At 47.6% G+C, this 461373-nt stretch carries 410 protein-coding genes, 4 pseudogenes, 2 riboswitches and 1 other annotated feature (1 of these 417 only partly in view); of the genes and pseudogenes, 297 read left to right on the forward strand and 117 right to left on the reverse strand.

The features are described from left to right. From AC3WU2_RS05850 to AC3WU2_RS05870, 5 genes are all read right to left on the reverse strand, one after another. A partial coding sequence (locus tag AC3WU2_RS05850) for a helix-turn-helix domain-containing protein (protein ID WP_492452231.1) occupies positions 1-272 on the reverse strand: 272 nt, incomplete at its 3' end. A gap of 119 nt (positions 273-391) precedes the next feature. Further along, positions 392-868, reverse strand: a complete 477-nt coding sequence (locus tag AC3WU2_RS05855; RefSeq protein WP_492452233.1) for an SRPBCC family protein — start codon at positions 866-868, stop codon at positions 392-394. A gap of 56 nt (positions 869-924) precedes the next feature. Beyond that, on the reverse strand, positions 925-2229 hold the full coding sequence (locus AC3WU2_RS05860) for a histidine--tRNA ligase (RefSeq protein ID WP_492452235.1): 1305 nt from the start codon (positions 2227-2229) through the stop codon (positions 925-927). 331 nt (positions 2230-2560) lie between these two features. Continuing rightward, the gene (locus tag AC3WU2_RS05865; RefSeq protein ID WP_492452237.1) at positions 2561-4321 is read right to left on the reverse strand and encodes a methyl-accepting chemotaxis protein; all 1761 of its coding nucleotides are present in this window, start codon (positions 4319-4321) and stop codon (positions 2561-2563) included. A gap of 244 nt (positions 4322-4565) precedes the next feature. Beyond that, on the reverse strand, positions 4566-5150 hold the full coding sequence (locus AC3WU2_RS05870) for a GNAT family N-acetyltransferase (RefSeq protein WP_492452239.1): 585 nt from the start codon (positions 5148-5150) through the stop codon (positions 4566-4568). 119 nt (positions 5151-5269) lie between these two features. Here AC3WU2_RS05870 and pdxR (AC3WU2_RS05875) point away from each other — a divergent pair, with 119 nt between their 5' ends. The 3 genes from pdxR (AC3WU2_RS05875) to rlmN all read left to right on the forward strand — a co-directional run bounded on the left by pdxR (AC3WU2_RS05875) (position 5270) and on the right by rlmN (position 8408). Then, positions 5270-6721 (forward strand): MocR-like pyridoxine biosynthesis transcription factor PdxR, encoded by a 1452-nt coding sequence (pdxR, locus tag AC3WU2_RS05875; RefSeq protein WP_492452241.1) that lies wholly within the window; start codon positions 5270-5272, stop codon positions 6719-6721. A gap of 91 nt (positions 6722-6812) precedes the next feature. After that, positions 6813-7292 (forward strand): transcription elongation factor GreA, encoded by a 480-nt coding sequence (gene greA / locus AC3WU2_RS05880; protein WP_018754416.1) that lies wholly within the window; start codon positions 6813-6815, stop codon positions 7290-7292. 33 nt (positions 7293-7325) lie between these two features. Then, a complete protein-coding gene (gene rlmN, locus AC3WU2_RS05885) occupies positions 7326-8408 on the forward strand; it encodes a dual-specificity RNA methyltransferase RlmN (protein WP_492452243.1) in 1083 nt (360 codons plus the stop codon). Between the two features lie 172 nt (positions 8409-8580). Here the strand turns inward: rlmN and AC3WU2_RS05890 are convergent, their stop codons facing one another. The 4 genes from AC3WU2_RS05890 to AC3WU2_RS05905 form a co-directional block, all read right to left on the reverse strand. Continuing rightward, positions 8581-11028, reverse strand: coding sequence for a sugar phosphate nucleotidyltransferase (locus AC3WU2_RS05890; RefSeq protein WP_492452245.1), 2448 nt, complete (start codon positions 11026-11028; stop codon positions 8581-8583). Between the two features lies 1 nt (position 11029). Next, positions 11030-13906 carry a 1,4-alpha-glucan branching protein domain-containing protein gene (locus tag AC3WU2_RS05895; protein ID WP_492452247.1) on the reverse strand — a complete coding sequence of 959 codons (2877 nt, stop codon included), beginning with the start codon at positions 13904-13906 and terminating at the stop codon, positions 11030-11032. Next, positions 13900-14592: a DUF4912 domain-containing protein gene (locus AC3WU2_RS05900; protein WP_492452249.1), complete on the reverse strand. Its 693-nt coding sequence runs from the start codon at positions 14590-14592 to the stop codon at positions 13900-13902. Before AC3WU2_RS05900 ends, AC3WU2_RS05895 begins: the two co-directional genes overlap by 7 nt. Positions 14593-14834: 242 nt before the next feature. Further along, positions 14835-15902, reverse strand: a complete 1068-nt coding sequence (locus AC3WU2_RS05905) for a glycoside hydrolase family 15 protein (RefSeq protein ID WP_492452251.1) — start codon at positions 15900-15902, stop codon at positions 14835-14837. A gap of 155 nt (positions 15903-16057) precedes the next feature. Between AC3WU2_RS05905 and AC3WU2_RS05910 the strand changes: the two genes are divergently transcribed. From AC3WU2_RS05910 to AC3WU2_RS06000, 19 genes are all read left to right on the forward strand, one after another. After that, the gene (locus tag AC3WU2_RS05910; protein ID WP_492452253.1) at positions 16058-17176 is read left to right on the forward strand and encodes a response regulator; all 1119 of its coding nucleotides are present in this window, start codon (positions 16058-16060) and stop codon (positions 17174-17176) included. A 143-nt stretch (positions 17177-17319) separates the two neighbouring features. After that, positions 17320-17982 (forward strand): GGDEF domain-containing protein, encoded by a 663-nt coding sequence (locus AC3WU2_RS05915; protein ID WP_492452255.1) that lies wholly within the window; start codon positions 17320-17322, stop codon positions 17980-17982. 269 nt (positions 17983-18251) lie between these two features. Further along, positions 18252-19127, forward strand: coding sequence for a diguanylate cyclase domain-containing protein (locus AC3WU2_RS05920; protein ID WP_492452257.1), 876 nt, complete (start codon positions 18252-18254; stop codon positions 19125-19127). A gap of 13 nt (positions 19128-19140) precedes the next feature. Beyond that, on the forward strand, positions 19141-19296 hold the full coding sequence (locus AC3WU2_RS05925) for a hypothetical protein (RefSeq protein WP_492452259.1): 156 nt from the start codon (positions 19141-19143) through the stop codon (positions 19294-19296). Continuing rightward, complete coding sequence (locus tag AC3WU2_RS05930; RefSeq protein WP_492452261.1) at positions 19286-20584, forward strand: glycosyltransferase family 2 protein; 1299 nt, start codon at positions 19286-19288, stop codon at positions 20582-20584. Before AC3WU2_RS05925 ends, AC3WU2_RS05930 begins: the two co-directional genes overlap by 11 nt. A 206-nt stretch (positions 20585-20790) precedes the next feature. After that, a complete protein-coding gene (locus tag AC3WU2_RS05935; protein WP_492452263.1) occupies positions 20791-21210 on the forward strand; it encodes a DUF1284 domain-containing protein in 420 nt (139 codons plus the stop codon). A 108-nt stretch (positions 21211-21318) separates the two neighbouring features. After that, positions 21319-22137: a Cof-type HAD-IIB family hydrolase gene (locus AC3WU2_RS05940; protein WP_492452264.1), complete on the forward strand. Its 819-nt coding sequence runs from the start codon at positions 21319-21321 to the stop codon at positions 22135-22137. A gap of 142 nt (positions 22138-22279) precedes the next feature. Next, on the forward strand, positions 22280-23407 hold the full coding sequence (locus tag AC3WU2_RS05945; RefSeq protein ID WP_492452266.1) for a VanZ family protein: 1128 nt from the start codon (positions 22280-22282) through the stop codon (positions 23405-23407). After that, complete coding sequence (locus tag AC3WU2_RS05950; RefSeq protein ID WP_492452268.1) at positions 23404-23733, forward strand: MazG nucleotide pyrophosphohydrolase domain-containing protein; 330 nt, start codon at positions 23404-23406, stop codon at positions 23731-23733. Before AC3WU2_RS05945 ends, AC3WU2_RS05950 begins: the two co-directional genes overlap by 4 nt. A gap of 6 nt (positions 23734-23739) precedes the next feature. Beyond that, positions 23740-24321, forward strand: a complete 582-nt coding sequence (locus AC3WU2_RS05955) for an LOG family protein (protein WP_492452270.1) — start codon at positions 23740-23742, stop codon at positions 24319-24321. Between the two features lie 165 nt (positions 24322-24486). Beyond that, on the forward strand, positions 24487-25923 hold the full coding sequence (locus tag AC3WU2_RS05960) for an FAD-dependent oxidoreductase (protein WP_492452272.1): 1437 nt from the start codon (positions 24487-24489) through the stop codon (positions 25921-25923). Between the two features lie 29 nt (positions 25924-25952). After that, complete coding sequence (locus AC3WU2_RS05965; protein ID WP_492453182.1) at positions 25953-26885, forward strand: helix-turn-helix transcriptional regulator; 933 nt, start codon at positions 25953-25955, stop codon at positions 26883-26885. Positions 26886-27147: 262 nt separating this feature from the next. Then, entirely contained in the window at positions 27148-28833 is a 1686-nt protein-coding gene (locus AC3WU2_RS05970) for an extracellular solute-binding protein (RefSeq protein WP_492452274.1), read from the forward strand. 93 nt (positions 28834-28926) lie between these two features. Further along, positions 28927-29826, forward strand: coding sequence for an ABC transporter permease (locus tag AC3WU2_RS05975; RefSeq protein ID WP_492452276.1), 900 nt, complete (start codon positions 28927-28929; stop codon positions 29824-29826). A gap of 18 nt (positions 29827-29844) precedes the next feature. Next, positions 29845-30729, forward strand: a complete 885-nt coding sequence (locus tag AC3WU2_RS05980; RefSeq protein WP_492452278.1) for a carbohydrate ABC transporter permease — start codon at positions 29845-29847, stop codon at positions 30727-30729. Between the two features lie 110 nt (positions 30730-30839). Beyond that, a complete protein-coding gene (locus tag AC3WU2_RS05985; protein ID WP_492452280.1) occupies positions 30840-32540 on the forward strand; it encodes a sensor histidine kinase in 1701 nt (566 codons plus the stop codon). Continuing rightward, positions 32515-34170: a response regulator gene (locus AC3WU2_RS05990; RefSeq protein WP_492452282.1), complete on the forward strand. Its 1656-nt coding sequence runs from the start codon at positions 32515-32517 to the stop codon at positions 34168-34170. Before AC3WU2_RS05985 ends, AC3WU2_RS05990 begins: the two co-directional genes overlap by 26 nt. A gap of 32 nt (positions 34171-34202) precedes the next feature. After that, entirely contained in the window at positions 34203-35960 is a 1758-nt protein-coding gene (locus tag AC3WU2_RS05995) for an alpha-1,3-galactosidase-related protein (RefSeq protein WP_492452284.1), read from the forward strand. 66 nt (positions 35961-36026) lie between these two features. After that, entirely contained in the window at positions 36027-36509 is a 483-nt protein-coding gene (locus AC3WU2_RS06000) for a GyrI-like domain-containing protein (RefSeq protein ID WP_492452286.1), read from the forward strand. Positions 36510-36552: 43 nt separating this feature from the next. Here AC3WU2_RS06000 and dnaN read toward each other — a convergent pair whose 3' ends face one another. Then, positions 36553-37698, reverse strand: a complete 1146-nt coding sequence (gene dnaN, locus AC3WU2_RS06005) for a DNA polymerase III subunit beta (RefSeq protein ID WP_492452288.1) — start codon at positions 37696-37698, stop codon at positions 36553-36555. Next, positions 37688-37969 carry a ribbon-helix-helix protein, CopG family gene (locus AC3WU2_RS06010; RefSeq protein ID WP_492453184.1) on the reverse strand — a complete coding sequence of 94 codons (282 nt, stop codon included), beginning with the start codon at positions 37967-37969 and terminating at the stop codon, positions 37688-37690. The genes dnaN and AC3WU2_RS06010 overlap by 11 nt, the downstream gene beginning before the upstream one ends. A gap of 229 nt (positions 37970-38198) precedes the next feature. Here AC3WU2_RS06010 and AC3WU2_RS06015 point away from each other — a divergent pair, with 229 nt between their 5' ends. The 4 genes from AC3WU2_RS06015 (at position 38199) to AC3WU2_RS06030 (ending at position 42184) form a co-directional block, all read left to right on the forward strand. Continuing rightward, positions 38199-39515: a GHKL domain-containing protein gene (locus AC3WU2_RS06015; RefSeq protein WP_492452290.1), complete on the forward strand. Its 1317-nt coding sequence runs from the start codon at positions 38199-38201 to the stop codon at positions 39513-39515. 69 nt (positions 39516-39584) lie between these two features. Next, positions 39585-40652, forward strand: a complete 1068-nt coding sequence (locus AC3WU2_RS06020) for a branched-chain amino acid aminotransferase (RefSeq protein WP_492452292.1) — start codon at positions 39585-39587, stop codon at positions 40650-40652. A 32-nt stretch (positions 40653-40684) separates the two neighbouring features. Beyond that, positions 40685-40960 (forward strand): hypothetical protein, encoded by a 276-nt coding sequence (locus AC3WU2_RS06025; RefSeq protein ID WP_492452294.1) that lies wholly within the window; start codon positions 40685-40687, stop codon positions 40958-40960. A 207-nt stretch (positions 40961-41167) separates the two neighbouring features. Continuing rightward, positions 41168-42184, forward strand: a complete 1017-nt coding sequence (locus AC3WU2_RS06030; RefSeq protein WP_492452296.1) for a phosphotransferase — start codon at positions 41168-41170, stop codon at positions 42182-42184. Between the two features lie 70 nt (positions 42185-42254). On the opposite strand, the gene AC3WU2_RS06035 is transcribed toward AC3WU2_RS06030, so the two are convergent. Beyond that, positions 42255-43502 (reverse strand): MFS transporter, encoded by a 1248-nt coding sequence (locus AC3WU2_RS06035; RefSeq protein ID WP_492452298.1) that lies wholly within the window; start codon positions 43500-43502, stop codon positions 42255-42257. Between the two features lie 115 nt (positions 43503-43617). Here AC3WU2_RS06035 and AC3WU2_RS06040 point away from each other — a divergent pair, with 115 nt between their 5' ends. Beyond that, the gene (locus AC3WU2_RS06040) at positions 43618-45405 is read left to right on the forward strand and encodes an SgrR family transcriptional regulator (RefSeq protein ID WP_492452300.1); all 1788 of its coding nucleotides are present in this window, start codon (positions 43618-43620) and stop codon (positions 45403-45405) included. 90 nt (positions 45406-45495) lie between these two features. Here the strand turns inward: AC3WU2_RS06040 and AC3WU2_RS06045 are convergent, their stop codons facing one another. Continuing rightward, on the reverse strand, positions 45496-45744 hold the full coding sequence (locus AC3WU2_RS06045) for a hypothetical protein (protein WP_492452302.1): 249 nt from the start codon (positions 45742-45744) through the stop codon (positions 45496-45498). Between the two features lie 167 nt (positions 45745-45911). Next, positions 45912-46182 (forward strand) — a binding site (T-box leader). A gap of 46 nt (positions 46183-46228) precedes the next feature. Between AC3WU2_RS06045 and metG the strand changes: the two genes are divergently transcribed. Continuing rightward, positions 46229-47869: a methionine--tRNA ligase gene (metG, locus tag AC3WU2_RS06050; protein ID WP_492452304.1), complete on the forward strand. Its 1641-nt coding sequence runs from the start codon at positions 46229-46231 to the stop codon at positions 47867-47869. A 128-nt stretch (positions 47870-47997) separates the two neighbouring features. Continuing rightward, entirely contained in the window at positions 47998-49287 is a 1290-nt protein-coding gene (locus AC3WU2_RS06055; protein WP_379344049.1) for an NCS2 family permease, read from the forward strand. 221 nt (positions 49288-49508) lie between these two features. Here the strand turns inward: AC3WU2_RS06055 and AC3WU2_RS06060 are convergent, their stop codons facing one another. Together AC3WU2_RS06060 and AC3WU2_RS06065 are read right to left on the reverse strand one after the other, a co-directional pair. Next, positions 49509-50027, reverse strand: coding sequence for a zinc ribbon domain-containing protein (locus AC3WU2_RS06060; RefSeq protein WP_492452307.1), 519 nt, complete (start codon positions 50025-50027; stop codon positions 49509-49511). A 157-nt stretch (positions 50028-50184) separates the two neighbouring features. Beyond that, positions 50185-50940 carry a GTP cyclohydrolase II gene (locus tag AC3WU2_RS06065; protein WP_492452309.1) on the reverse strand — a complete coding sequence of 252 codons (756 nt, stop codon included), beginning with the start codon at positions 50938-50940 and terminating at the stop codon, positions 50185-50187. Between the two features lie 249 nt (positions 50941-51189). Here AC3WU2_RS06065 and AC3WU2_RS06070 point away from each other — a divergent pair, with 249 nt between their 5' ends. Further along, on the forward strand, positions 51190-52449 hold the full coding sequence (locus AC3WU2_RS06070) for an MFS transporter (RefSeq protein WP_492452311.1): 1260 nt from the start codon (positions 51190-51192) through the stop codon (positions 52447-52449). Between the two features lie 67 nt (positions 52450-52516). Here the strand turns inward: AC3WU2_RS06070 and AC3WU2_RS06075 are convergent, their stop codons facing one another. After that, positions 52517-53011 carry a DinB family protein gene (locus tag AC3WU2_RS06075; RefSeq protein WP_492452313.1) on the reverse strand — a complete coding sequence of 165 codons (495 nt, stop codon included), beginning with the start codon at positions 53009-53011 and terminating at the stop codon, positions 52517-52519. Positions 53012-53211: 200 nt separating this feature from the next. Here AC3WU2_RS06075 and AC3WU2_RS06080 point away from each other — a divergent pair, with 200 nt between their 5' ends. Beyond that, a complete protein-coding gene (locus tag AC3WU2_RS06080) occupies positions 53212-53631 on the forward strand; it encodes a VOC family protein (RefSeq protein ID WP_379344059.1) in 420 nt (139 codons plus the stop codon). A gap of 148 nt (positions 53632-53779) precedes the next feature. Here the strand turns inward: AC3WU2_RS06080 and AC3WU2_RS06085 are convergent, their stop codons facing one another. Together AC3WU2_RS06085 and AC3WU2_RS06090 are read right to left on the reverse strand one after the other, a co-directional pair. Next, entirely contained in the window at positions 53780-54286 is a 507-nt protein-coding gene (locus AC3WU2_RS06085; protein ID WP_018754452.1) for a vWA domain-containing protein, read from the reverse strand. Between the two features lie 115 nt (positions 54287-54401). Continuing rightward, positions 54402-54605 carry a hypothetical protein gene (locus AC3WU2_RS06090; RefSeq protein WP_379344062.1) on the reverse strand — a complete coding sequence of 68 codons (204 nt, stop codon included), beginning with the start codon at positions 54603-54605 and terminating at the stop codon, positions 54402-54404. Positions 54606-54768: 163 nt separating this feature from the next. Here AC3WU2_RS06090 and AC3WU2_RS06095 point away from each other — a divergent pair, with 163 nt between their 5' ends. Further along, positions 54769-55383, forward strand: a complete 615-nt coding sequence (locus tag AC3WU2_RS06095; protein WP_492452317.1) for a TetR/AcrR family transcriptional regulator — start codon at positions 54769-54771, stop codon at positions 55381-55383. Between the two features lie 65 nt (positions 55384-55448). Continuing rightward, on the forward strand, positions 55449-58565 hold the full coding sequence (locus AC3WU2_RS06100; RefSeq protein ID WP_492452319.1) for an MMPL family transporter: 3117 nt from the start codon (positions 55449-55451) through the stop codon (positions 58563-58565). A gap of 86 nt (positions 58566-58651) precedes the next feature. On the opposite strand, the gene AC3WU2_RS06105 is transcribed toward AC3WU2_RS06100, so the two are convergent. Beyond that, positions 58652-59032, reverse strand: coding sequence for a VOC family protein (locus AC3WU2_RS06105; RefSeq protein ID WP_492453186.1), 381 nt, complete (start codon positions 59030-59032; stop codon positions 58652-58654). A gap of 171 nt (positions 59033-59203) precedes the next feature. On the opposite strand from AC3WU2_RS06105, the gene AC3WU2_RS06110 reads away from it, so the two are divergent. From AC3WU2_RS06110 to AC3WU2_RS06125, 4 genes are all read left to right on the forward strand, one after another. Continuing rightward, a complete protein-coding gene (locus AC3WU2_RS06110; RefSeq protein WP_492452321.1) occupies positions 59204-59479 on the forward strand; it encodes a zinc ribbon domain-containing protein in 276 nt (91 codons plus the stop codon). Between the two features lie 75 nt (positions 59480-59554). Beyond that, the gene (locus AC3WU2_RS06115; protein WP_492452323.1) at positions 59555-60202 is read left to right on the forward strand and encodes a TetR/AcrR family transcriptional regulator; all 648 of its coding nucleotides are present in this window, start codon (positions 59555-59557) and stop codon (positions 60200-60202) included. 96 nt (positions 60203-60298) lie between these two features. Next, positions 60299-61006 carry an ABC transporter permease gene (locus AC3WU2_RS06120; protein ID WP_492452325.1) on the forward strand — a complete coding sequence of 236 codons (708 nt, stop codon included), beginning with the start codon at positions 60299-60301 and terminating at the stop codon, positions 61004-61006. Positions 61007-61011: 5 nt separating this feature from the next. Then, positions 61012-61224, forward strand: coding sequence for a hypothetical protein (locus tag AC3WU2_RS06125; protein WP_492452327.1), 213 nt, complete (start codon positions 61012-61014; stop codon positions 61222-61224). Positions 61225-61231: 7 nt separating this feature from the next. Here AC3WU2_RS06125 and AC3WU2_RS06130 read toward each other — a convergent pair whose 3' ends face one another. The 6 genes from AC3WU2_RS06130 to AC3WU2_RS06155 all read right to left on the reverse strand — a co-directional run bounded on the left by AC3WU2_RS06130 (position 61232) and on the right by AC3WU2_RS06155 (position 65266). Beyond that, a complete protein-coding gene (locus AC3WU2_RS06130; protein WP_492452329.1) occupies positions 61232-61657 on the reverse strand; it encodes a hypothetical protein in 426 nt (141 codons plus the stop codon). Positions 61658-61857: 200 nt separating this feature from the next. Continuing rightward, positions 61858-62211, reverse strand: a complete 354-nt coding sequence (locus AC3WU2_RS06135) for a DinB family protein (RefSeq protein WP_492452331.1) — start codon at positions 62209-62211, stop codon at positions 61858-61860. A gap of 20 nt (positions 62212-62231) precedes the next feature. Then, entirely contained in the window at positions 62232-63323 is a 1092-nt protein-coding gene (locus AC3WU2_RS06140) for a sensor histidine kinase (RefSeq protein ID WP_492452333.1), read from the reverse strand. Further along, the gene (locus AC3WU2_RS06145; protein WP_492452335.1) at positions 63320-64003 is read right to left on the reverse strand and encodes a response regulator transcription factor; all 684 of its coding nucleotides are present in this window, start codon (positions 64001-64003) and stop codon (positions 63320-63322) included. Before AC3WU2_RS06145 ends, AC3WU2_RS06140 begins: the two co-directional genes overlap by 4 nt. A 674-nt stretch (positions 64004-64677) precedes the next feature. Next, positions 64678-64950: an HU family DNA-binding protein gene (locus tag AC3WU2_RS06150; RefSeq protein ID WP_492452337.1), complete on the reverse strand. Its 273-nt coding sequence runs from the start codon at positions 64948-64950 to the stop codon at positions 64678-64680. A 112-nt stretch (positions 64951-65062) separates the two neighbouring features. Continuing rightward, positions 65063-65266, reverse strand: coding sequence for a cold-shock protein (locus tag AC3WU2_RS06155; protein ID WP_492452339.1), 204 nt, complete (start codon positions 65264-65266; stop codon positions 65063-65065). A gap of 168 nt (positions 65267-65434) precedes the next feature. Here AC3WU2_RS06155 and AC3WU2_RS06160 point away from each other — a divergent pair, with 168 nt between their 5' ends. The 7 genes and pseudogenes from AC3WU2_RS06160 to AC3WU2_RS06190 all read left to right on the forward strand — a co-directional run bounded on the left by AC3WU2_RS06160 (position 65435) and on the right by AC3WU2_RS06190 (position 72366). Further along, on the forward strand, positions 65435-66352 hold the full coding sequence (locus AC3WU2_RS06160) for a tyrosine-type recombinase/integrase (RefSeq protein WP_492452341.1): 918 nt from the start codon (positions 65435-65437) through the stop codon (positions 66350-66352). Between the two features lie 18 nt (positions 66353-66370). Further along, a pseudogene (locus AC3WU2_RS06165) lies at positions 66371-66661 on the forward strand (MarR family winged helix-turn-helix transcriptional regulator); the annotation flags it as partial. Positions 66662-66732: 71 nt separating this feature from the next. Next, positions 66733-67368: a TVP38/TMEM64 family protein gene (locus AC3WU2_RS06170; RefSeq protein ID WP_492452343.1), complete on the forward strand. Its 636-nt coding sequence runs from the start codon at positions 66733-66735 to the stop codon at positions 67366-67368. A gap of 28 nt (positions 67369-67396) precedes the next feature. Continuing rightward, on the forward strand, positions 67397-68440 hold the full coding sequence (locus tag AC3WU2_RS06175; protein WP_492452345.1) for a YdcF family protein: 1044 nt from the start codon (positions 67397-67399) through the stop codon (positions 68438-68440). Positions 68441-68840: 400 nt separating this feature from the next. After that, entirely contained in the window at positions 68841-69803 is a 963-nt protein-coding gene (locus AC3WU2_RS06180) for an ABC transporter permease (protein WP_492452347.1), read from the forward strand. A gap of 18 nt (positions 69804-69821) precedes the next feature. Continuing rightward, the gene (locus AC3WU2_RS06185) at positions 69822-70730 is read left to right on the forward strand and encodes a carbohydrate ABC transporter permease (protein WP_492452349.1); all 909 of its coding nucleotides are present in this window, start codon (positions 69822-69824) and stop codon (positions 70728-70730) included. Between the two features lie 37 nt (positions 70731-70767). Then, positions 70768-72366: an extracellular solute-binding protein gene (locus AC3WU2_RS06190; protein ID WP_492452351.1), complete on the forward strand. Its 1599-nt coding sequence runs from the start codon at positions 70768-70770 to the stop codon at positions 72364-72366. Positions 72367-72439: 73 nt separating this feature from the next. Here the strand turns inward: AC3WU2_RS06190 and AC3WU2_RS06195 are convergent, their stop codons facing one another. Further along, entirely contained in the window at positions 72440-74716 is a 2277-nt protein-coding gene (locus tag AC3WU2_RS06195; protein WP_492452353.1) for a helix-turn-helix domain-containing protein, read from the reverse strand. A gap of 200 nt (positions 74717-74916) precedes the next feature. Here AC3WU2_RS06195 and AC3WU2_RS06200 point away from each other — a divergent pair, with 200 nt between their 5' ends. The 6 genes from AC3WU2_RS06200 to AC3WU2_RS06225 all read left to right on the forward strand — a co-directional run bounded on the left by AC3WU2_RS06200 (position 74917) and on the right by AC3WU2_RS06225 (position 82397). Continuing rightward, a complete protein-coding gene (locus AC3WU2_RS06200; RefSeq protein ID WP_492452355.1) occupies positions 74917-76308 on the forward strand; it encodes an alpha-L-fucosidase in 1392 nt (463 codons plus the stop codon). 19 nt (positions 76309-76327) lie between these two features. Continuing rightward, the gene (locus AC3WU2_RS06205) at positions 76328-77614 is read left to right on the forward strand and encodes an alpha-L-fucosidase (protein ID WP_492452357.1); all 1287 of its coding nucleotides are present in this window, start codon (positions 76328-76330) and stop codon (positions 77612-77614) included. Between the two features lie 59 nt (positions 77615-77673). Next, the gene (locus AC3WU2_RS06210; RefSeq protein WP_492452359.1) at positions 77674-79005 is read left to right on the forward strand and encodes a glycoside hydrolase family 125 protein; all 1332 of its coding nucleotides are present in this window, start codon (positions 77674-77676) and stop codon (positions 79003-79005) included. A gap of 3 nt (positions 79006-79008) precedes the next feature. Then, a complete protein-coding gene (locus AC3WU2_RS06215) occupies positions 79009-80043 on the forward strand; it encodes a carbohydrate-binding family 9-like protein (protein ID WP_492452361.1) in 1035 nt (344 codons plus the stop codon). Between the two features lie 4 nt (positions 80044-80047). Then, on the forward strand, positions 80048-81079 hold the full coding sequence (locus AC3WU2_RS06220) for a glycoside hydrolase family 18 protein (RefSeq protein ID WP_492452363.1): 1032 nt from the start codon (positions 80048-80050) through the stop codon (positions 81077-81079). Between the two features lie 499 nt (positions 81080-81578). Next, positions 81579-82397: an AAC(3) family N-acetyltransferase gene (locus AC3WU2_RS06225; RefSeq protein ID WP_492452365.1), complete on the forward strand. Its 819-nt coding sequence runs from the start codon at positions 81579-81581 to the stop codon at positions 82395-82397. 114 nt (positions 82398-82511) lie between these two features. Here the strand turns inward: AC3WU2_RS06225 and AC3WU2_RS06230 are convergent, their stop codons facing one another. From AC3WU2_RS06230 to AC3WU2_RS06240, 3 genes are read right to left on the reverse strand one after another with little or no spacing between them, the layout of a single operon-like run. Beyond that, the gene (locus AC3WU2_RS06230) at positions 82512-83504 is read right to left on the reverse strand and encodes an ornithine cyclodeaminase family protein (protein ID WP_492452367.1); all 993 of its coding nucleotides are present in this window, start codon (positions 83502-83504) and stop codon (positions 82512-82514) included. A 49-nt stretch (positions 83505-83553) separates the two neighbouring features. Further along, positions 83554-84450, reverse strand: coding sequence for a sulfite exporter TauE/SafE family protein (locus tag AC3WU2_RS06235; RefSeq protein ID WP_492452369.1), 897 nt, complete (start codon positions 84448-84450; stop codon positions 83554-83556). Positions 84451-84455: 5 nt separating this feature from the next. Further along, entirely contained in the window at positions 84456-85286 is an 831-nt protein-coding gene (locus tag AC3WU2_RS06240) for a TrmB family transcriptional regulator (protein ID WP_492452371.1), read from the reverse strand. A gap of 229 nt (positions 85287-85515) precedes the next feature. Here AC3WU2_RS06240 and AC3WU2_RS06245 point away from each other — a divergent pair, with 229 nt between their 5' ends. Continuing rightward, entirely contained in the window at positions 85516-85653 is a 138-nt protein-coding gene (locus AC3WU2_RS06245; protein WP_492452373.1) for an AAC(3) family N-acetyltransferase, read from the forward strand. A 6-nt stretch (positions 85654-85659) separates the two neighbouring features. On the opposite strand, the gene AC3WU2_RS06250 is transcribed toward AC3WU2_RS06245, so the two are convergent. Genes AC3WU2_RS06250 through AC3WU2_RS06260 form a run of 3 tightly spaced genes read right to left on the reverse strand, consistent with a single transcriptional unit; the run spans position 85660 to position 88945 of the window. After that, positions 85660-86409: an SDR family NAD(P)-dependent oxidoreductase gene (locus tag AC3WU2_RS06250; protein ID WP_492452375.1), complete on the reverse strand. Its 750-nt coding sequence runs from the start codon at positions 86407-86409 to the stop codon at positions 85660-85662. 19 nt (positions 86410-86428) lie between these two features. Further along, positions 86429-87388, reverse strand: a complete 960-nt coding sequence (locus AC3WU2_RS06255) for a helix-turn-helix transcriptional regulator (RefSeq protein ID WP_492452377.1) — start codon at positions 87386-87388, stop codon at positions 86429-86431. 24 nt (positions 87389-87412) lie between these two features. Further along, positions 87413-88945, reverse strand: coding sequence for an MDR family MFS transporter (locus AC3WU2_RS06260; RefSeq protein WP_492452379.1), 1533 nt, complete (start codon positions 88943-88945; stop codon positions 87413-87415). A gap of 221 nt (positions 88946-89166) precedes the next feature. On the opposite strand from AC3WU2_RS06260, the gene AC3WU2_RS06265 reads away from it, so the two are divergent. Continuing rightward, positions 89167-89394 carry a hypothetical protein gene (locus tag AC3WU2_RS06265; RefSeq protein WP_379344123.1) on the forward strand — a complete coding sequence of 76 codons (228 nt, stop codon included), beginning with the start codon at positions 89167-89169 and terminating at the stop codon, positions 89392-89394. 203 nt (positions 89395-89597) lie between these two features. Here the strand turns inward: AC3WU2_RS06265 and AC3WU2_RS06270 are convergent, their stop codons facing one another. Continuing rightward, positions 89598-90611, reverse strand: a complete 1014-nt coding sequence (locus AC3WU2_RS06270) for a LacI family DNA-binding transcriptional regulator (protein WP_018754485.1) — start codon at positions 90609-90611, stop codon at positions 89598-89600. A gap of 224 nt (positions 90612-90835) precedes the next feature. Here AC3WU2_RS06270 and AC3WU2_RS06275 point away from each other — a divergent pair, with 224 nt between their 5' ends. The 10 genes from AC3WU2_RS06275 to AC3WU2_RS06320 all read left to right on the forward strand — a co-directional run bounded on the left by AC3WU2_RS06275 (position 90836) and on the right by AC3WU2_RS06320 (position 101315). Next, positions 90836-91750 (forward strand): ABC transporter permease, encoded by a 915-nt coding sequence (locus tag AC3WU2_RS06275; RefSeq protein ID WP_492452382.1) that lies wholly within the window; start codon positions 90836-90838, stop codon positions 91748-91750. A gap of 10 nt (positions 91751-91760) precedes the next feature. Then, positions 91761-92648 (forward strand): carbohydrate ABC transporter permease, encoded by an 888-nt coding sequence (locus AC3WU2_RS06280; protein WP_492452384.1) that lies wholly within the window; start codon positions 91761-91763, stop codon positions 92646-92648. A gap of 52 nt (positions 92649-92700) precedes the next feature. Continuing rightward, positions 92701-94260 (forward strand): extracellular solute-binding protein, encoded by a 1560-nt coding sequence (locus tag AC3WU2_RS06285; protein WP_492452386.1) that lies wholly within the window; start codon positions 92701-92703, stop codon positions 94258-94260. A gap of 23 nt (positions 94261-94283) precedes the next feature. Beyond that, entirely contained in the window at positions 94284-95636 is a 1353-nt protein-coding gene (locus AC3WU2_RS06290) for a glycoside hydrolase family 30 protein (RefSeq protein WP_492452388.1), read from the forward strand. A gap of 64 nt (positions 95637-95700) precedes the next feature. Next, positions 95701-97047, forward strand: coding sequence for a glycoside hydrolase family 30 protein (locus AC3WU2_RS06295; protein WP_492452389.1), 1347 nt, complete (start codon positions 95701-95703; stop codon positions 97045-97047). A 326-nt stretch (positions 97048-97373) separates the two neighbouring features. After that, entirely contained in the window at positions 97374-98189 is an 816-nt protein-coding gene (locus AC3WU2_RS06300) for a GNAT family N-acetyltransferase (protein WP_492452391.1), read from the forward strand. 138 nt (positions 98190-98327) lie between these two features. Beyond that, positions 98328-98990, forward strand: coding sequence for a FadR/GntR family transcriptional regulator (locus AC3WU2_RS06305; RefSeq protein ID WP_018754493.1), 663 nt, complete (start codon positions 98328-98330; stop codon positions 98988-98990). A gap of 30 nt (positions 98991-99020) precedes the next feature. Then, positions 99021-100253 carry a CynX/NimT family MFS transporter gene (locus tag AC3WU2_RS06310; RefSeq protein WP_492452394.1) on the forward strand — a complete coding sequence of 411 codons (1233 nt, stop codon included), beginning with the start codon at positions 99021-99023 and terminating at the stop codon, positions 100251-100253. 138 nt (positions 100254-100391) lie between these two features. Beyond that, complete coding sequence (locus tag AC3WU2_RS06315) at positions 100392-100904, forward strand: hypothetical protein (RefSeq protein WP_492452396.1); 513 nt, start codon at positions 100392-100394, stop codon at positions 100902-100904. 102 nt (positions 100905-101006) lie between these two features. Continuing rightward, positions 101007-101315, forward strand: coding sequence for an antibiotic biosynthesis monooxygenase (locus tag AC3WU2_RS06320; RefSeq protein WP_492452398.1), 309 nt, complete (start codon positions 101007-101009; stop codon positions 101313-101315). Between the two features lie 161 nt (positions 101316-101476). On the opposite strand, the gene AC3WU2_RS06325 is transcribed toward AC3WU2_RS06320, so the two are convergent. From AC3WU2_RS06325 to AC3WU2_RS06340, 4 genes are read right to left on the reverse strand one after another with little or no spacing between them, the layout of a single operon-like run. Next, positions 101477-102082, reverse strand: a complete 606-nt coding sequence (locus AC3WU2_RS06325; protein ID WP_492452400.1) for a pentapeptide repeat-containing protein — start codon at positions 102080-102082, stop codon at positions 101477-101479. A gap of 20 nt (positions 102083-102102) precedes the next feature. Next, a complete protein-coding gene (locus AC3WU2_RS06330) occupies positions 102103-102732 on the reverse strand; it encodes a pentapeptide repeat-containing protein (RefSeq protein ID WP_492452402.1) in 630 nt (209 codons plus the stop codon). Between the two features lie 22 nt (positions 102733-102754). Continuing rightward, on the reverse strand, positions 102755-103600 hold the full coding sequence (locus tag AC3WU2_RS06335) for a lipoate--protein ligase family protein (RefSeq protein ID WP_492452404.1): 846 nt from the start codon (positions 103598-103600) through the stop codon (positions 102755-102757). A 41-nt stretch (positions 103601-103641) separates the two neighbouring features. After that, the gene (locus tag AC3WU2_RS06340; RefSeq protein ID WP_492452406.1) at positions 103642-103830 is read right to left on the reverse strand and encodes a hypothetical protein; all 189 of its coding nucleotides are present in this window, start codon (positions 103828-103830) and stop codon (positions 103642-103644) included. A gap of 125 nt (positions 103831-103955) precedes the next feature. On the opposite strand from AC3WU2_RS06340, the gene AC3WU2_RS06345 reads away from it, so the two are divergent. Then, on the forward strand, positions 103956-105755 hold the full coding sequence (locus tag AC3WU2_RS06345; RefSeq protein ID WP_492452408.1) for an SgrR family transcriptional regulator: 1800 nt from the start codon (positions 103956-103958) through the stop codon (positions 105753-105755). Between the two features lie 84 nt (positions 105756-105839). Here AC3WU2_RS06345 and AC3WU2_RS06350 read toward each other — a convergent pair whose 3' ends face one another. Beyond that, entirely contained in the window at positions 105840-106289 is a 450-nt protein-coding gene (locus AC3WU2_RS06350) for a hypothetical protein (protein WP_492452410.1), read from the reverse strand. Positions 106290-106414: 125 nt separating this feature from the next. Here AC3WU2_RS06350 and AC3WU2_RS06355 point away from each other — a divergent pair, with 125 nt between their 5' ends. Continuing rightward, positions 106415-106723 (forward strand): MGMT family protein, encoded by a 309-nt coding sequence (locus AC3WU2_RS06355; protein WP_492452412.1) that lies wholly within the window; start codon positions 106415-106417, stop codon positions 106721-106723. Here the strand turns inward: AC3WU2_RS06355 and AC3WU2_RS06360 are convergent. Beyond that, entirely contained in the window at positions 106720-107502 is a 783-nt protein-coding gene (locus AC3WU2_RS06360) for a lipase family protein (protein WP_492452414.1), read from the reverse strand. The genes AC3WU2_RS06355 and AC3WU2_RS06360 overlap by 4 nt on opposite strands. Positions 107503-107635: 133 nt before the next feature. Next, positions 107636-108613, reverse strand: a complete 978-nt coding sequence (locus AC3WU2_RS06365; protein ID WP_018754505.1) for a ring-cleaving dioxygenase — start codon at positions 108611-108613, stop codon at positions 107636-107638. Between the two features lie 329 nt (positions 108614-108942). Here AC3WU2_RS06365 and AC3WU2_RS06370 point away from each other — a divergent pair, with 329 nt between their 5' ends. From AC3WU2_RS06370 to AC3WU2_RS06390, 5 genes are all read left to right on the forward strand, one after another. After that, complete coding sequence (locus AC3WU2_RS06370) at positions 108943-109905, forward strand: ABC transporter permease (protein ID WP_018754506.1); 963 nt, start codon at positions 108943-108945, stop codon at positions 109903-109905. 30 nt (positions 109906-109935) lie between these two features. Further along, on the forward strand, positions 109936-110832 hold the full coding sequence (locus tag AC3WU2_RS06375; protein WP_492452417.1) for a carbohydrate ABC transporter permease: 897 nt from the start codon (positions 109936-109938) through the stop codon (positions 110830-110832). A 74-nt stretch (positions 110833-110906) separates the two neighbouring features. Continuing rightward, on the forward strand, positions 110907-112592 hold the full coding sequence (locus AC3WU2_RS06380; protein ID WP_492452419.1) for an extracellular solute-binding protein: 1686 nt from the start codon (positions 110907-110909) through the stop codon (positions 112590-112592). Positions 112593-112800: 208 nt separating this feature from the next. Beyond that, a complete protein-coding gene (locus AC3WU2_RS06385; RefSeq protein WP_492452421.1) occupies positions 112801-114384 on the forward strand; it encodes a response regulator in 1584 nt (527 codons plus the stop codon). Between the two features lie 14 nt (positions 114385-114398). Then, positions 114399-116030 carry a sensor histidine kinase gene (locus tag AC3WU2_RS06390; RefSeq protein ID WP_492452423.1) on the forward strand — a complete coding sequence of 544 codons (1632 nt, stop codon included), beginning with the start codon at positions 114399-114401 and terminating at the stop codon, positions 116028-116030. A 25-nt stretch (positions 116031-116055) separates the two neighbouring features. Here the strand turns inward: AC3WU2_RS06390 and AC3WU2_RS06395 are convergent, their stop codons facing one another. The 4 genes from AC3WU2_RS06395 to AC3WU2_RS06410 all read right to left on the reverse strand — a co-directional run bounded on the left by AC3WU2_RS06395 (position 116056) and on the right by AC3WU2_RS06410 (position 121381). Then, entirely contained in the window at positions 116056-116208 is a 153-nt protein-coding gene (locus AC3WU2_RS06395) for a hypothetical protein (RefSeq protein WP_492452425.1), read from the reverse strand. 31 nt (positions 116209-116239) lie between these two features. Continuing rightward, entirely contained in the window at positions 116240-119503 is a 3264-nt protein-coding gene (locus AC3WU2_RS06400) for a DEAD/DEAH box helicase (RefSeq protein ID WP_492452427.1), read from the reverse strand. 118 nt (positions 119504-119621) lie between these two features. Next, positions 119622-120908 carry an ammonium transporter gene (locus tag AC3WU2_RS06405; protein ID WP_492452429.1) on the reverse strand — a complete coding sequence of 429 codons (1287 nt, stop codon included), beginning with the start codon at positions 120906-120908 and terminating at the stop codon, positions 119622-119624. 341 nt (positions 120909-121249) lie between these two features. After that, positions 121250-121381 (reverse strand): DUF4023 domain-containing protein, encoded by a 132-nt coding sequence (locus tag AC3WU2_RS06410; protein ID WP_018754513.1) that lies wholly within the window; start codon positions 121379-121381, stop codon positions 121250-121252. Between the two features lie 112 nt (positions 121382-121493). Here AC3WU2_RS06410 and AC3WU2_RS06415 point away from each other — a divergent pair, with 112 nt between their 5' ends. The 7 genes from AC3WU2_RS06415 (at position 121494) to AC3WU2_RS06445 (ending at position 128327) form a co-directional block, all read left to right on the forward strand. Continuing rightward, positions 121494-121925: an EamA family transporter gene (locus AC3WU2_RS06415; RefSeq protein ID WP_492452431.1), complete on the forward strand. Its 432-nt coding sequence runs from the start codon at positions 121494-121496 to the stop codon at positions 121923-121925. Between the two features lie 95 nt (positions 121926-122020). Further along, complete coding sequence (locus AC3WU2_RS06420) at positions 122021-123100, forward strand: nitric oxide synthase oxygenase (RefSeq protein ID WP_492452433.1); 1080 nt, start codon at positions 122021-122023, stop codon at positions 123098-123100. Positions 123101-123126: 26 nt separating this feature from the next. After that, on the forward strand, positions 123127-124080 hold the full coding sequence (locus tag AC3WU2_RS06425) for a 1,4-dihydroxy-2-naphthoate polyprenyltransferase (protein WP_492452435.1): 954 nt from the start codon (positions 123127-123129) through the stop codon (positions 124078-124080). A gap of 28 nt (positions 124081-124108) precedes the next feature. Continuing rightward, the gene (locus AC3WU2_RS06430) at positions 124109-124795 is read left to right on the forward strand and encodes a response regulator transcription factor (RefSeq protein ID WP_492452437.1); all 687 of its coding nucleotides are present in this window, start codon (positions 124109-124111) and stop codon (positions 124793-124795) included. Further along, a complete protein-coding gene (locus AC3WU2_RS06435) occupies positions 124792-126525 on the forward strand; it encodes a sensor histidine kinase (RefSeq protein WP_492452439.1) in 1734 nt (577 codons plus the stop codon). The genes AC3WU2_RS06430 and AC3WU2_RS06435 overlap by 4 nt, the downstream gene beginning before the upstream one ends. 90 nt (positions 126526-126615) lie before the next feature. Beyond that, entirely contained in the window at positions 126616-127563 is a 948-nt protein-coding gene (locus AC3WU2_RS06440; protein ID WP_492452441.1) for a helix-turn-helix transcriptional regulator, read from the forward strand. 263 nt (positions 127564-127826) lie between these two features. Next, positions 127827-128327: a DinB family protein gene (locus tag AC3WU2_RS06445; protein ID WP_492452443.1), complete on the forward strand. Its 501-nt coding sequence runs from the start codon at positions 127827-127829 to the stop codon at positions 128325-128327. A gap of 65 nt (positions 128328-128392) precedes the next feature. Here AC3WU2_RS06445 and AC3WU2_RS06450 read toward each other — a convergent pair whose 3' ends face one another. Next, positions 128393-128806 carry a hypothetical protein gene (locus AC3WU2_RS06450; RefSeq protein ID WP_492452445.1) on the reverse strand — a complete coding sequence of 138 codons (414 nt, stop codon included), beginning with the start codon at positions 128804-128806 and terminating at the stop codon, positions 128393-128395. 262 nt (positions 128807-129068) lie between these two features. Between AC3WU2_RS06450 and AC3WU2_RS06455 the strand changes: the two genes are divergently transcribed. From AC3WU2_RS06455 to AC3WU2_RS06495, 9 genes are all read left to right on the forward strand, one after another. After that, a complete protein-coding gene (locus AC3WU2_RS06455; RefSeq protein ID WP_492452447.1) occupies positions 129069-129698 on the forward strand; it encodes an NAD(P)-dependent oxidoreductase in 630 nt (209 codons plus the stop codon). Positions 129699-129925: 227 nt separating this feature from the next. Then, complete coding sequence (locus AC3WU2_RS06460) at positions 129926-130711, forward strand: VOC family protein (protein ID WP_492452449.1); 786 nt, start codon at positions 129926-129928, stop codon at positions 130709-130711. A 36-nt stretch (positions 130712-130747) separates the two neighbouring features. Continuing rightward, complete coding sequence (locus AC3WU2_RS06465) at positions 130748-131425, forward strand: GNAT family N-acetyltransferase (protein ID WP_492452451.1); 678 nt, start codon at positions 130748-130750, stop codon at positions 131423-131425. 172 nt (positions 131426-131597) lie between these two features. Beyond that, on the forward strand, positions 131598-132461 hold the full coding sequence (locus tag AC3WU2_RS06470; RefSeq protein ID WP_492452453.1) for a carbohydrate ABC transporter permease: 864 nt from the start codon (positions 131598-131600) through the stop codon (positions 132459-132461). Between the two features lie 22 nt (positions 132462-132483). Beyond that, positions 132484-133350: a carbohydrate ABC transporter permease gene (locus AC3WU2_RS06475; RefSeq protein ID WP_492452455.1), complete on the forward strand. Its 867-nt coding sequence runs from the start codon at positions 132484-132486 to the stop codon at positions 133348-133350. A 34-nt stretch (positions 133351-133384) separates the two neighbouring features. Next, complete coding sequence (locus AC3WU2_RS06480) at positions 133385-134560, forward strand: efflux RND transporter periplasmic adaptor subunit (RefSeq protein ID WP_492452457.1); 1176 nt, start codon at positions 133385-133387, stop codon at positions 134558-134560. Between the two features lie 112 nt (positions 134561-134672). Beyond that, positions 134673-136028 (forward strand): ABC transporter substrate-binding protein, encoded by a 1356-nt coding sequence (locus tag AC3WU2_RS06485; protein WP_492452459.1) that lies wholly within the window; start codon positions 134673-134675, stop codon positions 136026-136028. A gap of 197 nt (positions 136029-136225) precedes the next feature. Next, positions 136226-137341: an alpha/beta hydrolase gene (locus AC3WU2_RS06490; RefSeq protein WP_492452461.1), complete on the forward strand. Its 1116-nt coding sequence runs from the start codon at positions 136226-136228 to the stop codon at positions 137339-137341. A gap of 144 nt (positions 137342-137485) precedes the next feature. Continuing rightward, complete coding sequence (locus tag AC3WU2_RS06495) at positions 137486-138235, forward strand: PP2C family protein-serine/threonine phosphatase (RefSeq protein ID WP_492452463.1); 750 nt, start codon at positions 137486-137488, stop codon at positions 138233-138235. 72 nt (positions 138236-138307) lie between these two features. Here AC3WU2_RS06495 and AC3WU2_RS06500 read toward each other — a convergent pair whose 3' ends face one another. Beyond that, positions 138308-140314 (reverse strand): methyl-accepting chemotaxis protein, encoded by a 2007-nt coding sequence (locus AC3WU2_RS06500; RefSeq protein WP_492452466.1) that lies wholly within the window; start codon positions 140312-140314, stop codon positions 138308-138310. Between the two features lie 231 nt (positions 140315-140545). Between AC3WU2_RS06500 and AC3WU2_RS06505 the strand changes: the two genes are divergently transcribed. Continuing rightward, positions 140546-141784: a Bcr/CflA family multidrug efflux MFS transporter gene (locus AC3WU2_RS06505; protein ID WP_492452468.1), complete on the forward strand. Its 1239-nt coding sequence runs from the start codon at positions 140546-140548 to the stop codon at positions 141782-141784. 85 nt (positions 141785-141869) lie between these two features. Here the strand turns inward: AC3WU2_RS06505 and AC3WU2_RS06510 are convergent, their stop codons facing one another. Continuing rightward, on the reverse strand, positions 141870-142067 hold the full coding sequence (locus AC3WU2_RS06510; RefSeq protein WP_379344197.1) for an alpha/beta-type small acid-soluble spore protein: 198 nt from the start codon (positions 142065-142067) through the stop codon (positions 141870-141872). Positions 142068-142153: 86 nt separating this feature from the next. Between AC3WU2_RS06510 and AC3WU2_RS06515 the strand changes: the two genes are divergently transcribed. The 4 genes from AC3WU2_RS06515 (at position 142154) to AC3WU2_RS06530 (ending at position 146384) form a co-directional block, all read left to right on the forward strand. Then, on the forward strand, positions 142154-143800 hold the full coding sequence (locus AC3WU2_RS06515; protein ID WP_492452471.1) for an MDR family MFS transporter: 1647 nt from the start codon (positions 142154-142156) through the stop codon (positions 143798-143800). A gap of 136 nt (positions 143801-143936) precedes the next feature. Beyond that, positions 143937-144770, forward strand: a complete 834-nt coding sequence (locus AC3WU2_RS06520; RefSeq protein WP_492452473.1) for a CPBP family intramembrane glutamic endopeptidase — start codon at positions 143937-143939, stop codon at positions 144768-144770. A gap of 170 nt (positions 144771-144940) precedes the next feature. Beyond that, on the forward strand, positions 144941-145918 hold the full coding sequence (locus AC3WU2_RS06525; RefSeq protein ID WP_492452475.1) for a formylglycine-generating enzyme family protein: 978 nt from the start codon (positions 144941-144943) through the stop codon (positions 145916-145918). An 88-nt stretch (positions 145919-146006) separates the two neighbouring features. Next, positions 146007-146384, forward strand: a complete 378-nt coding sequence (locus AC3WU2_RS06530; protein WP_492452477.1) for a P-loop NTPase family protein — start codon at positions 146007-146009, stop codon at positions 146382-146384. 33 nt (positions 146385-146417) lie between these two features. Here AC3WU2_RS06530 and AC3WU2_RS06535 read toward each other — a convergent pair whose 3' ends face one another. From AC3WU2_RS06535 to AC3WU2_RS06545, 3 genes are all read right to left on the reverse strand, one after another. Then, positions 146418-146654 (reverse strand): type II toxin-antitoxin system death-on-curing family toxin, encoded by a 237-nt coding sequence (locus tag AC3WU2_RS06535; RefSeq protein ID WP_492452479.1) that lies wholly within the window; start codon positions 146652-146654, stop codon positions 146418-146420. A gap of 139 nt (positions 146655-146793) precedes the next feature. After that, entirely contained in the window at positions 146794-146967 is a 174-nt protein-coding gene (locus AC3WU2_RS06540; RefSeq protein WP_492452481.1) for a DUF2281 domain-containing protein, read from the reverse strand. Positions 146968-147081: 114 nt separating this feature from the next. Continuing rightward, positions 147082-147588: a hypothetical protein gene (locus AC3WU2_RS06545; protein ID WP_492453189.1), complete on the reverse strand. Its 507-nt coding sequence runs from the start codon at positions 147586-147588 to the stop codon at positions 147082-147084. 237 nt (positions 147589-147825) lie between these two features. Between AC3WU2_RS06545 and AC3WU2_RS06550 the strand changes: the two genes are divergently transcribed. From AC3WU2_RS06550 to AC3WU2_RS06585, 8 genes are all read left to right on the forward strand, one after another. After that, positions 147826-147930: a DUF6254 family protein gene (locus AC3WU2_RS06550; RefSeq protein ID WP_018754539.1), complete on the forward strand. Its 105-nt coding sequence runs from the start codon at positions 147826-147828 to the stop codon at positions 147928-147930. Between the two features lie 191 nt (positions 147931-148121). After that, a complete protein-coding gene (locus AC3WU2_RS06555; protein ID WP_492452483.1) occupies positions 148122-149168 on the forward strand; it encodes an amidase domain-containing protein in 1047 nt (348 codons plus the stop codon). Between the two features lie 95 nt (positions 149169-149263). Next, positions 149264-150775, forward strand: a complete 1512-nt coding sequence (locus AC3WU2_RS06560) for an oligosaccharide flippase family protein (protein ID WP_492452485.1) — start codon at positions 149264-149266, stop codon at positions 150773-150775. A 104-nt stretch (positions 150776-150879) separates the two neighbouring features. Continuing rightward, positions 150880-152013: a glycosyltransferase family 4 protein gene (locus AC3WU2_RS06565; RefSeq protein ID WP_492452487.1), complete on the forward strand. Its 1134-nt coding sequence runs from the start codon at positions 150880-150882 to the stop codon at positions 152011-152013. Position 152014: 1 nt separating this feature from the next. After that, positions 152015-153016, forward strand: coding sequence for a phosphotransferase (locus tag AC3WU2_RS06570; RefSeq protein WP_492452489.1), 1002 nt, complete (start codon positions 152015-152017; stop codon positions 153014-153016). A gap of 226 nt (positions 153017-153242) precedes the next feature. Further along, positions 153243-154985, forward strand: a complete 1743-nt coding sequence (locus AC3WU2_RS06575; protein WP_492452492.1) for an ABC transporter ATP-binding protein — start codon at positions 153243-153245, stop codon at positions 154983-154985. After that, on the forward strand, positions 154972-156852 hold the full coding sequence (locus AC3WU2_RS06580) for an ABC transporter ATP-binding protein (RefSeq protein ID WP_492452494.1): 1881 nt from the start codon (positions 154972-154974) through the stop codon (positions 156850-156852). Before AC3WU2_RS06575 ends, AC3WU2_RS06580 begins: the two co-directional genes overlap by 14 nt. A 132-nt stretch (positions 156853-156984) precedes the next feature. Next, positions 156985-158010 (forward strand): FUSC family protein, encoded by a 1026-nt coding sequence (locus AC3WU2_RS06585; RefSeq protein WP_492452496.1) that lies wholly within the window; start codon positions 156985-156987, stop codon positions 158008-158010. 129 nt (positions 158011-158139) lie between these two features. Here the strand turns inward: AC3WU2_RS06585 and AC3WU2_RS06590 are convergent, their stop codons facing one another. Continuing rightward, positions 158140-160143 carry a CAP domain-containing protein gene (locus AC3WU2_RS06590; protein WP_492452498.1) on the reverse strand — a complete coding sequence of 668 codons (2004 nt, stop codon included), beginning with the start codon at positions 160141-160143 and terminating at the stop codon, positions 158140-158142. Between the two features lie 348 nt (positions 160144-160491). Between AC3WU2_RS06590 and AC3WU2_RS06595 the strand changes: the two genes are divergently transcribed. The 4 genes from AC3WU2_RS06595 to cydC are packed head-to-tail and all read left to right on the forward strand — an operon-like array spanning position 160492 to position 166415. Beyond that, entirely contained in the window at positions 160492-161910 is a 1419-nt protein-coding gene (locus AC3WU2_RS06595) for a cytochrome ubiquinol oxidase subunit I (RefSeq protein WP_379344922.1), read from the forward strand. Next, positions 161897-162913: a cytochrome d ubiquinol oxidase subunit II gene (cydB, locus tag AC3WU2_RS06600; protein WP_379344224.1), complete on the forward strand. Its 1017-nt coding sequence runs from the start codon at positions 161897-161899 to the stop codon at positions 162911-162913. The genes AC3WU2_RS06595 and cydB overlap by 14 nt, the downstream gene beginning before the upstream one ends. Further along, positions 162913-164640 (forward strand): thiol reductant ABC exporter subunit CydD, encoded by a 1728-nt coding sequence (gene cydD / locus AC3WU2_RS06605; protein WP_492452501.1) that lies wholly within the window; start codon positions 162913-162915, stop codon positions 164638-164640. The genes cydB and cydD overlap by 1 nt, the downstream gene beginning before the upstream one ends. Continuing rightward, positions 164637-166415 (forward strand): thiol reductant ABC exporter subunit CydC, encoded by a 1779-nt coding sequence (gene cydC / locus AC3WU2_RS06610; RefSeq protein ID WP_492452503.1) that lies wholly within the window; start codon positions 164637-164639, stop codon positions 166413-166415. The genes cydD and cydC overlap by 4 nt, the downstream gene beginning before the upstream one ends. 60 nt (positions 166416-166475) lie before the next feature. On the opposite strand, the gene AC3WU2_RS06615 is transcribed toward cydC, so the two are convergent. Continuing rightward, the gene (locus AC3WU2_RS06615; RefSeq protein WP_492452505.1) at positions 166476-167309 is read right to left on the reverse strand and encodes a LysR family transcriptional regulator; all 834 of its coding nucleotides are present in this window, start codon (positions 167307-167309) and stop codon (positions 166476-166478) included. Between the two features lie 132 nt (positions 167310-167441). On the opposite strand from AC3WU2_RS06615, the gene AC3WU2_RS06620 reads away from it, so the two are divergent. Further along, positions 167442-168182, forward strand: coding sequence for an SDR family NAD(P)-dependent oxidoreductase (locus tag AC3WU2_RS06620; protein WP_492452507.1), 741 nt, complete (start codon positions 167442-167444; stop codon positions 168180-168182). 146 nt (positions 168183-168328) lie between these two features. Here the strand turns inward: AC3WU2_RS06620 and AC3WU2_RS06625 are convergent, their stop codons facing one another. Beyond that, positions 168329-170812 carry a galactose-binding domain-containing protein gene (locus AC3WU2_RS06625; protein WP_492452509.1) on the reverse strand — a complete coding sequence of 828 codons (2484 nt, stop codon included), beginning with the start codon at positions 170810-170812 and terminating at the stop codon, positions 168329-168331. Positions 170813-171437: 625 nt separating this feature from the next. On the opposite strand from AC3WU2_RS06625, the gene phnX reads away from it, so the two are divergent. From phnX to AC3WU2_RS06640, 3 genes are all read left to right on the forward strand, one after another. Next, entirely contained in the window at positions 171438-172268 is an 831-nt protein-coding gene (gene phnX / locus AC3WU2_RS06630; protein WP_492452512.1) for a phosphonoacetaldehyde hydrolase, read from the forward strand. A gap of 48 nt (positions 172269-172316) precedes the next feature. After that, on the forward strand, positions 172317-173432 hold the full coding sequence (gene phnW / locus AC3WU2_RS06635) for a 2-aminoethylphosphonate--pyruvate transaminase (RefSeq protein WP_492452514.1): 1116 nt from the start codon (positions 172317-172319) through the stop codon (positions 173430-173432). 134 nt (positions 173433-173566) lie between these two features. Further along, the gene (locus AC3WU2_RS06640) at positions 173567-174352 is read left to right on the forward strand and encodes a DeoR/GlpR family DNA-binding transcription regulator (RefSeq protein WP_492452516.1); all 786 of its coding nucleotides are present in this window, start codon (positions 173567-173569) and stop codon (positions 174350-174352) included. Positions 174353-174542: 190 nt separating this feature from the next. Here AC3WU2_RS06640 and AC3WU2_RS06645 read toward each other — a convergent pair whose 3' ends face one another. Continuing rightward, a complete protein-coding gene (locus tag AC3WU2_RS06645; protein ID WP_492452517.1) occupies positions 174543-174788 on the reverse strand; it encodes a DUF4318 domain-containing protein in 246 nt (81 codons plus the stop codon). A gap of 250 nt (positions 174789-175038) precedes the next feature. On the opposite strand from AC3WU2_RS06645, the gene AC3WU2_RS06650 reads away from it, so the two are divergent. From AC3WU2_RS06650 to ric, 3 genes are all read left to right on the forward strand, one after another. Continuing rightward, a complete protein-coding gene (locus tag AC3WU2_RS06650) occupies positions 175039-176004 on the forward strand; it encodes a LacI family DNA-binding transcriptional regulator (RefSeq protein WP_492452519.1) in 966 nt (321 codons plus the stop codon). 153 nt (positions 176005-176157) lie between these two features. Further along, positions 176158-177039 carry a GNAT family N-acetyltransferase gene (locus AC3WU2_RS06655; RefSeq protein WP_492452521.1) on the forward strand — a complete coding sequence of 294 codons (882 nt, stop codon included), beginning with the start codon at positions 176158-176160 and terminating at the stop codon, positions 177037-177039. 100 nt (positions 177040-177139) lie between these two features. Beyond that, the gene (gene ric / locus AC3WU2_RS06660; RefSeq protein WP_492452523.1) at positions 177140-177829 is read left to right on the forward strand and encodes an iron-sulfur cluster repair di-iron protein; all 690 of its coding nucleotides are present in this window, start codon (positions 177140-177142) and stop codon (positions 177827-177829) included. Between the two features lie 85 nt (positions 177830-177914). Here ric and AC3WU2_RS06665 read toward each other — a convergent pair whose 3' ends face one another. Genes AC3WU2_RS06665 through AC3WU2_RS06680 form a run of 4 tightly spaced genes read right to left on the reverse strand, consistent with a single transcriptional unit; the run spans position 177915 to position 181599 of the window. Beyond that, positions 177915-179471: an MDR family MFS transporter gene (locus AC3WU2_RS06665; RefSeq protein WP_492452525.1), complete on the reverse strand. Its 1557-nt coding sequence runs from the start codon at positions 179469-179471 to the stop codon at positions 177915-177917. A 50-nt stretch (positions 179472-179521) separates the two neighbouring features. Next, positions 179522-180259 (reverse strand): bactofilin family protein, encoded by a 738-nt coding sequence (locus AC3WU2_RS06670; protein WP_492452527.1) that lies wholly within the window; start codon positions 180257-180259, stop codon positions 179522-179524. A 30-nt stretch (positions 180260-180289) separates the two neighbouring features. Then, positions 180290-180961 carry a polymer-forming cytoskeletal protein gene (locus tag AC3WU2_RS06675; RefSeq protein WP_492452529.1) on the reverse strand — a complete coding sequence of 224 codons (672 nt, stop codon included), beginning with the start codon at positions 180959-180961 and terminating at the stop codon, positions 180290-180292. A gap of 11 nt (positions 180962-180972) precedes the next feature. Beyond that, a complete protein-coding gene (locus tag AC3WU2_RS06680) occupies positions 180973-181599 on the reverse strand; it encodes a YhbD family protein (protein WP_492452531.1) in 627 nt (208 codons plus the stop codon). A gap of 186 nt (positions 181600-181785) precedes the next feature. On the opposite strand from AC3WU2_RS06680, the gene AC3WU2_RS06685 reads away from it, so the two are divergent. The 4 genes from AC3WU2_RS06685 to AC3WU2_RS06700 all read left to right on the forward strand — a co-directional run bounded on the left by AC3WU2_RS06685 (position 181786) and on the right by AC3WU2_RS06700 (position 184790). After that, positions 181786-182664, forward strand: a complete 879-nt coding sequence (locus AC3WU2_RS06685) for an endonuclease/exonuclease/phosphatase family protein (protein WP_492452533.1) — start codon at positions 181786-181788, stop codon at positions 182662-182664. A gap of 184 nt (positions 182665-182848) precedes the next feature. Further along, positions 182849-183217: a GntR family transcriptional regulator gene (locus AC3WU2_RS06690; RefSeq protein ID WP_018754566.1), complete on the forward strand. Its 369-nt coding sequence runs from the start codon at positions 182849-182851 to the stop codon at positions 183215-183217. Further along, positions 183214-184104 (forward strand): ABC transporter ATP-binding protein, encoded by an 891-nt coding sequence (locus AC3WU2_RS06695; RefSeq protein WP_492452536.1) that lies wholly within the window; start codon positions 183214-183216, stop codon positions 184102-184104. The genes AC3WU2_RS06690 and AC3WU2_RS06695 overlap by 4 nt, the downstream gene beginning before the upstream one ends. Further along, the gene (locus AC3WU2_RS06700; RefSeq protein ID WP_492452538.1) at positions 184104-184790 is read left to right on the forward strand and encodes a hypothetical protein; all 687 of its coding nucleotides are present in this window, start codon (positions 184104-184106) and stop codon (positions 184788-184790) included. The genes AC3WU2_RS06695 and AC3WU2_RS06700 overlap by 1 nt, the downstream gene beginning before the upstream one ends. Before the next feature lie 108 nt (positions 184791-184898). On the opposite strand, the gene AC3WU2_RS06705 is transcribed toward AC3WU2_RS06700, so the two are convergent. The 5 genes from AC3WU2_RS06705 to AC3WU2_RS06725 all read right to left on the reverse strand — a co-directional run bounded on the left by AC3WU2_RS06705 (position 184899) and on the right by AC3WU2_RS06725 (position 191002). Continuing rightward, on the reverse strand, positions 184899-186188 hold the full coding sequence (locus AC3WU2_RS06705; RefSeq protein WP_492452540.1) for an MFS transporter: 1290 nt from the start codon (positions 186186-186188) through the stop codon (positions 184899-184901). Between the two features lie 103 nt (positions 186189-186291). Next, positions 186292-188604 carry an FkbM family methyltransferase gene (locus AC3WU2_RS06710; protein WP_492452542.1) on the reverse strand — a complete coding sequence of 771 codons (2313 nt, stop codon included), beginning with the start codon at positions 188602-188604 and terminating at the stop codon, positions 186292-186294. Continuing rightward, the gene (locus tag AC3WU2_RS06715) at positions 188591-189664 is read right to left on the reverse strand and encodes a tetratricopeptide repeat-containing glycosyltransferase family 2 protein (RefSeq protein ID WP_492452544.1); all 1074 of its coding nucleotides are present in this window, start codon (positions 189662-189664) and stop codon (positions 188591-188593) included. Before AC3WU2_RS06715 ends, AC3WU2_RS06710 begins: the two co-directional genes overlap by 14 nt. Before the next feature lie 181 nt (positions 189665-189845). Next, complete coding sequence (locus tag AC3WU2_RS06720; RefSeq protein WP_492452546.1) at positions 189846-190136, reverse strand: hypothetical protein; 291 nt, start codon at positions 190134-190136, stop codon at positions 189846-189848. A 314-nt stretch (positions 190137-190450) separates the two neighbouring features. Further along, a complete protein-coding gene (locus AC3WU2_RS06725; protein ID WP_492452548.1) occupies positions 190451-191002 on the reverse strand; it encodes a GNAT family N-acetyltransferase in 552 nt (183 codons plus the stop codon). Positions 191003-191218: 216 nt separating this feature from the next. Here AC3WU2_RS06725 and AC3WU2_RS06730 point away from each other — a divergent pair, with 216 nt between their 5' ends. From AC3WU2_RS06730 to AC3WU2_RS06745, 4 genes are all read left to right on the forward strand, one after another. Further along, positions 191219-192946, forward strand: a complete 1728-nt coding sequence (locus AC3WU2_RS06730) for an ABC transporter ATP-binding protein (RefSeq protein WP_492452550.1) — start codon at positions 191219-191221, stop codon at positions 192944-192946. Beyond that, positions 192943-194808, forward strand: coding sequence for an ABC transporter ATP-binding protein (locus AC3WU2_RS06735; RefSeq protein ID WP_492452552.1), 1866 nt, complete (start codon positions 192943-192945; stop codon positions 194806-194808). The genes AC3WU2_RS06730 and AC3WU2_RS06735 overlap by 4 nt, the downstream gene beginning before the upstream one ends. 176 nt (positions 194809-194984) lie before the next feature. Further along, on the forward strand, positions 194985-195506 hold the full coding sequence (locus AC3WU2_RS06740) for a TetR/AcrR family transcriptional regulator (RefSeq protein ID WP_492452554.1): 522 nt from the start codon (positions 194985-194987) through the stop codon (positions 195504-195506). A 134-nt stretch (positions 195507-195640) separates the two neighbouring features. Further along, on the forward strand, positions 195641-196600 hold the full coding sequence (locus tag AC3WU2_RS06745) for an SDR family NAD(P)-dependent oxidoreductase (RefSeq protein WP_492452556.1): 960 nt from the start codon (positions 195641-195643) through the stop codon (positions 196598-196600). Here AC3WU2_RS06745 and AC3WU2_RS06750 read toward each other — a convergent pair whose 3' ends face one another. Beyond that, positions 196601-196771 (reverse strand): hypothetical protein, encoded by a 171-nt coding sequence (locus AC3WU2_RS06750; RefSeq protein ID WP_492452558.1) that lies wholly within the window; start codon positions 196769-196771, stop codon positions 196601-196603. It lies immediately after the preceding gene. Positions 196772-196925: 154 nt separating this feature from the next. Here AC3WU2_RS06750 and pepT point away from each other — a divergent pair, with 154 nt between their 5' ends. Together pepT and AC3WU2_RS06760 are read left to right on the forward strand one after the other, a co-directional pair. Next, positions 196926-198182 (forward strand): peptidase T, encoded by a 1257-nt coding sequence (pepT, locus tag AC3WU2_RS06755; RefSeq protein ID WP_492452560.1) that lies wholly within the window; start codon positions 196926-196928, stop codon positions 198180-198182. A gap of 57 nt (positions 198183-198239) precedes the next feature. Then, positions 198240-198617, forward strand: coding sequence for a hypothetical protein (locus AC3WU2_RS06760; protein ID WP_492452562.1), 378 nt, complete (start codon positions 198240-198242; stop codon positions 198615-198617). Positions 198618-198720: 103 nt separating this feature from the next. Here AC3WU2_RS06760 and AC3WU2_RS06765 read toward each other — a convergent pair whose 3' ends face one another. Next, positions 198721-200871, reverse strand: a complete 2151-nt coding sequence (locus AC3WU2_RS06765) for a YhgE/Pip domain-containing protein (RefSeq protein ID WP_492452564.1) — start codon at positions 200869-200871, stop codon at positions 198721-198723. A 167-nt stretch (positions 200872-201038) separates the two neighbouring features. On the opposite strand from AC3WU2_RS06765, the gene AC3WU2_RS06770 reads away from it, so the two are divergent. Beyond that, on the forward strand, positions 201039-201563 hold the full coding sequence (locus AC3WU2_RS06770) for a putative ABC transporter permease (RefSeq protein ID WP_492452566.1): 525 nt from the start codon (positions 201039-201041) through the stop codon (positions 201561-201563). Between the two features lie 487 nt (positions 201564-202050). Here the strand turns inward: AC3WU2_RS06770 and AC3WU2_RS06775 are convergent, their stop codons facing one another. Together AC3WU2_RS06775 and helD are read right to left on the reverse strand one after the other, a co-directional pair. Further along, positions 202051-202737, reverse strand: a complete 687-nt coding sequence (locus tag AC3WU2_RS06775; RefSeq protein WP_492452568.1) for a hypothetical protein — start codon at positions 202735-202737, stop codon at positions 202051-202053. A 498-nt stretch (positions 202738-203235) separates the two neighbouring features. Continuing rightward, on the reverse strand, positions 203236-205605 hold the full coding sequence (gene helD, locus AC3WU2_RS06780) for an RNA polymerase recycling motor HelD (RefSeq protein WP_492452570.1): 2370 nt from the start codon (positions 205603-205605) through the stop codon (positions 203236-203238). A 428-nt stretch (positions 205606-206033) separates the two neighbouring features. Between helD and pdxR (AC3WU2_RS06785) the strand changes: the two genes are divergently transcribed. Genes pdxR (AC3WU2_RS06785) through AC3WU2_RS06795 form a run of 3 tightly spaced genes read left to right on the forward strand, consistent with a single transcriptional unit; the run spans position 206034 to position 209618 of the window. Further along, a complete protein-coding gene (gene pdxR, locus AC3WU2_RS06785; RefSeq protein ID WP_492452572.1) occupies positions 206034-207512 on the forward strand; it encodes a MocR-like pyridoxine biosynthesis transcription factor PdxR in 1479 nt (492 codons plus the stop codon). A gap of 6 nt (positions 207513-207518) precedes the next feature. Continuing rightward, on the forward strand, positions 207519-208433 hold the full coding sequence (locus AC3WU2_RS06790; protein ID WP_492452574.1) for a D-alanine--D-alanine ligase: 915 nt from the start codon (positions 207519-207521) through the stop codon (positions 208431-208433). A 6-nt stretch (positions 208434-208439) separates the two neighbouring features. After that, positions 208440-209618, forward strand: a complete 1179-nt coding sequence (locus AC3WU2_RS06795; protein ID WP_492452576.1) for a pyridoxal phosphate-dependent aminotransferase — start codon at positions 208440-208442, stop codon at positions 209616-209618. A 119-nt stretch (positions 209619-209737) separates the two neighbouring features. On the opposite strand, the gene AC3WU2_RS06800 is transcribed toward AC3WU2_RS06795, so the two are convergent. The 3 genes from AC3WU2_RS06800 to AC3WU2_RS06810 all read right to left on the reverse strand — a co-directional run bounded on the left by AC3WU2_RS06800 (position 209738) and on the right by AC3WU2_RS06810 (position 212027). After that, positions 209738-210271, reverse strand: a complete 534-nt coding sequence (locus tag AC3WU2_RS06800) for a hypothetical protein (RefSeq protein ID WP_492452578.1) — start codon at positions 210269-210271, stop codon at positions 209738-209740. A 1098-nt stretch (positions 210272-211369) separates the two neighbouring features. Beyond that, a complete protein-coding gene (locus AC3WU2_RS06805) occupies positions 211370-211750 on the reverse strand; it encodes a YxeA family protein (protein WP_492452580.1) in 381 nt (126 codons plus the stop codon). Positions 211751-211772: 22 nt separating this feature from the next. Then, on the reverse strand, positions 211773-212027 hold the full coding sequence (locus tag AC3WU2_RS06810; RefSeq protein WP_492452582.1) for a hypothetical protein: 255 nt from the start codon (positions 212025-212027) through the stop codon (positions 211773-211775). Positions 212028-212314: 287 nt separating this feature from the next. Here AC3WU2_RS06810 and AC3WU2_RS06815 point away from each other — a divergent pair, with 287 nt between their 5' ends. Both AC3WU2_RS06815 and AC3WU2_RS06820 read left to right on the forward strand, forming a co-directional pair. Continuing rightward, on the forward strand, positions 212315-215533 hold the full coding sequence (locus AC3WU2_RS06815; protein ID WP_492452584.1) for an efflux RND transporter permease subunit: 3219 nt from the start codon (positions 212315-212317) through the stop codon (positions 215531-215533). A gap of 15 nt (positions 215534-215548) precedes the next feature. Further along, positions 215549-216433, forward strand: a complete 885-nt coding sequence (locus tag AC3WU2_RS06820; RefSeq protein WP_492452586.1) for a TetR/AcrR family transcriptional regulator — start codon at positions 215549-215551, stop codon at positions 216431-216433. Positions 216434-216498: 65 nt separating this feature from the next. Here AC3WU2_RS06820 and AC3WU2_RS06825 read toward each other — a convergent pair whose 3' ends face one another. Further along, on the reverse strand, positions 216499-217512 hold the full coding sequence (locus AC3WU2_RS06825) for a tagatose 1,6-diphosphate aldolase (RefSeq protein WP_492452588.1): 1014 nt from the start codon (positions 217510-217512) through the stop codon (positions 216499-216501). 434 nt (positions 217513-217946) lie between these two features. Between AC3WU2_RS06825 and AC3WU2_RS06830 the strand changes: the two genes are divergently transcribed. The 9 genes from AC3WU2_RS06830 to AC3WU2_RS06870 all read left to right on the forward strand — a co-directional run bounded on the left by AC3WU2_RS06830 (position 217947) and on the right by AC3WU2_RS06870 (position 227805). Beyond that, a complete protein-coding gene (locus tag AC3WU2_RS06830) occupies positions 217947-218303 on the forward strand; it encodes a DUF2085 domain-containing protein (RefSeq protein WP_492452590.1) in 357 nt (118 codons plus the stop codon). A gap of 169 nt (positions 218304-218472) precedes the next feature. Then, a complete protein-coding gene (locus AC3WU2_RS06835; RefSeq protein ID WP_492452592.1) occupies positions 218473-219972 on the forward strand; it encodes a sugar ABC transporter ATP-binding protein in 1500 nt (499 codons plus the stop codon). A gap of 28 nt (positions 219973-220000) precedes the next feature. Next, entirely contained in the window at positions 220001-220999 is a 999-nt protein-coding gene (locus AC3WU2_RS06840) for an ABC transporter permease (protein ID WP_492452594.1), read from the forward strand. A 71-nt stretch (positions 221000-221070) separates the two neighbouring features. Further along, positions 221071-222033 carry an ABC transporter substrate-binding protein gene (locus AC3WU2_RS06845; protein ID WP_492452597.1) on the forward strand — a complete coding sequence of 321 codons (963 nt, stop codon included), beginning with the start codon at positions 221071-221073 and terminating at the stop codon, positions 222031-222033. A 103-nt stretch (positions 222034-222136) separates the two neighbouring features. Beyond that, positions 222137-223741, forward strand: coding sequence for a response regulator (locus tag AC3WU2_RS06850; RefSeq protein WP_492452599.1), 1605 nt, complete (start codon positions 222137-222139; stop codon positions 223739-223741). After that, complete coding sequence (locus AC3WU2_RS06855) at positions 223738-225510, forward strand: histidine kinase (RefSeq protein ID WP_492452601.1); 1773 nt, start codon at positions 223738-223740, stop codon at positions 225508-225510. Before AC3WU2_RS06850 ends, AC3WU2_RS06855 begins: the two co-directional genes overlap by 4 nt. Next, entirely contained in the window at positions 225507-226496 is a 990-nt protein-coding gene (locus tag AC3WU2_RS06860) for a substrate-binding domain-containing protein (protein WP_492452603.1), read from the forward strand. Before AC3WU2_RS06855 ends, AC3WU2_RS06860 begins: the two co-directional genes overlap by 4 nt. A gap of 128 nt (positions 226497-226624) precedes the next feature. Further along, a complete protein-coding gene (locus AC3WU2_RS06865) occupies positions 226625-227392 on the forward strand; it encodes a DUF2087 domain-containing protein (protein ID WP_492452606.1) in 768 nt (255 codons plus the stop codon). Between the two features lie 20 nt (positions 227393-227412). Continuing rightward, entirely contained in the window at positions 227413-227805 is a 393-nt protein-coding gene (locus AC3WU2_RS06870) for a GIY-YIG nuclease family protein (protein WP_018754602.1), read from the forward strand. Positions 227806-227896: 91 nt separating this feature from the next. Here the strand turns inward: AC3WU2_RS06870 and AC3WU2_RS06875 are convergent, their stop codons facing one another. The 3 genes from AC3WU2_RS06875 to AC3WU2_RS06885 all read right to left on the reverse strand — a co-directional run bounded on the left by AC3WU2_RS06875 (position 227897) and on the right by AC3WU2_RS06885 (position 229955). After that, positions 227897-228772 (reverse strand): SDR family oxidoreductase, encoded by an 876-nt coding sequence (locus tag AC3WU2_RS06875; protein ID WP_492452608.1) that lies wholly within the window; start codon positions 228770-228772, stop codon positions 227897-227899. 24 nt (positions 228773-228796) lie between these two features. Further along, complete coding sequence (locus tag AC3WU2_RS06880; protein ID WP_492452610.1) at positions 228797-229276, reverse strand: hypothetical protein; 480 nt, start codon at positions 229274-229276, stop codon at positions 228797-228799. A 142-nt stretch (positions 229277-229418) separates the two neighbouring features. Then, the gene (locus AC3WU2_RS06885; protein ID WP_492452612.1) at positions 229419-229955 is read right to left on the reverse strand and encodes a MarR family winged helix-turn-helix transcriptional regulator; all 537 of its coding nucleotides are present in this window, start codon (positions 229953-229955) and stop codon (positions 229419-229421) included. Between the two features lie 129 nt (positions 229956-230084). Here AC3WU2_RS06885 and aspT point away from each other — a divergent pair, with 129 nt between their 5' ends. Then, positions 230085-231767, forward strand: coding sequence for an aspartate-alanine antiporter (gene aspT, locus AC3WU2_RS06890; protein ID WP_492452614.1), 1683 nt, complete (start codon positions 230085-230087; stop codon positions 231765-231767). 63 nt (positions 231768-231830) lie between these two features. Next, positions 231831-233456 (forward strand): aspartate 4-decarboxylase, encoded by a 1626-nt coding sequence (gene aspD, locus AC3WU2_RS06895; protein WP_492452616.1) that lies wholly within the window; start codon positions 231831-231833, stop codon positions 233454-233456. 48 nt (positions 233457-233504) lie between these two features. Here aspD and AC3WU2_RS06900 read toward each other — a convergent pair whose 3' ends face one another. Beyond that, entirely contained in the window at positions 233505-233645 is a 141-nt protein-coding gene (locus tag AC3WU2_RS06900) for a hypothetical protein (RefSeq protein ID WP_018754608.1), read from the reverse strand. A gap of 180 nt (positions 233646-233825) precedes the next feature. On the opposite strand from AC3WU2_RS06900, the gene hrpB reads away from it, so the two are divergent. From hrpB to lpdD, 11 genes are all read left to right on the forward strand, one after another. Further along, positions 233826-236369, forward strand: coding sequence for an ATP-dependent helicase HrpB (hrpB, locus tag AC3WU2_RS06905; protein WP_492452618.1), 2544 nt, complete (start codon positions 233826-233828; stop codon positions 236367-236369). Positions 236370-236517: 148 nt separating this feature from the next. Next, the gene (locus AC3WU2_RS06910; protein WP_018754610.1) at positions 236518-236880 is read left to right on the forward strand and encodes a YojF family protein; all 363 of its coding nucleotides are present in this window, start codon (positions 236518-236520) and stop codon (positions 236878-236880) included. Between the two features lie 4 nt (positions 236881-236884). Further along, positions 236885-237523, forward strand: coding sequence for a bacillithiol biosynthesis deacetylase BshB2 (gene bshB2, locus AC3WU2_RS06915; RefSeq protein WP_492452621.1), 639 nt, complete (start codon positions 236885-236887; stop codon positions 237521-237523). Between the two features lie 202 nt (positions 237524-237725). Then, positions 237726-238679, forward strand: coding sequence for an ABC transporter permease (locus AC3WU2_RS06920; protein WP_492453191.1), 954 nt, complete (start codon positions 237726-237728; stop codon positions 238677-238679). Continuing rightward, positions 238669-239619 carry an iron chelate uptake ABC transporter family permease subunit gene (locus tag AC3WU2_RS06925; RefSeq protein WP_314590843.1) on the forward strand — a complete coding sequence of 317 codons (951 nt, stop codon included), beginning with the start codon at positions 238669-238671 and terminating at the stop codon, positions 239617-239619. Before AC3WU2_RS06920 ends, AC3WU2_RS06925 begins: the two co-directional genes overlap by 11 nt. Beyond that, the gene (locus tag AC3WU2_RS06930) at positions 239613-240371 is read left to right on the forward strand and encodes an iron ABC transporter ATP-binding protein (RefSeq protein ID WP_492452623.1); all 759 of its coding nucleotides are present in this window, start codon (positions 239613-239615) and stop codon (positions 240369-240371) included. Before AC3WU2_RS06925 ends, AC3WU2_RS06930 begins: the two co-directional genes overlap by 7 nt. 216 nt (positions 240372-240587) lie before the next feature. Beyond that, positions 240588-241547, forward strand: coding sequence for a siderophore ABC transporter substrate-binding protein (locus tag AC3WU2_RS06935; protein ID WP_492452625.1), 960 nt, complete (start codon positions 240588-240590; stop codon positions 241545-241547). A gap of 354 nt (positions 241548-241901) precedes the next feature. Next, positions 241902-243077, forward strand: a complete 1176-nt coding sequence (locus tag AC3WU2_RS06940; RefSeq protein ID WP_492452627.1) for an MFS transporter — start codon at positions 241902-241904, stop codon at positions 243075-243077. Between the two features lie 36 nt (positions 243078-243113). Beyond that, the gene (locus AC3WU2_RS06945; RefSeq protein ID WP_492452629.1) at positions 243114-243764 is read left to right on the forward strand and encodes a DsbA family oxidoreductase; all 651 of its coding nucleotides are present in this window, start codon (positions 243114-243116) and stop codon (positions 243762-243764) included. A 237-nt stretch (positions 243765-244001) separates the two neighbouring features. After that, positions 244002-244919 (forward strand): EamA family transporter, encoded by a 918-nt coding sequence (locus AC3WU2_RS06950; RefSeq protein WP_492452631.1) that lies wholly within the window; start codon positions 244002-244004, stop codon positions 244917-244919. A 71-nt stretch (positions 244920-244990) separates the two neighbouring features. Then, a complete protein-coding gene (gene lpdD, locus AC3WU2_RS06955) occupies positions 244991-245362 on the forward strand; it encodes a prenylated flavin chaperone LpdD (protein ID WP_492452633.1) in 372 nt (123 codons plus the stop codon). A 102-nt stretch (positions 245363-245464) separates the two neighbouring features. On the opposite strand, the gene AC3WU2_RS06960 is transcribed toward lpdD, so the two are convergent. The 4 genes from AC3WU2_RS06960 to AC3WU2_RS06975 are packed head-to-tail and all read right to left on the reverse strand — an operon-like array spanning position 245465 to position 250563. Then, positions 245465-246775: an MFS transporter gene (locus tag AC3WU2_RS06960; RefSeq protein WP_492452635.1), complete on the reverse strand. Its 1311-nt coding sequence runs from the start codon at positions 246773-246775 to the stop codon at positions 245465-245467. 15 nt (positions 246776-246790) lie between these two features. Next, positions 246791-248221, reverse strand: coding sequence for an FGGY-family carbohydrate kinase (locus AC3WU2_RS06965; protein WP_492452637.1), 1431 nt, complete (start codon positions 248219-248221; stop codon positions 246791-246793). Positions 248222-248235: 14 nt separating this feature from the next. After that, entirely contained in the window at positions 248236-249747 is a 1512-nt protein-coding gene (locus AC3WU2_RS06970) for an FAD-binding oxidoreductase (protein WP_492452639.1), read from the reverse strand. Between the two features lie 36 nt (positions 249748-249783). Next, the gene (locus AC3WU2_RS06975) at positions 249784-250563 is read right to left on the reverse strand and encodes an SDR family oxidoreductase (RefSeq protein ID WP_492452641.1); all 780 of its coding nucleotides are present in this window, start codon (positions 250561-250563) and stop codon (positions 249784-249786) included. Between the two features lie 201 nt (positions 250564-250764). Here AC3WU2_RS06975 and AC3WU2_RS06980 point away from each other — a divergent pair, with 201 nt between their 5' ends. Next, positions 250765-251490: a MurR/RpiR family transcriptional regulator gene (locus AC3WU2_RS06980; RefSeq protein WP_492452643.1), complete on the forward strand. Its 726-nt coding sequence runs from the start codon at positions 250765-250767 to the stop codon at positions 251488-251490. Between the two features lie 93 nt (positions 251491-251583). Here the strand turns inward: AC3WU2_RS06980 and AC3WU2_RS06985 are convergent, their stop codons facing one another. Both AC3WU2_RS06985 and AC3WU2_RS06990 read right to left on the reverse strand, forming a co-directional pair. Further along, complete coding sequence (locus AC3WU2_RS06985) at positions 251584-252369, reverse strand: ABC transporter ATP-binding protein (protein ID WP_492452645.1); 786 nt, start codon at positions 252367-252369, stop codon at positions 251584-251586. A 37-nt stretch (positions 252370-252406) separates the two neighbouring features. Beyond that, a complete protein-coding gene (locus AC3WU2_RS06990) occupies positions 252407-252673 on the reverse strand; it encodes a hypothetical protein (RefSeq protein ID WP_018754621.1) in 267 nt (88 codons plus the stop codon). 241 nt (positions 252674-252914) lie between these two features. Between AC3WU2_RS06990 and AC3WU2_RS06995 the strand changes: the two genes are divergently transcribed. Continuing rightward, the gene (locus AC3WU2_RS06995; protein ID WP_492452647.1) at positions 252915-254117 is read left to right on the forward strand and encodes an MGDG synthase family glycosyltransferase; all 1203 of its coding nucleotides are present in this window, start codon (positions 252915-252917) and stop codon (positions 254115-254117) included. Between the two features lie 154 nt (positions 254118-254271). Beyond that, a complete protein-coding gene (locus AC3WU2_RS07000) occupies positions 254272-254502 on the forward strand; it encodes a hypothetical protein (RefSeq protein ID WP_492452649.1) in 231 nt (76 codons plus the stop codon). 69 nt (positions 254503-254571) lie between these two features. Here the strand turns inward: AC3WU2_RS07000 and AC3WU2_RS07005 are convergent, their stop codons facing one another. Beyond that, a complete protein-coding gene (locus AC3WU2_RS07005) occupies positions 254572-255189 on the reverse strand; it encodes a DUF3298 and DUF4163 domain-containing protein (protein ID WP_492452651.1) in 618 nt (205 codons plus the stop codon). 578 nt (positions 255190-255767) lie between these two features. On the opposite strand from AC3WU2_RS07005, the gene AC3WU2_RS07010 reads away from it, so the two are divergent. From AC3WU2_RS07010 to AC3WU2_RS07075, 14 genes are all read left to right on the forward strand, one after another. After that, complete coding sequence (locus tag AC3WU2_RS07010; RefSeq protein WP_492452653.1) at positions 255768-257096, forward strand: FAD-dependent oxidoreductase; 1329 nt, start codon at positions 255768-255770, stop codon at positions 257094-257096. 189 nt (positions 257097-257285) lie between these two features. Then, positions 257286-258593, forward strand: coding sequence for an MFS transporter (locus AC3WU2_RS07015; protein WP_492452655.1), 1308 nt, complete (start codon positions 257286-257288; stop codon positions 258591-258593). Positions 258594-258724: 131 nt separating this feature from the next. Then, positions 258725-259414, forward strand: coding sequence for a queuosine precursor transporter (locus AC3WU2_RS07020; RefSeq protein WP_492452657.1), 690 nt, complete (start codon positions 258725-258727; stop codon positions 259412-259414). 387 nt (positions 259415-259801) lie between these two features. Further along, positions 259802-260077 (forward strand): hypothetical protein, encoded by a 276-nt coding sequence (locus AC3WU2_RS07025; RefSeq protein ID WP_492452659.1) that lies wholly within the window; start codon positions 259802-259804, stop codon positions 260075-260077. 26 nt (positions 260078-260103) lie between these two features. Further along, positions 260104-260895 carry a formate/nitrite transporter family protein gene (locus AC3WU2_RS07030; RefSeq protein ID WP_492452661.1) on the forward strand — a complete coding sequence of 264 codons (792 nt, stop codon included), beginning with the start codon at positions 260104-260106 and terminating at the stop codon, positions 260893-260895. A 216-nt stretch (positions 260896-261111) separates the two neighbouring features. Continuing rightward, positions 261112-262074, forward strand: a complete 963-nt coding sequence (locus tag AC3WU2_RS07035) for a sugar kinase (protein ID WP_492452663.1) — start codon at positions 261112-261114, stop codon at positions 262072-262074. A 15-nt stretch (positions 262075-262089) separates the two neighbouring features. Next, a complete protein-coding gene (locus AC3WU2_RS07040; protein ID WP_492452665.1) occupies positions 262090-262755 on the forward strand; it encodes a bifunctional 2-keto-4-hydroxyglutarate aldolase/2-keto-3-deoxy-6-phosphogluconate aldolase in 666 nt (221 codons plus the stop codon). Between the two features lie 110 nt (positions 262756-262865). Then, the gene (locus AC3WU2_RS07045; protein ID WP_492452667.1) at positions 262866-264161 is read left to right on the forward strand and encodes an MFS transporter; all 1296 of its coding nucleotides are present in this window, start codon (positions 262866-262868) and stop codon (positions 264159-264161) included. A 96-nt stretch (positions 264162-264257) separates the two neighbouring features. Beyond that, entirely contained in the window at positions 264258-265031 is a 774-nt protein-coding gene (fadH, locus tag AC3WU2_RS07050; protein ID WP_492452669.1) for a 2,4-dienoyl-CoA reductase, read from the forward strand. A gap of 399 nt (positions 265032-265430) precedes the next feature. Then, entirely contained in the window at positions 265431-266297 is an 867-nt protein-coding gene (locus tag AC3WU2_RS07055; protein ID WP_492452671.1) for a cation diffusion facilitator family transporter, read from the forward strand. Between the two features lie 157 nt (positions 266298-266454). Further along, on the forward strand, positions 266455-267876 hold the full coding sequence (locus tag AC3WU2_RS07060; protein WP_492452673.1) for an ABC transporter substrate-binding protein: 1422 nt from the start codon (positions 266455-266457) through the stop codon (positions 267874-267876). A gap of 63 nt (positions 267877-267939) precedes the next feature. Beyond that, positions 267940-269367, forward strand: coding sequence for an ABC transporter substrate-binding protein (locus AC3WU2_RS07065; RefSeq protein WP_492452675.1), 1428 nt, complete (start codon positions 267940-267942; stop codon positions 269365-269367). A gap of 186 nt (positions 269368-269553) precedes the next feature. Continuing rightward, the gene (glpK, locus tag AC3WU2_RS07070) at positions 269554-271050 is read left to right on the forward strand and encodes a glycerol kinase GlpK (protein ID WP_492452677.1); all 1497 of its coding nucleotides are present in this window, start codon (positions 269554-269556) and stop codon (positions 271048-271050) included. 35 nt (positions 271051-271085) lie between these two features. Further along, positions 271086-272762, forward strand: coding sequence for a glycerol-3-phosphate dehydrogenase/oxidase (locus AC3WU2_RS07075; protein ID WP_492452679.1), 1677 nt, complete (start codon positions 271086-271088; stop codon positions 272760-272762). Positions 272763-273136: 374 nt separating this feature from the next. On the opposite strand, the gene AC3WU2_RS07080 is transcribed toward AC3WU2_RS07075, so the two are convergent. Next, positions 273137-275614, reverse strand: a complete 2478-nt coding sequence (locus AC3WU2_RS07080) for an Ig-like domain-containing protein (RefSeq protein WP_492452681.1) — start codon at positions 275612-275614, stop codon at positions 273137-273139. Between the two features lie 179 nt (positions 275615-275793). Here AC3WU2_RS07080 and AC3WU2_RS07085 point away from each other — a divergent pair, with 179 nt between their 5' ends. Further along, positions 275794-277458 carry a glutamine--tRNA ligase/YqeY domain fusion protein gene (locus AC3WU2_RS07085; protein ID WP_492452683.1) on the forward strand — a complete coding sequence of 555 codons (1665 nt, stop codon included), beginning with the start codon at positions 275794-275796 and terminating at the stop codon, positions 277456-277458. Positions 277459-277524: 66 nt separating this feature from the next. Beyond that, complete coding sequence (locus AC3WU2_RS07090) at positions 277525-278481, forward strand: alpha/beta hydrolase (RefSeq protein ID WP_492452685.1); 957 nt, start codon at positions 277525-277527, stop codon at positions 278479-278481. A gap of 95 nt (positions 278482-278576) precedes the next feature. On the opposite strand, the gene AC3WU2_RS07095 is transcribed toward AC3WU2_RS07090, so the two are convergent. Both AC3WU2_RS07095 and AC3WU2_RS07100 read right to left on the reverse strand, forming a co-directional pair. After that, entirely contained in the window at positions 278577-279719 is a 1143-nt protein-coding gene (locus AC3WU2_RS07095) for a glycerate kinase (RefSeq protein ID WP_492452687.1), read from the reverse strand. Between the two features lie 64 nt (positions 279720-279783). Then, positions 279784-280713 (reverse strand): carbohydrate deacetylase, encoded by a 930-nt coding sequence (locus AC3WU2_RS07100; RefSeq protein ID WP_492452689.1) that lies wholly within the window; start codon positions 280711-280713, stop codon positions 279784-279786. Between the two features lie 153 nt (positions 280714-280866). On the opposite strand from AC3WU2_RS07100, the gene AC3WU2_RS07105 reads away from it, so the two are divergent. Together AC3WU2_RS07105 and AC3WU2_RS07110 are read left to right on the forward strand one after the other, a co-directional pair. Then, positions 280867-282057 (forward strand): amino acid deaminase/aldolase, encoded by a 1191-nt coding sequence (locus AC3WU2_RS07105; RefSeq protein WP_492452691.1) that lies wholly within the window; start codon positions 280867-280869, stop codon positions 282055-282057. Beyond that, a complete protein-coding gene (locus tag AC3WU2_RS07110; protein WP_492452693.1) occupies positions 282045-283412 on the forward strand; it encodes a D-arabinono-1,4-lactone oxidase in 1368 nt (455 codons plus the stop codon). Before AC3WU2_RS07105 ends, AC3WU2_RS07110 begins: the two co-directional genes overlap by 13 nt. A 39-nt stretch (positions 283413-283451) precedes the next feature. Here AC3WU2_RS07110 and ytxJ read toward each other — a convergent pair whose 3' ends face one another. After that, positions 283452-283790: a bacillithiol system redox-active protein YtxJ gene (gene ytxJ / locus AC3WU2_RS07115; protein ID WP_492452695.1), complete on the reverse strand. Its 339-nt coding sequence runs from the start codon at positions 283788-283790 to the stop codon at positions 283452-283454. A gap of 149 nt (positions 283791-283939) precedes the next feature. Here ytxJ and AC3WU2_RS07120 point away from each other — a divergent pair, with 149 nt between their 5' ends. Both AC3WU2_RS07120 and AC3WU2_RS07125 read left to right on the forward strand, forming a co-directional pair. Beyond that, positions 283940-285475: an aldehyde dehydrogenase family protein gene (locus AC3WU2_RS07120; RefSeq protein ID WP_492452697.1), complete on the forward strand. Its 1536-nt coding sequence runs from the start codon at positions 283940-283942 to the stop codon at positions 285473-285475. Between the two features lie 166 nt (positions 285476-285641). Then, positions 285642-287045 carry an L-cystine transporter gene (locus AC3WU2_RS07125; protein ID WP_492452699.1) on the forward strand — a complete coding sequence of 468 codons (1404 nt, stop codon included), beginning with the start codon at positions 285642-285644 and terminating at the stop codon, positions 287043-287045. A 54-nt stretch (positions 287046-287099) separates the two neighbouring features. Here the strand turns inward: AC3WU2_RS07125 and AC3WU2_RS07130 are convergent, their stop codons facing one another. Next, the gene (locus AC3WU2_RS07130; RefSeq protein WP_492452701.1) at positions 287100-288224 is read right to left on the reverse strand and encodes a response regulator; all 1125 of its coding nucleotides are present in this window, start codon (positions 288222-288224) and stop codon (positions 287100-287102) included. A gap of 1 nt (position 288225) precedes the next feature. Next, a complete protein-coding gene (locus AC3WU2_RS07135) occupies positions 288226-291354 on the reverse strand; it encodes a sensor histidine kinase (RefSeq protein ID WP_492452703.1) in 3129 nt (1042 codons plus the stop codon). Positions 291355-291455: 101 nt separating this feature from the next. On the opposite strand from AC3WU2_RS07135, the gene AC3WU2_RS07140 reads away from it, so the two are divergent. Then, positions 291456-292421: an HD-GYP domain-containing protein gene (locus AC3WU2_RS07140; protein ID WP_492452705.1), complete on the forward strand. Its 966-nt coding sequence runs from the start codon at positions 291456-291458 to the stop codon at positions 292419-292421. A 15-nt stretch (positions 292422-292436) separates the two neighbouring features. On the opposite strand, the gene AC3WU2_RS07145 is transcribed toward AC3WU2_RS07140, so the two are convergent. The 4 genes from AC3WU2_RS07145 to AC3WU2_RS07160 form a co-directional block, all read right to left on the reverse strand. Next, positions 292437-293111 carry a M50 family metallopeptidase gene (locus tag AC3WU2_RS07145; protein WP_492452707.1) on the reverse strand — a complete coding sequence of 225 codons (675 nt, stop codon included), beginning with the start codon at positions 293109-293111 and terminating at the stop codon, positions 292437-292439. Positions 293112-293183: 72 nt separating this feature from the next. Next, positions 293184-293498 (reverse strand): DMT family transporter, encoded by a 315-nt coding sequence (locus AC3WU2_RS07150; protein ID WP_018754653.1) that lies wholly within the window; start codon positions 293496-293498, stop codon positions 293184-293186. Then, positions 293498-293830: a DMT family transporter gene (locus AC3WU2_RS07155; RefSeq protein WP_314590883.1), complete on the reverse strand. Its 333-nt coding sequence runs from the start codon at positions 293828-293830 to the stop codon at positions 293498-293500. Before AC3WU2_RS07155 ends, AC3WU2_RS07150 begins: the two co-directional genes overlap by 1 nt. A 23-nt stretch (positions 293831-293853) precedes the next feature. Next, positions 293854-294435 carry a TetR/AcrR family transcriptional regulator gene (locus AC3WU2_RS07160; protein ID WP_492452710.1) on the reverse strand — a complete coding sequence of 194 codons (582 nt, stop codon included), beginning with the start codon at positions 294433-294435 and terminating at the stop codon, positions 293854-293856. A 148-nt stretch (positions 294436-294583) separates the two neighbouring features. Here AC3WU2_RS07160 and AC3WU2_RS07165 point away from each other — a divergent pair, with 148 nt between their 5' ends. The 4 genes from AC3WU2_RS07165 to sdaAA all read left to right on the forward strand — a co-directional run bounded on the left by AC3WU2_RS07165 (position 294584) and on the right by sdaAA (position 298102). Further along, positions 294584-294853, forward strand: a complete 270-nt coding sequence (locus AC3WU2_RS07165; protein ID WP_492453193.1) for a nitrous oxide-stimulated promoter family protein — start codon at positions 294584-294586, stop codon at positions 294851-294853. Positions 294854-294927: 74 nt separating this feature from the next. Beyond that, complete coding sequence (gene cls, locus AC3WU2_RS07170; protein WP_492452712.1) at positions 294928-296442, forward strand: cardiolipin synthase; 1515 nt, start codon at positions 294928-294930, stop codon at positions 296440-296442. Between the two features lie 60 nt (positions 296443-296502). Next, complete coding sequence (gene sdaAB, locus AC3WU2_RS07175; protein WP_018754658.1) at positions 296503-297165, forward strand: L-serine ammonia-lyase, iron-sulfur-dependent subunit beta; 663 nt, start codon at positions 296503-296505, stop codon at positions 297163-297165. Between the two features lie 61 nt (positions 297166-297226). Continuing rightward, positions 297227-298102, forward strand: a complete 876-nt coding sequence (sdaAA, locus tag AC3WU2_RS07180; RefSeq protein ID WP_492452715.1) for an L-serine ammonia-lyase, iron-sulfur-dependent, subunit alpha — start codon at positions 297227-297229, stop codon at positions 298100-298102. 19 nt (positions 298103-298121) lie between these two features. On the opposite strand, the gene AC3WU2_RS07185 is transcribed toward sdaAA, so the two are convergent. Together AC3WU2_RS07185 and AC3WU2_RS07190 are read right to left on the reverse strand one after the other, a co-directional pair. Beyond that, on the reverse strand, positions 298122-299513 hold the full coding sequence (locus AC3WU2_RS07185; protein WP_492452717.1) for a sensor histidine kinase: 1392 nt from the start codon (positions 299511-299513) through the stop codon (positions 298122-298124). A gap of 1 nt (position 299514) precedes the next feature. After that, complete coding sequence (locus tag AC3WU2_RS07190) at positions 299515-300222, reverse strand: response regulator transcription factor (RefSeq protein WP_492452719.1); 708 nt, start codon at positions 300220-300222, stop codon at positions 299515-299517. A 132-nt stretch (positions 300223-300354) separates the two neighbouring features. On the opposite strand from AC3WU2_RS07190, the gene AC3WU2_RS07195 reads away from it, so the two are divergent. After that, complete coding sequence (locus AC3WU2_RS07195; RefSeq protein WP_492453195.1) at positions 300355-301932, forward strand: multicopper oxidase family protein; 1578 nt, start codon at positions 300355-300357, stop codon at positions 301930-301932. A 329-nt stretch (positions 301933-302261) separates the two neighbouring features. On the opposite strand, the gene AC3WU2_RS07200 is transcribed toward AC3WU2_RS07195, so the two are convergent. Further along, a complete protein-coding gene (locus AC3WU2_RS07200) occupies positions 302262-303941 on the reverse strand; it encodes a DEAD/DEAH box helicase (protein WP_492452721.1) in 1680 nt (559 codons plus the stop codon). A gap of 690 nt (positions 303942-304631) precedes the next feature. On the opposite strand from AC3WU2_RS07200, the gene AC3WU2_RS07205 reads away from it, so the two are divergent. The 5 genes from AC3WU2_RS07205 to AC3WU2_RS07225 all read left to right on the forward strand — a co-directional run bounded on the left by AC3WU2_RS07205 (position 304632) and on the right by AC3WU2_RS07225 (position 312319). Further along, positions 304632-305978 carry a sodium-dependent transporter gene (locus AC3WU2_RS07205; protein WP_492452723.1) on the forward strand — a complete coding sequence of 449 codons (1347 nt, stop codon included), beginning with the start codon at positions 304632-304634 and terminating at the stop codon, positions 305976-305978. A 43-nt stretch (positions 305979-306021) separates the two neighbouring features. Then, the gene (locus AC3WU2_RS07210) at positions 306022-307371 is read left to right on the forward strand and encodes a sodium-dependent transporter (protein ID WP_379344425.1); all 1350 of its coding nucleotides are present in this window, start codon (positions 306022-306024) and stop codon (positions 307369-307371) included. Positions 307372-307647: 276 nt separating this feature from the next. Next, positions 307648-310113, forward strand: a complete 2466-nt coding sequence (locus AC3WU2_RS07215) for a hypothetical protein (protein ID WP_492452725.1) — start codon at positions 307648-307650, stop codon at positions 310111-310113. Positions 310114-310265: 152 nt separating this feature from the next. After that, positions 310266-311669 (forward strand): sensor histidine kinase, encoded by a 1404-nt coding sequence (locus tag AC3WU2_RS07220; protein WP_492452727.1) that lies wholly within the window; start codon positions 310266-310268, stop codon positions 311667-311669. Next, positions 311666-312319 (forward strand): response regulator transcription factor, encoded by a 654-nt coding sequence (locus AC3WU2_RS07225; protein WP_492452729.1) that lies wholly within the window; start codon positions 311666-311668, stop codon positions 312317-312319. The genes AC3WU2_RS07220 and AC3WU2_RS07225 overlap by 4 nt, the downstream gene beginning before the upstream one ends. A gap of 274 nt (positions 312320-312593) precedes the next feature. Here AC3WU2_RS07225 and AC3WU2_RS07230 read toward each other — a convergent pair whose 3' ends face one another. Beyond that, a complete protein-coding gene (locus tag AC3WU2_RS07230) occupies positions 312594-313007 on the reverse strand; it encodes a hypothetical protein (protein WP_492452731.1) in 414 nt (137 codons plus the stop codon). Between the two features lie 200 nt (positions 313008-313207). On the opposite strand from AC3WU2_RS07230, the gene AC3WU2_RS07235 reads away from it, so the two are divergent. Then, positions 313208-314812, forward strand: coding sequence for a DUF2339 domain-containing protein (locus tag AC3WU2_RS07235; protein ID WP_492452733.1), 1605 nt, complete (start codon positions 313208-313210; stop codon positions 314810-314812). Positions 314813-314895: 83 nt separating this feature from the next. Here the strand turns inward: AC3WU2_RS07235 and AC3WU2_RS07240 are convergent, their stop codons facing one another. Next, positions 314896-315042 carry a hypothetical protein gene (locus AC3WU2_RS07240; protein ID WP_492452735.1) on the reverse strand — a complete coding sequence of 49 codons (147 nt, stop codon included), beginning with the start codon at positions 315040-315042 and terminating at the stop codon, positions 314896-314898. Positions 315043-315198: 156 nt separating this feature from the next. Between AC3WU2_RS07240 and ychF the strand changes: the two genes are divergently transcribed. Continuing rightward, entirely contained in the window at positions 315199-316299 is a 1101-nt protein-coding gene (gene ychF, locus AC3WU2_RS07245) for a redox-regulated ATPase YchF (protein ID WP_018754672.1), read from the forward strand. 65 nt (positions 316300-316364) lie between these two features. Here the strand turns inward: ychF and AC3WU2_RS07250 are convergent, their stop codons facing one another. Further along, a complete protein-coding gene (locus tag AC3WU2_RS07250) occupies positions 316365-316919 on the reverse strand; it encodes a hypothetical protein (protein ID WP_492452737.1) in 555 nt (184 codons plus the stop codon). Between the two features lie 272 nt (positions 316920-317191). Between AC3WU2_RS07250 and prfA the strand changes: the two genes are divergently transcribed. Further along, complete coding sequence (gene prfA / locus AC3WU2_RS07255; protein ID WP_492452739.1) at positions 317192-318262, forward strand: peptide chain release factor 1; 1071 nt, start codon at positions 317192-317194, stop codon at positions 318260-318262. A 51-nt stretch (positions 318263-318313) separates the two neighbouring features. Further along, on the forward strand, positions 318314-319183 hold the full coding sequence (gene prmC / locus AC3WU2_RS07260) for a peptide chain release factor N(5)-glutamine methyltransferase (RefSeq protein ID WP_492452741.1): 870 nt from the start codon (positions 318314-318316) through the stop codon (positions 319181-319183). A gap of 470 nt (positions 319184-319653) precedes the next feature. On the opposite strand, the gene AC3WU2_RS07265 is transcribed toward prmC, so the two are convergent. After that, the gene (locus AC3WU2_RS07265) at positions 319654-320010 is read right to left on the reverse strand and encodes a winged helix-turn-helix transcriptional regulator (RefSeq protein WP_018754676.1); all 357 of its coding nucleotides are present in this window, start codon (positions 320008-320010) and stop codon (positions 319654-319656) included. A 140-nt stretch (positions 320011-320150) separates the two neighbouring features. Between AC3WU2_RS07265 and hxlA the strand changes: the two genes are divergently transcribed. The 10 genes from hxlA (at position 320151) to AC3WU2_RS07315 (ending at position 328876) form a co-directional block, all read left to right on the forward strand. After that, on the forward strand, positions 320151-320783 hold the full coding sequence (gene hxlA, locus AC3WU2_RS07270) for a 3-hexulose-6-phosphate synthase (protein ID WP_018754677.1): 633 nt from the start codon (positions 320151-320153) through the stop codon (positions 320781-320783). A 5-nt stretch (positions 320784-320788) separates the two neighbouring features. Further along, positions 320789-321358, forward strand: coding sequence for a 6-phospho-3-hexuloisomerase (gene hxlB, locus AC3WU2_RS07275; protein WP_492452744.1), 570 nt, complete (start codon positions 320789-320791; stop codon positions 321356-321358). A gap of 137 nt (positions 321359-321495) precedes the next feature. After that, a complete protein-coding gene (gene spoIIR / locus AC3WU2_RS07280; RefSeq protein ID WP_492452746.1) occupies positions 321496-322203 on the forward strand; it encodes a stage II sporulation protein R in 708 nt (235 codons plus the stop codon). A gap of 63 nt (positions 322204-322266) precedes the next feature. Then, the gene (locus AC3WU2_RS07285) at positions 322267-323466 is read left to right on the forward strand and encodes an L-threonylcarbamoyladenylate synthase (protein ID WP_492452748.1); all 1200 of its coding nucleotides are present in this window, start codon (positions 322267-322269) and stop codon (positions 323464-323466) included. Between the two features lie 123 nt (positions 323467-323589). Continuing rightward, positions 323590-324150 carry a manganese efflux pump MntP gene (locus AC3WU2_RS07290; protein ID WP_018754681.1) on the forward strand — a complete coding sequence of 187 codons (561 nt, stop codon included), beginning with the start codon at positions 323590-323592 and terminating at the stop codon, positions 324148-324150. A gap of 55 nt (positions 324151-324205) precedes the next feature. Continuing rightward, a complete protein-coding gene (locus tag AC3WU2_RS07295) occupies positions 324206-324781 on the forward strand; it encodes a low molecular weight protein arginine phosphatase (RefSeq protein ID WP_492453197.1) in 576 nt (191 codons plus the stop codon). Positions 324782-324833: 52 nt separating this feature from the next. Further along, positions 324834-324915, forward strand: a riboswitch (ZMP/ZTP riboswitch). A 151-nt stretch (positions 324916-325066) separates the two neighbouring features. Further along, positions 325067-325519: a ribose 5-phosphate isomerase B gene (gene rpiB, locus AC3WU2_RS07300; RefSeq protein ID WP_018754683.1), complete on the forward strand. Its 453-nt coding sequence runs from the start codon at positions 325067-325069 to the stop codon at positions 325517-325519. Positions 325520-325561: 42 nt separating this feature from the next. After that, entirely contained in the window at positions 325562-326119 is a 558-nt protein-coding gene (locus tag AC3WU2_RS07305) for a TIGR01440 family protein (RefSeq protein ID WP_492452751.1), read from the forward strand. Between the two features lie 50 nt (positions 326120-326169). Then, positions 326170-327420 carry a serine hydroxymethyltransferase gene (gene glyA, locus AC3WU2_RS07310; RefSeq protein WP_492452753.1) on the forward strand — a complete coding sequence of 417 codons (1251 nt, stop codon included), beginning with the start codon at positions 326170-326172 and terminating at the stop codon, positions 327418-327420. Between the two features lie 160 nt (positions 327421-327580). Next, complete coding sequence (locus AC3WU2_RS07315; RefSeq protein ID WP_492452755.1) at positions 327581-328876, forward strand: MFS transporter; 1296 nt, start codon at positions 327581-327583, stop codon at positions 328874-328876. Between the two features lie 26 nt (positions 328877-328902). Here the strand turns inward: AC3WU2_RS07315 and AC3WU2_RS07320 are convergent, their stop codons facing one another. From AC3WU2_RS07320 to AC3WU2_RS07345, 6 genes and pseudogenes are all read right to left on the reverse strand, one after another. Continuing rightward, positions 328903-329613, reverse strand: coding sequence for an ABC transporter permease (locus tag AC3WU2_RS07320; protein ID WP_492452757.1), 711 nt, complete (start codon positions 329611-329613; stop codon positions 328903-328905). Continuing rightward, on the reverse strand, positions 329610-330458 hold the full coding sequence (locus AC3WU2_RS07325) for an ABC transporter ATP-binding protein (RefSeq protein ID WP_492452759.1): 849 nt from the start codon (positions 330456-330458) through the stop codon (positions 329610-329612). Before AC3WU2_RS07325 ends, AC3WU2_RS07320 begins: the two co-directional genes overlap by 4 nt. 140 nt (positions 330459-330598) lie before the next feature. After that, positions 330599-330991, reverse strand: a pseudogene (locus tag AC3WU2_RS07330) (LytTR family DNA-binding domain-containing protein); the annotation flags it as partial. Positions 330992-331330: 339 nt separating this feature from the next. Continuing rightward, positions 331331-331789: pseudogene (locus AC3WU2_RS07335) on the reverse strand (ATP-binding cassette domain-containing protein); the annotation flags it as partial. A 168-nt stretch (positions 331790-331957) separates the two neighbouring features. After that, entirely contained in the window at positions 331958-332305 is a 348-nt protein-coding gene (locus tag AC3WU2_RS07340; RefSeq protein WP_492453199.1) for a stalk domain-containing protein, read from the reverse strand. A 36-nt stretch (positions 332306-332341) separates the two neighbouring features. After that, a pseudogene (locus AC3WU2_RS07345) lies at positions 332342-333391 on the reverse strand (S41 family peptidase); the annotation flags it as partial. Between the two features lie 326 nt (positions 333392-333717). On the opposite strand from AC3WU2_RS07345, the gene upp reads away from it, so the two are divergent. The 68 genes from upp (at position 333718) to AC3WU2_RS07685 (ending at position 409736) form a co-directional block, all read left to right on the forward strand. Further along, entirely contained in the window at positions 333718-334347 is a 630-nt protein-coding gene (upp, locus tag AC3WU2_RS07350; protein ID WP_018754691.1) for a uracil phosphoribosyltransferase, read from the forward strand. A 97-nt stretch (positions 334348-334444) separates the two neighbouring features. Next, a complete protein-coding gene (gene wecB / locus AC3WU2_RS07355; protein ID WP_492452762.1) occupies positions 334445-335584 on the forward strand; it encodes a non-hydrolyzing UDP-N-acetylglucosamine 2-epimerase in 1140 nt (379 codons plus the stop codon). 201 nt (positions 335585-335785) lie between these two features. Beyond that, complete coding sequence (locus tag AC3WU2_RS07360) at positions 335786-336019, forward strand: AtpZ/AtpI family protein (RefSeq protein ID WP_379344470.1); 234 nt, start codon at positions 335786-335788, stop codon at positions 336017-336019. Next, entirely contained in the window at positions 336012-336386 is a 375-nt protein-coding gene (locus AC3WU2_RS07365) for an ATP synthase subunit I (protein ID WP_492452765.1), read from the forward strand. Before AC3WU2_RS07360 ends, AC3WU2_RS07365 begins: the two co-directional genes overlap by 8 nt. A gap of 29 nt (positions 336387-336415) precedes the next feature. Beyond that, positions 336416-337219: a F0F1 ATP synthase subunit A gene (gene atpB, locus AC3WU2_RS07370; RefSeq protein ID WP_492452767.1), complete on the forward strand. Its 804-nt coding sequence runs from the start codon at positions 336416-336418 to the stop codon at positions 337217-337219. Between the two features lie 76 nt (positions 337220-337295). Continuing rightward, on the forward strand, positions 337296-337520 hold the full coding sequence (gene atpE / locus AC3WU2_RS07375; RefSeq protein WP_492452768.1) for a F0F1 ATP synthase subunit C: 225 nt from the start codon (positions 337296-337298) through the stop codon (positions 337518-337520). Positions 337521-337610: 90 nt separating this feature from the next. After that, positions 337611-338096 carry a F0F1 ATP synthase subunit B gene (gene atpF, locus AC3WU2_RS07380; protein WP_018754697.1) on the forward strand — a complete coding sequence of 162 codons (486 nt, stop codon included), beginning with the start codon at positions 337611-337613 and terminating at the stop codon, positions 338094-338096. Beyond that, positions 338093-338629, forward strand: a complete 537-nt coding sequence (locus tag AC3WU2_RS07385; protein WP_492452770.1) for a F0F1 ATP synthase subunit delta — start codon at positions 338093-338095, stop codon at positions 338627-338629. Before atpF ends, AC3WU2_RS07385 begins: the two co-directional genes overlap by 4 nt. A gap of 31 nt (positions 338630-338660) precedes the next feature. Then, entirely contained in the window at positions 338661-340175 is a 1515-nt protein-coding gene (atpA, locus tag AC3WU2_RS07390) for a F0F1 ATP synthase subunit alpha (RefSeq protein WP_379344480.1), read from the forward strand. A 117-nt stretch (positions 340176-340292) separates the two neighbouring features. Further along, positions 340293-341153, forward strand: coding sequence for an ATP synthase F1 subunit gamma (gene atpG, locus AC3WU2_RS07395; RefSeq protein WP_492452773.1), 861 nt, complete (start codon positions 340293-340295; stop codon positions 341151-341153). Positions 341154-341177: 24 nt separating this feature from the next. Then, positions 341178-342584 carry a F0F1 ATP synthase subunit beta gene (gene atpD, locus AC3WU2_RS07400; protein ID WP_379344484.1) on the forward strand — a complete coding sequence of 469 codons (1407 nt, stop codon included), beginning with the start codon at positions 341178-341180 and terminating at the stop codon, positions 342582-342584. Positions 342585-342610: 26 nt separating this feature from the next. Beyond that, positions 342611-343015 (forward strand): F0F1 ATP synthase subunit epsilon, encoded by a 405-nt coding sequence (locus tag AC3WU2_RS07405; RefSeq protein WP_379344486.1) that lies wholly within the window; start codon positions 342611-342613, stop codon positions 343013-343015. Between the two features lie 283 nt (positions 343016-343298). After that, a complete protein-coding gene (locus tag AC3WU2_RS07410; protein ID WP_492452776.1) occupies positions 343299-343529 on the forward strand; it encodes a hypothetical protein in 231 nt (76 codons plus the stop codon). Between the two features lie 1055 nt (positions 343530-344584). Further along, complete coding sequence (locus tag AC3WU2_RS07415) at positions 344585-344953, forward strand: NADH-quinone oxidoreductase subunit A (RefSeq protein ID WP_018754704.1); 369 nt, start codon at positions 344585-344587, stop codon at positions 344951-344953. Next, positions 344938-345456: a NuoB/complex I 20 kDa subunit family protein gene (locus AC3WU2_RS07420; RefSeq protein WP_018754705.1), complete on the forward strand. Its 519-nt coding sequence runs from the start codon at positions 344938-344940 to the stop codon at positions 345454-345456. The genes AC3WU2_RS07415 and AC3WU2_RS07420 overlap by 16 nt, the downstream gene beginning before the upstream one ends. After that, positions 345453-346250, forward strand: coding sequence for an NADH-quinone oxidoreductase subunit C (locus tag AC3WU2_RS07425; RefSeq protein WP_492452778.1), 798 nt, complete (start codon positions 345453-345455; stop codon positions 346248-346250). The genes AC3WU2_RS07420 and AC3WU2_RS07425 overlap by 4 nt, the downstream gene beginning before the upstream one ends. Before the next feature lie 6 nt (positions 346251-346256). After that, the gene (locus AC3WU2_RS07430; RefSeq protein ID WP_379344493.1) at positions 346257-347357 is read left to right on the forward strand and encodes an NADH-quinone oxidoreductase subunit D; all 1101 of its coding nucleotides are present in this window, start codon (positions 346257-346259) and stop codon (positions 347355-347357) included. Beyond that, positions 347357-348367 (forward strand): NADH-quinone oxidoreductase subunit NuoH, encoded by a 1011-nt coding sequence (gene nuoH, locus AC3WU2_RS07435; RefSeq protein ID WP_018754708.1) that lies wholly within the window; start codon positions 347357-347359, stop codon positions 348365-348367. The genes AC3WU2_RS07430 and nuoH overlap by 1 nt, the downstream gene beginning before the upstream one ends. Before the next feature lie 15 nt (positions 348368-348382). After that, entirely contained in the window at positions 348383-348838 is a 456-nt protein-coding gene (gene nuoI, locus AC3WU2_RS07440) for an NADH-quinone oxidoreductase subunit NuoI (RefSeq protein ID WP_018754709.1), read from the forward strand. Continuing rightward, positions 348831-349349 carry an NADH-quinone oxidoreductase subunit J gene (locus AC3WU2_RS07445; protein ID WP_018754710.1) on the forward strand — a complete coding sequence of 173 codons (519 nt, stop codon included), beginning with the start codon at positions 348831-348833 and terminating at the stop codon, positions 349347-349349. Before nuoI ends, AC3WU2_RS07445 begins: the two co-directional genes overlap by 8 nt. A 1-nt stretch (position 349350) precedes the next feature. Beyond that, positions 349351-349662, forward strand: coding sequence for an NADH-quinone oxidoreductase subunit NuoK (nuoK, locus tag AC3WU2_RS07450; RefSeq protein ID WP_018754711.1), 312 nt, complete (start codon positions 349351-349353; stop codon positions 349660-349662). A gap of 18 nt (positions 349663-349680) precedes the next feature. Further along, positions 349681-351561: an NADH-quinone oxidoreductase subunit L gene (gene nuoL, locus AC3WU2_RS07455; RefSeq protein WP_492452782.1), complete on the forward strand. Its 1881-nt coding sequence runs from the start codon at positions 349681-349683 to the stop codon at positions 351559-351561. Then, positions 351562-353181 carry a complex I subunit 4 family protein gene (locus AC3WU2_RS07460; protein WP_492452784.1) on the forward strand — a complete coding sequence of 540 codons (1620 nt, stop codon included), beginning with the start codon at positions 351562-351564 and terminating at the stop codon, positions 353179-353181. A gap of 4 nt (positions 353182-353185) precedes the next feature. Continuing rightward, positions 353186-354751, forward strand: coding sequence for an NADH-quinone oxidoreductase subunit N (locus AC3WU2_RS07465; RefSeq protein ID WP_492452786.1), 1566 nt, complete (start codon positions 353186-353188; stop codon positions 354749-354751). A 165-nt stretch (positions 354752-354916) separates the two neighbouring features. Next, positions 354917-357754 (forward strand): S8 family peptidase, encoded by a 2838-nt coding sequence (locus AC3WU2_RS07470; RefSeq protein ID WP_492452788.1) that lies wholly within the window; start codon positions 354917-354919, stop codon positions 357752-357754. Positions 357755-357783: 29 nt separating this feature from the next. Then, positions 357784-358029 (forward strand): DUF1146 family protein, encoded by a 246-nt coding sequence (locus AC3WU2_RS07475; protein ID WP_492452790.1) that lies wholly within the window; start codon positions 357784-357786, stop codon positions 358027-358029. Positions 358030-358286: 257 nt separating this feature from the next. Beyond that, a complete protein-coding gene (murA, locus tag AC3WU2_RS07480; RefSeq protein ID WP_018754717.1) occupies positions 358287-359627 on the forward strand; it encodes a UDP-N-acetylglucosamine 1-carboxyvinyltransferase in 1341 nt (446 codons plus the stop codon). Between the two features lie 292 nt (positions 359628-359919). Beyond that, positions 359920-361176, forward strand: coding sequence for a stage II sporulation protein D (gene spoIID / locus AC3WU2_RS07485; RefSeq protein WP_492452793.1), 1257 nt, complete (start codon positions 359920-359922; stop codon positions 361174-361176). Between the two features lie 381 nt (positions 361177-361557). After that, positions 361558-362307 (forward strand): peptidoglycan DD-metalloendopeptidase family protein, encoded by a 750-nt coding sequence (locus AC3WU2_RS07490; protein ID WP_492452795.1) that lies wholly within the window; start codon positions 361558-361560, stop codon positions 362305-362307. A gap of 460 nt (positions 362308-362767) precedes the next feature. After that, on the forward strand, positions 362768-363055 hold the full coding sequence (gene spoIIID / locus AC3WU2_RS07495; RefSeq protein WP_018754720.1) for a sporulation transcriptional regulator SpoIIID: 288 nt from the start codon (positions 362768-362770) through the stop codon (positions 363053-363055). A gap of 181 nt (positions 363056-363236) precedes the next feature. Beyond that, the gene (locus AC3WU2_RS07500; RefSeq protein WP_492452797.1) at positions 363237-364238 is read left to right on the forward strand and encodes a rod shape-determining protein; all 1002 of its coding nucleotides are present in this window, start codon (positions 363237-363239) and stop codon (positions 364236-364238) included. A gap of 70 nt (positions 364239-364308) precedes the next feature. Continuing rightward, complete coding sequence (locus AC3WU2_RS07505) at positions 364309-365220, forward strand: flagellar hook-basal body protein (protein ID WP_492452799.1); 912 nt, start codon at positions 364309-364311, stop codon at positions 365218-365220. Positions 365221-365280: 60 nt separating this feature from the next. After that, positions 365281-366129 carry a flagellar hook-basal body protein gene (locus tag AC3WU2_RS07510; protein ID WP_492452801.1) on the forward strand — a complete coding sequence of 283 codons (849 nt, stop codon included), beginning with the start codon at positions 365281-365283 and terminating at the stop codon, positions 366127-366129. A 24-nt stretch (positions 366130-366153) separates the two neighbouring features. Beyond that, the gene (locus AC3WU2_RS07515) at positions 366154-366402 is read left to right on the forward strand and encodes a DNA-directed RNA polymerase subunit beta (protein WP_018754724.1); all 249 of its coding nucleotides are present in this window, start codon (positions 366154-366156) and stop codon (positions 366400-366402) included. 110 nt (positions 366403-366512) lie between these two features. Beyond that, a complete protein-coding gene (locus tag AC3WU2_RS07520) occupies positions 366513-367058 on the forward strand; it encodes a CDP-alcohol phosphatidyltransferase family protein (RefSeq protein ID WP_314589702.1) in 546 nt (181 codons plus the stop codon). A 191-nt stretch (positions 367059-367249) separates the two neighbouring features. After that, positions 367250-367672, forward strand: a complete 423-nt coding sequence (fabZ, locus tag AC3WU2_RS07525) for a 3-hydroxyacyl-ACP dehydratase FabZ (protein ID WP_018754726.1) — start codon at positions 367250-367252, stop codon at positions 367670-367672. 63 nt (positions 367673-367735) lie between these two features. Beyond that, positions 367736-369454: a phospho-sugar mutase gene (locus AC3WU2_RS07530; protein WP_492452805.1), complete on the forward strand. Its 1719-nt coding sequence runs from the start codon at positions 367736-367738 to the stop codon at positions 369452-369454. 106 nt (positions 369455-369560) lie between these two features. Further along, the gene (locus AC3WU2_RS07535; RefSeq protein ID WP_492452807.1) at positions 369561-371576 is read left to right on the forward strand and encodes a DUF5693 family protein; all 2016 of its coding nucleotides are present in this window, start codon (positions 369561-369563) and stop codon (positions 371574-371576) included. Beyond that, positions 371552-372679 (forward strand): polysaccharide pyruvyl transferase CsaB, encoded by a 1128-nt coding sequence (gene csaB / locus AC3WU2_RS07540; RefSeq protein WP_492452809.1) that lies wholly within the window; start codon positions 371552-371554, stop codon positions 372677-372679. Before AC3WU2_RS07535 ends, csaB begins: the two co-directional genes overlap by 25 nt. A gap of 60 nt (positions 372680-372739) precedes the next feature. Continuing rightward, a complete protein-coding gene (locus AC3WU2_RS07545) occupies positions 372740-373501 on the forward strand; it encodes a WecB/TagA/CpsF family glycosyltransferase (protein ID WP_492453201.1) in 762 nt (253 codons plus the stop codon). A 117-nt stretch (positions 373502-373618) separates the two neighbouring features. Then, positions 373619-374749 (forward strand): glycosyltransferase family 4 protein, encoded by a 1131-nt coding sequence (locus tag AC3WU2_RS07550; RefSeq protein ID WP_018754731.1) that lies wholly within the window; start codon positions 373619-373621, stop codon positions 374747-374749. Positions 374750-374931: 182 nt separating this feature from the next. Continuing rightward, a complete protein-coding gene (locus AC3WU2_RS07555) occupies positions 374932-379002 on the forward strand; it encodes an S-layer homology domain-containing protein (RefSeq protein WP_492452812.1) in 4071 nt (1356 codons plus the stop codon). A gap of 131 nt (positions 379003-379133) precedes the next feature. Next, positions 379134-379475, forward strand: a complete 342-nt coding sequence (locus AC3WU2_RS07560; protein WP_492452814.1) for a hypothetical protein — start codon at positions 379134-379136, stop codon at positions 379473-379475. Positions 379476-379950: 475 nt separating this feature from the next. Beyond that, positions 379951-382977, forward strand: coding sequence for an Ig-like domain-containing domain (locus AC3WU2_RS07565; RefSeq protein WP_492452816.1), 3027 nt, complete (start codon positions 379951-379953; stop codon positions 382975-382977). A 159-nt stretch (positions 382978-383136) separates the two neighbouring features. Next, positions 383137-385656 (forward strand): hypothetical protein, encoded by a 2520-nt coding sequence (locus AC3WU2_RS07570; RefSeq protein WP_492452818.1) that lies wholly within the window; start codon positions 383137-383139, stop codon positions 385654-385656. Between the two features lie 9 nt (positions 385657-385665). Further along, the gene (locus AC3WU2_RS07575; protein WP_492452820.1) at positions 385666-386181 is read left to right on the forward strand and encodes a hypothetical protein; all 516 of its coding nucleotides are present in this window, start codon (positions 385666-385668) and stop codon (positions 386179-386181) included. A 50-nt stretch (positions 386182-386231) separates the two neighbouring features. After that, positions 386232-386516, forward strand: a complete 285-nt coding sequence (locus tag AC3WU2_RS07580; RefSeq protein WP_492452822.1) for an alpha/beta-type small acid-soluble spore protein — start codon at positions 386232-386234, stop codon at positions 386514-386516. 177 nt (positions 386517-386693) lie between these two features. Further along, positions 386694-387896: a methionine adenosyltransferase gene (gene metK / locus AC3WU2_RS07585; protein WP_018754738.1), complete on the forward strand. Its 1203-nt coding sequence runs from the start codon at positions 386694-386696 to the stop codon at positions 387894-387896. Between the two features lie 242 nt (positions 387897-388138). Beyond that, on the forward strand, positions 388139-391867 hold the full coding sequence (locus AC3WU2_RS07590) for an Ig-like domain-containing protein (RefSeq protein ID WP_492452824.1): 3729 nt from the start codon (positions 388139-388141) through the stop codon (positions 391865-391867). Positions 391868-392074: 207 nt separating this feature from the next. Beyond that, on the forward strand, positions 392075-394804 hold the full coding sequence (locus tag AC3WU2_RS07595) for a stalk domain-containing protein (protein WP_492452826.1): 2730 nt from the start codon (positions 392075-392077) through the stop codon (positions 394802-394804). A 57-nt stretch (positions 394805-394861) separates the two neighbouring features. Next, a complete protein-coding gene (locus tag AC3WU2_RS07600) occupies positions 394862-396058 on the forward strand; it encodes a sensor histidine kinase (RefSeq protein WP_492452828.1) in 1197 nt (398 codons plus the stop codon). After that, positions 396024-396752, forward strand: coding sequence for a response regulator (locus AC3WU2_RS07605; RefSeq protein WP_018754742.1), 729 nt, complete (start codon positions 396024-396026; stop codon positions 396750-396752). Before AC3WU2_RS07600 ends, AC3WU2_RS07605 begins: the two co-directional genes overlap by 35 nt. A 149-nt stretch (positions 396753-396901) precedes the next feature. Beyond that, a complete protein-coding gene (locus tag AC3WU2_RS07610; protein WP_492452831.1) occupies positions 396902-397309 on the forward strand; it encodes a hypothetical protein in 408 nt (135 codons plus the stop codon). Positions 397310-397532: 223 nt separating this feature from the next. Next, positions 397533-399641 (forward strand): ATP-dependent helicase ComFA, encoded by a 2109-nt coding sequence (locus tag AC3WU2_RS07615; RefSeq protein WP_492452833.1) that lies wholly within the window; start codon positions 397533-397535, stop codon positions 399639-399641. Next, positions 399638-400513 carry a ComFC family protein gene (locus tag AC3WU2_RS07620; protein WP_492452835.1) on the forward strand — a complete coding sequence of 292 codons (876 nt, stop codon included), beginning with the start codon at positions 399638-399640 and terminating at the stop codon, positions 400511-400513. Before AC3WU2_RS07615 ends, AC3WU2_RS07620 begins: the two co-directional genes overlap by 4 nt. A gap of 117 nt (positions 400514-400630) precedes the next feature. Further along, a complete protein-coding gene (locus tag AC3WU2_RS07625; RefSeq protein WP_492452837.1) occupies positions 400631-401053 on the forward strand; it encodes a TIGR03826 family flagellar region protein in 423 nt (140 codons plus the stop codon). 226 nt (positions 401054-401279) lie between these two features. After that, complete coding sequence (gene flgM / locus AC3WU2_RS07630; RefSeq protein WP_492452839.1) at positions 401280-401549, forward strand: flagellar biosynthesis anti-sigma factor FlgM; 270 nt, start codon at positions 401280-401282, stop codon at positions 401547-401549. A 39-nt stretch (positions 401550-401588) separates the two neighbouring features. Further along, the gene (locus tag AC3WU2_RS07635; RefSeq protein WP_492452841.1) at positions 401589-402089 is read left to right on the forward strand and encodes a flagellar protein FlgN; all 501 of its coding nucleotides are present in this window, start codon (positions 401589-401591) and stop codon (positions 402087-402089) included. A 30-nt stretch (positions 402090-402119) separates the two neighbouring features. Then, positions 402120-403673: a flagellar hook-associated protein FlgK gene (gene flgK, locus AC3WU2_RS07640; protein WP_492452843.1), complete on the forward strand. Its 1554-nt coding sequence runs from the start codon at positions 402120-402122 to the stop codon at positions 403671-403673. A gap of 47 nt (positions 403674-403720) precedes the next feature. Further along, the gene (gene flgL, locus AC3WU2_RS07645) at positions 403721-404608 is read left to right on the forward strand and encodes a flagellar hook-associated protein FlgL (protein WP_492452845.1); all 888 of its coding nucleotides are present in this window, start codon (positions 403721-403723) and stop codon (positions 404606-404608) included. Positions 404609-404629: 21 nt separating this feature from the next. Beyond that, on the forward strand, positions 404630-405205 hold the full coding sequence (locus AC3WU2_RS07650) for a DUF6470 family protein (protein WP_492452847.1): 576 nt from the start codon (positions 404630-404632) through the stop codon (positions 405203-405205). Between the two features lie 59 nt (positions 405206-405264). After that, positions 405265-405690: a flagellar assembly protein FliW gene (fliW, locus tag AC3WU2_RS07655; protein ID WP_492452849.1), complete on the forward strand. Its 426-nt coding sequence runs from the start codon at positions 405265-405267 to the stop codon at positions 405688-405690. Further along, complete coding sequence (gene csrA / locus AC3WU2_RS07660) at positions 405691-405918, forward strand: carbon storage regulator CsrA (protein WP_492452851.1); 228 nt, start codon at positions 405691-405693, stop codon at positions 405916-405918. It begins immediately after the preceding gene. A gap of 128 nt (positions 405919-406046) precedes the next feature. Further along, positions 406047-406856 (forward strand): flagellin N-terminal helical domain-containing protein, encoded by an 810-nt coding sequence (locus AC3WU2_RS07665; RefSeq protein ID WP_492452853.1) that lies wholly within the window; start codon positions 406047-406049, stop codon positions 406854-406856. 176 nt (positions 406857-407032) lie between these two features. Further along, positions 407033-408580, forward strand: coding sequence for a flagellar filament capping protein FliD (gene fliD, locus AC3WU2_RS07670; RefSeq protein WP_492452855.1), 1548 nt, complete (start codon positions 407033-407035; stop codon positions 408578-408580). A 23-nt stretch (positions 408581-408603) separates the two neighbouring features. After that, entirely contained in the window at positions 408604-408981 is a 378-nt protein-coding gene (locus AC3WU2_RS07675; protein ID WP_492452857.1) for a flagellar protein FlaG, read from the forward strand. A 6-nt stretch (positions 408982-408987) separates the two neighbouring features. Beyond that, positions 408988-409380: a flagellar export chaperone FliS gene (gene fliS / locus AC3WU2_RS07680; protein ID WP_492452859.1), complete on the forward strand. Its 393-nt coding sequence runs from the start codon at positions 408988-408990 to the stop codon at positions 409378-409380. Then, the gene (locus tag AC3WU2_RS07685; RefSeq protein ID WP_492452861.1) at positions 409377-409736 is read left to right on the forward strand and encodes a hypothetical protein; all 360 of its coding nucleotides are present in this window, start codon (positions 409377-409379) and stop codon (positions 409734-409736) included. The genes fliS and AC3WU2_RS07685 overlap by 4 nt, the downstream gene beginning before the upstream one ends. A 41-nt stretch (positions 409737-409777) precedes the next feature. Here the strand turns inward: AC3WU2_RS07685 and AC3WU2_RS07690 are convergent, their stop codons facing one another. Then, a complete protein-coding gene (locus AC3WU2_RS07690; protein ID WP_492452863.1) occupies positions 409778-411715 on the reverse strand; it encodes a glycosyltransferase family 2 protein in 1938 nt (645 codons plus the stop codon). A gap of 180 nt (positions 411716-411895) precedes the next feature. Between AC3WU2_RS07690 and AC3WU2_RS07695 the strand changes: the two genes are divergently transcribed. From AC3WU2_RS07695 to AC3WU2_RS07780, 18 genes are all read left to right on the forward strand, one after another. Further along, entirely contained in the window at positions 411896-412960 is a 1065-nt protein-coding gene (locus AC3WU2_RS07695; protein WP_492452865.1) for a tetratricopeptide repeat-containing glycosyltransferase family 2 protein, read from the forward strand. 94 nt (positions 412961-413054) lie between these two features. Beyond that, on the forward strand, positions 413055-414755 hold the full coding sequence (locus AC3WU2_RS07700) for a glycosyltransferase (RefSeq protein WP_492452867.1): 1701 nt from the start codon (positions 413055-413057) through the stop codon (positions 414753-414755). A gap of 20 nt (positions 414756-414775) precedes the next feature. Further along, on the forward strand, positions 414776-415990 hold the full coding sequence (locus AC3WU2_RS07705) for a class I SAM-dependent methyltransferase (protein WP_492452869.1): 1215 nt from the start codon (positions 414776-414778) through the stop codon (positions 415988-415990). A gap of 210 nt (positions 415991-416200) precedes the next feature. Beyond that, positions 416201-416398, forward strand: a complete 198-nt coding sequence (locus AC3WU2_RS07710) for a cold shock domain-containing protein (protein WP_018754767.1) — start codon at positions 416201-416203, stop codon at positions 416396-416398. 254 nt (positions 416399-416652) lie between these two features. After that, entirely contained in the window at positions 416653-417201 is a 549-nt protein-coding gene (gene hpf / locus AC3WU2_RS07715) for a ribosome hibernation-promoting factor, HPF/YfiA family (protein WP_018754768.1), read from the forward strand. Between the two features lie 288 nt (positions 417202-417489). Beyond that, complete coding sequence (gene secA / locus AC3WU2_RS07720) at positions 417490-419997, forward strand: preprotein translocase subunit SecA (protein WP_492452872.1); 2508 nt, start codon at positions 417490-417492, stop codon at positions 419995-419997. A gap of 45 nt (positions 419998-420042) precedes the next feature. Then, positions 420043-421150 (forward strand): peptide chain release factor 2 gene (gene prfB / locus AC3WU2_RS07725; protein WP_492452874.1). Its coding sequence is split into 2 segments (ribosomal slippage): positions 420043-420114 and positions 420116-421150, totalling 1107 coding nucleotides; the frame shifts between segments, so codons are not numbered across the junction. A 227-nt stretch (positions 421151-421377) separates the two neighbouring features. After that, positions 421378-421461: riboswitch (cyclic di-GMP riboswitch) on the forward strand. After that, positions 421461-425273, forward strand: coding sequence for an IPT/TIG domain-containing protein (locus AC3WU2_RS07730; protein WP_492452876.1), 3813 nt, complete (start codon positions 421461-421463; stop codon positions 425271-425273). Its footprint overlaps the riboswitch before it by 1 nt. Before the next feature lie 218 nt (positions 425274-425491). Then, complete coding sequence (locus tag AC3WU2_RS07735) at positions 425492-426385, forward strand: YitT family protein (RefSeq protein ID WP_492452878.1); 894 nt, start codon at positions 425492-425494, stop codon at positions 426383-426385. A 229-nt stretch (positions 426386-426614) separates the two neighbouring features. Then, a complete protein-coding gene (argC, locus tag AC3WU2_RS07740; RefSeq protein WP_492452880.1) occupies positions 426615-427664 on the forward strand; it encodes an N-acetyl-gamma-glutamyl-phosphate reductase in 1050 nt (349 codons plus the stop codon). Positions 427665-427881: 217 nt separating this feature from the next. Further along, positions 427882-429111 (forward strand): bifunctional glutamate N-acetyltransferase/amino-acid acetyltransferase ArgJ, encoded by a 1230-nt coding sequence (argJ, locus tag AC3WU2_RS07745; protein ID WP_492452882.1) that lies wholly within the window; start codon positions 427882-427884, stop codon positions 429109-429111. A gap of 32 nt (positions 429112-429143) precedes the next feature. Further along, positions 429144-429935: an acetylglutamate kinase gene (gene argB, locus AC3WU2_RS07750; RefSeq protein WP_492453203.1), complete on the forward strand. Its 792-nt coding sequence runs from the start codon at positions 429144-429146 to the stop codon at positions 429933-429935. A gap of 49 nt (positions 429936-429984) precedes the next feature. Continuing rightward, entirely contained in the window at positions 429985-431196 is a 1212-nt protein-coding gene (gene argD / locus AC3WU2_RS07755) for an acetylornithine transaminase (RefSeq protein ID WP_492452884.1), read from the forward strand. A gap of 23 nt (positions 431197-431219) precedes the next feature. Next, complete coding sequence (gene argF / locus AC3WU2_RS07760) at positions 431220-432170, forward strand: ornithine carbamoyltransferase (protein ID WP_492452886.1); 951 nt, start codon at positions 431220-431222, stop codon at positions 432168-432170. A gap of 30 nt (positions 432171-432200) precedes the next feature. Further along, a complete protein-coding gene (locus AC3WU2_RS07765; protein WP_492452888.1) occupies positions 432201-433439 on the forward strand; it encodes an argininosuccinate synthase in 1239 nt (412 codons plus the stop codon). A 235-nt stretch (positions 433440-433674) separates the two neighbouring features. Then, positions 433675-435090: an argininosuccinate lyase gene (gene argH / locus AC3WU2_RS07770; protein ID WP_492452890.1), complete on the forward strand. Its 1416-nt coding sequence runs from the start codon at positions 433675-433677 to the stop codon at positions 435088-435090. A 169-nt stretch (positions 435091-435259) separates the two neighbouring features. Further along, positions 435260-435964, forward strand: coding sequence for a PIG-L deacetylase family protein (locus tag AC3WU2_RS07775; RefSeq protein ID WP_492452892.1), 705 nt, complete (start codon positions 435260-435262; stop codon positions 435962-435964). 219 nt (positions 435965-436183) lie between these two features. Continuing rightward, positions 436184-437230 carry a YeiH family protein gene (locus AC3WU2_RS07780; RefSeq protein WP_492452894.1) on the forward strand — a complete coding sequence of 349 codons (1047 nt, stop codon included), beginning with the start codon at positions 436184-436186 and terminating at the stop codon, positions 437228-437230. A gap of 83 nt (positions 437231-437313) precedes the next feature. Here AC3WU2_RS07780 and AC3WU2_RS07785 read toward each other — a convergent pair whose 3' ends face one another. Then, the gene (locus tag AC3WU2_RS07785; protein ID WP_492452896.1) at positions 437314-438507 is read right to left on the reverse strand and encodes a stalk domain-containing protein; all 1194 of its coding nucleotides are present in this window, start codon (positions 438505-438507) and stop codon (positions 437314-437316) included. A 151-nt stretch (positions 438508-438658) separates the two neighbouring features. Further along, entirely contained in the window at positions 438659-439678 is a 1020-nt protein-coding gene (locus AC3WU2_RS07790; protein ID WP_492452898.1) for an NADH:flavin oxidoreductase/NADH oxidase, read from the reverse strand. A gap of 181 nt (positions 439679-439859) precedes the next feature. Here AC3WU2_RS07790 and AC3WU2_RS07795 point away from each other — a divergent pair, with 181 nt between their 5' ends. Then, complete coding sequence (locus tag AC3WU2_RS07795) at positions 439860-440204, forward strand: winged helix-turn-helix transcriptional regulator (RefSeq protein WP_379344614.1); 345 nt, start codon at positions 439860-439862, stop codon at positions 440202-440204. 57 nt (positions 440205-440261) lie between these two features. Here AC3WU2_RS07795 and AC3WU2_RS07800 read toward each other — a convergent pair whose 3' ends face one another. Then, positions 440262-441368 (reverse strand): TFIIB-type zinc ribbon-containing protein, encoded by a 1107-nt coding sequence (locus tag AC3WU2_RS07800; RefSeq protein WP_492452900.1) that lies wholly within the window; start codon positions 441366-441368, stop codon positions 440262-440264. 10 nt (positions 441369-441378) lie between these two features. Further along, positions 441379-442452, reverse strand: coding sequence for an SPFH domain-containing protein (locus tag AC3WU2_RS07805; protein ID WP_492452902.1), 1074 nt, complete (start codon positions 442450-442452; stop codon positions 441379-441381). A 190-nt stretch (positions 442453-442642) separates the two neighbouring features. Here AC3WU2_RS07805 and AC3WU2_RS07810 point away from each other — a divergent pair, with 190 nt between their 5' ends. From AC3WU2_RS07810 to AC3WU2_RS07820, 3 genes are all read left to right on the forward strand, one after another. After that, the gene (locus AC3WU2_RS07810; RefSeq protein WP_492453205.1) at positions 442643-443467 is read left to right on the forward strand and encodes a TrmB family transcriptional regulator; all 825 of its coding nucleotides are present in this window, start codon (positions 442643-442645) and stop codon (positions 443465-443467) included. A 249-nt stretch (positions 443468-443716) separates the two neighbouring features. Further along, positions 443717-444328 carry a DUF3990 domain-containing protein gene (locus AC3WU2_RS07815; RefSeq protein WP_018754786.1) on the forward strand — a complete coding sequence of 204 codons (612 nt, stop codon included), beginning with the start codon at positions 443717-443719 and terminating at the stop codon, positions 444326-444328. Next, positions 444297-444596 carry a hypothetical protein gene (locus AC3WU2_RS07820; protein ID WP_018754787.1) on the forward strand — a complete coding sequence of 100 codons (300 nt, stop codon included), beginning with the start codon at positions 444297-444299 and terminating at the stop codon, positions 444594-444596. Before AC3WU2_RS07815 ends, AC3WU2_RS07820 begins: the two co-directional genes overlap by 32 nt. Here the strand turns inward: AC3WU2_RS07820 and AC3WU2_RS07825 are convergent. Together AC3WU2_RS07825 and mscL are read right to left on the reverse strand one after the other, a co-directional pair. Next, the gene (locus AC3WU2_RS07825) at positions 444520-445353 is read right to left on the reverse strand and encodes an NUDIX hydrolase (RefSeq protein ID WP_492452905.1); all 834 of its coding nucleotides are present in this window, start codon (positions 445351-445353) and stop codon (positions 444520-444522) included. The genes AC3WU2_RS07820 and AC3WU2_RS07825 overlap by 77 nt on opposite strands. Before the next feature lie 16 nt (positions 445354-445369). Then, positions 445370-445861 (reverse strand): large conductance mechanosensitive channel protein MscL, encoded by a 492-nt coding sequence (mscL, locus tag AC3WU2_RS07830; protein WP_379344623.1) that lies wholly within the window; start codon positions 445859-445861, stop codon positions 445370-445372. 186 nt (positions 445862-446047) lie between these two features. Between mscL and AC3WU2_RS07835 the strand changes: the two genes are divergently transcribed. Beyond that, the gene (locus AC3WU2_RS07835; protein WP_018754790.1) at positions 446048-446632 is read left to right on the forward strand and encodes a xanthine phosphoribosyltransferase; all 585 of its coding nucleotides are present in this window, start codon (positions 446048-446050) and stop codon (positions 446630-446632) included. Position 446633: 1 nt separating this feature from the next. After that, positions 446634-447935 (forward strand): nucleobase:cation symporter-2 family protein, encoded by a 1302-nt coding sequence (locus AC3WU2_RS07840; protein WP_492452908.1) that lies wholly within the window; start codon positions 446634-446636, stop codon positions 447933-447935. Between the two features lie 294 nt (positions 447936-448229). On the opposite strand, the gene AC3WU2_RS07845 is transcribed toward AC3WU2_RS07840, so the two are convergent. The 4 genes from AC3WU2_RS07845 to AC3WU2_RS07860 form a co-directional block, all read right to left on the reverse strand. Then, positions 448230-449135: a diacylglycerol/lipid kinase family protein gene (locus AC3WU2_RS07845; protein ID WP_492452910.1), complete on the reverse strand. Its 906-nt coding sequence runs from the start codon at positions 449133-449135 to the stop codon at positions 448230-448232. Positions 449136-449268: 133 nt separating this feature from the next. Continuing rightward, the gene (locus tag AC3WU2_RS07850; protein WP_379344630.1) at positions 449269-449547 is read right to left on the reverse strand and encodes a transposase; all 279 of its coding nucleotides are present in this window, start codon (positions 449545-449547) and stop codon (positions 449269-449271) included. Between the two features lie 90 nt (positions 449548-449637). Next, positions 449638-449979, reverse strand: a complete 342-nt coding sequence (locus AC3WU2_RS07855; RefSeq protein ID WP_492452912.1) for a hypothetical protein — start codon at positions 449977-449979, stop codon at positions 449638-449640. Between the two features lie 3 nt (positions 449980-449982). Beyond that, complete coding sequence (locus AC3WU2_RS07860) at positions 449983-451170, reverse strand: MFS transporter (RefSeq protein ID WP_492452914.1); 1188 nt, start codon at positions 451168-451170, stop codon at positions 449983-449985. Between the two features lie 232 nt (positions 451171-451402). Here AC3WU2_RS07860 and AC3WU2_RS07865 point away from each other — a divergent pair, with 232 nt between their 5' ends. From AC3WU2_RS07865 to AC3WU2_RS07905, 9 genes are all read left to right on the forward strand, one after another. Next, a complete protein-coding gene (locus AC3WU2_RS07865; protein ID WP_018754796.1) occupies positions 451403-452323 on the forward strand; it encodes an ABC transporter ATP-binding protein in 921 nt (306 codons plus the stop codon). Continuing rightward, on the forward strand, positions 452323-453069 hold the full coding sequence (locus AC3WU2_RS07870; protein ID WP_492452916.1) for a DUF2705 family protein: 747 nt from the start codon (positions 452323-452325) through the stop codon (positions 453067-453069). The genes AC3WU2_RS07865 and AC3WU2_RS07870 overlap by 1 nt, the downstream gene beginning before the upstream one ends. A 231-nt stretch (positions 453070-453300) precedes the next feature. After that, positions 453301-453480 carry a hypothetical protein gene (locus AC3WU2_RS07875; protein ID WP_018754798.1) on the forward strand — a complete coding sequence of 60 codons (180 nt, stop codon included), beginning with the start codon at positions 453301-453303 and terminating at the stop codon, positions 453478-453480. Positions 453481-453900: 420 nt separating this feature from the next. Then, positions 453901-454935, forward strand: a complete 1035-nt coding sequence (gene coxB / locus AC3WU2_RS07880) for a cytochrome c oxidase subunit II (RefSeq protein ID WP_492452918.1) — start codon at positions 453901-453903, stop codon at positions 454933-454935. A 47-nt stretch (positions 454936-454982) separates the two neighbouring features. Further along, the gene (gene ctaD, locus AC3WU2_RS07885; protein WP_492453207.1) at positions 454983-456833 is read left to right on the forward strand and encodes a cytochrome c oxidase subunit I; all 1851 of its coding nucleotides are present in this window, start codon (positions 454983-454985) and stop codon (positions 456831-456833) included. Then, a complete protein-coding gene (locus AC3WU2_RS07890; RefSeq protein WP_018754801.1) occupies positions 456830-457450 on the forward strand; it encodes a cytochrome (ubi)quinol oxidase subunit III in 621 nt (206 codons plus the stop codon). Before ctaD ends, AC3WU2_RS07890 begins: the two co-directional genes overlap by 4 nt. A 3-nt stretch (positions 457451-457453) precedes the next feature. Next, positions 457454-457771 (forward strand): cytochrome C oxidase subunit IV family protein, encoded by a 318-nt coding sequence (locus AC3WU2_RS07895; RefSeq protein ID WP_018754802.1) that lies wholly within the window; start codon positions 457454-457456, stop codon positions 457769-457771. 99 nt (positions 457772-457870) lie between these two features. Next, a complete protein-coding gene (ctaG, locus tag AC3WU2_RS07900; RefSeq protein ID WP_492452921.1) occupies positions 457871-458779 on the forward strand; it encodes a cytochrome c oxidase assembly factor CtaG in 909 nt (302 codons plus the stop codon). Between the two features lie 29 nt (positions 458780-458808). Next, entirely contained in the window at positions 458809-459273 is a 465-nt protein-coding gene (locus tag AC3WU2_RS07905) for a DUF420 domain-containing protein (protein ID WP_018754804.1), read from the forward strand. 149 nt (positions 459274-459422) lie between these two features. Here the strand turns inward: AC3WU2_RS07905 and AC3WU2_RS07910 are convergent, their stop codons facing one another. After that, entirely contained in the window at positions 459423-460808 is a 1386-nt protein-coding gene (locus AC3WU2_RS07910) for a peptide MFS transporter (protein ID WP_492452923.1), read from the reverse strand. Positions 460809-461194: 386 nt separating this feature from the next. Between AC3WU2_RS07910 and AC3WU2_RS07915 the strand changes: the two genes are divergently transcribed. Beyond that, positions 461195-461373: the beginning of a hypothetical protein gene (locus AC3WU2_RS07915; protein WP_492452925.1), read on the forward strand. The gene runs 544 nt beyond the window's last position; the window shows 179 of its 723 coding nt (coding positions 1-179); it begins with the start codon at positions 461195-461197; its stop codon lies off the right edge, out of view.

Raw genomic sequence — 461373 nt, forward strand, 5'->3', positions numbered from 1 at the left:
CACTTTTTTAGCATGTCGTTCTCCCGTTTAAGTTTTTGGACCTGCCTGTCTTTGTCTACATATTCCTCTCGTCGTCCTCGTTGATCCATAAGTCCGAACTGACCGAGTTCTTTATACTTCCGCATCCATACTTTCAAACGATGTCGATCTGCTATCCCGAACTTCTCCATGATCCTACGGTACGTCCAGCCTTCCTCTAAATGAAGACGAATGGCTTCCACCTTTGTCTCAAACGAATACTCATTAAACTTCATTCCTTTTTTCCCCGGCATAAAAAATGCACCCCCTAGAATTTCATCGGATAAACCAGGGGTTTATTCCAATGTCTATTCTAAGGGGTGCACTTCATCACGAAGTCGGGGCTTTATTTCATGTGATGCTGCACGATGATCTACTTCATCGCGTCCATAGCTTCTTTATATTGTTCATACAACGGCTTCCACACTTTCTCACGCGACCCGAAGTCTCGTCCATCCAGCAGGGATGCAATGACGTCGAGGCAGACATGCCATCCGGCGAGGTCTCTCGGCGTATGCGGTGTGATTCGATGGATCGTCTCCTTCATCACGAGCAATGTGCCTTCTTGTGCTGGATGTAATTCGAACCGAACGGCATCTTCACCCCATGTAAACGCAAGTACAGCGTTATGCTCGAATGAGGTAATCGTCATCTCCTCGAATGTACCATTCTGCATGTCGAATAGAATTCGCCCACCTTCGCGAAGTGCTTCTACCCGCAGCTCCGAGAACCATTGCTGCAGCTTCTCGTTGTCGGTCAGGTAAGCCCATACTTCCTTGATGGGATGTTTCAATATGCGGCGGAATTCTGCAATGCAACCTTCTCCATTTGGCGCTACGTTCGCTAGCATGTCTCATTCCTCCTTCATTCGATTCTTAAGACTGATTGTATACTACGTTAAGGCGATCATGCCATACAGAAAAGACGCGATTCTAGGCTATGTTCGATGCAGTAGAGGGCTTCTTCCGCCGTGACCACGGATTCGGTCATCTCGTTCATGTCTTTCAGGCACACTTTCCCGGCGCGTGCTTCATCTTCACCGATCAAGATGACGTATCGAATACCTTGCGACGAGGCCGACGCTAGAGATTTCTTCAATTTACGCTTCGTGAAATCCGTCCGTGTACGAATACCGTTCGCTCGAAGCTCGGCCGCGATGCTTAGTGCTTCGGTAGCTGCGTCTCCAATGGGGATGACGAGGACGGAGGCAACCGGCAAGGGGTTCGCACGGTTCTTAAGCATCTCCATAATGGATTCCATCCCAAACGAAAGTCCAACCGTGGGATAATCGATGTCATTCCGACCAATGAGCTGTCCAATGATTGCATCGTATCGGCCTCCAGCACCTAAGCTGGAGGGATAGGATAGGGAAGCATCAAAGATTTCATAAACGGTCCCGGTGTAGAATGATAGCCCCCGCGACAGGAACGGGTCGAATGAGCATACTTGCGATAGTCCAAGGGATTGAATGAGGGCTAGCAGTGCACGAACCTCCATGGCCCCAGGGAGTCCTTGAAGCCCGTCGTACTTCAAACATTCATCAAAGGTACAGTCCTTTTTCGCAGCGAATTCAAGGATTGCATCGATCACACGTGAGTCCAGCCCCTTCGTGTTCAATTCTTCTTGAATTCCCATCGGTCCGATTTTCTCGATTTTATCGAGTGTCAGCATAACCGAGAGCATCTCCTGGGAGGGCACGCCTATGGATTCCAATAGTTCCCCAAGAAAACGGCGATTATTCCATTTCACCGTAACGGGGATTTCTAATCTGCGAAAAGCTTCAATCGCAAGCTGCATCAGTTCTGCCTCAGCCTCGGGGCCTTGAATGCCCACCACATCGACATCGCACTGTTGAAACTCACGCAGTCGACCGCGTTTCACCGGACCATCGCGGAAGACTTTGCCCATTTCATATCGTTTGATCGGCAAACTAAACCCTGGATTCATGGCGATCAGCTTCGCAAAAGGAATCGTCAAATCGTAACGCAGCCCCAGCTGCCGCTTCCCTTGGTCCGTGAGCTGATATATTTCCTTGATGATCTCATCCGCGCCTGCATACTTCGATGTCAGCAGTTCGAGCTCATTCAGTATGGTCGTATTCGTCCCTTCGAAATCATACAATTCAAAAACGTCCTGAAGTGTGGCTTGAATGTTGTGCCGAAGTGCTTGTTCTTGTCCCCAGAAATCATAGGTTCCTTTTACATTTTGCATAGCCGTCATCCCTCTCTTTTTGTAGGTAAAACAAAAAACGCGCCGGACCCATAGGTCCTGCGCGCCTCAATATGCCGCAGGTGGGCCAACGCGAGAAGCGTTAGCCCACCCTGAATTTTGATCAGGTGTGCTAACGCTGTTTGTAATGATGAAGTTGATTATTCCATTGGATGGTATCCATTGTGATGATCTCCTTCAGAACGTGATTTAGAACGATTATAGAGGATTCGCTGCGGACATTCAAGGGCTGTTTTCTCGAACCGGTTGCCTCTATACACCAAAAAGAGGAGAACACACTTCATGTGCGTTCTCCTCTTTCTCCTCTGAACGGTTACTCGTTCAGTTTAAACTTCTTCACTTCCTGATCGAGCTCAATGACCATATCGCGCAGAGTAGAAGCGGAGCTTGAGATCTCTTGCATCATGGCCATTTGTTCCTCGGAAGAAGCTGCTACGCTCTGTGAGTTCTGCGAAGCATTCTGGCCGATTCGAGCAAGCTCATCGAGGGATGCGGCAACCTGCTCACTGCTTGCTGACATTTGTTCTGCGGCTGCGGAGACTTCATGCACCTGCTCATTGACGCTCTGTAGTGCACCGACGATACCGCCAAAGGTCTCGCCTGCGGTATGCACCGCGCGTGCCCCATGCTCGACTTGATCCATGCTGGTGTTCATCGCAGTCGATGCCTGATGAATGTTCGCTGCAATATCGTTTAATAATTTCGAGATCTGCTGTGAAGAGTTATGCGATAAATCCGCAAGCTTACGAACCTCTAACGCGACGACAGCGAATCCTTTGCCGTGTTCCCCGACTCTCGCCGCCTCAATGGAAGCGTTCAGCGCTAAGAGGTTGGTCTGTCCCGCAATGTTCGTAATGGTGGATAGTATATGTTCAATCTCTTGGGATTGTTGTTGTAAAGTAGCCAGAATTCCCACTGTATTCGAGACGGATTGATGAATTTCTTGCATGTCATGAACGGATTGGCGGATGATCACATTCCCATGCTCCGCATTTCCGCTTACTTCGCGTGCATAATCGGACAACCGTGAAGAGGACTCTGCGATCCGCTGAATGCCCGTTGCCATTTCCTCCATCGCAATCTGGCTCTCCATTGCAGATTGCCTCTGTGTCTCAGATCCTGATGCAACCTCTTGGATAGAGCCGGCAATCTCTTCGGTCGCTCTGGAGGTCTGTTCTGCACTCATGGTTAGCACCTTGGACGAAGAGGTAACATGGTCCGCCGTGGTCTGTACATTCTGAATAAGCTGACGGATATTGTGAATCATCGCATTGAAGTTGGTCGATAGAATTCCGACTTCGTCTTGGTTATGGACCGGAATAGTAACCGTAAGGTCCCCCTCTGCGACACGCATACTGAGCTCGGACAACTTCCGAATAGGACGTAGCGTGATACGCACCAAGAAAATGACTAAGACGATGAACGAGAATACGACGGAAAGCGCGATTGAGACCGTTTTGATGAGCATGCCGCTCTGTTGTTTTGCCAGGAGGGAGTATTTAATGTCGATGCCGAATATGGCAAGCTTCTTCCCGTCCTTATCGGTAATGGGGCTGATGATACTAATCCATTCGCCAAAGTTATCTTTGTATACCTCGGACATGGCGTAGCCGTCTTGCTCCATCTGATCAAATGCTTTGGCAAATGCGCCTGTGGCTTCATAAGGGTCTCCTGGTTTGGTGTTCATATCGTACATCGCTTGGTTAGCAAGGAGGATGGTAACCCTCTTGTTATCCCCGTTGGAGGCAACTTCAGGTAAGTAAATATAGCTGTTCGAAATGATTTCATTCTGATTCATGCTGTTGAGCTGCCGCTGGAGACTTTGAATGCCTGGATCTTGCGTGAATTCATTCGTGCCAACTAATTTTTTTGCTTTCTCAATCTCCCCAGTATTCTGAGCAATCACATTTTGCAGCGTCCATCCCATGTTGAGAATTTCGTCCGTCTGCTGACTGCGTAATTGCAACCATGACGTGATCGTAAGAATACTCTCGAGCAGGAAGAATAACACAGCAAGAATAACGCTAGATTTGAAAATTAAACTTTTTCTGTTGACCCAACTTTTCTTTTTCACGATAAGCCCCCCAATACATTCTAAGAAGTACAAGACATCATTCCAGGTGAAGCTAATAAATATTTGTGATTGTGATTAATTATTTATCGTCATTATTCGCATCGAAGTTTAAGAATTTTATGTAAAAATCATATGCAAATGGAGAGGTGGATCAACAAAATGGAAGGCGTGGGAAATAATGATATTCAGCACGAAAAAACAGGACGATACCGTCCTGTTTTCTGCATGATTCCCGAGGTTTCGGTTATGAAGTGGTGTGGGTCAAATACCGTGCACGATACTCGTGCTCCAGCATGCTCATCAAGATCGCATCGTGATACTCGTGATTGTAGAATAGGGCGTCTCGCTGAATGCCTTCCTGCTGAAACCCTAATTTGCGATATACATGCTGCGCCCGCTCATTATAAGCGTAGACGTTCAGTTCGATTCGATGTAAATTCCGAATGCCGAATCCGTAATCGAGGAGCAGCAGGATCGCTTCGGATCCATAGCCTCGTCCTTGATGGCGCGCTGCACTGATCGCTATCCGTAGACCGGCGCTGCGATTGGTATCGGAGATGTCCTGCAGCGCAATATCGCCGATAATCTCGTCCGTTGCAGCATCCACGATGAGTAGGAGAATGCTGGATGAATTCTGCGATTTGCTATCGATGTAACGCTCGATCTGTTCTCTCGTGAAATGATGCTGCGTTCCGGTTAGACGAAGCATGTCCGTATCGTACAGCAGTTGATAATAAGCTTCCGTATCCGCGCTGTTCACCGGGCGTAAATAGATCTTCGTGCCTTCCAGAAATCGTACAGGACGATCCGCTTTGGCGTTATGACTCATGAGATGCCTCCTAACTTGATCGTGATTGATCATATTGTGATGTACATACCGTATCGCAAATCTGTATACTTGAGAATATACAGATTTGAATAATTCTAAAGGACAGATAGGGGTGCAAGATGCGTAAGGTCTTAATGTCGAAGCTGGACCCCGATGCGAAGGCTCCCCAGTATGCGCAATTATATGAGCAGGTGAAGACGGCAATTACCGAAGGGGAGCTGACAGAGGACATGCGGATGCCTTCGATTCGCTCCTTAGCCGGGACGCTCGGTGTTAGTGCGACAACGGTTGAATTGGCTTACAGTCAGCTTGTCGCTGAAGGTTTCTTAGATAGCCAGCCTAAGCGAGGGTATTATGTTCAGAAGCTCCCGGATCCTTACCGGCAAGCTGGAGGTAGCGAGTCGGGGCGAGCATTATCCGATGTATCGTCTATTCCCCGAACTGTGCCGGCGAGAGATAATCGAGAATATCAGTATGACTTTCATCTATCGAAGAATGATCACACGATATTTCCCTTTGAATTATGGCGCCGGCTATCGAATCAAGTGCTCCGGCAGAGCAATCAGGACCTGCTGTTCTATGGCGATCCGCAAGGCGAATACGGCCTTCGCGTGCAGATCAGTAATTATCTTCGTCAATTCCGCGGGTGTGAATGCACACCGGAGCAGGTGGTTATTGGTTCAAGCCAGCATCATCTGTTATCGATGATATGCCATTTCTTGAAGGGACGGTTACAGCATATCGGGGTTGAGAATCCGGGCTATCTTCTGCATGCGGAGACATTTAGACAGCAAGGGCTGCAGGTGTGTCCGATCCCACTTCAAGATAACGGCATGCAGGTGGAAGAAGTCTATGCACGACAAGTTCAGGCGGTCTGTGTATCACCTTCCCATCAATATCCGAGAGGGATCGTGATGCCGATCGCGAAGCGGCTTCAGCTGCTCGAATGGGCAGAGCATGTACAGGGATATATTATTGAAGATGACTATGATGGAGAATTCCGGTATCATGGTCGCGTGATTCCATCCTTACAGGGCTTACAGGGCGGGAATCGTGTGATCTATTTGGGTGGATTCTCGCAGGTGCTGGCTCCGGCATTTTGCATCCATTACATGGTACTTCCCCCTGACTTGATCGCAGTCTATCAGCAGGTTGAGTATAAGATGCTGCTCGAACAATCGGCTTCTCGCATTCATCAATGCACCTTACAAGCGTTTATGGAGCGAGGGCATCTGGAGAAGCATATCCGCAAAATGCGCAAACGATATGGGCTGAAGCATGATCTCCTCATCCAATCGATCCAAGAGGTGTTTGGGGAGAGAGCGATGATTATCGGGAAGGATGCGGGCTTCCACATTTTGCTGCGTATCGATCATCCGATTACGGAGCATGAGCTAGTCTTGCGCGCCAGAGAAGCAGGGGTTCGTGTCGCTTCGGCTGCCCATACCTGGATAGAACCGTCGTCATATCCCTATCGAGAGTTTTTCATTGGTTTCGCTGGGATTGAGCTGGAACGGATCGAACCTGGGATCAAGCGGTTATATGACGTATGGTTTCACGAACAAGGTTAAGAGCAGATCCAATAGAAAGTTTCATTTCAATTTCGCATATTTCACACATATAAGGTAGAATTGTAATCATAATGCATTAGGAGTTGTTGAGATGGCGAAAGAAGAAGTGATTTTGACCCCCGAGGGTTTAGAACAATTACAAGCCGAATTGGATGATCTTAAATATGTGAAGCGTAAAGAGCTCGCGGCTCGGATTAAACTCGCGATCAGTTATGGGGATTTGAAGGAGAACAGTGAATATCACTCCGCCAAAAACGATCAGGCGTTCATGGAAACGCGAATCTTGGTCCTTGAAGGCAAATTGAAGCGGGCACGTGTGGTGGATTCGAGCAACCTGGATCATTCCCAGGTGAATATCGGTTCGACGGTTGTTCTTCATGACCGTGAGTTCGCAGAGCAAGTGGAATATAAGATTGTCGGTGCTGAAGAAGCAGATGTTCTTGATAATAAGATTTCCTACGAAAGTCCGTTAGGGAAGGCGCTTCTCGGGACGAAGGTGGGCGATGTCGTTAAGGTTGAGGCGCCGATGGGTGTCATCAGCTATGAAGTGCTTGAGATTAAAAGGGTCTAATGGTGGACCCCTAGATAGGAAAGAGGATAAGGCATGAATAAAGCATCCATTTATGGATTAACACGCGATCAATTGGCTGCATGGCTGTCGGAGCGTGGACATAAGAAATCGAGAGCCCTGCAAGTCTGGGACTGGTTATATCGGAAACGGGTTACGGATTTTGCCGCGATGGAAGATGTTCATTCGGATTGCATCGCGCTATTGTCCGAGAATTTCGCCATCGAGACCTTAACGGAATATTTGAAGCAGGAATCCACGGACGGAACCATTAAGTTCCTGTTCAGACTGGAAGACGGCAACTTGATTGAGACGGTCCTGATGCGACATAAGTTCGGATTATCCGTCTGTGTTACGACGCAAGTCGGCTGCAACATCGGCTGCAGCTTCTGTGCGAGCGGGCTGCTGGCGAAGAGCCGTGATCTCACGAGCGGTGAGATTGTCGGGCAGATCATGAAGGTTCAGCATCATCTGGATGCGCAAGGGCAGGGAGAGCGTGTTACGCACATCGTGGTCATGGGGATTGGCGAACCATTCGATAACTTCACGAATATGTCCGATTTCATCAATGTGGTTAAGGACGCGAAAGGACTTGCGATTGGCCCAAGACATATCACGGTATCTACCAGCGGTCTGGCGGACAAAATTGAAGAGTTCGCAGATTCCGACCTTCAGGTGAACCTGGCGATATCGCTGCATGCACCGAACAATGAGCTGCGGACACGGATTATGAAGATCAATAAGGCGATACCGATTGAGCGGTTAATGCAGGCGATTGAATATTACCTGGAGAAGACGAACCGTCGAATTACGCTAGAATACATTCTGTTGAAGGATGTGAATGACGGCCTAGAGCAGGCTGTCGAACTTGCAGAGCTCATTCAAGCCCGTCCGCGTCTGAAGAAGCTGGCCAATGTGAATTTGATTCCGTATAACCCGGTAGACGAGCATAGCCAGTACCAGCGGAGTGAGCAGGAGTCTGTACGGGCATTCTTCGATGTGATGAAGAAGAACGGGATCAGCGTCAGCGTACGTCTGGAACACGGATCGGATATTGATGCGGCTTGCGGGCAGCTGCGGAGCAAGCAGATCAATAAAGATCGCACGGAAGCGGGTTAGGCGCAGCAACGACCCCATTCCCTGGGAAATAACAGAACAGAGCACCATCTTCACCTTAGGGAGGAGGATGGTGCTCTTTTTCTTATATCGTAACGCAAAATTCTATTTGGCGATAAAAACAACCTTTAAACGCGGTCGCTCATCTTTGTTAGTGCCTCGATAGAGGTGTTTCTCATTGGATGGCTACCGAAATCGGTCTCGATAAGACACGCTGACGATAATCATGAATTTTCTGAGCGTATGTCATGGCAAGCTTCTTCGCGGTCTGATGGTTCCCTGCATTCGCGAATACTTGGAACATCGGTTCTTCACTGTCCGGTAGAATCAAGGTCCAGCCTTCATCGTGGAAGATCTTAATTCCGTCGATCAGCTCGACTTGCTTGCCTTTTGTCTCTTCCATTAGAAATCGCATAACTTTGCCTTTGTCCGCCCACGGGCATTCGACTTTCTCCTTCAAGAGGGTGAAGTCGGGGATGGAATCCACGAGCTGAGATAGAGGCAAATTTTTGTCAGCCATCAGCTGCATGAGATGCACCAGCGTATAGAGTCCGTCGTTGTAGATGTGGAAGCCTTGGTTCTGGCAGCCTTCCATGATTGAGCGCGAATCCGCTTTGGTGCGAATGACCAAGCGACCCATCTGCGCCGCGAGAATCTCAGCGCTGTGTGAGATGTTGACCGGGACGTAGAGCTCTGGATGATCGCTATGGTTCAACTGAATCATGATCTGCAGGATCGACAGCATGGATTCAGAGATTACTTCACCTTGGTCGGTAACGACATCGATCTGCTGCCCATTGGCATCTAATCGGATACCGAAATCCGCCTTACTCGATGTCACCCAGCTCGCGAGCTCGTCAGGGGAGGATGTAACCCGGTTGAGTTGAATGACTTTGCAGCCGAGAATCTCGAGCAATTCCGGGATAATTTGCTGCAAATTCCGGTAATCATATTCCAACACGACGGTATAGCCTTGGGATTCAATCGAACGGTTTCCGACGAGCGAGAGGAGATGTTCGCGATATTGAAGGCGAACGTTGGGCGCGGTTCTTGCCCGCCCGACCTTGCTCGGATGAATGAGACGGCTGTCCTCTTGAACATAGGCGTTTTCGATTTTCCGTTCCGCATTCTTGCGAAGCGGGAGGCCGGCATCATCGAGGAATTCGATGACGAATTGCGTGTCGCTACCTTCGGTAAGTGCGCGGATATGAATGCCGCCCACGCAATCGGAATGATGGACGGCGTGCCGCGATAAGGATGATGTCATCGAACCGAATTGATACGTATGAATCCCCGAAGCATGCAGGCCGGATAGGAACACATTAGCAATCAAGGCGGCAAATGGTGAAGAGTCATGGCTGACGCCCACCGTCACTCCTGCAGGAATTGTCGTTCCGTAAGCTAAGGCAAGACGATTGGCGAAGTTGGTCGTCAGATCGACATTGCATGTGCCGTTCACGCCCGATTGACCGAAGAGATTTTTGGATAAGCGATCACCCCGAATGAAGGAATGTTTGACGGTCGTATGATGATCGATGATTTTATTCGGGAAGATTTTAACGCCTGGTTGGACGATGCTCTTCGTCCCAATCTGGCATCCGTCTCCGACAATAGCTTCTTCGTGGACGATAGCCCCGGACTGTACAATCACATTTTGACATAGCGTAGCGCCTTTGACTTCTGCGCCTAGCGCAACTAGATTATTCCGCCATAGGACAGCGCGCTCTAGAGACGTATTGCGGCCCAGAATAGAGCCTTCGCCGATAATTGAGTAAGGTTCAAGCGTAACATGAGGCTCCAGAATGCAATCGGAGCCGATGAAGCAAGGGGATTGCAGAATGACGTCTTGGTCGATTTTCACATGTTCGCCCGTCCAGATGCCTGGTGCAATTTCCGTGCCTGGCATCGCGATGTTCACTTTACGATCCAGCATATCGAATTGCGTCTCCCGATATTGCGTCAGGTTGCCGATATCTGACCAATATCCGTCTGCTACGTAAGCATATAGCGGCTGATCTTGAGTCATAAGCAGTGGGAAGAGGTCTTGACTGAAGTCGAACACTTGCCCGCGATCGAAGTAATTGAACACGTCAGTCTCTAGAATATAGATACCTGTATTGACCGTATCGCTGAAGACTTCGCCCCAGCTCGGCTTCTCAAGGAATCGAATGATCTGGCCGTCATCATCGGTCATAACAACGCCGAATTCGAGCGGGCTGTCGACATGAGTCAGAATGAGCGTTCCGATGGATCCTTTATGGCGGTGGTATTCGATCGCTTGCGTTAAGTCGAAGTCGGTCAGAGCATCCCCGCTGATGACGATGAAGGTCTCGTCGAGGAATTCTTCCGCATTCTTAACGCTGCCTGCCGTACCTAATGGGCTATCTTCTTCAAAATAGTGCAGCTGAACGCCAAAATCGGAGCCGTCTCCGAAATAAGAACGAATCATTTCAGGGAGATACTGTACGGTTACAGCAATCTCGGTAATCCCATGCTGCTTAAGCAGTTCTATGGTATATTCCATCACAGGACGGTCTAATAAAGGTACCATCGGTTTAGGTGTGTTACTGGTCAGCGGGCGCAGACGCGTCCCTTTGCCTCCTGCCATAATAACTGCTTTCATCTTAATTCCCCCTGTTCTTCATCCCGTTTTTTAAATCTTCGGTCGCTGCGACTTCTTGGTACGCGAGATGGTCGAACTCACGATGCAGCGTGCGGTGGTACGTATGGATCGTCTGCCGAGCAATATGATCCCAGTTATACGCAGTAGCTAATTTATAGACAGCTTGCTGTGCCATGCTGCTCGCCAAATCTGGATTCTGCAGCATTTGGATCACATGCGAAGCAAGCGATGGAACATCGCCAGGAAGGACGGTATAGCCATCCTCTCCATAGTTCACCATCTCCTGAAGGCCTCCCGTTCCAGAGACAATGACAGGTGTTCCAGCAGCCATCGCTTCGAGCGCGACAATGCCGAAAGGTTCATATAGACTTGGAAATACAGCGATGGAAGCCATTTGGAACAATTGATTTCGCGTCGTATCATCAACGAATCCAGTGAAGAGGACGTGGTGGTCCACGTTCATTTGTCTCGCTTGCGCCTGGAGCTCCTCCATGACGGGACCTTTACCGCTGATGATGAATTTCGTATTCGGGCAGCTCGCCAGAATAGTAGGGATGCTATCTAGCAGAATATGCACACCCTTCTCGCGAACGAGTCTACCTACGAAGTACACGATGCGCTCATCGGGCCGTGCGAATTGCGCTCTAATGGATGCCTCGACCTCTACCGGCTGAAGGAGCTGCGAATCGACGCCATTGGCAATGGTGTCCAGCTTGTCGGCAGGTAATTGGAAGAGTCGAATGAGCTCTTCTTCCATATAACGGCTGCACCCAATGACCCGCCATGCTTCATAAGTCAGCTTCCATTCAAGATGATGTATGGCATGTTGAAGTTCACTATAGATTCCTTGATTACGTCCATGCTCTGTCGCATGAATGGTGGCCACGAGCGGCAGATGGAACTGATGCTTCAGCGCTGTGGCGGCCTGACAGACCAGCCAATCATGTGCATGGATCAGATCGAATGGACCGTAATGGGCAATTAATGGCTTGCAGTAGTCCGTCATGGCAAGGTTCAGTTGGAACACCCATTCCATGAAGCTAAGGTCATGGGCCTGATACGTTCTGACGCGATGTACATGAACGCCTTGATTCACTTCGTAAGCAGGGTACCCGTTGACATGCGAGGTAATGACATGGACTTCCATGCCCTGCTTCGTCAGGCTGCGGGTGAGATCATACACATGCCGTGATAATCCGCCGACGGTCATCGGTGGGAATTCCCAGGAGAGCATTAATATTTTGAGCCCATTTCGAGCTTGCTGGACTACGTCATGCAGTTCAGCTGTAGCTGCAGGATATGAGCGGTAGATCCGGTAATCGAGCGAAGGGAAGATGTCGTCCCGGTGTTCCGCTTCTTGCAGCCAAACTTCATCGATCATTCCGCTGCTGAGTGCACGATAGAGCTTCTGGAATCGGTTCATATGATTCTGCGTCCGCTTGACCGCATAAGGCACCATCGTCTTGTTATCCATAATGAACGCCCAGTCGCTGCTCTCGGCGAGCATCAATTGCTTCGCGGCCTGATTTAGTGCACGCTGCTCGAGATCCGTTGGATTAAGGAAGCGATCTGCGAGTTCGATCATCTGTTCTTCCATCCGGTGAAGGTGGCGATAGATCCAAGCATTGTCCTGCCCGAGCCATACTTCGCCATATCCGGCGCGCCCCCAACTGGAGAAGGCCAGCTGACACTGTTCATTCTCGTGATATTCGTGCAAATATTCGGCAGGTGTGATCATCTGAATGATCTGCCCGTTATCATGTGCTTTGCGGCACAATTGGTCGATAAAGCGAGGGCCTTCATACCACCAATGGCCGAACAACTCCGCATCATAGGAAGCGATTATGATCGGTTTGCGATCCATGTGTGCAGCGAGATGCTCCACTTGCCTCTCCCGATTAAAGAAGAAATTGCCTGCATGATTGGATGCTTTCGCTTCTGCCCAAGAGGGGCGGTAGGGCTCTTTATGCCCGTCTTGCCCTGTGATGCGGTAGTATTTGATACCGGTATGCAGACGAACGCCCGTCTTATGTAGGTAAGGCTTAATATATTCATAGTTCAGGTCATACCCGATATCCCGGTAATATTCGCGGTAATCATAATCGCCTGGATAGCCTTCAAGCGAGCTCCAAACTTGCTTGGAAGTCTCTTGATCTCTGGCAAAAGCCGCCACGCCATGCGGGGTTACGACCGGGCCATAGACACCGCGCCGCGGCTTCGGGCTCGCATGATTCAGGCTGTGCGTATCGGTGAAGAAGAAATCGATGCCGTAGTCTTTCAGAATGCGGTCTAAGCCTTCCTTCATGCCGCATTCGGGCAGCCAGATCCCTCGTGGACTCCGTCCAAGGAGGGCGGTATGTACCGAGATCGCATTTTCGATCTGCGAACGAATCGCTTGCTCGGTTTTCACATAAGGCAAGAAGGCATGTGTTGCAGCGGATGTAATGAGCTCCAGGTTCCCTGCGTCTTGAAATTTGCGGAAACCATCAATGATTCTGCCTTGGTAAGTCGTTACGAATAGGTCTTTGATGTGCTCAAATTGTTCGAGGTACTGGACGGCAAGGGGATGGAAGGATTCGTCGCCTTCGGTCCGTTCGCACTCGCATGTCGAGAGTTCAATCAAATTGTTGAGATAGCTGAGGTATCGTTCTTGGAGTAATGGGCTGGCTAACATCGAGAGCAGCGTCGGCGTTAACGACATTGTGATGCGGAAATCGACCCCGTCACGTAACAGTCCTTCGAATACGTCAAGCTGCGGAAGATAGGTCTCGGTCATGGCTTCGAACAGCCAACGCTCTTCAATGTAATCTTCACTCTCGGGATGGTGCACAAAGGGCAGATGCGCATGTAGGACAAGGGACAAATAACCTTTTACCATGCCTTGTTCACTCCTTCCTCTGTTGTATTGGTTGATGGCGCAGACAGGGAATAGCCTGTAAATGCGTTGTGCCATTCGGGGGCTGGGGCTGGATTCGCTAGCTCCAGCGTCACGGCGTGATATTCCGTCCAAGAGCTCTCGTCTTGAGGCGGAAGTGTTACTGTATTCGAACGTAGGAGTGTTACAAATCTCCCATCGAGAGTTGTTGTTCCGTAATCTACAATATAAGTGCAGTTCGCTTCCATCCCCATAACGAACCAATTGTCGCTATCTGCATGAAGCGCAATGTCTGTCGAACGGTTCCAGTGCTCGCCGTTAAAATCCAGACACGTAATATCATACACACGCAGGAATTTGGGCAGGTTATGAAATCCGGTGTGGAAATGTTCTTCTGTCATCTGCTTCCGCTGACTCGTGATATCCCAATAGACGTAGAGCGATGAAGGATCTCTTGGCATGATCGTGATGTGATCGAGGATCTCATCAATCGGTTGCAAATGAGCTTCGTCAATCTCGGGCGGACATGACATGACGTTATGTACTGCTGCAGCAACATGCTGCGATGCCTTATTGCGCTCCTTCGCCAAATGATAGTTCAGTTTGCCATAGGATACGCCGAGCTGTTCTGCAATTTCTTTACGCGTTCGTCCTGCTTCTAGTAATCGCATTATGTTTTCAATATCCAATGAACTTGCCCTCCAATTCCTTATTTGAAAATGAGAAGAAAGTCACTCACGGGCTTCCTTGTTCTTTTCATAGATTAGTGTATAGGATATGCCGTGATAAGTTTGCCGAAGTATGAGCGAGGATTTCAGGACCTTTTGTAGAATTTTCGAGGTTCATTGCACATTTTGACAAAATAAAAAGCGCCTCCGAGAAGAGCAAATCTCGTAAGCGCTTTATTGAAAAAAGGCTGGTTTAGGAATGGTCAAGCAAGGTTGCTGAGCAGGTTCGTCTCGGCCGGCAGTGCTTCTTTGGCCAAAATATACATGGCGCTGCTCCACCCGAGCGGGGTATTCGGATTCGCCGCCGCTGTCCCGGCATAATATAGCTCGGGCAGAACTCCCGGCTTCGTCATGACGCGTTCCGTCTTGTGAATGTAGTGATTCGCTTCATCCAGACGGCCGAGTGTTATATGGCATAGGGCAAGCCATGGCAACCCGAATGTCCATTCCGCTTCTGTCCCGCGATAGAATTCACGGGGATGATGCCTGCCATGGTGATGTTCGAGGGTGCTGTAGTAGCTGTCTCCCTCGTAGCGGATCAGACCGCGGTCTCGCAGCAAGTGCTGCTCTGCACGCTGCACGATAATATCCCCGAGCATGCCAGTAAATAGCCTATAAGGGTACACCAGGCTGAGCTGCGCCAAATCGGTTGATTTCTCCTTACTTTCATGGGGAAAGAGGGTGAGCAGGGCATGAAGCCCCTTGTTGACCAAGGATTCCGATACAAGTACGTAAGGCTCGACGGCTTTAAGTCCGGCTACGCAAGCTCCGATAGAGGATGCATGCACTTCCCGGGATTCTTCCCACATGCCGTTATCCGGGTCATGCCAATATTCGATGTGGCCTAAATATTCGACTAAACGCTGAACGATCTCCAGATCTTGGGCATCACGGAACATCCGCTTGCCTTGTGCGAGCCCAGAGCCGATTCCGAAGAGGAAGGCTCCGATCATATCGTGCTGTGCGTGGCCCCAGTTCTGATCATGAATTTCAAGGACATCCTGCGGAGAGTAACGGGCGTGTAGGTACTCCCATTCATACGTAGGCTTGTGCTTCGAGAGAATATGCAGCTTCCATTCATATGTGCGGAATAAATCTAGCAGCCGATAGTAGGTTGTCTCATAGATTCGATTCGGCTTCGTTAAGTAGGGTAACGACATATAGACGCAATCGCGAATCCAGACATATTGATAATCCTTCGACGGACTGGCGACATATAAACCGTGGGGTAGGCGTAATTGATCCAGGATCTTATAGCTCTCAGATAACATATTTAACTCCTCCTTGAATGTTCGATAGGATGATTTCTATTAAGTAGTTTGCCCGATTTCTGTTTCTATTAAACTTGTAATCGTCCATGTATAATGGATATAAATAGAAATGACTGGGATGGCCTGTCTTGGGATTGAAAGGGAGCATCGAAGGTATGAGGGTTATGATTGTGGATGACGAGCGGCTGGCGCTGCAGAGCATGATGAAGCATTTGAAGGAATTAGGGGCGTTCAATATTACCGGGGTATTCCAGAATCCGCGGGAAGCAATGGATTGGGTAATGCGCGATGCCGTTGATATAGCGTTTCTTGATATTGAGATGCCGGAAATGAGCGGTATGGTGCTAGCTGAACGGCTCATGGAGATTCGTCCTTCGATTGAAATCGTGTTCGTAACAGCTTACAGTCATTACGCAATCGATGCTTTCGAGATCAATGCGCTGGACTATTTGATGAAGCCGGTACAGCGGAGTAGGCTCGAGAAGACCGTACGGCGGCTGCAGGAACGTACCCATGTTGAACGTGAGGCGAAGAAGCCGGAGCCGCAAGCAATGCTGGGATGTCTACTGAATTTGCATTATCGAAATGATGCACAGGACATTCAGACCTTCCAATGGCGTACAACCAAGGCGCAGGAATTGTTCGCTTACTTGATTCACTACCGAGGACATACCGTTCATAAGGAGAACATCCTTGAATGGATGTGGCCTGCGTATGAGATGGAGAAATCAACGGCGCATTTGCATACGACCATCTATCAAATTCGTAGAGTGATCAAGCAATTGGGGCTGGATATTCAGGTCAAATATCAAGATGAGGGGTACCGGTTGGAACAAGGGAGCGTGCATATCGACGTCGATGTCTGGGAGCAAGGGATTCGCTCGGCCCCGCCTGTCGTACCGGAGACGCTGCATCATCATCATGCATTACTGGATCTGTATCGCGGTGACTATCTGGAAGACCATCGGTACTTCTGGGCCGAGAGCGAGCGGGAGCGGCTGAGCATGATGTGGTTCGTCCATGCGAAGCAGGTGGTCGATTACCACATGCAGTTAGGGCAGTATACGGAGGCGATGCTGCTGCTCCAACAGCTGCAGGAACGGTATCCTTATGTGGAGGATATTTATTTTGGAATGATGAAGATTCACGCGATGCATGGCAATTTAGGGGAAGTGAAGCGCCAGTATGAGCGGCTTACGTTCACCTTGCAGCAGGAATTGGGCGTTGGGCCAAGCGAGGCGCTGCATACCTGGTATGCGCAGCATTTTAACTAAAAAATAAAGGTTGTCCATGCAAATGTAACGCACGACCCCTGCCACGAGCGTGCGTTTTTTGTCGTGCAGCAGTCCTGTTCAGTTATTGTTCAGCGCGTCGTATTAGAATGGCCCCTAGAGTATCTGGAAGGAGGAGAAATAGGGTGAAACATACTGGAAGGTTAGTCATGATGCTTATCACGGTCACGTTAGCGATGAGCTTGAACGCTTATCTCATGTCGATCCATTCGCTCAATATATATATCATTGTCATCTCTTGCAGTGCAGTTGTTTTGTCGTGGTATGGAGGTAAGCATTATGACCAGGTGCGCGATGAAGCGGAACGGGATTCGCTCACGACTGCGTACCGGCGAAGAACCGCCTATCTTCTGTTCGATCGACTGCAGCAGAAGGCAAGACGAACAGGACGGGCGGTCGCTGTATTTTTTATCGATATTAATGATTTTAAGCTGATTAACGATCATTATGGTCACGCCGTAGGCGATGTCATGCTGCGGAAGACTGTGGAAGCGCTAATGGAGGTGAATTCTCGTCAGACCCATGTCGTCCGCTTCGGCGGGGATGAGTTCCTCGTCCTTACGTTATGTGACAGTGAAGCTGAGCTCGAAGACACCCATCAAGAAATGGTGGAGCGTCTAGAATCCATCCCTGCATTAACTGCGGTATCCCTTACCGTCTCGATTGGACGTGCATGGTACCCGCAGCAGAGTACGCGACTCGATGATCTCATCGATTCTGCCGATCAAGAGATGATACATGCGAAGAGACGTGTGAAGCAAGGAAGGCGGAACACCGCAGTACGCTGAAGAACACGCGCTCTTTTTGTGAAAAGCCCCACTCTACTCGACCGAGCAGAGTGCGGGCTTCTTTGTCGTTCGCAGTTAATCGCACTTTTCTATCCGTAAATGCGTCAACTACGGGTCATCTATGAAAATTTCAGAAAAACATCAACATTTACCAGTAAGGATTTGCATGTTATTTCTGTAAATTTTTGATATAATGTAGCGATTGTTTTGAGGAAGTTTTCATAGATTTTCTTAGGTATCGATGGTACGAAGGGGGAAGGAGGTATCCTATGAAGAAAAGCTCGCAAATAAATCGCTTGGATTGGGGTTTTGCTCTATTCATCGGGTTAATCCTGGTACAAGATTTGTTTATTTGTATGAAGGTCTATTGGGATCAATCGTTCACTATGCTTGAGCTCGTATTGTGTCTAGCAGGGGTGCTTGCGTATTTGATAGGTTTTTGCGTTCCAGCAGGCGTATCTGTTGTGAGCATTTTCATTTTTATGGTGAGTTATTTTGTATGGATCGCTACGGTTGCGCCTATAAATCTACTAACCATCTCATCACTGGTATGGATTCCAGCGAATACGGCGGTTGCTTCGTTCATCCGAACCAAGTTCATCGGCTCGAAGCGAATGATGGAGAGGCTTGACGCGCTGAAGGATGTGAATCCGCAGATTGATTTATATACGGAGCTGGAGAATAAGGCGAGTTTCGCGAGTACGCTTGTGAAGCAGTCGAGTCTAGCGAATCGCTATGCGAAGCAGTACAGCTTCTCTATGGCCTTGTTCCAGATCGAGTTCCGTCCACTAGTATTGGAATCTCTGGGGTCGGAAGGATATGGGCAGTTGCTTCTCAACATATCGCAGACGATTCAACAGCAGATCCGCTACGAAGATTACAAATTCAGCATCGGTGACGGCCAGTTTGTCATTCTGTGTCCGATGACCGACCAAGACCATTTCTACCGCGTTACAGATCGCATCAAGCAGGCGATTACGGCTATTCCGCTCGTGGACAAGAAAGGGCAGACACTGTCGCTCATTGTTCGCGCAGGTGCGATGTCCTTTAATCAAGCGGACCTCGCGAAGTATCAGCAGGTTGATGATGTCATTGCAATGTTGGTGCGGCGGACGGAGACGGATCTTGTCGGGGAATATATTTAGGGGAGGTTACGGAATGCAGACCTCGATGGGTACGCATTGGTTCATCATTGTATGTATGATTGTGACAGGTTTTTTTGCTGTGGCTGTCCTGGGATTGACGATCGTAACCCTCCGATTCCGGGCAAGGGTGATTCGGGATTTCGATCGGAGGAAATGGGATGATTGTTGAAGGCTTCTTGTTATTCGCCATCGTCAGTATCTGGATTGCAGTATTCGAATCGGTCGTCATGATGTACGGGGCGATACGATTTATCCGTAGGGAACATCGGAATCCGAATGCCATTCCGGCGGATATGGATCATTTCCCAACCGTGACCGTCATGGTGCCGGCGCATAATGAGGAGATTGTTATTGCAACCACGGTGGAGCATATACTGGGTTTGAATTATCCGCAGGAGAAGGTTCAGATCATTGTCATTGCAGATAATTGTACGGATGATACAGCAGGACGTTTAAAGCGATTGAAGGCGAGACCGGCGTATCAAGACCGTAATCTACAGATTATGGAGCGGGTCGGTACGGGCGGCAAATCCGGTGCGCTCAATGATGCGCTCAAGCAAGCGACCGGGGAATGGATTTGTATCTATGATGCGGATGCCGCACCGGAGCGCAATGCACTGTTTTTCTTAGTGCAGAAAGCTATGGAGGAACCTGAGAAGTATGGCGCTGTATTTGGCCGGAATAAAGCGCGGAATCGGAATCATAATTTTCTGTCGAGCTGTATTAATTTAGAGTTGGTTACGATCCAACGGGTTCATCATACGGGGCTATGGGAGCTGTTCAAGCTTGGGACGATTCCTGGCACGAACTTCATCGTTCGGACCGTGCTGATGCGAGAGATCGGCGGATGGGACGAAGATGCGATTACGGAGGATACGGCGGTATCCTTCGAAATTCTAACCCGAGGCCAGCTGATTGCACTGGCGCCTAAAGCGGAAGCCTACCAGCAGGAGCCGGAGCAGCTCAGTGTCTACATGCGGCAGCGTGAGCGCTGGGCGAAGGGGAACTATCGCGTCGTCATGGATAATCTGCATCATCTATTCAATACGTCGAGCTGGCGGATTAAACTGCACGTGCTCTATTATGCAGCGAGCTATTTCTGGTTCATGATCGCACTGATCATATCGGATATTATTTTCGTAGTGAATATCGTGTATCAGATCATCGGGTTGTTCAATCCGGCGGTCGTCTCACCGTTTCAATTCACGAGTGACGTGTATATTTATTTGGTTATCGCGTGGGCGCTCATGTATTACATTTATGTACTGCAGATCAATCTGGCTTTAGCGTCGGATATTGGACAGAGCAACACACGTAACTTTATTTTGTCCTGTGTATCGTATTTTACGTATGCACAGTTGTTCTTAGTCATTTCCCTCAAAGCGTTCTATTCCATGGTCGTGGACCGCATCAGTGGTCGACAGAACAAGTGGTATAAGACACAGCGGTTTGATTGAAGAAGATTAGGCAGACCTTACGGGGTCTGCTTTTTTGCGTTCACCGATGCATTCATGAACGAGGTATCCAGCCTATGCGTCACATGCAGAATAGAACTGCTCGGGGGCTATCCGTTCTCAATACGAGCTGGTTTGGCTGGTAAAGGGGTTACTAATCGTCAACTTCGGTGATACAATTTGGTTAACATATGGGAAGAGGTGAGGCATTGCGTATTCAACTGAGAGGACATCATCTATTCTGCCTGCTTGGATACCGGGGAAAAGGCTATTCGGAGGGGTTCTGCGCGAACATGACCGAAATCTATGAGACATTGCGTACGAAGCCGGAGACGATGATTGAGATCGTCTCGGGGCCGGATGCGATCTGTGCCGCGTTCCCTTCGGATCAGCCTTCGCATTGTCACAACCGCACGGTGTACCACAAAGATCAAGAGATTCTAGAACGGGTCTTGATGAAGATTGGAGAAAGTGCAAGCTGGGCGGATATTTGTGAGGCTGTTGCGAGAAACGTCATGCCGGAAGATATTAACCAGATTTGCTCGGATTGCATTTGGCATCCGCTTGGTGTATGTCAGGAAGGGATTGCTCATATTCGCCGCAGCAGGGAGCTTCGGGAGCTGCCATAGGGATGATCATCCATTCGAGGGTTCAAAAAGCACGTACCGCGATCGCTGGTAGAGATGATATAGTAGAGATAGCGAATTTCAACTAGACGATAAAGGATGTTGCAAAATATGGCTTATAAAATGATTGTACTGGATTTAGACGACACCTTGCTTCGTGACGATCAGACGATCTCGCCTCGGACGAAGGAAGCGTTAATGCGTGCACAGGCAGAGGGTGTGAAGGTGGTGCTTGCTTCAGGTCGCCCGACGTATGGCATGGTCGGCATCGCGAAGGAGCTGGAGCTTGAGAAGTTCGGCAGTTTCATTCTATCTTTCAACGGTGCGAAGATTATCAACTGCAAGACCGGCGAGGAACTATTCAGCAGCACCTTGTCTGTGGACACCGTCCATGAGTTGTATGCGAAGAGTCAAGAGGAGAACGTGTCGATATTAACTTATCTTGGCGACCAGATTATCACGCAATGGAAGAACGAGTATACAGAGGTTGAGTCGGGCCTAACAGGTATGAGCATTCGCGAGGTGGATAGCTTCGTGCAGACGGTTGATGTACCGGTTGTGAAATCGCTCATGGTTGCTGCGCCAGAACGGCTCATCGAGGTGGAGAAGAAGCTGAAGCAGCAGTATGCGGGCAAGCTGAACGTGATGCGCTCGAAGCCGTTTTTCCTCGAATTCACTGAAGTGGGTGTGGATAAAGGGACAAGCCTGCATCACCTCATTCAGAAGCTTGGTATTGCGCAAGCCGAAGTAATCGCGATGGGCGACAGCTACAATGATGTTGCGATGATTGAGTTCGCAGGCCTCGGCGTCGCGATGGGGAATGCGCCTGATGATATTAAGGCACTTGCCGATTATGTGACCGATTCGAACATGAATGATGGTGTCGCGAAGGTGGTAGAGAAGTTCGTATTGACCCCTCAGCACGCCTAATCGATTGGCTAGGAATTGAATGACGCGTATTTCCGCCAAGGTGGGAAATGCGCGTTTTTTGGTTCGGGTACGAAGACGAATATGGTATAATTGGAAAATGTGTTTTCCGGATACGATTATTTCATGAAAGGCAGGTGAATGCATGCTTGATGCGTACGTATTTCCAATTTCTTATGCGTTCCTAACGTTTCCGATCGCGGCATTATTTTTCACGTTGCCGTTTTTAATTGTGCAATACCGCAGGCATGGCTATATTCATAAGTTTAGAGCTCTGGTCCTTTATTTGCTTCTTCTCTACTTAATGAATGCCTTCTATTTGATTATTCTACCGCTGCCGGCATCTATTCATAATTTGCCTCCGAAGGCAGCTACCTATTTCCAGACGATTCCGTTCAATTTCGTGGAGGATATCGCGAGGGAAACCTCTGCGAAGCTAGGGAGTCCTTCTACTTATGTACATCTATTGAAAGAACGGGCGTTCCTCCAAGTGCTGTTCAATGTGCTGCTCCTCGTACCGTTCGGGATGTTCCTGCGGTACTATTTCCGAGCAGGATGGGTGAAATGTCTCGTAATGTCCTTCGGGTTATCGTTTTTCTTCGAGATTACGCAAGTGTCGGGCATCTATGGCATCTATGATTATCCGTATCGGCTGTTCGATGTGGACGATTTGATAGCTAACACGTTTGGAGGTATGGTCGGGTTTGTCCTAGCGGAGTGGTTATCGAAGCTGCTGCCGCGTATGGATCGATTGGATGCGGGCGTAGATTTAACGACCAAGCGTGTGTCTTATACGCGACGTGGCATTGCTTTCTTTTTCGATTGGTGCATCGTCTTCCCGATCTCTGCGTTTCTGGCGGTGGCAGGGCTCTCTATTTCTTATGTGATTGTGGTCGTTCTTTATTTTATTGTGCTGCCGTATGTGACGAATGGCCGGACCTTAGGCAAGTGGATCGTGCGAATTCATTTGAAAGGAAAAGGAGATCGCATAGGGCTGAAGGAGCTCGTGATTCGATACGGACTGCTGTATGTACTCATCGGCGGGCTAAATGTGCTGTTTGTCTTTCATGTACAGGACATGCCGAATATCTTCGGAATGTTATACGGTTTTGGGTTATTTATTATGAATATATGGTTCGGGATCCACTGCCTCCGCTGCTTATTCAATCGGAACCGAGAGTTGTTCTATGAGAGGAAGAGCGGTACGAAGCATGTGATATCCGTATATCCAACGAAACTTGGCAACCAAGAGGACGAGGTGAAGGAATCGTGAGTGAGAGAAGTACAAACACGAAGGCATGGATTCAGCAATTTTATCAGGACCGCGGATGGTCGAATTACGGCCCTTTTGAGCGCGTAGGCTTTCTAATGGAGGAAGTTGGTGAGACGGCGAGAGCGATTCGTGCGATCGAAATCGGCAGAGATCGGCCCGATGAATTGGAGCAGCCGTTGGATCGATTGCGGGAAGAACTTGTCGAGGAACTAGGAGATGTTCTAGGCAATGTGATTATTCTCGCGAACATGTATGATGTGTCGATTGAACATATTCTAGAAGTCCACAAGAGCAAATTAACGAAGAGATATCAGAGTGGAGTGTGAGGATCGATGAGAAAAATTTGTGTATTTGCAGGATCGAATGTAGGAACAAGCCCCGAATACGAGCAAAAGGCTGAAGAACTAGGTCAATTACTCGCTTCGAATAATATTGAGCTTATCTATGGCGGCTCCAAAATTGGCCTCATGGGACGGGTGGCAGATACCGTATTGGCTGCTGGCGGCCGTGCAGTGGGCGTCATGCCACGAAATCTTTTCCGTGGGGAAATGGTGCATCCGAACTTAACCGAGCTGCATGAGGTTGATGGCATGCATGAACGGAAGGCGCTCATGTCTGAACTGGCAGACGGCTATATTGCTTTACCTGGCGGACTTGGCACGTATGAAGAGTTGTTCGAGGTGCTCAGCTGGTCACAGCTCGGCATTCACAAGAAGCCTGTCGGTGTGTTGAATGTTAATGGGTTCTACCATCCGATGGCAGATATGCTCGAGCGGACGGTGGAAGCCGGATTCATGCAGAGATCGAACCTGGGACTTGTCCTAGTCGAGGCAGAACCGCAAGATCTCCTTCGTCAAATGGTAAGCTACACGCCGCCTGTGCAGACGAACAAGTGGAGCGAGTTGAAATCATAGCAACAGCGAGAGTCCATCCTGAACAAGGATGGATTTTTGTTCGTTATGATCACCAAATGCTGTTAATGCATACAAAATTCTGGATTATTCTACCTGATCATGAGATGATTAACAGGTTGGTTGAAATGCTATTTGTATATTCTGAAGAGGAGTGGTTCAGGAAGTATGAAGTCGACTTGGAAAGGTACTAGAATGTTGGTGGTTCTAACGTTCGTTGCACTCATGGTTCAGTTATTTATTCCTACTTACACCTATGCTGCAGGAACGGCATCCGATCGGTACGATGTGGTGGTCGTTGGCAGTGAAATTCAAGGGGTTCTTTTAGCCAAATCTGCACGGAGTCTTGGACTGAACGTACTGATTCTGGACCCGCGCAATAAACCGGGCGGTGAGCTCGTGCAAGGGCAAATGATGGTGCTTGACGAGCCGAATGATAAGAAGAAGCGGAGTCTTGTCCAAGGGGAATTGAAAAATCTATATGCCGGCTATAAGGCAGGTACGATCCGGACGGTAGAGGAGATTACACGTTATTATGAGAAGCTGCTTAGAGGAATCCCAATTCGCAGCGGAATTACGATAGAGTCGCTTGATATCGTGCCCTCTCCTTATAATAAGCAAGAGAAGTCCATTCAATCGTTAACGTATAAGGCGAAAGACGGGAAGACTTATACCGTTCAATCGAATTATTGGGTGGAAAATACGGACCATAACGCCTTAACAGGCAAATTGGATCTAAAGCGGATTCCGGGCATGGAGCAGATCTACAAAGGCAAAAAGCCAGATTATATGGCAGCGACGTTCATGTTGAAGTTCAAAAATGTGAACTGGAGAAAGCTGCATGCGGATATCCTGAAAGACTATCCGTTAACAAATCTGGAAGCTAAGTATGGTCCTAATACATATGTTGATTGGAAATTCGGGACGGGATTCAGCAATGTCACGAGTAAATACAAACCGCAGGACTCGCAGCTGCTCTTGCGCGGGTTGAACATTACCTATCAGAAGGATGGCTGCGTGCTGATTAACTCGCTGTTGATTTTTGATGTGGACCCTGCAAATCCGAAATCGGTGGAATCGGCGGTGACAAAGGCAAAGGACGAAGCGCCGCATATCCTGAAGTTCTTGCAGAAGAATATTCCGGGGTTCGCGAAGGCCGAGTTGAATGGCTTCCCGGATTACCTTTATATTCGAGATTATAATCGCTTCGAGACCGAATATGTGCTGCACGAGAACGATTTAACGAGCAGCCGGATGTTCTGGGATAATGTTAGTATCGGCGGCTATGGGATGGATCTGCAGGGCACGAAGGCGATGCCGAAAGGCATTAATGTCGGAACCCCGGATCGCTACGGTCTGCCGCTGCGTTCCTTCGAGCTGGCTGCGTATGAGAACGTCCTAGTCGTCGGCAAAAATATCGGCGCTACGATTAAAGCTTACGGCAGTGCGCGAATTGTCCCGAATACCGCACTCGCTGCACAGACGATTGGCATTATCCTGGGCAAGGAATCGAAGCAGAAGCGTCTAAAGGCGTTGACGGAAGCCGATTTCAAGCGAATCCATCAATATCTGGAGAAGGATTTCCGTATTAAACTTCAGAAGTAAAGACAGCAAGGGAGGAATATCCGGTGAAAATGGATCGATTGCTCGCGATGACGGTGCTCCTGCTGAATCGGGGGCGTATCAGCGCGAAGGAGCTGGCGGAACGGTTCGAAGTGTCGACCAAGACGATCTATCGTGATATGGATACGTTATGCCAAGCAGGGATTCCGATTGCGGCGCATCAAGGCACTTCTGGCGGCTTCGAGATTATGGAGCAGTTCACGATCTCCCGCCAATTTCTTACACTGAGTGAGATCAATTCTATTATTCGTGCCGTGCGAGGGGTGAATCAAGCGCTCGACGACAATACGTATGATCATCTACTAGAAAAGGTTAGCTCCATGATCGGTCCGACGGATCGGTCGCAATCTGCCGGATATCAGGATCCATTGATCGTAGATCTAAATCCATGGGGGCAGGGACCTCATACGCGTCACAAAGTAAATGTAATTCGTCAGGCTATTGAGGAGAGACGGGTTGTCGCCTTCCGCTATATGAACATGCATGGGGAAGAGAGTGAACGGGATGCCGAGCCTGCCTCGCTGATTCTCAAGGGCAATGTATGGTATCTGCAAGCGTATTGTCAGCTGCGCGAGGAGTTCCGCGTCTTCCGACTATCTCGCATTTATGATCTCACGCTTCAATCGCAAGCATTCGACCGTCGGGAGGCACCATCCATGGAAGGATATGCTTGGGAGTCTACGTGGAGCCGGGAAGAAGAGAAGACCATCACGCTAAGCTTCTCCCCGCAGGTACGCTATCGGGTGGAAGAGACGTTCGACCCCGGACAAGTGCTGATCGGCACGGACGGTTCTGTGCGGGTGGAAGGGTATTTCAGCGATGATGAATGGTTCTACGGCATGCTGCTGAGCTTCGGCCATCTTGTTCGCGTCGAGCAGCCGCCTGCCGTCGCGAAGGAAGTTGTCCGCCGGGCAAGGCAAATTATCGAGCGATATTCGAACTAGACAGATCGCTATACGAGAGAAATCCTCTATCGAGGATGTGAGAATGGTTGAGATGCGTCATGCGCATGCTCAACCATTTTTTTGATCCCACAAGAACTTCGCTCTTGCTGACGGATTCTCGCCCTATTGCTGAAATGGTAAAGCAGGATATAGCAAAGTAAAAATGCGTATATTGTGAGATAATTTACTCCGCGAATATAATTAAGACAAAGAAACCGGTTTCTTTCATAAAGTGCAAATGAATATTGGGGGGATCTTTGCCATGAAGATGAGATTGTTAAAAATGGGTTTGTCCATTGTACTCGTATCTACATTAGGCTTCATGACAGCTTGCAGCGGTAATTCCTCGAATCAGCAGCAGAGCGAATCGTCTGCGCCAACTGAAAACACGGAGGCAGCTCCTGCCGACCCGATGGCCAAGTATGATCCGCCAATTGAGTTGACCACGATACGTTCCGTCAGCAACATTAAATTTGACGAAGGCGAAACTATCGATAAGAATGCAGTTTATGATGCCTATGAGAAGGATCTCGGTATTAAAATTAAGAACAGTTGGGTCTCCGACAAATATTCAGAAAAGCTGAAAATCAGCATTGCCTCGAATGACATCCCAGACTTTTGCTGGGTTTCTGCAAGTGAATTGCAGCAATTACAGGAAGCAGATATGATCGCTGATCTAACAGATATTTTCGATAATTATGCAACTAAGGCGACGAAGGAAAGGTTTCATCTTGACGGAGGACGCCAGCTGAGCACCGCCACCTTCGACAACCGCTTAATGGCTATCCCGGGAACAGACAATCCTTATAACTCTTCCAGCTATTTGTGGATTCGCAAGGACTGGCTGGAGAAGCTTGGCTTACCTAAGCCGCAAACGATGCAGGACGTCATCAAGATCGCCGATGAATTCGTAAAACAAGATCCTGGCGGAACCGGCAAGACCTATGCATTTGCTTTAAACAGTTCATATATAAACAACGGTGCATTTGATCTGCAAGGCTTCTTCAACGGTTATCATGCCTATCCGGGCAATTGGGTCCAAGATTCCTCAGGCAAGCTAATGTATGGCACCATTATGCCGGAAATGAAGCAGGCGCTCAAGCAATTACAGGACATGTACAAAGCCGGAATGATCGATCCCGAATTTGCCGTAAAAGATGCGGATAAAGAAAACGAGCTTGTCGTTGCGGGCAAGATCGGGATCGCCTACGGCGCGTTCTGGCAAAGCATTTGGCCTCTTCAGACTGCCGCAGTGCAGAACGGGAAGCTCGTCCAAGACTGGGAAGCCTATCCGATTGTATCGATAGACGATAAACCGGCGAAGACCGCTACAGGTATCGGAGTAGGCAATTATATCGTTGTATCCAAAAAAGCGAAGCATCCTGAAGCTGTTATGAAAATAATCAATAAGTGGATTGAAGCTCAGACGAATTTGACCGACGCCAATAAAGTGTACATGTTCGGAAAATCGGGTGTCGATAAAAGCGCGTTGCTGTGGAAGATTAATCCGACTGTCTTTTTTGCTCAAGATGAAAATCTCCCTGCAGGAAGGCTGCTCCCGAAAGCCATCGAGGCGAAAGACCCGTCGCTGCTTGGATCGAATCCTGAAATCAATTCCCGTTACAAACGCGTAGAGAAATATTTGGCCGGAGACCTGAGCATGTGGAACGAATGGGCGATCTCTAAGCCGGGCGGATCGTTTGCGATCATGGACCAGTATGATCGTGAGAAGCGGTACCAAGTCGATGAGTTTTACGGTACACTAACACCGGCAATGCTCGAAATGCAAGGGATTCTGGAAGAAAAAACGAGGGAAACCTTCACCAAAATTATTATGAACAAAGTATCGGTGGACGAATTCGACAAATTCGTAGAGGAATGGAAGAAGCTTGGCGGCGAACAAATGACGAATGAAGCCAACGAATGGTATGCAACAGTAAAAAAATAGCTCTGAAAGGAAGTGCTCGGGAAGCGAAAAAAGATTCGCATCCAGAGCACTTCAATCCATCATGGACATTTATGGACGGAGGTTCCTTAAGACATGCAGAAATTTCTACGAAGCGAACGTTTGCCTTTGCATCTCATGCTGCTGCCAAGCTTGGCGATATTAGCCGTCTATAGCTACTGGCCAATGGCAGGAATCATGATAGCCTTTGAGAAATACATTCCCACCAAAGGATTATTCGGGTCTCCATGGGTTGGATTGAGGAATTTTAAATATTTATTTTATTTGCCTGATACACAGAGAGTCATCATCAATACGCTGAGTATCGCATCCATGAAAATTGTCGCAGGTCTCATTGTACCGATTGTCATTGCTTTACTTCTGAATGAAGTTAGAAAATCCATGTTTAAAAGAACATTTCAAACCCTTGTGTATTTGCCTCATTTTCTATCCTGGGTTATCTTAGGCGGCATTCTGATCGATCTATTGTCGCCGTCGAACGGATTAGTCAATCAAGCTCTCGGCGTCTTTGGTATTCAGCCAATCTTCTTTCTTGGAGACAACAACTGGTTCCAGTTCATTCTGGTGTCCTCCGATGTGTGGAAAGAGTTCGGATTCAATACGATCGTATATTTAGCGGCGCTAACGGGAATTAGCCCTACATTATATGAAGCTGCGAGCATCGATGGAGCCAATCGTCTTCGACAAGCGTGGCACGTGACACTGCCCGGCATCATGCCAATCGCCATTCTTATGGTAACGCTGAGTATCGGGAATGTGCTCAATGCGGGCTTCGATCAGATTTTTAACTTGTACAGCACGCCTGTCTATGAAAGCGGTGACATTGTCGACACGCTTGTCTATCGTCTCGGCATTTTACAAGCGCAATACGGACTTGCGACGGCAGTTGGGCTGTTGAAGTCCACCGTCTCTCTCATTCTGATCGCATGTTCTTATTTTTTGGCGTACCGTTTCGCCAACTACCGCATTTTTTAACCCGGAGGGGAGTCAAACATGGTTTTCCACACTTCTATCAGCAGAAAAATATTCGTTGTCTGCAATTATACCTTCTTGATGGCGCTTTCTCTTCTCTGTGTGCTGCCGCTGGTTCATATTTTCGCGGTATCCCTGAGTTCGGGGGCTGCGGCGTCGGCCGGAGTTGTGAAGCTTTGGCCGGTTGATTTTACAACGGCGGCCTATGAGAATATATTTAATAAACCACAATACTTTACAGCCTTTTGGGTATCCGTCAAACGCGTATTGCTTGGAACGTCAATTAACTTGCTGCTGACGATTACAGCTGCTTATCCGCTATCCAAAGATTCGTCCTATTTTCGTGCTCGGACGGTATATGTCTGGATATTCGTTATTACGATATTGTTCAGCGGCGGACTGATTCCATGGTTTATGACGGTCAAGGCAACGGGGCTGATGGATACGATCTGGGCGCTTGTCCTTCCTTCGGCTGTACCTGTATTTAACGTTATTTTACTTCTTAATTTTTTTCGCAGCTTGCCGAAAGAGCTGGAAGAATCGGCCCGCATGGATGGAGCCGGACACATGATGATTTTATGGAAATTCTACGTACCGCTCTCGCTTCCGGCCCTGGCGACGATTACGCTGTTCAGTATGGTAGGGCATTGGAACAGCTGGTTCGATGGTTTAATTCTGATGAATAACCCGGACAACTACCCGATGCAAACCTTTTTGCAGACGATCATCATCAGCAAAGACCCGCGGTTTTTATCGGCTCAAGAAGCTGAGCTGCTGCTCAATATGTCCGATCGCACAAGTAATGCTGCTCAAATCTATGTTGCAGCCCTGCCGATTTTGCTCGTCTATCCGTTCCTGCAGCGTTTCTTCGTGAAAGGTATTGTCATGGGTAGTGTCAAAGAATAACAGATAACATGTGTATGAAACAAGGAGAGTGATTTTGGGTGCTTGGACTTCGCAGATCGTCACCCTTACTTTTGCGCCTAATATTAGCCTTTATCATGATATTGACTCCCTTGTTTCTTATCATGCTTGATTTCGTCAATAACGGCAAAGAAGATCTGAAGAATAAAATTTCGGAGTCGATTCTGAACAGCAATATGAATGTCCAGCATTTGTTGGAAATTGAGAGCGAACGGATTCTGCGGCTGCTGCCGGAATTCGTATTGGATAAGGATCTGCTAATATTGGCTGCAAATGGAAATGAATTGGACGACTATGAGAAAATCGAGAAAATACAGTCGATTCAACGAAGACTCAAGCTTGTAAAGCAATCAAGTCCGTTTATTTCGGAGGTGAAAACCTATATTCCTTCCATTAACCGGACCATCTTGAGCTCGCAGTACCAAACCTCTATCAATGAACCGGAATATAAAGCGATGGCGAGTTTTTACGACCATGAAGGATCCTTGGTGTCCTGGGACGGGCGTCTCTGGATTCGTTTCCGGTACGGCGGGGCTCTGAACAATCGTCCGCTGTTTGTGCAAAGTGTCGAGCTTTCATTGCCTGAACTTCGGAATTTGTTATCCGACACCCCTCACTCGATAGGAATAAGCACCGAGCTTGTCGGTTTTTTTGAAGGATCCTTCGTCTCTACAGGAAACGATCCGGAACGGACCCAATGGCTGCAAAGCCATCTTCAGCAATGGAAAGCTGCTGAGGGAATCGAATATATTACCTACCATAAAGAGCGATATATGCTTGCGTATCGTCTGTCTCCTACACTGGGGATGTACATGGTAACTTTTATCCCGGAAAGCAGCTTGCTGGGGGAACTTAGAAAGTACGAAATAAAGCTGTGGATACTCATTGCCGTGTCGCTCATACTGATCGTCCTCTTTTCTTATTCGATCTACCGTATCATTCACAAGCCGCTTAAAAAACTGGTCGTCACGTTCAAGCGCACGAAGACCGGTCATTTGCAGCCGATCGAAGTACCGCGCCGTAATGACGAGTTCGCTTATTTATATCAAGGCTATAACGATATGGTTGAAAGATTGGATGAGCTCATCTCGGAAGTGTATCACCAGAAAATTATTAGTCAGCGCCATGAATTGAAGCGGCTACAGTCGCAAATTAATCCACATTTTCTATACAATTGTCTGTTCGTTCTCAATCAGCTGATTCTATCGGGAGATATGGAAACTGCTTACCGTTTCTCGCTGTCTGTCGGGCAATACTTTCAGCTTATGACCCGGGACGGTGCCGACGAAATACCGTTAGAGACAGAAATTAACCATAGCCAAACGTACGTCGATATTCAAAAAATTTGTTTCACGGACCGTGTTGATGTTACTTTTCCGGAGCAAGTTTCGTTCAGTCAGTCCTTAATCGTTCCGAGGTTGATTGTACAGCCTGTGATTGAAAATGCGTATAAATATGCGTTCAGCCATAAACATTCGGGAGGTAAGCTTCTCATTCGAGTCAACGAAGACGAAACCTCCATTACGATTCATGTTGAGGATAACGGAGATATGTTAACGGATGACGACATCGCTGAGCTGCAAGAGCGGGTTCTAAGAACACCAGGCGCCAACGAAGATATATCAGGTCTAAACAACGTACATAGGCGCATCCAATTAAAGTTCGGGCAGGACAGCGGAATTACACTGAGTAGATCGAGCTTGGGCGGTCTATGGGTACGAATTCTCTTTAAAAAGAACCTATTCACGATTCAAGGGGAGATTGAACATGCATCGTCTATTGATCGTAGATGACGTTCCGATTATTGTTGATAATTTATCTGAGTCGCTTCTCGAGGAAGTACCGCTAGATGTTGAAATCTATAAGGCCTATTCTGGAATGGAAGCGCTCGAAACCCTAATGAAGCATAAAATTGACATCGTCCTGTCTGACATCAAGATGCCCCATATGGAAGGTATTGCCCTGCTGCAAGAAATTAAAGCGCAGTGGCCGAACTGCAAAGTCATCTTTTTGACCAGCTATAACGATTTTGATTATGTGCAAAGCGCGTTAAGTCTGGGTGCGTTCGACTACATTTTGAAAACGGAAGAGCAGACAAAAATCGTTCAAGTCGTATTAAGGGCCATTCAATGCATCGAGGAAGAATTTACTTCGAAGAAGCTTATCGAGAAAGCGGAACGGCACATGAGGTTAGCTGTTCCGACGTTGCAGAAGGAATATATGCTCTCGCTGGTGCACGGAAAATCAAAAGATTGTGCTCGCATCGAACAAGATTTTGCTGAGATGGGTGTGCCATTACATAGCGGCTTCCCTGTATTTCTTTTGATTGCCCGCATTGACAGCTGGCGCAATATCTCGATGAGACCCGAGCAAGAGCTGCTCATCTTCGCCGTACAGAACATTATGGAGGAATGTTTAGGCGAGGGTGCAAAATTCATCTCGGTCGTGTACGAACAATCCAAAATGATATGCTTCATTCAGCCCAATAAATTGGAAGCGTCCCTTGCAGAAGACGAAGTTTGGCAGCGTACGTTCTATTTTGTTAAAGGAACGTTGGAAACGATACAGAATGCGTGCCGGGATTTGCTGCGATTGCCCGTTTCTTTTGTATTAAGCGAGCAGTCGTGCGAGTGGACGGGGATCTCCGAGAAATTCGATCGATTTCTGTCGTTGTTGGCGCAAGAAATCGGCTTACAATGTGAAGTGCTGCTGGTTGAAGGAAATCATTCCCCCATATTGGAGATGGAGACCGCAAGCGCAAACAAAGTCATCGGATTTTCGTTGCAAAGAAAATTTCAGCTCATGAACTTCCATCTTGAAAATGGCGGTGAAGAGCAGTTTACGAGCGTCCTGAAGGAAGTGCTAGACAGCCTCGCGGAGGACGAATGCAATGATTACCTCAAAATGGAAATCTATCATTCCCTTGCATCGATATTCATGTCCTATATGAACAGGCATGGTCTTATGCGCAAAGTGGTTGAGCAGGTGCCGATCGGCAAGCTGTTCGACACAAGCCATATTATTTCGTGGGTGGAATTGATTGCATATTTCAAGCGATTGGCGGAATGTATATTCGATTGCCAAAAAAACGATAAGGATAAAAGCTCGCATATTATCATCGATAAAGTGCGCGAATACATTCATGCCAATATAGCCGGCAATATATCACTAACAGACCTTGCCGAACAGGTTCATTTGAATGCCTCTTATTTATCCCGCATGTATAAAAATGTCACAGGTATCGGCATATCGGAGTACATTGCTTCGGTTCGCAACGAAAAGGCAAAAAAGCTATTAAGGGAAACGAACATGAAAACCCAGGATATTGCCAAAGCGGTAGGTTATCTCTCCGGACTTGCTTTTATGCGGTTTTTCAAGAAGTGTAACGATGTTACCCCACAAGAGTATCGTAACGGGAAGTAGAGACCACCCGAGTAACTACGAGGAGGATGAATATGTTTATATCGATGGAGCAGTTTGGAATGAAGCCTGAGCAAGGCTTCGATAACACGTTGGCCCTTAGGTCTGCACTGGAATATTGCAAGGAGATGGAAGGCGCAACGCTTGTTTTCCCGCGAGGAATCTATCATTTTTGGCCCGACAGAGCTGCGGAGAAGCAGCTGTTCATTTCGAACCACGATCAAGAGGGATTGCGTCGAATTGCTTTTCATCTGACGGATCGGAACGTTCTTACGATCGACGGACAAGGCTCTGAATTTATATTTCATGGTCCGATGATTCCATTTGTTATCGATCACTGCCATGACGTGACGATTCGGAACCTCGTGATCGATTGGGAAGACCCCATGTTTGCCCAAGGGACGGTCTCCCGCGCCGACAATCATTCATTCGACATTCAATTATCGGAAGGGACGAACTATAAAATCGATAGCAATGCGGTTTGGTTCCACTTTGGCGGAAAACCTGAAAAGGTATGGGGCCTGAACGAATTCGATCAACGCACAAAAGCGCCTGCCTACCAAAGCGGCGATAGAATAAGTTGGGGGAACTACCGCAAGGTGCATGTCGAAGAGTCGCGTCCAGGTGTTATTACGTATCGAGGCGACAGCATACAACAACTGCCGCAGATCGGCAATGTCATTGTCATGCGTTTCGGAAGAAGAGAGAATCCGGCTTTTTTCGTCAATGGCGGGGAGAACGTCATCTTGGAGTCCATTAACGTGCACCATGCGCCGGGCATGGGACTGCTTGCACAATGGTGCAGAAATATACGACTGCACGACTTTAACGTTATGCGTAGACCTGGATCGGATCGTATGATAACTGCGACGGCGGATGCCACTCACTTTGTATTTTGCCGCGGTCAGATCACGATCGACCACTGTCTGTTCGAGAATCAACTGGACGATCCATGCAATGTGCATGGTATTTATGCCAGAATAACAGAGAAACTTGGTAACGATCAGCTAGTAGTCGAACTCGCTCATGGGATGTCCAAGGGGATCAAAATCGCTGAACCCGGAGATCAAATCGAATTCGTGCGACGCGAATCCCTACTGACGTATGCAAGCTTAAAGGTTAAAGACGTGAACGAATTAAATAAAGATTATATTATCCTTACATTTGAACAGCCGCTGCCGGAAGGTGTTCAGATCCATGATGCCGTCGGGAATACATCTTCGAATCCCGATTTAACTGTTACACATACCACGGTTAGGGCAAACCGCGCACGCGGGTTTTTGATCACCACAGCAGGCGACGTGCTGCTTGAGCATAATACAATCAGCACCCCTGGAGCAGGCATCAAAATATCCGGTGATGCCAATTATTGGTTCGAGTCCGGAGACGTGAAGCAGATCATGATTCGCAACAATGAATTTATGGATTGCAATTACTGCTGCCCGGATTGGGGGCGTGCCGTCATCGACATCGATCCCGAAATTGAACATCCGGAAGCCTACGAGCAATGCTACCATCGTCATATTTCGATTGAAAATAATCGATTCGTCACGTTCGATGTTGGAATTGTGAACGGTCACTCTGTCGACGGGATCCGCTTCGTAAACAATGTCATCGAAAAAAGCGACTCTTATCCGCCGCATCATGTTATGCAATATCCAATAGAGCTTAAGGCGTGTAAAAACGTTACAATATCAGACAATCAATGGCCGAACGGTGCGCAAGCTGTTGCCCTGGTCAATGACAAAGAGATCAATTTAACACAGCAGTATTTCTCAGCTGCTGATAACTAGACAGATAGCTGTCCAATTTTCCTTGGTACAATAAAGGTATTAACCGATGGAAATGAGGAAATTGTTATGAACCAACGTATTGAAATCCAGCGCCCAGCCTTCGATCTGATCGGGATTAGCGCACGAACGACGAATGCAGCGGAAGCGGGACCAGACGGGCTCATTCCGAAACTGTGGGAGACCTACTTCCAATCGTCAATCCTATCACAGGTCCAATCGAACAACTCTGAGCTGCTGTACGCGTTATATACCGACTATGAGAGTGATGCGTCAGGTACGTATACGTTGCTGCTTGGCCATGAGAAGGGCGACGGCGCTATGCTACCTGAGGGACTATGTGAAGCGCATGTTCCTGCTGCCAAGTATGTGATATTCACGACCCAGCCGGGTCCTTTCCATGAAGTCGTACCCGCAGCATGGCAGGAAATCTGGACATTCTTCCAGACTTCAGAGATCACACGGACCTATACCGGTGATTTCGAGCTGTATCGAACCGCGCAATTCGATCCGAATCATGCGGTTGTCGAGATTTATATCGCCGTCCATTAAGGACACGAAGGGATGCCCTACGTTTGTGGGCATCCCTTCGTTGTCATGCTTCATGCGTTCGTACTGGGGTTAGGATGTAGGTCGCCGTGGATGTCTCATCCTCTTCTAACGGTTCAATCCGGATAGGGCTCCATTTCCCTTGGAATTTAAGAGATACGTCCTCGCAAGCCATCGTCCGAAGAATATCCCGCATATATTTGCTGTTGAATGCAATACGAATGTCTTCTCCCTGTTTCCGCACAGCCTCCCATTGCTCGTTCACATCGCCGATTTGCTCCGTGCTAGAGAACAATGTCAGCCTTTTATCTAACGTCTCTAACCGGACGATATGACCATCCCCTGCCAGAATAGTGACACGCTCAAGCGCTTGAAGCAAATCTTCCGTGTGCAAGACAAGGTGTGTGGTATGAATGGCAAAAGCGTCCGGATCAATGGAAGGGTAGGTTCCCTCAATCAAAGCCGAGTAGAAGGCAAGCTGACGCGTACGAAATAACACTTGGCGATTGTCGATCTGAATGTCTACGGATGTCTCATCATCCGGAAGGATACGGGATAATTCCGTTAAGCTGCGCCCCGGTATGATGATCGCGTGTGGCGGAGCGGCATTGATTCTCTCGATGTTCGTGAGGAGTGAAGCGAAGCGTACCCCGTCTGTGGCCAGCAGCCGAATCTGGTCTGCATGGTGATGATCCCACGCTAGAGACACGCCTGTGAGAACGGGCCTTTGTTCAGAAGGAGAGACGGCGAAGGCCACTTGCAGAATGATCTTTTGCAGCTGGATTGAAGATAATCGGAAAGTCTGATCGCTATGGATATCAGGCACTTCTGGAAATTCATTGGCTTCCATCCCGGATAATCGGTATATCGCTCGTTCGGAGCGAACGGCAAGCAGGAGAGGACCTGTGAGCTCGAGCATGACAGCGCCTAGGGGCAGTTTGCGTACGATTTCGAACAAATACTTCGCAGGCACAACGATACTGCCGACTTGCTCGATCTGGAGATTTGCTTCATGCAGCGGTAGTTCAACTTGAATAGTAATCTTCGAGTCACTGACACGGAGGTGTAGACCCTGATGGTGTGCGGTTAGTAAAATCCCCGATAGGATAGGCATGGACGGCGTCGGCGATACCGTTCTGACTACCTGTCCAAGGGCATGAAGCAAGTGATCGCGCGTCGTTCTAACCTTCATGCAATGCCTCTTCCTGTCTGGCTGGAGCGACTGGATCATGAGCCAAGATGATCTGCCGGATCAGCTCGGAACGGGAAATTTGCTTCGACCGGCATGCGGCTTCGAGGTCGTCCCAGAGCTGTTCGGGCAAGGTCAGCGATATTTTCTTCGTTAGACCAATCCCTTTACGCCCCGCACCTTCTCTCGCCCCGCCTTTCCCGAAAGTGATGTGCAATTGACCTTCTTCACGAGGTACGCCTACTTTGACCTGCTGCCTTGGCAAAGAATCCACCATCCTATCTACATCTGTGTTATGAATAAGGTAACTTAATTCAAAAACAATTGTAAAACCAATATAGCACATAAAAATGGAAATGTCTGCAATGAAATGGAATTGCATGTGGAGATCAGGGAATTTAAGCCCGCATCTTAAGCTAATCTTTAGCCGCTAGCGGTTTACAGGCTTGGACGAGACTTGTAGAATTTGAAGAAGCATGTCGAATTTGTAAAGGGTTGAAAGCATGAAAAGCAGCAAGGTCTACCTCAAAAAAAGGTTGCTATATTTCGTCATTGTCTCTTGTGTGGTCGTCGGCGCGCTGATTAGCGCTAGACTCTATCTCTCATACTTCGCTACGAATAAATCGTCTGAAGTGGCGCTTGCCAAACAGTATCTTGCGTTTGCTGAAGATATTAAGAATGGAATCGACCGTACGCATGTCGACGAGTACCGTAAGAGCCACAGGGAAGAGGCTCGCATGGAAATCAAAGCCTATCTCGAAGAATACCGCCAGCGTATTCATGCGAGGTATGTCTACATATTAACGCTGGATGAGAGTGATGTATCGAAGGTGCTGATCTCTTCCCATCCGCCAGATGCCGTTGATCTGCCTGTGGGTGCCCCTTGTACGGTGCCTCCAGCACAGGTTAACCAAGCGAAGCGAGGGAAGTCCTATTATACGGGCATTATGACAGTAGACAACGACGGCATGGAAGAATCGTACCTATCGGTTGGCGTTCCCTTACATGATCAAGATGGTTCGCTCCTTGGTGTGATTGGCATTGATATTGACGCTCGGGATTTAGAATATGCGAGTAACGAAGTGATGCGTGGAAATCCATTTATTTTCGGGATCGACGTCTTATTTGCGCTAACGTTACTCACGGCCATCTTTATGCTGAACAAATGGTACCGATTGCGTCTTCGCCGAAGTCTGCAAGAATCAGAACAGCTCTACATTTCGGAGCTTGGCAAAGTGATCGGCACAATTAAGTCCAGCAGGCATGATTTGTTGAACCACTTTCAGGTCATTAGCGGACTACTCCAGATGAATTATGTAGATCAGGCACAGTCTTACTTGCGAAATCTAAGCATTGATACGAAAGTACTGGATTGGACGGTACGGATTAAGAATCCAATTCTAATGGTGTTGTTCCAGAGCAAATGGGAGCTTGCGAAATCGCGCGGCATTCATATGGAATTCGATGCGGATCAAGATGAATACCGCTTAGTTGAATCGATGGATCTTGTTAAGATTTTTTCGAATTTGTTGGATAATGCGATTGAAGCCTTGGAATTGTATGAGGGGGAGCTGCCAAAGCTGATTCATGTGACTTGCCGCAATGATGGGGAGAAATATGTATTCGCTGTACAGAATCCGGCGGAGCTGACGGCAGGCGAGCAGAAGAATTTTTTCCAATACGGCTATACCACCAAGGAGAATGCGCAAGATTTACGCGGGAACGGCCTGTTGATCGTCCTGAATACCGTGGATAAGTACAAGGGAAGCATTCATTTTACGTATGAAGAAGGCCAGGTATTGATCCAAATTAAGATCTAGTATTTTCAATCTATCGGAATTCTTGGTATCATACAAATAAATGAATCTACAGCAAAGGGATGAAAGAAGATGTTAGACGCAATCAAGATCGAGCGCACAACCTCGCCGAAGGCAAGACCGCAAGACGATCAGCTCGGATTCGGTAAATATTTTACGGACCATATGTTTATAATGGATTATGATGCGGCTAAAGGATGGTATGACCCGCGCGTCGTTCCATATCAACCGATCACACTCGATCCGGCATCGAAGGTGTTCCATTATGGACAGACGGTGTTCGAGGGATTGAAGGCTTACCGCACGAAGGATGGAAGAATTCTGTTGTTCCGTCCTACTAGCAATTTCAAACGTCTGAACAAATCGAATGACCGCCTCAGCATTCCTGCACTGGATGAGGAGCTTGCGCTTCAGGCACTCAAGTCGCTGATTGAAGTGGATCAAGATTGGATTCCTCATGCGGAAGGAACTTCACTCTACATTCGTCCGTTCATTATCTCGACGGAAGGATCGCTTGGCGTAGCGCCGTCTCGTCAATACAAATTCATGATCATCCTCTCGCCAGTAGGTTCGTATTATGCAGAGGGCATTAACCCTGTCAGCATTCATGTGGAATCGGAATATGTCCGTGCGGTAGCAGGCGGCGTCGGAAATGCGAAGACGGCAGGGAACTACGCAGCGGGGCTCAAAGCACAAGAAGGCGCAACAGCGCTTGGTTATTCTCAAGTGCTATGGCTTGACGGCGTTCATCGCAAGTACATTGAAGAAGTGGGCAGCATGAACGTGTTCTTCCGTATCGGCGACAAAGTCATTACGCCAGCGATTAACGGCAGTATTCTTGAAGGGATTACGCGTGACACAGTTCTTCAGCTCTTGAACCACTGGAATGTAACGGTGGAAGAGCGCCGGATTTCAATTGATGAATTGGTTGAAGCGCATCAGAACGGCTCCCTCATCGAAGCATTTGGGACAGGAACGGCGGCGGTTATCTCCCCGATCGGTTCCTTGCATTGGAATGAGGAGAAGCTTGTCATCGGCGATGGTGCGACAGGTGAACTATCGAAGAAGATCTATGATGCGTTGACAGGTATTCAGAAGGGCGAGCTCGAGGATCCGTTCGGCTGGACTGTACAGTTGTAGGAATGAATGGCTTGAAGGAGAATGAATACACCATGAGTAAAGTAAATGAGCAAGAATTGATTCAATACATTGCGAGCAAGTCCAAAGTCGATCCGAAATGGGTCGACGTTGTGCTGAAGCACGCGCAGAAATTTATTAATAGCGCCAAGCCTAATGCACGCGGCGAGGTGGATATTGATAGCGACGACCTCGTTGATTATGTGATGAGCCGTCCCGATGTGAAATTGAACGAACTTCAAGTCGAGACAATCTTGGACCTTGAGATGGAGTACTTGATGGACAAAGGTCTCGCGGGATACGAGGACTAGTCATTACATGTAGAACCCAAGTGATAGAATCAGAGCCAGTCAATCTCTTTAACCAGAGGTTCGACTGGCTTTGTTGTTGTAGGAGCACTCGTCGATGACCCAATTTGCTGCATAATCTTATCCATTAGGGATCGGATGACATAAACTTAACTAAGCAGTTCTATACAGGATCACACCCAATCATCGGAGTGGGAAGAAGGTTAATTCATGGTTCGATCAACGACGAAACGGGAAATAAGCTCCATCATGCTGCAGTATGGTCTACATGTGCGTTCCGTTCATTCTTGCCGCTCGTTATATAATAGCTCAGCTGGTTATCATGTCGTGACCTCGAATGGAACGGTCTTCTTGAAACCTTTCAAGGGATTGAAAACTAGGTTGGCACAAGTACATTCCCGCTTGTTATGGCTGCGGGAAAATGATTTTCACCATATGCCCCTATGGTACACCACAAGGAAAGGAAAGTACGGGGTAAGCTATAAGGGGAAGTTGTATTATGTATCCGAATGGATCGAAGGTAATCGGTTAGATAGGAACGAGCAAGAGTATGAAAGACTGGGTGAAGTGCTGGGGAGATTGCATCATCTCACAAAACAGTTTGTCTCCAAATCATCTTCCTTACCGTTTCGAGAATGTGATCGCTTCAAGCTGCAGCATAAGATGTTCGTCCATCGATTGCCAGTACTTAAGAAGAAATCGAACGGAGTTGGCAAATGGTTCAGAGATGAAGGAGATCGGTGTCGTGTGCTGGCAGAGGAGGCATGGCGTCTATTACGTCAGCCAGATGTGAGGAGGGCGCTTCGCAACATATCCCTTATTCACGGGGATGTAACGAAGCCGAACGTGATTGTAGGATCCAATGAAGTGTATTTGGTTGATTGGGAATTTACGGTACGAGGCTCGGCGTATTATGAAGTTGCAAAGACGCTTAATAACATCATGGACTTCTCGATCCCACACATTTCTGCCTTCCTGCAGGGCTATCAGAAGATGAATCCATTGACATTGCAGGAACGATTGATTATAGCTGCTTTATTCCGATTGCCGCGCGAAGCTTGGATTGCTAGCCACAGAATCATAGCGGGTTGTAAGTATGCAGATTTGTTCAAAGGCTTGAAAAACTCTTGGGCGAAGCGGCTGGAAGTCATTCAATGGATGGATGCTTGGGCAAGACAGGAGCCGCAGTCAGGTGTATGTGTACAGGATCTCTCATCAGGGATCTAGAAAATCTATAAAATGAACGTTGAGAGGCCATGTAGCAGTGCATGAGCCTCTTCGGACTGCATCCGTTCTGTTATCGACTCGAGGTTCTCTTGACCCATAATGAACTAAATCGGCAGCATAAGAAAATGACCAGATTCCCGAGCATCGCAATTCCGAATACGACAGCCGGGTTCGCGAGTTCAGAAATCCATCCGGCAGCGAATATGGCGAACGGCATGCCTAGCTTGAAGAGTGATCCCGTAATCCCGCTGATCCGTCCGATGAGGTGATGCGGGGTCGTCTCTTGACGGAAGGTCCATATACTAACTGTGCTGATCGTCTCGAAGAGCCCGTTGAAGAAGAGTGCTGCAGCAAGCCAAATTCCCGAATGTGCGGCATAGAGCATTCCATACGTAAACCCGACGAATAGGGTAGTCAAGGTCACGATGACCCCAGCTTCGAATCGCCTCCGCAGCGGCTTTAGCAAGAAGCTTCCAATGAGTCCGCCAGCTCCGGCAGCTGAGAGGACAAGTCCGAGCTCGAAATTCGCAAGTTTGAGGGTATCCTTCGCGAAGAAGATGATCGTCGTATCGACCATGCCTGATGTAGAGTTCAAGAAGATGACGGTCAACGTGATGAGCCACAGCAGACGATTGCTGCGCAATTCGACCCAGCCCGCATGGAGTTCTCGCCAGAACCCTTGCTGCTTCGGCGGTGTGATGATCTCTTCCGATCGAAGGAATAAGAGGGTGATGAACCCGATCATAAATAAGAGTCCTGTTAGAAAGAGACTATCCTGCAGCCGTGGCAGCATGAGTACCAGTCCGGTTAACGCAGGTCCCATAATGCCGATGAGCGTCGTAATGAAATTGAATGAAGCATTCGCGGAGGTCAGCATTTCATTCGGCAAGGTGTGTTTGACCATACCAACACGGGCATTGCCCACGGCATAATTGCATGTCATGAGCAGGAATCCACCGATATAGAAGATCGCCATCGAAGGCTCACTGCGAATCGATAGGAAGTAGAGTAAGAACAGGATGATCACTTGGAACAGCACAGCCCATAAGGACCACTGTTTCTTGCGGACACGGTCGACGAGGACACCGATGAACATGGCGAGTAAGAGATTCGGCAGAAATTCAATGCCGCGCATCGTCGACATCGCTACCGAGGATGAAGTCCATTGATAGAGAATGAGAGGCAGTGCCAGCTCATAGATTTTATTACCGAAGGTGATCATGGCCCCCGAGATGAATAGAACCAGGAAGTTCGGGTGCATCCAGATCGATGATTTTGTTGGTAGGGCTATTTGAGTTGTTGCATTCGTTCGCTGCATCGCTCTTGCATCCTCCTCTTTACTGTGGGAATGAACCCCATTATACTTTTGAAAAAGAAGAAGAAAAAGCGAAAAGGGTATGCATCCTATTTCGCCTTTTTGGAGGGAAGAACGGATGGAAGTTGAAGTGTATTTCGTGAAATTGCGTGAGCACTATGCTGCAATTCCTGATGGGCAAGCCGTGTCGCTATCGATGGATGACCTAACGGGTTTATGGGATTGCACGCGTCGTAATGCACAATTGGTGCTGCGTCGGATGGAGGAGCAGGGGGACGTGGAATGGCATGCAGGACGTGGGCGCGGCAACTTGTCCCGTCTTATTTTCCACACCTCCTACCGTAAAGTGCTGTTGGAGAGAATCAAGTCACTCGTGCTGAACGAACATATCCAAGAGGCGTGGCGCATGCTGGATTCGCACGATAATCAGGATCTCAAAGATGAGGTGACCACATGGATCTCGACACAATTCGGAGTTCGTCAGGATTCGGATGCGAAGGATGTGCTGCGGTTTCCTTTTTACCGTCCGGTGCTCGACCTCGATCCTGCTCATGTGATTCGTCGTACAGAGGCACACTGGATGAGGCAGATTTTCAACACGCTCGTGTCTTATTCGAGTAAAGAGCAGCGAATCGTTCCGGAGCTCGCACACGCTTGGGAATGCGATGCGGCGAAGATACGATGGACCTTCTATCTGCGCAAAGGGGTTCGATTCCATCATGGGAAGCGGATGACGGCTCGCGATGTTGCTTATACGTTTCACCGGATTCAGACGGAGGCGCCAGCGGAATGGATTCCAGCGATGATTCAGAAGATTACGGTTATCAGCGACTATTGCATCGAGTTTCTATTGAATACGTCAAATGCGATTTTCGATCGTTTTATTTGTACGGAGCGGTATTCGATTGTTCCGGAAGATCGATATGACGAGCAGGGTGCCGAGGACCTTGCGGCTATGCCAGTGGGGACAGGCCCTTTTCGAATGGTGGAGAACAATGCATCGAAGATGGTGCTTGAATCGTATGAGAGCTATTTCGAAGGGTGCCCGCATTTGGATCGGATTGAAATGTGGGTATGGCCGAATTATGAGCGGGATTTGCTCCTACAAGTGAAGGAGCAGGATGCGCAGCTGTTGTATAATGAGGCTCAGCCTACAGCGGGAGACCAGCCTTTTCTTCATCAATTGGAGAAAGGAAGCAGTTATCTCACATTCAATCTAGCCAAGGAAGGGGTGCTGCAGGATGCTCAGCTGCGCCAAGCGATTCATGTTGGATTGGATCGGGAGCAGATGATTGTTGACTTGGGTGGCCATCGGATGTATCCGGCTGAAGGGTTCATTCGGGACCAAGGGGATCCGTCCTTCCACTCAGAATATCATCTGTCGTACGCGAAGGAGCTTGTCCGGTCTTCGAGCTATCAAGGCGAGCGAATAACGTTATATACGTATGAGATGGTAAGCAATGAGCGTTGTGCGGCGTGGATTCAAGAAGCGTGCAAGCGGATTGGTATTCAAGTCGAGGTGGTGGTTGTGCCCATCCGGGATCTAGCAAACCAAGATAAGCTGGCTGCCGCAGATATGGTCTTTGCGGGAGAGGTGCTGGGGGAACAGTCGGACATTACGCTGATGGAGATGTACACCATGGATACGAGTTTTATTCGCAATCATCTGAGTCCCGCTGGTGCTCTGGTTGTGAATCATGGGATTGCGAAGTGTCTCCTGGAGGAGAATTTAGATAAGAGAATGATGATGCTGCATGAAATTGAAAAAGCGTTGAAGCATCAGCTCCAATTGTTGTTCCTCTATCATAATGTGCAAACGGCGAGTCATCATCCATCGCTTGGTGGGATATCGCTCAATGCTTGGGGGAAAGTAGATTATCGGCATGTCTGGGTTCGGAGAAAATAAGAGGAGTTTGCCATCGGCAAGCTCCTAGAAATGCCCGACAATAGCAATATGGGAGCGCCTTACCCCTCATGGGGAGGGCATTCTTTGTATTTAATCTGCACTGCTTCCGCCGCTATCTCCGCTACTGCCGCTGTCCCCGTCGCTATGGCCCAGTGAACTGCCGCTATCATTTGGGGAGCTATTATGGTTATGATCGAAGTTCGTACTGCTAGAGTCCGCATAGAAATGGGAGCTCGAATATTCACTGCCTTCACTCGGTCTTTGTGATCCACGTTTGGCAATGATGACGATGATGAACACAACGAATGCCAATAAGATCAAGATAATCAGGTTATTCATAGGGAACACTTCCTTTTTTGCAATAATCACATTGTTATGAAGAATTATACCATTCTCGTTGAGATTCGCGGTGTAAAATTCTGTATTCGTTAGAATCGTAAAAATATGATGAATAGACTTGACTTCATAAGATAAATACCTTAATATTCCAATAAATGAAAATGAATCTAAAAGCGAAGAAGAGAAAGAGTACCAATGGCGATGTCTCTTACAGAAAAGCTCCGGTAGCTGAGAAGGAGCAGGGAATAACCTTGGGAATATGGTCTCAGAGCTGCGCATCGAATCCCCGCTTGGGGATGTAGGCTGCGCCGGGTCCTGCACCCGTTACTGTGCTAGGGTATAACCGCTGCTTGCTTGGCGCAGTACCCGAAGAGGTGACTGCTGGAAGGCAGGAATGAAATTGGGTGGTACCGCGTGAGTTGAACTCTCGTCCCTTTGTGGATGAGGGTTTTTTTGCGTTTTCTAAGAAAAAGGAGGATGAAAGATGGAGTATGTATTTATTGGCGGGGCATGGCCTTATGCGAACGGTGATCTGCACCTCGGGCGCCTCTCGAGCCTGCTGCCGGGTGATGTGCTCGCGCGTTATTACCGTGCGAAGGGGAAGAAGGTCCTTTATGTATCGGGCAGTGATTGCCATGGGACGCCGATTGCGGTGCAAGCGGCGAAGGAAGGCGTAGAACCGCAGGTAATCGCCGATCGTTACCACAGGCAATTCATTGAATGCTTCGCTAAGCTGAGTGTCTCTTACGACTGGTATACGCGTACAGATCAGGCTGGTCATCATCATGTTGTGCAAGAGGTATTCTTAGCACTTCTGCGAAAAGGAATTCTGTATCGAAAGACGGTCCAGCAGACCTACTGTGAGACGGATCATCGATTCCTGCCCGATCGATATGTCGAAGGGACTTGTCCGGTATGCGGCAGCACTGCGAGAGGGGATCAATGCGATGTCTGCGGGGCACTGCTCGATCCAGCGGATTTGCTGGATCGAACTTGTAAGCTATGCGGTAATTCCCCTGTGGAGCGGGCAACGGAGCATTATTATTTCGAGCTCTCGAAATTCCAAGAAGAGCTCACCTTATACGCCCAACATGCCACGGGATGGCGAGATAATGCGGTGCAGATGACGCAGCGGTACTTCAATGAAGGGTTACAGGATCGAGCCGTAACAAGAGATTTGGATTGGGGGATCGAGGTTCCTGTGCAAGGGTTCGAAGAGAAGAAGATTTATGTCTGGATCGAGGCAGTCTGCGGCTATTTGTCAGCGAGTAAGCAGTGGGCGAACGAGACCGGAAATCGCTGGGAACCGTACTGGATCGAAGGAGAAGGGGACGTGCTCGCCTATTATGTGCATGGCAAAGATAACATACCGTTTCATTCCGTTATTTGGCCGGCGTTATTACGAGGCGTTGGTGATCTCCATTTGCCGGATCGGATTATTTCGAGCGAATACATGACACTTGAAGGAAGAAAGTTCTCGACGAGCCGGAATTGGGCGATATGGGTACCTGATATGCTGCAACGGTATTCAGCAGATTCTATTCGCTATTTCCTTATTGCTAATGGTCCGGAGCGACGAGATACAGATTTCTCTTGGCGGGAGTTCATTTATAGCCATAACGGCGAGTTGCTAGGTGCCTTCGGCAATTTCGTGAACCGTACGCTCGCATTCATTCAGAAATCGCTCGATGCGCACGTTCCAGCCGGGCACATGGATCCAACGTGGAGAGAGGCGCTCGAAGAACTTTACCAACAATCTGGAACAGGCATTGAGGAAGCTAGATTCAAGGAATCCCTGGATCTCATCTTCGCCCACATTCGCTCTGCGAATAAATACTTCGATGAACGCAAACCCTGGGTACAGGTCAAGGAAAACCGATCGGCGTGCAGCGATACATTATATACTTGCACACAAATCATCGCGAACCTTGCGAATTTGCTACAGCCGTTTATTCCTTTTGCCTGTGATAAGATTAGAGAATTCTTGTCGCTTAAGGATCCAGTCTGGCAGTGGATCTCGGTTCCGGACAATCAATGGATACAGAATCTCGAATTATTGTTTGAACGCATCGATATCCGTCAGATCGAAGAAGAGACGCGTCTTCTCAGCCAGCAGTCATTCTAAAAGCCTGATACTTTGTTAAATTATTACATTGTGTGCTTGAGATGTTCTTGTTACAATGTACAGCGAGATGTGAGATCTATACACATTTTGGGCGGGCGAGGGGTTTTACGAAGAAGAAGGTTCACCAAATGATTCAAAAATGGTTTCGTCTACAGGAACACGGTACGAACGTAACCCAAGAGATCATGGCGGGAATCGTCTCATTTTTTACAGTAGTCTATATTATTGTCGTCAATGCGTCGATTCTCGCGGATGCGGGGATTCCTTTTGAAATGGGCGTTGCGGCGACAGTATTTACATCGTTTATAGGTTGTCTCATGGTCGGCTTCTGGGCAAATACCCCGAATGTGCTTGTACCCGGTATGGGTGTGAATGCATTATTCACGTACACGATTGTACAAGGTATGGGGTTACCCTGGCAGGAAGCGTTGGCCGCCGTCTTCATTTCGGGCTTGGTGGTTACGGCCATTTCATTCACGTCTTTGACGGATTTGATTGCCAAGGCGATCCCGAATTCGCTGAAACATGCGATTACGGTTGGGATCGGGTTCTTGCTCACGTTCATTGGGATGGAAAAAGGCGGCTTGATCGTCTCTGGTAAGAGCACGCTCTTGGCGTTAGGCAGTTTTTCCGACCCGCACGTACTTCTGACGTTGGCCTCACTTGGGATTACGCTCTTCTTGTTCGTGCGTAATGTCCGGGGGAATCTGTTGATCGGTATCGCACTTGGCACAGCGCTTGCAGCGTTGTTCGGCGGACTGAATACAGGTTCTGGAGGTGAAACGGCCCTATCCCTTGCGGATTATGGTTCGTTCATCGGTGCCATGTCCTTCGACAGCATCGGTTCAATCGTCTTCTGGGTCGCGGTATTCTCGCTCATCTTGGTCGTCTTGTTCGAGAATGTCGGCTTGATTCATGGTCAGATGGAAATGATCAAGCGTCCTGACAAGTTCAAGCGTACGTTCCAAGCTAGTGCGGTATCTGCCGTGAGTGCTGGTCTGCTCGGTACGAGTCCGACGATTTCTTCGGTGGAGTCAGCAGCGGGGATTTCGGCTGGCGGGAGAACAGGATTAACCTCCATTACGACAGGGGTTCTGTTCCTGAGCTCGATGGCAGTCATTCCGCTCATCAAGATGATTCCGAGCTCCGCGATTGCGCCGGTGCTGATGATTATCGGGGGGCTAATGATCCAGGGCATTCGGGAGATCAAATTCGACGATATGACGGATTGGTTCCCAGCGTTTCTGACGATTGCAGCGATTCCGCTCACCTCGAGTATCGTGGATGGAATGGCATTCGGCTTCATCGCGTATCCACTCCTTAAGATCGCAACAGGCAAATGGAAGAGTGTTGGCATCGTATCCTACGTGATCGCAATGCTGTTTGTTATGAATTTTGTGCTTCATACTGCAGGTTAATGGAATAAGAAGTAGATGGTAGAGCCGCCTTCGTCAGAGGGCGGCTTTGCTGCGTTCGCAGCAGCTTGGAGTTAAAAGAAAAAGCACACCGGAACGATTAAGTCCTGGTGTGCTTTATTCGTTATCCTGCTTGGGATGTTTCTTTTCGAATTTCCTTCGATTGAACGCTGTCTTGCTCTTGGTATGCTTTAAGTGTACCGATTCTGGTGCCTAGTTATTCGTTATTCTTGGCGCTCTTGATCGCGATCCGGGGCAGGCTGCTCCGGTGCATCTGCGTCTACAGGCTCAGAATCCACGGACTTGCTGTGCGCGCGATCCGCGCTTTCTTCTGAGGAGGGAGTGACGGCAATCGGCTCTTCAGTCACATAAATTTCTTCTTTAAACGAGTTGCCGCAATGACTGCAGAATTTTGCCTCGTAAGGAGCGGCTTCTCCACAGGAACAGAGTTTTTCTCCTTTGACACGCGCGAGTTCTTGTTCTAAGGCTACAATTTGGATTTCTATGTCGGAAATTTCACGGCATAGCCCCTTCATACGCCCTTCAGCGTCATCCATTGAAGTGGATGTGACGGTACTCATCCCGGATGCACGGTACACGAGTTCACCGAGCTGCTCATAGTGCTCCTGAATATCTTTGCGTTTGGACGCAATCTGGGTGTATAGCTTCGTGTACTCTACTGTTTGCTGTGCTTTATCTTTCACTTGGTTCAGACCGGATTTCATTTTATCGAATATGCTCATGGCTATTCCTCCTCTAAATACATACAGGTCGTGCATTTCCCTTATTATCCCATGCAGCAGTAGTCAGGGCAATAGAAGGACGAGCTGGTTACACGAAAAAAGACTGCCGTTCACCGAGGAGCTTCGTGGTGAATGACAGTCATTAGCGTAGACTTCATTATTCGGAGCCAGTCCGTAGATGGCCTGATCGAGCGACCTTGGTCTCCAGGTACCGCTCATTGAATTCGGACACATCACCCCAGAGAGGAACGCGTCCAGATAGGTTCGCGCCAGATTGCTGCAAAGCCTGCAGCTTTCTTGGGTTGTTCGTAATGAGTGTAACCGGTTTGGAACGCAAGGATTGAAGCACGAGAATCGCTTCTTCATAATTTCGTGAGTCATCGGAGAATCCAAGCTGTAGGTTTGCTTCAACCGTATCGAGCCCTTCTTCCTGCAGCAAGTAGGCTAGAGCTTTGCTGAAGAGTCCAATACCGCGTCCTTCATGATTCGCAAGATAGAATAGCGCGCCAGCGCCTTGCTTCACGATCATCTGCATCGATTGACGGAGCTGGAAGCCGCAGTCGCATCGTTTACTTCCGAAGATATCGCCTGTATGGCAAATGCTATGGAATCGGATAATGGCATCATCCGCATGCTCGAAATCGCCGTAGACGAGTACGCTGGATTGCTGCATCTCTGCAAGTGAAGCCTGCGATAACCGGGCAACCAAGGCTTCAATCGGAAGCTCTTGTCCCGGGGTCGTATTCGGCAGTGCATCGCTAGGCACCCAGCAATACCACTGAAAAATATGCGTCTCCCCATGTAGATTCACCGGCAGCTTGATTGGGCCGGCCAAATAGAGGGACTGGTTGGTATCTTGTATATAACGGACTTTATGCTTCAACACATCTGTGATTTTTTTGGATATTGTCATATCGCGTCGCTCCTAACTTTCAATCTTACACATTAGTTACTTAATGTAAGTAAGTATATTATTAAAACCAAGTTGAGTCAATGGATTTAACGTTGGATGATTTTGTGCGGCGACTCTACTTTGCTACTTCTTAGTATAGTGATATAAGTCACAACGAGCAAATAGGTGAATTGTGGTTCTTTTAATGCCAATTGGGGTACGTTAATGCGAGTGGTGTTCAAATGAAGAACAGATGTAGGAGGATTGCAGATGCAGAAGGCGCATCCAATGGACCGAGCCGAACGGCTTACAGGCCAGTCATGGCTGCTGCTTGCGGTGCACGCATTGTTCGTGATTGCGAGCAGTCTATCGGGAACCTTCCTCGGTGTATACCTTTGGAAAGCAAGTCATAATTTTGCGGCGATCGGCTGGTTTACGCTCTTGACCCATTTGTGTATGGCGCTGACATTCTGGATTGCAGGGTATGTGGTGAAGAAAGGCTATACATTATTATGTTTTCGAATAGGGATTGCACTCTCCGCGGGTTTCTATGCGATTGTCTTGCTTCTCGGGACGTCTGCCGTTCACTATATTTGGCTGTTAGGGCTTGTGCAAGGGCTTGCTACCGGGCTATTCTGGCTTGTGTTTAATGTAATTTATTTCGAGGTGTCAGAACCCGATACACGGGATCGATTCAATGGTTGGATGGGGATATTCGGTGCGATTGCGGGGATGGTTGCACCTTGGTGTTCGGGGCTTCTGATTTCGCATATGAACGCAGAGCGTGGTTACCGTATGGTGTTCATGATCTCACTCGGTACCTTCATCGCCGGGGTTGTCGTTAGCTTTTGGTTGCGTCAGCGGCGAACAGAGGGAGTCTACGAATGGAGACTGCCTGCCCGTATTTTGCAGACGAAGGGGACACCGTGGCGATCTATTCTCGGAGCACTGGCGGCGCAAGGATTCCGTGAATCCGTATTCGGGGTGATGATTGGTCTGCTCGTATATATCCAGACGGGGAGTGAGATGAAGCTCGGTAACTTCACATTGATTACATCGGCGATTGCTTTCATCAGTTTCTATTTCGTGGGCAAATGGATTAAGCCGTCTTGGCGGAGCCCGGCCATGCTCCTGGGTACCGTGGCGCTGATCGTGGTGATTCTACCGTTCTTCTTCGGCATGAGCTACATGACGATGCTGATCTTCGGGATTGGGACTTCACTCTTTATTCCGCTCTATACGGTCCCCATGACCTCGGCGGTCTTCGACTTGATTGGACAGAACGAGGAGAGTGTGCGGCAGCGGGAGGAGTATATCGTGCTTCGCGAGTTGGGGCTGAGTGCGGGGCGTATCGTGAGCATGCTTCTATTTATTGTGACGGTGTCTGTCAGTCAAGATCCGCTCGTCTTGAACATTCTGCTTCTTGTCGTGGGCAGTGCCCCCTTCGTATGTTGGTTATGTATGCGGGGATATCTCCGTTCAATGGCGGGGCAGAGAGAGAAGATGCCACGGAGAGAAGTTACTCGGTGAGGATTGTGAAGTGGATTAATGAAAGGAGTGGGATTGCCGCCACTCCTTTTTCTGTGGGATGGGACGATTACGGCTTGTGGATCGCAGGCTGATTGACCAATCCACGGCCAATCAGATTGGCGGAGATAGGTTGCTTCCCGATTTCTCTTGCCCACACGGATAATTGGCCCATATGATGAATCTCATGTGCGATGATATGACGCGTAATTTCACCCCAGGTATCTATCACGATGCTTCCATCTGGTCGTGTGTCTTGGAAAATCCGATTCTCCATCTGCTCGTTCCATTCGCTTACGAAATCGATCACCTCGGGGCGGAATGCGGCTTCCAGCTCACGTACTCGTGCAATGCTCTGATAGTCATCGAAGCTTTCTTGGAAATCCGGTCTTCCTTGCATGGCGCGAATCCAGCTCCACTCGACATCGATGATATGGAAGAGTGTATGTAGAATACCTCCTACGCCACCGGTCCGAACTTTCAATAGCTCATCCAGTGGAACATCTTCACACCAGCGGAACCAATCGTCCCGAACTTGCCAATTGTATTCGAATAATGTTTTCAAGGTGATCCCTCTTCTCTCTGAGTAAATTCCAGTTCTATCCTTTTAGTATACGGGAATCTGTCCTGAACGTGGTTAGAATTTAAATGACTTGTAAAAATTGTTCAGCCCTCTTATCGGCGAGGGAAAATCAGGATATAATAATTGCGATGGGAAGGCATGTCCGACCTATACAATGCTGCGAAAAGAGGATGAGGAGTAGTATGAATATTGCACCTTATATCAATTTGGATGGTCAATGTGCAGATGCCGTTGCATTCTATGAGAAGGCACTGCAAGCGAAAGTCAAAGGAATCATGCGTTTTGGCGATATGCCAAATGAAGATCACCCGATCCCTGATGAAGCTAAAAATCGTGTGATGCATGCTGCGATAGAGATTGATGGCCATACTATCATGTTCTCAGATACTTTCCCTGGACAGCCATTTACATATGGAGATCAGCTGAGTATTGCGATCGTATCCAATGATATGGAACGATTGAAGTCGATCTATCATGCACTCGCAGATGGTGGACAGGTGATCATGGAACTGCAGAAGACGTTCTGGAGCCCGCTGTATGGCATGGTGAAGGACAAGTTCGGTATCCAGTGGCAGCTTAACGGCGAAGAGTGTAAAGAATAGTAGCATAAGAACATATAGGATAAGGAGAGGTGTCTCGCGCGCACCGGGTGCCTCTTTTTTTGTGCGTGCCAATCAAAAAGGATGCTCCTCAGTAAATAACCTTTACAGGTTAACGGGGGGCATCCCTTTTGTATGCGGTGTGTTTCGTTTACACGTAAGATCTCTTGCGGAAGAAGAGAAGCGCTGCACCACCGAGAATGAGCAGCATCGCAAGGATCGGTTGGCCTGTGGATAGTTTGCTTAAGATGGAACCGATCGTGAAGACCACGAAGAAGATCAAAGATAGTGCGAGTAGAATATTGATCGGAATGAGCAGATATTTGTTCCGACTGCCCATCCAATAGAATTCGAACAATCCGACGGCAGGCGCGAGAATAAATCCTGGCCACATGATGCCCCAGCTGTCGAACAGCATGGAGATCTGACATACAATCCCTACGGTCATTAGAATCCCACCCGGGATTAATAATCCAACCCCTCGGCGATCTGTTACGGAGAAATACAGCCAATGCAGGAATACGCCAATCGGGATGATGAACATGGTAGGCCAGAAATATTTGAATATCGTGCCCGTACCCCAGGATTCTCCGCCGCTTGTTACGAGCAGAATCCCGAGAACAATCAGAATGCCGCCCATTAGCCAATTTCGGTTCATTTTTCGTTCGCTCCTTATCATTTCGTACATGTCGTTAATTCTCATCTTAGCATGGGGGTCCCGTATTGTCCTCAGACTGGGGAGCGAAGGAACACTAGACCAAAGTCTAGGTTCGTTAATGCTGAGGATTTTTGTACTTATCCATCTGAATGGCAGTATCGATCGATGATTCAATGGACAGGATGCCGAGTACGGTAACGATACTAAATAGGATGCCGTAGAGCACGGTCTGGAAGGAAAATCCGAACATAGCTACGCAAGCGCCCCACTCTAAGGCGATTGCAATGGTGCTGAGGATAAGCTTCGCTTTTTTATTCATAATCATACTCCTCTTCAACGTGATATTTACCTTATTTTAACAGGGGTTAGGTGTTGTCGACAAGGGAATGTTCATAGAATGTTCAAGAAATAAGGGGTTGAAATGACAAAAATCACTAGCTATAATAAACTCATTCGAGACGAAAGTGAACGGGTGTTTACTAATGCAGTATTTAAAAGATGACGTCAAAAACAATATTCTTCGCGCAGCCTTGTCCGAATTTCTGGGGCATGGTTACATGAACGCGTCCATGCGTCAGATTGCGAATTCGGCAGGCATTACACCGGGGAATATTTATCGATATTTCAAGAGCAAGGAAGATCTTCTTCATGAGCTGCTGCATCCTACATACGAGCAGTTCCTGCAATACCTCGCGGAGATTCAGCTGAATATTGAGCAGACCTGCACGAATGAGAATACGGATCCGATCGATTATATCAACATGATCCAGAATACATTGCTGGAGCTAATCAAGGAATCGAGCAGTGAGTTCCGGATTATGCTGAATTTAAGTGCGGGATCGAAGTATGAGCATGTGAAGCAGGATTTGATCGAATTTGTCATCCAGATTATCGAGAAGTTCTTCTTAGCGGCACGAGATTTGTCAGGACCATCCCTAGTGGAATTGAAAGACACGATTCGTATGATTTCATCCACCCTTATTGAAGGGGTATGTATGATCCTGCGCGATCATGAAGATGGGGCTACGGTTCAAAGGTTGGCAAATGAATTGTTGCACATTTACTCGGCTGGGATTTGCCAGAGACTCGGCCAGTAATTTTTTTGTTCTAAAAATGAACAGTCGTTTATTAACCTTTTAATGGATAGGGAGTGTGGAGAGAGATGATGAACAAAATTATTAAGTGGCGCTGGGGAATTCTTGCGGCATGGCTTGTTGTGACGGCACTGCTCGTCGCGTTCCAGCCGGATGTCAATGCAATTCTACGGCAGAGAGGTCAAGATCCGCTCACCGAAGACAGCCCGTCGAAAGTGGCTGGCGCCCTGCTTAAAGAAATGAGTGGTGGCGGTACATCGCGGAGCAATATCCTCGTCTTCCATACGGATCAGAAGATGACCGATGCCGAGATGAAGCAGGTTGAGCAGGGCGTCGCTGATGTAACGGCCAAGAAGTCCGAGTTGGGACTAGAGAATATTCTAGATCCGTTCTCCATGCCAGATGCGAAATCATCCTTGATCTCGGACAATCAGACGACGCTCATGGTGAGCTTCGAGTTGGATCGCAAAGGGCGAGAGATCGAGGATATTAAGAATGAATTCGGTCATGTGTTGAAGGGGATGGATGTCCCTTACTATTTGACAGGCGAGGATTTCATTCAAGAGGACTATATCAAAGCGTCGGAATCCGGCGTGGAGAAGAGTGCGATTCTAACGGTGGCTTTCATTCTGCTCGTCTTGATCGCCATGTTCCGATCGGTATTGATTCCATTTATTTCGCTCTTGCTCGTGGGCGTCTCCTACTTAGTCTCCATGGGGATCGCGTCACAAGTCATTGATAAGCTGAACTTCCCGGTGACGAGCATTACACAGATGCTGCTCATCATGATCTTGTTCGGGATTGGCACGGACTATAACATCCTGTTGTTCAATCGGTTCAAGGAAGAGCTGGCACATGGACGTTCGACGAACGAAGCGATTATCGTCTCTTACCAGACGGCAGGGAAGACAATCTTCTATAGTATTCTGACCGTGTTCATTGCTTTTGCCGGACTTAGCTTCTCGAGCTTCGGGATCTATAAATCGGCGAATGTGGTCGCGATTGGGACGGCGGTGTTGGTCCTTGAGATTATGACATTGACGCCGTTCTTCATGAAGACGCTCGGGGTGAAGTTGTTCTGGCCTTCGAAGAACAAAGATGGACATAAAGAGAGCAAGTTCTGGGCGAAGCTGACGGGTATGTCGGTACGTCATCCGATCATTACGACAGTGATCATTATTGCGCTGATGATTCCCGTGCTCTTAACGAGCGGACAGAAGCTGTCCTTCGACCAATTGAAGGAGCTAGGTAATGGTTACCCTTCTACCCAGGGGTTCAATATTGTAGCGGAGAATTTCAGCCGCGGTCAAGCGCTGCCGACGACCGTTGTCGTGAAGAGTGATCAGGCATTAGATAATAACGATAACCTTGCTGTGATCGATAAATTGACGGATAAAATCAAAGGGATTGAAGGTGTGAAGAAGGTTGCGAGTGTAACGCAGCCGCAGTCCAAACCGATTGATGAATTCTATATTAGTTCACAGTCGGAATCGGTTGCGGAAGGGATTTCGGCAACCAAGGATGGCGTTGACAAAATTCAAGATGGGATTCATCAGATGAACGAGAAACTGGTGAGTCCAGATTTCTCCGATGTCACGAAGTTGGCATCCGGAACAGGTGAAATCTACAACGGTTATAACCAGATCACGGGAGCAATGAATCAAGTCGCTGCAGGGATCGATCAGGGCGCGAATGGTGCAGATCAACTGAAGAAGGGGATTTCCCAGCTGAAGACAGGGATGAAATCTGTCTCGAGCTCGACAACGGAACTGAGCCAAGGGATCTCGCAATTACAGCAAGGATATGGTTCTCTAGCTGATGGATATACACAGCTTGAAGCGAAGCTTCCTGGCATCCAGCAAGGACTTGCTGGCATGAACGGGTTGATCGGTGGGCTGGGTGCGAAGTATAGCCAGGTGAGTGAAGACCAAGACTATGCGAAGTTGAAGCAGACAGGGGCGTCCCTCGAATCGGGCGTTGCTCAGATGGTCGGTGGAATGCAGGAACTGAACAAGAATTATGCGCAGCTGAATACTTCCTTCGCCAAAGCTTCCGCAGGACTCCAGCAAGTTGCTGCAGCACAGACACAAATGGCATCGGGGATGGATGAACTTGAGTCGGGCGCTTCAGCGCTTGCGAGCGGCTTGCATAAAGGAGCTGCCGGCAATCGTCAAATTACGGCGAATATGAAGAAGCTTAATGATGGGCTTGCGAAAATTCAAGAGGGACAGAAGAAGCTGGGCGTAGGGCTTACCAGCTTATCCGACGGCATGTCCCAATTGAAGGATGGCCTTGGTAAGAGTGGCAACGGTCTTGGAGATATCTCCGAAGGATTGGGTAAGACGGGTAATTTTATGACAGAGCTAAATAATGCGAAGACGTTCTTCATTCCGCGCGAAGCGCTCACGAGCGAAGATTTCGGCAAAGCGGTAGATAACTTCATGTCGAAGGATCGTGAAATTACGAAACTGCTCGTTGTGCTTGATAATGACCCGTATTCCCAAGCGGCGCTAGGTACGATTGAAAAAATCAATGATGCCGTTGCGAGTACGTTGAAAGGAACGGTGCTCGCCAATGCACAGTTCGGTGCAGCAGGACCAAGCTCCTCGACGTATGATATAAACAATGCACAGGTGGATTCTTTCAATAGTACCGCAATCATCGTTATTGTGGGGGTATTTCTCGTCTTGCTGCTTGTGATCCGTCAATTCTGGCCGGCGATTTATATCATTCTCTCGCTTGTCGCGTCCTATTATGTCGCAATGTCGGCATCGAACTTCATGACGGAATATATTCTGAAGGCGGATGGGGTATCGTCCTTCGTACCATTCTTCTCCTTCATTATTATCGTCGCGGTTGGCGTCGACTACAGTATCTTCCTCATGATGCGGTACAAAGAGTATGGTTCCATGGCACCGAGAGATGCCATCGTGCATGCAGCCAAAAATATCGGCGGCGTGGTCATCTCCGCTATGATCATCTTAGGCGGAACCTTTGCGACATTAATGCCATCCGGACTTGTTCTGCTTATTGAGCTAGCGACAGCGGTCATTGTAGGCTTGCTTGTCCTATGCTTCATCTTGCTGCCAATGCTGCTGCCAGCGCTGATGGTCCTTCCAGATGCGTTTAAGCGCAAGGGTGCGCGGGAGAAGGAGCAAGTGTATCAGAACTCGTTCGAATCATAAAATGAACATCCAGGAATGAAAAAAGTCTCCAGAGCCACGGCCCACGTGGTTTTGGAGACTTTTTTGCTTAACAGGATTGCTGTGTGTTATTGTTGTTGGCGGAAATGGTTCATAACCCAGTTGATGCCGTTGATGTGATCTGTGACTTCGCCGTGCAATGCTCCGAAGAATGTATCTTGCAGCTCTACCGTAGCTTGTCCGTTATCTGCTACTAATTTATCGTACATGCGGCGCATATCCGCTTCACTATCGATGTTCAGAATGACTTTGATGTTGTGGCCTTTTGGTACATGACCGCCATACGTACTAGAGAAATGCAGCAGGCTGTTTCCAATGTGGAGCTCTGCGTGTCTTAGAATACCTTGATGTTCATTGAGGATTTTCACCTCACCGCCGAATAGGCTTTGGTAATATTGTATGGATGCTTCGACATCTTCGACGACGAGAAATGGGCTTGCGCTTGTAATCATAAGAGGACTCCTCCTTCATATTTAAGAAACCATTCAGTTTCACTTTTTTTATTATATGAAACCTTTTGGTTGTATGTCAAATTGAAATTTCGATTGTGGTTAGACGAGCTGGGAAGTATACTTTGAGCAAGATCGAGAACAATGCAAAGGAAGGAACGAGGTGACAGAATGAGTACCGTCTACAAAAACTGTCAGAGCTGCGGGATGCCGATGTCTAGTGACGAGCGTGGCGGCGGATCGGAAGCAGATGGCACGAAGAGTACGATGTATTGCAGTCATTGTTATGAAAATGGCGCATTTACGCTGCCGAATATTACGCTAGACGAGATGCGTGAGCGGGTGATTGGCAAGATGAAAGAATTCCATTTTCCAAGGTTTATTGGCAAGCTGTTTACGCGGAACTTGCATCAATTGGAGCGGTGGAAAGGGAGCAGGCCGCAATAAAGTGCCTTCTATTGACACACAGGAAATAAAGCAATATGATACATACATATGAATGTATGTAAAAGAGGTGATGTATTGCCACGTAATAAATATCCAGAAATAACTGAACAGCGTATATTGGACACGGCGACGAAGCTTTTCCTCGAAAGAGGGTGGGAACAGACCACCATTCAAGATATCGTTGATGATCTAGGGGATTTGACGAGAGGTGCATTTTATCATCATTTCAAATCAAAAGCAGATATTATCGACGCCGTTCTCGACCGATTGGCTTTAGAAAATAATCCTTTTGAACAAACAAAGGATATGACAGGTTTAAATGGTTTGGGAAAATTAAAAAGTGCTTTTTTATTGTCCTTTACGAATCAAGGTCAGATCGATGCAATGAAGTCGATCCCATCGATTTTGAGAAGCCCGAAGCTGATTGCCAATCAATTAATGGACTGTATCAATACAGGAGCTCCAGATATCCTTGCTTTTATTGAAGAAGGTATGAAGGATGGATCAATTTCTATCGAATATCCCAAGCAGACGGCTGAGACGCTTATGCTGCTGACGAACATTTGGCTTAGTCCTATTATTTTCGCGGTGGATACAGAGGAATATATGCAAAAGGTAAGACACCTGCGGGAATTGTTCCAGGGTATAGGCTTACCCCTTATGGATGATCAAATCCTAGCGGCGCTCGAACAGTTCCACAAAGAAATGTGTAATCTAAAATAGACTGTCGTAAGATAGTTTGTTTTTTTTGATAAAATACATACATATAAATGTATGTAAAATGCAAAGGAAAAGCAATTATGCGTGGAGGGATGAAGAATGAGGGATTTAATGAAGCTTGAACTGAAAGGAAACACCATTCGTATATATATCCTTTCTACGCTCGTCATTACGATGATTATGTTGGGGATGCTCTATCTATTTGCTTATGTGCCACAATTGGATCCCGATGATGCAGATATGCGGCTGTTTGTTGGATTTAACCATATGATTCCGTTATTCAGCGTGCTCCATATGACCGTTTTTTGTGTCATGTCCTCAGTGATGTATTCTCGATTTGTTATTGAGGAATATACGGGACAGCGGGTCATCCTTCTCTTTTCGTATCCGATAAAAAGGAGTGAAATTTTCATTTCTAAAGTTATGGTTGTTTCTTTGTTTACAATCATCGCTATGGTTCTTAGCAACCTCATCATCTTTGCTATTTTCGGTATAAGCGAAGCGATCTCACCGCTAGTCGGTGAAAGGATTACAATTGAAGTCATTACGAAAGTGATTAAGACGACTGCAATGATGGCTGTTTCGGCTGCGGGGTTAGGTGCCATTGCAATGGGAATCGGATTTATTCGTAAATCGACGCCTACAGCGATCATTTCTGCGGTATTACTTTGTTCTTTATTATGCAATATCGTAGCTGGGAGCTTAACATCTACTGTTCCTGCTCTTGTATTTATGGTAATAACAATCATCGTCGGAATCCTATTTACAAACACTGTAATGAAAAAAATTAGCTGTATGGAGGTCTAACACAAATGGAACAAAAAATTGAAGGATTTATCGATCGTACGCTTGACAATTTTGCTCCACAACTTCTTTGGTTTAGTATTATTGTAGGTGTCATCATCATCCTATTAGGAATCGCTTTTACAGTGAGAAGGTCCTCAACAAAGAACTTGCAGACCGTTGGAATGGTATGCATTGGCGTCGGCGTTCTAGCGATTGTAAGTGGTTTGGTACAAATGTGAGGACTGGTTATGAATTTCGGTTAATTTCATTTCGTTTCATGGATTCTGCGAAGATAAATAAATCATTAATTGAAAAGTTGTTCTTTAAGTACTCCTTATTTCCGATAGTCACATCATAATGCATGCCTTCTTTTTGAAACCGTATTTCGTAACTGATGTGGGAATTTGTACGATAAAGAACCTTTGTTCCATCATGAAAGGTATGAAATTGATCGTGGAATCCTTTGTATTTCTCCAACGCTATCGTTGCGGGCATAATATAAATTTGGATGATCCCGTTTATAGGCGAGTTGTGATATCTTAGGACCAATCGCTGATGGATATGTTGAATTTCTCCGCTGAAATGGGTAATTTCAAAAGGGAAATGAGCAGGCACATATATTTCTCTTTGAAATAACTGTTGATAATCTTGGATGAGCTTCGCTTCGTCCACAAGCGGGTTCGCACCATCGAATACCGTTCTGATTTTTGTGATTTTATTGTTCGCAACGGCTATCTCCCATATGAGTGCAAGTCGTTCACCACCTAACGTCTCATCTAGGAAATTCGCTGTCAGAACTCTGACATGCTTTAATGGAGAGTTAACCAATTGATAGCTAATTATCGGACTATTTTCTCTGATTTCAGGAAGCGTCACTCCATATATATCAGCCTGTCTTCAGGAATGTGGGCGATAATGTTTACCACTTGCGTATTTAATGTAATCCATAGGTCCAAGATCTGTCCCATAGGCTGATTCTGATAATTCATATGCTCTACCCATTGGTTCTGCGCATATTTAAGTACGACGTAGGGCTGAGGTTCATATTGTGCACGTACAAAACGCTGCATATTCGTCAGAGCTGAGTCGCACAGATGACCGAGGATTTCTTTTTTGGACCATCTGTGAGGTTGTGGTCGTATGGAAGATTCGAGTTCAGACAATGACCCGATCCTAACAGGGACTTCGGTAATCCAATGTTGTAATCTGTCTATTGTTGCTTTCATGTTTTTTCCTCTGTTTTTTGTTATTTTTGCGGTGCTTGTTCTTCAGGCGCCGGAAGGGCAACCGTAAATGTTGTTCCTTCTTCGAGCGCGCTCTTCACCGAAATGCTCCCACCATGCATATCCACGATGCGTTTGACAATGGACAGGCCAAGGCCGTTGCCGCCAATGTCCCGGTTCCGTGAGGTATCCGCTTTGTAGAATCGCTCGAAAATATGCTTCTGTGCCTTTGAATCAATCCCAATCCCTGTGTCTGTAATGTGTACGCGAGCAGGACCGTGACGGGGATCGTCGCTATCCACTCGTACAGTGATGAGTCCGTTTGCGGGTGTGAACTTGATGCTATTATGAATAAGATTGATCCATACCTGGCTCATCATCTCTTCATCCGCGATGACCATGCACTCAGGCATTTCTGCTTCGATCTCGATCCGCTTCTCCTGCCATTGCGGTTCGCAGGCGAGGATCGTCGCTTTCAGCTGCAGATCAAGCCGATACGGCTTCGGATCAAAAGGGTGATGCTTCGACTCTAGCGACGTCAGCTTCAATAAGTTCTCGCTCAGCCTCGATAACCTCATACTCTCCGTCTCGATGATATCTAAATAATGCGTGCGCATGTCCGGTTCCAAGTCCGTTCGCTGCAAGGCCCTTGCAAAGCCGCGAATGGAGGTTAGCGGGGATTGAATCTCATGCGAGACATTGGAAATGAACTCTTGGCGCATGTTCTCCAGCTCATTCAATTGGACGGCCATGTCATTAATGTTCGTAATGAGCTGTCCGAATTCATCGTCCACTCGCTCTTGCGGGTTGATATAGGCTGAGAAGTCGCCCTTGGCAATCCGCTGCAAGGCTGTGATGACGAGGTTGAAGGTCTTTTCGGACTTGCGCTTTGCATAGAAGGCAAGAGGGGTAGCGACCATGGCCATAATGATTAGCGCTGCTACTTGAATAAGGATAAAGCCCCAAAAAGGCGATGATGGCAGCGTAACATTCGTCCCACGCAGCCAGTAATAGAGTCCATAAGCGGCCGCGCCGCTGCCGACGAAGAAGAGTAGAATTGTGATGCAAGCTTGCAGGATACGGAACCATATCTGCTCTCGAATGCGCTTGATCATGACTCGGCCTCAATCTCGAGACGATACCCAATGCCGCGTACTGTGCGAATGCGGAATCCATAGGTAGCTTGCGGGAAGCGATCCCGCAGACGATTCATATGCACATCGAGCGTCCGTTCATTCCCTTCAAAGTCATAGCCCCAAATGTCTTGGATCAGCTGTTCCCTTGTGAATGTCTTCTCTGGGTAACTCCCAAGCTTGAAGAGCAGCTCGAATTCTTTGGGCGGCAGTGTGGTGGCCTCCCCGAGGCCATTTGTCACCTCAAGCGTATTGTGGTTGAGCTGCATTTTGCCCAAGGTGACCACGCGGGAAGCCGTAATCTGGTATCGCTTTAACAGCACCTTCACCCTTGCGACAAGCTCTAAGGGATCGAAGGGCTTGACGAGATAATCGTCTGTTCCCAGATCGAAGCCCTTTAATTTCTGCGTGGTCTCTCCCTTCGCGGTCAACATGAGGAGCGGTATATCGTAGTGTCTCCGCAGTTCGCGGCACAACTCCCAGCCATCCATCTTCGGCATCATAATATCGAGAATCATCATATCGACTTTCGTGCGTTCAATCAGGTCAAGCGCTTCAAGGCCATTCGTTGCTTCACAGGTCTGAAATCCCTCCTGCCGCAAGAACAGGCAGACTAGCTCACGAATATGTGCATCGTCATCGACGATCATAATGTTAGTCATGCATACAACCTCCTACCCAACTATATAAGCAGTATACACGATCTATTTAAACAACATTTAAACGAAATGGTTAATAAATAGATCGAACTTATTTCGAACGCATCATCCAGCGCTGCAATCCAGTTCGGTTGGTTGAATAACCTTTCGATCTTCCGTTTGACTGTTCTTCGCTTCGCTCCTTATGGGGTTCCGCCAATATTTTAACGAAAATATACGCTAAAAGGCAAAGCGTCTTCAAATGGATGGCCCTACAAATCACAATTGATATTGTGCTAACGGAGAGAGTCGGTGAAGCATTACTGAAGCAGGCAATGAAATAAGGCAGACCGCAAGAAACTACGATCTGCCAATTATTTATCCTTTTAGACCCCTAAACCCCACAAATCGTTTGCTGCTCTCATCCCATAGTCGGTGTTGAAGCGCCCGCATTACGGGTCGGTTGTAAAGATTCATTTCTTTGATATACGATCCTTTTCCTTGCTTGTGTGGTTATTTAAATTGCTCAGATCGTCTGCTTTTCTCAGTAAACCCTGTTTGGAATAAAAATTAATAATGTCATCAATGGTGGAAAATACGACACTTACGTCCGAATCATGTGTACTTGTTTTGATAAAAAACCGCTTTTCTGATGTGGTCACATCTTTATTTTATATTAGCATTTGGTGGCATTAAGCTTAATTTAAAGCTTCTTTCAGAGTGATTCCTGCCGTGAATACAGGGACTTTACCCGCCGGAATTTGCACCTCTTCACCGGTTTTTCGGCTTCTTCCCATGCGTGCTTCACGACTACGGACATCAAATTTTCCGAAGCCAACTAATTGAACTTCTTTGCCTTGCTTTAAAGCTTCAAAAATCGAGTCCAGTACATGCGTTACTGCTTTTTCAGCATTCTTTTTTGAAAATCCACTAGATTTAGCCACTTCTACTACTAATTGTTCTTTATTCATTTGCGATACCTCACTTTTATTATTTAAATTACGAAAATGACAGCCCTCGTGGTATGGATGCAAGCGAGAATAAACAAAAAGCTACCCCACGTTTAGGGCAGCTTGAAAGATTTTAATAAAGTATAGAAACGTTTTCAGCCTGAGGTCCACGATTACCTTGGGCCACATTGAACTGGACGCGTTGACCTTCATCCAACGATTTGTAACCATCTCCCTCAATCGCGCTGAAATGAACGAATACATCGTTTCCGTCTTCGATTTCGATAAAACCGAAGCCTTTTTCAGCATTAAACCATTTAACTGTACCTGTTTGCATAGAATTCCTCCTAATATGAATTTATTAACACGATCATTTCAATGACCGCTAATGAAGATTAGCCGTCGTTAGACATTTTCAGAAAGCATAATTGATGTCCGCTAATGTTTTGGTTAAAATAAGAATACCATGTCCGCTAATGTAAGTCAATATTTGGAGGTTTTGCTAATGAGAGAGATAATCGGGATTTCGCAACAGGGTGAGCAGACTATACAAGATTTCATTCACGCTCTCACTACCCACGAAGATTTGAATCCCAAGACGCTAAAAGAATACGCAAGTGACATGAAACATTTTATCAGTTGGTTTGAGACAACCGGACACCAAGAGGAAGAAGTTGTATTTCGAATTACAGATGTGACTACTCCAACATTAACGCGGTATCGGGAAGCTTCACAAAAAGTGATGGAATTGAAACCAGCCACCATTAACCGGCGACTTATAACACTGAAACGTTTTTTTGACTGGGCCGTGTCGGAATCTACAATTCGCCGTGATCCTTCAAAGCCGGTCAAATTGGTTCCAGAAGAAAAGGTAAGCCCTCGGCACATGACAGACAAGGAAGAAGCTGCATTAATCGCTGCGGCCGAGCATGGCGGTTCTCTTCGGGATCAGACGATTCTTATTGTGATGTTTCACACCGGCTTACGAACAATGGAAGTGTGCGACCTGACTCCCGAAGATATCCAAATCGGAAAACGCAGCGGCCAGCTTACGGTCCGATCCGGAAAACGGAATAAACAGCGGGAAGTACCTTTGAACGCTACGTGCAGAGTTGCTTTAGAAAAATATCTGGCAGAACTCCCTCCGGACAGTCCTTATCTCTTTCCATCGGAGAAAACTGGTAATCGATTAACAGAACGTGCTTTACGTCATTTGATTCGAAAATATATGAAAGCAGCGCGGCTTGAAGGCTTGAGCGCCCACGATCTTCGGCACCGGTTCGGGTACGTGATGGCAGAAAACACGCCGTTGCACCGCTTGGCGCAAATTATGGGACACTATAATTTGGACACAACGATGATTTACGTCAAGGTAACTCGTGCAGATTTGCAATCTGAAGTCGAAAAAATAGCATGTCAATGAGGGGATGCAGGGCAGCTTGCAGAATTGACGGGTCTTACCACAGGGGCAGTAACGAGTATCATCGACCGATTGGAGAAGGCGGGATTTGCAAGGAGAGAGAAGGATCCGAACGATCGCCGCAAAGTCATTGTGCGGGCCGTCCCGGAGCAGGTTGCACGGATTGGCGAACGCTTCCGTTCCATACAGGACAACACATTGAAATTGTTGTCCCGCTATTCCGAGCAGGAGCTCCAAGTGATCCTCGATTTCTTGCAAGCTTCGAACCAGATGTCGATGGATGAAATAGAGCGTATTCATGGTAAGGATTAATTATATCTACGGATCTCTGTTCGGTGCTATAATAGGAGGAATGAAATCAAGAAGTAGGTGCATCGTAAGAGATGATTGCTGATATTCTATCCTATATATCTGACGGCAACTGGGTGGAGCTGCTGGAGAAGTATCGCTCGCTTGGGCCGTTTCCCGGAATCTTCTTAACCTTTATGAAGTCTTTCATACCGCCACTGCCGACGATTGTCCTGGTTGGGGGAAATGCGGCTGTCTATGGGTTCTGGCTCGGATTCTTATATTCGTGGATTGGACTGGTGAGCGGGTGCGCGGTTACTTATCTGATCGTGGCCAAAATATCCAGCTCCAGGTTCGCGAAGCGTTGGACTTCTAAACCGAAGGTTCAGCGAGGGATGCGTTGGGCACGGCAGAATGCATTTAGCTATGTGTTCCTGCTAGGCATTTTGCCTGTTGGACCGTTCGTCGCCGTCACCGTTGCCGCTGCAGCGGCACGTATGCCATTTCGCTCCTTCCTCTTGGCTTGCGGCATGGGTAAGGCGATTATGGTCTTCATGGTCTCTTATATTGGTTATGATTTGAAGAGATTTATGGAGCGTCCGATAGAGCTGTTGTATGTCGTTCTCTTCATTGTGGCATCCTTATGGGTAAGTAAGCGGATTGAGAAGCGATTCGCGCGTGCAGAAGAAGCGATCGATACGACAACGGTGCCGTTGGATTCGATGAAATGATTGTATAGAAGAGGTGTTTTAACGCAGCATGGGTTTTTACTTGTGGATTGTTCCAGTTCTTTCATTCGTTCTGTTCCTGTGGTTCTATCTTAGAGATCCGAGGAGAACGGTGAATGGTTTTTTGTTTAATATTTTCATCTGCTCGACGGGAATCGTGAGCATTATTGCAGCCTTTGCGTCCGATCAGACATTTCTCAAGATTCTCGCAATTATCCCGATCGTCCTGATCGTGATCATGCTGACTTTTGGCGTGTATGCTTTGATCATCGTGTTGTTTATCAATGCAAGAATCCTGATTCGCAGAGAAGGCCGGAAGTTTTCGAATTATCTCACGTTGCTCTTGGGCATTGGTATTTTACTGTTTATCATTCTAACGATAATCCAGCCGATCCGCTATTTACCGAAGGAGATTCAAATCTTGTATCCCGGGGTTATGTTCATTTTCCTCTACTTCCTGGTGAATTTATTCAGTTTCCTATCGGCCTACTTTCTGTATCAATTCAACAAACCGAGATATAATCAAGATTTTATTATCGTTCTAGGGAGCGGTCTGATTCATAATCAGGTTCCGCCATTGCTCGCGAATCGAATTAACAAGGCCATTGAATTTTATCGCAAGCAGGAAGCTGTCGGATCGCCGCCAACCATTATTTTATCGGGTGGCAAAGGGTCGGATGAGAATCTGTCGGAAGCTGAAGCGATGCAAGCTTACACGGTGGACAAGGGAATACCGATGGAGCATACGATTCAAGAGAATCAATCTAGGAATACGTATGAGAATATGTTGTTCTCCAAGAGAATCATGGATGAGCTGAAGGGAAGCAGCTATAACAGCATTTTCTCGACGAACAGTTTCCATCTGTTCCGGGCTGGCATGTATGCGCGTCTTGCAGGGTTGTCCAGTCAAGGTATCGGGGCGAAGACAGCGCTCTATTATTGGCCGAACGCGATGATTCGTGAATATATAGCTGTTGTTGTGATGAATCGCAAGCGCCATGGCATTGTCGTAGGGATTGTATTGGGATTATCCATGATAGGCGTAGGCCTTCAATATTACTTTGGTAAAGGTTAGACAAAGGATGGCCAAAGAGGATGAGTAGTCGTGCGACGAAAGCACACTGCTCGTCTTTTTTCTGTTGTGGCGAAGGTTAAGCGCTGCATGTCATTCTTGTTTTCGCTTACACAGTGCATTGTAAAAGCCTGATTTTTCGCTGTTTTTGCGATTGGTCAAAATTGCGAATGGCTTAATGGCGCGGTTTTTGAGCAAAAACAACATATTGTCACTATGTGGAAACGATCTTGTGAAAATGATGAAAACGTATACTGTAAGCGTTCGCAGGTACCGTCCAAAATGACATATTTACGGTCATTCCAATCCTCGGTATGTTGGTTGTAAGCGCTAGCAAGGTTCGATTCCAAGCATGGATGACGATGCTAACGACAACTATATTCATCAGGAAGGGGTGACACCTATGCAGAATACCAATGGGGCCTTAACGAGCAACACACTTCCAACATTAAAGTCGAAAGACAAGAAATTGTGGAAGCGGATTGTTCAGAACTGGGAACTCTATGTATTCATTGCACCAGCGTTTTTGTATTTCCTGATCTTCCATTATGGTCCGATGTACGGCATACAGATCGCATTTAAAAACTTCATTCCGACAAAAGGGATTCTCGGAAGCCCGTGGGTCGGATTCGATCACTTCACTCGATTCTTTCAATCCTACTATTTCTGGGACTTGTTATGGAACACACTTAGCATAAGCTTGTATGAGCTTGTGGTCGGCTTCCCGATCCCGATCATACTGGCACTTGCTTTCAATGAAGTGAAGAACGGTTTCTTCAAGAAAATGGCTCAGACCGTCACGTATGCGCCGCACTTTATCTCCGTCGTCGTCATGGCAGGGATGATCATTACGTTCTTGTCGCCTTCAACAGGGCTGATTACACACGTTATTACATGGTTAGGCTTCGATGCACCGCAATTCTTAACCGATCCCAAATGGTTTAAGACGATGTACGTGTTATCTGGTGTCTGGCAGAGTGCAGGCTGGGGAACGATCATTTATTTGGCAGCGCTCTCAGGCGTAGATCCACAGCAGCATGAAGCGGCGATTATCGATGGCGCATCGCGTTTCCAACGTGTGCTTCACATTAACATTCCGACTATTGTGCCGACAATCATGATTCTACTCATTCTGAATATCGGTAGTCTGCTCGGGGTCGGGTTCGAGAAAATCTTGTTGCTGCAAAATCCACTCAATATGGAAGCATCGAATGTCATCTCGACATTCGTCTACAAATCAGGTTTGGTAGATGCGCAGTATAGTTTCTCGACAGCCGTCGGTTTGTTCAACTCCGTAATTAACGCTATTCTGTTAATTACCGTCAACCAAATCGTACGTCGCAGCAGTGATAACAGCTTGTGGTAGAAAAGAGGGGTGAGACAGATGGTTTCTGGTGTTAAAGAAACTGGGCGGGACAAAGTATTTCTAATTTGCAACTATATTTATGTATTCCTGGCGTTTATTATTGTGTTCTATCCTGTCGTCTATATGCTTAGTGCCTCGATTAGTGATCCGAAGTATGTCGGGTCCGGTGAGATGTGGCTGTTGCCGAAAGGCATAACCTTTGAAGGATATAAGCGAGTATTTGAGAATTCAGCGATTTGGACAGGTTATGGGAATACCATTCTGTATACGGCTATAGGGACATTGGTTAACTTAGCGGTCACCTTGCCAGCTGCATATGCACTCAGCCGCAAAGACTTCGTAGGACGCAACTTCTTCATGGGGATGTTTATGGTGACGATGTTCTTCGGCGGCGGCTTGGTACCAAGTTATTTGCTCATCAAAGAACTAGGGATGGTCAATTCGATGTGGGCGCTTATCATCCCATCGGCTGCATCCATCTGGAACATTATCGTATCGCGAACCTTCTTCCAATCTTCGATTCCGAAGGAACTGCAAGAAGCGGCTCAGATCGATGGATGTACGAATATGCGGATGTTCGTTAAGATTATTCTGCCATTATCGACACCGATTATCGCGGTTATGGCTTTATTCTATGGTGTAGGTCACTGGAACAGTTACTTCTCGGCGATGATTTATCTCAATGACGCGGCCAAATATCCACTTCAGCTCGTATTGCGTCAGATTCTAGTACTTCAACAGATGGCGGCACAAGGTGGCGGTGCGATCGACTTGGCATCAGCATCTGCGATGAATAATAAGGCAGAGGTTGCGGCATTGATGAAATACTCAGTCATTATTGTTGCTACGTTACCGATTATCGCCGTTTATCCATTCTTACAGCGTTACTTTGTTCAGGGTGTCATGATCGGTTCCGTTAAGGGCTGATTTTTTGATCCATATATGAAAAGGGGAGAGTATGAACATGATGAAATTACGTAAAGCATCTGCCGTATTACTATGCCTCACACTCGCAACATCTTTGTTAGCTGCATGTGGTTCCTCCAAAGAAGGAGAGAGCGCAGCAGGCGGGAACACGTCTGAAGCGGCAAAAGATGTGAAGAAAGAGGGGTTTCCGATCGTAAGCCAGCCGCTTACACTTAAGATGATGTCGCAAGATGCTGGGCTTGCGGATTGGAATAAAATGCCTGTCCTACAAGAGATGGAGAAATTGACAGGCATTAAGATGGAGTATCAGCTTTCGCCGCTTGATAGCTACGAGACGAAGAAGAACCTCGTATTCGCGAGTGGTAACTTACCAGATGTTTTCTTCGCGGCAGATTTGAAGCCGGCGGAGCAAGTAACGTATGGTACACAAGGCGTTCTTATCCCGCTCGATCCATATATTGACGGTGGATATGCACCGAACTTGAAGAAAATTTTCGACGAGCATCCAGAAATCCGCAAGTCTTTCACGACACCGGATGGTCATATCTATGCGCTCCCGAACATCGACTTGTCTGCTGTGTGGTACCGTGGACCGATGTGGTATAACGGCAAGTTCTTGAAAAAGCTTGGTGTAACAGAACTGCCGAAGACAACAGACGAGTTGTACACGTACTTGAAACGTGTTAAAGACGAAGATGCGAATGGTAATGGCAAACAAGACGAAGTGCCTCTTGCATCGGTGAAGCTTGACGATCTACGGATGTACTTCCTCGGATTCTGGGGTATTTACGGTGAAGCCTACTATGCAGATAAAGAAGGCAAAGTACACTACACACCACAAGAAGAAGGTTACAAAGGCTATCTAACATTCATGAACAAATTGTGGAAAGATAATCTCTTAGACCACGAGACATTCTCGCAAACAGATGAGCAGAAAAAAGCAAAAGGCAAAAACAATCAAGTGGCATTGTTCAGTGATTACTTCCCGTACTTCACCCTTGGCGGCGAGCCGAGCGAAGACAACCCAATGATGACGCCAGTGAAGAGTGAAATTGCCGACTCTCCTGTATACGGTAAGCATCCAGGACTTTCGACAAGAGGTACATTTGCGATTACGAGCAGCAACCCGAATCCAGAAGCAACCATGCGTTGGGTAGATTATATCTACAGCTATGAAGGTGCTACATTGTTCTCGCAAGGTCCTGAGAACCTCTTATGGAAATACAAGAACAAAGATACGCATGAGAAAGAGTGGCTTCCAGTACCAGGTGGCGGCGATCGTGAAGAATACAAAGGTACGATTACGCCGAACTATGCGATCTTGATTCCTGGTATGAATTCCAGCGAGCTTACAAAAGGTTTAAGAAGCTCATTCGATGAATGGATCGACAAAGAGAACAAAGAGAAGCTGGTTCCAATTGCGAAATCTCCATTCCCGAACGTGTACCTAACAGATGCGGAGCAGACAGAAGCAACGGCATTGTTATCGGATCTGAACACATACGTGATCCAGATGGAAGCGAAATTCGTTACAGGTCAAGAACCGCTCTCGAACTGGGATAAATATGTAGCACAATTGAAGAAAATGGGCAGCGACCGTATCGTTGAGCTGTATCAAGCGGCTCACGATCGTTAAGATCGAATCCCTATATAGCCTCAAACCAACAAATCCCGGTTATGCTAAGGCATACCGGGTGTTGGTCTATCAGCTATGTGAGTTCATCGGGAGGCAATTCATCGTCCACCTGGGCCGGATCGGCATAGAGCTTCCGGTACTGTCCGGGTGTATAACCGGTCTCCTTCTTGAACTTGCGAATGAAGTTTGGTGTGTCGAGGTATCCGACACGCATGATGATATCTTTTAACGGATCATTGGTTGTCTTCAATTGGTGCTGAACTTCCTCCATTCGTTTCTGCCAGATATATTGGATGAAGTTGATACCCACCTTCTCCTTGAAGGAACGACTTAGATGTGAAGGCGAAATCGTATATTCGTAGGATACCGATTCAAGGCTAAGCGAATGGTCCATATAATGTTCATCAATATAACCGACAATCTGATCCATGAGAGAATGTTCTTCCTTCTGATGGTTCTGCTCGACCTCTGAACATATTTTGGCAGCGAGCACATGGAAATGACGCTCTAGTTCATCCAAGGAGCTCGACATCATATTGGAGGCTACCTCCTGCATGACATTGTGAATGCCAAGCTCGGACGCTGTCTTCAGCATGGTATTCAGAATATCATAGCAAATGCAGCGGGTGAGCAGCGCTGAATGCTCTGATGTAAGAAGGTCACGGATCGCTGTGCTAATAATCTGTTCTGCGACATCATAGCTTCCCTGCTTCAGACTCTGCGAGAGCTTCAGCAGGACGGCATTCGGTATTAAGAACGTATGGTCAGGTGACCCGGATAATTTCTCGAAATACGTAACTACGCCTTGTCCGGTATGAAGTTCTACGGCTGAACAAGCTTCAATAAAGGATTGGTTCAGTTGGTCCGGGCTGGCATAACAGGTTCCGACGCCAAGAGCAGGAATTTCTTCGAACATCTCGAGCATATGGCTGCGTACGGCTTCGACAATATAGCGGACATGCTGTTCGCTGGCAAGAAGCTTATCGTGGTCGAAGCTGACCATAAGTGCAATCTGATTCAGCTGGGGCAGCTCTACGCCATAAGCATGAGCAAGCAGCTGCGGGAATTCGATGCGAGTAAGCAGCTCGACCATGGCTTGTCGATCTTGAATTTCGCTCAGTTCCTCTTCGGGTACTTCCCAACCGAAGACCATCACGAAGTGGTTCGGCTGATCAAGCCGCAAGTCAAAGGCTTCCAGAATATCAGGTGTTAAGCTTCGAGCACTCCCATATTTCAATATGGTTGATAAGACATGGTTGCGTGCATAGGGCTCTTGCAAGTCAACGCGTGAGCTGTAGTCTTGCAATGTACTGCGAATATGCTCCAGTTCATTACCCGTCGAACGAACCGATCCTGATTTGGCACTTGCTAGGTTGACGAGTTCAGAGATTGGGTGATATTGTCTTCTCGCAAGGACATAGGCCATCGCAGCGCCAATGCTCAGGGTAATGAAGAATAACAAGATAATGAAGCTGCGAACATGGATAATGCTGCTGAAAAATTGATCGCTGGCCATGAGTGTTACGTAAGTCCAGCCGTTCTTATCGGATTTGACCGACACAATCGAATGCGACTGGCCGTTAATCTTCTGATCATGAATGCCGGGCTTCAGCTTGAACAAGGATTGGGTATCTTGGACGGAGAGCTTCTCGCCCGTTCCATAATGCGTCAGAACCTGACCATTGTTGTCATAGATGTAAGTCAATCCTTGATAATTGCCGAGTACGGAACTGATTAGACTGGCGAACTCCGATTCGCGAATCAAGTAGAGCACGCTTCCATGCGGATTCGTACTATTCGGTGTAATCGGCACAGTATAGGCTAGCATGGACTCCTGCAAGTAGGTATTCCGGTTCACCGTATCCGCGGGATGCATCAATGGGAATCTCGCTGTATTCAGCTCTTCCATAAGATCCTTGTGCGACCAGTTCGTGAAGCCATAACGGGCTGCGAACACATCGAGCGTGGACATCCCTTGCGAAGAGTAGATTCGATCATCGTTATGATAATATAAGAAAACTTCCGAGATAATCGAACTGGTAGCTTTATAGTTATTCAGTGCCGATATCGCTTCCATGCTGTCATAAGGGTCATGGACACGATAAGGTGTCAGTCGTTGATCATAAGAGATTCGTGAAGAAATTTCGCTAAGCTCCTTGATTCTCCCGTCAATGACCGTCTTGGTCTGGGTTAATTGGTTGAGGTGTGATTGCTCAATCTCCGATTGAAGATTATTTACGGCATTGCGATATATGAATACGGTTGCAAAAAGTAGAGGAATGAGGAGAATAAGTAGATAGGATCCAATAAACTTCAAGAATAACTTCGATTTAAAATAATTCCGTTGCATGCCTTGGTGGCCTCCTCTAGTTGCGTCCTACGAAGCTGATTGGTAGCCATCGAAGTACAGGGATGAAAGGTGAACCAATCTTCATTCTATTCTATGATACCAAAAATTTTAGGTTTTGAGATAGGGTGAGGAATAAATTCTGAAATTCATTAGAAAATGAAGCGGCGAGGGTCATCGCCAACACGGAGGGTTCGTATCGTATGAGTGATCAGCAGGTAGAAAATCAGGAACAGGAACAAATTGTTGAGCAAGGGGTTCACAACTACAGCAGCGAAGAGGAGTGGGTGAAGCCTACCGATCCACTGCTGCTGGAGCGTCTGGAGTGGTTCAAAGATCAGAAGCTCGGACTCATGATGCACTGGGGTCCATATTCGCAGCTAGGTGTCGTTGAATCCTGGGCGTTGATCGACAAGGACAAAGAATGGTCCCGTAACGAGATTGACTGGGATGTGACAGACGAGGAGCTCAAGGAGCAGTATTTTGCGCTCAACAAGACGTTTAACCCCGTTCGTTTCCAACCCGAGCTCTGGGCTGAACTCGCTGCAGACAACGGCTTCAAGTACTTGAACTTCACGACCAAGCATCATGACGGCTTCTGCATGTGGGATACAGAGACGACGGATTACAGCATTACCGATCCGAGCTGTCCGTTCAATACACACAAATATGCAGACATTTGCCAGCATCTGTTCGATGCGTTCCGTGCCAAAGGGCTTGCGATTTCCGCTTATTTCTCGAAGGCCGATTGGAACACGCCGACATACTGGGCACCTGGCATGGAGCGAAGCGATTTTACGACGCGTGGTCCTTCCTATGATCCGAAGGATTATCCGGAACTCTGGGAAGCATTTGTTCAATTCACGCATGAACAGATTATGGAGCTCATGACGCGTTACGGCCGAATTGATATGCTCTGGTTGGATGCGGGTTGGGTCTGTGAACGGAGCGGACAAGACATTCGCTTGGGTGAAGTGGTCGAACGTGCGCGTGAAATACAGCCATGGCTGCTCTCGGCCGATCGCACGGTGGGCGGGCCATATGAGAATTTGATTACGCCGGAGCAGACCTTGCCAGAACGTCCGCTGAATGTACCGTGGGAGAGCTGTATTACGATGGGAAGTGCCTTCTCCTTCCGCTATGAAGATACGTACAAGCCTGTACGTCAATTGATCCATCTGCTCGTGGAAATTGTTGCGAAGGGCGGCAACTTGGCGCTTAACGTGGCACCGCAGCCGGATGGCAGATTGTCGAAGACAGCGATCTCACGCATCAAGGGTATGGGAGATTGGCTCAAGGTGCATGGTGAAGCAATATACGGCACACGCACGTGCGCGCCATATTCGGTAGGCAGCTACCAGTTCACGCAAAAGGGCGACACGACATACGCGTTCTATTTATACAAAGATGAGCAAGAGAAAGTTACTGAAGAGATGCATCTGCCGATTCAGCTCGAATCGGATAAGCGGATTGATCTGATTGGCGTTCAGGACAACTTAACCTATCGCCGTACCGAGAAGGGCATTGCCGTTCGTATGCCGAAGGCGGAGCAGCAAGATAAGGCACCGATTGCACATGTATTCCGAATTCAATAATTGAGAGGGGTTAGGAGAAATGCAGAAGTGGTTTGAGGATGCAAAGCTTGGGATTTTTATTCATTATGGAATTTATGCGGTAGATGGTGTGTCAGAATCCTGGTCGTTCTATAACGGACGGATTACGCACGAACAATATATGAAGCAACTAGACGGGTTCACGGCGTCGAAATTCGATGCGGAGAAGTGGGCGGATCTGTTCGAGAAGGCAGGCGCGAAATACGCGGTGCTAACGACGAAGCACCATGATGGTGTTGCATTGTGGGATACAGAGTACAGCGACTTGAACGTGGTGAAAAAGACCCCTGCGAAGCGCGACCTGATTAAGGAGTACGCGGATGCGATTACGAAAAAGGGTATTCGTCTCGGGATGTACTATTCCTTGATCGACTGGTCCCACCCAGACTATCCGAGTGTCTTCGAAAGCGGTAAGGTGCCGGAAGATTTGAGCAAAGTGAACAAACATTCCGGTCCGGTTGACGGCATTCAGGATGAGGAGAAATGGCAGAAGTTCTTGGAATTCAACAATAACCAGTTGCGTGAAATTCTCACGAACTATGGTAAAGTCGATTTGCTCTGGTTCGATGGAGACTGGGAGCGCAGCGCGGAGCAATGGAATTTGCCAGCATTCAAAGATTACCTGCTATCCTTCAACCAGGATCTTATTATTAACTCGCGTCTCCAAGGACACGGCGATTACAAGACGCCGGAGCAAGGCATTCCGATTACGCGTCCTGAAGGTCCGTGGGAGTTCTGTACGACGATTAACAGCTCATGGGGCTACCAGCATGCAGATGATAATTACAAATCGCTGAACCAGATCATTCGGATGTTCTGTGATTGTATTTCGATGGGCGGCAATATGCTGCTCGATATTGGACCGCTGGAGGACGGAACGGTCGATCCGCGTCAAGAAGCGATTCTGCTTGGCCTTGGCGATTGGATTCGTGCGCACGAAGAGGCGGTATTCGGTACCGACGAGGGCATTATGACGCGTTACTATTTGGGCGGAAGTACGATTTCGAAGGACAGAAAGACGCTCTACCTCTTCGTCTACGACGATCCAAAAGAGAATATCTGCCTAAAAGGCCTTTGCAATAAAATCCGTAAGGCTACGGTATTGCACTCGGGCAAAGAGCTGACGCATGAGATCCAAGGCGGCGTGCCATGGTTCAACATTCCGGGCACGACTTGGATTCACATGACACCGGAAGATACGCACGAGCAGGTGACGGTCGTGAAGCTCGAATTCGACGAGGAAATCGAGATGTATGGCGGATCCGGCGCGGTTGTAACACACAATTAAACCTAGCTTCATGCCCATACGCGAGCCATGGGAGCTAGATTCATAGAGGAGTGTTAGATATGGAACAATTCAGATTACCGAAAATTCCGATGCCGGAGCTGCAGCTGCCGAAATCGATTCAAGCGGTGCTTGAGGAAGCGGAAGAGAAGCTTGCGCATCGTCCGAAGCTCTTGCAATTATTCAAGAACTGCTTCCCGAATACACTAGAGACGACAACGAAATTGATGGATGACGGTACGACGTTCATCATTACGGGCGACATTCCGGCTTCATGGTTGCGTGACTCCGTGGAGCAAGTGATCCACTATGTACCGTTCGCGAAGGAAGACAAGAATTTACAGCGCATCTTGAGCGGCTTGATCAAGCGCCATATCAACTACATTCACATCGATCCGTATGCAAATGCATTCAATGAGTCAGCGAATGACTGGCACTGGAACAAAGCAGATATCACGGAAATGTCCCCTTGGGTGTGGGAGCGCAAGTTCGAGATCGACTCACTCTGCTTCTCGATGAGACTTGCTTATATGTACTGGAAAGAGACCGAATTGACAGACATCTTCGATGCAGGCTTCAAGTCGGCGATGCGTAAAATCTATGATTTGTTCAAGACGGAACAACGTCACTTCGAATTATCGCCTTATCGCTTCACGCGGGATAACGGGATTCCTGAGGATTCCCTGCGTAATAACGGACTAGGTATGCCCGTGAACTATACAGGTATGGTGTGGTCCGGCTTCCGTTCGAGTGATGATGCATGTGATTTCCACTACAACATTCCGGGCAACATGTTCGCGGTTGTTGCGCTACGCCACATGCAAGAATTCGCAGAATGGGTATTCCGCGATATGGACTTCTTGAAAGAACTGAAAGACCTAGAAAAGGATATCGATCACGGGATTCAGTTGTACGGTATCTATCGTCATCCCGAGTTCGGGCCGATCTACGCGTACGAGACAGACGGCTTCGGCAACTATTGCCTCATGGACGACGCAGGCACACCAGGCTTGATGTCGATTCCTTACCTGGGGTATGTTGGTGCGGATGATCCAATCTATCAGAATACAAGAAGATTTGCATTATCCAAAGAGAACCCGTTTTACTTCGAAGGCAAAGCGGCCAAAGGGATCGGCAGCCCGCATACACCAGACGGCTATATCTGGCATATGGCGCTCTCCATGCAGGGTATTACGGCAAGTGCGAAGGAAGAGAAGCTCGAGATGATCGCGATGCTTGAAGCGACCGATGCAGATACAGGCTACATGCATGAAGGTTTCCATTCGGATGATCCGACGATTTTCACACGTAAGTGGTTCGCATGGTCGAACAGCTTGTTCTCGCAGCTCGTGTATCAGGCGATGCAAGAAGGCCTTCTGGATGGGAGGGAATAACCAATGAATTATAGCGGAGTACCGGAGCCGAATATTACCTACGATCCAAAACATTATATGTGCAGACGTGCGGCGGGGCCGCTCGTCTTGGACGGTCGCGTCGACAAGCCATTCTGGGCGGCAGCAGACTGGACCGATGATTTCGTCGATATCGAAGGCGATCTTCGTCCAAGACCGTGGAAGCAGACGCGCGTGAAGATGCTGTGGGATGATGAATATTTCTATTTTGCAGCGGATATGGTAGAAGATCAGATTTGGGCGACATTGACGGAGCGGGATTCGGTCATTTTCTACGATAATGACTTCGAGATCTTCATTGATCCAGACGGCGATACGCATCAGTATTACGAATTCGAGATCAACGCGCTGAATACGGTGTGGGATCTCCTGCTCGTCAAGCCATATCGCGATGGCGGCCCGCCGGTGAACGGTTGGGATATTAACGGACTGAAGACCGCGGTATACATTGACGGCGAATTGAACAATCCAGCTGCGGAGAACCGGAGATGGAGCGTTGAAGTTGCAATTCCATGGAAGAGCTTGCGCGAATGTGCGCCTGAAGGCCGCGGACCGCTCACGGGTGAATTCTGGCGCGTGAACTTCTCTCGCGTGGAATGGCGTACCGAGGTGGTGGACGGCGAATATCGTAAAGTGATCAACTCGGAGACGGGCAAATCCTATCCGGAAGACAACTGGGTGTGGTCACCGATGGGGCTTATCAATATGCACTATCCGGAGCTGTGGGGATATGTCGTTTTCACGGACGAAAATGGTCCAACCACGTTCGAGATTCCGCAGGATGAGCACATCAAGTGGGAACTGCGGAGATTGTATTACCGGGAGCGCAATTATTACGAGAGCCATGGCGCCTTTACAGCCGATGTGAAGCTGCTCATGGGTGAGGATGCATGGCGTATTCAACCGACGATTGAGCTTACGAGCCGAATGTTCCAGATTTCTACGCCTTCATCGGATGGAAGCGCAACGTTCTACATCCGTGAGGATGGGAAGCTCTGGAGAGAGAATGGGGGAAAATAAACGTATGGAACAGCAATACATTGTAGCGGGCTATGCCGTAGATGCAAAGCTTCCGGAGATGACGAAGGAAGATTTGAATAAATTGACGCACCTGAATGTCGCATTTGGACATGTGCGGAATGATGCCATTACGATCGAACAATTGAAAAATGCGGATGTACTGCGGAAGATCAAGCAGGAGCATCCATCGCTGAACATTATTCTATCTGTAGGCGGATGGAGTGCCGGCGGCTTCTCGGAAGCCGCTTCGACGGAAGCGGGCAGACAAAAGATGGCGGCGTCGGCGGTTCAGCTCTTAACGGATTTACCGCTCGACGGCATTGACCTGGACTGGGAATACCCTTGCTACGGCGAGGCGGAGATTCATTCCAGTCCAGAAGACAAGACGAATTTCACGCTATTGCTGAAGGAAATGCGTGAAGCGATTGACCGCAAGGGTGCGCAAGATGGACGCCATTACTTGTTATCCATTGCTGCAGGAGCAGATCAGTATTATATCGATGGTACGGAGATGGATCAGGTGCAGCAGTATCTCGATTTCGTGCAATTGATGACTTACGATATGCGCGGCGGGTTCCAAGTCTTGACGGGCCACCATACAAATCTGTATACACCAACAGGCGATCTGTTCCGGATCAGTACGGAAGCTTCGGTGAACATGTTCATTAAGGCAGGCGTTCCGCGTGAGAAAATCGTTGTCGGCGCGGCGTTCTATTCCCGTCTATGGAAACAGGTTCCGGCTCGGAATAACGGTCTGCATCAAATGGCTGGTACGACAGGCGGTTATGGACCAGACTTCACGGTGCTGGATGCAGAATATATCGACAAGAATGGATTCAAGCGTTACTGGGATGAAGAAGCATGTGCGCCGTACTTGTTCAATGGCAACACGTTCATCTCCTATGAAGACGAGGAGTCCATTGCACACAAGTGCAAGTATGTGAAGAACAACAACTTGGGCGGCATGATGTTCTGGGAGTACGGTTGCGATGGAACGCATCGTCTGCTGCATGCCATCCATGAGGGTATGAAGTAAGTAGAATTGGAAAAGTAGCTAGTGAGTGATATAACCTTGTCATGTTCGCGTATAGGGGGCTGGATAGCCTGCTTCGCGCGAACGTGGCAAGGTTTTTGTATGTTGATACACTTTTACTCCCGACCCCCCCCTTAGCCAACCCTGAGGCCTATCAGTAGGGTTATGATGGATATTTGCATTAACTTTGGCTCGGAATGACGAATTACATGCGCTATGTTGGATTCCATCCACTTTTTTGATGTGCAATGGGCCCTAATGCATCGATTCTGGTGATTTATGCTGCGAAATTCCAACATAGGTAGGCTATATAGCCGATATTGGATTTCTATCCTGTATAGAATCCAACATAGGGCAAAGTGGGAGTTCGTTGGCGCGCGTCCGATTTTATACACTATGGAACATGCTTGGGTTAAGGTAGAATAGTTAGTATAGTTTGCGCCTAACCTTATGCCGCTTAGGCTGACAGAAGAGAGTAGGCCTGCAATGTGGAGGAATTATCATGAGTGAATTATCAATTATTGAATCTACACCGTCCCCCGTGACGGTTGCATCATTATTACAAGATTTGATTCGCCTCGGCGTACAGGAAGGAGATGTCTTACTGGTTCATTCCTCATTGTCCCGCATGGGTTGGGTTTGTGGGGGCGCACATGCCGTTATTCTTGCGCTGCAGGAGGTTCTCGGGCCGTCAGGAACGCTAATCATGCCTGCGCATAGCGGTCAAATCTCGGATCCTGCGGCGTGGGAGAATCCTCCTGTGCCAAAGGGATGGATGGAGGAGATCTACGCTCATATGCCAGCCTTTGATCCGGGAATCACGCCGACTCTCGGGATGGGGGCCATTGCCGAACTATTCCGGACGATACCGGGCACACTGCGCTCGAGTCATCCGCAAGTTTCTTTCTCAGCGCGAGGGCTGCTAGCTAAGGAAATCACCGAGGATCATCCATTGACGCCGCAGTTCGGAACGGCTTCACCGCTCGGTAAGCTCGTGGCGTATAACGCTAAAATTCTTCTTCTTGGCGTCGGCTTCGACTCCTGCACGACACTTCACTTGGCGGAGGCGCTGCATCCAGCCATGCCAAGGAAGAAGATGGGCGCAGCGATCATGGAGGAAGGTCAGCGCGTATGGAAGTGGTTCGAAGACTATGACTATGATTCGGATGACTTTGCACAGCTTGGCGCCGATTATGAGGCTGCAGGCGGAGAAGTCGCGAATGGGAAGGTTGCGAATGCGGATTGCAAGCTGTTGTCGGCAAATCCGGCTGTGGCGTTCGCATTCGAGTGGCTCTCGAAGCATCGGTTCTCGGAAAGTTAGATTTGACATTGAAATCCCCTATGATTTTGCCCGCCAGCATCATAGGGGATTTGTCTGCATGATCTCTTCGTGTTAAGGGTTTGTCCCTGTAATCAAATTCTCGCTATTGTGTAATTAGATCGTAACTTCAATCCCTACACCCATCTCCAGCGCTTTGCGATAAATCATCTGTGCGGTTACTACATCTAGCACTGCAGTGCCTACGGTTTTGAAGAGCGTGATATCTTCCTCGCGTTCACGGCCCTTTATCTGACCAAGCAGTACTTGTCCTAATTCACCCGCGATATCCTGCCGGCTTATGATTCCTTTCTCCAACGGGATGATTATATCTCCTGCCTCAGCCAGAACCCCTTCAATCGTATCGGAAATGATCGTATCCGCGCGCTTAACAATTTCCTCCGGCAGCTCCTGCATTTGTGGTGTATAGGCGCCAACGCCGTTAATGTGAGCGCCTGCCTTTATACGTGTGCCGTCAAATACCGGACGTGGCGACGTCGTTACCGCCGTAACAATGTCTGCGTTCGAAAGCGCTGCGTTCAGATCCTCAGCAACTACGATCCGGGTATGGAAAGTGTCTGCAAATTGATTTCGCATCTGATCTGTAAAAGCGCGTGCCCGGTCGATATTTACGTCATATACGCGAACCTCCTCCAGTTCCCGTACATTCAGCATGGCCTCCAATTGCGTGCCGGCTTGTCCGCCTGTACCAATGAGCACCGCGGTTTTTGCATCCTTACGGGCGAGAAGGTCGGTTGCCGCACCTTGCACGGCGCCCGTTCTCAGCTGTGTTAAATATGTTCCGTCTATGATGGAGCAGACTTCGCCAGTCTTACCGTCGAGCACAATCATTTGAGCCGGAACCGAAGATTTACCGAGTTCAATATTGTTCGGAAACACCGACACGATTTTAATCCCTGCAGCCTCCAGCGGTTCCACGAAGGCCGGCATGAAGAGGCTCTGTCCTTGCTGTTTCGGCATATCAATATTGACGCGGAGCGGTACATTGCAGCTACCTGCAGAATACATGTTCAGCGCCAGTTTAGCAGCTTCAATCGCTTCCTTCATCGTAAATATCTGTTTAATATGTTCTTTGGATATCATCAGCATGGTAAGCACCTCGTAGTAAGTATTTTAAAATTTGACAGTAAGCCGCTTTTTAAGCCGTCGCTTCCCGCAAATGTTCCTCTTTTTTTCTGAACTCGGCAATAAGCATGCTTGCACCGCTGTAAAGAAGTATTGCGGCAACGATCCATTGGAGCATCGATACGTCTAGGCCTTTGACAAGGTATACAGCAACCAGCACCCCAATCACACCAAAGGTTGAAGTGAACAGCGTAATTTTGCGACCGTATTCACCATATTTAATGAACTGCATGCTGCCGATCGGCACCGAGAAGGTAGCCGCACCCATCATGATTGGAAATGCAATAGCCGGATTCAGACCCAAGGCGTACACGGTTACCATCGTTAGAGCATATGAGCCGATGCCAATATTGTTAAGCGCTCCATAGATGAATAGACAGACCGCCGCGATAACGAGCTTCGAACCGGTTAAGCCGGTCGCTGTTCCGCCCGAAGGGATGAGGCCGAATTTACCTGCTAGGATGAAGAAGGTAGCGATGACCAGCCCAGCTCCGATAAATCTGCGGATCACAGTCGGCGACAATTTCACGACAAACCGTGGTCCAATATATGCCCCGATAATTTGAGCGATGATACACACAGCCAATGTGAATATATCTACATTAATTACTGTAATGAAGGCCAGCGCCATGACAGCGACGGGAATCACGCACTGCGTATTTAACGTTCCCGGGAGCTTCTTGTCGGTTACCAGCTTTGTTTTTCGATAGAAAATCGACGAAATCGCAAAGTCTGAGACACCGAATGTTGAGAAGAAGAAAATAACAGTCGATGAGATTGCCAGCATAAAGCCATTTCCAGGCTCTTTCCGGATTTCTTCTTTATGCTTGATGACGTCAATGACGAAGCGAAAAGCAAAAATCACATTAATGATGACGATTAGCGTTATGATGATAGCTGTTGCTGACATAAGGTTCAGCCTTCTTTCTTATCGTTATGGTCATGGGGTTTGAATATACTTCGTATTCCTTGTAACTCCTTGCCGAACTGCTTTCTCGCATCTTCATCGAGGGCATCAATTAGCTTGAGGCAGTAAGCATCGTGGCTAATGTTTTCCTTGGTCAGGAATACCATCGGGAGACTTTGAGTCCAGATCACTTCGGCATTTTTATCATTCTGAATGTGTCCAAAGAGTACTTCTTTGGAATCAATTACAAGGTTGATCCATCTGCCGCCGCTCTCTTCGAGCTTCGCCTCTTCAAATCCATGTCTGTAGTAATAATGAAGCGGTACATCATAATCATGGTCTGTGCTGTACAGAATGATGACAGTTTGCGCAAGTCTTTTCTCCACAGCCTGCAGCTCTTCGAGAATATAAGGTAAATCTTCTCTCCACACTTGGATGTAAACGTCTGATTTCGCTTCCTCCAGCAAATGCCGGCATTTATTGAAAATATTGCTATACCCGCGTATGTACCATAATGTCTCCAGATCCATCGTCTGGTTATAGCTTGTCAGCTCTTTCTGAACTTCGGCCAGATCCTCTTCGACGTTAGTTCTGATGTTGTTGATCAACTCCTCGATGGGAACGGCACTGTAATTTACCGGATTGGTCTGCTTGGATACGACAGCGCAACCCTTCTCCATAAGTATTTCTAACGTGTTGTACACCTTGGAGCGGGGGACGGAGGACCATTTGCTAATCTCGTATCCCGTGCCTGCGCCATTTTTCAATAGGGCTATATACACCTTCGTTTCGGATTCAGTGAAGTGGAACAATTTTAGCAACTGAATGACTCTCTCCAAGCGAGCCCCCTCCTTTTCAAAATACAACATTAATTGTGATTTAATTCACATGATTATTGATGACTTGCATTCGATAGTAGCTACCCTCGAGAACTACTATACAGCATTCAGATGACTTTGTACATATTTTCACAAACAAATTCACGAGTTAGACATAAAATAGAAGTTGTGTTCACTTACGTAGGTAGGGGTAACGTGTAACCTACGCAAGTTGGATTTACTGCTAATCATGCCTGCGCATAGCGGCCAAATCTCGGAACCTGCGGCGTGGGAGAATCCCCTTGTGCCAAAGGCATGGACAGAGGAGATCTACTCTCATATGCCAGCCTTTGATCCGGGGATCTACCCGTGGTATCTATACGCTTAATTGCTATCATTCCATCGACAATCCACCGGTCACAGGGGTATAGGTCCCTGTCAAGAAACGAGCGTCATCACTTGCTAAGAATGCGATAACGCCCGCGACATCTTCCGGGTCGGCTACGCGCCCTAGCGGCGTAAATCCGCTGATCACGTTCTTCTCTTGTGCTGACAAAAACGCCGTAGCCTCTGTGTTTACAAGGCCGGGTGCAACGACATTGGCTGAGATACCATAGGGTCCGAATTCTTGTGCAATGTAGGTAGAGAACGTATCGAGAGCGCCTTTGGCCGTTCCGTGCGAAATCATGCAGGGGGAGGGGTCTTTTCCCAGTGTGCTGGATATATAAATGATCCGTCCGAACTTCTGCTCCATCATATAAGGAATGACGGCTTGGGTCGTCACGAATGCAGCCTGTAATTCACTATGGAATTTAGCAGCGAATGACTCCCAGGATAGCTCGGCAAACGCTTTGGCTTCAAAAGCCATACTCGCGTTGCTGACCAGAATATCAATACGGCCAAAGGATTGCTTCGCGGCGTCGGCAAGCTTCAAGACTTGATCTGCCTCGCGAACATCCGCTTGAATAGCAATGGCTTCCCCGCCGACGGTTCGAATTGCGGCTACCACTTCTTCAGCAGCCGCGACGTTTGATACATAATTGACGACGACCTTCGCCCCCCGTTCAGCGAGCAGCAAGGATGCTGCGCGTCCAATACCTCGCGAACCTCCGGTTACGATGGCTACTTTCCCTTGAAGCATCATGTTGATTCCCTTCCTTCCGTCATTTGAATGATGAATACATCGCCGCGATTTCGAGCGCGGCTGTCTTCACTTCCACAGCCAAATCAGCAGGTTCGCGCACAATGACATCCGTCTTGAAGTGGAGCAAGAAGCCGATCAGCCATTTCTGACGCGGAACAGTGGTGCGCACAAGCAGTGATCCTGAGGGAAGGCGTTCAATGTCCTGCTCATCAAAATGATCCACAGCCGCTACCTTGGCGTCGCCTAAGAATTCCAGGACAAGGCGACAAGTCTGTTCATGGCGATCCGCCCGCAGCTGCGCATCCATCCGTTCATTAAGCTTCGCAAGCGCTACATCTCTTCGGTCATACGTGTCGGGACGGATTTGAAGATGATGAATGCGAGAGAGCCGGAATGTCCGGTAATCCTCCCGGGTCAGGCAATAGCCATGAAGATACCAGGTGTACCGCTTGAGAACGAGACCAATCGGTTCAACGCAACGCTGCGTTTCTTCTCCTTGACTATCGGTATAGCCGAACTGAATCAGTTTGGTCTCACGGATAGCCTGCTGCAATGCTTCGTATTTGGCACGTTCCACCTCACTCTTCCGCCAAGGCGTGAAATCGACGATGAGTTGTTCCCGCTCAGATAGGCGCCCTTGTTCCGCTTGCGAGACCAGTGCGCCGACTTTATCGAGCAGGCGGTCCATATGGGAATGGTGAACCGCCTGTGTCGATTGAAGGCCGCGGAGCGCGGTAGACAGAGCAATGAGGTCATCCAAGGACAGCATCTGCCGATCCAAGCGGAAGCTATCCATGATCTCATAACCGCCTTCTGCGCCTGTATACGATATGATAGGGATTCCTGCGAGATTGAGCGATTCCAAATCGCGGTAAATCGTACGCAGCGATACCTCCATCCGATCAGCCAACTCTTGGGCTTGAACCCGTTTTCGATTGAGCAGCAGAATCGTAATGGCCATCAGTCGCTCGAGCTTCATGTCTTTTCCTCCATTTGTACAGAATTAATGCGTAGTCGCGTATCCGTCTTCCTGCGGGGATGGATCCAGCTTCTCTCTACTCATGAAGAAGGCTGCGATCAGCGCAAGGACGGCGGGAACGAGGCTCCACGCAAAGGTTGAGATGATTGAATCCGTTAATCCCAACTTGATGGTACTTAGCGTATTCCCATCGATGGACTTGCTGAGTGCAGGATTTAGCAGGACATAAGGGTCATTGTAGTCAAAATCTGCAGGCATCTGTGTTGCTCCCTTGCTCGCAAACGTCTGGGTCAGCTTGCTCGTGAGCAGATGATTCTGGATGATACCGAATATTGTAATCCCAAGTGTCATACCAAGTGAGCGGTTGAAGTTCAGTGTTGAACTCGCCGCGCCGCGTTGTGTGGCTGGGAACGAGTGGATGGCTGAACTGCTTAGTACCGAGAAGGATGTCCCGACGCCAAGGCCGACGAGAACCATATAGGTCGTAATGAGAATGCGTGGTGAATCCATCGTCAGCCCTGTTAGTAGAGCTAACCCCGCAATGAGGATGAATAGCGGCGGAATTAAGATGGTCCGATAAGGTAATTTCGCCATTAGGAATCCACCGATGGTCGCCGTAACGACTGAACCGATCATCATCGGGAGCAGCACGAGTCCGGAGTTGGATGCTGTTCCTCCAAGTACACCTTGAATGTATATGGGAATGAACATGGCTGCAGACATGTACGCAGCACCGCTGAATATCGCGATCATATTGCTGGTTGTATAGAGACGATTCTGGAACATGCGAAAAGAGATGATGGGTTCAACAGCTCTTTTCTCGACGAATACAAGCAATACGGTAAAAACAACGAACCCTGCGAATAAGCCAAGGATTTGTGGGGAGCCCCATGCGTACTCTTTGCCGCCGAGCTCTAACCCAAGCATGAGGCAGATGACAGCCCCAATTAAGAGTAACGCCCCGAGAAAATCGATGCTTTGCTTGGCATGTACTGAGGATTCTTTGTAGAAGATCAAGACCAAGAGGAACGCAACGAGACCAAGCGGCAGATTAATGTAGAAAATCCATTCCCATTGTAAGTGATCAGTAATAAATCCGCCCAGCATCGGAGCGACGACACTAGATAAGCCGAATAGAGCGCCGAACATGCCTGTCATTTTGCCTCGATTCTCTGGTGGAACAATATCGAACATGATCGTGAATGCGATGGATACCATCGCGCCTGCGCCAATCCCTTGGACAGCGCGGTATAGGCTTAGCTGCGTAATCGATTCAGCGGTTCCGCATAAGGCGGAACCGACCATAAAGACGATAATCCCGAAGATGAAGAATCGTTTGCGTCCATACATATCGGAGAGCTTACCGAAGATGGGCATGCCTGCCATCTCAGCGACCATATAAGCGGTTGTGACCCAGACGAATTTGTCGAGTCCGCCCATCTCGCCGACAATCGTTCCCATGGCGGTGGCGACGATGGTGTTATCCATCGAGGCCATCAGGATCGCGAGCAGCAGCCCTGCTATAATAACCCCTACTTTGTTGTGTTTCGTATTCATACAATTTCAATCCTTTCGGTTATGGTAACGGGTGAACCGTATTTGAACCCATCATACCCAACTATTGTTGACATCTGTCTGTCAGGGTTTCTAAACAAATTTTTTAATTCTTTTTGGATCTACGCAAGTTATTTCTCTAATTCCACATTTTAGGTAGTCATATCCTAATTTTCCAAGTACAATGTTAAGCAATCCAGAATAGGAAAGGTGGAGGTTGTAGTATGATGACGAGTGGATCTGCTGCGGGTGGTGTTATTTTCGGGATCATTCCCATCTTGATGTTTCTTGTTAATGTGGGGTTGCTCGGGCTAGGGATTTATTTGCTCATTCTACTCATTCGATTGGCCAAGCGGGGGATTGAATTGCTTGATTTGCAGATTGCGGAGAAGAGACGCACCAGACGCGATGATCTCAATCGTGGAGATCAAGGCGGTAATGAGTTTCTGTAAGAGATCACATCATATATTGGGGGTCGATTGAAGATGTACGAAACATTGGGTCCACAGGATGAGGTGCACATCATAACCTATCGAATATCGAAGAAATATTGAATATCGTATAATTCCTACCGATCCAACACAAAGAACCTTCGTCCCTCTTCACATCGGGGCGGAGGTTCTTCACTTCCCATTGTAATTTTATTCGTCCAACGCTACTTACTCATCGGTACATTCGAAGAATTGCGAATGATCAGCTCGGAATCGAGCACAAATACGCGCTTCTCTGGATAAGTATCCTCATTCATCTGGTCAATCAATTTCTCAACGAGCAGTGCACCCATCGTATATTTCGGCTGATTTACCGTACTGAGCGTCGGAGTGATATATTTGCTAATCCGGTTATTATCGACGCCGACAACGGCGAGCTGCGTTGGAATGGTGAGACCGACTTCGGCGCAAGCTCGATAGACACCCAGTGCCATTTCATCGTTGGCAGAGTACACGGCCGTGAACTGCAATTTCTTCTCGAATAAGCGCATCATCGCTTCATAGCCGCCGACTTCGTTGAAGTTCCCGTTCTCGACGAGCTCTGGGCGGAATGGAATATGGTGATCTCGAAGGGCTTTCAAGTAACCTTCGAGTCGTTCGTAGCTATCGATCGCCGTCGGATAGCCGCTGAGGAACACGATATCCTGATGGCCTCCCTCGAGCAGATGTTCGACCACTGTACGAGAGAACTTCACATTATCTGTATAAATGCAAGGGATACGGTCATGCTCCACATGCCGACCGATGACTGCGATGAAGTAACCCTTGTCCGCGATTTGGAACAGCTGCTCGTCCGCTATGGATGGCGCCACCATAATGAGACCGTCAACCGTACGGTTCATGATCAGATTCAGATACTCCATTTCCTTCTCCGCCTGGTTCTCGGCATCACAGATGATGACGTTGTAATTACTGGCATAAGCCATATTCTCGATTCCTTTAATGATTTCCGTAAAATAGGACGTATTAATATCCGGTACGATGACCCCGATCATCCGTGTTTTCTGAGAGCGCAAATTTTTGGCTGCAGCATTCGGGTGGTAACCCAGCTCATCGATCGCGGTCATCACTTTGTTCTTCGTTTTTTCTGATACGGTGCTAGTTTGATTTAGAACTCTAGAGACCGTAGCGGGTGATACACCAGCCTTTTTAGCGACATCAATGATCTTTGCATCCATAAACGCACTTCCTCACAATTCCGATTTATTTTATGTTTGACAAACAAGTCATACTGTTATTATAATACAAAATGAAATCGATTTCAATATAGCCCTCAATCAGACATATACTTCGAGGAATAAGGGGCATTTATATGAGTTTAACTTCATTTTTACGACAAAATGAAATCGATTTCACATATTACTTATTGAATGATAACAGATGAGAAGGGGAGGAAAGATGGATGTCCGGATTTATTGCGGAGCTGCGTAAGAACAAAATATTATTTTTAATGATTGCCCCCGTACTGGTCTTTTTCGTCGTATTCAGCTATTTCCCGATGGTCGGAGTCTACTATGCTTTTACCAATTACAATTTTGATGGCGGTCTATTCGGCAGTCCTTTTGTCGGCATGCAGAACTTCAAGTTTCTGTATGAATCCGGGGCACTGTTCTCACTGACCAAGAATACGGTTTTGTATAATTTAGCGTTTATTTTCATCGGGAATTTGCTTCAGATCGTCTGTGCGATCTTCCTTAGCGAGCTGACAGGGAAATGGTTCAAAAAGACGACGCAATCGATTATGTTTCTGCCATTCTTCATCTCATTTGTGCTCGTGGGGGCTTTTGTCTTCAATTTGTTCAACACCGAGACGGGCGTCATCAATACGCTGTTGAAACAGCTCGGGATGCATACCTATGACTTCTATATGAGTACAGAACCTTGGAAATATATTATTGTGTTCTTCAACGTCTGGAAAGGGCTAGGCTACGGTACGGTCATTTACTTGGCTGCGATTATGAGCATCAGTGATGAATACCATGAAGCTGCGAAAATTGATGGCGCGAATATTTTCCACCGGATTCGATATATCACGATCCCCATGCTCGTACCGACCTTTATCCTGCTAATCTTGCTTAGCTTAGGCGGCATTCTCAAAGGCCAATTCGACCTTTTCTATCAGATCATTGGCAGTAACGGCATGCTCTATGAGACGACGGATATTATCGATACCTATGTGTATCGCTCACTCGCCGTCAACTTTGATATTGGCATGGGTACAGCGGCGGGGTTATACCAATCCTTCTTCGGATTCGTGCTGATTATGAGTGTGAACTGGATTATCAAAAAAACACGCGAAGACTACGCGTTATTCTAGGAGGTGCACGATGAAAATTCGTACAGAGCGATCGACCTTGCTCTTCAATATCGTTGGATATGTCGTAATTAGTATCTTGAGCCTTCTATGTCTGCTTCCGTTCTGGCTTATTATATCCGGATCCTTCTCGTCTGAGGCGGAGATTGTGCGGGATGGATTTAAGATTTTCCCATCGGAATTCACGTTCAGCGCATATCAATCGGTCTTCAGCAACCCACAGCAAATTTTCAAAGCATACCTTGTCTCCATCAGTCTTACCGCAGTGGGTACGCTACTGGGATTATTTTTCATCTCCATGGCGGGTTACGTGCTCTCTCGCAAAGATTTCAAATACCGCAACTCGTTGGCCTTCTTTATCTACTTCACCACCTTGTTCAGCGGCGGCTTGATCCCATGGTATATCTTGATTGTGAAATATTTGGACTGGAAAGACAGTTATCTCGCTTTATTGGTCCCCATGATGATTGGCGCTTGGAATATCATTTTAATGAAGAATTTCATGAAATCGATTCCAGAATCCATTGTTGAGTCGGCCAAAATTGACGGCGCAGGCGAGTTTACGATCTATTCGAAGCTCGTTCTTCCGCTATCCACACCAGGGCTTGCGACGATCGGCTTGTTCTTGGGGCTTGCTTACTGGAATGACTGGTTCTCTGCGAACATTTTCATTACGACGGAAGCCAAATATCCACTGCAATTTCTGCTCTACAAAATTCTAGCAAGTGCAGCGGTCTTGAAGACGAGTGTAGCTGCGAACTTATCGGCTGATTTCAAGCCTCCTACCGAATCGCTCAAGATGGCGGTCGCAATTGTCGTAACAGGTCCGATTATTTTCTTGTATCCGTTCCTGCAGCGTTATTTTGTCAAAGGCTTAACGATTGGCGCAGTAAAAGGTTAATCCCGGGCATCCGGCTAACATATTAAATCTATATCTATTGGGGGCGTTCGAAATGAAGCAAAGACTGACGAAGATGTTGTCTGTGTTCTTAATGGTTTCTTTAATGACAGGGATTCTAGCAGCATGCGGAGGCGGTAGCGGTGATGATGCATCAACGAAAGCTGCAGCGCCGAAGACGGAATCGGGCAAGCCGGATATTTCGAAGAAAGTTGAACTGAACTGGTATCTCGTTGGGGATGCGGACAAAGACAGCCCGCAGGTTATTGAGAAGTGGAACCAGATGCTCGCAAAAGATCTGAATACAACCGTTAAATTGAATTTCATGACGTGGAATGATTGGCAGACCAAATACAATCTGTTGTTCGCATCGGGTGAAAAAATCGATATGGTCTTTGCCTCTTCGTGGGCGGATTTCTTCAAATTATCGAAGCAGGGCGCTTTCCTAGATCTGAAGGATCTGCTGCCTACATACGCGCCGGAGACATGGAAGACCGTACCTGAACAGGATTGGAAGGATGTAACCGTCCAAGGCAAAATTCTAGCGGTGCCAAGCACATACCCCGAGTACACACCAGACGGGATCGTCTATCGCGATGACTGGAGACAAGAGCTCAATCTCCCAGAAATCAAAGATTTGGATACGATGGAGCAGTATTATGAAGGCGTGAAGAACGGGAAAAAGATTACGCCGATCAACGGTAAAGCGTGGAATGAGGTCAATACCTTGTTCCATTACTACAATGACTTTAAAAATATTGGCGGGGACAGCGGTATCATCGTAGCAAAATCGTATGATACGCCGCGTGATGTCGTTGCTTATCCATTCACAGATGAATTCGTCACCTTTGTGAAGCGCATGAAGACATGGGCCGATAAAGGCTTCTGGACTTCCAGTACACTCGCGTCCCAACAAGAAGCAGGTGATTTCATCAAGGCAGGTACAGGAGCAGCTTATTGGAGGAATGCACCGGGAGCATCCGGCTTTATTATGGATGTGAAGAAAAATAATCCGAATATCAAGCTAGCGTACTTCCTATTCACACACTTCCACAATTATGCTGTCCCGAACCTTGGCATCAATAACGGAATGGCGATTCCGAAGAGTGCAGCGAACCCAGAGCGCTCACTGATGGTGCTCGAGAAGCTTCGTAACGATCCAGAGTATTACAACCTGATGACGTATGGTATTAAAGGCCGTAACTACGATTTCACCAAAGACGGTTCGATTGTATCGCCAGCACCGGGTCAAGATCCAGCGAAAGTGAAAGGTTATGGTATCGCGAGCTGGGGTTGGAGAAATATCAAAAATGAACATCCAGCTAAAGACAGATGGGAAGGCGAAGCTAAGCTTATTGAGGAATTTAAGGCGATTAGCAAGCCGGATATTTTCGCGCCCATCTTGATGGATTATCAGCCGGTGAAATCCCAGCTTGCTGCAGTGAACCAGGTGTTCCAGCAATACGGTCAGCCGCTTATGATGGGATTGGTTCCCGACGTGGATGCAGCGATTGAGACCTATCGCAATAAGCTGAAGACGGCAGGCGTAGATGCGGTGCTAGATTATGTAACGAAACAAGTTACGACTTACGCGGATGAAAAAGGATTGAAATAGTCTTCTGAAGGAGAATCACGCTCATGAAACGGGTAGATGTATGGGAGACAACGATTGACCAGCAGTATCTTCTGGCGGTACAGCCCCAAATCCAGATGTTAGACATATCTGGATTTGGTGGGGCTGTTGAAGCGCCGATCACGATTCATGTGAATGCACAGGAGAAGTATCAGATTATGGACGGGTTCGGAGCATCCTTCACGGATGCTTCCGCATACCTGGTGTATAACAAGATGGAGCAAGGCGCACGTGAACGTCTGATGCAGCAATTGTTCAATGCGGAAGAAGGAATCGGCATAAGTTTGCTGCGGCAGCCAATGGGGGCGAGCGATTTCGCTTCGGTACTGTACAGCTATAATGATCTGCCAGCAGGCAGGCAGGATATGACGCTTCAGCATTTCTCAATCGAACATGATCGGGCGTATATTATTCCGCTCCTTCAAGAAGCGCTGCGAATCAATCCGCTGCTCAAAATTATGGCTTCCCCGTGGAGTCCGCCGGGTTGGATGAAGACGTCCGGACAGATGATCGGCGGGACACTGAAGCCGGAATGCTACGACACGTATGCAGCATATTTCGTTCAATTCATTCAAGCGTACGAGCGCGAAGGCATTCCCATCTATGCTGTCACGATCCAGAATGAACCGGGCTATGAACCAAAGGAATACTCGGGGATGATCCTGAAACCTGAGGAAGAGCGAGACTTCATCGCACAGCATCTCGGTCCCGCTTTCGAGCGTGAAGGGATATCGGCATTAATTCTATGCTATGACCATAATTGGGATGTGCCGGAGCATCCGCTTACAGTGCTTCATGATCCTGTGGCAAGACGTTACATTGCAGGCTCTGCATGGCATTGCTATGGCGGGGCACATGAGGCGATGTCTATGGTAAGGGATGCTTACCCGGACAAAGGCATCTGGTTCACCGAAGCGTCCGGCGGGGCATGGGTTCCTCCGTTCCGGGAGGCATTCTTGGATCAGATGAAACATGTGATCCGCAGCACGCGGAACTGGTCCAAGTCGGTCGTATGGTGGAACATTGCGCTCGATGAGCATAATGGTCCAACCGTGTTATCGAACAGTACCTGCCGAGGACTTGTGGGCATTCATCAACAAACCGGAGAAATTACGGTTCATTTAGACTACTGTACGTTGGGTCATATTAGTAAGTTCGTCGTTCCAGGGGCGGTACGTATCGGCTCGGACACGGTCGTCGATATCGTGGAGACGGTAGCATTCTGTAATCCAGATGGTTCGACGGTGCTGATCGTATCGAATCGAACAGCTGAGGAACAGACCTTCCAGATCAAGGTGGATGGTGCCTCATTCATTTATTCGCTTTCCGGCGAAGGTGTCGTCACGTTCAAATGGTAGATGGAATCGACGAGAGTTAGAATTCGCAGACAGACGATACCTACAACAAAGGAGATGTATGCCAATGACGGTTATAAAAACTTATCTCACATCCAAAGATTCAGATGCGCGCCTCCAAGAGCAGAATACGGCGGTGGTATCACAGCGCCAAGCAGGCCAATCCGCAGATTTGGAGTTAGATCCTACGGTCAGATATCAAGAAATCCTGGGGTTCGGAGGTGCATTCACCGAAGCTGCAGCTTACACACTGTCCCGTATGAGCGAGGAGAAAAGAGCGGAAGCTCTTCGCAGCTATTATGATCAGGAGAATGGACTGGGCTACACGATTGGGCGTGTGCACATTCATAGCTGTGATTTTGCATTAGAGAACTACACGTATGTCGAGGATCATGACACGGAATTGAAGACCTTCGATATTTCGCGTGATCACAAGTGGGTTCTTCCGCTCGTAAAAGATGCGGCGAATGTCAAAGGCAGTCCATTCACGATGCTCGCCTCCCCTTGGAGTCCACCTGGTTGGATGAAGACAAACGGGGAGATGAATCACGGCGGTCAACTGAAGCCAGAGTATGCTGAGGTGTGGGCGCGGTACTACACAAAATTCATTCGTGCATATGAAGCCGAAGGGGTGCCCATCTGGGGGATAACCGTTCAGAATGAGCCGGATGCGGTTCAAATTTGGGATTCCTGCATCTATTCCGCAGAACAGGAGCGTGATTTCATTAAGAATCACCTCGGTCCTGTGATGCATGCGGAAGGATTGCAGGACGTGAACATCCTCTTCTGGGATCACAATCGTGATATTATCGTGGAACGTGCATCGGTGGTGCTCTCAGACTCGGAAGCAGCGAAATATATATGGGGTACTGGGCTCCACTGGTATGTTAGTGAGGCATTCGAGCATGTCGGCAAGGTCCATGAGCTGTTCCCTGACAAACATTTGTTGTTCACGGAAGGCTGCCAAGAGGGCGGCGTGAAGCTTGGTGAATGGTTCACAGGTGAACGTTATGGGCGTAACATGATCGGAGATCTGAACAATTGGACAGAGGGCTATCTCGATTGGAATATCGTGCTTGATGAGACAGGTGGACCGAATCATGTCAACAACTTATGCGATGCGCCGATTATCGCGGACACGGTGACAGACACCCTTCACTATAATAGCTCGTTCTATTATATCGGACATTTCAGCAAATTTATTCGACCGGGAGCTGTACGGATCGGATTGCAGGCAGATCAGAACCCAGAGGGTGTATACGCGACGGCGTTCCTGAACCCGGATGGCCGTATCGCAGTCGTCGTTATGAATGAATCGGATCACGACCATCCATTCACACTAGGCCATGGTGAACACATCGCTTCGCATACATTGCCAGCGCATTCCATCGCGACGTATGTCATGAAGTCCTAATTTATTTTTTGAAGGATGAACAGTGTATTAGGATGCACTGTTCATCCTTTTCTTTTGTGATAGGATGGATTTGGAATTCGTGGATCAATCAATGGTGTTCGTATGGGGGTAGTAATTCCGTTATTTTCCAAGTACAATATTAATCAATTCGTCGGTTTGTTTGGCCTAGGCGTTTATTTGCTTATTCTACTGATTCGACTCGCCAAGCGAGGGATTCAGCTCCTAGATCTGCAGATTTCGGAGAGACAAAGAGTCTGACGCGCGGATCTCAATAAGGGAGAAAAGGATGACGTCGTATAAGGAAAGATGTCGGGGGTGGATCAGTTATGTTCAAGATTTTTGGACCGCAAGATGAGGTATTGCAATCGGTACCTTTTATACAGGATGAAGTGCAGTATACCTTGATACATACCATTGTCAGCGGGGAAGATGCGATCTGCTATAAGTCGCAGGATGGGCAAGTCATGTATGCGCAGACGCCAGGCTATCGAGGATGGATCTGGATGAGTGCGCAGGTTCAAGTCGGGGATCGGGAAGAGCGACTGCGGGAACTGTGTGATCGATTAGGGGAACAGCGAGTTCCGGGCTTTGCGGGAGATCAGGATGTCGTCCATTTGTTTGCAGAGCTGTATGCTGCCGAGCATGCGATAACTTATCAGCCCCGGATGGAGCTGCAAGCCTATCAATGCGAGGTTCCCATCCTGCCTGAGGGAGTAGCAGGAGTGATTCAAGAGGCAACTGTACGGGATTTAATGGATGTTGCACGTTTTCTCGTAGAGTTCGCTTACGATGCCTACGGGGAGACGGTTGAACTTGCTTCTCGCATGCAAGAAGCGGATCATCTCATTCGTTCGGGCAATCTGTATGTCTGGAAGGTAGACGGTATTCCTGTTTCTATGGCCAATATTGCGAGTCGTACACCGCGGCATGCGCGAATTAATGCAGTCTGCACGCCATTGGCGCACCGAAAGAAAGGGTATGCGAGTGCGCTCGTCGCACAGGTGTGCCGCATTATTTTGGAGGAAGGACGTACCCCGATTTTGTACGCGGACGGGGCGAATCCGGATTCAAACAGAGTCTATCAGCATATTGGATTCCGAGTGAGCGGGATGATTCGGGAGATCGATTTTATAAGGGAATAGAAAGAGTGAACTTGTCTTGGCTAAACGCCTTTCTTCCATCCGATGATGGACGGGGGGCGTTTCTTTTCATTGTCAAATGTTTAAATCTGTGCTAATTTTGAACATAGAACCAATCATCCTATGTTTGGAGGTATTCGATTGAAATTACAGAAAGCCACTCGTGTCACATTAACCGAACAGATCGCAGCGCAGTTGGATCAATTGATTCAATCTGGAGCGTGGCCTGTAGGGCAGCGAATTCCTGCCGAACCGGAACTGGTAGAACAGCTCGGTGTTAGTCGCAATACGGTACGTGAAGCGGTCAAAGCGTTGATTCACGCGGGATTGCTGGAAGCACGGCAAGGAGACGGAACCTATGTATGCTCGAAGAGCGATCTAGGTGCAGCGCTGAATCGACGGTTCAAGAAAGCCGATTTAATCGAAATTATTGAGGTTCGGTATGCCCTTGAACAAGAAGCTGCACGACTGGCAGCAGAACGACGGACGGAGGAAGACGTCGTCTATCTGAAGCAATGTCTCGCGAATTACTTGGATTCGAGAGGGAAGTCGCACTATATTGATGTCGATATGGAACTGCATAAAGCCATCGTTCTTGCGACGCATAACACCATTCTCATTGATCTCTACGAACATATGACGGACGCTGTGATGGCGACGATTCATCAGTCAACACAGGAGGAAATTGAAGAGCAGCATGTACAGGTCCACACCCAGTTGATTCACCACATTATTAACCAGGATGCCGAAGCGGCTGTTACGACCCTTCGTCATTTACTTCGAATTTCGGAAAGTGTCATTTAGACCGTTCGATATATAGATAGGAGTATTCATATGAGTTCACGCACAAGAAATTTGACCTTATTATTTGTATGTATTCTATTGGTTGCTGCAAATCTGCGAGCACCGATTACAGGGCTCGGTCCTGTTGTAGGATTGATTCGAGAGGATACGGGACTATCTGGCACGGTTATCGGATTGCTCACGACGCTGACCTTGATTGCCTTTGCCGTTCTATCCCCACTCGTCCCAGCAATTGCAAGACGGTTAGGGATGGAATTGACATTAGTCGTCAGTCTGTTCGTATTGTTGATTGGCGTTATCGTTCGTTCTTTGCCATCGGCTTTCTCCTTATTCCTCGGAACGGCCTTATTGGGTCTTGCGATTGCCGTCGGGAATGTGCTCGTCCCTACGATGATTAAGCGAGACTTTCCTAAGAAGGTAGGGCTTATGACGGGAATTTACTCTTCCTTTATGAATTTATGGGCAGCGATCGCTTCAGGTCTTGCAATTCCGCTCGCGGAAGGCGTTAACCTCGGATGGCGAGGAGCGCTAGCCATATGGGGTGTTCTAACGGTCATAGCGTTGATCGCCTGGTTGCCGCAGCTTCGTCATCGGCAGGTTCCGCAGCAAGGCAGCCACAATGCCAAGGGTCCCCGTATTAATCTGTGGCGCTCAGGACTTGCGTGGTACGTGACCTTGTTCATGGGGGTCCAATCGTTCTTCTTCTACGTGAATATTACGTGGCTCCCTGAAATTCTACATGCCCAAGGGATGAGTACGGAATCTGCGGGTTGGATGATGTTCTTACTGCAGCTCGTGAGCCTCCCGGCGTCCTTCTTGACGCCAATCATTGCAGCACGATTGAAGAGCCAACGGATCATTGCATTTCTCGTGGCTGCGGGATTTGGTATCGGATACGTATTACTGCTTATGGGGGGCTTGATCCTCAGTGTCGTTGGTACGAGTCTGATCGGGATTGCCGGCGGAGCTGGCTTCAGCCTAGCGGTCATGTTCTTCGCACTGCGTACACGTACTGTACAGGAATCGGCCGAAATGTCGGGCATGGCCCAGTCCGTAGGGTATTTTATTGCTGCGATTGGTCCGATGCTGTTCGGCTTGCTCCATGATCTTACCCAGAGCTGGACAGTCACGTATATCACGCTATTCGTCATGGTGGCGATATTCGCGGTGCTTGGCTTCGGAGCGGGCAAGAACGCCTATGTTGTGGCAGCGCCGCAATCCAGCACGGCAGATACAGCTGTTCGTCCGCAGAAGACATCGTGATATCATAATAGGGTATGAAAAACCTCCGTCTCTAGACCGAGGTTTTTTCCTTTTACAGTCTGATTCTAATCCCAAGAAAAGATTGTACAATAGTAATACTGAAGACGGATTATGAGATAGAATAGGTGGGATGAGTAGATGATGCAATGGATGCATCCTTTGATGGCGTTTATGACGAGGCGGTTCGGGGGCCTTCAAGAGATAGATTACCAATGGCCTTCGCCACAATTTCCAGTGATTAGTATCCGAAGTAATGCGAATCAGCACCGGAGTGGGTTTGCTCCGCGTCCTAAGGTTGCGATCGGCCTGATTGCGATTGGCGACATTGCCGTGGGTCTAGTCGCGTGCGGTGCAATTAGCTTCGGCATTCTGTCCTTCGGTGCCGTTGCACTCGGGATTTGGTTGGCACTAGGAGCCGTTGCGATGAGTGGTTCGCTTGCGGCTGGCGCCGTGGCGATTGCTTCCGGTATATCCGTTGGCGCCGTCGCGATCGGAGAATGGGCGTTAGGCGCGGTTGCGATTGCCGAGAAAGCACTAGGGGTCGTCAGTATCGGTGAATGGGCTTTTGGAATCGTGGCGATTGGTGCGCATGGGTTCGGTCTGATTCCGATTATCGGGGATTTGTTCGAGTGGTTCTTTAATTTGTTCTAAGGCTAGATCATTCGCTATAATGGAATGGATAGGGAAATCCTGGTTCAAGGACCTATCGGGCCAGCCGATAAGCTCTAATCATTCATAGCGGAGGCGAGAGAGATGTTAGTTGTAACGAATACGATTCGGATCAAAGAAGGATTCGGCAGTAAAATCGCAGAGCGATTCGCACAAGCGAAAGGTGTACAGGCGATGCCTGGTTTTGTACGGATGGAAGCGTGGCTCGGTGCCGGACAAGAAGGCGAAGAAGAACTGAAGGTCTGCACCGTGTGGGAGAATGAAGAGGCATTCAAGAACTGGACATCCAGCGAGGCATTCCGTGAATCTCACCGCGGTACTGGGGATAGTAAGGAATACATGCTCGGTGCTTCGCTGAATAAATACCAGATGGTTGTTAGTCACAATGCATAGCAGAGGAGGGGACCGATTGAGGTCTCCTTTTTTTCAAAATATAAGAATTTATAAGTTTCACAAATAAACTGTTCTTATATTTCTCGCTTAAACGCTTCCCGTCCTTACAGGGACGACGAAGTCGTTTATGCTTGTCGATGGCGGTATGACGCTGCAACGCCTTAATCCACCTTGGCGCCGTAGGCACGTAGAAATTGAGCCGCCTGGGTAAAGTCCATGCGCGCCCCCTGGACCTCCATGGACTTGAAATCAACGCCGTCCATGACCGCACCGCGAAGATCGGTTCCCTGCAGATTGGTTTTGGCCAAATGTGCTCGGGTTAGGTCGCAGCCGCGAAGATTCGCTTTCTCCAGGTTCGCGCCGTAGAAGTCCGTCTCGACAAATCGAATGTCACGCAAGTCTTGCTTGGCGAGTCGGGTGTATCGAAGATTGGTATAGGACCAGTCACCTTTCTCCAGCGTGATGCCGTCCATCTGGGTCTTGGAGAAGTCGGACCCGACCAGCTTGCAGTTCGTAAATTTGGCCACGAAGAGGTTCGCCTCATTGAAATTACAGTTCTCAAAAGCTGTATCGGTGTGGATCGAGCCATTGAGCTGCGCGCCGTGAAAGTTGCATTCGATGAATCGGCAACCGGTCGTCGTGAATTCCTCCAAGGAGGTGCCCTGGAACTTACAGCGTTCGAATGTGCAGCGAATCAGTTCACCGAACCGTAAATCCCGACCGCTAAAGATGACTTCTTGAAAATGTTCGTCGACATACTGATACATGGAATCCCTCCTTATGTTGCTTATTTAATGACAAGTCCTAAGAGTCCGGCAAAAGAGGATGCATGCTTCGGTGCGATGATACATCCTCTCAAATCCTCAATTTCCACGGCCAAACTGCTGAATTCACAACTACTTAGATCAACCCCCTCCAGCTTGGTGCCGGAAAATACGGCTTGGTCGATGTGGCATTCGTCGAATGCAGTTTTGATCATGGTGGACTGCCAATAGTCAGCCTGCTTGAAGGAACTCTCCTCGAACACAACCTGCTTGAACTTCGCTTGCCGGAAATTCGCATAATCGCCAATGCAGCGCTGGAACCTCACATTCTGGAAGCGGGTTCCGGTGAAGTCCGTCCCCATCAGCTTGCAATTCACGAACAAGGTCCGATGAATGAAGGCATCTGTCAGGTTGACGTTGGAGAGGTCGCAGGATTCGAAAATCACGTCCGTCATCTCCATCATGGTCAGTGTTGACGTTGTGATCGTAACGTTCTTGAAGTGAACTTTCTCGAACGAAACCTTGCTCGCATCCTGCTCCTCTATGGTGAGGTCGGATAGTGCCCCAAGATGATATTCGTCCTTCGAACACAAGGTGAATATCGGGGGCAGTTCTGGGAGTTCTGCTGGGATTTTCGGTGCATCGATCTTCATCTCTCTTACGTACCTCCGCTCTTTAGTGAATACCGTAACGTTCGCTCAGAGTCTTCGCCATCGCATGCACGACATCCGGGGAAGGAAGGGATAACGTAGAAGAAGCCATCTGCATGCCTTCCTTCGTCTGAAGGCTGCGAATGACTTGCTTCACCGCATCGGTGAACATGCGTGACGCATCTGCTCCAATGGTGGTCAGCTCCTGAAGACTAGCTGTACTCGATGCTTCCACGAGCGGGAAATCGAGCTGTGCAGGGTCGCCGAAGGCCGTGGCACGATCGTAGAATCCGCGTGTCAGCTGTGTACGCGCTTGTCCACTTCCTTCCGCAATGACGAATGCCTGTACGATGTAAGCATGCGACTGTCGGCGCTGCGCAATGCCGCAGAACTTACGCCCATCGATACTAAGGTCGAAATCGCCTGGGCAGAAGGCACCTTGGATTTCCCCTTTTTCTACAAGTGCGCCAGTTGCTTGAAGAGCTTCACGGATCAGAGCATACATTTGTTCGAAATCGTTATGGAAGTGGCGTTCCGTCTCTACGGTCTTTGGCAAGATCAGCGAAATATTGATGACACCAAGATCGAGCGGCACGGCTGCACCGCCGGTATTGCGTACCGCAGTCGAACGGCCTTGATCTTCAAGCCAAGCCCAAGCGTCCGCCACCTGCGGCAATCGGCTGTCTCGCAGACCTAGCACGAAGGCGTTCGGATGGCGCCACAGATGGCAGATGGCAGGGCCGCCGCGTCCGGTCTGTCGGCATAAGATCTCATCCAGCGCGAAAGGATACAGCACGTTCGGTTCATTCAAGTCATTCGTTCGATCCAGCAGCAGCATGTTGCGTAGTCCGTCTAGCGGGTTGATCGTCATGGCAGAGGGAGCTCCTTTTGAACATCGAATCATACGTTCGGTTAGTTAGTTCTATTATGGAACAAATGTACGACATTCTGCAACGATTGTGCGATTCGTAACCACCAAGATTTCCTTGTGGAAGCCAAGTTCGCTTGGTGTCTGAGAATTCCACGTCGATCCTTCTGTGCTAATTCGTATCTCATAAATTCATCCAGCTGTTCTTTGACATATATATCTGACAGTGTCATATCCAAATTCCCCCTTTACTTGAGTTCATTATGCTCTCGCCAACAGGGGAGAAAAAGAGTATAGTTTTATCAAAATATTTCCTCTTTTAACATCATATTTTCCAAATAGGGGAAAGGAGGTACCTATGCTGCCCTTAGAGAGATACGCGGTATTATACGATAAATATGCGATGCCGATCGGGAAGGGCGCGGGGGTGGAGGTCTCGCTCGATCAGTTGGCTGAAGTGCTCCACTGCACGGTTCGTAATGTGAAGTTGATTATCCGAAGGCTTGAAGATGAGGGCTGGATTACTTGGCAAGCGGGAAGAGGACGCGGGAACTTGTCACGGCTAACCTTCCAAGTAGAGAAAGACAGTCTACTACTACAATTGTCGCAAGAGCGTGCGGAGTTGGGCGAATATAAACAAGCTTTTGATATGCTCCATACGTATAGTGATGGGACACAAGTGCTCAGTAAATTTGTCGATTGGCTCGACAGCCAATTTGGATATAAGACGGAATCATGGGCGGGCAAGCCACAAGCGGACATTTTGCGAATACCGAGTTATTATCAGATCCAGACGCTCGACCCGGCTGAACTCGTCTACGCTTTCGATAGTCATATGATTCGTCAGCTGTTCGACCAGCTCGTCTATTACAGCGAGGAATATAAGCGATACATGCCCTCCATCGCACACGCTTGGGAGCATAATGAGGATGCAAGTATTTGGACGTTTTATTTGCGCAAAGGGATTCTATTCCACAACGGGCGCGAGTTAACGGCCGAAGATGTGATCTTCTCGATGACGAGGCTGTCGCAGCGTAATAAAATCCAGAGCTGGATGCTGCGTACACTAGACCGAGCTGAAGCGCTGGGGCCTTATGTGGTGCGGATTCATCTCACTAGGCCGCATTGGTTGTTCCTGCGCATCCTCTGCTCAGCTTCCTTGTCCATTGTACCGCACGACTTCGGAGGGTTGGCGGAAGAGGGATTCTGGACTTTACCCATCGGGACGGGGCCGTTTCGGTTGAAGGAATGGAGCGAGAACCAATTTGTCTTAGAAGCGCATACGAGCTATTTCCAAGGCCGTCCGCATTTGGACGGCGTGATGTTGGCCTATGTGCCGAAGGAAGCTGCCCCACGTACGAAGTCGAACAAGTGGCAGAAACTGCTCTACGGTCAGGATTCGCTCCATCAAGAACCTAACGATGCATGGACGAAGGTTGAGTTGCTGCCTCGTGGTTGCAGTCTGGTGGTATGGAACATGCGCAAGCAAGGGCCGCAGCGGTCCATTGCGTTCCGTCGAGCGATGAATGCCATTATCGACAGGCAGCGGATGCTCGAGGAGCTGGGAGATAACTGGGTGTATCCTGCCTATGGGTTCTACCCGAATGAGCAGACACCGCATGAGGGGGATCCATACGACCCCGATTATGCTCAGGTATTGTTGGCTGAGGCGGGATATGATGGTACGCCGATCACACTCATGACGCATGAGGGTCATGAGAAGGAAGTGCATTGGATCCAGCAGCATTGCGCGGCATACGGGATCGAGGTGCGTATTGAAATTGCCACGTGGCAGTCCATACGTGAACCGGAGGTGATGCATATGGCTGACGGCATCTTGAGCTGTATCGTGCTTGCGGAGGATGAAGTCTGCCTTCTTGAGATGTATGAGCAAGACGGGGGCTCTATCAAAGAATTTATGCTGCCTGAAGTCCATCCTTGGGTACGGGAACGCATTGAGCAAGTATTGTCTACGCCGGATGAGACGGAGCGACGTGCTCGTCTATCTGCTATAGAGCGGCGTGCAAGGGATGATGGCTTTATTCTGTTCTTATTGCATAATAAAATGGGTACCCATTCCCATCCAAGTGTGCGTGGCGTTGGATTAAATTCGCTAGGGTGGGTGAATTTTAAGGATGTCTGGGTCGCGTCGACATAGGGAGCAGCAGCAACAATTCGCATCCTAACCAAAAGAGACTATCACATCAGTGATAGCCTCTTTTGTCTTTCCGTATGTATTGATCTACAGCTTTTTTATTTTGCCTACCGTGAACTTATCTCTGCCGTTCCAATCAGGCCGTTTGGCGACATTACGGACTTGGTTCGTCTGTTCATCATATTCATAGCCGTCCTCGAGGAATAGATGCTTGACTTCCAGCTTGAATTGAAGAGCACATTCTTTGCATAGATATCCGCGGTGGATTTGATGCTCGCAGAAGTAGCAGTTATATCTCAAGTTCGGATGATCGAGCGAAAACAGCTTGCCTTCATTAATATATTTAATCAGCTTGCTAATCGGCACTTCGACGGCTTCACTAAGCTCATGGAGGCTGACGTTCCGATTGTCCTTCAGGTAGGTATTGCTTCGCTCAAGCTCGGATCGAATAAATGCATAACATTCCGGGCAAAATTCTGAAAAATATTTCTGAAAAATATTCCCGCAACGTTTGCAATTATCTACGTTCAATGACATTCCCTCACCTCAATTGCTTCATGAATTACTACTAGTATACCTGTAGAGATAAGTAAAAGGATATAATGGGGAGGATTCCACGCATTTTGCACGATACAATTCCAGAATCATCAAGGAGGAGAGACATGCAACCTTTTACTATATCTGTTATCGGCATCCTGCGCTCAATTCCTGAGGGCAAAGTGATGACCTATGGACAAGTCGCCAGGGCAGCAGGGAGTCCGCGAGCCGCAAGACAAGTCGTGCGCGTGCTGCATACCTTAAGCGGGAAGTATGATCTGCCTTGGCATCGCGTTGTGAACAAGAGCGGAGAAATTGCGCTGCAAGACGATATTTCCCGTTCTGTGCAGCAGTCCTTATTAGAAGTAGAAGGGGTGCATTTCGACACGGCAGGCTGTGTAGACCTTGAACGATACCAATGGGATGAGACTTAAACTGGACAGAAGCCGGGATTGTCCGTGCAGAGTTGACGCGCGTAGAGCGGGTCTTCTTTGGTGAGGGCTTCAAAATAACTGCCGATAATGTGATTATTGCCCGGTGATCCGTTCTGGAACAGCATCGACACGGAATGACGGACATGCGTATAGAAAATCGTCTTTTTTCGTTTCGGGAGTTTATAGATAAACGGCGGGATATGGGTGACGGCATCGACCAGATTGTTGACGCGATAGCTGCTCTTCACTAGGCGGATAAAAGCTTTGGAGAAAGCGGGGTCCCCAACGCGCGGCGATCCGAACGTATAGACCCAAGGGGTCGTGAACGGCGTATTCGAGGCGACATCGATCGCGCAGAAGGTGGCGAGTGCGCCTCCCAGGCTATGCCCGGTAATGTACACGGTTTTGCCCGCAGGGAGCTTGCCCAAGAGCTCTAGGATTTGCGTGCGCGCAGAAGTGTAGATATCAGTGAATCCTTTGTGCGTAAGCCCGGCGTTATTGACGAATTTGAAAGGGGTTTGCACCGCGATGGCGTCGGAGATCCAATCCGAAGTCGAGACGGTTCCGCGAAAAGCGATAATGAGATCGGATTCGGATTCGAGCACAAAGCCGAAGCGCTCCCATTCGCCGCGGAAGGACTTGGCCGAGATTTCCGCCGTGGTTTGGTAGCCGTAGGGGACGACGAATTGGCCATTCGGGTCATTATACTGGTTGTAGGTCTGTTCACAGACAGCCGCTAGAAAAATAGCCATTCGCACCTGAAACCCGTTTGCACTCATCGTTATCCCCACCTCTCCCTACACTATATTAGATGTGGGCGTGTGAGGTGCCTATTTTCCCATGGATTTGTGCTTCATCCAAAAACGCCAAAAACCTTAGAAAGGTCTTTGGCGTTTACGTTAGCGATCTCTATTATTCCTTCACATATGCAATCGTGCTCCGAACCGTATTAATCGGACGAACCATCTTCTCAATCTGTTCACGTTTGGATTCGAGGAATGGTGGGAGTGACAGCTTCTCACCCAGCGTTTCATACGGCTCATCCCCCATAAAACCAGGTCCATCTGTAGCGAATTCGAATAAGATTTGCGGTGCAACTCTCGCATACAATGACTCGAAAAAGAAGCGGTCAACATAGCCGGAATTCGGGAATTTATAGCTGTCCAGACGACCAATCCACTCCTTCAATACCGAACGATCCTCGACGCGGAAGGCTGCATGATGAACGGTACCATACCCTTGCTGCGCCCTTGGAAGAATCACGTTATGCTCCACGACCACTTGCGCGCCGTTGCCGCCCTCGCCAACCTCGAACAAGTAGAGCGAATCTTCTTGTGCAATTTGTTTGAACATCAGTACTTTCGTAAGGACTTCCTTGAAAAACTCCACATCCGAGACGCGTACGAAGACGGGACCTAAGCCGGTAATAGCATATTCGAGCGGGATCGGACCTTTCTGCCACGGTGTACCGGATTCCACGCCGACATTGTGCTCATCAGAGATTAGTTGGTACTGTTGATCATCGAAGTCGACGAACGATAAGGTCTGCTTGCCGAAAAGCGGCTTGATGCCTGTATGCTGTACACCGAGGCGATCGAATCGACGTACCCAATAGTCTAATGCGGCATCGCTTGGCACGCGGAACGATGTTTTAGAAATTTCATCCGTACCATGCTGCCCTTTTGGAATGCCCGGGAAATCGAAGAAGGTCATATCGGTTCCTGCGCTGCCTTTGTCATCGGCGAAGAATAAATGATACGTCTGGATATCGTCTTGGTTAACGGTCTTCTTCACAAGGCGCATCCCTAATACATTGGTGAAGAAATCATAGTTCTTCTCTGCGCTGCTTGTAATGGCTGTTACGTGGTGTATTCCTTTTAATCCGTTCATCATGTCGTCCTCCAATATATGTTTAATTTTTTTGTGATTTATCTTTATATCAAATATCTTTACTTGAAGATAATATAACGCTGTGTGCTGTTCTTGTCAACTGAATCGTTGTAAAACATAAATTTCATGGAAAAGTATCACATTTCGTTGTTTGAGCACCTATAAGTGTAAGCGCTTAAACTTTACAATGGAAATACAGCATACGAGGACAGACAGACGTCAATGAGCTAGCTGTTTCGGAAATTGCAGCAGTAGAGCCGTCAAGTGGTTCGCATGAATGATCATCGAACGCACTGTCATATAAGAATTCAGACGAGGGAGGCCATGACATGGCGCAAGTTCAACCAGAGTTAGACACGGATGTAGAGGTCCGAACAACGCAGCGCAGTCCACTCCGCCGGTTTTTGCAGCAGATTGATCTGCAGATGATGGTCATACCGGGGATCCTGCTCATCATTATTTTTAGTTATATTCCAATGTACGGCGTATTGATGGCATTTCAGGATTACAGCATTTTCAAAGGGTTTGCTGCTAGCCCATGGGTAGGGTTAAAGCATTTCGAAATGTTCTTCAACTCACCGGAGTTCTTCAATGTCATGCGGAATACGCTCGTCATCAGTCTCCTGAAGCTGTGTATTGGATTCCCGGCACCGATCATCTTGGCGCTGATGCTCAATGAAGTCAGACACATGCTGTTCAAGCGTGTCGTGCAGACGATTACGTATCTGCCTCACTTTATGTCATGGGTTATTGTTGCTGGGATCGTCATGTCGCTCTTGTCGACGGATAACGGGAGTGTGAACATTCTGCTCGAGAATCTAAATCTGGTCGATGAACCGATTAATTTCCTCTCGATTCCGAAGCTGTTCTGGAGCATCTTGGTGACGACGAACGTCTGGAAAGAGATTGGGTTCGGTTCCATCGTGTACATGGCGGCAATCGCAGGTATTGATCCGCATATGTACGAAGCAGCTTCGATGGATGGCGCCAGCAAATTTAAGCAAATTTATCTGATTACGCTTCCTTCTATCATGCCTGTCGTGATTATCTTCATGATTCTAGCGATCGGGAACCTGCTGAATGCAGGCTTCGAGGATATCTTGCTGCTCGGTGTCAATCCGGTCTTGCGGGAAGTATCTGATGTCATCGAGACGTACGTGTATCGGATCGGGATTCAGAATTCACGGTACTCGTATGCCACAGCTGTCGGCTTGTTCAAGGCCATCATTAGTGTAGGAATGCTCACCATAGCGAACTACCTTGCGCGCCGATCAGGCAATAGCTTGTGGTAAGAATGAAGACATCATGGAGGTGTGTCAAGAATGAATAGACTTGGAATTTCTGATCGAATCATGTACATCTTTATATACACGTTTCTTATTTTGCTTACTTTTGTAACATTCTATCCGTTCTGGAACGCGCTGGTTATCTCTTTCAACAAAGGTATGGATACGGCGATGGGCGGCGTGACGTTCTGGCCAAGGAGCTTCTCGCTGGAGAACTATGAAGTCGTCTTCAAAGATAAACGGTTATTGAACGGCTTTGGGGTCTCGGTGTTGCGTACCATTATCGGAACCATATTGTCGATCCTGATAACGAGTATTTTCGCCTTCGGTCTATCGAAGAAAGAGTTAATGGGCCGCAAGTTTTATATGATTCTCTGTATCATTACCATGTATTTCAGCGGCGGTCTTATTCCTACTTTCTTATTGATCCGCAGCCTAGGTATGATGAACTCTTTCTGGGTATTTATTATCCCGGGACTTATCAGCGTATGGAATATGATCATCTTCAGGACCTTCTTCAATGGGCTTCCGGCAGGGTTGGAGGAATCTGCGAAGATTGACGGCTGCGGCAACTGGGGGACGTTCTTCCGCATTGTACTGCCACTCTCCGGTCCGGTTATCGCAACATTATCGTTGTTCACGGCGATCTACCATTGGAACGACTGGTTCACACCGAGTATCTACATAACCAATGAGAACCTGCTTCCGATTCAGACGATGCTGAAGCAAATTCTGAACTCGAACATTATGTCTGAGCAGATGTCCAACTTGGATGCAGCAGCGCAGAGCCAGATGTCGAAGATGCAGAGTGTAACGAGCAAATCGCTCTCGATGGCGACGATGATGGTGGCGACTTTGCCGATTATTATGGTGTACCCTTTCGTACAGAAGTTCTTCGTCAAAGGGGTATTGGTAGGATCCCTGAAAGAGTAGTAAGGGGATGTTTGTGAGACGTTTGAAGCATTTGCTTTGGACATAAAACCAATTTTGAAAGGGGAAACAGTCAGATGAAGAACAAGAAAAAAATGATTATGTGTGTGTTATCTGCCTTCCTAGTCGTATCTCTTCTGGCAGCGTGTGGCGGCAACGCCGATACGAAGAAACAGGCGGAAGGGTCAGGTACTACGACGAATGAGGGTACGAAGACAGAAGAGGTAACACCAGCAAGCGATAAATATGAGCTCGGCAAAGAGCCGCTCGAATTCACCTTCTACGGTCACTATGATTGGTACACGATGCCAACTTGGGGTCAGGATGAATCGACGAAATGGATCAAAGAGAATAAAAAGGTCGACATCAAAGCGATTCAATCCGGCGGTAGTGCAGCACAGAAATTGAATACCATGATTGCAACGAACGAACTTCCAGACGTGATTTGGATGGACCGTGGTCCAGATGTGGAGAAGCTGCGTCAAGCGGATATGCTCGTGCCGTTCGATGATTATCTAGATAAATATCCGAATTTGAAAACGTGGTTCGCGGAGAATGGTATGAATATGCTGCGTTCCGAGGACGGTAAATTGTATCAGTTCCCGAACTGGTATACGAGCCAACCAAATGGCAACGCAGGTTATGTTGTGAATAAGAAGATCTACACCGAGCTTGGTTCACCGAAGATCGAGACAACAGAAGATCTGTACAACTACTTGAAACAAGTGAAAGCGAAATATCCAGATGTCATTCCATTCGAGACAGGTCTTGCGAAAGATGGTCAAGGGCTTGATATTCTGTACTCTGCGTTCAAAGCGAACAACAAAGGTTACTCCGCGAAAGGTCTCATGGCCGTTCCGGTAGATGGCAAATTGTCTTCGATCTTCAAGGATGAGCCGTACCGTCAATCGATGGTCTATGCATCCAAGTTGTTCCGTGAGAAATTGATTACGCAAGATGCGATGACGCAGACCAAAGACCAAGAGAAAGAGAAAGTGATGACAGGCCGCGTCGCTGTCTATGCGACATCCAGCCCGACAGATATTGCACAGCTGGCACAACCAGACCTTGCGAAGAAAGACCCTAACGGTGGATACATTATGATCCCCCCTGTTCATGCCGAAGGCGTACCTGCGGATCAAGTATTCCCTGGTTCGTACAAACAATTAGGATGGAACGTATCCGTTATTACCAAAGCAGCCAAAGATCCGGAAGCAATCTTCGCATTCTTGGATTGGTATACAGGCCCAGCAGGACAATCGGTTCAAATGTGGGGACCCGAAGGTAAGTACTGGCAGGGTGTAGAGGAAGATGGCTTTACGCCGAAATTTACAGACGCTTATGTGACGGATGCAGATGGTCTTGCGAAGCTTCAAGGTGAGACGGTGAACTTGATGTGGAACGGTAACACCGTATTCCTAGATAAGACAAAAGCGAAATATGAAGCAACATTACCACTTGAGAAACGCAGCTGGGCAACACACTGGCAAAGTACAGTAACATGGAAATCGCAATCCGATGCGACAGAACTCGTGAACTTGTCTCCAATGCCTGAGAGTGAGGAAGGTATCGCACAGCAACGGATTAATGATATTTTCATAGAGTCCAGAGCGAAGGCATTGTTCGCGAAGAGCGATGCAGAAGTGCTTGCGATTCTAGACAAAGCGGCAGCGGATGCCGACACAGCAGGCTTCCCTAAACTGCTAGAGTTCGAGACGAACAAATGGCAAGAGAACTTGAAGAAAATGAGCGGCGGTAAATAAGCATCACAGTTGTGCGTTGAAACGAAAGGGTATACTAATCACATTAGTATACCCTCATTTTTTGTAAATATAAGAATGTATAAGTTTCACAAATAAACTGTTCTTATATTTAAATTCAAGCGCTTTAACTTTAGGAAATGGTATACTTGGTAGAGTATTGAACATAGAACTCTAATGATCGAATGGATAATCAAAGGGGGCTGTATCCATGTACAAAGTATTGCTAGCGGACGATGAAATGCTTGATTTGGAAGGGATGAAACAGTTTATTCCTTGGTCAGAGCTGGGGATGGAAGTCGTCGGGGCCGTAAATAACGGATTCTCTGCATGCGAAGTCATGGAGAAGCAGCCCATTGATATATTAGTCACCGATATTAATATGCCGAACATGTCTGGACTTGAGTTGGCACGTCGTGCACTCGGATATAAAAGTAATTTGCGCATTTTATTCGTAAGCGGTTACCAGGATTTCCACTACGTGAAGCAGGCTTTATCTCTAAAGGCCGTGAGCTACGTATTGAAGCCGATGGATGATAGTGAATTGATTGCCTCACTGACTAGCGTGAAGCAAGCGCTGGATGAAGAGAAGCAGCGCCGCGATGCGGAGGAAACCTATCAGGATATGATCCCAATGGCGAAGAATGATCTGCTGATCCGCCTATTCGAAGGGGAGTTGTCTTGGGGACAATCGGAGAAGCTGCAGAAGCTCGCGGTTTCCTATCGATTAAATCTGCTGCTATGGCCGCTGCATATTGTTGTGCTGGAGCTCGATGATTTGGCATGGATGCCGGTAGAGCATGTGGATGCGGCTCAGCAAGAGATGATGAACTCGTTTCTCTATGAGATGAATGAAATTGCCAAACGCCATGGTATGGAGCATGGATGCAAGCTGTCCAGATATCGCCTAGCGATTCTGATGCCGGATAGCGGGATACACGAATGTCTAAGTGATATGTATCGTACCGCCAAGGCGTTGTTCGCGGGTTCGATGACCGTCGGGGTGGGTGAAGCCGTCTATGGTCTGGATCAATTGAATATTTCCTATCAGCAAGCGCTGGAGGCGATTGACGGGAAAATGTTCTTCGGCAAGGGACAACGCATCGACTATGTCGATGTTCGTCGTGCGCCTGCGCTGGACGATGCTCGGATTTTGGAATTCCGACTGGATGCCTTGTTCAACGCAATGTCGCACTATGAGTTGGTTCGTATTCACGATGAAATCGATAATTTGTTCTACTCGGTTAATGCGCTGCGCTCGAAGTTTACCGTCCATAACCTCGCCATGTACATGGTCTGGAAGCTGGATCAATACCTGCATACGCTAGGCGAAGATTTGTTCGAGATGTTAGGCATGCAGCTGCACAACCTGGATGTGCTCCTTCAGTTCGATACGACGCAGGAAATTCGCTCTTGGTTCGTGCGCAAAGTGTTCGAGATCTCCGAAATCCTGCACCAGAAGGCAAGTTCGAAGAACAGTAAGTTGATTCGTGAGATTCTGAAAATGGTGAAAGACCAATTGCATGAAAATCTGACGCTTAAAGATATTGCGTATCAATTCTCCTTCTCCCCGAATTATTTGGGACATTTGTTCAAGGAAGAGGTCGGAAAGACCTTCAGTGAGGTTCTCATTCAGATGCGGATGGACCGGGCGCGCGAGCTGCTGAAGGACCCGGTGCTCAAAATCTATCAGATTGCGGATCAAGTGGGTTATCGGTATCTGCCTTATTTCAGTAGACAATTCAAGGATACGTTCGGGATGACACCGATGGAATATCGTAAACGCGAAGGATAACGGGGGATAGTCGCATGCAAGCACAGAGACAGACGAAGAAATCGATGTACCTCCCGATCGGCTTCAAGCTCATGCTGACCTATATGTTGTTCATCGTGATTCCGGTCATCGTCATTGGATATGTATCGAATTCGATGTATCAGAATTCCATCCGCACGCAGACGGAGAACAATATTCAAGGCACATTGCTGCAGATTCGCGATAATATCGAATACAAGCTCGAAGATGTAAAGCGTGTCTCTTCGATGCTCTATTACGATTATTCCTTGGCAACGCAGCTACGAAGCTTCCGGGAAGGCTGGGAGAGCTATGAACGGACAACGAAGCTGGTCCTGCCGAAGTTCGATATTGCAGTCAATGCGACGGGGATGAATATCGCCATGTCCGTATTCCTTGGGAATGACTCGCTTCCGGAGGTCTATCACGGGTCCTATGAGCGAGAAAATCCCGATTTACTCGGGCGTACTTATAATTTATATCATTTGGATCGGATTACGGAGAAGTCTTGGTACAAGGAGTTCCCTGAAGAGAAGTATGGCGAGACAATGGAGTGGCGACAGATCGAACGTGACGCCGAGTTCAACCGCATATCGCTATTGCGCCGTATGGTAGACAGCTTGGACCCCGTACGACTCAAAGAGTTCGGCTTCATGCGATTGAGCGTTCAAATTCCGGAGATTTTTAGAAGCGTCGACTTTGAGAAAATCGGGGAGGGCACCGTACTCTCGATTCGGGATGAGCACGAACGGGTGATGTATCAATCTGGGGCCTTGCCCAATCAGGTGCTTGAAGCAGAGAATCCTGCAACGCATTATCTGATGATTGAAGAACAATTAGGCAGTATCCCTTGGAAATTGGTGGCCCAGATTCCGACGACAATTATCGAACGTGATGCACGTAAGATTCGGATATTTATTATCGGGGTATGCCTTGTCTGTCTGCTTGTGTTTACGTTTCTTGGCGTATTCGTCTCGAAGTACTTCTCCGTACGGATTCAGAAATTCGTATCGGTGTTGAACGCCTTCCGCGAAGGAGATCTGCATAAACGCATGTCCTATCGAGGGCGAGATGAGTTCTCACAGATTGCAACGGCCTTGAACGAGATGGGTGAGAATATTGATGGGCTGATCAAGAAGGTGTATCTAACGCAGCTGCAGAAGAAGGAAGCGGAGCTTGAGATGCTGCAGTCACAGATTAATCCGCATTTTCTCTATAATACGTTGTCATCGATTAACCGGCTGGCGAAGTTCGGTGAGACGGAGAAGGTGCAGCAGACCGTACTGGAGCTTGCGAAGTTCTACCGTCTGACCCTCAATGAAGGACGGACGATGATCCCTGTGGCATCCGAGATTGAGCAAGCCAATGCGTATCTGGAGATTCAGAAGATCAAATACGGTGACCGGATGGAGGTTATGTTCGATATCGATCCTGGTATTTGGCCGTACGAGACCATGAAGCTGATTTTGCAGCCATTCATCGAAAATGTTCTGAAGCATGCATGGTGCGGGGATCGCATCCATCTGCGGATTGTCGGACAAATGGACGGTGGAGATATTCTATTCCGTGTTATCGACGATGGGATCGGCATGAAGCAAGAGCGCATCGACCAGCTATTTGGTCCTGAAGGACATATGAATGCGGGATAGGGGGTTCGCAATGTCGATCAGCGGATCAAGCTGCAATATGGATCGCCTTACGGCGTATCGATCTATAGCCGCGTTGGGATCGGCACATCGGTGCAGATTCGAATCCCGGCGCAGCGCAGCAAATCATAATAATCGTTGCATTGCCAAAAAAGGATGATGCGCAGCGTGTTCCATACATTGCGTATCATCCTTTTTAGTATTCCGTTGGATTAGATCATTAGAATCTCGCGAATCTCTTGCTCGGTCAGCGCAGACAAGCCTTCATGACCAGGCTGGATCACCTCGTCGATCAGGTTCATCTTGCGCTGCTGCAGCTCATACATCTTGTCTTCGACGGTGCCTTGGGCGACGAGTCGGATGACTTGAACGACCTTGCGCTGTCCGATGCGGTGTGCGCGATCGGCAGCCTGCTGCTCCACCGCAGGATTCCACCAGAGGTCATAGAGAATGACGGTGTCGGCCCCCGTCAAATTCAGTCCGGTACCGCCTGCCTTCAGTGAAGCGAGGAAGAGGTCTCGCTCCCCGTCATTAAATCGGCGGCAGAGCTCTACGCGCTCCACGGCTGGCGTCTGGCCATCCAGATAGAAATACGGTATCTCTTGATGGGACAGCTTCCGTCCGATCATCCCGAGCATTTCAGTGAACTGGGAGAAGATGAGAAGTCGTCTCCCCGTACCCCTACATTCTTCGATCATCTCGAAGAGCTGCTCGAATTTGGCAGAGCTCCCTTCGTAGCCCTCCATGAACAGTGCAGGGTGGCAGCAGATTTGGCGCAATCTCGTTAGACCGGCCAGAATCCGAATGCGGGTCTTGTAGAAGTCCTTCTCAGCGAGATGCTTCAATGTTTCTTGCTGTAGCTCTGCGAGGAACGAAGCATACAGCTTCTTCTGTTCCGGGAGCAGTTCGGATGCTTGCGTCGATTCAATCTTCGCAGGCAGCTCTTTCAGCACATCGGATTTCAACCGTCGCAGCAAGAATGGGCGAACGCGCTTCGCAATGGTGTCTCGAGATAGATCCCCGAAGGCTTTGAGTCCTGGTAACAGATCCGGAAACACGGCGCTGAAGATGGACCATAACTCTTCCAGCGTATTCTCGATTGGCGTACCCGTGAGTGCGAAGCGATAGCGGGCATCCAGCTCACGCACGGCTTCCGCCGTCTGCGTCGTATAATTCTTGAATGCCTGAGCCTCATCCAAGATCAGGGTATGGTATGAGCGCTTCGTATAGAGCGAGACATCGCGCCGCAGCAGCGGATAGGAGGTGATGATCACATCGACCTCTGGATCGTCGGCACGAATGATGCCACTGCGCTCCGATTTGCTGCCATCGGCAATGACGGCTCGGATCTCTGGGGCGAACCGTTTGAGCTCATTCTGCCAGTTGTATACGAGTGACGCAGGACATATGATTAGCGCTTGCCGCTTCTCCTTTCGAATCTCGGATAAGACGGAGACGAGGAAGGTGATGCTCTGAATCGTCTTGCCCAGTCCCATATCGTCGGCTAGTATACCGCCGAAGCGGTAGTGGGCCAGTGTCTTCATCCACTGGAAGCCGTATGTCTGGTAATCACGCAGCACTGTTGCGAGAGATTCCGGTACTGGGAAGTCTAGATGGTCCGGGTTCCGCATGTGCTCGAGCAGCTTGCGGAAGGACTTGCCCAGCTTCACGGACGAACTATGCTGCGTGGCATCCAGCAGGTGAAGTCCGCGAACGATTGGAACGCGAAGCTGTGTCCCTGTAATCTCGCTCTTCCGAATGCCGACTTCATTGATGAGATAGATTATTTCCTGGAATGCTGCACCCTCTAGCGGCATGAATGCCCCGTTCGGCATTTTATAATATTTGCGTTTATCTTCAAGTGCTTGGATGACCTTGCGTATCTCGCTATCTGCAATCCCGTCCAGTTCGAATTGGAACTCCAGCCAGTCGGTCCGTTCATTGGCATTTACCGTTATTCGCGGTGGCACACTCGGCAGGTGGAGTCTCACCTTGACTGCGGAAGTTGCGTAGACCTGCACGAGCTTCTCAAGCTCAGGCACGATCCGATAGAGGAATTCATACTCATAATCCTCATTCTCCATATAATACCCTGCATCCGTCTTGGCGAAGGCACTCTGCTCCATCAGGGCTAAGATGCGCTGCTCCTTCTCGCCATCACGGATCAGAATCCGGTCATCCCCGTGCTGCTGACTTCGGTCTTCCAACGGATTGAAGATCATCTCTCCATAGTGGAATTCGAGGCCTGCGAGCAGCTTATCGTTCACTCGGTCAAGGAATAGCTTGGCCTTCAGCGGGGTATTGACGATTCGATCCGATATGGATTGTGCGATATGAACGGTGCCGAGCTTTCGAAGGCCGGGAACCACTTCCTCCATGAAGGATTCGATTTGCGCGCGTGGGATGTGAAGCCGCTCCTGACGAGCGGTATCGATGAGATGCCTTATTTCGGCGATGCGTCTGGCCTCAAGCGGCTGCATCTTCAATAGCTTCCCATCATACAAGAGTACATTGTAATCTTCCAAAACCGTAAGTTCGTCGAATCCTTGAATGTCGAGCTCGCAGCCTTCACCCGATCCTTCGCCAAAAGAGAATCGGAGCGGAACCGGTTCATTTGAAAGCTCGATTCCTTCGTAGATTCTGCCCTCATGCTCTAGCTTAACGGAAGCTGCCAATTGCAAGAGGGATTGCAGTCTGTCCCACGAGAAAGGAGGGATCAAGAGTGTTCGGCTATCGCTGGTTGGTCTGGTTGGAGTCGAAGAGATGAGTGTGCGCTCTTGATACAGCTTGTCTTGAGTGTGGATGCGAATCAGCTCATGGAGGACCGCGTCATCTTCTTTCGAGAAGCGATACTGGGTAGGGTCATAGGTAAAATGTTTGGTGAATTCGTAGGATGCCCCACGCTCAATGTGTTCGAGGAACTCACGAATGCGCTGTACCACATAGAGTCGTTGAGGCCCTACTTTTAACTCGATACCGAACATAAACTTGCGAGCACCATAAGGGATCAGTCGGCAATGGAATTCGACTTCCAGTAGTGTCCTCCCATCAAGGAATGTCCCTGTCGCACTTGATCGAACCGGCTTGTCGCGGAATAATCCCAACATGTTCTGCATGAACTGCTGATCGCGTGCTACGGGCTCAGGACCCCTTGGCATCAGAGTTCCAGCCGGCGCGGAGTCAATGCCGTGAAGAATATCATGAATATGAATCAGGACCGCGGCTGCATGTTTGCAATAGTGATCATAGGAGTAGAAAGCAAGACAGCTGCACTCCGCATCGATTTCCCCGCTTGGTTCGATCTCGACCGTCACCTGATACGCACTGTTGCCTTGGACGGTGGCCGAATAATAAGGGGTTAGCGGATATTTGTTAACGAACTGCACTTTACCAGCTAGGCTGTAGGCTTCACCCCGCTCATAAGCAGACTCGCCGCATAATGCTCGAATTCGCTTCAGGGTCAACGGTACTTGCATCACGAATAAATCCTTTCTCTATCTGAAATGATGGTGTATTTGAACATAATTAGATCCATCATAACAGAAAATACCGACTGCATGCTGCAGTCGGTATTTTCACTTCGAACGAGGTTGTTTATGCGGAGTGTCCTTGGCTCGAGGTGTGTGCCAGTTCCTTCATTTGTTCAGGGTAACCATACGCGCCGTGTTCACTAAGATCGAGACCGATCGTCTCTTCCTCTTCCGTCACGCGAATGCCAATGGTTACTTTCATCAAGTAGAGGACCAGATAAGATACGACGAACGTAAATGCTGCACATACAATGACGCCGAGCGCTTGAACTCCTAATTGCTCGAATCCGCCGCCATAGAACAATCCGGCTTTACCGACGCCGACCTTGGCAGCCAGTTCCGGTGTAGCGAAGAAACCGTTAGCGAGTGTGCCCCATACGCCGGCCATGCCGTGCGCTGACATCGCGTAGATCGGATCATCCATCCGAAGACGCTCGAACAGACGCATGCTAAGGAAGACGACAATCCCTGCGATCAAGCCGATCACAATAGCGGCCCAAGATTCGACGAACGCACAGGAAGCGGTTATTGCGACGAGACCAGCGAGTGCGCCGTTCAGCATAACGGATATATCTGCTTTTCCCGTAACCATCCAGGAGATTAAGAGTGCAGCTACAGCACCTGCCGCAGCACCGAGCTGTGTGTTGATGGCAATGAATCCGAAGAAGCTTCCATCGCCTGCTGCGATCGTACTGCCTGCATTAAAACCAAACCAGCCTACCCAGAGGAGCATCACGCCAAGTGTGGTGAACACTTGGTTATGTCCCATAATATTGTTCGGTTTGCCGTTCTTGTTGTATTTGCCAAGACGAGGCCCGAGCAGCATGGTCGCAGCCATCGCCGCGACAGCGCCTGTAAGATGCACGACGGTCGAACCAGCGAAGTCTTGATCGCCGTGCTTCGCGAGCCAGCCGCCGCCCCAGATCCAATGCGCAATGACCGGATAGATGATGGCTGAGAAGACAATCGCGAAGATCAGATAAGCGGATAGCTTGGCGCGTTCTGCGAATCCGCCGAATGCAACCGACATCGAGATGGTGGCAAAAGCGAGCTGGAACATGAAGTTCACGGTCGGAGCCACGAGACTGCCTTCCGGTACGGCCATGCTGCTAAATCCAAAGTAGTCTCCCCATCCGATGAAGGGATTGCCTTGAGAGCCAAAGATAAAGGCGTACCCGACGGCCCAGAATACCATGGAGACGATCCCGATGGTGAAGATGGTCTTCCCGGCAATGTGACCTGCATTCTTCATTCGTGTGGAGCCGGCTTCGAGCATAATAAATCCGCTCTGCATGAATAGCACTAAAATTGCACCCAACATCGTCCATACTGCATTAATCCCTAATTCCATGTCACATTACCTCTCTCCTATAATAATGTAGTCAACCCACGTTGTTCCCAAAGACGGACAATCATTCCGTATAAATGATTTTATGTTCGTATCTTATTGAATATGAATGGAAATGTCAATATAACTAACATCATAATATAAACTATTATCTCATTAGTGCAAATTGAACCTAATTTCAATGCATTTTAGTCCATTAATTGTAAAAGTACGATTGGATTCAAAAGAATTCATAATACACATGTTATGTTTTATTACATAGAAAGGTGAATAGAGATCAATACCTATAGAAAAACCGCCATCAATAGGATGGCGGCCTAGATCGTATATGGCATGACGCAATGTTATTTGTTGGTGCTGTGCTGTTTGCCTGGCAGTTTCTTCTCTTGGCTGCCTTGGCCATTATGCTGCTTGTTCTTGCGGTCCTTCTCTTGCGTATCATGCACTTTCTCTACAAAATCACGGGTACTGTCCACAGAAAATTCCTCCTTGTTCAATAGTTTGCCTTGTTAATGTAACCATTATTGGAGAAAATCATCGGGAGATCGGGTAAGCTATAGTAGATACATAATTAAAGGATGTGTTCGAATGGGAAGTTGGTTAGTTTATGCCCTTGGTTCGGCTGTGATGGCTGCGCTCGTATCCATCTTCGGGAAGATCGGATTGAAAGGGGTCGATTCGAATACTGCGACGACGATTCGTGCAGTCATTATGATGTTGTTCCTCTTAGGCGTGCTTCTGTTCCAAGGAAAGATCTCGCAGATCGGCGACGTTCTGGCGAATAAGAAGGCCATGCTCTTTATTGTGCTAAGTGGTGTGGCAGGTGCGCTCTCATGGATGTTCTACTTCATTGCGATTCAAAAAGGGGATGTCTCGGAGGTAGCGCCAATCGACAAGCTCAGCGTGGTGCTTGCCGTTGCGTTTGCCTTGTTATTTCTAGGGGAGAAGTTATCTCTATGGGGCGGTATTGGCATAGGTCTCATTGCTATCGGTGTATTAATCACAGCCTTTGCGCCATAAAGTCATTTTGCGTTTTTTTAACTTGAAGGGGATTTCTTTTATAATAAGTCAAGAAGTTTCATATAATCGGACAATGGGATAGGAGATTTAACAACATGTGTGGTCTAGTGAATCATGAAGAAGCAATGCAGTTCATACAAACCTGTTATTACGAATGGGGGAAATCTGAAGAGGAAGCGAAGGCGCGCTGGTTACAGATTGAGCTTGAGATCGTCGAGCGAGGGACGTATGAACATACCGAAGAAGAATTAATCTATGGAGCCAAATTAGCATGGCGGAACAGCAATCGCTGTATCGGGCGCCTGTTCTGGGATACGTTGACGGTGCTGGATGCCCGGCATGTAACCACGGAGGAAGCGGTCGCAGATGCGTTGATTCAGCATTTGCTGTTCGCGACGAATGAAGGGAAAATCAGGCCGACGATCACGGTGTTTAGACCTGCGGCGGAATCGAGGGAAGAGATCCGTATTCTGAATCATCAGTTGATTCGCTATGCGGGATATACCACCGATGAGGGGGTTGTCGGCGATCCACATTCGGTTCCCTTTACGGCCTTTTGTGAAAGTCTAGGCTGGCGGGGCCAAGGTGGAGCCTTCGATATCCTGCCTCTCGTTGTGAAGATTGGGTCACGGGAGCCCAAGTGGTTCGAGCTGCCGGAGTCGGCTGTGCTGGAAGTGCCCATCACACATCCGGATTGGCCTGCATTTTCAGAATTAGGACTGCGATGGTACGCCGTTCCGGCGGTGTCGGACATGCTGCTCGACATTGGAGGGATATCCTATCCAGCGGCGCCGTTCAATGGCTTCTATATGGGAACGGAGATTGGGGCGCGTAATTTCGCGGATACAGAACGGTACAATATGCTGCCGAAGGTCGCTGAGATTATGAGGCTCGACACGAGCAGTGAATCAACGTTATGGCGGGACAAGGCGCTCGTGGAGCTTAATGTTGCAGTGCTTCACTCTTTTCGCGAGCGAGGGGTGTCGATTGTCGATCATCATACAGCTGCGCAGCAATTTATGAGATTCGAAGCGAATGAAGCGAAGGCGGAACGCCCAGTGACAGGGAATTGGACGTGGCTCATCCCGCCGGTATCGCCAGCGACGACGCATATTTTCCACAAACCGTATCGCAATACGATTGTGAAGCCGAATTTCTTCTATCATCGGAAATAGTTACTACGACATCAAGGGGTTTAGCAATGGCATTAGGACGATTCTTACAGCTTGTGGAGATCAAGACGAAAGTGGCCAGCATGATTCCTTTTCTGATGGGGACGTTCTATGCGTTATATCGTTTTCATGCGTTCAATGGGATTCATTTCATGCTGATGCTTGTTTCTCTGCTTAGCTTTGATATGGCAACGACGGCTATTAATAACTATTATGATTATAAAAAAGCAATCAAGACGGAAGGGTACGGCTATGAGACGCATAATCCGATCGTAAAATACGGAATGCGGGAGCGAACAGTTGTCGGAATCATCGTGATACTGCTCATCTTGGCGGTAGGTGCGGGGATTCTGCTCGTTGCGGAGACAGGTTGGCTTATTTTCTTCATTGGCGGATTATCTTTTTGTGTGGGAATTCTCTATTCCTTCGGACCGATTCCGATCTCGCGGATGCCTCTTGGGGAGTTGTTCTCGGGTTTGTTCATGGGGTTCGTCATCCTCTTCTTATCTACTTATATCCATGTTCCTGGCAGTGAACTCGTAAAGCTTGCATTCGACCATGGCATCGCACATCTGAATATTCGGATTCTGGAGGTGCTCCTTCTGTTCGGAGTGTCAATCCCAGCGGTACTCGCGATTGCGAACATTATGCTGGCGAACAATATATGCGACATGGAAGATGATGTTGAGAATCGAAGGTATACTTTACCGGTTTATATCGGTAAAAGAAATGCATTGCGATTGTTCCGATGGATCTATTACTCCGCTTATTTGGATGTGTTTGTGTTGTTGTACCTCGGCATTCATCCAATCCTATTGCTGTTACTGTTAGGTACATTAATACCGGTGAATTACCATGTGAACCAGTTTGAGAAGCTTCAGACGAAGAAAGATACGTTCGTGCTCGCGGTGAAGAACTTCGTGATCATGAATGCAGCGAGGATTGTCGTGTATGGCATTGCGATATGGATGGCGTGGCTATAAAAAAGCACGATAGATGAGGAGGGGAATTATGGGGGATGTGGACAAGTCGCCTGTTATTCTCATTGTGGATGACGAACAGCTGATTCGCGAGTTGGTGGCGGATTATCTAAGTGATGAAGGTTATTCGGTGCTGCAGGCGAAGAATGGCCGCGATGCCCTGAATATAATGCGTGAACAAGCCGTGGATTTGGTCGTGCTGGATGTGATGATGCCGGGGATGAATGGGTTCGAGGTGTGTGAAGAGCTGCGGACGTTCTCTAGGGCAATCGTCATTATGCTAACGGCCAAATCGGAGGATGAGGACAAGATATCGGGGTATAAATGCGGTGTCGATGATTATGTGACGAAGCCGTTCAGTCCGAAGGTGTTGTCTGCCAAAATTAATGTGCTGCTGCAGCGGTTCAGAGCGGCAGACTCGGCGCTAGGGGCGGGGGAAGATGATTATTTCGTGCTGGATGAGGCGGCGATGGAGCTGCGAGTTGGCGGTAAGGTCGTAGTGCTGTCGAGTAAAGAGTTCGAGATCCTCGTCTATCTGGTAAAGCATCCGAATCAAGTGTTGACGCGGGATCGTCTGCTTGATGTGATATGGGGGTTTGATTATTACGGTGACGCAAGGGCGGTCGATACGAGTATCAAGCGACTGCGGCGCAAGCTTGGCGCGGAATCGGAGCGGATCGTCACCGTGAGGGGAAGCGGGTATAAATATCAAACATGAAAAAATGGAACTCGGGTCGATTAACGACAAAAGTATACTGGACGACGGCGATCGGATTTCTTGGGTTCGTCACGTTGTTCATGGTTCTTCAGCTTGTGTTCTTCCAACCGTATTCGTTGAAAGTGCGCAGTTCGGAACTAGAGAGTGATTTCCGCAGCATGTATGAAGAGCTTCAAGACCAGCCGCAGAATGAGCAATGGATGAATAAGCTAGCTGATTTTGATGTCGCACATTACTCACTTACAGGGGTTGTTCATAAGCAGGGGAAGCTTGTTACGGTGTACTTGGGATCACGGAAATTGCGTGCTTATCCGATGGAAAAGGCGCATGTTGGAGAGCCGGTGGAGGTACAGATCATTATGGCGGATCCATGGCAGAAGATAACTCCTGCCATCCCGGTTACACCAATAGATCCGATTGAAGCGAATCCGTCAAAGTCTGTGCCGATAGACGCGGTTTCGTGGTACGGTGCGGATGCGATGCGTCTTAATGACTTGCTGCAAGAGAAGCTGGGAGAAATGCTGCTCCGCCCAATGGATCAAGGGATTACAACGCAATTATTCAATCAAGGCGTTGGTATGTCTGCGAAAGAGCGGGTATGGGCGGCAATTGCTCCGATGCCTCCAGATAAAGGGCAGGAACGTTACTTGGTGACGATATCGACGTTAGAACCGGTCTCGGATGCGGCAGCGCTGCTCGGCGGATTTTATAGATATTTCTATATTGCAGCGGTCATTATGCTTCTGGGATTCGCATTCTTGTTCAGCCGGATGATCTCGAATCCACTCGTGAAGCTGAACCATGCAGCGAAGCGTCTTGCGAAATTGGATTTCTCCGTACGTACGGATATGAAGCGTGAGGACGAGATTGGCGAACTTGCACAGACCTTCGATTATCTCGCTACAGAATTGCACGACACAATGGGGGAGCTCCAGGAAGCGAATGACCAACTACAGCTGGATATTGAGAAAGAGAAGCAGCTTGAACGGATGCGTAAACGGTTCGTCGCGAATGTCTCGCATGAGCTTAAGACACCGATTAGCCTGATACAGGGTTACGCGGAAGCGCTGCGTGATAATGTAGGTCAAGGGGCTAAGCGTGATAAATATGCTGCCGTCATTATTCACGAGTCGGAACGGATGTCGAGGCTTGTGAATGATCTGCTCGATCTCTCACAGCTCGAGAGTGGCAAATTCCGTCTGCAGTGGTCAGCTGTACCGCTTCGGCAGCATATTCGGTTCGTGGTAGGGACCTTGGAGCAGATCGCAAATGACCGAATGATTCAACTGGAATGGTTGTGTACAGAAACTGAAGTGCTTGTCCGCTCAGATGCGCAGCGTCTACAGCAAATTCTAACCAATGTGTTAACGAATGCCATCCGTTATACGGATGCTGGAGATCGGATTCAGATTACGGTACGCCCTGTATCCAGCCCTGTTGAGGGGTGTGAGTTGCCTGGGTCTCTTGATGGGGTCTCGATAGCGTCGTGGGTTCAGGTCTCGATCTTTAATGCGGGACTCCCGATCGCAGAGGAACATCTGCCGTATATATGGGATGCCTTCTATCGACTAGATGAATCCGGCAGTCGTGGCGACACCGGGAATGGGATTGGATTATCGATTGTGAAGCATCTGCTCGAAATGCATGGCAGTATGTATTCGATTGGCAATGTAGAAGGAGGCGTCGAAGTCACGTTCATGCTGCCCGTCATGCCGCGATCGGAAGCATAGAGACGAGAGAGTCCCTCATAGGATGTTATAGAGTGCTTCAGTGTGAGCGGCTTGGCTGCACGCGCTGCAGCGGTCCTAGGAGGGAATCAGATGAATCAAGCAGAACGTCGGTTGGCCTTGATCGAGGTGTTGCAGCAGAGCGGCATGCAGCGCGCGAAAGACTTGGCCGCCACATTTAGGACGAGCGCGAGAACGATCTATCGGGACGTCGATGCACTAATTCATGCAGGCGTACCGATTTACGGGGCGCCGGGACGAGGGTATGCGCTTGCGAATCAAGAAACACTTCCGCCTGTGAGTATGACGGCTGAAGAAGCGTTGACGCTGTTGCTCGGCATCGATTGGATAGCAGGACAATTGGGGCGCGATTACCATGCTGCTGCTGAACAAGTCAGGAGTAAGGTGGAGGGAGTACTTCCAGGTGCGGTGAAGCGCAAGGCCGATCGCCAGCGTGCGGGGTTGTTGCGGGCTTCCATTCACCCACTGTATCAGGAGGAGAAGCTTGGAGTCATGGCGCTGCTAAGGCAAGCGATTGTGACGGAGACGACGGTAAAGTTTCGTTATGAGCGCCGGACACCCTACCCGGACGGTAGCTTGGAGACGGTTCGATCGATCGACTCTTATGGCTTGGTCTTTGCAGCAGGCGCATGGAGTGTGGTTGGCTATTGTCACCTGCGACAAGGGATTCGCCAATTTCATATTGATCGCATCTATGATTTGCAGCTTGAACCGAGAATATTTACTCGGCCTCTTGATGTGGAGTATCAACGTCCGGCAACGAAAGGTCGCTCGATTGCTGTTGAGGTACGCTTCGCTGCTGATATGGGCCATGCGATTGCAGAGAGACTCAGCTCAGATGTGACGCGTATGAAGAGCACGCCTGAAGGATTGCTTGTCACACTTCATGTCGGGAAAATCGAAGAAGCCTGCGCATGGATCTTAAGCTGGGGAATCCATGCAGAGGTGATTGAGCCAGATGACGTGAAAGTGATGTTAGGCGAGGTAGCGGGTGTGCTCGTGCGACGCTATGCCCCGTGAGGCCCCTATGGATTGATCGCTAGTTAAATGGCCCGAGCAGGCGCGATGAGGTCGAAATAACTGCCAAAAGGCAGTTGATTGGCCCTAATAGGCGCGAATTAGCAGATTTTATCCGAGTTCTAAATGTCGTGCAGGGATTAAAGTTTGCGTCACGAATATTTTAAGATGACCCCGAGAACACTGACAACCATCTGTCAGTGTTCTTGGTTTATAGTAGAGACAAGAAGAAGTTCCTTGAAGAAAATTATGGGAGGTAATGAAGCATGTATCAATCGTTACAAAGTTTTATGGAGGAGTATCGACTCGAATCAGCTTCCACACAGAAGTTACTCGATGCTTTAACGGATGCGTCTTTGAAGCAGGAAGTAGCTCCGGGGTATCGGTCATTAGGTCAACTGGCGTGGCACCTCGTCCATAATGATGAAGGGATGCTGCTCTCTATGGGTCTTAAGTTTGAAGCGCCTGCTGCGAACAGTGAGCTGCCAACATCGGCTTCTGCCATCGCAGATGCATATCGGAGCGTGTCGACTGGATTGCTTCATGCTTTGGAATCCCAATGGACCGATGCCAATCTGCAGGAGAAGAACAATATGTTCGGTCAAATCTGGCCAAATGGACTGACATTGAACATTTACTTGAAGCATGAAATTCATCACCGGGGTCAGTTGACGATCCTAATGCGTCAAGCAGGTCTACAAGTGCCTGGCGTATACGGTCCATCCAAAGAAGAATGGGTTAGTATGGGCGTAGAAGCACCGGTATAAGTTGAACAAATAGAAGCGCGTCCCCTTACGACGGTAAGGAGGCGCGCTTTTTTGTGTTCTGTCTCTTAAAGTGCTTGGATAAACCCTGTACCCTGGAAAAATTGACGTTCGTAATCGGTATTCTCCAAGTAGCCATTATACGAAATTTGCAATCGCTGATCCGTCTGTACGTTGCCCTTAACATAATTTGTGATCAGATTCTCACCCTGTACGGTCGTTGCAGTGAGCTGCTCGGAATGATCAATGACATTTATGAATTTTCTCCCCATCGATCCGCCGAACATTACCTCTTGCATTTGGACCTTGGCTGTTGCTTGGGCTGTTCTCCCTTCCCCAAGATCGATTATCGCAGTAACCTGAAGGTTTTTGTTGCTTGTCTCTGATTTGGACGTTAGGCCGAGGTCTGTAATCTCCCAACCTGAGATAGGGAAATAGTCCGCAGCAGGATCTGCTGCCTTAAGCTCGACATATTGCGTCATATTAGATGTTTCTTTGATAATGGGAGTCTCAGAAGGTCTTTTGCTTGAGAGCACGGTGATAAGCATAATGAATCCTATCACAACGCATAATAAAAGATAGTGTTTACGTCGTAATCCCAAAGATTCGCCCTCTTTCCATATGGGTATAATTTCCAATTATTGTATCATAAATCACGGGTGTTGACAAAATACCTAAATGTAACTACAATGGTTACAGGTTAATTGAAAACAATATTTAAGATTCCATAAGGAGGTTATTCATATGAAAATTGCAATTGTAGGTGCGTCAGGTAAAGCGGGAAGCCGGATTATGAAAGAAGCATTGGATCGGGGCCATGAGGTGACGGCGATCGTGCGCGATGCCTCGAAGGTAGCGGGAAATGCTGCAGTCATCGAGAAAGACGTATTCGATCTATCGGCGAGCGACCTTCAGGTGTTCGATGTTGTGGTGAATGCATACGGTGCGGCACCGGGACAAGAGCATTTGCACGTCGATGCTGGCAATGTGTTGATCGCAGCATTGAAAGGTACGAATACGCGTCTTATCGTTGTTGGCGGCGCGGGCAGCTTGTATGTGGATGAGGCGAAAACCTTGAAAGTGATGGATACGCCGGACTTCCCAGCGATTTATTTCCCAACAGCGTCTAATCAAGGCAAGAACCTGGATATTTTGAAAGAAACGACGAATCTGAAATGGACATTCATTAGTCCATCCGCATTGTTCGCATTAGGTCAACGCACAGGTTCTTATGTGAAAGGGCAAGATCATCTCCTCGTGAACAGCAAAGGCGAGAGTTATGTCAGCTATGAAGATTATGCGATCGCAGTGATCGACGAGATCGAGCATCCGCAGCATATTGGTGAGCGATTTACCGTTGTGTCGGAATCCTAAAATAGGTTACAATAGAAAAGATTACACCCCCGAAGGCCGAGGATATCGCAAGATATCTTCGGTCTTCCTCTGTTTTTTCAATATAATGGGGACACTCCTGCGAAAGTTGTACCTTATCTCCTTCTTTAGCCTGAGAAAAGCTTCTGTAAATATCCATCCATTAACGGAGGTTCAAGGAATTCCATACTGGTAAAATAAGGGTATCAACATCGAGGGAAGTGATACTCATGATTACACATTTCGCAGGACTGAGCTTAAATACAGTATCCATACAAGGCGTGAAGCAGTTCTACCATCATCAGTTAGGATTTCCGATCCAATCCTTATCGAAATATGCGATTACCTTTCAGCCTACACCGGACATGATGTTAACCTTTGAAGAGAGCCATGAACCGATATCGCCTGCGCATTTTGCCTTCGAGGTTCCTTATTCGCAATTCGACGTCCTCGTGGATCAATTGCACGCGAGGGGGATCACGCTGCTGACTTGGCCGGATGGTGAAGCTGTTAAGGCGTTTGAGACGGGGATCAATGTCTATTTTCGCGATGGGGATGGGAATCTATTGGAGTTGATTGCACATCACTATGTGCAAGGGGATGTCATTGTGCCGAGCGGGGATTGGCAGATCCTCTATATGCGTGAGATTGGAATGCCTGTGGATGATGTGCGAGAACTTACGCAGTGGATGCGAGAAACGCTGCAGATGCGCGTAAGGGATGAGTCAGATTGGTTCAATTTCGTCATTGGCGGGACGGCGCATGCGGTCGTCGTATCGACGCAGCGGCGCTGGATTCCGATTCAAATGGTTGCTTTACCACCCCGAATGACGGTAACCTTCGGCGTACAGGATTTCGATCGTCTCCTACAAATGAAGGAGCAACTGGACGATCAAGAAATCATCGAATGTTCGGAATCGGAGCTTATCATCAAGAGATGTAATTATATCTTCCGCTTCGTTCCTTCGACACTCGCCATGGATATCCCGGAACGCCTGCATTTGCCCCATTTCTGATCATGCTCTATGCTTAAGGGTATATTGTAAATCATCATGATCAGAGGTGGAACTATTTGTAATCCGTTATTAACCGTCCGTCGACACGACATTCCAAGAGCTGCCGAAGTGCTGGCACAAGGCTTCGCTAAGAGTGATCCCTTGTATCAACACATTTTGCCGAATGAGACGACGCGGCTGCAAGTGCTGAAGATTTTTTTTCATCGTTACCTGGAAATGCTGTACCCATATTCCGATGTGCTCACGACATCAGAGAATTATGAAGCGGTAGCGGTCGTATTTCGCTCCGAACGTGAGGCGGGAACCTGGTTCTCGAAGATAAAGTATAGGATGCAGATTGTGACGGCGATTCTGAAATCAATGCCAATTTGCAAGATCATTGGCGTTCGCGGATTTATCCGAGGGCTGTCCATATTGAACCGTATGAGTTCCGCTTGGATCTCCATGCTCGGGGATCAGGAATATTTGCACTTGGACATGCTGGTCGTGCAGGAGCTATACCGTGGACAAGGTTATGCATCATGGATCATGAAGCCGCTGCTTGCCGAATGCAATGCGAGGCAGATCCCGTGCACATTGGAGACGCAGACACCAAGCAATCTTCCGATTTATGAACGTTATCAGTTCCGTATGGTGCAGGTCATTCCACTGCAAGGCAGTACGCTAGAGCAATATTGCATGGTATATTCGCCGCCTGATGCGGTATCGACATAGAAATGAATGAAGAGACGTTTAGGGTCCTAGCCTGGATCTTAAACGTCTTTTTTTGTGCACAATTTTTGTGAATCATGGGGTTGCCACATAGGTGACACATACGGGTGATAGGATAGCTCTTGTACCAACGAAGTAATCACACTTCAATTCAAGGCGTATCGGAGGAGAAGTTATGCGTTATACACGTCGAGCACGTCAAGAGATTTATATCGCGCTGTTCTTTCTAGTCCCGAGTTTACTGGGCTTTGCAATCTTTTATTTGATCCCATTCGTGGAGAGTATCGGAGCGTCCTTTCAATCGTCATCGGGCGGATTCTCGCTGGAACAGTATGGCGCGGTGCTCGGGAGCAGTTCTTTCCGCAAGGCAGCGGGGAATACGATCTGGTTCACGGCCATCGCTGTTCCGCTCATCGTCGCATTATCCTTGCTCATTGCGATGTGGCTGAATCAGAAGGTGTACCTACGTAATGCCTTGCGAACCACTTATGTCCTTCCGCTCGTCGTTCCTGTCGCTTCGATTGTGCTCTTGTGGCAGATTACATTCGATTGGAATGGCGCACTGAATTCCGTATTATCGTACTTCGGCGTTGAACGCATCGATTGGATGAAGTCGAATTGGTCCGGGACGGTCGTGATTCTGATGTATATCTGGCAGAACCTTGGCTATAACGTCATTTTGTTCCTTGCGGGGCTTCAGAATATTCCCACTTCGTATTATGAGACGGCGGATTTGGAGGGTGCAGGGAAGGTGAAGCAGTTCTTCGGGATCACCCTGATATACCTGATCCCAACCACGTTTCTTGTCATCTTGATGTCCATTCTGAATTCCTTCAAGGTGTTCCGGGAGGCCTATCTGCTCGCAGGCAATTATCCGCATGAGCGGATCTATTTTCTGCAGCATTACATGAATAACATGTTCGTCTCCCTCGATATGGAGAAGTTATCCGCAGCGGCGGTGATGATGGCGATTGGGATTCTCGGCATCGTCGGCATTCTGTTCCAGGTTGAACGCAGATTCCGTTCCTTCATGGAATAAGAGAGGGGAGGTAGAAGACAACATGCGAAATCTTAGATTAACCAGTGTATTACCCATTTTGCGAACGTTGTTCCTAGCATCGCTTGCTCTGATTCTCGTGACGCCGATCTTGCTGACGGTGATTAATTCCTTCATGACAGAACATGAGATTACAGCCAATTATGCATCATTAGGTCAGACATCGATGAATACGTGGGTCACGCTGAAGCTTATTCCGGATTGGGTATCCTTTGACCAATATTTTACATTGTTATTGAAAACGCCGGAATTTCTACGGATGTTCTGGAATTCGGTCGGGCTGGTTGTTCCGATCATTGTGGGGCAGTTAATCTGTGCTTCTCTGGCAGCCTTTGCCTTTGCGAAGCTAAATTTTCCAGGCAGAGATCCACTATTCTTCATCTATTTAATTACTTTGATGCTGCCGTTTCAGGTAACGCTGGTGCCGAACTATATGATGGTGGATCGTCTCGGTCTGCTCAATCATATGGGGTCGATCATTCTCCCGGGAATATTCGCGCCGTTTGGCGTGTTCTTGCTCAGGCAGTTCATGCTGAATATACCGGCAGGTTATATGGAGGCGGCGAAAATGGATGGTGCGAGCACATTACGAATCTTCCTGCAGATCATCCTTCCGATGGTTCGACCTGGGATTGCGGCGCTCGTCGTCCTCTTGTTCGCGGATTACTGGAATATGGTCGAGCAGCCGTTGATCTTCTTGCAAGATGCAGCGCTTCAACCATTGTCACTGTTCCTCACCACGATTCAGGAGGGAGCCTTCGGTGTAAGCTTCGCAGCTTCTACGCTGTACATGATTCCGATGGTGCTGCTGTTCTTGTACGCAGAGCCGCATTTTGTGGAAGGAATCGAGATGTCAGGGATTAAAGGTTAAATCGATTTTGAAAAAAAAGTAGGAGGAATAACGTATGGGGGCACGGAGGAATAAGGTGATCCTTACCATTGCAGTCATCTTCTTAAGTGTTATGGCCATCTTGGCGTTTCTAAGCAATACGATATCAGCGGCTATGTTGCCTAAGGTGACGACGGAACACGCATCCGTGAAGGAGCTGGAAGTCTCCTTGTCTGGTAAGGGAACGTTGCAGCCGAAAGAAAGTGAAGATGTCATGTCAGACACGGGCTTTGAGATTATAGGTATTCGTGTGAAAGAAGGCGACCACGTTAAGCGGGGGCAGGTGCTGTTTACCTTGGATATGGAGGACATGAAAGGCGAAATTGCAGATGAGCGCATACGTCTTGAGCAGGCTGGGCTGGGTACCAAGGCACTGCAGCAGGCTTTCATCGATGCACAGATCGGTGGTGATCCGGTTGCTATCGATAGGGCGAAGCGAGATCTGGAGAATGATCGGCTGACTCGAACACTGTCGGAGCGGAAGGTAGCTCGGATGGAGAAAGATCTCAACGAAAAGAGTCAAGTGACAGCGCCTTTCGATGGGGTTGTGACAAGCGTAAATGTCCATATAAGCGATAAAGCGGCAGCGGGTAAGGGATTAGCTACCGTTATGAACACTTCCGCAGGGTATCAATTTTCGTTCACAGTGCCGGAATCGGAGGCTTCTATTCTGAGTCTAAATGAGTCGATCCCCGTGATTGTCAGACAATCGAATGGCAAAGAGCGGCGTGTTAAAGGGAAGGTCACGGACTTGCGTGCGGCATCTTCAGGCTCTGATGAAGGCGGCGTTGGGGGGATAACGAAGGAATCCCCGAAGGGGGATGATGAAAACTCCACAGCAGGAGGTCAGGCGGACAATGGTCCGAAGATGAAAGTCACCGTGGAGGTGAATGATCCGAAGCTGCATGGCGGAGAATCGGTCAGCGTGAGTAAATCGAAGTCCCTCGGAGAGAAAGGGATCGTGATCTCGAAAAATCGACTTAAACAGGATGCGGACGGTTCATATCTGCTACTCGTGAAGACGAAGAAAAGTCCGCTAGGCAACAGCTATGTTGTGGAGAAGGCGAGAGTACGGCTGGGTGCGGAATCCAAGGGTATGGTCATCATCGCCCAAGGATTAAATTCAGACGATGACATGATCGTCGAGACGAGTGAGCCGCTGCAAGAAGGCAATGAAGTCCGTGTGAAGTAGGATGGGTACATCGAAGCAATGGGAAATGCCACATACGTGACACATTGTCGTGATAGGATGAATTCTAGCGAAATCAGACGAAAGTGTTGAGGAAGATGGAGGAGAATGTAGAATGAAGATGAAGCAATGGGGATTCATAGGAGCAAGTCTTATCATGCTGGCAGGATGCAGCGGGGGCAAAGAAGCAGGTCCTAAATTGTCAGAGGACGGTAGGAAAATTGTGGTGGTCGGTACATCGGGTTCGACGCGGTTCTTGGAGGAGGCCGAGAAGAAATTCGAAGCCAGTCATTCGGACATTGATATTCAAATCAAGAAGTATGGACCGGAAGAGAAGAAGAATGACGGTGGTGGCATGGGGACAGGGCAAGTGATGACACGCGATGAATACGACCAATTTATTCAACGGATGAATACCGAGGTATTGTCGGGCAAAGGCCCTGATGTAATGGATACAACAGGTCTGTCACTAGGTGTCTATGCGAATAAAGGAGCAGTGGCCGATCTTCATGAGCTAATGAAGAAGGATAAATCGTTCAAGATATTGGATTATTACGAAGGCTTGTGGAAAGCAACAGAAATTAATGGTGGTCTGTACGCGCTGCCGACGAATTTTTTCGTGAATACGATGATGGTGGATACCAAGCGGCTTGCGCAAGCGAATGTGACGCTGGACGATACCGAGTGGACCTGGAATGATTTCTTCAAGATTGTAGATCAGATCAAGAAATCTTCGAGTGACGAAGTCTATGCGCTAGGAACCAACGGACCGAAGGGTGAGCTGCTCTACTCGATCGTCGAGTCAGAGTATGAACGGTATGTTCAGCATGATAAGAAAACAGCGAACTTTGATTCCGATGAATTTAGACAAATGATGCAGCATGTCAAAGGCCTATACGATAAGGGGTTCATCACGAATTATGATGGTGGTATAGGCAGTATGGACAAATTGATGTTCACACAGAATACGTATGTGACACCGGAGATGTTGGCGGCATTCTCGTACACGCAAGGCTGGAAGAGCATTCTTCCTCCGACAGCAGCAGGGACATCATCGGGGCTACCATTCCAACCGATGGGTACCTATTCGATCAATGCCAAATCGGGTGTGAAGGATGAGGCATGGCAGTTCCTGAAATTTATGGTCTCGCCTGAAATGCAGCAATCCCCAGAGCTAGGCGGAATTCCGATGCTCAAAGAAATTGTGAACAGCAAATTCGAAGAGATTAAGAAGCAGGTCGCAGATGGCACATCGAAAATGGCTATTCAAATCAATGACCCGAAAGATTTCGCGCGTCACGTGGATGACATGAAAGCCATGTTAGACAATACAGGCAAGCCATCGGGGATGGACCCTAAGATTCAATCGATTATCAGCGAAGAGTTCAAGACCTTCATGGATGGTTCGAAGTCAGCAGAGGATGTCAGTAAATTGATTCAAAGTCGTGTAACGACCTACTTGAACGAGTAGTCATGTTTGTTAGAGACGTCTCAAAAGTCATGCTTATGATTTGGGGGCGTCTCTTTGCATTGTCTAAATATCTTAAAAATCAGCCCTATTTTGCATAAAAAAGAGGAAGTTCTGGCTGTATAGAGGTTGTATAATTAAGAATATTAGAAAGCGTTATCATTCAGATGTTTATGAGATATATAAAGGAGATGGCGAACATGGTGAAGAACGAAGTGTATGAACAATGGGTCAAGTCCTTGCAGGAACGTACGGAAGTGGTAGAACGGAAAGGGTCGGAAGTCATCATTAAAAGGCTACCGGATACAGATGCGGTTGGCGAGCTTGATCCGCGTGTGTACGAAATCAATGCAGAGGCTGCAAAAGCGATGGCTGGTGCGGAATTTCCAGATCCAAGTCAAATGGATATGGTCAGCTTCGCGCTCAAGATGCGTGAGTTCATGGGTTGGAAGAACTTCGACGTCACGATGACGGAGATTCGTACGGAAGCCAGAATGATACCGGGCACCGATGTCGAGATTCCGGTTCGTATCTATACACCAGCTACTGCGTCAGGCAGACAAGTGCCTGCGATGATCTTCTTCCACGGCGGTGGATTTATGGGCGGTACGCTCGATGTGGTCGAGAATCCATGCAAAGTGATCGCGGAACGTGCTGAAGCAGTTGTTGTGAGTGTAGATTATCGCCTCGCGCCAGAGCATGCATACCCTGCGGGTCTGACAGATTGCTTCGATGTTGTAAAGTGGGTCTATGCGAACGCAGAGTCGATCGGCGTCAACCGGGAACAAATCGCGGTTAGCGGTGATAGTGCAGGGGGCAACTTGGCGACGGTCTGTGCGATGAAGGATCGGGATCAAGGGACGAACATGATCAAGTATCAAGCGTTGATTTATCCAACCACGAATATGGCAGGCTCGACAACAGATGACTTTGAATGGACGATCGATCAATATACCATCAATAATCATCAGGAATTGATCGTGGGCGGGCTCATGGGCATGGGCGGCTCGACCAAAATGCTGGAGCATGTCTATGTGCAAGGTAACGAGCATGTGGAGCACCCGTACTTATCCCCATTACTTGCAGAAGATCTTAGCGGGATGCCGGAAACCCTCGTCATCTCGGCGGAATTCGATTACCTGCGTTTAGAGAATGAGGCTTATGCTAGGAAGCTAGAGCGTGCAGGCGTGAAGACGAGTTGTATGCAATATAGCGGCATGGATCATGCGTTCATGGATAAAATGGGTCAATACCCGCAGGCAGAGGATTGTATGAATGAGATTGCTAAAGGAATGAAGCGAGTATTCGCATCCTAGGAACCAGGAACCTTCAAGATCACGTTAAGTTGTGGTTTTGAAGGTTTTTGTTTATTTGTCGTTCGAATAGCACGAATGACATAAATGTGACATCCGACTAATAAGGTATTATATTGGCGGAGTTCGAAATAGGAGGGTTGCCCTTTGCGATGGATATCTGCAGCACGGTCGAGTGCGGGTGGAAGGCCACAGAATGAGGACAGCTTGTTGGAATGGGTACGAGATTGCAAGGGGTGCTATGTCGTCGCGGACGGCATGGGCGGCCACCGTGGAGGGGAAGTAGCTGCTTCCATTGTGACGAGTGCATTTGCGACGGCTTTTGCGGCTGTGGAGCCGCTGAGTCATGCGAGTTTAACGAAGGTGCTCCTACACACGCATGATGAAGTGAGACGAGCACAGCACGATATTCATACACTGTCGGGGATGAACTCGACGGTTGTAGCGTTGTGTCGCCAGGATGAGACCGTGCTCTGGGGACATGTTGGTGATTCAAGATTATATCATCTGCGTGAAGGGCGGATTATCGAACATACAAGGGATCATAGTGTCTGCCAATCGCTTGTGGATCGCGGTGAGATTATGCTGCAGGATATTCGATTCCACGAGGATCGCAGTCAGCTTTTGTGTGGCATCGGCATGGCAGGTGAACTACGGGGGGAAGTCTTGCTAAAGCCTTGTTCGGTGCAATCGGGTGATGCTTTTCTGCTATGTACGGATGGATGGTGGGAGTACGTCATTGAACCGGAGATGGAGGTTGACTTTATGAAGTCTCAGAATCCAGCAGAGTGGCTGTCGCGCATGGAAGAGCGAATCGTCAAGCATGCACAGGTCGGCCATGATAATTATTCAGCCATTGCCGTATGGGTAGTCGAATCGGAGTCTGATCATAAATAAGAACATAAGCAAACCGCCTGACAATGCGTAGTATGCTGCGCTGTCAGGCGGTTTTTTGATGCTCAAAATGAATTATACTTTGAACTTACTGACCATTTCTTGGAGTTCGTTAGCTAAGGTACTGAGAGATTCGGAAGCCGACAGAATCTCCTCCATGGAATGGTGTTGATCATTCGCTGATTGTGAGATCCCACTTAGCTTATTCGCAGAATCCTTCAGAATGACGGACATCTCATGGGCAGAAGCAGATACCTCTTCGGTTCCTGCAGAGATTTGTTCTGTGACAGCGGATACCTCTTGAATCTGATCATTCACATGCTGGACAGAACGTTGAATGCGTTCGAAGGTCGTACCGGCCTTCTCGACTTGCACGACGCTCATATCCACTTCCGTCAGTCCGTCTTTCATCGAAGCTGCTGCTTGATTGATGGATCGTAGGATCTCATGAATATGACTGGAGATATGATTCGTCGCATGCCCAGTCTCTTCAGCTAGCTTGCGTACTTCACCGGCTACGACAGAGAATCCTCTGCCATTCTCTCCGGCTCTTGCAGCTTCAATGGAGGCATTCAGCGCTAATAAGTTGGTCTGGTTGGCAATTTCGGATATGAGCTGAACCGTCTGCTGAATGGCTTGGGATTTCGTCTCGAGTGACTCTATCATGGATGCCGTATTGGCGACGGTATGGCTCATTCTAGCCATTTGATCCTTGGCATGGTGAATCTCTTGATTGCCGGCCGTGACCTCCTGTACGACCGATAGTGCCGTATCCGCTACGGTAGATGCAGAGACCGTGATCGTCTGAATGCCGGTTGCCATTTCTTCCATTGCGAGGCTTGTCTGTTCCGACCCCTGAACCTGAATATCCGATCCCCGTACAATGTCATCTACCGACTTTACAATATGTTCAGAGGATTGGGTCGAATCGTTCGCAATGGCTGTCAGCTCCTCGGAAGACGCGGCGACGTGCTCCGTCGTCTGCGTAATTTTGCGAATCATCTCGGCGAAGGAGCTGAGCATGAGATTGATATTTTCCTTGGCCTTCTCCAGTTCGTCTCTGCCTTTCACTTGCAGCCTGATTGTCAGATCGCCTTGGGATACCTTGGCCATCATATTGGAGATATCTAGGATTGGTCGTGTCATGTACGATGCGACGTATACAGCGATGAAGGATATGATAATCGCAGAGATCAGGATAACGAGAAGTGCTCTGATCTGAATTTGCTGAACGCCCTGGTACACATCTTTCTCAGGAGCCGTTACGATCAGCTTCCATCCTGCAGCTTGTATTGTCGAATATGCAGCAGATCTAGAGCCTTCCTTCTCGGGGTAGGCCATATGTCCATGTTCATTTTGGAATACGGAATTCTCATAAATAGAGACTTTCTCCGGCAGTGCGAATGCTTTGAAGTCTTTGCCGACCTTCTTCTCGTCCGGATGGGCGATATACATCCCATCGGATGACAAGAGATATGCATAGCTGGATTCACCTAGCTTAATGCCCTTGATCCGCTCGAGCAGTGTGCCTGCATCGATTTCGGGTTGAATGGCGCCGATAAATTCACCCTGATCGCTCAGAATAGGAATTTCGAGGAATATGGTATATTTATTTGAAATTGCGTTTTTATAGACATTGGACACCATGACCTTCTTGTCCTTCATGACCTGCATGACATTGTCAAATTTCGTTCCATCCAGTTTATCGCCATTGGTGTCGGTGAGTTGGGCGTTGCGGTCGATAAAGGTGATAACACTTACATCAGGGTCGCTTTGCTCCACCAGCGTCAATTTCGAGAGGATGTTGTTCACATCGCCGTTCTTAAAATCAGGGTTTTTCTGAATCAGCTCTTCGATTGAACTGATCTTCTCGTTGAGCCATGCGTTAATGAAATCGGCACCAATCTGGGCTGCTTGCGACTGTTCATCGATGACCTTCTGTTTGAGCTCTGTGGTGGCTTGAGCGCTTAGAATAAATGTCAAGGTAAGCATCGGAACTAATGAAAGAAATAAGAAGATTGCAATGAATTTTACTTTCAGGATACTGAGTTTACGTGCCCAATTCTTAAAACCTTTTGTCATGGTGTTCTCTCCTTCATATCTTGGTGGTTCTGTCGACCCTGTGGTTGGAGGCTCTAATAGTAAATCATCGGAATATGTTTCCCATTTTTGTAGTTATTTTTGGATGGAATTTGGTAAGATGGGATCATGTTTTGTTGAACAGGAGATCGTAGCATATAAAGATTGATCATTTGGCAATCTGTAATTATAATAGTTACAGGAATCGTAGTAACTAATAATGGAGTGTTAGAAATGAAAAATGCAACAGACGAGACGATTATAGCGGATTCACCCAGACGTCTCGCTCGATTATGGATTATCCTGCTGCTCGGAGGGTTATCCGCCTTCGCGCCGCTTACAATCGATATGTATTTGCCTGCGCTGCCGGAGCTTGCGCAGGATTTTGGTACGAACGCGTCATTCGCACAGATGAGCTTGACCGCCTGCATGTTCGGCATTTCCTTCGGGCAATTGATTATAGGCCCGTTAAGTGACCTGTGGGGACGACGTAATCCGTTGATGGTGGGGTTGATCATCTATGCTGTGGCATCCATCATCTGTGTGCTCGCGCCTTCAATTGAGTCGTTCATTGTCCTTCGGTTCATTCAAGGGATAGGCGGTGCGGCGGGGATTGTCATCTCGCGTGCGGTTGTCCGAGATATGTACTCGGGCTCTGAAATGACAAGATTTTCTGCGATGCTGTCGCTCGTGAATGGCGTAGCGCCAATTATCGCACCGATCTCGGGTGGTCTATTGCTTAAGTTCACCTCTTGGCGTGGTGTATTTATTGTATTGTGTGTGATCGGTGTGCTCATGTTCTTGGGTGTCATCTTCGGTCTCCGTGAGACACTGCCGTCGAATCGCCGGTTGAAAGGCGGGATTACAGGCACATTTCGTTCCTTCGGTTCTTTGTTCCGGGACCGTGTGTTTATGGGTTATGCCTTGTCGCAGGGGCTTGTGCTGGGTGCCATGTTCGCGTATATCTCAGGCTCCCCGTTTGTCTTACAGGAGATTTACGGGGTGACACCGCAAATGTTCAGCTTGATCTTCGCGATCAACGGGATTGGTATTATCCTTGCGAGCCAAGTGACCGGACGCCTTGCGGGTCGCGTTAGTGAGACGAAGCTGCTTCACTATGGTTTAGGACAAGCGAGTATCGCAGGCATTCTGCTGTTCGTAATGATTCTGCTCGACATCGGAATCATGGGCTTGCTCATCCCGCTATTCTTCGTCGTATCCAGCGTGGGGATCGTATCGACGGCGACCTTCACCCTGGCAATGCAGAATCAAGGTAAGGCTGCTGGTAGCGCATCGGCATTGATTGGGCTGATGTCGACGATATTTGGCGGCATTATGGCGCCATTGGTTGGTATCGCAGGCAGTCATACGGCGGTGCCAATGGGCCTCATTATCGCATTACTTGGCGTGCTTGCGGTATTATGCTATGTCGTGATGGTACGCGGTGCGAAGCAATCGGTATCGATGAAATAACTCGTAACATCAAGAAGACCTCGCTTGGAGGATGGACGGTGGCGTTCAACCCAGGCGAGGTCTTTTTTGACATCTGCATTCCGACTTATCGATTCGACAATTGCATTCCCATCTGTACAAGCCGCTTGGTCATGCCTCCGCCAATCGTGCCGATATCTTTCGTAGACATTTTGCCGTAATAACCGTCCTCAGGCAGCGAAATGCCGAGTTCCTGTGCGATCTCCATTTTCATTTGGGCTAACGCAAGCTGCGCCTCGGGTACTAATTTTCTGTTTCTCGCCATGATGCATACACGCCTTTCTATTCAAATTTAGGGTTATTTTGTCAATAACGAATGCGTTCTATACAAATATTTGGAAAATGAATGTAATGAAAAATCCATTTGCAGTAGGAGGGGAAATTCCGTCTCGAGACCGAGGTGGATTCACATCGGCGCAGTACAATAGAGAAGCAGTGCCAACATGGAAGAATGTTAGGCAGATCGGCATTGTAAGAACAAGAGATAGAGGTGGAACGGTGAAAGAGAATAACAAGACTTTGATTATGATCGGACTGCTCATTGGCATCATTTTCTCAGCGCTCGATGAGACGATTGTCACGACGGCGATGCCTACGATCATTCGTGATCTACATGGGCTGCAGCTGTACGGTTGGGTTGCAGGGGTGTACATGCTTACGATGACGGCATTCATGCCGATTCTCGGCAAACTGGCTGATTTATTTGGGCGCAAGCGTATTTATATGATTTGTATGGGGTTATTTATCGGGGGATCGATTATTAGCGGACTCGCAACTTCGATGGACGTGCTGCTGATCGGCCGGGGGATTCAAGGGATTGGTGCTGGTGGCATGATGCCGCTCGCGATGATTATTCTCGGCGATACCTATCCGCTCGAACAACGGGCCAAAATTCAAAGTATGATCGGACCTATTATGTTCCTGCCACAGCTGTTAGGCCCGATGGTGGGCGGTGTTATCGTCGATCAATTAAGCTGGCATTTCGTCTTCTTGATCAATATCCCCATCGGGATTGTATCGGCGATATTCATGGCGAAAGGGCTGCGCGAGAACCGGAGGGAAGGCAAGCCGAAGATCGACTGGGCCGGGGCGGCTGTGCTCCTCGCGGCACTGGTATCACTGCTCCTGACGCCTGTTCTGAAGGATACACAAGGCTATGCTTGGAGCTCTCCAGTTATTGTCAGCTTACTCGTATTCGGCTGTTTAATGATTGGTCTTCTCATCTGGATTGAATCGAGAGTCGAGGAACCGATCATTCCATTACACTTGTTCAAGAATCGGAACGTTGTGGTGTTATCGACTCTTGTGTTTATCGTTGGTCTCGGCTTGATTGGCTGCTTCGCCTCCTTCCCGTTCTATGCGCAGAACATTATGGGGCTATCGCCGACAGGAGCGGGATACTTGACGATGGCGTTCATGCTCGGTGCTATACCAATGAGTATGTTGAACGGCTTCACGTTGACGAAATTGCGTTATCGGAATGTATTCATCGTTTCATTTATTCTGCCGATTATTGCTTTCTTCTTCTTGTCGCAAATCAGCGTGGATACATCCATCGCTGCCATTATCATCTACTTCGTCATTATGGGTGCAGGACTTGGCGTATTGTTCGCGGGTGATAATCTGATCGTACAAGAATCCGTGAATAAGAACGAGAGCGGGATTGCCCTCTCGACGGTGCAGCTGTTCCAAGCATTAGGTACAACGGTTGGAATGAGCTTGTTCGGCAGTCTGTTGGCTTCACATATCACCAATGGGGTAAGCGCGCTGAAGCTTCCAGCTGGTACAGCGGAGAAGATCGCGACTGGCGGCATTCCAAAGGATTTGGCGCCGGATATCGCGGCTCAGGCGAAGACGGTCTTCGCAGGGGCATTCCAGAATTTATATATGATCGCGTTAGTGATGTCTGTTGCTGCGTTTGTCGTTTGTTTCTTCCTCAAAAACGAGATTCTGTCGAAGAAAGTAGCGGAGGAGAAGCTGGTCGCGCAGGATATGTAGTTGTTTGTAGTGGGAGGCGTTCCTTTTTTGAAGGGGCGTCTTTTTTTATGAAAAAATAAAGTAAAATTGTCCACAAATAGTCTATAATTGGAAATGTAGCTAAATTGTTTCAAATATTTGATGGGAGCTGGTTCGATTGCGTAGATTTATGGTTCTTGGAAAAGTACTTCTTTTGCTCGTACTCTTTATGGGATTAGGCGGGATGGTGAGCAGCCTGATCTTGGGGGCGCAATCCAGCAGCCCGGAATGGAAGCTAATCATCATATCAGGGATAAGCATGATAATCCCTGCAATACTGATGTTCCTCCTGTTCGAGAGAGGTAAGGGGTGGTCGCTTGGATTACGTCAATCCCATTCGATTACATGTGCGCTACAAGGCATTGGACTCGGCATATTGCTCATCAGTATTGCGGCGATCGCGATTTGGATCTGTGGCGGCGTTGAGTTTCAATCGGTACATACGGATGCGGATACGTGGACTTCTGTCCTTGCAGGGGTAGGGTTGTTCGTCTTGGTCGCGATCAGCGAAGAGGTGTTCAATCGAGGGTACTTGCAAGGCCTTCTAGAGCATCAATATGGCGTTACTTGGGGTGTTGTGGTTTCTTCGATCATCTTTGCGCTTCTGCACGGGGTGAACCCGGGGATCTGGAGTACACCTTTTACAATGATTAATATTTTTCTGATCGGTGTTTTCTTCGCTTTGACGCGGGTTATGACAGGTGGATTATGGCTCCCGATTGGGCTCCATCTCGCGTGGAACTTCTTTCAGGGGAATGTGTATGGATTTGCGGTATCCGGTACGGACACCAAGCCTATCCTGTCCATCCTCGTAAACGGCAATTCGCTCGTATCGGGCGGTTCATTTGGTGTGGAGGGAAGTATCCTGACGACGATCCTCATGATCCTTGTCTGCGGGATTTGCGTGAAATTGTACGTACAACGGGAGCATAATATCCATCTTGCTTCTTGAGAGGAATCATTGTAGAAATAGGGATGATTATTGTACGCGAAAAAAGGAGGATTTACAGGGGCTGCGGCAAGCAGCTCCTTTTTGCGTGGAAAAGAGGTTGCTGGTGTATGCAGTACATGGGACAATGGGAAAAAGAGACATTCGAAGGTGTACCAAAGGGAGGAAACGCAATGACGACACCAAAAGGCACATGCTGCTCCGTTCGAAGAGATACTGCAGGTGTGGGGAATGATGAAATCGCTGTATCCCATGCGGCAACGGAAGGTTCGGACACGTGCAAGAAGCAAGCTAATACATCCAGGATGATTCTGCTTCAGGGTGGGGAGTTCCTGATGGGGACGAACGATGCAGAAGGCTTCGCGGCCGACGGCGAAGGGCCTGTGCATACAGTGAAGCTGGATCCGTTCTACATGGATGCTTGTACAGTAACCAATGCGGAATTCCACGACTTCGTGCAGGATACGGGCTACCAGACGGAGGCCGAACAGTTCGGCTGGTCATTCGTGTTCTATCAATTCGTCTCGGAGACAGTGAAGCAAGAGGTCGATAGTGCGGTACAGTCCGTGCCATGGTGGTTGAAGGTGGACGGCGCTTTCTGGGCGAAGCCGGAAGGCCGGGATTCCTCCATTGAAGATCGATGGGATCATCCAGTCGTCCATGTATCGTGGAATGATGCGCAGGCGTACTGCGCGTGGGCTGGCAAACGTCTCCCTACGGAAGCCGAGTGGGAGTTCGCAGCGCGTGGCGGGCTGGTGCAGCGGCGTTATCCATGGGGTGATTCACTGCTGGTGGATGGCGAGCACCAGTGCAACATTTGGCAGGGACCTTTCCCCAAAATCAACCGAGCTTCCGATGGGTATGCTGGGACGGCGCCGGTGCGCGCATTTAAGCCGAATGGATACGGAATCTACAATACCTCGGGCAATGTGTGGGAGTGGTGTGCGGATTGGTTCCGGCCAGATACCTACCAGCATAGCGAGTTGTTGAATCCGAAGGGACCAGATCGCGGGGAGGCTCGTGTCATCCGCGGCGGCTCGCATATGTGCCACAAATCGTATTGCAACCGCTATCGTGTTGCGGCGCGCTCTTCAAATACGCCGGATAGCTCGACGGGGCATATGGGCTTCCGCTGCGCGGCGGATGTGTAAGGGGATATAACGATGAAAATTGCGATCATAGGCTCCAGCGGCTCAGGGAAATCAACCAGCCGAAGAATTTGCTGCGCTCAATCGAAGATTGGTCGCGAATGATGCTTGGATCATAGATGGGTTATACGGGAAAACATTAGACATCCGACTGCAAGCAGCGGATGTTGTTTTTTTCTTCGATTTATCTCCGTGGATCACCACGTATCGCGTCATTAAGCGCAGAATTCAATATCACGGGAAGACAAGGGTGGACATGAACGAAGGATGCCCCGAGTCGATTGACTGGCCCTTTATCAAATTTGGATGGAACTTCCGCAAGGATAAGCGACCTGGTATCCTCGTCAAGCTTAAGAATCATCCCGAGCATACAAAGATCATCGTGATTCAGAGCCCTAAGGAAGCCCAACGGATATTAAATGAGGTGAAGGCTTCAGGCAAAGATTATTTTGGGCAAGTAGAGCCTTAACTTAGAGCTCTTGGAAAAAAGACATCAAGCGTTCTAAGCTCGATGTCTTTGGATCCATTCTTCTATATCTTCTTCACGATATGAGCCTTCTGCCGTCATAAGACCGAGTTCAATTAATTCATACTGGCTATAGGAGATCGCTATCCCATTCAATTTAAGTAATAATAGCATTACTGCTACGCCAACTCGTTTATTGCCATCGACAAAACCATGATTCTTGATTAACGCGTATGCAATTACAGAAATTTTTCTAATATTTCCTTTATACAAATCTCCCCATCAAAGGTGATAAAAGCTTTCTTGAGAGAACTCTCGATCAATCCAATATCTCGAATCCCCTCAGAACCACCTGGTTCTTTCACGATTTTTTGATGAAAAGAAATGATATGAGAAACTTCTATGCTTATCATCATTTGGCAAGCTCATCAAGAGCTATTCGGTTCTCACGAATGATATCATCCATCATATTTTCTAGAGTTACATTGTTTTTTGACTTTAGAAATTCAACAAAATCAATGACTTCAATTTTTTTATCCTCTGGCAAGGATAAAAAGTCGTGTAACAATTTCTCTTCAAGACTCATTATCATCACCTCCAATGGTTTATATCATAAGTATACACTAAATAACTGAGTGTATTAACACGATTAAAAGTCGTAATTTCCACGAAAATCGTTGAAAAGACTCTTTCATGCCCGTCACAGCTTCGCCAGCGTCTGCAGCATATGATCCAGCAAATTCGGAATATCCTCCATCTGGTCCTCGTTAATACGGCGGTTGAATCGCAGCTCGACGGTATTTCGATATAAAGGGCGGCTTTGCCCATATTCGAAGCTTAGTGTCTGCACGGTCGGCAGCTCAGGCTCCCAGATCTTCCGCACGACCTCAGCAATACGCTCACACTGGGAATCAGGATTCTCGATTTTCATATAGAATCGTATGCGAAGTGTACAAGCCGGCGTCTCGCCAGGCATTTCTAGAATTTCAGCAGCAAGATCTTTCAGCGAAGTGTCGAGCCGGATCTCGGCTGTAATATCCGGATGATCGATAAGTACGAATTGAAGTGCAAATTCTCGTGCCATGACGGACAGCTCCAGACGGTCGACCCGGTCTGTGACACGGATAATTTCGTCCAGATTATCTAGATCGTAGACTTGGTTTTCAATAGCGACTTTTAAATTTTCGAATACAGTAGGGTCGAACATCACAGGAATGGGCCTCATTTCGTCTTGTTTTTACATAGGAATGATTCATGGTGTTAGCATACCAAATTTGTTGCTCCGAATGACATATTGATTCCCTTTTCTGCGCATATTAGTGACGTGCTCCGATAACTTCATCACGCAATCACTTGGGCACACTTGTTGTGAATCGGTTTTTGCCGCTGGAGACATTCTTGAAGATCGATTAAGCAAGTTCATCTCGAAGGAGGAATTGTAATTATGACAACTTCCAAACATCGTCGTGAAAATGCCGACAAAATCCGTAAGCAAACTCCGCATGCGCACGGAAAAATCAAGTCTTTTAAGGAATTATCGGAGTTCTAGATGAACAAGGGCGCCCATGACGGGTGCCCTTGTTGTACAACGGGCAGTCGCAGTGTTAGCGTTGCACGGGCAAAAAGACGTGAAATTTTCAAGCGAATAGGGGAGAGTAGTAAGTGTACAAGTATAGATTCAGAATAGGGATGATCTTTCTCCTTCTTGTTTGTGTTTCTTTCTCCATGGAACCTAGGAAGATGGTAGCGAATTCCGACGAGGAACGTAACGTTACTTCTTTTCTAAATGAATTGTACGCTCTTCGGGCGAATTTACTCATACATAATCATCAGGTCCAAATCGAGCAGCACTATGTTCACGGACATAAAGCCAGCGATTATGCGATTCGTCAAGAACTCAAGCGAGCGGAATACCTTCATACTTGGGGGGAGAAAAGGGGGATGCGATTTATCGACGCTAAGTCCGATATCCGCATTACCCGGATTCAATTCGATGGAGATTTGGCCAGAATATCACTCGTTCAATCCTTGAAACTTAGTTATTTTTATTTACAATCGTATGCTCCTTCACAATCTTTTGGCATAGGGACAAGGCATGCGCTCACACTAAAGAAAAATAATCACGGATGGTTATTGTATAAGGAGTGGTATTTAGACCCTCTTGAAGAAAATCCCAATTTAATCCCCGTCACCTCAGATGGTTCCGCGCTCCCTTTTGTTCCTAATCACCAGGACATTCCAGCTGGTAGCAAATACAATCGCAAACGTGCAATTGCTTATGCCAACAAATATGCAGGAATCGCATGGGGGGCAGGAAACCGTCATCGATATAACCGAAGCTATAAAGATTACACCACGGTAGGTGGGGACTGTACGAATTTCGCTTCGCAAGTGATCGGCGATCCCAAGGAAGGCGGCGGGCTCCCAATGACAAACAAGTGGCGTTATTTTTATGGCAAAGAAGGGAGTGAATCTTGGATCCGAACGGATTCATTCCACCGTTTCTTGATTCAATCTGGGTATGGGAAAATGATTGCCAGCGGTTTATTTAGCGACATCGTGAAACCAACCGAAAAGTTCCCTCATGGAGCTGTGTCACAGCTGTTGCCTGGCGATTTAATCGGATTTGTCATGCATGGGGATGTAGATCATTTCTCCGTGGTGGTTGGCTATGATAATCAAGGATACCCGCTTGTTAATTCTCATACAGCAGATCGTTATCGCGTACCTTTCGATCTAGGCTGGGATAAGCATACCAAATACATTCTGATTCACATTCGGGATTGAAGCAATTCGCGGACTTGGGCCTCGACTGGACATACCTCTAACTTCATCGTCATAGGATAATGAGGACGAGTATGAAATAGAGGTGAAGTGAGACCATGCCGCTGCTGTTGAAACAACTGGTAATAAGGACCGGCTCTATATTTATTGTGAAAATAATGGGGCTCATCGGGCGGATCTCTTTAATAAGACTTGTTGGTGCAGAAGGTATCGGGCTTTACCAAATTGCATATTCTTATTATGGCCTAGCATTGATGGTGATCGTTGGCGGGTTCCCAACGGTGCTGGCCATGCTTACAGCGAAGGACCCTGCACAGGGATGGTTCTGGTTCAGAAGAATCTCCCTGCTATTGATTGGTCTGGGTGGGATCATTAGTTATGTTACGTTCTTGCTTTCTCCTCAAATTGCTGAGCTTCTTGGCAATCCAAATCTCCACTTCGCAATACGCTGCATTGCACCCGCACTATTTGTTGTCCCCTTGCTAAGCTTGTTAAGGGGTTATTTACAAGGATTAGAGCGCTATAGCGTCATTGCGTTCTCTGAACTCATCGAACAAGCAGTCCGAATGGGCGCCTTGGTGGTAATCGTTATTCTTTTGCTCCCTAAAGGATCCCCGATTGCCGTAGGAGGCGGTATCCTAGGTACTTTCTTGGCGGCATTAGTTTCATTCTTGCTATTAATATTTGCTTGCAGGTTTATCCAGCAAGACAGCCTAGATAAAGGATATCCGTACCAGCATCGTACAGATCGGAATTCCATGTTCTCCTGGATTCTCCATACTTCCGTTATCATTTCATTCACGAGGCTTCTAGTTCCACTGTCTGATTGTATTGATGCCATCATCATTCCGAATCGTCTGCAAGCAGCTGGTTTTACAGCATCGGAAGCAACATCGATCTTTGGGGTCATTACGGGGATGGCCATGATCGTTGTCTATATGCCGACGATCGTTACAGCAGCGCTATCCCATACCCTAACAATGAAGATTGTCAGCGACTGGAAAGAGGGGCAGGTAGCAAAATTTTATGAGCGAACCCGTTGTGCGCTTGAGCTTGGATGGGTGTGGGGTTGTACAGCGGGAATTCTCATCTTCACGTACAGTAAGTACATTTCATGGTATATCTTCGGTACATACGAAGCGTCGGAGCCTATACGATATCTGGCAGCCGTACCGCTTCTTGTCGGATTACGAGAATTAACGACGAGCATGTTATGGGCACAGGAACGCAAAAAGGTACCTCTTGTGGGCCTTATCGTAGGGATTTGCATAGCAATCCCCATTCAGTATTTTCTGGTAGCCGTACCTGGGTTCAGTTATGCTGGACCTTCAGTAGGCATTCTGTGCTTGGAGCTTGTTACCGTAAGCTGGAATATTGGTGCATTAAAGTTGAGTAGGGTAGGTATACGGTTAAAACCTTTGATCGTCGATATGATCCTTTTGTTCATACTCATGTTAGCAGTTACTTTAGGGATGAATTCGCTGATGACGTATCATGTATCCAATATATTTCAACTAGCACTTGGTATAACACTGTATAGTGGAGGGGCAGGACTCTATATCTTTTGGCGTTCTCGATCTATGAACGACGTTCTTTTTCAATCTAAATGAACAATGAAGTCTTTCCTAAACTTAAGAGTATTTTATGGATAGAAAATTCGTACATTTTTGTTTCTAAAGCATAAAATACTCGAAAGTATTACAGGAGGATTCCAATGGGCAGCAGAAATAGACTGAAATTATGGGTCATGACAAGTGAATATCACCCTCGCATTGTTGGCGGGCTCGGAATTGTTGCCACACAATTGACCCGAAAATTGAGCAAAACAGGTGTGGATGTGACGGTGTTATGTACGAGTGAGGATGGCGAGAATCAGCTTGATAGATCGAGAGCGAATGGCAAAATTGGTATCATTAGGATTCCGAAAGATAAGAAATATTACCGTAAGTCCTCTCGTTCGTTCAAACCCAAACCCCTATTAAGATTATCCACTTCGACAACCTCTGACCCGCCAGACCTCATTCATGTTCACAGTATGGAATATGCAGCTGCTGCAAGGGCGGCGGCAAGCAAGTTTGGTATTCCTCTCGTGTATACCTGCCATTCCCTTGCATCCAAAGGGATTCATTCCAGTCATGGGAAGAATCAGACCCAATTAATTCGCAGTGCAGCAAAGATTGTCGTCCCGAGCAAATGGCAGGCAGCTGAGATTAAGGATTTATATCCAAAAAGTAGTCGGGGGAAGATCAGTGTTATTCCTAATGGTGTGAAGAGCGTCAGGAGAAGGAGAAAACTAAAGGGTTCATCTCATGAATTGCTTTATGTTGGAAGACTAATTCCTGATAAAGGCATCAAATCCTTGATCAGAGCCATTGCTTTATTGTCACGTGCGCACAAGAATGTACATCTAACCATCGTCGGGAAAGGGAAATCGATGAAAAGTTCACGTGCCCTAACACGACGTCTAGGGATTTCGAAGAACATACACTGGATCCCTAACAGAAAGAACGAAGAAGTCCTTGCGATGTATTCTTCTTATGGTGCTGTTATTGTACCAAGCAAGAAAGAATCATTCTGTCTGGTTGCCCTGGAAGCTATGGCTAGCGGTGTCCCCCTCGTATCCACCTTATCTGGAGGGTTAAGTGAATTCGTAAATCCGAAGAATGCTCAAATTATACGATCCGTCGATAGCAAATCGATCGCAAAAGCGATCACATCGATGTGGAACAAGCCTGCCAAGACCAAGAAACGTATCAAAAACGCTCGACTCACTGCGAAGCGTTATCGTTGGCGTGCAATTGCCCGTCAGTACAAATCGCTATTTTTGAATATGACGAAGGTGATTTAATATGAATGAGCGGATGTTCAACATCGCAGATGGTTTTGGGCTTGAGGTCAGTCGTATGAAGAAAATCCGGAAAGGGATCTATCGCGTTAACACACGTGATCATCGGTCCTTTAGCCTCAAGCGTATGCCCAAACGACTTGCACGGCTGAAATGGACGGATCGGGTGCTGCAACGGATCAGGAAGCGTGGCGTGCTGATTTCTTGGCGTAATCCGCACACGCGAGCTGGAAGTAAGCTCTATGTTCTTTCCGCAAAGGGTACGCCCTTCGTACTAACGCCTTGGCTGTCGGGAAGAGAACCTTCTCCCACATCATTGAAAGATATGCGAGCTTGCGGTGCTGCATTGGCGCGAATGCATGAATCTGGAAAGGATGAAATCCTTGGTGGGATGAAATACAGCCGAATTGGGACCTGGAAATCTACGCTCCTGGCGCAGCACAAATTTCTGAAAAAAAAGATAAAAAAAGCGAAGCGGAATGAATTTCGACCTTCGATTAATTCATTTGTGCAGGAGCATGGTGCAGAAATTTTACGTTACTCGAATCAAGCGAGGACATTGCTGCGACTTAGCAATTATCGTAAGTACTGCAAAAAGCCTGTTCAATTCGGTGTTCTGTGTCACGGAGATGGAGGCCCGAGCAATTTTATCTGTAATGCCAAAGGAACACATCTCATTGATTTCGAGACATTGCACATCGATTTACGCGCCTTTGACTTGTATCGCGTCATCTATAATTCATGCAAGGACTATCATTGGGATTTCGCGATAGCCAAGGCGATTCTGAACGGTTACCGTCAGGTCGCAAAACTAAGTAAACACGATTACGAACTCATTCGAGTATGGTTGCGATTCCCACTCACAACATACCTCGTGCTATCACCTTTCCCAAGATTCCCTCTGAACATAAGATATTTACGATGGGCGATTCATTCCGAAAGACGAATTGGAACATTCCTGCAGAAGCTTGATAAATATGCAGTTAAGCATAGCTCCTCAGCATAGGTCTGAACGGGGTTATATCAACGTAAATGGATGGTTTCGGATTTCAATGGCCTTGCTGCGGTAAGGTCTTTTTTTGTGCGGCATGCCTGTGTGGGGGCGGTATAGTAAAACGTTAAAAGAGTCTTTATGGACGTTTTACTTTTCCAACATATAGGAGTATCGTGGAAGGGAAGGGTTTATTTAGATTGTGCTATGGATAGAAATCTACATTGGAGAGGAGAGACGTATGAAGTTTCTTAAGCCTTATATTCGAAAGTATTGGAAGCTGTTCGGGATTGCGGTGTTCTTCCTCATGATTGAGGCGTTATGCGATTTACTCCAACCGACGATTATGGCGAAAATTATTGATGACGGCGTAGCGAATAGTGAGATGAATGTTGTACTGCGTTTGGGCAGCCTCATGCTCATGATTACGTTGTTCGGCGCATTGACTGCGTCGCTGCGCAGCGTTATATCGTCCAGGGTATCGCAGCGGTTCGGAGCAGAGCTTCGAGCGGATTTATTCCGTAAAATTCAGGGTCTGTCCTTCGAGAATATGGATCAGTTCGATCGCGCTTCGCTCGTCACGAGACTGACCAACGACGTCACGCAAGTGCAGAACTTCGTCAACGGCTTGATGCGGATTTTCGTTAAAGCGCCGCTCGTCTGTATTGGCAGTCTGATCATGGCGGTGCGGCTCAATATGCAGCTGTCCGTGGTCTTAATCGTGGTAGTTCCACTCGTGGCTGTATTTATTTTTCTCAATATGAAAATTGGCTTTCCTTTCTTCGTGAAGGTACAGCAGGCGCTGGATAAGGTCAATGGCGTGATGCGCGAATACCTCTCCGGTGTGCGTGTTGTGAAAGCGTTTAACCGCTTCGATGTGGAAGTCGATAAATTTGAGCAAGCCAACCAAGGGCTTCAATCCCGGTCGACGACGGCGATGCGCGTCATGTCGGTGTTCAGTCCTCAGATTGTGCTTACGGTGAATCTCGGCATTATTGCGGTGCTCTGGATCGGAGGCCTGCGCGTGGATCAGGGGCAAATGCAGGTCGGCCATATTATCGCCTTCATTAACTATATGACACAAATTTTGTTCTCCCTCATGATGATCTCGATGATCTTCAATATGTTTGTACGTGCTAAGGCTTCCGCAGAGCGGATCGGCGAGGTGTTCTCCACATGGAATGCGATGACGTGGGACAGCAAGGTAGAAGGTCAAGCCGATCAGCGCGGTCGGATCGATTTCGACGAGGTGACGTTCGCGTATGCGGGGACATCGGGAGACCCGGTGTTGAAGCGGATTTCGTTCTCCTGTGCGCCGGGTCAGATGATCGGGATCATAGGCTCAACAGGTTCGGGGAAGAGCAGCATGGTTCATCTTATTCCGAGGTTCTATGACGCAACATCCGGTACAGTCAGCGTCAATGGCGTGGATGTTCGTCGAATGGATCCGCAGAAGCTGCGTGAGACGATTGCAATTGTACCGCAGAGAACCGTACTGTTCTCGGGGTCTGTAATCGAAAACATTCTCTACGGCAAGGAAAATGCGACGCAAGAAGAGATCGAAGCGGCTGCGCGGATCGCAGAAGCGCATGATTTTATTGCGGAATCTCCCGAAGGGTATCATTCCCGAATCGGGCAAGGGGGCGTCAATTTCTCGGGAGGTCAGAAGCAGCGATTGTCTATTGCAAGGGCACTTGTCCGTAAGCCGGACATTCTCATTCTCGATGATAGTACGAGTGCCGTCGATGTCGCGACGGAGTCCCGCATTAAGGCGGGGTTGAAGCAATACGCAGCAGGACTTACCTGTCTGTTGATCGCACAGCGCATTACATCGGTCATGGATGCGGATCGGATTATTGTTCTGGAGGACGGCGTCATCGTTGGGCAAGGGACGCATCATGAGTTGATGGCCGATTGTACGGTATATCAAGAAATATTCCAATCCCAATTGGGAAAGGAGATGAATCAATATGCCGCAAAATAGTGGCTCAGACCGCGCAGCAGGTACAGCGGCGGCAGCAGTAAGACCGGGGCCAGGCGGTCCGGGAGGCGGCTTCGGCCACCGCGGAGCGGGAAGAACTGTCGTGAAGCCGAAGAATTTCAAGGCGACGCTCTCAAGGTTATGGCAGTATGTCGGAACCGAACGCCGCTGGCTGATGACGATTTTCATGTTCCTGATTGTCGATGCATTGCTCATGCTGTTCGTCCCATATTTGATCGGCAAATCAATTGATACGATGACGGGCCTAGAGGGCCGTGTGGACTTTGATCTGCTCGAAGTAATTATTATTGTACTCGCTTCGGCCTATCTCATAGATGCCGTCCTGACGCTTCTCCAAGGTTGGTTCATGGCGGGGGTCTCCCAGCGGATCGTGATGAAGCTGCGCAGCGCGTTATTCGCGAAGCTGCAGAAGCTGCCTGTCGCCTATTTCGATCGGCAGTCCCATGGCGAGGTCATGAGCCGTCTCTCGAATGATATCGATAATGTGAGCAACACGATTTCCCAATCGACGACGCAGCTGATGTCCGGGGCGATTACGATTGTAGGCTCGCTCGTCATGATGATCGTGTTAAGTCCGATTCTGACCTTGGCGAGTCTCATCACGGTGCCGCTTGTCTATCTGCTGACCCGGACGATTGCACGGCGGACGAGTGTGTTGTTCAAGGAACAGCAGGTTCAGCTTGGCAAATTAAACGGACATATTGAGGAGACGATTTCGGGAATTGAAGTCGTGAAGGCGTTCAATCATGAGGAACGTGCCATTGCGGACTTTGATGCGGTGAATGACCAACTGTTCGAAGTTGGGCTGAAGGCGCAAATTTGGTCAGGATTCCTTATGCCGATCATGAATGTGATCAATAACCTCGGGTTCGCCGCAGTTGCGATGGTCGGTGGGGCACTCGCTGTGAAAGGGATGATTACAGTCGGCGTTATTGCGGGCTTTATCAGCTATTCTCGGCAATTCGTTCGCCCGCTCAACGACATGGCGAATATATTCAACGTGCTTCAATCGGGTGTAGCGGGTGCGGAACGTGTCTTCGAGGTGCTGGATGAGCAGGAGGAGCCCGAGGATGCACCGGGAGCCATTGAACTGCGGAATCCGAGTGGACATGTCGTCTTCGAAGATGTGCAATTCGGTTACCGCCCGGATGTGCCCATTCTAAGTCACGTCAGTTTCGAGGCGGAGCCAGGAAGTAGTACGGCGCTCGTTGGACCAACCGGTGCGGGCAAGACAACCATTGTGAACCTGATTACGCAGTTTTACGACGTGACGGGCGGGCGTATCCTGATTGATGGCAGAGATATTCGGGATTACACGCGAGATAGCTTGCGACGCGCTTTCGGCTTCGTGCTGCAGGATACGTACTTATTCTCGGGTACGATTAAGGACAATATTAAGTACGGCAAGCCAGATGCGACGGATGCAGAGATTCGGGCGGCTGCTGCCATGGCGAATGCGGATGTATTCATTCAGCGGCTGCCGAAGAAATATGACACGGTACTCTCGGAGAATGGCGGCAATCTAAGTCAAGGTCAGCGGCAGCTGCTGGCGATTGCACGAGTGATTCTGGCGAAGCCATCGATCTTGATTCTGGACGAGGCGACGAGCAGTATCGATACGCGTACGGAGCTGCATATCCAAGATGCGCTGCTGAACATTATGCAAGGGCGGACCAGCTTCATTATTGCGCATCGGCTGAATACGATTCGAGATGCCGATACGATCATGGTCATTGACCATGGCTCGATTGCAGAGAAGGGCGGACATGACCAATTGCTGCAAGAAGAGGGCGTCTACGCGAGAATGTTCAACAACCAGTTCCGCAACCTGGAAGAGAAGCTGTCGTAATCTTATAGGTAGGGAAGCAGCAGATGGAGGGCGAGAGCCCTCCTTTTCTCATTACTTGCCAACGCGCTGATGCACCATGTAATATTAGGCTGTACAGAACTTAGCACGTTGACAGAGGGAAGGAGGTACGACATGGCATTAGGACCGCGTGTATTAAAAACAGGAATTGCTGTCGCGATGGCACTATATATCAGTATGTTTCTTGGATTCCAGACGCCTGTCATTGCAGCCGTTGCCGCGATCTTTGCTATGCAGCCTTCTATTTATCGTTCTTGGCGTTATTTCTTGGACCAGCTTCAGACGAATACATTGGGTGCAGCTATTGCACTTCTCGTCGGCATGGCATTCGCGAATGATCCACTCATTATTGGTTTAACTTGTATTATTGTGATCATGATCTGTCTGAAAATGAAAATGGAAGAGACCATCGGTCTGACGCTCGTGACAGTCATTGCCGTGTTGGAAGCTTCCGGGCAATGGGATTTCGCATTAAGTCGGTTCTTACATACGCTCGTCGGGATTGGTTCGGCTTTTGTCATTAACATTCTGTTCTTCCCGCCGAAGCCGAATGTACAGTTCTTGAAGCAGATAGATGCTGTGTTCAATCGGATGTCGCTGCTCCTTAGGACCGCCATCTCCGATGAGATGAAAGAATCCTCTTTCCGCTCCGAATACCAAGCACTCGAGACGGAAATGTTGTCTTTGCATGATAAATTTAAATTGTTCGAAGAAGAGATCAAGAAGATCAAACGCGCCAAGTATCGCAGATCGCGGCAGATTGTTGTCTACAAACAGATGCTGAACACGCTCCAGAAAGGGCTTGAAGTGCTAGAGACGATCGATAATCATTACTTCCAATCCACACGAACGCCGGAAATCAATGAAGCCTTCGACAGACATTTGGAGCTGCTTGAGAAAGCGCATGAATTAGTCCTGTTGAAATTAGACGATAAAATGAAGCCAGAGCTGGAGAGCATCGAACAGATGGAGATCGAGAACGAGAAATTCCTCCAGACGGTGATGCAGGAAATTCATTTCGATGATGGCTCGCGGCGCTTATCAATCGTGGCTGCGGCTTGCTATGAATACGGATATCAGATTGCGCGACTGGACCGGCTGGCTGGTCATGCAGATATTGAGGAGAAAGTTACGTCGTAGTTCTATATCTTTTCCTAGAATAGCAACAAAACCCGCGTGCAAGGGATGCTCATCAGGCAAACCGGCACGCGGGTTTTGTTCTGTGTATAGAGAACGAACCGCTTACCGCGGTCGTTTCTCTTGTGAGGATTACGGCGTGAATTCGCTAATATTCATGGCGTTCGCTTCGACCGAAATCCAATACATCGCGCCTTCTGTTCTCAAATACAGATTCAACGCATCTTCTGTGTAAGGGCCGGACGTTATTTTGAAGTTGCCCTCACGGTCAATGGCCACTTGAACTTCTTCAATCGCCTTCGGCTTCTTCCCGCCAGTCTGAACCATCAATGTCGTCTGTTGCCCGGCGATGACGGTGAATTTCCCTTCGACGGTTAATGTGCGATCTGGATGATAGGTTGCAATAAGCGTGTAATCCTTGAGAACGGCAGGCTTCTTGTACGACTCTCGCTTCGGTAGAGGTGGCAAAAGTTCTGCTGGCGTAGGTTTGATTGGTCTTCCGCGTAGCGATTTCATTTTCGGCTTCAGATCGGCGAGCAGCTGTATGGCTTCCTGTTGTGTCATTGTGCCTTCGTTATTGAATCCGTAAATCGTTGAATCGGTATCCCCTTTGAGGTACCCCATGCCTAGCACGTACCAGATGGCGTTGTACTGTGTAAAATGAACCCCATCCACGGATGCGAGGACTTCGGCGATTTTCACGCGCGTAATCGGCTTGTCTCTAGCCGGAATGGATGTTAAGCCGAGTAACGGAATATTGCGGCTTGCGGCGATCTGGTAAGCGGCATCTGCCGCATGTTTCTTGCTCGCCGGGGCATATGCATCCACATCGATCTGATGCTGCTTCAGCAGCATTGTCCAGAATTCAGCTTCGGTCACCGCGGCGTCTGGTTTGCTCGCGGTTAGCGGTGGATAGGTCTTGGTTTTCAATTTCGGCAACACCTTAATCAGGACTCGCTCGGTGGCTAAGTTTCCGACATGCGCCGTGATGTAATAATTAGCAGCCTTGATTCCTTGGAAGCTGGAGGAGGATACGGGTTTTAACCCTGCCGGGTTATTGCTGACATAACGTACATGGCTTGTGATCGGTTCAGTAACGGAATCATCGTAGAAGCCCGTGACGCGTATAGACGTTTCTTCCCCTTCATTGATAACGAGTTCATCGGGAGAGCCGGCAATGCTCAATAATTTATGGCCCTCGCCCGTCTTGAAAGACCAGGATTGATGCTGGGTTTCGGACGAGCCCTCCGTTCGGTAAGCTAGCTGGACGCGATAGGTATGAAAGCCCTCCAAAATCGTTTTTGGATACAGGAAAAGCGTATTACCGCTATAGATTTCCTCATAGAATGGAATGGCTGCACCTTTCTCGTCAATTAAGCTTGCCTCGTGCCAATCGATGGCATCGATCGTTGTAGCCGAGATAATATAACCAGAATAATCCACACCGAACTGGCTCAGCGGATTGGGAACTTCGTTGCCGTAGAAGCCTACAGGGGCTTGGGTCATCCCTGGAAAAGGATAGACTGCGATGCCGTACTGAAGCGGTGTAGGCGCACGAGTGCCGCCTAGATTCACGACCGCGGTGCCGTCAACGAGTGCGATTCCGACTTCATTGTATTTGGGGCTAAGGATGATCGCGCGATGGTATGCGGTATCCAGCCACCCCTGCATGGCCTGTATGCTCGTCTTCTGCTTGAAATGCATGACTTCGCCTGAGCTGCGGTAGGTGACCGTAGGATTCCATCCCGCCGCCTTCATGCGATCCATTGCGCTCGTGCCGGTGAATCCTTCCATGCCTTGTTTCTCTTGATGGGCACTTAGAGAGACCTTCTTGTCTCGTTCGTGCCGGTTGTAATAGGCGGCGTGGCTTCTTGCAGCTTGTGTAATCTCCTTGCTGAGTACGAGGGCAGGCACGCCAACTTGGGCACGGATTTCATTCAGCATCGCTAGCGCGTCGAGTTGATCCTGTGCATCGCTGGACGAATCCGTGCTGGCTGCTGCTCGAGTCTGTTCTAGAAGAGCGGATTGCACGAAATACATGCCGAGCGTCAGCAGCAAGATGATGCTGAGGCGGGCGAACTTGCGGCGATGCTGTCCGTGCGCTTGGATGGTGTTACTTGGTGTGTCGGTAGACATTTGAATGATTTTCCCCCTGTCGAATGATGTCAGTTCTATATGAGACAGTTCGACGCCACCTAATTATTACCTTCTTTGGGTATGGATTTTTGGAGTTTCGCATTTTCGTGCTCCGCCTCTCCCGGCTACTCGTCTCTCGATGCAAGTGCATTTAATCGTCTTTTCCGTCTTTTTCAGGATATTGTGTGACGAAATCAGGAATGTTCGCTGGTAAAAACGGATTCACACCCTATAATGTGATAAAAATCACATTAGAAAAATCCTGCGCATGACAGAATACAGGAAGGAAGTGGGGCGGGGAGCCTTCGCCTCCAAATTATAATGTTATCGAAAGGTGGATATAAACGGATGGATGCTGTATTTCTGGCAAGATTACAATTCGCATCGACGACAATCTTTCACTTTATCTTCGTACCGATATCCATTGGTCTTGCGTTAACGATTGCAATTATGCAGACCATGTACGTCGTTAAAGGCAAGGAAGAATACAGAAGCATGGCGAAATTCTGGGGTAAATTATTTCTCATTAACTTTGCAGTTGGGGTTGTTACGGGGATTCTGCAAGAATTCCAGTTCGGGATGAACTGGTCAAACTACTCGAGGTTCGTCGGAGACGTCTTCGGGGCGCCGCTGGCGATCGAAGCTTTGCTCGCGTTTTTCTTAGAATCGACGTTTATTGGTCTATGGATTTTCGGATGGGATCGACTATCGAAAAAGGTGCATTTGGTCTGCATTTGGCTCGTTAGCATCGGTACGATTATCTCCGCATTCTGGATCTTGCTTGCGAACTCATTCATGCAGCGTCCAGTTGGATTTCAAATTCTGAATGGCCGCGCGGAGATGAATGATTTTTGGGCCCTGATCACGAATGGCCAGCTGCTCGTAGAGTTTCCGCATACGGTATTAGGTGCATTTGCAACAGGCGCATTCTTGATTACGGGGATTAGTGCTTACAAGCTGCTGAAGCGTCAAGATGTGCAATTTTTCAAGAAGTCTTTCCATATTGCGATTATTATTGGTCTGATTTCCTCTGTTGGCGTGGCGCTGTGGGGACATCAACAAGCACAATATTTGATTCATACGCAACCGATGAAAATGGCTGCCAGTGAAGCCTTGTGGGGCAAGAGTGGCGATCCCGCGGGTTGGACGGTCTTCGCGACCATCGATCCGAAGAAGCAAGAGAATGGGATGGAGATTCAGATTCCGTACTTGCTGAGCTTCTTGTCATATAGTAAATTTTCCGGTGAAGTTAAAGGGATGTTAGAACTGCAAGCCGAATATGAAGCGACATATGGTCCGGGGAATTATATTCCACCGGTACGCACAACCTTCTGGAGCTTCCGCATCATGGTTGGAGCGGGATCCCTGATGATTCTTATGGGTCTATATGGTACGTTCCTGGCGTGGCGCAAGAAGCTGGAGCAGCCGAACAAATGGTTCATGCGTTTGATGGTCTTAGGCATTTCGTTACCGTTCATCGGGAATACATTCGGTTGGATTATGACGGAGATTGGGCGCCAGCCTTGGACGGTCTTCGGATTAATGCGTACGGAAGACAGTATCTCACCGAGTGTGGGTGCGGGGCAGATTCTGTTCTCTGTCATTGCTTTTTCAACCATTTATCTGATTCTGGCGATTATTCTTGTCTATCTATTCATCAAAGTGATTCGCAAAGGGCCTTATGCGCCGGATGATCACCATGATGAACATTCCCATGATCCATTCGATCAAGTTGTGAAGGAGGAGAAGCAACATGCACTTACTTAATGATCTCTGGTTTGTTCTAGTGGCGGTGCTGTTCATTGGGTTCTTCTTCCTCGAAGGGTTTGACTTCGGTGTCGGGATGTCGACGAAATTGCTCGCGAGAACGGATGGAGAGCGACGCGTGTTGATCAATTCGATCGGTCCTTTCTGGGACGCGAATGAAGTCTGGTTGATTACTGCAGGGGGTGCGATGTTCGCAGCTTTCCCGAACTGGTATGCGACCTTGTTCAGTGGATATTACACACCGCTTGTGTTCCTATTGCTAGCTCTGATCGGGCGCGGGGTCGCGTTCGAATTCCGGGGTAAAGTCAAACATGAAAAGTGGAAAAAGACATGGGATTGGGTTATTTTCCTCGGCAGCTTATTGCCGCCGTTATTGCTTGGTGTCGTCTTCGCAGGCTTGATCAAAGGGCTTCCGATTGACGCACAGATGGAAATGAAGGCAGGCTTGTTCGATATGGTGAACGGGTACACGCTCGTTGGCGGTCTAACGGTCGTAATGTTGTGCCTCGTGCATGGTCTGATGTTTACAACATTGCGTACAGTGGGAGACTTGCAAGTAAGAGCGCGTAAGCTCGGACAGATGCTGCTCATTCCACTTGGAATATTGCTTGCAGCTTTCGGAATCATGACATATACAATGACGGATGTGTTCGAAGTTCGCGGCGGCATTCTTGCAGCGGTCGGCGTCGTTGGCCTCATTGCGTTCTTGTTGTCAGGTTACTTCATGAAGGTAAAAAAAGACGGCTGGGCGTTCGGGATGACAGGTGCGGTGATCGTGTTGTCGGTTGCATCGGTATTTATTGGTTTGTTCCCGCGTGTTATGATTAGTTCGATTGATCAAGCGTTCAACTTAACAATCGATAATGCAGCATCGGGAGCATACTCCCTTAAAGTTATGACGATTGTAGCGTTAACTCTGCTGCCATTCGTATTAGGTTATCAGATTTGGAGTTACTTCGTATTTCATAAACGGGTTCACGAGAAGGAGCACTTGGAATACTAATGGGAAAAGACATAATGGGATTGAAGGGGGCAAAGTCGGTGCTTGCGCTGACTGCCTTCCTGACCCTTGTTCAAAGTGTGTCTATTATATTGCTAGCGACATGGCTGGCGGAGGTCATCTCCGCCTTGTTCGCTGGCCAACCGCTGCAGGAACAGTACGGCAAAATGGCCATGTTCCTGTTTGCTTTTATATTGCGGCAGATCACGGGTCTTGCGATGCAGAAGTTAGCCTATCGGTTCGCGGAGACGACGGGCAGAGAATTGCAGCAGCAGCTGCTGCAGAAGCTGTTCGAGCTTGGCCCTCGGTTCGCGAAGAAGGAAGGAACGGGCAACCTCGTGACGCTCGTGCTCGACGGCATAACGCAGTTCCGCACCTATCTGGAGCTGATCGTTCCGCGGATGATGGGTGTGGCGATTACGCCAGCGCTTATTGTCCTCTTTATCTTCGTGAAGGACCCAACAGCGGCGCTTATCCTGATCGTAACCTTGCCGATTCTGATCGCCTTCATGATCTTGATTGGGCTTGCGACGAAGAAGCATACCGAGAAGCAATTAGAGAGCTATCGGAAGCTCTCTAATCATTTCGTCGATTCCTTACGTGGATTAGAGACGCTGAAGTTCCTCGGCCGCAGTCGATCCCATGGGGATACGATTGAACAGGTGAGTGACCGCTATCGCAGCGCGACAATGAAGACGCTGCGGATGGCATTTCTCTCTTCTTTTGCGTTGGATTTCTTCACAATGCTGTCGGTTGCTTCGGTGGCGGTCAGCTTAGGGCTGCGGCTCATTAATGGCGAGATGGGGCTTGAAGTTGCGCTGCTCGTGCTGATCCTTGCACCGGAATATTTCTTGCCTGTGCGAATGGTCGGAGCGGACTATCATGCGACGCTCAAAGGGAAAGAAGCCGGCAAGGCCATGCAAGCGATGATCGCGGAGGAAGGGCTGAAGGCTGGAGCGTCGGTACTTCCGGCAGGATTCACATGGACGAAGGATAGCGTTCTGTCGTTATCGCATGTGAATGTTCAGCATGAAGCAGAAGGGCCAAGTTCCTTGCAGGACGTATCGCTTGAGATTGCAGGCATGAAGCGCATCGGGATCATTGGGGAGAGCGGCGCAGGCAAATCGACGCTCATCGATGTACTTGGCGGCTTCTTGCAGCCGAACGTGGGAACCTTCCGATTGGATGGCGTGAACATCCCGGGGCTGCATGATGCAGCATGGCTCGGAGAGACGACGTATATTCCGCAGCACCCATATATTTTCGATATGTCGCTGGCTGATAATGTGCGATTCTATCGTCCAGAGGCTTCGGATGAAGAGGTGGCGGAGGCGATTGCGGCCGCAGGACTTCAAGAACTGGTGGCACAGCTTACACTTGGCATGAACGAGGTTATTGGAAATGGCGGTCGGCAGCTCAGCGGCGGGCAGGAACAGCGGGTTGCGCTGGCACGGGCTTTTCTAAGTGATCGATCGGTCATTCTGTTGGATGAACCGACAGCTCACCTAGACATTGAGACGGAGATGGAAATCAAAGAGACAATGCTTCCGCTGTTCGCCGATAAGCTCGTGTTCCTCGCGACGCATCGATTGCATTGGATGACGGATATGGATCTCATCCTGGTGATGGATCAGGGACGGCTGGCTGAGATGGGGACACATGAAGAGCTGCTCTTGCAGCGCGGCGTCTATTACGGACTGATGACAGCAGAAATGGAGGGAATATCGTGAGAGAAGAATCGTGGTTCCGTCCTTACGTTAGGCAACACGGATGGCGGTTCGCCATTGTTATTGCGTTGTCCCTCTTGACTGTGCTGGCAGCGAGCTCGCTCATGTTCACGTCAGGCTTCTTGATTTCTAAATCGGCGCTCCGTCCGGAGAATATTCTGCTCGTCTATGTCCCTGTCGTCTTAGTGCGTACGTTCGGGATCAGTCGAGCTGTCATTCATTATGTGGAGCGTCTGGCTTCGCATGACGCGATTCTGCGCATCTTATCGAAGATGCGGGTACGGTTGTATCGCATGCTCGAACCGCAAGCTTTGTTCATCCGTTCGCGGTACCGGACGGGGGATGTGCTTGGGGTACTCGCGGACGATATCGAATATTTGCAAAATGTCTATTTGCGCACCGTATTTCCGACGGTTGTCGCGCTTATCATGTATATTGCTGTAGTCGTCTTGCTAGGTTGGTTCGACATCGGCTTCGCGTTCTTGATGGGGTTGTATTTGTTCGTGCTTGTCTTTGTACTGCCTGGCGTATCATTAAGGATCACGTATGCGCGGCATGAGCAGATGAAGCAGCAGCGCAGCCGGTTATACCGTAAGCTGACGGACGCCGTGCTTGGCATGGGCGATTGGATGATTAGCGGGCGTGCTGCGCAATTTGCCGCGGCCTATGAGGCCGATGAACAGCGGGTAGCGGCGATTGAACGATCGCTTAGCCGCTGGGCGCGCGGACGGATGTTCATCGCCCAGTGTATCGTAGGGCTCGCGGTGGTATCGATGGCCTATTGGTCAGGACAACAGGCTGCCTCGGGTTCGTTCGCCGTGACGTTGATCGCGGCGTTCACGCTCGTCGTCTTCCCGCTGATGGATGCATTTCTACCGGTCTCTGAGGCGATTGAGAAGATTCCGCAGTATCGCGATTCGCTCGGGCGTCTGAATGAGATGAGAGGTGACGGCGGGGATCTTGGAGTTGATCCTTCGGCAGGTTTACCGCTTCTCGTGGGGCAGGATGCGCATATTCAGCTTACAGATGTATGTTATCGGTATCCTTCATCGGAGCAGCTGGCAAGAGACGTTGCCGATCCGCAGACTTCAAATTGGACGTTAGAGGATATCCAGCTTGATCTGCCGCAAGGGAAGCGCGTGGCGATCATCGGCCGCAGCGGCGCAGGGAAATCGACGCTGCTCAAGCTTGTACAAGGCGCACTGGTGCCGAATAATGGCGAAGTGCTGATCAATGGCGTTCCCGCGAATCATTATGGTGAGCAGATTGCCTCGGTTGTCTCGGTACTGAATCAGCGACCGCATCTGTTCGATACGACGGTGGCGAACAACATTCGCCTCGGACGGCGCGATGCCTCGGACGAAGAGATCGCGGTGGTTGCGCAACAGGTCAAGCTGGATCAGCTCATTGCATCGCTGCCGGAAGGGTATGCGACGCCGATGCTCGAGACCGGGCAGCGGTTCTCTGGCGGCGAGCGGCAGCGGATCGCCCTCGCGCGCGTGCTGCTGCAGAACACGCCCGTCGTTATCCTCGACGAGCCGACGGTTGGCCTCGATCCGCGCACGGAGCGCGATCTATTGCAGACGATCTTCCGTGCGCTGCAAGGCAAATCGCTGCTCTGGATCACGCACCATCTGGTGGGCGTGGAGCAGATGGACGAAGTCGTCTTCATCGAAGATGGGCGTATTGCGATGCGAGGCAAGCACGCGGAGCTCATGGCGCGGGAGCCGCGGTATGCGAAGCTGTACCGGTTGGATCGCCCGCAGATTCATATATAATGCAAAAGCGGTACCTGCGATGGAAGTCGTGGGTACCGCTTTTATTTGTTTCCGTTGGTTCTACGAATCTTTCTCCATCATCTGGACGAAGCTTGCAAGCGCAATCGATCTAACGTGGGTTCGCTTGACGATGAATTGAATCCCAACGTGGCGCAATTCCTCTGGCAGAGGAAGACAATGTACATCGGCAGGGATGAGATTTCTCGGCAATAAGGAGATGCCCATGCCTTCTTTGACACCTGTCAGAATGGCGTTCAGCGTATCGAATTCCATGAGAGACACAGGCTGGTGATCCTGTCGATCGAACCATTCAAGCAAGCGTCGGCGATATGGACAATCGGGAAAAGCATTTACAATAATAGGTTGTTCCAGCGGATGAGGATTACTCGATGACGATATGAGTACGAGCTCCTCCTCCCAGTGCATGACGGCTTCGACGTGCTCATCATGGAATTGGTCGCTAATGAACGCGCCATCGAGCTCGCCATGTGCGACATGTCGAAGCAACTCCATTTGATTACCAGTCTTCATGGATATCTGTACTTGCGGAAAGTCGCGGTTATATCGGCTAAGCAGGACGGGCAGGCGCTGAGCGGCAAAGGTCTGTGTAGCCCCAATCCGCAGGACGGCTTGGGCTGGCGTCGCTGCTACTTCTTTTTTACCTTCTTCCAGTAAGTTGATCACTTGGTTCGCATAGTGGAGCAGCTTCTCGCCTGCAGGCAGGAGAGTTACGCCTTTATTCGTTCGTTCGAATAGGGGGACGCCGAGCTCCTGCTCCAGCTTCTGAATGCGAAGTGTAATATTGGACTGCACGTACCCTAGTCGATCCGCCGCTCTAGAGAAGGACAATTCCTCGGCAACGCATTGGAAAATTCGAAGCTCAGGACTTTCCATGACAATCCCTCTTTTCCCGGTATCAGTAATATTAATAGTCAGTATGATATCTAACAATTATACAACGAGATCTAGGGGAAGTACGATGGTAATGGAAGGACAGCAACGAATGGAAAGGATCGGTGAGTCTCGATGGAATTGCAAAATAAAGTGGTGTTAGTAACGGGTGGAGGCACAGGCGTAGGCCGGGCAACGAGTATGCTGCTTGCGAGAAAAGGCGCCATCGTCGCAGTGAACTATTCCAGATCGGAAGCGGAGGCTCTTGCAACCATCCAAGCGATCCGGGACAACCAGGGTCAGGCCATCGCCGTCAAAGCGGATGTATCCAATGAGCAAGAGGTGCAGCAGATGATTGCGGACATTGCGCATAAGTACGGGACTGTGCATTACCTTGTGAACAATGCGAGCATTACGGCGCAGCTTCCGATGAGCGACCTGGATGCCGTGACGGATGAGATGTGGGATCGTCTGCTCGCCGTGAATATCAAAGGGATGTTCTATATGGCGAGAGCCGTGGCTCCGTATATGAAGAAGAATGGAGAGGGTGCGATCGTGAATCTCGGCAGCGTCGCGGGAACGACAGGGCTCGGCTCCTCGCTGCCTTACGCCGTATCCAAAGCAGCCGTGCACGGACTGACCAAGTCGCTCGCCCATGCGCTTGCGCCAGATATCCGCGTTAATGCGATTGCCCCGGGCGCAGTCGACACACGATGGTGGGCAGGCCATGAGGCGAAGATGCAGCAATTGGCGGGCAGCATCATGCTGCAGCGGATATCGACACCGGAGGATATTGCGGAGTCAATCGTCTCCATGCTGCTGCAGAAGTCACTGACGGGCCAGATCATCACCGTGGATAATGGTCAGACGATGTAGAACGAAGCCTTGCGAGCGGCACCATTGGATGAATACAGAGGGATGGGATACAAGCTAAAAAAAGCCCAGCACAGTGTATCGTGCATGGGCTGGTTTTGTTATTAGGGTAAGAACCCGATATCAGGTTTTACGCGTTGCGAATCGAATCAGCTGCCGTAAACTGCGAATTCATAAAGGGAATACCAGTAGCCGGTGCCTTGATTTGTCGCAAGCATCCTGACATACCTTGCATTTAGCGGTTCGAAGTAGATGTCGTCGATGCCGCCATCGCCCTCCGATGTCACATACACATCTGACCAGTTGAGTCCATCGTTCGACAACTGGATCCTGTAACCCTTCGCATAGGCAAACTCCCAGTTGAGCTTGACATTATTGACGCGGTACTGTTGTCCGAGGTCGACGTAGATCCATTGCGGGTTGGAATATAGACTGGACCATCGGGTCGTCAGGCTGCCATCTACCGCTTTATCGGCCGTGTATGCGGCTGTCTCGTTGGAAGAGGAGGTTGCCGTTTTGTTCAGCGCTAGATTCGGTTTGCCGTAAATCTGGAATTCGTACAAGGAATAGCCGTAGAAGGAGTAAGCTCGCTGCGTGCCGTACATCCGGACATACCTCGCGTTAACCGCAGCAAAGGAGATGTCGTCGATACCGCCGTCGCCCGTTGTCGTGGTGTATACGTCCGTCCAGTTGGCCGCGTCGTTGGAAACTTGGATCTTGTAGCCTTTGCCATAGGCCAGCTCCCAATTCAAGATGACGCGATTCAGGTTGTAAGCCTGCCCAAGGTCGACCGTAATCCATTGCGGGTCGGCGAATGTGCTGGACCATCTCGTCGTTCCGTTGCCGTCCACCACATTGTTCGCCGTCAAGGTGGCGTCCTGATAGGTTGATGACGTGGCCGTCTTGTTCAATGCTAGATTGGTCGTTAAGCCGGATCCTACGCTATCTCCGAATACTTGGAACTCATAAATGGAGTAGCCGTACATCGTCCCGCGTTCCGTCGCGCTCATTCTTACATACCTTCCCGTTGTAGGCGCGAAGCCGATATCGTCGACTCCGCCGTCGCCTGTCGTTGTCGCATAGACATCCGTCCAATTGGTGGCATCGCTGGATACTTGGATTTTGTAGCTCTTACCGTATGCGTACTCCCAGTTCAGCTTGACGCGGTTAACGTTATAGTCCTGCCCGAGATCGACGTAGATCCACTCATTGTTTGAATTCTGCTGGCTTGACCATCTCGTGCCGAACAAATTGTCGACGGCTTTGGCTGCGTTGAGGGAAGAGCTCTGGTTCGTAGAGGCGACGGCCGTTTTGCCGGATGCTAGGTTGGTTGGGATCGTGTACGTCCCTTTGGTGAATTTGTAGATGTCTTCATACATCTGTCTACCGTCATAAATGCCGTTTATGCCGCTGTTGTTCTTGTTTTTATAGAAGTTATATATCGCGAAGATATCTTGGTACCAGCCCTTGACCGCTCCCGTCATATATCCGTATTCCGCGCCGGCTTTCAAGTAATTATCGAACCGGTTTTTGAAATCGAGGTCGTGCATCGCCCTTTCGTCAAATTCCATCTCGATGCCTTCATTGTAGGTCTGGGCTTGGGTGGTTACGGCCGTCATTCTCGAATAGTCTGAACTTGGAACGAAATAGTGGTTGGGCTGCTGAATGCTGAAATCGAAGGTGTAGTTATGCCAGTTGTTGCTCTGCCCGGCGCCGAAGTACGGAATCCAGCAAAATTTCAGGCCAAGCGTATGGAGATAGTTGCCAGAGTTATTGATCGCATTCACTTCACCCTGATTGCCGGTATCGATATCTTCGTGGAACCAGTAGAAGCCCTTTAATTCAAGGTTGCTATAATTGGCTTGGTTCCATCTGCTTCGTACGGTATCGATATACCACTTGGTGACCTTGGTCAGATTGCTCGGGTTGGCATTCAGGTTCTCGCTGATGCCGTCGTTATCGACATCGCCGAAATTGGTGATTTCGCTGTTGGGGTAAGGAATCATAATATAGACTTTGGATTTATAACTTGGTTGGTTGAGTGTGGTCGCAACCTGTTGGGTGGCCTGATTCAGGGCATCGAGTTGTTGATTGGCGGTGAACAGGCGGTTCATGTACCACTCCCAATCCGTCTTATAGGTCCACTTGGCAGAGTCCGCTGTATCGCCGAAATCTCTATAATCGGGGGTATTGATTCCTAGGAACAGAAATGAGTCGAAAAAAGTGTCGTCCATCGTGTTACTGCTGTTGTAGTGCGCAACATAAGGCAATAATGTATTTTTGTCGTACGTGCCGAGTTCTTTTCCCTCGTATGTCGTTCGTCCGCCGTAATATCCGGTATACAACAAGGCCATATTCTTCACATTTCCAGATGCTGCGGTGTTGGGTGGAAAATATCCCGTCGCTGCGGCAAGGTCAAGCGGCTGCTCCAGGTCGGATGAAGGCTCTGGTTGTGGTTCGGGCTGACTAGGAATTTCGGGTAACGTCTGTTGATCCCCGGGCTGCGTAGCCGCTGGCGGGGTATCCCCTTCTGCCTTAGCTACCGATGGATGAGTTGAAAAAACAATCGAGAAGATTAGCGCAAATAGTAACAACAACGAAATTCGTCTTTGGTGCCCCTGACTACGTTTCATTTTTCATCCCCATTTCTTAGATTGAAATGATAGTTACGTTGTTACAAGTCGAGTACATGGGATTTGCCCGGGCGCCCATTCACTCCAAGAGGCCTCTTCACAGTTAATACTATGAGACAAATTCATGCGTGCTAAATAGATATTTTATTACTTTTGATATACACTTCTTTACTTTCATGACATTTTCTCACCTAAAAATAAAAAGCCTGCCATCAACCTGACAAAATATTGGTAAAATTTATCATTTTACTAGGTGTCATCTTAGATACTGTGCAAATACGTCGTCGTGGTCAAGCTTCGTTCGGAGCCTCCGCGTGCAGTCGCTTCATCTCAAGGTGGATTATATCCCTTCCAAGTCGACAGACCACGCGCATTGGATTTCATGATGCGTTGTGAGCGGCTTGGAGGGGGTTTTTTTTCGGGGCCCCGGGTTATTTAGCGCCCGGACAAGGCATTTTGAATTTTATGTAAATATGGCTGTAGGCAATTGACACTACCCTAGTGGTGTCTTATGATTTGATCATAAACACAGGTAAAAACAACTAAAAACAACCAAATAAAATTAATGAAGTAGGTATTAATTGTTTTACAGGCGAATCTAATCATATAAAAGGAGTGTGTGGCGATGGCAATACCGTATCAAGGGAAAATAAAAGGCGTTATATTTGACTGGGCAGGGACGATGGTGGACTATGGTTGTTTTGCTCCATTGCTTGTATTCGTCAATGTATTTAAGAAGTGGGAGATTGAGATTACAGCCGAAGAAGCGCGTGGACCGATGGGCATGCTGAAGCGTGATCATATTAAGGCGCTGCTCGAGATGGAACGTATTGCGGGATTGTGGCAGGAGCGCTACGGAAGAATGCCGGAGGAAGCCGATGTCGATGCGCTTTACGCTGATTTTGAGCCGATGTTGTTCACAGATTTAGCGCGTTATACCGATCCGGTACCGGGAGCATTGGAAGTCGTTGCGAACCTCAGAGAACGTGGCCTTAAAATTGGTTCAACGACGGGCTATACGGCAGAAATGATGGAGATCGTCGCGGCAGAAGCGAAACGCAAAGGTTATTTCCCAGATACACTCGTCACACCAAATGATGTGTTCGCAGGACGGCCTTACCCTTGGATGTGCTACCGCAACGCGGAACTGCTCGGCATTTATCCGATGGGAGCGATGGTCAAAGTCGGGGATACAATCAGCGATATATTGGAAGGCGTGAATGCCGGCATGTGGAGTGTAGGCGTCATCCAAGGCGGCAGCGAGTTAGGGCTGAGTGAGGCAGAAGTAGCAAATATGCAGGCAGAAGAACTGGAAGCTCGGATGCAAGTGGTTGAAGAGCGGTTCAAGGCCGCAGGCGCGCATTATGTAATTAAGCAAATCGGAGAATTTCCCGCCTTAATCGACCGTATTAGCGAACGTATTGCTCAAGCTGAGGTCGCTGAGGTGTTGGTTTAGTTACAGACCGATGCTATCCATCATTTCATAATCGAGGAGCGTAACAATATGAATACTGAACTGTTAGATGATAATCCGTATTTGCTGCTCACCCCAGGTCCGTTATCGACGAGCAAGAGGGTCAAAGCTGTGATGCTCAAGGACTGGTGTACATGGGATCGCGATTATAATGATCTGGTACAGAGCATTCGCCGCCGGCTTGTTGCGCTTGCAACGCAGCGTATTGAAGAATATTCTGCCGTGTTACTGCAAGGCAGCGGTTCGTATTGCGTAGAATCGGTGATCGGAAGCGCACTGGGCAGCACAGACAAATTGCTCGTCTTGACGAATGGGGCTTATGGCAAACGGATCGTTCAGATGGCTGAAGTGCTAGGGGTTCAAGTGGTGGTGCTCGACAGCGGCGAAGTCTCTCTTCCGGATTTGGATGATCTGGAATCGTTGCTTCAGCAGGATTCTTCGATTACCCACGTAGCGATGGTCCATTGTGAGACGACCACGGGGATTCTGAATCCTATTGCGGAGGCGGGCCAGATTGTGAAGTTGTACAATAAAGTGTTCATCGTGGATGCGATGAGCAGCTTTGGCGGCGTGCCGCTGGATGTGGCTGAGCTCGGTATCGACTTCTTGATCAGCAGCGCGAACAAGTGTATTCAAGGGGTTCCGGGCTTCGGATTCGTCATCGCACGCATCGATCGGCTCCAGGCTTGCCAAGGTCAGGCGCGTTCACTCTCGCTGGATTTGTATGATCAATGGTATCATATGGAGCAGAATGGCGGCAAATGGCGCTATACATCTCCGACGCACGTCGTGAGAGCATTTGATGAAGCGATGCTGGAGCTTGAAGAAGAAGGCGGCGTTGCAGCAAGATATGCGCGTTATCGTCAGAATCAACAGAACCTTGTGCGCGGCATGCGGGATCTGGGCTTTGAGACACTTTTGGCGGATGAAATGCATTCTCCGATCATTACATCATTCTATTATCCAGACGCATCGTTCAAGTTCGAAGACTTCTATAAGGAGCTCAAAGCTCAAGGATTCGTCATCTATCCGGGTAAAATCTCCAACGCGGACACGTTCCGCATCGGCAATATTGGCGAAGTATATCCCGACGATATGGAGCGACTTGTATCTGCTGTTGGTCGTGTGGAGTCAAAAAGCTTGTAGACGATTGGTAAGTCTGCCAAGGACGATGCGAGTGCAATACTTGCATCGCTCCTTCTTCATGCTCTGGATAGCGAAGCCGTTGTTCTAAAGTTATAATGTGTAGAGATAAGTTGTATGACGGAGGGGATTCGCAGTTGTCGTTGATTGGCGAAGAACGTAAAGGAATCATATTAGAACAGTTGAACGCAGAGGGACAGGTTAAGACATTTGACCTCGTGCAGAAGTTAGGGGTGTCCTCGGAGACCATTCGTCGGTATTTGGAGGAGTTGGAGCTCGAGAACCGGTTGAAGCGGGTATACGGGGGCGCGGTGAAGATTAACCTCCTCGGCGAAGAGCCTTCCTATCTCAAGCGCGAAGTGATTTATGCCGAGGAGAAACGCATGATTGGGAAGGCTGCGGCCGCACTGGTGGAGGATAATGACGTCATTTTTATTGATGACGGGACGACGCCGCTTGCGATGATTGATTTTCTGATGAATAAGAATAACCTGACGGTGCTAACGATATCGATTCCGGCGCTGCATCAGCTGATTGAATACAAGAATAAGGAACTGTTCAATGGCGATATCTATCTGATTGGGGGCAAAGTGAATTCGAGGCATTCTCGAATTACCGGCTCCATCGCCGAGAAAATTGTGGATCTGTTCCATGCGGATAAGGCGTTCATTTCCATCGATGGAATGGTGCTGGGCAAGGGGATTACCGCCTTTGATGCAGAACGTGGGCAGCTCGTCAGTAAGATGATGGGCAATTCCAGGCAATCCATTGTCATGACCGATGGCAGTAAAATAGGACTTACCCAGCTCTATCGTATTGCGGAATGGCGAGATATGAATACGGTGATTAGCGACGTTCATATGCCGAAGGATTGGGTCAAACCGCTTGAGAAGTTTGGCGTGGATTGGATCGTGGCGCAGTAATATGTGCTGTGTCGGCAGGATGTGCAGTGTGTAGAAGGTGGAAGAGCTCCTTCAGTGTAGGTTGTAGGTTGGCTGCTATCATGGATTTTAGCATCAACTATGACCTAAACTGCGCCTATATCAGAGTTATCATGGACCCGACAATGAAAAAACGAGCCGTTAGCTTCTCTTCTAAGGCTCGTTTTGTAAATTATATTTCTTTGAAATGAAGTACAAAGCCTGCTCTTCCAGCGTTTTCAACTTGGCATTGATAGACGACATGGTCGATCGTGACTATGGCAGGTCTATTGTATTCTATAAACGTATAGGTTACATTCTCTTTCTTACAATAACGTTCAATTTCATCTAGGAACTCTTGTTTGTTCTTGGGCGGATGATCCAATTCGACTGAGAATCCCTTCTTCATAGCCTTGTCCCATAGAGATTTCAACATCATAACACCTCTTCCATTATCGATGACATTTCATTTAAGAATCGAAGTATACCTCTATTATACCCCTTGTTTTTTAATATTCACATTGTTTTTCATCACTTCTTTACATAAGCTAGAGCGACTGCTTCTGAGCAAGCCGAAGTGAATACAATTGTATTGATGTTCGGATTGGCGGTCCACTGTGATCGCCAATCTTTTGTGGTATATTTAATTTACATGAAGTCGGAAGGTTTGATAGATAGGGGCGAATGTATTGGTCAGTATTAAAGATATCGCTAAAAAAGCAGGGGTTTCCGTCTCAACGGTATCTTACGCACTGAATGGGAATCCGAAGGTAACCGAGGAGACGCGTGCTCGAATCCTGGTGATCGCTAAAGAATTAAATTATGTTCCGAATGCGGCGGCCAGATCTCTGAAGAAGAAGGAGTCCCGAATTATCGGTGTGTTCTTAACTGAATTCAGCGGTGCTTTCTATGGCGGTCTGCTGCAAGGCATTAAGGAAGTTCTGAATGATAAGGAATATGATCTGGTCGTGTGCAGTGGAAAGGAATCTCATCGGATGCTGCCGGAGCGGATTATTGACGGTGCCATCATTCTGGATGAGCAGTTCAATAGTGAAGAGCTGCTGCAGTACGCAGATCGTGGACATAAAATCGTGGTGCTGGACCGTGAGTTGAGCCATCCGAACGTGAATCAAGTGCTGTTGGATAATAAGGCAGGCGCGATGCTAGCGACGGAATATTTGCTTGAACAGGGGCATCGGAGGATCTATATCGTGAACGGTCCGAAGGGATCTTATGATGCTAGACAGCGTCTCCAAGCGTCGAAGCAGACACTCGATCGCCACCCGAATGTGGAATATATCGAGATCGACGGCGATTTCAACAAATCCGCAGGGGAGCAAGCGGCGAAACTGATTATCGAAGCGTATACAGAACCTGTTGCGGTGTTCTGTCTGAATGATGAGATGGCGATTGGGTTCTACAACTATGTAGCTTCAACGGAATATCGCATTGGGGAGCACATTCATATCGTCGGGTTTGATAACATCGAACTATCGGAATATACGCAGCCGCGTCTTGCGACCATTAACTATTCGAAGAAAAAATGGGGCGCGCTCGCAGCAGAACAATTGATTAAGCTGCTGCAAGGCGAATCCGTGGAGAATGAACGGATTTATGTGACGCTCGTGACGGGGAATTCGGTTGGGCGTGTATAGAGGGATAGCGAAGAAGGCTTATCTTCAAGCGATTTATATCGCTTAGGATAAGCCTTCTTTTTCAATGGGAAGATTTGTGGTCTATGGCATCGATTAATCCAGAGGGGGTTGACCATAGGTGTAAAATAGGGAATAGATGGGAGGGTTTACCTGATGGAAATACGGAAAAGACAAGGATTGACCGAGCAAGAATTGCATGACATCCGTATATTGGCGGATATTTGTGATGCGCTGGATGGAATTAAGCTGAAATTGAACTGGGTATCCTTACAGACGCGGCCCACACAAGAGACGAATGATTTTCTCATTTATGAGAACGGCGATCTGGTCGGGTACTTAGGCATTTATAGCTTCCAAACTTCGGAGGCAGAAATTAGTGGAATGGTTCATCCACTCTACCGGAGACGGGGAATGTTCACACAGCTTGTGGATGCGGCAGTGGAGGAGTGCAGACAGCGGGGATTCGGCAATATTCTCTTCATTAATCATCATCGTTCTACTGCGGGGCAAGCATTCCTGATCGCGCGGGGCACGAAGTATAAGGTATCTGAGCACTGGATGCGTTGTGAGCGGACGGATGCGGATCTTAGTGGCTTTCATGTTCGTGGCATGAGCGAGAACAATGTCCAACTTCGAGTCGCGCGAGATGCGGATAAAGAGCTGTTGGTTCAGCTTAATGTTGACGGATTCGATATGGAGGAAGCGGATTCGCGGGATTATGTAGAACGTACCTTCAATAGCCCACTGGAATATACGTACATCGCAGAAGCTGAGGGTCAACCGATCGGCAAGCTGGGTCTTACCTTCGAGGATGGCAGTGCCTTTATTTATGGGTTCTGTGTGAGTCCGCTCCAACGGGGGAAAGGGAATGGTCGATGTATTCTTGTCGAGCTCATGAACATGTTACAGCGCGAACAAGGGAAGACACGGTTCGAACTCGAAGTCGCTGTAGAGAATGCGCGCGCGCTTGGCATTTATGAGGATTGCGGTTTCCGTGTTATTAGTGCGAATGATTATTATGAAATGATTTTATGAAAATGGGGCCAGAGTGACTGAGATCACGATGGCCCTTTGTCTTCCGTCGTATGATGATCTTGCATGAACCAAGATCTATTGAACTGGAGGCGAATTCCTTATGATTACACAAGAAATGACCGTACGTGATGCGGTATTGCAATATCCGGCTGCGAGTGATGTGTTCAAGCGGCTCAAGATTGATTTCTGCTGCGGTGGCAACCGTCCGATCCAAGAAGCAGCGGAAGAACGTGGATTGGATGCGGCGGCCGTTGTTGAGCAGCTGAATACGATGAAGCTGGCTGCACCAAGTCTAGGAATCGGGATGGATTGGCAGTACATGTCCTCACGGGCGTTGATTGAATATATTGTGAAGAAGCATCATCAATATTTGCGAGTCCAACTGCCGCAGATCGCTGCGAATGTGGAACATGTCTATCATGTGCATGGCGGTGATCAACCGCATCTTGTTCAGATGGCAGAGCTATTCCGCCAGCTTCGAGCAGAGCTTGAGGCGCATATCGCCAAGGAAGAGGAGACTTCCTTCCCAAGCATCATTCGAGCAGAAGAAGATGCGAATGCTGTCTCGCATGCAGATGTACGGGCACTCGTGGCAGAACTGGAAGGCGAGCATGATGGTGCGGGGAACCTGCTGAAGCAGCTCCGTATCGTCACGAATGATTTCACCCCGCCAGAGCACGCTTGTACGACCTACCGGATCACTTATGCCCGCTTGGAAGAGTTGGAAGGGATGACGTTCGAGCATGTGCATCTGGAGAACAATGTGTTATTCCCGCGGTTTGATCTATAATCGATCCATGTGACATGAATAAAGGCACTCCTTCCAGGATCCATGATTTGGAACCCTGGGGAATGCCTTCTTGTATTCTAAAAGATTATGAGCTGGTTGTTGCTCTCGCTTCCGCTTCGGCCTTCGCTTCCGCGGCCTGCTCTTGGTAGCTCTTCATTCGATCGTTCGTCATATAGAAGGTGAATAGCAGCGCGAGGACAGTCGGAATGAGTGCCCACATAAATGTCTGCACGATCGATGAAGAGAGCGCATGTGTGACTTTATCCAGGATTTCCGGAGGTATGCTGCCTCTTGCCTCTGGCGATAGAATCGCTCGTGGATCGGAAAGCATATCCATGCCTTGCGGCGCCGAATCCATTCCAGCAAACGCGGATTTCAGGCCGTCCGTGAATTGATTCTTCTGCACCATCCCGAAGATCGTAATGCCGATCGTCATGCCGAGGGACCGTATGAAGGCAATCGTAGAATTCGCGGAACCGCGCTGTGATGCATCAAAATGATGAATCGCCGCCATCCCAAGGACGGAGAATGAGGCACCGAGCCCAAGTCCTGTAATAATCATGTAGAACGTGATCATGCCACGAGAAGTGTCCGTCGTAATCGTCGTAAGCAGCGCGATCCCGATCAGGAAGATGAGCATGAATACGACCATGACCTTTCGATACCCGAATTTGACCGATGACATGGCTCCGACTTGTGCTGAGACCGTCGTTCCGAGCATCATCGGCAGCAGAATCATGCCGGAGTTCGTGGCTGTACCGCCTGTCACGCCTTGGACGAAGATCGGAATATAGACCGCCGCCGCAATGAACGCCGCGCCGGAGAACAGACCGATGATCGTACTAGACGCGAACAATCGATTCTTGAACATCGAGTACGCGATGATCGGTTCTTTGGCAGTACGTTCGATGAAGAGGAAGATGATGAATAAGACTGTGAACCCTGCGAACAGGCTTAAGATAACCGTGGAATCCCATGCATACGTACCGCCTCCGAGCTCTAACGCGAACATGAGGCAGATAATGGAGCCGACCAATGTCGTAGCCCCTGCCCAGTCGATTTGCTGCCGCGAATGTTCATGCGATTCGTGATAAAAGAGCACGACAAGCAGCAGGGCAACCACTCCAAGCGGCACATTGATGAAGAAGATCCAATGCCATGTGAAGGTATCGGTGATGAATGCACCGAGCAGCGGTCCAAAAATACTGGATAGACCGAAGACGGCCCCGAATAGTCCCCCCATTTTACCGCGTTTCTCGGGAGGGAAAATATCGAACATGATCGTGAACGCAATCGGGACGAGCGCTCCGCCGCCAATCCCTTGAATAGCACGGTAAATGCTAAGTTGTGTGATGGTCTCAGCGGTTGCACATAGAATCGAGCCTGCTAAGAAGAAGATGAGTCCGAAGATGAAAAATCGTTTGCGTCCGTACATGTCGGACAGTTTGCCGAAGATGGGCATGCCGGCCATTTCCGCCACCATATAGGCCGAGGTGACCCATACGAATTTATCCATGCCGCCAAGATCGGAGACGATGGTGCCCATGGCCGTCGATACGATGGTGTTATCCATCGAGGCCATGAGAATGCCGAGCAGTAGGGCTGTTACGACAAGCCCTAAATTATTTTTTCCTTTAACCACGGGTTATTCCTCCACGTTATATATTGTTCATGGCTTTCATGGGAAGCCATCTATGTCTGTGTGCATTGCTCCACGGAAGCATCGGGCGCCTGTTGGTAGCTGCTGCGGTATTCCACCCGTTCAATGATACAGCCGCTGCCGATAGTGACGCGATTGCCGCGGACGATTTTGGCGGACGTATTCTCCAGGTGAATGTCATCTCCTTCAATACTGTCTGCGATTAATCGCGAATCCGGCTGCGTTTTGAAGATGTCGAGCAGCGATTTCAGCATACTGCCCATGCCTTGCGGTTTACGCACGTTAATCTGTTCACCGCCGATTTCACGCGCACGTGACGGCCAATAAAGATCCAGATCCATTTGGCCGACGTTAAACAGTCCTTGGATCTCGAATGCCCCTTTGCCGCGCAGGTGGTCAATGGCACAATCACCATCGACGCTGATGAGGCCATGGAGTTTAATCTCTTCGCTCGTTAAGTTCTGTCTGACGATGACATGGCCGCCGATTTTGGCATCGTTCAGGGTAACGTTGCCCATCGCCTTAAGTTCACCATGGACAGTCAATCGATCGGTTGTGATATCACCGTTCACGACGGTGGTCCCTGTGATACGGGTGATTTTGCTCTCGAATGTACCCGATACATTCGTATCGCCTGTGCAGCGGAAGATTTCACAGCTAATATCACCGGCAATCTGAACCTCGCCTGTTATGCTGACATTCCGATAATAACCGCCAGCGGCACTAGAAGAGCCCGTTATACGAAGATCTCGAACGTTATTGTTGCTCATTGGTTTCGCCTCCTTTTGTCAGAATTCCCGTTAGATCTGGGTGTGATATTTTACTTTGGAGCTAGGATGAATATGAAGCTCGTCTTTGTATTCGACGCGCTCGATAATACAATCGGGACCGATGCTGATGCGGCCTCCGCGGACGACAGTTGCAGTAGCGTGCTCGAGCGAGATGTAGTCTCCTTCGATGGTCATTGCCGTGACATGCGTGTTCATGAAGACGCCGAGCAGCTTCGTCATGAACTGAGAGCCTGCATGTTTAATTGTTATTTGTTCGCCCACAATCTCATGCGCCGAACAACCGCCTTGCGCAGTAATCTCGATGATATCAGCGTTCAGCATGCCTTGAATGATAAAGATGCCATTCGATTCGAAACGTTCGGCTTCGCAATTGCCGTGGATCTTGATATGTCCGTTCACCTGGATGTCTTCCCCTGTGAGTTTGCCTTGAATCGTAACCTTGCCATCAATACGCAGCTGATCGGAATGCGCAGCGCCTTGAATTTTCGCAATGCCGTTGATGCTGGCACGTTCTGAACGTAAATTCCCTTCGACTTTACTGGTTCCGTTGCAGCTGAATTCCATGCAAGTCACGTCGCCGTGGATTGTTCCCATGCCATCGATGGAGACTTTGTGGAAGCTGCCGCCGTTGGAGCTTGCAATGCCATTGATCTGGATATCGCCGCTTGGATAATCATTCATATACCTTCCTCCTATTCAGATAATCGTGTTTTGAGCGCTTCGATGGAGCTGGATAGGGCGGTACGCTGGACGAGCTTGGCATGGTCTTCTAGGTACACTTCGCTGCTGCCTGAGATGAGCAGGAATGTCGCAACCCCCATTTTGCGGATAAAAATCAGGTCACAGCTCTTTCCATCGAATTTCTTATAATGATCATTCAGTACCTGCAGTAGAATGCGGCCTTCATCAAGGCTCATTTCACCGGTCTGCAGCATCTGATTCAGGACATAAAGGGCAATTAATCGCTCATAAGTGAGCACTTCTGCCTCCCCGAACTGCGCTGTGAGCAGCTGCCACGAGACGTCTGATACAATACTGCGTTTCTTCAGGTCTGCGCTGTACAAGGCCATCTCGGTCAAGTTGGGTGAGAAGAGATCTGCGAGATCATCGAGCGATGCATTGTCTTTCAGGTTCAAGATCTTATCGATCCGATCCAATATTTTATCTTTGGGAAAAAAGGTCTCTTGGCCCGTAAATGTAGATTTGCGGATGAACCAATCCTCAGGGATGAGGTCCTTGCGCTTCCATCGATATAATTGACCATAGGAAATGCCAGTGAGCTCCAGCAGGTCTTTTTTAGATATGAGATTGTCTTCCATCGGGTTAAACCTCCTTCACTCGCATCAATAAAACAATGTTACGCACACATCGTAACACTGTTTCATTAACAGTGCAAGAGGCAGGGTTGAACTTTTTGGTGAGGAGGCATACAGTAACAATATTGGAATTGTTTTTATATGATGAATCATTCTTTTTTCTAAAGTATATGAATGAGGTGAAGAGGCATGAAGGAACAAGCGTTGGTGCACGAAATGAGATGTATGTCGTTCAATATCCGTAATGCATACGGGGATCAAGACGAGAATGCTTGGTCGACGCGTGCGCATATGGTGGCTGGGATGATTCGTTTCCATCGTCCAGACATTGCAGGCCTTCAAGAAGTACTGCTGAGTCAGGTTGAGGATTTAGAGCGGTTGCTTCCGGAATACGGTTTAGTAGGCGTAGGGCGAGATGACGGAGATAAGGCAGGGGAATTCGTCAATATCCTGTACCGCAAGCACCGGTTCGAGCTGCTCACGAGCGGTTCGTTCTGGTTGTCAGAGCAGCCGGAGCAGCCAGGTTCCATGGGGTGGGATGCAGCTTGCACACGAGTAACGACGTGGGCGAAGTTCCGCGATCGGCAGAACGGCGCAGAATTCGTACATATGAACACACACTTTGACCATGTTGGCGTTGTTGCTGTAGAGCAGAGCGCTTATCTACTGCGCGAGCGGGCTGCAGGAGTGGCAGGAGCGAATCCGGTCATCATAACAGGAGACTTCAATTGTACTTCTTCTTCGTTGCCGTATCGCATCATGTGCGAGGAAGACGGAGGACTGTTAAAGCTGCGGGATGCTTCCGTAGTGTCCGCGTACCGCCACTTTGGCCCAGGCTTTACGTTCCACGGATTTGATCGTCAAGCGATGGCGGCGCAGATGTTCCCCCGGGAGTTCCAGCATACGCGCGACGCAGCGTTTGAATTCGATTCGCCGATTGATTTTATTTTCGTTAATGAACAGGTATCGGTGCAGACGTATGGCATTCTAGGCGATCATCTAGCAGGTAAATTCCCTTCAGATCATTTGCCGATTATGGCGGATATTGCTTGGACCATCGAGGGATAACCAATAAGAACAAAGAAACCTTTCTTTAGTGATGGGGGTAGAGCTACCTCCGTGTCACCAAAGGAAGGTTTCTTTTTTGTCTTCAAACTACTTAAGGATATTTTTGGAAAATAGGATTGACAAAAGAGTTGATTGCTTATATAGTTAGTTACATGAGTAATGAACCAACTTGGTGGTGATAAAAATGATATCGATGGATGACAGTCGTCCGATCTTCATGCAGATCGCAGAACGGATCGAGGATGACATTATTGAAACAAGATTGCCTGAGGAGTCGCAGGTGCCGTCAACGAACCAATTTGCTACGTTCTATCAGATCAACCCGGCTACTGCTGCGAAAGGCGTCAATTTGCTAGTGGATCAAGGTATTCTATATAAAAAGCGAGGGATCGGGATGTTCGTAGCAACAGGTGCACGCGCGCAATTAGTGGAGAAAAGGAAAGATCAATTCTATGAACAGTATGTCGTTGCTATGATGCAAGAGGCTGAGAAGCTCGGAATTACAAGCGAGCAGTTGGCAGAGATGATTCGTACAGGGAGGAAAGGATCATGAGTCGTATAGTCGAAGTAAAGGGATTAACGAAGGTATATGGTAATTTCGAAGCCGTCAAGGATGTGACGTTCACGCTTGAGGCGAACAAAATCTATGGTCTACTCGGACGGAACGGAGCCGGCAAGACGACGATTATGCATATGATTACGGCGCAGCAGTTCAAGACGAGTGGGGAGCTGAAGGTGTTCGGCGAAGAGCCCTATGAGAATAATCGTGTGTTAAGCCAAGTTTGCTTCATTAAGGAAAGTCAGAAGTATCCAGATAATTACCGCGTCATCGATGTGCTGGAAGTGGCGTCCATGTTCTTCCCGAATTGGGATCAGGCCTTTGCACATGAACTGATCGAAACGTTCCGTCTGCCGCTCAAGCGGCGGGTGAAGAAGCTGTCTCGCGGTATGCTGTCTGCGGTGGGGATCATTGTAGGGCTCGCGAGCCGTGCACCGCTTACGTTCTTCGATGAGCCTTACTTGGGACTCGATGCCGTTGCACGGGAGCTGTTCTATAATCAATTAATTCAAGATTATGCGGCATATCCGCGTACCGTGGTATTGTCTACACACTTGATCGACGAAGTCAGCCAGCTGCTGGAACATGTGATGGTGATTGATCAAGGGAAGCTCATATTGAATGAGGACACTGAGGTATTGCGCGGGCAGGCCATCTCTGTCGCGGGAACAACTGCTCAAGTTGAGGAGTTCGTGAAGGGAAGAAAAGTGATTCACCGCGAACCGTTCGGCGGACTGCTTACGGCAACCGTGATGGGAGCCGGAAGCACAGAGGACCGCAAACGCGCAGAATCGCTCGGATTGACCATTACTCCTGTATCGCTACAGCAGCTCATCGTTTATTTAACAGGCGGATCGGTAAGAAAGGCTGGTGAGGCATAATGAATCGTTCGATAGGTGTAATGAAAATGCATCTTCGTGATAAACTTGGCTACTTGTATTTACCGTGGATCATATGTCTGGGCTCCTTCTCAGTTAATTTACTCATTGGTGGCTTGATCCAAGAGGAGAAGGGCTTCTACTCCGGCGGGGTGATGTCGATCTTTGTTTATATGCTAGTCGCGGGGATTGTTGTGGTACCTCAGACGATTCCATTCGCGCTCGGACTTGGGGTGCGGAGATCGGATTATTTCACTGGCACAGCGAGTACCTTAACCCTACTGAGCTTCGTCTTCTCCATCGTACTGTCATTGCTCTCCTGGATCGAGGCGGCCACATCCGGCTGGGGCGTGAAGCTCGGATTTTTCCATTTGCCTTATCTATATGTGGGAAGCTACTTGCAACAGTTCCTTGTGTTCTTCTTGATCATGCTCATGTTGAGCTTATGGGGGTTCATCATTGCATGTTACCATCGCCGATTCGGGAAAGCAGGAACGTTCACGCTATTCATCGTATTGTTCTTGCTTAGCAGTTTATTCTCATTCTATATGACGTACTTCGGGGACTGGATGGCCGTGTTCCAGTGGTTCGCGGACAAAACAGCGATGGACCTAGCGATTCGCACCATACCATTCTCGATTATTTTCGCCGCCTTGTCGTATTTGTTCTTGCGTCGTTCAACAGTGTGATCATGTAAATCATTGTCAAAGACCGCCTTCCTGGAAGGCGGTCTTTCGTATGTTCAACAAGGGACTTGTCTTGTGTGAAAACGGATATAGGAATGTGTTGTAGCGGCATTATTTCGATGCAGTGGGCAGGCGTGGGACATTGCGGGACTTCGCTAATTCAGGCTTGCGCTCTCTGAACATGTAGTAATACAAGGCTGAAGCACAAATATAGAGCACGCCCGTCATACAGAAGGTCACGACGTACCCCCAATACTTGCCGTAGGTGCTGAGTAGGTGCGATTGCACAGGACCCATCGTAGCCCAGCCGAGCATGAAGGCGGTCTGTGTCATGGAGTTCGCGATGCCGCGCCGTCCATCTGAGATGCGATCCACCATAATCGATGATTGAATCGGATTCGCGGCGTTCATCAGTGCTTGCCGGAATAAGAAGCTGATGCAAGCAATGAGGAAGATATTCGTGAAGCCTGTGAGCAGCAAGAACGGTAGAGACAGCATCTGGAAGTAGACGACCGCGCGCACTTGTCCCACACGCTGTGCCAGATACGGTCCAATCAGCATCGATATGATCGTCATCACTTGTCCGAGGGAGATGAGGATACCGACGGCGGTCAGGGATACGGCGAATCGATTGGTGAAATAGAGATTCAAATAAGGCACGACGAGCCCAGAGCCAAATCCGACGAGTAGTTGGGCGGCGGTAAATTTGCTGATCGCTTTCCAATCTCCACGCGGAGCGGGTGGGACTGCAACCGAGGCAGACGGATCTGGCTTCATGGCAGCCTGCTGCTTCACGGAATCCTTGACCAACAGAAGCGGGATAAAGGCAAGGCAGCTCGCAACGCCACCGGCCAAGAGTACAATCTGTAAACTGGAGATTTTACTGACTCCTGCAGATTGGAGTACGTCAGCCCAGAGTCCTCCGCCGATGCTGCCAACCACTTGTGCTGCGAGCACCATCGAAGAGTAGTAGCTGAATAGCTTGAGCCGTTGTTCTTTGCCCGCATTCTCAGCGAGGAAAGGGATCGCGATAATCTGGAAGAAGGCCATGAATAATCCGGCAGATACGGCATAAATCATGAGTGCCGACTCGCCGCTTGCGAAGGCGCGGCCCATGAAGCTGATCCCCGTGAATAGAGCGCCGATGATCAATAGCGACTTACGGCTTGTACGATCGCTTATGAGACCGATTGGAATAAAGATAAGCGCTGTAGCTAAGGATTGAACACTGACAATCGTCCCGTTCATATCATCTTGATAACCCAGCGCTTGAATATATAAATTGTACAGAACACTGAACATGCCCGTGCCGATCTGAAATAAGATATTGGCGATGAAGAATAGGCGGATGTTACGATTCCACTCTTTCCAGGTCGTCGTAACGTGCTGAATAAGTTGCATGAGGTGATCCTCCGAAAGTACATGTTAGTTATTTCCATCATAACAAGACGGAAGGAGGATGCATAGTTAAAAATAAATGAGGATAACTAGCCTTACTCGGACGTTATGTTGTTAGATTGCAACGATGCTCCGGAATCGCGATATAGTCATTCTGATACCCCGCCGGATCGGGTTCATCGAGCGTCACCATTTCCCCTGTCCAAGGCTGAATTTTGAACCATTGGTAATGAGGTAACAACGTCATGATGGCATGCAGATTATAGCGGGCATAGCTGTGGTATTCCAGGAAAATGACTGGCTTCGATTGCCTGATCGTATCGAGTGCTCCACAAATGACCTCGAATTCATGGCCTTGCGTATCGATTTTCATGACCTGCACACGTTTCTTCGCTGCCAGATCTAGTTGTTGATCGAGTGTCGTGATGTTCACTTGAACACGTTCCACGGCGTCCCCCATCTCGGAATGATATAGAATCCCTGACATGCCTCGATTGTAGCAGGAATCATCCTGCATATAGAAATCGATCTTTCCCTTCGTATTCCCGACAGCCAGCTCAAAAGCTTGAACATGGTTAAAAGCATTCAATTGAATATTCTCCTGCAGCTGCTGATACAACGTTGGATGTGGCTCGAAGCATAGGCATGTCGCCTCAGGGAACTCGCTTGCAAGATAGAACGTATGATAGCCAATGTTCGCACCAATATCGATAAATACACCGTCAGGCTGCATATATTCACATATTTTGCGAATAAGGAAGGGCTCCCAGCTCCCTTGTGCACACAGCGTTTCTTCAATAAACCCAGGCAGTTTCAACGCCAATGTAAAGAGTTCTCCTCGACCATTCAATAGATCGACTTCGACTTCAGGGCCGAGCGATTCAAGGATGGATGGCTCCTCCGGAGATAAGCTAGGCTTATCTGCTTCAACAACGGGCGGGGCAGAAGTATTTGCGGTTATGCTTCTGAGTTCATTCTCGAGGAGCTCTTTGTTGCTCAGGATGTATTGATCTAGCGGACTAAAGGCCCGTGCAGCCTCGTTATGCGCGTAGGATTGGGCAAGATTGCCGAGCCGGTAGTTGATGACACAGAGTTGGAGATGCGGTAGCCAAGTACGGCATGCTTCATATTCTGGATCATCATTGTTGTCAGAAATGGAGATTTGATCGATGTTCAGAGCGAGTTCATACCAGAACCTTGCTTGATTCAGATCGTTTCTCTTCAAATACTGATATCCGAGCCGGCAGCAGAACTCCGCACGAGGCGCATCAAGCTCAAAGGCTTGGTAGACATAATTCCGTTCCATATCCAGGTTACTGAACTCATAATAGGTGTGCGCAAGACGCCCGCAGGCGGCTATCTTATCATCCGTAGTAGCAAATACAGAATGAAGCACTTGCAGGTCGCCGGGCTCATTCATATATTGATGAATGGCGTGTTGATAGAGCTCCAGATAACGCTCTGCCATCGAGGTGCTGGAATAATGTTGTTCCACGTAATCACGCAGTGATTCTGGGGAAGGGAAACAGCTCTTACGCAGGCGATCTTGCATCTCAGCGATGGATCGGCAGATCAGTTCAGGCATGCCTGTGAGTACTTCGGGTACCGCCCCGTTCGCTAGAGCCAGGACGGGTGTCCCGCAAGCCATCGCTTCAATCATGACGAGACCGAAGGCTTCCTCACAGGAGGTGGGGAATAACATGCATTTCGCTTGTTGCAACAGACGAATGCGATCTTCTCCGCCGACCTCGCCAATATATTGTAAATTCGGATTGCGCTTAAGGCGGGGCTCGATATATGTCGTGTAGTAGCTTGCATCGAAGATGGGACCCGCAATAACGAGTCGATGCCCGGTGCTCTCCGCCATGTCAATGGCTTGCAATATCCCTTTGTGCCAGCTGAGCACGCCCAAGTACAGCAAGTAATCCTGCTTCACAGCAGGGTCGGCTAGCGGATAGTCATCGATAGGAAGACCGTTGTAGGCATATTCGCCTTGATCGGTGCCTGCGACGAGACGGGAGTGTTGACTAACGTAGACAGGGAAATCCACGGGGTTATGGACAGTAGCATGGAAGGTACAGAGTGTCGGGACGGGTAGCCGTGTCATGCCGACGGCAGATTTATGAGTGTGGTCATGGATAATATCAACAGAGGAAGGCAGCGTTCGGGCGACGAATGCAGCGATCGACTGCGGATTCGCATCGGTATGTTCGTAGGCTATCAGATTGGCTTGCGTCTTGCTCCCAGCAGGGGCATAGAGATAGACTTCATGTCCATCTGCGACTAGCGCTTCGGTCAAGGTATGAACGACGCGTTCGATACCGCCGTATTTTAGCGGGGGGACCGGGTAATAATCGGGAGCGACTTGGACAATGCGCAATTTCTTGCGAGTCGGGGCAGGGGGGCTAATTGTGGACATAGAGATCCTCCAAAATGGCTTTGTTATTCCGAATACTCTCATCATTCGGCCGATAATGCCTTGCCACCTCATTATGGTCATAAGAAAGTTCGAAGTTACCGAGGCGGTAATAACAGACACATAGCTGAACGTGGGGAATCCAAGTCCAGTAGGCATCATCGAAAAATCCAAGGCTCTCAGGCTTCGTTAATTTGGTGGCTAAGGTATACCAGAATACGGCTTGCGTGAGCTCGTCATGGTGTAGCTTGTATGCGCCTAGACGACAGCAAGCTTCTGCGCGCGGCGGGGCATAATCGAATGATTTCCAGAGCATTTGAAGCTCAAGTTGCTCTTCATTGCGTTGATGATAAATGTCAGCGAGCTTCAGGCAAGAAGAGATGTTGTCCTCAACCCAACCGGCTCCCGTATCTAGAAATTGATGGTATTGTTGTGCGGCAAGCTCATATCGCTGATGGTCCACCAGCTCATTGGCATAGTAATACATATCCCGAGGGGAGAATTGCTCTCCTCGTGCCAGCCGATTCTCAAAAATTCGAATATTGCGATCCGAGTGCTGATGCACGCGGCAATGGGTGATGATCACGTCACTTTTCAACGTTTTGCCATGAACAGCCAAATATTCATGAACGGGACCGTGCCACTGGAAGTTGCATTGTCGCTGCACGAGCCGATTTCTCCGAAGTTCGACAGTGACGTTGCCATGATCGTCAAAAGCGTAGTGATAGATCATCGTGACGGAGTGGATGTTGTCATCTAACGATTGCTTGAGCCGCAGAAGCTTCTGCCGATCTGCTTCGAGCAGTACATCATCTGCATCTAGCCATAGAATATGGCTCGTGGTGGCTTGTTGGAAGGCATAATTGCGGGCAGCCGCGAAATCATCAATCCATTCGAAATCGAAGATGCGATCCGTGTACTGGCGAACAATGTCCTTTGTTCCGTCCGTTGAGCCGGTGTCGACAATATTGATTTCATCGGCAATGCCGAGGACGGATTCCAGACAGTTGCCGATGGTCGACGCCTCATTTTTCACAATCATACAAAGACTGATCGTTATCATACAGTCCTCCTTTTTGTGCACATAGGCATTGGTTTGTATAACATACATATTCCGGCTCAAGGAAATGGGTTAATGCTGAGATAGGTTTAATATGTAAAAAAGAGCCACAGGTTGCGGCTCTTAGTATTCCAGCGAGTTGAAGTGACATTTGTGCCTGTCGGTCCCGTTGTTCCAGTCACACCTAAGGGCCCGTCGATCCAGTCGGCCCAGCAACACCGGTCATCCCCATAACCCCTGTGGGTCCTGCCGGTCCCGCGGGACCTGTTCTGCCCATCGGCCCTATTGGCCCTTGAGGTCCCGCTAGACCTTGATCACCGACGGGGACGGTTGATCCTATGTCCCCCGTCGGCCCTTGCGGCCCGGTTACCCCCTTTGGTCCTGTTGGTCTAGCTATACTTTGGCCAGGAGGTCCTGTTGATCCTGGTACTTCCGTTTGTCCAATAATATTCTTTTCTGTTTTTAATTCGATCACAACGGTTGGAGATCGCCTTGGTTTGTGTTTCTTTTTCGGCTTGTGTATCTTCGGGCTTAATTGAACAGTGCGATCTGCTCCTTTTCGATTTTTCGGTTTGCTCGGACGAATGTGTATCACCACCCGTGTAAGTAAAATGTAGGAAAATAGAAAACGGAAAGGCAGGTAAACGGCCTAGATAAATATCCTATTCAATATATTCAGGCCATTTGCCGCGGTGATAGATACCTGTCTAATATTAAAAGACCCGTGAGCATGAGCTTGTCACGAGATCGTGTGACAAACGGATACTCCGGGTCTTTTGGAGAGGATGATTAGAGGGTGGGTAAATGCTGTTCGAAGCAATGAAAACCATTCGGATGCGTACCTTGGTGCACATAGCCGAGGCTGCGGTAGAATTGGTAGAGGGTCTCGTTGGTTGCAATGCAATCCAGGCGAATGCGATCTTTACCCTCGAAGTGTATGCCGTTCGCTGCCCAGCGCATCATAGCTTCGCCGAGTCCTGTTCCCGCATAATCCCGATTAATCGCCAGTCGGTGAAGATAGATTGCTGTGTTGTGATCGTCTACGGTATCCCATAGCTCTAGATCCCAAGGGCTTGGCGTTGTGAGAAGGATGACGACACCTGCCAGTTTGCCCGCCTCGACATCTCTGAAAATAAACACATCGCCCCGCGCAATGGCATCAGAGGTGCCATGGACATCTTCACCCGTGAGCAGTCCGCTCCATTGGGTGGATCCTTTACTTTGCAGCCAAGAGGCTGTCTGGCGCAGTAATTCGGTAACAGACGCGGAATCCTCTGGTCTCGCTTGCTCTGCCTGAATTCGTTCGCGAACCCAAGGCTCTTTAATAGTGAATCGGCTCATATCACTTGCTCCTCTCTCACGAAAACGTTCTAACGGATGGAATAGAATATAGAAGCAGTATACAACCTAAATAATATTTTTCAAATCTTCATGTCCAATTTATTTCCAAATAAGTGTGTGGGATTGTTGGTTGACATGAAAATATTTACGTGTATATAATTAGACCATCTAATAAATAGAATAACGAAATATTGTGGATTTAGGAGATGACCATGCATGCTCAAGTTGTTTCGATTTCTGAAGCCGTTCTGGCTTCCCATTGTGTTTGTACTGATGCTCGTGTTCCTGCAGTCTCTATCTGAATTGTACCTGCCAACCTTGATGGCGGACATTGTGGATACGGGTATTGTTAAAGGCGATACGAATTACATTATGAGCATAGGCGGATTCATGCTGCTCGTTGCTGCGGGCGGAGGTTTATGTGCGATTGCGGCTAGTTATTTATCGGCGCGCGTTGCGTCGGGGTATGGCCGTCAGCTGCGCAGCAGAGTGTTTAAGCATGTCGAGAATTTCTCATTGCAGGAGTTCGACAAAATTGGTACGGCTTCGCTTATTACGCGGACGACCAATGATATTACGCAAGTACAGACGGTGCTCGTGATGATTCTGCGTATGATGGTGATGGCGCCGATGATGTGTATCGGGGGGCTGATTATGGCCATTTCCAAAGATGCGCATTTAACTTGGGTGCTCGCCGTAGTTATTCCAATCTTAGCCCTAGCCATCTTCGCAGTTGCGAGTCGCGGGATTCCCTTGTTCAAAGCGATGCAGAAGAAGCTCGACCGCTTGAACCTTGTACTGCGTGAAGGATTGACAGGGATTCGGGTTATTCGTTCTTTCAACCGGATCAACTTTGAGAAGGAACGCTTCCGCGATGCGAACGCGGACTTAACGAATACGGCGATCCGTGTCAATCGGATCATGGCTTTTCTGATGCCAGTCATGATGATTGTCATGAACTTCTCGTCGATTGCAATTATCTGGTTCGGAAGCAGACGTATCGACACGGGGCATATGGCAGTCGGCGATTTGATGGCGTTCCTGCAATATGCGATGCAGATTATGTTCTCGCTATTGATGGTATCGATGATGTTCGTCTTGATACCACGCGCTTCGGCATCGGCAGCACGGATTAATGAAGTGCTCGATATGAAGCCGGAGATCGAAGATCCTGCGCAAGGTAGAAGCACCGATGGACGTCGTGGATATATCGAATTTAATGATGTCACATTCAGTTACCCAGGGGCCGAGCAGCCAGCGTTATCGAATCTTACTTTCCGTGCAGCTCCAGGACAAGTAACTGCGATCATTGGCGGAACAGGTTCAGGGAAATCAACGCTGCTAAGTCTCATGCCGCGGTTCTATGATGTCGATAGCGGGGCTGTGGTGATCGATGGGGTAGATGTGAAGCAACTGACTCAAAGCGAGCTGCGTTCGAAGATCGGATTTGTGCCGCAGAAAGCCGTGCTCTTCACAGGAACCATTGCTGAGAACATTCGTTACGGAAAAGAGGATGCGACGGATGAAGAGGTGCGGCATGCCGCTGCTATTGCACAAGCGAGTGATTTTATAGGTGAGATGACCGATGGTTACGATTCCTTGATTGCACAGGGCGGGACGAACGTATCGGGCGGTCAGAAACAACGGCTTGCAATTGCACGCGCACTGGTTCGTAGACCAGAGATTTATTTGTTCGATGACAGTTTCTCCGCGTTAGACTTCAAGACCGATGCGAAGTTACGGGCTGCGCTTCGTGGGGAGACCACGGAGTCGACGGTACTTATCGTGGCTCAGCGGGTCAGTACAGTCATGGATGCCGACCAGATTATTGTGCTTGAAGAAGGACGCATTGCAGGCATCGGTACGCATCGTGAGCTCTTGGATACGTCGGATGTCTATCGTGAAATTGTATCCTCACAGCTGTCAGAGGAGGAGATCGCATGAGTAAGGAAACTCGAGGCCAGAAGCATGGCGGACGCGGCCCGATGGGTGGCGGTATGGGCATGGGTATGCCCGTACAGAAAGCCAAAAATTTCAAAGGCACATTAAAACGATTGATAGGATATATGGCTCCGCGTAAATATCAGTTGATTGCGGTATTGATCACGGCGATCCTGAGTACGGTCTTCAGCATTGTCAGCCCGAAAATCATGGGGAATGCAACGACCAAATTGTTCGAAGGACTGATGGGAAAATTAAACCACGTACCGGGTGCTTCAATTGATTTCACATATATCGGGGACATTCTACTCATCTTGGCAGGCCTTTATATTGTGAGTGCTGCGTTCTCCTATTTGCAGCAATATATTATGGCGGGTGTGTCGCAGAAAATCGTATTTGATATGCGGGCACAAGTGAATGATAAGTTAGCGCGGCTGCCGCTCAAATATTTTGATGGTCGCACGCATGGTGAGATTCTAAGCCGGGTTACGAATGATATCGATAATATTAGTACAACGCTGCAGCAAAGTTTGACGCAGCTCATCACATCGATCATTACGATTATTGGGGTCATTGTGATGATGCTGACGATTAGTCCGCTGCTGACGCTGATTACGGTCATTACGCTGCCGCTCAGCTTCTTGGTAACGATCATGATCGCGAAGCGGTCACAGGTCTATTTTGCAGGACAGCAGAAATCGCTGGGTGAACTCAACGGTCACGTTGAAGAAATGTACACTGGGCATCGCATTGTCAAAGCTTTCGGACGCGAAGAGAAGTCTTTAGCGAAATTTGAGGAAATAAACGAGGGGTTGTACCGTTCAGGATGGCGCGCTCAATTTATTTCCGGGATTATCATGCCGCTGATGAGCTTTATCACGAACATTGGTTATGTGCTGGTCTGCGTGGTCGGCGGGGTGCTGGTGACGAAGAAATCCATCGAAATCGGGGATATTCAGGCCTTCATTCAATATGCTAGACAATTCGGACAACCGATTGCTCAGACGGCGAATATCGCGAATATTATCCAGTCGACGATTGCTTCGGCGGAGCGGGTATTCGAGGTGCTGGATGAAGAAGAAGAGGTGCCGGAAGTGGCGAAGCCAACGCTTGTTAATGAACCGAAAGGTTTCGTGAAATTTGAGCATGTGAAATTCGGTTATAAGGCTGATGAAGTACTGATCGAAGACATGAACATCGATGTGTTGCCAGGGCAGACGATTGCGATTGTAGGTCCGACGGGCGCAGGGAAGACGACGCTCATCAACTTGCTCATGCGCTTCTATGAAATCAATGATGGCAAGATCACGATCGACGGTGTGGATATTCGGGATATGAAACGTGGCGATCTGCGCGGTATGTTCGGAATGGTGCTGCAGGATACGTGGCTGTTCAACGGGACAATCCGCGACAATATTGCTTACGGTCGAGAAGGTGCGTCCGAGCATGAGATCATTCGTGCGGCAAAAGCAGCGCATGCGGATTTCTTCATTCGTACGCTGCCGGACGGATACAATACGGTGCTGAATGAAGAGGCATCGAATATTTCGCAAGGGCAGAAACAGCTTCTCACGATTGCGCGGGCTATCCTCGCCGATCCAGCGATTCTGATCCTGGACGAAGCGACGAGCAGTGTGGATACGCGGACGGAAGTCTATATTCAACGAGCGATGAAGGAATTGATGAATGGCCGCACGAGCTTCGTAATTGCCCATCGTCTGTCGACGATTCGCGATGCAGATCTTATTCTAGTGATGAATCATGGTACCGTTATTGAACAAGGGAACCATGATGAACTGATCGCGCAGGGCGGGTTCTATGCGGATCTGTACAACAGTCAGTTTACGGGCAAGTCGATCGGCTAGACCGACGGATCGCGAGTGGTAAGGAGGGACTCTTCGAGAACGAAGAAGTCCTCCCCGTATACCACGAAAAAAAGTATCGAGAACGCTCGCGCGTTGCTTCGGTACTTTTTTTCGTTTATACTGTGTTTAATTTTATTAATTGATGAATCACTTACTCATGAAAGGAGCGGAATCGAATGGCAAAGAACGAGACGACGATGGTTAATCGCAAATCAGACATTATATCGGCGGCGATCGCGGTATTCGCTGAGATCGGATACTACCGTGCAACGACGGCACAGGTTGCGGAGCGGGCCCAAATATCGCAGCCGTATATATTTAAATTTTTTGCAACGAAGGAAGCTTTGCTGCTGACTGCACTGGAGGTATCGTGGGCGAGAGTGGTTGATTCCTTCCGTAAAGTTGTAGAGTCTGCTGTGCCGGAACAACTGGAGAGCGGACTAATTGAGGCCTATGAGGAGATCTTAGCGACATATCAGAATGAAGTTCTTCTGCAGATGCAGGCTCAGACGATCCGGGAAGCGTCCATCCAAGAAGCGATGCGCAATGGATATGGAGAAGTGTGCCAAATGGTGCTCGAAGCCTTCCGTGCAGCGGGTATTGCGAATGCCGAGGAGCGGACGATGCTATTCCTCGCACGAGGATTATTGTGCAATATTTCGGTCGCGCTGGCCATGCCGGAGCTGAAGGAATTTTGAGGAGGAATGTCCTCTTCGAAAATTAGTGATTGACCAATCAATAAATGTATTGATTAATCGATTATAGCGTGATATATTGATTTCAACAGAAGTTAGTGATTGATCAATCACAAAATTAAAATGAGGTGATTCCAATGAAAAAAGCAATTGTAATAGGGGCAACAGGAGGAACAGGTGCTGCCATTGTAGAGGAGCTGGTCACACGAGGGATTCAGACGATAGCCTTTGGACGATCCCAGCAGAAGCTGGATCAACTTCAGGCTAGGTTAGGTCATCCAGCGCATCTCGCGTTAGCTGTAGGGGATGCTTTTCAGCCAGAGCGTATTGTCTCCGCTTCAGAAGATGCAGACGTCCTGTTCCATTGCGCGAATGTGCCGTATCACGAGATGGTAAGCAAGCTGATTCCGCTTGGCGAATCGGTGATGGAGGCAGCGAATCAGATGGGTATCAAGGTCGTCGTGATCGACGGCATCTATCCGTTTGGAAGAAGACAGATGGCTCGTGCAACCGAAGAGCATCCGAAGCAGCCGCATACGAAGAAGGGAAAGATCAGACTCGCTTATGAGAAGATGCTGTTCGAGAAGCGCTGGAGTCGGGCGCAGGTGATGATCGTCCGCTTGCCGGATTATTATGGCCCATCGGCGAACGAGGCTTCCTATCTGGGCTCTACACTCGAAGCGATCTCGGCAGGTAAAATGGCGTTTTTCATCGGCAATATGCATATCCCGAGGGAGTTTGTATATTTACCTGACGCGGCTTATATGATTGCAGAGCTTGCTAGCAGGGACCATGCTTATAGCCAGAATTGGCATATTCCCGGTGCAGGTTTAATCTCAGGCAAGGAAATCGTGCGAATCGCCCGGCAGGCCAGCGGAAGTACCAAACCGGTCATTCCACTAGGAAGAATGGGACTGTCTTTGCTCGGTATCTCCGTACCTGTCATGAAGGAAGTCGTGGAGATGTTATATTTGACCGAAGAGCCGCTTGTGCTCAGTGGAGAGAAATATGCGAAGTGGATCGGGCCGATACGGGCGACTGCTTTTGAGAAGGGAATTGCGGATACCGTTCGCACATTGCAAAAGTCTCGAATTTAGTTATTGATTAATCACTAATAGATAATACTGGTTACGATGGAAAGGCTGCTGCGGGCAGCCTTTTTTGACATGATGGCAGACATCCTCGGCATCAGATGGATGATTCAGCATGTGCCTACAGAGTCGATAGACTTGTTCTTTGTAAGTCTCGAACATTTCCCGATCGTTCAATTCACGAGCACCTCCTCGTTCGGTGTATTTTCATAGGTAAGACCAATAAAGGTTCGAAAAGGTTCCCTAGAAGATTAACGCTCCCAAGAAGTGGTATGATAAGGATAGTAAGGTTTGGAGTTTGTGTAATGAATTGAGAGGAGATCGATACATAATGAATTTAGCACATTTAAAGTCCGAGATGATGGAACGGTTTATTTCTTATGTGAAAGTCGACACCCAGTCAAATGAGGATAGCACGACATGTCCTTCGACGCCTGGGCAGCTTACGCTTGCGAACCAGCTGATCGATGAATTGAAGCGAATTGGTATGGAGGACGTGACGATCGACGAGAACGGTTATGTCATGGCAACACTCCCTTCGAACTCGGATCACGATGTGACGACGATTGGGTTCCTGGCTCATGTGGATACGGCAACAGATTTTACAGGTGCTGGTGTCAATCCGCAGATTATCGAGAGCTATGAGGGCGGGGACATTGTCTTGAACAAAGAGCTGAATGTTATCCTCTCGCCGGCCAAGTTCCCGGAACTGGGCAACTACCACGGACACACGCTGATTACGACGGATGGGACAACCCTACTTGGCGCCGATGATAAAGCCGGCATTGCAGAGATTATGACAGCGATGGCGTATCTGATCCAGCATCCTGAAATTAAGCGCGGTAAGGTTCGGGTTGCCTTCACACCAGATGAAGAAATCGGCAGAGGTCCGGATAAATTTGACGTCGCAGCCTTTGGCGCGACCTATGCGTATACGATGGACGGCGGCCCACTAGGCGAGCTGGAATATGAGAGCTTCAATGCAGCAGCGGCGAAGATTACGGTTAAAGGCTCGAATGTCCACCCCGGTACGGCCAAAGGGAAAATGATCAATTCTGCCAAAATCGCAATGGATATCCATGCTCAGCTGCCGAAGGAGCAGGCGCCAGAACATACGGAAGGCTACGAAGGCTTCTACCATCTCAGCTCCTTCCAAGGCGATGTGGAACAGTCCAAATTGAGCTATATTATACGGGATTTCGATACCGAGCAATTTGAGGCGAAAAAAGAAAAGCTGGCGGAGATCGTGAGCGAATTCCAAGACAAGTATGGTGCGGACAACGTGATTCTTGAGATGCGCGACCAATACTACAACATGCGGAATAAAATCGAGCCCGTGAAACATATCGTAGATATTGCCCATCAAGCGATGGAGTCGCTCGGGATCACACCGATCGTCATTCCAATTCGCGGAGGTACAGACGGCTCGCAGCTATCCTATATGGGATTGCCGACACCCAACATTTTCGCAGGCGGCGAGAACTTCCACGGGAAATTCGAATATGTGTCCGCAGACAATATGATTAAAGCGACAGAAGTGATCGTTGATATTATTCAGCGGTTCGAGCAACAAGCAGATAAGCAATAGATCAAGGGACCCGTTCATTTGTGTGGGGGGATAGATATCCGTTGGGGAAAGAGTGAGTTGTCACTAATCGTTCTCACGATAGTCATCCTGTTATGGGGTGTTGGCTGCGGCAAGCAGGCAGAGCCAGAGCCGGAGTCCATCTCGAATTCATGGGCTTTTGAATTTATCCGTTGGCATGATATGACCTACCGACTTACCGATGAGGTAGTAGAGCATATTGGAGAGCCCATTGGAGTTGTAGAAACGTACGCATTGGATGAGCTGGCGAGCACGGATGAAGGCGTTTTTTCAAATGCTTTCATCGTGGGCACTCGAATCTATTCGATCGATCAAGTCAGTACCGAGGATGCGATTGCGGTCGAGCAAGACGGGAAGTGGGTTCGATTATTCAATACGGAGAAATTCGGATGGAAACTCCCAGAGAAAAGATCGTGATATGTTAAAAAAGGCTGCCGCAGGCGAAGAGTTATTTTCGCGATGCGGCAGCCTTATTTCACGTTATTCATGTTGAAAGCAACACGTTGTGGGGTTATTTTCGTTAGTGGATCAACTTGCTCTTCTTCGCCTTCTGAACCATGCCTGCGCTGATCTTATTAATTGGCGTTTTCAATGCAAGACCCAGGACAAGTGCAATCCCAGCAAAGATCAGCAGCATCCAGAAATCCATCTGGACGATATCCCAGAGAATGCCGCCAGTCGCCTCGCGCATCATGCTGATCGCATAGGTGAACGGGAGGAACGGATGGATCACTTGGAAGAAATGCGGCGTGACTTGAATAGGGAAGGTGCCACCTGCCCCAGCTAATTGCAAGACGAGCAGGACAATCGACATCGCCTTGCCGACATTGCCGAAGATGGAGACCAGGGTATAGACGATCAGCATGAAAATGATGCTGAGGAACACCCCGAACAGCACGAACCACAGCTTCTCGCGAACGAAGACGCCGAGGAGGTAAATATCCCCGAGCGTGTCGATCAACGATTGTAGAATCGCGATGGTCATGAAGGTTAAGTATCGACCGAAATAGATTTGATAGCCACGGAATTCGACGCCTTCATGGTGTACCTCGACGGAGAGCAACGAGACGAGCAGCAGCGCACCAACCCAGAGAGATAACGTGGTGAAGAAGGGCGACATCCCTGAGCCGTAATTCGGAATGGGGAAAAGCTTGTTCTCTTTCAGCACGACAGGCTTCGCGAAGAAGGAGCTCTCCTTCTCGAAATTGTTCTGCAGCAGATCGATAATTTCTTCAATATTGCCATTCTTCTCGAAGTCTCGAATTGTATTCGCAATTTGGGTGATCTTGGATTTAATCATCGGTAGATCGGCGGTGACGACCTTAATCCCTTGATTACCGAAGGTGAGTCCTTTATTTGCATCATTGAGCAGTTTCTCAATATCCGGCAAACGTGCGGTTGCTTGCCCCAGTATTGTATGAATCTGATCGGTCGATTGTTTGGCTTGTTTCACGGTGTTCACGATGTTCGGAGTAATCTCGGTATCGAAACGATCGATTAGATCGCGTAGATCTGTGGCTGCCTCATCAGACAAGGTGTTCAACCGATTGAGTAACGTATCGGATACGGCTTCCCCACGACTAACAGCGGATTGAATTTCTTTAACGGTCGAGGCTTGTTTTCCGAAATTATCATGGATGCGCTGGAGCCGACCGATCGTTCTGTTGAATAGCTTGCCACGGGAGATTTGGTTCAACTGTTCGAACCAGGATTGCGCACCGCTTGCCAGACGAGCGGCCCCATCGAGACGGGATGCAGCGTGCTGAAGCGCTAGATTGACGGTTGAAGGGTCTGACGTAGTATCTTTCAGTACGCCGGTTAAATCTTTTGTCGCTAGCGCAGCTTGCAGTAGAGAACTGAGGTCTTGTTTGACAAAAGGAGCAGCCGCTTCAATGCCTTTCTGACTATAATCAAGCAGTTCGCTCACATTCTGGCTGAACTGTTTGCCTTTCTGCGCTACATCGGCGAGGATCGGCAGACTGTGCTGCGATTCTTTGACAATGCTCTGCGCGGTCTCGACGTCCTTGAGCGCAACTTTCAAGACGCGCTCCAATTCAGGGAAGCCCTTCTCGACTTTAAAGACAAGGTCGCGCACCTTCTCAATCGTGGGAAGCTCTTTATGGAGCTTGACGCCAATTTCATTGAATTTCTTGAAGATCGCTTTGTTCGCTTCTTTCACGAAGTTGGAGCTAACCTCTTGAATGATGGAGGATGCGCCGCTTGATGTGATTTTGGGTGCGATGGCATTGATCTTTTCATTAACGTAATAGTCAATCTCCGCTTTGATCGGCTCCTTGGATAGGACGGTGGCAATGCGGGCGGAGAACGATTTGGGGATGATGATGCTCGCATAGTAATCGCCATGCTCCGTACCGGAAATGGCTTTCTTCGTATCGACGAATTCCCACCCAATCTGATGATTCTCTCGTAAGGAGGCGATGACTTCTTCACCAATGTTGATGGGCTTGTCCATGATCGTAGCGCCTTGATCATCATTGGAGACGGCCACCTTAATTCCCTTGGTGTTCCCATAAGGGTCCCAGGAGGCTTCAATATTGAACCAAGCGTAGAGCGAGGGTAATATAATGAGCCCCAAAATCATCACACCCGCTGCCCAATTCGTGCATATATGACGCAAATCTGTTCCGTAGATTAGAAATATTCGGCGCATAAGTCCCCCGTTTTCCATGTATGGCATCATTTCTCATGAGTTCAGTTTAAATCTTACGGGTGGGCTTTATGCATGATGTAGGAAATCAGTTCGCTGAAAGGATATTTTTGGAAAAACATCACATACTAAACTAACTTTAATGATAGAGAGTGACGGTGTGCGTTCAGATGGTGAATGTTGCGGAGATATTCTTTTATTTTATCGGCTATGCCTTTGGTGGATGGTTACTAGAGAATGTGTATAGTTGGGTGACGGCAGGGGTGTTCTTCAAGGAGGGGTTCCTCTATGGCCCGTTGAAACCAATGTATGGATTCGCGCCAGTGCTTATTGTGTATTCGATGAATGAATCGACACATTGGGGCTTCTTGCTGCTGCTATGCCTCATCATTCCTACAGTGATCGAATATGCGAGTGGCGTGCTGCTGGAGCGATTGTTTCATCAGCGTTACTGGGACTACAGACATCTGCCGCTGCAGCTGCAAGGACATATTTGTGTGTCGTTTTCGATTTGTTGGGTGCTCTTGTCGCTGGCTGTGGTTGTCGTGCTGCATCCATTATTTCAAACGCTGTATTCGTATGTATCGGTTGTGTGGGGTACACTCTGGCCAATGTTCGCGCTAATCTTGCTGGCAGATTTTGTTGTGACTGTGCGGAATCGCAGTCGAGCGGTGCGTGGGCATCAGCCGGTGTAGTGACGTGTAGGGTGCTTGTGATATGCGTATCTGTTAGCTGGAGTGTGCTCAGGTAAGGGTTAGGATACAAAGGTGCTGGCCGAATGCCGGATGCGATAGGTGATTAGCTCAGTTGTCTACCGACCGCCGTCATGCAACACTACACCACGCGCTGGGAATTGCGCGAGGTGCGAAATGTGTGCACTAGTGAGCCTATCATGGAGTTTCGCACTAACTTTGGACTGAAATGTCCCTGTTGTACTGCTATGTTGGATTATAGTAGGATAGGGTGCCGATTCTGTTCGTTATTGGCGTGTTATAGCAAAAGTTACTGCAAGAATCCAGGATAGACGGAACTTTAGATGAAAATAAGTTCCTATCCTGTATGAAATACAGGATAGGATGGCGCTAGATAGCGCAGTAGGCTTGAAACTCGCTGTTTCAACAAGAAGGGCTAACCTAAGATAGTTAAAATAGGGGAGAGCAGGAAGAGGACAAGCCCCTCCTACTATAGGAGTTGCTCTAGCGCACTTTCTTGTATTTCATAATAACGTATGGTTTGACCTCTGGAGGAGGGCGATAGCAATCCTTTATCGGTGAGCGATTGAAGGTGCTTGCGCGAGGTGCGATAATCAAACCCCCAAGCATGACTCACGTCCTTAGGTCGAATGGGTCTACCGAGCTGCCATGCGAGGTGGAGAATTTCTTTCTCTACTCTGGTTACCTTATCGATCGGGTTGTTGCGCAGTGAATAGGGTCCGATCGCAAGCTGCAGCAATGTGCGGCAAATCTCCGGGTGCTGCTGCACATCGTCGAATGAGAAGTGGATCATCCGCCATCCTAATCCCGTGAGAAATGTGTCACGGTTCAGAGCGTAGCTAAATCTCTCGCGATCCATATCTTTGACATGACTCTGGTAGCCGTCGCATTCAATACCGAATCGTCCAAACGGGGTGATAAAGGCAAAGTCAAGAAAATGCGACTTACGCTTCCAATCATAGACTTCGTATTCTGGATGCAAATGATCGAAATTCCCGAAGAGCGGCCACCATATATTCTGGAGCACCAGCTTCTCGGCATATTGATGCCCGCGGATTAATCTCCCTTTCCGTTCACCTGTGCGATTTTCAATGTGTTGGCGCAGAAATGCTTGGTGCGCTTGTTCAAATAAGCTCGACTCATTCGCCTCCTTCATGGAAATGCATACAAAAAAAGAACGTCCATCTGCCTTCCGGCTATGGACGTTCTTCGTCTGTTTATATTTTACTGGGTGGATGAAGCGCAGTCCAGCCTAAATGCGAGATGGGCACTTGTGCTGTGTGTCTATCATGGAATTTTGCATTAATTTGTGCCATATGCGACCACTGAGATCATCTATCGTGGATTCCTGCAGTAACTTTGAGTGATTTCCTTAGAAATACGACTCATTCCTGACTCTATAATGCAGGAATACATGATAGGTAGCCATATGCATGAATTTCGACTTCTATCCTGTATGAAATACAACATAGACCACACAGCAGAATTGTATGATGCGAGTTGGCGCAGGGGATAGGGTCCAGATCCATCGACGCTGATGTTCAGTACCTTTTCGGTAAGTTCAAATCCCCCAGCACCACTTCAACGGGTAGGCGAAAGTGATGCCCCCACCATGAATTCTATGCAATTGCCAGTATGGCTGCTAGTTAAGGACCTACATGTTCGCCTTCTCCACCACATACGTTGATGCATCCACCTCAGCAACAAATGGACTCACATCCCCAATTGCATAGAGATGAAGCTCATGCATCGCTCGTGTACACGCTGTGTAGAACAGCTTCCGTTCACGCTCATGCGCATATTGTGCAGCCGAGGCGTTGTATAGAATAACAGCGTCGAATTCCATGCCTTTGGCAAGGTAGGAAGGGATGACGACAGTCCCACCTTCGAAGGCCGCCGTCTCTTTGTCAATCAGGCGAAGCGGCGTATGCGCATGTAGCGTATCGTAAGCTTCTTGGCATTCCGCCACGGTCTTGCCGATGATGGCGATGCTATTCAAGCCTTCCGCTTGAAGTGCAGCAATTCGTCCGATGATGTGATCTGCAAGATCTTCTACGCCTGCAGCATAGGTTAGTGTCGGCAAGCGGCCGTCACGATTGAACGGCTCGATCTGCTCGCCACCAGGGATCATGCCCTGCGTGAACTCGGCAATCGGACGTGTTGAACGATAGCTGCGCTTCAGCACATGCGTCTCGGTATGCTCGGGCTCGAACAACGCCATCAGCGAGGCGAAGCCCCCTGCATCCGCGGCATGCGTATAGATCGTCTGATTGAGATCGCCAAGCGCCGTAATCTTCGCGAACGGGAACAGCTGTTTCAAGAAGGCGAATTGGAACGGCGAATAGTCCTGCGCTTCATCAATAAATACATGACGAATCGAAGTATTCGCGTGGAAGCCTTGCAGCAATTCCTTTAGATATAAATACGGCGTCGCATCTTCATATGAGAGCTTAGATTCTTCGAGCCCCGCTAACGTATGCTCACAGATGAGATCCCACTGTGCTGAAGAGATACCATCATTACTCGCTTTCAGACGACCAACCCATTGTTCGTCACGGAATATCTGGCGATAGACGGCAGGAATGTCAATGAAATGGAGCAGCTTCACGTGCCGGCGCAGCTTCTTAAACCGATCTTGAACGATCATAGTCGCAAGCGCGTCACGTTCCCGATCATAATCATCGAAGGATTCCGCCGTGTACTGCTTTTTCTGGCGCAAGCGTTCGAAGGCCTCGGCATAGGCGTCTTTATCAAGTAATTCAATGGCTTCTTCGACCCAGCGTTTCTTCTTCTCTCGTTTCATCAGCTGCGTTAACTCACGGAGCAGAGACTCTGCGACGAGCTTCATCCGATTCGGAATGCGCATGGAATGGTCGAGTGCATAGAATTGATCTGCAATCGATTCGGCGGAGATGAGTTCCCGCCCGCGGAATCGGATCGGTTTGAACTTCATGCCAGCTTGCTTCAAACCATCGGCATATTGCTCGATGAATGTCATATAGGAGGCCGATGTCTTATATCGAATGCTTGCGAGACGCGCTTGATCCTGCGGGGCATCGGTAGCATTTAGTGTATATTCCAATTGTTCGAATGGATCTTCAATCTGGAAGGACCCTGATAGACGTTTCTCCAGATATTGCTGGAACGTCGTCTGCTGCATATTATTCTCGCCAAGCTCCGGTAGGACGGTTGAGACATAGCTGTTGAACAGCGGATTCGGTGAGAATAGCACGATCTGCTCACTGCTCAGCGTGTTCCGGTACCGGTATAACAAATATGCGACACGTTGCAGAGCAGCGGAGGTCTTGCCGCTCCCGGCAGCACCCTGTACGACGAGAAGCCGGCTCCGCTCATTACGGATAATCCGATTCTGCTCCTGTTGTATCGTCGCGACAATCGTCTTCATCTGATTGTCAGCATGTTTACCGAGTACCTCTTGCAGCAGTTCGTCTCCGATCGTTACACCGGTATCGAATAGACTGCGGATCGTACCATTTCGAATAATGAATTGCCTTTTTAGATCCATAACGCCGCGGATTGTACCGCTCGGTGTCTCATATTCCGCAGGACCCGGAGGGTAGTCGTAATACAGACTGGAGACAGGAGCGCGCCAATCATAGATCAGATATTGTTCACCGCTGGAATCGAGCAGGGAAGCAATGCCGAGATAGATCTTCTCCGTGTGAGGATCACCGTCCTCGGTAAAGTCAATGCGTCCAAAATAAGGCGATTGCTGCAGCTTCGTCAGTGTCTTAAGCTGCTCGCGTGCATGACGGTGCGTCGATTCTCGTTCGAAGAGCACCTCAGCTTGCTGCTTCATGCTCGCAAACGTCTCCGCCGCTTCCGCGGAATCCTCGAAATTGACCGTGACATCATCCCAGAAATTTTTGCGAATGTCGACGATTTCGTCCTTGGCGTGCAGCACCTGCTCCTGCAGCTTCGCGATTCGTTGATCGATTTCGGTGACGACCTGCTGGACACGGTCTTGTTCCTGCTGCTGCCAATCTTGCTCTGCTGTACCCATTCGATTCACTCCTTTGGTTCTATAATTGTTGAAATCCCATGTTGACAGTCCCTAATTCGCTATGCTATAATTAATTTAGAAAAGACTGTGAACGGAACATAATTTCATAAAAATAAAACGTTGCTCTCCATTGTAACATGGGGGTTTTTTTAGTTCAACCTATATTTTGTGAGACCTTGTATTGTTAGGATGAGTCACGCAAAGAGTATAATTCTCTTTGCGTGACTCATTTTTTATTTATATTTATTATATAGTTCATGGATTAATCCTCCTAATTTACAATTGCTTGGGTTAGAATGCTGGTTATCTATAGGTACCCGATTGTGAAGGAGATGAAACAGGGGAGCCACACACGCATCGAAAGTCGTCTGCTGTGGTTCTTTTGCTGTATCGGCAATTATGACATGATGGGGATAGGAGGTGTGGGGATGTATTCTGATTTCAAGTTCGCGGATAATCGGCCTGTGTATATTCAGGTCAAGGATTATATGAAGCGTCTAATACTAAAAGGTGCGTTGCAGGCGAACCAGAAGCTCCCGTCCACACGAGAACTGAGCGTATTAATGAATGTTAGCCGCAACACGGTCTTGACCGCATACTCCGATCTGGAGGAGGAGGGCTTCATCTACGCGCTGAAGGGCAAGGGCAATTACGTGGCTTCTTCATCAGGAGAGGCTAAGACTCCGGCAGGCGAGGAAGCAGGGCATCAGCTGGATTGGAGCCAGCGCATCAATGATTATGCGCGATTGGCTGAGCAGGAGGACCTGATGAAGCATGGCATACGGGCAGAAAAGGGTTCAATTCTATTCACGAGCATCGCTCCGGATGAGAAGCTGTTCGATCTGAATAATGTGAAGCGGGCGTTCCTTGATCGGATGTCGATTGAGGGGGAAGTGCTTCTCAACTACGGGTACGCCAAGGGCTACAAGCCGCTCATTGACTATCTGCTGCGGTATATGGAGAACAAAGGTGTTGATCTGACGGGTAAAGATATTCTCATTACCGATGGTTTCACCGAAGGCTTTGACCTTGTGCTGACCGGCCTTGGGAAGTCCAGCGGCCATGCCATCTGCGAGAATCCGACCCATCATACTGCGCTTAAAAATATGAGGCTCCATCAGTTCGCCATCACAGGTATCCAGATGGAACCGGACGGAATGAATCTGGAGCAGTTGGAGCGGGAGCTGACAGCACAGCGCTTCGATCTGGCTTATCTGGTTCCCTCTTACCATAATCCGACGGGGATTGTCATGTCTCCAGAAAAGCGAGTGGAGGCTATTCGGTTATTAGGCAGGAGCCAAGTTCCTATTATTGAGGATGGCTTCAATGAGGAGCTCAGGTACTCAGGTTCCCATGTGGCGCCATTGATCGCAAGCGTCGGCAAGAGCAATAATGTCATTTATATAGGCAGCTTCTCCAAAATACTATTTCCCGGCCTGAGGGTTGGTTGGGTGCTGGCAGACAAAGTATTGGTCAGCTACTTGGAGAGCGTGAAGCGGGCGCGCAGCATTCATACCTCTACGCTAGACCAGTCTTTGCTGTATCAGTATCTTCATAATGGCAACTTCGAAAAGTATTTGAAGCGTGCGCGGGCGGAATACAAAAGAAAATACGAGCTCGCCTTGCACTGCTGCAATACGTATATTCCATTTGCTCGATTATCTGGAGATGGGGGCCTGCATTTGTTCATCGAGTTCGAACCGTCCTTCCAGGCTAGGGAACTGTTAGAGGCATGTACGGAAAAGGGTGTGGTGTTCACGCCAGGTGATATATTCTACGTCAATGGCAGGGGTCAAGGCAGTCATACGATGCGTCTAGGCTTCTCCAGGGTAACGGATGAGGACATTGTAAAAGGTATTCGAATCATAGGCGAGACAGCTGGAGCAATTAGACAAGCGAGAGGATGAAGGCATGTGAAGATCGGCGTAATTATGGGAGGGCTATCCTCGGAACGGGAGATTTCACTCCTTACAGGGCAAGAAATGATGGCTAACCTCGACAAAGATAAACATGAGGTATATCCAATTGAGATCAACGGCAAGCGGGATCTGATTGACAAAACAGCAGGGCTGGATATTGCTTTGCTCGCCCTTCATGGGAAATACGGGGAGGACGGAACGGTCCAGGCAACGTTGGAATCGCTCGGTATTCCTTATACGGGAAGCGGTGTCCTAGCTAGCGGCGTATGCATGGATAAGGAGATGTCCAAGAAATTAATGCGCTGTGAGGGGCTTCACACCGGGGAGTCGGTCCAAGTGAGCCATATGGAGGAGCTGGAAGCAGCAGATGTTGATCGTCTAGGGTATCCGGTGGTCGTGAAGCCGAATTCGGGAGGCTCCAGCATTGGCATTCAGATTGTCGAGCATCCCGGAGCACTATCGGCAGCTGTGCAGGCCGCTCTGGAATGGGATGACTCTGTAATGATCGAGCAGTTCCTTGCAGGAGAGGAAATTACTTGTTCCATATTGAACGGTGAGCTGCTTCCAGTCATCTCTATTCGAGCCAATGCAGGAACTTTTTTTGACTATACATCTAAATACGAGGACGGCGGGGCTGACGAACGAGTCATTCAACTGCCGCAAGAGGTTCATGAGCGGGTTGAGGCTGCAGCGCTGTCTTGTTATCGGGCACTAAGATGCAGCGTGTACGCTCGCATCGACATGATTGTGAAAGACGGCTTCCCTTATATTCTTGAAGTGAATACGCTGCCTGGCCTGACGAAGAACAGCTTGCTACCCAAAAGCGCGGCAGCAGCCAATATTTCATTCCCTGAGCTATTAGAGCTTATTATGAAATATTCTTTGGTACAAAGAGATAGAAAGGAGTAGGACGATATGAACGGAACGAGTGCATTCTTGTCCCCATTGGCGCGTACGATGCCGCCGTCTGGGATTCGACAGTTTTTCAACGCAGTCAATGCAAATCCACGTGTGATCTCACTTGGCGTAGGAGAACCGGACTTCCGGACACCCAAGCACGCCAGAGAGGCATGCATGCGCATGCTGGAGGCGGAGAACATGACCTATACGCCGAACGAGGGGTTAATGGCACTTCGGGAGGCTATAGCCGACTATTTGTACGAAGGCTGGCGGTTGGCCTATGAGCCTTCTAAGGAAGTACTGATCACTGTTGGCGGCAGCGAGGCGATTGATCTAGCGCTTCGCGCATTGATCACTTCCGGCGACGAGGTTCTCGTTCCTGTTCCTAATTATGTTGTCTATACACCTATTGCCCTTCTGAATGGCGGAACGGTGGTCGAGATCCCGTTATCTGCCTCCAAAGGCTTCAAGCTGACGGCAGAAGCTTTGCGTCAAGCGATAACGCCGCGTTCCAAGGTGCTTGTGGTGAATTTTCCGAACAACCCGACCGGAGCTATTATGACGTATGACGATTGGCTGCCGATTGCCAAGCTTATTGAAGAGCATAATCTAATCGTATTATCCGATGAGATTTATGCCGAGCTCACCTATGAACAGAAGCATGTCAGTCTCGCTTCTCTTCCAGGAATGAAGGATCGTACGATTGTGATCAGTGGATTTTCCAAAGCCTTTGCAATGACGGGGTGGCGGATCGGCTACGCCTGCGGTCACTCTGATTTGATCGGTGCAATGACGAAGATACACCAATATACCGCGATATGCGCGCCAGTTCTTGGGCAGATCGCTGCTCTGGAATGCTTGCGTAGCTGTATGGAAGAGAAAGACAGGATGATTCAGTCCTACGATCAACGCAGACGCAAATTCGTTCAAGGGTTAAAAGATATCGGCCTGCCCTGTAAGGAACCGGAAGGAGCCTTATATGCTTTTCCCTCCATCGCTCATACGGGAATGAGCTCTCAACAGTTTGCGAAGAGATTGCTTGAGGAAGCTAAGGTTGCGGCTATTCCAGGAGATGTGTTCGGACCGGGTGGAGAAGGACATCTGCGCTGCTGCTACGCGGCCTCCTCCAGTCAATTAGCTGAGGCTTTGCAGCGTATGGATTATTTTCTGCGAAATCAGAGGAAGAATGGGTAAGTGATGGCGTACGGTAGCTTAATAAGCAACGTTGCTCCAGAAATAATGTCAAAAAGGGCTCTTGATCAAAAATGTATCACTGGTGCCTTTAGGTTGAATCTCAGTTGAATTATTTATCATTAGTTAGTAAAGTAATTTTTGTAAAAATCTGCAGATTTAATTACTTGACTTTTAGAATTAGTTAGTGATTTTGCTTGTTTACTATCATCAAGATCTTGCCCAACAATGACTTTCCATTGTCCGTTTAAATTTAATACGGGTACTTCCATTTGTGTTTCTTTCAAAGATTCAGTCTCAGCAAGTACAGTTGCATGGTATAGATCTTGTTCAACTTTTTCAAGGTTGATCGTTTCAAATTTAAAAACTTTCTCATTAAGAATTTCTAAATTTTCTTTGAATTGTTCTGGGTTTGGCCAACTAAGATCTAATGAGAGTTGAAATAGGCTTTCTACATCATGATTTTTTGCTGCAATTTCGTACTGATTAAGCACTGAACGTACTTTTGATATGAGCTGTGATTCGTCTAATTCTGCTTCTACTCCTTTAGCCACTACATTTGTACTCATTAGTTCACGAGAAGATTGAGAAAAATATATAGTTCCACATAAAACCATCACTATCGTCCCAACTGTTATAACTGTTTTCCTCCTCATATCATACCTCCTAAATTTTAACTTTAATTCATAATTTAGACGAGTATACCGTAAGAATTGTTGCTAAAGGAATATACCCCACCATACATAAATTGGTATAACATAGCTAAATCAACTAAATGGTGGTGGTGTGTGTGCTTTTCAAAAGAGCTGCATTTTGGTTTTCGCTAGTAAGCATTGCAATTTGCTTGCATAACTACTTAGGGTATGACAACAAAAATATTCTTCTGATCGGTTTAAATCCCGTTTTAAACTATATGGTCTACGTAGAGCCCTTTCGACACTGGATACTCAATTATGAGAGCGTACCGATGAATGGAGACAGTGCGGCAATTCAAGTCCTTTACCCTGCTTATATCATGCATTTCATTTCTTTCTTCCTAGTAGGGTTACTTATTGATGGTTTAGTCGGACTAAGAAACCGGAAAATTACGCGTAAAGTTGATAATTAACATGCCGACCTCATGCTTGCAATAGTTATATGATTCGTCTTTTTACAGGCAGTGGCAGGTCATTTAAATATTCGTACACTTCCAACCATTCTATTGTAAATCTCCCCCTTAATGCAAACTTATGTTCTCATATTGTAACATAAGTGGACAAGAGCAACAATATATACGAAAAGAGCGTATAAAAAAGACCGTTTGTGTCCCGTTAGCCATCCATGCATCGCTGCAATGCACCACAGAGCATGAAAGTTGACCCGTTTTTTCATGGTAGTTGAACACTATTTCTCTTCTAAACAATTTCCACACTCAAAATCAGTCCAAGAATTTAATAATTTTATTCCGCAAATCGTACATTTCCTTTCCCCCCTAAACGAACAACCTGTTTTATGGAACAAAACAACGCTTTTATCCCAATGAATATTATCTTCATGTGTCGGCGGATATATATCACCTTCTTCATCGACTGGAGGTGATGGTTCATTCCCTGATAAGAAACTCTTATCCAATATTTTGTAGCTAGAGACATATCACCTTTTTCCTCAAGCGAAACATTAAAGAACACATCTTTTTTTGGGCATAGCACGCGAATAAATTAAGAATGATATATGCAGAAAAACCCGGCAGCATGCTGCCGGGTTTCTTTGCTATCTTATTTTGCCGCGAGTACAGGTTTTGCTGCCGTCGGGATATCGCTCGCTTGGACTTCTTCCCAATGGGTCACGACATCAGCTTTGATCGTAACGGCGAGATAAGCATCCTTACGTAGTACTTTGTTTGCTGTAAATTCAAGATTCTTCTTTTTGCCGTCTTTATCGACGCCAGGCAGGTCATAGAGATATCGAGTATGTTCGCTGCCGTCCGAATCTTTATCAGTCTTTTCCTTATAGGAATCACCGACGATCGTGAAGTAATCATTACCTTTCAGGAAGGGATTGTGCTCGGGCGCATATTTCGATACGGCTGCAGCGCCTCCGAGCATCACGATGAAGATCACGGCAAGAACGGAAATGAATTTGGTCGATGTTTTCATAGTAGGAATCTCCCTTCTGACATTAAATGTATTGCTCTTGATTATTGTAACGATGCTGTGGCGGTTGTGGGCGCTCTTTGCGCACGAACATATAGACAATGATGCCGATAATAGGGAACCAGAACAGGACGGCTGTAATAATCCAAGCGACCGTGTTATCTTGATAACGTTCAGAAGCATCTCGGAAAGCCCAAATCATGAGTGCGATATGAATAACGAATAGAAATGCGGGAATAAGAAACAATGCTATACCTGCGAGAATAATAAGTGTGTGCATAGTGATCTTCCTTTCAAAATGGGATAAGTTAGCGCCATGTTTCGTGTGGATATGGTGCCAACATGTTGTCTCGTTGTGATGTATTAAGCTTACGATGGATTCAAATGTGGAACCATAGATTTAACTTTCATGATTCTTACATCTTTGTAATTTAGGCATGCTAAGTGATTGAACGGTCATTCAACTCGCGTAAATTTGATTAATAGAAATCGATTAGATATACTAAATATTAGATTGAACAACTGGTCAAATGGTTGAAAAAGAGAATATTTAGGGGAGGAAGAAACGTGAAGAGTATTATCCGTTTTTCGTTGAATAACAAATTCGCGATTTGGATCCTGACCATTATTGTCACGGTGGCAGGATTGTATGCGGGAATGACGATGAAGCAAGAGACGCTTCCGAATCTGGATCTGCCGGTACTACAGGTCATGACGGTGTATCCAGGCGCAGCGCCAGAAGAGGTCGTCGATAAAATATCGAAACCGCTCGAACAAAGGTTCAAAAATTTATCCGGTGTGAAAACCGTGACATCGACTTCGATGGAGAACGTGTCTGCCATCACGGTGGAATATGATTATGGACTGGATATGGAGAAGGCCGCCTCGGATATTCGCGAGGCAGCATCGACGGTAGCGTTGCCCGACGGGGCGCAAGATACATCGATTTCGCGAATAAGCATGAACACTTTCCCAGTCATTACGCTCAGTGTATCGGACGAATCTTTGTCGATGGAAGAGCTGACGAAGGTCATCGAGAACGAAGTGAAACCAAGCTTCGAGGGTCTGAATGGGGTCTCCGATGTTTCGATTGCTGGACAGCAGTTGAAGGAAGTACAGCTGACGTTTAATCAGGCCAAAATGAAGGAGCTCGGTCTTTCTGACGATACTGTAAAAGGGATTGTGCAAGGATCGGCACTCAATGTGCCGCTTGGTCTCTTCGAGATGGGCAAATCCCAAAAGACAATCGTTGTCGACGGGAATGTGCAAAGCTTGGATGATTTGAAGGCAATTCGTATTCCACTCATCCCAAGCGCAGCAGGAACACCAAGCGGAGCGCAAGGCGCACCGATGGGGGCAGGTAAAGCAGGAATGCCAGCCGGTGGCGCAGCGGGGAATACAGCAGTTGCAGGACAAATGCCTGCAGGCGGGGCGCAAGCAGGTGCTGGAGCAGCGGCAGGGATGCCTGCGGGCTTGCCGACTGTCGCCTTGAAGGATATTGCAGATATTCAATTGGTGAGCAAAGCTGAATCGATCTCTCGCACGAACGGCAAGGAATCGATCAGTATTCAAATTGTAAAAGCCGCGGATGCGAACACGGTTGAAGTCGTGAATGCCGTGAAGAAGCAGTCGGAAAAGTTCGAGCAAGATTATAAAGGGATGAAACTCGTTGTTATGCTCGATCAAGGGAAACCGATTGAGCAATCTGTATCCACGATGTTGAGTAAGGCTGCATTCGGTGCATTATTCGCGGTCATTATTATTTTGTTGTTCTTACGTAACTTCCGGACAACAATCATCTCTATCATTTCGATTCCATTGTCCTTGCTTATTGGGATACTCGTACTGCGTGAAATGGACATTACGCTGAATATGATGTCGCTAGGCGCCATGACGGTAGCCATCGGACGGGTCGTGGATGACTCGATTGTCGTTATTGAGAATATATACCGAAGAATGACGTTAAGCTCCGAGAAGCTTAAGGGTAAAGCATTGATCCTGGAAGCGACGAAAGAAATGTTCATGCCGATCATGTCTTCGACCATTGTAACGATTGCCGTATTCCTGCCATTAGCGCTTGTTAGCGGCATGGTTGGTGAGTTATTCATGCCATTCGCGCTCACGATGGTGTTCGCATTGCTTGCTTCCCTGCTCGTAGCGATTACGATCGTACCGATGCTGGGACATCAGATGTTCAAGAATGGCATCAAGAATGCGAAAAATCATGATGATAAGCCTGGCGTTTTGGGGAATTTCTACAAACGTGTGTTGACGTGGTGTTTGAACCATAAACTCATTACATTCGGCGCGGCGATTCTATTGCTTGTAGGCAGCTTGTTCTTAACCAAAGCGGTCGGTGTAAGCTTCTTGCCTGAACAAGAAGAGAAGATGGTCATGGTCACGTACTCCCCAGCACCGGGAGAACTCCGTGCAGATGTCGAGAAGCATGCGCTTGAAGCGGAGAAATTTATAATGAAGCGTGAAGGCGTCGAGAAGATACAATATTCGATTGGCTCTAGCGGCAATCCGATGATGAGTATGGGTGGCGGGTCTTCGAATTCCGCGTTGTTCTATGTGATTTACGATCCAAAGACGAAGAACTTCGCAGAGGAGCAGAAAGCACTCGTCGAAGGCATTAAGCAAGCGGCTCCGTCCGAGGGGCAGTGGAAGCAGATGGACATGGGTGCTGGCAGCTTTGGCGGCAGCAAGATGACCTTGACGGTATACGGGGATTCCCTAACCGACATTAAGCCAGCTGTTGAGAAGATTGAAGAGGTTATGAAAAAGGATAAGACCTTCGAAAAAGTCGAGTCAAGCATGAAGCAGACGTATGCGCAGTACACGCTTGTTGCTGATCAAGAGAAGCTCAGCAAGCTGGGATTGACGGCAGGGCAAGTTGCGATGAAGCTAAGTCCTGTTCGGGAACGTCCTGTGCTAACGACGATTGAGAACGAAGGCAAGGAATACAAAGTCTACGTTCAAGTAGACGAGAAGAAATATGCGAATATTGATGATATCAAAAATACGAAAATCACTTCCCCACTTGGTATGGAAGTACCGATCAAAGATGTTGTAGAAGTGAAGGAAGGCGAATCGCCGAACACAATTACACGCAAAGATGACCGGATGTTCGTCAGTGTCACAGCGGATATGACAACGGCGGATGTGTCCAAAGCATCTACGAATCTGAAGACGAGTATTGACGCACTGAACCTGCCTTCGACAGTTAAGGTTGAATTCGGCGGTGTAACGGAGCAAATTACAGAGACCTTTACTCAACTCGGTCTTGCGATGGCTGCAGCGATTGCGATTGTCTACTTCGTCCTTGTCGTGACATTTGGTGGCGCACTCGCTCCACTGGCGATCCTATTCTCCTTGCCGTTCGCGATCATTGGTGCACTTGTAGCGCTCTGGCTTGCAGGCGAGACCATCAGTGTATCCGCGATGATGGGCGCATTGATGCTCATTGGTATTGTCGTGACGAATGCGATCGTATTGCTCGACCGTGTTATTCATAAAGAGCGGGAAGGACTTACGACGCGTGAAGCGCTTCTCGAAGCAGCAGTGACTCGTCTTCGCCCGATCCTTATGACAGCACTTGCGACGATTGGTGCATTAATTCCGTTAGCGCTCGGATTTGAGGGTGCAGGGATTATCTCGAAAGGTCTTGGGGTAACGGTCATCGGCGGTCTGACAAGCTCGACGCTGCTCACCCTTGTGATCGTGCCAGTCGTGTATGAATTCTTAATGCGGTTCCGCAAAAAAGAACGCGAGGAAATGATCTAAGGAGACGTGTTCAAATTGAATTCAAAACGAGTGCTGATATTAGAAGCCGCGATGAAATGCTTCGCGCAGAAAGGATTTCATGCGACATCGATTCAAGAGATTGCGGACGTGCTCGGCATCGCTAAAGGCTCGCTGTACTTCTACTTCAAGTCTAAGGAAGATGTGCTGATCTCGGCCTTTGAACATTATTATGATCTCATGACACGCGAAATGTTGTCCGTGGCGAAGGATCAGAGCCTCTCGCCGCGGGATCGATTATCGAGACAATTGATGCTCCAGCTCGAGCAGATCATGCAGCATCAGGAATTCATCGTGATGATGATGAACGAGCAGGCGATTCAGATCAATGAAGAGATGCATCGATTCATGTTCAAGTCGAAGTCCATGACACTGTATTGGTTCTATGAAAGTATCGTGGAGATTTTCGGCGAAGCAGCAGAGCCGTATGCCATCGATGCTTCGACGATCTTCCAAGCGATTGTGGCCGATTATACGAGCTACATGCTGTTGTATCGTAAGAAATTCGAGCCTGAACGTCTGATCGCGTTCTTCATGGAGCGATTGGATGATGTGGTGCAAGGGATGATGAAGCAGGGTGGGAAGCCGATCCTGTCCATGGGCAACATGCGTAATTTTATGAAAATGGCGGAGGAAGGGCGAGGACAGTTGATCTCGCCCGTGGATCAAGCGTTAAATCAGTTACGACAGCTCGTAAGTGACATGCCAGGTACGTCGCCAGTACAGGCCGAACTCTTGGCTTGCTGCGATGTGCTGGATGAAGAGTGGGCCAAGCCGGAACCACAGCGGCTCATTATGAAAGGGCTGATCGCGTATCTGCGTACGTTCGAGCAGCCCGAACTGCTTCCGTGCCTCCATGCGCTGGAAATAGAACTGAAATAAATAGAAGAGGCGGTCCTAATCTCAAGGGCCGCCTCTTTTTTCTTCAATTTATTAGAAAAGAATGGTTAACCAATCACTTCGATATCATCTACCGATGATCCATAGACGGACCACCACGGTTTAGCGCCACGCTCGAGCTCAGCATTAAGCAGATCGATATTCTCTTTCCCTTTTGTTTGCAGCCAAGTGGCGAGCCCTGCTTCGCCGCCTTCACCATACGCAGCAACACCGTCGAACCAAGTGGCTCGGCCGCATAAGACGCCGCAGAAGTTCGCGCCTGCTGTGGCCGCGAATGCAACCGTCTCCCGGAAGAGTTCGGAGGTGACGCCGGCGCTAAGGTAGATGAACGGCACGGTCGCTAGATCGGAAGCTTCCTTGAAGTGCGCCGCTGCTTCAGCTTGCGTATAAGCAATCTCACCTTTCGCAAATCCTTCGACATAGTTGAAATTGACCGGAACTTCGAGCTTCAGCACGTCAATGGCATAACGAGGCTTCGTGAATTCTTTGATCGTCTCTTTAACTTTGGCCGGCTTCAATCTCGCGAATTCCAAGCTCTTGTCATCGGCAATGTCCGCATCATAGACGATCGGCTCTACGAACAGCGGGATATCGACGGCTTTGCACTCCGCGCCTACACGTTCTAGAAAGGCATGCTTTTGTTCGTTAATCTCAGCAGGTTCACTCGGATCGTAGTAGACTAATATTTTGACGGCATGCCCGCCATGTTCTTGAATTCGTAGCGCAGACAGATCTGCGATGAGGTCAGGCAATCGACCCGGTTCAGTAGCGTCGTAGCCTGTTTTCTCGTAAGACAAGAGGAGTCCAGCATCTGCAGCTTTGGTCTTGATTCCTTCGGAACCTGTCTCCAGATCGAGTAGAATCGCACTAACATAAGGAGTTAGCTCGCGAGAGACAGCTGCTTTGAAGGCATGGACTTGTTCGATCCGGTAATCGTCGCCTTTAACCTTCTGAATCATCTTCTTCATCGATCCCCGTTGGTCAATCGCTAAGGCGGCAATAATGCCTTGTTTATTGGATAATTGCTGTAATCCTTCGAATTTTCCGCGTTGCATTTGCATGGTTGTCACTCCTTATTTGTAGAATTCATATATGTGTAAATTTCAACATGAATCAACATTTTTTTCAAAGACATCGCGCATTTTCATCGCGCGTAAACTGGGATTATGATATGTTATAACTATGGATTTTATCCATAAATTCCCTCGTTTAGTCGTTGCTTGAACGGGAGGAAGGTACATAATACGTTGTTGGAGAGTTTAAGACATGAGAGGGGAATGAAGATGGGTTGTCCAAAGTGTGGCAGTGATCAAATCCAAATTATCTCGGAGACGGAGACGAAAGGTTTCGGTGCAGGGAAAGGGTGTCTTGGATTTTTGATACTCGGGCCAATTGGCTTTTTGTGTGGGCTATGCGGGATGGGGAAGAGCAAGTCGAAAGCATCCCGGATGTGTGTATCATGCGGAGCCAGATTTAAGTAATGGGACCGACCACTTTGTCACGAAAAGATGCGATTTGGCTGCGTCTTATGCGGATTGGCTGCCAATCCGGTTGTCATCAGCGAGCGGACCGCAGCTTTGCCTGGCAAGGTTATCAGTTCCCGATCTGCGCACGTTGTACGGGGGTTATTCTTGGTCAAATCGGTATGGTCATTCTTTTGCTGATGTCCGTTCGGATCACACTTGGTGTCAGCTTGATTGGCTTAGGTATTATGTTCATCGACTGGCTGCTTCAGCGGCTTAAGGTGAAGGAATCAAGCAATTGGCGGCGATTGATTACCGGAATACTAGGCGGATGCGGACTGATTGGATGTTATGCTTGGTTATTTACATGGATTCGAAGTTTATGGTAAGTCGAAAGAAGCGTTTTATCGTTCAAGTAAGGGACGATCGGAACGTTTCTTTTTTATTTTTAGAGGGTGAAAACATAAAATAATAAACTTTTTTACAGAGATTATTCCATTTCATGTCAGTGACTTTGGTCCTACAATAAGTTTACAAGATAGCGGGGGGGATATAACGATGAGCGAAGCGCTGCTGCGCATGGAAGGAATCGACAAGCATTTTCCAGGTGTACACGCCTTAGACCGATGTCAGTTTGAGCTATTGGCTGGTGAGGTGCATGCGCTTGTCGGGGAGAATGGAGCTGGCAAGTCGACGATGATGAAAATCGCGACAGGTGTTTATAAGAAGGATGCGGGACGCATTCTTTTCAAAGGACAGGAAGTGGACATTCCGGATACGCGGACCGCGCAGCAATTAGGGATTAGCATTATCCATCAAGAGCTGAATCTCATGCCGCATCTGACGGTGGCACAGAACATGTATATTGGTCGTGAACCGCGTTATCTCGGGTTGTTCGTTGATGATCAAGAGTTGAACCGACGCGTACAGGTGCTGCTCGATCAGATGAATGTGAAGATAGATCCGCGGATCAAAGTATCGGAATTGTCAGTTGCAAAGCAGCAAATGGTGGAGATTGCGAAGGCGCTGTCCTTTCAAGCAGAAGTCCTGATCATGGATGAGCCGACGGCAGCATTAACAGACTCGGAAATTCAGGAGCTGTTCCGTATGATTGAGCAATTGCGCCAGAAAGGCGTTGGTATTGTATATATATCGCACCGAATGGAAGAGCTTAAGCAGATTACAGACCGAATTACGGTCATGCGAGATGGCTGTTATGTGGATACCGTCCTCACGGAATCAGTAACGATCGATCAGATCATTAGCATGATGGTAGGTCGCGAGCTCTTTAACAAGGCACAGATTGAAGCAACTTCTTCGGATGCCGAGATGGTGCTCGAAGTGGAGGGGATTTCTCGTGGTAAGGAGCTTAAGGATATCCATTTCCATGTGAGAAAAGGAGAAATTGTCGGGTTCGCTGGACTCATGGGCGCAGGTCGAACCGAGGTCGCACGTGCGATATTCGGAGCGGATCCCGTGGATCAAGGGAAGATTCGCATGCAAGGTCAGCAGGTGCGCATACGAAATCCGCATGATGCAGTTAGACACGGGATCGGTTATTTGTCCGAAGACCGCAAGCGATACGGGCTGCTCGTGGATATGGATGTACGAGAGAATATCGCGATCTCGAACTATGCCAGATTCAGACGGCTTGGTTGGATGCGAACGAAGGAGATGCATCGCAACGCAGAGTTCTATACCGAGGCCTTATCCATTAAGACCCCGGGTGTACATCAGACCGTGAAGTTCCTCTCTGGCGGCAATCAGCAGAAGGTCGTTATTGGGAAATGGCTGACACGAGATTGCCAGGTGCTTATCTTCGATGAACCGACGCGCGGGATTGATGTTGGTGCTAAAGCTGAAATCTACAAGCTATTAGAACAGTTGGCAAGTGAAGGGAAGTCGATCATTATGATCTCTTCGGAGCTGCCGGAGATTCTGCGGATGAGCCATCGTGTGATCGTCATGTGTGAGGGACGGATTACCGGTGAGTTGAGTAGAGAAGAGGCGACGCAGGAAGAGATTATGCGGCTGGCTACGATGCGAATCAGTGGATAGAGAAGGATAACGGGAAGGGGTTCATGTTATGAAGGGTACTACCATTGTAGAGAAACAGCCAGTTCAGACGCACCAGAAGAAGGCTGTCGCAGGGTCTGGTGCGAAGCAGAAGATTCTAGCCTTCGCCAGCTTGATTGTATTGATTGTCTTCTTCTCTTTATCGTCTAGCAATTTCTTCGTCTTCGATAATCTGGTAGGGATCATGCTATCTACGGCCGTCATTGGCGTGCTCGCGCTCGGTTCCACCTTCGTTATTATCACCGGAGGGATTGATCTCTCGGTTGGTACGGTCATGACGTTCTCGTCGGTCATGGCAGGTGTGATCATTAATTTCTGGCATGTATCGCTGCCTCTCGGTGTTATTGGGGGGATTCTAGCGGGAGCGTTGTGCGGATTAACGAGTGGCCTCATGGTTGCGAAGATGAAGATTCCGCCGTTCATCGCGACACTTGCCATGATGATGATTACGAAGGGATTATCCCTTGTCATTTCGGGAACCAAGCCGATCTACTTCAATGATTATCCGAATTTCGCCAAAATTTCGATGGGGAAGCTGATTCCAGGCATTCCGAATGCGATTCTGATCTTCCTAGGGCTGGGCGTGCTCGCGAGCATTATTCTCACGAAAACTTTAATTGGTCGTTATACCTTTGCGCTCGGCAGTAATGAAGAGGCAACACGCTTATCCGGCGTGAATACCGTTCGTTGGAAAATCGTGATTTATACGATGACAGGGGTATTCAGTGGCATTGCAGGTATCTTGATGGCATCACGTCTCAATTCCGCTCAGCCTGCACTCGGCAGCGGCTATGAGCTCGATGCGATTGCAGCGGTCGTGATTGGCGGCACTTCCCTGAGCGGCGGCGCCGGTTCGATTCTGGGTACCGTCATCGGTGCGTTGATCATGAGTGTATTGACGAATGGGCTGCGTATTCTCTCAGTTGCACCGGAGTGGCAGACGGTGATAGTTGGGTTTGTCATTATTCTTGCGGTGTATGCGGATATTCTTCGCCGACGTAAACGGTAAGCTGGGTAAGGTATCTTCTCTGCGGTGCAGAGTGATATAGGAACATGATAATAATTGAGGGGGAAACGAGCATGAAACGGAAACAATGGTTCATCCTGCTGGCGATGATGTTGTCTTTGACAACTGTACTAGGCGCTTGTTCAAGTGGAGACAAAGGGGACGGTAAGACATACATTCCAGTCATCTCGAAAGGGTTCCAACATCAATTCTGGCAAGCGGTGAAGAGCGGTGCGGAGAAAGCGGCGAAGGAATTCGACGTGAAAATTACCTTCGAAGGCCCGGAGACCGAATCGCAGGTCGACAAACAAATTGAAATGCTGCAGACGGCATTAGATAAGAAACCAAGTGCCATCGCGTTCGCGGCGCTGGATAGCAAAGCGGCATTACCGCTGCTGGAGAAAGCGAAATCGAACAATATCCCGGTCATTGGCTTTGACTCCGGGGTGGATAGCGATATCCCGGTCGCTACAGCTGCGACGGACAACGTGAAGGCGGCTGCGCTCGCAGCAGATAAGATGGCTGAATTCATCGGAAGCTCCGGCGAAGTCGCGTTGATCGTCCATGACCAGACGAGCCGCACGGGCATCGATCGTCGCGATGGCTTCAAGAATCAGATCGAATCGAAATATCCCAATATTAAAATCGTCGATATCCAATACGGCGGTGGGGACCAGTTGAAGTCGACCGACCTCGCGAAGGCAATTATGCAGGCGCATCCGAACCTTAAAGGCTTCTTCGGTGCCAATGAGGGCTCTGCAATTGGGGTTGTCAATGCCGTGAACGAGCTGAAGAAAAATGGCCAGATTACGATTATCGGTTATGACTCCGGGAAGCAGCAGACGGATGCTGTACGTAGCGGAACCATGGCAGGAGCCATCACACAAGATCCAATCGGTATTGGTTACTGGTCCGTTAAAGCCGCTGTCATGGCGATAAAAGGTGAAGCAGTAGACAAAAACATCGATACCGGCTTCCACTGGTATGACAAGAACAACATCGATTCCGATGAGATCAAACCGCTGCTGTACGATTAATCGAATCCGAATACATCCGAACAAATTAGAGGTTGCCCATCGGGGCAGCCTCTATTATGCTATTGCTAAGATATGACCAATCCGAGAGCAGAGGGGGCACGTCATGTATCGAATCATCTTGGTGGACGATGAAGATGAAGTTCGCGAAGGCATTAAGCGAAAGACCGATTGGCAGGCTTGCGGATTTGAATTCATTGGTGATTATGATAATGGAAGAGACGCACTTGCGGCGATTGAGCAGCAAAGACCGGATGTCATTATTACGGACATTTGCATGCCATTTATGGATGGTCTGGAGCTGACGCGCGAGGTATTCGAGCGTTATCGAGATGTCAAAGTCGTGATTGTCACCGGCTATGAAGATTTCGATTATGCGAAGCAGGCCCTTCAGCTAAAAGTGAATGACTATTTGCTTAAGCCGATTAATTCGAAGGAATTCAATGAATTTCTAGGTAAGATGAAGCAGGAGCTTGATATTGAATGTAAGCAGCGAGAAGATCTGAGCGCACTACGAATCCAATTGAATCAGAGCTTTCCGCTGCTGCGGGAACGGTTCTTGGAGAGTCTTACGGCATCCCGGATGAAGCGAGAGGTGTTCGAGCCGAAGCTTCAGCATTTTCAGATTACCTTGCCCGGTCCGACCTATATCGCATTGGTAGGTGAACTGGATACGAAGGTGAGCGATAACAAAGGCGATGATGCGCTGCTCCGGTTCGCGGCATTTAATATCATGCAAGAGCAGCTCGAGCAAGAAAATGGCGGAGTCGTCTTCCAGACACGGGATGATAAAATTGCAGCCATCCTGTCCGGACCCCTTGAAGAGTTGGAAGTGAAAGCACAGCTCTGGTCAGAGCAAGTCCGCAGCAGTATTGAACGGTACTTGAAGCTGACGCTCACGATTGGGATCGGGCGTAAATGTACAGATCTCGCTGAGATTTCAAAATCATTTCAGGAAGCGCTATCATCGCTTGATTACCGTTTCTTGCTCGGCAAGGATAAGGTTATCTCGATTCAGGATCTAGAATATGGCAATGGGTGGGATCACACAAGGTATACAGCTTGGGAGAAAAATATGCTCGCAGCGATGAAAACAGGTAAGAGTCATGTTGTCTCTGGGGTGCTTCGTGATTGGTTCGATGAACTGAAGAGCTTCTCCTGTCCGATAGATCAATGCCGGAGCACGATTTATCAGCTGCTGGTCTCCCTTATGAACTTCGTGGCAGACATCGGATTCGAGTTATCGACGATGCTGCAGGGCGATCCTTTCGCTCAAGTGAAACATTTCCGAACGCTCGACGAGGCACGGACTTATCTGGAAGAACTGTGCCACAACATGATTCAGCAGTTATCTGAGCAGCGTTCTACGATGGCGAGCTCCCAGATGCAGTTGGCCGAAGCCTATATTCGAGAGCAGTATGGGGATGAGAATTTCTCGCTTAATCAATTATGCAATCATATCTTCATGAGTATCAGCTACTTCAGCGCTACCTTTAAACAGCATACCGGCGAGACCTTTGTGGAGTATTTGACCCGTGTGCGGCTTGAGAAAGCCAAAGAATTGCTCACCATTACCAACTTGAAAACCTATGAAATCGCAGCCCGCGTCGGGTATGGCGATCCGCAATACTTCAGCGTTATCTTCAAGCGGAATATGGGAATGACGCCGAAGGAATTCAGACAAACGAACAAAGGGAGCGGCGTCGTATGAACGGCTGGAATCCGCTCAGACACCACAGCATTCACACGCATATTGCCATAGCATTTTCCTGCCTCATTTTATGTACCACGGCGCTCCTCAGCTATAGCACCTACAAGCTCTCCTCAGACGCCGTGACCCACAACTCCTTAGAATACACCTCTCAGCTTATTGAACAAGTCAAAGTGAACATTCAGACCTACATCAGCAATATGGAGAGTATCGCTGCGCTGGCGATGCGAAGCAACGATTTGCAGCGGTATCTTAAGCAGAACGAGCCTGCCTTTGTGAAGCCTTTAATGAAGAAACAGGTGAGCCAGTATTTCAATTCGATTGTCACCTCCAGAGATGATATCTCTTCGATCCTGTTTATTAGCGATAGAGGCGATGAGATCGTATCGAACCGCGAGCATGCTGATTTCAATTCGATTGCACAGATCAAGGAGCAGGACTGGTATAAAAAGGTCATTGGGACAGATCAGGCCTATATCTCTTCATCGCATGTGCAGCGTATTTTTCGTGATGAGTATCGATGGGTTGTATCGATCAGCAGAGAGCTGCCTGCTACAGATGACACGATCGGCGGTGTCTTGCTTGTCGATCTGAATTACAAGCTGATTAATAACCTCTGTAAGCAGATCGAGCTCGGGAAACGCGGGTATGTCTTTATCGTGGATCCGACGGGCGATCTCGTCTATCATCCACAGCAGCAGCTCGTCTATTCGCAGCTCAAGTCGGAACAGCTGGATAAGGTATTACAGACGTGGAATGGCTCGATGACGTTGGGGGAGGGGAGTGACAAGAAAATCTATACCGTAGATACGACGAGTTTTGGTTGGAAAATTGTCAGTGTCACCTACCCGGATGAGCTCGTCGGGAACAAGCGGCAAATTCAGTATACTTCGGCACTATGGGGGATCATCTGTCTCATTGCGGCGCTCGCCATCTCCATTGTGCTCTCCTATGCTCTCACGAAGCCGCTGAAGAAGCTCGAGATGAACATGAAGCTCGCAGAACGAGGAGATTTCGATATTCGGGTCGAGATTGATAACACGAACGAGATTGGCAAGCTGGCGCGAACCTTTAATATTATGATCAGTAAGATCAAGGAGTTGATGAACCAGGTTGTCGAGGAGCAGGAAATGAAGCGGGTGAGTGAATTGAAAGCGCTTCAAGCACAAATACAGCCGCATTTCCTGTATAACACATTGGATTCGATCATTTGGATGGCCGAGATGGGCAAGATGGAGGAAGTCGTGGATATGACTTCGGCATTGTCCAAGCTGCTTCGCTCGACGATCAGCAAGGGGGATGAACTCATTCCGATCTCCGTCGAGCTGGAGCATATACATAATTATTTGACCATTCAGATGATGAGGTATCGCAAAAAGTTCACCTATTCGATTGAAGTCGACGAGGACATTGGCAACTGCCAGATTCTGAAGCTCGTGCTTCAGCCGATTGTTGAGAATGCGATTTATCATGGAATGAAGCATAAGCCAGAGTCAGGACATATCCGAATCACCGGTAAAAGAGTAGATGATGACATCGAGTTGCAAGTATTCGATGACGGCATTGGAATGGATTCGGAGCAAGCACGAACATTACTGGAACGTAAAGTGGAGAGTAAGAGCGGAAATGGTGTTGGGGTTGTAAATGTGGATCACCGGGTCAAGCTGAATTTTGGAGCAGCTTACGGGCTCAGGTTCGAGAGTGAACTGGAAGAGGGGATGATCGTAACTTTACGGATTCCCCTGCTGCGATTGGAGGGTGAAGCATGAGAAGGGGATGGACACGCATCAGGCTCATCTCGGTTGTGCTCCTCGGAGTTATCGCCATGGGCTGGGTCGGATTCCGTATTGTATCGCATGAACTTGGCTCGGGACAGAAGACAATTATTTACGTGCCGAAGGCAATCGACCCGACGATTGAGTTCTGGCAGGTGATGCGCCAAGGTGTGGCTAGCGCCGCGAAGGAATTTGATGCTGAGATCGAAGTGATGGGGACGAGAGCGGAAGTGGATGTGGATGAACAGATTGCGCTGCTGCAAGAAGCGATCAAGAAGAAGCCGAAAGCCATTATTCTGGCTGCGACAGACTATAATCGAATTGTTCCCGTTGCGAAGGAAATTGTGGCTGCTGGCATTACACTCATTACGGTCGACTCAGGTCTCAATGGCGGGATCTCGAAGAGCTTCATCGGAACGGATAATACCGATGCGGGCAGGCGGACGGCAGAAATCTTGCGTACGCATGTGGATTCGCATGCGGAGATTGCGGTGATTAATTTCGTCAAGGAATCGGCTACGGCAATGGAGCGAGAGAGCGGGGCGCTTGAGATTCTGCACCGATACGGGAACTACACCCTGCTCGGCCCGTACTACAGCAATGGATCCGTTCAGACCTCTTATGATATTGCGAAGTCGCTGCTCAAGACGAAGCCGAACTTGAGGGCGATTATCGGATTGAACGAACCGACCACGTTCGGCATTGGCAAAGCGATTCAAGATCTGAAGATGCAATCACAGGTCGTTGCTGTCGGCATCGATAGCTCGATGGGTGAGATTCGGATGCTAGAGGACGGCGTACTGCTGGCGACGGTCATTCAGAAGCCTTTCAACATGGGGTATTCTGCCGTAAAGACGGCGGTTGAGGCTATCGATGGGAAACGTGTGAGTCCGCGAATCGATACGGGCTCGAAGGTGATTACCAAGGAAAATATGTATTCGAGCGAAAATCAGAAGCTGTTGTTTCCGTTTGTAGAATAGATGGAACCCGGTCTGTGAAGGCCTGGGAGATACCACGAAAGAGGTTTTCTCATATCGGACATTGATATATTATAGACATTTTGTTATCATATCTATATAAATTACAAACGTTATTAGGATGTGTTTATGTGAGTGAAGTGAATGAATTGTTCTGGAGCGCTACTGTTGAACAATTGAAGCAAGGTTATGTCTATGATGCAGCTCAGGATCAATATATATGTCTTGTATGTGGTGAAGCATTCACCACCGGAATTATCTATACCGATGAAGGTGTCATGTATGAAGCGAAGAAATTTGCTCAAGTGCATGTTGCGCGGCAACATGATTCCATGTTCGACGTCTTGATCGGCATGGATAAGAAGCTGACGGGACTTACCGATCTTCAGAAAGATTTGGTACAGCGCTTCTACGACGGCATGAACGATAATGAAATCGTCAAAGAGCAGGGCGGCAGTGCTTCGACGATTCGCAACCACCGCTTCTCGATGCGAGAGAAGATGAAGCAAGCCCGTATCTTCCTCGCGATTATGGAGTTGGCGGAGGGGAAGGGCGGCGCAGAGCGGCCCAAATTCATGGCGGTGCCGCGTACGGCGACGAGCCTGGATGAGCGGTATGCCATTACGGAGCAAGAACATGAGTCTATCATTAATAAGTATTTTCCAGACGGTACAGATGGCAGACTCACAGAGTTCCCGCGTAAGGAAAAACGCAAGATGTCGATTCTAATGCATCTCATGCAGCGGTTCGAACGGAATCGCAAATATACGGAGCACGAAGTGAATGAAGTGCTGAAGACAGCAAGTGACGACTTCGTTACGCTGCGCAGATACCTCATCGAATACAGCTTCTTAGATCGTCTTGAAGATGGGAGCTCCTATTGGGTGAAGGTTCAATAAAGCTGGAAGGAAGGTTGAACATGACAGAGAAACAAACACGCAAACAACTTGCGAAGCAAATAGGACAGACGCTGCGTCCAATGGGCGTGTATCAAATTCAAAATAAGGAAAATGGCAAAATTCTACTCGGCAGCAGTATGTATCTCGACACGATCTGGAATCGGCACACGTTCCAGTTGAAAATGGGGTCGCATATGAACAAGGCTCTGCAGCAAGATTGGAATCAATATGGGGAAGAAGCCTTTACGTTCGAGGTGATCGAACAACTCAAGCCCTCTGTTGAGACGTATTCCACGGAGGAGGAGCTTAAGGAATATGAGTCGGAGATTAAAGTGCTAGAGGAATTGTGGGCTGAGAAGCTGCAACCCTACGGAGACCAAGGGTATCTCAAAGCACCTCGGGTAAAAGGATAGACCAATTCATAGGATATGAAAATCCCCCTAACCTTGAACGAATACGAGTTAGGGGGATTTTTCACGATCATATCTTCAACCTACTTTTTAGTTAACGTCTTGCCTGAAAACTATTTCTATTCTCCTGTAGAAAAGCATCTAATGTACGGGGTTCTCTGCCGAGCAGACTTTGTACGGTATTCGTAGGCTTCTCCGGTACAACGGTAGACATCGTTTGAATTTCCACGACGTGTTCTGCGAGCCAAGGCGGCATGTGTCCATGTACGATCAAATCGCTCCGCAGCGCCTCGGGCTTCAGGTTGATAAATCGGATCGGCCGATTGAGCAGGGTAGACAGTTTATCTGCGATCTGTGGGTAAGTGAACGTTTCTGACCCTGTCAGTGTATAGATGCCGCAAGCCGGCTTTTGATTGGTTAGAGCTACTGCAGCAACATCAGCAATATCTCGACAGTCAATGAAGTTGCATGGCGAATCTCCGATACAGCCGAAGAAGACATCTTGGGTTGTAATGGTTGGTGCGAGACGCAGTAAATTTTGCATAAACGCATAGGGACGCAGCACCGTATAGATCAAGCCGGATGCAACCAAAGCTTGCTCGATTTCGGCATGCCAGCCCGCCACAGCGACAGGAGAACTCTTCTCATAAGCTGGACTGGATATTTTGACGATGTGTTCGATTCCTTCTTGAGCAGCGATCTGAATGATCGATGTTTCTAGTTCGACTTGTCTTGGACTGTTGGACAAAGCTAGGAATAGTTGACTGGCACCTTCTAATGCACGGCGCATCGATTCGGGATCATTTGCATCGGCAGCGCAGATCTCAACCCTAGACAACCCTAAATTTCCGATTTGTTGATGAAGTTTATCAGGCTCTCTAGTCAGTGCCCGGACTGGCACGCCAAGCTCCATCAAACGTTTCAAAAGTGCATTTCCAATTGTACCTGTTGCTCCAATAATAGCGATCATCTTTAAATCTCTCCTCTAATGAATTTATTTGGTGATTGAAGCTCGCCACCGCCAACTCATGGTTGTGCAGGCAATCGCCCCTGACAGCGGAAAATCAAACCCGATTTGATCGAACCAAACCCAATGATGATTCGGATTGATAAGGTCCAGCAGAATCGGAGTCCCCCACGCCGCGAATAGACCGAACAATGCACCTGCAAGCGCAAACGCCCCTACGACAACCACGCGTGGTGCACCCGCAACCCATCGTTTACGGTTCCCACGGCTATTCAGCCAGAGGCCAACCAATAAAGCCACCAACAAGGATGTTCCTCCAATCGTCGTTAAAGCTCGTATTTGCAGCACCTTGTCGGCCGTGACGAGTCCCCCAATGCCTGCCATGATGGCAGGGGCCAGATAGGCTGGAATCAATTCGCGCCACAGCACGAAAGGCTTCCTGCGAGAACGGGCGGATCGAATCCCATAAACCTCTTCTGATTGATTTGGGTCATTCATGTTGCGCATGTTATTACTCCTTTCTTGTTTAGATCGAACAGCATTGCTTTATATAATTAGGGTCCTAACTATATGGCGGTTAAAACGGGCTAGCTAACCTAGCCCGTTTTTCCTTTCTGGGATGTGCTCCTATGGTTTGGGTTCTGTTGATTCAAAGTGATTCGTCCGTAAGCGCCGAGATTCCTTGCGTAACACGTCCTAGCAGATCGAGAAACACGGTTCGCTCTTCGATGCTTAGTAAGCCGACCATGGCTTCGAGTCTAGCGTAATGCTCCGATGCCATATCACGCAGCTTCTTCGCTCCTCCCTCAGTCAAGACGACCGACTTCTGGCGGCCATCGACAGAGCTCGTACGACGAGATACAAGTCCATCCCGTTCTAGAATCTCGATTAAGCCTGTGACGGTAGCGCGTGTGACGCCTAGATTTTCCGCAAGCTGTGAGGGCAGCTCTTCTCCATCGTTATCTTCAAGATCTGCTAGCAATCGATATCGCCCTGTCGATAATCCGAATCTGGAGAAATGGATTTCTGCGGCATGCCCAAGCTTGGCTCCTGCTGCCATCAAACGGGCTGCGACGAGCACGGCTTGTGCATCTACGTCTAGATCGTAGCGCTCAACCTGGCGCTGCGTTTGTGCAAGCGAGGGAATAAGATTCATGTCAGCTGATTCTTTATTGTTATTGGCCATACATATAGTATGGCGCCTAACTATATGTGTGTCAACTCATTTGTGTTGATTCTTCTTGCATGATGCGTTGTAGAGTAGGAAACGCTAAGAGAAAATGTTGTCAAATAAGGCAGTGAAAGGCGGATTGGAATGCAATGGGTGCATGATTTGTTTCAGAAGTATCCGGAGCTGGCTGTGTTTCTGACCCTAGGCGTTGGATATGCTGTTGGTCGAATTAAGATTGGTTCTTTCCGTGTTGGAGCGGTGACAGGGGTTCTGTTGACAGGTGTGCTCATCGGTCAATTGGACATTACGATCTCACCGACGGTCAAATCGATTTTCTTCCTCCTCTTCCTGTTCGCGATGGGGTACCGTGTTGGTCCACAATTCGTTCATGGGTTGAAGAAGGACGGGCTGCCGCAAGTGCTATTCGCCGTCATTGTCTGTGTTACGGGACTGGCAGCCGCTTATGTTGCTGCACGAATCTTGGGCTATAACCCAGGTCAAGGCGCAGGCTTGCTCGCAGGCTCCCTAACCCAATCGGCGGTCATTGGGGTCGCCTCGGATGCGATCAATGGATTAAAGCTTGCTGCAGCAGAACAGGAATCGATGATCAGCTTCGTCGTCGTCGGTTATGCAATTACGTACATATTTGGAACCGCTGGGGCGGCTTGGTTCTTGTCTGCCATGGGTCCCAAAATTCTAGGGATTAACCTTGCCGAAGCATGCAAGCAGCTTGAAGAAGAGGTTGGCGTGACACAGGAAAATCCAGAGATTAGCTCGGGCTACCGCTTCAATGTCTATCGTGCCTATGTCGTAGAGAACGAGCATTATATTGGACAGACCGTCGGTGATATAGAGCAGCGATTCAAAGGAAAGGACAAGCGGATCTTCATTCTTCGAATCAAGACCAAATTAGGGATGATCGATGCGACGCCGAACATGGTGCTGGAAGCGGGCGATATTGTCGTGATTGGGATGACCAAGCGCAACATGGATCTATTCGTGGATGACGTCATAGGAGAAGAAATGTTCGATGAAGAGTTGTTTGACTTTCCGATTGAAACATTGGAGGTAGTGGTGACGAGCAAAGCCGTAATCGGTATGACGACCCATGACGTGAGCTTCAAGATGTTATCCCGCGGCGTTTATGTCTCAGCGCTGAAACGGCAGGGTGAAGAGCTTCCGCTGCGCCATACGAAGCTGCATCGCGGGGATGTGCTCGTGATCGTTGGTCCTCAGTCGGCGGTGGAGGCGGTTGCCAAACGTATCGGCTACGCTGCGCATAAATCAAGCGAGACCGACATGATCTTCGTCGGATTCGGCGTGCTGCTCGGCGGTCTGATTGGTATTCCAACGGCACATATCGCAGGGATTCCGATCAGTCTGACGACGAGTGGTGGGGCGCTCATTATGGGGCTCATCTTCGGCTGGCTGCGATCCTTGCACCCGACCTTCGGGCGCATTCCAGAAGGGGCCGTCTGGGTCTTCAACAATGTCGGTTTAACGACCTTCGTTGCGGTCGTCGGTATCTCGGCGGGGCCCGGGTTCGTCTCCGGCATTAAGCAGTCAGGACTCAGTATGTTCATAGCAGGTATCTTCGTGACGTTAATTCCGCTGCTCGTCGGACTGCTAATCGGCAAATACTTCTTCAAGTTCCATCCGGCGATTACGCTTGGCGCCTGCGCAGGGGCGCAGACGACTACGGCTGCAATCGGTGCGATCACAGAAGTCGCGAAGAGCCAAGTCCCGGTTCTAGGATATACGGTGACGTATGCCATCGGGAATATCCTGCTCACCATTTGGGGCGCTATTATCGTAGCCCTACTCTAGACATATGATCACGAAGAAAGACAAGAAGAGGGTCCGACAACGAGAAAAGGAGAGATACTTGATATGACCGATAATATGCAGCGTCGCGAGATTGAGGAGCGATATGGCAAGCTCAGTCCTTTTGAGCTGAAGGATAAATTAATTAGCTATGCAGAAGAGGGTTCACGTAAGAGTACGAAGATCATGTTAAATGCAGGCCGGGGAAATCCGAACTGGATCGCCAGCACGCCGCGGGATGCTTTTTTTACATTAGGGCATTATGCGGTGACGGAAGCGAAGATGACGTGGGAGGATGGCGACTTGGCAGGGATGGCGAAGAAGCCGGGGATTTATAATCGGTTCATGGCCTATGCCGATCATCATCCTGATTATCCGGGCATGGATTTCTTACGGAAAGCCGTCGAATTCGGAATTGTGACGCAAGGGTTTGATCCCGATGCCTGGGTGCATGAGCTTGTAGATGGCATTATCGGCGATAATTATCCCGTTCCCGACCGGATGCTGCGTCATATGGAGGAAATCGTCAACGACTATATTATTCAAGAAGTATATGGGGATAAGGACATCGGCAAATTTGATCTTTTTGCCGTCGAAGGGGCGACGGCAGCGATGTGTTATCTTTTCGATACATTAGTTGCGAATGCGCTGCTTCATCCTGGGGATCGGATTGCGATTATGGTTCCGATCTTTACGCCGTATTTGGAGGTTCCGCATTTGCCGAGATATCATTTCGATACTGTGGAGATCCATGCGTCTGAGCTGCGGGAGGATGGATCGCATACCTGGCAATACCCGACTTCTGAGCTCGAGAAGCTGAAAGATAAGACGATCAAAGCACTGTTCATTGTGAATCCGAGCAATCCACCGTCCGTCGCGATTCGTCCAGAAACGGTCCGTGAGCTGAAAGAAATCGTCTCGGAGCACAATCCGGAATTGATGATTATTTCGGATGATGTGTATTGTACCTTTGTGAAGGAGTTCCGTTCCTTAATGACGGAAATGCCTTATAATACGGTCGGTGTCTATTCGTTCTCAAAGTATTTTGGCGTAACGGGTTGGCGGCTTGGAGTAGTAGCGGTTCATGAACATAATATTTTTGATGAGAAATTAAAAAACCTGCCAAAGGTTGAAACTGATCGGCTCGCGGTTCGTTATGGCGCCTTAACGGAGCACCCGGAAGAAGTGCGATTCATCGATCGAATGGTTGCCGACAGCCGTGCCGTCGCACTGAATCATACGGCAGGATTATCCACCCCGCAGCAGGTGCAAATGGCGCTCTTCTCGATTTTTTCCTTGCTGGATCGAGAAGACGTCTATAAGAGGCAGACGATGGATATCTGTCGAAGAAGACAGAGGCTGTTATTCGAAGGGCTTGGCGTGGAGCTGCGGGAAGATCCGCATGATGCAGCGTATTATTTCGAGCTCGATTTGATGGAATGGGCGCAGCGGAAGTACGGGCAATCTTTTGCCAATTACTTAATACAGAACTATTCTTCGCTCGATCTACTCTTCCGGCTTGCAGAGGAGCATTCGATTGTGCTCTTGAATGGCGGCGGGTTCCGAGGGCCGGAATGGTCCGTTCGTTTCTCCCTCGCTAATCTAAATGATGAAGCCTATCTGCATATCGGTCAGATGGTCCGTCAGACGTTTGAATCCTATGTCGCTGCATGGAAAGCAGCAGAGAATTAACAAAAGAAACGCCTTCGATGTCTATCGTAGACACGGAGGCGTTTGTTGTCATTCATGAAAGATGATGTCGAGTAATGATTGGACGATACCGATATCATCTGTAATGAGGAACGCTGGAAGAAAGGCGATTACCAGAAACACCAGCATAATAGACAGGATAAATTTCAACGAAACATTCAGAACGGCCATGGTGCACCCCTCCCATCTAACAAATTTTCCTCTTGTTCTAATGTATGCTTTGAAATGTTGAGAAGACCGGACAGGTTGCGAAAATCCACGGCCTGGGCTGAGGCTATTTGACTGAATAACTATGATATGATGATTATGAAGGTGTACAATGGATGGGAAGGGTTTGTGGGAGTGAAGGATATGGTTAGCTTGCCAATACATGCGGTGATTCCGCAATTGAGAGAATCACTTGAAATACATCAGAATACGGTATTGATTGCTGCGCCGGGGGCCGGTAAAACGACGCAGGTGCCTCTTGCACTGCGAGATGAAGGCTGGCTCGAAGGTCGACGGATTATTATGCTGGAGCCTCGCCGCATCGCGGCTAGAGCATCTGCAAGATTTATGGCATCAACACTTGGGGAGCAAGTCGGGGAGACCGTTGGGTATCGTGTTCGTCATGATACGCGCGTCGGTTCGAAGACGCGTATCGAGGTAGTGACCGAAGGGGTTCTCACGCGGATGCTGCAGGCTGATCCGATGCTATCGGACGTAGGACTTGTCATCTTCGATGAGTTCCATGAGCGGAGTTTGCATGCGGATCTCGGGCTTGCACTTGCACTAGAGGCGCAGAGTGTGTTTCGTGAGGATCTGCGAATTCTGGTCATGTCAGCAACGCTCGATGCAGAGCCGGTGGCGGCGATGTTAGAGAATGCTCCTATTATTACGAGCGAAGGACGTGTCTTCCCTGTGGAGACCGTCTATACGGATCGTCGCAGTGATGCTCCGATGGAAGCTGCGGTTGGCGCAGCCGTCATTCGCGCCTTGGGACAGAATGAAGGCGATATTCTCGTCTTCTTGCCTGGAGCGGGCGAGATCCATCGCACGATGCGTTGGTTGGAGGAGCGGGTGCGGAGCATGTCGTTCCGCGTTCGAATTGCACCGTTGTATGGCGGGCTTACGCAAGATGAACAGGACGCAGCCCTGCTGCCGAGTGGATCGGAGGAGCGGAAAATCGTACTCTCAACCTCGATTGCGGAGACGAGTCTGACCGTCGAGGGCGTACGCGTCGTGATCGACAGCGGGTATATACGTGTGCCGCGGTTCTCGCCGCGAACAGGCATGTCGCGACTCGAGACCGTGCGCGTCTCCCGCGCTGCCGCGGATCAGCGTCGCGGCCGGGCTGGGCGCGTCGCGCCGGGTGTCTGCTACCGCCTGTGGACGGTAGCAGAAGATCGCGAGCTAGCGGCGCGTACGACGCCGGAGATGCTCGAAGCTGATCTAGCACCGCTCGTGCTCGAGCTGGCGGTGTGGGGCACGAGCCCTGCGGCGCTGCGCTGGCTCGATCCGCCGCCCGCGCCAGCCCTTGCGCAGGCGCACGAGCTGCTGCGCTGGCTGGGTGCGCTGGGCGCGGAGGGCGCCGCGACCCCGCACGGGCGCAGCCTTGCGGCGCTGCCGCTGCACCCGCGGCTCGCGCACATGGTGCGCTGCGCGGGGCCGCTCGGCCGCGCCACGCTCGCGTGCGAGCTCGCGGCGCTGCTGAGCGAGCGCGACATCGCGCGCAGCGGCGGCGCAAGCGCTAGCGCGGCTGGCGCAAGCGCGGCTGGCGCAAGCGCACGAGTGCCCGGCGCCGACATGCGCCTGCGCGTCGAAGCGCTGCGCGGAGCGGCCCCGCCGCAGCTCGCGGTCGACGTGGCCGCGTGCCGCCGCGTGCGCGCCGAAGCCGCCGCACTGCAGCGGCAGCTGGGCATCGCCGCGGACCGCGCCGAGGGCGATGCGCTCGCCGATTGCGGCGTGCTGCTCGCCTTCGCCTACCCGGACCGCATCGCCGAGCGGCGGCCGGACGGCCGCTACCTGCTGCGCTCCGGGCGTGGCGCCATGCTGCCGGGGCCAGAGCCGCTGTCGCAGGCACCGTACCTCGCGCTGGCGGAGCTCGCTGATCACGGCGTGGACAGCCGTATTCAGCTCGCGGCGATGCTCTCCCTCTCGGATCTGGAGCGGCATTTCGCTGACCAGATCGAAGAGGAGCGCCTTGTCGCGTGGGATGCGGATGCGCGGGCTGTCCGCGCGCGGAGACGATTGCGCTTCGGTGCAATCCGCTTGAAGGAGGCACCGCTGCCGGATCCCGATCCGGATGAGGTGCTTCGCGCTCTGCTCCAAGGGGTGGAGCAGGAGGGATTGCGCGTGCTCCCTTGGTCGAAGGCCGCGACGCAATTCCGCGAACGGCTGCAGTTCATGCATGACCATGAACCGGAGAGCTGGCCGAATGCGACGGATCAAGGGCTGAGTTCGACGCTTGCCGAATGGCTTGGACCGCATTGTTATGGCATGAAGAAGTTATCGGATCTGAATCAGCTGAATATGGTTCATATCCTGGAATCGCTGCTGAGCTGGGAACAGCGCCGGGAGCTTGATGATTGTGCACCTACGCATATTACCGTTCCTAGCGGCTCACGCATTCCCGTGGATTATCGTAACCCTGAGGCGCCAATTCTTGCCGTACGTCTGCAAGAGATGTTCGGGCTGCACGATACACCGCGTATTGCACACGGGCGCGTGCCGCTTACGCTGCATTTGCTCTCGCCTGCGCAGCGCCCGGTTCAGGTCACGCGAGATTTGGCAAGCTTCTGGCGGGATGCCTATTTTGAAGTGCGCAAAGATTTGAAAGGACGTTATCCGAAGCACTATTGGCCGGATGATCCATCTGCTGCCGTTCCGACGAACCGCGTTCGTCCGAGGACGTAGTAAGATTTTTCATAATATAAGAATTTATAAGTTTCACAAATAAACTGTTCTTATATTTCTCGCTTAAACGCTTCCCGTCCTTACAAGGACGCCGAAGTCGTTTATACTTGTATATATTACAGAGGTAGAGATGAGGAGGGGACGCCGGATGAAATCGATTGAACCAGCCCGTATTCAACAATTGCTCGATCAATTGAAGGGGCAAGAAGTCTATATCCATTTAGAAATGACAACAGGTGCTTATGCCGCGCATCGCGGGGAAGCCAAGCTGGCTGCGACAGCGTTCATCACCAATGCTACCGTGACATACAGCCAGGGCCTCATTGCAGGAGATGGCCCATATCGTGTAGGGCTTAAAACAGCGCATGGGTGGGTCTTCGCCCAAGGACTTACGCATTGGGATGAGACAGAGACCTCGCGTCTTATTGCCGCAGGCCACGATCCCGATGGGAAGCTGGTTGTTGCGCTGCAAATCGCACAAGAGCCATTCTCAAGCCATGAGGAGGACTGATCACATGGATCCGAAGCAAATATTAGTCGTACTGGCGCATCCCGATGATGAAGGGATTATTGGTGGAACACTCATGGAGCATGCGCAGCAAGACGCGAAGATCACCTACATTTGTCTGACGCTCGGCGAAATGGGACGGAATATGGGCAAGCCGCCATTTGCGACACGCGTATCGCTCCCTAAGATTCGCCGACAGGAACTGAAGGAAGCTTGCCAGCTCATTGGCATTCAAGATGTCCGCGAGTTCGGCTTGCATGATAAAATGGTTGAATTTGAAGATCAAGAGGCTGTTGCAGACCGTGTCCTTGAAGTGATTGAGGAAGTGAAGCCTGATCTTATCTATACGTTCTATCCGGGGCATGGCGTACATCCAGACCATGATGCCTGCGGGGCGATCACGATTCGCGCCGTTGCGAAGATGCCTGCCGATAAGCGGCCGGTTACGCGCTGTATTGCGATGACACCGGGAAGCTATGCGGTCCTTGGACAACCGGATTTCGTGAATGATGTGAGCGATATCGTTGATTTGAAAATACAGGCGATTGGCGCTCATAAGACGCAATTTCAACTTATGCTCGGCAACTACAGCCAGGAGACCAAAGATCGCCATCGCCATGAGCGATTGTGGGTCTATCGCTTTTAAGCAACATCCTTATTCTTATTCATATTTCTTTTTCTATGAACGTCTCCAGGAGGGGACGTTCATTTTTTTGTCACAAGATTTATGGGAGAGCGGTTGATCCGCTATGCAGGGTTCTATATAATGATAATTGTTCTCATTGATAATGATTTTCACTCCCATACCATTTCAAAACTTATCACGGCAAAAGGAAGATTCAATCATGTTGAAATTGAGGGTCTTAATCCCTGCCTTTATTGTACTCTCTATCATCTCGGTATTCGTAGGCGTCAAGGATATATCGCTCCTAGGTCTATTCTCGCTTACGGAAGATCAGATACATATATTGCAGGTCAGCCGGTTGCCCCGCCTGATCAGTATCATACTGGCTGGCGTCAGCATGAGCATCTGTGGGTTGATCATGCAGCAGCTCAGTCGCAACAAGTTCGTCTCGCCGACGACAGCCGGAACGATGGATTCGGCAAGGTTCGGAATTCTCATCGCGATGCTGCTCTTCACATCCGCCACGCCGCTGCAGAAGATGCTGGTTGCCTTTGCCTTTGCCTTGATCGGGACGTTACTCTTCATGAAGATTCTCGATCGGATTAAGTTTAAGGATACCATTTTCATCCCGCTCGTCGGGTTAATGTTCGGGAATATCGTGAGCTCCGTCGCGACCTTTTTTGCTTACAAATACGACCTGATCCAGAACATGTCTTCTTGGCTCCAAGGGGATTTCTCCATGATCATCAAGGGGCATTACGAACTGCTCTATATTAGCGTTCCGCTGATGATCGTTGCCTATCTGTTCGCGAATAAGTTCACCGTGGCAGGCATGGGGGAAGAATTCTCGACGAACCTGGGTCTTCATTACAAGCGGGTGGTGAATTTCGGATTAATTATCGTCGCGCTCTCGACAGCATCTGTGGTTTTAACCGTTGGGATGATTCCGTTCCTTGGGCTGATTATTCCGAATATCGTTAGCCTGTATTATGGGGATCACCTGAAGAATACGCTGCCGCACACCGCGTTGCTCGGCGCTGTATTCGTCTTATTTTGCGACATATTGGGTCGGATCATCATTTATCCGTTCGAAATCTCGATCAGTCTGATGGTAGGGATTATCGGGAGTATCATTTTCGTGTATTTATTGATGAGGAGAAAGGCATATGGCTTATAAACGGAAGACGATATATCTCGCGGTGTTTGCACTTGCGCTGATTGCTACATTTATGTTGATCAATGTCGGGAGCAACTGGGGGTACGTCATTCCACGACGTGTGACGAAAGTACTCGCAATTATGCTGACTGGGAGCGCGATTGCGTTCTCGACGGTGGTGTTCCAGACCATTACAAACAATCGAATCTTGACGCCGAGTATTCTTGGTTTGGATTCATTGTATATGTTAATTCAGACTTCCGTTATTTTTCTGTTAGGTTCATCAGCGCTAACGATGGTCAGTAAGAACATGCATTTTATCATTACGGTGATGGCTATGGTGTTATTCTCGGGCTTGTTGTACAAATTCATGTTCCGACGCGATCAACAGAATATTTATTTCCTGTTATTGATCGGGATCATCCTCGGGACGTTATTCCAGAGCTTGACGACATTTATGGAAGTGCTGATTGACCCGAATGAATTCATGATTGTGCAGGACCGGATGTTCGCGAGCTTCAATAACATCAACACAGACGTGCTCCTGATTGCTGGCATCTTAATCGTTGCCGTTACGCTCTATTTCCTGAAATTCATGAAGTATTTGGATGTCATCTCGCTCGGTCGGGATCAAGCTGTGAATCTGGGTGTGCCTTACGATTATGTCGTGAAACGATTATTGATTATCGTCGCCATTCTCATTTCGATCTCCACGGCTCTCGTCGGTCCGATTACATTCCTCGGTCTTCTCGTCGTGAACGTGACGTATCAATTCCTGCGAACCTATCGGCATAGTTACTTGATCGGCGGTTCCATGCTGATTGCGATCATTGCACTCGTCGGCGGACAGCTTATCGTGGAACGTGTATTCACGTTCTCGACGACGATCAGTGTCATCATTAATTTTATCGGCGGTGTGTATTTCATCTATCTGCTGCTAAAGGAGAATAAATCGTGGTAGAAGTCAGTAGTGCCTCCAAGTCATACGGCAACAAATCGGTTGTCGATCAAGTATCAGTCTCCATACGCAAAGGGCAAGTGACATCCTTCATCGGTCCGAATGGGGCCGGTAAGAGTACGCTCTTGTCGATGATCAGCCGCCTGATTAAGATGGATAGCGGTAAGGTGAAGATCGAAGGCAAGGAGATCAGCGAATATAAGAGCAATGATCTTTCGAAGAAAATTTCCATTCTGAAGCAGTCTAATCATATTACGTTAAAACTCACGATTCGCGAGCTTGTGGCCTTCGGCCGCTTCCCTTATTCGCAAGGGCGGTTAACGGAAGAGGACTGGAAGTTTGTCGATGAAGCGATCGACTACATGGATCTTCGCGATCTGCAGCACCATTACTTGGATCAACTTAGTGGCGGTCAGACGCAGCGTGCCTACATTGCCATGGTCATCGCACAGAACACCGAGTATATCTTGCTCGATGAGCCGCTTAATAATCTGGATATGAAGCATTCGGTGCAGATTATGAAGACCCTGCGCAGACTTGTGGATGAGCTGGGGAAGACGGTTGTGATCGTGATTCATGATATTAATTTCGCTTCCTGCTATTCGGATTATATTGTGGCTTTGAAGGATGGGAAGATTGTTCGAGAAGGGCCGACGGATGAGATCATTAGCACGCCTGTCCTTCAGGAAATCTATGATATGGACATTCCGATTCAGGAGGTCCAAGGCCGCAAAATCTGTGTTTACTTTTCTTGAAAAGGTTGTTCAAAAATCATCTTTTGATCACGAAGTTTTTCAAGTAGTGGATTCGACATCGAATCTTGTGTTCACCCTTGAAGTCCGGTACTCATTTAGGTTTTGCCTAAACTCCGTTCCTCCTTCTTCGGGTTCTCACAACCTTCTCGGTGCTGAAAAGCCGACTTTTTGAACACTCATTTAACGATATACCAAAAAAATTAATCGAGGTGGATCATGAAGAAAACATTCGTATTCTTATTTACGATCGTACTAGCGACTGCTCTTGCAGCTTGCGGTACGAAAAATGCATCAGAGCCAGCTAGCGGCAACAGCACGGAATCACAGCAGAGTGAAGAAATGACGATTAAACATCAACTGGGCGAGACTGTCGTGAAGAAGAATCCTTCCAAAGTCGTCGTATTCGATTTCGGTACGCTGGATACATTGGATAAGTTAGGTGTTGAAGTAACAGCCGTTCCTCAGACGAGCATCCCATCTTACCTAGAGAAGTATAAAGATACGAAGTATGTTAACGCAGGCGGATTGAAAGAGCCGGATTTCGAGAAGATCTCTGAGGTGAATCCGGACTTGATCATTATCTCAGCTCGTCAGGCGGACTCCTATGAGGAATTCAAGAAGCTTGGACCTACGATTTATATGGGCGTAGATACGACCAAGTACATGGAATCCTTCAAGAGCAATGCCAAAACGCTTGGACAAATTTTCGGTAAAGAAGCTGAAGTCGATAAAGAGTTAGCTTCGATCGATGATAGCATTAAAGCCCTCCATGAAAAAGTAAGCGTGAATAAAAAGAATGCATTGATTATTCTTGCGAATGAAGGCAAAATTAGCGCTTATGGGCCGGCTTCAAGATTCGGTATTATTCATGATGTGTTTGGCTATCCAGCCGTAGATCCAACGCTTGATCCGAAGCAGACGCACGGTAACAGCATTTCGTATGAATATATCGCTGAGAAGAACCCAGAGTTATTATTCGTTGTAGACCGCAATAAAGTTGCAGCGAAGAACAGTCAATCATCTGCGCAAGAAGCGATTGAGAACGATATTGTGAAGAAGACAATAGCGTATAAGGATGGCAATATTATCTACTTGAATCCGGATTACTGGTACTTGTCCGGAGGCGGCCTTGCCTCGGTCTCTGAAATGGTGAAGGAAATCGAAGCTTCGGTGTAGTATTCGAAGTAAGTCAGCATCATATCAACGTATACGAGCCCAGTATCCTTACGATACTGGGCTTTCTTCAAGTGACAGTCTGGCATATGGTCCCGTACCCACGCCCGAAATAACTGCAAAAAAGCAGTAAAAGAGCGAGTCAATACGCTCTACGCGCGAAATAACTGCAAAAAAGAAGTTAATGAGCGAGCCAACGCGCTCTACGCCCGAAATAACTGCTAAATAGCAGTTATTAAGTTGAGTGGGTGACATACCGATCGTTAACACATTCATCTCGTGCACATTGGAGACCATTATGATAGGATAGTGGGCGACAGATGGTTAGATGATGCGCATAAGCGGGAGGAAGCACCTTTGAGAGTACTATTGAAATTACTACAGGCGATTTTCTATTCAACCAATGCGTTACTGATTCCTTATATGCCGCTTCTGCTCAAGTCTCATGGATTTAGTCCTCTAGAGACGGGAAGCTTACTAGCTATAGGGCCATTTATTGCGATATTCGCTCAGCCGCTTGCAGGTATGATCAGTGACAAGATCGGGGCGATCCGTCCGATTCTCATCGCGCTATGGACGTTCATGGGCATCAGCGCGCTGCTCCTATTCACGACAGGAGACCAGTCCGTTGTAGCTGTGACCGTCGTTGCGCTCTACGTATTCTTCTTGCCAGCGGTATCGCTGCTTGATGCCTTAATGGTGAAGAGCGCGGAACAATTGAATGAGACTTACAGCTCGCTGCGTTTATGGGGCTCTGTCGGCTTTATGATGACGTTGATTATTGTTGGCGGTCAGTTCGATGCGTGGGGTGGGGTTCATGCGTTAGTCTGGATTTTCGCGCCTATCTGGGTGGGGGTATTCGTGATCTTCCTGATCATGCGTGAGCCGAAGGTTAATCATGCGTCTGATGCAGGCACAGATGCAAGGCTGTCGCGTCCGGTGCTGCGCAGTGCACTGCTGAACCCGTCATTATTTATATTCTTGGGTCTTATTTTCTTAATCGCTATCCCACATCGGATGAATGACACGCTCTTGTCCTTGCATATGGAACATCTGGGTGCGAACTCAAGTCAAATTTCCTGGGCGTGGGCTGTGGCTGGAGCGAGCGAGGTCATTGGATTCTATGTGATGGCGAAGATCATTCGAGGCGATCGATTGAAACAATTGCTCGGTCTAACGGCACTCTTATACGCGATTCGTTGGGGACTATATATGTTCATCACTGAACCGTGGGCAATTGTCGCTCTACAGATTACGCATATGTTCACGTATGTTGCCATTTGGGCAGGTTCCATTGAATACATCTCTACAGCATTGCCGAAGCAGATCGTTGCAACCGGTCAGGCGCTGCTAAGCATGGTATTCATCGGCCTAGGCGGTCTCGCAGGAGGATCACTTGGCGGAGCGATTCAGGAGCATGTTGGGGAATCTGCGATGTATGCCATGGGTGTTGTATGTTGTGCGGCGGCTTGGATTGGATTCATGGTATGGAACCGTCGCAGCACAGTTGAAGCCAAGCTTCAGGAAGCGTAAAATTACACATAATATGACATGAGGCAGGTGTAATACATGAAAGTAGAAATTTGGTCGGATTATCAATGTCCGTTCTGCTATATGGGTAAACGGCAATTTGAAGAAGCACTTAAGCAATTTCCACAGCAAGATGCCATTGAAGTTGTTTTTAAAAGCTTTGAGCTGGATCCCAATGCACCGGTAGAGCCAAAGGAAACGATTGATGAGATGCTCGCGTCGAAATACGGTATGTCCATTGAACAGGCCAAGGCGATGAATGCGGATGTAGCCGCCCGTGCTGCTGAAGTGGGATTAACGTATGTATTCGATGAAATGAAGCCATTAAATTCGTTCACGGTACATCGCTTGACACATTTCGCTGCAACTCGTGGACTGCAGCAGCAATTGACCGAGAGGTTATTCGCTGCGTATTTCACCGAATCGAAGTCGTTGGGTGACACGGAGACGTTATTAGCTCTAGCTGTAGAAGTTGGATTAGATCGTGAAGAGGCCTCAGCGGTACTGGCTAGCGATGAGTTCGCTAATGAAGTCCGTGCGGATGAACAGGAAGGAAGTCGTTTGGGCGTCCAAGGCGTACCATTCTTCGTGTTCAACCGAAGATATGCTGTATCTGGCGCGCAGTCGCAGGACGTCTTCAAGGATGTCCTTCAGAAAGCATGGGATGAATCAGCGGTGAATGGCAGCTAACCAATACCTTCATATTGACCTGAAGGGTTAATCATCATACAATAGACAACAGCAAGCAAGTATCATATGGATTTTTAAATTCACGCGTGGACATCCATGTCGTTGAAGGCGAAATTTTGACAAAGCGTGATTCGCTTTGGTTTCATTCGCCCCTTGTTCAGTTATTGAACAAGGGGCTTTTGTTCGTTTATTTTTCAGAAAAAATGACATCATGTCGATACAGAAAGGGGTTATCTGATGGAACGTTTTAAATATTCTACGCTTGTATTTCTTGGTGCATGCAGTTATGGGGTGCTGTCCACGATTCTGAAGCTTGGACTCGGTGCTGGGTTTACCGTACCGCAGATTCTAGGCGGGCAATATTTCTTCGGATGGTGTATGCTGCTTATTCTTATGCTGTTATTCTCCAGGGTAAAGGTTCAAATTAAGCAAGTTGGCGCCTTGCTTCTCGCAGGGATTCCGATGAGTTTGACAGGGTTCTTCTATAGTGTGGCTGTAGCTCAGCTTCCGGCATCGCTCGCGGTGCTCTTATTATTCCAATTCACATGGATTGGTGTTATTCTCGAAGCCATCTGGGAGCGTAAATTCCCAAGCCGCGGAAAAATCGTCTCCATTATTATTCTGATACTAGGTACGGTACTCGCAGGAGGCGTATTGGAACAAGCAGGCGGCAGCTATACGCCGCTTGGCATTACAATGGGCTTGTTATCTGCGCTAACTTTCGCAATCTATATCTTCGTGAGCGGTAAGGTGGCCACGAATGTTCCGGTATTATCGAAAAGTTTCATTATGGTTAGTGGTGCGGTCATCGTGCTGCTCATCGTTCTTACACCAAGCTTCTTGTTCGACGGTTCGCTCGCGCACGGCGCATGGATTTATTCGGTACCACAGGCGCTCTTAGGCAGCATTATTCCGGTCATATTCTTCGCCATCGGCGTGCCGAAGGTAGGACCGGGGCTTGGAACCATTCTAGGCGCAGCGGAACTGCCGGCAGCGGTCATCGTATCTGTCCTCGTGCTGCAAGAGCAAGTGTCCGGGTTGCAGTGGACAGGTATTCTACTCATTATGGTGGGGATTGTGATTCCGCAGTTCACTTCCTTCCGGGGCAAAGATGATCTGCAGCCGCGTAAACTTCGAGAGTCCAGCTCGATTTGATCAGCGAACATTGGCATGATACGATTACCGAAATGACATCATCAGGCTGATGGTTGAAGGAGCGTAATCCTATGTTTGAACAATCGATTATTCCTTGTGTAGGCAGCGAGATTACATTCTCGGTTGTTGCCCAAGGGGAAGATTTATGCGTGACGATTGCAGGGGGAACCAAGCCGCATATCGGAGCGGTCGCCCTTGCTCAAGTTCGTCCCAGTCTAGCGGATTCGAGCCGGTTGAGTGCTTCGGTATCCGTACTGACATTGCTTGGACACAAGGAAGATGAGATCGCCAAGTATGTTGCACAGCAAATTGCTGTCGCACGCGGTGCGAATGTGGTTGTATCCTGCGGCGTGCATATCGATCATGCGAGCCTGGATCAATTGCAAGAAATCGATCAGGTGATACGAACTTGGTGTGCGGACTTTGTACGCCAAATTAGTTGAATTTCTGGAAATACACAAAGCTGCCATGCTAATGCTTGGCAGCTTTGTTGTCGTATAAGTGATGTTCGGGCAAGGTATCCTAAATGTTATCACGATATAAAATCAAGCATTTTTTTCAATGAATTCATCTGTTTTAATGGATTTTCTAGCTACCTTCTTCATTGACATTCTAAAGATTAACGTCATAAAGATAGCAAGGATCGCCGCACTGGCACAGAAGATGAAGAACCCATTATAACCACCGTTAGGTCCGTATGTTTTAAACAACTGAATATTGACGAGAGGAATGATAATATCTGGGAAATAGCCTATAAAGGATACTATCCCGATTGTCAGACCAAGTATCTTTTCATCGATCTTACAATCTCCAAGAAGCGACCAGTAAAGACCTCTAACGGTATAAATCATTAAGCCAATTAGTACGACTTGGATTTTAAAGTACATGTGAGGCATCGTAATCGGTAAGGTTGATATCGCAATTAAAAAAGTGGCAGCTAACCCTAAGGCGATCATTAGGATATTGCTCTTTCCAAACTTATCCCCTAAAAATCCGCCTAACATCCCGCCAATCGGCCGCATCCAAAGCATCAATACAGTGACTTCACCTACCGTTGCTGGATCAATTTTGATGTTCGTTTGTAAAAACCCACCTTGGTAATATACGGCCCAGGTCACAATATAGGACATAAATATGATGCCGCTTAGCAGCCAGATAAACTTGTTTTTGAAAATTAGTTTGAAATCTTGCACGTTCATTTTTTTACTGGTTCCTGCCGCTTTTACAGAAGATTCTTTTTTGATAGAAGTTTTGTCATCTTTAACAAAAAGTAAAATAAGTACGGACACCAATATAAGCGCGACGGAGTACATATAAACAACAGATTGTAAGGCTTCTTTCTTATGAGCTAATGCTGTACTGTCTCCTAATACGTTTGAAAAAATAAACAATGCGATACTGGCTAAGATTGCCTCTACTAATCCACGGCCGCCGTCTAAAGCGCCGAAAAATCGTCCTTCTTCTTCCTTTTTAGCAAGTAACTTTACTAGTTTTAGATGAGCTGCCCAAAAGGTGAAGACAGAGAAAAAGCCCCAAATACCAAATATGACTAAAACCATTGAATAACTCGGAACTTGAGCAAACCATAGTCCGGTCAGTCCACAAATCAAGAGTGAAATGAATAAAAGTTTTTTTGCGGAAAATCTATCAGCAAGCCAGCCACTTGGAGAATATCCTACAAGATAGGCTACACCCAAAACGGAAAATATGCCATTTAACTGTGGAAGAGTTATGCCGTAAACTTCCAAAATGGTTTCTTGATAATTTGTTTTTAGATAGATAAGTGGAAAAATCGATCCTGCTGCTAGAACAATGAGCAAAAATTGAAAATATCTTTTGTAATTTTTGTTTTCCACAAAATCACTCTTTTCTTAACTGAAAATTGGATAAGATCGTTTTAATATTTCATCTGTGTAAACCCTTACATTTTTGACAACAGTATCGTTAATCGTATTGTAGAGTACATGATTGTTTTGATTTGGTATAAAGGTCTGCTGCGTTTTCACCATTTTGCTTGCAGCCTCATAAAAATCATTGTAAATCCCTAAATGCTGGCAGACACAAATGGCAGCTCCTAGACACGCACTGCTGCTTCCTGAACGCCTGTGAACTGGTAATCCAAATAGATCAGCAATAATTTGCATCATCACATCACTTTTGGAGCCCCCGCCTATGACGACTAAATCTTTTAACGTGACATTTATTTCCGATAACATATCATCAATATTGTTCTTAATATTAAAAGAAATCGCTTCCAGAATTGAACGGTAAATATGATATTTGGTATGGCGCTGATCAAAACCGATCATGATCCCTTTACGATATGGCATCGATGGTGTTGCTAACCAGTCAAGGATGGTAATCAGGCCGTCACTGCCGACAGGAACATCCTGCGCTCTTCTATTCAAATATTCCTCTTCCGATACACCCAGTTTTCCTGCTTCTGTAACGAATTCTTCACCGATCAGTTTTTTGAACCAACTCACTGTCCACAAACCACGTCGTATTCCATTTGATTCATAAACATATTTAAATGGAATACATGCAAGCGTTGGAAAGAAATTAACGGCATTTTCCTTATATTCATTGCGTAACAACATGGACGAAATAAATGTTCCAAGAGAGATCATGATGGTACCTTCGTCCTTCATTCCGGAGCCCAGGGCCTCTACAGCTTTATCGTTGGCTGTCGCTACTACGGGTATATCATGTTGGAAACCAAATTCCTCGACCAATTCTTGTCTCAGCATTCCCAGCTTTTCGCCCGGTTTTACAAGATCAAATACCATTTCTTTTTTCAATCCATTTGCCTCAAATACTTCCTCGTCTTTTGACCAATCTAACGTTTCGCGGTCCAATGGCCAGTGAACTTCATAATTAGAGGCCGAGTCCTTCAATTCCCCAGTCAACCGAAAGCCTAGATACCCGGAAGTCGTCGTCACATATTTTACTTGGTCATCCGAATGTACATAGGGATTGTTCAATCTGGAATCCATCCAGCTTATCACGGGATAAGCTAGATGGCCATTTTCCTTTAATAACACACGACAACATCTAATGGTGCAAAGTCCAATTCCAGCGATATCTTTAGGGTCGCCAGTAAAATGGGCTAGACAATTTTTAATAGCTCCGTATACACTGTCCCATAAATCATCATCAGGATGGATGACAACCCCTGGTTCAGGTGATAACGTTTCTTTTAATTGAAAGGATCCGAAAGCCACTTCATTTCCTTCAACATCATAAATGGCTACTTTTGTACTTTGCGAGCCATTATCAATCCCCATTACATACTTGTTCATATGATCACCTTATATTAACCTTTAATATATTTTAGGCCTTCTCGCTGAGGGAAGATCGTACCAAAATTCATGATTCCATTAGGGTCAAAAGCTTCTTTTAATTTTTCCAACATATAGTAAGCTGATCCATGTTCTTCCTCTGTCCACTCGGTACGATACTTTCCAATACCATGGTGATGACACATAGAACCGCCAAGCTTCAATGTTTCTTCAATAATAATAGAATGGATAGGATGGTGATAAATTCTCATTTCATCTTCGGGCGCACAATTAATATTATAGTTATATACAAAGTACATATTTGTTCCATTGAGATAACTATGAGATGAGTGTCCACCAAGCATCGTGATGTCTTCTATTCTGTCAAACTCTTCCCGAACTCGTTTTATTACATTATGGTAAATCTGTGTAATGTTTTCCCAGTCCGCTGATACTTCTGTTGTAAAACCATCATGTTTATGATGATCAACCATGGTTTGGAATTCACGATCGAGTTGTTCCTGCGTCCAATTCAAGTTATTAAACCAATTTTCGATTAATTGGTCTTCAACTTTTTCAACGATTCCATCTTGGAATTTAGCAACGGCTTCTTCAATCGCTTTATTCGTTGCCGTAACAATACCTTTTGGTCCTTCTGACATGAAAATCAACACACATTTGTCTTTATAGAAGTGAGAAAAATGTTGTCTTGCATCTTCTTCCGAATAGACGCGGGCAACGGATGGTCTAAAGCCGTTCGTAATCACTTCTCTTAAAATATAAATACCTGTATCAACATCGTTTAGTAAATAACCATGGAAAACGTTGTTTTCAGGATAGTATTTAAAAATTTTCACGGTAACTTCAGTGATATAACATAATGTTCCCTCATTGCCGATGACAATGTGTCTAATATCTGGTCCTCCAGCTCTTCTTGGAACATTTTTAATTCTAGAAATATGTCCGTTCGGAAATACACATTCGAGTCCTACAACCATATCTTCAATCGCACCGTATAAGGTTGAAAATTGTCCAATACTTCTTGTTGCCAATAATCCACCAAATTGTGCAACTGGTTTAGACTGTGGAGAGTGACCCGTTGTGTAACCAATTTTACGAAGCTCATCTTCCAATGTTTGAAGTTTTACGCCTGCTTGGACCGTTGCTTGCATGTTATAGGGATCGATTTTAATGATATTATTCATTCTTGACCCATCAATAACCATAGCGATTTCTTTCCAGTTTTCCAGACCGCCTTCTGTAGCTGTTTTTCCACTACGAGGAATCACATTGATCTTGTGTTCATTACAGAACTGCAGAAGTGCTTGTACTTCTTCGGTAGAGTGTGGATATACGATCGCCATTGGCATGGGAACGTCAAGGACTTTTTTAGCTTTTGCATATTTTTTATAGCGGTCAGAAGATGCATCATATAATGCTTCATAATCGGTATTGATTTGTTCGATTGAAATAATTCCCTCTAATTCTTTTAACAATTGTTCTTTGATCTTCGTAGTTTCTTCTTTTAATAATTTTTCATTCGCCATTGTGACATTTCTCCTTTTATCGATTTCAATTTTTCGTTATCGTACTAAGTAGCCGCCATCAACATTCACGAGAGTTCCATTAACATAATTGGAAGCGTTTGAAGCTAGATATACAACTGTACCCATTAAATCTGAGATATTGCCCCATCTATTGGCAGGAATATGATCTAAAATCCGTTGATTGGCTTCAGGATTCGCTCTAGTCTCTGCAGTAACGGCAGTAGCAAAATAGCCAGGTGCAATCCCATTTACTTGAATATTGAATTGAGCTAATTCATCACAATATGCTTTTGTAAAACCTGCTAAACCGTGTTTCGTTGCCGCATATGCCGGTGACCATTGCCCCCCAAGGTAGGAAAACAAGGAACAAGTATTAATGATTTTCCCGCTTTTTTGTGGAATCATATACTTTGCCACTTCATGAGCCAATTCAAAGGCTGCCGTTAAATTGATTGCGACCATTTTATCCCATTGAAGTCGAGTAAACTTCGTCACATCTGGTTCATTGATACAAATGCCTGCGTTATTCATGAGGATATCTATTTTTCCGTATTTGTTGACACATTCTTCTGCAATTTTTCTACAAGCATCCTCTTGAGTAACGTCTGCAATCATAAGATGGTACCGAACACCTTCTGCCTCAATCATGCTTCTTGTTTCACCATTGTCATCAGCAATGCTAACTGCAAAGATGTCCGCCCCTGCTTTTGCAAGTGCCAAGGCAAACCCTTGCCCTAATCCAGAATTTCCTCCAGTAATAATGGCCACTTTTCCTTTTAAGCTAAAAAAATCCATTGAGAAGTCTTTGATATCCATTTATCTACCATCCTCCTTGTACATTGATTATTTTCCATGAGGCTATTCTATAACAGAAAATTTAAAATGTAAACGGATTCAATAGAAAATTTTCTATTATTTTAATTTTAAATTATGGAAATGGAAAATTTTCCGATGTTCATTGACTGCTATCAGGCAATGAATTACAATAATTTCAGTACATTAGAAAAGAGAGATCGTATGATAAATGTAAATTTAAATAAGTTGAATCCACTAGAGATTTCTGTCCACGATAAGCTATCAAAAATAATTAAAGATAATGAGAATATTAGAATATTAGAAGCTGCTGAGCATTGTGATGTGTCTCCTTCTAAAGTATCGAAACTTGTGAGGAAACTTGGTTTTGAAAATTTTAAACAGTACAAGCAGTTTTTTAGCGGGGAGCAAATCAGTTCTGAGGGAAAAAAAATATCAAGCGAGCTTGAAAGACTAAAAAATTATATCGAAAACTTTGACCCTGTTTTGGTTGATAATTTTTTATCTATGTTTAACAAATACAACAAAATCGTTCTTTTTGGTCTAGGTCCATCGTTTATATGCGTGGAATACTTTCTATATAAACTCGCTCTTCTATCAGGAAAGAGTATTTCTGTGGCCCAAAGTGAAGATTATGCTCAACGTCTAATTGACAAAGAAACACTTTTAATTGTTTTTTCAGTAACCGGTAAATTTTCTTCCTTTGAAGACCTTTCAAATACAGTAAAGTCTCACGGGGCTGAAATGCTACTAATTTTAGAGGAGTATAATACTTCATTAGCGTTAGAAATCGATAATATATTTTTCTTAACAAAGTCTACTCAAGATGAAAATTTATTACCCTTTGAAAAAACTCGAACCGTATTCTTTATTTTCATAGAAGAAGTAATTGCAAAGTTAATGTCAGATCGAGATTCGGATAAATTGTAGCCAGATCCACTGAAAATCCCTTAAATACACAAAGCTGCCTTGCTAATGCTTGGCAGCTTTGTTGTCGTATAAGTGATGTTCGGGCAAGGTATCCTAAATATCAGTGGAGGCTAGGGTGAGCCACTTGCGGTTATGATGTTCTTGAACCTCAACTGGTGTATCGAAGAAATCGCTCAATACATCGGACTGCAGACAGTTCTTCGTCTCATCTGCTTTATAAATTTCTCCATTTTTCACAAGGAGCGTATGTGTGAAGCAGGGAGTAATCTCTTCAATATGGTGCGTAACATACAGCAGTGTAGGTCCGCCGGGCTGCTCTGTAATCCGCTGGATCATTTGCAGCAGCTGTTCCCGTGCGAAGATATCGAGTCCTGTACATGGCTCATCTAATATCAAGAGGTCTGGATTTGCCATCAATGCACGTGCGATCAGAATTTTCTGGCGCTGCCCTTGCGATAAGGTATCGTATGTACGTGCAGCCAACGTAGAACAGCCTAGGAAATCCATTAATTCTTCGGCTTGCTTCAAGTCCTGTTCTTCGGTTTTGTCATACAGACCGATGGTTGCAAACTTGCCGCTGAGTACGATGTTAAGCGCGGTCTGATGACCATACAGCTTCTGCTGCAGCGACGTACTGACCCAGCCAATGCGTTTGCGAAGCTCTCGAAGGTCTACCTCGCCAAATTTATGGTCCAGTACTTCGACTTCACCGCTGGTTGGCCAGATATAGCCATTCACGATGTTGAGCATCGTTGTCTTGCCTGAACCATTCAGGCCCACGATACACCAATGTTGTCCATGCGCTACTTCCCAGTTCATACCACGTAATATCATAGTGGTGTCACGCCGCCATGATACATTGTTCAGTGATATAATCATGCCCAAGTTCCCCCTCCTTATGCACGTTCTGCACCGCTTATTCTTTGGCTAGCGCTTCCTCCGCTGCATCTAAGATTAGATTGAACAAATCATCATCCGTCTCAATGAGGCTATCTGCTGCCAGTAGTTCCTCTTCACTTCCAGATTCTTTGGCGAAATTCAAGCTGTAGTCCCAATCGATGCCTCTTTTGCTGTGTAAAGAAATTTCGTATAGGGAAGCATGTTGTTCGAGTGTGAATTGAACAGACCCGAAGTATCCTTCTTCACGCTTCTCCATCACGGCGTTTACGATTGTTAATTTCATATGGTTTGCCACCTGTTCTTATGGATTCTTTAATACTCAATTACGGTTATTATATCATTTCTTGGTAAATTTCACGATTGTAACGCAGGGATTTGATCTACTGCCGGCGTCTTAACTATGGAAGGGGTACGAACTCGACCAAAGTCTAGGAAGAAATACCGCTTTAAGTCAGTGTTGAAACTTCTCATAACGGACTACAATGTTATTAGGATCAAGTATTAAAAAAGGAAGGAAGCTTGAGATGATACGAAATGAAGCCGCGGCGATGCCATCGCGAATTTTGGTTCTTTCCGGCCCTTTGGGACACGGGCATTTGCAGACAGCAAAATCAATTGTAGAAGCTTCGCAGTTAATTCGCAGCGACATTGAAGTAGAAATTGTGGATTATATGGAGATTACATCACCGCATTTGCATCAGGTTGGTGCATTCTGTTATGCCCAATGGGTACGGACATTCCCGAGCATTTACGGTTACTTATATAAGAAGACACGGCATGAGAATTTTATGGTCAAAGAGGCGAAGCGTGTTCGAGGATCGAGCCTGCGTGCACTTTTGAGACTGATTGAAGAAAAGAAGCCTTCGGTGATCGTCAGCACATTCCCGCCGGCAGCGGTTGCGGTATCCAAGCTGAAAATGCGCGGTTGGATTAACTGTAAGACCGCAACGGTCATTACGGATTATACGGACCATAGCTTCTGGCTAAACCCTGGAACGGATTTGTATTTGGTTGGGTCGGAGCGCGTAGCGCGTTCCTTGATGAAGCAAGGGATTGCCCGCTCGACGATTGAGGTCACAGGAATTCCCGTACGCCCGAAGTTCTATAAGACGTATGACCGTGAACAGCTTCGGCGTAAGTATCAATTGGATCCGAATAAATTAACCGTCCTGCTCATGGGCGGAGGCTGGGGATTAATCCCGGACGCCGTCTTGCGTTCGATGCAAAATCCAAAGTGGAAAGACCGCGTACAATTCGTCGTGATCTGCGGTGCGAATGAGAAGCTGCGGCATCGACTCCAGGGCGTTGCCGATCATAGCGAAGTATCGATTACGGTCCTTGGTTATGTGGAGCAGATTCATGAGTGGATGGCTTGCTCGGATCTCATGATGACGAAACCAGGGGGGATCTCGACTAGTGAGGCACTCATGCAGCAGCTGCCGTTATTGCTGTATAAAGCGTTGCCAGGTCAAGAGGAAGATAATGTTCAAGAGCTTGTTGAGACGGGGATGGCCGTATATGCACCAACAGAAGCGGAGCTTGAAATGCAATTTGCGTGGATGATGACAGATCCAACACGGATCCGAGAAATGCGTGCGCGAGCAAAATCCTTGCGGAAGCATTCCCCGTACCATGCATTATCTGCCATCCTAACCTTAGAAGAAAGTTCACCATTAACCATATCGATGTACGAACGGGCCCCTTTACAGGTTAACCCGCTCGTCTAACCATACCAAGAGGATTAACCGATCATCATTTTGCCTTCCAGGCGTCGGTATCCTCTTTTTTGTATAAAAAAAATGAATTGGAGAGTGGGACAAAGTATTCTAACTTGCTAATCACCTTCATATAGTAAGAGTACCAAGAGAGGAGGTGGTTCGGATGTTACAAGAGGATCTCAACGAAGAGTTGGAAGCGGTTTCCGAATCCGAGGCAGAAGAGGCTGCCGAGGAAGAAGCAGAGGCTGAGGCGGAAGTGGCAGAAGAAGAGGCGTCGGAGGAGAGCGAAGAAGCGGAAGCTGAGGAATCGGAAGAATCGGATGCCGAGGCGTCGGATGAGGAAGAAGAAGAAGATTCGGAAGACGAAGCAGCGGAGGAATCGGAAGAAGCTTAGTCGCTGCGGCTTCGTTCAAGAATGGCGAACACCCCCAATCGGTCATCGGTTGGGGGTTCGCTGTGTTCCTTAACTCGCGGAGAGGATGCCAAGAGGGCCATTCTCATTGATAATATCTTGTATTTGATAGACGGAGATGGGGAACATCGGGAATCCATAATAATACGGTGTAATTTCATACAATTCGAAATATATGACAAGTGATTTGTCCGCAACATAATAGTCCTGATCCGGTCGAATACTGGTGAACGGTTCGAGTAAATCGATCTTACGTTCCTTGATTTGAACGCAAATGATGTCTGACAGCCGCTGTACATAGTTACTGCCTGGCTTGAAGAGCTCAGCAAGGCTGTAGAACTTGCCGGTCTTCACATTGCCTGTTAATGATTTCAGGTAGGTCATCCCATGAGCTTGATGGTCATAGAATGCATAGTTGCTTTGGGTTAGGCTCAAAATAGCTCTTTCATTCGTTTTGATCTCGTAGCCGCCCTGCATGTCAGATTGAGGCGTGTTTGGGTCAAAGTTTTGCATTTTGACAAGGGATTCGGTTTGATTCTTAATCGTTGTGTTCATTCGTTTCTCAACGACGGAATTCGGTAAGTTAATGATTTGCGGGTAATATATTTTTACGTTTTTGGATTTAATCGAAGCGTTCTTCAGTTGCACGGGGAAAGAGAATGGATCCATGGGGTTCATCCTTTCATGGGGACAATCGCCTATAAGTCCTGGCATTTTATCCTATGTCGTTAGGGTCAAAGTGCAACTTGTCCTCCGCTAATGAAGGTAAGTATCGTCAACTCAAACATACTACGTTATATTTTTCGAGGGGATATTCTTCATTTTGGGCCCTTAAGTGAAAGGGATAGTGCGTTCGTCACATTCAATATGTGAAATAATGAACAAAGTTTGAACGTTATAAAACACCTCTTGTTTTTCTGGAGAAAGTGCTATATGATTGGTTCATCAACAAGTTGTGAAAAAAGTCACATTAAATCTTACGAGATTGTGGTAAGGGATTCTGGTTGTAAGCAGCCATGAGATTTAAGCAACGTGCAGTATGGAAGTCAAGGCAATCACATCGTGCACTCTCAGAAGTGAAAAGTTTCACGATCTAGGATGAGTAACGATAAACGAACGATTTCAAATAGGTCATGGAACGTCAGGATGGGTCACCATGAACTGCTCGTACCAAGAAATGTGAATGTATTCACAAATTAAATGAAGAACTACCCATTAGAGGTTACCATATCGAGGAGGCGTTATTTATGAAAATCGCAGTTATCGGATGTACACACGCAGGAACAGCAGCCATTGTGAATGCAGCAAATTTGTATCCAGAAGCAGAAATTACTGTTTATGAAAGAAATGATAATATCTCGTTCTTATCGTGTGGGATTGCACTTTATGTCGGCGGCGTTGTGAAGGATGCGGAAGGTTTATTCTACTCCTCGCCAGAGAAGCTGGCTGAACTGGGTGTAACGACAAAGATGCGTCATGATGTGATCGCGGTTGATACAGAGAACAAGATCCTTCGTGCACAGAATTTGGAGACGAACGAAGAAGTGGAAGATACGTTCGACAAGTTGATCATTACAACAGGCTCGTGGCCGATTCTACCGAAGATTGAAGGCTGGCAGCTCGATAATATCGTACTCTCGAAGAACTTCAACCATTCGAATACGATTATTGAAAAAGCAAAACAAGCAGAACGCATTGTCGTCGTCGGTGCAGGATACATCGGAATTGAACTTGTGGAAGCATTCGAGATGAACGGCAAACAAGTGACCTTGATTGACAGCACCGAGCGTGTGCTCAGCAAATATCTAGACCCTGAGTTCACGGCACAGACGGAAGAGACGTTGAAGTCGCACGGCATTGAGCTCGCACTAGGACAGACGGTAACACGGTTCGAAGGCGAAGCAGGTAAAGTGACGAAGGTCGTGACAACCAAGGGTGAATATGACGCAGATCTCGTCATCCTGTGCATCGGCTTTAGACCGAATACGGAACTCTTCAAAGGACAGCTCAAGATGATGGATAACGGTGCGATCATCGTGGATGCGTATATGCGTACGAGCCAGCCAGATGTCTACGCCGCAGGCGATAGCTGTGCGATTGTCTACAATCCAACGGGTCAGCATGCTTATATTCCACTCGCAACAAATGCTGTACGGATGGGAACGCTCGTCGCTCGCAACTTGGTAGAGCCGAAGATTGCCTATATGGGAACGCAAGGTACGTCGGGAATCAAAATCTACGAAGAGAACATTGCAACAACAGGCTTAACGGAGACGGCGGCTCTCGACATGGGGATGAATGTGAAAAGTGTTACAATCAAAGAACATGATCGACCTGAATTCATGCCAACGTATGAGGATGTAACGCTTAAAGTCGTCTACGATGCGAAGACACGCCGCATTATCGGAGCACAGCTGATCTCGAAGGCGGATCTAACCCAATCGGTGAACACCATCTCGGTCTGTATCCAGAATCAGATGACGGTGGATCAACTCGGATTTGTGGACTTCTTCTTCCAGCCGCATTACAATAAACCGTGGAATTTCTTGAATACAGCGGGATTACAAGCACAATAATGTAAGAGAATAAAGGGCGAGGAGCTTCGATGAATCGATAGCTGCCTTGCCCTTTTTGGCATGATCACAGGTTATGTTTGTCATATAAATCCAGTTGTTATATGCAATCATTTGTGGTTAAATATTTGTAGTTTTGTGCAAAAATCTGATTCTTTCAGAAAATAAGGCAAGAGATTACAGGGGGATCTTATGAACAACGTGGTAAGTCAGAACAGTCTTGAAGGTGAACCAACCGAGACACGAGGACAGCGAATCAAGACACTCGCAGGTTCCATCCTTGGGTATGCGGCAGAAGGGCTCGATATGCTGCTTCTCTCATTTGTACTTGTATTTATCATTAAAGATTTCTCGCTAACAACGGTGCAAGCCGGGAATTTGACATTAGCAACGACGATCGGGATGTTGGTCGGTTCATACTTATTCGGTTTCTTAGCGGATCTATTTGGACGGATTAAGATGTTGTCGTTGACCATTCTGTTGTTCTCGGTCGCAACAGCGCTCATCTATTTCGCGAATGACTATTGGCATTTACTCACACTGAGATTTTTCGTTGGTATGGGTGTCGGTGGGGAATTCGGTATTGGGATGGCCATCGTAACAGAGACATGGTCCAAAAAAATGCGTGCACGCGCAACATCGGGCGTCGCATTTGGTTGGCAGCTTGGCGTATTGTGTGCTTCCTTTCTACCTGCATTAATCGTGCCACAATTCGGCTGGCGTGCAGTGTTCTTGTTCGGATTGATTCCTGCATTGCTCGCGATCTTCGTCCGCAAGAGCCTCAATGAACCGAAAATGTGGGAAGCGAAGCAAAACCGTAAAAAATTATTACTTCAAAAAGAACGTGAAGGGACGATTCTTCCTGAAGAGCAAGTGGAATTGAACGGGATGAAGAAGTTCCCATTGCGCAAACTTTTCGCGAATAAAAAGCTGACGATGACAACGATCGGCCTTATTGTCATGTCCTTTGTTCAGAACTTCGGCTACTATGGGATCTTTACTTGGATGCCGACGGTATTGTCTGAGAAGTACGGATTTACCCTCGCGAAGGCGAGCGGTTGGATGTTTATTTCGACGATTGGGATGTTGATTGGGATCGGGGTGTTCGGTGTCCTAGCGGATCGCATTGGTCGCCGCAAGACTTTCACCATCTACTATATTGGTGGAACGATCTACTGCATTATTTACTTCTTCGTCCTTAACGATGCTACATCCTTGTTATGGGGAAGTGCGCTGCTTGGTTTCTTCGCGAACGGGATGATGGGCGGTTTCGGTGCGATTCTGGCAGAACATTATCCATCAGAGGCGCGTTCGACGGCGGAGAACTTTATTTTCGGTACAGGACGTGGTCTTGCAGGCTTCGGGCCAACGGTGATTGGCGCAATTGCAATCGGGGGGAATATCATGGGGGCGATGTCCTTGATCTTCTGCATCTATCCGATCGGTCTACTCTTCATGCTCTTGTTCGTACCAGAGACGAAAGGCAAAGCGTTGGATTAATTTAACGAAGTTCGCAAGGCTAGTCAGCACTTGGAAGTCTGTGATATAGTGGTATGTGCTTTGGTAAAAAATGAGTCCCAAAGCCGCGGTTCGTAACCATCCCGCGTTATCAAAACTAGGAGGAGAGGCAATTGTTTAATTTAGGTTTCGGGGTCTGTTTTGCCCTGGTTAATTTCGCACTATTTCTAATCTGTTATCGATTTTTCGGTAAAAAAGGGCTGTACGCTTGGGTCGGGGTTGCTACGGTCATCGCCAATATTCAAGTGACGAAAAATATCGAGATGTTCGGCTTTGTTATGACGCTCGGGAATACGATTTACGGCACGATTTACTTGACGAGCGACTTGCTGAATGAGAAATATGGCGAGAAGGAAGCGAAGAAAGCCGTATGGTTCGGGTTCTTCACATTAATTACGACGACGATTATGATGCAGATGGCCTTGCAGTTCAAGCCGCATGAGTCCGGTATGGAAGCGCAAGCTGCCATGGAGCTTATTTTCGGGATGATGCCAAGATTGGCGCTTGGAAGTTTATCTGCATATTTTATCAGTCAGTTCTTGGATGTTCGCATTTATACATTCTTGAAAAAAGTATTTCCTAAGCCGAATCAGCTCTGGATACGCAGTAACGGTAGTACGGGAATCAGCCAATTGGTCGACTCCGCGGTATTTTGTACGATTGCGTTCGCTGGGGTTAAGGGTTATTCTTGGGATGTCTGGTTCGATATTTTCATTACGACGTATGTGCTTAAATTTATTATATCTGTCGCTTCGACGCCGGCTTTATATATCGCGCGAGGCTTTAAGATTAAGGAAGAATAGGGAGACGCCGCATGTTCAGGGGAGCTGAACATGCGGCGTTTTTTTTGTGTGCTTCGAAGGAGATAGAAAGTTCACCTTGGATTGGGGGTGGGGTATCTCTTTCCGGTCGCTTCTTGTTCGTCCTTTGCTTTGATTAGACTAGAGGGATGCAAAGGACTACCAAAGAGCGAACGTAAACTCCTCCAGGAGATACCCCATCCTCCCTGAATACGGTGAACATATAAAATAAATAAAAAACGCCGCATGCATGGGGGAGGGGAAAGAAGGGGAGCGCAGTCGCGCTGTGCTTTCGCATAATGCGCCTGGAATCACAACACACTAATCCCAAACCTGATTCACCAAATTACACGTGCGGAATTTACGAAAATCGTGGTGGATGCCTTCCGCTTGAAGCCGAATGTTGGTAAAGTGTTCGAAGATACCAAAGGGCCCAAGTTGACGCTTAGCAATCTGGAAAGACGGTTCAAGGATACCGCCTTCTGTGCGTGGGACGCCGTATTTACAGTTGCAGCCAAAGGGATTATCGGCGCCGACGCGGCGGGACGTGCTTCTACTATGTCCTTGCTGAATGCTCGAAATTGTTGCTGTCTCCACATTGTGATTTTTGTAACTTTCTCAAAGGATCGACAGAGGTACAATGAAAAAGGCCAAAATTTTAAATAATATTATTATCGAGGAGGCCTTGATCGATGTCTTATAACAAACCGAATGAAATCGCTGAAGTGACTGTAGATACCGGGGTGAAGAAAGCGAATAATCCGCTGCCAACCGTGTTAACGCTTGGTTTTCTCGGTGGCGCCTTTATTGCTATTGGGTATTTGCTCTATATACGCGTGATTGCGAGTGCGCCTCCGGCATGGGGGAGCTTTACTTCATTCATCGGCGGCAGTGTGTTCCCCGTTGGTCTGATCTTGGTGTTATTAGCAGGGGGAGAATTATTAACAGGCAATATGATGGCTGTACCGCTCGCTTGGTTCAAACGCCGCATCTCCGCTGGAGCGATGATCCGGAATTTAATTCTTATTACGCTAGCGAACTTCGTTGGTGCGATCTTTATTGCGTATGCTTTCGGGCATGTCGTTGGTTTAACGGAGAGCGGACCTTATTTAGAAGCAACCGTGAGCATTGCGGGTCATAAGATCGAAGCGACGTTCCTCCAAGCGTTCGTCTCGGGGATTGGTTGTAACTGGCTTGTTGCACTCGCTGTGTGGCTGTCATACGGTGCGAAGAGCTTTGGCGGCAAAATATTAGGAATCTGGTTCCCGACGATGGCATTCGTCGCGATTGGCTTCCAGCACGTCGTGGCCAACATGTTCGTCATTCCAGCAGCGATCTTCGCGGGTCACTATACATGGGCAGATTATTTTGGGAATTTCGTGCCTGTGTGGCTCGGCAATTTGGTCGGCGGGATGATCTTTGTCGCTGGTTTCTATTACGTTGCCTATCTGCGCAGAGAAGAGAATATGACATCCAAGCCTTAAGAGAACGAATACGCTATTGAACAGAAGCCTTCGGATTCCACGAATACATGTGGAGCCCGGAGGCTTCTTAGATAGGGGGGAGACGATACCAAGGAAAAAAGCGAATATATGTCAAAAAGATATGAAAATCCATCATAGAAGTATCGACTCTAGTAGGCTATACTATAAGGCAGTAATTCTAGCTAGACACGAACTGATCGAAGATGAGGTGTCCACATGGAACGAAATGAAAGATCGCTCGACGTCGTTACGTTCGGGGAATCGATGGCCTTATTCATGCCTGCCGGGACGAAAGGAATCGCGTATTCGAATCAATTCGAGCGGTTGTTCGGCGGAGCGGAGAGCAATGTTGCTATTGGTCTTGCTCGGCTGGGTCACACGGTGGGATGGTGCGGGAGCTTAGGAGCCGATCCGTTCGGCAAAATCATTGCGAAGACGCTTCGCAGTGAAGGCGTCGATGTATCGCGCGTTCATTTCTCCGACCGCGCAGCAACGGGACTCATGTTCCGTGAGGTGGTAGCGGGTAAATCGTCGGTTTATTACTACCGCCGAGATTCGGCTGCTAGCCGGATGACGCCTGCGAATTTGGATCCAGCCTATGTGGGACAAGCACGAATCCTACACATTACCGGGATTACCGCTGCGTTAAGCGAGTCGTGCCGTGATACGCTGAGAGAAGCGATTCGAATTGCGAAGGCGCAAGGGGTTAAGATTTGCTTTGACCCGAATTTGCGGTTGAAGTTATGGAGCATTGACGAAGCGAGACCGGTTCTGCTGGAGCTTGCAGAGCAGGCCGATTATTTCTTACCAGGCCTAGACGAATTGAAGCTGCTCTACCAGACGGAAGATTTCGATACCATTATCGCAAGGTTGAAAGCGCTGCCAGGTGTTGCGGTGGTGAAAGGCGGCGATGATTGCACGTACCTGCTCGATGCGGGTGAAGTGCACGCGATTTCCTATTTCCGCGCACCACACATCGTAGATACGGTAGGTGCCGGGGATGGATTCTGTGCAGGGTTTATTGCGGGTATTGTACGCGGAGAGTCCTTACTAGAAGCGGTACGTCTTGGAAATCTAATCGGCTCGATGGTAATTCAGATGGAAGGCGACTGGGAGGCACTCCCGACGGCGGAAGAGGCCAATGCCGTCTTGCATAACATTCAGCATATTGAACGCTAGGAGGCTAGGTAAGAGATGAAAAAACTGAGATTGGTGCAACAAATCGTAGACGGTGGTGTCGTTGCGGTACTGCGCGGGAATTCACCGGAGGAAGTCGTAAGCATGGCGGAACAAGCTATCAAAGGAGGAATCAAGATCATCGAAATTACGATGACGGTTCCCTTCGCATTGCAAGCCATTGAGACATTAGCGAAACGTTATTCAAGCGCAGATCCCTCTGCAGACAATTATGCGGTGATCGGCTCTGGCACGGTATTGGATCCAGAGACGGCGCGTGCAACCATTCTGGCAGGTGCCGAGTTCGTCGTTGCGCCTTGTCTGAATGGTGAAACGATCAAGTTGTGCAATCGATATCGTGTGCCGATGATGCCTGGTGTGATGACGATTCAGGAGATCCAGACAGCGCTCGAATTAGGCGCAGATGTGGTGAAATTATTCCCGGGCAACCTCTATTCGCCATCGATGATCAAAGCGATCAAAGGACCGCTTCCTCAAGCGAATGTCATGCCAACGGGCGGGGTAACGCTGGATAATTTGGGAGAGTGGATTGAAGCGGGTGCGGTCGCTGTCGGCATCGGATCTGATCTAACGAATGAAGCGGTGAAAACAGGCGATTATTCGATCATAGCTGCGAAAGCGGCCCAATATATCGCTGCATATGCGCAAACGAAGCGGAAATAATCGTTATTTGATCATTTCAGCGCATCGACCTTATCTACTATAGACCATAGAATGAAGGGGTAATCACAATCATCATGTATGTATTGACTAACAAGGAGTGCTGAACCCACATGAAATCCTTACGCATGAAGCGTAATGCAAGATCGTTCTCAGATTATCGAAAAAATTTATGGGTGTTAACGTTGGAAGGCGTTCCAGCGATTATTATGTTGACCCTGTTAGGAGGACCTTTCCTAACAGGGTATTTGCTGCACCTCGGTGCAACATCTCAGCAGATCGGGCTTGTGCTCTCGATGGCGAGCATCGTCAATGTGGTTCAAGTGTTCGTCGCTTACTGGATGCAGCGGATTACGAACCGCTATTGGGTGCTCGTCACGTTCAGTGCGATCCATCGGATTGGCTGGGCGGCAACGGGATTGATCCCGTTTATTTTTCCTAGTGAATACTGGATTCCGGTGTTTCTTACGATGTATTCGATTGCATTCCTTGGGAATGCGATTTCGGGTCTCGTCTGGACGTCGCTCGTCGGTGATATGGTGCCAGCGGGGATACGCGGGCGGTACATGGGCATTCGGAACACAATGCTGAATGCGCTAGGCAGCTTGGTATTGTTCATCGGGGGGCAGGCGTTGGATCGATTCCCGGGGCAGCAAGGCTTCAATTTACTGTTCATCGCAATCGGGATTTGTACGGTGCTCAATATTATCGCTTTTGCCAATTATCCCAAAATTCCGCTCGCCAAGTCGACGGAGACTGAGTTTCTGCCCATGCTGAATAAGCCATTCCAGGATCGGGCGTTTCTGCGCGCCGCGCTGTTCATTTCATTGTGGCTGTTCCTGCAAGGCATTATTGTGCCGCTGTTCTCGTATGTGATGCTGCATATTCTGCATATCAGCTACAATTGGATCTCCATCATTACGGTCGTTCAGACGACCTTCATGATGATCAGCTTCTACATATGGGGCAACCTGAACATGAAATATAGCAACAAAAGGTTGCTTTATTGCACGCTGCCCATCATTGCTTCGGCTTGTATGCTGTGGAGCCTCATCTCTGTATTTCCGGCTGTTGCGGTTCTGATCGCGATTCATGCTCTACTCGGGATCGGGATTGGGGGATTCAACCAGTTGTCCTTCAACTTCATTATTGGGGATACGCCCAAAAGCGAGCGTCCGATGTTCATCGCCGTCTATTCTGCATTAACGGGCTTCGCCGCCTTCCTAGGTCCGATCTTGGGTGGATGGCTCTATGAGATGCTGCGAGAAATGCCGGCGTGGATGCAATCGTATGGACTCTCGACCTTGGTGGGCTTCATGATGCTCCTATTGGGTCTGATCTTAGGACGGGCTGTGCTTCGAGATTCATACGCACCGCGTCCAACAGAGGTCGCACGCGAACTGACATGATGCGCTCGTGAAGCTCATATAATACATGGAAAGGCTGTCGAACGGACGTTTCGGCAGCCTTTTTCTTGAAGTTATTTCGTTCAAGGGGGCGATGGAATGAACGGGAAGGTCGTGATCGTCACAGGCGGATCGAGCGGTATGGGCAAAGCAATGGCTGCTCGATTCGTACAATTAGGGGCTTCGGTTGTCATTACAGGACGTACGCCGGAGAAGCTAGAAATTGCGCAGCGCGAAATAGCGATGTTCAGCGATGGGCAGGGGTGCGTTCATCCGGTAACGATGGATGTCAGGAAGCCTGAAGACGCGGTGCGGATGGTGCAGGAGACGCTGCAAGTTTATGGTCAGATCGATGCATTAGTGAATAATGCAGCAGGCAACTTTCTCTGTCCCGCAGAATTGCTTAGCGTCAATGGCTGGAATGCCGTCATTCAGATTGTGCTGAACGGCACCTTCTATTGCAGCCAGGCGGTTGGTAAGCACTGGATTGCAACTGGAACCGTAGGATCTATCTTGAATATGGTAGCGACTTATGCTTGGGATGCCGGACCAGGCGTCATTCATTCCGCCTGCGCGAAGGCAGGCGTGCTCGCTATGACCCGGACGCTCGCCGTAGAATGGGGCCGGGCCTATGGCATCCGCGTGAATGCAATCGCACCCGGCATGATCGAGCGCACAGGCGGCGCAGAGCGTCTGGTCTCGAGCGTGGAGGCTGGGGAACAGCTCAAGCATCGCATCCCGGTGGGGCGCTTCGGCACGCCGGAGGAAATCGCGGGCCTCGCAGCGTTCTTGCTCTCTCCCGATGGCGCCTATGTCAACGGAGCGTGCTACACGATGGACGGTGGGGCGTCATTGCAGCAGACGTTCATTTGATCGGTTTCTTCTTTCTCCACCTGCTCCCTCTCTAAATATGACCTACGCCTTCTTGGGGTGGGGGAAATCACTGCATATTGCCATTACGGAGGGGAAGGGGGTATCCGATGCAGAGCGAAGCGTCCGCCTTTGAATACAGGGAAACATCTACTATAGTCCAATCAAAGCTTCCCGGTATTCAACAGCGGCGAAATCGGATACCCCCGTACCGAAGTGTTCATGCAATATGTTTTTGGCGATTTCCCCCACCCCACAAAGGCTCGTCATATTTCCCTCGACCAACTTCTTTGACCCCGTCAACGTTAATAGTCACAACCCAACACTGTTTCTCTAGACCCACACGGGTTTCATCCGTTACGATAGTTCTACCGGAATTGATGAAGACGTGGAGGGTTACCCGTGACAGAAGCATATCGAGATTTACAACAAGGAGAGCGCGGGGCTTGGACGAGTATCATTGCTTATCTGGGTCTTGCCGCGGTGAAGCTGATTATTGGATGGCTATTCTATTCGGAGGCGCTGCTAGCGGATGGATTAAATAATAGTACCGATATTGTCGCATCGATTGCGTTATTAATCGGATTACGGATTTCCCGCAAGCCGCCGGATGAGGATCATCCCTACGGGCACTTCCGTGCGGAGACGCTCTCCGCATTAGTTGCCTCGTTTATCATGATGGCTGTAGGGCTTCAGGTGCTGTATCAAGGGATTACCAAGTTGGCAACAGGAAGCAGTCAGGTGCCGAATATGCTTACCGCATGGACAGCGCTAGGGTGTGCGGCTGTGATGTATGTGGTATACCGCTCGAATCTTCGACTTGCGAACAAAGTAAACAGCGAAGCTTTGAAGGCAGCAGCGCAAGACAATCGGTCGGATGCCTTGGTCGGCATTGGTGCATTCGTCGGGATCGTCGGCACGAACCTTGGCTTGCCATGGCTGGATGTGGCAGCGGCAATTGTGGTCGGATTGATTATCTGCAAGACTGCGTGGTCGATTTTCCGCGGCACGGCGCATTCCTTGACAGACGGTTTCGACGAACAGGAGCTGGAGCAGCTCAAAGAGACGATCATCACCACACCGGGTGTGGAGCAGCTCAAAGATATCCGTGCTCGTCTACTAGGCAACCAAGTGCTCGTCGATGCTACGGTGCAGGTAGATAATGATCTGAATGTGACAGAGAGCCACGAGATTACGGAACGAATCGAACGGCAAATGCTAGAGAAGCATAATATCCAGCATGTGCATATTCATATTGAGCCGATTTGATAGATGCAGTCCTTCATGGGGCTGCTTTTTTCTATGCCGTTTTTTAAGAATCTTTAAGAAAAACTAATCTAATCTTTAGGAAATGTAAGGCAAATTTACCTATTCTTCGTATATAATTAGGATAATCTTGTCAGTTCATAAAGAAGAAAGGAAGTTAATGATGCGCAAAACGTATAGTTTGATGCTAGTCAGTCTTCTGACGATGGCCCTATTATTGGCGGCATGCTCTGGGGAGAAGGCTGCACTTGAACCGTTAGATGCAGAGCAGAATGTGAAGTTGAAGGTTATTTTCTGGGAAGAGAATTATTTCTATCAGGAATACGGCAATTATTTTACGATGAAATATCCGAATGTTGAATTTGAAGTCATCTCCCAGAATCAATTGGAGAAAGAAGTATCTGAATCAGGCGAGGACTATCAAGAAGCGATGAATAAGTTCATTGAGAAGAATCAGCCGGATATTTTGATGCTGCAACCGGACCAGTATGAGAAATTCGCAAGCGAAGGCAAGTTGTATGAGCTGGACACGATTATCAAGCAAGAGAAGTTCGATACGGAGAATATCATTCCGGCCGTGATGCAGATGCTCAAAGATAAGGGCGGCGGCAAAATCTACGGTTTAGCTCCAACCTTTGGCGCACAAGTTATCTTTTACAACGTAGATCTATTCCAGAAGAATGGGGTAGAACTGCCGAAGAATCAGATGACCTGGGAAGAGCTCTTTCAATTGGCGCAGCGGTTCCCGACCAGCGGGGCGGAAAAAGACCGCATTTATGGCTTGGGCATGGAATATGGTGGGTTCTCCAACCTGCTTATGAGTGTGGGATCAACAGAGAACTTACGATGGGTTGATAAATCAGGAAAGAAGATTCAGTTAGAATCGGAGAGTTGGAAGAAGGCCTTCAACCTGGTAGCGCAAGGCATGAAGTCCGGGGCGATCTACCGCGAGAAACCGCAAGATAATCAAGCGCAGACGATGGAGAGCTACTATGCGCGGAATCCGTTCACGATGGGAAAAGCGGCGATGACGATGAACGGTTCTTGGTATACTAATCAGCTTAGCCAAGCGAAAGATCAAATAAAGGATTACAAGCCTTTTGAGTGGGGGGTCGTGACGGCGCCTGTCAGCCCTTCAGATCCGAATGTGACGGATAACATGTATCTGAGTCAGATCATGGCTGTCAATGCGAAGTCGACGAACACGCGCGCTGCCTGGGAATTTGTAAAATTCATTAATGGTCCAGATATGGCCCGTATGCAATCAAGACAGATGAGCGGAAACCTGCCGACGCGCAAGGATTTCATCAAAGATAAAGAGAATCATGATCTCTCAGCCTTCTACATGCTTACGCCGAAATTTACATCCTATAATTCGAAAGAGTATAAGGTGCCAAGCAATTTCTATATGACGCAAAATCAAGTCCTAGAGACGCAGTCCAATCTATTCCTTGATAATAAGCAGTCGGCAGAGCAGACCCTAGCAAATATCCAGAAGCAGCTGCAGGATGGACTAGATAAAGGTTGGCAAGAGGACGAGGCGAAGAAGAAAAAAGAGAAAGAGAAGGAAGCTAAAAAGTAAAGAGCCATACACGTACATACTTAAAGGGTTAATTTGTCAGCTAATAGATAAGAAGGGAAGTTAATGATGCGTAAAACGTTTAGCTTGCTGCTGGTCAGTCTTCTAGCATTGACCCTATTATTGTCCGCTTGCTCTGAAAAGCTTGCACTTGAACCGCTAGATGCAGAGCAGAATGTGAAATTGAAGGTTTTATTCTGGGAAGAGGAATATTTTTATCGGGAATATGGTAATTACTTCACCATGAAGTATCCGAATGTTGAGTTCGAGGTCATCTCGACCAATAAGGTTCAACAAGAAAGGGAAAAATCGTATGAGGACTATCAAGAGGCCATGTACAAGTTCATCGAGGAGAATCAGCCGGATATATTGATGCTTCAGCCAGATCAGTATGAGAAGTTAGCAAGTGAAGGGAAATTATATGAACTCGATACTATTATGAAGCAAGAGAAGTTCGATACGGAGAGTTTCCTTCCATCTGTCATGCAAATGCTCAAAGATAAGGGAGGCGGCAAAACGTATGGGCTTACTGCGACCTTTGGAGCGCAAGTGCTCTATTATAATGCAGATTTGTTCCAGAAGAATGGCGTAGAACTGCCGAAGAATCAAATGACGTGGGATCAGGTGCTGCAATTAGCACAGCGTTTTCCAACGAGTGGGTCTGATAAAGATCGAATCTATGGTCTCAATATGCAAGGGATGGGAGGGCCTACCGAACTTGTAACGAACCTAGGTAGTACGGAGAATCTCCGCTGGGTGGACAAGGAAGGGAAGAAGGTTCAGTTCGAAGCAGAGAGCTGGCGTAAGGTCTATCAACTGGCTACGAATGCGTTCAAATCTGGCGTAATTTATGATGAAAAGCGAAACATGCCTCAGATGGGCGATACGATGGAAAGTTATTTGGCTCGAAATCCGTTCACGGTCGGGCGCTCTGCGATGACCATCGGCGGCTCATGGTATATGAATGAATTAAGTCGTGCTACGGATCAAATTAAAGATTTCAAGCCTTTCCAATGGGGCGTGGTCACAGCACCCGTCAATCCTGCGGAGCCGACTATGACAGACAATATGTATTTAAGCGAAATTATGAGTGTGAATGCAAAATCAGCAAACACACGCGCCGCATGGGAATTCGTGAAATTCGTTAACGGTCCGGAAATGGCACGTATGCAATCGAGGCAAATGGCGGGTAATTTGCCGACGCGCAAAGAGTTTATCAAAGACAAAGAGAATCATGATCTATCGGCATTCTATCTGCTTACACCGAAATTTACATCCTATAATTCCAAGGAATATCAAGTACCGAGTAATTTCTATATGACGCAGAATACGGTTATTGATGAGCAAACGAAACAGTTCTTAGATAATAAACAGTCGATGGAGCAGACTATCGCCAATATCCAGAAGCAATTGCAGGAAGGCTTAGATAAAGGCTGGCAAGAGGATGAAGCGAGGAAGAAAAAAGAGAAAGAGAAGGAAGCAGCTAAGAAGTAATTTCTCCTACATACATGTCAACCTACCTTGAAAAGGATCGTTGTGCCGCAACTAAAGGGTACCGCGATCCTTTCGTTTTTTTCGCCAAACATTCTGTGCGAGGGTTCGATTAGAAGCTATAATAAATATGGTTGTAGAAAGATCGGAAAAACTTGGCACACGGATGAAGATGAGGGGGAGTCATTCATGGAAGAAACCTATATTTTGACGCTCGATCAAGGGACGACCAGCTCTCGTGCCGTCTTGGTGAATCAAAATGGCGATGTCGTGGAGATGGCGCAGCAGGAATTTACGCAGTTTTTTCCGAAGCCGGGTTGGGTTGAACATGATGCGAATGAAATCTGGGTCTCTGTGCTCGGAGTGATGACGACTGTGCTCGCCAAATCGAATATTAGACCAGATCAAATTGCCGGCATTGGGATTGCGAATCAGCGCGAGACGACGGTCGTCTGGGATCGGCATACTGGAAGGCCCATTTATCCTGCAGTCGTATGGCAATCACGGCAGACGGCGGATATTTGTGAACAACTGAAGGAAGAGGGACATGAAGATCGATTTCGGGCCAAAACCGGGTTACTGATCGATCCGTATTTCTCTGGAACAAAAGTGAAATGGATACTGGATCATGTCGAAGGAGCGCGGGAACGTGCGGAGCAAGGGGATCTATGCTTCGGAACGATTGATACATGGCTCATTTGGAAGTTGACGGGCGGAAGTGTTCATGTGACGGATTATTCGAATGCTTCACGGACACTAATGTACAACATCCATGAATTACGTTGGGATGATGAACTATTGCGGATCTTGGATGTACCAAGAGCCATACTGCCGGAGGTAAGGTCCTCGTCTGAAGTCTATGGGGTAACGGCAGGGGGTCTACTATTCGATCATGGAATTCCCATCGCAGGCGCTGCAGGCGATCAACAGGCTGCTCTATTCGGTCAGGCTTGTTACGAAGTGGGCATGGCGAAGAATACGTACGGTACCGGATGCTTCATGCTGATGAATACGGGTGAGCAGGCGATTGCCTCGGCGAAAGGACTGTTGACGACGATCGCTTGGGGGATCGATGGACGTGTGGAATATGCGCTGGAGGGCAGCGTCTTCGTCGCGGGATCTGCATTACAATGGCTGCGTGACGGGCTTCGTATGATCAAGTCTGCGAAGGATTCCGAGATGTATGCAGGGCGTGTCGATTCGACTGAGGGCGTGTACGTTGTTCCAGCCTTCGTTGGGCTGGGTACGCCATACTGGGACAGTGATACACGCGGCGCAGTATTCGGACTGACGCGTGGAACGTCGAAAGAGCATTTCATTCGTGCGACCCTCGAATCGCTTGCCTATCAGACGAAGGACGTCTTAATGGCGATGGAGGAGGATTCGGGGATTACGCTGAAATCGTTGCGTGTAGACGGTGGTGCGGTGCAGAACCATTTCTTGATGCAGTTCCAGAGTGATATGCTCGGCGTTCCCGTTGAGCGGTGTGCGAACCCGGAGACGACTGCCCTTGGTGCAGCATACTTGGCGGGGCTTGCCGTTGGATTCTGGCGGGATCGCAGTGAAATCGCGGGGCAGTGGAAGAAGGAGCATGTCTTCATGCCTGCCATGGAGCGGGAAGTGCAGGAGCGGCTATATACCGGGTGGACCCGTGCGGTTCAAGCGGCGATGATATTCAAAAATTAGCAGTATGTGATGACAATGAAAAGGTGGTGGGCCGAATGGGAAAATCGTTGTCTAGTGATCAGCGCGAAAGACTGCTTAAAGAGATGGCTCAGCAAACCTTCGATGTACTCGTCATCGGCGGTGGTATTACGGGTGCAGGGATTGCGCTCGATGCTGCATCACGCGGTCTGAAGACGGCGCTAATTGAGATGCAGGATTTTGCTGCGGGTACGTCCAGTCGGTCAACGAAATTGGTCCATGGCGGACTCCGATATTTGAAGCAGCTTGAAGTCAAGGTTGTTGCTGAGGTGGGGAAAGAGCGAGCTATTGTCTATGAGAATGGTCCCCATGTAACAACGCCGGAGTGGATGCTCCTGCCGCTCTATGCAGGTGGTACGTTCGGGAAATGGTCTACTTCGCTAGGTCTTCGATTCTATGATTATCTAGCTGGTGTGAAGCGGCATGAGCGGCGGCGGATGCTGACACGGGAAGAAGCGCTAGAGAAGGAACCACTCCTGAAGCCGGAGGGACTTCGGGGCGGCGGAATCTATGTGGAGTATCGGACGGATGATGCGCGATTAACGATGGAAGTCTTGAAGAAGGCTGTTGAGCTTGGTACCTATGCGGTGAATTATACGCAGGCAATGGCATTTCAATATGATAAGGGCCAGGTGTGCGGCGTACAGACGGTGGATAAGATAACGGATAAGAGCTTCTCGATCCAAGCTCATACGATAATTAACGCTGCCGGACCTTGGGTTGATGATCTTCGTGCCATGGATCATTCACGGATGGGATCGAAGATTTATCATACGAAAGGTGTCCACCTTGTGTTCGATCAATCGCGATTCCCATTGCGCCAGGCGATTTATTTTGATACACCAGATGGGCGGATGGTCTTTGCAATTCCGAGAGCGGGTAAGACATATATTGGCACAACGGACACGGAATACAACGGGGACATGACCAAACCGCGGATGACGGTACAGGATCGCGATTATTTGCTCGCAGCAGCGAACGGCATGTTTCCCTCGCTAGAACTTACCGTGGAAGATGTCGAGTCCAGCTGGGCAGGGCTTCGGCCGCTCATACACCAAGAAGGGAAGAGCCCGTCGGAAATATCCCGCAAGGATGAAGTATTTCATTCCCCTTCTGGCCTGATCTCCATTGCTGGGGGCAAATTAACGGGATATCGCCATATGGCTGAGAATGTCGTAAATGCTGTGGTTAAGCGACGGATCGAATCAGGACTCGATACGGCAGAACGTCCATGTAAGACGAAGCAGCTGCCGATATCCGGCGGGGAATTCGGAGGTTCGAAGCAGTGGGAAGCCTTTGTGCGTGATCGGGCGCACCAGGGGAGAGCTTTTGGTCTGACGCTGGAGGAGGCCGAACGATTAGCACGTCGCTATGGTGCGAATGTAGATGTTATATTCGATCTGGTGCCTGCATGCCAGAAGGAGCTTCGGCGCTATAACGATATGCCACCTGGTCTTCTTGCAGAGTTATCCTATGCAATCCAGTACGAGATGGCTGTGACGCCAGCTGATTTCTTCATACGCCGTACAGGAGCGATGTTGTTCGATGTGGAGTCGGTGCGTAAATGGCGCGAACCCGTCCTCCGTTACATGGCCATTCAATTGAATTGGTCCTTCGAGGAGCGGGAGAGATATAGCTTGGAGCTCAAGCAGCTGCTGCAGGAAGCGGTGTCTGCTGCGAGTCGAGATGAATAGAGAACAGCCGTCCAGTGCGCTGATTGCAGTGTGCTGGGCGGCTGTTTTTTGTATTAGGTGCTCCGTTACGACCTAGATCATCCTCCACCTTTCGCATCGCTCGCACCCCCCATCACACTTTCTATCCTGTATATTTGCACGAACTTTGGCTGGAATGGCCGCCAGTGGTGATCTATGATGGATTTCTGCATGAATTTTACTCGAATATGCCGCTGAACCCCCTAATTATCCGTTCTATCATGTAGTAAATCCAAGATAGGTTCGTAGGTATCGCGAAATGTCGGCGCTATGCTGGATGAAATCCATCGTAGCAACTGTCCAGCTGTCAAAAGAACGAAAAAAAGGCGAGGGCTTCATTGCCCTCGCCTGCGTTACTATTGAACAACTAAGTAAATTTTCGTATTCTTGCCGCCGTAGGTTACCGTGAGGGTGGTCTTGCCTTTACCGTTCACAGTGATGATGCCATCGATGATGTCCGCCACCTTGATGTTGGAAGACTTCCAAAGGCCTGCTGCGGATACATCTAGTTTTGAACCGTCAGCATAGTAAGCAGTTGCTTCGACGGTGGCAGTCTTATCAGATACTTTCAAAGACAGGTTAACAACATTTGTCTTCAAATACTTCAACTGATCGACTTCGACATCTAGTGAAAGGCTCTTGTTACCATATTTCGCTGTGACCTTTGCTTTACCGAAACCAATCGGTGTGATCTTTCCATCAACCACATCGACAACACGATAGTTACTTGTTTTCCATTCCGCTTCTTTCTCTACATTCCTCGTGGTCTTCCCATCAGAGAATGTTACGGTGAGCGTAACATTCTCTGATAAATCCGCGTTCGGAATTTCTGATTTACTCTTCATCGACAAGAACTTCTTCGATAGTTCGATTTTCTGAATAACTTCTACCTCTACAGGGATAGACACGGATTTGCCGCCGTATTTTGCTGTAATCGTTGCTTTACCGGATGAGAGAGCGGTAATCGTACCATTGGATACAACGGCGATTTTCTCGCTGCTGGAGCTCCATTCTGCTTTATCTGGGAGTACTACACTATCTTTACCACTTGGATCCCACGAAGTTAGTTTAACATCAGCTGTATCGTTGATCTTCATGTAGATCAATTTCTTATTTGCTTCGAGCTTGTCGGACTTAGCAACATCGATCTTGACGGATGTTGATTTGGTACCGTATTTCACGGTGATCGTCGCTGATCCCTTGTCCATGGCCGTAACGGTTGCTTTGCCTGTTACTGCATCATAGGCTACCTCTGCAACCTTCTCATCGCTGGAGGACCATACGGCTGCTTTGTCTTTCAATTCAGTGCCCGTATTGCTGTTCCCCATCAAAGCGATGGCCATTAACGTTTTTGTGCCTTTCGGATCCAGGGAAATGGATTTGATCTCTTCTTGCGTTGTCATATCTTCAACGATTTTTAGTTTGCGCGGTACTTCAATGTTAACGGTAAAGGAAATCGATTTGCCGCTGTAGGTCGCGGTAATTTTGGATTCACCTTGCCCGTATGCCGTGATTTTCGCTAACCCACTATCCATACTCACGATCGCAATATTTTCATTGCTGGACGTCCATGTTGCTTTGGTTGTAAGGTCGCCTGGAGTACCATCTGCGAAGACGGATTGTAGCTTAACCTTGATCGGATTCGTCTTATCCATCGCAATTGAATCTTCGATAAGGGAGTTGTCAGACAATCTAACCTCTAAGCGACGAGGAACCTCCACATCTACCGTCATCGTTGCTTCTTTTTCCCCGTATTTAGCTTTGATGGTTGCTGAACCTGTCTTCAGAGCTGTTATCTTGCCTTTGTATACACTGACGATATTCTCGTCGCTTGATGTCCAAGTGGCCTTTGAAGTTACATTCTCAGGGGCAGTTGGTGTTTGTGCATACGTAGCTTCGAGCTTTACGTCGAATACGTCATTTACTTTTAGGTACAAGTTCTGCGGAGTGAGCTCGAGTTTGCTCGTGCGGTCCACATCGACCTTGATGTCGATCGTCTTCGTGCCGTATTCTGCAGTCAATGTAGCTTGACCGGGATTATAGACGTTGATCTTCCCGTCCACGACATCTGCAATTCGCTCATTGCTAGACTTCCAAGTCGCTTTTTTAGAAATATTATTATCTGTAGAGCCATCGATAAATGTCGCGCTGACGACGATATCTTTCGTCTTCTCGGTCAACAGCATCGATACTTCAGGCGTTGTCGTATCCAATCGGCGTACGACATCAACGTTGACTTCAATCGTCACGGATTGATTGCCGAACTTCGCTGTAACTGTGGTTGTTCCTGAATCGTGACCTGTAATGACCCCGTTCGAGACGGTCGCGATTTTATTATTCGCTGTAGTCCATTCCGCTTTGTCAGCAGCTTTATTGTCTGTTTCGCCATTTAAATAGTTGGCTGTGAGTACAACTGCTTGCGTCATGTTCGAACGAATATTGACTCTTTGCAGGTCAGCAGTGAGTGAGTTTACTTTTTTGGTTATATTGACTTCTAATGTTTTGACTTGCGGGTTCGTCGATCCAATTGGGTACGAAGCGCTAATCATGGTCGTACCTTCATTTTTAGCGGTAATAACGCCGTTCTCAATGGTCGCGATTGTGTCATTTCCACTCTTCCATGTCGTAGCTAGCGTTACGTCTTTGGAACTTCCATCCGAATAGACAGCAGTAGCTTTGACAGTCTGCGTGTTGCCTGTCTCAATGGAGAGCTTCGTGCTGGATAATACTAAGTTAACTAGATACGTTGGATCTGCCGCTGCTGCTGCTGGCTTCGCCCAACTCACCATCCCGAGCATCAAAATCATACATAGCAATACTTTAAGCTGTTTCAATCGTCTGTCCTCCTATATCCGAGTTTTATACTTCTATATCGGCTGGAAAACACGAAAATTTGATACAAATCGTCATTTTGTGTAATTTTAACATTTTGCGTCAGAGTTGAACTCTTGGGCCGTAATGGGTATATTTATTTAATATATGTAGGAATGGAATAGATGAAGGGATGGTCAGGATGGAGAACGAAAACAAGCCAACAACATCAAATTTTATCAAAAATATAGTGAGTGATGATCTACAGAGCGGACGCGTCCAAGAGATCATTACCCGTTTTCCTCCGGAACCGAACGGTTATTTGCACATTGGACATGCCAAGTCGATCTGTCTGAACTTTGAATTGGCGGATGAGTATAAAGGAAAAACCAATTTGCGTTTCGATGACACGAACCCGGTGAAAGAGGATACAGAGTACGTAGAAGCCATCAAGGAAGATGTGAAATGGCTTGGGTTCGAGTGGGATGGATTATTCTTCGCGTCGAATTATTTCGATGAAATGTACAATCGTGCGGTATTGTTAATCAAGAAAGGCAAAGCCTTCGTCTGTGATCTGACGCCCGAGCAAATGCGCGAATATCGCGGTTCTCTAACAGAACCGGGCAAAGACAGCCCTTATCGTACACGTTCCGTGGAAGAGAACTTGGATTTGTTCACGCGTATGCGTAATGGCGAGTTCGCGAATGGCGAGAAAGTATTGCGCGCCAAAATCGATATGAGCTCCCCGAACATCAACCTGCGGGATCCGATCATTTACCGCATTTCGCATACGGAACATCACAACACAGGCGACAAATGGTGCATCTATCCGATGTATGCCTATGCGCATCCACTGGAAGACGCAATTGAAGGCGTAACGCATTCCATCTGTACTTTGGAATTCGAAGATCAACGTCCATTGTACGATTGGGTCGTAGCAGAGTGTGAAATGGAGCATGTCCCACACCAATATGAGTTCGCACGCTTGAACTTAACGAATACGATTATGAGTAAACGTTATTTGAAGCAATTGGTGGATGAAGGTCATGTGGTAGGCTGGGACGACCCTCGGATGCCGACGATTTCCGGTCTACGCCGTCGTGGTTATACACCAGAGTCGATCCGTGAATTCTGCCGTAGCATCGGTGTGGCGAGAAGCAACGGGGAAGTGGATTCCAGACAACTGGACTTCTTCATTCGTGAAGATCTGAAGCTGAAGTCTCCGCGCACAATGGCTGTCGTTAGACCGCTGAAGGTCGTTATTACGAACTACCCTGAAGGCCAAGTCGAAATGCTGGAAGCGGAAAATAACGTGGAGAATCCAGAAATGGGCAATCGTCAAATTCCGTTCTCACGTGAAATTTATATTGAACAAGACGATTTTATGGAGGTTCCTCCAGCGAAATATCATCGTCTGTATCCAGGGAATGAGGTTCGCTTGAAGAACGCGTACTTCATTACTTGCAACGAAGTGGTGAAGGATGCAGAGGGCAATGTGATTGAGCTGCATTGTACGTACGATCCAGAGACGAAGAGCGGCAGTGGATTTACAGGGCGTAAAGTGAAAGGGACGATCCATTGGGTTGAAGCAACACAAGCCCGTCCAGCAGAATTCCGCCTTTATGAGCCGTTAATTCTACCGGAAGAAGAGCGTACGGGTGAGACGTTCATTGAAAATTTGAACCCGAATTCGGTCGAGACGGTTCAAGGATTCGTTGAAGCGAATATGTCGGAAGCAAAAGGGCAAGATAAATTCCAGTTCTTCCGTCATGGATACTTCAATGTGGATCCGAAGGATTCGACAGCTGACAAAATCGTGTTTAACTTGATTGTGTCGCTCAAGAGTTCTTTTGATGTGAAGAAGTAAATAAGATAGTTAGGGTAAAAGCCAACTTTTTAGTTTACCTCTTTTAGCTGAAGGAAGATGATGGTTATGATGGGCATACGAATTGTTATGGCGGCTGCGATTGCAGCTGCCCTTTTGTTCATGGGAGCAGGGAATTACTTCTATAACTTCGCCATTCGTCGCAGTAAGAAGGAATTCATGGAGAAGAACACGGATTTAGCCGATCTGCCGGGCAAACCGTGGGAGGATCGGTCCTCGTGGATGGAGGCTCAGCCGTATGAGACGCTGCGTATGACATCGAAAGATGGAATCCAGCTGACAGGCTACTATTTGGCGGCCCTTTCACCAACTAACAATCTCGTGATTCTGGTCCATGGCTACACGGGCAAAGGCAAGGATATGGCATGCTTCGCGGAGCTCTATCGGGAGCAGTTCGGCTATCATGTATTCATGCCGGATCTAAGGGGGCACGGTGAGAGCGGAGGGAATTATATCGGATTCGGCTGGCATGATCGGTGCGATGTGCTGCGGTGGATCGATATGATGCTGGAACGGCATGGTCCACAGGTTATGATCGTGCTGCACGGGGTCTCCATGGGAGGTGGAACCGTGCTCATGACGAGCGGTGAGTCCTTACCGGATCAGGTGAAATGCATCGTATCGGACTGCGCATACAGTTCTGTAAAGGATATTCTGTCCTATCAACTGAAGCAGATGTTCAAGCTGCCTGCGTTCCCGTTAATTCATGTGACGAGTCTGATCTGTAAGCTCAGGGCCAATTATTACTTCGGTGAGGCCTCGGCGATTGAACAAGTGAAGAAGACGAAGAAACCTGTCTTGTTCATACATGGGGGCAAAGATGATTTCGTGCCCACATTCATGATGTATCCACTCTATGCCGCATGCAGCAGCGAGAAACGGATGTTTCTCGTCCCCGATGCTGGACACGGAAATGCATATTGGACGGATGTCGATGGATACAAAGAACAGGTGCAAGAATTTGTACGGAAGTACGTTCAGATTCAGGGTCCGATGAACGTTTAGCTTCGTACGGGGCTTTAAACCGCCGACGAAAAAATAGAACCGTTACCAAACTTCTCTGGGGGCTTGGTGGCGGTTCTATTTGTTATTACATGGGATCATAAAAGACGCTGCCCGCATTGCAGTACCCTTGCGATGTGCTGCGCAGTCCGTTCCAGATTGGAGGAGGCCTCTAGACAGGCTTCCTCCAAGGTGCAGACTCCGGGGACCAGAGAGAACAGCATATCCATCCCAAGAAGCTGCAGTGATTCAGAGCCAGGGCCCAAAGAACCGCCAATCGCAATAACAGGAACGCCGTGCGAATGCGCGATGCGGGCGACCCCGCTTAATGTCTTGCCGTGCAGGGTCTGTTCGTCTATTCTACCCTCACCGGTAATGACAAGGTCTGCATCTTGGATATGGCTAGGTAGTCCTACGGCGTCGATAACCATATCGACGCCGCGCTGCAGCTTGCCTCCGAGGAATGCAAGCACGCCGGCGCCAAGTCCGCCTGCTGCTCCGGCTCCGGGCTTGTCTGCTACATCGCAGTGAAGATCTTCACGTATTCGCCACGCAAGATGGGTCAGGGCCATATCGAGCTGTTGTACCATTGCGGGCGTAGCGCCCTTCTGCGGTCCGAAGACAGCAGATGCGCCTTGCTCTCCGATTAGTGGATGATCGACATCGCAAGCGGCAATGAATTCCGTGTGTGCAAGCCGAGGATCGACATCGTGAAGAAGAATGTGGTCCAGCCCTGTAAGGCTGGCGCCACCAGGCGTAATCTCGGTGCCGTCATGCCGGACGAAACGAAAGCCCAGTGCCTGAGCCATCCCGACACCACCATCATTGGTGGCACTGCCGCCAAGGCCGATGAGGATCCTCCGTGCTCCGGCATCAAGCGCGGTACGGATAAGCTCGCCCGTGCCGCGCGTTGAGGTGAGGAGCGGGTTCCGTTCTGCAGGAGAGACACGTGCAAGACCAGATGCGGCTGCCATTTCAATAATGGCTGTGCTGCCATCGCCGAGCAGGCCAAAATGTGCTTCAATAGGGCGTCCGAGTGGATCGCTCACTAGGGCTGGAATCAGCTTCCCGCCAAGGGCATCGACGAGTGTCTCCATCGTCCCCTCGCCGCCATCCGCTAAGGGGACCTGCACAATTGTGGCTTCTCGGAACACCGCTTGGAAACCGCGAGCTATCGCGTCTGCTGCGGCTTTGGCCGACAAGCTTTCTTTATATGAATCAGGAGCTATAACGATTTTCACTGGGACCTCTCCCCTTACTCATCAATCGAATGTACGCTCAGTATAGAAGATTCTGAGGCAGGCATCAATAGAAGCCCCGGGTACGCCATTTTTTTGCTTTGACACGTGCTTCTACACGTCGCTTCTTCCCACGAACTAGGCGGGAACGGGGGCGTGAAGAGCGGTGTTTGGGCTGTGCTAACAAGTTGGATAAGGTACTGTTCTGTTCGGGGAGCAGTTCGGGTTCTGGCGGCATATGGAAGGTCGGCGGATCGGGTAATTGTCCATAATGAATGAGATGCAGTCCGTAAGCACGGATGACGGTTCCGATTTCCCGGTGGGTGAGGTGAGTAAGCTCTGCTTCCCGTTCCCCAATCATTGTGCTGTGCCGTTTCAATTCTTCATCGACATATCCAGGATGGCACATGATCTCGGTGGTTCCGTCTTGGATCCATTGTATATGACGAATGAGGCGCACGACGCTATCCGGTTCATTGTATTTGTCACGAATGAGCGTATCTATTGTTCTTACTGGGACCGGGGGGGTTACCCGATCTTGTGATAGATCGCAACGGACGGGAACGAGCTCCCGGAAGGCCAGTCTCGCAACAGCATGATAGACATGGAGGAACTCCATGTGGATATGCATATGCGAATCAATATGTGTCGGATAGATGCCTTTTCGCCGCATAAGCTCCCACTGGGCATGAAGTTCGCGTTCCACATCTTCTTCACGCCATTCATGACTTTGGTTATGAAAGGAGCCGTGTATATTCACGAGCGATGGTACTAGAGATGGCGGCGTGATGGGCTTACCATCCGATAGATTGAAATGGAGACCTACACCGAGTCGGGGGTTCCGCTTGGCCTGAGCAACCGCGTCCTTTAATCCCGGTTTGTTCACAATGAGGGATGCGCTTGTCACAATGCCGGCCTGATGGGCTTCAATAATCCCGCGATTTACACCTCGTGAAAGTCCGAAATCGTCTGCGTTAATAATGACATATTTGGTCATGCAAAGGCCTCCCATTAGCCGACTCATTCAAGTTTGTGTTTGATTTCCTATTGAAGGAAAAATACCTGTAAAATAAAGGTTTATCTCTCTGTTGTTAGAATATTTATTAATACATGAAATTGTGCATCTATCCGGGTAAAGGGGACGAAAGATTTGCGTGATTATCATTACTATAAAAAAGTGTGTGCGAGTTTACCGATGCCGTTTGCCTTCGTGGATCTAGATTTATTACAGGAAAATATGCAGCGCATCATAGACCGATCGAATGGCAAGCACATTCGCATCGCGAGCAAATCGATCCGCTCAGTGGATGTGCTAAGGCGCATTCTGGATGCGAATGCGCAGTTCCAAGGCGTGATGTGCTTCACGGTGCCCGAAGCACTCTATCTCGCGCAGCAAGGCTTTACTGACTTGCTGCTGGGTTACCCTGCGGCGGACTCGCGTTTGCTCGAGTCCGTCGCCATGCATCAGCGTGAAGGGCGCAGCATCACGCTGATGGTCGACTGCGAGACGCATGTCGAGCAGGTGGAAGCAGCCGCCGCGAGATACGGCGTGCGGCTGCCGCTCTGTGTGGACATCGATATGTCAATCGATGTCCCGGGGCTGCACTTCGGCGTATGGCGCTCGCCGATACGCCGGGCGGCTGATGCGCTCAGCCTCGTGCAGCGCATCGCACAGTCGAAGCACGTCGTGCTCGACGGGCTCATGGGCTACGAAGCGCAAGTGGCCGGCATGGGCGACCGCGTGCCGGGCCAAGCGCTCAAGAACGCGATCGTGCGGCAGCTGAAACGCCGCTCGATCCGCGAAGCCGCTGCCCGGCGGGCGGAGCTGGTCTCGGCGATTCAGCGCCTCGATCTCCCGCCGCTGCGGTTCGTCAATGCAGGCGGCACGGGCAGCCTGCATACGAGCAGCGCAGAGCCAGCCGTTACCGAAGTGACGGCTGGCTCCGGGTTCTATTCGCCCGGTCTGTTCGACCACTACCGGGACTTCACCCTGCACCCCGCCGCGGGGTACGCTATCGAGATCGTGCGCCAGCCGCGCGGCGATCTCTATACCTGCTTAGGCGGCGGGTATACCGCTTCAGGCGCCGCGGGCCGTGATAAGCTGCCGCGTCCGTATTTGCCGCTAGGAGCGAAGCTCCTCGCGATGGAAGGCGCCGGCGAAGTCCAGACGCCGATCCGTTATAACGGACCGGAGGAGCTGGAGCTCGGCGATCCGATCTTCATGCGTCACAGCAAAGCAGGTGAACTCTGTGAACGCTTCACACAGCTTTACTATATATCGAACGGCAGTATTGTTGGCGAAGCCACGACATATCGGGGGGACGGGCAATGTTTTCTGTAGATTTGAAGGCGGGTAATACAAGAGTGTGGCGCAACTGGTCGGGACTCGTGCGAAGTGTACCGCGAAGTATCGTATATCCGGCGAGCGTGGAAGAAGTGATCGCGATCGTCATGTCTTGCGCGGCCGAAGGAAGGAAGCTGCGCGTCGTTGGATCAGGACATTCCTTTACCCGACTGGTCCAGACGGATGACGTGCTCGTCTCGCTAGATCAATTGCAAGGTGTCATTGCCGTGGATCAAGAACGGGGCATTGCCGAGGTCTGGGGCGGTACGAAGCTGGACCGTCTGGGCGAAGAATTGCACGCGCATGGGGTCGCGCAAGAGAATCTTGGCGATATTAATGCGCAATCCATTGCGGGGGCGATCAGCACGGGAACGCATGGTACGGGAGAGTGCCTGGGGAGTCTTGCAACCCAAGCTGTTGGACTGACGGTGGTGACGGCAGCAGGAGAGATTCTAGAATGTACGCCTGGGCAGGATGAAGATCTTTTTCGTGCGATGCAGGTATCCTTGGGGATGTTCGGCATTATCGTGAAGCTGAAGCTCCGGGTTGTGCCGACCTATGTGCTGCGCTATTCTAGCCGAAAAATGTCTTTCACAGTGTGCTTGTCTCAGCTTGAACAGTTGAAGTTGGAGAATCGCCATTTCGAATTCTACTGGTTCCCGTATACCGATGTGGCCCAAGTGAAGCTGACGAACGAAACCGATGAAGCCCCTGGAACGCCGAGCAGGTGGAGCTATTGGAAAGTGATGCTGATGGAGAATGCGCTGTTCTGGGCCTTGTCGGAGTGCTGTCGCTTCATTCCACGCCTCTGTAGGCCGATAAGTCGATTATCTGCTGCCGGTGTGCCAAATGTGCAGGCAGTAGGCTACAGCCACCGTATTTTCGCAACGCCAAGGCTTGTGCGGTTTAACGAAATGGAATATAGCGTACCTGCAGAACGAATGAAAGTTGTGCTGGAAGAAATTCGCGATGCTGTAGATCGTGATCAATTTGCTGTTCATTTTCCGATCGAATGCCGATATGTACGTGGAGACGACTTGTGGCTGAGCCCGGCGAATGGCCGCGATTCTGCTTATATTGCCGTACATATGTACCGAGGGATGGCGTACAAGGAATATTTTGCGAAGGTCGAGGAGATTTGCAGGAGGCATGGTGGTAGACCGCATTGGGGTAAAATGCATACGATGCAGGCGGAGCAGTTCCGCATGGTATATCCGAAGTGGGAGGCCTTCATGGACCTGCGCGAGCAGCTTGATCCAGAGGGCATGTTCTTGAATCCCTATCTGGCTGAAATGATGGGGCAGCGTGATCGGGCACATGAGCTGACGACACTAGGAAGTGTGAGTAAATAAAAAGCCCCAAATCCACTAAAGGATTCGAGGCTGGGAATACTAATCAAGCACGGCTGTAATGTGTTCTTTGGTAACGGACCAGTGTGAGGTTGTCCAATATTTTTCTTTATTTTTGATGAAAATAACTTGAGGGGATTCGTGCTTCACACCTAAATCTTCAGCGATTTGGTTGGACACCGGACGGCTCTCGATGACTTTGACAAGCATGTAATCAACGTCTTGATTGGGCTGTCCTGCGATATATTCGTCGAATTCCCGCAGCGCATTTGCGCTTACTGGACAGGTGGTGCTGTGCTTGATGATGAGCTGACCGCGCTCTGCGGAGCGTTGCAATACATCGTTCCATTCGCTCTCTGTCGTGATTTCTTTCCAGTTCATAGGGACACATCCTCTCAGGGTTTCAGATCATGCTAATGATTCTATCACAGGCCTACACCGATCATCAAATTCGATCTAAACATATATATCTTTACCCGCAAATGCTATAAGATATTTAATAAATTACAATTCAATCAAGGGGGATGGCGATGCACGCGTTAAAAGCAATGAACCCAGCTACAGGCGAGGAAGGAGAAATAATACAGACGATTGAACCTTATCAAGTGGAAGAAGTTATGGAGGAGGCCTGGGATGCTTTTGAGGGCTGGAGCAGCAAATCGATCCAAGAACGCGTATCAATCTTGCGTACCCTCCGCATATATATATCCGATCATGCCGATGAGATCGCGCAGAGCGTGTCTTGGAGCACCGGCAAGCCGAAGATTGAAGCGCTAACGAACGAAGTGCTTGTCTTATTGGATTGGATTCACCACACCGAACGAACAGCCCTCAAGGAATTGAAGACGCGCAAGGTGAAAACACCGATCACGCTTCTCGGAAAAAAATCATACATTGCGTATGAGCCGCGGGGGGTCGTACTCGTTATTTCACCATGGAACTATCCGTTCTATCTTGCGATGGTGCCTGTCCTTAGTGCGTTGATTGCAGGGAACGCGGTTATCATTAAACCGTCGGAAGTGACGCCGGCGATCGGTCAGCTCATGGAGCGAATCTTCACAGCAGTGGGCTTCCCGAAGGGGCTTGTCCAAGTCGTCCAAGGGGACGGTGCGATTGGTGCGGCGCTGGTTGCAGCCAGTCCGAACTATGTATTCTTTACAGGTTCGGTCGCGACAGGTAAGAAAATTCAGGTCGAAGCTGCCAAGCGGCTCATCCCGACGACGCTCGAACTTGGCGGCAAAGATCCGATGATCGTCTTCGAAGATGCCCATCTCGAACGAACCGTGCGTGGCGCCGTATGGGGATCGCTTGCGAACAGCGGGCAGGTCTGTATGTCCATTGAGCGAATTTATGTCGAACGACCGATTTATGATAAATTTATTGCGCGGCTGAAGCGAGAATTGGAATCGCTGAAGCAGAACAATCGCGAAGATACGGACCTTGGTTCCATGACATTTGCGAAGCAAATTGATATTGTGCGCGGGCAAATTGATGATGCGCTCGAGCAAGGGGCTGTGCTTGAATTTGGAGAGCGGCCGGTCGAATGGAAGATGAAGAAGTCGATGCATCTTCGTCCGATCGTGCTCACGCATGTACGGCATAGTATGCGCGTGATGCAGGAGGAGACGTTCGGCCCGGTGCTCTGCATTATGCCTTTCGATAAGGAAGAAGAGGTCATCGAGCTTGCGAACAGCACAACATACGGACTGAATGCGAGTGTATGGACCAATAATCTGGAACGAGGCCGCCGGGTTGCGAATGCACTGCAATCTGGAGCTGTCTGCATTAATGATGTGAATATGAGTATCGCGAATCCGAATTTGCCTTTTGGCGGCGTCAAAGATAGCGGAATTGGGCGCTCTCATGGATCTCTCGGACTCCAAATGTTCTGTCACGAGAAATCGATCATCGAGGATCCGGGTCGTAACAAGGGAGAACTGCACTGGTATCCCTATGCGGGCAAATATCCGTTGTTCCTGCGTATGATTCAAGGCCTATATGGAAGGAACCGGAATTATGTACAGTTCATACGCGCATTTTTAAGTCTATCGAAGAAATCTCGCTAATAAATTAGAAGACGAACGTTATCGTTCGTCTCTTTTTGTACAAAAAAATTTATTTTTAATTCATACTTTACAGGTCGGAATTATTATGTTAGATTAATCTCATCAAATAACAAATCACCGGATTTGATCCATTAGATTAAAGGAAAATAAGGGGAGGATGTTCGACATGGAAGTGTTGTCAACCATCGTGAATGTTGTAGTTCTACTCGCACTAATAGGTATACTCTTGTACATGCAGAAGAAGCATGTCAGTTTCTCGAAGCGGGTATTTACGGGTCTTGGACTCGGAATTCTGTTCGGGGTATCGCTGCAGCTGATCTTCGGAAGATCGTCGGACGTGATCAAAGATTCTGTGGATTGGTTCAGCCTTGTCGGTAACGGTTATGTGAAGCTGTTGCAGATGGTTGCAATTCCGCTGATCATGGTATCGATCATCTCCGCGATTATTAAAGTTAAAGCGAAGAGCGGCGTAGGTAAGCTAAGCACATTGATTATCGGTCTATTGTTATTCACAACAGCGATTTCTGCTGCGGTTGGTATTTCGGCTGCACTCGGATTTAACTTGAAGGCTGTGAACATTGAGCAAGGTGAGAAGGAACAGAAGCGCGGCGAATACTTGAACGGTAAACTTGCTGACGTCGAAGATAAGACGATCCCTCAACAAATTCTAGATGTGGTTCCATCCAATCCGTTCGACGATATGACAGGCTCGCGTCCAACATCGACGATTGCGGTTGTTATCTTCGCGGCTTTCATCGGGATTGCGGTTCGCGGAATTGCGAAGAAGAAACCGGCGGAAGCGGAGTTATTCACGAAGTTCGTGGAAGCTATCTATGCGGTCGTTATGCGAATTGTCACGATTGTACTACGCCTAACGCCTTACGGCATTCTAGCGCTGATTGCCAAAGTCACAGCGACGACGAACTATGCTGAGATTGCTAAGCTTGGACAATTCGTTATCGCATCGTATGTTGCATTGATTGTGATGTTCATCATTCACTTGATTATCATCGCGTTGAATGGTTTGAATCCTGTCACTTATGTACGTAAAGCATTGCCTGTACTGTCCTTCGCATTCACATCCCGTACAAGTGCCGGCGCATTACCGCTTAACGTGGATACGCAAGTGAAGAAGCTAGGCGTGTCGGAAGGGATCGCGAACTTCTCCGCATCCTTCGGTCTATCCATTGGACAGAACGGCTGCGCAGGGATTTACCCGGCGATGCTCGCGATAATGATTGCCCCAACGGTTGGCATTGATCCATTCAGCTTCAACTTCATTGCAACATTGATCGCAGTCGTGACGATCAGCTCCTTCGGGGTTGCTGGTGTAGGCGGCGGTGCAACCTTCGCAGCGATCATCGTATTGTCGACGATGAACTTGCCGGTTGCTCTTGCAGGTCTTCTGATCTCCGTCGAGCCATTGATCGATATGGGTCGTACAGCATTGAACGTCAGTGGTTCCATGACGGCGGGACTGGTCACGAGTAAAGTGACGAAAGATCTGGATGTGAATGTCTATAACGCGCCAAGCCGTGTAGAGGACGTTGATGGAGGCGTAACAGCTTAATCGGATATATCAATAAGGCAGAGATCCAAGTCATGGATCCCTGCCTTATTTGTGTCACATCGCCCTATGAAGCTTACCCCAGTTTACAATCTCCTCTGGAAGCCCTATCCCCATCTCGGCGAGGTATGCGCGTTCGTAATCGACGTATTTTTTCTCCATCTGATCTTTCCGATCACTCGTGAAATAGACTTGCAATTGATATAAATTCATTTCTTCATCGAGCGGGTAAATGCTAAAAAAATGGTTAAATCGTTGATCGGCCATCTTCCAGTTCTGCTGCTCTACGTCATACTGAATGAGGCTGCGCATATAAGCGAGATATTGCTGTCTGTATTTCTCCTCAAGTGCGGTCTTCCAGATATAAGCTTTGCGGTCTAGTAACGGTCCCTGATAAAGGGAACATCGTTGTTCCCTCATTAGCAGATCCACCGATTGAGGTTGAGGCTGCATTGCCTCATGGTCACGTTTATATTCGAGCAGATCATAGGTTTGTTGATGGGTTTGGAGCAGATAGCCCTCATTGATTTTAATGATCTCTAGGTGAATCTCCTGTTCTTTCAATAGCTTCTTCAGACGGTACAACGTATTGTGCAGGTTATGCAGGACCCGTTCTTCTTCGAGATCGGGCCATAGCAGTTCAACCAAATGCCACTTACTAATTTCGTAATTCGGATGACAGAGGAAATAAGCAAAGAGCTCCTCGGTTTTGCGTGTTGGGAAGCGGACAAGCTCACCTCGAGGATTCCGCACCTCCAGTCCTCCAAAGCATTTGATGGTAGCCGCCTGATTCACAGAAGGAGCAGGGGGCACAACAACCGTTCGCTGTTTATGGAGTCGATTCGTTATGCGTTCGATCGCACTCTTCGTCACTGGCTTTAAGATGTAGTCTGTCGCCTGCACTTGGAAGGCTTCCAGCGCATAATTTTTGTAAGCTGTTGTGAAAATAATCTGCGTGTGCTCCGATACCTCATTAATCATCTGCGCTAGCTCGAGCCCGTTCATACGCGGCATCTCGACATCTAGAAATGCAACATCGGGCTGCAGGGTCACGATCTGCTCCAACGCTTCTAGCGGACTGCTGTAAGCGCCGACGATCGTGTAGTAGGGGTTCTGCCCAACAACATGCTTCATTAATTCAAGAATCGGGTTCTCGTCTTCGACAATAATGGTCTTGAACATATTACTTCCCTCCATCGTGATTCACCTTCGGGCTCTCATCGTGATCTTCCTGCTGCGCCAGCGGCAAATAAATAGTGACTTGCGTTCCGCTGCCTAACTCGGAATGAATCGATACCGAGGAACCTGGAATTGAGGCAATCCGTTTCTTAATATTGTGAAGGCCGATCCCACCAGTGCGTCCTTTGCCCGCCTGTAGATGGTAGAGTTGATCGTCGGATATTCCGGTGCCATCATCTTCGATCATGATCTTGATATATTGGTCGCCTTCTGAAATGTCCAAGCTAACATGACCGTACCCTTCTTTCTCGAATAATCCATGCCGAATCGCATTCTCTACGATGGGCTGGATGCATAACGACGGAATTTCTATATCAAGCAAGTCATCGTCTACATGAACAAAATAATCGAATCTTTCCCCGAAACGTGCTTTCTCAATTTCCACATACGCATGAATTAATTCGAGCTCGCGATGAAGGGGGACGAACAATCTTGTACGGTCCATGTCCAAGATATACCGCAAATATTGGCTCAGCATGGATAACAAATCAGCGGCTTTCTCCCCGTCGGTATAGCAGAAGGAGATGACGCTGCTGAGCGCATTGTACAGAAAATGCGGTTTAATTTGTGCCTGGTGGAAAGCCAGTTCATTCTGTATCGCTTCACGGATGGCCTTTTTCATCGAAATTAAGTTCTGAACGCGTGCCATCAAGGTCTCCATCTCGAACGGCTTCGTAATAAAATCATTGGCCCCTGCACGCAGACCGAGTGCGATTTCTTTCGATGATTCTTGGGCGGTTGCGAACAGAATGGGCAGATCAAGTATCGAATATTGCGCCCGGATCAACTGACTGAGCTCGATCCCGGACACCTTCGGCATCATCATATCGACAATGGCGAGATCAATTTGAGCATGGCTGCTTAATTTGAGTAGGGCCTCTTCTGCTGAGAATGCGGTAATCACATTATAGTGATTGCGATTTAGTATATTACGCAAGGTATGGATATTCTCGACTTCATCATCCACGATTAAGACGGTATGATCATGCTGATCCGTAATGTCCAGCGGCTCGTTGTCTATCTCTTCTCGGGTAGCGGCATATTGATTCCATTTCATCTCGGTCTGCATCTGAAATTGTTCCACGGCAGGCAGGGTAAAGGTGAATCGTGTGCCAATATCGAGCAGGGACCATTCCACATAAATCTCGCCCTCCATCAGTTCGACCAGCTTGCGACTAATGTATAGCCCGAGCCCCTCATGTGTATATTCCTCTTGCGTTAAGAAGGAGTCAGGCTGCCCATAGTCGTTGAAAATGGTCTCGTGTCGTTCAACAGGGATCCCTGTCCCGGTATCCTCCACACTGATCAGAACATCCGAGTCTGTCTGCAACGCCTGAATTTTGATGACCCCTGAATCCGTGTACTTGATTGCATTTTGGACGAGATTATACAGAATTTGACGCAAGCGATTCTCATCAGCAAGCACCCAGACATCGGCATCAACGTCATTAATGAATTGAACTTGCTTCCCATGCAATTCGAATTGCAGAACTTCGAGCACAATTTGTGCGACAACTTTCAGATCTACAGCTGTGGGATAGAGCCGCAGCTCGCCATGATTCAGTCGCGTGACATCAATCAGATCCTGAATCAGCATAGACAGCTTAAGGGACGTATCTTTAATTAGCCACAAATTCTGTTTCTGCTTGCTGGTCAGCATCTTCTTATCATCATCCAATAGATGAGAGGTGATATTCATAATGCCATGCAATGGTGTCTTAATCTCGTGCGACGTATGCGTCAGAAATTCATCCTTAAGGCGATTGGAGAGCGTCAGCTGGTGCGTGAGCACCTCCGTCTTCTCATAGGCGTTCGTAAACCGCAAGGCGAGCAGGATATTCATAAAGATAATGAATCCAAGAATGCCAAGGATACCGAATATTTCACTATGAACTTGATATTCGGCGTAGAGCACGCTAAATACCAAATAAATGCCTAATGACAGAACGGATCCAATAAATAGAATCAGTTCTTTACGGTCAGCATGATCCCGATCCTTGCGAAGGAATAGGTAGACCATGCGGCAGAATAAGAACAACGTCACGACAGCTATGTATTGAAATCCATACACCTTCATATCAATAAAGACCGGATAGGGCAGGAGCAGGACTGCAAGCAGATAAGCCATAAGCGGTGAGATAACGAGCAGCAGTCTACGCCTGGACATCAGCCTCGAATCAATGGAAAAGAAGAAGATGATGATCAAGATCGGACCTAGAAATTCACTAAACTCAAGCAGCTTATAGGCAAAAGCAAATGGCAAATCTGGCAGAAATCGCAGCGCGATTTTTTCCCCCAGAAGAAGATGAGTGACGAGCAGGTTAAGCAAATAGAGACCGCTGTAGAGATAAGGCTTCTCCTTTCTGCGTAAGAGATAGAAGCTTATATGATAGATGCCGAACATCCCCAAGACGAGAATTGTGCCCAGACTCGAGCCGAGCTGAATACCGCTCAGGGTATTGATATCCTCATCGTGTCCGAACTGAATCGCATTCACAATCCCGCCATTGACGAACATGAAGTTCGCCGTCTGAACGACAATATCAATTTGCGAACCTGTTACATGAAAATAAGCGGAATAGGGCGTATTCCCTGGCGCGTGCAGTTCTGCTCGGCTCGCAGGCGTGCCGCTCTCTCCTAGCAATTGACCGTTCAGATAGAGGCGATGCGACATGCGAATGTTATTCACTTTGATCCCGTAAATTTGATCCCGGTTAGGAACGATCACTTCCAGGTGATAGGTCCCGTAACCTTTCTTGCTCATCTGGTCAGGGGCTGGTTCACCAGACCAACTCTGGGGCACGGTTAAATCGATGGATGCTTCCGTAAGACTACCGCCATAACTGAAATCCTCAGGCCCCAGCAATTGATGCTTGTAGAACGTCCATTCTCCGTTTAGACTGACCACACCCTCCTTTTGGAAATCCCATTTCGATAGGTCTAACACGCCGTGGACAGCCTTAGGCGCGCTAGAATTGGTAAGGCTAAGTGAATACACACCAACAAATAATGCGATAGATAGAACAAATATAAATAAAATGCCAACGAGTGGACTAAAATGATTTTTCCGCAATGTATCTTCCCCATCCATATTATGACTATCCAATGTATTCTATCATTCCATACTCACGAAATTCTCACAAGATATTAGAATGACGAAGGAGTGTACCGTTTGTGAGAAATTTGAGAGATGGAATTGGTAGAGTAGAGATAAACAGAGAGGGAGCGATTCGTATGGTCCGTCATATTGATACAATCATTGAACCTGTATCTGCATTTGCAGGTGATCCTGATCATGAATTCGTGAAGCAAATGGATGCCAGCGTAAGTCTGATGAAGGATATGACTCGGTTTATTATACCGACGAAGAAAATACCGCTGTATGAGATGCGCAAACACTTCTTGCCGGTTATGCTGCAGGCAGCGGATGTGACGAACGTTGCGAGTCTACTGGCAGCACTGCAGTCCAAAGATGATTATCTCTATCGACATCTGATCGGCGTGGGAATGATTGCTACGTTAATAGGGAAGTGGATGGGGATGAATGAAGCGGAGCTATCGTCGCTCTCAATGGCAGCCCTTTTGCATGATATCGGGAAGCTACGGATTCCGGAGGAGATCTTGAATAAACCAGGGAAACTGACGGTTGAGGAGCAGAAGCTTATGCGCAAACATACGATATTCGGCTATAAAATGCTGATCGAGACCGTCGGTTTGAATCACCGGCAAATGCTTGTCGCGCTTCAACATCATGAACGGCAGGATGGCAGTGGATATCCCTTCGGGGTTGGCGCTGCCAAAATTGACATTTACAGCCGTGTCGTCGCGATTGCAGACATATTCCATGCCTTGTTATCGCACAGAATCTATCAAAGTGCACACTCTTTCCACGATAGTCTCCATCAATTGAAACAAAATGCCTTTGGAACCCTTGATCCGCAGATCTTAGGAATATTCGTCCATAAATTGATGCTGTCGCTGATCGGGAATAAGGTCGTCTTGAGTGATGGGAGAATCGCAACGATCGTGATGATGAATCCAATCGATCCGTTCTATCCACTAGTCCAGACCGATCGTGAATTCATTGATCTTAGTAAAGGCGTTCATTTGAAAATAAAGCAAATCATCGCTTCATCGTGAAACTGGACGGGCATATTAGGATGATTTGCGGAATTCTTTCATGAATTGTCCCAAAGAAACACGTGCACAGACGAGCGCTATGATAGCGAATACCAAGGCCCAGATGACGGCGGGGATAAAGGTTGCTTCACTCAAATTCGTCGCATCCCCTGCATATCCCGGTATGGTGAGTGCAGTGAACACCAGATAGACCGGGGCGAAGACAGATTCAACCAAGCAGATGAATGCAATAAGTACGAAATAGAGTTCGCGAACGAGAAGCCATGGAATCCACAGCATCAAGAGGTTGATCGCGATAAATCCGAGAGCCCAGAAGACGCCGAAGCTGTTGCGTATGAAGAAGATTAAATTGATCAGTGTGATGATGCTTAGCAGAATCAGCCCTGCACGTGCCTTGTCTCGAGCATAGAGGGTGAACAGCAACGCCGTGATAAGGGATGCCGTTATGTACCCGGCGAGTGAGATCGGAATGAATCTCCACGAGTCCCACACCTGGGAATAGGTTACCCCGCTATGGTCGTTGAATAAATGAATATAGAGCACTTTACCCGACAACAACAAAGTGATGAGTGCGTGCCCAAATTCGTGGATCATCGTGTCTACATTTCTAAAATAAGAATTAAATGGAATGATATATGTTAGGACTGCTGCAATAACGATAAAGATGATTGTCGTTCCCCATTTACCCATATGGCTCGCACACCTCATTTAATATAATCCTTCGATTTTTAGCATAGAGGATGTGCGGCGGGTTGTAAACGATTAGGTCAACAATTTAAGGCCAACCGCAGAACAGAGGACCATAGAAATGAACAGAATCCGGCGCCACTCCTTGGATTCGCCATAGAAGAACATTCCGAGCAGTGCCCCGCCTGCCGTACCGATTCCCGTCCAGACGGCATAGGCCGTACCCATGGAGATGGAGCGCATGGAATAGGACAAGAAACCGAAGCTGCATGCGAAGGTGATGGCAAGGAGTACGTAAGAGATGAATTTGCCGTCGCGATTGATCTTGTTGATCGCCATCACGCCCGCCACCTCACAGAAGCCTGCAATAATAAGAGATAACCATGCCATTATGCTTCAGCCTCCTTCGGTTTCGTAATGGATTTTAAGCCGACCACGCCAGCTACTAGCAAGGCAATGAGCAAGATTTTAATTAAGTTGAAAGGTTCGCCGAAAAACAACATTTCCGCAATGACAGCTCCAGCTGTACCCAGCCCCGTAAATACCGCGTAGACTGTTCCAAGCGGCAATGCTTTGGATGCCCGCATAAATACCGTAAAACAAATTGCAATGATAATGACGGTGCCAAGCCATTCATACCAGGTCGAAGCATGCTTCAATCCGGATACCCAGACCACTTCGAGCATGGAAGCGACCAGCACCATGAGCCAATGTTTATTCATGATTAATTCCCCTATCTGTTGTTCTAAGCTAAAGATATACCTCTCCAGAAAACCATCCATGACGCATCAAAGCGTCGTTGATAACGTTCTTTGCCGCTATATAACAGCTCGATTTGCAGCCCATCGGATAGACACAGGAAAGCGGATGCCGCATGTGCCGCCCCAATCCCGCGCAGTTCTTCTCGGTCACATGAGGTTTGAATCGTCTGCTCCAGCACCTGCTTCCATTGGTCGATATGCGCATAAACCTTTTCCGAGACTTGATCGCACAAACTCTTCGGTGGAATGAAGGATACCCGCAGCAAGAATTTCGCGGCTTCACTCTGTTCATACCGATGAAGCTGGTAGTCTAAGACGCCATGCAGGCGTTCTTCTAACGAAATGTGCGAATGATCGTGCATATATTGGATCAGCGCTTGATATTCCTCGTGAAGCACCTCATCCAAGACATGCAGGAATAAGTCCTCTTTTCCCTTGAAATGCGCGTAAATGGAAGGCTTCTTAATCCCGACGTCTTCAGCGATCTGTGAGAGAGAAGCTCCACTATAGCCATGGACGGCGAAATGTTCTAAGGCAACTTGTTGAATACGCGTTGCGGTGGACATGTACGACGTACCTCCTTGTGCTGTCTACCTACCGTTCGTTAGGCACAATGCAATATAGCACATGAAATGTTCGAATGTCAATGCATGGTTGATAGAAGTCACTGCCGAATTTGGGGGACTCAAGGTAGATTGAGAACGATAGATTCGAATCGCTTGTCGAGGTAAACACCACCGGAAGGAGGAGCTATGTGATTCATGCCAGCAATTGCTTCAGTACGCACATGTGCGGCTCAATCATTGTCGCTTCGGAGAACAGAAGAGCACCTGCGGCGGATGTCCTGAGCACTGCTATAAGCCGGCAAAGCGCGAGGAGATTCGAGCGGTCATGCGGTATGCGGGACCTCGCATGGTACTGCATCATCCGATGGCGCTCTTACGCCATACGATCCATGGATTGATGCGCATGCGTAAGAAGTAATTCCCTTCCATCCGCCTACAGCATGGGGTATAGTATTAATGCAATGGCACAACCCCATGGAAAGAGGAATTGAAATGAATCGCATATTGAAACTGCTTATCTTCATCCTCGTATGCGTGATGTTCGTGTACTCGAGCATCGGTTTATTCGGCTATACCGTACCTGCTGCAGTCAGTATTTCCACCTCGCTTACGGTAATATTTATCGGGCTAATTATTTTTATGGAGAATCGGCATCCTTCAAGCACGATGGCATGGATTTTGCTGCTAGCATTATTGCCGGTTGTTGGATTTGTTTTTTATTTGATCTTTGGCCAGACGTATCGAAGCAAACGGCGCAAATATGTTGAGAAGGGGATGCAAAATCAAGAAGCCTATCAGCATTACAAACAACAAATTCTTCGCAATGAAGAAGAAATTAAAGATTACTGCGAAAATCAGCAGAAGATGTTTCGGTTATCTCTAAAGCTCGCTAAGAGCACGATTTCGTTCTCAGGCAGCAGCACCGAGGTGCTCACAAATGGGAAGAAAACATTCGATGCGCTTATTCGGGAGCTGGAGCTCGCGCAGCATCACATCCATATGGAATATTACATTTTTCGAAATGACCACATTGGAACGCAGATTAAAGATATTCTCGTTCAGAAGGCGAGAGCAGGGGTAGAGGTTCGTTTCCTGTACGATGCGGTGGGGAGCTATCAACTGCCGTCATCTTTTCTCCAAGAAATGCGGAATGCGGGAATCGAAGTGATGTCCTTTATGCCGGTGAAGTTCCCGACCTTCTCGAATAAGCTGAACTACCGCAATCATCGTAAAATCGTGGTCATTGACGGGAATGTCGGATTTATGGGCGGATTAAATGTGGGAGACGAATATTTAAGCCGCAGCAAGACGTACGGATTCTGGCGGGATACGCATATGATAATTAAGGGGCAAGCGGTCCGATCGCTGCAGATCATTTTCATGCAGGACTGGCAGTATATGACCGGCAAGTCGTTCATGCTGCCAGAGTACTTCTCCCCTGCGGAGGTGGAGAGCACGCCTGGTGCGGTGCAGATTATTCCGAGCGGCCCGGATAGTGAATGGACGACGATGAAGAGCTTGTTCTTCTCCATGATCACATCGGCGAAGGAGTCCATCTGGATGGCGACGCCATATTTTATCCCTGATGAAGATATATTAAGTGCATTGCGGATCGCCGCGTTGTCAGGGATCGAAGTGCGTATTCTTTTCCCAGCCAAACCAGATAAATGGCTTCCATTCCTTGCTTCGCATTCGTATTTCAGTGGATTAATTGATGCGGGTGTCGAAATTTATGAGTATGAACGTGGTTTCTTGCATTCCAAATTAATGATTATTGATGGTGAGACGGCATCCATTGGTACGGCGAATATGGATATGCGCAGCTTTCATTTGAACTACGAAGTGAATGCGCTCTTAGTGCGTACCGCAAGTGTGCAGCGGATGGTACAGGATTTTGAACGTGATATGACGTTTGCAAGCCGTATTGACTCGAAGAAATTCGCGAATAAGAAGGTGATTGTCCGTTTCCTGGAGTCGGCCGCAAGGCTGTTCTCTCCGTTGCTATAAGTTAACAGGGGTATGGCGGACAGATTGAGTTACTTTAATAAGAAGAAGGGGTGAGCGGGGATGAAGTATAACAGCGTGTTCGATATTATCGGGCCGATTATGGTCGGTCCTTCGAGTTCCCATACCGCGGGTGCGGCGATCATCGGTCGTCTGGCTCGCAGTGTGTTCGGAAGAGAGCCGAAGCGGGCGGATATTCATTTGTACGGCTCTTTTGCAGAGACATATCGCGGGCATGCGACGGATGTGGCCATTGTAGGTGGGCTGCTTGATTTCGATACGAACGATGAGCGTATTCCGAATTCGTTACAGCTGGCGAAGGAAGCGGGACTTGTTGTTGAGTTTCATAAAGAAGAGGCGGTCCCGGAGCATCCGAACACGACGAAGATTCGCTTGGAAGATGAGCGGGGATCCCTTGAGGTTATTGGCATATCGATTGGTGGCGGCAAAGTGGAGATTACGGAATTGAACGGCTTCAAGCTGCGGCTAAACGGGATGTATCCGGCGATTCTTGTGCTGCATGATGATCGTTATGGCGTGATCTCAGGTGTGACGAATATTCTGACACAGCATCGTGTGAATATTGGGCATATGGAAGTATCGCGGAAGGAAAAAGGCCAAATGGCGCTCATGGTCATCGAAGTGGATCAGAATTTGGAGGATGCCATCCTGGATGAGATTCGGAAGCTGGATCATGTGACCCAAGTGACGCGGATGAGCCCATAACGGGATTGAGAAATAGAGGAAATAAGGAAAGTAACATTCGAATGAGGGGAGTCGAAGTGACATGTTCCGAAATGTAGCAGAGCTCGTAGAAAAGGCACAAAATCAAGGCATTTCGATTGCGGAGGTCATGATTCAACAGGAGATGGAGTTCGCGGAGCTCAGCCGCGAAGCCGTCGTCGCTCGCATGGAGCGCAATTTGGATGTCATGGAACAAGCCGTCGATAAAGGGCTGGCAGGCGTACAATCCTTGTCTGGATTGACGGGTGGGGACGCTGTCCTTATGCAGCAATACATTGCAAAGGGGAAGACCTTATCCGGGCCATTCATCCTCGATGCGGTATCGAAGGCGGTCGCGACGAATGAAGTGAATGCGGCGATGGGGATGATCTGTGCGACGCCAACGGCAGGTTCGGCAGGTGTCGTACCGGGAACATTGTTCGCTGTTCGGGAGACACTAAAGCCGACGCGTGAGCAAATGGTTCATTTCTTGTTCACGGCAGGGGCATTCGGCTTCGTAATCGCGAATAACGCGTCCGTATCGGGTGCAGCTGGTGGTTGTCAGGCGGAAGTTGGCTCTGCGACAGGGATGGCCGCAGCAGCGCTTGTAGAACTGGCAGGCGGAACGCCGGAGCAGTCCGCACATGGAATGGCCATTGCATTGAAGAATTTGCTTGGGCTCGTGTGCGATCCTGTAGCAGGACTCGTCGAAGTACCTTGCGTGAAACGGAACGCAATGGGTGCAGCCGTCGCGATGGTTGCGGCAGATATGTCGCTCGCAGGCATTAAGAGCCGTATTCCAGCTGATGAAGTTATTGAAGCGATGTACCGCATTGGACAAGGTATGCCAAGTGCGCTTCGCGAGACGGCTCGTGGCGGATTAGCTGCGACACCAACAGGCAAGAAGCTAGCTGAACAGATATTTGGCGAGAAGCAGTAAAAAGGGGGCCGCTGTTCGTTCAATGGGGCCGATGGGGTAAGGTGAGAATGAAGCAAGTCCCTTGTCCATACCGGCTCTTCACTTCAATCTGGCCATGATGCAATTCGATGAGCTTGGACACAATCGACAGACCAAGTCCGCTGCCGCCGTGCTGCCGGGATCTGGATTTCTCCACACGGTATAGCCGGTCGAAGAGGTAGGGAAGCTCGGCTTCTGGAATGCCGATGCCCGTGTCTTGAATGGATATCCGGCATTGCTCCGTACCTGGCTCGATTGACGCTGTAATAGAACCTTGATCGGTATAACGAATGGCATTGTCGAGCAGATTCACCAGGATCTGCTCTAGACGTCCTTCATCGCCCCAGATTTGGATGACGGAGGCTGGTGTTTGCAAGCAAAGTTCAATGCCTTTCTGGGCAGCATTCAGAGATACATTCGAGAGAACGCGTTCCATTAATGGGACGAGGTTCAAGGTTTCGGGTTCCAGACGGATCTGGCCGTCCTCCAGCTTCGATAATTCGAACAAATCATTAATTAATCGATTCAATCGCTTCGCTTCATGATGGATAATCATGAGGTATTGCTGTTCTTCCTCCTCGCTCTCATAGAGCCTCTCCGCAACGACCCGTGCATAACCCTCTAAATAAGTAATTGGGGTCTTCAAATCATGTGATATATTCGCAAAAAACTCACTCCGCGTATTCTGATACCGCTCCAAATCCCGTGCCATATCATTGATCGATGCGGCAAGCGCGCCGATCTCATCTTTGGATTCTACGGCTACTCTTGTATCCAAGTGACCGATCGCAATATTGCGCGTCGCGGTCACCATCTGTTGTATGGGCTTCGTTAATTTGCGTGATAGAACAAACGAGAAGGCTAGACCGATCACCATGCCAACGATACATAGAATCAGTAGCAGTTGTCGGATGTTATGGAGGAACGCAACAATCGGTGCGAGGGAGGCAGTCATAATGACACTTCCTTGGAAGATGTCGCGATCCATTAATGGCAGTCCTGAGATGATAAAGCCTTGGCCTGTCGCAGTCGTAATCTCGGTATCGATAGATTGACCCTTCTGTAGCGCCTGCAGCATGGAAGGCGTTAGATATTGTTCCAGCGGTTGCTCCATGTTGGAAGATCTGCTAGCAATTGCGCCAGTCGCATCGAGCACGTGAATGCCGACCTTGGAGAATTCGGCCATCGTTGTGATGGCATCAGGATTGATGCCATGCTGCGTATTTGCCATTTTCAGAAAATGGGCTGCAAGCTCCATATTCTCCTCATGGGATTTCTGGATATAGAATTTCGTAATGACGCGGTCTGTCACAAAGCCAAGCAGGGCGAACACGAGCAGGAAGATGGAGAGCATTGTAACGCCGAGCTTTATATCTACACGATTCCACTTCACCTTAGTGTCCTCCTGATTGGAATTTGTACCCTACACCCCATGCCGTCTGTATGGGTGAGAATGATAAATTTGCACGGTGCGCTTTTTCACGGATGTTCTTCACATGGTTATCGACCGATCGAACATCCCCGTTGTAATCGAAGCTCCAGAGCTGTTCGACGATATGGTCGCGCGTAAAGACCCGATGCGGATTCGAGGCAAGCAGATATAGGATATCGTATTCTTTGGGCGTGAAATCGACGAGCTGGTTCTGAATATGAATCTCACGGCGGTCAGGGTAGATCGTCATGTCTTCAAAAGTCAGCGGCTGTGTGATCGATGATGGCGTTGGTATATTCAACTGCTGCACGCGGCGGAGCAATGCACCTACACGGGCGACGAGCTCGCCAGGATCAAATGGTTTGATTAGATAGTCATCTGCACCGAGATTGAGCCCTGTAATCCGATCCTTAGTCTCACTGCGTGCGGTAAGCATCAGGATCGGCAGGGTTTGAATGCGGCGAATTTCGGTACATACCGCATAGCCATCCATTTCTGGCATCATAATATCGAGAATGACGAGATCGATCGGCTGCCTGTTCAGCCATTGCAGTGCCTCGACTCCATTCTGAGCTTCATGGATGAGATAACCTTGTCTTTTGAGATAAATTCGTATTAAATTACGCATTTGGGGTTCGTCGTCGACGACGAGGATTTGGTTAGCGGTCATTCGCTTCACCTCCATCATGAGCTTCCTCTCCATTATAACGAGGAATTATGTATGTTTTGTATGTGATCTACATCATTTACACATAATTGTTCGATATAATCCGATTCAGAAATGAACGAAGGAGATGAAATGATGAAAGGAACATATAAGCTTGGTATGCTGCTCGTGATCGGCACGCTTGCGGTTCTGCTTGTGGGCTGTAAAGATCAGAGCACCGAAGCGACAGCACCTGTAGAGGTATCGAGCAATAAGACCATTACATTGACGGCACAGGCAAGCATGCTGGAGGTGAAGGATGGAGTGAAGCTTCCGGTCTGGACCTACAACAATCAAGTGCCGGGTCCGCAGATTCGGGCTAAAGTAGGCGATACGATCCATGTCACATTGAAGAATGAACTGGATGTGCCTGTATCGATACACTGGCACGGCTATCCGGTGCCGAATGAGATGGACGGTATTCCAGGTGTGACGCAGGATGCCGTAGTCCCTGGCAAGAGCTTCACGTATTCCTTCAAAGCGACGGTTCCCGGAACCTATTGGTACCACTCCCATCAGGACAGTGTGAATCAAGTGGATAAAGGACTGTATGGCACCCTGATCGTAGAGGATCCGAAGGAGAAGTATGACCGGGATTATACACTCGTATTGGATGAATGGGTCAATGACGGAAAGTCAGAGACAGATAGCAATGACATGGCAGGTATGGACCATGGGAATATGGATATGTCGGGCATGAGTGAAGGCGGCATGGAAGGCATGGATCATTCGCAGATGGGAAGCGATTCGAAGGGGTCTGAGGATTCATCGATGGCGGGTATGGCCGGGATGGACCATGACATGAGTATGTACAATTTATATACGGTTAACGGGAAAGCCGGGGCGAGTATACCTGCACTTGAGGTGAAGCAAGGGGAGCGCGTCCGTGTCCGGTTCGTTAACGCGGGCTACATTGAGCATAGAATGCATCTGCAAGGCCATGATTTCAAAGTCATTGCGTCAGATGGGCAGCCGATTGCGAATCCCGTTTCGATCCGCGACCAGCTCCTGGCGATTGCGCCTGGCGAACGATATGATGTGGAGTTTATAGCGGATCAGTCCGGTAATGTGCTCATTGATGAGCATGGGGTGGATGCACGGTCTGACAATATGCGTGTCGCGATTGCCTATGAGGGAAATAAGGGTAAGACTTCACCGTCTGATGCTTCGCAATCCTTTCCCGTATTTGATCTGACGAAGTATGGCGAGAAGCGTGATGCCGCAGCGAAGCTATCGCTGAATACAGCATTTACACAGAAATTAACCTTGCGTCTGAACACGGCGATGAAGGGTGGAAAGATGGTCTATACGATCAATGATAAGGTGTTCCCAGACACGAATCCGATTCCGGTAAAGTCGGGTGACAAGGTAAAAGTAACGTTGATAAATGAATCCAAGACCGATGACCATCCGATGCATCTGCACGGTCACTTCTTCCAAGTGCTCAGCAAAGACGGCAAGCCTATTGAGGGATCCGATCTCGTAAAAGATACGTTAAGCCTGAAGCCGGGAGAGCAATATGTGATTGCATTTGAGGCGGATAATCCGGGAGAGTGGATGTTCCATTGCCATGATCTGCACCATGCTTCCGCAGGAATGGTAACCGAGGTGAACTATTCGGATTATAAGAAGGCGTATGTACCAGACCCGAGTGTAGGGAATATGCCGGAATAAGATATATGAAAAAAAACACCCTCTTGCGATATGATCACTTGTAGATAAGGGATCATGTCGCAGAGGGTGTTTGTTGTTATTGAAGAATTAGTAGCAGCAAACTGGCGGTCTATGTTGGATTTTGTCCAAGATATGACGCTGAATTGAGGCTAATGTTCCTCTATATTGTATTTGTGCAGGATAGAAGCTTTATATCGCCATATGTTCTGCTTATACTGCCTAAAGTTCGTGCAAAAATACAGGATAACACGCTATTGGAGGATAATAACCTCTTAGTTAATGTAAATATCCATGATAGCGGGGTTACTGCTCGAAGTTAGACGTGTAATCTATCTTCTGCCGCGCCCGCTGTTACCACCACGACTACCGCGGCCTGAATCTTGGCGTCCGCCACGGCCCGCTGGCTGCGTGGAGCGACTACTGCTGCGCTCACCGCGTCCCGCGGATTGCGCTGCGCGCCCGAAGTCGCGCTCACCGCGTCCCGCGGATTGCGCTGCGCGCCCGAAGTCGCGCTCACCGCGTCCCGCGGATTGAGCCGCGCGCCCGAAGTCGCGCTCGCCGCGTCCCGCGGATTGCGCCGCGCGCCCGAAGTCGCGCTCACCGCGCCCCGCGGATTGCGCCGCGCGTCCACCGCTGCGCTCCTCGCGCCCCGCGGATTGCGCCGCGCGCCCGAAGTCGCGCTCACCGCGTCCCGCGGATTGCGCCACACGCCCGCTGTCGCGCTCACCGCGCTGTGCGCCACGGCCTGCGCTGCCGCGGGAAGCCCCGCGCTCGCTGTTGCGCCCTGCACCGCGACGCTCACCGCCACCGCGACCCGCCTTCGGCGCGTCCGTGCGGTTCTGGCGTCCCGCTTTGGCTAGGGATGCCTTCGCGTCGCCCGTGCGCTCAAGCCCTGCGGCACCGAGCTGGCGCTTCGGCAGCGTCATGCGGATGCCGCGCTCGATGACTTCTAGCGCTCCGCGATCATGCGATGTCACGAATGTAATCGCGGTACCTGTATTCCCGGCACGGCCTGTCCGTCCAATGCGGTGAATGTAGAGCTCAGCGTCAGCCGGGATATCATAGTTGAAGACATGCGTGACGCCTTCGATATCAAGGCCGCGTGCAGCCATATCTGTCGCGACGAGGATTTGCAGCTTCGCTTCACGGAATTTCTTCATGACCTGTTCACGCTTCGCTTGCGTCAGGTCACCGTGAAGCTCGTCCGATGCGTATCCTTGCTCTTGCAGCTCTTGATTCAGCTTGCTCGCCCGGCGCTTGGTCCGGCAGAACACGACAGCTAGATACGGATGCTGCTGCTCGATCAAGGTGCAGAGGTCGTTGAATTTCGAGCGATCCGTCACCTGCATCGCAATTTGTGTAATTTCCGTTAAAGTAACTTGTTTCGCTTCCACTTTCACATGGTGCGGCTGCTTCATATAAGCTTGTGCTAATTGACGCACTTGCTGTGGCATTGTCGCAGAGAAGAGTAATGTCTGACGACGTGTAGGCGTCTGAACAATAATATCCTGAACATCCGTCAAGAAGCCCATGTGCAGCATTTGGTCCGCTTCATCCAGGACGAGCATTTTCAGCTTGCCTAGGGTGATCGAACCACGGCGAAGATGGTCTAGCAATCGCCCAGGCGTTGCTACGACGATATGGACAGCGCCTTCAAGCTTACGCAGCTGTCGTTCAACATCTTGTCCACCGTAAGCTGCAAGGACGCGTGCACCTACAACGGGAGCAAGCTTTTTCAGCTCCGATGTGATCTGGATAGCTAGCTCACGCGTCGGTGTCAGGATAAGCCCTTGTACACCGTCATTGTTTACATTGATACGCTCGAGCATTGGCAATACGAATGCGAGCGTCTTCCCCGTACCTGTCTGCGCTTCGGCGATGACATCATGTTCATTGTGTATAAATGGAATGGACTCTTCTTGAATAGGTGTCGGGGATGAGATCCCGAGCTCCTGCAGCTTCAGGACGAGTTCCGTTCGAAGGCCTAATTTGTTAAATGGTTTTGTCATGAGATTGATGAGCTCCCTTATCATAAATTCCTGTTGCTATTGTAACATGCGCGGCGTCTTAAGCAAGCGGCGTCGGCATCTTCCGTTTCCTTGTTACCGCGGTACAGCATATATCCTTTACTGTGGTTGGGTGGATTTGGTATGTATTGTTTTCCAGTTATCTATTGACTATTATCATCAAAACAGGGCATACTGTGAAAACATTCTCATAGAAGTTGTTTAAAAAGTCATCATTTGATCACGAAGTCATTCAAGAAGCATAATCGACATCGAATCTTGCGTTCACCTTCGAAGAGCATATGCTTACGAAGTATGTTTCCTCCGGAAACATTTCAGGTACTCATTTAGGTTTCGCCTAAACTCCGTTCATCTGAAAGTTTTTAGAAAGAAAACTCTCTACGGAAGCATAAGCTCTTCAGGTTCTCGCAACCTATGCTTACGCTTACGATGTAAGTTTTCTTAAAAACTTTAAGGTGCTGAAATACCGACTTTTTGAACACGCACTCATAGAAGAAGTTCATAAGCTAACTGCGTTTCATCCGAACTAAGCAATTGCATATGAGGTAGTTTACTGCAAAATCGATAAGGTACAAGTATGATAATTATTTGAACCATATCATATGAAGGAATTAATGAATCAAGCAGTGTTTTCCCACACTACATCTTAGATTACACAATAAGGGGTTATTTATGTCAAAGAAGTCACAGCAGCGCAACAACACGGATCAATTCTCATCTTTTGGTTTCATTATGGCTGCGATCGGCAGCGCCGTAGGTATCGGGAACATGTGGAAGTTTCCCTATCTCACCGGGAGTAACGGAGGGGGAGCCTTCTTATTTGTATTTATCATTTGTTTAGTCTTGGTAGGTATTCCGATTCTACTCGCAGAGCTGTCTTTGGGTCGTGCAGGTCGCGGCGATGCGATGACTTGTTTTCAAGTATTGGCGGTTAAGCAGCGCAAGTTGTGGGCTAGCTTTGGGCTGTTATCCATCATCGCGGCATTTATGATCTATTCGTTCTATATTGTTGTTACGGGTTGGACGTTCAACTATGCGGTAGTATCATTCTCCGGTGCGTTATATCGTCAACCGGATTTTGCTGCGTATTTTAAGGAGTTTTCAGGAGGGGGATGGCCTCTCTTCTATATGATCGTGACCGTCGTGATTGCGGCTCGCGTGCTGATGAAAGGCGTATCCAAGGGGATTGAGCTGTTCAATAAAATACTGATTCCCGTCCTAGGTGTTTTGCTTATTGCATTAATGGTGGTGTCCTTAACTCTTCCTGGTGCAAAAGCAGGCATCGAGTTTTTCCTAAAACCTGATTTCTCGGAACTATCGATTCAATCGACACTCGTCGCACTTGGACAAGCGTTCTTCTCGTTATCACTCGGGATGGGGGCGATGGTCACGTACGGTGCTTATGTGGAGAAAGATCAATCGTTAGGCAAAGCAACGCTCGCCGTGAGTGTCGGGAACATTATCTATGCGGTTATCGCGGGACTTATTATCTTCCCGATGACCTTCTCGTATGGACTCGAGCCTACGGCAGGCCCAGGGCTGATCTTCGTTGCATTGCCAGCGGCTTTTGCGAATATGCCATTCGGACATATGCTCGGCGGTTTGTTCTTCCTGCTTATTGCATTTGCAGCGTTGACATCCTGCGTATCCGTTCTGGAGGTTATTATTGCGTTCGTCATCAAGCATTTAGGTTGGACACGTCGTCGTGCCGTCACCGTGCTGTCCTGCTTAGCAGCGATTCTTGCGATTCCGATCTCCCTATCCGTCGGTGGTCCTATCGCGGAATGGAAGTTATTCGGTTTCAATCTGTTCGATTTGTTCGATTATATCGCATCGAATATATTCCTGCCGATTGCCGGGTTAGGGGTTACATTATTCATTGGTTATATCACCAAAGCTGGGGCGCAAGAAGCGAACCTGCATCCGGGAATGAACAAGGTATGGCTCACCTTACTGCGTTATGTGGTCCCCGTCTTCGTGGTCCTTATCTTCCTGTATTCCACAGGGCTTATTGCATAATACTTCACGACGACTCGTGCAGACAGGAGAAATTGCATTTATTATGGCGAACAACAGAACAGCGCTTGAGACAAAACAAGCCACAGATCAATTCAGTAGTGCCGGCTTTATTCTAGCTGCGATCGGCAGCTCCGTCGGCCTTGGGAACATGTGGATGTTCCCTTATATTACGGGACAGAACGGAGGCGGAGCTTTTGTGCTCCTCTTTTTCTTATGTCTCCTCATCGTCGGGATGCCTGTCTTGTTGGCAGAGCTTGCGATTGGGCGGGGTGGGCGCGGGGATGCAGCTTCCTCATTCCGTAATCTAACCACACGCAGAATATGGCATAAGAGCGGAATTTTCCTTGTTATCGGCGCATTCTTGTTATTTACGTTCTATAGTGTCGTTGCCGGTTGGACGCTGCAGTATACGCTGCAATCGTTTGTTGGTGATCTCTATTCGAACCCGAATTACACGGAGACATTTGCGCAATATACGAGTGGATGGATGCCAATATTCTGGCAGATTATGATTTTCATCATTACAGGCTGGATTGTAGCCAAAGGGATCTCCGGCGGGATTGAGAAGTTCAATAAAATCGTACTTCCAGCACTATTGATCATCTTAGTCGTTCTTATGGTGCGCGCGTTATTTTTACCTGGTGCAGGGGAAGGGGTCTCTTTCTTCTTGAAGCCCGATTTCTCGGAATTGACGGTGGATTCCTTACTGCAAGCACTGGGTCAAGCGTTCTTCTCGCTCTCTCTTGGGGTCGGGGGGATGATGACGTACGGAGCTTATGTGGAGAAGAATCAGTCACTCAGTCAAGCAACCGTAGCGATTACAGGGGGCAGTGTGGTGTATGCGTTGATTGCCGGACTCATTATTTTTCCGACCACCTTCTCCTTTGGCATTGCGCCAAGCTCAGGGCCAGGACTTGTGTTTATCGCGCTTCCTGCTGCGTTCTCATCGATGCCTTTCGGGCACATGTTCGGGGCCTTCTTCTTCATTCTACTCGCCATTGCGGCGTTGACTTCAGCAATTTCGATGGTTGAGGTACCCGTTGCATATTGTATGAATCGTTGGCAGTGGAGCCGGAAGAAAGCAGCCACGCTTGTACTAATTGTTTGTTATGTGTTTGCGTTACCCTGTGTTCTCTCCGCAGGCGGTGTGCTTAGTTCTTATACGTTAGGCGGCAAAAATGTCTTTGACTGGATGAACTACATCACCTCGAATATTATGCTGCCGCTCGGCGGACTCATGATTACGATCTTTGTCGGTTACGTATGGACGAGGTCGGTGGAAGAGGCAGGGCTTAGCTCGGGATGGTTCAAAGCTTGGATTTTCACACTGCGGTATATTGCTCCATTATTAATTATTTTGATCTTGTTATCATCGATTGGTCTATTGAAATAAAGCGAGATCCGAGAAGCGTCTACAGCCCTTTTACGTGGTTAGAGTAGACGTTTTTTTTATGTGTATACATAGAGGATTCTAACGCATCTTGTTCAGATGAAATAAAGATTGAGTTAAATGGGGGAAAATTTTTTTATGTATTTTCTTGCAACATTTTGTGGAACCCTCCCGTTAAGGAGTATGTATGCAAGAGCACATCATAGAAACATGGCCATGAAAAGAATGAAACACCAAGCAGCAACCATAAAATTTAGATGACAATGGAGGAATTACATCATGAACAAATTTTACAAAGTACTCGCTACGGCAACAATTCTAGCAATGGCAGCAGTCCCTGTGGCAAGCGCGCATCAATCGCAGCAAGTACCTAGCATTGCGGTATGCCCTCCAGGTCCAGTTGATCAAGCGGATCTGAAGAAAGATGTATCTATCTTGAATGCGAATGCGAAGAGCAACCAGAACAAACACGACAAAGAACATAACGAGAACAAAGAAAATAAAGAAAATAAAGAAAATAAAGAAAACAAAGAAAACAAACATAATGAAGATAAAGAACATAAAGAAGACAAAGAACATAAAGAAGATAAAGAAGACAAAGAAGACAAAGAACATAAAGAGCAAAGACAAGTTCTTGGTACAGTCGGCCAAATTACGAACTATACAAATAATCAGAACGGCAAGTACATAACAGTAGTCGGGAGAGGCGTAACGTCGAAAGATCAAAGCGATATGATTCTCGCGATCACAAAAGATACAAAGATTATTAATTCCAAGGGGAAAAAGGTTAGCATAGATTCCATCATCAAGGGTGGAAAAGCGGTAAAAGTATTCTATGGTCCAGTGATGACGAAGAGCTTGCCACCAAGAGGAACAGCGATAACGGTAATCGAACAAGATCAAGCGATGAACGGTGTTATTGGTAAAGTTACGGACGCCAAGAATAGCAAAGTCGTCGTGACAGGCAAGAACATTTATAATGGCAAAGAAGAGACGATTGTGCTTCAGCTTACAGGCCACACGCCAATCGTGGATCAAAACGGCAAGAAGATTGAGCGCAAAGACATTACAAAAGGTATGAGCATTGAAGCGTTCTACGGCCCGCATACAACAAAGAGCGTTCCTGCACAAGCGAAAGCGAGCTACATTATCGTGAATAAGGAGCAACAAGTACAAGAGCTTGGAACAAGCGGCGTGATCGTGGAGAAGAATGACAGTCAAATCACGGTTGTAGGTACGCCTGCAGCGCAAGGTGGACAGAAGGAAATCAAGCTTAACGTGACTGATAACACAGTTATCGTGAATGAAAAAGGCGAGAAGCTGACGAAAGATGCACTTAAAGCGAACCAAAATGTCGATGTCTTCTACGGACCAGCGATGACATTCAGCTTGCCGCCAATGGGCAATGCAACGAAAATCGTTGTTAAAGGACAAGAATCGGTTAAAGCCGAGGGAACAATCGAGAAATCGGATTTTGCCAAAGGTTCGCAAATCTATCTGAATGTAAACTCGGATGACAACAAGGTGAATGATATTGTTCTAAATATCAACAAAGATACGAAAATTGTGAATCTTCATGGTAACCAAGTGGAATTGAAGCCAGGCATGAAAATTGTTGCTTTCCATTCTCAAATCATGACGATGTCGATTCCTGGAATCACAGATGCTAATATGATCGTTATTACTGAGGAACAACAAGAACAATTGCCAGGTACTGACGGCATCGTGACAGGTGTGAACGGGGACCGCGTGACGGTTGTCGGCAATCCGCTTGAGCAAGGTGGACAACAACAAATTATTCTTACTGTCGATAAAGATACAGTGATCGTGAATGAAAAAGGCCAAGTGCTCAGCAAGGATGCGATCAAACCGAATGTAAGTGTCGAAGCAACGTATGGCCCAATGATGACGGCGAGCTTCCCAGCGATGTCTCATGCGAGCAAAATTGTTGTTAAAGGTCAAGAGACTGTAAAAATCGAAGGTACAATCATGAAAGATCGTACGAACGATAAGCAGCTGTATGTGAATGTGAAATCCGATAATGAAACGTCGAATGACGTGATTCTGAACGTTACGAAAGATACAAAAATCGTGAACATCCATGGCGGCGAAGCAAAATTGACACCAGGAACGAAGATCGTTGCGTACCACTCGCCAATCATGACGATGTCGCTGCCAGGCATCACGAATGCGGAGTTGATCATCGTAACTGAAGCACAGCAAGAGCAATTGCCAGGTACAGACGGCATCGTGACAGATGTGAACGGAGATCGCGTGACGGTTGTCGGCAATCCACTGGAGCAAGGTGGACAACAACAAATTATTCTTACTGTCGATAAAGATACAGTGATCGTGAACGAAAAAGGCCAAGTGCTTAGCAAGGATGCGATCAAACCGAATGTTAGTGTAGAAGCAACGTATGGCCCAATCATGACGATGAGCTTCCCAGCGATGTCGCATGCGAATAAAATTGTTGTTAAAGGTCATGAGACTGTGAAAATCGAAGGTACAATCATGAAAGATCGTACGAACGATAAGCAGCTGTATGTGAATGTAAAATCCGATAATGAATCGTCGAATGACGTGATTCTGAATATCACGAAAGATACGAAAATCGTGAACATCCATGGCGGCGAAGCGAAATTAACGCCAGGAACGAAAATTGTAGCTTACCATTCGCCGATCATGACGAAATCTCTTCCAGGCATCACAAATGCAGAATTGATCATCGTTGTCTCTGAATAATCACTATCGTACAACAGAGCAGCCGCTCCCAGAAATGGGGCGGCTGTTTTTTTGATGAGAAAATTGCTGAAGTGAGGGATTTCTTATAGGCGCTAATTCCACCAAGATATGTCAGGGAATGTTTAGTGATTATGTTATAATGATGAAAATGCATGGTTTATGAGGACGGGGAATATCATTTGATTTTTGTGCTGATTGTATTGTGGATTGCGTCTCTATTATTACTACTATCCGGCTGGCGCAATCGCTCGGCCCGTTGGCTGAGCAGCGTCGCATTCTGCGGAGGTTCGGGTGCCCTGGCATCCGTACTGCAAGAAGTGATACGGCCTGTCGTATCGGTTCTTGGGGGAACGGCAACAACGGATGAAGGTCTCTATATCGCTATGACGGTCTTCTCGTTAATTAGCTATTATGGATTGCCCTACTGTTATGTAAGATTCGCGGGAACATACCATGGATTACCGCAACTGCAGCCGAAATGGCGCTCGCTCCATTGGCTCTTGCAATTACCTGTCGTAGGTATGTTCCTCATTCATCACTATTATCCACCAGATTATAACGTGCTTGTCTACTGGGCGGTACCTTATATTGTCATCGGGACAGTGCTTATTGTGCGTAAGCGCGGTGTCCAGCCGTGGGAGCAGCGTTCCCATCAGGTGACGATGATAGCGGTCGTTCCTGCTGTCTTATTCGCGATGGTGATGAATTATGTGATGCCGGCGCTTGGCATCTACGAGATGTGGCGGTATAACGTCTGGACGATCACACTTGCTTTTCTGATCTTCGTGACCGCATTGTTCAAATCGGGCTTCCTTGGGGTCCAGCTCTATATTGAACGTCGCCAAATGGACCGGACGCTCCGAGCGATTACTTCCGGGACAGCGATTCTAAATCATGCGATTAAGAATGATATTGGCAAAATCCAGCTCTACTGCGACAAGCTTATCTCTACGCCAAATAAAGATTCTCATGATGAGCTGAGGCAAGATGTGAAGGTGATAGCGCGTGCTGCGACACATATTCAGGAAATGGTGAGCCGTGTGCAGCATAATACACAGGATTTGGTCCTCAGACCGGAACCGGTACAACTTGAGACATTAATCTCGGAGACGATCGAGATGCTTCGTCCGAAGCTTACGCAATCGGGTATCGAGGTCAGCACGTCATGGGGCGATGATCAAGCGTCGATGGAACTTGTCATTGATCGCGCTCAAGTTCATGAGACACTACATAATATTATGATGAATGCCATTGAAGCGATGCCGCAAGGGGGCAAGCTGAGAATTCTACGGAATGAGACCAAGCGGTTGTGGATCGTAAGCATTGAAGATACAGGGGACGGCATTCCGAAGGAACATCTGGGCAAGGTGATGAACCCATTCTTCACGACGAAGGCAAGCAGCTCGAACAACTTTGGGCTGGGACTGGCTTACTGTTATCAAGTGATGAAGAAGCATGGCGGGACGATGCGAATCGAGAGCCGTCCATCGGGCGGAACAACGGTCTATTTACATTTTGCCAAAAATAAACGAGCAAGTCGGGAGGCTGGAGCATGACAATGATTCGCGTGTTCCTTGTGGAGGATGACGAGGATTGGAGAAGAGGGTTGTCCGCTTATGTCACGAAAGAGGCGGATATGGAGGTCATTGGTACGGCTGCACACGCGGCTGATGCACGTACGCTTGCTCCAGCCCTGAACCCGGATGTCATCCTCATGGATATCATGCTTGTCGATTCGATGGAGGGGATTGCATTAACTGCCGAAATTAGTGCGTTGTGTGAGGCGAAAATTATTATGCTCTCGTCGTTGACGGAGAAGCAGGTGATCTTCGATGCGTTCAAAGCGGGGGCGGTTAATTATCTGGTGAAGTCCGACTTTGGGGCGATTCCTGGGGCGATACGTGAGGCTTATCGTGAGAGTTCGCCGATTGATGCGCAGGTTGCCGAGCAAATCCGAGAGGAGTTCCGCCGCTTGAAGCAGATGGAACAAGAGTATGAGGCGAAGAAGCTGAAGGATCTGATCACGCCGGCCGAAATTCAAGTCTTGTCGATGATCGACCAAGGTTATACGCAGACACAAATCGCCGATAAATTCGTGATTTCCATTCGTACCGTGAAAAATCACGTAAGCCATATTCTGAAGAAGCTGCCAGGCAAGAGCAGTAAAGAAGCGGCTAAGAAGGCGAAGGACATGGGCTTGTTCTAGGGAAAAGGAGTACCTGCTTGATGTAAGAGCAGGTACTCTTTTTCATGACGAGAAAATTGTCCAAATGAATATCACGAAGGAGGAGGGTATGTCTTGGAAGAGCCTGCGTTCGATCTTTGGGAGCCCTTTGCCACCGACTATTCCAATCATCGCAAAGGGCGGACAAGAATCGACTGGAAAGAGATACCCTCTCCGATGCTTCCTATTCATTGGGCAACGGCATTCGAGTCATGCCCGTACCTGCCCTTAAATCAGGGCAGGTACGGGATAGGGATTAGCGGGATTTACGGTTGCTGCGAGTACGGTTTGCGCTACTTTTGCGAATGCCTTTTGTACGAGCACGCATGCCACAGTGTACGTCTGATTCAGTGACGTGGCAGAAATGTTGTGGGACAGGGATCGTGTGATGTTGGTTAACGACATTGACTGGATGAACGATCGGTTGTGTTGCTGTGTGGTACTTGTTGTTAACAACCGTTTGCGTTGGAGCTACAATCGCTGGCAATGTGGATGGTTGCATAGGCATAGGCATAGGCATAGGCATCATTCCGTAAGGGCTAACATTCGATGGACCCATGTTGGATGGTCCCATGTTGGATGGACCCATGTTCGACGGGCCTACGTTCGCAGGACTAACATTAGAAGGATATCCCATTGGTTTCATGTTGCTTCCACAATTACGTTTCATTTTTAAATTCATCTCCTTTAGCCGAATTAATATACAATACGTAATACGCCTCCGCCCTGCTTGTTCATTTGCCCCTGGTATAACAGTTTATTTTTTGTGGTGAAGGTACTATAAGAAGATGGTACTATTCGTTATCGGATTCCAAGCTACAATGGAATTATGACCAGGTCATAAAGTTCCAAGTGAGGAGAGGGTAACGGATGATTCATCGAATAGAGCGGAACTGGCCGACATTGCTCGGCGCAATATTCATATTCATTGCATTAATCACATTGCTCAAATATTCCATTGATCTCGACTTCATTCATGATTCGACGAAGATTGGCGTAGGTATTCTGGCGGGGTGTGGACTGGTCGTGGCAGGTCTTCGTGGGGCCTTGCGTTCTAACACGGTCATCAGTGAGGTGTTTACGGGACTCGGTGTCGCACTGCTCTATATGACCTGCTCCTTCGCGGGTGTCTACTATAGTCTGTGGGACTCGATGGTTGTCTTGTTATCCATGCTCGCAATCACCGTTGGTACATGTACCTACGCAGTTCGGTTCAACTCTCGACTCTTGATGTCCATTGGGCTGGTCGGAGCGATTTTGTCACCTATTGTCATGCAGCCGGTGACGGATCAAGTATTCTCGTTATTCCTCTATCTGCTCGTTATTAACTCGGCATTCTGGTATATCAGCGTCATGAAGAAGTGGTTCGAGCTTCGGTTAGTTAGCTTTATTGGCACTTGGTTGCTCTATGCGGTGTATTTTATCTTGTTCCGTCCGCATGTTGATATGTTCTGGAGCAAACCGTTCTTATATGCTCTTGCAGCGTACAGCTTCTATATCATTGCGATGTTCTACGCTTCTTATAAAGCGCAGATGAAATTCGACGGATTGCATGTGTATTTGGGTATTGCGAACGCAGTCATCTTTGGTATGTGGTCGCTAGGGCTTCTAACTCAATTCGTATCTTTTGCAGTACCGTTGTTCTTCATGGGCGTTCTATACATCATTGCCGCTATCATTGTACAACGTCTTGTAAAAACATGGAGTATGCCGGTCATGACGAAGCTTTTTGGCGGATTGCTGCTTGTCATTATTGCAACATCGCAATTCGGCAAAGGATGGGAATATAAACCGCTGATTAGCGTCTATCTTTGGGTCTTCATTGCCGCAACTGTACTGGTTACTGCGAAATGGTGTGCGATAGAGGGGCTTAAATACGCGAGCGTGACGATCTGGGCTTCCATTGGTCTCTATTGGTACGTTGTCACGTGGAGTACGCCGCGCGGGGAGTGGTTCGGTGTATTCATCCCTTTTCTGAACTGGGGAGCAGTTGCATGGATGCTGCTTGCTTTATTCGGCTTCTATATGTCGCTTCATTTGGATGTGAAGGGGTTAAGTTCGTGGGGACAAAAAATGATGTCGACGGTATTGTCCCTTATGAGCCATTTTATTGTAGGGGGCTTGCTAACGGTTCAAGTTCAGACGTTATTCGAAGTGTATGAATTTCGGGGTGTGGGATTAACATTATCGATCTCATGGGCGCTCTACTCCTTACTCTTGTTCCTCTGGGGAGCGTACAGCAATCAATGGTTCTTCCGGATTTTCGGTACGGCTGTGCTCTTGCTTGTCGCTGCAAAAACGATGATTATCGACCTTGCTGAACAAGCGACGATTTACAAAGTGGTCGTGTTCCTTGTGCTTGGGGGAATCTGTTTCTTGATCTCCTACATTAATTCCAAGTGGAACCCTCCGCAAGTGCCAACAACGCCTGCTCAGCCACAACCAGAAGAATTGAATTGGGAAGATGATCTATAAATTCATACGCCAAAAAACAAAGTGCCAAGGTCACTTAAGACGCGGGCACTTTGTTTTTTGAATGCAGGACTAGCTGAACAGGGTTAATCCGTTTTAATCTTCTTGCCTGTGTTGAAAGGTGTGACCGACTTGGCTCCTTCAATCGTATCATTGACGAAGGCCATGTCTTGATTTTTGGCTTTCATGTTCGTGGTACCGGTATAATTGCCCTTGTGTGTTTTATTTTCCATTGTGCGCTTCACCCCGGTTATGAGATAGTTAAGACGATACAGTTAAAGTCTAGCCAATGACTAGGCTTTTTATGTGTTTGTGGTTATAATGATAAAGATATTTTAGACGAATATGTTATAATGATTAGATGAACCTTGAAGGAGTTGCGAATAGATATGGCATTGAAAGCGGGAATCGTTGGTTTGCCGAACGTAGGTAAATCGACTTTGTTTAATGCAATTACACAAGCAGGTGCGGAATCAGCGAACTATCCATTCTGTACGATTGATCCGAACGTGGGTGTCGTTGAAGTACCGGATGAGCGCCTAGATAAATTGACAGAGTTGGTTACACCGAATAAGACGGTACCTACAGCATTCGAATTTATCGATATCGCTGGTATCGTGCGCGGTGCGAGCAAAGGGGAAGGACTTGGGAATAAGTTCCTTGCACATATCCGTGAAGTCGATGCGATCGTACATGTGGTGCGCTGCTTCGTAGATGAGAACATCACGCATGTCGACGGTAAAGTCGATCCAATCAGCGACATTCAGACGATCAACTTGGAGCTCGTGCTTGCGGATCTTGAGAGCGTTGAGAAGCGTATCGAGCGTTCCAAGAAGAATATGAAGGGCGGTAACAAGCAGTACGCAGCCGAAGTGGAAGTGCTGGAGAAGGTAAAAGAAGCACTCTATGCAGACATGCCTGCCCGCAGCGTGGAATTAACGGATGATGAGAAATTGGTGATTCGTGACCTTCACTTGCTTACGATGAAGCCTGTTCTATATGCGGCAAATGTGAGTGAAGATGGCGTCACAAGTGCTGACGACAATGAATATGTTATCAAAGTAAAGGAATTCGCAGCGGCCGAGAATGCAGAAGTCGTACCGATCAGCGCCAAAGTAGAGGCGGAGATTGCAGAACTTGAAGGCGAAGACAAAGCGATGTTCCTCGAAGAATTAGGTCTTGAGGAATCTGGTTTGAACCGTCTGATCAAAGCGGCTTACCGTCTACTCGGGTTGTATACGTATTTTACAGCGGGAGTACAGGAAGTTCGTGCTTGGACGATTCGTAAAGGGATGAAAGCACCACAAGCGGCAGGTGTCATTCATAGTGACTTCGAACGCGGCTTCATCCGTGCAGAGGTTGTTTCCTATGATGATCTCGTCGCAGCAGGCTCGATGAACGTTGCGAAAGAACGCGGACAGCTTCGTCTCGAAGGTAAAGAGTATGTTGTTAAAGACGGCGATGTTATGCATTTCCGGTTCAACGTATAGAACTTGTATACCTTTTCTAAGGCTGGGGGCAGATGCCCTCAGCCTCCTCACTATTTGGGGACGCCTCAAGGGACGAAGTAGCTGCGTAAGATCAGGTAGTCGATGGAGAGGGATTGGAATTTCTGACCTTCGGGGCTATTCGGATCATAGGGATTGGACTGCGGTAATATCCCCAACCAGACGTAGGATTCGTTACTTTTCAGCACCGTCCCTGGGATCGGCCCATCTTCGGCACGCAGCTTCTGATAAGCTTTGCGAGAAAGGCGTGTGATGGTTAATAAAGGCGCTTCTTTTTGGGTGAACTTACCGCCCGGTGAGAAGACGAATACCGTCTCCCATTCCGCTGTTGGAATTGCTTTTCCTCTACGCTCGATCGCAATGAAATTATTTTTCCATTTGGTAGGTAAATTAAATTTGAACTGACATTGTTCACTATGAAATACATTACCTGTATACTTAATCGGCTTCGGGGGTTGGTCGTACATGAGGTGTTCCTGCTCACTCGGTTTTTCCGGTTCTTTGGTCTCTTCCTTATTTGGTTCAGGTTGACAGCTAGTCAGGAGAATCAAGATGATTAGGGCGAGCGCAATACGGAAAGGACCGTTCTTCGATGGTTTCATTGAACGTAAGTCCTCCTTTTATTCTGGTGACTATCATAACACGTAGTATGGCAATTTTCCGCTTGAATTTATGCTGGATTGGATAATTGACGAATTTTGCAAGAGATGACTAGGTTTTTCGATGGTTTCTGGTTATAATGGTTAAGGACTTTGGGTCCGGTACGTAAAATGTGAGAGAGTCAGGTGATTCCGGTGTAGCTAGACAATATGCTGGAGACCGTTCAAATAGATAGCATATGTAGAAAATAATCAATAATTGAGGTGATTCCATCATGATCGATAAATTGCAATCGTTAGCAGATCGTTATGATAAATTGAGTGAGTTATTGTGTGATCCAGATGTGACGAACGATTCGAAGAAGCTGCGTGAATATTCGAAAGAGCAGTCCGATCTGCAAGAGACGTATGAAGCGTACACAGAATATAAGACCGTCATGGAAGAGCTCGACGCGGCGAAAATGATGCAAGCTGAGAAGCTCGACGATGAGATGAAAGAAATGGTTAAAATGGAGATTGATGAGCTTAGTTCTCGTCAGAAGGAGCTGGAGGAGCGTATTCACATTCTCTTGCTGCCAAAAGATCCGAATGATGATAAGAACGTTATCGTCGAGATCCGCGGTGCGGCAGGCGGCGATGAAGCAGCGTTATTCGCTGCGGATTTATATCGGATGTACACGCGTTATGCAGATGCACAAGGCTGGCGTGTTGAATTGATGGATGTGAACATGAACGACCTTGGCGGCTACAAAGAGGTTATCTTTATGATCAATGGTAAAGGTGCTTACAGCCGTCTGAAATACGAGAGTGGCGCACACCGCGTACAGCGTATTCCGGCAACGGAATCGGGCGGACGTATTCATACATCGACTTCAACGGTCGCTGTGCTACCGGAAGTTGAAGATCTCGATATTGAAATTCACGATAAAGATATTCGCGTAGATACGTTCTGTTCGAGTGGTGCGGGAGGTCAGTCCGTTAATACGACGAAATCGGCCGTTCGTGTAACGCATATTCCAACAGGGATCGTGGCAACATGTCAGGATGGGAAATCGCAGAACTCCAATAAGGATAAAGCATTGCAAGTATTGCGCGCTCGGATCTTCGACGTGATGCGTCAAGAAGAAGAGGCAAAATATGCAGGCGAGCGGAAGAGCAAAGTCGGAACGGGCGACCGTAGTGAGCGTATCCGTACGTACAATTATCCGCAGAGCCGTGTGACGGATCACCGTATTGGCCTAACATTGCACAAGCTGGATGCGATCATGAACGGTGATATGAATGAGATTATTTCATCGTTGACGCTTGCCGAGCAGGCTGAAATGATGGAGAAAGTCAACGCGTAACAGCCCCGTTCGAGAGTAAGATCTTTCGTAGAGAAAAGAGCGTGGATATAGATGAATGGTACAATTCGCGAAGCCTTGTTAGAGGCTTCTTCTTTTTTAGCACAGCATCAAGTGATGGAACCGTCGCATAATGCGGAGCTCTTGCTCTGCCACGTGCTTGGCTTAGGCCGTGCAGAGTTCTTCATGCGAATGACGGAGCCGTTCCCGGTGGAACATACGGCGGCATGGCAAATGGTGCTGGCGCGCAAAGCGGCCGGTGAGCCTGCACAATATATCATAGGGGAGCAGGAGTTCTATGGGCTTCCTTTTGAGGTAACCCCCGATGTATTGATTCCGCGGCCGGAGACGGAACTGCTCGTCGAGGCAATCGTGAAGGAGGTGCGCCGTCTCTGGCCTGACGGCGCACCGACGGTCTGCGACATCGGCACCGGGAGCGGAGCGATCGCGGTGACGCTGGCGGTACAGTGTCCGATGTGGCAGGTTAACGCATCGGACATCTCGGGCGCTGCGCTGGCTGTAGCGCAGCGCAATGCAGCGCGCCACGGCGCAGCGGCGCGCATCGCATGGCACAGCGGCGACCTGCTGGCGCCGCTGGCGGGCATGAGATTGGACATCCTGGTGTCCAATCCGCCTTACATCCCCGCGGAGACGATCGCGGGGTTGCAACCCGAGGTGCGCGACTTCGAGCCGCGCACCGCATTGGACGGCGGTACGGACGGACTCGATCCGTACCGCCGTATGCTCGCGCAGCTGCCGCTGCTGGCAGCAGTGCCGCGCGTCGTAGGCTTCGAGCTTGGGCAAGGCCAAGCTCGTGAGGTCGCCGCCTGGATGGAGGCGGCGGGGCACTGGGACACGGTGTACATCGTGTCTGATTACGCGGGCATTGAGCGGCATGTGATCGCGGTGCGTGAGCAGGCATAAGCGTGTTATGAACGGTATATAAGAAAAAGGGGCTGTCCCACATTGTTCGTATGGCGTGGGAATGCCCCGAATTCAAGCGAAAGGACCTCAAACTCCACTGTGATGTGGGGCAAGAGGTCTTTCTTTTTAATAAACAATATTCAGCACTATGTGGGGGGCGTATCGTCTTGTCTAGCTTCACACGATGTCCGTCACGCAAGCTCTATACTGGATTGTTGCACTAATTTCCGTACAATTTTCCTCAATACGGTGCCTATGTTGGAAAATTGCACTGTAGCTGTTGAATTTCAAGGTATATCGTAGGAATTAGCCTACGTATCCTGCAAATATCCAAAATAGGTGCGTAATAGGCACTTATCTGGTGCTCTATCCTGCATATATCCAACATAGGCCACGCCGCTCAGGACGCTGCATCCCCATGGCCTTCAGATGAAGATCTTCAAGAGCACAGGGTAGAGCAGTTCACCGCCTCAGTCCTTCCACACCACTTCTTCGCCATACTCCTTGCCCCACTTGTACATCATCTGTAGAATCGGCATCAAGCTCTCACCGTAGGCTGTGAGCGAATATTCCACACGCGGCGGAACCTCGGCGTACACTTTGCGTGTGACGAGTTGATCTTCCTCCAGTTCACGAAGCTGATTGGTCAGCATTTTTTGCGTAATCGAGGGGATGCGTTTCTTGAGCTCGCTGAAGCGCAAAGTGCCATCTAGTCCCATATGCCAGAGGATGATGAGCTTCCATTTGCCGCCGATGACTGCTAAGGTAAGCTCCTTCTCACAGTTAATTTCCTTGAGATTGATTCGTTCTTTAAGTTCCGTTGCCAAGGCGGTTCCCTCCTCCATTAGTATCCTTCAAGTAACTACACCACTTCAAAGTGCGTACTTCCTTTTTGATCGGTCTGACTCTAGAATATACCTAGTTTCCCAAAGAAACAATCATGGATATTATGGAGGTATATAACATTATGGAATTACAATTAGCGCTAGATCTCGTGAACATTCCTGAAGCAATCGAAGTGGTACGTGAGGTTGAAGCATTTATCGATATCGTAGAAATTGGTACACCCGTCGTCATTAACGAAGGTCTTCACGCGGTAAAAGCGATGAAAGAACAGTTCCCGAACCTGAAAGTATTGGCTGACCTCAAGGTCATGGATGCAGGAGGCTACGAAGTGATGAAGGCATCTGAAGCGGGTGCGGACATTATTACGGTACTTGGCGTATCTGATGACTCGACAATTAAAGGCGCTGTGGCTGAAGCGAAGAAACAGAACCGTAAAGTGATGGTCGACATGATCAATGTCAAAGACATGGAGACACGTGCACAAGAGATCGACGCGATGGGCGTAGACTACATCTGCGTGCACTCCGGTTACGACCACCAGGCGGAAGGCAAAAACTCATTCGAGGAATTGAATGCCATCAAACGCGTTGTCAAACAAGCTAAAACGGCTATCGCAGGCGGCATCAAGCTCGATACCTTGCCAGAAGTGATTCAAGCAAACCCGGACCTCGTTATCGTTGGCGGCGGGATCACAAGCCATGCGGATAAGAAATCAGTGGCTGCCGAAATGCGTCAATTGATTCAGCAAGGGTAACGCCGATGTCGATGCAGACAACGATGCAGAGCTATGCAATAGGGATTCTAGAAGAGCTCTCGCGCACCGTTCAAGCGGTGGATGAAGCATCCGTGAACGCCTTGATCGCTCAGATTGTTCGTGCGGATCGGATCTTGGTTGCGGGGGCAGGTCGGTCGGGATTGATGATGCGTGCCTTCGCGATGCGGCTCATGCATCTCGGATTCAACACTTATGTTGTCGGGGAGACGGTGACACCGGGCCTCGGGGAGAATGGGCTGCTTATTATTGGTTCAGGTTCGGGGGAGACGAAGAGTCTCGTTGCGATGGCGGAGAAGGCGAGAGCTATTGGCGCATCTGTTGCGGCCATCACGATTCACCCGGGATCAACCATTGGCGAGCTTGCACATACCATCGTTCAAATACCGGCTGCTTCTAAGGAGAATACCTCTCTGGCGCGTGCGACCATTCAGCCGATGGGGGCTTTGTTCGAACAGTCGCTGCTGATTATATTTGATGCGATCATCCTGCAGCTGATGGGCATCGGAGAAGTTGATAATACGGCGATGCTCGGGCGACATGCCAATTTGGAATAGGGAAAAGGGACGCGGTTTTGCGTCCCTTTTTTGCATGGATACATTTTTTTCATAGAATGCTAGGTTGATAGGTTTATCCCCCTCTGTTCTGGACATACTGAGAAATACCAAAGGATAGAGCGGGGAGGCTTCATCACATGGCAAATCTTATTCAGATTCTTAAGAAAAAAAGCACTTATTCGATCATGATTATTCTTATTCTATTAGGTTGGTTCTTAAATCTGGTAGGTTCGGCAGCTGTCGTATCGGCGGCTTCAACAGAGGTAGGGGCAACGCAAGAAATTCCGAAAGAATCCATCCGGCTGCGCATTCTTGCGAATTCGGATTCGGCGTTCGATCAAAAGGTTAAGCGCGAGATTCGCGATAAAGTCGTAGATCAAGTGAACACTTGGGTGGCAACATTAGAGGATCCACAGAGTTTGAAGCAAGCACGTGCGAAGATCAAGGAGCACCTGTCCGATATTGAGAAATTGGTGGGCAAGGAGTTAACGGCTCGCGAGCAGGATTACGGGTATAAGGTTGAACTCGGCGTGGTGCCTTTTCCGACGAAGATGTACGGGGATCAAGTCTATCCTGCTGGGGATTATGAGGCTCTACGCATTACACTGGGTAAAGGGGAAGGTCAGAACTGGTGGTGCGTGTTGTTCCCTCCACTTTGCTTCATCGATGCAGGGACAGGAGAGGCTGTTGCCCAAGCTGCGGATACGGAAGGTGCGCCGCTCGTGGCTGACGGAGGTTCGACATCGGCTGCTTCAGCGGATGGTGGCGGAGAGGCGGAAGTCCGCTTCTTCCTATGGGATTGGATTGTCAAAATATTCGACTTTATCGCGGGGTTGTTCAGCTAGAACGGATGATTGTCAAATTGTGATATAATAAAGGTTAACTTATTAGTAAGGAACTGAGCGCACATGCAAGCAAATGAAATGATACGCAACACAACATATTGGGAAGTTCGAGATCTTGAGGCCTCAACCGAGGCACTGGAAGAAGCGGCGCAGATTCTCGCATCGGGCGGGACGGTCGCTTTTCCGACGGAGACGGTATATGGGCTTGGTGCAGATGCGCGAAGTACAAGTGCGGTCGAACAGATTTTTGCCGCCAAAGGAAGACCATCGGACAATCCGCTCATTGTACACATCGCAGATATTGCTGATCTAGACACGCTCGTCTTGCCATACAATGCGACGGCACGTCTATTGATGGACCGTTTCTGGCCCGGACCCCTCACGATCGTATTGCCTGTACGTCCAGGCATCATCTCCCCCCGCGTAACTGCGGGGTTATCGACGGTTGGCGTGCGCATGCCGGCGCATGATGTCGCTCTCGCGTTGATCGCGCGTGCAGGCTGCCCCGTCGCGGCGCCAAGCGCGAATCGCTCGGGGCGCCCAAGCCCGACGCTCGCCGCGCACGTGCGCGAAGACCTCGCGGGCCGCATCGACGGCATCGTCGATGGCGGGCCGACAGGCGTCGGCGTCGAGTCGACGGTCGTCGAGCTCGTCGGCGACCGGGTCAACGTGCTGCGCCCGGGCGGCATCACGGTCGAGGCGCTGCGCGAGGTCGCGGCCGAGGTCACGATCGACCCGGCGCTCACGCGTACGTCCGACATCGCGCCAAGCGATGCCATCGCGGCATCGACGGAGCAGATTACGGGCGCGAGTCGCCATGCTGGCGACAGCGCCTTAGCGCAAGGCACAGCGGAGCAGGCCGCTCCTGCGGACGACGACGCAAGCCATACCCCACGTTCGCCGGGGATGAAATACGCGCACTATGCGCCGCGCGGGACCATGCGCATCGTCAAGGGCGAAGCGCCAGGACAAGTCTCGGCTTGGATTCAAGCCGAGCTCGATGCTGCATCGCAGCGCGGGGAACGCAGCGGGGTACTTGCCTTCGACGAGCATATCGCCGCGTATCGCGCGGATGTCGTCGTCTCCTGTGGCAGCTTGCATGCGTTGGAGCATGCCGCGCAGCGACTCTATGCCGCGCTGCGTGAATTCGACGAGCAGGGCGTCACGTTCATTCTCGCCGAAGCTTGTCCTGAAGACGGGATTGGCCTTGCGGTCATGAACCGGCTCGTGAAGGCTGCAGGTCACCGAATCATCCAGCTCTAAATTTCGGTTACTCATCCCCTGTTCTACTGCGTTGTTTCTCCCTTGTCCCACAATTTCAATGTATCTTTCCGGCCCTGTCCGCATATGGTTGTACAAGATCATATGGACAATGGAGGAACGTAGATGGAAACGGGCATAGCAATTTGGGGCGAGCTAATCACCATACTGGTCATGGCCGTTGCGTTAGGGTTTGATGCCTTCTCGCTCGGACTGGGTATCGGTATGAAAGGGATTCGCGTGCGAGAGATTATTAAGATCGGGGCTGTTGTTGCGATCTTTCATATCTTGATGCCGCTAGCTGGGTTGTACATGGGGCGGTATTTGGGGGCGCTGCTCGGTAATGTTGCGACGCTCGCTGCAGGCGGGCTGCTGCTATTGCTCGGTGGACATATGATATATAGCTCCCTGCGGGGAGATGCCGTTCAATCCATTAATTATCGCAGCAGTTGGGCGATTGTTTTATTTTCCCTCTCCGTGAGTATCGATTCCTTCTCCGTAGGTGTATCCTTAGGCATGTTCCCTATTAACTTATGGCTGACGATTTTATCCTTTGGACTGTGCGGCGGGATTATGTCGATCCTGGGGCTTATGCTTGGCAGCCAAGTTAGTCATCGTCTAAGCGAATATGGCGAGGCGTTTGGCGGTGTTATTTTATTTACATTTGGCGTATTATTTATTTTATAATTTGAATTCGATGAGACGAATTTAATCTAGCAAGCAAAAAGGAGATGAGCGTGTGATGAACATCTTATTCGTGTGCACCGGGAACACATGCCGGAGTCCGATGGCAGAAGCGCTGCTGCGCAAGCTTGCGAAGGATGCAAATCTGGATATCGAAGTTCGTTCGGCGGGTGTTGCAGCGTCGCAGGGCGCGTCCATCTCGAGAAATGCGGTTACGGCGCTGCAAGACCATCAGATTGATGCTGCGGGTTCCTCATCTACGCCACTCACCGGTTGGGAAGTCGAATGGGCAGATCTGATTCTGACGATGACGAGCGGACATAAGCAGCACGTTGTTCAACAGTTCCCTGGCTCGATTGAGCATACTTATACGCTCAAGGAATATGTGGAAATGGACGAGCAAGTCATTGCAGATTTGATTACGCTTGAAGAGCGCATTGCTGACTGGCAGATGAAGCATGCCTTAGGTGAGCCGATTCCGGATTCGGACCGAGCAGCCATCATTGCGCTGCAACAGCGCATTCCCAGCTTTGATATAAGTGATCCGTATGGCGGTTCTCTGGGAGAATATCGTCATTGCTTGGCCGAAATTCATAGCGCATTATTGAAGCTGCTGAAGCGTGCACAAGGCTGAAAATGCCCCATTGATTTTCATGATCGTTTGAGATATGATGATCCTATCGAGACAGATCCGATGTAACTGGCGACGAAGTGGATATTACCACGGTGGAGCATCGGAACATACGGCCGGTCGCCTGGGCAAAAGAGCAAAGACGTGGATGCGACGCGTCATGCTCTTTTTTTCGTTTTTTCCCCAAAAATTAGGTATACTATAAGAGGTTGTTCAAAAAGTCATCCGGTTTTTTGAACACATATTGTTATGGAATACGATTACGATGGGGTAGCAGGAGGAACGACTATGAAAATCGCTATTGGCGCAGACCACGCAGGAACGCTTCTCAAAGACGGGCTAATTCAAGTTATACGTTCATTAGGACATGATGTGGAAGATCTCGGTTGCAATTGTACGGATTCAGTTGATTATCCGGATTATGCGATTGCTGTATGTGAGCAAGTAGTGAAGGGGCAAGCTGATCGTGGAATTCTTGTCTGTGGGACAGGAATTGGCATGAGCATCGCAGCGAATAAAGTTCCAGGTATCCGTTGTGCATTGGTGCATGATCTTTTCTCCGCAAAAGCAACGCGTGAACATAACAATACGAATGTACTGGCAATGGGTGAACGCGTGATTGGTCCAGGCATTGCAGAGGAAATCGTGAAAGTATGGCTGGATACACCGTTTAGCGAAGGGCCGCGTCACGTGAACCGTGTGAACAAAGTGAATCAAATCGAGCAGCAATATCGCTCCTAGAAGACTCTTTTTCAGTGGAAGAAGTGAAAGGAGACGGTTACGATGAATCAACAAGAACAAGAATCTATTCAGCAGCAAGTCGAGCAGATCCTACGTGAGCTTGTCGAGGCGGCATCGATTCGAGCAGGTCAGATCGTCGTGATCGGCACGAGCACCAGCGAAGTCGTAGGTCAGCGTATCGGGACCAGCGGTGCCGAGGCGATAGCGGCCGAATTGTATGCGGGTCTTGAGAAAGTTCGCAGTGAAATCGGCTTCTATCTCGCCTTTCAATGCTGTGAGCATTTGAATCGAGCGCTTGTCGTCGAACGCGCAGCGGCAGAATACTATCGACTCGATGAGGTGTCTGCAGTACCAATTGCGAAAGCCGGCGGATCGATGGCGTCATATGCGTATCGTCATCTTACGGAGCCATGTCTCGTGGAGACCATCGAAGCGCATGCGGGGATAGACATTGGGGAGACGCTCATTGGTATGCATTTACGCCACGTTGCTGTTCCTGTACGTCCATCGATTAAGCAGGTGGGGCAGGCACGCGTGACGATGGCTAGAACGAGGCCGAAGCTAATCGGTGGCGAACGAGCAGTTTATACGTGCAATTAGCACTCAATATATTGGAGCCTTGCTCCGCTAATCATGAGGAGGAATTGGAAATGGTAGATCATTTGAGACAGGCAGATCCTGAAGTATTGAAAGCAATGGACTTGGAGCTTCAACGCCAGCGCAACAACATTGAGTTGATCGCATCAGAGAACATCGTGAGCGAAGCGGTTATGGAAGCGATGGGAACCGTTCTTACGAATAAATATGCAGAAGGCTACCCAGGCAAACGTTATTATGGCGGTTGTGAACATGTCGACATCGTGGAAGATATCGCTAGAGACCGTGCCAAAGAATTGTTCGGTGCTGAACATGCCAACGTGCAGCCTCACTCCGGTGCACAAGCGAACATGGCAGTTTACCTAGCGGCATTGAAACCTGGTGACACGGTTCTCGGTATGAACCTTGCCCATGGCGGTCACTTAACGCATGGTAGTCCGGTCAATGCATCCGGAATACTCTATAACTTCGTTGCTTATGGCGTATCCGAAGAAGATTTCCGCATCGATTATGATGATCTGCGCAAAGCAGCATTCAAACACAAGCCTCGCATGATCGTAGCAGGTGCAAGTGCATACCCACGCATTATTGATTTTGAGAAAATCGCAGCGATTGCGAATGATGTAGGCGCATTGTTCTTCGTCGATATGGCGCATATTGCAGGTCTAGTGGCTGCAGGATTGCATCCTAGCCCAGTGCCTCATGCACATTTCGTAACAACAACGACGCACAAAACATTGCGCGGACCTCGCGGTGGTATGATTCTTTGCCGCAAATCATGGGCACAAGCGATTGATAAAGCGGTATTCCCAGGTTCGCAAGGCGGACCACTTATGCACGTGATTGCTTCGAAAGCTGTTGCGCTTGGTGAAGCATTGCAGCCATCCTTCAAGACTTACGCACAGAACGTGGTTAACAACGCACAAGCGCTAGCTGCCGGATTGGTAGAAGAAGGCTTGAACTTGGTATCCGGCGGAACGGATAACCACTTGATGCTGATTGATACACGCAACTTGAACATCACAGGTAAAGATGCAGAGCATGTGCTAGACTCCGTGAACATTACTGTGAACAAAAATGCGATTCCATTTGATCCAACGAGCCCATTCGTAACAAGTGGTATTCGTATCGGTACACCAGCGGCCACTTCCCGTGGTATGGATCAAGCAGCGATGAAGACCATTGCGAAAGTCATTGCGATGACGCTTAAGAACCCGAAAGACGAAGCGGTTCTCGAGAAAGCACGCGGTATGGTACGTGATTTGACAGCACAATATCCGCTCTACCCGAACCTGAAATACTAATCTTAAAAAGTAGATTGAAGACCGACTCCTCACTGATAGGGGTCGGTTTTTTGATTTATTAACATGATAGCACTTAAGATACGGGGTCCCGCAAAGTACCTGAATAAGCATCGAAGCAGTGGCCCCACTTTGTGGGGGATTTTTGTGGGGATGAAATTTATTGACACGTCACAACCCTTTCGCTATGCTGTCAAAAACAGGAAGACGGGTGAAGCGGTTGGAGAACCAACGAAGAATACAAGCGCTTGCATGGATTACTGCGATTTGCTTATTAGGGGATTCGATGCTCTACGTTGTGCTCCCCATCCATTGGAAGGAAATCGGCTTGTCCTCGTTATGGGAGGTCGGTATTCTACTCTCTGCGAATCGATTGATTCGGCTGCCGCTTAATCCGTTGATTGGCTGGTTGTACCGTTCCATCTCTACTCGTACGGGGGTATTGCTTGCCGTTAGTCTCGCCGCGATTACGACAGCCTCTTATGGCATAGTCGGAAGCTTCTGGGTGCTTCTCTTGATGCGGATATTATGGGGCATTGCTTGGAGCTTCTTGCGTCTCGGAGGATACCTGACGGTGATGCAGCTCTCCGATTCTGGGAATCGGGGGCAATATATTGGTACATATAATGGAATTTCGGGTATTGGCGGTCTTGTCGGCATGTTGGTGGGTTCCTTTGCAGTCGATCTATTCGGTATGCGAGCTGTATCGCTCATTTTTGGCGCGATTGCCCTGCTGAGTATTCCTTATGTCATTCGTCATATCTCAGACTCACGAATTGAGATCCACACGGATCTATCGAAGGGTGCGTCGAGAATGAGCCCATGGAGAGTACCAACCGTGTTATGGATGCTCGTCACGGGTCTAGCGACAGCGCTTGTCTTCCAAGGAATGTTCAATGCCACGTTAAGTCGACTCATTCAAGTGCATGAATCCACGTTCGTGACGATTGGAATCTTTACGATTGGAGCAGCTTCGCTTACAGGTATCTTGCAAGCCATTCGTTCGAGCTGGCAGCCGTGGCTGGCGCCCCTGATTGGCAGAGGCTTTGACCGCGCATCACGTCCGCATCGCGTCGTTGCTGCTGTACTGCTCGCGTCGGCGTGTCTGCTTGCCATGATTCCGTTGCCAATGCCGTTTGGCCTCTGGATCGTCTTGCTGCTCGGCCTGCAGCTGGTCATTAGTGCCGTCACCACCGTCGTAGATTCGTTTGCGACCGAGGTCTCAGCCTCGCAACCGTCGAAAGTGGCCATCATGACAGCCTATACCGTAACGACGGATCTAGGAGCCTCGATTGGGCCAACGCTTGCCTACACCTTGGATGCAGCCACGGGGACGGCTTCGATCTACTGGTGCGCTGCTGTCATTGTCTTAGCGATCAGTCTTCGATGGCTGATTCCTATTCCCACATCGTCGAATCGCAATCAACACAACAAGGGCTCTGAATCCTTCGCGGATTAAGAGCCCTTCGCTTCGTGCATATCGTATTAGTCAAATCTACGTTTCTGGTAGATGATCAGGCAGGCTGGGATCGATAGGGCGGTCCAGATCAAGATGTTCAGGAAGTCGCCTTGAATAGCGCTGAATCCATTTCCCTTCGTGATTTCCGTTAAGGCGTGGATCAGATGATCTGTTGGTAAGTAAGATACGATGGTTTCCAAGAACTCATTTTTTAACATGGGTGCGAACATCGGTCCGACCATGAAGATCAATAGGACCGGTAAGCCAGAGATTGACGTCTCTTGTACCGTACGTGAAATGAGACCGATAATGGTACCAATCGCGATGAACATGATAAGGGCTAAGAGGAACATAAGAACTAACCAGAGATAGTCCATCGTTAACGTAGGGCCTACGACGACCACGCTAATGGCAACGACCACGATCGAGATGAGCATTGTGATGAAGCTTTTGCCGAATAAGATTTCAATGGCAGACGCTGGGGACAGCATCAGGACGCGAAGCGTATGTTTCTCTTTTTCCTCGGACACCATGCTGGCTTGGACGAAGGCTGCCGTCATCGACAGGACGAATAGAATCGGCATGCTTAATAGAATACCGGCTTCCATCCCCATTCTCTGGAACATGAAAGTGAACATGATTGGCATCGCAGCCATTAATAAGACTTGCGGATTTTTAATCGCATCTTTCCATTCTTTTTGAACAATCGCTTGAAATCTTCTCATTGAAAATGTCATTGTAAGTTCCCTCCCGTAAGTTTAACGAATATATCTCCTAATGTTGGTTCGTTCGAATGAATGGATTGTAATTGGCTATTCATCATGTATTCATTAATTTTCGCGATGCCTGCTGCATCTTGAATGATAATTTCTTTTCCGTTGTGTTCTGTGACGACGGTAATGCTGTGATCGCTGTACATCAGACGTAAGTTCTGCGGCGTATCGAGTGCCGAAATTTCACCTTCGTGGATAAAGGCAATGCGGTCGCAGAGCTGCTCGGCTTCCGACATATCATGTGTCGTTAAGAAAATTGTCGTACCTGCTTCGTTCAACTTGCGCAAGCTCTCATGGATATGCATCGTATTTTTGGGGTCCAGCGCAGATGTCGGTTCATCCAAAAATAATAGATCCGGCTTGTGGAGCAGTGCTCTAGCGAGCGTGACCCGCTGACGCATCCCTTTCGAGAGTTGCTTCACGAGGGCTTTCTTATCTTGAAGCAGGTTTACCTCGCCCAAGACTTCATCAATGCGCTTCAGGGGCACATCATATAGTTTGCAGAACAGCTCGAGGTTGTCGTACACGCTGAGTCGTTCGTATAATCCGCTATTATCGGTTAAGATGCCGATTCGATTTAAATGAGAGAAATCTTTGGTTCGAGTGACGTCTTTCCCGAATACATGAACCTCGCCAGCCGAGAGTGTGAGTTGCGAAGTAAGTATTTTAATGGTAGTTGTTTTACCCGATCCGCTTGGACCGAGGAACCCGAAAATTTCACCCTTGCGTACGTTAAATTCAATATGTTTGAGTGCTGTTTTGCTGCCGAATGATTTCATTAATTGTTTGACTTCAATGATATTCTCCATCGCTTAATTCCTCTTTTCGCTTAGGTCTCTTGCTTACATCCCCAATAGTAGAGAAAAACCCGAGAACCCGCATTATATATGGGGTGAAAAGAGTATACGAGGGGTTGAAACCTGCAATTTGGGACCTGAATGAATCACATTTAAATGCCAATTAGCACACGTAATTCATCGAATTTCCCCTTCGATAACGGAATGGAAGACTTCGATTTATCATCCAAAATAAGACTGTAGCTGTTCCGCGTCCACGTGATCACTTCACGCACATGTTGGAGGTTCACAATGTAGGAACGGTGACAGCGGAAGAAGCCGAATAGCTTCAGTTTCTCCTCCAAATCGCCAAGTTTAATGGTACAGGCAAATACGCCTTCATTCACATGGAGCTGAGAGACTCCCTCATTGCTCTCGATGAACAGAATTTCCGTCGGATCGAATAAGATGATCTTGTCATTCACCTTGGCAGGAATTTTCTCGATTCGCATCGGGTAGTTCTGCACAGGTGATTCGCTAGGAGCTGCCCGGACTTCACCGTGCTCTTCATCGGGCTCTCCAGCAGGTGCAGACGATTCTTCTGCGATCGGTATGTTGGAAGCTATATTCGCTTGTTTAATGATTGCTGTCTGTTCTAATGGCGTCTCCTCCGTCACGGCCGCAACGGATTGGCTTGATGGCTCGGGTTCATTAGCGCCCTCAAGCTCGATTTTCTTGAATTGCTGGCCTTTCAGGGAATAGACCTCGCTCGTGATCGAAAGGGCATCTTCCATTGATGAAGTTGTCATGAAGATCGCCGTGCCCTGTTCTTGAAGATGTGCGATCACCTGACGGACGATAATACAGCTCTCGAGGTCAATGTTCTGCTCTAATTCTTCTAGAATAAGCAGTTCAGGGCGATGAATGATGCTGCGGCCGAGATGAAGGCGTCGTTGCTCAGAGAACGTCAGCTTGCCGCAAGGCAGCTCCTTCTTGTCCCATAAGCCGATTCGGCGGATGATATCATCGATGGAGCTCGCATCTACACCGTACAATTGGCAGAAGAAATGCAAATATTGATGCACTTTCAGTCGTTCGTAGACACCATCATGACGCAAGCACACGCCAATCTGCTCCGGTGTCTTCCGATGGACAAGATGGAGTTCGACGCCATTCCATCGCGCGCTTCCGTTGGAAACGGGTGTTAGGCCAAGTAATAACTCGATGAGTTGAAATCCAATATCGGGATTGCATTGTATCGCAGCACATTGCCCGACTTCCAAGACCAAGTCCATAGTAGGGATAATGGTGTTGTTGCCTGACATTTTGCTTAATTGTTGGATATGAAAAGATTTGATTGTCATGCTGAGGACCTCTCTATCTCATTCGAAATAAGTGCAATCTAATGATAGCGGAAGAATAGAGGAACGAAAAGGAAAAGGATGTAAATCATTCATTTCTTAGGAAACTCAAAAAGGACAGGCGCATTAGTCGGCCTATCCTTTTCAATCCTATATTCGGTTATGCTCTGTTTATCCGATCTGCAGCGTTAATGTACCGTCCTTATAGTTCCATTGGAAGGCAGGGAATTTCGACTGGATGGCACCGAGTTCCAGGTAGGTCTCATTTTTCTCGCTCCACACCGATTGGGAAGCTGCGGTAAACGTCAATTTGGAATCAGATTTTTGAAGCGTGAGTGTCTGATTGGCTTTATCCCACTTTGGCTCTGCATTCATGAGCGCCGCGACAATGCGTGATGGGAGGTAGACCTTGTTTCCTTTTTGAATAACAGGAATCGGTTCAAGTGTGAGATCCTCGAACGCCACAAGTTGATTATTCTTGATCGTAACGGTGAGTTTGCCGTTATTGACGACCTTCATCGCTGTTAATAACTGTGCGTTGTCACCCGTTCGCATGATATCTGGCTTGAGTCCTTTTCCATTGAAGTCCGTCATGTTCGGAGTTACATACTGCTGGGTTGTCAGCTTGAGCAGCCCCCCATCGGACAATGGGATGACGGACTGGATCCGCCCCTTACCAAAGGTGGTTGTGCCGACTAAGGTTGCAATGCCATGGTCATGCAAAGCGCCGGATAGAATTTCAGATGCGCTGGCAGAATTTTTGTTCACGAGAATTGCGACAGGCATAGGAAGACTTGAGCCGTTCTGAATTTCTGTAGGCTGCAGCTTGCCAGTGTTATCTTTCGTATACATCAAGATGCCTTTCTCGATGAAATGTTCTGCAATATGCTGGGCAGACTCGACATACCCGCCTGGATTGTTGCGTAAGTCGACAATAAGGGACTTCATGCCGCGCTGCTGCAGCTTGGAGAGGTGTTCGGCGAACTCTTCGTCGGCCTCGCTTGTGAAGCTCGAAATCTGAATATAACCGATGTGACCCGGCAGCAGAGCGCTTGCAACCGCAGGTATATGGATTGCCTCACGCTTGATATTGAAATCCATCAGCTTACCGCTGCGTTTGATCGTAACGGTTACCGAAGTACCGGCTTTGCCAAGGATGTATTTTTGCACAAGGGAGCTGTCAGTAATCGCCTTGCCATCTACTTGGGTTAGGATATCGCCTTTCTGAATGCCTGCTTTCTCGGCAGGAGATCCCTTGAATACACGCATAATGGCGGCTTTTCCATCTTCAAAGCGCGTCTCGATGCCGATTCCTTCATATTGAAGGTTGAGTTGATTCTGGAACGCCTTACTCTCTTCAGGGGTAAAGTATTGCGAGTAGGGATCGTTCAGCCCAGAGACCATGCCTTTTAACGCTTTTTGGACAAGTTCTTCCTTTTGTGCATCGGTAATATTGTAAGCGTCGATATATTGCAAGACTTCATTCAGGATCGCCGTTGAATTCGAAGTAGATTCGGCATAAGTGCGTTCAGGAAGGATTGTTGCTGCCGTGAGTAGGGATAGAGATAATGCCATCGTTATAAAAATACGGTTGATTCGGGACATTGCGCAGTTCAATCCTTTCTTCAATTCTTTGAATGAAAATAGCTATGCTTTCACTTATATCACCAACGGAGAAGGGGTGTCAATTTAGAAAAAGATGCGGGGAAGGTTGGCAATATGATGAATAAGGTTTCCTTGCAATGCGAACAAATAGTATTATGCTTATTGGGAAGTTGTCAAAATTTCTCTTAAAAAATACATAACATGACAAAGATCAGCAGGTATTGCGTGCAGTGTAAAGCCTAGAATGGTATAATATCGAAGGTTATGTTGCTGCAATCATCGAAGAATCTGCAGACGAGAGCAATTGACAATCAGGAGGAAGAAAAATGGCTAAATTAGTAATTTGCGATCACCCTTTAATTCAACACAAACTGACTTTTATTCGAGATGTAAAAACAACGACAAAGGACTTCCGTGAGCTAGTCGACGAAGTTGCGATGTTAATGGCGTACGAGATTACACGCGACCTTCCGCTCGAGACGATTACGGTAGAGACACCTGTGACATCGACGGAGACCAAAGTCATCGCTGGACGTCCGCTTGGACTCATTCCGATTCTGCGTGCAGGCCTTGGGATGGTAGACGGCGTATTGAAGCTCGTACCGAAAGCAAAGGTAGGGCATGTCGGCTTATTCCGCGATCCAGAGACATTAATGCCTGTCGAGTATTATGTGAAACTGCCAACGGATGCAGAAGAGCGTGAGTTGATCGTCATTGATCCGATGCTCGCAACAGGCGGGTCCGCGATTGCAGCGATTGATGTATTGAAGAAACGTAACTGTACACAAATCAAATTGATGTGTCTGATTGCAGCGCCAGAAGGTGTAAAAGCTGTTCAAGATGCGCATCCGGACGTGGATATCTATCTTGCGGCACTCGATGATCATTTGAATGATCATGGTTATATCGTGCCTGGTCTTGGGGATGCAGGAGACCGCTTGTTCGGAACGAAGTAGAGTTAGAGCTTGTTCAAAAAGTCATCTTTTGATGTGATGAAAAGCCGACTTTTTGAACACGTATTATAAGGTAAGACTATGAGGCGAGGTGTAACACATGGAGAAAATTAAAGTCATGACGGTGTTTGGCGTACGGCCAGAAGCGATCAAAATGGCTCCGCTCATTCTTGAGCTGGAGAAACATCCGGACCAAATCGAATCGATCGTCTGCGTGACGGCACAGCATCGTCAGATGCTTGACCAAGTATTGGAAGTGTTCAATATCCATCCAAATTTTGACTTGGATGTGATGAAGGATCGCCAGACGCTTAACGAGATTACGATTCGTGTCTTGCAAGGACTGGAGCCTGTGCTTCAAGAAGCCAAACCGGACATTATTCTTGTTCACGGCGATACGCTAACGACGTTTCTGGCAAGCTATGCGGCATTCATGCAGCAGATTAAAGTTGGACATGTGGAAGCAGGGCTTCGCACGTGGAATAAGATGTCGCCATATCCGGAAGAGATGAATCGCCAGTTAACGGGTGTAATTGCTGATTTACATTTTTCTCCAACAAAGATCTCTGCTAATAACTTGTATAATGAAAATAAATCAGAGTCCATGGTATTTGTCACAGGCAATACGGTAACAGACGTGTTTCAATATACTGTACAGCAAGATTACACCCATCCCGTACTCGAGTGGGCGAAGGGGAAAAGATTGATTTTGATGACGGCACACCGCCGCGAGTCGCAAGGCGAGCCGCATCGGAATATTTTCCGCGCTGTCAAACGCATCGCTGATGAGTTCGAAGATGTGGCGATCGTCTATCCTGTGCATCTAAGTCCAGCGGTAAAAGAGCCGGCTTATGAAATCTTGGGCAATCATCCGCGCATTCAATTAATTGAGCCGCTTGATGTCGTAGATTTACATAACTTTTATCCACATACGCACTTGATTCTGACCGATTCGGGAGGCTTGCAGGAAGAAGCACCGTCCTTTGGAGTTCCGGTACTAGTTCTGCGAGACACAACGGAGCGCCCGGAAGGGATTGAGGCAGGGACATTAGAGCTTGTAGGCACAGATGAAGAGCATGTCTATCAACGTACACGTACGTTGCTGACGGACACGGCTACGTATGACCGAATGAGCGGAGCGGTCAATCCGTACGGCGATGGAAAAGCCTCAGAACGCATTGTTCAGGCGATTTTGTATCATTTTGGCAGAACAACGGAGCGCCCTGAGCAGTTCCAATAAAAGTTCATAAAGTTGTAATATTTGCGAACAAATCGCGCGCGAATACAGCATACAGTGATACTGTACGGTTTTGGTGAATCAAAAACCCTATAATATCAACGTTTCTAGGGCTTCGTTCAAACACTTTTAACATATAAATGAATTGACAATTCCCATTTTTTTTAAGTAAAATAAACTGGGATTCTAAGGATTGATTGGTAGATGACAACGTCGAAAAATGGCGGAACACCGTGGCGAGCAATGGGGCTTGTAACCTTGCTAGGACTAGATCTCGCCGTATGTACACTAGCGGGATATTTCGCTGGAAAATGGCTTGGAGAAAGACTTGGAAGCGTTCCATTATGTACGGCAGCAGGGGTTTTGGTTGGTGTTCTGATCGGTGTGACCAATGTCATTGTCCTGATCAAAAAGGTGTTGGAGGATACAAATGGATGACTTGTCGATCCACCTTAAGGCGCTCCAACGAGTGACTTTCATTTTTTTAGCAATTTGTCTGATGGGCTGGGCTTTAATTCCATCTGTGCGTAGTATTGCAGCTGGGCTTGCGCTTGGCGGAGTTGTTAGCTTGGTGAACTCCTATTTTCTAGCTTATAAAATTAGAAACGTAACCAAGAAGGTACTCGAAGAGGGACAGAAACGCGTGAATCTCGGTCTCCTGACTCGGGTGGCGATGGCCATATTGGCTGTGATGGTTGCTGTAAAGTCTGACAGCGTTAATGTTTATGCAACAGTAGCAGGTCTGCTATTCGCGCAATTCATTATATTGTTCATTGGGTTTACGCAAACGCGCAAAAACAAGTAGACGTTCTGGCTGAGAAAGGGGTGAGAAACATGCATGAAGCACCAATAATTAATGTTGGCGGTTTTAACATCGATATTTCGATCGTTACCATGTTAATTGTTACTTGTGTGGTTGTATTTATTCTAGCGCGACTAGCGGTACGTAATTTATCGGTTGAGAATCCTGGGAAGCTTCAGAATTTTATGGAGTGGGCAGTTGAGTTCGTTCAAGGAATGATCTCGAGCACAATGGATTTCAAAAAGGGTAAAGTGTTCGTATCATTAGGTATGACGCTAATGATGTTTATTCTCGTAGGGAACTTGTTAGGCTTGCCTTTCGGGATTGTGACGGAATATTCTGAACCGGGGCATAAAATCTTCGGCCAAGAGATTACGACGGTGAACGCAGCAGCGTTCGAGGCCATTCACGAGAAGAAGCCGGATGTAGAGCATCCTCATATCGGAGTCGCTTGGTGGAAATCCCCGACGGCGGATGTGAACGTCACAATGGGCTTGGCGTTTTTGATTTTCTGTATCGTCCATTTCTTAGGGATGACGAGAAATACGAAAGCCTACTTTAAGAGTTATATCGAGCCTTTCCCAGTGTTCTTCCCCATTAAGTTCATTGAGGTCTTCTCGAACTTATTGACGCATGGTATGCGTCTATACGGGAACATTTTCGCAGGTGAGGTACTCATCTCCGTATTGCTCGGAGCTGGCGTATTCGGGATTCCAGGATTGATCATTTGGCAAGGCTTTAGTATCTTCGTCGGATGTATCCAGGCATTCGTATTTACGATGTTGACCATGGTTTACATTTCACACGCAGTTGAAGATCATAGTGCAGAGCATTAGGACTCCATTCAAGCTAATTTATAGCTTGGTTGTAGATACAAAACAAAAAACATTTTTCTGAGGAGGAAATATTAGTATGGGAGCATTAGCATATATCGCAGCAGCAGTTGCAATCGGTTTGGCAGCACTTGGAGCAGGTATTGGTAACGGTTTGATCGTAAGTAAAACAGTTGAAGGTATTGCGCGTCAACCAGAATCGGCTAGCAAATTGCAAACAACAATGTTTATCGGGGTAGGTTTGGTTGAGGCGATGCCGATCATCGCAGTTGTACTTGCATTCTTGTTCTTCGCAGGAGCTTAATAAAACAAGATATAAGGTTTGGCGGGGAGGCTTAGGCTATCCGCGCCTTCCTTTTGGTTGATTAACCGCTTCAGAAAGGAGTGACTAGGTTTGAAAATTGAATGGACATCGACAGTGTTTACGTTAGTCGCGTTTATTATTTTGTATGTTCTGTTGAACAAATACGCGTTCAAACCGTTATTCAGCATCATGGAGAAACGTAAAGAACTCGTACTCGGACAAATGCAGGACGCCGAGGAAAACCGCAAACAAGCGTCGCAATTGCTTGAAGATCAGAAAGCTGCGCTTCAAGCTGCGCGTAAAGACGCTTACGATATTATTGAGCAAGCCAAAACAACTGGATCGAAGCAAGCGGATGAGCTTATCGCTACAGCGAAATCGGAATCGAACCGTCTGAAAGAAGAGGCTGTTCGCGATATCGAGAGCGAGAAGAACAAAGCCGTTGCTGCGCTTCGCAGCCAAGTTAGCGGCATGTCCGTCATGATCGCATCCAAAATCATCGAGAAGCAAATCGATGAGAAATCGCAAGAGCAATTGGTTGCAGAGTACCTTAAAGAGGTAGGGGACAAAGCATGAGCCAAGACCTTGTTGTAGCGAAAAGATATGCCAAAGCATTATTCGAAGTTGCACAGCAGAGCAACAACGTTGCTCAAGTCGAAGAAGACTTGAAAGCTGTTGTAGCAGCGATTGATGGTAATGTGGATATTACTCGTTTTTTGAATGCTCCGAACATTGATCTTTCGGTCAAAGTAGACGTTATTCATAAAGCGGTAGATGGCAAGCTGGCTGAAGCAGTCATTAGTCTTATTTCCGTTCTAATTAAGAATAGCAGACAAGATACCCTCGGCGCAGTGTTACAAGCTTATATCAAAGTTGCGGGTGAAGCGTTAGGTCAAGAGGACGCGGTTGTCGTGTCCGCCTATGCTTTGAGCACACCGGAAATAGAGTTAGTAGCCGACCATTTCGGTAAAATCGTGAATAAAAAGATTCGCGTTCAAAACGTAGTCGACAAGAGCATCATCGGCGGGATCCAAGTTCGTATCGGTGATCGTCTGTACGACGGCAGCTTGTCCGGCAAATTGGCGCGTTTGGAAAAATCGTTAAAGTAATCTCAAGCACTGTAGATAGGGGTGAAGCGAATTGAGTATCAGACCTGAAGAAATCAGCACGCTGATTAAAAATCAAATTGATCAATATAAATCCGAGATTCAAGTTGTCGATGTAGGTACGGTCATCCAAGTTGGTGACGGAATCGCTCGCGTCCACGGGCTTGAGAATGCGATGTCCGGTGAGCTTCTTGAGTTCTCAAACGGCGTTGTAGGTATGGCATTGAACCTTGAAGAGAACAACGTTGGGGTCGTTATTCTTGGACCTTATACGGACATTCGCGAAGGAGATCAGGTTAAACGTACAGGCCGCATCATGGAAGTTCCAGTCGGCGAAGCATTGCTTGGTCGCGTCGTGAACTCACTCGGATTGCCTGTAGACGGCAATGGTCCGATCGCGACGACAGAATTCCGTCCGGTTGAGAACAATGCACCAGGCGTAATCGACCGTAAATCGGTTCATGAGCCAATGCAGACAGGGATTAAAGCGATTGACTCGATGGTACCAATCGGCCGCGGACAACGTGAGCTCATTATCGGTGACCGTCAGACGGGTAAAACAGCGATTGCTATCGATACGATCATTAACCAAAAAGGTAATGGCGTAAAATGTATTTATGTTGCAATCGGTCAGAAGCAATCTACGGTTGCTAACGTAGTAGAAACCCTTCGTCGTAATGGCGCAATGGATTATACGATCGTGGTAACAGCATCGGCATCCGAGCCTTCACCACTCTTGTTCTTGGCTCCGTATGCAGGTGTTGCAATGGCTGAGTACTTCATGTACAAAGGCGAGCATGTCCTTATTATCTATGATGACTTGTCCAAACAAGCAGCAGCATATCGTGAGCTTTCCTTGCTACTCAAACGCCCTCCAGGTCGTGAAGCGTATCCAGGGGACGTATTCTACTTGCACTCCCGTCTACTCGAGCGTGCAGCGAAATTGAGTGACGAGCTCGGCGGCGGTTCGATTACGGCATTGCCATTCATCGAGACGCAAGCTTCCGACGTATCGGCGTACATTCCGACGAACGTTATCTCGATCACAGACGGTCAGATCTTCCTAGAGTCCGACCTTTTCTATTCGGGTCAACGTCCAGCGGTTAACGTTGGTATCTCCGTATCCCGTGTAGGGGGTTCCGCACAGATTAAAGCGATGAAGAAGGTAGCCGGTACACTACGTCTAGACCTTGCTGCTTATCGCGAATTGCAAGCATTTGCTCAGTTCGGTTCCGATCTGGATAAATCAACGCTTGCTCGTCTAAACCGCGGTGCCCGCATGATGGAAATTCTTAAACAAGGTGTTAACCAACCGATGCCGGTTCAGAAACAAGTTGTAAGCTTGTTCACGGCAACGAAAGGTCACTTGGATGATATCCCAGTTAACGATGTTCTTCGTTTCGAGAAAGAATTCTTATTCTACTTGGAGTCGAATGAGCCGGCAATTCTTCAATCTATTGTCGATACCAAAGACATTACAGCGGATAATGAGAAGGCATTGATCGATGCGATCAATAAGTTCAAAAAAGGCTTTAACGTCTCGGCGTAACGAGAGTCATATAACCGAGCCTGCTCGGATCGGTATCCTGTATTAACTTGGCTTAGGACAAGGTCGCTCGCTGATTAGCACTAGACCTTGTCTGCTAAGTTTGAAAGAGGTGAAATCATGGCAAAAGGAATGCGCGATATAAAACGCCAGATTAAAAGCGTTCAGAATACAAAGCAAATTACGAAAGCAATGGAAATGGTCGCAGCTGCAAAGCTAAGAAAAGCGCAGGAGAAGGCAGAAGCCTCACGCCCATACGCTGAGAAGCTTAAAGAAGTGGTCGGCAGTATTGCAGCAGGAACGAAAGGGATTAAACATCCAATGCTGCAAAGCCGCGATGTGAAAAAGACGGGTTATCTCGTCATCACATCGGACCGCGGATTATGTGGTGGCTCCAATACCAACGTTATTCGTACTGTAATGAATACGATTCGTGAAAATCATAAATCGCATGATGAATACTCGTTGTTCGTCATCGGGCGTAAAGGACGCGACTATTTCCGTCGCAGAGAACTTCCGATTGTGCAAGAAGTGACGGAGTTGTCCGATTCCCCGACTTTTTCGGATGTCAAATCGGTCGCTTCCAAGGCGGTACAATTTTTCGAAGAGGAACAATATGATGTGCTCTACATTTTCTATAATGAATTTGTGAATGCATTGACTCAAGTTCCTGTGAAAAAGAAGTTGCTCCCGCTTGACGAAGTGAAGGTTGAAGGAAGCGTATCTAGCTATGAATATGAACCTTCTGCGGAAGAAGTGCTTGATGTACTGCTTCCTAAATATGCAGAGACTTTAATCTATAGTGCGGTACTCGATGCAAAAGCAAGTGAGCTGGGCGCGAAAATGACAGCAATGGGTAGCGCAACGAAAAATGCTACGAAGATGATCAGTGAATTGACATTGACGTATAACCGTGCGCGTCAGGCTGCGATTACGCAAGAAATTTCCGAGATTGTGGCTGGAGCGAACGCTCAGTCTTAATAGATGGGTTTAGGAGGGTAAAGCATGAAAAAAGGACGCGTTATATCCGTTACGGGTCCGGTTGTTGACATTGAATTCGAACGTGGTCAATTGCCGGAAATTCTGAACGCGATCAAAATTGAACAACCAGCGAAATCCGAGAAAGAAGTTTCTATTAACTTAATCGTAGAAGCTGCGACTCACTTAGGTGATAACATGGTTCGCTGTATCGCGATGTCCACAACGGATGGTCTTGTTCGCGGTACAGAAGCTGTAGACTTAGGTGCTCCAATTTCTGTTCCTGTAGGTGAAGCAACACTAGGCCGCGTATTTAACGTACTTGGTCATGCGATTGATAACGCTGGTGATGTGAGTGCGGAAGTGAAGAATCCAATCCATCGTCAAGCTCCGTCATTCGATGAGCTTTCTGTACAAGCGGAAATTCTTGAGACAGGTATCAAAGTTATCGACTTGCTTGCTCCATATGCAAAAGGTGGTAAAATCGGTCTCTTTGGTGGTGCGGGTGTAGGTAAAACCGTTACGATTCAAGAGTTGATCAACAACATTGCACAAGAGCACGGTGGTATCTCCGTATTCGCAGGTGTTGGTGAGCGTACACGTGAAGGTAATGACTTGTACCACGAGATGAAAGATTCCGGCGTTATCAATAAAACAGCGATGGTATTCGGTCAAATGAATGAACCTCCTGGTGCGCGTCTTCGCGTAGCTTTGACGGGTCTGACAATGGCAGAATACTTCCGTGATCAAGAAGGCAAAGACGTTCTCTTGTTCATCGATAACATCTTCCGCTTTACACAAGCAGGTTCTGAGGTATCGGCACTACTCGGACGTATGCCGTCCGCGGTAGGTTACCAGCCGACACTTGCTACGGAAATGGGTCAATTGCAAGAGCGTATTACATCGACGAAGAAAGGTTCTGTAACATCGATTCAAGCGATTTACGTACCTGCCGATGACTATACGGATCCAGCTCCAGCTACAACGTTTGCTCACTTGGATGCAACGACGAACTTGGAGCGTAAAATCTCCGAGATGGGTATCTTCCCAGCGGTAGATCCGCTCGCTTCCAGCTCCCGTATCTTGGCGCCGGATATTGTAGGGGAAGAGCACTATAACGTAGCACAAGGCGTTAAACGTATTCTTCAACGTTATAAAGAATTGCAAGATATTATCGCGATCCTCGGTATGGATGAGCTTAGCGAAGATGATAAATTGACAGTTTCACGCGCACGTAAAATCCAACGTTTCTTGTCTCAGCCGTTCCACGTGGCAGAACAATTTACTTCGATCAAGGGTAAATATGTTCCAGTTAAAGAAACAGTGCGCAGCTTCAAAGAAATTCTTGATGGTAAACACGATGATCTTCCGGAAGCGGCATTCATGTATGTCGGTACAATCGAAGAAGCCGTGGAAAAGGCTAAAACGCTGTAAGTATGTAAGTTTTAGGAGGGTTCCATGTGAGTACCTTTTTATTGGAAGTTGTAACTCCCGAGCGTAAAGTGTACGCGAAGGAAGTCAATATGGTTATTGTGAAAGGGATGGAAGGTGAGCTTGGTATTCAAGCGAACCACGTCCCGCTCGTAACACCTTTGAAGGTTGCTCCAGTGGTCATCAAAACGAACGGCAAAGTGGAAGAAATTGCAGTTCATGGTGGATTTGTTCAAATTGGTAAAGAAAAAGTGGTCATTCTTGCTGAAACGGCTGAACTTCCAGGGGATATTGATTATAACCGGGCGAAGGCAGCAAGAGAACGGGCAGAACGCCGACTTGCCAATAAGAAAGACCATATTGATCATCGCCGTGCAGAGCTTGCTCTCCAAAGAGCGCTTGCTCGTATCGAAGTGAGTGAACACAAAATCTAGCTATCTAGCTTCCCCCTAAATCCCCCTTCACCATTGAAGGGGGACCCCAGGGCGCTGACGCCCCTGGACCCCGTAAACTGGGCGATATGAGCTGCGGTTGCGCGGGTTTAGGTGCGGATGGTGGGTGGAGCGCTACTAAAAAGCCTGATTTGTATTGCCTTATGGCAATATAAATCAGGTTTTTTTCGCTTTCAGTTGGCGGTGTTTAGTTCCTTCAAAGCGGATTGGTGGATAGAGCTGCGATTGGCGGGATGTGCGGTACAGTGTGCAAGGAGCGCTCACTGTGCGACTGATGCTGCCTGCGGCATCCCCAGCGCACCCGCTTGACCTCAAGATTTGGATGTTGATGCTACGAAGAGATGTGGCGATAGTGGAAAAAGTGGCGTGTGGCGGGATGAGAGGTACAGTGTACAAGAAGCGTTCCGGTACGACCGTCTTGGCCTTTGGCCAATCCAGCGTCCCTACTTCATTTCAGGATTTGCGAGCTTTCCTTCGGAGGCGGTATTTCTTGTAAGCAGAGTAAAAGGCGAGAATGACACGCACGGCTGCATGAATGCAATATTGAGCCGGACGCACTTTTTCTCGCCTTTTATCTTTTTTTCAAATACTATCTTTGAGAAGTACTCATCATATGATGATAATGATAATGATGGTGATGATGGACGAAGTGATGAGCTTGTGGATGACTTTGGGTATGAAATTGGGGATGATGCATCATGTGTTCATGACCTTGATGTAAATGGGATTGTGGATCGGGATCCCTTTGTTGAGATCCTTGAACACTAAGCTTTTCTTGATTCATTGACTTTCTCCTTTCACCTTTGAATAATTCATATTATGTCTGCACAGGATTAGTGACACTTGACCTAAATGAATTGGGCTACTTATAGTCGCCTTTAAGGGGATTTACTGACGAAGCACCCTCTAACGGACCCATGAGCACTTATTAGTAAAAGTTCGAGGTTCACAACGTTGGCACAAAGGACGAGCCAATGATTGAGTAAGTGTTAACCGAGGAAGTGCATGAATTCCAGTTTTCATGGGACAGGCATGCTGCATTCTGAAGGGAGCCCCATTTAGGCCTATGGCTTAATGGGGCTCTTCCTGCCCTCCCCTCCAAGTAAAGAGGGGAGGGTTTGTGATGGAGATGAAAATGCACAGGAAAAGCGGGTGTAGTGACTGGAAGAGCGATAGCGATCGCCTTTGAAATCAGGAATAAACCTCTAACGAGTCCAATCCTATATTCCTGATTTCAACAGCGACGGAAGGCACTACACCTGTGTTCCCCACTACATTTTCATCTCCATCATGCTCCATCATGCTTCACCCTGCCCTGCCCACTCCCCAACAGTCACAAACTCTTCACGAATTTGCATTCTCTCCCCCGCATATATAGCAAGTACAAGGGTTGTTAGACACATTAAAAAATACGCAGAAAACTACAAATGAAAACCCAGGTTTTGGATAGACGATATTGGTAGGTTTTGTTATAATTGTTACGGGTTTATTACAGTTTTTTTCGTTTTGTATAATAAAATTATATAGTTGTGAACGGAGGCGAGAGAGGACATGGAATACTCGAATAACTATGTCATTGTAGCGATCTTCATTGCGCTGGGGATTTTGCTACCAGTGGTAGCGCTTACAGTGGGAAGATTTCTAAGACCTAGCAAACCTACCGAAATCAAGCAATCGACCTATGAAAGTGGGAACGAGCCGGTAGGGGTAGGGCAGGTACGATTTAATATCCGCTATTATCTATTCGCACTGATGTTTGTTATTTTCGATGTGGAGACCGTGTTTCTTTACCCGTGGGCCGTGGCGTATCAGCAGCTTGGACTCTTCGTACTTGTTGAGATGTTGATATTTGTCGCATTGTTGCTTGTGGGGCTTATATACGCTTGGAAGAAGAAGGTGCTCAAATGGAACTCAATTTAGAATCGATCAGTCCTGAGGAACGTCAGGAGCTAGAAAGAAATGTATTCATGGGAACACTTGAACAATTGAAGGCGTGGGCGCGAAGCAACTCGCTCTGGCCGCTTACGTTCGGGCTTGCATGTTGTGCGATTGAAATGATGGGAACGGGAGCATCCCACTATGATTTGGACCGATTTGGCGTTATATTCCGCACATCGCCTCGTCAATCTGACGTGATGATCGTAGCAGGGACGGTAACGAAGAAAATGGGTCCTTTATTGCGTCGTTTGTACGACCAAATGCCAGAGCCGAAATGGGTTATCGCAATGGGATCATGTGCAACGGCTGGCGGTCCTTATGTGAAATCGTATGCCGTGATGAAAGGCGTGGATCAAATTGTACCGGTCGATGTTTACATCCCGGGCTGCCCGCCGAACCCGGCTGCTTTGATCTATGGCATTAATAAATTGCAAGAGAAGATTCGTTATGAAGCGAAGACCGGGAAGCAGGTGACGAACCAATGAGTGATGAGCAAGAGGTAAAACCTGACAAACCGGAACGCAAGATCATGACACCGGAAGAACGCGAAGCGAAGGTCAAGGCGGCTGCCGAAGCACGAGCAGCACGCGAACGTGCGAAGGCTGAAGCTGGAGGCGGCGACGTACCGGCACCAGAAGCGGCGGCAGATGGAGCTGCTGGAGCCACACCAGAGCGCAAAGTGCTAACGGATGAAGAGAAAGAAGCGAAGGTCAAAGCTGCAGCTGAAGCGAGAGCAGCCAGAGCCAAGGCCAAGGAAGAAGCCGAGGCAGCTGCAGCAGAGGCTGCGCCGAAGGAGCCTTCCCATAACCAGCCTCGTTTAGATCGTGCCATTGTGATCCTGAAAGAAAAAATAGCCGAAGATGTAGTGGAAGAGTCCTCGATTAACGAGAATAACAACCACTTGCCGACGCTTACGATTAAGAACGAACATTGGTATACATGTGCGGAACTTCTCAAGCATGATCCGGAGTTTCAATGCGACTATCTTCGGAATGTGTCGGGCGCGGATCATGAGACGCATATGGAAGTGGTCTATCATATGGTATCCATCACGACGCAGCACGAATATTGCATTCGTGTAAAGACGGATCGTGATCAGCCGTCCGTCGATTCGGTGACGCCGATTTGGCAAACGGCCAATTGGAATGAACGTGAAATCTATGACTTACTCGGTATCGCATTTCCGGGTCATCCCGATTTGCGCCGAATTATGATGTCCGATGATTGGGTAGGGCATCCACTGCGCAAAGACTATGTACCGCTAGATTCGGAGGTGTAATCACGCGTGATTCGGACAGAAGAACTTCTATTGAATGTAGGACCGCAGCATCCCAGTACACATGGTGTATTTCGGATCGTCGTGAAATTAGACGGAGAAGTGATTAAAGAAGCAACGCCCGTGATGGGCTACCTGCATCGGGGTACGGAGAAGCTGGCAGAGGATTTGAACTATACGCAGATCATTCCTTATACCGACCGTATGGATTATGTGTCAGCCATGACGAACAACTATGTGCTCGTGGATGCGGTGGAGAAAATGATGCAGCTCGAAATTCCGGAGCGTGCTGAGTTTCTAAGATTGATCGTGATGGAATTGCAGCGTCTTGCCAGTCACATGGTATGGTGGGGGACCTATTTGCTTGATATTGGAGCCATGAGCCCTTTCTTATATGCATTCCGGGATCGTGAGATCATCATCGATTTATTTAACGAATTGTGTGGAGCACGACTTACCTATAACTACATGCGTGTAGGCGGTGTGAAGTGGGATGCGCCAGCTGGCTGGATCGATAAGGTTCGAGAGTTCATCCCTTATATGAAGAAGAAGCTTGTTGAGTACGATAATCTCGTGAGCGGTAATGAGATCTTCTTGCAACGGATTATCGGGGTCGGCAAATACGATGCGCAAACGGCCATTGATTATGGCTTAAGCGGTGCGAATTTGCGTTGTACCGGGGTGAATTGGGATCTGCGGAAAAATGAGCCGTACAGCATCTACGACCGGTTCGATTTCGATGTACCGCTCGGTACCAATGGCGATTGCTATGACCGCTATGTCATTCGAATGGAAGAGATGCGCCAGACGTTGCGTATCCTGGAGCAAGCGATTGAGCAATTCCCGAAAGACGGCGAGATTATGGGCAAGGTTCCCCGTGTCATCCGTCCGCCGGCAGGCGAGATCTATGCGCGTATTGAATCGCCGCGTGGTGAGATTGGTGCTTATATCGTCTCGAAAGGAAAAGCAGAACCGTATCGCTTGAAGTTTAGACGTCCTTCCTTCGTGAATCTGCAGATTTTACCGAAGCTTCTCGTCGGGGAGACCATGACGAACCTCATTACGATTCTAGGCGGCGTTGATATCGTCGTTGGGGAGGTTGACTGTTAATGGGCGCTTGGTTGCAAGAATCGTTAACATGGACGAATTTTGCTATATTTCTAGCCTGGAGCATTGTATTTCTATTTATCGTATTGGGGTTTGTAACCTATGCCATCTACTATGAACGCAAAGTCATTGGCTGGATGCAAGGACGGATCGGTCCGAACCGAGTAGGTCCATTCGGATTGTTCCAGACCGTTGCAGATATCCTGAAGCTGCTTATTAAAGAGGATACGATCCCACGAAAAGCAGATCGTTGGTTGTTCATCCTTGCACCCGTTATTACGTACGTTCCTGCATTTGCGGTTCTAGTCACGATTCCTTATACGAATTCACTTTATTTTACAGACCTCAATGTAGGCTTGTTGTATTACGGCGCGTTATCTTGTATTTCAACGATTGGCATCATTCTGGGCGGTTGGGCTTCCAACAATAAATACTCCTTACTCGGCGGCATGCGCTCAGCAGCCCAGATGATTAGTTACGAGATTCCACTGGTAATATCGGTGGTTGGAGTCATTATGGTCAGTGGCAGCTTAAGCTTGCGTACCATTGTAAATGGGCAAGGCGATGCGTTCTGGCAGTGGAATTTCCTTCCGCAGATCATCGGATTTGTGGTGTTCATCATCGCAGCGGTCTCTGAGCTTAACCGTACACCATTCGATTTGCCGGAAGCTGAGTCTGAGCTCGTTGCAGGATACCATGTCGAGTATAGTGGATTCCGATTTGCATTCTTCATGCTTGCAGAATATGTCTACATGTTCGCTATTGCATCGCTTACGACGGTTCTATTCCTCGGTGGATGGCATGCGCCGCTTCCGTTCTTAACGTTCATCCCAGGAGTGATCTGGTTCATCCTGAAATTCACATTCTGTGTGTTCTTCTTGTTCTGGCTGCGCGCAACGATGCCGCGTATTCGTGTGGATCAGCTCATGAGCTTCGGCTGGAAAGTGCTGCTCCCACTATCGCTCCTGAATGTGTTCATTACGGCTATCTACATGGAACTATTCATCAAATAGAAGGGGAGAGTACCGATGAAGGGATTGCTTAAAGGGCTGGGAGTCACGTTCAAGACGATGACCTCCAAAAAAGTAACCTATAAATACCCGGATGTACCGCTCGAAATGCCGGATCGCTTTCGTGGTATTCAATATTTTGAGCCGGATAAATGTATCGTGTGCAATCAGTGTGCAAAGATCTGTCCGACAGAATGCTTGACGCTGACAGGCAAACCGAACCCGGATCCAGAGAAAAAAGGGAAAGTCATCGATACGTTCGATATTAACTTTGAACTATGCATTCTGTGCGATTTATGTACAGAAGTGTGTCCGACAGAAGCGGTTGTTATGACGAATAACTTTGAGCTAGCGGCATACAGCCGTGATGACCTGTTCAAAAATAAAGAATGGTTGTACGAGAACAACAACCATATTCGTAAGGAGAATAACTCGGCGATGACGACGAGGGGGGGCGTCAAGAAAGATGTTTGATTTGAGCTTCCAGCTTACGGGTGAATATGTTGCGTTCTTCATCCTTGCGGTATGTATTATCGCAGGTGCCGTCTTAATGCTTAGTTTCAGTAAAGTCATTCACATGGTGGTCTCGCTCGCTTTTGCTTTTATCGGGCTCGCCGGGATGTATGTCCTCTTGAATGCGGAATTCGTGGCTTTTGTGCAAGTCCTCATCTATGCGGGAGCGATTTCGATCCTGATGATCTTCGGTATTATGATGACGCGGCATGATCAGAAGGATGAAGAGATCCGAAGACCATGGCACGAAGCGATTACGGCGGTTGGATGTCTAGCCTTGTTCGGATTGTTATTCTATGCCATTCGCGCAACCGAGCTGCCTGCTGCGGCTTGGGATCCTCCGAAGGACAATACGCTGGAGATCGGTAAACTGCTCTATACGGAGCACGTGATACCGTTCGAATTGATGTCGGTGCTGCTCACGGTTGCTTTTATCGGGGCGATTGTGATTGCCAAAAGGGAGGAGGACTAAAATGAGCGGAATGTTAGGTTCATATCTGATGCTCGCTGCCATTTTGTTCTGCCTTGGTCTGTACGGTGCATTAACGAAACGGAGCGCTGTTGTCGTCTTATTATCCATTGAATTGATGCTGAACGCGGTGAACTTGAACCTCGTCGCATTTTCGAAATATGGGGTTGTTCCTGGACTGAAGGGCCAAATCTTCTCGCTCTTTAACATCTCGATTGCTGCTGCGGAAGCTGCAATAGGTATCGCGATCCTCATCGCGCTATACCGGAATAAGGGAACAGCGAATGTGGATGAATTCAATGAGATGAAGCGATAACCAATAGGAGGAAATGCAATGGAATTTGTCTACTCGCAATATGCCTTTGTCGTTCCGATCCTCCCGCTGATCGCTTTCCTGATTCTTACGGCACTTGGTCGGCAGATGAGAGAGATCGGTGGATGGATCAGTATCGTATTTACGCTCGCTTCATTTATATATGCATTACTAATAGGAATCGAGCGAATCGGCGGTCAGGCAGAGGATTATACCAAAAATATGGATTGGATCCGATTCGGTGATGTGAATCTAACAGTCGGGTTCGAAGTCACGAACCTGAATGCGCTCATGCTCATGATCGTGACGTTCGTCAGTTTACTCGTTAATGTCTATTCCAGAGGATATATGAAAGGCGATGACCGGATCAATATTTTCTTCGCGTATGTCTCTCTGTTCACCTTCTCCATGTTAGGGTTGGTCATTTCGTCGAATTTACTAGAGCTCTATATCTTCTGGGAGCTTGTAGGGGTATGTTCCTTCCTGTTGGTTGGGTTCTGGTATCAGAAACCGGCAGCCAAAGCAGCCGCCAAGAAGGCTTTTATCGTAACACGTATTGGGGATGTAGGCTTATTTATCGCGATCTTGCTGCTCTACGTCTACATGCCGGATCATGCACTAGATTTCGCATCCATCCATAATGTGTTCACACAACCTGAGGTGATGACCGCTGCTGGCATTAGCGCGGGGATCTCTACACTTATTGCGATTCTAATCTTCGTAGGCGCGATCGGCAAATCCGGTCAATTCCCACTACATACGTGGTTGCCTGATGCGATGGAAGGTCCAACGCCAATTAGTGCGCTGATCCATGCCGCGACGATGGTTGCAGCGGGTGTGTACTTGGTTGCGAGAACCTTCGAAGTGTTCCATGCCTCACCGGCGGCGATGGAAGTCGTCGCATATGTCGGCGGGTTCACGGCGATCTTCGCAGCGACAATCGGGATTGCGCAGAATGATATCAAACGGATCCTTGCGTATTCGACGGTCAGTCAACTCGGCTATATGATGATGGCATTGGGAATCGGGTCCGTAACGGCAGGGATGTTTCACTTGTTTACGCACGCATTCTTCAAAGCACTGTTATTCCTTGGGGCAGGTAGCGTGATTCATGCGGTTCATAAGCAAGATGTCAATGAATTGGGTGGCTTAGGCTCCAAAATGAAAATAACGGCATGGACGTTCGGTATTGGCGCATTAGCATTATCGGGTATTCCGCCATTCTCCGGATTCTGGTCGAAGGATGCAATTCTGACCGCAGCATGGGAAGGTCACAAAGGATTATTCGTTATCGGGCTCATTGCGGCATTCTTCACCGCGTTCTATATGTCGAGACTCTTCTTCTTGGTCTTCACGGGCAAATCGGAAGCTGCTAAAGATGCGCATGAATCTCCAGCGACAATGACGATTCCACTCGTATTGCTCGCCATTCTAGCTGTCGTAGCTGGTTTCGTCTTTACACCGTTTAATAGTTGGTTCGGAACATGGCTGGAAGGGACAGAGACGGAGGAGCATGCGAATGTGATCGTCATGATCCTATCGACAGTCGTTGGGTTGCTCGGCATTGGACTCGGCTGGCTCATTTATCGTCAAAAATCGATCTCGCGGGATGCGATTGCTTCCAGTGCGCCATGGCTTACGAAATTACTCGCGAATAAGTATTATATTGATGAAGTCTATCAAGTCATTATTGTAGCACCACTGCGTGCGATTGGACTCGCGCTCTCCGCTTTCGATCAATGGATCGTGGATGGTATCGTTCGCGGCGTAGCCGGATTGACGATCCTAACAGGACGGACATCGACACGGATGCAGAACGGCCAGGTGCAGACTTATGGATTGATTACACTGCTCGGCTGTGTCATTCTGATCTTGGGTATTGTCGGAAGGAGGTTATGGTAGATGATTACCAATATTCCGATTCTTACGCTCATCGCCTTGTCTCCGCTGCTCGGGGTACTCATTTTATTATTCATGCCGCAGGATAAGAGCAGAGCGATGAAAGTGATTGCCATCGCTTCAACGGTGCTTACACTCGGTCTTGCCACTTGGATGTATGCAGCCTATGAATACAGCGGTAAGGGCACGGCCTATGAAGAAAATGTACGATGGATCAATATTGCGTTGAACAAAGAGTTCATGGTTGAACAAGGGTTTGCATCGTACAGCATTCAATTTAATTATCATCTTGCGATGGATGGCATATCGCTTCTCCTCGTCCTACTGACGGCGGTCGTGAGTGTGATGGCAGCACTTGCTTCGTTTCACATTAAGAAGCGCACGAAAATGTACTTCATCTTATTCTTACTTCTTGAAGTGGGCATGTTCGGCGTATTTATGGCAAGAGACCTGTTCTTATTCTTCTTATTCTTCGAAGTGACCTTGGTCGCAACGTATTTCTTAATCGGGATTTGGGGTTACGGAGGCCGCGAACGGGCGGCGAATAAGTTCTTGATCTATAACGGCTTTGGATCTGCGCTCATGCTGATCGCATTCGTCCTATTAATTGCAACGGCAGGATTTACGATCGATACCGCTGCGAATGCGCAAGGGCACTATATGTATTCTGGCAGCTTATCGACCATTATGCAGAACCTGTTGGATTCGAATTCCTATGTCAATATGAATCCAGAGCAAATGACGAGTGCTTTCTTCATGTCGGAAGGGATGAAGACAACTATTTTCGTCTTGCTCCTTGTTGCCTTTGGTATCAAGCTTCCCTTCTTTCCGTTCCATACGTGGATGCTCAAGGTGCATAATGAAGCACCACCAGCCGTCGTTATGATTCACTCGGGGATTCTGCTGAAGATGGGAGCCTATGGACTCATTCGATTTGCACTCTTCTTGTTCCCGCATCAGGCGGAATCGTGGTCAACGACCTTAGCGATTCTAGGTGTTGTGAATATTCTGTACGGTGCCGTGCTGGCTCTCGTCCAACGGGAGTTCAAGCTTGTTCTGGCCTATTCGAGTATCAGTCATATGGGCGTTGTTCTTCTAGGACTTTCGGCACTGAATGAAATCGGTTTGCAAGGCGCGATGTATCAGATGATCTCGCACGGATTTATCTCCGCATTGTTCTTCTTGATCGTCGGAAGTCTTTACGAAAGGACGCGTACGACGCAGTTGGATGAGCTTGGCGGACTTGCGCGAAGCATGCCTTTCATGAGTGGGATTCTACTTATTGCAGGTCTTGCATCCTTAGGCTTGCCTGGTTTATCGGGATTCGTTGGAGAATTTCTCTCCTTCCTAGGCTTGTTCAGTACGATGAAAGTCGTTGCGGTTGTAGGTGCACTCGGAGTTATTCTAGGCGCTGTCTACGTCCTACGAGGGGTACTGGGTATCACCTATGGTCCGATGGAAGACCGTTATATCGGCATCCGTGATGCTCGTCTAATTGAGGCCGTGCCCATGATTGCTCTGACTGCATTGATCGTATTGCTCGGTGTCTATCCGACGATACTCATTGATCCGCTGCAGCATAGCTTCGACCAATTTCTAGAACTTATCAAGGTAGGAGGTTAGTCCCATGAATCCAACTGAAACGATCATGCCACTGCAATGGGCCGATCTTGCCACCTTGGCACCGGAATTAACATTGGTCATCGCGGCAATTCTCCTATCTCTGCTAGATTTATTTTTACCGAAAAGGGTCAATCGTGATGGGCTAGGTGTATTCTCCTTGGTAGCTGTACTGATCTCCCTCGGATTTGTCGTCTGGCGGATGATCGATATGAGCAGCGGGGCAGAGACGGCTTCAACAGCTCAGGCGCTGCATCTCCTGGGGCAGAGTTACCGGGTTGATGATTTTGCGAATCTGCTGAAAATTATTTTCTTAGGCGGAACGGCACTTATTATTTTCATGAGTCTAGGATCGATTCGTGAGGAAGAGATTCCGCATAAGGGTGAGTATTACTATTTACTACTGCCTGCGGTACTCGGTGCGATGATGATGGCATCCTCTGGCGATCTGATTACGCTATATGTTGGGCTTGAATTGTTGAGTATCACTTCCTATGTGCTCGTAGCGCTTAAGAAAAATGATCTCAAATCCAATGAGAGTGCCTTCAAATATGTCGTACTTGGAAGTATCTCTTCGGCCTTCATTCTATATGGTATGTCCTTTCTCTATGGGATGTCAGGATCGACGGATCTTGCTACGATTGCTCAGATGTTATCGCAGCATTTGGACGATTTCAAAGTCTTAATCTATGTCAGCTTCTTCTTGATGCTCGCAGGATTCGGGTTCAAAATCGCGGTTGCCCCATTCCACGTATGGGCGCCAGATGTGTACCAAGGGGCGCCGACGCCAGTTACTGCGTTCCTCGCGGTCGTATCCAAGGCAGCTGGCTTTGCGATTTTATTCCGAATCGTCTATAACGTATTTTTCCCGCTCGCGAGCCAAGAATATCTGTATATTAGCAGTGATGTCATGCTCACGCTCCTGATCGTCGCTGCGATCGCGATGGTTATCGGGAATACGGCAGCACTTCGTCAACGGAATATGAAGCGATTGCTGGCCTTATCCGGTGTTGCGAATGCAGGGTACTTGCTCGTACCGATCGGATTATCCATGACACCGCTGCATGTCTCGAATTTCTCCGAGTTCGCGTTTTATCTTATTGCCTATCTGTTCATGAACATCGGCGCATTCGCTGTGGCGATGATTGTGAGTCGGGATGTGGGCCATGATGAGATCAGCGGCTTCGCAGGGTTGTACTACCGGGCTCCTTTTACCGCGGTGGGAATGACGATCCTGCTCCTGTCCTTTGCGGGCATTCCGCTAACGGGAGGGTTTATCGGAAAGCTCTTCATTGTTCTCGGAGCTGCACAGATGAAGGCCTATTGGATCGCTGCGATTATGATCATCACCAGCGTCATCTCACTCTACTACTACTTCGGAATCATCCGTCAAATGTATATGCGTTCGGTCGGTGAGATGCCTTCCATCCGATTCCCCGCACCACTCGGGATTACGGTATGGATCTGTGTTGCAGCAACGATCTATCTCGGGGTTATGCCGAATACGGTGCTAGATGTGATCAATAAATTTTTTGCCCTTTCGTTTGATTTATTCATTCAAGTAGGGAGTTAGTCGATAAAAGTATTGAAGAGAGCCTTCCTTCGCGGAAGGCTTTTTTTGCCAGATACAATCTTTTACAAAGTAAAAGGGGATTAAGTACGGCGTATCGAAGAAGTAGAGGTACCTATTTTAGAAGAAGCATGAGATAGGTAAATGGATGGTAGAATAGGAGAAGCAATGAAAAGATTACGATACCGCTTCGTCGTCGTATTGATGTGTATGCTGCTACTGCAGTACATGAGTGAAGCAACAACAGGGATGATGACAGCAAAGGCAGAGCAGTCGCAGCTGCAGACAACGAATAGCAATCAGATTGCGCAGGAAGCACAAATCGAAGAAGATCAACCGAAATCCTGGATCGTAAAATGGAAGGGCTCGTCCCAAGATCAGGGTTTATTACAAGATACAGAAATTCTAAGCAAGCAAGAGGCTGTGAATGTCTATGTTGTACGTCTGAAGCAGGGGATTGAACCGAAGGCTTGGTTGGCACGGGCAAGAGAATCTGCCGAAGTGGAGTATGTGCAGCCGAATAATCCGGTAACGGTGCTCAAGGTGCCGAACGATACCAATTATGAGAGTCAGAAATATTTGCGCCAGATTCATGCTGATTCGGCTTGGGAACAAGTCACAGGTAACACCAAGCTTACGATCGGCGTCGTGGATACCGGGGTGGATTTGAAGCATGCGGATTTGCGAGATAATTTGGTGGATGGCGTTAATCTGATTAAGCCTAGCCAGCTTCCGCAGGATGATAATGGACATGGGACGAGTGTCGCAGGTGTGATTGGAGCCGTAGGGAATAACCGATTGGGCGTTAGCGGCATATTATGGGATGCAAGAGTAATGCCCATTAAGGCGCTGGATTCCTCGGGATCGGGTGATGAAGATAAGCTCGGCGAAGGGATTGTCTATGCGATTGAGCATGATGTGAAGATCGTCGTGCTATCCGTAGGCTTGTATCGGTATTCAACCTATATGCAGCAAATCGTGCAATACGCGGAGAGCAAAGGGGTATTACTCATCGCAGCAACGGGGAATGATGGAGCGGAGTTGGCCGGAAAAGCAGCCGTGAAATATCCTGCGGCATATCCCGAAGTGATCGCTGTCGGTGGGACAGCTGATTTGAAGACCGCAGAGCCGCGATCGAACTATGGTCCAGAAGTGGATGTTGTTGCTCCATGGCGGGTCTATACCACAGCGTTAGGTGGAGGCTACACAACCGATGAAGGAACGTCGATGGCTGCGCCGCAAGTTGCAGCTGTCGCAGCGATGATCTGGTCCAAATATCCGGATATGAAGCCTTATCAGATTCGAAATTTAATTCGCCAGTCGGCACAGGATCTTGGAACGATGGGATGGGATGCGAAGACGGGGTACGGTCTACTCCGCGCAGATCGGGCATTGACGATGAAACCAAAGGAGGATATTTACGAGGATAACGGAAGTCGTGAGATCGCGAAGGCGTTTCCGATTGATACTTCGATGTCTGCTGTATTGCAAGGCGAGGATGAAGATTGGTTCTATGTCAATGCACCTTATGATGGGACCTTGACCCTTCAGACACAACTTATTCAGGGCGGAACGCCATTGCAGCTGACCTATTACACTTCGACGAAAGCCGGAGGAACCAAAGTTGCAAGTCTAACGAATACGAAGACACAGATTCCAGTGAAAAAGGGCAAAAATATATTGCAATTTAAGCTGACAAATATGAAGTCCAAAACACCTGTAACGTACAAATTGATTTCAAGATTTACGATATACACTGACCCATACGAGCATAACAATAAGCAATACCAGGCTTTTACACTTCCGACACGGAGTCAGGAAGTCATTGGAACCTTCCATCAGGACGGAGATGAGGATTGGTTCGTGTTCCGTGTGACGGATCAAGGAACGTTACGGCTTAAGCTCGATAGCGATACGGCACGTATTGATCCGGCGATGGAGATCAGCGGTCCTGGGATGGAGAAATTAACAATCGATTCTTTCAGTGAGGATAGCTCAGACAGTGAGAGTATTACGCTTGTGGATATCAAGCCGGGTCAGTATTATATGCGGGTCTATAATGCGATTTCGCCAAAAGCAAGTGCTGTTGCCGGTGAATATAAGCTATCCATCCAATACGTTACGCAATATACGGATCTCAATGAACCGAATGACAAGAGCTATCAAGCGGTAACAGCAGTGTCAGATACCGATTATATGGGCGTATTCGGATCGAATACAGATGTGGACTGGTTCGAATATCGTGTAGACCAGAAAAGTTATGTGGAGCTAAGTGTTAGAGGCATTCCTTCGAACCGTGTTGTTACAATGAACGTATATGATCGCAAGCAGAAGGCTTTATTCAAGATGTCGAATAGCTTAGGTAATACATCGCTCAAATCAGCACGAATCATGGAGCCGGGAACGTATCTCGTCCGATTGTCGACCAATCAAATGTTTAATGGACAATACTATCAATTCAAGATGCATGCCGAAACACTTGTAGCTGGATTTCGAGATATAAAAGGCCACTGGGCGGTTCCAGCGATTACGGCTTTGACGGAGCGGCGATGGATTGGTGGGTATGATGGGTATCGCTTCGAGCCAGATCGAGGGATCACTCGGGCGGAAGCCGTCTCCATCCTAAGCAAGGCTTTTAAGTTCAAAGCAGGGAATGCGGTTCAGTATAGCGATGTCAATGTGAAGCATTGGGCTTATGCCGATATCGCTAAAGCTGCATCAGCAGGGATCGTACATGGTTATCAGGATGGCACCTTCGCGCCGAACCGGTTCGTTACACGTGCGGAGATGGCAGTGATGATCGGTAATGCGATGAAGGAAAAGCCGAGAGGAAGCGGGAAAGATCCTTTTACCGATGTGAGTGTGAATCACTGGGCTGCCCCGATGCTGAGTCAAATGAAATCACGTGGATATTTGAAAGGTTACAGCAATGGATCTTTTAAGCCGGACGCTTCGGCGAGCCGGGCTGAATTCACGACCATGTTATACGAAATTTTGGTTAAATAATGGGTTGAAATCGGAAGGAGGAGCTGCGCATGGATGATTCGATGACATCGTTGGTTGGATTAAGTGGGTTGGTCGGTATTATCGTAACGTTAGGCTGTATCGGATTCGCCTGGTGGGCGCTTCAAGCGGTGAAGTTTGACTTGTTCTTGAGGAATGCCAAGGGGCCCCAAGGAAAGCTGTTACACGTGTTCCTATCGGTGATTATCGGTCACTGGGTGTCTGAATTCGTGCTCCAATACTGGGAGTGGACACAGCGGCTTAAGGGTTTATTCTAAATCGAGCCATGATTAACCTGCAGTCTGCAAGTTGTGTCGAATAACATCGAACAATTGTGTGAAGACTGGTAAATAAGAAAATGAATAGAAATGTTACGATTTTGTAACCATTTTAATAAGTTCTTGATATGATCGCGAAAATAACCCTTGTAAGTCTTTAGGGTTGAATGGTAATATGAACTTTGAGCAAAACAGGCGTGTCATTATCTTTGTTATTTTGGAGAAAATGGTAAAAATTTATCGCGGAGGGAACCAGAATGAGCAAATTTATCGTCCGCGGCGGCAAACGGTTAACCGGAAGTGTTCGCGTCAATGGTGCAAAGAACTCTGTTCTTCCGATAATCGCTGCCTCTCTACTGGGGGAAGATGGAGTAAGCGTGATCTATGACGCACCTCCTCTTGACGATGTTATGACGATCAATAAAGTACTAGGAGTATTAGGGGCAGAGGTTACATATCTCAATGAAACGATCCGTGTCAATGCACAGAACATTGAGTCATGCGAAGCACCTTATGAATATGTTCGTAAAATGCGTGCATCGTTCCTTGTTATGGGACCTTTATTAGCACGATTGGGCCACACTCGTATTTCACTGCCAGGCGGCTGTGCGATCGGCACAAGACCGATTGATCAGCATTTGAAAGGCTTTGAAGCGATGGGTGCGGAAATTGGCCTTGGCCAAGGGTATATTGAAGCGAAAATTAATGGTCGTTTACGCGGTGCGAAGATCTACCTTGATGTCGCGAGCGTAGGGGCAACTGAAAATATTATGATGGCAGCGACGTTAGCTGAAGGCGTGACAATCATTGAGAATGCAGCCAAAGAACCTGAAATCGTGGATCTCGCGAACTATCTGAATGCGATGGGTGCGAAGGTGCGTGGAGCAGGAACGGGAATCATTCGAATTGAAGGTGTTGAGAAGCTGCAAGGTGCGGAGCATACGGTAATCCCGGATCGTGTTGAAGCGGGAACGTATATGATTGCTGCAGCGATGACAGGTGGCGATGTCTACGTCGAGGGTGCTATTGCCGATCATTTAGGCCCAGTTATTTCGAAGCTGCAAGAGATGGGCGTAACGGTAGAGCCAGACGAGAATGGCATTCGTGTTACTGCGGATCGTCCACTTCGTTCAGTTGATGTGAAGACTTTACCTTACCCAGGATTCCCGACAGATATGCAATCCCAGATGATGGCGTTGCTACTCATCTCCGAAGGGACATCGGTTGTAACGGAAACGGTGTTCGAGAACCGCTTCATGCATGTGGATGAGTTCATGAGCATGCGCGCATCCATCAAAGTCGATGGCCGTACGGCTGTCGTTAGCGGGGGATCGAAGCTCTTCGGTGCGAAAGTAACGGCAACGGATTTACGTGCAGGTGCAGCTTTAATCTGTGCAGGATTGGTTGCAGAAGGTACGACGGAAGTGAGCGGCGTGCATCATATCGACCGCGGCTACGTGAACTTGGCTGAGAAGCTCTCGAAATTGGGTGCAGATATTTATCGTGTATCCTACGATGAATCGAAGCTGAATCCACTCGAGGTGGAGAAGAAAGAAGAGAAGAAACCGCTGTTCCAAGTGCAGCCTACTTGGGCGTAACTTAACCTTTGAATGTAGAGACCGAGATGACGATTTGTCATTTCGGTCTTTTTGTGTTGTTGTAACGGACTGGAGTCGGAGTGAGGCTTTAGAATAAATCGTGAAATACTAGGGTGGTTCTTTTTGGGGAATACTAGATTGGGATGTGTTGGACATCTTATTTAGTACTAGATCATAGAACGTGAATCTAAGCGCAGTAAGGTGAAATCGATTCTATTCGAAGTTCTAGCATGTCGTCTCGCTTCATACTAATAAGTAGAGTAGAAAGACAAGCAGACGGAGGAACCTAGCAATGACACGAATGACGGTGAAGCTTTCAGAGGATCACGCCCGTCCTGCGGAGGACGGGCCTAAGAGCAGCGCCAGCGCACGTGCGGACCGCACCGAGCGCGTGAGCGCTAGCCCCACCGCGGGCGTGCAAGCACCCGCCCGCGAACCCCGCGTCCCGCGCGGCGAAGTCGTCGCCCGCGCTGGACGCAAGCCGCCACGCAGGCTGACGCGGCGGGGCCCGCTCGCCTGGGCGGCGGGAATGCTCCTGCTGTGCATGATCATTCCTGCGCTGCTCGTGCAGCGGCAGCACAGCCCTGTGACGGACGAGTCAATCGCCGTCCGTGAACCCAAACCCGCGCCGAGCCCGCCTCTGCAAGAGGCCGTGCCGCGCGAACCGCTTGTCCGCGTCTACCTCGCGGGCGACCAAGCGATCGAGAAAGTTACGCTCGAACAGTATGTCCGCGGTGTTGTTGCCGCCGAGATGCCGAGTGAGTTCGAGATGGAAGCCCTCAAAGCGCAGGCGATTGCCGCGCGTACCTTCATAGTTAGACGGATGGCGGATCAAGATACGACCGGCGTTCCTGTGAAGGGGGCAGATGTGACGGATACCGTCACCCATCAAGCGTATTTGCCGATCAAGACACTCAAATTGAACGAGAATCGCAAGAAGCTCGCTCGGGTGAGCCAAGCCGTCAGTGAGACACGAGGGATCGTCATGACTTATAAAGGGTCACCCATCGAGGCATCCTTCTTCTCGACAAGTAACGGGTATACCGAGAACTCCGAAGATGTGTGGCCGAATAAGATACCATATTTGCGCAGCGTGTCGAGTCCATGGGATAAGGCGATTGCGCCGCATTACACGGATACTGTTCGTATGACGCTCGATCAATTTATGAGACGATTACGCGTGTCGTTGCCTTCCTTACCTGCTTCGGCAAGTGTGACGCGGAAGCAGCAGGCTTATGCGAACGCTGCCGAGCCTCGTGTATTATCCAAGACCGAAGGGCACCGGATTAAGCTCATCCGGATTGGCGGCAAAAATTACACGGGCAAGGAAGTGCGAGAGAAACTGGGCCTTCGCTCAAGTGAATTTACATGGAAGATTCGGAACGGCAATATTGAGATTACGACATACGGTTATGGCCATGGTGTGGGAATGAGTCAATGGGGAGCGAATGGGATGGCAAAAGAGGGCGCGTCGGTAGAAGAGATTCTAAGACACTACTATACGGGTATCTCTCTCGAACAATCTACAGAGTTCCTGCCTCAGGAATAACTAGCGGGGTTAGATGTATCTTTAACAAGCTTGTCGAGGCTTCAATTCAATAGCCTAGCAAGCCCCTTGCTCCCCCGAATTGCAGCATGTTGCCGAGTCCCTTCTTCTATATGAAATAAAAAAAGGAGAAGGAGGTGTTCCACGTAAGAGTTTACGTCCGGCCTTTGGTAGCCCATTCCATCCATAACATCTAATCAAGGGAATGGGCGGACAAGAGCCGGCTGGAGTGGAACACCTCTTCGGATCTACTTTTCATATCATTAGAACTACTTTCTCCCAAAACATGCTCGCAATCCCACCACTATGAATCTTAAAAATTACTTTTCCAATCACGTATAAAAGGAAAAGCCTTGGTAACAATGGTTATTGAGGTGATAGAGAATGAATAATGAACAGAACAAAAACAAAGCAGGTCATGAAGAATCTCCTAAAAATTCACTAGGGGTAACGGGCGCGAAGCCTTCTTCATGGAAAAGAGCAATGTCGAAGAAATGGGTATTTCCAGCAGTGTACATGGCAGCAATCGCAATCTTATTGACCGTATTGGTCGTCTACCAGGGGGCTAGATCCAAAACTAGTCCAGACCTCAGCACGAGCACCATCACCGAGAATGTAGACGGTACAAAGACAACGGATGCGACCACGGATGGCAAAACACCGGATGCGACGGAAATTGCTGCGAACAGCGAACCAATCGCTTGGCCTGTCGAGAATGAGAAAGATGTAAAAGTCGTTATGCCGTTCTATGATACGAACGATTCCTCTGAAGTACATAAGGATGCAATGGTCGAATACAACGACACATTCATTCCGAATGTGGGGATCGACTTAGCGCGTAAAGACGACAAACCTTTCGAAGTTCTTGCTGCACTCAGCGGTAAAGTAACAAGAGCAGATAAGAACCCTGTTGCGGGTCAAGTGGTCGAGATTCAAAGTGCTGATGGTACGAAAACGATCTATCAGAGTTTGACAGACTTGAAAGTGAAGAAAGATATGGAGATCAAACAAGGCGATGTGATTGGTACAGCCAGTCGTAACGAACTCGAGAAAGATCTTGGCGTTCACGTTCACTTTGAAGTCCATAAGGACAACAAGCCGGTCAATCCGCAGACTCTATTAGGCAAACAATAAACAATGCTATAACGTTAAACCAAACAGCCTTCATTCGGCTTATGCCGGATGGAGGTTTTTTTATTGCCATAAAGCGTCGAACTTCATGCTTACAAAATTGTTAGCGAAGCAAAAGATTCTGTGAAAAGGTTTATGACCGTAGCCCTTGAAAATTTCGGGAGCATATCCGACAGATATGAATCCAACTTTTCAGCTGAGCGTGTTCAGCTTGTTGAAATCAAGTGAGTAACTTGAATCAAGTTGAAGGTGAGAGCGTCCTTCGGGTATCCCGGGATGAGCTCGCCATTTTTGGCGTGCAAAGTCAGTCTGGTCAAGAGATTGCAGCCTTTTTACAGAATCGAATTCATGGTTTTCAGAAAATAATTGTACAGATTTCAGCTTGTCTGTCTTGGAAACAAAGAATATATAGGCACGCCCCTCATATAATGTACCAAACTATCTCGAGTAGGGAGGCGGGAGCGTGCACGACTACATCAAAGAACGCACCATTAAAATAGGCCGTTGTATCGTGGAAACGAAGAACACGGTTCGAACCATTGCGAAGGAATTTGGAGTGTCAAAAAGCACGGTGCACAAAGATTTGACCGAACGACTGCCGGAGATCAATTCGGAGCTTGCTGACCAGGTAAAGCACATTTTGGAATACCACAAATCGATTAGACATCTGCGGGGAGGAGAGGCAACTAAGATTAAGTACAAGAAAACGAGCAACAAAAAGCGCGAAGTGATCGTCGCGGGCAAGTCTTAGAACCGTGAGGGGTGAAGTCGTAATTGCTCATATAATCTAAAGTGTGGTAATTTATAGAGGTATGACATTTTTTGAAGGAATTTCCCGGGTAATGTCGAATGCTTTTATATTATCGTGGGTTCAAAAGGTGATTTTGAACTGCCTTTATTAAAACTGTATACTTTGGAGGACATGGTCAATTATGCTTAGCAAGGATATCGGGATCGATCTCGGCACAGCGAACGTGCTGATTCACGTAAAGGGTAGAGGTGTCGTGCTTGACGAACCTTCCGTCGTAGCAATCGAAAGTGAAACAAAACGGGTACTAGCGGTTGGTGAAGAAGCAAGACGCATGGTCGGTCGTACACCGGGTAATATCATTCCGATACGCCCTCTGAAGGACGGAGTTATTGCCGATTTTGAAGTTACGGAAGCGATGCTTAAATATTTCATCGATCGTGTTGGCGGTCGCAAATGGTACAGTCACCCGCGCATACTGATCTGTGCGCCGACGAATATAACTTCGGTTGAACAGAAGGCGATTCGTCAGGCGGCAGAGCGGTGCGGTGCGAAGGAAGTTTTTATGGAAGAAGAACCGAAGGCAGCAGCAATCGGGGCTGGAATGGATATATTCCAGCCTAGCGGGAACATGGTTGTTGATATCGGCGGCGGGACAACGGACGTAGCTGTGCTCTCCATGGGCGACGTCGTTACCGCCTCTTCTATTAAAGTCGCAGGGGACAAGTTCGATGCTGCGATCATGAAATATATTAAGAATAAATATAAATTGTTAATTGGAGAACGGACTTCCGAAGATATCAAGATCAATATCGGAACAGTCTATCCGCATGGACGCCAATCCGAGATGGACATTCGTGGGCGTGATATGGTATCTGGACTTCCGTTTACGGTGACGATTAATTCGAGTGAAATACGGGAAGCGCTCTGGGAATCGGTAACGAGCATTGTCGTAGCAGCGAAGTCGGTATTGGAACGGACACCGCCGGAATTGTCTGCCGATATCATCGATCGCGGGGTTATCCTAACAGGCGGCGGCGCATTATTGGACGGATTGGACGAGTTGCTCGCCGAAGAGTTGAAGGTGCCGGTGCTTGTTGCTGAGGACCCGATGCATTGCGTAGTTAAAGGTACGGGAATTATGCTCGATAATTTGGACAAGGTCGTAAAGAAAAACTTCAGATAAACCGATATATGCTTTATACGTAGATTTGAGTGTGTATAGCATCAATCGATTTAGATGAGGGGGATCCACGATGCTTCGAGGTTTATATACGGCTGCCGCAGGGATGATTAGTCAGCAGCGTAGACATGATACAGTAACCAATAATATCGCCAATATTAATACACCGGGGTACAAACAAGTCAATGCTGTGGAACGGTCTTTTCCAGAGATGCTCGTCTCGTTAATGGGGGGCGATCATAACCCGCGCGGCTCCTTAGGGAAGTTGAACACAGGTGTGTTCGCGGAGGAGAGTCTGCCGCAGTATACGCAAGGCGATGTAACGGAGACAGGAAATGGTTCGGATTTTGCTCTGCTTGCGGATCTTGAAGCAATTGATCCGAGTACCAATGAGCCGATTGTCTTTGATGCGAATGGCCGGAAAGTCCTAGATAACGGCGAAGTGAAGTACAAGCCTCAGGCGTTCTTTGCAGTGCAGAATGCAAATGGCGAGACGCGCTATACCCGAGACGGAAGATTCAAGGTTGATAAGGATGACAATCTGCTTAGCAGTACAGGTTCACTAGTCCTCGGTGCAAACGGTCAGCCGATTAAATTAAAAGATCAATTGGGGAATTCAGCCCCAATCTCGAACCTCCGTGTAAATGCGAAGGGCGAGTGGCTGGATAATGCAACAGGACAGCCTGTTGTGGGGATGAATGCGATTGGGATTACCCGGATAGAGAACCCGAATTTGCTGATTCGCGAAGGCGATGGCAATTATAAATTCACGACCGAAGAAGATGCTGCGAATAATGCAGGACCACTTGGACTGAGAGATGCTGTGGAAGTGCGCCAAGGCTCGGTTGAACGATCGAACGTTGATTCCGCGCAATCCATGGTTGATATGATGGCTGCAGCACGTGCTTATGAAGCGAACCAGAAGATCATTCAGTATTACGATCGCAGCTTAGATAAAGCCGTAAATGAAGTGGGACGTGTCTAGAAGTAGATCATTCTTTGGTATCGCGGAGACTTCCGCTTCACGTGAAAGGGGTACATATCAATGAATAACTCAATGATTTCCGCTATGGTATCGATGACAGGCATTCAGCAGAAGCTCGATATCATTTCCGATAATATGGCGAATTCGAATACGACAGGATATAAGGCGAAGAAAGCTTCGTTCGAAGACGTGCTGACGAATATCCAGCAGCATGACTCGAAGATGAAGCAACCGGGACGTGCGACACCACTTGGGTTTACGCAGTCTTGGGGGACACGGATGACCGCACTATCGGAAGATGCGACACAAGGATCACTGAAGGTAACGGACGTTCCGACAGACCTTGCAGTGGAGGGCAATGCGATGTTCGAGATTGAGTTGGACGCGCAAGGCAATAAAGCTTGGACCCGTGACGGATCCTTCAAACTTAGCATGGTTGAGGGTGATCTGGAGAATGCTTACTTGACGAATGATCATGGATATATGGTTATGGATACCAACGATGATCCGATTCGTATTCCGAATGGCTATGTGATGCAAGTGGACCCCAAAGGACATATTACGGCACAGAAGCCGGGTTCTTCGGATATTCAAGATATCGGGTTTTTGAAAGTAGTTGAACCAACACAGCCGAATCTGCTCCAACAGACCGAACAGAATTTATATGTGCTCCCCGTTGGGGCGCAGAAATCGATTATGCAGACTGTAGACCTAGCCAATATGGATCCTTCTGATCCATTTACGCGGAAAGACATTGCGATTCGGCAAGGTGCTCTAGAGCAATCGAATGTCAATCTTGCGAATGAAATGGTTGATCTCATGCAAGTACAACGCGCGTATCAATTGACAGCAAGAGCCTTAACATCCAGTGATACGATGATGGGACTCGCGAATAATCTGCGCGGCTAGCGCAGTTGAAGTGGGGATAGTCCAATGAATGAAGCTAGTAATGAAATGAGACAGGATGCTCGTGTGAATAAACCAAAACAGACGACGGTGAAGAAACGTAAGCGTAAGCCCGCATGGCGAGCTTGGCGTATTCTGATCTTTATTGCGGTATGGGTTATTGTGATTTATGCCGGGTTATCCGTCGGTTATGTGATCGTTGGCAAACGACCGCTTGGAGATGTATTTCAATGGGCAACGTGGCAACATGTATTCGATCTCATCTTTGCCAAATAGAGCATAGGCCATTTTGGCCAGTATGAAACTCCTCCTACCGGGGAGTTTTATTTTTATTACCAGAGTTGTATAATGATTGGGAGAACTGAGACAATGGAGGGGACCCTAGTTTGAATGTGCCCAATTTAATGACGTTGGCCCGCTTTATGCTAATCCCCATTTATATCTTGGTCTTCGCTTATGGGGCTAGATATATCGCATTTCTCATCATTCTGGTAGCGGGACTAACGGATATTGTAGATGGCTATATTGCGCGTAGAACGAATCAAATTACCAAAGTAGGTGTCATGTTAGATCCCCTCGCAGATAAGTCCATGATGCTCGCCGTGATGGTTTCCTTGCTATGGTCAGGAGATCTCTCTTGGAGTGCAGCGGCAGCGATGGCCGTTCGTGATTTAGGGATGATTGTTGGGTCTGCCTTTTTTCATTTTAGGGGACTTCAGACCGTTCCAGCGAATTGGATGGGGAAGCTGACTACGGTATTGCTATACGTCGCAATCATGTGGATTTTCTTCCAGCTTCCATATGCTGAAATGCTGCTATGGGGCGTGATCATCTTTTCATTTGTAACTTCCATCATGTATATCATACAATTTAGAGGGTTAAATCAAGTGGAAGCCCCGATCTCATCTGTCAATAAGGGTGAACGTCTTTAAGTGCTTCTACATTCATGAGCATCTTTACAAGTCAAAAAGAGCTTATTAAGAGGCTAGTTATGCACTCGAAATAAGCTCCTTATCTTAACCTTCACATTCTGCAGCACATGAAGGACGATGGTAGCTTTTGCATCGCATGGGGTTTTTATTCATACGCTGATCGGGCGTGAATTTCGAAAGGGGCAAAAATCGTGTTAAATACGCAACAAATTCAAGAAATTATTCCTCACCGTTACCCATTCCTACTCGTAGATCGCATTATCGAAGTGGAAGAAGGCAAACGTGCAGTAGGGATTAAGAATGTAACGATGAACGAGCCGCATTTTGCAGGCCATTTTCCTGGACATCCTGTCATGCCGGGCGTGCTTATTGTTGAAGCTCTTGCTCAAGTGGGTGCAGCAGCAATCCTAATGAAGGAAGAGAACAAAGGTAAAATTGGATTCTTGGCTGGGCTGGATGGATTCCGTTTCCGCGATCAAGTCACGCCTGGCGATACACTGCGTCTTGAAGTGGAGATCATCCGCTTGAAGGGGCCAATCGGTAAAGGAAAAGCTGTCGCGACCGTTGGCGATAAAGTGGTATGTGAGGGAGAAATCATGTTTGCCCTTGCTTAATGGCAAAGGTGAGTATGTACTCAATAGAGATAAAACCTAAAATACGGAAGGAGCTTATTTCTAATGACAACTGAAACACGTACTGCGCAAGAAATATATGAAAGCTGGCTTCAAGATACACTCATTGATGAAGCGACCAAGCAAGAATTACAGGCAATTGCTGATCAACCAGGTGAAATTGAAGAACGATTCTATAAAGAATTAGAGTTTGGTACGGGCGGCTTGCGCGGCATTATGGGTGCGGGAACGAACCGGATGAATAAATATACCATTGGACGTGCGACACAAGGCTTTGCGTCATTCATTCTGGGGCAACAGGCAGGGGCATCCGCGCAACCTTCTGTTGTTATTGCTTACGATTCGCGTAATCATTCGCCAGAGTTCGCGCTCGAGACGGCGCTCGTGTTAGCAGGGAATGGGATTGTAGCTAAAGTGTTCAAATCGCTGCGCCCAACACCACAGCTATCGTATGCGGTTCGTGCACTGCGTGCAACGGGTGGGATTGTCATTACAGCAAGCCATAACCCGCCAGAATATAATGGCTACAAGGTCTATAACCGAGAAGGCGGCCAGCTTGTCCCTCATGAAGCAGAGCAAGTTATCACTGAAATTGGGCGTGTACCTTCTTTTGCAGCCATTCGCAGCATTTCAAGAGAAGAAGCAGAAGCGAAAGGCTTGCTCGTATGGTTAGGGGATGTGGAAGATCAAGAGTACATCCAGACGGTTGCCGCTGAGAGCCGTAATCGTGCATTGATTGCTGGAGAAGGCGGACTCGGGGAGAATTTCCGTATCGTCTATACGCCATTGCATGGATCAGGGAATATGCCTGTACGCCGTGTGCTCGAGGAGATTGGATTCCAGCATATTCATGTTGTGGCCGAGCAGGAGCAGCCGGATGGTAATTTCTCAACTGTGAAATCGCCGAATCCAGAAGAGCGTGAAGCCTTTACGCTTGCAATGAAGCTTGCGGAAGAAGTGGATGCTGACATTATTGTCGGTACGGATCCTGATGCTGACCGGATGGGCGCTGTTGTGAAGAATGTAGATGGCGAGTATGTTGTCCTTTCAGGTAATCAATCGGGTGCGATCATGGTCAATTATTTGCTTAGCCAGCTCCAAGTGGCAGGGCAATTGCCGGCGAATGGCGCTGTAGTGAAGACGATCGTAACGAGTGAGATGGGTGCGGCGATTGCACGTCACTATGGTGCGACCGTGATGAATACGTTGACAGGCTTCAAATATATTGGCGAGAAAATGTCCGAGTTCGAGCAATCAGGAGATTATACATATTTATTTGGTTACGAAGAGAGCTACGGCTATCTTGCAGGAAACTATGCGCGGGATAAAGATGCGGTCATTGCCGCAATGTTGATCTGTGAAGCGGCTGCTTATTATAAGAGCCAAGGGAAGACGTTGTACGACGTGCTGCATGAATTGTACGAATCCTTTGGATATTTTATGGAGAAGCTAGAGTCACGTACACTGAAGGGAATTGACGGTGTTGCGCAGATTCAAGCGATCATGACAACATGGCGCGAGCAAGCACCGAAATCGATTGCAGGTGTGAACATCAACGAATGCATCGATTACTCTGCTGGCGTTGACGGCTTACCGCCTGAGAATGTACTCAAGTTCATTCTAGAGGATGGGTCGTGGTTCTGCCTTCGCCCATCGGGCACAGAGCCGAAGATCAAGATCTATTTTGCGGTGCAAGGCGAGTCCTATAGCGAGTCTGAAGCGGCGCTAAACCGTCTTGTCGAGGCTGTTGTAGAGCGCTTGTAGCCTTAAGTACCATTTAAACGCATCAAACTTACGACCTCTCTGGAAAATCTTCAAATTTTCTGGAGAGGTATTGAAATTTTATGTACATCATTTAGGAGGTTTTTCTGTGCTTCAACGTTTGCATCCTTGGAATACACGTGTTCGCTCATGGTTATGGTGGATTGTTATCGTGGCCATCATCGCTGCGATGCCTGTTGTCTATGACCGTATCCAGACGGAGAATACTTCGAAAAAAGTTGAAATTGTTTTTGATTATCGCGATTTATTAGATGTCGCTGCGGTTCAGCCGAACCCGGACGCTTTTGTTCAAGAATGGCTTGGTAAATTAAAAGATGCTGGCGTTCAATCCATGTCAATGTACGAGAGTACACTATCTGAATTCAAGTCCAGCCGCAAGATTCAGCTCTTTAATGCGAATGAGTTGGCTTTATTAACAGGACAGCCTGTCAATTTGCAGCAGAACTATACGAACTTGTTGTTTACAAGTGCGGAGAATGAGAAAGCTTTGGCGCCAATCATTCGGGATACGTTTACCCGGCTAGGTTACGAAGTAAGATCATGGTCCTTCAAGGATCAGAATGGGCTTGTGATTGAAGCTTCACCAGATCAGGCTCTGATCAAACCGATGCCACAAGATCCTATGACGATGAAAATGCTCCACGATCGTGGATTTCATATCGTACCGCGTCTGACGGATGCTCTTCCGTACGATTCGCAGAAGACAGAACAATTGCTATCGACCTATTCCGATTTGGGCGTTAGCCGGATTATTTTCGATGGGGAGTCGGTTACAGGATTTACGGATGAAGCGGACAAGGGCACGCTCACGGATTTTGCGAACCGATTGAAGGAACATAATATTGGGATTGCTACGATTGAGAATTTGAAGAAGCCGCAAAAGGGTATCCAGAAGCTCTCCTATCTGATCGATTACAATGTAGTTAGACTTTACTCATTGAGTGAACAGGATTCTTCCTTATCGCCGGCGACCATCTCGGATCGCTTCTCACTTGCGACGAAGGACCGTAATATCCGTATGTTGTATCTGAATACAGCTCCAGCGAAGGATTTGACGAAGGCGGAATTGACGAATTCCCTCGATAATCTGGTGCACAGCTTACAAGCGCCGGGGCATGCGATCCGTGATATTGAGAAACATGGGTTTACGATGGGACAAGCTGAGCCTTTCCAAGTGGCAGACTCAAGCTTGCAGCATTATTTGAAGCTTATCGTGGTGCTCGGAGCGGTTGCGTTCATTGCGTTATTGATCTCGTATTTCATACCACTCTTGATGACGCCGGCGTTCATTCTTGGGCTGATCGGTGCAGCAGGATTGTACAAATTGAAGCCGGCTATGCTCGAACAAGCATTAGCGCTTGGCGTCTCGATCAGTGCGCCGACGATTGCGATTATTCTCGTTATTCGTAAGACGCAAAGCCTTCGGGAAAGCAACAGCAACTTATCAAGTGGGACACGTCTTGTTCATACCCTTATTCAGTATGTGAAGACAGCGATAATCTCTTTGATGGCTGTTCCATTTATGATTGCGCTGCTCAATAATATCAGCTACAGCTTGGTATTGAACCAATTCCGCGGTGTAAGTCTGCTGCACTTGGCTCCGATCGGGCTCGTGGCATTGTATGTATTCTTGTATTGCGGGGATTCCGTGGTCAAAGAAATACGTAGATGGCTTCGTATGCCGATAACGGTTATTATGGTCGTTGCATTCGTGTTCGCGGCTGCAGCAGGGTACTACTATTTAACGAGAACAGGAAATAGCGGTAATGTATCTTCATTAGAACTGACTTTCCGCTCGCTGCTTGAGAACTTGATGGGCGTTCGTCCACGGAATAAAGAATTTTTGCTTGCGCATCCGTTATTTATGGCAGGACTCTTCATTTCGCTTCGTTATGCGTGGGGACGTTTCTTCTTTATTATTGCAGTGATGGGGCAATTATCGATGGTCGATACCTTCGCGCATATTCACTCGCCAGTCATTATTTCGTTCATTCGTGGATTATTAGGTCTTGGTCTTGGCTTAATTATCGGGTTGGTCGCAATTCTGGTCTGGCAAATCGTTGAAAGGTGTTGGAAAAAATGGTCGCCACTCCTCGAAGAATAGTCATCTCAGGATATTACGGGTTCAACAATAGCGGGGATGAAGCGGTGCTGAGATCCATTTTGACGGCGCTGGAACAAGAATCGAAGACTCAAGGAGTTCCGATTGTTCCAATTGTGTTATCGATTAATCCGCGGTTAACGAAACGTCTATACCAGGTTCAAGCGGTACATCGGATGGACTTCCGTAAAGTGTTCCGTGCGATTTGGACGAGCCATGGTCTTATCAGCGGCGGGGGAAGCTTGCTGCAGGATGCGACAGGCTCGAAGACAATTCCGTATTATTTGGGCGTCATTAAGCTTGCACAGTGGCTTCGAAAGCCGACGTTTATCTATTCGCAAGGGGTAGGACCGGTCAATCGGAAGGCTTTCTTCCCGTTCATACGTAACGCTTTTCAACGCAGCAAATTCGTCTCGGTTCGTGATATCGAATCGAGCGAACTTTTGCAGTTGATGGGACTTGCTGAAGAGCGTATTCACGTGGTTCCGGACCCAGTAATGGGTTTGCCGATTTCCATAGATCCTGAAATCCATGCGGAAGAGTTGGATGCGAGTGAGCTGACGCTGCCTATGGTGGGCGTCTCCGTACGGTTCTGGAAAGAGGATCGTGGCGACATGCATCGAATTGCGGATGCGCTTCGATTGTTATGTGAGGAACGTCCTGTCCATTTGCGATTCCTGCCGTTCCATCTGCCAAGTGATGAAGAAGCTTCAAGGTATATCATCGAACGGATGGGGGATCTTACGGAATTAGGGTGTCAAGTTTCCATCTGCCCGCCGCATGAACAACCGCAAGCGATGTTAGCGGAAGTAAGTCGATGTCAGTTGCTCGTTGGTATGCGATTGCACTCTTTGATCTATGCGGCTTCGCAGCAAGTCCCGATGATTGGGATTTCGTATGATCCGAAGATCGATCATTTCTTGCATCGCTTGCAGATGGAGCCAGTAGGTACGACAGATGTCCTGAATCCTGACCTGATGTCGGCCGAAGCTTCCTATCTATTAAATAACCGAGCGCAATGGCAAGCTGAGAAACGTGAATCTATCGAAAATTTAAAACAACAAGCGAGCGAACCTGCAGAACTAATCGTTGAGTATTTCCGTTAATAAGGTAGGGAGCCGCTGAGATCATATTATCATGACCCAAAGGATGAGTTATTCGTGAACATGAGCAGTCAACAAGCAGTAGCAGTGGAGAAATTGCCGATCTTCGGCGTACCGTTCTCAACGATGAATATGCAGGATACGGTGCGATATTTAACAAGGGCGATTGAACGGCGTGAAGCAAATCACATCATTACGGCGAATCCGATTATGGTGATGGCTGCAGTGAATGACCCTCAGATGCTGAAGATTATGCAACGGGCTGATCTCGTCGTCCCGGATGGTGCTGGCATTGTATGGGCAGCGAATTATGTGAATCGTCCGCTTCCAGAACGTGTTACGGGGTTTGATCTCCTGCATCATCTCATGAAGCTCGGGGATGAGCGTGAGTGGCGTGTGTTTCTATTAGGCACTTCGCAGGAGATTATTACCGAAGCTGCGCGTAGACTTGCTTTGCAATATCCGAATGCGCAGATTGTGGGCGTGCGGAATGGATTTTTTGGCGAGGATGAGGACCACGAAGTGGTGTCACAGATTCAAGAGGCTGCGCCGGATATCCTGTTCGTTGCACGTTCTGCTGCGACACAAGAGCCATGGATTGCCAAGTATCGGAATGAATTGAATGTTCCGGTTATGATGGGGGTCGGCGGCAGTTTTGATGTCATTTCCGGTAAGCTCAAACGAGCACCGCGGCTATTCCAAAAAATGCGGCTTGAATGGTTCTACCGTCTCATGAAGGAGCCTTGGCGATTCAAAAGAATGCTTGCGCTCCCGGAATTCATGTGGAAAGTGATACGCGAGAAAGAAAACGTCACAAAACCATGAGATTATCGATGAAATCCTCTGAAAATCTCTTCGAAATGGATAAAAACAGGGATAGCATTTCGAATATGAACAGAGTATAATTCATTCCGGTAGATAAAATGGGGGTTGAAAAGACCAATGGGAATGGTTTACGGAATCGGCTTTATATTAGCATTAGGGTTAGCGCTCGTGCTTACGCCGCTAGTGAAGAAATTTGCAGTGAAGGTCGGCGCAATGGATATGCCGAATGCTCGTAAAGTGCATACACGCATTATGCCGCGATTAGGCGGACTTGGAATTTTCTTCGCATTTGGAATTGCTTTTCTATTACTGTTGCCTTGGTTGCCAGACAATATGTTTGCAAGCAGAGAAGGTAATCTCGTAAAAGCGTTGTTCGCAGGTGGATCGATTATCGTATTGATCGGTGCACTCGATGATAGATTTGAATTATCCGCTAAAGTAAAATTACTAGGACAGATTATTGCTGCGTGTGTCGTGGTCTTCGGCTTCGGCATTACAGTAGACTTCGTCAATATCCCGTTCGGTCATGGTTACTTTTCGATGCCGGATTGGGTCGCGATTCCACTAACAATCGTCTGGATCGTTGGCGTGACGAATGCGATTAACTTGATCGATGGACTGGATGGTCTTGCAGCAGGTGTATCGGGTATTGCGATTTCTACAATACTCGCGATGGCCTTCATCATGGGCAACACGACCGTTATCCTAATTAGTCTCTTATTACTTGGAAGTATTGTAGGGTTTCTATTCTTCAACTTCCACCCGGCGAAGATCTTCATGGGTGATTCGGGATCCCTGTTCCTTGGATTCAGCCTTGCGATGCTCTCGATGCTCGGGTTCAAGCAAGTGGCGGTTGTATCCTTCTTAACACCGCTTTTCATTATCGGGGTGCCGCTCTCGGACACATTCTTCGCAATTATCCGTCGTTGGCGGAACAAGAAACCAATCTTTGCGCCAGACAAAGGACACTTGCATCACTGTCTACGTGAGCTTGGTCTAAGTCACCGCAAAACCGTATTAGTGATCTACGCGATTGCAACCTTCTTCGGTGTACTAGCGGTAATCCAATCCGTTGCCGCTGCGCATGCAGCGAACTGGGTGACATTCATCGTCGCATTCATCCTAATCTTCCTCTTGCAGATCGGAGCCGAAGTCATCGGCATCGTGGACAAGTCGAAGAAACCGGTCATTCACTTCTTCAGCCGAATCTTGATGAAGACCGAAACGGAAACACAATCGAAATCATAATCTTATAGAAGATATTCTTAAGAGCCCCTATCGCTTAGCGATAGGGGCTTTCTGCTTCTGGTCTACTTTTTCCTACCAAATCTCTAAAAATTCGGCACGAAGTGACCGATAACTACACTACATAGATAAATCCATGGAGGGTATTTGAATTCATCGTTAATCTACTAAAGGAGGACTTACTTTTGAAGAAGATATTATCAATGATTATGGCGATCGCACTATTGGTGACGCTGATCCCGTTCGCGCCGGATAAGGCAGAGGCGGCGATTGATGCGCACAACTTTGCCTTTCCCAATGAGCAATACAATCTTAATGATGCCGCTCGTATTGTGAACAGTGAACGTCTAACACTAAATGGTACCATCCATAACGTTATTGGACGGACAATCTCTTATGATGTTGTACAGATTTACAAGAAACTAAAATCGGGTTCAACGACAGAGTACGAAGAAGTCATTGTTGATTCTCGTGAGGGGCAGACGGGAAATATCACAATGAACGGCTCAAGCATTCAAGTATTTGATATTAAATTGTTTCCAGGTCTGAACCGAATTACATTCAAAGGCACGCAAGGGACTTCTAATGTAGAAGATTCAATCTACATTGAATACCGCAATGCACCGATGATGTATAATCTGATTGCGACATTAAATGGTAATAATTTCGATGTAAAAGAAGATTCGACTACGGTTGTCTACTCTGATTCGACGAATGGCCGTACGACAGCAGATATCAGTATTACGGGGAATGCACCGAATGCTGAGAAAGTTACTGTGACAGTCAATAATAAGAGTTGGGACTATACCGTACGCAGTACGGATAACTGGAAGTTCGTTGCTTCTCCAGTAAATATCCGTAAAGGGAAGAACATCCTGAACATTAAAGTCTATAACAACAACCAAGTTATGGAGACGACACGGGAAATCGCATTTTATAACGGTGAAGTGACTTTCTACGATTTGAATATTACAGATGGCGTGAATTCTGGAGATTTAGCGACAAATCCGAATATTCCAATAAATACAGCAAATGCTCTGAAAGTAACAGGGAAAGTTATTGTACCGGTTTTGTATACTCCACCTGTAGCCCCTGCAACGACGGGTACATACAAACCATCCGTGAGTAATCTTTCTGCAGCGGCGTTGAAGTATTCGGTAAATGGCGCGGTATATACTGACATTACGAGTGTAAGTACTGAACAACCAGGATTTACACAAGATCCAAGCACAAAATTCATGACACTCAAATTTGATGCCGGTCTAGGGGCATTAGCTCTGGATCAGCCACACACGATCCAATTTAGTGGATGGAATTTTGTGAAGTTACCTACTCCGGGTACGGATCAATCTGGTCTAATGCAGTTTACGTTAAACGATCAAGGCAAGTCGTATATATATGATGTGAATTATTTGCCAGGATATACAGCTAGTACGACAGCAGCAGAGCTTGAAACGATGCAAGGGATTAGCATGACGAATGCAAATGTGAACTCAGTACCTGTCGGTGTGGAGGTCCTAGTGGGGAACCCAACGGGATCTAATACCATTAGTGTATCTAAAATTATCGACAATTTAGGGAACACAGTGCCAACAACAGGCTATGCATATGAGATGATTACAGGTGTACCTAATCTATATGTATATAAGACGATTAATGGTGTTGAGCAGAGGTTTCTACGACTATTTCTTAAAATAACGAAATTGCCAACGGCAGGGAAGATGACACTTGAGATTAGTCTTGGAAGTGGATCAAAAAAGAGTGTCCCAATAACGTTGCTATACGGACCTTTTGTTAAATACGGCTCTTTGTTTGATGGTAAAATTGTTAAATATGATACGACACGTGCCGATGCTAAGGATTACCTAATGGGTGATCTGGATTATTTCTCGGGACAAATATTCAACATTGCGAATACAGATGAGATTCGTTATGAGACAATTACCGGAACACCTTCTCAGCTGCAAAGTGTATTCTTGTATGTTAACAATACGCTTGTTGACCTTGGGGTGAAGTCGGGGCAGACAGATAAAATGAAATTTGAATTAAAGGATAAAACGACCATAGCACAAAAAGCATTTGATGCCTTGTACAAAACGGGTGACAACACGATTAAGTTTGTATTCAAGACATCGAAGAATACCTATGAACAGTCAATCAAACTTACTTTGATACCTACTAATCTTCCTGTAATCCCTGCACCGGGAACTGATGGTGTGTTTCCGTATAGTACGAGCTATAACACACCGAAGGTAAATGATCCGAACTTTGAGAAAAAGGGCAGCGTATATATGTCCAAACAAGCTCATATGAATATTTTCGGAACATTTGATTTTATCGATTTAGGTTATGATAAGAACCAAGTTACTGCGAAGTTAACAAGTCTAGCAGGAGGCACTGCTTTAACGAATTATAAAGTTCGAGTTACATCACCGGGCGAGAAAGAAATTGTATGGTCATTAGCCAATACATTTACTGGTAAACAAGATGGTGAGACATTCCAGACAGGTTCGGATGTCCCAGGTATTTCCGTAGTATACGATTATGAACAACAGAATTTCTCGTTTGTCATGTTAAATCATGAGCTTCCAAGAGATGGTAGTCCGAAGGTTTACAATATTTACGTATATAATAGTGGTGACAATGGACCATTTGCTTCATATCGTCTTGAAATTCAACCTATTGCTATTCCTTACACAATTGAGAAGCCTAAGGTTGAGAAACGTATTCTGAATCAGAATTATGTTGAAGTCGTGATATCTTCGCCGGGTGCAGAGAAGATGACGATTCAGAAGCAACCAGCAGAGAAGTTTATGTATGATCCGGACAATGATGATACGACGGCGAACAGCTTTGAAGCTTTCAGAGCCATGGTGTATGATCTAAAACCTAACAAAGATAACAAAATTGAACTCGTTATTACTAAAGGTAAAGAAGTAACGAAGGATTCATTTACTGTGAAGTATGTGCCAACTACGATTCCTGGTATGCAGGTTATGGAGTTGATGAAGAGTTCTCATAAAGTATTTGAAGGTAAACTAAATTTATCGTTCGCAAAGGATACGAATCTCGTTCGTACAGATTACAATGCAACAGATAAATTCAAGGGACAGGTTTATACAGGAAATCGCATTTTATTTTCAATTGCGAATCCGGAAGATGGTGTTATTGACCGTCATGATTTTGAGCCAGTACCAGCCAACTATAATCTTGAGTTGGAATATGGTAAGCAAGTTTATAGAGGAAACTTCCCGACGAGATTTGTCAAGGCTAGCTCCGTATACTGGTTAGATCCTGGTATGGCTGATGATATTAGCACAGGTATGGCTTATGATCCAATTATGTATGGTAATGATCCGTTCCCATTGAAGAATCAGAACGTTCCGTTCTTCTTCATGCGAAGTGCAGATCGTGAGCTTGTTCCATCGAAGCCAGGTACACTAACGTTAAGCTATGACCCAACGATGACGCAGGATGCAGGCCGTTTAATTACGGTGTTCCGTTTCGATCCTGTCCTTAAGCAATGGGAAAATATCGGCGGCGTAGTAGATCAGAAGAAGCACGTGATCAAAGTACCATTTACGCGTTTCGGATATTATGTTGTTGCAAAACTAGGTTATTCTTTTAATGATACCGTTCTACATCCATATGCTCGTGATGCGATTGAGACGATCTTCGCAAAAGGCGTAATGAACGCTGTTGATCCATCAGGCATGTTCGGTGCAGATGAATATGTAACACGTGCAGAGTTTACCCGTATGATTGTTCGTGCGCTTGAGATCCCGTTAAATTACGAAGGAGATCCGAAGCATTTTACAGATATTCCAAGTACGATTCAGAGTGTTAATCTCGATGGATTGTGGGATTTCCGCTATATTGAGACTGCAGCCCGTAAAGGGATTGTACGTGGGGTAGAACCTCAATATTTTGGAGCAGATCGTCACATTCTCAGACAAGATGCGGCTGTAATGATTGCCAAAGCATTGAACTTGAAGCTAGAAACAGATCCTGTTAAGGTTAAGGCTGCAGTGAATAAAGCCTTCCAAGATGGTGGCAAGATCGATTACTATGCTCAGCCTTCCATTGCAGCAATTGCGAAGAAGAATTTCATTACTGGAATTCCGATTGATCCAACGGACCCTAAGAAAGGGTTCAATTTCCAACCTGATGCACGACTACTTCGTAGTGATGCAGCGATCATCATCTCGCGAGTCATGGCCGATATGAAGAAACTGCCTAAAATTTACTCGAATTAAAAGTAGGGAGCCTCGAGCTCCCTTTCTTTTGTGCAGTTATGTGGGGAAGAAAAGGAATTCTTTGGTGAGACTTTGTAATTTTGTTTACTTTGGGATACAATAATTGAAAAACGACTAAGGGAGTTCAACATATGAATAAAATTTTGGCCAAACCGCAAGTGGATTATCAAAGAGCGAAAGTTAAATTCGAAGAGAAATCGCAGGTTATGCAGAAACGTATCGAAGAAACTCGAGTGCTGCGTGAGATTACGCAAGAGGTTATGGAAGAGCTCGTTCAAGAAACAGGCTTCCATGATGCGTTTAATGCGCTGACAATAGCGGAGAATGAATTGATCAGCTGGTCTCATACGACAATCAAACGTGAGAAGACTTACCTCGATAATAAAGATAGCTTTGATCGGATGTATCAGAACCTGGATACCAATCCTCAAGCACGTGCTACAATCATTGATCTTGCGATGAGAATTCGATAAGATTCACATAACTATATTGGAATAGCAAGAGACACCTGCAAGGTGTCTTTTTTATTCCTAAAATATTTACAGTTTTTGCATGATGACGACCGTATAGCAGAATGATATACTAACAACCGTGGCTTTTTTATATGGAAAATGTTGATGTCAAAACTGATAGCAAGTTCTGATTATCTTAAAATTTTTTTTGAGAAACCGCAACTTTTTAGAAACTCAGACGTCTAACATTATGTGAATACAACAGAGCAGCAATAAACCGACTCTAGTTTCGCAAAACAGTCATTTTTTGACAAAGTAATAGGGTAAGATTTGAAATTATGCCTTTACGGCACTATATCCGCATTGTATAATGTTAGGGTGGGTTACAAATCTACATCTATTTACCATGCTAATGTTTACTAGTTTCTGTGACTAACAGGTTACAGACATGAATTATAGGAATTTTGCTCAACTCGAGGAAGGGGGTGAATCGGCGATGAGTAACAAGAGCTACAATTTATCTAAATCTAATAAAGTGAAAGATATTCAAGGAGGAGAAATAAAGGTTATGAAGAAATTTTTATCTATCGCATTATCCACAGCAATGGCATTCTCGATGTTCGCATCTGTAGCATTTGGTGCAGAGAAAGAACTTACTACAAAAGACAAATATGATGCACTTACTAAAGCAGGGGTTTTCGAGGGCTTTACAGACGGTACTGCAGGTCTTGAGCAAAAGATGACTCGCGGTCAATTCGCGAAAGTTGTTGCTAAACTTCTTTCTCTTGAAGATGATGCAGCGACAGCTACATCGAAGTATGTTGACGTAAAAACTAACAACTGGGCAGCTCCATTCATCGGTTCTGTATCCAAAGCAGGATTGATGGAAGGTTCGAAAAACCAAAAAGGTCAAGTGGCATTTGATTTCAACGGTAATGTAACTGTTGAACAAATGGCTAAAGTTCTTGTAATTGCAATGAAACTTGAAGTTCCTGCAACAGCTGAAAACGGTGCTTCCGCATGGGCTAAAGGTTATGTTGATGCAGCTGTTAAAGCTGGATTGATCCCTGCAGACGCTAACTTCAAAGCAGCTGCTACTCGTGAGCAATTGGTAATCGCTGCTTACACAGCAAGCGTTGAAATCGAGAAAGCTAAAGTTTCTTATGAAGTAAAAGTTGTTGATGCTAACAACATTCAAGTAACTTTCTCTGATGCAAAAGACAAACCAGAATCCTTCAAGCTTGAAAAAGCTCTTGAAGCTAACAAAGAGAACACTGTAACAGTTAAACGTGCAAATGGCCAAGAGAAAACTCTTAAGTTCACTTGGACTGTAACTGATGCAACTAAAGTTGAATCTGTTAAAGCAGATAACCTTCGTGAAGTACAAGTAACTTTCGACGGTGAAGTTGATCCAATCACTGGTGCAGATGCAGGTAACTACACTGTTAAAGGTGAAGGCAACCCAACTGTTAAATCTGTAGCTTTGTCTGCTGATAAGAAAGTTGCAACATTAACTGTTGAAACTACTGGTCTTGCAACTCCAGGTCTTTCTAACCAAAAAGAATACAAATTGTCTGTTGCTAACGTTCGCGCAGGAAGCAAAGTGTTGTCAGCTACTGACATCAAATTTACTCCTGTAGATGCAGCGTTGCCAGTTGTAACTAAGGCAGAAGCTTTGGGTAACAAAGCTGTTCGTCTTACTTTCAGCGAGCCAATCTACACAGCTAACTCCAACAACTTCCAAGTTGATGGTAAGAATGTAGTAGGTACTACTGATATTACTGGTAACACAGTAATCTTGAAATTGTACAACAAATTGGAAAATGCTGAACACACTATTACAGTTAATGGCGTTGCAGACTTCTCCAACTTGAAAAACCAATCTACTGACCTTAAGTTCACTGTAGTAGAAGATGTAACACCTCCTACAGTTGCTGTTGACAAAGCTACTTTTGAAAAAGTGACTTTGAAGTTCAGTGAAGCAGTAGACAAATCAACTGTACTTGCTTCTAATGTTTACTGGATGCAAGGTTCCACTAAGAAAGTCGCTAGCAAAGTAAACGTAATTGCTGACGACACTTATGAGTTTGAATTTGAAACAGGTAACCGTTTGTTGTATGCTACTGATTTGTATGTTAACGGTGTGAAAGATTACTCCGGTAACGTAATTGCAAAAGATACTAAAGTAGCAGTAAACCCTGTAATTGACCAAACTCGTCCAGAGATTGTTAGTACAGAGCTAAAAGAAGATATGAAAACAATCACTGTTAAATTCTCTAAATCATTAGATAAAGAGTCTGCTGAAAAAGGAACTAACTACGTTGTGAAAAACAGCGATGGTAAAGTAGTTTCTTCATTGAAAACTGCTAAATTAGCTGCAGATCTTAAAACAGTTACAGTTGAATTGTTCCAACCTCTTGAAGGTGGCAAAAATTATACACTAGAAGTAACTGGTGTATCTGATAACACAACATTGAAAAATGTAATGATGCCATTCAGCAAAGCTCTAGAAGTTGCTGACAAATCAAATCCAACTGTAACAAGTGCAACTTATCAAGGTAACAAAGTTGTCGTTACTTTTGATAAAGAAATGGCTGTTAGTGGTGATGGTTCCATCGTAGAAACAGCTAAATATATGTATAAAAATAAAAAAGGTGATCTAACTTCACTTCCAAATGGAACATACATCAACACAACTTCGGATGCTAAAGCTGCAATTATCGTATTCCCATCCGATGTAGATGTTGCAAATGATGTAAAAGCTATTCAAGTTCAATTGGTTAAGAGCTCTGCAGGCAACATGTTGAAAGGATTGCAATCTGAAAAGGCTCTTTCGCCAGCTCAAGCAATCGCGTTGAAAGGTGCTCCAAAAGCAACTTCAACTACAGAAATTGAAGTTTACTTCAACCAAGATCTTCAATCCGGTTCTGCTTCTCCATCTGATTTCAAAGTAAGCGGAGCATCCGTAGTTGCTACTAAAGTAGATGGTGACAAAGTAGTTCTAACATTGTCCGATGACACTAAACTTAGTGCGACTGGCCAAAGAAATAACGCTGATGTAACTGTTACAGTTAACAAAAATGGAAGTCTTGTAACTCCTGTAGGAACACAAGTAGCTTCTGATCTACCTTCCGCTACTGTTACTGATGGAATTGCTCCTGAAGTTAGCAGTGTGGAAAACAAGGCTACTGTAAGTGGCGCTACGTACCAAGTGGAAGTTACTTTCACTGAAGATGTAGAACTTAATGCTAATGCAGAATTCGACTTTGAAGTTAAAGTTGATGGAAAAACAGTAGCTCCAGGAACTGGATTCAAATTAACTTATGCTAAAAATGCTAAAGGTGATGACGTTAAGAGCATTGTTGTCGTAACAATCAATAACGGTGTTGCTTACTCTGGAGTAGTTGTTGATCTTCGTGTTAAACCAATCACGAACTTCATCACAGATGGTGCTAAACCTGAAGCTAACAAAGTTGTAGGTACAGATACTTTCTTCCAATCTTTCATCCCTGTAAAAGCATAATATGAAGTAACAAAAAAGATCTGCCTTCGGGCAGGTCTTTTTTTGCGTCAATATAATATAAAACGAAATTTAATAACAAAATCGAAACTAAAAGTGAGGTGAGTGCGTTTATAATATAGAAGATAATAGTAGTTTTCATGATTGAAGGAGGAGAAATAATTGAAAAGACATAATAAGATCGCTATTACTTTAGCAGTTGTAGTTATGATGAGCCAATCATTTACAGCAATATCCGTAATAGATGCTGCACAAGCGAATACACAGCAAACTCAAGTATTAAAAACGGTTGCAAATTTAAAACCAGTGAGTATCTCTGCAAAAAGTTCAGTACGTTTAACCGATATAAACTTATTAACTCAAGATGACGGAAATGTGCTATCTTACACATTGACTTATAAGAATGGGGACAATAAGGAATTATCATTAATTGATTTTTGGACAAGAGTGAAAACTAAAACAGGAACATCTTTCTCAAGCAACTTGATGATCAAGGATAAAGACAAGAAGAAGATTGCTCCGCAATCTGAAGTGAGTATTACATATTACTCTAAAGTCGGCAATGTCTCGAAGATAAGTGATCTGAATATTGAAATGGTGAAATGGGATTTTAGTGCAGCGAACTACGAAAGAAAACTTGGTGTTTTTAATGTCCCTACCGCTTACAACACTGAAACTCCATCCGGAAAAGCAAAATCAATGAAAATAAATGATGTCTCTGTTAATGCAATTATAGATCAGTCATTTATGTACAAGTCTGATAACTACTATTATGTGAATGTTTCTTTGAGATTAAAAAATACGGGAATAAAGGTCCTCGAAGATCCTAAATACAAGTTTGTAGTGAAAACACCGGATGGTGGTAATTATCCATTGCAGGTGGATACTACGGGAACTGATTTTAAAATTCAGCCGAAGGATAGCAAAACATTAAACTTAATTGCTGTCATCCCAGCGAGTACAAAAACTGATAAATTACAATTACAAATTCTACAAGATGATTCAACGGAAAAAGGAGTTAATTCTACAATTGCGGTAGCCACATTCCAGCTTCCTATTCAAACGAAGAATACGAACCAAGGTAATGAGGAAGAAAAGAAAATTAAGATCGGAAATAGTACTGTCGTATCTAAGATTTCTGATGTATGGCTCAATCAGAGCAACTCGGAATCTCAAGCAACGATTAGCCTTAATATTAAGAATTCAAGTGCTCAAACAGTCACGATTCCAAAATACAATTTTGTTGTACACACAGGCGAGGGTTACACACTCCCACTGACCACAAAAGCATTAGATAATGTTATTCTGAAACCACAAGAGGAAGTGAATATTCGATTAAATGTAAGCCTTCCTTCTTACATGCAGTTCAAGAATTTGAAGTTATTCATGAACCAACCAACGGACCCGGCTCAGAAGGATGCGATTAGTTATCCGGTAGCGATATTCAGTGTACCTGAAGTAGAGGCAAATCAAACTTCTGTTGGCTCTAGTTATTATATTCAAAATGCTAAAGGTAACTTTAGTCTGAAATTGAGCTCCATTCAGAGATTACCTTGGTCGGATGGTGATATGATTACTGCTAAGATCAAAATTAAAAATGATAGCCTAGTTAAATCGATAGAAATTCCGAAAATTGAAGGATTATTTAAAATTGATGGAATTCAAAACGCAGACAGTTCAAAAATAGTGCAAAGTAATGGTAGTTTACTTGTAGGACCAGGGAAAGAATTGGATCTATACCTCTCAACGAAGGTTCCATATGATTTAACCTTTAATCAATTGCAAATTTTATTGAGTGAGAAACTTGGAGAGAACTCAAATGATTTAATTCAATTATCTAACACAGGATCAATTAGCAAAATCCCGACAATAGAGAATGGTAAGATCTACACAGTAGATACTGCCGGAAAGAGATCAGAGGTTACTGAGCGTCGTACGATCATTTATCCAGGTACAGGTTCAAATATCATATATACAGAGCTTGTGATGAAAAACATTGAAGATAGACAAGCCGACTTATCTCATATCGTTGGTTTCTATGCAACAGATAATAATCAATACTATAAAGCATCTGTTAGTCAAGTAGATCACTCTACAAGTCCTGATGGTAGAAATATAGTGATGTTGTGGACGAAGTTGCCTAGAAGTGTTGATTATAGCAAGTTGAAGCTAATTATCGGAGAAGGTGTGTCTGACGATAAGATGACACCACCAAAAGGCGATGCTACAGGATACGTAAATGCAGTGAAACTTGAATTAAGCCAGACGAAGATTGAATCAAAAATTAACCTTATGGATCTTGATTTGTTCCCTTACAAGCTGTCGATTAAGAACTTGGCAGGTTCATTATCAGGTACATCATCCGTAAGAGTAGATTTCGATTATGACTTGTCCAGAAACCAAGATTACGAAATGGGTGAATACGGACATAAAGTCGTGATGGAACTGCAAGACACATCAACTGGTAAGTTGATCAGCAAAGAGCTTACATTGGAATCTGGGGAACTTAAAGTAGGAACGAACTTAAGTGGTTCGGCAAGTTTCGATAATGAAGCTTTTGCGAACCTGAAGTCTGGATCCTTCAAAATCAACATCTACGATCAATTCCAAGGTGAAAAAGTGTTAATTGCATCGCAAGGTTACTACTATAGCACGCAAAACCTGAATCGAAACCATGATTAGGAGATTCAAATGAACAAACTACATAAATATTCATTACTAAGCATTGCTTTACTCACAGGCAGTCTTCTACTAGGCAGCGTAATCTCAACCAGCGCCGACGGAGCCACAGTTAGTGGCTCCCAACCAGGCTCCGTGGACGATCCCGTCGTAACCAAGAGTTACGTGGATGAGCAGGTCCAGAAACTCGTAGCGGCTGAGTTAGCGAAGCAGCCGGGCGGAGCAGGCAAGAACCCGGACAAGAACGCTGAAAGCAGTGAGATGAAGGTGGTAACAATTAAGAGCGGTGAGAAGCTCATTGCGAAGGCCGGAACGGAATTTATTGTACGAGCTGGTAAAGCCGTGGTATATAGTCCAGATGCGAATGGAATATCTGACCTGACAGATGGTAAAGATATTTCCAATGAGCAGGCTGTTGTGAACAATCATTTGCTGCTGTTTCCGCGGGATGGACGCGGTGTAATGCCAGATGCGAAGCAGAAAAACGGTCTTACCGTAATGGTACGTGGCGGATACGATATTAAATAAGTGAGGCATACTAAGGATGCAACTGAATCCACTACGGAGGTGTAGCTTTCATGTCAAGCCGAAATCGTAAACTGGTACCAGCCAGCCGTGATGCGTTGTATCAAATGAAGTATGAAATTGCTGCAGAATTAGGATTAAGCGTGGCCAACCCGCAGAGTCGTTCAAGTGATCTCTCTTCGGAATTTGCTGGAGAATTAGGCGATCAGATGGGTGGCCAAGCTTATGCAACGAAGGATGATTGGGGACACCTGTCGTCGAGGGATGTAGGATTCGTCGGCGGTGGAATTACCCGGAGATTAATTCAGGAAGCACAACGCACATTACTTCAAGGATAACCATAGTATACTGGCATGATCTTACATTATTCATTCGTTGACATTGTAGTCCAAATGAAGTAATATTTTTGTCGAAGGATGTAATACAACCTTTTCCAACCGGGAAAGGTCCTTTTTATGTGTAGGTATTATAGATTAATGCCATAATAATATTATTGAGTTGGAGGTTGAAAACTGATGTCTTTAAATGGACGACGCTTATTTACTTCAGAGTCGGTTACCGAGGGACATCCGGACAAAATTTGCGATCAAATTTCGGATGCGGTACTGGATGCTTTTCTAACAAATGACCCGAACGCTCGGGTAGCGTGTGAAGTTTCTGTTGCAACAGGCCTTGTGCTTGTTATTGGAGAAATCAGCACCAAATCGGAATATGTGGACATCCCAGCCATCGTACGTAATACGATTAAGGAAATTGGGTATACACGTGCGAAATATGGCTTTGATTATAATACATGTGCCGTTCTGACTTCCCTAAATGAGCAGTCGGCAGACATCGCTCAAGGCGTTAACGCAGCGCTTGAGGACCGTGACCCCGCTCAAATGGACCAAGAGACGGCAAGTATCGGTGCAGGTGACCAAGGTTTGATGTTTGGTTTTGCAGCGAACGAGACACCTGAATTGATGCCATTACCAATTGCATTGTCCCACCGTATCGCTCGTCGGTTGTCCGAAGTGCGTAAGGATGGTACATTGGACTACCTTCGTCCTGATGGCAAAACACAAGTTACGATTGAGTATGTTGATGGTAAACCTGTACGTGTAGATACAATCGTTGTATCGACGCAGCACGCAGAAGAAGTCACTTTGGAGCAAATCCAAAAAGACATTAAAGAACAAGTTATTTTGCCTGTCGTTCCAGCAGAATTGCTCGATGACAAGACAAAATACTTCATTAACCCAACAGGACGCTTCGTTATCGGCGGACCACAAGGGGATGCAGGTCTTACAGGACGTAAAATTATCGTGGATACGTACGGCGGTTATGCTCGTCATGGCGGCGGCGCATTCTCCGGTAAGGATCCTACGAAAGTGGACCGTTCCGCAGCTTATGCAGCGCGCTACGTAGCGAAGAACTTGGTTGCAGCAGGCCTTGCAGATAAATGTGAAATCCAGCTTGCTTACGCGATTGGTGTAGCTACACCGGTATCCATTAATGTTGATACGTATGGAACAGGCAAAGTAAGCGAAGAGAAATTGGTTGAGCTGATTCAGAACAACTTCGATCTTCGTCCAGCAGGCATTATCAAAATGTTGGATCTTCGCAAGCCGATCTATCGTCAGACTGCAGCATATGGTCACTTCGGCCGTACCGATGTAGATCTTCCGTGGGAACGCGTAGACAAAGCGGAATTGTTGAAGGAACAAGCTAACGCTTAATTGAATACCCAATTGGGATGAAGAACATGCCCTTGTGTGCTTGCACGCAGGGGCTTTTTTTGTTTTTTCGAAGGAACAGAACTCCAGGACTAAACTAATTCGACGAAATTACCGAAAATATAGTTACGAGTGTCTATTTTATGATATGAAGAACTTTCATGCATAGGGATTAGGCCGTTTCTACATACAATCACATGCGAATTAGCGTGATCAATGGAACAATACATAGGGGAGCGGATGAAATGAGAAAAAAATTATCTTTATGGTTGGCTTGTGTGATGGTGATACAGTTGGTCATTGGACTGTTACCTGTGTCGGCAGCCGGGAGCCAAGAAAAAGCAGGGAGCAAGTCTGCGGTAAAAGTAGCGAGTGTTACGAACGCAGTTTATTCTGCTCCACAAATCTTGAATACGATACCCGCACATAACGCATCAGAAGTTAGTGTAAATACGCGATTGGATATTGTGTTTGATCAGCCTGTTACGAAAGGATCGGGTTATATTACGATTGTGGATCAATCCGCAAGTAGTGAATATCAGAAGATCGACGTGAATACGAGTGAAGTAAGCATTAGTGGTAAATTTGTATCTATTTCGAATAAAGCACTCGTCGCTAATAAGAGATATTACGTTACGATCGACCCGGATGCAATCAAGAACACGATCGATGGTGGAGATTTGCCATTTGCAGGACTATCGGGTGCGTTATGGTCTTTTAATACAGTAAGAACGGTAGATAATACAGCGCCTGTTGTAACGAGTTATTCACCTTCGAACGGCACAAATGTTTCGGCTGCTTCGACATTATCGCTAACCTTTAATGAAGTCGTTTACCCAGGTAGCGGGAATATTAAAATTTACAACGCTAGCAACCAGCCTGTGGATACGATCTCTGTCAATTCATCACAAGTGATCGGCGGAGGCTCAACAGTTATCCGGATTAACCCAACAAGTGGTGCTCTGAACAGCAACACTACTTATTACGTATTAATCGATGCAGGTGCATTCACGGATCAAGCGTATAACCAATACGCAGGCATTTTGAGTTCCTCAACTTGGACATTCCGTGTAGCTACGGATACGACGAAACCTTATGTCATAAGCCAAACACCTACAGATGGATCAAGTAATGTAGCAATCGGAGCAACAATTTCATTAACTTTTAGCGAAGATGTTCAATTGAACACCAGTTCTATATCGCTGCGTCCAATTAATACGAATGCAAACACAATTACTGGACGTACATCGCTAAGTTCCGATCGTCGTACAGTGACCATTATCCCTCAGTCTAGTATGGGGTTCAGTACGACTTACGCGATTGATATTCCGAGTGATTTTGTGAGGGACTTGGCAGGTAATCCGAATGACGCTAGATGGGGAACAAGTTATTGGACATTCACAACGACAATTCAGGATAATACAGCACCAGTGCTACAATCGATAAAAATGTATAACAATAATGCCATCGTCCTACAATATAATGAATATTTAGATCAGAACTCAGAACCTTACACATCAAATATTACAGTAAGTGTAAATGACGAGAGTCGAGGCGTATCCAGCGTTAGTGTAAGTGGAGATCGTGTGTATGTATACTTGCAGAGCGGCGTTGCCGTGGGTCAATATGTTAAGGTGACTTATTCTCCTGGGGTAAGACCAATTCAAGATTTAGCAAGAAATAAAGCAAGTAGCTTCTACAATCAAGTTGTGCAGAATACGGTCGAGACGACGTTACCAAAGGTTACGAGTGGTTCCATTTCCGGTCGTACGGTGAACTTAACGTTTAGTGATTCCGTGCATAACCTTTCATCATACGCTTACGCACAATTTACGGTAACAGCAAATGGCAGTACAAAGAGCATCAGTAGCAATACAACCTATAACAGCACTAGCATAAGTCTGACACTTGATAGTACGGTAAGTAATGGTGATGTTGTTAAAGTGAGTTACTCGCCAGGTTCTTATCCATTAAAAAGCTACTATGGTACACCAATGAGTTCGTTTTCAGACTTCTTCATTCGTAACTATAATGATAACGTGGCTCCCGTCTTAGAATCGACGAGCGTATCCGGTACGAAATTGATCCTAAATTACAACGAGGGTTTAGATAGCGCATATATTCCAATGAAGAGTCACTTCTCAGTATTAGTCGATGACAAGCCACGCTACGTTACAGCGATTACGATTAATCAAAATATCGTCGAATTGACGCTTGCATCCAGCGTGACGAACGGGCAAGCCGTTACGGTATCTTATGCACCAGGTGATCCAAGACTTCGTGATCTGAATGGTAACTATGCACCTGCATTTAACCTTGTGAAGGTCGGCATCTCGCTGGATACAGATATCCCTTACGTGAAGACAGCAACCGTTAGCGGGGATACACTGACTTTGAATTTATCCGAGAAGGTAACGACAGCTTCAAGTTTAAGTTCCTCGCAGTTCTCTGTGAAGGTAAACAACAATAATGTCAGTCTTCAATCCGTAACATTAAATAGTACTGGCGATACCATTTCCATTCAATTGGTGACCCCAGTGACCGCAGGCCAGTCCGTGACGGTAAGCTATACACCAGGAAGCTATCCATTGAAGGATAGCAATGGGAATGAGATGAAGGCATTTACGAATACAACCGTTACGAATCAGACGGGATCATCCACATCAGGTTCAAATTTGCTTACAACGGAGCAAAGTTATAACCCTGTAGCAACGGGGCTAAACATCTTAAAGCCAGAAAATGCAAAAACAAGTTCAGACCGTTCACGCTTAGGAAAAACGATTAATCGTTATTCGATCGATAAAGATAAGCTTAAAGAGGCATTCGTTTATGTGATTTCACAAGACCGTTCTATGAATAAGATGGTTACATTCGACGTACCTGCGACGGAACGTGCAGCATCGGTGCTCATACCACTTCAGGCTTTAGAGGATGCATACGTACAGAATAAAAATACGTATATGTCCATCCGTCATGGTGACATGATGTATACGTTGCCGTTAAATAACGCGAAGTTTGGCGAAATTACACGGAACTTTGGCACAACAACAGGTAATATTTCGTTACTGCTCCAGATTGAAAAGCAAGAAACGAGTGGGACCATGATTCCGTTGGTCTCTGAAATGAGCAGAACCGGGGCTCAAGCGATTTCGGATCCTTATGACTTCAGAATATCCGGATTGGTTAGTAATCCATCGCCAAAAGTGTTGGATTTGCAAATCTTAATGCAGCACACGATGAAATTAAAACAGCAGGTGAATCAAGATCAGACGGCAACGGTTCGTTACGATCTGGGTGCAGGCAAGCTAAGCTACGTCCCTACGGTTTTCGGCAAAGATTCATCCGCTACTTACGCGACCTTCACGGGCCCGAGCAACGACATGTACCGAATCGTAAGCAACAACGCGTACTATGCTGACGTACAGAGCCACTGGGCGAAAGCAGATATTACGCAGCTTGCCTCGAAATTCGTCGTAGAAGGACGTTCGAGTACGGCATTTGTGCCGAATGCATCGATCACACGTTCAGAGTTTGCTGTATTCGTAGCGAGAGCGCTTGGATTGTCTGGCGATAAAGCATCCGCAGCAAGATTTAAGGATGTATCATCAAATACGATGGAGGGTGCCTATATTGGCGCTGCATCCAAAGCCGGAATTATCCAAGGGAATACGGACGGGACTTTCAAGCCGAATAACTTAATTACGCGTGAGCAAATGGCGCTGATGGTTGTTCGTGCGATGGACCATGTCGGCAAAGGGGTTGTACTGGATACAGATTCTAGTACGCTTCTGAAGAAGTTTTCGGACCGCGGCAAGATCAATAAGAGTGCTCAGGTCTCTGTAGCGAAGGCGCTGCAATCTGAGATTATTGCCGGGATGACAGCGAACACGTTCAATCCGCAAGGGAATGCAACGCGTGCGCAAGCTGTCGTGATGTTGAAACGTATGATGCAATCGATCCAATATTTAAACTAGCAAAACAATGAAATAGAGCTAGAATGAGAACCGCCGAGAGAGATTTCGGCGGTTTTTTGGGCTATTTGACTCATTTCCTAGGAAATGACGTAACTTTTTGGCGAAAAAAGAGTCTATTATAAGAGAGTAATCTCGAAATAGAAGAATATATCGAATAATGGTAGATGATTTTGACAGACCATGGGATGAATAGGAGAGCTACGAAACATGATACAGAACAGCAATAACACGGTGCGCAGAGGCGTATACGTGATCGGGAAGAAAGTGTTTATATTAACGGTTGCAGGCGTGTTGCTCTTGCAGCCTATTTGGGCGGATAGCAGCGTATATGGGGCTTCGAGCTCTAGTAGTAGTGGGGTATCAACCACAAGTAAGAAAATAAACGATCATATCGTCCAGGTCCAATCCGGAATGATTACATCTGGTGCGAAGATGGTTGAATACCAATGGTCAGGGACGCGTTCGAATAAGAACGTAACAGCGAAAGTCAATGTGATCGAGGTTGATCTTACGAATCCCAATGTCAAGATGGATGTTATGACGGGACAGAATGGTCAGTTTACAACGACACAATCGGTAGGCGGCATGGCAAAGGAGACAGGGGCAGTCGCTGGGGTGAACGGGGATTATTTCCAGACGGGTTCAGGTGCTGATCGTGCCCCACTTGGTGCGCAAGTTGCTAACAATGATTTTATGTCGAGTCCCTCGCAATTGAGCGGAATGTATGCTTTTGCACTAACAGCGAATCGGGAGCCTGTGATTGATCTCTTCACGTTCGAAGGGCAAGTGACAGCACCAGACGGTGCGACTTTCCCTCTTGCAGGTGTAAATAAGGCGAGTTATATGACAGAGCCGAATAACGCCTATAGCCATGCGAATGTCATGTATGTGTACACAAGCGCTTGGAAGTCGCTGAGTCGCCCGACAGATCCATCGACAACGCCTACCGAAGTGTTGGTACAGAACGGCGTCGTGATGCAAATCTCAGAGGGCACGCGTCTTGAAATGCCGGTACCAGGCGATGGATACATTCTGCGTACACATGGACAAGCAGCCAATTTCATTCGTGAGCATGTTCAAATTGGTCAGAAGCTGCAGGTAGACTATAACCTCGTGGCGTCATCGAACGGGCAGAAAGTCGATCCAAATTCGCTCCAAATGATGATCGGTGGGCATACGCTGCTCGTCGAGAATGGGAAACCATCAGCTTTTACACGGAGTACAAGTTCAATTAGCGGCGGAAGCGCACGTGCGCGTACGGCTGTAGGATATTCCCAAGATAAGAAGACCTCGTATGTCGTGACCGTGCAAGACAATGGAACGAGTTCTGGCATGACGCTCAAAGAGCTGCAAAACTTCATGAAAGATATTGGTATCTGGAAAGCCGTTAACTTAGACGGTGGCGGCTCGACGACGATGGTATCTAGACCTCTTGGGGATACAGATACCTCGCTCACGTTCGACACAGAGTATGGTAAAACGCAACGTGGGGTTGTGAACGGTCTTGGGATCTATACAACTGCGCCTCAGGGTGAACTGAAGGGTCTCATGGTTAGTGGACAGAACACGCTATTCGTCGGTCAAGAAGCTACGTATGCACTCAAAGGGTATGACTCGTACTACAACCCGTATGATACATCTAATCTTGCTGTGAACTGGAGTGCTTCATCGGAAGCGATGAAGTGGACAGGGCAGAATTTTAAAGCGCTGAAGTCAGGGAAGACGGAAGTCATTGCGAAATCCCAGAATGCGAAGACCAGCATGAACGTTGAAGTGGTCGGTGGGAACCAACTGGCGGAAATGAATCTGAGTAACGCCGTTGGTACACTTGAAGCAGGTACTCAGAATGCAACAGACATTACGGTGAAATTAATCGATGGTCGTACGTTGTCGCTTCCAGCAGAATCCGTGAAGTGGGAGTTCATTGGGTTCAAAGGCTCTGTGAAAGGGAATACCATTACGGTCGATGAAGTGAATAAAGATGCCCAAATCGGCTATGCGATTGCGCGGTATGATGGTTTTAGCGCATTGATGACAATGCAAGCTGGAATGACACAAATGTGGGAAGATTTCGAGAATGTGAAGTATCCGATTCAGTTCACAGGTTCTCCAGCGGAAGTGCAAGGCAGCGCAGCGGTTGTGACTGGTGTGACAGGACGCGAGAAGTCCAAAGTGCTCGATTTGCAATACGATATGACGAAGGCATCAGGTAAATTGTATGCCTATGCGGAATTGAACGGCAAGAATGGTAAAGCATTAGATGGCAGCCCAAGCTCGATGAGTATCGATGTGATGGGGGATAACAGTCTGAACTGGCTGCGCGCAGAATTCGTTGATACGAATAATCAATCAATCTATGTGGATCTAGCTAAAGCGATTGACTGGTCAGGATGGAAAACGCTCAATATTGATCTCAGCTCTTCCAAGCTAAACAGCTCTATGAAATTGAAGCGGGTCTATGTCGTGAATGTACCGGAAGGACAGGATGAGCGGCAGTTAACGGGTGAGGTTGCTTTTGATAATATTCAGTTCAAATCACCTGCATCTAGCAACTCTCTCGCTTTACCAACTCCAACCGTTGTGCTCAAAGTGAGCAATACGACAGCAGTCGTGAATGGGAAGAACAAGAAGATTGAAGTTGCACCTCTTGTGAAGGATAACGTGACTTATGTGCCGGTTAAAGTCATCTTGGATGAGTTTGGCGGAAGTGCGCGCTGGGAATCTTCGATCAAAAAAGTCATGGTCCTACGCGCTGATCGGATGATGGAACTATGGGTGGGTCAAAAGGATTATATTGCCAACGGAAAACGCAATACTTCGGAAGTGTCGCCGATCATCTACAAAAATCGTACCTATGTCCCATTACGTCTCGTGTCGGAGCAAATCGGCCTTAAAGTCGAGTGGGATGGCAAAAACAAGTCCATTACATTACAATGATGTGGTATGATACTATTAACTTCTTGGACATTGTGATAGAAATGGAGTAGATCTCTTGTGGAGCAAGTTGATGTGATCGATCGTGTCATAAAGAATGCGATTAGCGTGATGGAGAGCAGCAAATATCAAATCTTTGAAATTCTGGATAACGCGCGTTCTGAGATGCGTTCGCTCAATCAGGAGCTACAACATGTCATGAAGGAAGCGGGGGAGACCGTTGATCGGGTGGATATTCTTGAACGAGATTATCGACTGGCACGGATTCGCCTGACTGAAGTTAGCCGTGATTTTGTACGGTACACCGAGGCCGATATTAAAGCTGCATATGAGAAGGCAACACAGATACAACTCGATCTCATGATTTTTCGTGAAAAAGAAATATATCTCCGTGCTCGCCGCGATGATCTGCAGAAACGGGTACGTAATGTGGAGAAATCGATCGAACGGGCCGAAACTATAGGTTCTCAAATGAATGTGGTCCTGGAATATTTGTCGGGTGATCTGAATCAGGTCACCCGAATTCTCGAGTCTGCGAAGAACCGTCAGCTCATCGGACTCAAAATTATTGTGGCGCAAGAGGAAGAGCGGAAGCGGATTGCTAGAGAAATTCATGATGGCCCTGCACAGTCGCTGGCAAATCTAGTGCTTAGGACGGAAATTGTCGAAAGGATGATGCATAAGCAGGATTTTACCCAGGTATTGGACGAAATAATAGATTTGAAATCACAAATCCGTTCCGGTCTGGAAGAAATTCGCAAAGTGATCTTTAACTTGCGGCCTATGGCCCTGGATGATCTAGGACTTATTCCGACGCTGCGTAAATTTGTGCATGATTTTGAGGAGAAGACTCGCATCCGTACGACCTTTGAAGTAAGAGGGAAAGAGCTTCGTCTAAATTCAGGAATGGAAGCTGCCATATTCAGATTGGTTCAGGAAGCATTTACGAACACGATGAAACATGCTCATGCTTCTTACGTTTCACTTGATATTACATTTCAAGCCCAAATGTTTAAGCTTGTGATCCAAGACAATGGTCAAGGCTTTAATAAAGATCTATTGTCGGAGAAACAGAAAAAGCATACGCACTTTGGTCTGATTGGAATGCAAGAGAGAGTTGAATTACTAGAGGGGAGGATGGATGTCGAATCCACCGAAAATGTGGGAACGAAGATCATATTCGTCATCCCTACGAATGCTAACAGTAGAGAGGAGTTGCAGGATGGATACGAAAACAACAGGTACGACAAAAATTAAAATTTTATTAGCTGATGATCATCAGCTTTTTCGTGAAGGTCTCAAAAGAATTCTGAACATGGAAGATGACCTCGAGGTGATCGGTGAGTGTGGGGACGGTATTCAAGTCCTTGAATTCTGTAATCATACCAAGCCAGAAGTGGTATTAATGGATATTAATATGCCGATCGAGAATGGTGTTGTTGCAACCGAACGATTACGCGAAATGTTCCCTGATATTAAAGTGTTAATTCTATCGATTCATGATGATGAGAGCTATGTATTTGAGACGCTGCGTAAAGGTGCCTCAGGGTATTTGCTTAAAGATATGGAAGCTGAGTCATTGATCACAGCGATCCGCTCAGTCATTATCGGCCATGCTTACATTCATCCGAAGGTGACGGGGAAATTGATCCAACAGTTACGTCGGATGACGTATTTGGATGAAATCGGCGTCATGAGCGATGGCAATGATGTAGCTCGCGAAGCTGGAGTTAAATTCATGGCATCCGATGATCACCCATTGACACGTCGTGAGGCCGAGGTGCTTCGTTTGATGGCAGAGGGTAAGAGCAACAAGATGATTGGCGAATATCTCTTTATTAGTGAGAAGACGGTGAAGAACCACGTGAGCAGTATCCTGCAGAAGATGGAAGTGGATGATCGTACACAAGCGGTTATTAACTCCATTAAACAGGGCTGGGTGACGTTGTAAAGCAAGATCTTTCTTCGAAGAACACTTCGGGTCCCGTTGAGTGATTCGAGGTACATAAGATAACCCCACATGGCATCAAAGATGAGTTCTTGTCCGAAGAACCGGCTTCTTCCATAGCGCATATAGTGTACTATGGGAGGTGAGCCTCGATGTTACTAACGTTATGTCTGATTATTGTATGTTATGCTGTGGCCGTCGCGGCAGTCCATGTTGCAAGGTATTGGCATAAGAAACGTGGTCTCGATGCTACGGGACGAGAACTGGAGTATGTGCTGGTTACTAAGCAAAATCAATTGCAGATTGAATGGGTCATTAGAGCGCTCATGATGTATGCAGGACTGCGGGGCGGAAGGTTACGGTTGACGATTATTGATGATCAATCGACCGATTTAACGATTCCGATCGTGAAGCGATTAACGATGCATCGAAGTGTCGATGTGTTGATTATAGATGCATCGGATTGGGATTCGAACGCTGTTATGCAGCATATGCGCCAGCCTATTCGTATTCGGTTGAATGAAGCGGAGGATTGGGCAAAGATACCCTTTGCTGGATGAGTGTAGTAACCGGTTACAATGAATAAGGTTAATGTTATTGATGATTAAGGCGGTAAAATAGTAAATGAGTGTGAAGCACACCTCATTCAGCGAAAGCTGAGGGGGTGTGCTTTTTTGCGTTTAAAGGATTTGAATAGGATGTTTGAATGAGTGGTTCTTTTATAACGGTAGGGACGCTGCTCCACGAAGATATGAAGTTCAGTTGGACAGGGGGAGGTACGAAATGCGAGCTTATGTATATACCGTACGGGTTGGAGACAAGTGGGTGTGTCAATTGTCGCTGGATTGTCGTGTGGATTTGAGGTTTTGGTATGGGAAGAAGGATGGAAAGGCAGCAGGGATTGAGGGGAGAAATGGAGGTGAAGATGCAGGGTTAGGCGAGAATAGAGCTAATGAAGGGCGGGGTGAGGAGGTATGGATGACGGCGTCGTCAATTCCTCTTGGTCTGGCAGTATACGTTACGGAGCAATGGGAGACGGGGCCATTAGAACCAAAGCATCTGATTCGGTTATTGCAAGAGGCAGAGCCTCAGGTGATGGAGTGGATTTCTCAGGGGGATTTGCAGGTTAAGCAAGTTGCACGGGAGAATGTTTGTCGGAGTGAGCAGGGGTTACGGGAAGTGGCGTGGTTGGGAGATAGCGATTGGAGTGTTGGGAGTAGGAGCTGGAACGGGAATGGAAATGAAGAAATGATTATGGAGGGGGTTTGGAATGGAGACCTGTGGGATGATATCGGCTGGGGTAGTCTGAAGCGGGTTGCGTTGCGATTGGCTGTAGGGATACAGGGGCGCTCGTTGTTGGCGCATGAACTGCAGGATTATCTTACAACCCACGCGATGGAGGATGCTGCGCTGTATTGGCGTACGCTTGCGCAGCTCGCGTACGTGCAGGGTCTAGTGGAGCTGCGGAGCGGACTAGCCGTCCGCGAAGCGCCGCGTCGCTTCCCGCTGTTGCGTCGCCAGCGGGAGCTCTGCTGCCTGCGCTGCGGCAGCCGCGCAGGCTCGCACCGCCGCACGGCATGCGCCACGTGCGGCAGCCCCGGCTGCGCCTACTGCGAGGCCTGCCTCGCGATGGGGCGCAGCCGGGCTTGCGCGCTGCTGCTGCATGGCACCGCAGCAGCAGTGCGCCTTGCGGCGCACGGCGCCGCCGGCACGGCCGCGGCGGGCTGTGCCCGCGCCGCTGGCCGCGCGCACGCCACCGAGCCTGGGGCGCGGTGGCGGCTTAGTGAAGCGCAGCACGACGCTTCGCGTGCTGCGCTTCACTTCCTGCAGCAGCCGTGCGCCGCTGCAGGGAACACGCCCGCCGCCCGTGGCGGGGCGGGCGTGCCGTCTTTCCTGCTGTGGGCCGTAACCGGCGCAGGAAAGACCGAAATGATCTTCCCGCTCATCGCTCATGCGCTCGAGCGGGATCAACGCGTGCTCATCGCGACGCCGCGGCGCGATGTCGTGTTGGAGCTTGCGCCAAGACTCGCGCAAGCCTTCCCAGACAGCCGCCTAGCGACGCTCTACGGCGGCAGCTCGGATCGCTGGATGTCAGCGGAGATCACGCTCTCCACAACGCATCAATTGATGCGGTTCTATCACATGTTCGATCTAGTGATCATCGATGAGCTCGATGCCTTTCCGTATCACAACAATGAGCAGCTGCAATATGCAGCGAAGAAGGCATGCAAACCGGATGGACGCTTCATCTTTCTCTCTGCCACGCCGCCAGATCGAATGCAACGGGACGTACGTCAAGGACGGCTGCCTCATGCCAAAGTTCCAGTACGATTCCATCGCCATCCACTACCTGTACCGAAACGCCTTACCTTAAAACCGCTTAGATTGTATTTGGAGCGGAGGGCATTACCTATCCCACTCATCAAAGCGTTAACCACCTCTATTACGCGAGGGGCACAGGTCTTTATTTTTATTACAAGAATTAAGCAGGTCGATCCCTTAGTAGACTTGCTTCGTCGCCATTTCCCATATCTTCCGATTGAAGGCACATCCTCTGAGGATACGGAGCGCGCTGAGAAGGTAATACGATTCCGTCAACGTGACAGCCGAATGCTCGTGACGACTACGATCTTGGAACGTGGCGTAACCATTCCGAAGAGCGATGTTTTTATTTTGGATGCAGATAGTGCACTCTTCGACGCTGCTTCTTTAGTCCAAATGGCAGGAAGAGCAGGTAGATCGTTGGAGGATCCAGCTGGAAATGTCATGTTCTGTGCATCGTCATGGAACAGGGCCCAGCAACATGCGGTTCGCCAAATTACGTCGATGAACCGCATTGCGCGGCGGCAAGGGTATCTGAATACTACATCGCAAAGGAGGGAGGGGAAATGAAATTATTTAATAATTTATTCCGGTCTCTTCCAACCTTGCTTGCTCCGCAAATCCAAAATTGTCTAGCCTGTCATCGCGCCATTCATCGTTCAAACAATCATAACGCAGTCCAAGGCATTCCTCATACAGACGCCATGGTGCGAGCGCTGCGACGATCAACCAATTCGTTCCACGACCTGTGTGACGCATGCTTGCATTCCATGCCATGGATCCGCTCTATTCGATGCCCTGTCTGTGGCCGAGCAACCGGATGTCCGGATTGCAGTCGCCGTGGCAAGGATCATACCTATTTTCAGAAAAATCGAAGTGCTGTTGCCTATAGTCCTCAGATGCGGGATTGGTTAGCTGCTTATAAATACCGGGGCGATGAGAGGTACCTCCCTTTGCTTGGTTCGATGTTGTTAACGGCTTACTATCAACTGTGTAGCGAACAAACGAGAGATAACATGCCAGTCAAGTTTGACTGTATCACTTATGTCCCTGTCAGCCCATCTCGCATACAAGAACGCGGCTTTAATCAAGCTGAGCAATTCGCTAGAACCCTTCATGCGTATACCGGAATCCCTGTCATTGCGTTGCTTCAGAGGAATCGTCATACCATCAAACAAAGCATGAAATCCCGCGGAGACCGGATTGAAGATATGAAAGATGTATTTTCGCTACATCACGATTCTAGAGAACTACTCTTCTCACAAATCAATCTGAACCCTATCACAGCCCAAACCCATTTGGTTCCGATTCGAATCTTGCTCATTGATGATGTGTACACAACAGGAAGCACGGTGAACGCCTGTGCCAAGTCCCTATCGGAGCTATCGAACGATTTGAGTACAAGCATACTAATTTCAAGTCTTACATGGGCGCGCTCTTAGGAATCTATAAAGGTTTGACGGGAGAATGACGATAATATTAGTAATAGAAAAACTGCCCAATACTTTGATAAAATAGACATATTATAGGTAGTATTGCAATGAAGGGAAGGTTCACCCATGAATGTAGAAAATTGCCCGCGCTGCGGTAGAATTTTTGCCAAAGGGATTCGTGATATTTGCCCGAACTGTTATCGGGATATTGAAGAAGAATACGAGATTTGCGTGAAATATTTGCGCGAGCATAAAGAAGCGACCATGCAGGTACTCTCGGAAGAGACAGGTGTATCAATTAGGCAGATTACGAAGTTCCTTCGCGAGGGTCGGATCTCTATGAAAAATTCGCCGAATATGTCCTATCCCTGTGAGTCATGTAGTACGCCAATTCGTGAAGGGCATCTATGTGATGCATGCCGGAGCCGATTTGCACGTGACTTTAATAACATGTCTGAAGATGAACGCAGAAGAGAACTACAGAAACAGCAGCAGAATAAAGATTCGCATGCATATCGCGTAGTAGATCGATTTAGAGACCGCGAATAGACAAATAAGAAAAATGACACCAACGAAGAGCCGCGGAGAGATTGTTGCCGCAGCTTTTTTAGTTCGTATCTATTTTCGGTTGTCTATGTCATTGAGCATAGAATTTGATGGAGTTTCGTATGAGCCTATTCGCCTTTTCAGCGATTTTTCTATAAAATAATGTAAACCAGTGACCGATAAATAGTATAACAAGAGAACGGTTGGACGATGAAGGAGGGAAGCAATCATGAAAATTAATGAATCCCAAAGAATTAGTGCGATAAATCAATATCAGCGTAATACGGAAGCGCGAGGCCACGTGAATAAGAAAGCACCCCAATTGGATGAGGTATCGATATCCCCTGAAGCGAAAGAAATGCTCGATGCGCAGTCCCGTGTATCGGACCCTGAGCATGCCAAGCGCGTAGAACAGTTGAAGCAATCCGTTGCGACAGGTACTTACCATGTCGATGCGAATAAGATTGCGGAGAAGCTGTTGCCTTATTTCCGCAAATAGTGAAGCAACAAGAATGAAGAAGGAATGTGGTGAACGAACTTGGCGATTCAGACATTGATCGATATCTTAGAAGAGATGAATGCGCAGCATACGCTGATGCTGGAGCTTGGAGAACGGAAGAAACAAGCGATTATCCAGGGAGATGTGGAAGAGCTGACGCGAATCGTCAATAAAGAAACGAAGTTCATTAAACAGATTGTTGAAATGGATGCAGATCGCCAGCAGGCGGTATATGAATTTTTACAGGAAAAAGGGATAAAGTCGAATCTCAATCTGAATGTAACGGAGCTGCTCCGGATGGTGTTCCACCCGGAAGAGAAACGTAGACTGATGGATGTTCAGCAGAAGCTGACGAATACATTGAATGCGCTCAAACAGCTTAATACATTGAACCAACAATTGATAGAACAATCATTGACGATCGTGAATTATACGCTCGATTTGGTAACAGGGGGCCCGGAAGACGAAGTTGTCTATCAACATCCGGGTCATCCGGGTTACTCTCCAAAGCGTAAAGGCATTTTCGACTCAAGGATTTAACCATATAGGAAGATACGAAGGAGGGAATTTATGGCTTCAACATTTCATGGGATCGAGACGAGTAAACGTGCATTGTCTACACAAATGGCGCTGATGCAGACAATGGGGCATAACGTAGCCAATGCGAACACAGACGGATATTCCAGACAACGGGTGAATATTTCTGCTTCGCGCCCTATTGAGGCACTTGGATTTACGAAAAGTAATGCGGCGGGTCAATTAGGCACTGGAGTTCAATATGACAGTATTACGCGAGTTCGTGATAAATTTCTAGATGACCAATTCCGCAATGAAAGCAAAGACTTCGGTAGCTGGAGTGTACAGTCCGATACATTGAATAAACTTGAGGGAATTATTAATGAGCCTTCGGATACAGGAATTCGTACTGTATTGGATAATTTCTGGAAGGCTTGGTCAGATTTAAGTCAGAACCCTGAGAATGTTACAGGACGTAAGGTTGTTCGTGAGAGTGCGATGGCACTCGCAGATGCATTTAATTATACAGATAAGAAGTTGAGCGATCTTAGCTCTGACCTTACAAGTAACATTGAAGCAAAATCGAATCAGGTTAATTCATTGACAACAGCTATTGCGAGATTGAATGATGTAATTTATAGACAAGAAGGTTTAGGTGATGATGCGAATGATTGGCGTGATCAGCGCGATCTATTAACGGATCAATTATCTCAAATCGTTAACATTCAGGTCACGGATACGCCTCAAGGATATACGATTAATATGGGAAGTACTAATTTGGTAACATTCGACACTGCTGCAGAGACAACAGCCGATTCTTTAACAAGCGCAGTTAGCTCAGGGGATGTTAACAGTGGAGAAGTATTTGGTATCGTTACTTCTCGTGATCGCTATGTGGCCGATTATCGGAAACAACTAGATTCATTAGCGAATACTATAGCGAACGGTGAAGTTCAGATCACCATACCTAAAGGGTCAGTCCTTCCTCAAGGTACTGTGTTGAATGGGACAACTTATAATGGTGCACTGACTTCGGATATCACCGTCACGGTCCAAGGCTTGAATGGACTTCAGAAGCTGGGGTATACATTGAATAGCCCACTACAAACAGGAGTAGATTTCTTCACTTCTAAAGACGGCTCACCAATCACGGCATCGAATTTCCAGTTAAATAAGATTATTGCAGACGATCCTGGTCGGATCGCGACTTCTATGCGTTCCGAGACAACAGCAGCTGGCGAGGTAGTTGTTAAAGGGAACAACGTACTTGCATTAATAACTTCACAACTGAAGGACTCTTCCTTTAAATTCGTATCAACAGGTGCGAATACAGTAGTTTCGAATGGAACTGTTGATGACTTCTTTCGTGCGGTTGTCGGCCAACTGGGGGTTCAGGCGAGTGAAGCAAGCCGTAATACGAGTAATCAGAAGGCTTTGGTTGATCATATTGCCTCTCAGAAAATGTCGGTTAGCGGCGTCTCGATCGATGAAGAAATGTCGAATATGATTATGTACCAGCATGCATATTCAGCGGCGGCAAGAGCGATGACTACATTTGATCAGGTACTGGACAAAGTCATTAATAACATGGGTATTGTTGGTAGATAGGGTATGAACCTGTAAAGGTGTTATGTTGACTAAGGGGGATGGATTATATGTCCATACGTGTTACACAAGGAATGATGACGAACCAACTTATGCGTAATATTACGCATAATTATAACAATATGAATAAGTATCAAGAGAATTTATCCACGGGTCGAAAGATCAATAAACCTTCGGATGATCCCGTTGGAATTACATATGCGTTGCGTTATCGTAGTGAATTAACGATGAATGAGCAGTATCAGAAGAATATGGACTCAGCCAAATCTTTCGTTGAGCATACGGATACGATCATGGGCCAAATTAATGATGTATTGCAACGTGCAAGCGAGCTTACGGTTAAGGGAGTTACGGGCACGAATCCACAATCTGCATTAGACGCGATCAGTGCTGAGATGGGTGGGCTGTTCAACACGCTTTTAGTACTCGGTAATGACCAAATGAATGGAAAATTTATTTTTAATGGTCAAAAGACAGATCAAATGCCATATCCTACAGGTGCTGAGTCAACGGATACTCAAAAAGTGAACTTTCAGTCCGCGGCAGGTGTAGTTATCCCGATTAATGTTACCGGGAATGAGGTGTTCGGAGAAAGTACAGATCCGGATAATTTGTTTACGGTGATTCAATCGCTTCAGACAGCGTTTAAGAATGGGGACCAAGCTTCCGCCAGTAGCTTCATGGATAAGCTGCAGAGCAGAATGGACAAATTCCTCAATATGCGTTCTGAAGTTGGGGCGCGTTCGAACCGCATTGATCTGATGGATAGTCGCCTAAAGGATCTATCTCTGAATTTGACAGAGCTAAGCTCGAAGACGGAAGATGCGGATATGGCAGAGACGATTATTAAATTGCAGTCCCAAGAGAGTATTTATCAAGCCTCATTATCCAGTGGAGCCAAAATTATTCAACCGAGCCTGCTCGATTATCTACGCTAATATGGATGAGGGGGGAGCACGGTGGAGCTTCAACGCTTATCGATCCGGCAAACTTTTGGTAAGATTGGGATAGAGACAGAGAATGCACAACAGACGTTGGAATCACCGCGAGGGGAACTGTCGATTGAGACGAAACAGGCCGTGGTGGAAGCGAACTATGAGCCAGGGACGCTGACGATCGATTCATCCGCAGCATGGAGTGCGTTAGGCAAAGGTTCGCATATGCAATGGATGAATATGATATATAGTCAGATGGAACAAATTGCGCTACAAGCGATTGCCAAACAGGTTGAGGATGGACACCGAATGGGCATGATTACGAATAAGAAGAACGCTTTCGCGGATATTGCCAAGGGGGCGTTGCAAGAGAAGCTTGGGCCTATTCAATATGTGGGTGAGGCATCGAATATGAATGTTAAGCTGCATTATGAGCCGCATCCGTATCAACCTGAAGTGCAGCCAGCCGAACTCCATCTAAGCTACCTTCCGCAGAAAGTGCAATCGCAATACCAAGCAGGTAAAGTAAATATCAATCTCGAACAACCGTATACCATTAATATTCGTGTTTCCGATTATTCTTGGGACTGGGATTCATGATAACGAACGAGGCTATAGCGTTGCTATAGTCTTGTGTTCATTTTTAAGGGGGAGACAACATGTTGCAACAATTAGACGGAAAAGTCTTACAACTGGACGGATCGCTGCTCGGGTTCGAGTCACTGAATCAATTCTCCATTCACACGATCGAAGGGAATCCGCTGTTTGCGCTACTTCAATCCGAAGAAGAAGAAGGAATGGGGCTCGTCGTTGCATCGCCATTCCATTTCTTCAAATCATTTGCCTTTGAGATTCCAGAGCGGGAGAAGGAAGAACTGGGATTGGAACAACCAGAAGATGCGCTTGTTCTTGGCATTATGACTCTTCGAGATCCGTTTAAAAGCTCCACGATGAACCTGATGGCCCCGATTGTCGTCAATATCGCAAATTTGAAGGGCATGCAGCTTGTTCTTCCTCCTACGTATGAGTACAATGCGAGAACGCCGATTTCTGAACAAATTGCGACGGAAGGCGGTGGCCGGTAAATGTTAATTTTAACTCGGAAGAAGGGCCAATCGATCATGATCAATGATGAGATTGAGATTGTTATCTCCGCTGTTGAGGGGGATCAAGTGAAGGTCGGAATTAATGCCCCGAAGTCTATGAAAATCTATCGCAAAGAAGTCATTGAAGCTATTGAGCAGAGCAATAAGGAAGCGATATCTTCCACTATGACCATGGACCTACTGAAAAATTTGATAAAAAGCGAATAATTTTTTGAATTTTCGACGAAATCCTCTAAACAAACCTAAATCAACATCCGATATATTTATCATGAGGCTTAAAGCACTCACAATCCACACGGAAGTGGAATATCACAATTTCAGGGAGGAAATATCCAATGATTATCAACCACAATCTTAACGCAATGAACGCACACCGCAACTTGCAATCCAGCAACATCGCTCAAGGTAAATCCAGCGAGAAATTGTCTTCCGGTTACAAAGTAAACCGTGCAGCTGACGATGCAGCAGGTCTTTCGATCTCCGAAAAAATGCGTACACAAATCCGTTCTTTGAACCAAGCTCAATCGAACGTTCAAGACGGTATTTCTCTTGTACAAACAGCTGAGGGTGCAATGAACGAAGTATCCGATATGTTGACTCGTATGAAAGAGCTTGCTGTTAAATCCGCTACTGGAACTTACAATACAGAAGACAGAGTAGCGATCGATTCCGAGTTTAAAGCTCTTAAAGACGGAATAGACAATGTTGCTTTGAAAACAACGTTCAATGGTGTTACTTTGTTAGATGGATCTGGTACTACTATCTCCATTCAAATGGGTGACAAGGGCATCGATCAGATTACTGTATCCTTGACTAATATCCAAACTTCTGTTCTTGGTGTTGTTGGAGATCTAACAAGTGCTGCTAATGCAAGCACAGCAATGGGTCAGATTGATACTGCAATTACTAAAGTAAATACTGCACGTTCTGACTTTGGTGCTAAGCAAAACCAAATGGAACATACATTCAACAACTTGGGAGCTACAACTGAGAACTTGCAAGCTGCTGAATCCCGTATCCGTGATACAGATATGGCGAAAGAAATGATGAACTACACGAAACTGAACATTCTACAACAAGCTTCGACTTCGATGCTTGCTCAAGCAAACCAAGCACCGCAAGGCGTTCTTCAATTGCTTCGTTAATCCTGAATCAACATCTAGAAGCCCATTACTTCGTAATGGGCTTCTATTAGTAGTAAGAGGAAGATAGATTTTGCTTATTTAATATAATTAAAAGCAATTTTGCGTATGGATCTTTATTTCTGTGCAATTAATTTCGATAAAAATAATAAGAACCAAAAGATACGGAGGAAACATTCATGCCAATACGCATTACAGGTATGGGGTCCGGGCTTGATATTGATAAACTCGTTACCGACTTGATGAAGGCTGAACGGATTCCGCTTGACAAGATGAAGCAGAAGAAGACAACTGTGGGTTGGCAAACCGATTTATACCGTGAAGTAAATACCAAGCTGGCGGGATTACGTAAGGCATTGGACAAAATCAGGCTGCAAGGTGATTGGAAGGACTATAAGGCAACATCCACCAATGAGAATGTAGTAAGCGCAACGGTTGGTCCGGGCGTTCCTTCTGGCAACCATAAGGTAGAGGTTACAAGCCTTGCAACAGGAGTCTCAATTACAGGCGGGAAATTAACAAACTTCGATCCCTCGGCCAAATTCGGAGATAAAGGATCTATCACACTTACAACAGGCGGTAAGGATTATACCATTGATTTCACTGCTGACGACACTTATACCTCCATTATGAATAAAGTAAACAGTTCTCCTGCTGGCGTTCGTATGAGTTTCGATGAAATAACAAAGAAGGTTTCTATTGTAACGAAAGAGACAGGGGATAGTGTTAATTTATTAGTTTCTGATAATACCGGAGGTAATGTAGCGGGAATATTGGGGAAATTAAATTTGAATAATCCTGTTAGTAAAAATGATCCTTCCTACGATCCTTTAGATAATACGCAAGCGAAATTACTTGCTGGCACAAGTGCTATTATCAAAATCGATGGAGTAGTCGTTGATCCACCGCCATCTAGCAACACCTTCACTGCCAATGGAATTACATATAAGTTCCAAGATGTAACGACTGAACCGGTAACGATCCGAGTTGGCGGTGACAATGATGGTATGGTGAAACAAATCACTGAGTTCGTCGATGCTTATAATTCTACAATAGAATTGCTGAATCAACGTACTAAAGAGAAAAAGTTCCGTGGCTTCGTTCCGTTAACTGACGATCAGAAGACTGATATGAAAGAAGCGGATATTAAGAACTGGGAAGAAAAAGCAAAGAGTGGTTTGTTGGGCAATGATATTCTTCTTAAGAAGACAATGAACGAGTTACGTTCCATATCAAGTAAAGTATTGACTTCTCTACCTGACGGAATGAATACACTGTTTAAGATAGGGATTTCAACGATGCCTTATAATTCAGGGACACCTAATGATGCAGGCAAATTGAGTATTGATGAGGAAAAACTTCGCAAAGCGCTTTCAGAAGACGCAGGTGCCGTTGTAAGGTTATTTACGAATCCCGGTGAAAAGGATCCAAATGACGATAAAAAGGATCCTGATTTGAGCGCTCAAAGCGGTATTGCAAGAAATATGTTTAAAGCTATCGATTCAAGTATACAAGAGCTGATCGCTAAGTCCGGCGGCGTCGGAACGCCAGTAGAGAGTAATTCGAATATACTTGGTAAGAAATTAACTGATATTAACAAACAAATTACGATATTTAATGATAAGCTCGCAAGTAAAGAAAACTATTATTACAAGATGTTCGCGTCGATGGACACTGCTGTCGCGAAGAATAACTCCCAGCTAAATTGGCTAATGAAGAATGGTTGATAGAAGAGAGGAATGTGATAGATTTGCTAGATAGAATCGCATCCAATTCCATGTCCAACATTCGCGTACAGTCATCCTCGGAAGTGAGCATCAGTGGCAATGACGTAGGACAGGGCAATGATAGAGTATTAACGTCAACAGAATTGTTAGAGATGAAACCGAATGAGCTTTCCATCTCAGATGCTGCGCTTCAGAAGGCACTCGTGAAAGTGAATAAAGCGTTAAAAGGGTTGGATACCCGGCTTGAGTATAAGTTTCATGACAAAACAGGTGATATGATCGTTAAAATCATCAACGCGGAAACGAATGAAATTGTCCGCGAGGTACCTTCGGAGAAGATCGTTGATCTTATTGTGAAGTTGCAGGAGCTATCCGGGTTAATTATAGACGAAAAGAGGTAATCCCCTTTGATTAATCATCAAGCACAAGACACCTATTTGAGAATGCAGGTGCAGACAGCTGCACCATGGGAATTAACAACCCTTTTGTTCAATGGATGCATTAAATTTATGAAACAAGCGAAGGACGCCATCTTGCGTCAAGATTATGAGTTGAAGAATACATTTATTAAGAAATCTGTGGATATTCTTGACGAATTAATAATTACGTTAGATCGAGATTATGAATTATCCAATCAGTTGGAATCTCTATACGCCTATATGAAGGAAAGATTGTTTCAGGCGAATTTGAGTGGCAACGCAGATAATATTGACGAATGTATCGCTCTCATGACAGATTTACGGGATACATGGGTTCAAGCGATGAAGCAGTTTAATTCAAAGCCCAAGGTAAACGCATGAGTCTGGAAGCCGCTATCGTAGATTTGCATCGGATGAAAGAAATCTCGGCTATGCTGTTTGAACTTGATTTTGAAGTAGAATCACATTACGAACAGCTAGCAGAGCTGCAGGAGGAACAAGCGCAGCTGCGGGAACAGTTAACGCCATGGATTTCTCAATTAAGTCAACGTGCTGAGACAAGGGGAATCATTCAAGAGTCTATTGCTTTGGAGCAAGCTCTACATGTCAAGCTCGTGAAATATCGTGATTTAGCCAAGGAGCAAATTGATAAGATTCGAGCAGGAACTCAGTCCAGGAATGCCTATTCTGGGGTATTCTATCAGACAGAGGGATACTTTGTGGATCGTAAGAAATAAGAAAAGCTGGTTTGATCTTGGATCGAACCAGCTTTTCTCGATTATAGAAGCAATTCTTTCATGAAAGGAATACCATAATAGTGCGAATAAAGGCTATTAAATTTCCTGGAATATTTCAATTTATCTTCTTGATCAGAAGTATGCCTTAGTAATATCGTATATAAATGCAGTTTATTCGGAGTAAGATCAAGAGCTTTCTTCAGAAAAGGTAAAGCCTCGGGAATGTTTCCTGATTTAAGGTAATATAGTGCAATGTTCTCGTAGCCTGTTGCATTTAGTGTATCCTTCTCTAACAACATAGAGTAATAATCAAAGGCAATCTCGATTTGTTGTGTAGAGTAGAGAAAATCACCAAGTCTATTAGCGAGTGTATCAGCAAGATCAGGGTAGCGATTAATCAGCCAGTCATACGTCTCGTAATGTTCTGATTTAAATAAATCTGTAAGTAGCTGATAAATGATCGTGCTGTCGATGTTTTCCGATGTCTGTTGATGGTCTACTAACAGATTCTGCAATGTATGAAATGCAGTCGAATTATCCTCAGTATAAATAAGGTGATTTATTAATGAAGCGTCCTTCCATAAACAGAGAGCAGTACCAATAAGGCGATTGAAATGTGCCGGTGTCGAACGACTTTCTTCTGCTTGCAGGTACTTAAAGAATAACGATTTGTCATTCATAACCGCAGCATAATGAAGCATATATTCAGGTTCAAGTTTAACACTTAGAGCCATACATTTAAGGTAATAATACTCGCACAATGGACGATTCCCAACAATCAGACTGGCTTGTAACAGTCGTAACGCAGATTCTGTAGACTCTACAGAATAGAGTCGATTTAGCAGCGCGATCATGTCTGGAACGGTGTCGGTTTGTAATAGTAGGTGGATTAATTTTGATAGATCTTTAAGTTCATCAGTTTTTGATTCAATGAGCCGTATAAGCAGCGTGACGGCCATAGAATAATTATGAGATTTGATATAAATATCAATTAATTCGTTATAGATCAACTTGCTGTAAGTGGGTGAGATAAACCAGAAGTTCTGATCATTTCTTGATTGTTCATCTGCTATTTGAATACATTGCTCGAATAGTGCAGCAGCCTCAGTAGAAAAACCAAGGAGGTTTATATAATGTGCCTTCAAATACATGAAGTCAATATATTTTGGCCATCGTTGAATGCATTCTTCAACGACATCAAAGACTTCCTTTCCCCTTCCTAAATGGGCAAGTATCGTAATGATCTTATATTTGCAATGGATAATAAAGGTTTTGTTCTGAGATTTCTTCGTGTCGGCTCGTCTATAGTAATAAAGGGCTTTCGTATAATCTCCTAAAGCATCATATTCATTTGCAAGCGTGAAATAGTCGTATTCGTCAAACTGTCTATTTCTCTTCATTTCATTGAAAATCGAGAGATTACGTTCTCTTTTATTCTTTTTTATCGTTGTTTCATAGGTATATCCCGTATGAAAAATATTGCAATTCATTTTGTGCACAGGTAATTCGACTTCTTTATATAGAACTTGTTCATGAATCGGTCTGTAAAACCTTACTTCAGGATGATTGCATAATATACGGACAGCAAATGATTCCATCATATTGCCGGAATTCTCTGTTCCTGTGAAATTAATAATAGGCAAGATAAAGCCTTGTGGTAGTGTATGATCTGACTGTTCAAGGAAACTCTTGATTTTATGGTGGTCGTCTGAATTGATATATTCATCTGCATCCATAATAAGAATCCATTTGCTTGTCGCTCTGCGAATCGCTTCGTTTCTTGCGGCTGAGAAATCATTCGTCCACTGAAAATCATAAATTTTATCCGTAAATTGGAACGCAATTTCTTTCGTTCGATCTGTTGATCCAGTATCTACCACGATGATCTCATCCACTAAACCCTGAACGCTTGTGAGACAGCGTTCAATCACCATTTCCTCGTCTTTAGCAATCATGCATAGTGATAATAAGTTTTCCATTGGGTCCCCCAAAATTAGAATTATATAATATATATCGGCAAAATTGAGCTAGAATATCAGGAATCTATAAGATCCATTATCTGACTTTATATAATTATTATGCATTTGACGAAATATGTCGATATAAAATGAATAGAGACAGTACGTGCAGTAGATATCACACTATAGAAAGGGAATATTATGAACATATCGTTGTCATTAGTCATGATCGTTAAAAATGAAGAAGCAACATTACGTAGATGTCTTGAAAGTGTGCAGGGAATAGTAAATGAAATTGTAATCATAGATACGGGATCCAAGGATAATACAAAAGAAATTGCTCGATCCTACCGTGCTAAGGTTTACGATTTTGAATGGACTGGAAGTTTTGCAGATGCCAGAAACTTTGCATTGCAGCATTCAACCAGTGCTTGGAATCTAATTCTTGATGCGGATGAGTACATTGCTAATGATTGCAGAGAAACAATTAGGAATTTTATAGGGCAGCATCATGCGCTTGGTAGGATTAAGATTGTCAGCAAATTTGCAGATCAGGAAGGTACTGGTTATGCACATTCATTCGCTACAAGACTCTTTCCTTCTGGTTTATCCTACCAAGGGAGAATTCATGAGCAAGTCCAATCAGATTTACCGAGAATTAAGCTAAATGTTGAAGTTCAACATGACGGTTATTATCAAAAGAATAAATCGGATCGCAATATTCCGATATTGGAGCAGGAGATAAAGCATCACCCGAATGATCCTTATTTCTATTATCAGATTGCTAAAGAATATACAGGTCTGCAACAGGACCAGTTGGCTTATAAAAGTCTTGTCAGAGCTTATGAGTTGTTAACACGAAAAGAAGCTTATGCTCCGAATGTAATTGTAGCTTATATATATGCAATCGTTGCAACCCAAAACTGGGAAGAGGGGTTGAAGGTCATTGAGCGGGAACATATCCACTTATATGACTATGCTGATTTCCATTTTGTTAGTGGCGTGTTCTTCCTGGATCTTATCTTAAGTGATCCGGAGAAGTATATCGCCTATCTCTCTCGAATAGAACAATCTTATTTGAGTTGTCTGGAAATAGGGGAAAACGAGAAGTACGACAATGTCATCGGGACGGGAAGCTTTAAAGCCTTGTATAACCTAGGGGTTTTTAATGAAGTTACGGGTAAGATGGATAAGGCCGTAGAGTATTATAAGAAATCAGCGGTATATCATTATCAACCGGCGATTAATCGACTAAGCATTATTTAGTACATATTTTTATCGAACCGATTATGCTAACTAAAATATAGAAAAATGTCGATATAGTTTTAAGTTCTACTCACCATGGATTCGGGGGATCATTATGAAGACAAGTATCATCATTGCGACTTTTAATAAGCTGAAATATAACCAACTTTGTATTGAAAGTATTCGTAGATATACCAACCATCTTGATTATGAGATTATTGTAGTCGATAATAACTCGACAGATGGTACTGTTGATTGGCTAAATCAACAAGAAGATATTCTTGCAGTGTTTAATACTGAGAACTTAGGATTCCCTAAAGCATGTAACCAGGGGATTGAATTAGCGACAGGTGATCATATTCTACTGTTGAATAACGACACGATTGTTACGAAAAATTGGCTGGATAATATGTTGCGTTGTCTTCATAGTGACGAAAGTATTGGGGCTGTAGGTTCCGTGACCAACAACTGTGCGAATTATCAATCTATCTCTGTGCCATATAATACAGTAGAGGAGATGCATCAGTTTGCTGCTGAATTTAACCTTTCGGATCCAGAAAAATGGGAAGAGCGAATACGCTTAATTGGTTATAATTTGCTTATAAAAAAATCTGTAGTTAGTCAAGTAGGTTTATTAGATGAGAGGTTTACACCAGGTAATTATGAAGATGATGATTATTGCCTGCGCATTCGATTGGCGGGATATAAATTAATGTTATGTAAGGATACTTTTATCCATCATTTTGGGAGCACTTCATTTAGGGAGAATGTTAACGGTTATTTGAAACTGTTAAATACCAATAAACAGAAGTTTTACGAAAAATGGTCAATTGATCCTAATGGGTTGGCAGAAATAAATTATAATTTAGTAAATCAAATAAAGCCCATTCATTCATCATCACTTCGCATTCTAGAGATTGGTTGTGGTTTAGGAGCAAACTTGGCAGAAATCCGCAATCGTTTTCCAGATGCAGAACTACATGGTGAAGAACCGGATGTTCATAAAGCTAATGTAGCTAAATTTGTGGCTACAATCAATTCAAATGAGTATGAGAAAGGTTATTTCGATTACATTATTATTAGTGATCCGTTAGATTTTGACTTAATGCGGGAGGTTTCACACTATTATGAGTTATTAAATTCATATGGTGGGCTTTTAATTGAAGTTCCTAATACTCACTATTTTAGAATAATAGACAGGTTTCTAAGAGATGATTTGGGAAGAGATGTAGTTCGTTACTTCTCTTATAAAGATTGCGATCAAATAATGAATTCATCTGATTGGGGGCAAACTAGTATAGTAGGAGTAACCTCAAGTATATCGGATACTGATAAAACATTTATTGAGAAATTGAAACATGTAAATCATCAAATTCCTGAGAAACAATATATGATCGAGAAGTACTTAATGACTTTTAAAAAATATGATTTAAGTAGTGAAATTAAACAGATTGTTAATCAATTGATTCAGGAACAGGATATAGAGACCAATACAAAACGACTACTTAATTACGACCATGATGTTGTGTTAGACGTTATTGTTCAGAGCGCTACTAGTCAGACAGATGCACTACTGAATTATTTGGCAGTTCTACTGATAGATCGTGGTCACACAAAGCAAGCGCTACCCTATCTTAATAAAGCATTTGAGATAGATGAAATGAACTCTAGTACTTTATTTAATTTAGGACTCGTGATGTATCACTTAGAGAATTATGACCTTGCAATCGAATGGCTTCAGTATATACCGAATAAAGATGCAACTATTTTGCAATTAATCGAAAAGTTAGCTCAAGAACGCGAGTTTCAAAAATAAGTTTTCTAGGAGGGTGGATAATGGATAAGATGGAGACAGGTGAGCTACACGAACTATTAAGTTACATTGACCAAGAATTACAATTAGAAGAGAGTGCTAATAAGTTGATCTCTCTAGTTACTGAAGGGATATTTAGAATAGATGATGTGATTAATACTATTAATGATTATGTCATCCAAAAAGTAGCGATTTGTAATCTATTAGCAATCAAGAGCTTTGAATTTAGAACATATGATAATATTCTCCCACTACTACAACAGGCGCTATTGTATGACGATACTAATCGAGATACGTTAATGAATTTAAGCTGTTTTCTTGAACAATGTAATGAATACGAACTAGCACTTCATTATGCAACACAATTAAAAGATAACGATGAAGAAATAGTCCAACTTCTTGAGCGCTTGAGGAGTAACTTAACATGTGGTCAAGAAGATAATATATTATCCATTGAACAGAATGATGTCTTGTTTACTGGAGAAAGATTGGTAATCAACAAAACAGTAAAAGATCAGTTTAATAATGTGCTCGAAGAACATCTAGCACGATATGAGTTAGCATGCAGTTTTGCTAATGAAAAAATTGTCTTGGATGCCGCCAGTGGTGCGGGATACGGAAGTAAGATGATTAAGGAAGCTGGAGCACATTATGTAATGGGCGTGGATATTTCTAGTGAAAGTGTCGAGAGTGCTCGTTTAACCTATGGTTCAACGAGTGTGGATTTCGCAGTAGGTAACGTTAATGACTTACCATTCAATGACGGTACCTTTGATATGGTAGTCTCTTTTGAGACGATTGAACATATTGATAATGGTGCATTTTGGATTAAAGAGTCTGCTAGGGTTCTGAAAGATGGAGGACTATTCTTAGTCTCCACTCCGAATAGAGCAATTACGAATCCAGGCATATTCTTTAATGAACGGCCACTGAACCCTCATCATCAATTTGAATATACTACGGTGGAATTTGTAGGTGAACTTTTAAAAGAATATGATATTGTAAATTTATATGGTCAATCATTTATTAATGATGCGAATACATACTATACACAAGTTATGAGGAAAGCTCGGGAGTTAGGCGTGAGTTCTACGCCTATTTTGCAAGATGCAGTATTAAGTACCCAACTAAGCCCTCTTAGCGAGGTAAAGGATGCACAGCCCATGTATGTAGTTGCAGTATGTAGAAAGAAGAGTGCGAGGAGTGGGGAGCTTAGAACGGAAACCGAATTCAATTAAGTTTTAATTACTTGGGATGCGTTGGTTAACAGGGACATTGCTCTACGAGATTATCGAAGGTAATGTTAATCTTTTGATGTGTAGATAGGAATTGGATGACACCGCTTACAAAAACTCCTGCAAAATCATTGACACCGCTTCCATACGGTGGTATATTCAACCTTGTGGACGTACTCCACTTTCATTTGAAGACGAAGGGAATGTATTTGAATGCAAGGTAAAGTAAAATGGTTTAACGCAGAAAAAGGTTATGGTTTTATCGAAACTGCTGATGGTGGGGACGTATTCGTACATTTCTCCGCGATCCAATCTGAAGGCTTCAAAACTTTAGAAGAAGGTCAATCCGTTGAGTTCGACATCGTTGAAGGTGCTCGCGGACCACAAGCAGCTAACGTAATTAAATTATAATCATACCGGCATTGATGCCGAGCTACATAAGGTTCAATGGTTAAATCGATAGTTTAGCTAGAGAAAGCCCTAGACATGTTCTAGGGTTTTTTTGTTACTTCTAGAACTTCTTTTGCAACACTTCTGTAATAGTTCTGAACAGTCTTTGACAAGCGCCCATCAAAGGAAACAACTACGCCACTTTCATTGTAAAGGAATTTTGAAGTATGCTCAGAGCTGTGTTATAATATAGCTAAGCAAAGGAGGAGTGCCCTATGAAATACAGCATTCGAGGCCAACATATCCAAGTGACAGATGCTTTAAGAGAGTATGTAGAGAAAAAGCTAAGTAGATTGGAAAAGTATTTTGAAGTGCCGCCTACCTCTGAGGTACATGTTACATTGAGCGTAATCAAGGACAAACATAGCATTGAGGTTTCGATTCCTCTGCCAGGCTTGATGCTTCGCGCCGAAGATAAGACAGATGACATGTATGCTTCGATTGATGCCGTAATTGATAAGTTAGAGCGTCAAATTCGTAAACACAAAACCAAATTAAACCGCAGATTCCGTCAAGAGGGCAGCTTGAAATCCCTAATCGTTGATGGAGGCTCCACAGCAGTTGCACTAGAGGATGAAGAGGATACCCTTGAGCTGGTGCGTACGAAGCGATTTACATTGAAACCGATGGATGTGGAAGAAGCGATCTTGCAAATGAACATGGTTGGACATAATTTCTTCGTCTTCTCCAATATGGACACGAATCAAGTGAATGTTGTATACCGTCGCAATGATGGTAAATACGGCTTGATCGAGCAAGACTAATCATAGGATCAACAAACATTGAAATGAATATACATTGAAGTGAATTACAAAGCTTGACTCCTCCCGGGGAGTCAGGCTTTTTCTAGCTTTAGGAAGCCCATAGGAATTACAATTTTAAGATATACACAGAATGGAAATATTTTTGATGGAAAGTTTTCGAAACAATCCGACCTGTTAGCGCGTAAGTATATACGTAATGTCCATACTCGATTGTTGCGACAATACCCACAAACTGTTACAATTTATTGCAAACCATCTGTTTGTACGAAATACGAAAGGGGTCTACCCATGCTAGGACTTGTTAAAAAGATATTTGGCGACCAGAATGAGCGCGAAGTGAAACGCCTCATGAAGACGGTTGACCAGATCAACGAAATGGAACCGACGTACAAGACGCTTTCGGACGAAGAGTTGAAAGCGAAAACGGAGGAATTTAAAGCGCGTCTTGAAAAAGGCGAAACGCTAGATGACATATTGCCAGAAGCTTTTTGCGTGGTGCGTGAAGCTTCGATTCGGACGCTCGGTATGCGCCACTTTGATGTACAGTTGCTCGGCGGTATGGTCCTTCACGAAGGCAAGATCGCAGAGATGAAGACAGGGGAAGGGAAGACGCTCGTAGGTACTTTGCCAGTCTACCTTAATGCATTGCTCGGTAAAGGCGTACACGTCATCACCGTCAATGATTACCTCGCACAGCGGGATAGTGCCTTGATGGCTCAAATTTATGAATTCCTTGGCTTGACGGTTGGGGTTAACCTGAACGGGTTGAGTCATGAAGATAAGCAGGCTGCGTATGCTTGCGATATTACGTACGGAACGAATAATGAGTTCGGATTTGACTACTTGCGGGACAACATGGTGCTCTATAGCGAGCAAATGGTTCAACGCCCACTATACTTCTGTATTATTGACGAAGTGGACTCCATCCTCGTCGATGAGGCGAGAACACCGCTCATTATCTCAGGACAAGCCGCGAAATCGACGGAGCTGTATTTTGCTGCGGATCGATTTGTTCGTCGTTTAACGGCGGAAGAGGATTACACGGTAGACATTAAAGTGAAATCCGTTGCGTTGACGGATGCCGGTGTTGCGAAGGCAGAGAAAGCATTTGGAGTCGAGAACTTGTTCGATCAAAGCCATGTGACTTTGAATCATCACGTGTTACAAGCGTTAAAAGCGAATGTGATCATGCGTCGTGACGTTGACTACGTCGTTCAAGATGGCGAAGTCTTGATCGTCGATGAATTTACGGGCCGGATCATGCAAGGTCGTCGTTACAGCGATGGTCTTCACCAAGCGATTGAAGCGAAGGAAGATCTCGATGTTCAGAACGAGAGCATGACGCTTGCGACGATTACATTCCAGAACTACTTTCGGATGTATCGTAAACTCGCAGGGATGACAGGTACAGCGAAGACTGAGGAAGAAGAGTTTAAGAAAATCTACGGTCTTGAAGTGGTTCAGATCCCTACGAACCGTCCGAATGTTCGTAAGGATATGCCGGATGTCGTCTATAAGACAGAAATGGGTAAGTTTAAAGCGGTTGTCGATGAAATCGTGGAACGTCATAAGAATAAGCAACCGGTGCTTGTCGGTACCATTTCGATCGAGAACTCTGAGCTTCTCTCGGAAATGCTGAAGCGCAAAGGTGTACAGCATAAAGTCTTGAATGCGAAATACCACGCGGAAGAGGCGGAGATCATCTCGGATGCAGGGATTGCGAACTCCGTTACGATCGCGACGAACATGGCTGGCCGTGGTACGGATATTTTATTAGGTGAAGGTGTCTCCGATTTTGGGGGGTTGCATATTATTGGTACAGAGCGCCATGAGAGCCGTCGGATTGATAACCAACTCCGGGGTCGTGCGGGACGTCAAGGGGACCCAGGTTCCTCGCAATTCTACTTGTCGATGGAAGATGAGCTTATGAGACGTTTCGGTGCAGAGAATATCTCTGGTATGATGGATCGTCTGGGCTTCGATGAGGAATCACCGATTGAGAGCCGTCTTATTACACGTGCGGTTGAGTCCGCTCAGAAACGTGTTGAAGGCAGCAACTTCGACGTTCGTAAAATTGTCCTTCAGTATGATGATGTGATGAACCAGCAGCGTGAGATTATTTACAAGCAGCGCCGCGAGATTCTTTTCTCCGATAATATTCGTGAAATTGTGCTCGATATGATCAAGCCGACCATCGAACGTATTGTCGAAGCGCACTGTTCGGAAGATATCCCAGAGAACTGGGAACTGGATGAAGTGGTAGAATGGGCGAACAACACGCTCCTCGAAGCCGACCAAATCTCGAAAGACGACATTTGGGGCAAGGAAAAAGAAGAGATCGTGGAATTCATCATGGGTCTTGTTGTAGAGCGCTATACAGCACGTGAGGAAATTATGGGCGAAGAAATGATGCGTGAGTTCGAGAAGGTTATCGTGCTTCGCGCCGTAGATAGCAAATGGATGGATCACATTGATGCGATGGATCATCTGCGTCAAGGGATTCACTTACGTGCATATGGCGGTACGGATCCACTTCGCGAGTACCAGTTTGAAGGCTTCGAAATGTTCCATGAGATGATTAGCCAAATCCAGCAGGATGTGGCGACGTATATCATGAAAGCACAAGTAGAACGCAACCAAGAGCGTCAGGCTGTCGTGGAAGAGAGCCAAATTTCGACGAACAGCAGCAGCGAACCTGCGACGAAGCAACCAGTGCATAACGAGCCGCAAATCGGACGCAACGATCCATGCCCATGCGGCAGCGGTAAGAAATATAAGCAGTGCCACGGGAAGTAATCTTCCCGTCTAACGACGAATGTGAAGCCAGATGAGGTGGATGGAATGATCGAACCAAGCGTGAAACAGGATTTACGCGAAATTGCAAAGAGATTATCTGACCTTAGGGGGTCTCTTTGACTTAGATATGAAGCAAGAGATGATTGAGAATTTCGAGGTCAAAATGGCTGCGCCCGACTTCTGGGACGACAATGAGCGTGCCCAAGGCATTATTGCTGAGCTCAACGTGGTCAAATCGGCCGTCGATCAATATCAATCATTGAATCAAGAGTATGAAGATACGACGATGATGCTCGAGCTTGCGGCAGAAGAGCAGGATGAAGATTTGGCGAAAGAGCTATATGTTAATGTGGCGGGCCTGATGAGCAAGCTGGAGACATTCGAGCTTCAGCTGCTGCTGAACCAGCCGTACGACAAGTTCAACGCGATTCTTGAGTTGCACCCGGGAGCGGGTGGTACAGAGTCCCAAGATTGGGGCCAAATGCTGCTGCGGATGTATACTCGCTGGGCCGAGAAGCGGAACTTCAAAGTCGAAGTGCTCGATTATCTTCCGGGTGATGAGGCAGGGATCAAGAGTGTAACGCTCTTGATCAAGGGCTTCAACGCATACGGCTACCTCAAAGCAGAGAAGGGCGTACACCGTCTCGTACGGATCTCGCCATTCGATGCATCGGGTCGCCGCCACACCTCTTTCGTATCCTGCGATGTTGTGCCAGAGATTTCAGATGATGTCGTAGTTGATATTCGAACAGAGGATTTGAAGATCGATACGTACCGTGCGAGTGGTGCGGGTGGTCAGCACATTAATACGACGGATTCCGCTGTTCGGATTACGCATATCCCGACAGGCGTCGTCGTAACGTGTCAGACGGAACGTTCACAGATCAAGAACCGTGAGCGGGCAATGACCGTACTTCGTTCCAAGTTATATGAGCGTAAGATCGAGGAGCAACGGAAGCAACTTGATGAAATTCGTGGAGAACAGTCGGATATCGCTTGGGGAAGTCAGATTCGTTCCTATGTATTCCATCCCTATAGTATGGTTAAAGATCATCGGACGGCAGTGGAGACAGGAAATGTCGGAGCTGTGATGGACGGCGATCTGGATGCCTTTATAGATGGATACTTACGCAATCAGATTAGGCACGAATAAAGATTAGAACAATAATCAAAATCCCACATCTTATTGATGTGGGATTTTTCTATCTTAAATACGATTCTTATTTATTTTTATAAATTTCTTGATATTAATAGTTATTTTTTACTATTTGCCCATAAAGTATCTGTAAAAAAAACCGATAATAATACTGAAGTGTAATTTTATTCTATTATTCGATCACTAAGTACCATTCTAAAATAGGACTCAGGAACGAAGACAATCGAAAAAGTTAGCAAAACTGTAGTGATGCAGTGACGCAAAGCCATGGGTCTTTCAAAAATTTGAAAGATTGCCAGGTTCCAACTTGATAGAAACAATGGCATTTGCTGTTGTTTTTTATATTGCAAAAAATAAAAGGAGGATAAGTATGCAATCTTTTTTTAAGAAGGTAAATATGATGATGGTACTTCTTCTTGTGTTGATGATGGTACCCTATCAAACGACTTCGTATGCGGCTGCAAATGATTATGTGACCGTATCGAAAACCGTAAATCCAACGGTAATTACAACAGAACAGGAGGCGGAAGTAAAGCTAAACATCCAGGGGACTCCTCCGGTGAATGTTGTCATGCCGAATGACGTTATTTTGATCATTGATAAATCAGGTAGTATGAAGCCGGATTACCAACCCAACCATGGTGAAGATAAGATGTTGGCTGCTAAGAATGCGGCTAAAGGTTTTGTCGATTTAATGGATATGACTAAACATCGCGTTGGGGTTGTTGATTTTAGTTCTGCAAACTTAACAAAATCACTCCCTTTGACGACTGATAAAGAAGCTGCTAAGAGCTATATTGGATCCATTGAAGCAAATGGAGCAACAGCAACAGGAAATGCGATTGATTTAGCGATTAAGGAGCTTGAGAACCATCGCCCGGAAGCTCAACCGGTTATCGTCATTATGACGGATGGTGATGCAACCGAGCCAAAAGGTACGGCATACGAGTATGCAAAGGAAAAAGCGCAGGCTGCAAAGGATGCAGGGATTGTGTTCTATACAATTGCGTTACTTCAAAAAGATGAGGATCCTGCAACGAGCGGGCCAAATAAATTGTTGAAGGAAATGGCAACGACATCTGCTCACCATCATTTTGTGTTAGGCTCAGTAGGATTAAGCGAAATTTATGCAGCAATTGTTAAGGAAATAGGTATGGCAAGTGCATACAATGTTCAAGTAACTGACATTGTATCACCTGAATTCGATATTGTTCCCGGTTCGTATGATTCAAATATACCGAAACCTACGGTCAATGGGAACGTATTAACATGGAATTTCCAAGAGTTAAAGAATAGTCAATTATCGTTTACTTATAAGATTAAGCCGAAAGACCCGAACAAGGCAGGTACTTTCCAGGCTTCGACAACTGCTTCGATTATCACATATAAAGACTATGCTGGGGCAGCACGTCAAAAGGAGATTCCATCAGTTTCTGTACAAGTGAAGCTTTCTGCTCCGATCATTACTTCGATCGAGCAGAACTTTGGTAAACCTGAAGGTGGAGAGACGGTAACGATTAAGGGTGATAATTTCAGACCAGGTGCTGCAGTAACATTTGGATCGGGTACAGCAACGAATATCAAAGTCATTAGTAAAAATGAAATTACTGCAACAGTTCCAGCAGGTACAGTTGCAACAACAGTAACAGTTACTGTAAAGAATACGGATAATCAGATGGCTACGATACCTTATTCTTATAAGGCTGCTCCTGTTGTAACCTCCATCAAGCCTAATAATGGGCCGTTGGCAGGTGGAACATCTGTCTTGATCGAAGGCAATTATTTTTCTAATGCAATTGAAGTGAAGTTTGGGGACAAAGTTGCACCAATAAAACGTTATACGAATACAAAGCTCATTGAAGTGAACTCTCCAGCAACTACCAATTCAGGCCCTGTAGATGTGGTGTTAACGAACCCAGATGGTGCGACTGTTACAGTACCAGGTGGATTTACTTATAATGCGCCGGTTGTCGTGAAACTTACGGTTACTAGCATCTCACCTAACATTGGCGAATTAACAGGTGGAGATGCCGTATATTTTGATGGTACTAAATTTAGTACCGAGACTAAAGTATACTTTGGGGATGCAGAAGCCAAGATACTTACGTTTTATTCCGATAAACGATTTAATGTGTTGACGCCTACTGGTAAGACACCAGGGGCAGTGGATGTGAAGCTAGTTAACCCAGATGGAGAGACAGTAATCATCCCAGCCGGTTTTACATATAAGGCTGCACCGGTTAAGCCTGCTCCAACACTTACAAGTATTATCCCTGATAGTGGATTAATTACTGGCGGAACAAGTGTTAGTATTATGGGAAGTGGATTTTTAGAAGGTGTCAAAGTATACTTTGGATCTAACGAAGCGGCTATTGCTAAATTGAACTCTGGTTCACAGATTACAGTCACGTCACCTGCGGTTGCAGCAGAAGGCCCTGTCAATGTAAAAGTTGTAAACCCGGACGGCCAAGAAGTAATGAAGGAAAACGGATTTAACTATTTGCCGATTCCACCGATTGTCCCTGCTATTACGAGTATTTCTCCGACCAGCGGCCCATTTGTCGGGGGGACCGTTGTTTATATCAACGGAAAAGATTTTGATAAAGGCATGAAAGTCTATTTTGGTGATAAAGAAGTAGCTATTGGGATGTATTATGGTAGTACTAGAATTCAAGTCACTGCTCCGCCAGCCACAGTGGCAGGTGCAGTGAATGTGAAGGTCGTCAACCCGGACGGAAGAGAAGGAAATGTAGCAGCTGGGTATACCTATGAAGCACCGATTATCCCGAAGGCACCTTCAATTAAAGCAATTTCACCGGATAATGGACCTCTAGCAGGTAAGACGAGTGTCTACATTGATGGTGCTGATTTTGTAAAAGGGTTGAAGGTATATTTTGGTTCACAAGAAGCTACGGTTATTTCGTTCTACAATAGTGGTAGATTGCTTGTCATGTCACCGACGGCTACCGTTGCAGGTCCTGTGGATGTAGAAATTGTAAATCCAGATGGACTGTCTGCAAAGGCTTCGGCTGGATTTACTTATAATGCACCACCTGCGCCAAAGGCACCGTCCATTACAGCAATTAGTCCGAATAATGGGCCAATCGCTGGAAGTACTAACGTCTATATTGATGGAGCGGATTTTGTTAATGGATTAAAGGTTTATTTCGGTAATAATGAAGCTACTATCCTTTCGTTCTATAATAGCACTAGGATCCTTGTAAGAACGCCATCGTCGCCGACTGAGGGAATCGTGGATGTGAAAATTATTAACCCGGACAATCTATCTGTGGTTGCTGCAGGAGGCTTTACGTACTTTAAACCAGCACCATTGCCAGTTACTATAACGGCAGTAACTCCGGATAAAGGGATTTTAGCCGGTGGAGGTACCGTTGATATCAGCGGGACGAATTTCCAAGGACAAGCCAAGGTTCAATTTGGATCGCAACAAGTGCCTATTGACTACTATTACGGAAGCGGCAAGATTCGCGTGAAGGTGCCTGCATCGGCTGCTCCGGGTGCGGTTGATATTACCATAACGAATCCTGATGGCGGAACTGCAACTGCAGTTCAAGCCTATACGTATGAAATAGCGATCCCTGCCATTACTGTGATAACGCCGAATCATGGTCCAATGAGTGGCGGAACAGCCGTCTATATTGATGGTAAAAATTTTGATCGCGATCTAGTATTAACGGTTAATGGAAAGCAAGTGGCTGTAACCACTTACTATAATAGTGGACGAATACTTTTCATTACGCCAAGCAGTACGAGTAGTGGTCCTGTATCAATCGTTATTACAAATCCATCAACAGGTGAAAAAGCAACTGGCACATTCACTTATGATGCGCCACCGCCTGTTCCAGCTCCTGTAATTACAAAGATTACACCAAACTCCGGACCTCTTGCCGGAAGAACAGTCGTATATATTGATGGAAGCAACTTTGTTAATGGACTTAAAGTATATTTTAACGGTGTAGAAGCTCAAATGTTCTCATTCTATGGAGCGACTAGGTTAGGGGTTTTCTCTCCAGCAGCAAGTGCTGCAGGTATTGTTGATGTCAAGATTGTTAATCCAGACGGTCAAGTAACTAATTCTGTTCAGTTCGAGTACAAATAAACTTAAGAAGAGCGGCGGCTTCCTCAATGAGGGCTCGTCGCTCTTTTAATTTCATGGTATGCTAAGAGAATGGGATACGAAGGTATATTGAATAATTCAGTATATTCTCTAAATGAATTGTAGAAAATATTTTTGGGACGTAGATTAAGATAAGTGAGGTGCCAATCGCTGTCACGGCGTAAGCAAACAATTCAGTAGGTTCTGTGGCAGATCACTCTATGAACACAAGCCAAATAACAAAAAAGAACGAACGGATTGTCAGACCGTTGCATCCGGTATTACTCGGCATTATTGAATATACGCTTGTCATTGTCGGAAGCTTTAGTATTGCTGTGAGTTTTAACATATTCATGCTGGCGCATCAAATCGCCTCTGGCGGGGTATCAGGGATCTCCATCCTGGTGCAGCACTTTACAGGAATTCAGCCGGCTTATACGCAATGGATCATTAATATCCCGTTATTTATTATTGGCGTCATGCTTGTAGGTAAAAATTTCGGCCTCAAGGTGCTCGTCGGGACGTTCATCCTTCCATTATTCATCCTCTTAACGAAAGATTGGCCGACGCCTACGGCAGATAATCCATTGCTCGCATCCATCTATGGGGGACTTGGGATCGGACTTGGTCTAGGACTCGTGTATCGAGCGAGAGGGTCAACAGGTGGCTTGGATTTGGTCGCGCAGTTGATCAACCGGTTTACAGGGCTAAGTTACCATCTCGCTGTACCAATGTTGGACGGCATTGTTATTTTGTGCGCTGGAATCTTCTTATCGCCAGAGAAGGCGCTCTATGCACTAATTGGTCTATTCGTAACGAGTAAGACGATCGACGCCATCCAGACCGGGTTCAACGTCTCCAAGGTTGCCTTTATCATCTCCAATGAGGCAGAGAAGCTGCAGCAAGCGATTCTAAATGATTTAGACCGCGGATTAACCGAGTTGGACGGGCGAGGCGGCTTCACGGGGGAAGAGCGCAAGATCTTAATGGTCGTTCTATCGCAGACGGAAGTGAGTAAGCTGAAAGTGCTAGTGAAGATGGTCGATCCATCCGCATTCGTTATTATTAGTGATACGAAGGAAGTCTTAGGTGAAGGGTTCAAACTTCATACATAATTCATATTTTATCAGAGTCGTAAAATCTGTTCGTGCCTTGCCACGATTGGGTTTTGCGGCTTTTTTTTGTTGGTCGAAGCCATCGAAAATAACCGTTGTATAAATATAAATAGAGGTGTATAATGATACGTAATTTCAAATTCGGATAGCATTTCCAAGCAAGTCTACGAGATGTATAATGGAAAATATTGCACATGACATATAGAGGCATATTGGGGAGGAATGAACCATGAATACAACATTACGCGCGGCGATAGTCGGTTCGACGGGGTATGGCGGCGTAGAGCTGATCCGTTTCTTGATCGGACATCCAAAGGTACAGATTACATCTGTTATTTCATCATCTAGCAGCGGAGAGCGCCTATCGGATGGCTTTCCACATTTGACAGAGATTATTACAGATTCACTGGATGCGGTGGATATCCCACTTATTGCGGATAAAGCCGATGTTGTATTCACAGCGACGCCACATGGGGTGAGTGCGAAGCTCGTACCGCAATTGCTTGAAGCGGGTCTGAAGGTCATTGATTTATCGGGTGATTTCCGGTTAAAAGATGGCGCAGTCTACGAGAAATGGTATAAACACGCGCCAGCGGATGAAGCGTTGTTGGCGCAAGCCGTCTATGGGCTCAGCGAAGTGTTCGGAGATCAGGTCGAGGGGATTGATTTCGTATCGAATCCAGGGTGCTATCCAACAGCAACGTTGCTTGGTTTGATTCCTGCTGTAGCGGCAGGGTGGATCGATCCGAAGAGCATCATTATTGATGCCAAATCGGGCGTATCGGGTGCAGGACGAGGAACAAGCCTAATGGCGCACTACGCAGAGATTAATGAGAATTTCAAAGCTTATAAAATCAACAAACATCAACATACACCAGAAATTGAGCAGGTACTTAGTCAGGTGGCAGGGGAGCCCGTGACGGTGACGTTTACGACACATATGGTACCGATGACGCGCGGCATCATGTCGACGATGTATGCCACATTGAACGGAACGCATACCGAAGCGGAACTGGTCGAGTTGTATAGGCAGTATTACGAAGGACGACGATTCGTTCGTGTTCGTGAAGCAGGCGTATGGCCGGCAACGAAGGAAGTTTACGGCTCTAATTATTGCGATATCGGCTTCTCCGTCGATGAGCGTACGGGACGCGTGACGATCATTTCGGTCATTGATAACATTGTCAAAGGCGCTGCAGGGCAAGCAATACAGAATTTAAACATCATGATGGGCTGGGATGAGACGTTAGGACTCTCCCTCACGCCTGTCTATCCATAACGTACAGCTACAAGAGGTAGTTCAAAAAGTCATCATTTGATCACGAAGACATTCAAGAAGCATAATCGACATCGAATCTTGCGTTCACCTTCGAAGTCCGGTACTCATTTAGGTTTCGCCTAAACTCCGTTCCTCCTTCTTCAGGTTCTCGCAACCTTCTCGGTGCTGAAATGTCGACTTTTTGAAGACGCATTTTAAGGAAATGGGGAGAAGAGACATGGGCGTACAGCATTTTACGGTGGTGGAGCATGGTTCGGTTACCATCCCGAAGGGATTCAGAGCAGGGGGCCTGCATTGCGGATTGAAGAAGACGGAACGGAATGATCTAGGGGCAATCCTCTGTGAGGTGCCAGCGACGGCAGCGGCGGTCTATACGACGAACGTATTCCAAGCGGCTCCGCTCAAAGTAACACGAGAGAGTATTGCGGAAGAAGGTAAACTGCAAGCCGTTATCGTGAACAGCGGGAACGCGAATGCGTGCACAGGGCAGCAGGGCGAGCAGGATGCATATCAAATGCGTCATGAAATTGCTGAACAGCTCGGCGTTCCGAACCATTATGTCGCGGTTGCTTCGACTGGCGTTATTGGCGAATTGCTTAAGATGGACCGTGTGAGTGCGGGAATTACACAACTGCCAGCCCGTCTATCCAGTGATGCGGCGGGTGCGGAAGATTTTAGCCAAGCGATTCTTACGACGGATCTGGTGAAAAAAGAAATCTGTGTTGCCGTGCAAGTTGGCGGACAGACAGTCCATATTGCGGGTGTGGCGAAAGGTTCAGGCATGATTCATCCGAATATGGCAACGATGCTGGCATTTATGACGACAGATGCGGTGATTGATCAGGCTGCTTTGCAGCAACTGCTCGGTCTGACGACGGATGTCACATTCAATATGATTACGGTAGATGGCGATACAAGTACGAATGATATGCTCGTGGCGATGGCAAGCGGTCTTGCGGGCAATGAGACACTTCAGTCGAATCACCCGGATTGGGACGCTTATGCGGCAGCGTTCCGCCATGTGTGCGAACACTTGGCTCAAGCGATTGCGCGGGACGGCGAAGGGGCGACAAAGCTGGTTGAGGTGAACGTGAGCGGCGCTGTATCGGATCAATCCGCACGGGCGATTGCCAAGACGGTTATTGGTTCTAGCCTCGTGAAATCGGCGGTATTCGGTGCAGACGCGAACTGGGGACGGATTATTGCGGCGGTGGGCCGTGCAGGCGAACCTGTCAATCCAGAGACCGTAGATATTCGCCTCGGCGATATTACGGTACTAACGCAATCAAGACCGGTTTCTTTCGATGAGGATAACGCGCTTGAATATTTAAAAGGCAATACCGTGACCATTCACGTTGCGCTTAACAACGGCGAAGGTGTCGCGACAGCATGGGGCTGTGATTTAACGTATGATTATGTTCGCATTAATGCGGCATATCGGACGTAGGCACGGAGGACAGTAGAGTGATGACGAAACAGATGAATACACGATTTGTCATGAAATGCGGAGGCAGCACACTGGCTGCGTTGCCGGATGCATTCTTTGAGGACTTACGCAGGCTGCAAGCGGACGGCATGATTCCCGTTATTGTGCATGGCGGCGGTCCGGCAATCTCGGAGACACTGACGAAGCTCGGGATCGAGACGGAATTCGTCGGCGGATTACGCAAGACGAATGATGCGGTGCTGGATGTCGTTGAGATGGTACTTGCGGGGCAGATTAATAAGGAAATTGTTCGTAAAATCGGGAAGAGCGGTGCGAAAGCGTTGGGGCTTTCGGGTGTGGATGGCGGCCTGATGCAGACGGTACCCGTATCGAATGCGGCTGAGGTTGGGTTCGTAGGGGATGTCGTTGGTATCCAAGCAGAAATCATCGAAGGCATTATCGGTATGGGCTATATGCCGGTAATCGCTCCGATCGGGATTTCGGTGGATGGTACGCAGCGCTTCAATATTAATGCCGATACGGCCGCTGGGGCTGTCGCTTCACATCTTGGCGTGGCACAGATGATCGTCGTGACGGACGTCCCTGGGATTATGAAGAAAATCAATGGTGAACTCGAGGTCCTGCCGAAGATTACGGTAGCTGAGATTGAAGAGATGATTACAACCGGTGAAATATATGGCGGAATGATCCCAAAAGTCCGCGCTGCGATGCAATGTATCCAAGGGGATGTGAAAGAAGTTGTTATTGTGAATGGCGCAGAGCCTAACGTACTAAGCCGAACATTGCACGGTGAAGCGATTGGAACGCGAATTGTGACCGCATAAATAGATGATGCTACGAATAGGGAAGGCAATTTGAGAGGAGGAATTTACGATGAGTGGAACGCAGGAACAAGGTCAAGGACAGGTACAGAGTGCTTTATTTCCAACCTATGCAAGATACCCAATTTCCTTGGTCAAGGGAGAAGGGAGCTATGTTTGGGATCAGGAAGGTCGCAAATATCTTGATTTTACGAGCGGTATCGCCGTAAATGGTCTGGGGCATGCACCGAAGCAGGTGAAGGAGAAATTGGTTGCTCAGTTAGATGAATTGTGGCATGTGTCGAATATTTACCAGATCCCGAATCAGGAAAAAGCAGCTCAGCTGCTTACGGCGAATAGCTGCGCGGACGCAGTCTTCTTCTGCAACTCCGGTGCGGAAGCGAACGAGGCAGCGATAAAGCTAGCTCGTCGTTATCATCAGAAAGTGCTCGGGAATGGACGGTATGAAGTGATTACATTCACGCAATCCTTCCATGGACGTACGCTCGCAACCTTAACGGCGACGGGACAGGATAAAGTGAAAGACGGATACCTACCTCTGCCAGAAGGCTTCAAGCATGTACCGATGCATGATACAGAGGCACTGGAAGGCGCGATTGGCGAGCATACTTGTGCGATCATGCTTGAATTGGTGCAAGCGGAGGGCGGCATCGTTCCTGTAGAACCATCGTTCGTACAGCACATTGTGAAGCTGTGCAAAGAGCATAACCTACTGCTCATTATTGACGAAGTTCAGACCGGAATTGGTCGTACGGGCAAGTTATTTGCCTATGAGCACTACGGCATTGAACCGGATATTTTCACATTGGCTAAGGCGCTCGGCAGCGGGTTCCCGGTTGGTGCGATGCTTGGCAAAGCTTACTTGCGTGATGCTTTTACGGCAGGTAGCCATGCTTCTACCTTTGGCGGAACGCCAATTGCGATGGCTGCGGTGATTGCAACGCTTGAGACGATCGTAAATGAAAGCTTACCGGAACGTGCTGCAGAGATGGGCGACTATTTAATGCAGCAATTGCAAGAGAAGCTCGAAGGGAATTCGTATGTGAGCGGCATTCGCGGAAAAGGTCTGATCATCGGCATTGAATGTATTGAGCCGGTAGCGGCTATCATCTCGGAAGCACAGCAGAAGGGTCTACTTACCGTATCTGCAGGACCGAATGTCGTTCGGTTATTGCCGAATCTCCTCGTCACTCGTGAAGAAATCGATTCAGCCGTTAACATTCTAAATGAACTATTAACCGCAAAGGCTGCGGTGAAACAATAGAAATTGGTGCAGGAGTGATAGATATGAGTACGACACAAGAACTTGGCATTAACTTGAAAGGCCGGGATTTTCTCGGCCTAGGCGATTTTTCTTCCGAAGAGATTCGCTATCTGATTAATCTAGCAATCGAACTGAAGAAGAAGCAGAAGAACGGTGAAGTATATCAACCGCTGAAAGGTAAAACGCTCGGGATGATTTTCGAGAAGTCATCCACGCGGACACGCGTTTCGTTCGAAGTTGGGATGTATCAGCTTGGCGGGCAAGCATTGTTCCTGAGCAAAAACGATATTCAAATGGGCCGCGGTGAGACGATTCACGATACCGCGAAGACATTGTCTCGTTATTTGGACGGTATCATGATCCGTACATTTGCACACCGCACGATTATTGATCTGGCGCGTTATGCTACTGTTCCGGTGATTAATGCTTTAACGGATCTATCGCATCCTTGCCAGGCGTTAGCGGATTACCAGACAATCCTGGAGCACAAGGGCAAGCTTGCGGGGCTGAAAATGGCTTATGTTGGCGATGGCAACAATATGGTGCATTCCTTGATGATCGGCGCAGCGAAGCTTGGTATTCACATCTCCATTGCATCGCCTGAAGGCTATGACATGGATGAGACGGTTATTAGCCAAGCGAAGGATATCGCGGCGACTACCGGGTCCAAAATCGTGATTACGCGCGATCCGAAGGAAGCGGTCCAAGATGCAGACGTCATCTATACGGATGTATGGGCGAGCATGGGCTTTGAGTCGGAGCAGCAAGAGCGCGAAGCTGCGTTCAAGGACTTCCAAGTGAATGAAGAGCTTGCGAAGCATGCGAAGCCGGACTATCTCTTCATGCATTGCTTGCCAGCACACCGCGGAGAAGAAGTAAGTGCGGGTGTCATTGATGGAGAGAACTCGATTATTTTTGATCAAGCAGAAAATCGGCTGCATGCCCAGAAAGCGGTTATGGCGGCGATCCTATAGAAATTTTGTAATCATGGGGGAGAATGGACAATGGCAAAAGAAAAAATCGTACTGGCCTATTCGGGCGGTCTGGATACATCCGTTATTTTGAAATGGTTAAAAGAAACTTACGACGCGGAGATCATCGCATTCACGGCAGATATCGGACAAAAAGATGAGCTCGATGGACTCGAAGCAAAAGCGCTAGCGACAGGTGCTTCTAAAGTGTACATCGATGATTTGACGGAAGAGTTCGCCAAAGACTTCATCTATCCGATGTTCCAATCGGGTGCGTTATATGAAGGTCAATACTTGCTCGGCACGAGTATTGCACGTCCGTTGATCGCGAAGCGTATGGTTGAGATCGCTCGTGCAGAAGGTGCAACGGCCATCGCACACGGTGCGACAGGCAAAGGGAACGACCAAGTGCGCTTCGAATTAGCGGCGGCGGCACTCGCGCCTGAGATCAAAGTAATCGCGCCATGGCGTTCCGAAGAGTTCCGTAACCAATTCCCAGGTCGTGCAGAAATGATCGCATACGCGGAGAAGCACGGCATTCCGGTTCAAGCGTCGGCAGCGAAACCGTACTCCACAGACCGCAACTTGCTGCATATCAGCTTCGAGAGCGGCATGCTGGAGGATCCTTGGTTCGATCCAAGCACTGAAGAGAACAAAGATATGTACGTTCTCAGTGTGTCCCCTGAGGATGCACCGGATCAAGCTGAATACATTGAGCTGGAGTTCGAGCAAGGCGATTGTGTTGCGATCAATGGTAAGAAGCTTAGCCCATTGCAAGTGATGGAGCAGTTGAACGAAATCGGCGGCAAACACGGCATCGGACGCGTGGATATGGTCGAGAACCGTTTCGTCGGCATGAAGAGCCGTGGCGTGTATGAGACACCAGGCGGCACAATCTTGTTCACAGCACATCGCAAAATGGAATCCTTAACGATGGACCGTGATGTGATGCATTTGAGAGACTCCTTGATCTCCAAATACGCAACACTCGTATATAACGGCTTCTGGTTCGCGCCAGAGCGTCTTGCATTACAAGCATTAGTAACAGAGAGCCAACGTAACGTATCGGGTACCGTTCGTCTGAAGCTGTACAAAGGCAACGTGATCGGCGCAGGTGTAAAGAGCCCTGTGAGCTTGTACAACCCGGATATCGCGACGATGGAAGCAGATCCAACACAAGCGTATGATCAAGCGGATGCGACAGGCTTTATCCGTCTGAATGCATTGCGTCTAAAAGTAGGCTCCGGCGTGGAGCAAAGCGCGAAGCGCTAAGATGGAGAGAGCGATGGGGGCGGAGTTTTTATCTATATCCTATTAACCTCGTAAGCAGCACTGGCTCTTGGAGAGTGAAACGCTCGCCTTTGAAATCTGAAAATGTCCAATAAACAGTCCAATCAAAATTTTCAGATTTCAACAGCGACGGAAAGAGACAGTGCTGCGGTAGAGGTCCATAGGATTTATAGATTTCAACTCCACACCCCTTCGCGAACGGAAGGGGATTCTTATCATGAGTAAACTATGGGGCGGCCGCTTCACGAAGCAGACCGATCAGTTGGTAGAAGAATATACAGCCTCCATTATGTTCGACAAAGAACTGGCGGAGGAGGACATCCAAGGCAGTCTGGCGCATGTAACGATGCTCGGCAAATGCGGCATTTTGCCAGAGGAAGATGTGGAGAAAATCCGCGAAGGCTTGCTTAAAGTACAAGGCTTGATTCGCCGTGGCGAGATTGAATTCTCCGTCTCCGACGAAGATATTCATATGAACATCGAGAAGACCCTGATCGATGAGATCGGACCGGTCGGCGGGAAGCTGCATACCGGACGCAGCCGGAATGACCAAGTGGCGACGGACATGCACTTGTATTTACGGAAGCGGGTCGTCGAGTTTGTCGGGCTATTGGGTAAATTGCAAGAAGCGCTATTGACGCAGGCCAAAGCCAATCTCGATACGATTGTGCCGGGCTATACACATTTACAGCGGGCGCAGCCGATTCTGTTCGCACATCACTTGATGGCCTATGTCTCGATGTTCGAACGCGACATTGAACGTCTACAAGACAGCTACAAACGTATCAATGTGCTTCCACTAGGTGCAGGTGCACTGGCGGGTACGACGTTCGCGATTGACCGTCATTTCGTAGCGCAGCAATTGAACTTCGATCGTGTCTACGAGAACAGCCTCGATGCTGTAAGTGACCGCGATTTTATCATCGAATTCCTAAGCAATGCTTCGATGGTGATGATGCACTTGTCACGCTTCTGTGAAGAGCTAGTCCTCTGGTCGAGTACTGAGTTCCATTTTGTTGAGCTGGATGATGCATTCTGCACTGGCAGCAGCATTATGCCGCAGAAGAAGAATCCAGACGTTGCTGAGCTGGTTCGCGGCAAAACGGGACGTGTCTACGGTAACCTTTTCGGCCTATTAACGGTCCTTAAATCGTTGCCGCTGGCGTACAACAAAGATATGCAAGAAGACAAAGAAGGCATGTTCGATACTGTTCGTACGATGCAAGGTGCCTTGCAATTGTTCGCGCCGATGGTGGAGACGATGAAGGTCAACAAAGACCGGATGCGCCAAGCCGTGAACCAAGACTTCTCGAACGCGACAGACATTGCGGACTTCCTCGTAAACAAGGGACTTCCATTCCGTCAAGCGCATGAAGTCATTGGAAAGACGGTGTTGTACTGTATCCAGAACAACAAATATCTCCTCGACTTGTCTTTGGATGAGTTTAAGCAATTCTCAGACTTGTTCGATGATCGAATTTACGAGGTATTGCAGCCGCAGCAAGTGGTGAATGCACGTAACGTATACGGCGGTACGGCAACGGTTCAAGTGGAAGCTGCGATCACGCGTGCCGAGCAGGCGTTAGAGCAGACGGTTGCTTGGGTTGACGAATATTCGAAGAAATGCAAATAGAACGATCGATAAGACCGGAGGCGGAAGCCTTCGGTTTATTTGCCAGCACTATTTCGAGCAATGAAGCCTTTCTCCTAGAGAAGTTTTGTCGACAGTGTGATTCAAGAGGTATAATGGATCTATCGTCAATAATGAAATATCTAGAGATACAGGGAGGGTGAATCGTCGGATGACAAAGCCTAAAGTAGGATTTATCTATGCGCACCCCGATGATGAGACATTCGGGTGTGCTTCCCTCATACGGGAGCTTGCTGATCAAGATGGCGAACCCGTACTGCTCTGCGCCACGCGTGGCGATGCGGGGAAGACCGGCCGATTAGGGGAAATGACGCATGAAGAGCTTGCGGTATTGCGTGAACAAGAGCTTCGCGCAGCCGGTGATATTATGGGGCTTACGGTAATTCAGCATTTGGGCTACCCAGACGGTAAGCTAAAAGATGTTCCGAGAGAAGAGCTTGTGGAGCATATCGTCCATTTTATCCATAGGTATCAGTTGGCGGTTGTAGTGACATTCCCTGAAGATGGGATAAGCGGTCATTTGGATCATGTCGCGATTCATCATGCGACGAATGAAGCGATTTTCAGCGGGCGCTGCCCGAGTGTTCAGAAGCTATATTACAATGCTCCATTTGCGATGCGTGGAACTGCAGATGGCGTCACACTACAGATTTCGGTGGAACCGCATTGGCCCATGAAAGCGGAAGCGTTACGTGCACACCAATCGCAGATCTTCTCGATTGAGCGAGTATTCGGTAATCTAGAGCAGATTCCTGAGAATGAGCTTAAGCATGGAGAGCCTTTTGTTCTCGCTTGGGAAAGAGGAGCACATTGGCCGAAGAAGCACGAAGCAACGATGTATGACGATTTAATCTAATTATCGGTGATGAGGAGGCAGCGAAGGCTGTCTTCTTTTTTGGGATAAATCGTCTATTTATTATCAATGAACTCGTCCTCCTGTCTCTATCATAAGTTTTACTAATGATACACATAGCATATCGGTATTTCACATTACGCTAGCCGAAGCTTATAGTTGAAGCTATAGATGAGCGTTCAGCACGTGAAATATGCGATATATAGACAGGGGGTATACAGCATGGAACAAGCACAAATTCTTGCTGTTCAGCAAAAAAGAAAAATACCTTTCGGATTTATGGTTGGGATAGGATTAACATTTGTAATTGCTATCGTGGCAAAATGGTTATCGGCGCTCCCATTCTTAAATATTATGGGCCAGCTCGTTATTGCATTACTGATCGGGATGGTCTTGCGATCAATGATCGTCATGCCGGAACGCATTGCCGTTGGAACGAACTTCTCGAGTAAAAAACTGCTTCGCTTTGGGATTATTTTGCTAGGGATGCGATTGAATCTTGTTGACCTTGTCCATGCGGGGCCGAAAGTTCTTTTGCTAGCTGTTGTGGTGATTCTATTTACCATCCCGGTTGTCTATGGACTCGCACGACTCTTCAAAGTGGAACAGAGGCTGAGCATTCTAACGGCATGTGGTTCGGCGATCTGCGGGGCTGCAGCGGTGGTTGCGATCGCTCCTCAGTTGAAGGCGAAAGAAGAAGAGACAGCGATTGCAGCAGCGGTCGTGGCAATCCTCGGGACACTCTTTACGCTAGCTTATACATTGTTGTACCCGGTTCTCGGACTATCTGATTTAGGATACGGCGTGTTCTCGGGGGCAACGCTGCATGAGATTGCTCACGTGATTGCGGCGGCGGCACCAGGAGGGAAAGCGGCAGTCGATCTGGCCGTCATTGAGAAATTGACGCGTGTTGCTCTGCTCGTGCCTGTAGCGATCGTGATTGGCATTGTAGCGAGTCGATTAGAACGGAAGCAGCGTGGGGATCAAGGGAAATTCGAATGGCGTTCGATCCCGATTCCGTGGTTCATTGTAGGGTTTCTAGCCGTGAGTGGAATCCACTCGCTTGGGATCATCCCGACGGCGGTCGCGGATTTCATCGTGGTCATTGCCTATATGCTCATCGCCATGGCGATGGCGGGGCTGGGGTTAAGTGTAGACTTTGGTTCATTTCGACGCTTCGGAATAAAGTCGTTCTGCGCAGGTCTTATCGGCTCAATCATGCTCTCACTGCTAGGATTTGGTCTGATACATTTGCTTCATATGGCATAACATAGAGACGGATTGTTGGCATGTAAAAAAGCGGAGCTCTAGGGCGACTTGTGGTCGTATCCAGAGACTCCGCTCTTGCTGTTCTATTCCACATCGACGAATATGTATGCCCATGTGGTCATAGCAGGCCCATGTTCGGTCGTAGGGATGTATTTAGGGCTTAGAACCTGAATGTAGTAATATCCTTTCTGGGATAAGGTGAAGGACCCGGAGAACTTCTGGTTCTTGATAGGAATCTCGAATTGCTGCATTTGTTGATAACTTTGATACGAATCAGCAGACTTATCATCATATCGCAGCACCTGTACGGTGAGTTTATCGAATTGATCGTTCTCGAATAGAATATCTCCAGACAATTCGATTTTCTCATTTGGTTTCACATGAAAATATCCGCTTGTCGGTTGGGTGAAAGAGAGATTTTCACGATCGTCGAATGATTTGGTGATTTGAACAGGAACCTTTGACGGATCAGCAACTTTGCGCATCACCGTAATCTTCTTCTCACCGACGGATACAGCAGTCAGCAGAAGGACATTCATACTTGGTTTAAGATCTGCGGTCAATTGCATACGATTATAGATTCGTCCGTCGATCGAGATATTTTTTGCAATCACCTTACCAGCCTCGCCTGACCATCCCCCTCCATTCTCTGTATACATGTATTGAGGAGTGTACATATCCTGTTGATAGAGCATCGTGAATGTTGCTTGGGATTGATCCGTTTCCCAATGCGGTATAAGAACTTCAATGATTTTATTGCTCCAAGCCCAGCTCATCGTATTGTCCGAGACGCTGACCGAGATTCCAAGCCACTTTAGGGCGCTGACAGGAATATAAGTGGTCTCTTTTGAAATGAACGGCTTTGGGATCTTTTCATCCAACAAGGTGTTTTTGTCGTCCAAATAAATACGATCAGAGCCAATGCGGAACATGAGATCTTGAAACGGCGGTCTGATTTCCTTATTCATGATCACTCGAATGGTTTGTTTGGTTGGACTCCATGAAACGACGCCTGCACCGGTACGCCCGAGTGTCCGGAGGGAGACGTAAACACGTCCGTTCTTAAGGATTGGCTTATCGATCGCAATGGATTTCCCATCGAGCAGCGCACTTTTTCCTTGCAGATCAAATTTCATTTCATGATTCACACGATACATTCTCGCGATATCACCTTGCGGGTCCAATGCTGAAGGCATTGAGGCGGGAGCGGCGAAGATACTCGTGTTCAAGCTTAATACTACGGCGATTGCAAGAATCATACACAACCATTTTCTCATGATCATCGTCCTCTGGGTTAATTTGGAATATTATAATTATGGACGTGATCCTGGCAAAATTGTTGCACAAGAGTTTATCTATACGCCACAAAAAAAGCACAAGGATTAGCCGAAGCTATCTCTTGTGCTTTTCGAATCTTTTTCTCGAAAATTAATAACCTCTTACATATTGCTTCGGAGGTGCGACATCCTTCGATACCGCCTGCATCGCATGCAGCGCCCAGTAAGGATCCCGCAGCATGCCGCGGCCTACAGCGACCAGATCGGCATCTTCATTCGCTACAGTGGCTTCTGCCAGCATCGGATCATCGAGGATCCCAACAGCAATGACAGGGACATTCAACGCTTCCTTAATCGTGCGCGCCATGGGAATTTGATATCCAGGATAGTTACCTGGCTTCTTGCTGCCCGCAGGCGCTTCGCCACCCGTGGAGATGTGGAAGAGATCAACGCCAGCTTCTTGATATTGACGGCAAATCTCGATCATATGGTCGATGTCATAACCGCCGTCCATGTATTCGATCACGGAGACGCGCATAATGAGCGGCATGTCAGCTGGCATGACACTTTTCATCGCTCGAATAATTTCGACGCCAAATCTTGCGTAATCTTGCCCGTATTCATCCGTACGCTGATTGAGCGCAGGGGAGTGGAATTGATGGATGAGGTAGCCGTGTGCACCGTGAATCTCAATGGTATCCACGCCAGCTTCGACGGCACGACGCGCAGACTCTTGGAACTTGCTGACCATCTCTTTTACTTCATCGGTCGTGAGCGCACGAGGGGTTTTATCTTTCTCTGTCACCGGGATGGCTGAAGAACTGACGGGAACGAGCGCATCCATCGCTTTTCGTCCGGCATGGGCGATTTGGATACCGATTTTCGTGCCGTATTTATGCACCTCATCGATAATTCTGCGATAAGCTGGAATTTGATTATCCGACCATAACCCAAGATCGTAGTTGGAAATTCGTCCATCGGGTTCAACATCCGTCATTTCCATAATGATGAGTCCTGTTCCGCCTACGGCGCGGGATACATAGTGGACAAAATGCCAGTCTGTCGGTGTACCGTCCATCGCTTCAACGGAATATTGGCACATCGGCGGCATGACGATTCTATTTTTTAACTCAAGGCCTTTCAGGCTAAATGATGTGGTTAAATGTGGCATGGTATTCTCTCCTTTGTATCTATTGGAATGAGGTTCTTTTACTCGCAGCTGCTGTAATTGAATTATAAATAAACAACTTTAAAAAAGGAAGTAGTGATATTTTTTACATATAGTTTCCCTTAGGGAAGTATTGTGATATATTCAGGTAAAAGCGCGAAAATAAGTAGAGGAGGGCGACCCCTTGGATGGATCAGAACACCTTATTTTAACCAAAGCCCCGTTCGGCAAAACATGTGCCATTGAAAAAACGCTTGATGTGATCGGGACGAAATGGACCTTCTTAATTCTGCATGATTTATTGATTGAAGGCACGATGCGGTTCAGCGACATTCTGAAATCGATGGACGGCATTAGTCCGAAGACGCTAGCGCTCAGACTCAGAGAGTTAGAGCATCACGGTCTGCTGACGCGCACGGTGTATCCGGAAGTACCGCCACGGGTGGAATATACATTGACGGAGAAAGGGAAGCAGCTGGAAGGTGTGTTTATTGAGATGAAGCGGTTTGGTTTGAGTTTAATCGATTAATATAGACGCAGCCAAAAAAAGAACACGATGGGCAAACCCATGGTGTTCTTTGTCTTATCAGGCTGGTGGTGCTTGTTGAGCAAATACGGCTACCAGGATTAAGGCGACTAGAATGCAGAACAGTGTGAAGAACGTAATCTTCCAGCCGCTGCGCGGCACCTTGCCTGATACTTTACCGGTCTCGCCGTTCACCATGTATCGAAAGGTTTTTTTCTTATACGTATAAGTCGCGTTCCATAATGGCAGTAAGATATGTTTATAGGTCTCGTTGGACGTGCGCGTCGAGATGCTCAGATTCCGAATCTCATCCCCGCCGATTTCATCCCGGATTTCGCGCTCCAGCTGGTCATCCATGCGAGATGCCGCCTCATCCCAGCCTTCACGCAGAGGGACTGTATACCGTTCCGCGATAAACCCGCTCAAGTATTCCGGCTGGTAAGGAATGAGCTCTTTTAAACCGAAATCCTGGAATCGATCGAGCAGGTTCGTATCATGCTGATGAGATGCCGGGATAAGAATATCATCGAAGGAACGATCATAATCGCCACTCGTCCAATGCCATACGGTATAGCGAACTTGCTCGGTGTATGTCTCCGTCTTCCCGTCGACGACACGGGTACGCGTCTCTGTCCGATAATGGTACACGCCTCGTTCTGCCGAATAAGAGGACTCGGTATCTGCATCGAATGTCCAGAAAGGGATATAGATTCCAGAGACGTTCGAGCGCGTATTTAGCTTCTTGAAGGCATTCGGTACGAACCATTTCTTCTTTTTCCATTGAAGAAAAGCGATGTTGGCTTCATCTTTGGAAATGTGAAAAGGCATAAGCGATTCGGGCCGAATCCCCGTTGGATCGCCCTGCGCTAGCACCTTCGGCGACCCACAAAATGCGCAGAGTCCAGCGGTCTGTTCCGCAGGGATAAGCATCTGAGCGCTGCAATTCTCGCATTTGACGACTTGCTGCTCGGTGCCCCAGTCCATGCGCGAAGCGTCGGAATCATCGAGGAAATCGAGCTCGTATTCGTGGATTTCCTCCTCGCCATGGGCGATCGGGGTCAGCGTGCCGCAATACCCGCATTTCATCTGCTGGCTCTCCGTGTCGAATGTCATCTGCGCCCCGCAGCTCTTGCATGGAAATCGAATCGGTGCTTCTGATGCAGCCATGTCGTTCCTCCTATACCTTATTTCCACAATTGGAACAGAACTTCACGCCGGAGGCAAGCGACTGACCGCATTCGGAGCAGAATTTCTTCTCGGGACGAGGTGTACCGCAGTCCGGGCAGAACTTGTCGGTCGGCTTCATGCCATGGCCGCAGGCACCGCAAGGCTCTTGGCTCGCAGCGGCGGGCTGCGCCGGTTCACTCGCTTGCGGCAGATTCGGTGCGCTGGAAGGTGTATTCATCGCTTGTTGGAACATTTGCCCCATCGCCATCCCTGCACCCATCCCAGCCCCGGCACCGGCCAATCCATTGCCCGGATTGTTCGCCGCATCCCGGATCGATTCGGCCGCTTGGAATTTCATATATTGATCCAGGTTCCCTGCGACGTTCATGGAAGATTTACGGTCGATCATGCGTTCAACCTCTTCTGGCAAAGAGATATTCTCGATGAAGAAGCCGGTTAAGGACAGCCCATACCTATTAATCGTCGGTTCAAGCTTCGAGCGTGTTGCCTCGCTAAGCTCATCGTAATGCAGCGCAAGATCCATAATTGGGATGCGTGATTCGGCTAACAGATCGCTGACGCCCGAGATGATCATGGCTCGTAGATATCCGCCAATCTGATCGGGGCTGAAGGAAGGTTGCGTGCCGAAAATTTCTTTTAAGAAGAGTGCAGGATCCTGTACGCGAAAAGCATAGCTCCCGAAACCACGTAACCGTACGGCGCCTAAATCCGCATCACGCACAATAATCGGGTTCTGAGTTCCCCACTTCTGATCGGTGAAGTTCCGGGTATTTACGAAATAGACGTCGGCTTTGAATGGGGAGTTGAAGCCATATTTCCAGGATTTCAGCGCGGTGAGTAAGGGCATATTCTGCGTGCTGAGTGTGTAGGTTCCAGGACTGAACACATCGGCAATCTGCCCTTCATTTAGGAAAATAGCTGCTTGGGATTCCCGAACGATCAGCTTCGCTCCCATTTTGATCGCATGATCATATACCGGAAATTGATGTACGACTTCATCGGTCTGGTCGATCCATTCGATGACCTCAATGAACTGGCCTTTAATAAACGAGAACAATCCCATGCTTCTACCTCCATTGAATAAATCATGTATTTTGATAAATATGAATATAAAGTTACTTGCGACGTAGTCGTTTCTACCTATTATAACCAAATTGAGCACTCCCGTCCTGCAGAATCTATCACTTTCGCTCGAACCTTGTCCGATATGATATAATTTCTTGGACATGGAACAGTTGGGGGACATAAGGATGATGGAGCAGTTAGTACAACATTTAAAAGTGTTAGGTTTTACGGAGATGGAATCCAAAATGCTTATCGTCCTTGCAGAGCAAGGCTCGATGTCAGGCTATGAAGTAGCCAAGCGTCTTGGTGTATCCCGTTCGAATGTATATGCCGCTTTGCAGAAGCTGGTGGATCATGGGTTTGTGCTGTGCAGTAAGGGGGAGCCAACGCATTATACGTTGCTTCGTGTGGAAGAACTGACACGTATGATCGGGGATCAATTGCAGAATTCCATTCGTCATGTTGAACAGATGATGCCGAAGCAGTCGAGTGATGTGACGGAGTTTTATAGTCTAGATAGTGAGAAGAAGGTTATTGAACGCGTTCGGCAAGAGCTGGGACGGGCGAAGCAAGAGATTATTGTGGATGTCTGGGCCGAGGAGGCAACGCTGTTCCGGGAAGAATTAGAGCAAGCCGAGAAGCGCGGCGTCAAAGTCTTCTGGTCTGTAGTAGGCAGCGCGGAGGAGCATAGGCTTCGGAGAATGCAGCTTCAGCTTCATTCCTCGTTAGAGGGGGATGGATCGATGGCGGACCTGCACCCAGGGCGTAAATTCTCGATTGTCATTGACCGCAAATGGAGCATGCTCGGCATGCGGGGGGAAGAGATCCCGACGAAAGCGGTTGTGACGGAACATCCGGCGCTGCTGGAGCTGCTGCTAAATCATTTCGCGCAAGAGCTGGTGTTGTTTGAAGTGGAGCATGAGCTGGGGCCTGAAATTCGCGAACGGTTCGGAGCGAATTTCGAGGGCATTTACCGGAAATATTTTCAGAGCGGTCACGTGAATGTGAAATAGCTTATTTGTTCAAAAAGTCGGCTTTTCAGCACCGAGAAGGTTGTGAGAACCTGAAGAAGGAGGAACGGAGTTTAGGCAAAACCTAAATGAGTACCGGACTTCGAGGGTGAACGCAAGATTCGATGTCGAATCTGCAACTTGAAATACCTCGTGATCAAAAGCCGATGATTAGGAAAATAAAGGAATATTGGCATCCTCTATGGAATATGGAACTAAATGACGAGTTTAGTTCAATCAGGAGGTTGCCGGATGAATATCATCACACCGCAAAGGTTGTATCACGGTACGACGGATCAATACGTGCCATCCTTTCAGAATAAATTGCTGAATAGTCAGTATTGGCGTCCAGGACGCGATTTCGGAGAGGGCTTCTATACCACGATCTCTGCAGCACAAGCGAGAAGATGGGCGCATAAAATATCGCGAAGCTCCGTTCTAAGCCAAGTGCGAGCTTGCGTACTCGAGATCGAGCTGCTGGCGATGCCGGTGGACATCGAACCCCGTATCTTCTTGAGCGATTCGATCGCATGGGCCGAGTTCATCATGGCGCACCGCAATGCCGATGTGAAAGGACAGGATCCTTGCACACAGCACCCGGATATTATTATTGGACCGATGGCGGATAGTGACACTGGTAAAATCATGCAGGAAGCGATACAATTAAATAGAGACGCTCAATGGTTCTATGACCAAATTACGAGGTCGATGCGAGGCAGAAGACTAGATTCGCTATATTTGGGCAATCAAGTCGTATTTTCGTCAGAAAAATGGGAGTCATTTCTTCGTCTTGTTGGATATAATATATATATAGGAGGAAGGTGGGTCTATCATGAAAACGCAAGTGCGACTGAACACTTATGAACGTGGAATTGTCAATGCATTGATGACAGGCTTTGGATTTACGGCAAGAGCAGCACGTGAGCTGGTGGTTCAATATATAAGTGTCATTCGTAAACTGGGCGGTTATGATCCCTGCTATGACCATGCCGAACGATTGGTTCAGGCACGTCAACTCCAAGTTACGCCAGAGGCTTGGCTAGAGCGAATTCAGGCTATTGACCGCGAAGTCGCGAAGGACAAAGGCATACCGCATCTCGAACGCAGCGAGCCCTATGCTCGCGTAAGATAATATAGAAACCCCGCAAAGGCCTAAGATTCATGGGCACTTGCGGGGTTTCGTTGTTTAGAGCGCGGCTAATGCCGTCAGCACACGCTCGTAATAGGCATCGCCATGGGGCACGAAGTCGTGCCGACCGAGGCGTACACTGCAGGCGGAGAGCGCCGTCACGCCGTCGGCGCTCTCCGCCCCCGCAGGGGCGAGCTGGCCTGGCCGCTCGCCCCTGCGGGAACGCGATGCCGCGCGCGTCGACCGACTCGCGCGCGCCAGCGAGCAGTTCAAGCATCTCGCGCAGCGATGCTTGGTAGAGCCCAGCCACTTCCGACGCCTGGAGGCGGTAGGAAGTGAGGGGTTGATCGCAGCGTACGCCGAACAGGTGGCAGTACTCGCGATCGATGAATGGAACACCGCGCACTTCGCCGGTGTTCTCGTATTGCGCCGCCCCGAGCGGTGTGAGCGCTTCGAACGCGACCGTGAGGCCAAGCTCTTCTTCGAGCTCTCGCGCTGCCTGACGCACGGTCTCCCCGGCTGCGAGATGCCCTGCTGCCGTAGTATCGTAGCAATTCGGGAACGTGTCCTTCAGCGCGTTGCGCTGCTGGAATAAGACTTGACGATCCAAGCCTTCGCCGCTAACGATCCAGCAATGGAAGGATTGATGCCAGTAGCCCTTCGCATGTACTTCGGACCGCGCCGCCACGCCGAGATGATTCATGGCTTCGTCATAGATATCGAATAGCTCTTCATCTTTCGCATTTGTAATTGCCGCCATGCCGTTCGTATCTCCTTTATACTCCCGCAGAAGGCTCCGTCTTCGTCAATTGTGATGTGCAATGTCCGCAGCGTGTAGCTTGTACCGGAATCGAAGAATAGCAATAAGGGCAATCTTTCGTTGTTGGCTCTGCAGCCACTTCTTCTTTTTTCTGTTCACGCTTCAGCATGTTAATCCCTTTGACCAGCATGAAGACGCAGAAAGCAATAATGAGGAACTCTATAAGTACATTAATAAATTGACCATAAGCAATGACGGCCATGCCTGAATCTTTTGCTTCTTTGAGTGTGCTAACCTCATGTCCATTGATCATCTTGGTCGCCTCAAGCGGAATATATAAATCTTTAAAGTCTACCGCACCAAGCAATCGTCCAATCGGTGGCATAACGACATCATTGACGACCGAAGTTACAATTTTACCGAATGCTCCCCCAATAATAACCCCGACTGCAAGATCGATGACATTCCCGCGAACGGCAAATTCTCGAAATTCTTTCATAATTTTCATTGAATCCAATCTCTCCTTTACCCATACTAGCTAATCCCAATATTAACATTATAGGGTGTAATTGATTTGTTTAAAACAAGGTAATCCTAGAAAATACCGTCAAAAACCGAACGAATCCTCTTTCACCATGTCGAATTATGCGGTATACTTCTACTTTATAGTGTACAAATAACGGGGGGAACCATTGTGAAATTGCTGCGTGATAAAGTCATCTCAGATGGCATCGTACTCAATAATCAAGTTTTGAAAGTAGATTCGTTCTTGAATCATCAGATGGATCCTGTGCTCATGCAGGAGATGGGCAAGGAATTTGCTCGACTATTCGCAGAGCAGGGCGTGACCAGAGTTTTGACGATTGAATCCTCAGGGATTGCGCCTGCGATCATGACGGCATTAGAGCTAGGCGTTCCATTAATTTTTGCACGCAAGCAGAAATCACTAACACTTCGCGAAGATATCTTCACAGAGAAGGTCTATTCTTTTACGAAGCAAGAGACGAATGAAGTGACCGTATCCAAAAAATTCATCCATGCAACGGATCGCGTGCTGATCATCGACGACTTCTTGGCCAATGGGGAAGCGGCATTCGGTCTAGCGCGTATCGTCGAGCAAGCAGGAGCGAGCGTTGCGGGAATCGGTATTGTGATTGAGAAGGCATTCCAGCCCGGTGGGAAGAACCTCATCGAAGCGGGCTATCGCTTGAAATCCCTCGTTCGCATTGCTGGACTGGAAGATGGACAAGTCCAGTTCGTAGAAGAGGATGAAGCGTAACATGCAACTGAATCGCCATCCGCTCAAGACCTTATCTCTTGGGTTTCAACATGTCTTAGCCATGTATGCTGGCGCCGTTATTGTACCGCTTATTGTAGCGGGTAATCTCGGGATGAGTCAAACAGAACTGACATATCTGGTCGGTATTGATCTATTAATGTGCGGTGTGGCGACATTACTGCAATTATGGAATAACCGGTTTTTCGGTATCGGATTGCCTGTCGTTCTGGGCTGTGCTTTCCAAGCGGTAGCACCCATGATTACGATAGGAAAAGTATATGGCATTTCCGCAATCTATGGCGCGATTATCGCATCAGGCTTGTTCGTCGTGCTTCTCTCCGGCTTATTCGGCAAATTAATTCGATTTTTCCCGCCTGTCGTAACCGGTTCGGTCGTGACTACGATTGGAGTTACCTTGATTCCTGTTGCTTTGACTGATTTGGGTGGTGGACAAGGAGCGGAAGACTTCGGAAGTCCGCAGAACTTAATGCTCGGATTTGGCGTTCTCATCGTCATTATCCTTATCAATCGGTTCACTCGAGGATTTATGCGTGCGATCTCGATTTTGCTAGGTTTGGTGCTAGGTACAATCGCTGCTGGCTTTATGGGCAAAGTTAATCTTCATCCGGTGCTCGAAGCAAGCTGGCTGCATCCGATCAAGCCGTTTTATTTCGGCACACCGACATTCGAGCCATCTGCTATTCTGACGATGATTATCGTCGCGATCGTAAGTATTGCGGAGTCGACGGGGGTCTTTATGGCACTCGGTAAAATTATGGACCGTGAGATAACTTCGAAGGATTTGGCGAAAGGATATCGCGCAGAAGGCCTTGCGATCATGCTTGGCGGCATATTTAACGCCTTCCCTTATACGACGTATTCGCAGAACGTAGGACTCATTCAGATGAGCCGCGTGAAGACACGAGATGTCATTGTGACGGCAGGGGGGATTCTCGTCCTGCTCGGATTCGTACCGAAAATCGCCGCCATGACGACGATTGTCCCGACCTCCGTTCTAGGTGGCGCGATGATTGCGATGTTCGGCATGGTCGTGTCATCCGGGATTCGGATGCTCGGATCGTCGGTTGATCTGAACAATCATGAGAATTTGCTGATTATTGCTTGTTCGGTTGGGATGGGTCTTGGTGTTACGGTTGTGCCGAATCTGTTCCACGCGTTGCCGGGTGAATGGAAGATTCTAACGGAAAACGGTATCGTTGCAGGAAGTTTTACAGCGATCATTCTTAACATTCTATTTAATGTTCTGCGTCGGAGCAAACCGACAGATACGGAAGAAGTATAAACGAAACCCCTCTAAGCGGTAGACGCAAAGAGGGGTTTTCATGCTTTTCTAAAGTCTTTCCTGTATTTCTGCAGTGTAGAGTCGGTATTTCATGCAACAGCAGAGCTAGGTTGTATAATTGCAGGATAGCGGGCGCAAAAAGCACGAATCAGGGCTTGTGAGTATATAGTTACTGCAAATATACATCATAGGTAGGAGTTACGGTCGAAATGTAATCCCTACAATGTATCAAATCCATGATAGGAAGGGTAGTGGCATTATTAATTAAATAGATATGAGTGCGTACGAAGCATGCTAACCGTGCGCCGTCATCAATTGAAGCGCACCTGGCTGGATCTCAGCGGAAAGCGGCGTTACCGCGACCTGTTCACCGTCGCCGAAGCCGATGCGCTGCAGCTCGGATTGAATCTCAATCTTCGAGGCACGGAGCATTGTGACGAACGGGAGCTTCGTATGTCTGCCGAAGAGAATAGTAGGGAATAGTCGCAACAGCTGCCATTTCGTGCAGCGATGCACGACGCATACATCTAACACGCCGTCGTCCGTACGAGCTTCCGGACAGATTCGCAATCCGCCGCCGTATGAGGTCGTATTCGTGACCGCGACCAGCCAGGCTTGGTCGAATGTCTGAGCTGTGCCGTCGTCCAATATCAGTTCAAGCCGTGCAGGCTGATAGCGGAACAACGTCTGCAGCACGCCGATAATATAAGCAAGCCGCCCGATACCTAGCCGGTTGCACCAAGCTTTGTAGCCGCTCGCGTTCACCGCGTTCGCGACTTCCGCGTCGAAGCCGACCGCGAGCGCCGTCAGCGTGCGCTCGCCGCCGGCTGTGCCGATCAGGTCGATGCTGCGCATACGCCCTGACAGAGCCACATCCAGCGCAGCCAGAGGCTTGCGCGGGATGCCGAACCCCCGCGCGGTATCGTTCCCCGATCCCGCAGGGATGACCGCGAGCGGAATGCCGCTCGCGGAGAGCAGCGGCACGATACTATGGATCGTGCCGTCGCCGCCGAGCACCGCCACGAGCGTGGGCGGATGCTCGTCAATCGCATCGCGCACACACTGCTGCGCTTGTGCCGCGCTAGAGGTGATGGCGTAGCGATAGGGGACACCTCGTGCCTGTAAGACAGGCTCGATTTGGCCCCATACGCGTCCGCCTGCACCGTTGCCGGCTTGTTCATTGATGATGAAGAAATACAAGTAAAATCGCTCCCCAGTTGTCATGTCTTGAGATCATTATAGGAACAGACCTGGGTACGCGCAATCCTAAACTCTAATGAACGTTAGAAGGCCTCCCGTCCGAAGAGGGGAGGCGCTGCTGCTAATCGTGTATTTATTTATCCGATTGATCTTGATGGAGCCTTGGATGAACTTGTTTCTTTTGGTTTTCGATTTCATCTTTTTTGGGTACCAGCCGCGGGTCCGTCTTGCCTTCGTGGTGGTTACCGAACATATACTCTTTGAGTTCCCATTCGGTCGTTCCGAGAACGAGATTAGCCGGGAAAGTCTGTCCGCGATGGAGATGCTCTTCTTGTCCTAATTCATTCGTATAGATGCCGTCAACTTCAACCCGTTCGTGTGAGACGGGATTCATGTCTTTCTCCTTACCCATGCAATCTAGCCCCTTTCAATCAAAGGTAATCTTACTGAACTCATTACCCTTAACTTCCCCAGCCAATTGCAGAGCTATGCATCAGGCACCTTACATCAATCGTAATCCGCAGGAAGGACAATCAATATGCTGATCCGTCACCAAGGTATGGCATGCGGGGCATGTATCTTCGAACGGTCCGAGCTCATTGGCCACTCGTTCAGCTTCGCGTGCACGAGCTTCTTCCTCTTTCTTCTGCTTATCCGAAGCTTGTGGGCTGCCACCGAATAGGGCTTCCACATACTTCTTCATTTCTGAATGTTTGTCTGAGTCGTCCGTCGTCGCTTTAATAATAATAAAGAAAATGATGAGGATGATAACAACAACCGCGATGGACAGTGTTGTGCCGATCCAGTTCACTGTATCGCTGTAGTGCGGCGCTTGCTCAGACATCGGTTACTTCCTCCTTGTAGGTTGGTGTGCAAGTAATCGAAATGGAAAGAATACATAGAACAGGGCAATGAGCCCGAAAAGAATGGAACTAATGAGAACGACCTTCTGTGTACTCATAACGGAAGCGAGATAACCACCAAGCACCGGACCAATCATGACGCCTATGCCTTCGACCGTCGAGAATATCCCCCAACCGAGCCCTTGCTGCGCTGGCGGGACATATTGTGCCAATAGTGCATTCCATGCAGGAAGCACGGCAGCATAAGAGATACCGAGTACAATGGCCCATACGTAAGCCATGCCAAGGCTAGGACCTTGAGAGATGGAGAAGAGGGCAAATGCGAAGATCAAGAACCCCAGCACGAGGAACCATTTCTTGCCGAACCGATCGGACAATCGTCCCATTGGAATCAATCCGATAACGGTACAAGCTCCACCGAAGAGCAGGAGCAGCGTATATTCGGTATTCGTGAGATGCAGCGATTCTTCTGCGAAGCTCGGCAGGATCGGCACGATCATACTCGCCCCGGTCGTCTGCAGAATCATCCCTGGCAAGAGCGGCTTCATAGCCCGTAGTCGATCCTTAAGAATCATAAGCTGCTCACGGAACGGGATGGCCCTGACTTGATTGACTTTCTTATTCGTCATGAATAGGGATAGAATCCATGCCAAGATGGAGAGCGCGACGAGAATCCAATAAGTAAGGATGGGATAATGTTCGATAACAAGATTGCAGACAACAGGCCCAAGACCCATGCCGACAAGCCAGATCGTATAGAGAAAACCCATTTGCGTGGCGCGGTTCTCTTCCGTCACTTTGGTAAGACAGACAATCCAGATGGGAGAGATGCCGATACCATAAAGAGCTGAAGCTAGAACGAAAACCCATGCCGTATGGGCATATTGGAATAGAAACATCCCAGCACAAGTAATTAGCAAGCCGGTATGAACAATGAAGCGTATCGAGAATCGATCGAGCAAATAGCCGATGACAGATTTGAGTACCGTATCCGTCAAATAATGGGCAGTCACAGCGACGCCGATCATTGCAACAGGGATGAAAAGAATATTTTTACCGTAAATCGGTATGAAACTGATGAGTGCCGCACCGCGAACGAACTCAACAAGGAATAGAATGGTGGCGAGCAGCCACATTTCAAGTCCCATGGACAATGTATTCTTTTTCAGCATAACAACGTATAATCTCCTTTAAATGATGCAGCTCATGGCAGCGATATCCATAATTTTAATATACACGATGGGCGTTCAAATGAAAAATAATCAATCATTACAGAAATGTAAGGTTACCATCCTTTTCTGAAAGGTAAATCAGTGTTTCAGATCGAATAGAAGCTTTATACTTGGAAATAAGTGAAATGCATGGTTCATGCAAGGTAAATTGACTAAAGCGAGGTCGACGAACATGTCTAATGATAATATTGTGGTTCAGCTCGAACATGTAAGCAAAGTAATTGGCGGAAAGACAATCATTAACGATTTATCCTTTTCCGTTGAGCGCGGCGAAGTTTACGGATTTCTAGGCCCGAACGGTTCCGGTAAAACAACAACGATCCGCATGATGCTCGGACTCATCTCGATGACGAAGGGTGAAATCTACATTGAGGGTCATAGTGTGCGTAAAGAACGATCGAAGGCCGTGTCCTATGTTGGCGCAATTGTAGAGAATCCTGAGATGTACAAATATATGACGGGGTATAAAAATTTGATCCATTTTGCCCGGATGAGCGCAACGCCGGTAAGCAAAGAGCGGATTCAAGAAATAGTGAAGCTCGTCGATCTGGAGAAGGCGATCCATCAGAAAGTGAAAACCTATTCCCTGGGAATGCGGCAGCGTCTAGGGATTGCGCAGGCACTCCTGCACGAGCCATCGATTCTCGTCTTGGATGAACCGACAAACGGACTTGATCCAGCAGGGATACATGAATTGCGCGATTACTTGCGTAAGCTAGCTTCCGAAGAGAACATTGCCGTCGTGGTCTCCAGTCACTTGTTATCCGAGATCGAGTTGATGTGTGACCGTGTCGTCATTATCCAGAATGGTCAGTATGTTGATGAGCGTACGATTAAAGGCGTTGATCTAACGCATCAAAAGCAGCCGGTTGCGATTGAAGTGGATGACCGTGTGCTTGCGAAGCAGCTCCTTGAACCTTACGACATTATTAATATCGAACAGAATATTGTTGTCGTTAATTTGGAGAAGGGTCAGATTCCTGATGTTATCGCACAACTTGCGCAGCATCATGTACGGATCTATCAGGTGGCGACGCAGAAAGAATCGCTCGAAGATATGTTCTTGTCGTTGACCAAAGGGGGAGAACGTTAATGTTTATGAAGTTATTTCAGAATGAATGGATGAAGATGAACAGCAAGAGACAAGGGTTGTACTTCAACCTGTTCATCATCGCGTTGATGGGCGGAATTGGGCTGGTCATTAAGCTCTTCGTTAAAGGTGCTTCGGAAGAGATGGATGCTTACATGTTCTTGTCCTTACTGTCCCAAATGATGCCGATGATCATTATGCTGTTCGGGGTTGTTATCGGGGCGCAGATTGTTACGGATGAATTCAAGGATGGCACGATTAAGCAGCTATTGATCCGTCCAGCGAGTCGAGCTTCCGTGCTCATGTCCAAATATGTTGCAGCGATCGGGATGTTCTTATTGACTTATGTCGTGATGATCGTCGCAGGATTTGCGATTGGTGCCGTACTTTTTGGTATAGGTGAAGGTTCCATTGTAGATCAGATTGTCTCCATATCGTATGGCATACCTTTCTCGATCTTCTTGCTGACGGTATCCTTTGCAGCTGGCGTATTTACGACAAGCCTTGGATTATCCATTGGAATCGGACTCTTCATTAATATCTTCAGCAGCATGTTCGGCTTAATGGCAGGCACGAAGGAATGGTCCAAATATGTCGTGCTGAAGTATACAAGTCTTGCGCCTTATGCCAAAGGGGCCGTGGATTCATTAGGTGTGAATATGTGGTTTGCTCTGACAATCATCATTCTCTCGATTGCACTCTTCGCAATTTTGAGCATCGTTCGATTCAAAACAAGAGAAATTAATTAATATTAAATTTAGAATCGCTGTCCATCCCTTATGGGACGAGGGCAGCGGTTCTTTTTGCGCTCCCCTCAAGAAATGGAATTTTTATAATCCACTGTAAACTTGGAAAGGTTATGATATAATATTCATTAGGAGGGTTTTTCCAATAATAAACGTAATATGTGGAAACGGTGAATCTTTTCCGCGTTCTCTAAAACGGAGCATGATCTACAAAGCTTTGGGAGGGAATTTTTCATGGCAACGAAGGGACACAATGAAGTAAGGGAAAGCATTAAAGAAATGGCACGTATTTTCCGACCTAAAGATCCTCGTAAGTTTGTGAAAGAATATATCCGAAAGTACCATATTATGGGAGGCTATGAAGAAGAGCTGACCACGATTGTTGAACATGAATTGGTAAAACTACAGTCTTAATCAAATACAGACCGCCTGCGCGAATGAAAACATTCGAACAGGCGGTTTTTTTTGTGAAATTTGCATATACCTATATAATGTAAAATTCGATTTCAGGTTTTATCGAAATGTGTCGATAAAGTGTTGTAATGAGGAGGATTACGGAAGAATTTGGAGTCAAAACGGAGGGGCCTAGGTGTTATGAAAGCGGAACGAAAATATATTGTAAGCGCATACAAATCGCGTAGTGGTGCGCCTTTTCTGACTTTTAGAACAATTTGTGAACTGGTGTATAAACATTGACAAAAATTCCCCCGGAAATTATAGTTAATTACGTGATACTGTTAATTGACAAGCGATTAGCATCCGTGTTAAAGCACGTAGATTGCTTATTTTGGGGAACGTCGCAATCTATGAAAATGTAAAAAGTGGGGTTGATCAATGATGAATCGGTGGCATGCAGTAAAGCGGCTCCTTCCAATTTTGGCAGGTTTGGCGCTTTTACTTTCGGCTTGCGGCCGTGCGGATCTGTCGACGTTACAGCCGCAAGGACCTATTGCAGAGAAGCAATATGATTTAATGAAATTATCAATTGGTATGATGACCGTCGTAGTCGTGATCGTGTTCTTGATCTTAGCCTACGTGCTCATTCGCTTCCGTAGACGCCCAGGGCAGACGGAAATACCGAAACAAGTCGAAGGCAGTCACAAATTGGAGATCATTTGGACCGTAATTCCGATCATCCTATTGGTGATTCTTGTTGTGCCTACCGTCAAGTACGTGTTTGAGTTTGCACAGGATTACACGAAGGATAAGAATGCGATTCAGGTGAAGGTCACCTCGCACCAATATTGGTGGGAATTTGACTATCCTCAGCTCGGAATTAAGACCGGTCAAGAACTTGTGATTCCGACGACGAAGAAAATTTCTCTTCAATTAAACACGGTTGACGTGCTTCACTCGTTCTGGGTTCCATCTTTGTTCGGTAAGATCGATACCAACCCTGAAGGTAATACGAATAAGATGTACTTTGAAGCGCCAAAAGCTGGCGTTTACCGCGGGAAATGCGCGGAGTTATGCGGTCAGTCTCATGCCTTGATGGATTTTAAAGTCAAAGCAGTGGATGAAGCGAAATTCGATGCATGGGTTCAAGAAATGAAGGCTCCAGCTGTATTGCCTCAAGATCCTGCGCTCGCAGCAACATTCGAGAAGAAATGTCTTTCTTGCCATGCTGTAGGGGATAAAGGCGGCACACTTGGTCCGAACTTAACAGGCATTGGTAATAAACAAGCGGTTGCTGGTGTATTACTGAATGATGAGGCGCCTGTTGAAGAGAACTTGAAGACATGGATTAAAGATCCAGTGAAAGTTAAACCAGGCTCCAAAATGCCTAAAGTTACTTTGACACCAGAAGAATTGGACGGCATTTCGAAGTATCTTGCGAATTATAAATTACAATATGACAACGGGAAGTAAGGGAGGCAATAACCTTGGCTCATTCGGTAAAAAGGTATCACGGGTTAATGGATTGGCTCACAACCGTTGACCATAAGAAAATCGGTATTCTGTATCTTATCGCCGGCGGATTGTTCTTTCTAATCGGCGGTATTGAAGCGATTCTCATTCGGATTCAGTTGATGCAGCCTAAAATGGATTTTGTATCCGCACAGACATTTAATGAATTGATCACGATGCACGGAACGACAATGATCTTCCTTGCGGTCATGCCAATCATCTTCGCCTTGATGAATGCGATTATTCCGCTTCAGATCGGTGCGCGTGACGTAGCGTTCCCGTTCTTGAACTCACTCGGATTCTGGACATTCTTCTTCGGGGGCTTGCTCTTGAACTTGAGCTGGTTGGTTGGCGGAGCACCAGATGCAGGTTGGACGTCGTATATGCCGCTTGCAAGTAATACATACAGTAACCACCACGGGGTGGATTTCTACTCCATCGGGTTGCAGATTGCCGGTATCGGTACGTTGCTCGGGGGGATTAACTTCCTCGTAACCATCATTAACATGCGTGCGCCAGGCATGACCTTCATGCGTATGCCGATGTTTACATGGGCGGTATTCATTACTTCGGCATTGATCTTGTTCGCATTCCCTGCGATTACTGTAGGTTTGGTTCTACTTACATTTGACCGCCTATTCGGTGCGAATTTCTTCGAAATCGCCAATGGCGGTAACGCAGTGCTATGGGAGCATATCTTCTGGATCTTTGGCCATCCTGAAGTATATATCTTGATTTTGCCGGCATTCGGTATTATTTCAGAAGTTATCTCAACGTTCTCAAGAAAACGGTTGTTCGGATACAGCTCCATGGTATTCGCGACGATTTTAATCGGGTTCTTAGGATTCATGGTATGGGCCCATCACATGTTCACGGCAGGTCTAGGACCTGTAGCGAACGCATTGTTCTCAATTGCGACGATGCTCATTGCCGTACCAACAGGGATTAAGATCTTTAACTGGTTGTTCACGCTATGGGGTGGTCAGTTAACATTCAATACGTCAAGTTTGTTCGCTATTGGATTTATCCCAACATTCGTCATGGGTGGGGTCACAGGGGTTATGCTTGCATCTGCGCCAGCTGACTTCCAGTACCACGATTCCTACTTCGTCGTAGCGCATTTCCATTACGTTATCGTCGGTGGTCTCGTATTCGGACTATTCTCAGGTTTGTTCTATTGGTGGCCGAAAATGTTCGGACGCGTATTGAACGAGAAGCTTGGTCAGTTGACGTTCTGGACATTCTTTGTCGGGTTCCATATGACATTCTTTATTCAACATTTCTTGGGCTTAATGGGGATGCCGCGTCGCGTGTTCACGTACTTGCCGAACCAAGGTTTTGATACGATGAACTTAATCAGCACCATCGGCGCGTTCTTGATGGGTGTAGGTACGATCGCATTCTTGATCAACATCGCGGTTACAGCTGCGAAGCCGAAAAATGCACCAAACGATCCTTGGGTAGATGGTCGTACTTTAGAGTGGACGATTCCTTCTCCTGCACCGGAATATAACTTCAAACAAACGCCGCTTGTGCGTGGTTTGGATGCTTACTGGAAAGAAAAAATGGCGGGTAATAAGGAAGTTCCAGCAGCTGAGCCTATTGGTTCGATTCATATGCCTTCACCATCGATTATTCCATTCATGATGTCGGTTGGATTGTTCATCGCAGGCTTTGGATTCATGTTCGCGAAGGATGAGTTCGCAAGCAGCTTCGTAGGCATGTTGTTCAATAATTATATCGTTGCAATTCTCGGTTTGGTTATTACATTCGGCGGTATGTTCTTACGTTCGGTATTTGATGATCATGGTTGGCATATTGAACCGGAGGAGCTTGAAGATAAGGGGGTTAAAGCATGAGTTCGCACGCAGAACATTTAGACGGCCAATTGCCTCATGAGCCGGAGAAGGCGACCCTGGAAGGACGCAACAAAGTCCTTGGATTCTGGTTGTTCCTCGGCGGGGAATCGGTATTGTTCGGAACTTTGTTCGCGACGTTCCTTGCCCTTCGCGATCAGATCGCAGACGGTAAACCAGGAACAGAGTTGTTCCAATTACCGACAGTGGCTCTGGCTACGTTCATACTCTTAACGAGTAGTTTGACGAGCGTATTCGCTACCCAAGCGCTTCATCGTCACAATGTCAAAGCAATGATCAACTGGTTGATCGTTACTGTTATTCTTGGACTAGGGTTCTTGGGTCTAGAGATTTATGAGTTCTTCGAGTATGTGCATGAAGGGCATAAATTTACGACAAGCGCATTCAGTTCTTCGTTCTATACGCTAGTTGGTTTCCACGGTGCTCACGTAGCATTCGGGGTTGTATGGATCGGAATTCTCATTGCTCAAATTTTCAAAAAAGGGTTAACGGTCGTAACCGCCCCTAAAATTTATGTAGCAGGTATCTACTGGCACTTTATCGATGTCGTGTGGGTATTCATCTTCACAGTTGTTTACTTGATGGGAAAGGTGGGCTAACGAATGTCAACACAGCATTCCGCTTCTGACTCGGCGAAGCACCGTCATCGCCACGAGGGACCTGGGAAACATATCGTAGCATTTATTTTCTCCATTGTTCTGACCTTAATCGCTTTCGCAGCGGTGATGGCAGGAGAAGTGAACAAGACATTTACGTACATCATCATTATCGTGATGGCTGTCCTGCAAGTCATTGTTCAATTGGCTTACTGGATGCACATGAAAGACCGCGGGCATTTGATGCCAATCATTTTCCTTTTTGGCGGAGCCTTGATTGCCTTTACAGCTATTATCATGGCCGTATATTGGGTTTGGTGGTAAAATAAGTAGAGGGGGGCAGTCATTGCTGCCCCTCTTTTCATGGATGAAGCCCGTCCCTCACGGACGGCAGTGTCCGTTCAATTAAGGAGGGATCAAGGCATGCTTGGCTTAGAATATTTTAGCTTCTCGGATTTATGGAGTCCTTGGTTTTTAATGCTTATGATCGTGATTACAGCTGCTTATTTTGTGATCATTGGTCCGCTTCGTACTCGATTTACCGAAGAAGGGACAACGAAGTTAGGGCAGAAAGTATGTTTTGTAGCAGGGATGGTGTTATTCTATTTGGCGCAAGGTGGCCCGGTCAATTTCTTAAGCCATTTGATGTTCACGTTCCACATGCTAGCGATGGCATTATCTTATATTATTGTGCCACCGCTCATTATACTTGGAATTCCAACGTGGTTATGGCGCTCGGTATTCCGCTATCGCCCGCTGCATAAATTGAAGTTTTTAATGCATCCCATTTTCACCGCAGTGCTGTTCAACGCGCTGTTCTCGCTCTATCATGTTCCCGCTGTTCACGATTATGTCATGCTTCATTTTGTAGTCCATCGGATCTATTATGTGGTATTATTAATTACCTCGATGATGATGTGGTGGCCAATTCTCAGCCCGATTCCAGGTGGCAAGCTGCAGGATGTTAGTAAGATGGCGTATATCTTTGTGAATAGTGTCTTAATTACACCAGCTTGTGCTTTGATTATTTTCGCTGGAGAACCGATGTATGCGACGTATAATGATCCGAATGTATGGGCTCAGGCCATGGGATATTGCTTCTCGGGCGATCCGAAGGTTCTGCTCGAGTTGTTCGATGGGCCTACGTTCTTCAATATCTTAGATCCGATGCAAGATCAACAAGTGGGCGGCATCATGATGAAGTTCATTCAGGAGCTTGTGAACGGATCAGCACTGGCTTATATTTTCTATCATTGGGTAAGAAGAGAAAGCCGGAACGATGATATGGACGAACTACCGATCATGGGCTCGGAGAATTGGAATAAAGCATAAGGTGATGAGGAGTAGAACGGAGGGTTTGCGTGGATATTTTTACGATTTTTCCGACGATTAGTACAAGTTTTATTGTGATTAGTGCGATACTCGTCGCGATTGGTTGGGTACAGATTATTAAGGGCAAGCGGAAGGAACATGAGAAGACGATGATCGCTGGAGCGATTGCGGCGTTGTTATTCTTCATCATCTACATGTCGCGTACAGTCTTTGTTGGTAATACGGCATGGGGTGGGCCAGATGATCTAAAATTATATTATCAGGTGTTCTTGATCTTCCACATTACGCTTGCAACAGTGGCTGCGGTGTTCGGTCTAACGACACTCACCTTGGCATTCAAGAAGAATTTCGGGAAGCACCGCAAATGGGGTCGCGTCACGGCTGTTACTTGGTTCTTCACGGCGATTACAGGCGTTGCGGTCTATGTGTTACTGTATGTTCTCTATCCAGGTGGTCACACCAAACCTGTGATTGATGCCATTTTCGGTTTCTAGATAAGAATAAGTGTTCCAAGGTAATAAAGCCGATGAATTCTTGCATTGCAAGAACTCATCGGCTTTTTGTATAAGCGAATATATGTTTTTGGGGTCCCCGCAAAGTACCTGAATCGCTTCGAAAGTCAAAGCACCACGTTGTGGGGTTTTTATTCGGCCATTCGAGTTAATGTTTTCGATAGGAATAAGAGGATGATACCGAGAACAATGGACAGGCCGCCAATTGTGCTGAATACATTGAAGTATCCGAGTGTATTAATCTTGGATGCGAATTGTCCACCGACGATGTTCGCGATCCCTGTACTCGCAAGCCATACCCCCATGAGCAGCGAAGTGAGCTTGACCGGTGCAATCTTGTTCACGAGTGATAGCCCGACAGGGGATAGGAAGAGTTCACCAACGGTATGGAAGAAGTATGTTGCAATAATAAATAGAATGTTCGCCTTCTGCACGATATGATCACTATCGCTGCCTGTACGCAGCACGGCAATGATTAATACGGTATAACCGACACCAAGCAAGATCATGCCAAGACCCATTTTCGTGGGGATGTTAAGGTCGCCGCGTTTGCGCTTAGAGAGCTTCATCCAGAGCATTGATACAACGGGAGCAAGCAGGATGATGAATAACGGATTGATCGACTGGAACCAAGCGGTTGGAACTTCCCAGCCGAAGATCGTCTTATCGATAAATTGGTTCGTATACAAGGTAAGCAAGCTGCCAGCTTGTTCGAATCCGGCCCAGAAGAAGATCACGAAACAGGTAATGATCAGGATTACCGTAGTCCGCTGTTTCTCTTTTGGCGTTAATGGGGTAGTGGATTTCTTCCCGCCCTTGTTGATCGCAGCCATATCGCTTACAGGCTTCGTACCAAGATCACCCAGGTAACGCGGAGCGAGGGTATTGAAAATAATCTGCCCAATAACCATTCCAATACTGGATACGAGGAACCCGTATTTGTAGCCATATACGATCGTATCCATCATGTTCGTCTTGAAGTAATTCTCGGCTAAATAGCCGCAGATGAGCGGAGAGATGAGTGAACCCACATTAATCCCCATATAGAAAATCGTGTAGGCCGAGTCGATGCGCCGGTCGTTCTTCGGATATAAATCCCCGACTAGGGTAGAGATATTCGGTTTGAAGAAGCCGTTCCCAATAATAATTAGCGCCAGACCGCTATACAAGGCGGGAACACTCTGTGAAGCGAACAAAGCAAAGTTGCCGAGTGCAATAGCTATACCACCGATCGTGATCGCTTTGCGACGGCCTAGATAACGGTCGGTTAAATAACCGCCTAGCAGCGGCGTGAAATAACAGGCGCCAGTAAAGAATCCATAGACAGAGATCGCAGAGCTCTCGGAGAACCCCAGCCCGCCGCTAATGAATGCTGCAGTCAAATAAAGGACGAGCATCGCCCGCATGCCATAGTAACTGAACCGTTCCCACATCTCGGTGAAGAATAGAATATATAAGCCTGGCGGATGCTTTTCCTTGTGTGTATGATGGGGAAGGTCGTTTTGTAGGGTGGTCAAGATGGTTCCTCCGTTTCGTCTGTATACAGTAAGACATTACATCTTTAGTGCGTTAAATTTAATGTTTAGTTATAGATATCGATTTTAGTTGGTTTTATGAACAGCAGTCAAGGCGATACATCACACCCATTTAAGCTTAAACTTTGGAATACCCTAAATCTTGAATAGAGATTTCTTGCATAGGGAATATGAAACCCCTTGCTGTGAAAGGAATGAATTGGTTTACGTAAATTATTGAAAATGGAAAGAAAATGGATTGATCAAAAGTGTGGTGGAAAGTGTTGACAGTGCGTTAAGCACACTATATACTGTGTATAAAGATATATACAGTATAAACACTGAAGAAACATAGATTACTTAGCCAAATGCTTGAGAGGATGATATACGTGCAAGTCATACGAGATGCATGGTTTTTAACGAAAATGGAATATGGGGGATTAAGGTATAGAAATCTATTCTCGTTCCTCATGATTGCCTATATTACGCTGATGTCGATTCCACTGATTCATGGCCTTCATGCGATAGATAAGGAACCGTCGCCAGCGCACTTCTTCGTTGATTTCTA

This window comes from Paenibacillus sp. EB106-05-06-XG162, from assembly GCF_058791655.1.

Excerpts from the sequence above, each read along its gene's own strand:
- AC3WU2_RS05855 (WP_492452233.1), bottom strand. The coding sequence starts at position 868 with ATGCTAGCGAACGTAGCGCCAAATGGAGAAGGTTGCATTGCAGAATTC.
- AC3WU2_RS05860 (WP_492452235.1), bottom strand. The coding sequence starts at position 2,229 with ATGCAAAATGTAAAAGGAACCTATGATTTCTGGGGACAAGAACAAGCA.
- AC3WU2_RS05870 (WP_492452239.1), bottom strand. The coding sequence starts at position 5,150 with ATGAGTCATAACGCCAAAGCGGATCGTCCTGTACGATTTCTGGAAGGC.
- pdxR (WP_492452241.1), top strand. The coding sequence starts at position 5,270 with ATGCGTAAGGTCTTAATGTCGAAGCTGGACCCCGATGCGAAGGCTCCC.
- greA (WP_018754416.1), top strand. The coding sequence starts at position 6,813 with ATGGCGAAAGAAGAAGTGATTTTGACCCCCGAGGGTTTAGAACAATTA.
- rlmN (WP_492452243.1), top strand. The coding sequence starts at position 7,326 with ATGAATAAAGCATCCATTTATGGATTAACACGCGATCAATTGGCTGCA.
- AC3WU2_RS05890 (WP_492452245.1), bottom strand. The coding sequence starts at position 11,028 with ATGAAAGCAGTTATTATGGCAGGAGGCAAAGGGACGCGTCTGCGCCCG.
- AC3WU2_RS05895 (WP_492452247.1), bottom strand. The coding sequence starts at position 13,906 with ATGGTAAAAGGTTATTTGTCCCTTGTCCTACATGCGCATCTGCCCTTT.
- AC3WU2_RS05905 (WP_492452251.1), bottom strand. The coding sequence starts at position 15,902 with ATGTTATCTGAGAGCTATAAGATCCTGGATCAATTACGCCTACCCCAC.
- AC3WU2_RS05910 (WP_492452253.1), top strand. The coding sequence starts at position 16,058 with ATGAGGGTTATGATTGTGGATGACGAGCGGCTGGCGCTGCAGAGCATG.
- AC3WU2_RS05920 (WP_492452257.1), top strand. The coding sequence starts at position 18,252 with ATGAAGAAAAGCTCGCAAATAAATCGCTTGGATTGGGGTTTTGCTCTA.
- AC3WU2_RS05925 (WP_492452259.1), top strand. The coding sequence starts at position 19,141 with ATGCAGACCTCGATGGGTACGCATTGGTTCATCATTGTATGTATGATT.
- AC3WU2_RS05930 (WP_492452261.1), top strand. The coding sequence starts at position 19,286 with ATGATTGTTGAAGGCTTCTTGTTATTCGCCATCGTCAGTATCTGGATT.
- AC3WU2_RS05940 (WP_492452264.1), top strand. The coding sequence starts at position 21,319 with ATGGCTTATAAAATGATTGTACTGGATTTAGACGACACCTTGCTTCGT.
- AC3WU2_RS05945 (WP_492452266.1), top strand. The coding sequence starts at position 22,280 with ATGCTTGATGCGTACGTATTTCCAATTTCTTATGCGTTCCTAACGTTT.
- AC3WU2_RS05955 (WP_492452270.1), top strand. The coding sequence starts at position 23,740 with ATGAGAAAAATTTGTGTATTTGCAGGATCGAATGTAGGAACAAGCCCC.
- AC3WU2_RS05960 (WP_492452272.1), top strand. The coding sequence starts at position 24,487 with ATGAAGTCGACTTGGAAAGGTACTAGAATGTTGGTGGTTCTAACGTTC.
- AC3WU2_RS05965 (WP_492453182.1), top strand. The coding sequence starts at position 25,953 with ATGGATCGATTGCTCGCGATGACGGTGCTCCTGCTGAATCGGGGGCGT.
- AC3WU2_RS05970 (WP_492452274.1), top strand. The coding sequence starts at position 27,148 with ATGAAGATGAGATTGTTAAAAATGGGTTTGTCCATTGTACTCGTATCT.
- AC3WU2_RS05975 (WP_492452276.1), top strand. The coding sequence starts at position 28,927 with ATGCAGAAATTTCTACGAAGCGAACGTTTGCCTTTGCATCTCATGCTG.
- AC3WU2_RS05980 (WP_492452278.1), top strand. The coding sequence starts at position 29,845 with ATGGTTTTCCACACTTCTATCAGCAGAAAAATATTCGTTGTCTGCAAT.
- AC3WU2_RS05990 (WP_492452282.1), top strand. The coding sequence starts at position 32,515 with ATGCATCGTCTATTGATCGTAGATGACGTTCCGATTATTGTTGATAAT.
- AC3WU2_RS05995 (WP_492452284.1), top strand. The coding sequence starts at position 34,203 with ATGTTTATATCGATGGAGCAGTTTGGAATGAAGCCTGAGCAAGGCTTC.
- AC3WU2_RS06000 (WP_492452286.1), top strand. The coding sequence starts at position 36,027 with ATGAACCAACGTATTGAAATCCAGCGCCCAGCCTTCGATCTGATCGGG.
- dnaN (WP_492452288.1), bottom strand. The coding sequence starts at position 37,698 with ATGAAGGTTAGAACGACGCGCGATCACTTGCTTCATGCCCTTGGACAG.
- AC3WU2_RS06015 (WP_492452290.1), top strand. The coding sequence starts at position 38,199 with ATGAAAAGCAGCAAGGTCTACCTCAAAAAAAGGTTGCTATATTTCGTC.
- AC3WU2_RS06020 (WP_492452292.1), top strand. The coding sequence starts at position 39,585 with ATGTTAGACGCAATCAAGATCGAGCGCACAACCTCGCCGAAGGCAAGA.
- AC3WU2_RS06025 (WP_492452294.1), top strand. The coding sequence starts at position 40,685 with ATGAGTAAAGTAAATGAGCAAGAATTGATTCAATACATTGCGAGCAAG.
- AC3WU2_RS06030 (WP_492452296.1), top strand. The coding sequence starts at position 41,168 with ATGGTTCGATCAACGACGAAACGGGAAATAAGCTCCATCATGCTGCAG.
- AC3WU2_RS06035 (WP_492452298.1), bottom strand. The coding sequence starts at position 43,502 with ATGCAGCGAACGAATGCAACAACTCAAATAGCCCTACCAACAAAATCA.
- AC3WU2_RS06040 (WP_492452300.1), top strand. The coding sequence starts at position 43,618 with ATGGAAGTTGAAGTGTATTTCGTGAAATTGCGTGAGCACTATGCTGCA.
- AC3WU2_RS06045 (WP_492452302.1), bottom strand. The coding sequence starts at position 45,744 with ATGAATAACCTGATTATCTTGATCTTATTGGCATTCGTTGTGTTCATC.
- metG (WP_492452304.1), top strand. The coding sequence starts at position 46,229 with ATGGAGTATGTATTTATTGGCGGGGCATGGCCTTATGCGAACGGTGAT.
- AC3WU2_RS06055 (WP_379344049.1), top strand. The coding sequence starts at position 47,998 with ATGATTCAAAAATGGTTTCGTCTACAGGAACACGGTACGAACGTAACC.
- AC3WU2_RS06060 (WP_492452307.1), bottom strand. The coding sequence starts at position 50,027 with ATGAGCATATTCGATAAAATGAAATCCGGTCTGAACCAAGTGAAAGAT.
- AC3WU2_RS06065 (WP_492452309.1), bottom strand. The coding sequence starts at position 50,940 with ATGACAATATCCAAAAAAATCACAGATGTGTTGAAGCATAAAGTCCGT.
- AC3WU2_RS06070 (WP_492452311.1), top strand. The coding sequence starts at position 51,190 with ATGCAGAAGGCGCATCCAATGGACCGAGCCGAACGGCTTACAGGCCAG.
- AC3WU2_RS06080 (WP_379344059.1), top strand. The coding sequence starts at position 53,212 with ATGAATATTGCACCTTATATCAATTTGGATGGTCAATGTGCAGATGCC.
- AC3WU2_RS06085 (WP_018754452.1), bottom strand. The coding sequence starts at position 54,286 with ATGAACCGAAATTGGCTAATGGGCGGCATTCTGATTGTTCTCGGGATT.
- AC3WU2_RS06090 (WP_379344062.1), bottom strand. The coding sequence starts at position 54,605 with ATGAATAAAAAAGCGAAGCTTATCCTCAGCACCATTGCAATCGCCTTA.
- AC3WU2_RS06095 (WP_492452317.1), top strand. The coding sequence starts at position 54,769 with ATGCAGTATTTAAAAGATGACGTCAAAAACAATATTCTTCGCGCAGCC.
- AC3WU2_RS06100 (WP_492452319.1), top strand. The coding sequence starts at position 55,449 with ATGATGAACAAAATTATTAAGTGGCGCTGGGGAATTCTTGCGGCATGG.
- AC3WU2_RS06110 (WP_492452321.1), top strand. The coding sequence starts at position 59,204 with ATGAGTACCGTCTACAAAAACTGTCAGAGCTGCGGGATGCCGATGTCT.
- AC3WU2_RS06120 (WP_492452325.1), top strand. The coding sequence starts at position 60,299 with ATGAGGGATTTAATGAAGCTTGAACTGAAAGGAAACACCATTCGTATA.
- AC3WU2_RS06125 (WP_492452327.1), top strand. The coding sequence starts at position 61,012 with ATGGAACAAAAAATTGAAGGATTTATCGATCGTACGCTTGACAATTTT.
- AC3WU2_RS06135 (WP_492452331.1), bottom strand. The coding sequence starts at position 62,211 with ATGAAAGCAACAATAGACAGATTACAACATTGGATTACCGAAGTCCCT.
- AC3WU2_RS06140 (WP_492452333.1), bottom strand. The coding sequence starts at position 63,323 with ATGATCAAGCGCATTCGAGAGCAGATATGGTTCCGTATCCTGCAAGCT.
- AC3WU2_RS06145 (WP_492452335.1), bottom strand. The coding sequence starts at position 64,003 with ATGACTAACATTATGATCGTCGATGACGATGCACATATTCGTGAGCTA.
- AC3WU2_RS06150 (WP_492452337.1), bottom strand. The coding sequence starts at position 64,950 with ATGAATAAAGAACAATTAGTAGTAGAAGTGGCTAAATCTAGTGGATTT.
- AC3WU2_RS06155 (WP_492452339.1), bottom strand. The coding sequence starts at position 65,266 with ATGCAAACAGGTACAGTTAAATGGTTTAATGCTGAAAAAGGCTTCGGT.
- AC3WU2_RS06160 (WP_492452341.1), top strand. The coding sequence starts at position 65,435 with ATGAGAGAGATAATCGGGATTTCGCAACAGGGTGAGCAGACTATACAA.
- AC3WU2_RS06170 (WP_492452343.1), top strand. The coding sequence starts at position 66,733 with ATGATTGCTGATATTCTATCCTATATATCTGACGGCAACTGGGTGGAG.
- AC3WU2_RS06175 (WP_492452345.1), top strand. The coding sequence starts at position 67,397 with ATGGGTTTTTACTTGTGGATTGTTCCAGTTCTTTCATTCGTTCTGTTC.
- AC3WU2_RS06180 (WP_492452347.1), top strand. The coding sequence starts at position 68,841 with ATGCAGAATACCAATGGGGCCTTAACGAGCAACACACTTCCAACATTA.
- AC3WU2_RS06185 (WP_492452349.1), top strand. The coding sequence starts at position 69,822 with ATGGTTTCTGGTGTTAAAGAAACTGGGCGGGACAAAGTATTTCTAATT.
- AC3WU2_RS06190 (WP_492452351.1), top strand. The coding sequence starts at position 70,768 with ATGATGAAATTACGTAAAGCATCTGCCGTATTACTATGCCTCACACTC.
- AC3WU2_RS06195 (WP_492452353.1), bottom strand. The coding sequence starts at position 74,716 with ATGCAACGGAATTATTTTAAATCGAAGTTATTCTTGAAGTTTATTGGA.
- AC3WU2_RS06200 (WP_492452355.1), top strand. The coding sequence starts at position 74,917 with ATGAGTGATCAGCAGGTAGAAAATCAGGAACAGGAACAAATTGTTGAG.
- AC3WU2_RS06205 (WP_492452357.1), top strand. The coding sequence starts at position 76,328 with ATGCAGAAGTGGTTTGAGGATGCAAAGCTTGGGATTTTTATTCATTAT.
- AC3WU2_RS06210 (WP_492452359.1), top strand. The coding sequence starts at position 77,674 with ATGGAACAATTCAGATTACCGAAAATTCCGATGCCGGAGCTGCAGCTG.
- AC3WU2_RS06215 (WP_492452361.1), top strand. The coding sequence starts at position 79,009 with ATGAATTATAGCGGAGTACCGGAGCCGAATATTACCTACGATCCAAAA.
- AC3WU2_RS06220 (WP_492452363.1), top strand. The coding sequence starts at position 80,048 with ATGGAACAGCAATACATTGTAGCGGGCTATGCCGTAGATGCAAAGCTT.
- AC3WU2_RS06225 (WP_492452365.1), top strand. The coding sequence starts at position 81,579 with ATGAGTGAATTATCAATTATTGAATCTACACCGTCCCCCGTGACGGTT.
- AC3WU2_RS06230 (WP_492452367.1), bottom strand. The coding sequence starts at position 83,504 with ATGCTGATGATATCCAAAGAACATATTAAACAGATATTTACGATGAAG.
- AC3WU2_RS06235 (WP_492452369.1), bottom strand. The coding sequence starts at position 84,450 with ATGTCAGCAACAGCTATCATCATAACGCTAATCGTCATCATTAATGTG.
- AC3WU2_RS06245 (WP_492452373.1), top strand. The coding sequence starts at position 85,516 with ATGCCTGCGCATAGCGGCCAAATCTCGGAACCTGCGGCGTGGGAGAAT.
- AC3WU2_RS06250 (WP_492452375.1), bottom strand. The coding sequence starts at position 86,409 with ATGATGCTTCAAGGGAAAGTAGCCATCGTAACCGGAGGTTCGCGAGGT.
- AC3WU2_RS06255 (WP_492452377.1), bottom strand. The coding sequence starts at position 87,388 with ATGAAGCTCGAGCGACTGATGGCCATTACGATTCTGCTGCTCAATCGA.
- AC3WU2_RS06260 (WP_492452379.1), bottom strand. The coding sequence starts at position 88,945 with ATGAATACGAAACACAACAAAGTAGGGGTTATTATAGCAGGGCTGCTG.
- AC3WU2_RS06265 (WP_379344123.1), top strand. The coding sequence starts at position 89,167 with ATGATGACGAGTGGATCTGCTGCGGGTGGTGTTATTTTCGGGATCATT.
- AC3WU2_RS06270 (WP_018754485.1), bottom strand. The coding sequence starts at position 90,611 with ATGGATGCAAAGATCATTGATGTCGCTAAAAAGGCTGGTGTATCACCC.
- AC3WU2_RS06275 (WP_492452382.1), top strand. The coding sequence starts at position 90,836 with ATGTCCGGATTTATTGCGGAGCTGCGTAAGAACAAAATATTATTTTTA.
- AC3WU2_RS06280 (WP_492452384.1), top strand. The coding sequence starts at position 91,761 with ATGAAAATTCGTACAGAGCGATCGACCTTGCTCTTCAATATCGTTGGA.
- AC3WU2_RS06285 (WP_492452386.1), top strand. The coding sequence starts at position 92,701 with ATGAAGCAAAGACTGACGAAGATGTTGTCTGTGTTCTTAATGGTTTCT.
- AC3WU2_RS06290 (WP_492452388.1), top strand. The coding sequence starts at position 94,284 with ATGAAACGGGTAGATGTATGGGAGACAACGATTGACCAGCAGTATCTT.
- AC3WU2_RS06295 (WP_492452389.1), top strand. The coding sequence starts at position 95,701 with ATGACGGTTATAAAAACTTATCTCACATCCAAAGATTCAGATGCGCGC.
- AC3WU2_RS06300 (WP_492452391.1), top strand. The coding sequence starts at position 97,374 with ATGTTCAAGATTTTTGGACCGCAAGATGAGGTATTGCAATCGGTACCT.
- AC3WU2_RS06310 (WP_492452394.1), top strand. The coding sequence starts at position 99,021 with ATGAGTTCACGCACAAGAAATTTGACCTTATTATTTGTATGTATTCTA.
- AC3WU2_RS06315 (WP_492452396.1), top strand. The coding sequence starts at position 100,392 with ATGATGCAATGGATGCATCCTTTGATGGCGTTTATGACGAGGCGGTTC.
- AC3WU2_RS06320 (WP_492452398.1), top strand. The coding sequence starts at position 101,007 with ATGTTAGTTGTAACGAATACGATTCGGATCAAAGAAGGATTCGGCAGT.
- AC3WU2_RS06325 (WP_492452400.1), bottom strand. The coding sequence starts at position 102,082 with ATGTATCAGTATGTCGACGAACATTTTCAAGAAGTCATCTTTAGCGGT.
- AC3WU2_RS06330 (WP_492452402.1), bottom strand. The coding sequence starts at position 102,732 with ATGAAGATCGATGCACCGAAAATCCCAGCAGAACTCCCAGAACTGCCC.
- AC3WU2_RS06335 (WP_492452404.1), bottom strand. The coding sequence starts at position 103,600 with ATGACGATCAACCCGCTAGACGGACTACGCAACATGCTGCTGCTGGAT.
- AC3WU2_RS06340 (WP_492452406.1), bottom strand. The coding sequence starts at position 103,830 with ATGACACTGTCAGATATATATGTCAAAGAACAGCTGGATGAATTTATG.
- AC3WU2_RS06345 (WP_492452408.1), top strand. The coding sequence starts at position 103,956 with ATGCTGCCCTTAGAGAGATACGCGGTATTATACGATAAATATGCGATG.
- AC3WU2_RS06350 (WP_492452410.1), bottom strand. The coding sequence starts at position 106,289 with ATGTCATTGAACGTAGATAATTGCAAACGTTGCGGGAATATTTTTCAG.
- AC3WU2_RS06355 (WP_492452412.1), top strand. The coding sequence starts at position 106,415 with ATGCAACCTTTTACTATATCTGTTATCGGCATCCTGCGCTCAATTCCT.
- AC3WU2_RS06360 (WP_492452414.1), bottom strand. The coding sequence starts at position 107,502 with ATGAGTGCAAACGGGTTTCAGGTGCGAATGGCTATTTTTCTAGCGGCT.
- AC3WU2_RS06365 (WP_018754505.1), bottom strand. The coding sequence starts at position 108,613 with ATGAACGGATTAAAAGGAATACACCACGTAACAGCCATTACAAGCAGC.
- AC3WU2_RS06370 (WP_018754506.1), top strand. The coding sequence starts at position 108,943 with ATGGCGCAAGTTCAACCAGAGTTAGACACGGATGTAGAGGTCCGAACA.
- AC3WU2_RS06375 (WP_492452417.1), top strand. The coding sequence starts at position 109,936 with ATGAATAGACTTGGAATTTCTGATCGAATCATGTACATCTTTATATAC.
- AC3WU2_RS06380 (WP_492452419.1), top strand. The coding sequence starts at position 110,907 with ATGAAGAACAAGAAAAAAATGATTATGTGTGTGTTATCTGCCTTCCTA.
- AC3WU2_RS06385 (WP_492452421.1), top strand. The coding sequence starts at position 112,801 with ATGTACAAAGTATTGCTAGCGGACGATGAAATGCTTGATTTGGAAGGG.
- AC3WU2_RS06390 (WP_492452423.1), top strand. The coding sequence starts at position 114,399 with ATGCAAGCACAGAGACAGACGAAGAAATCGATGTACCTCCCGATCGGC.
- AC3WU2_RS06395 (WP_492452425.1), bottom strand. The coding sequence starts at position 116,208 with ATGTATGGAACACGCTGCGCATCATCCTTTTTTGGCAATGCAACGATT.
- AC3WU2_RS06400 (WP_492452427.1), bottom strand. The coding sequence starts at position 119,503 with ATGCAAGTACCGTTGACCCTGAAGCGAATTCGAGCATTATGCGGCGAG.
- AC3WU2_RS06405 (WP_492452429.1), bottom strand. The coding sequence starts at position 120,908 with ATGGAATTAGGGATTAATGCAGTATGGACGATGTTGGGTGCAATTTTA.
- AC3WU2_RS06415 (WP_492452431.1), top strand. The coding sequence starts at position 121,494 with ATGGGAAGTTGGTTAGTTTATGCCCTTGGTTCGGCTGTGATGGCTGCG.
- AC3WU2_RS06420 (WP_492452433.1), top strand. The coding sequence starts at position 122,021 with ATGTGTGGTCTAGTGAATCATGAAGAAGCAATGCAGTTCATACAAACC.
- AC3WU2_RS06425 (WP_492452435.1), top strand. The coding sequence starts at position 123,127 with ATGGCATTAGGACGATTCTTACAGCTTGTGGAGATCAAGACGAAAGTG.
- AC3WU2_RS06430 (WP_492452437.1), top strand. The coding sequence starts at position 124,109 with ATGGGGGATGTGGACAAGTCGCCTGTTATTCTCATTGTGGATGACGAA.
- AC3WU2_RS06435 (WP_492452439.1), top strand. The coding sequence starts at position 124,792 with ATGAAAAAATGGAACTCGGGTCGATTAACGACAAAAGTATACTGGACG.
- AC3WU2_RS06440 (WP_492452441.1), top strand. The coding sequence starts at position 126,616 with ATGAATCAAGCAGAACGTCGGTTGGCCTTGATCGAGGTGTTGCAGCAG.
- AC3WU2_RS06445 (WP_492452443.1), top strand. The coding sequence starts at position 127,827 with ATGTATCAATCGTTACAAAGTTTTATGGAGGAGTATCGACTCGAATCA.
- AC3WU2_RS06450 (WP_492452445.1), bottom strand. The coding sequence starts at position 128,806 with ATGACGCAATATGTCGAGCTTAAGGCAGCAGATCCTGCTGCGGACTAT.
- AC3WU2_RS06455 (WP_492452447.1), top strand. The coding sequence starts at position 129,069 with ATGAAAATTGCAATTGTAGGTGCGTCAGGTAAAGCGGGAAGCCGGATT.
- AC3WU2_RS06460 (WP_492452449.1), top strand. The coding sequence starts at position 129,926 with ATGATTACACATTTCGCAGGACTGAGCTTAAATACAGTATCCATACAA.
- AC3WU2_RS06465 (WP_492452451.1), top strand. The coding sequence starts at position 130,748 with ATGATCAGAGGTGGAACTATTTGTAATCCGTTATTAACCGTCCGTCGA.
- AC3WU2_RS06470 (WP_492452453.1), top strand. The coding sequence starts at position 131,598 with ATGCGTTATACACGTCGAGCACGTCAAGAGATTTATATCGCGCTGTTC.
- AC3WU2_RS06475 (WP_492452455.1), top strand. The coding sequence starts at position 132,484 with ATGCGAAATCTTAGATTAACCAGTGTATTACCCATTTTGCGAACGTTG.
- AC3WU2_RS06480 (WP_492452457.1), top strand. The coding sequence starts at position 133,385 with ATGGGGGCACGGAGGAATAAGGTGATCCTTACCATTGCAGTCATCTTC.
- AC3WU2_RS06485 (WP_492452459.1), top strand. The coding sequence starts at position 134,673 with ATGAAGATGAAGCAATGGGGATTCATAGGAGCAAGTCTTATCATGCTG.
- AC3WU2_RS06490 (WP_492452461.1), top strand. The coding sequence starts at position 136,226 with ATGGTGAAGAACGAAGTGTATGAACAATGGGTCAAGTCCTTGCAGGAA.
- AC3WU2_RS06500 (WP_492452466.1), bottom strand. The coding sequence starts at position 140,314 with ATGACAAAAGGTTTTAAGAATTGGGCACGTAAACTCAGTATCCTGAAA.
- AC3WU2_RS06505 (WP_492452468.1), top strand. The coding sequence starts at position 140,546 with ATGAAAAATGCAACAGACGAGACGATTATAGCGGATTCACCCAGACGT.
- AC3WU2_RS06510 (WP_379344197.1), bottom strand. The coding sequence starts at position 142,067 with ATGGCGAGAAACAGAAAATTAGTACCCGAGGCGCAGCTTGCGTTAGCC.
- AC3WU2_RS06515 (WP_492452471.1), top strand. The coding sequence starts at position 142,154 with ATGAAAAATCCATTTGCAGTAGGAGGGGAAATTCCGTCTCGAGACCGA.
- AC3WU2_RS06525 (WP_492452475.1), top strand. The coding sequence starts at position 144,941 with ATGACGACACCAAAAGGCACATGCTGCTCCGTTCGAAGAGATACTGCA.
- AC3WU2_RS06540 (WP_492452481.1), bottom strand. The coding sequence starts at position 146,967 with ATGAGTCTTGAAGAGAAATTGTTACACGACTTTTTATCCTTGCCAGAG.
- AC3WU2_RS06545 (WP_492453189.1), bottom strand. The coding sequence starts at position 147,588 with ATGTTCGACCCTACTGTATTCGAAAATTTAAAAGTCGCTATTGAAAAC.
- AC3WU2_RS06550 (WP_018754539.1), top strand. The coding sequence starts at position 147,826 with ATGACAACTTCCAAACATCGTCGTGAAAATGCCGACAAAATCCGTAAG.
- AC3WU2_RS06555 (WP_492452483.1), top strand. The coding sequence starts at position 148,122 with ATGGTAGCGAATTCCGACGAGGAACGTAACGTTACTTCTTTTCTAAAT.
- AC3WU2_RS06560 (WP_492452485.1), top strand. The coding sequence starts at position 149,264 with ATGCCGCTGCTGTTGAAACAACTGGTAATAAGGACCGGCTCTATATTT.
- AC3WU2_RS06565 (WP_492452487.1), top strand. The coding sequence starts at position 150,880 with ATGGGCAGCAGAAATAGACTGAAATTATGGGTCATGACAAGTGAATAT.
- AC3WU2_RS06570 (WP_492452489.1), top strand. The coding sequence starts at position 152,015 with ATGAATGAGCGGATGTTCAACATCGCAGATGGTTTTGGGCTTGAGGTC.
- AC3WU2_RS06575 (WP_492452492.1), top strand. The coding sequence starts at position 153,243 with ATGAAGTTTCTTAAGCCTTATATTCGAAAGTATTGGAAGCTGTTCGGG.
- AC3WU2_RS06580 (WP_492452494.1), top strand. The coding sequence starts at position 154,972 with ATGCCGCAAAATAGTGGCTCAGACCGCGCAGCAGGTACAGCGGCGGCA.
- AC3WU2_RS06585 (WP_492452496.1), top strand. The coding sequence starts at position 156,985 with ATGGCATTAGGACCGCGTGTATTAAAAACAGGAATTGCTGTCGCGATG.
- AC3WU2_RS06590 (WP_492452498.1), bottom strand. The coding sequence starts at position 160,143 with ATGTCTACCGACACACCAAGTAACACCATCCAAGCGCACGGACAGCAT.
- AC3WU2_RS06595 (WP_379344922.1), top strand. The coding sequence starts at position 160,492 with ATGGATGCTGTATTTCTGGCAAGATTACAATTCGCATCGACGACAATC.
- cydB (WP_379344224.1), top strand. The coding sequence starts at position 161,897 with ATGCACTTACTTAATGATCTCTGGTTTGTTCTAGTGGCGGTGCTGTTC.
- cydD (WP_492452501.1), top strand. The coding sequence starts at position 162,913 with ATGGGAAAAGACATAATGGGATTGAAGGGGGCAAAGTCGGTGCTTGCG.
- AC3WU2_RS06615 (WP_492452505.1), bottom strand. The coding sequence starts at position 167,309 with ATGGAAAGTCCTGAGCTTCGAATTTTCCAATGCGTTGCCGAGGAATTG.
- AC3WU2_RS06620 (WP_492452507.1), top strand. The coding sequence starts at position 167,442 with ATGGAATTGCAAAATAAAGTGGTGTTAGTAACGGGTGGAGGCACAGGC.
- AC3WU2_RS06625 (WP_492452509.1), bottom strand. The coding sequence starts at position 170,812 with ATGAAACGTAGTCAGGGGCACCAAAGACGAATTTCGTTGTTGTTACTA.
- phnX (WP_492452512.1), top strand. The coding sequence starts at position 171,438 with ATGGCAATACCGTATCAAGGGAAAATAAAAGGCGTTATATTTGACTGG.
- phnW (WP_492452514.1), top strand. The coding sequence starts at position 172,317 with ATGAATACTGAACTGTTAGATGATAATCCGTATTTGCTGCTCACCCCA.
- AC3WU2_RS06645 (WP_492452517.1), bottom strand. The coding sequence starts at position 174,788 with ATGATGTTGAAATCTCTATGGGACAAGGCTATGAAGAAGGGATTCTCA.
- AC3WU2_RS06655 (WP_492452521.1), top strand. The coding sequence starts at position 176,158 with ATGGAAATACGGAAAAGACAAGGATTGACCGAGCAAGAATTGCATGAC.
- ric (WP_492452523.1), top strand. The coding sequence starts at position 177,140 with ATGATTACACAAGAAATGACCGTACGTGATGCGGTATTGCAATATCCG.
- AC3WU2_RS06670 (WP_492452527.1), bottom strand. The coding sequence starts at position 180,259 with ATGAGCAACAATAACGTTCGAGATCTTCGTATAACGGGCTCTTCTAGT.
- AC3WU2_RS06675 (WP_492452529.1), bottom strand. The coding sequence starts at position 180,961 with ATGAATGATTATCCAAGCGGCGATATCCAGATCAATGGCATTGCAAGC.
- AC3WU2_RS06680 (WP_492452531.1), bottom strand. The coding sequence starts at position 181,599 with ATGGAAGACAATCTCATATCTAAAAAAGACCTGCTGGAGCTCACTGGC.
- AC3WU2_RS06685 (WP_492452533.1), top strand. The coding sequence starts at position 181,786 with ATGAAGGAACAAGCGTTGGTGCACGAAATGAGATGTATGTCGTTCAAT.
- AC3WU2_RS06690 (WP_018754566.1), top strand. The coding sequence starts at position 182,849 with ATGATATCGATGGATGACAGTCGTCCGATCTTCATGCAGATCGCAGAA.
- AC3WU2_RS06695 (WP_492452536.1), top strand. The coding sequence starts at position 183,214 with ATGAGTCGTATAGTCGAAGTAAAGGGATTAACGAAGGTATATGGTAAT.
- AC3WU2_RS06700 (WP_492452538.1), top strand. The coding sequence starts at position 184,104 with ATGAATCGTTCGATAGGTGTAATGAAAATGCATCTTCGTGATAAACTT.
- AC3WU2_RS06705 (WP_492452540.1), bottom strand. The coding sequence starts at position 186,188 with ATGCAACTTATTCAGCACGTTACGACGACCTGGAAAGAGTGGAATCGT.
- AC3WU2_RS06710 (WP_492452542.1), bottom strand. The coding sequence starts at position 188,604 with ATGTCCACAATTAGCCCCCCTGCCCCGACTCGCAAGAAATTGCGCATT.
- AC3WU2_RS06715 (WP_492452544.1), bottom strand. The coding sequence starts at position 189,664 with ATGATAACGATCAGTCTTTGTATGATTGTGAAAAATGAGGCGTCGACC.
- AC3WU2_RS06725 (WP_492452548.1), bottom strand. The coding sequence starts at position 191,002 with ATGAGCCGATTCACTATTAAAGAGCCTTGGGTTCGCGAACGAATTCAG.
- AC3WU2_RS06730 (WP_492452550.1), top strand. The coding sequence starts at position 191,219 with ATGCTCAAGTTGTTTCGATTTCTGAAGCCGTTCTGGCTTCCCATTGTG.
- AC3WU2_RS06735 (WP_492452552.1), top strand. The coding sequence starts at position 192,943 with ATGAGTAAGGAAACTCGAGGCCAGAAGCATGGCGGACGCGGCCCGATG.
- AC3WU2_RS06740 (WP_492452554.1), top strand. The coding sequence starts at position 194,985 with ATGGCAAAGAACGAGACGACGATGGTTAATCGCAAATCAGACATTATA.
- AC3WU2_RS06745 (WP_492452556.1), top strand. The coding sequence starts at position 195,641 with ATGAAAAAAGCAATTGTAATAGGGGCAACAGGAGGAACAGGTGCTGCC.
- pepT (WP_492452560.1), top strand. The coding sequence starts at position 196,926 with ATGAATTTAGCACATTTAAAGTCCGAGATGATGGAACGGTTTATTTCT.
- AC3WU2_RS06765 (WP_492452564.1), bottom strand. The coding sequence starts at position 200,871 with ATGCGCCGAATATTTCTAATCTACGGAACAGATTTGCGTCATATATGC.
- AC3WU2_RS06770 (WP_492452566.1), top strand. The coding sequence starts at position 201,039 with ATGGTGAATGTTGCGGAGATATTCTTTTATTTTATCGGCTATGCCTTT.
- AC3WU2_RS06775 (WP_492452568.1), bottom strand. The coding sequence starts at position 202,737 with ATGAAGGAGGCGAATGAGTCGAGCTTATTTGAACAAGCGCACCAAGCA.
- helD (WP_492452570.1), bottom strand. The coding sequence starts at position 205,605 with ATGGGTACAGCAGAGCAAGATTGGCAGCAGCAGGAACAAGACCGTGTC.
- pdxR (WP_492452572.1), top strand. The coding sequence starts at position 206,034 with ATGTATTCTGATTTCAAGTTCGCGGATAATCGGCCTGTGTATATTCAG.
- AC3WU2_RS06795 (WP_492452576.1), top strand. The coding sequence starts at position 208,440 with ATGAACGGAACGAGTGCATTCTTGTCCCCATTGGCGCGTACGATGCCG.
- AC3WU2_RS06800 (WP_492452578.1), bottom strand. The coding sequence starts at position 210,271 with ATGAGGAGGAAAACAGTTATAACAGTTGGGACGATAGTGATGGTTTTA.
- AC3WU2_RS06805 (WP_492452580.1), bottom strand. The coding sequence starts at position 211,750 with ATGAAAACATCGACCAAATTCATTTCCGTTCTTGCCGTGATCTTCATC.
- AC3WU2_RS06810 (WP_492452582.1), bottom strand. The coding sequence starts at position 212,027 with ATGCACACACTTATTATTCTCGCAGGTATAGCATTGTTTCTTATTCCC.
- AC3WU2_RS06825 (WP_492452588.1), bottom strand. The coding sequence starts at position 217,512 with ATGCAAATGCAACGCGGAAAATTCGAAGGATTACAGCAATTATCCAAT.
- AC3WU2_RS06835 (WP_492452592.1), top strand. The coding sequence starts at position 218,473 with ATGAGCGAAGCGCTGCTGCGCATGGAAGGAATCGACAAGCATTTTCCA.
- AC3WU2_RS06840 (WP_492452594.1), top strand. The coding sequence starts at position 220,001 with ATGAAGGGTACTACCATTGTAGAGAAACAGCCAGTTCAGACGCACCAG.
- AC3WU2_RS06845 (WP_492452597.1), top strand. The coding sequence starts at position 221,071 with ATGAAACGGAAACAATGGTTCATCCTGCTGGCGATGATGTTGTCTTTG.
- AC3WU2_RS06850 (WP_492452599.1), top strand. The coding sequence starts at position 222,137 with ATGTATCGAATCATCTTGGTGGACGATGAAGATGAAGTTCGCGAAGGC.
- AC3WU2_RS06855 (WP_492452601.1), top strand. The coding sequence starts at position 223,738 with ATGAACGGCTGGAATCCGCTCAGACACCACAGCATTCACACGCATATT.
- AC3WU2_RS06860 (WP_492452603.1), top strand. The coding sequence starts at position 225,507 with ATGAGAAGGGGATGGACACGCATCAGGCTCATCTCGGTTGTGCTCCTC.
- AC3WU2_RS06870 (WP_018754602.1), top strand. The coding sequence starts at position 227,413 with ATGACAGAGAAACAAACACGCAAACAACTTGCGAAGCAAATAGGACAG.
- AC3WU2_RS06875 (WP_492452608.1), bottom strand. The coding sequence starts at position 228,772 with ATGATCGCTATTATTGGAGCAACAGGTACAATTGGAAATGCACTTTTG.
- AC3WU2_RS06880 (WP_492452610.1), bottom strand. The coding sequence starts at position 229,276 with ATGCGCAACATGAATGACCCAAATCAATCAGAAGAGGTTTATGGGATT.
- AC3WU2_RS06885 (WP_492452612.1), bottom strand. The coding sequence starts at position 229,955 with ATGGCCAATAACAATAAAGAATCAGCTGACATGAATCTTATTCCCTCG.
- aspT (WP_492452614.1), top strand. The coding sequence starts at position 230,085 with ATGCAATGGGTGCATGATTTGTTTCAGAAGTATCCGGAGCTGGCTGTG.
- aspD (WP_492452616.1), top strand. The coding sequence starts at position 231,831 with ATGACCGATAATATGCAGCGTCGCGAGATTGAGGAGCGATATGGCAAG.
- AC3WU2_RS06900 (WP_018754608.1), bottom strand. The coding sequence starts at position 233,645 with ATGGCCGTTCTGAATGTTTCGTTGAAATTTATCCTGTCTATTATGCTG.
- hrpB (WP_492452618.1), top strand. The coding sequence starts at position 233,826 with ATGGTTAGCTTGCCAATACATGCGGTGATTCCGCAATTGAGAGAATCA.
- AC3WU2_RS06910 (WP_018754610.1), top strand. The coding sequence starts at position 236,518 with ATGAAATCGATTGAACCAGCCCGTATTCAACAATTGCTCGATCAATTG.
- bshB2 (WP_492452621.1), top strand. The coding sequence starts at position 236,885 with ATGGATCCGAAGCAAATATTAGTCGTACTGGCGCATCCCGATGATGAA.
- AC3WU2_RS06925 (WP_314590843.1), top strand. The coding sequence starts at position 238,669 with ATGGCTTATAAACGGAAGACGATATATCTCGCGGTGTTTGCACTTGCG.
- AC3WU2_RS06935 (WP_492452625.1), top strand. The coding sequence starts at position 240,588 with ATGAAGAAAACATTCGTATTCTTATTTACGATCGTACTAGCGACTGCT.
- AC3WU2_RS06945 (WP_492452629.1), top strand. The coding sequence starts at position 243,114 with ATGAAAGTAGAAATTTGGTCGGATTATCAATGTCCGTTCTGCTATATG.
- AC3WU2_RS06950 (WP_492452631.1), top strand. The coding sequence starts at position 244,002 with ATGGAACGTTTTAAATATTCTACGCTTGTATTTCTTGGTGCATGCAGT.
- lpdD (WP_492452633.1), top strand. The coding sequence starts at position 244,991 with ATGTTTGAACAATCGATTATTCCTTGTGTAGGCAGCGAGATTACATTC.
- AC3WU2_RS06965 (WP_492452637.1), bottom strand. The coding sequence starts at position 248,221 with ATGAACAAGTATGTAATGGGGATTGATAATGGCTCGCAAAGTACAAAA.
- AC3WU2_RS06970 (WP_492452639.1), bottom strand. The coding sequence starts at position 249,747 with ATGGCGAATGAAAAATTATTAAAAGAAGAAACTACGAAGATCAAAGAA.
- AC3WU2_RS06975 (WP_492452641.1), bottom strand. The coding sequence starts at position 250,563 with ATGGATATCAAAGACTTCTCAATGGATTTTTTTAGCTTAAAAGGAAAA.
- AC3WU2_RS06980 (WP_492452643.1), top strand. The coding sequence starts at position 250,765 with ATGATAAATGTAAATTTAAATAAGTTGAATCCACTAGAGATTTCTGTC.
- AC3WU2_RS06985 (WP_492452645.1), bottom strand. The coding sequence starts at position 252,369 with ATGATTATATCACTGAACAATGTATCATGGCGGCGTGACACCACTATG.
- AC3WU2_RS06990 (WP_018754621.1), bottom strand. The coding sequence starts at position 252,673 with ATGAAATTAACAATCGTAAACGCCGTGATGGAGAAGCGTGAAGAAGGA.
- AC3WU2_RS06995 (WP_492452647.1), top strand. The coding sequence starts at position 252,915 with ATGATACGAAATGAAGCCGCGGCGATGCCATCGCGAATTTTGGTTCTT.
- AC3WU2_RS07000 (WP_492452649.1), top strand. The coding sequence starts at position 254,272 with ATGTTACAAGAGGATCTCAACGAAGAGTTGGAAGCGGTTTCCGAATCC.
- AC3WU2_RS07005 (WP_492452651.1), bottom strand. The coding sequence starts at position 255,189 with ATGGATCCATTCTCTTTCCCCGTGCAACTGAAGAACGCTTCGATTAAA.
- AC3WU2_RS07010 (WP_492452653.1), top strand. The coding sequence starts at position 255,768 with ATGAAAATCGCAGTTATCGGATGTACACACGCAGGAACAGCAGCCATT.
- AC3WU2_RS07015 (WP_492452655.1), top strand. The coding sequence starts at position 257,286 with ATGAACAACGTGGTAAGTCAGAACAGTCTTGAAGGTGAACCAACCGAG.
- AC3WU2_RS07030 (WP_492452661.1), top strand. The coding sequence starts at position 260,104 with ATGTCTTATAACAAACCGAATGAAATCGCTGAAGTGACTGTAGATACC.
- AC3WU2_RS07035 (WP_492452663.1), top strand. The coding sequence starts at position 261,112 with ATGGAACGAAATGAAAGATCGCTCGACGTCGTTACGTTCGGGGAATCG.
- AC3WU2_RS07040 (WP_492452665.1), top strand. The coding sequence starts at position 262,090 with ATGAAAAAACTGAGATTGGTGCAACAAATCGTAGACGGTGGTGTCGTT.
- AC3WU2_RS07045 (WP_492452667.1), top strand. The coding sequence starts at position 262,866 with ATGAAATCCTTACGCATGAAGCGTAATGCAAGATCGTTCTCAGATTAT.
- fadH (WP_492452669.1), top strand. The coding sequence starts at position 264,258 with ATGAACGGGAAGGTCGTGATCGTCACAGGCGGATCGAGCGGTATGGGC.
- AC3WU2_RS07060 (WP_492452673.1), top strand. The coding sequence starts at position 266,455 with ATGATGCGCAAAACGTATAGTTTGATGCTAGTCAGTCTTCTGACGATG.
- AC3WU2_RS07065 (WP_492452675.1), top strand. The coding sequence starts at position 267,940 with ATGATGCGTAAAACGTTTAGCTTGCTGCTGGTCAGTCTTCTAGCATTG.
- glpK (WP_492452677.1), top strand. The coding sequence starts at position 269,554 with ATGGAAGAAACCTATATTTTGACGCTCGATCAAGGGACGACCAGCTCT.
- AC3WU2_RS07075 (WP_492452679.1), top strand. The coding sequence starts at position 271,086 with ATGGGAAAATCGTTGTCTAGTGATCAGCGCGAAAGACTGCTTAAAGAG.
- AC3WU2_RS07085 (WP_492452683.1), top strand. The coding sequence starts at position 275,794 with ATGGAGAACGAAAACAAGCCAACAACATCAAATTTTATCAAAAATATA.
- AC3WU2_RS07090 (WP_492452685.1), top strand. The coding sequence starts at position 277,525 with ATGATGGGCATACGAATTGTTATGGCGGCTGCGATTGCAGCTGCCCTT.
- AC3WU2_RS07100 (WP_492452689.1), bottom strand. The coding sequence starts at position 280,713 with ATGACCAAATATGTCATTATTAACGCAGACGATTTCGGACTTTCACGA.
- AC3WU2_RS07110 (WP_492452693.1), top strand. The coding sequence starts at position 282,045 with ATGTTTTCTGTAGATTTGAAGGCGGGTAATACAAGAGTGTGGCGCAAC.
- ytxJ (WP_492452695.1), bottom strand. The coding sequence starts at position 283,790 with ATGAACTGGAAAGAAATCACGACAGAGAGCGAATGGAACGATGTATTG.
- AC3WU2_RS07120 (WP_492452697.1), top strand. The coding sequence starts at position 283,940 with ATGCACGCGTTAAAAGCAATGAACCCAGCTACAGGCGAGGAAGGAGAA.
- AC3WU2_RS07125 (WP_492452699.1), top strand. The coding sequence starts at position 285,642 with ATGGAAGTGTTGTCAACCATCGTGAATGTTGTAGTTCTACTCGCACTA.
- AC3WU2_RS07130 (WP_492452701.1), bottom strand. The coding sequence starts at position 288,224 with ATGTTCAAGACCATTATTGTCGAAGACGAGAACCCGATTCTTGAATTA.
- AC3WU2_RS07145 (WP_492452707.1), bottom strand. The coding sequence starts at position 293,111 with ATGGGTAAATGGGGAACGACAATCATCTTTATCGTTATTGCAGCAGTC.
- AC3WU2_RS07150 (WP_018754653.1), bottom strand. The coding sequence starts at position 293,498 with ATGGCATGGTTATCTCTTATTATTGCAGGCTTCTGTGAGGTGGCGGGC.
- AC3WU2_RS07155 (WP_314590883.1), bottom strand. The coding sequence starts at position 293,830 with ATGAATAAACATTGGCTCATGGTGCTGGTCGCTTCCATGCTCGAAGTG.
- AC3WU2_RS07160 (WP_492452710.1), bottom strand. The coding sequence starts at position 294,435 with ATGTCCACCGCAACGCGTATTCAACAAGTTGCCTTAGAACATTTCGCC.
- cls (WP_492452712.1), top strand. The coding sequence starts at position 294,928 with ATGAATCGCATATTGAAACTGCTTATCTTCATCCTCGTATGCGTGATG.
- sdaAB (WP_018754658.1), top strand. The coding sequence starts at position 296,503 with ATGAAGTATAACAGCGTGTTCGATATTATCGGGCCGATTATGGTCGGT.
- sdaAA (WP_492452715.1), top strand. The coding sequence starts at position 297,227 with ATGTTCCGAAATGTAGCAGAGCTCGTAGAAAAGGCACAAAATCAAGGC.
- AC3WU2_RS07190 (WP_492452719.1), bottom strand. The coding sequence starts at position 300,222 with ATGACCGCTAACCAAATCCTCGTCGTCGACGACGAACCCCAAATGCGT.
- AC3WU2_RS07195 (WP_492453195.1), top strand. The coding sequence starts at position 300,355 with ATGAAAGGAACATATAAGCTTGGTATGCTGCTCGTGATCGGCACGCTT.
- AC3WU2_RS07200 (WP_492452721.1), bottom strand. The coding sequence starts at position 303,941 with ATGACAAAACCATTTAACAAATTAGGCCTTCGAACGGAACTCGTCCTG.
- AC3WU2_RS07205 (WP_492452723.1), top strand. The coding sequence starts at position 304,632 with ATGTCAAAGAAGTCACAGCAGCGCAACAACACGGATCAATTCTCATCT.
- AC3WU2_RS07210 (WP_379344425.1), top strand. The coding sequence starts at position 306,022 with ATGGCGAACAACAGAACAGCGCTTGAGACAAAACAAGCCACAGATCAA.
- AC3WU2_RS07215 (WP_492452725.1), top strand. The coding sequence starts at position 307,648 with ATGAACAAATTTTACAAAGTACTCGCTACGGCAACAATTCTAGCAATG.
- AC3WU2_RS07220 (WP_492452727.1), top strand. The coding sequence starts at position 310,266 with ATGGTTTATGAGGACGGGGAATATCATTTGATTTTTGTGCTGATTGTA.
- AC3WU2_RS07225 (WP_492452729.1), top strand. The coding sequence starts at position 311,666 with ATGACAATGATTCGCGTGTTCCTTGTGGAGGATGACGAGGATTGGAGA.
- AC3WU2_RS07230 (WP_492452731.1), bottom strand. The coding sequence starts at position 313,007 with ATGAAACGTAATTGTGGAAGCAACATGAAACCAATGGGATATCCTTCT.
- AC3WU2_RS07235 (WP_492452733.1), top strand. The coding sequence starts at position 313,208 with ATGATTCATCGAATAGAGCGGAACTGGCCGACATTGCTCGGCGCAATA.
- AC3WU2_RS07240 (WP_492452735.1), bottom strand. The coding sequence starts at position 315,042 with ATGGAAAATAAAACACACAAGGGCAATTATACCGGTACCACGAACATG.
- ychF (WP_018754672.1), top strand. The coding sequence starts at position 315,199 with ATGGCATTGAAAGCGGGAATCGTTGGTTTGCCGAACGTAGGTAAATCG.
- AC3WU2_RS07250 (WP_492452737.1), bottom strand. The coding sequence starts at position 316,919 with ATGAAACCATCGAAGAACGGTCCTTTCCGTATTGCGCTCGCCCTAATC.
- prfA (WP_492452739.1), top strand. The coding sequence starts at position 317,192 with ATGATCGATAAATTGCAATCGTTAGCAGATCGTTATGATAAATTGAGT.
- prmC (WP_492452741.1), top strand. The coding sequence starts at position 318,314 with ATGAATGGTACAATTCGCGAAGCCTTGTTAGAGGCTTCTTCTTTTTTA.
- hxlA (WP_018754677.1), top strand. The coding sequence starts at position 320,151 with ATGGAATTACAATTAGCGCTAGATCTCGTGAACATTCCTGAAGCAATC.
- hxlB (WP_492452744.1), top strand. The coding sequence starts at position 320,789 with ATGTCGATGCAGACAACGATGCAGAGCTATGCAATAGGGATTCTAGAA.
- spoIIR (WP_492452746.1), top strand. The coding sequence starts at position 321,496 with ATGGCAAATCTTATTCAGATTCTTAAGAAAAAAAGCACTTATTCGATC.
- AC3WU2_RS07285 (WP_492452748.1), top strand. The coding sequence starts at position 322,267 with ATGCAAGCAAATGAAATGATACGCAACACAACATATTGGGAAGTTCGA.
- AC3WU2_RS07290 (WP_018754681.1), top strand. The coding sequence starts at position 323,590 with ATGGAAACGGGCATAGCAATTTGGGGCGAGCTAATCACCATACTGGTC.
- AC3WU2_RS07295 (WP_492453197.1), top strand. The coding sequence starts at position 324,206 with ATGAACATCTTATTCGTGTGCACCGGGAACACATGCCGGAGTCCGATG.
- rpiB (WP_018754683.1), top strand. The coding sequence starts at position 325,067 with ATGAAAATCGCTATTGGCGCAGACCACGCAGGAACGCTTCTCAAAGAC.
- AC3WU2_RS07305 (WP_492452751.1), top strand. The coding sequence starts at position 325,562 with ATGAATCAACAAGAACAAGAATCTATTCAGCAGCAAGTCGAGCAGATC.
- glyA (WP_492452753.1), top strand. The coding sequence starts at position 326,170 with ATGGTAGATCATTTGAGACAGGCAGATCCTGAAGTATTGAAAGCAATG.
- AC3WU2_RS07320 (WP_492452757.1), bottom strand. The coding sequence starts at position 329,613 with ATGACATTTTCAATGAGAAGATTTCAAGCGATTGTTCAAAAAGAATGG.
- AC3WU2_RS07325 (WP_492452759.1), bottom strand. The coding sequence starts at position 330,458 with ATGGAGAATATCATTGAAGTCAAACAATTAATGAAATCATTCGGCAGC.
- AC3WU2_RS07340 (WP_492453199.1), bottom strand. The coding sequence starts at position 332,305 with ATGAAGGTCGTCAATAACGGCAAACTCACCGTTACGATCAAGAATAAT.
- upp (WP_018754691.1), top strand. The coding sequence starts at position 333,718 with ATGGCTAAATTAGTAATTTGCGATCACCCTTTAATTCAACACAAACTG.
- wecB (WP_492452762.1), top strand. The coding sequence starts at position 334,445 with ATGGAGAAAATTAAAGTCATGACGGTGTTTGGCGTACGGCCAGAAGCG.
- AC3WU2_RS07360 (WP_379344470.1), top strand. The coding sequence starts at position 335,786 with ATGACAACGTCGAAAAATGGCGGAACACCGTGGCGAGCAATGGGGCTT.
- AC3WU2_RS07365 (WP_492452765.1), top strand. The coding sequence starts at position 336,012 with ATGGATGACTTGTCGATCCACCTTAAGGCGCTCCAACGAGTGACTTTC.
- atpB (WP_492452767.1), top strand. The coding sequence starts at position 336,416 with ATGCATGAAGCACCAATAATTAATGTTGGCGGTTTTAACATCGATATT.
- atpE (WP_492452768.1), top strand. The coding sequence starts at position 337,296 with ATGGGAGCATTAGCATATATCGCAGCAGCAGTTGCAATCGGTTTGGCA.
- AC3WU2_RS07385 (WP_492452770.1), top strand. The coding sequence starts at position 338,093 with ATGAGCCAAGACCTTGTTGTAGCGAAAAGATATGCCAAAGCATTATTC.
- atpG (WP_492452773.1), top strand. The coding sequence starts at position 340,293 with ATGGCAAAAGGAATGCGCGATATAAAACGCCAGATTAAAAGCGTTCAG.
- atpD (WP_379344484.1), top strand. The coding sequence starts at position 341,178 with ATGAAAAAAGGACGCGTTATATCCGTTACGGGTCCGGTTGTTGACATT.
- AC3WU2_RS07415 (WP_018754704.1), top strand. The coding sequence starts at position 344,585 with ATGGAATACTCGAATAACTATGTCATTGTAGCGATCTTCATTGCGCTG.
- AC3WU2_RS07420 (WP_018754705.1), top strand. The coding sequence starts at position 344,938 with ATGGAACTCAATTTAGAATCGATCAGTCCTGAGGAACGTCAGGAGCTA.
- AC3WU2_RS07425 (WP_492452778.1), top strand. The coding sequence starts at position 345,453 with ATGAGTGATGAGCAAGAGGTAAAACCTGACAAACCGGAACGCAAGATC.
- nuoH (WP_018754708.1), top strand. The coding sequence starts at position 347,357 with ATGGGCGCTTGGTTGCAAGAATCGTTAACATGGACGAATTTTGCTATA.
- nuoI (WP_018754709.1), top strand. The coding sequence starts at position 348,383 with ATGAAGGGATTGCTTAAAGGGCTGGGAGTCACGTTCAAGACGATGACC.
- AC3WU2_RS07445 (WP_018754710.1), top strand. The coding sequence starts at position 348,831 with ATGTTTGATTTGAGCTTCCAGCTTACGGGTGAATATGTTGCGTTCTTC.
- nuoK (WP_018754711.1), top strand. The coding sequence starts at position 349,351 with ATGAGCGGAATGTTAGGTTCATATCTGATGCTCGCTGCCATTTTGTTC.
- nuoL (WP_492452782.1), top strand. The coding sequence starts at position 349,681 with ATGGAATTTGTCTACTCGCAATATGCCTTTGTCGTTCCGATCCTCCCG.
- AC3WU2_RS07460 (WP_492452784.1), top strand. The coding sequence starts at position 351,562 with ATGATTACCAATATTCCGATTCTTACGCTCATCGCCTTGTCTCCGCTG.
- AC3WU2_RS07465 (WP_492452786.1), top strand. The coding sequence starts at position 353,186 with ATGAATCCAACTGAAACGATCATGCCACTGCAATGGGCCGATCTTGCC.
- AC3WU2_RS07470 (WP_492452788.1), top strand. The coding sequence starts at position 354,917 with ATGAAAAGATTACGATACCGCTTCGTCGTCGTATTGATGTGTATGCTG.
- AC3WU2_RS07475 (WP_492452790.1), top strand. The coding sequence starts at position 357,784 with ATGGATGATTCGATGACATCGTTGGTTGGATTAAGTGGGTTGGTCGGT.
- murA (WP_018754717.1), top strand. The coding sequence starts at position 358,287 with ATGAGCAAATTTATCGTCCGCGGCGGCAAACGGTTAACCGGAAGTGTT.
- spoIID (WP_492452793.1), top strand. The coding sequence starts at position 359,920 with ATGACACGAATGACGGTGAAGCTTTCAGAGGATCACGCCCGTCCTGCG.
- AC3WU2_RS07490 (WP_492452795.1), top strand. The coding sequence starts at position 361,558 with ATGAATAATGAACAGAACAAAAACAAAGCAGGTCATGAAGAATCTCCT.
- AC3WU2_RS07500 (WP_492452797.1), top strand. The coding sequence starts at position 363,237 with ATGCTTAGCAAGGATATCGGGATCGATCTCGGCACAGCGAACGTGCTG.
- AC3WU2_RS07505 (WP_492452799.1), top strand. The coding sequence starts at position 364,309 with ATGCTTCGAGGTTTATATACGGCTGCCGCAGGGATGATTAGTCAGCAG.
- AC3WU2_RS07510 (WP_492452801.1), top strand. The coding sequence starts at position 365,281 with ATGAATAACTCAATGATTTCCGCTATGGTATCGATGACAGGCATTCAG.
- AC3WU2_RS07515 (WP_018754724.1), top strand. The coding sequence starts at position 366,154 with ATGAATGAAGCTAGTAATGAAATGAGACAGGATGCTCGTGTGAATAAA.
- AC3WU2_RS07530 (WP_492452805.1), top strand. The coding sequence starts at position 367,736 with ATGACAACTGAAACACGTACTGCGCAAGAAATATATGAAAGCTGGCTT.
- csaB (WP_492452809.1), top strand. The coding sequence starts at position 371,552 with ATGGTCGCCACTCCTCGAAGAATAGTCATCTCAGGATATTACGGGTTC.
- AC3WU2_RS07545 (WP_492453201.1), top strand. The coding sequence starts at position 372,740 with ATGAGCAGTCAACAAGCAGTAGCAGTGGAGAAATTGCCGATCTTCGGC.
- AC3WU2_RS07550 (WP_018754731.1), top strand. The coding sequence starts at position 373,619 with ATGGGAATGGTTTACGGAATCGGCTTTATATTAGCATTAGGGTTAGCG.
- AC3WU2_RS07560 (WP_492452814.1), top strand. The coding sequence starts at position 379,134 with ATGAATAAAATTTTGGCCAAACCGCAAGTGGATTATCAAAGAGCGAAA.
- AC3WU2_RS07565 (WP_492452816.1), top strand. The coding sequence starts at position 379,951 with ATGAGTAACAAGAGCTACAATTTATCTAAATCTAATAAAGTGAAAGAT.
- AC3WU2_RS07575 (WP_492452820.1), top strand. The coding sequence starts at position 385,666 with ATGAACAAACTACATAAATATTCATTACTAAGCATTGCTTTACTCACA.
- AC3WU2_RS07580 (WP_492452822.1), top strand. The coding sequence starts at position 386,232 with ATGTCAAGCCGAAATCGTAAACTGGTACCAGCCAGCCGTGATGCGTTG.
- metK (WP_018754738.1), top strand. The coding sequence starts at position 386,694 with ATGTCTTTAAATGGACGACGCTTATTTACTTCAGAGTCGGTTACCGAG.
- AC3WU2_RS07590 (WP_492452824.1), top strand. The coding sequence starts at position 388,139 with ATGAGAAAAAAATTATCTTTATGGTTGGCTTGTGTGATGGTGATACAG.
- AC3WU2_RS07595 (WP_492452826.1), top strand. The coding sequence starts at position 392,075 with ATGATACAGAACAGCAATAACACGGTGCGCAGAGGCGTATACGTGATC.
- AC3WU2_RS07605 (WP_018754742.1), top strand. The coding sequence starts at position 396,024 with ATGGATACGAAAACAACAGGTACGACAAAAATTAAAATTTTATTAGCT.
- AC3WU2_RS07610 (WP_492452831.1), top strand. The coding sequence starts at position 396,902 with ATGTTACTAACGTTATGTCTGATTATTGTATGTTATGCTGTGGCCGTC.
- AC3WU2_RS07615 (WP_492452833.1), top strand. The coding sequence starts at position 397,533 with ATGCGAGCTTATGTATATACCGTACGGGTTGGAGACAAGTGGGTGTGT.
- AC3WU2_RS07620 (WP_492452835.1), top strand. The coding sequence starts at position 399,638 with ATGAAATTATTTAATAATTTATTCCGGTCTCTTCCAACCTTGCTTGCT.
- AC3WU2_RS07625 (WP_492452837.1), top strand. The coding sequence starts at position 400,631 with ATGAATGTAGAAAATTGCCCGCGCTGCGGTAGAATTTTTGCCAAAGGG.
- flgM (WP_492452839.1), top strand. The coding sequence starts at position 401,280 with ATGAAAATTAATGAATCCCAAAGAATTAGTGCGATAAATCAATATCAG.
- flgK (WP_492452843.1), top strand. The coding sequence starts at position 402,120 with ATGGCTTCAACATTTCATGGGATCGAGACGAGTAAACGTGCATTGTCT.
- flgL (WP_492452845.1), top strand. The coding sequence starts at position 403,721 with ATGTCCATACGTGTTACACAAGGAATGATGACGAACCAACTTATGCGT.
- fliW (WP_492452849.1), top strand. The coding sequence starts at position 405,265 with ATGTTGCAACAATTAGACGGAAAAGTCTTACAACTGGACGGATCGCTG.
- csrA (WP_492452851.1), top strand. The coding sequence starts at position 405,691 with ATGTTAATTTTAACTCGGAAGAAGGGCCAATCGATCATGATCAATGAT.
- AC3WU2_RS07665 (WP_492452853.1), top strand. The coding sequence starts at position 406,047 with ATGATTATCAACCACAATCTTAACGCAATGAACGCACACCGCAACTTG.
- fliD (WP_492452855.1), top strand. The coding sequence starts at position 407,033 with ATGCCAATACGCATTACAGGTATGGGGTCCGGGCTTGATATTGATAAA.
- AC3WU2_RS07685 (WP_492452861.1), top strand. The coding sequence starts at position 409,377 with ATGAGTCTGGAAGCCGCTATCGTAGATTTGCATCGGATGAAAGAAATC.
- AC3WU2_RS07690 (WP_492452863.1), bottom strand. The coding sequence starts at position 411,715 with ATGGAAAACTTATTATCACTATGCATGATTGCTAAAGACGAGGAAATG.
- AC3WU2_RS07695 (WP_492452865.1), top strand. The coding sequence starts at position 411,896 with ATGAACATATCGTTGTCATTAGTCATGATCGTTAAAAATGAAGAAGCA.
- AC3WU2_RS07700 (WP_492452867.1), top strand. The coding sequence starts at position 413,055 with ATGAAGACAAGTATCATCATTGCGACTTTTAATAAGCTGAAATATAAC.
- AC3WU2_RS07705 (WP_492452869.1), top strand. The coding sequence starts at position 414,776 with ATGGATAAGATGGAGACAGGTGAGCTACACGAACTATTAAGTTACATT.
- AC3WU2_RS07710 (WP_018754767.1), top strand. The coding sequence starts at position 416,201 with ATGCAAGGTAAAGTAAAATGGTTTAACGCAGAAAAAGGTTATGGTTTT.
- hpf (WP_018754768.1), top strand. The coding sequence starts at position 416,653 with ATGAAATACAGCATTCGAGGCCAACATATCCAAGTGACAGATGCTTTA.
- secA (WP_492452872.1), top strand. The coding sequence starts at position 417,490 with ATGCTAGGACTTGTTAAAAAGATATTTGGCGACCAGAATGAGCGCGAA.
- AC3WU2_RS07735 (WP_492452878.1), top strand. The coding sequence starts at position 425,492 with ATGAACACAAGCCAAATAACAAAAAAGAACGAACGGATTGTCAGACCG.
- argC (WP_492452880.1), top strand. The coding sequence starts at position 426,615 with ATGAATACAACATTACGCGCGGCGATAGTCGGTTCGACGGGGTATGGC.
- argJ (WP_492452882.1), top strand. The coding sequence starts at position 427,882 with ATGGGCGTACAGCATTTTACGGTGGTGGAGCATGGTTCGGTTACCATC.
- argB (WP_492453203.1), top strand. The coding sequence starts at position 429,144 with ATGAATACACGATTTGTCATGAAATGCGGAGGCAGCACACTGGCTGCG.
- argD (WP_492452884.1), top strand. The coding sequence starts at position 429,985 with ATGAGTGGAACGCAGGAACAAGGTCAAGGACAGGTACAGAGTGCTTTA.
- argF (WP_492452886.1), top strand. The coding sequence starts at position 431,220 with ATGAGTACGACACAAGAACTTGGCATTAACTTGAAAGGCCGGGATTTT.
- AC3WU2_RS07765 (WP_492452888.1), top strand. The coding sequence starts at position 432,201 with ATGGCAAAAGAAAAAATCGTACTGGCCTATTCGGGCGGTCTGGATACA.
- argH (WP_492452890.1), top strand. The coding sequence starts at position 433,675 with ATGAGTAAACTATGGGGCGGCCGCTTCACGAAGCAGACCGATCAGTTG.
- AC3WU2_RS07775 (WP_492452892.1), top strand. The coding sequence starts at position 435,260 with ATGACAAAGCCTAAAGTAGGATTTATCTATGCGCACCCCGATGATGAG.
- AC3WU2_RS07780 (WP_492452894.1), top strand. The coding sequence starts at position 436,184 with ATGGAACAAGCACAAATTCTTGCTGTTCAGCAAAAAAGAAAAATACCT.
- AC3WU2_RS07785 (WP_492452896.1), bottom strand. The coding sequence starts at position 438,507 with ATGAGAAAATGGTTGTGTATGATTCTTGCAATCGCCGTAGTATTAAGC.
- AC3WU2_RS07790 (WP_492452898.1), bottom strand. The coding sequence starts at position 439,678 with ATGCCACATTTAACCACATCATTTAGCCTGAAAGGCCTTGAGTTAAAA.
- AC3WU2_RS07800 (WP_492452900.1), bottom strand. The coding sequence starts at position 441,368 with ATGGCTGCATCAGAAGCACCGATTCGATTTCCATGCAAGAGCTGCGGG.
- AC3WU2_RS07805 (WP_492452902.1), bottom strand. The coding sequence starts at position 442,452 with ATGGGATTGTTCTCGTTTATTAAAGGCCAGTTCATTGAGGTCATCGAA.
- AC3WU2_RS07810 (WP_492453205.1), top strand. The coding sequence starts at position 442,643 with ATGGAGCAGTTAGTACAACATTTAAAAGTGTTAGGTTTTACGGAGATG.
- AC3WU2_RS07815 (WP_018754786.1), top strand. The coding sequence starts at position 443,717 with ATGAATATCATCACACCGCAAAGGTTGTATCACGGTACGACGGATCAA.
- AC3WU2_RS07820 (WP_018754787.1), top strand. The coding sequence starts at position 444,297 with ATGAAAACGCAAGTGCGACTGAACACTTATGAACGTGGAATTGTCAAT.
- AC3WU2_RS07825 (WP_492452905.1), bottom strand. The coding sequence starts at position 445,353 with ATGGCGGCAATTACAAATGCGAAAGATGAAGAGCTATTCGATATCTAT.
- mscL (WP_379344623.1), bottom strand. The coding sequence starts at position 445,861 with ATGAAAATTATGAAAGAATTTCGAGAATTTGCCGTTCGCGGGAATGTC.
- AC3WU2_RS07840 (WP_492452908.1), top strand. The coding sequence starts at position 446,634 with ATGCAACTGAATCGCCATCCGCTCAAGACCTTATCTCTTGGGTTTCAA.
- AC3WU2_RS07850 (WP_379344630.1), bottom strand. The coding sequence starts at position 449,547 with ATGGGTAAGGAGAAAGACATGAATCCCGTCTCACACGAACGGGTTGAA.
- AC3WU2_RS07855 (WP_492452912.1), bottom strand. The coding sequence starts at position 449,979 with ATGTCTGAGCAAGCGCCGCACTACAGCGATACAGTGAACTGGATCGGC.
- AC3WU2_RS07860 (WP_492452914.1), bottom strand. The coding sequence starts at position 451,170 with ATGCTGAAAAAGAATACATTGTCCATGGGACTTGAAATGTGGCTGCTC.
- AC3WU2_RS07865 (WP_018754796.1), top strand. The coding sequence starts at position 451,403 with ATGTCTAATGATAATATTGTGGTTCAGCTCGAACATGTAAGCAAAGTA.
- AC3WU2_RS07870 (WP_492452916.1), top strand. The coding sequence starts at position 452,323 with ATGTTTATGAAGTTATTTCAGAATGAATGGATGAAGATGAACAGCAAG.
- AC3WU2_RS07875 (WP_018754798.1), top strand. The coding sequence starts at position 453,301 with ATGGCAACGAAGGGACACAATGAAGTAAGGGAAAGCATTAAAGAAATG.
- coxB (WP_492452918.1), top strand. The coding sequence starts at position 453,901 with ATGATGAATCGGTGGCATGCAGTAAAGCGGCTCCTTCCAATTTTGGCA.
- ctaD (WP_492453207.1), top strand. The coding sequence starts at position 454,983 with ATGGATTGGCTCACAACCGTTGACCATAAGAAAATCGGTATTCTGTAT.
- AC3WU2_RS07890 (WP_018754801.1), top strand. The coding sequence starts at position 456,830 with ATGAGTTCGCACGCAGAACATTTAGACGGCCAATTGCCTCATGAGCCG.
- AC3WU2_RS07895 (WP_018754802.1), top strand. The coding sequence starts at position 457,454 with ATGTCAACACAGCATTCCGCTTCTGACTCGGCGAAGCACCGTCATCGC.
- ctaG (WP_492452921.1), top strand. The coding sequence starts at position 457,871 with ATGCTTGGCTTAGAATATTTTAGCTTCTCGGATTTATGGAGTCCTTGG.